General features: G+C 61.7%; 425 protein-coding genes, 7 tRNA genes and 3 riboswitches. Of the genes, 212 read left to right on the top strand and 220 right to left on the bottom strand.

From position 1 onward, the window contains the following. The 3 genes from RA24_RS14830 to RA24_RS14820 form a co-directional block, all read right to left on the bottom strand. Positions 1–152 (bottom strand): helix-turn-helix domain-containing protein (locus RA24_RS14830; protein ID WP_039192454.1); only part of this gene is annotated, 152 nt, incomplete at its 3' end. Between the two features lie 17 nt (positions 153–169). Further along, positions 170–853: an integrase arm-type DNA-binding domain-containing protein gene (locus tag RA24_RS14825; RefSeq protein WP_152612850.1), complete on the bottom strand. Its 684-nt coding sequence runs from the start codon at positions 851–853 to the stop codon at positions 170–172. Positions 854–1,147: 294 nt separating this feature from the next. Then, positions 1,148–2,476 carry a FliI/YscN family ATPase gene (locus tag RA24_RS14820; protein ID WP_039172148.1) on the bottom strand — a complete coding sequence of 443 codons (1,329 nt, stop codon included), beginning with the start codon at positions 2,474–2,476 and terminating at the stop codon, positions 1,148–1,150. 88 nt (positions 2,477–2,564) lie between these two features. On the opposite strand from RA24_RS14820, the gene RA24_RS14815 reads away from it, so the two are divergent. Genes RA24_RS14815 through RA24_RS14775 form a run of 9 tightly spaced genes read left to right on the top strand, consistent with a single transcriptional unit; the run spans position 2,565 to position 7,140 of the window. Continuing rightward, positions 2,565–2,954 (top strand): FlgB family protein, encoded by a 390-nt coding sequence (locus tag RA24_RS14815; RefSeq protein WP_019295214.1) that lies wholly within the window; start codon positions 2,565–2,567, stop codon positions 2,952–2,954. Between the two features lie 12 nt (positions 2,955–2,966). After that, positions 2,967–3,359 carry a flagellar basal body rod protein FlgC gene (flgC, locus tag RA24_RS14810; RefSeq protein WP_019295215.1) on the top strand — a complete coding sequence of 131 codons (393 nt, stop codon included), beginning with the start codon at positions 2,967–2,969 and terminating at the stop codon, positions 3,357–3,359. Positions 3,360–3,381: 22 nt separating this feature from the next. After that, positions 3,382–3,684 (top strand): flagellar hook-basal body complex protein FliE, encoded by a 303-nt coding sequence (gene fliE, locus RA24_RS14805; protein WP_039192448.1) that lies wholly within the window; start codon positions 3,382–3,384, stop codon positions 3,682–3,684. Between the two features lie 3 nt (positions 3,685–3,687). Continuing rightward, positions 3,688–3,960, top strand: a complete 273-nt coding sequence (locus RA24_RS14800; RefSeq protein ID WP_019295217.1) for a flagellar biosynthetic protein FliQ — start codon at positions 3,688–3,690, stop codon at positions 3,958–3,960. Next, a complete protein-coding gene (locus tag RA24_RS14795) occupies positions 3,960–4,676 on the top strand; it encodes a flagellar hook-basal body complex protein (protein ID WP_019295218.1) in 717 nt (238 codons plus the stop codon). Before RA24_RS14800 ends, RA24_RS14795 begins: the two co-directional genes overlap by 1 nt. 10 nt (positions 4,677–4,686) lie before the next feature. Then, positions 4,687–5,472, top strand: coding sequence for a flagellar basal-body rod protein FlgG (gene flgG / locus RA24_RS14790; RefSeq protein ID WP_019295219.1), 786 nt, complete (start codon positions 4,687–4,689; stop codon positions 5,470–5,472). After that, on the top strand, positions 5,472–5,894 hold the full coding sequence (gene flgA, locus RA24_RS14785) for a flagellar basal body P-ring formation chaperone FlgA (RefSeq protein WP_019295220.1): 423 nt from the start codon (positions 5,472–5,474) through the stop codon (positions 5,892–5,894). Before flgG ends, flgA begins: the two co-directional genes overlap by 1 nt. Further along, positions 5,894–6,634 (top strand): flagellar basal body L-ring protein FlgH, encoded by a 741-nt coding sequence (gene flgH / locus RA24_RS14780; protein ID WP_019295221.1) that lies wholly within the window; start codon positions 5,894–5,896, stop codon positions 6,632–6,634. The genes flgA and flgH overlap by 1 nt, the downstream gene beginning before the upstream one ends. Before the next feature lie 8 nt (positions 6,635–6,642). Beyond that, on the top strand, positions 6,643–7,140 hold the full coding sequence (locus RA24_RS14775; RefSeq protein WP_039192445.1) for a flagellar basal body-associated FliL family protein: 498 nt from the start codon (positions 6,643–6,645) through the stop codon (positions 7,138–7,140). 75 nt (positions 7,141–7,215) lie between these two features. Here the strand turns inward: RA24_RS14775 and RA24_RS14770 are convergent, their stop codons facing one another. The 9 genes from RA24_RS14770 to RA24_RS14730 form a co-directional block, all read right to left on the bottom strand. Further along, a complete protein-coding gene (locus RA24_RS14770; protein ID WP_039192442.1) occupies positions 7,216–7,614 on the bottom strand; it encodes a hypothetical protein in 399 nt (132 codons plus the stop codon). Further along, positions 7,611–8,702, bottom strand: a complete 1,092-nt coding sequence (gene flhB / locus RA24_RS14765) for a flagellar type III secretion system protein FlhB (protein WP_019295224.1) — start codon at positions 8,700–8,702, stop codon at positions 7,611–7,613. Before flhB ends, RA24_RS14770 begins: the two co-directional genes overlap by 4 nt. Further along, positions 8,699–9,478 carry a flagellar biosynthetic protein FliR gene (locus RA24_RS14760; RefSeq protein ID WP_039172139.1) on the bottom strand — a complete coding sequence of 260 codons (780 nt, stop codon included), beginning with the start codon at positions 9,476–9,478 and terminating at the stop codon, positions 8,699–8,701. Before RA24_RS14760 ends, flhB begins: the two co-directional genes overlap by 4 nt. Then, positions 9,475–11,508, bottom strand: a complete 2,034-nt coding sequence (gene flhA, locus RA24_RS14755) for a flagellar biosynthesis protein FlhA (protein ID WP_446720193.1) — start codon at positions 11,506–11,508, stop codon at positions 9,475–9,477. The genes RA24_RS14760 and flhA overlap by 4 nt, the downstream gene beginning before the upstream one ends. Positions 11,509–12,001: 493 nt before the next feature. Further along, positions 12,002–14,485 carry a hypothetical protein gene (locus tag RA24_RS14750; RefSeq protein ID WP_193747136.1) on the bottom strand — a complete coding sequence of 828 codons (2,484 nt, stop codon included), beginning with the start codon at positions 14,483–14,485 and terminating at the stop codon, positions 12,002–12,004. Further along, positions 14,482–15,351, bottom strand: a complete 870-nt coding sequence (gene motA, locus RA24_RS14745; RefSeq protein WP_019295228.1) for a flagellar motor stator protein MotA — start codon at positions 15,349–15,351, stop codon at positions 14,482–14,484. Before motA ends, RA24_RS14750 begins: the two co-directional genes overlap by 4 nt. A gap of 78 nt (positions 15,352–15,429) precedes the next feature. Then, positions 15,430–16,044, bottom strand: coding sequence for a MotE family protein (locus RA24_RS14740; RefSeq protein ID WP_019295229.1), 615 nt, complete (start codon positions 16,042–16,044; stop codon positions 15,430–15,432). Continuing rightward, a complete protein-coding gene (locus tag RA24_RS14735) occupies positions 16,044–16,490 on the bottom strand; it encodes a hypothetical protein (RefSeq protein WP_019295230.1) in 447 nt (148 codons plus the stop codon). The genes RA24_RS14740 and RA24_RS14735 overlap by 1 nt, the downstream gene beginning before the upstream one ends. A 9-nt stretch (positions 16,491–16,499) precedes the next feature. Further along, positions 16,500–17,024 carry a flagellar basal body-associated FliL family protein gene (locus RA24_RS14730; RefSeq protein ID WP_039147642.1) on the bottom strand — a complete coding sequence of 175 codons (525 nt, stop codon included), beginning with the start codon at positions 17,022–17,024 and terminating at the stop codon, positions 16,500–16,502. A gap of 119 nt (positions 17,025–17,143) precedes the next feature. Here RA24_RS14730 and fliF point away from each other — a divergent pair, with 119 nt between their 5' ends. Genes fliF through fliP form a run of 4 tightly spaced genes read left to right on the top strand, consistent with a single transcriptional unit; the run spans position 17,144 to position 20,448 of the window. After that, positions 17,144–18,820: a flagellar basal-body MS-ring/collar protein FliF gene (gene fliF / locus RA24_RS14725; protein ID WP_039147640.1), complete on the top strand. Its 1,677-nt coding sequence runs from the start codon at positions 17,144–17,146 to the stop codon at positions 18,818–18,820. Further along, complete coding sequence (locus RA24_RS14720) at positions 18,820–19,419, top strand: hypothetical protein (protein ID WP_019295233.1); 600 nt, start codon at positions 18,820–18,822, stop codon at positions 19,417–19,419. Before fliF ends, RA24_RS14720 begins: the two co-directional genes overlap by 1 nt. Further along, positions 19,412–19,708: a FliM/FliN family flagellar motor switch protein gene (locus tag RA24_RS14715; protein WP_019295234.1), complete on the top strand. Its 297-nt coding sequence runs from the start codon at positions 19,412–19,414 to the stop codon at positions 19,706–19,708. The genes RA24_RS14720 and RA24_RS14715 overlap by 8 nt, the downstream gene beginning before the upstream one ends. After that, the gene (gene fliP / locus RA24_RS14710; RefSeq protein WP_019295235.1) at positions 19,705–20,448 is read left to right on the top strand and encodes a flagellar type III secretion system pore protein FliP; all 744 of its coding nucleotides are present in this window, start codon (positions 19,705–19,707) and stop codon (positions 20,446–20,448) included. The genes RA24_RS14715 and fliP overlap by 4 nt, the downstream gene beginning before the upstream one ends. A 402-nt stretch (positions 20,449–20,850) precedes the next feature. Here the strand turns inward: fliP and RA24_RS14705 are convergent, their stop codons facing one another. From RA24_RS14705 to RA24_RS14685, 5 genes are all read right to left on the bottom strand, one after another. Next, on the bottom strand, positions 20,851–21,957 hold the full coding sequence (locus RA24_RS14705; RefSeq protein WP_039192439.1) for a flagellar basal body P-ring protein FlgI: 1,107 nt from the start codon (positions 21,955–21,957) through the stop codon (positions 20,851–20,853). Further along, the gene (locus RA24_RS14700; RefSeq protein ID WP_019295237.1) at positions 21,954–22,961 is read right to left on the bottom strand and encodes a flagellin; all 1,008 of its coding nucleotides are present in this window, start codon (positions 22,959–22,961) and stop codon (positions 21,954–21,956) included. Before RA24_RS14700 ends, RA24_RS14705 begins: the two co-directional genes overlap by 4 nt. A gap of 3 nt (positions 22,962–22,964) precedes the next feature. Continuing rightward, positions 22,965–24,413, bottom strand: coding sequence for a flagellar hook-associated protein FlgK (flgK, locus tag RA24_RS14695; protein ID WP_039147637.1), 1,449 nt, complete (start codon positions 24,411–24,413; stop codon positions 22,965–22,967). Between the two features lie 48 nt (positions 24,414–24,461). Beyond that, the gene (locus tag RA24_RS14690) at positions 24,462–25,769 is read right to left on the bottom strand and encodes a flagellar hook protein FlgE (protein WP_019295239.1); all 1,308 of its coding nucleotides are present in this window, start codon (positions 25,767–25,769) and stop codon (positions 24,462–24,464) included. A gap of 124 nt (positions 25,770–25,893) precedes the next feature. Beyond that, on the bottom strand, positions 25,894–26,730 hold the full coding sequence (locus tag RA24_RS14685) for a flagellar motor protein MotB (RefSeq protein WP_039147635.1): 837 nt from the start codon (positions 26,728–26,730) through the stop codon (positions 25,894–25,896). Here RA24_RS14685 and RA24_RS22325 point away from each other — a divergent pair. The 3 genes from RA24_RS22325 (at position 26,729) to RA24_RS14675 (ending at position 29,021) form a co-directional block, all read left to right on the top strand. After that, the gene (locus RA24_RS22325) at positions 26,729–26,941 is read left to right on the top strand and encodes a hypothetical protein (protein WP_152612849.1); all 213 of its coding nucleotides are present in this window, start codon (positions 26,729–26,731) and stop codon (positions 26,939–26,941) included. The genes RA24_RS14685 and RA24_RS22325 overlap by 2 nt on opposite strands. Positions 26,942–27,026: 85 nt before the next feature. Continuing rightward, entirely contained in the window at positions 27,027–28,151 is a 1,125-nt protein-coding gene (gene nirK, locus RA24_RS14680; RefSeq protein ID WP_039192436.1) for a copper-containing nitrite reductase, read from the top strand. 75 nt (positions 28,152–28,226) lie between these two features. Further along, positions 28,227–29,021, top strand: coding sequence for an SUMF1/EgtB/PvdO family nonheme iron enzyme (locus tag RA24_RS14675; RefSeq protein WP_039192433.1), 795 nt, complete (start codon positions 28,227–28,229; stop codon positions 29,019–29,021). 323 nt (positions 29,022–29,344) lie between these two features. Here RA24_RS14675 and hemN read toward each other — a convergent pair whose 3' ends face one another. Further along, positions 29,345–30,700 (bottom strand): oxygen-independent coproporphyrinogen III oxidase, encoded by a 1,356-nt coding sequence (hemN, locus tag RA24_RS14670; RefSeq protein WP_039192430.1) that lies wholly within the window; start codon positions 30,698–30,700, stop codon positions 29,345–29,347. 217 nt (positions 30,701–30,917) lie between these two features. Here hemN and RA24_RS14665 point away from each other — a divergent pair. Continuing rightward, a tRNA-Leu gene (locus RA24_RS14665) sits at positions 30,918–31,004 on the top strand. A gap of 95 nt (positions 31,005–31,099) precedes the next feature. Here the strand turns inward: RA24_RS14665 and RA24_RS14660 are convergent. Then, entirely contained in the window at positions 31,100–32,587 is a 1,488-nt protein-coding gene (locus tag RA24_RS14660) for a flavin-containing monooxygenase (protein WP_039192428.1), read from the bottom strand. 11 nt (positions 32,588–32,598) lie between these two features. Beyond that, on the bottom strand, positions 32,599–33,042 hold the full coding sequence (locus RA24_RS14655) for a cupin domain-containing protein (protein WP_039147630.1): 444 nt from the start codon (positions 33,040–33,042) through the stop codon (positions 32,599–32,601). 126 nt (positions 33,043–33,168) lie between these two features. On the opposite strand from RA24_RS14655, the gene RA24_RS14650 reads away from it, so the two are divergent. Together RA24_RS14650 and RA24_RS14645 are read left to right on the top strand one after the other, a co-directional pair. Then, complete coding sequence (locus RA24_RS14650) at positions 33,169–34,176, top strand: AraC-like ligand-binding domain-containing protein (RefSeq protein ID WP_039172128.1); 1,008 nt, start codon at positions 33,169–33,171, stop codon at positions 34,174–34,176. 71 nt (positions 34,177–34,247) lie between these two features. Further along, positions 34,248–34,323 (top strand) — tRNA-Thr (locus RA24_RS14645). 165 nt (positions 34,324–34,488) lie between these two features. On the opposite strand, the gene RA24_RS14640 is transcribed toward RA24_RS14645, so the two are convergent. After that, a tRNA-Arg gene (locus tag RA24_RS14640) sits at positions 34,489–34,565 on the bottom strand. A 145-nt stretch (positions 34,566–34,710) separates the two neighbouring features. Between RA24_RS14640 and RA24_RS14635 the strand changes: the two genes are divergently transcribed. Together RA24_RS14635 and RA24_RS14630 are read left to right on the top strand one after the other, a co-directional pair. Further along, positions 34,711–35,736 (top strand): LacI family DNA-binding transcriptional regulator, encoded by a 1,026-nt coding sequence (locus RA24_RS14635; RefSeq protein WP_019295247.1) that lies wholly within the window; start codon positions 34,711–34,713, stop codon positions 35,734–35,736. Continuing rightward, the gene (locus tag RA24_RS14630; RefSeq protein WP_019295248.1) at positions 35,736–36,938 is read left to right on the top strand and encodes a winged helix-turn-helix domain-containing protein; all 1,203 of its coding nucleotides are present in this window, start codon (positions 35,736–35,738) and stop codon (positions 36,936–36,938) included. Before RA24_RS14635 ends, RA24_RS14630 begins: the two co-directional genes overlap by 1 nt. Before the next feature lie 6 nt (positions 36,939–36,944). Here the strand turns inward: RA24_RS14630 and RA24_RS14625 are convergent, their stop codons facing one another. From RA24_RS14625 to RA24_RS14590, 9 genes are all read right to left on the bottom strand, one after another. Continuing rightward, a complete protein-coding gene (locus tag RA24_RS14625) occupies positions 36,945–37,373 on the bottom strand; it encodes an acyl-CoA thioesterase (RefSeq protein WP_039192425.1) in 429 nt (142 codons plus the stop codon). A gap of 83 nt (positions 37,374–37,456) precedes the next feature. After that, positions 37,457–37,633, bottom strand: a complete 177-nt coding sequence (locus RA24_RS22540) for a hypothetical protein (RefSeq protein WP_019295250.1) — start codon at positions 37,631–37,633, stop codon at positions 37,457–37,459. Positions 37,634–37,785: 152 nt separating this feature from the next. Further along, positions 37,786–39,291: a TRAP transporter large permease gene (locus RA24_RS14620; RefSeq protein ID WP_019295251.1), complete on the bottom strand. Its 1,506-nt coding sequence runs from the start codon at positions 39,289–39,291 to the stop codon at positions 37,786–37,788. Further along, positions 39,288–39,869 carry a TRAP transporter small permease gene (locus RA24_RS14615; RefSeq protein WP_039147620.1) on the bottom strand — a complete coding sequence of 194 codons (582 nt, stop codon included), beginning with the start codon at positions 39,867–39,869 and terminating at the stop codon, positions 39,288–39,290. Before RA24_RS14615 ends, RA24_RS14620 begins: the two co-directional genes overlap by 4 nt. A gap of 81 nt (positions 39,870–39,950) precedes the next feature. Then, positions 39,951–40,994, bottom strand: a complete 1,044-nt coding sequence (locus RA24_RS14610; protein WP_039192422.1) for a TRAP transporter substrate-binding protein — start codon at positions 40,992–40,994, stop codon at positions 39,951–39,953. A 324-nt stretch (positions 40,995–41,318) separates the two neighbouring features. Beyond that, positions 41,319–42,017, bottom strand: coding sequence for a fumarylacetoacetate hydrolase family protein (locus RA24_RS14605; protein ID WP_039192419.1), 699 nt, complete (start codon positions 42,015–42,017; stop codon positions 41,319–41,321). A 221-nt stretch (positions 42,018–42,238) separates the two neighbouring features. Then, entirely contained in the window at positions 42,239–43,279 is a 1,041-nt protein-coding gene (locus tag RA24_RS14600) for an NAD-dependent epimerase/dehydratase family protein (protein WP_039192416.1), read from the bottom strand. 263 nt (positions 43,280–43,542) lie between these two features. Then, a complete protein-coding gene (locus RA24_RS14595) occupies positions 43,543–44,247 on the bottom strand; it encodes a CpXC domain-containing protein (protein WP_019295256.1) in 705 nt (234 codons plus the stop codon). Between the two features lie 22 nt (positions 44,248–44,269). Next, positions 44,270–49,765, bottom strand: a complete 5,496-nt coding sequence (locus tag RA24_RS14590) for a hypothetical protein (RefSeq protein WP_039192412.1) — start codon at positions 49,763–49,765, stop codon at positions 44,270–44,272. A 347-nt stretch (positions 49,766–50,112) separates the two neighbouring features. Here RA24_RS14590 and RA24_RS14585 point away from each other — a divergent pair, with 347 nt between their 5' ends. Next, complete coding sequence (locus RA24_RS14585; RefSeq protein ID WP_039147615.1) at positions 50,113–50,463, top strand: META domain-containing protein; 351 nt, start codon at positions 50,113–50,115, stop codon at positions 50,461–50,463. A 116-nt stretch (positions 50,464–50,579) separates the two neighbouring features. Here the strand turns inward: RA24_RS14585 and RA24_RS14580 are convergent, their stop codons facing one another. The 3 genes from RA24_RS14580 to secA form a co-directional block, all read right to left on the bottom strand. Continuing rightward, complete coding sequence (locus RA24_RS14580; protein ID WP_039192410.1) at positions 50,580–52,133, bottom strand: phosphate ABC transporter substrate-binding/OmpA family protein; 1,554 nt, start codon at positions 52,131–52,133, stop codon at positions 50,580–50,582. A gap of 24 nt (positions 52,134–52,157) precedes the next feature. Next, the gene (locus RA24_RS14575) at positions 52,158–53,072 is read right to left on the bottom strand and encodes a hypothetical protein (RefSeq protein ID WP_039192407.1); all 915 of its coding nucleotides are present in this window, start codon (positions 53,070–53,072) and stop codon (positions 52,158–52,160) included. Between the two features lie 316 nt (positions 53,073–53,388). Then, complete coding sequence (gene secA / locus RA24_RS14570; protein WP_039172104.1) at positions 53,389–56,088, bottom strand: preprotein translocase subunit SecA; 2,700 nt, start codon at positions 56,086–56,088, stop codon at positions 53,389–53,391. A gap of 177 nt (positions 56,089–56,265) precedes the next feature. Here secA and RA24_RS14565 point away from each other — a divergent pair, with 177 nt between their 5' ends. From RA24_RS14565 to mutT, 3 genes are read left to right on the top strand one after another with little or no spacing between them, the layout of a single operon-like run. After that, a complete protein-coding gene (locus RA24_RS14565) occupies positions 56,266–57,117 on the top strand; it encodes a foldase protein PrsA (RefSeq protein WP_019295262.1) in 852 nt (283 codons plus the stop codon). A 2-nt stretch (positions 57,118–57,119) separates the two neighbouring features. After that, entirely contained in the window at positions 57,120–58,346 is a 1,227-nt protein-coding gene (gene argJ / locus RA24_RS14560) for a bifunctional glutamate N-acetyltransferase/amino-acid acetyltransferase ArgJ (protein WP_039192405.1), read from the top strand. Continuing rightward, positions 58,343–58,741, top strand: a complete 399-nt coding sequence (gene mutT / locus RA24_RS14555; protein WP_019295264.1) for an 8-oxo-dGTP diphosphatase MutT — start codon at positions 58,343–58,345, stop codon at positions 58,739–58,741. Before argJ ends, mutT begins: the two co-directional genes overlap by 4 nt. Positions 58,742–59,217: 476 nt before the next feature. Here the strand turns inward: mutT and infB are convergent, their stop codons facing one another. The 6 genes from infB to pip all read right to left on the bottom strand — a co-directional run bounded on the left by infB (position 59,218) and on the right by pip (position 66,561). Then, a complete protein-coding gene (infB, locus tag RA24_RS14550) occupies positions 59,218–61,695 on the bottom strand; it encodes a translation initiation factor IF-2 (protein WP_019295265.1) in 2,478 nt (825 codons plus the stop codon). A gap of 8 nt (positions 61,696–61,703) precedes the next feature. Further along, entirely contained in the window at positions 61,704–62,324 is a 621-nt protein-coding gene (locus RA24_RS14545) for an RNA-binding protein (protein WP_019295266.1), read from the bottom strand. Between the two features lie 26 nt (positions 62,325–62,350). Beyond that, complete coding sequence (gene nusA / locus RA24_RS14540; protein WP_039147605.1) at positions 62,351–63,967, bottom strand: transcription termination factor NusA; 1,617 nt, start codon at positions 63,965–63,967, stop codon at positions 62,351–62,353. Beyond that, positions 63,967–64,557 carry a ribosome maturation factor RimP gene (gene rimP, locus RA24_RS14535; RefSeq protein ID WP_039172090.1) on the bottom strand — a complete coding sequence of 197 codons (591 nt, stop codon included), beginning with the start codon at positions 64,555–64,557 and terminating at the stop codon, positions 63,967–63,969. Before rimP ends, nusA begins: the two co-directional genes overlap by 1 nt. Positions 64,558–64,738: 181 nt before the next feature. Beyond that, positions 64,739–65,584 carry an ABC transporter substrate-binding protein gene (locus tag RA24_RS14530; protein WP_039192403.1) on the bottom strand — a complete coding sequence of 282 codons (846 nt, stop codon included), beginning with the start codon at positions 65,582–65,584 and terminating at the stop codon, positions 64,739–64,741. Further along, positions 65,581–66,561, bottom strand: coding sequence for a prolyl aminopeptidase (gene pip, locus RA24_RS14525; RefSeq protein ID WP_019295270.1), 981 nt, complete (start codon positions 66,559–66,561; stop codon positions 65,581–65,583). Before pip ends, RA24_RS14530 begins: the two co-directional genes overlap by 4 nt. A gap of 50 nt (positions 66,562–66,611) precedes the next feature. Between pip and ubiG the strand changes: the two genes are divergently transcribed. Beyond that, positions 66,612–67,358 (top strand): bifunctional 2-polyprenyl-6-hydroxyphenol methylase/3-demethylubiquinol 3-O-methyltransferase UbiG, encoded by a 747-nt coding sequence (ubiG, locus tag RA24_RS14520; protein ID WP_039192401.1) that lies wholly within the window; start codon positions 66,612–66,614, stop codon positions 67,356–67,358. Between the two features lie 313 nt (positions 67,359–67,671). Here the strand turns inward: ubiG and RA24_RS14515 are convergent, their stop codons facing one another. The 4 genes from RA24_RS14515 to RA24_RS14500 form a co-directional block, all read right to left on the bottom strand. Beyond that, a complete protein-coding gene (locus tag RA24_RS14515; RefSeq protein ID WP_019295272.1) occupies positions 67,672–68,112 on the bottom strand; it encodes a MarR family winged helix-turn-helix transcriptional regulator in 441 nt (146 codons plus the stop codon). Beyond that, complete coding sequence (locus RA24_RS14510) at positions 68,112–68,942, bottom strand: carbon-nitrogen hydrolase family protein (protein ID WP_019295273.1); 831 nt, start codon at positions 68,940–68,942, stop codon at positions 68,112–68,114. The genes RA24_RS14515 and RA24_RS14510 overlap by 1 nt, the downstream gene beginning before the upstream one ends. Before the next feature lie 15 nt (positions 68,943–68,957). Continuing rightward, positions 68,958–69,215, bottom strand: coding sequence for a glutaredoxin 3 (grxC, locus tag RA24_RS14505; protein WP_019295274.1), 258 nt, complete (start codon positions 69,213–69,215; stop codon positions 68,958–68,960). Positions 69,216–69,297: 82 nt separating this feature from the next. Then, entirely contained in the window at positions 69,298–70,026 is a 729-nt protein-coding gene (locus tag RA24_RS14500) for a ComF family protein (RefSeq protein ID WP_039192398.1), read from the bottom strand. A gap of 13 nt (positions 70,027–70,039) precedes the next feature. Here RA24_RS14500 and RA24_RS14495 point away from each other — a divergent pair, with 13 nt between their 5' ends. From RA24_RS14495 to RA24_RS14485, 3 genes are all read left to right on the top strand, one after another. Then, positions 70,040–70,855 (top strand): methyltransferase domain-containing protein, encoded by an 816-nt coding sequence (locus RA24_RS14495; RefSeq protein WP_039192396.1) that lies wholly within the window; start codon positions 70,040–70,042, stop codon positions 70,853–70,855. A gap of 109 nt (positions 70,856–70,964) precedes the next feature. Next, positions 70,965–72,026, top strand: coding sequence for a ferrochelatase (hemH, locus tag RA24_RS14490; RefSeq protein WP_039192393.1), 1,062 nt, complete (start codon positions 70,965–70,967; stop codon positions 72,024–72,026). A gap of 70 nt (positions 72,027–72,096) precedes the next feature. Beyond that, complete coding sequence (locus tag RA24_RS14485; RefSeq protein WP_039192389.1) at positions 72,097–75,105, top strand: aminotransferase class III-fold pyridoxal phosphate-dependent enzyme; 3,009 nt, start codon at positions 72,097–72,099, stop codon at positions 75,103–75,105. 81 nt (positions 75,106–75,186) lie between these two features. On the opposite strand, the gene RA24_RS14480 is transcribed toward RA24_RS14485, so the two are convergent. Continuing rightward, a complete protein-coding gene (locus RA24_RS14480; RefSeq protein ID WP_019295279.1) occupies positions 75,187–75,369 on the bottom strand; it encodes a hypothetical protein in 183 nt (60 codons plus the stop codon). Positions 75,370–75,507: 138 nt separating this feature from the next. Beyond that, positions 75,508–76,125: a L,D-transpeptidase gene (locus RA24_RS14475; protein ID WP_039192503.1), complete on the bottom strand. Its 618-nt coding sequence runs from the start codon at positions 76,123–76,125 to the stop codon at positions 75,508–75,510. 170 nt (positions 76,126–76,295) lie between these two features. Between RA24_RS14475 and RA24_RS14470 the strand changes: the two genes are divergently transcribed. After that, complete coding sequence (locus RA24_RS14470) at positions 76,296–76,778, top strand: CAP domain-containing protein (protein WP_029204728.1); 483 nt, start codon at positions 76,296–76,298, stop codon at positions 76,776–76,778. Positions 76,779–76,882: 104 nt separating this feature from the next. On the opposite strand, the gene RA24_RS14465 is transcribed toward RA24_RS14470, so the two are convergent. The 8 genes from RA24_RS14465 to hslO form a co-directional block, all read right to left on the bottom strand. Beyond that, the gene (locus RA24_RS14465; protein WP_019295282.1) at positions 76,883–77,410 is read right to left on the bottom strand and encodes a L,D-transpeptidase family protein; all 528 of its coding nucleotides are present in this window, start codon (positions 77,408–77,410) and stop codon (positions 76,883–76,885) included. A gap of 66 nt (positions 77,411–77,476) precedes the next feature. Continuing rightward, complete coding sequence (locus tag RA24_RS14460) at positions 77,477–78,286, bottom strand: ion transporter (protein ID WP_019295283.1); 810 nt, start codon at positions 78,284–78,286, stop codon at positions 77,477–77,479. 1 nt (position 78,287) lies between these two features. Further along, a complete protein-coding gene (locus tag RA24_RS14455) occupies positions 78,288–79,535 on the bottom strand; it encodes a class I SAM-dependent RNA methyltransferase (RefSeq protein ID WP_039192387.1) in 1,248 nt (415 codons plus the stop codon). Positions 79,536–79,589: 54 nt separating this feature from the next. Next, the gene (locus RA24_RS14450) at positions 79,590–81,437 is read right to left on the bottom strand and encodes an ABC transporter ATP-binding protein (RefSeq protein WP_039147591.1); all 1,848 of its coding nucleotides are present in this window, start codon (positions 81,435–81,437) and stop codon (positions 79,590–79,592) included. Next, entirely contained in the window at positions 81,434–83,272 is a 1,839-nt protein-coding gene (locus RA24_RS14445) for an ABC transporter ATP-binding protein (RefSeq protein ID WP_039192385.1), read from the bottom strand. Before RA24_RS14445 ends, RA24_RS14450 begins: the two co-directional genes overlap by 4 nt. A gap of 214 nt (positions 83,273–83,486) precedes the next feature. Continuing rightward, complete coding sequence (locus RA24_RS14440; protein WP_039147587.1) at positions 83,487–84,638, bottom strand: CCA tRNA nucleotidyltransferase; 1,152 nt, start codon at positions 84,636–84,638, stop codon at positions 83,487–83,489. Continuing rightward, on the bottom strand, positions 84,629–85,246 hold the full coding sequence (locus RA24_RS14435) for a CoA pyrophosphatase (protein WP_019295288.1): 618 nt from the start codon (positions 85,244–85,246) through the stop codon (positions 84,629–84,631). The genes RA24_RS14440 and RA24_RS14435 overlap by 10 nt, the downstream gene beginning before the upstream one ends. Beyond that, positions 85,239–86,225 (bottom strand): Hsp33 family molecular chaperone HslO, encoded by a 987-nt coding sequence (gene hslO, locus RA24_RS14430; protein WP_039192382.1) that lies wholly within the window; start codon positions 86,223–86,225, stop codon positions 85,239–85,241. Before hslO ends, RA24_RS14435 begins: the two co-directional genes overlap by 8 nt. A 77-nt stretch (positions 86,226–86,302) precedes the next feature. On the opposite strand from hslO, the gene RA24_RS14425 reads away from it, so the two are divergent. Beyond that, positions 86,303–86,746, top strand: a complete 444-nt coding sequence (locus tag RA24_RS14425; protein WP_039147583.1) for an NUDIX hydrolase — start codon at positions 86,303–86,305, stop codon at positions 86,744–86,746. Between the two features lie 75 nt (positions 86,747–86,821). Here the strand turns inward: RA24_RS14425 and RA24_RS14420 are convergent, their stop codons facing one another. Next, a complete protein-coding gene (locus RA24_RS14420) occupies positions 86,822–88,075 on the bottom strand; it encodes a PP2C family protein-serine/threonine phosphatase (RefSeq protein ID WP_152610507.1) in 1,254 nt (417 codons plus the stop codon). A gap of 186 nt (positions 88,076–88,261) precedes the next feature. Here RA24_RS14420 and RA24_RS14415 point away from each other — a divergent pair, with 186 nt between their 5' ends. Beyond that, entirely contained in the window at positions 88,262–88,585 is a 324-nt protein-coding gene (locus tag RA24_RS14415; RefSeq protein WP_019295292.1) for an Hpt domain-containing protein, read from the top strand. Between the two features lie 11 nt (positions 88,586–88,596). Here the strand turns inward: RA24_RS14415 and ilvA are convergent, their stop codons facing one another. Together ilvA and RA24_RS14405 are read right to left on the bottom strand one after the other, a co-directional pair. Further along, complete coding sequence (ilvA, locus tag RA24_RS14410; protein ID WP_039192379.1) at positions 88,597–89,823, bottom strand: threonine ammonia-lyase IlvA; 1,227 nt, start codon at positions 89,821–89,823, stop codon at positions 88,597–88,599. A gap of 72 nt (positions 89,824–89,895) precedes the next feature. After that, on the bottom strand, positions 89,896–90,624 hold the full coding sequence (locus RA24_RS14405) for a hypothetical protein (protein WP_039192376.1): 729 nt from the start codon (positions 90,622–90,624) through the stop codon (positions 89,896–89,898). 173 nt (positions 90,625–90,797) lie between these two features. Here RA24_RS14405 and RA24_RS14400 point away from each other — a divergent pair, with 173 nt between their 5' ends. The 3 genes from RA24_RS14400 to RA24_RS14390 all read left to right on the top strand — a co-directional run bounded on the left by RA24_RS14400 (position 90,798) and on the right by RA24_RS14390 (position 92,849). Then, positions 90,798–92,024, top strand: a complete 1,227-nt coding sequence (locus tag RA24_RS14400) for an argininosuccinate synthase (RefSeq protein ID WP_039192374.1) — start codon at positions 90,798–90,800, stop codon at positions 92,022–92,024. Then, on the top strand, positions 92,021–92,485 hold the full coding sequence (locus RA24_RS14395) for a DUF1810 domain-containing protein (RefSeq protein ID WP_039192371.1): 465 nt from the start codon (positions 92,021–92,023) through the stop codon (positions 92,483–92,485). Before RA24_RS14400 ends, RA24_RS14395 begins: the two co-directional genes overlap by 4 nt. Before the next feature lie 79 nt (positions 92,486–92,564). After that, the gene (locus RA24_RS14390) at positions 92,565–92,849 is read left to right on the top strand and encodes an SCP2 sterol-binding domain-containing protein (RefSeq protein WP_019295297.1); all 285 of its coding nucleotides are present in this window, start codon (positions 92,565–92,567) and stop codon (positions 92,847–92,849) included. Positions 92,850–92,917: 68 nt separating this feature from the next. Here the strand turns inward: RA24_RS14390 and RA24_RS14385 are convergent, their stop codons facing one another. Beyond that, positions 92,918–93,631 (bottom strand): sulfotransferase-like domain-containing protein, encoded by a 714-nt coding sequence (locus RA24_RS14385; RefSeq protein ID WP_039172056.1) that lies wholly within the window; start codon positions 93,629–93,631, stop codon positions 92,918–92,920. Next, a complete protein-coding gene (locus RA24_RS14380) occupies positions 93,631–94,539 on the bottom strand; it encodes a D-amino acid aminotransferase (RefSeq protein WP_039192368.1) in 909 nt (302 codons plus the stop codon). Before RA24_RS14380 ends, RA24_RS14385 begins: the two co-directional genes overlap by 1 nt. Before the next feature lie 149 nt (positions 94,540–94,688). Between RA24_RS14380 and msrA (RA24_RS14375) the strand changes: the two genes are divergently transcribed. Next, entirely contained in the window at positions 94,689–95,354 is a 666-nt protein-coding gene (gene msrA / locus RA24_RS14375; protein WP_019295300.1) for a peptide-methionine (S)-S-oxide reductase MsrA, read from the top strand. Between the two features lie 17 nt (positions 95,355–95,371). On the opposite strand, the gene RA24_RS14370 is transcribed toward msrA (RA24_RS14375), so the two are convergent. Beyond that, positions 95,372–96,244, bottom strand: a complete 873-nt coding sequence (locus tag RA24_RS14370; protein ID WP_039192365.1) for a ribokinase — start codon at positions 96,242–96,244, stop codon at positions 95,372–95,374. 6 nt (positions 96,245–96,250) lie between these two features. Then, a complete protein-coding gene (locus tag RA24_RS14365) occupies positions 96,251–98,506 on the bottom strand; it encodes an NADP-dependent malic enzyme (RefSeq protein ID WP_039147571.1) in 2,256 nt (751 codons plus the stop codon). Positions 98,507–98,803: 297 nt separating this feature from the next. On the opposite strand from RA24_RS14365, the gene RA24_RS14360 reads away from it, so the two are divergent. Both RA24_RS14360 and mutS read left to right on the top strand, forming a co-directional pair. Then, on the top strand, positions 98,804–99,637 hold the full coding sequence (locus RA24_RS14360) for a flagellin (protein WP_019295303.1): 834 nt from the start codon (positions 98,804–98,806) through the stop codon (positions 99,635–99,637). A 101-nt stretch (positions 99,638–99,738) separates the two neighbouring features. Further along, the gene (gene mutS / locus RA24_RS14355) at positions 99,739–102,369 is read left to right on the top strand and encodes a DNA mismatch repair protein MutS (RefSeq protein ID WP_039192362.1); all 2,631 of its coding nucleotides are present in this window, start codon (positions 99,739–99,741) and stop codon (positions 102,367–102,369) included. Between the two features lie 85 nt (positions 102,370–102,454). On the opposite strand, the gene RA24_RS14350 is transcribed toward mutS, so the two are convergent. Together RA24_RS14350 and hrcA are read right to left on the bottom strand one after the other, a co-directional pair. Then, positions 102,455–103,018, bottom strand: a complete 564-nt coding sequence (locus RA24_RS14350; protein ID WP_019295305.1) for a nucleotide exchange factor GrpE — start codon at positions 103,016–103,018, stop codon at positions 102,455–102,457. Between the two features lie 9 nt (positions 103,019–103,027). Then, positions 103,028–104,092: a heat-inducible transcriptional repressor HrcA gene (gene hrcA / locus RA24_RS14345; protein WP_039192359.1), complete on the bottom strand. Its 1,065-nt coding sequence runs from the start codon at positions 104,090–104,092 to the stop codon at positions 103,028–103,030. Positions 104,093–104,235: 143 nt separating this feature from the next. On the opposite strand from hrcA, the gene rph reads away from it, so the two are divergent. Genes rph through RA24_RS14325 form a run of 4 tightly spaced genes read left to right on the top strand, consistent with a single transcriptional unit; the run spans position 104,236 to position 107,065 of the window. Then, entirely contained in the window at positions 104,236–104,949 is a 714-nt protein-coding gene (gene rph / locus RA24_RS14340) for a ribonuclease PH (RefSeq protein WP_019295307.1), read from the top strand. Beyond that, positions 104,946–105,560, top strand: coding sequence for an RdgB/HAM1 family non-canonical purine NTP pyrophosphatase (gene rdgB, locus RA24_RS14335; RefSeq protein ID WP_019295308.1), 615 nt, complete (start codon positions 104,946–104,948; stop codon positions 105,558–105,560). Before rph ends, rdgB begins: the two co-directional genes overlap by 4 nt. Continuing rightward, positions 105,553–106,707 carry a radical SAM family heme chaperone HemW gene (hemW, locus tag RA24_RS14330; protein WP_039192357.1) on the top strand — a complete coding sequence of 385 codons (1,155 nt, stop codon included), beginning with the start codon at positions 105,553–105,555 and terminating at the stop codon, positions 106,705–106,707. The genes rdgB and hemW overlap by 8 nt, the downstream gene beginning before the upstream one ends. Before the next feature lie 4 nt (positions 106,708–106,711). After that, on the top strand, positions 106,712–107,065 hold the full coding sequence (locus tag RA24_RS14325; protein ID WP_039192355.1) for a YbaN family protein: 354 nt from the start codon (positions 106,712–106,714) through the stop codon (positions 107,063–107,065). Here the strand turns inward: RA24_RS14325 and RA24_RS14320 are convergent. The 7 genes from RA24_RS14320 to RA24_RS14290 all read right to left on the bottom strand — a co-directional run bounded on the left by RA24_RS14320 (position 107,055) and on the right by RA24_RS14290 (position 114,496). Beyond that, positions 107,055–107,948, bottom strand: coding sequence for a ParB/RepB/Spo0J family partition protein (locus tag RA24_RS14320; RefSeq protein WP_039192352.1), 894 nt, complete (start codon positions 107,946–107,948; stop codon positions 107,055–107,057). The two genes, RA24_RS14325 and RA24_RS14320, sit on opposite strands and share 11 nt — an antisense overlap. 26 nt (positions 107,949–107,974) lie before the next feature. Next, positions 107,975–108,784 (bottom strand): ParA family protein, encoded by an 810-nt coding sequence (locus RA24_RS14315; RefSeq protein ID WP_039192350.1) that lies wholly within the window; start codon positions 108,782–108,784, stop codon positions 107,975–107,977. Beyond that, entirely contained in the window at positions 108,777–109,394 is a 618-nt protein-coding gene (gene rsmG, locus RA24_RS14310) for a 16S rRNA (guanine(527)-N(7))-methyltransferase RsmG (protein WP_019295313.1), read from the bottom strand. The genes RA24_RS14315 and rsmG overlap by 8 nt, the downstream gene beginning before the upstream one ends. Next, positions 109,391–111,265, bottom strand: a complete 1,875-nt coding sequence (mnmG, locus tag RA24_RS14305; protein ID WP_039192501.1) for a tRNA uridine-5-carboxymethylaminomethyl(34) synthesis enzyme MnmG — start codon at positions 111,263–111,265, stop codon at positions 109,391–109,393. Before mnmG ends, rsmG begins: the two co-directional genes overlap by 4 nt. 13 nt (positions 111,266–111,278) lie before the next feature. Then, entirely contained in the window at positions 111,279–112,565 is a 1,287-nt protein-coding gene (gene mnmE, locus RA24_RS14300; RefSeq protein ID WP_039192347.1) for a tRNA uridine-5-carboxymethylaminomethyl(34) synthesis GTPase MnmE, read from the bottom strand. A 30-nt stretch (positions 112,566–112,595) separates the two neighbouring features. Beyond that, positions 112,596–113,867, bottom strand: coding sequence for a transcription termination factor Rho (gene rho, locus RA24_RS14295; RefSeq protein WP_019295316.1), 1,272 nt, complete (start codon positions 113,865–113,867; stop codon positions 112,596–112,598). Positions 113,868–114,040: 173 nt separating this feature from the next. Further along, on the bottom strand, positions 114,041–114,496 hold the full coding sequence (locus RA24_RS14290; RefSeq protein ID WP_039172040.1) for a CopD family protein: 456 nt from the start codon (positions 114,494–114,496) through the stop codon (positions 114,041–114,043). Between the two features lie 410 nt (positions 114,497–114,906). Here RA24_RS14290 and RA24_RS14285 point away from each other — a divergent pair, with 410 nt between their 5' ends. The 4 genes from RA24_RS14285 to dnaQ are packed head-to-tail and all read left to right on the top strand — an operon-like array spanning position 114,907 to position 117,647. Further along, the gene (locus RA24_RS14285; protein ID WP_039147557.1) at positions 114,907–115,506 is read left to right on the top strand and encodes a Maf family protein; all 600 of its coding nucleotides are present in this window, start codon (positions 114,907–114,909) and stop codon (positions 115,504–115,506) included. Next, positions 115,503–116,336, top strand: a complete 834-nt coding sequence (locus RA24_RS14280; RefSeq protein ID WP_019295319.1) for a shikimate dehydrogenase — start codon at positions 115,503–115,505, stop codon at positions 116,334–116,336. Before RA24_RS14285 ends, RA24_RS14280 begins: the two co-directional genes overlap by 4 nt. Further along, positions 116,333–116,926 carry a dephospho-CoA kinase gene (gene coaE / locus RA24_RS14275; protein WP_039192344.1) on the top strand — a complete coding sequence of 198 codons (594 nt, stop codon included), beginning with the start codon at positions 116,333–116,335 and terminating at the stop codon, positions 116,924–116,926. Before RA24_RS14280 ends, coaE begins: the two co-directional genes overlap by 4 nt. Then, positions 116,919–117,647: a DNA polymerase III subunit epsilon gene (gene dnaQ / locus RA24_RS14270; RefSeq protein ID WP_039192341.1), complete on the top strand. Its 729-nt coding sequence runs from the start codon at positions 116,919–116,921 to the stop codon at positions 117,645–117,647. Before coaE ends, dnaQ begins: the two co-directional genes overlap by 8 nt. Before the next feature lie 71 nt (positions 117,648–117,718). Here the strand turns inward: dnaQ and secB are convergent, their stop codons facing one another. Next, positions 117,719–118,207 (bottom strand): protein-export chaperone SecB, encoded by a 489-nt coding sequence (gene secB, locus RA24_RS14265; RefSeq protein WP_039192338.1) that lies wholly within the window; start codon positions 118,205–118,207, stop codon positions 117,719–117,721. A 55-nt stretch (positions 118,208–118,262) separates the two neighbouring features. Continuing rightward, positions 118,263–118,763 carry an FxsA family protein gene (locus RA24_RS14260; RefSeq protein WP_039192335.1) on the bottom strand — a complete coding sequence of 167 codons (501 nt, stop codon included), beginning with the start codon at positions 118,761–118,763 and terminating at the stop codon, positions 118,263–118,265. Between the two features lie 115 nt (positions 118,764–118,878). Between RA24_RS14260 and RA24_RS14255 the strand changes: the two genes are divergently transcribed. From RA24_RS14255 to RA24_RS14245, 3 genes are read left to right on the top strand one after another with little or no spacing between them, the layout of a single operon-like run. Next, positions 118,879–119,535, top strand: coding sequence for a Tim44/TimA family putative adaptor protein (locus tag RA24_RS14255; RefSeq protein ID WP_019295324.1), 657 nt, complete (start codon positions 118,879–118,881; stop codon positions 119,533–119,535). Continuing rightward, positions 119,532–120,584 (top strand): murein transglycosylase A, encoded by a 1,053-nt coding sequence (mltA, locus tag RA24_RS14250; RefSeq protein ID WP_039172030.1) that lies wholly within the window; start codon positions 119,532–119,534, stop codon positions 120,582–120,584. Before RA24_RS14255 ends, mltA begins: the two co-directional genes overlap by 4 nt. Then, the gene (locus RA24_RS14245) at positions 120,585–121,172 is read left to right on the top strand and encodes a Smr/MutS family protein (protein ID WP_039192332.1); all 588 of its coding nucleotides are present in this window, start codon (positions 120,585–120,587) and stop codon (positions 121,170–121,172) included. It begins immediately after the preceding gene. Positions 121,173–121,178: 6 nt separating this feature from the next. On the opposite strand, the gene RA24_RS14240 is transcribed toward RA24_RS14245, so the two are convergent. From RA24_RS14240 to hslV, 4 genes are all read right to left on the bottom strand, one after another. Then, on the bottom strand, positions 121,179–122,294 hold the full coding sequence (locus RA24_RS14240) for an alpha/beta hydrolase (RefSeq protein WP_039192329.1): 1,116 nt from the start codon (positions 122,292–122,294) through the stop codon (positions 121,179–121,181). Positions 122,295–122,375: 81 nt separating this feature from the next. After that, entirely contained in the window at positions 122,376–123,686 is a 1,311-nt protein-coding gene (gene hslU, locus RA24_RS14235) for an ATP-dependent protease ATPase subunit HslU (RefSeq protein WP_019295328.1), read from the bottom strand. Positions 123,687–123,699: 13 nt separating this feature from the next. Next, positions 123,700–124,770, bottom strand: a complete 1,071-nt coding sequence (locus RA24_RS14230; RefSeq protein WP_039192327.1) for a hypothetical protein — start codon at positions 124,768–124,770, stop codon at positions 123,700–123,702. A gap of 1 nt (position 124,771) precedes the next feature. Beyond that, the gene (hslV, locus tag RA24_RS14225) at positions 124,772–125,335 is read right to left on the bottom strand and encodes an ATP-dependent protease subunit HslV (protein ID WP_039192325.1); all 564 of its coding nucleotides are present in this window, start codon (positions 125,333–125,335) and stop codon (positions 124,772–124,774) included. 221 nt (positions 125,336–125,556) lie between these two features. On the opposite strand from hslV, the gene RA24_RS14220 reads away from it, so the two are divergent. Then, entirely contained in the window at positions 125,557–125,748 is a 192-nt protein-coding gene (locus tag RA24_RS14220; protein WP_019295331.1) for a DUF1127 domain-containing protein, read from the top strand. Positions 125,749–125,801: 53 nt separating this feature from the next. On the opposite strand, the gene RA24_RS14215 is transcribed toward RA24_RS14220, so the two are convergent. The 10 genes from RA24_RS14215 to regB form a co-directional block, all read right to left on the bottom strand. Continuing rightward, positions 125,802–126,173 (bottom strand): Lin0512 family protein, encoded by a 372-nt coding sequence (locus RA24_RS14215; protein WP_039192322.1) that lies wholly within the window; start codon positions 126,171–126,173, stop codon positions 125,802–125,804. Then, positions 126,170–126,517 (bottom strand): Lin0512 family protein, encoded by a 348-nt coding sequence (locus RA24_RS14210; RefSeq protein ID WP_039192319.1) that lies wholly within the window; start codon positions 126,515–126,517, stop codon positions 126,170–126,172. Before RA24_RS14210 ends, RA24_RS14215 begins: the two co-directional genes overlap by 4 nt. Before the next feature lie 150 nt (positions 126,518–126,667). Next, positions 126,668–126,988 carry a thioredoxin gene (gene trxA / locus RA24_RS14205; RefSeq protein ID WP_019295334.1) on the bottom strand — a complete coding sequence of 107 codons (321 nt, stop codon included), beginning with the start codon at positions 126,986–126,988 and terminating at the stop codon, positions 126,668–126,670. A 62-nt stretch (positions 126,989–127,050) separates the two neighbouring features. After that, positions 127,051–130,404, bottom strand: coding sequence for a double-strand break repair helicase AddA (gene addA / locus RA24_RS14200; RefSeq protein WP_039192317.1), 3,354 nt, complete (start codon positions 130,402–130,404; stop codon positions 127,051–127,053). Continuing rightward, complete coding sequence (gene addB / locus RA24_RS14195; protein WP_193747135.1) at positions 130,401–133,334, bottom strand: double-strand break repair protein AddB; 2,934 nt, start codon at positions 133,332–133,334, stop codon at positions 130,401–130,403. Before addB ends, addA begins: the two co-directional genes overlap by 4 nt. Further along, on the bottom strand, positions 133,324–134,016 hold the full coding sequence (locus RA24_RS14190; protein WP_241480945.1) for a nucleotidyltransferase family protein: 693 nt from the start codon (positions 134,014–134,016) through the stop codon (positions 133,324–133,326). The genes addB and RA24_RS14190 overlap by 11 nt, the downstream gene beginning before the upstream one ends. Continuing rightward, positions 134,016–135,014, bottom strand: coding sequence for an aminoglycoside phosphotransferase family protein (locus RA24_RS14185; protein WP_039192314.1), 999 nt, complete (start codon positions 135,012–135,014; stop codon positions 134,016–134,018). The genes RA24_RS14190 and RA24_RS14185 overlap by 1 nt, the downstream gene beginning before the upstream one ends. Beyond that, positions 135,011–135,487: a tRNA (adenosine(37)-N6)-threonylcarbamoyltransferase complex ATPase subunit type 1 TsaE gene (gene tsaE, locus RA24_RS14180; protein WP_039192311.1), complete on the bottom strand. Its 477-nt coding sequence runs from the start codon at positions 135,485–135,487 to the stop codon at positions 135,011–135,013. Before tsaE ends, RA24_RS14185 begins: the two co-directional genes overlap by 4 nt. Before the next feature lie 49 nt (positions 135,488–135,536). Beyond that, on the bottom strand, positions 135,537–137,084 hold the full coding sequence (locus RA24_RS14175) for a PAS-domain containing protein (protein ID WP_019295340.1): 1,548 nt from the start codon (positions 137,082–137,084) through the stop codon (positions 135,537–135,539). A gap of 89 nt (positions 137,085–137,173) precedes the next feature. After that, entirely contained in the window at positions 137,174–138,568 is a 1,395-nt protein-coding gene (gene regB, locus RA24_RS14170) for a sensor histidine kinase RegB (protein ID WP_019295341.1), read from the bottom strand. Positions 138,569–138,685: 117 nt separating this feature from the next. On the opposite strand from regB, the gene RA24_RS14165 reads away from it, so the two are divergent. Then, on the top strand, positions 138,686–139,306 hold the full coding sequence (locus RA24_RS14165) for an SCO family protein (RefSeq protein WP_039192308.1): 621 nt from the start codon (positions 138,686–138,688) through the stop codon (positions 139,304–139,306). Between the two features lie 79 nt (positions 139,307–139,385). Next, complete coding sequence (locus RA24_RS14160; RefSeq protein ID WP_019295343.1) at positions 139,386–139,940, top strand: ActR/PrrA/RegA family redox response regulator transcription factor; 555 nt, start codon at positions 139,386–139,388, stop codon at positions 139,938–139,940. Between the two features lie 337 nt (positions 139,941–140,277). On the opposite strand, the gene RA24_RS14155 is transcribed toward RA24_RS14160, so the two are convergent. After that, the gene (locus RA24_RS14155; RefSeq protein WP_039192306.1) at positions 140,278–140,874 is read right to left on the bottom strand and encodes an HD domain-containing protein; all 597 of its coding nucleotides are present in this window, start codon (positions 140,872–140,874) and stop codon (positions 140,278–140,280) included. 229 nt (positions 140,875–141,103) lie between these two features. On the opposite strand from RA24_RS14155, the gene RA24_RS14150 reads away from it, so the two are divergent. Together RA24_RS14150 and ahcY are read left to right on the top strand one after the other, a co-directional pair. Beyond that, positions 141,104–141,418, top strand: coding sequence for a hypothetical protein (locus RA24_RS14150; protein WP_019295345.1), 315 nt, complete (start codon positions 141,104–141,106; stop codon positions 141,416–141,418). A gap of 151 nt (positions 141,419–141,569) precedes the next feature. After that, the gene (gene ahcY, locus RA24_RS14145; RefSeq protein ID WP_019295346.1) at positions 141,570–142,958 is read left to right on the top strand and encodes an adenosylhomocysteinase; all 1,389 of its coding nucleotides are present in this window, start codon (positions 141,570–141,572) and stop codon (positions 142,956–142,958) included. Positions 142,959–143,024: 66 nt separating this feature from the next. On the opposite strand, the gene RA24_RS14140 is transcribed toward ahcY, so the two are convergent. The 6 genes from RA24_RS14140 to tsaD form a co-directional block, all read right to left on the bottom strand. Continuing rightward, positions 143,025–143,297, bottom strand: coding sequence for a DUF4242 domain-containing protein (locus RA24_RS14140; protein ID WP_019295347.1), 273 nt, complete (start codon positions 143,295–143,297; stop codon positions 143,025–143,027). Between the two features lie 384 nt (positions 143,298–143,681). Further along, entirely contained in the window at positions 143,682–144,077 is a 396-nt protein-coding gene (locus tag RA24_RS14135; RefSeq protein ID WP_039147812.1) for a DUF1761 domain-containing protein, read from the bottom strand. Positions 144,078–144,123: 46 nt separating this feature from the next. Then, positions 144,124–144,546, bottom strand: coding sequence for an EVE domain-containing protein (locus RA24_RS14130; protein WP_039147534.1), 423 nt, complete (start codon positions 144,544–144,546; stop codon positions 144,124–144,126). Beyond that, on the bottom strand, positions 144,546–144,818 hold the full coding sequence (locus RA24_RS14125; RefSeq protein ID WP_019295350.1) for a YciI family protein: 273 nt from the start codon (positions 144,816–144,818) through the stop codon (positions 144,546–144,548). Before RA24_RS14125 ends, RA24_RS14130 begins: the two co-directional genes overlap by 1 nt. A gap of 1 nt (position 144,819) precedes the next feature. Then, positions 144,820–145,782: an NAD(P)H-dependent glycerol-3-phosphate dehydrogenase gene (locus RA24_RS14120; RefSeq protein WP_019295351.1), complete on the bottom strand. Its 963-nt coding sequence runs from the start codon at positions 145,780–145,782 to the stop codon at positions 144,820–144,822. Further along, the gene (tsaD, locus tag RA24_RS14115) at positions 145,779–146,876 is read right to left on the bottom strand and encodes a tRNA (adenosine(37)-N6)-threonylcarbamoyltransferase complex transferase subunit TsaD (protein WP_039192303.1); all 1,098 of its coding nucleotides are present in this window, start codon (positions 146,874–146,876) and stop codon (positions 145,779–145,781) included. Before tsaD ends, RA24_RS14120 begins: the two co-directional genes overlap by 4 nt. A gap of 89 nt (positions 146,877–146,965) precedes the next feature. Between tsaD and RA24_RS14110 the strand changes: the two genes are divergently transcribed. The 3 genes from RA24_RS14110 to RA24_RS14100 are packed head-to-tail and all read left to right on the top strand — an operon-like array spanning position 146,966 to position 150,470. Next, positions 146,966–147,676, top strand: a complete 711-nt coding sequence (locus tag RA24_RS14110; protein ID WP_241480944.1) for a uroporphyrinogen-III synthase — start codon at positions 146,966–146,968, stop codon at positions 147,674–147,676. Between the two features lie 51 nt (positions 147,677–147,727). Further along, the gene (locus RA24_RS14105) at positions 147,728–148,984 is read left to right on the top strand and encodes a COG4223 family protein (protein ID WP_039192299.1); all 1,257 of its coding nucleotides are present in this window, start codon (positions 147,728–147,730) and stop codon (positions 148,982–148,984) included. Positions 148,985–148,994: 10 nt separating this feature from the next. After that, the gene (locus RA24_RS14100; protein WP_039171987.1) at positions 148,995–150,470 is read left to right on the top strand and encodes a heme biosynthesis protein HemY; all 1,476 of its coding nucleotides are present in this window, start codon (positions 148,995–148,997) and stop codon (positions 150,468–150,470) included. A gap of 233 nt (positions 150,471–150,703) precedes the next feature. Here the strand turns inward: RA24_RS14100 and RA24_RS22025 are convergent, their stop codons facing one another. After that, positions 150,704–153,304, bottom strand: a complete 2,601-nt coding sequence (locus RA24_RS22025; protein ID WP_039192296.1) for a DEAD/DEAH box helicase — start codon at positions 153,302–153,304, stop codon at positions 150,704–150,706. A gap of 436 nt (positions 153,305–153,740) precedes the next feature. Here RA24_RS22025 and RA24_RS14090 point away from each other — a divergent pair, with 436 nt between their 5' ends. Together RA24_RS14090 and RA24_RS22965 are read left to right on the top strand one after the other, a co-directional pair. Then, positions 153,741–154,049 carry a hypothetical protein gene (locus tag RA24_RS14090; RefSeq protein ID WP_039192293.1) on the top strand — a complete coding sequence of 103 codons (309 nt, stop codon included), beginning with the start codon at positions 153,741–153,743 and terminating at the stop codon, positions 154,047–154,049. Next, the gene (locus RA24_RS22965; protein ID WP_446720214.1) at positions 154,042–155,619 is read left to right on the top strand and encodes a recombinase family protein; all 1,578 of its coding nucleotides are present in this window, start codon (positions 154,042–154,044) and stop codon (positions 155,617–155,619) included. The genes RA24_RS14090 and RA24_RS22965 overlap by 8 nt, the downstream gene beginning before the upstream one ends. On the opposite strand, the gene RA24_RS14085 is transcribed toward RA24_RS22965, so the two are convergent. After that, positions 155,573–155,659, bottom strand: a tRNA-Leu gene (locus RA24_RS14085). The two genes, RA24_RS22965 and RA24_RS14085, sit on opposite strands and share 47 nt — an antisense overlap. Before the next feature lie 98 nt (positions 155,660–155,757). After that, a complete protein-coding gene (locus RA24_RS14080) occupies positions 155,758–156,168 on the bottom strand; it encodes a globin domain-containing protein (RefSeq protein ID WP_039192290.1) in 411 nt (136 codons plus the stop codon). Between the two features lie 248 nt (positions 156,169–156,416). Here RA24_RS14080 and RA24_RS14075 point away from each other — a divergent pair, with 248 nt between their 5' ends. Beyond that, entirely contained in the window at positions 156,417–157,406 is a 990-nt protein-coding gene (locus RA24_RS14075; RefSeq protein ID WP_039192493.1) for a complex I NDUFA9 subunit family protein, read from the top strand. 61 nt (positions 157,407–157,467) lie between these two features. Here the strand turns inward: RA24_RS14075 and RA24_RS14070 are convergent, their stop codons facing one another. Next, complete coding sequence (locus RA24_RS14070) at positions 157,468–158,274, bottom strand: undecaprenyl-diphosphate phosphatase (RefSeq protein WP_039192287.1); 807 nt, start codon at positions 158,272–158,274, stop codon at positions 157,468–157,470. Between the two features lie 242 nt (positions 158,275–158,516). Between RA24_RS14070 and RA24_RS14065 the strand changes: the two genes are divergently transcribed. From RA24_RS14065 to RA24_RS14035, 7 genes are all read left to right on the top strand, one after another. Further along, positions 158,517–159,956, top strand: coding sequence for an NAD(P)-dependent oxidoreductase (locus tag RA24_RS14065; RefSeq protein ID WP_019297520.1), 1,440 nt, complete (start codon positions 158,517–158,519; stop codon positions 159,954–159,956). Positions 159,957–160,066: 110 nt separating this feature from the next. Then, positions 160,067–160,501 carry a GFA family protein gene (locus tag RA24_RS14060; protein WP_036762486.1) on the top strand — a complete coding sequence of 145 codons (435 nt, stop codon included), beginning with the start codon at positions 160,067–160,069 and terminating at the stop codon, positions 160,499–160,501. Continuing rightward, positions 160,498–165,030: a glutamate synthase large subunit gene (gltB, locus tag RA24_RS14055; RefSeq protein WP_039192285.1), complete on the top strand. Its 4,533-nt coding sequence runs from the start codon at positions 160,498–160,500 to the stop codon at positions 165,028–165,030. Before RA24_RS14060 ends, gltB begins: the two co-directional genes overlap by 4 nt. Before the next feature lie 99 nt (positions 165,031–165,129). Then, positions 165,130–165,867 (top strand): monofunctional biosynthetic peptidoglycan transglycosylase, encoded by a 738-nt coding sequence (gene mtgA, locus RA24_RS14050; protein WP_019297523.1) that lies wholly within the window; start codon positions 165,130–165,132, stop codon positions 165,865–165,867. A gap of 66 nt (positions 165,868–165,933) precedes the next feature. Further along, the gene (gene fzlA, locus RA24_RS14045) at positions 165,934–166,599 is read left to right on the top strand and encodes an FtsZ-binding protein FzlA (protein ID WP_019297524.1); all 666 of its coding nucleotides are present in this window, start codon (positions 165,934–165,936) and stop codon (positions 166,597–166,599) included. A 69-nt stretch (positions 166,600–166,668) separates the two neighbouring features. Next, positions 166,669–167,712, top strand: a complete 1,044-nt coding sequence (gene queG / locus RA24_RS14040; RefSeq protein WP_039192283.1) for a tRNA epoxyqueuosine(34) reductase QueG — start codon at positions 166,669–166,671, stop codon at positions 167,710–167,712. Positions 167,713–167,784: 72 nt separating this feature from the next. Beyond that, on the top strand, positions 167,785–169,791 hold the full coding sequence (locus RA24_RS14035; RefSeq protein WP_039192282.1) for a hydantoinase/oxoprolinase N-terminal domain-containing protein: 2,007 nt from the start codon (positions 167,785–167,787) through the stop codon (positions 169,789–169,791). Between the two features lie 147 nt (positions 169,792–169,938). On the opposite strand, the gene msrA (RA24_RS14030) is transcribed toward RA24_RS14035, so the two are convergent. From msrA (RA24_RS14030) to ade, 8 genes are all read right to left on the bottom strand, one after another. After that, a complete protein-coding gene (gene msrA, locus RA24_RS14030) occupies positions 169,939–170,454 on the bottom strand; it encodes a peptide-methionine (S)-S-oxide reductase MsrA (RefSeq protein WP_039147517.1) in 516 nt (171 codons plus the stop codon). Next, on the bottom strand, positions 170,451–170,900 hold the full coding sequence (gene msrB / locus RA24_RS14025) for a peptide-methionine (R)-S-oxide reductase MsrB (protein ID WP_019297528.1): 450 nt from the start codon (positions 170,898–170,900) through the stop codon (positions 170,451–170,453). The genes msrA (RA24_RS14030) and msrB overlap by 4 nt, the downstream gene beginning before the upstream one ends. Positions 170,901–171,001: 101 nt before the next feature. Further along, positions 171,002–171,565 (bottom strand): DUF4202 domain-containing protein, encoded by a 564-nt coding sequence (locus RA24_RS14020; RefSeq protein WP_039192279.1) that lies wholly within the window; start codon positions 171,563–171,565, stop codon positions 171,002–171,004. A gap of 112 nt (positions 171,566–171,677) precedes the next feature. Then, on the bottom strand, positions 171,678–172,583 hold the full coding sequence (locus tag RA24_RS14015; protein WP_019297530.1) for a DMT family transporter: 906 nt from the start codon (positions 172,581–172,583) through the stop codon (positions 171,678–171,680). 75 nt (positions 172,584–172,658) lie between these two features. Next, positions 172,659–173,282 (bottom strand): LysE family translocator, encoded by a 624-nt coding sequence (locus RA24_RS14010; protein WP_039192276.1) that lies wholly within the window; start codon positions 173,280–173,282, stop codon positions 172,659–172,661. 165 nt (positions 173,283–173,447) lie between these two features. Further along, positions 173,448–173,735 carry an HU family DNA-binding protein gene (locus RA24_RS14005; RefSeq protein ID WP_019297532.1) on the bottom strand — a complete coding sequence of 96 codons (288 nt, stop codon included), beginning with the start codon at positions 173,733–173,735 and terminating at the stop codon, positions 173,448–173,450. Positions 173,736–173,874: 139 nt separating this feature from the next. After that, the gene (locus RA24_RS14000; RefSeq protein WP_039192273.1) at positions 173,875–175,341 is read right to left on the bottom strand and encodes an AMP nucleosidase; all 1,467 of its coding nucleotides are present in this window, start codon (positions 175,339–175,341) and stop codon (positions 173,875–173,877) included. After that, a complete protein-coding gene (gene ade, locus RA24_RS13995) occupies positions 175,338–177,140 on the bottom strand; it encodes an adenine deaminase (protein WP_039192271.1) in 1,803 nt (600 codons plus the stop codon). The genes RA24_RS14000 and ade overlap by 4 nt, the downstream gene beginning before the upstream one ends. A 165-nt stretch (positions 177,141–177,305) precedes the next feature. On the opposite strand from ade, the gene RA24_RS13990 reads away from it, so the two are divergent. Then, entirely contained in the window at positions 177,306–177,728 is a 423-nt protein-coding gene (locus RA24_RS13990) for a glyoxalase (protein WP_039192269.1), read from the top strand. Positions 177,729–177,811: 83 nt separating this feature from the next. Then, positions 177,812–179,002, top strand: coding sequence for a hypothetical protein (locus RA24_RS13985; RefSeq protein WP_193747134.1), 1,191 nt, complete (start codon positions 177,812–177,814; stop codon positions 179,000–179,002). Here RA24_RS13985 and RA24_RS13980 read toward each other — a convergent pair. Beyond that, positions 178,999–179,940 carry a GlxA family transcriptional regulator gene (locus RA24_RS13980; RefSeq protein ID WP_039171953.1) on the bottom strand — a complete coding sequence of 314 codons (942 nt, stop codon included), beginning with the start codon at positions 179,938–179,940 and terminating at the stop codon, positions 178,999–179,001. The genes RA24_RS13985 and RA24_RS13980 overlap by 4 nt on opposite strands. Positions 179,941–180,020: 80 nt before the next feature. On the opposite strand from RA24_RS13980, the gene RA24_RS13975 reads away from it, so the two are divergent. From RA24_RS13975 to RA24_RS13960, 4 genes are read left to right on the top strand one after another with little or no spacing between them, the layout of a single operon-like run. Further along, entirely contained in the window at positions 180,021–181,184 is a 1,164-nt protein-coding gene (locus tag RA24_RS13975) for an acyl-CoA dehydrogenase family protein (protein WP_039192266.1), read from the top strand. A 3-nt stretch (positions 181,185–181,187) separates the two neighbouring features. After that, entirely contained in the window at positions 181,188–181,490 is a 303-nt protein-coding gene (locus RA24_RS13970; RefSeq protein WP_039147503.1) for a SelT/SelW/SelH family protein, read from the top strand. 6 nt (positions 181,491–181,496) lie between these two features. Next, positions 181,497–183,524, top strand: a complete 2,028-nt coding sequence (locus RA24_RS13965; protein WP_039192263.1) for an acetate--CoA ligase family protein — start codon at positions 181,497–181,499, stop codon at positions 183,522–183,524. A gap of 50 nt (positions 183,525–183,574) precedes the next feature. Further along, entirely contained in the window at positions 183,575–184,360 is a 786-nt protein-coding gene (locus RA24_RS13960; protein WP_039147499.1) for a carnitinyl-CoA dehydratase, read from the top strand. 226 nt (positions 184,361–184,586) lie between these two features. Here RA24_RS13960 and RA24_RS13955 read toward each other — a convergent pair whose 3' ends face one another. Further along, on the bottom strand, positions 184,587–185,222 hold the full coding sequence (locus RA24_RS13955) for a class I SAM-dependent DNA methyltransferase (RefSeq protein WP_029204952.1): 636 nt from the start codon (positions 185,220–185,222) through the stop codon (positions 184,587–184,589). Positions 185,223–185,295: 73 nt separating this feature from the next. On the opposite strand from RA24_RS13955, the gene RA24_RS13950 reads away from it, so the two are divergent. Both RA24_RS13950 and RA24_RS13945 read left to right on the top strand, forming a co-directional pair. Then, complete coding sequence (locus RA24_RS13950) at positions 185,296–186,165, top strand: SDR family oxidoreductase (RefSeq protein WP_039192260.1); 870 nt, start codon at positions 185,296–185,298, stop codon at positions 186,163–186,165. Between the two features lie 3 nt (positions 186,166–186,168). Further along, positions 186,169–186,552 carry a hypothetical protein gene (locus RA24_RS13945; protein WP_039192257.1) on the top strand — a complete coding sequence of 128 codons (384 nt, stop codon included), beginning with the start codon at positions 186,169–186,171 and terminating at the stop codon, positions 186,550–186,552. Positions 186,553–186,564: 12 nt separating this feature from the next. Here RA24_RS13945 and dxs read toward each other — a convergent pair whose 3' ends face one another. The 6 genes from dxs to RA24_RS13915 all read right to left on the bottom strand — a co-directional run bounded on the left by dxs (position 186,565) and on the right by RA24_RS13915 (position 191,998). Continuing rightward, a complete protein-coding gene (gene dxs, locus RA24_RS13940) occupies positions 186,565–188,493 on the bottom strand; it encodes a 1-deoxy-D-xylulose-5-phosphate synthase (protein WP_039192254.1) in 1,929 nt (642 codons plus the stop codon). A 42-nt stretch (positions 188,494–188,535) separates the two neighbouring features. Then, positions 188,536–189,420, bottom strand: a complete 885-nt coding sequence (locus RA24_RS13935; RefSeq protein ID WP_039192251.1) for a polyprenyl synthetase family protein — start codon at positions 189,418–189,420, stop codon at positions 188,536–188,538. 3 nt (positions 189,421–189,423) lie between these two features. Then, positions 189,424–189,666 (bottom strand): exodeoxyribonuclease VII small subunit, encoded by a 243-nt coding sequence (locus RA24_RS13930; RefSeq protein WP_019297546.1) that lies wholly within the window; start codon positions 189,664–189,666, stop codon positions 189,424–189,426. Next, positions 189,663–190,589, bottom strand: a complete 927-nt coding sequence (locus RA24_RS13925) for a histone deacetylase family protein (protein ID WP_039192247.1) — start codon at positions 190,587–190,589, stop codon at positions 189,663–189,665. Before RA24_RS13925 ends, RA24_RS13930 begins: the two co-directional genes overlap by 4 nt. Before the next feature lie 197 nt (positions 190,590–190,786). Then, entirely contained in the window at positions 190,787–191,488 is a 702-nt protein-coding gene (locus RA24_RS13920; protein WP_039192245.1) for a response regulator, read from the bottom strand. 6 nt (positions 191,489–191,494) lie between these two features. Then, the gene (locus RA24_RS13915; protein WP_029204953.1) at positions 191,495–191,998 is read right to left on the bottom strand and encodes a MarR family winged helix-turn-helix transcriptional regulator; all 504 of its coding nucleotides are present in this window, start codon (positions 191,996–191,998) and stop codon (positions 191,495–191,497) included. Between the two features lie 162 nt (positions 191,999–192,160). On the opposite strand from RA24_RS13915, the gene RA24_RS13910 reads away from it, so the two are divergent. Continuing rightward, positions 192,161–193,027 (top strand): branched-chain amino acid aminotransferase, encoded by an 867-nt coding sequence (locus RA24_RS13910; RefSeq protein ID WP_039192242.1) that lies wholly within the window; start codon positions 192,161–192,163, stop codon positions 193,025–193,027. Positions 193,028–193,095: 68 nt separating this feature from the next. On the opposite strand, the gene RA24_RS13905 is transcribed toward RA24_RS13910, so the two are convergent. Both RA24_RS13905 and RA24_RS13900 read right to left on the bottom strand, forming a co-directional pair. Further along, positions 193,096–193,425 carry a cupredoxin domain-containing protein gene (locus RA24_RS13905; RefSeq protein ID WP_039192239.1) on the bottom strand — a complete coding sequence of 110 codons (330 nt, stop codon included), beginning with the start codon at positions 193,423–193,425 and terminating at the stop codon, positions 193,096–193,098. Continuing rightward, positions 193,416–193,940 carry a DUF4142 domain-containing protein gene (locus tag RA24_RS13900; RefSeq protein WP_039192237.1) on the bottom strand — a complete coding sequence of 175 codons (525 nt, stop codon included), beginning with the start codon at positions 193,938–193,940 and terminating at the stop codon, positions 193,416–193,418. The genes RA24_RS13905 and RA24_RS13900 overlap by 10 nt, the downstream gene beginning before the upstream one ends. 134 nt (positions 193,941–194,074) lie before the next feature. Here RA24_RS13900 and RA24_RS13895 point away from each other — a divergent pair, with 134 nt between their 5' ends. Continuing rightward, positions 194,075–195,055, top strand: coding sequence for an AraC family transcriptional regulator (locus RA24_RS13895; RefSeq protein ID WP_039147489.1), 981 nt, complete (start codon positions 194,075–194,077; stop codon positions 195,053–195,055). A 114-nt stretch (positions 195,056–195,169) separates the two neighbouring features. Continuing rightward, positions 195,170–195,541 (top strand): SPW repeat domain-containing protein, encoded by a 372-nt coding sequence (locus tag RA24_RS13890; RefSeq protein ID WP_039192236.1) that lies wholly within the window; start codon positions 195,170–195,172, stop codon positions 195,539–195,541. 3 nt (positions 195,542–195,544) lie between these two features. On the opposite strand, the gene RA24_RS13885 is transcribed toward RA24_RS13890, so the two are convergent. Continuing rightward, positions 195,545–196,381: a LysR substrate-binding domain-containing protein gene (locus RA24_RS13885; RefSeq protein WP_039192234.1), complete on the bottom strand. Its 837-nt coding sequence runs from the start codon at positions 196,379–196,381 to the stop codon at positions 195,545–195,547. A gap of 96 nt (positions 196,382–196,477) precedes the next feature. Here RA24_RS13885 and RA24_RS13880 point away from each other — a divergent pair, with 96 nt between their 5' ends. Next, on the top strand, positions 196,478–197,182 hold the full coding sequence (locus tag RA24_RS13880) for an SDR family oxidoreductase (RefSeq protein ID WP_039192232.1): 705 nt from the start codon (positions 196,478–196,480) through the stop codon (positions 197,180–197,182). A 57-nt stretch (positions 197,183–197,239) separates the two neighbouring features. Here RA24_RS13880 and RA24_RS13875 read toward each other — a convergent pair whose 3' ends face one another. Continuing rightward, positions 197,240–198,175 carry a DMT family transporter gene (locus tag RA24_RS13875; RefSeq protein ID WP_039192229.1) on the bottom strand — a complete coding sequence of 312 codons (936 nt, stop codon included), beginning with the start codon at positions 198,173–198,175 and terminating at the stop codon, positions 197,240–197,242. A 94-nt stretch (positions 198,176–198,269) separates the two neighbouring features. On the opposite strand from RA24_RS13875, the gene RA24_RS13870 reads away from it, so the two are divergent. Then, complete coding sequence (locus RA24_RS13870; protein ID WP_039192489.1) at positions 198,270–199,772, top strand: malonate--CoA ligase; 1,503 nt, start codon at positions 198,270–198,272, stop codon at positions 199,770–199,772. Between the two features lie 63 nt (positions 199,773–199,835). Here the strand turns inward: RA24_RS13870 and RA24_RS13865 are convergent, their stop codons facing one another. Continuing rightward, entirely contained in the window at positions 199,836–200,474 is a 639-nt protein-coding gene (locus tag RA24_RS13865; protein ID WP_039192227.1) for a cation transporter, read from the bottom strand. A gap of 73 nt (positions 200,475–200,547) precedes the next feature. On the opposite strand from RA24_RS13865, the gene RA24_RS13860 reads away from it, so the two are divergent. Then, the gene (locus RA24_RS13860; RefSeq protein ID WP_039147483.1) at positions 200,548–200,964 is read left to right on the top strand and encodes a MerR family transcriptional regulator; all 417 of its coding nucleotides are present in this window, start codon (positions 200,548–200,550) and stop codon (positions 200,962–200,964) included. A 78-nt stretch (positions 200,965–201,042) separates the two neighbouring features. On the opposite strand, the gene aroC is transcribed toward RA24_RS13860, so the two are convergent. Further along, positions 201,043–202,143: a chorismate synthase gene (gene aroC, locus RA24_RS13855; protein ID WP_039192224.1), complete on the bottom strand. Its 1,101-nt coding sequence runs from the start codon at positions 202,141–202,143 to the stop codon at positions 201,043–201,045. A 232-nt stretch (positions 202,144–202,375) separates the two neighbouring features. Next, a riboswitch (TPP riboswitch) is annotated at positions 202,376–202,467 on the top strand. A 32-nt stretch (positions 202,468–202,499) separates the two neighbouring features. Between aroC and thiB the strand changes: the two genes are divergently transcribed. Genes thiB through RA24_RS13840 form a run of 3 tightly spaced genes read left to right on the top strand, consistent with a single transcriptional unit; the run spans position 202,500 to position 205,694 of the window. Then, entirely contained in the window at positions 202,500–203,477 is a 978-nt protein-coding gene (gene thiB / locus RA24_RS13850; RefSeq protein WP_039192221.1) for a thiamine ABC transporter substrate binding subunit, read from the top strand. Next, complete coding sequence (locus tag RA24_RS13845) at positions 203,453–205,009, top strand: thiamine/thiamine pyrophosphate ABC transporter permease ThiP (RefSeq protein ID WP_052269601.1); 1,557 nt, start codon at positions 203,453–203,455, stop codon at positions 205,007–205,009. Before thiB ends, RA24_RS13845 begins: the two co-directional genes overlap by 25 nt. Further along, positions 204,996–205,694: a thiamine ABC transporter ATP-binding protein gene (locus RA24_RS13840; RefSeq protein WP_039192218.1), complete on the top strand. Its 699-nt coding sequence runs from the start codon at positions 204,996–204,998 to the stop codon at positions 205,692–205,694. The genes RA24_RS13845 and RA24_RS13840 overlap by 14 nt, the downstream gene beginning before the upstream one ends. A 164-nt stretch (positions 205,695–205,858) precedes the next feature. Here the strand turns inward: RA24_RS13840 and RA24_RS13835 are convergent, their stop codons facing one another. After that, complete coding sequence (locus RA24_RS13835) at positions 205,859–206,296, bottom strand: 6,7-dimethyl-8-ribityllumazine synthase (RefSeq protein ID WP_019297562.1); 438 nt, start codon at positions 206,294–206,296, stop codon at positions 205,859–205,861. A gap of 135 nt (positions 206,297–206,431) precedes the next feature. Next, positions 206,432–206,581, bottom strand: a riboswitch (FMN riboswitch). 158 nt (positions 206,582–206,739) lie between these two features. Between RA24_RS13835 and RA24_RS13830 the strand changes: the two genes are divergently transcribed. Next, positions 206,740–207,363, top strand: coding sequence for an FMN-binding negative transcriptional regulator (locus RA24_RS13830; protein WP_039192215.1), 624 nt, complete (start codon positions 206,740–206,742; stop codon positions 207,361–207,363). On the opposite strand, the gene RA24_RS13825 is transcribed toward RA24_RS13830, so the two are convergent. Further along, entirely contained in the window at positions 207,342–207,638 is a 297-nt protein-coding gene (locus RA24_RS13825) for an antibiotic biosynthesis monooxygenase family protein (protein WP_019297564.1), read from the bottom strand. The genes RA24_RS13830 and RA24_RS13825 overlap by 22 nt on opposite strands. A 112-nt stretch (positions 207,639–207,750) precedes the next feature. Here RA24_RS13825 and RA24_RS13820 point away from each other — a divergent pair, with 112 nt between their 5' ends. The 4 genes from RA24_RS13820 to RA24_RS13805 all read left to right on the top strand — a co-directional run bounded on the left by RA24_RS13820 (position 207,751) and on the right by RA24_RS13805 (position 211,281). Beyond that, positions 207,751–208,353, top strand: coding sequence for a glutathione S-transferase (locus RA24_RS13820; RefSeq protein ID WP_039192212.1), 603 nt, complete (start codon positions 207,751–207,753; stop codon positions 208,351–208,353). 212 nt (positions 208,354–208,565) lie between these two features. Next, positions 208,566–209,126 (top strand): ubiquinol-cytochrome c reductase iron-sulfur subunit, encoded by a 561-nt coding sequence (gene petA, locus RA24_RS13815; RefSeq protein ID WP_019297566.1) that lies wholly within the window; start codon positions 208,566–208,568, stop codon positions 209,124–209,126. Between the two features lie 12 nt (positions 209,127–209,138). Beyond that, positions 209,139–210,473 carry a cytochrome b gene (petB, locus tag RA24_RS13810; RefSeq protein WP_019297567.1) on the top strand — a complete coding sequence of 445 codons (1,335 nt, stop codon included), beginning with the start codon at positions 209,139–209,141 and terminating at the stop codon, positions 210,471–210,473. A 19-nt stretch (positions 210,474–210,492) separates the two neighbouring features. Then, positions 210,493–211,281: a cytochrome c1 gene (locus RA24_RS13805; RefSeq protein ID WP_019297568.1), complete on the top strand. Its 789-nt coding sequence runs from the start codon at positions 210,493–210,495 to the stop codon at positions 211,279–211,281. Positions 211,282–211,432: 151 nt separating this feature from the next. Here the strand turns inward: RA24_RS13805 and RA24_RS13800 are convergent, their stop codons facing one another. The 3 genes from RA24_RS13800 to dapF form a co-directional block, all read right to left on the bottom strand. Further along, positions 211,433–211,870 (bottom strand): glyoxalase superfamily protein, encoded by a 438-nt coding sequence (locus RA24_RS13800; protein WP_039147477.1) that lies wholly within the window; start codon positions 211,868–211,870, stop codon positions 211,433–211,435. A 192-nt stretch (positions 211,871–212,062) separates the two neighbouring features. Continuing rightward, complete coding sequence (gene mtaB / locus RA24_RS13795) at positions 212,063–213,325, bottom strand: tRNA (N(6)-L-threonylcarbamoyladenosine(37)-C(2))-methylthiotransferase MtaB (RefSeq protein ID WP_039192209.1); 1,263 nt, start codon at positions 213,323–213,325, stop codon at positions 212,063–212,065. Continuing rightward, the gene (gene dapF, locus RA24_RS13790; RefSeq protein WP_039192206.1) at positions 213,322–214,164 is read right to left on the bottom strand and encodes a diaminopimelate epimerase; all 843 of its coding nucleotides are present in this window, start codon (positions 214,162–214,164) and stop codon (positions 213,322–213,324) included. Before dapF ends, mtaB begins: the two co-directional genes overlap by 4 nt. A 187-nt stretch (positions 214,165–214,351) precedes the next feature. Between dapF and RA24_RS13785 the strand changes: the two genes are divergently transcribed. Next, positions 214,352–214,427 (top strand) — tRNA-Lys (locus RA24_RS13785). Between the two features lie 38 nt (positions 214,428–214,465). On the opposite strand, the gene radC is transcribed toward RA24_RS13785, so the two are convergent. From radC to dnaK, 4 genes are all read right to left on the bottom strand, one after another. Beyond that, on the bottom strand, positions 214,466–215,230 hold the full coding sequence (gene radC / locus RA24_RS13780) for a RadC family protein (protein ID WP_039192203.1): 765 nt from the start codon (positions 215,228–215,230) through the stop codon (positions 214,466–214,468). A 153-nt stretch (positions 215,231–215,383) separates the two neighbouring features. Further along, positions 215,384–215,704 carry a hypothetical protein gene (locus RA24_RS21800; protein WP_052269600.1) on the bottom strand — a complete coding sequence of 107 codons (321 nt, stop codon included), beginning with the start codon at positions 215,702–215,704 and terminating at the stop codon, positions 215,384–215,386. A 127-nt stretch (positions 215,705–215,831) separates the two neighbouring features. Then, positions 215,832–216,992 carry a molecular chaperone DnaJ gene (gene dnaJ / locus RA24_RS13770; protein WP_039171884.1) on the bottom strand — a complete coding sequence of 387 codons (1,161 nt, stop codon included), beginning with the start codon at positions 216,990–216,992 and terminating at the stop codon, positions 215,832–215,834. A gap of 77 nt (positions 216,993–217,069) precedes the next feature. Then, positions 217,070–219,016: a molecular chaperone DnaK gene (gene dnaK, locus RA24_RS13765; protein ID WP_272946450.1), complete on the bottom strand. Its 1,947-nt coding sequence runs from the start codon at positions 219,014–219,016 to the stop codon at positions 217,070–217,072. Between the two features lie 189 nt (positions 219,017–219,205). Between dnaK and RA24_RS13760 the strand changes: the two genes are divergently transcribed. After that, positions 219,206–219,808: an alpha-ketoglutarate-dependent dioxygenase AlkB family protein gene (locus RA24_RS13760; RefSeq protein ID WP_039147472.1), complete on the top strand. Its 603-nt coding sequence runs from the start codon at positions 219,206–219,208 to the stop codon at positions 219,806–219,808. 72 nt (positions 219,809–219,880) lie between these two features. Here RA24_RS13760 and RA24_RS13755 read toward each other — a convergent pair whose 3' ends face one another. Together RA24_RS13755 and RA24_RS13750 are read right to left on the bottom strand one after the other, a co-directional pair. Beyond that, positions 219,881–220,486: an SH3 domain-containing protein gene (locus RA24_RS13755; protein ID WP_019297576.1), complete on the bottom strand. Its 606-nt coding sequence runs from the start codon at positions 220,484–220,486 to the stop codon at positions 219,881–219,883. Positions 220,487–220,521: 35 nt separating this feature from the next. Then, complete coding sequence (locus RA24_RS13750) at positions 220,522–221,343, bottom strand: ABC transporter permease (protein WP_019297577.1); 822 nt, start codon at positions 221,341–221,343, stop codon at positions 220,522–220,524. A gap of 111 nt (positions 221,344–221,454) precedes the next feature. Here RA24_RS13750 and cysQ point away from each other — a divergent pair, with 111 nt between their 5' ends. The 8 genes from cysQ to RA24_RS13710 all read left to right on the top strand — a co-directional run bounded on the left by cysQ (position 221,455) and on the right by RA24_RS13710 (position 230,513). After that, positions 221,455–222,252 (top strand): 3'(2'),5'-bisphosphate nucleotidase CysQ, encoded by a 798-nt coding sequence (gene cysQ / locus RA24_RS13745; protein WP_039171875.1) that lies wholly within the window; start codon positions 221,455–221,457, stop codon positions 222,250–222,252. Further along, positions 222,252–223,052: a 3-deoxy-manno-octulosonate cytidylyltransferase gene (locus RA24_RS13740; RefSeq protein ID WP_019297579.1), complete on the top strand. Its 801-nt coding sequence runs from the start codon at positions 222,252–222,254 to the stop codon at positions 223,050–223,052. The genes cysQ and RA24_RS13740 overlap by 1 nt, the downstream gene beginning before the upstream one ends. A 178-nt stretch (positions 223,053–223,230) precedes the next feature. After that, positions 223,231–224,124: a UTP--glucose-1-phosphate uridylyltransferase GalU gene (galU, locus tag RA24_RS13735; protein WP_019297580.1), complete on the top strand. Its 894-nt coding sequence runs from the start codon at positions 223,231–223,233 to the stop codon at positions 224,122–224,124. A gap of 46 nt (positions 224,125–224,170) precedes the next feature. Then, on the top strand, positions 224,171–225,154 hold the full coding sequence (gene galE, locus RA24_RS13730) for a UDP-glucose 4-epimerase GalE (RefSeq protein WP_039192201.1): 984 nt from the start codon (positions 224,171–224,173) through the stop codon (positions 225,152–225,154). A gap of 2 nt (positions 225,155–225,156) precedes the next feature. Next, positions 225,157–226,197 (top strand): glycosyltransferase family 2 protein, encoded by a 1,041-nt coding sequence (locus RA24_RS13725; protein WP_039192198.1) that lies wholly within the window; start codon positions 225,157–225,159, stop codon positions 226,195–226,197. A gap of 192 nt (positions 226,198–226,389) precedes the next feature. Beyond that, entirely contained in the window at positions 226,390–227,376 is a 987-nt protein-coding gene (locus tag RA24_RS13720) for a glycosyltransferase family 2 protein (protein ID WP_039192195.1), read from the top strand. Continuing rightward, complete coding sequence (locus tag RA24_RS13715) at positions 227,373–229,073, top strand: DUF5927 domain-containing protein (RefSeq protein ID WP_039192193.1); 1,701 nt, start codon at positions 227,373–227,375, stop codon at positions 229,071–229,073. The genes RA24_RS13720 and RA24_RS13715 overlap by 4 nt, the downstream gene beginning before the upstream one ends. A gap of 6 nt (positions 229,074–229,079) precedes the next feature. After that, positions 229,080–230,513, top strand: a complete 1,434-nt coding sequence (locus RA24_RS13710; RefSeq protein WP_039192189.1) for a sulfotransferase family 2 domain-containing protein — start codon at positions 229,080–229,082, stop codon at positions 230,511–230,513. 196 nt (positions 230,514–230,709) lie between these two features. Here RA24_RS13710 and RA24_RS13705 read toward each other — a convergent pair whose 3' ends face one another. From RA24_RS13705 to RA24_RS13670, 8 genes are all read right to left on the bottom strand, one after another. Next, positions 230,710–231,174 carry a PTS sugar transporter subunit IIA gene (locus RA24_RS13705; protein WP_019297586.1) on the bottom strand — a complete coding sequence of 155 codons (465 nt, stop codon included), beginning with the start codon at positions 231,172–231,174 and terminating at the stop codon, positions 230,710–230,712. Positions 231,175–231,226: 52 nt separating this feature from the next. Continuing rightward, positions 231,227–231,784 (bottom strand): ribosome hibernation-promoting factor, HPF/YfiA family, encoded by a 558-nt coding sequence (hpf, locus tag RA24_RS13700; protein ID WP_019297587.1) that lies wholly within the window; start codon positions 231,782–231,784, stop codon positions 231,227–231,229. A gap of 268 nt (positions 231,785–232,052) precedes the next feature. Then, entirely contained in the window at positions 232,053–232,811 is a 759-nt protein-coding gene (lptB, locus tag RA24_RS13695; protein WP_019297588.1) for an LPS export ABC transporter ATP-binding protein, read from the bottom strand. Continuing rightward, entirely contained in the window at positions 232,811–233,263 is a 453-nt protein-coding gene (gene lptA, locus RA24_RS13690) for a lipopolysaccharide transport periplasmic protein LptA (protein WP_237754658.1), read from the bottom strand. Before lptA ends, lptB begins: the two co-directional genes overlap by 1 nt. A gap of 63 nt (positions 233,264–233,326) precedes the next feature. After that, the gene (gene lptC / locus RA24_RS13685; protein ID WP_019297590.1) at positions 233,327–233,926 is read right to left on the bottom strand and encodes an LPS export ABC transporter periplasmic protein LptC; all 600 of its coding nucleotides are present in this window, start codon (positions 233,924–233,926) and stop codon (positions 233,327–233,329) included. 22 nt (positions 233,927–233,948) lie between these two features. Beyond that, positions 233,949–234,917, bottom strand: coding sequence for a KpsF/GutQ family sugar-phosphate isomerase (locus tag RA24_RS13680; protein ID WP_039192186.1), 969 nt, complete (start codon positions 234,915–234,917; stop codon positions 233,949–233,951). Further along, on the bottom strand, positions 234,914–235,528 hold the full coding sequence (locus RA24_RS13675; protein WP_039147465.1) for a ribonuclease D: 615 nt from the start codon (positions 235,526–235,528) through the stop codon (positions 234,914–234,916). The genes RA24_RS13680 and RA24_RS13675 overlap by 4 nt, the downstream gene beginning before the upstream one ends. A 158-nt stretch (positions 235,529–235,686) precedes the next feature. Further along, positions 235,687–235,773 (bottom strand) — tRNA-Leu (locus RA24_RS13670). Between the two features lie 253 nt (positions 235,774–236,026). Here RA24_RS13670 and RA24_RS13665 point away from each other — a divergent pair. Both RA24_RS13665 and RA24_RS13660 read left to right on the top strand, forming a co-directional pair. Then, on the top strand, positions 236,027–238,216 hold the full coding sequence (locus RA24_RS13665) for a dehydrogenase E1 component subunit alpha/beta (RefSeq protein ID WP_039192184.1): 2,190 nt from the start codon (positions 236,027–236,029) through the stop codon (positions 238,214–238,216). Beyond that, the gene (locus RA24_RS13660) at positions 238,213–239,247 is read left to right on the top strand and encodes an acyl carrier protein (protein ID WP_039192181.1); all 1,035 of its coding nucleotides are present in this window, start codon (positions 238,213–238,215) and stop codon (positions 239,245–239,247) included. Before RA24_RS13665 ends, RA24_RS13660 begins: the two co-directional genes overlap by 4 nt. 56 nt (positions 239,248–239,303) lie before the next feature. On the opposite strand, the gene RA24_RS13655 is transcribed toward RA24_RS13660, so the two are convergent. From RA24_RS13655 to RA24_RS13645, 3 genes are all read right to left on the bottom strand, one after another. Continuing rightward, on the bottom strand, positions 239,304–240,878 hold the full coding sequence (locus tag RA24_RS13655) for a DUF427 domain-containing protein (protein ID WP_052269599.1): 1,575 nt from the start codon (positions 240,876–240,878) through the stop codon (positions 239,304–239,306). 140 nt (positions 240,879–241,018) lie between these two features. Then, a complete protein-coding gene (locus RA24_RS13650) occupies positions 241,019–241,720 on the bottom strand; it encodes a winged helix-turn-helix domain-containing protein (protein ID WP_039192178.1) in 702 nt (233 codons plus the stop codon). Further along, the gene (locus RA24_RS13645) at positions 241,692–241,985 is read right to left on the bottom strand and encodes a hypothetical protein (protein ID WP_039171849.1); all 294 of its coding nucleotides are present in this window, start codon (positions 241,983–241,985) and stop codon (positions 241,692–241,694) included. The genes RA24_RS13650 and RA24_RS13645 overlap by 29 nt, the downstream gene beginning before the upstream one ends. 157 nt (positions 241,986–242,142) lie before the next feature. Between RA24_RS13645 and RA24_RS13640 the strand changes: the two genes are divergently transcribed. The 4 genes from RA24_RS13640 (at position 242,143) to RA24_RS13625 (ending at position 246,168) form a co-directional block, all read left to right on the top strand. Then, positions 242,143–242,658 carry a hypothetical protein gene (locus RA24_RS13640; RefSeq protein WP_019297598.1) on the top strand — a complete coding sequence of 172 codons (516 nt, stop codon included), beginning with the start codon at positions 242,143–242,145 and terminating at the stop codon, positions 242,656–242,658. Between the two features lie 98 nt (positions 242,659–242,756). Next, on the top strand, positions 242,757–243,374 hold the full coding sequence (locus RA24_RS13635; protein ID WP_019297599.1) for a ribonuclease HII: 618 nt from the start codon (positions 242,757–242,759) through the stop codon (positions 243,372–243,374). Positions 243,375–243,481: 107 nt separating this feature from the next. After that, the gene (locus tag RA24_RS13630) at positions 243,482–244,585 is read left to right on the top strand and encodes a site-specific DNA-methyltransferase (protein WP_039192175.1); all 1,104 of its coding nucleotides are present in this window, start codon (positions 243,482–243,484) and stop codon (positions 244,583–244,585) included. A 194-nt stretch (positions 244,586–244,779) separates the two neighbouring features. Then, the gene (locus tag RA24_RS13625; RefSeq protein WP_039147459.1) at positions 244,780–246,168 is read left to right on the top strand and encodes an adenylate/guanylate cyclase domain-containing protein; all 1,389 of its coding nucleotides are present in this window, start codon (positions 244,780–244,782) and stop codon (positions 246,166–246,168) included. A 3-nt stretch (positions 246,169–246,171) separates the two neighbouring features. On the opposite strand, the gene RA24_RS13620 is transcribed toward RA24_RS13625, so the two are convergent. Both RA24_RS13620 and RA24_RS13615 read right to left on the bottom strand, forming a co-directional pair. Further along, positions 246,172–247,305 (bottom strand): alkane 1-monooxygenase, encoded by a 1,134-nt coding sequence (locus RA24_RS13620; RefSeq protein ID WP_039192172.1) that lies wholly within the window; start codon positions 247,303–247,305, stop codon positions 246,172–246,174. Positions 247,306–247,389: 84 nt separating this feature from the next. Further along, positions 247,390–248,454, bottom strand: coding sequence for an A/G-specific adenine glycosylase (locus RA24_RS13615; protein WP_039192170.1), 1,065 nt, complete (start codon positions 248,452–248,454; stop codon positions 247,390–247,392). A gap of 84 nt (positions 248,455–248,538) precedes the next feature. Between RA24_RS13615 and RA24_RS13610 the strand changes: the two genes are divergently transcribed. After that, positions 248,539–249,066 carry a DUF721 domain-containing protein gene (locus RA24_RS13610; protein WP_019297604.1) on the top strand — a complete coding sequence of 176 codons (528 nt, stop codon included), beginning with the start codon at positions 248,539–248,541 and terminating at the stop codon, positions 249,064–249,066. Further along, the gene (locus tag RA24_RS13605) at positions 249,063–249,734 is read left to right on the top strand and encodes a DsbA family protein (RefSeq protein ID WP_039171841.1); all 672 of its coding nucleotides are present in this window, start codon (positions 249,063–249,065) and stop codon (positions 249,732–249,734) included. Before RA24_RS13610 ends, RA24_RS13605 begins: the two co-directional genes overlap by 4 nt. 78 nt (positions 249,735–249,812) lie before the next feature. On the opposite strand, the gene lpxK is transcribed toward RA24_RS13605, so the two are convergent. From lpxK to RA24_RS13580, 5 genes are all read right to left on the bottom strand, one after another. Then, entirely contained in the window at positions 249,813–250,814 is a 1,002-nt protein-coding gene (gene lpxK / locus RA24_RS13600) for a tetraacyldisaccharide 4'-kinase (RefSeq protein WP_039171838.1), read from the bottom strand. Then, a complete protein-coding gene (locus RA24_RS13595; protein WP_039192167.1) occupies positions 250,801–251,994 on the bottom strand; it encodes a 3-deoxy-D-manno-octulosonic acid transferase in 1,194 nt (397 codons plus the stop codon). Before RA24_RS13595 ends, lpxK begins: the two co-directional genes overlap by 14 nt. A 113-nt stretch (positions 251,995–252,107) precedes the next feature. Further along, positions 252,108–252,911 (bottom strand): inositol monophosphatase family protein, encoded by an 804-nt coding sequence (locus RA24_RS13590; RefSeq protein ID WP_039192164.1) that lies wholly within the window; start codon positions 252,909–252,911, stop codon positions 252,108–252,110. Next, complete coding sequence (locus tag RA24_RS13585) at positions 252,898–254,244, bottom strand: TldD/PmbA family protein (RefSeq protein ID WP_039147451.1); 1,347 nt, start codon at positions 254,242–254,244, stop codon at positions 252,898–252,900. The genes RA24_RS13590 and RA24_RS13585 overlap by 14 nt, the downstream gene beginning before the upstream one ends. A 122-nt stretch (positions 254,245–254,366) precedes the next feature. Further along, entirely contained in the window at positions 254,367–255,890 is a 1,524-nt protein-coding gene (locus RA24_RS13580; RefSeq protein WP_039147449.1) for a DUF2125 domain-containing protein, read from the bottom strand. A 135-nt stretch (positions 255,891–256,025) separates the two neighbouring features. On the opposite strand from RA24_RS13580, the gene RA24_RS13575 reads away from it, so the two are divergent. From RA24_RS13575 to RA24_RS13565, 3 genes are read left to right on the top strand one after another with little or no spacing between them, the layout of a single operon-like run. Continuing rightward, positions 256,026–256,775, top strand: coding sequence for an SDR family oxidoreductase (locus RA24_RS13575; RefSeq protein WP_039147803.1), 750 nt, complete (start codon positions 256,026–256,028; stop codon positions 256,773–256,775). Next, positions 256,772–257,383: an enoyl-CoA hydratase/isomerase family protein gene (locus RA24_RS13570; protein ID WP_039171830.1), complete on the top strand. Its 612-nt coding sequence runs from the start codon at positions 256,772–256,774 to the stop codon at positions 257,381–257,383. The genes RA24_RS13575 and RA24_RS13570 overlap by 4 nt, the downstream gene beginning before the upstream one ends. Further along, positions 257,380–258,066 (top strand): VOC family protein, encoded by a 687-nt coding sequence (locus RA24_RS13565; RefSeq protein WP_039147802.1) that lies wholly within the window; start codon positions 257,380–257,382, stop codon positions 258,064–258,066. The genes RA24_RS13570 and RA24_RS13565 overlap by 4 nt, the downstream gene beginning before the upstream one ends. Here RA24_RS13565 and RA24_RS13560 read toward each other — a convergent pair. Further along, positions 258,063–258,356 (bottom strand): HNH endonuclease, encoded by a 294-nt coding sequence (locus tag RA24_RS13560; protein WP_019297614.1) that lies wholly within the window; start codon positions 258,354–258,356, stop codon positions 258,063–258,065. The two genes, RA24_RS13565 and RA24_RS13560, sit on opposite strands and share 4 nt — an antisense overlap. A gap of 68 nt (positions 258,357–258,424) precedes the next feature. Between RA24_RS13560 and RA24_RS13555 the strand changes: the two genes are divergently transcribed. Further along, positions 258,425–259,624 (top strand): TIGR03862 family flavoprotein, encoded by a 1,200-nt coding sequence (locus tag RA24_RS13555; protein ID WP_039192161.1) that lies wholly within the window; start codon positions 258,425–258,427, stop codon positions 259,622–259,624. Here RA24_RS13555 and RA24_RS13550 read toward each other — a convergent pair. The 5 genes from RA24_RS13550 to RA24_RS13530 form a co-directional block, all read right to left on the bottom strand. Continuing rightward, a complete protein-coding gene (locus tag RA24_RS13550; RefSeq protein WP_039147799.1) occupies positions 259,597–260,187 on the bottom strand; it encodes a glutathione S-transferase family protein in 591 nt (196 codons plus the stop codon). The two genes, RA24_RS13555 and RA24_RS13550, sit on opposite strands and share 28 nt — an antisense overlap. Positions 260,188–260,263: 76 nt before the next feature. Next, the gene (holA, locus tag RA24_RS13545) at positions 260,264–261,292 is read right to left on the bottom strand and encodes a DNA polymerase III subunit delta (RefSeq protein ID WP_039147446.1); all 1,029 of its coding nucleotides are present in this window, start codon (positions 261,290–261,292) and stop codon (positions 260,264–260,266) included. Continuing rightward, positions 261,289–261,804: an LPS assembly lipoprotein LptE gene (gene lptE, locus RA24_RS13540; protein WP_039147444.1), complete on the bottom strand. Its 516-nt coding sequence runs from the start codon at positions 261,802–261,804 to the stop codon at positions 261,289–261,291. Before lptE ends, holA begins: the two co-directional genes overlap by 4 nt. Beyond that, the gene (gene leuS / locus RA24_RS13535) at positions 261,791–264,355 is read right to left on the bottom strand and encodes a leucine--tRNA ligase (RefSeq protein WP_039192157.1); all 2,565 of its coding nucleotides are present in this window, start codon (positions 264,353–264,355) and stop codon (positions 261,791–261,793) included. Before leuS ends, lptE begins: the two co-directional genes overlap by 14 nt. An 88-nt stretch (positions 264,356–264,443) precedes the next feature. Next, the gene (locus tag RA24_RS13530) at positions 264,444–264,926 is read right to left on the bottom strand and encodes a DUF3576 domain-containing protein (RefSeq protein ID WP_039147440.1); all 483 of its coding nucleotides are present in this window, start codon (positions 264,924–264,926) and stop codon (positions 264,444–264,446) included. 310 nt (positions 264,927–265,236) lie between these two features. On the opposite strand from RA24_RS13530, the gene RA24_RS13525 reads away from it, so the two are divergent. Continuing rightward, positions 265,237–266,244, top strand: a complete 1,008-nt coding sequence (locus tag RA24_RS13525; protein ID WP_039147439.1) for a porin — start codon at positions 265,237–265,239, stop codon at positions 266,242–266,244. A 123-nt stretch (positions 266,245–266,367) separates the two neighbouring features. Further along, the gene (locus RA24_RS13520; protein ID WP_039192154.1) at positions 266,368–267,018 is read left to right on the top strand and encodes a YggS family pyridoxal phosphate-dependent enzyme; all 651 of its coding nucleotides are present in this window, start codon (positions 266,368–266,370) and stop codon (positions 267,016–267,018) included. Positions 267,019–267,072: 54 nt separating this feature from the next. Here the strand turns inward: RA24_RS13520 and RA24_RS22015 are convergent, their stop codons facing one another. After that, positions 267,073–267,582: a L,D-transpeptidase family protein gene (locus RA24_RS22015; protein WP_082020368.1), complete on the bottom strand. Its 510-nt coding sequence runs from the start codon at positions 267,580–267,582 to the stop codon at positions 267,073–267,075. Beyond that, positions 267,582–268,670 carry a GTP cyclohydrolase II gene (gene ribA / locus RA24_RS13515; RefSeq protein ID WP_019297624.1) on the bottom strand — a complete coding sequence of 363 codons (1,089 nt, stop codon included), beginning with the start codon at positions 268,668–268,670 and terminating at the stop codon, positions 267,582–267,584. Before ribA ends, RA24_RS22015 begins: the two co-directional genes overlap by 1 nt. A gap of 173 nt (positions 268,671–268,843) precedes the next feature. Between ribA and RA24_RS13510 the strand changes: the two genes are divergently transcribed. Further along, positions 268,844–269,530, top strand: a complete 687-nt coding sequence (locus tag RA24_RS13510) for a response regulator transcription factor (RefSeq protein ID WP_019297625.1) — start codon at positions 268,844–268,846, stop codon at positions 269,528–269,530. A gap of 234 nt (positions 269,531–269,764) precedes the next feature. Next, positions 269,765–270,553 carry an exodeoxyribonuclease III gene (locus RA24_RS13505; RefSeq protein WP_039192151.1) on the top strand — a complete coding sequence of 263 codons (789 nt, stop codon included), beginning with the start codon at positions 269,765–269,767 and terminating at the stop codon, positions 270,551–270,553. Between the two features lie 66 nt (positions 270,554–270,619). Here the strand turns inward: RA24_RS13505 and RA24_RS13500 are convergent, their stop codons facing one another. Then, positions 270,620–271,141, bottom strand: coding sequence for a DUF6653 family protein (locus RA24_RS13500; RefSeq protein ID WP_039171811.1), 522 nt, complete (start codon positions 271,139–271,141; stop codon positions 270,620–270,622). 74 nt (positions 271,142–271,215) lie between these two features. Between RA24_RS13500 and RA24_RS13495 the strand changes: the two genes are divergently transcribed. Genes RA24_RS13495 through RA24_RS13485 form a run of 3 tightly spaced genes read left to right on the top strand, consistent with a single transcriptional unit; the run spans position 271,216 to position 272,999 of the window. Then, positions 271,216–272,142 (top strand): tetratricopeptide repeat protein, encoded by a 927-nt coding sequence (locus RA24_RS13495; protein WP_019297628.1) that lies wholly within the window; start codon positions 271,216–271,218, stop codon positions 272,140–272,142. Between the two features lie 27 nt (positions 272,143–272,169). Continuing rightward, positions 272,170–272,814: an LON peptidase substrate-binding domain-containing protein gene (locus tag RA24_RS13490; protein ID WP_019297629.1), complete on the top strand. Its 645-nt coding sequence runs from the start codon at positions 272,170–272,172 to the stop codon at positions 272,812–272,814. After that, a complete protein-coding gene (locus RA24_RS13485; RefSeq protein ID WP_029204960.1) occupies positions 272,811–272,999 on the top strand; it encodes a Trm112 family protein in 189 nt (62 codons plus the stop codon). The genes RA24_RS13490 and RA24_RS13485 overlap by 4 nt, the downstream gene beginning before the upstream one ends. Positions 273,000–273,023: 24 nt before the next feature. On the opposite strand, the gene RA24_RS13480 is transcribed toward RA24_RS13485, so the two are convergent. Further along, on the bottom strand, positions 273,024–274,250 hold the full coding sequence (locus RA24_RS13480; RefSeq protein ID WP_039192148.1) for an FAD-dependent monooxygenase: 1,227 nt from the start codon (positions 274,248–274,250) through the stop codon (positions 273,024–273,026). A 110-nt stretch (positions 274,251–274,360) separates the two neighbouring features. On the opposite strand from RA24_RS13480, the gene RA24_RS13475 reads away from it, so the two are divergent. The 4 genes from RA24_RS13475 (at position 274,361) to RA24_RS13460 (ending at position 280,768) form a co-directional block, all read left to right on the top strand. Then, entirely contained in the window at positions 274,361–275,692 is a 1,332-nt protein-coding gene (locus RA24_RS13475; RefSeq protein WP_039192481.1) for an amidase, read from the top strand. A gap of 109 nt (positions 275,693–275,801) precedes the next feature. Beyond that, a complete protein-coding gene (locus RA24_RS13470) occupies positions 275,802–276,980 on the top strand; it encodes an aminotransferase class I/II-fold pyridoxal phosphate-dependent enzyme (protein WP_039192145.1) in 1,179 nt (392 codons plus the stop codon). 115 nt (positions 276,981–277,095) lie between these two features. Further along, positions 277,096–280,104 carry a DNA translocase FtsK gene (locus tag RA24_RS13465; RefSeq protein WP_039171803.1) on the top strand — a complete coding sequence of 1,003 codons (3,009 nt, stop codon included), beginning with the start codon at positions 277,096–277,098 and terminating at the stop codon, positions 280,102–280,104. Between the two features lie 79 nt (positions 280,105–280,183). Continuing rightward, entirely contained in the window at positions 280,184–280,768 is a 585-nt protein-coding gene (locus RA24_RS13460; protein WP_019297635.1) for a LolA family protein, read from the top strand. Between the two features lie 17 nt (positions 280,769–280,785). On the opposite strand, the gene RA24_RS13455 is transcribed toward RA24_RS13460, so the two are convergent. After that, positions 280,786–282,174, bottom strand: a complete 1,389-nt coding sequence (locus RA24_RS13455) for an alpha/beta fold hydrolase (protein WP_039192143.1) — start codon at positions 282,172–282,174, stop codon at positions 280,786–280,788. A gap of 62 nt (positions 282,175–282,236) precedes the next feature. Continuing rightward, positions 282,237–282,824: a transglycosylase SLT domain-containing protein gene (locus tag RA24_RS13450; protein WP_019297637.1), complete on the bottom strand. Its 588-nt coding sequence runs from the start codon at positions 282,822–282,824 to the stop codon at positions 282,237–282,239. A 332-nt stretch (positions 282,825–283,156) separates the two neighbouring features. Between RA24_RS13450 and hspQ the strand changes: the two genes are divergently transcribed. After that, entirely contained in the window at positions 283,157–283,483 is a 327-nt protein-coding gene (gene hspQ, locus RA24_RS13445; RefSeq protein WP_039147423.1) for a heat shock protein HspQ, read from the top strand. Between the two features lie 33 nt (positions 283,484–283,516). On the opposite strand, the gene RA24_RS13440 is transcribed toward hspQ, so the two are convergent. From RA24_RS13440 to RA24_RS13430, 3 genes are all read right to left on the bottom strand, one after another. Continuing rightward, positions 283,517–285,091 carry a gamma-glutamyltransferase family protein gene (locus RA24_RS13440; RefSeq protein WP_039192140.1) on the bottom strand — a complete coding sequence of 525 codons (1,575 nt, stop codon included), beginning with the start codon at positions 285,089–285,091 and terminating at the stop codon, positions 283,517–283,519. Between the two features lie 308 nt (positions 285,092–285,399). Next, positions 285,400–285,849 carry an ATP-binding protein gene (locus tag RA24_RS13435; RefSeq protein ID WP_019297640.1) on the bottom strand — a complete coding sequence of 150 codons (450 nt, stop codon included), beginning with the start codon at positions 285,847–285,849 and terminating at the stop codon, positions 285,400–285,402. Positions 285,850–285,884: 35 nt separating this feature from the next. Next, positions 285,885–286,229: an STAS domain-containing protein gene (locus RA24_RS13430; RefSeq protein WP_019297641.1), complete on the bottom strand. Its 345-nt coding sequence runs from the start codon at positions 286,227–286,229 to the stop codon at positions 285,885–285,887. 95 nt (positions 286,230–286,324) lie between these two features. Between RA24_RS13430 and RA24_RS13425 the strand changes: the two genes are divergently transcribed. The 12 genes from RA24_RS13425 (at position 286,325) to RA24_RS13370 (ending at position 300,391) form a co-directional block, all read left to right on the top strand. Beyond that, a complete protein-coding gene (locus tag RA24_RS13425) occupies positions 286,325–287,497 on the top strand; it encodes a thiolase family protein (RefSeq protein ID WP_039147418.1) in 1,173 nt (390 codons plus the stop codon). Between the two features lie 93 nt (positions 287,498–287,590). Continuing rightward, complete coding sequence (locus tag RA24_RS13420; RefSeq protein WP_039192137.1) at positions 287,591–288,046, top strand: GAF domain-containing protein; 456 nt, start codon at positions 287,591–287,593, stop codon at positions 288,044–288,046. Between the two features lie 199 nt (positions 288,047–288,245). Then, on the top strand, positions 288,246–288,815 hold the full coding sequence (locus tag RA24_RS13415; protein ID WP_019297644.1) for a helix-turn-helix domain-containing protein: 570 nt from the start codon (positions 288,246–288,248) through the stop codon (positions 288,813–288,815). A 10-nt stretch (positions 288,816–288,825) separates the two neighbouring features. Next, positions 288,826–289,197, top strand: coding sequence for a GFA family protein (locus tag RA24_RS13410; protein WP_039171791.1), 372 nt, complete (start codon positions 288,826–288,828; stop codon positions 289,195–289,197). 15 nt (positions 289,198–289,212) lie between these two features. Beyond that, a complete protein-coding gene (locus tag RA24_RS13405) occupies positions 289,213–291,660 on the top strand; it encodes a GcvT family protein (protein WP_039147416.1) in 2,448 nt (815 codons plus the stop codon). A gap of 45 nt (positions 291,661–291,705) precedes the next feature. Continuing rightward, entirely contained in the window at positions 291,706–292,776 is a 1,071-nt protein-coding gene (locus RA24_RS13400) for an alcohol dehydrogenase family protein (RefSeq protein ID WP_039192134.1), read from the top strand. After that, the gene (locus tag RA24_RS13395) at positions 292,773–293,669 is read left to right on the top strand and encodes a homocysteine S-methyltransferase family protein (RefSeq protein WP_039147412.1); all 897 of its coding nucleotides are present in this window, start codon (positions 292,773–292,775) and stop codon (positions 293,667–293,669) included. The genes RA24_RS13400 and RA24_RS13395 overlap by 4 nt, the downstream gene beginning before the upstream one ends. A gap of 18 nt (positions 293,670–293,687) precedes the next feature. Next, positions 293,688–294,701 (top strand): GlxA family transcriptional regulator, encoded by a 1,014-nt coding sequence (locus RA24_RS13390; RefSeq protein ID WP_152612847.1) that lies wholly within the window; start codon positions 293,688–293,690, stop codon positions 294,699–294,701. An 83-nt stretch (positions 294,702–294,784) separates the two neighbouring features. Beyond that, on the top strand, positions 294,785–297,235 hold the full coding sequence (locus RA24_RS13385; protein WP_039192129.1) for a GcvT family protein: 2,451 nt from the start codon (positions 294,785–294,787) through the stop codon (positions 297,233–297,235). A gap of 259 nt (positions 297,236–297,494) precedes the next feature. Beyond that, the gene (gene dnaN, locus RA24_RS13380) at positions 297,495–298,613 is read left to right on the top strand and encodes a DNA polymerase III subunit beta (protein WP_019297651.1); all 1,119 of its coding nucleotides are present in this window, start codon (positions 297,495–297,497) and stop codon (positions 298,611–298,613) included. A 63-nt stretch (positions 298,614–298,676) separates the two neighbouring features. After that, positions 298,677–299,774 (top strand): DNA replication/repair protein RecF, encoded by a 1,098-nt coding sequence (gene recF / locus RA24_RS13375; protein ID WP_039192126.1) that lies wholly within the window; start codon positions 298,677–298,679, stop codon positions 299,772–299,774. Further along, positions 299,771–300,391 (top strand): LysE family translocator, encoded by a 621-nt coding sequence (locus RA24_RS13370; protein ID WP_019297653.1) that lies wholly within the window; start codon positions 299,771–299,773, stop codon positions 300,389–300,391. Before recF ends, RA24_RS13370 begins: the two co-directional genes overlap by 4 nt. On the opposite strand, the gene RA24_RS13365 is transcribed toward RA24_RS13370, so the two are convergent. Next, complete coding sequence (locus tag RA24_RS13365; RefSeq protein WP_039192124.1) at positions 300,388–300,981, bottom strand: TetR/AcrR family transcriptional regulator; 594 nt, start codon at positions 300,979–300,981, stop codon at positions 300,388–300,390. The two genes, RA24_RS13370 and RA24_RS13365, sit on opposite strands and share 4 nt — an antisense overlap. Before the next feature lie 105 nt (positions 300,982–301,086). Between RA24_RS13365 and RA24_RS13360 the strand changes: the two genes are divergently transcribed. From RA24_RS13360 to RA24_RS13350, 3 genes are all read left to right on the top strand, one after another. Beyond that, on the top strand, positions 301,087–301,677 hold the full coding sequence (locus tag RA24_RS13360; RefSeq protein WP_039147795.1) for an NAD(P)H-dependent oxidoreductase: 591 nt from the start codon (positions 301,087–301,089) through the stop codon (positions 301,675–301,677). Positions 301,678–301,770: 93 nt separating this feature from the next. Further along, entirely contained in the window at positions 301,771–304,188 is a 2,418-nt protein-coding gene (gyrB, locus tag RA24_RS13355) for a DNA topoisomerase (ATP-hydrolyzing) subunit B (protein WP_019297656.1), read from the top strand. Positions 304,189–304,829: 641 nt separating this feature from the next. Then, positions 304,830–307,544, top strand: coding sequence for an ammonium transporter (locus tag RA24_RS13350; protein ID WP_039192122.1), 2,715 nt, complete (start codon positions 304,830–304,832; stop codon positions 307,542–307,544). 260 nt (positions 307,545–307,804) lie between these two features. On the opposite strand, the gene RA24_RS13345 is transcribed toward RA24_RS13350, so the two are convergent. After that, entirely contained in the window at positions 307,805–308,674 is an 870-nt protein-coding gene (locus RA24_RS13345) for a hypothetical protein (protein ID WP_029204963.1), read from the bottom strand. Positions 308,675–308,800: 126 nt separating this feature from the next. On the opposite strand from RA24_RS13345, the gene miaB reads away from it, so the two are divergent. The 21 genes from miaB to RA24_RS13240 all read left to right on the top strand — a co-directional run bounded on the left by miaB (position 308,801) and on the right by RA24_RS13240 (position 329,965). Continuing rightward, complete coding sequence (gene miaB / locus RA24_RS13340; protein WP_039192121.1) at positions 308,801–310,123, top strand: tRNA (N6-isopentenyl adenosine(37)-C2)-methylthiotransferase MiaB; 1,323 nt, start codon at positions 308,801–308,803, stop codon at positions 310,121–310,123. Between the two features lie 284 nt (positions 310,124–310,407). After that, positions 310,408–310,983 carry an OmpA family protein gene (locus tag RA24_RS13335; protein WP_029204964.1) on the top strand — a complete coding sequence of 192 codons (576 nt, stop codon included), beginning with the start codon at positions 310,408–310,410 and terminating at the stop codon, positions 310,981–310,983. A 12-nt stretch (positions 310,984–310,995) separates the two neighbouring features. Continuing rightward, positions 310,996–311,301 (top strand): hypothetical protein, encoded by a 306-nt coding sequence (locus tag RA24_RS13330; RefSeq protein WP_029204965.1) that lies wholly within the window; start codon positions 310,996–310,998, stop codon positions 311,299–311,301. Positions 311,302–311,442: 141 nt separating this feature from the next. Beyond that, a complete protein-coding gene (locus tag RA24_RS13325; RefSeq protein ID WP_029204966.1) occupies positions 311,443–312,453 on the top strand; it encodes a PhoH family protein in 1,011 nt (336 codons plus the stop codon). A gap of 78 nt (positions 312,454–312,531) precedes the next feature. After that, the gene (gene ybeY, locus RA24_RS13320) at positions 312,532–313,044 is read left to right on the top strand and encodes an rRNA maturation RNase YbeY (protein ID WP_039192478.1); all 513 of its coding nucleotides are present in this window, start codon (positions 312,532–312,534) and stop codon (positions 313,042–313,044) included. A gap of 22 nt (positions 313,045–313,066) precedes the next feature. Beyond that, the gene (locus tag RA24_RS13315) at positions 313,067–313,966 is read left to right on the top strand and encodes a hemolysin family protein (protein ID WP_019297664.1); all 900 of its coding nucleotides are present in this window, start codon (positions 313,067–313,069) and stop codon (positions 313,964–313,966) included. After that, complete coding sequence (lnt, locus tag RA24_RS13310) at positions 313,963–315,462, top strand: apolipoprotein N-acyltransferase (protein ID WP_039192119.1); 1,500 nt, start codon at positions 313,963–313,965, stop codon at positions 315,460–315,462. The genes RA24_RS13315 and lnt overlap by 4 nt, the downstream gene beginning before the upstream one ends. A 61-nt stretch (positions 315,463–315,523) precedes the next feature. Beyond that, positions 315,524–315,572, top strand: a riboswitch (SAM-SAH riboswitch). Positions 315,573–315,578: 6 nt separating this feature from the next. After that, complete coding sequence (metK, locus tag RA24_RS13305; protein ID WP_019297666.1) at positions 315,579–316,760, top strand: methionine adenosyltransferase; 1,182 nt, start codon at positions 315,579–315,581, stop codon at positions 316,758–316,760. Positions 316,761–316,929: 169 nt separating this feature from the next. Beyond that, entirely contained in the window at positions 316,930–317,586 is a 657-nt protein-coding gene (locus RA24_RS13300) for a COG3904 family protein (protein ID WP_039147392.1), read from the top strand. 79 nt (positions 317,587–317,665) lie between these two features. Next, complete coding sequence (gene trmB, locus RA24_RS13295; protein ID WP_039147389.1) at positions 317,666–318,442, top strand: tRNA (guanine(46)-N(7))-methyltransferase TrmB; 777 nt, start codon at positions 317,666–317,668, stop codon at positions 318,440–318,442. A gap of 86 nt (positions 318,443–318,528) precedes the next feature. After that, positions 318,529–319,875: a 3-phosphoshikimate 1-carboxyvinyltransferase gene (gene aroA / locus RA24_RS13290; protein ID WP_039192116.1), complete on the top strand. Its 1,347-nt coding sequence runs from the start codon at positions 318,529–318,531 to the stop codon at positions 319,873–319,875. Next, positions 319,872–320,495 (top strand): (d)CMP kinase, encoded by a 624-nt coding sequence (locus RA24_RS13285; protein ID WP_019297670.1) that lies wholly within the window; start codon positions 319,872–319,874, stop codon positions 320,493–320,495. Before aroA ends, RA24_RS13285 begins: the two co-directional genes overlap by 4 nt. A 97-nt stretch (positions 320,496–320,592) precedes the next feature. Further along, on the top strand, positions 320,593–321,126 hold the full coding sequence (locus tag RA24_RS13280) for a hypothetical protein (protein WP_039147383.1): 534 nt from the start codon (positions 320,593–320,595) through the stop codon (positions 321,124–321,126). 167 nt (positions 321,127–321,293) lie between these two features. After that, positions 321,294–322,439: an amidohydrolase gene (locus tag RA24_RS13275; protein ID WP_039192113.1), complete on the top strand. Its 1,146-nt coding sequence runs from the start codon at positions 321,294–321,296 to the stop codon at positions 322,437–322,439. 133 nt (positions 322,440–322,572) lie between these two features. Continuing rightward, a complete protein-coding gene (locus RA24_RS13270; protein WP_039192476.1) occupies positions 322,573–323,739 on the top strand; it encodes a M24 family metallopeptidase in 1,167 nt (388 codons plus the stop codon). Between the two features lie 13 nt (positions 323,740–323,752). Beyond that, positions 323,753–324,508, top strand: coding sequence for a maleate cis-trans isomerase family protein (locus tag RA24_RS13265; protein ID WP_039192110.1), 756 nt, complete (start codon positions 323,753–323,755; stop codon positions 324,506–324,508). A 143-nt stretch (positions 324,509–324,651) separates the two neighbouring features. Further along, complete coding sequence (locus RA24_RS13260; RefSeq protein WP_019297675.1) at positions 324,652–326,202, top strand: alkaline phosphatase family protein; 1,551 nt, start codon at positions 324,652–324,654, stop codon at positions 326,200–326,202. Positions 326,203–326,311: 109 nt separating this feature from the next. Further along, positions 326,312–327,214 (top strand): metal ABC transporter substrate-binding protein, encoded by a 903-nt coding sequence (locus tag RA24_RS13255; RefSeq protein WP_039147376.1) that lies wholly within the window; start codon positions 326,312–326,314, stop codon positions 327,212–327,214. A gap of 95 nt (positions 327,215–327,309) precedes the next feature. After that, positions 327,310–328,227: a manganese/iron ABC transporter ATP-binding protein gene (locus RA24_RS13250; protein ID WP_052254210.1), complete on the top strand. Its 918-nt coding sequence runs from the start codon at positions 327,310–327,312 to the stop codon at positions 328,225–328,227. Further along, positions 328,227–329,105 carry a metal ABC transporter permease gene (locus RA24_RS13245; RefSeq protein ID WP_019297678.1) on the top strand — a complete coding sequence of 293 codons (879 nt, stop codon included), beginning with the start codon at positions 328,227–328,229 and terminating at the stop codon, positions 329,103–329,105. The genes RA24_RS13250 and RA24_RS13245 overlap by 1 nt, the downstream gene beginning before the upstream one ends. Further along, positions 329,105–329,965, top strand: coding sequence for a metal ABC transporter permease (locus RA24_RS13240; protein ID WP_029204970.1), 861 nt, complete (start codon positions 329,105–329,107; stop codon positions 329,963–329,965). The genes RA24_RS13245 and RA24_RS13240 overlap by 1 nt, the downstream gene beginning before the upstream one ends. Position 329,966: 1 nt before the next feature. On the opposite strand, the gene RA24_RS13235 is transcribed toward RA24_RS13240, so the two are convergent. Then, a complete protein-coding gene (locus RA24_RS13235; RefSeq protein ID WP_039192107.1) occupies positions 329,967–330,881 on the bottom strand; it encodes a LysR substrate-binding domain-containing protein in 915 nt (304 codons plus the stop codon). Positions 330,882–330,974: 93 nt separating this feature from the next. On the opposite strand from RA24_RS13235, the gene RA24_RS13230 reads away from it, so the two are divergent. The 3 genes from RA24_RS13230 (at position 330,975) to RA24_RS13220 (ending at position 336,129) form a co-directional block, all read left to right on the top strand. Beyond that, entirely contained in the window at positions 330,975–332,495 is a 1,521-nt protein-coding gene (locus RA24_RS13230) for a trimethylamine methyltransferase family protein (protein WP_039192104.1), read from the top strand. A 152-nt stretch (positions 332,496–332,647) separates the two neighbouring features. After that, positions 332,648–335,122: a GcvT family protein gene (locus RA24_RS13225; RefSeq protein ID WP_152612846.1), complete on the top strand. Its 2,475-nt coding sequence runs from the start codon at positions 332,648–332,650 to the stop codon at positions 335,120–335,122. A gap of 23 nt (positions 335,123–335,145) precedes the next feature. Next, positions 335,146–336,129 (top strand): GlxA family transcriptional regulator, encoded by a 984-nt coding sequence (locus RA24_RS13220; RefSeq protein WP_039192102.1) that lies wholly within the window; start codon positions 335,146–335,148, stop codon positions 336,127–336,129. A 50-nt stretch (positions 336,130–336,179) separates the two neighbouring features. Here RA24_RS13220 and RA24_RS13215 read toward each other — a convergent pair whose 3' ends face one another. Together RA24_RS13215 and RA24_RS13205 are read right to left on the bottom strand one after the other, a co-directional pair. Beyond that, positions 336,180–337,595, bottom strand: a complete 1,416-nt coding sequence (locus tag RA24_RS13215) for an RtcB family protein (RefSeq protein WP_039192099.1) — start codon at positions 337,593–337,595, stop codon at positions 336,180–336,182. A gap of 532 nt (positions 337,596–338,127) precedes the next feature. After that, positions 338,128–339,684, bottom strand: a complete 1,557-nt coding sequence (locus tag RA24_RS13205; RefSeq protein ID WP_039192096.1) for an RNA-binding protein — start codon at positions 339,682–339,684, stop codon at positions 338,128–338,130. Between the two features lie 175 nt (positions 339,685–339,859). Between RA24_RS13205 and rtcR the strand changes: the two genes are divergently transcribed. Continuing rightward, the gene (gene rtcR, locus RA24_RS13200) at positions 339,860–341,440 is read left to right on the top strand and encodes an RNA repair transcriptional activator RtcR (RefSeq protein WP_019297686.1); all 1,581 of its coding nucleotides are present in this window, start codon (positions 339,860–339,862) and stop codon (positions 341,438–341,440) included. Between the two features lie 194 nt (positions 341,441–341,634). Here rtcR and RA24_RS13195 read toward each other — a convergent pair. The 3 genes from RA24_RS13195 to paaZ form a co-directional block, all read right to left on the bottom strand. Further along, positions 341,635–341,711 (bottom strand) — tRNA-Met (locus tag RA24_RS13195). A gap of 192 nt (positions 341,712–341,903) precedes the next feature. Next, complete coding sequence (locus RA24_RS13190) at positions 341,904–342,704, bottom strand: PaaX family transcriptional regulator C-terminal domain-containing protein (RefSeq protein ID WP_036762498.1); 801 nt, start codon at positions 342,702–342,704, stop codon at positions 341,904–341,906. A gap of 84 nt (positions 342,705–342,788) precedes the next feature. Beyond that, positions 342,789–344,819 (bottom strand): phenylacetic acid degradation bifunctional protein PaaZ, encoded by a 2,031-nt coding sequence (gene paaZ / locus RA24_RS13185; protein ID WP_039192093.1) that lies wholly within the window; start codon positions 344,817–344,819, stop codon positions 342,789–342,791. A gap of 127 nt (positions 344,820–344,946) precedes the next feature. On the opposite strand from paaZ, the gene paaG reads away from it, so the two are divergent. From paaG to RA24_RS13160, 5 genes are all read left to right on the top strand, one after another. Further along, a complete protein-coding gene (paaG, locus tag RA24_RS13180; RefSeq protein ID WP_039192091.1) occupies positions 344,947–345,732 on the top strand; it encodes a 2-(1,2-epoxy-1,2-dihydrophenyl)acetyl-CoA isomerase PaaG in 786 nt (261 codons plus the stop codon). Between the two features lie 2 nt (positions 345,733–345,734). After that, a complete protein-coding gene (gene paaI, locus RA24_RS13175) occupies positions 345,735–346,160 on the top strand; it encodes a hydroxyphenylacetyl-CoA thioesterase PaaI (protein WP_039192089.1) in 426 nt (141 codons plus the stop codon). Positions 346,161–346,175: 15 nt separating this feature from the next. Next, on the top strand, positions 346,176–347,486 hold the full coding sequence (gene paaK, locus RA24_RS13170) for a phenylacetate--CoA ligase PaaK (RefSeq protein ID WP_039147350.1): 1,311 nt from the start codon (positions 346,176–346,178) through the stop codon (positions 347,484–347,486). Between the two features lie 16 nt (positions 347,487–347,502). Then, complete coding sequence (locus RA24_RS13165) at positions 347,503–348,099, top strand: TetR/AcrR family transcriptional regulator (RefSeq protein WP_039171715.1); 597 nt, start codon at positions 347,503–347,505, stop codon at positions 348,097–348,099. Between the two features lie 62 nt (positions 348,100–348,161). Next, a complete protein-coding gene (locus tag RA24_RS13160) occupies positions 348,162–348,371 on the top strand; it encodes a hypothetical protein (RefSeq protein WP_039171713.1) in 210 nt (69 codons plus the stop codon). Positions 348,372–348,441: 70 nt separating this feature from the next. Here the strand turns inward: RA24_RS13160 and RA24_RS13155 are convergent, their stop codons facing one another. Continuing rightward, a complete protein-coding gene (locus RA24_RS13155; RefSeq protein ID WP_039192086.1) occupies positions 348,442–350,511 on the bottom strand; it encodes an OmpA family protein in 2,070 nt (689 codons plus the stop codon). Between the two features lie 151 nt (positions 350,512–350,662). Continuing rightward, on the bottom strand, positions 350,663–351,691 hold the full coding sequence (gene trpS / locus RA24_RS13150) for a tryptophan--tRNA ligase (protein ID WP_039192083.1): 1,029 nt from the start codon (positions 351,689–351,691) through the stop codon (positions 350,663–350,665). Positions 351,692–351,790: 99 nt separating this feature from the next. Here trpS and RA24_RS13145 point away from each other — a divergent pair, with 99 nt between their 5' ends. Then, complete coding sequence (locus RA24_RS13145; protein ID WP_039180827.1) at positions 351,791–352,477, top strand: rhomboid family intramembrane serine protease; 687 nt, start codon at positions 351,791–351,793, stop codon at positions 352,475–352,477. 117 nt (positions 352,478–352,594) lie between these two features. Here RA24_RS13145 and RA24_RS13140 read toward each other — a convergent pair whose 3' ends face one another. From RA24_RS13140 to RA24_RS13120, 5 genes are all read right to left on the bottom strand, one after another. After that, positions 352,595–352,792, bottom strand: a complete 198-nt coding sequence (locus RA24_RS13140; RefSeq protein ID WP_039192080.1) for a YgaP family membrane protein — start codon at positions 352,790–352,792, stop codon at positions 352,595–352,597. Positions 352,793–352,880: 88 nt separating this feature from the next. After that, positions 352,881–353,468: a Crp/Fnr family transcriptional regulator gene (locus tag RA24_RS13135; RefSeq protein ID WP_039147338.1), complete on the bottom strand. Its 588-nt coding sequence runs from the start codon at positions 353,466–353,468 to the stop codon at positions 352,881–352,883. Beyond that, entirely contained in the window at positions 353,465–355,015 is a 1,551-nt protein-coding gene (gene murJ, locus RA24_RS13130; protein ID WP_039192077.1) for a murein biosynthesis integral membrane protein MurJ, read from the bottom strand. Before murJ ends, RA24_RS13135 begins: the two co-directional genes overlap by 4 nt. Beyond that, complete coding sequence (locus RA24_RS13125) at positions 355,012–357,852, bottom strand: [protein-PII] uridylyltransferase (RefSeq protein ID WP_446720213.1); 2,841 nt, start codon at positions 357,850–357,852, stop codon at positions 355,012–355,014. The genes murJ and RA24_RS13125 overlap by 4 nt, the downstream gene beginning before the upstream one ends. Beyond that, positions 357,812–358,978 carry a penicillin-binding protein activator gene (locus RA24_RS13120; protein WP_039192074.1) on the bottom strand — a complete coding sequence of 389 codons (1,167 nt, stop codon included), beginning with the start codon at positions 358,976–358,978 and terminating at the stop codon, positions 357,812–357,814. Before RA24_RS13120 ends, RA24_RS13125 begins: the two co-directional genes overlap by 41 nt. Positions 358,979–359,065: 87 nt before the next feature. Between RA24_RS13120 and rsmI the strand changes: the two genes are divergently transcribed. From rsmI to gshB, 3 genes are all read left to right on the top strand, one after another. Continuing rightward, entirely contained in the window at positions 359,066–359,923 is an 858-nt protein-coding gene (gene rsmI / locus RA24_RS13115; RefSeq protein ID WP_039192072.1) for a 16S rRNA (cytidine(1402)-2'-O)-methyltransferase, read from the top strand. A 3-nt stretch (positions 359,924–359,926) separates the two neighbouring features. Continuing rightward, positions 359,927–360,301 (top strand): YraN family protein, encoded by a 375-nt coding sequence (locus tag RA24_RS13110; RefSeq protein ID WP_039192070.1) that lies wholly within the window; start codon positions 359,927–359,929, stop codon positions 360,299–360,301. 71 nt (positions 360,302–360,372) lie between these two features. Then, positions 360,373–361,305, top strand: coding sequence for a glutathione synthase (gshB, locus tag RA24_RS13105; protein ID WP_039147334.1), 933 nt, complete (start codon positions 360,373–360,375; stop codon positions 361,303–361,305). Positions 361,306–361,324: 19 nt separating this feature from the next. On the opposite strand, the gene RA24_RS13100 is transcribed toward gshB, so the two are convergent. The 4 genes from RA24_RS13100 to cobU form a co-directional block, all read right to left on the bottom strand. Continuing rightward, positions 361,325–362,827, bottom strand: a complete 1,503-nt coding sequence (locus tag RA24_RS13100; RefSeq protein ID WP_039147331.1) for a YifB family Mg chelatase-like AAA ATPase — start codon at positions 362,825–362,827, stop codon at positions 361,325–361,327. A gap of 115 nt (positions 362,828–362,942) precedes the next feature. Then, on the bottom strand, positions 362,943–363,626 hold the full coding sequence (locus tag RA24_RS13095; RefSeq protein WP_039192068.1) for a glutathione S-transferase: 684 nt from the start codon (positions 363,624–363,626) through the stop codon (positions 362,943–362,945). Positions 363,627–363,684: 58 nt separating this feature from the next. Then, positions 363,685–364,266: a histidine phosphatase family protein gene (locus RA24_RS13090; RefSeq protein ID WP_039171688.1), complete on the bottom strand. Its 582-nt coding sequence runs from the start codon at positions 364,264–364,266 to the stop codon at positions 363,685–363,687. After that, positions 364,263–364,781, bottom strand: coding sequence for a bifunctional adenosylcobinamide kinase/adenosylcobinamide-phosphate guanylyltransferase (cobU, locus tag RA24_RS13085; RefSeq protein ID WP_039171685.1), 519 nt, complete (start codon positions 364,779–364,781; stop codon positions 364,263–364,265). The genes RA24_RS13090 and cobU overlap by 4 nt, the downstream gene beginning before the upstream one ends. 273 nt (positions 364,782–365,054) lie before the next feature. Here cobU and RA24_RS13080 point away from each other — a divergent pair, with 273 nt between their 5' ends. The 7 genes from RA24_RS13080 (at position 365,055) to RA24_RS13050 (ending at position 372,024) form a co-directional block, all read left to right on the top strand. Then, a complete protein-coding gene (locus RA24_RS13080; RefSeq protein ID WP_029204974.1) occupies positions 365,055–365,933 on the top strand; it encodes an RNA polymerase factor sigma-32 in 879 nt (292 codons plus the stop codon). A gap of 23 nt (positions 365,934–365,956) precedes the next feature. Further along, positions 365,957–366,766, top strand: coding sequence for a ChaN family lipoprotein (locus RA24_RS13075; protein ID WP_082020367.1), 810 nt, complete (start codon positions 365,957–365,959; stop codon positions 366,764–366,766). Between the two features lie 60 nt (positions 366,767–366,826). Next, positions 366,827–368,023 carry a bifunctional phosphopantothenoylcysteine decarboxylase/phosphopantothenate--cysteine ligase CoaBC gene (coaBC, locus tag RA24_RS13070; RefSeq protein WP_019297711.1) on the top strand — a complete coding sequence of 399 codons (1,197 nt, stop codon included), beginning with the start codon at positions 366,827–366,829 and terminating at the stop codon, positions 368,021–368,023. Between the two features lie 39 nt (positions 368,024–368,062). Beyond that, complete coding sequence (gene dut / locus RA24_RS13065) at positions 368,063–368,518, top strand: dUTP diphosphatase (protein ID WP_019297712.1); 456 nt, start codon at positions 368,063–368,065, stop codon at positions 368,516–368,518. Further along, positions 368,518–369,567 (top strand): HesA/MoeB/ThiF family protein, encoded by a 1,050-nt coding sequence (locus RA24_RS13060; RefSeq protein ID WP_039147312.1) that lies wholly within the window; start codon positions 368,518–368,520, stop codon positions 369,565–369,567. The genes dut and RA24_RS13060 overlap by 1 nt, the downstream gene beginning before the upstream one ends. 9 nt (positions 369,568–369,576) lie before the next feature. After that, positions 369,577–369,927: a hypothetical protein gene (locus RA24_RS13055; protein ID WP_019297714.1), complete on the top strand. Its 351-nt coding sequence runs from the start codon at positions 369,577–369,579 to the stop codon at positions 369,925–369,927. A gap of 81 nt (positions 369,928–370,008) precedes the next feature. Continuing rightward, a complete protein-coding gene (locus tag RA24_RS13050) occupies positions 370,009–372,024 on the top strand; it encodes a M3 family metallopeptidase (protein WP_039192062.1) in 2,016 nt (671 codons plus the stop codon). An 83-nt stretch (positions 372,025–372,107) separates the two neighbouring features. On the opposite strand, the gene RA24_RS13045 is transcribed toward RA24_RS13050, so the two are convergent. The 7 genes from RA24_RS13045 to RA24_RS13015 form a co-directional block, all read right to left on the bottom strand. Further along, a complete protein-coding gene (locus RA24_RS13045; protein ID WP_039192059.1) occupies positions 372,108–373,040 on the bottom strand; it encodes a 2-hydroxyacid dehydrogenase in 933 nt (310 codons plus the stop codon). Between the two features lie 17 nt (positions 373,041–373,057). After that, on the bottom strand, positions 373,058–374,209 hold the full coding sequence (gene rodA, locus RA24_RS13040; protein WP_039147302.1) for a rod shape-determining protein RodA: 1,152 nt from the start codon (positions 374,207–374,209) through the stop codon (positions 373,058–373,060). After that, positions 374,206–376,152 (bottom strand): penicillin-binding protein 2, encoded by a 1,947-nt coding sequence (gene mrdA / locus RA24_RS13035; RefSeq protein WP_039171675.1) that lies wholly within the window; start codon positions 376,150–376,152, stop codon positions 374,206–374,208. The genes rodA and mrdA overlap by 4 nt, the downstream gene beginning before the upstream one ends. Next, entirely contained in the window at positions 376,152–376,688 is a 537-nt protein-coding gene (locus tag RA24_RS13030) for a hypothetical protein (protein ID WP_039192056.1), read from the bottom strand. Before RA24_RS13030 ends, mrdA begins: the two co-directional genes overlap by 1 nt. Next, on the bottom strand, positions 376,681–377,622 hold the full coding sequence (mreC, locus tag RA24_RS13025; RefSeq protein ID WP_039171672.1) for a rod shape-determining protein MreC: 942 nt from the start codon (positions 377,620–377,622) through the stop codon (positions 376,681–376,683). The genes RA24_RS13030 and mreC overlap by 8 nt, the downstream gene beginning before the upstream one ends. A 64-nt stretch (positions 377,623–377,686) precedes the next feature. Beyond that, positions 377,687–378,733 (bottom strand): rod shape-determining protein, encoded by a 1,047-nt coding sequence (locus RA24_RS13020; protein WP_019297721.1) that lies wholly within the window; start codon positions 378,731–378,733, stop codon positions 377,687–377,689. A gap of 231 nt (positions 378,734–378,964) precedes the next feature. Beyond that, positions 378,965–379,741, bottom strand: coding sequence for a hypothetical protein (locus RA24_RS13015; protein WP_039147296.1), 777 nt, complete (start codon positions 379,739–379,741; stop codon positions 378,965–378,967). Positions 379,742–379,873: 132 nt separating this feature from the next. On the opposite strand from RA24_RS13015, the gene RA24_RS13010 reads away from it, so the two are divergent. Then, positions 379,874–380,668, top strand: coding sequence for a 23S rRNA (adenine(2030)-N(6))-methyltransferase RlmJ (locus RA24_RS13010; RefSeq protein WP_039192054.1), 795 nt, complete (start codon positions 379,874–379,876; stop codon positions 380,666–380,668). Here the strand turns inward: RA24_RS13010 and RA24_RS13005 are convergent. Beyond that, positions 380,605–381,177, bottom strand: coding sequence for a TetR/AcrR family transcriptional regulator (locus RA24_RS13005; protein ID WP_193747133.1), 573 nt, complete (start codon positions 381,175–381,177; stop codon positions 380,605–380,607). The two genes, RA24_RS13010 and RA24_RS13005, sit on opposite strands and share 64 nt — an antisense overlap. Positions 381,178–381,328: 151 nt before the next feature. On the opposite strand from RA24_RS13005, the gene RA24_RS13000 reads away from it, so the two are divergent. The 3 genes from RA24_RS13000 (at position 381,329) to RA24_RS12990 (ending at position 384,172) form a co-directional block, all read left to right on the top strand. After that, on the top strand, positions 381,329–381,652 hold the full coding sequence (locus RA24_RS13000) for a darcynin family protein (RefSeq protein ID WP_039147288.1): 324 nt from the start codon (positions 381,329–381,331) through the stop codon (positions 381,650–381,652). After that, positions 381,642–382,364: an SDR family NAD(P)-dependent oxidoreductase gene (locus RA24_RS12995; RefSeq protein WP_039192052.1), complete on the top strand. Its 723-nt coding sequence runs from the start codon at positions 381,642–381,644 to the stop codon at positions 382,362–382,364. Before RA24_RS13000 ends, RA24_RS12995 begins: the two co-directional genes overlap by 11 nt. A 65-nt stretch (positions 382,365–382,429) precedes the next feature. Beyond that, the gene (locus tag RA24_RS12990; protein WP_039192049.1) at positions 382,430–384,172 is read left to right on the top strand and encodes an adenylate/guanylate cyclase domain-containing protein; all 1,743 of its coding nucleotides are present in this window, start codon (positions 382,430–382,432) and stop codon (positions 384,170–384,172) included. 57 nt (positions 384,173–384,229) lie between these two features. Here the strand turns inward: RA24_RS12990 and RA24_RS12985 are convergent, their stop codons facing one another. Further along, positions 384,230–385,816 carry a 2-isopropylmalate synthase gene (locus tag RA24_RS12985; protein ID WP_039192046.1) on the bottom strand — a complete coding sequence of 529 codons (1,587 nt, stop codon included), beginning with the start codon at positions 385,814–385,816 and terminating at the stop codon, positions 384,230–384,232. A 502-nt stretch (positions 385,817–386,318) separates the two neighbouring features. On the opposite strand from RA24_RS12985, the gene RA24_RS12980 reads away from it, so the two are divergent. Further along, positions 386,319–386,753 carry a universal stress protein gene (locus RA24_RS12980; RefSeq protein ID WP_019297729.1) on the top strand — a complete coding sequence of 145 codons (435 nt, stop codon included), beginning with the start codon at positions 386,319–386,321 and terminating at the stop codon, positions 386,751–386,753. 21 nt (positions 386,754–386,774) lie between these two features. Continuing rightward, entirely contained in the window at positions 386,775–388,319 is a 1,545-nt protein-coding gene (locus tag RA24_RS12975; RefSeq protein ID WP_019297730.1) for an alanine/glycine:cation symporter family protein, read from the top strand. A 74-nt stretch (positions 388,320–388,393) separates the two neighbouring features. Here the strand turns inward: RA24_RS12975 and pdxR (RA24_RS12970) are convergent, their stop codons facing one another. After that, positions 388,394–389,770 carry a MocR-like pyridoxine biosynthesis transcription factor PdxR gene (pdxR, locus tag RA24_RS12970; RefSeq protein WP_039147276.1) on the bottom strand — a complete coding sequence of 459 codons (1,377 nt, stop codon included), beginning with the start codon at positions 389,768–389,770 and terminating at the stop codon, positions 388,394–388,396. A gap of 95 nt (positions 389,771–389,865) precedes the next feature. Between pdxR (RA24_RS12970) and RA24_RS12965 the strand changes: the two genes are divergently transcribed. Beyond that, positions 389,866–390,531 carry a pyridoxamine 5'-phosphate oxidase family protein gene (locus RA24_RS12965; RefSeq protein WP_039147273.1) on the top strand — a complete coding sequence of 222 codons (666 nt, stop codon included), beginning with the start codon at positions 389,866–389,868 and terminating at the stop codon, positions 390,529–390,531. A gap of 56 nt (positions 390,532–390,587) precedes the next feature. On the opposite strand, the gene RA24_RS12960 is transcribed toward RA24_RS12965, so the two are convergent. Then, positions 390,588–392,024 (bottom strand): MORN repeat-containing protein, encoded by a 1,437-nt coding sequence (locus RA24_RS12960; protein ID WP_039192044.1) that lies wholly within the window; start codon positions 392,022–392,024, stop codon positions 390,588–390,590. 182 nt (positions 392,025–392,206) lie between these two features. Here RA24_RS12960 and RA24_RS12955 point away from each other — a divergent pair, with 182 nt between their 5' ends. From RA24_RS12955 to gltX, 4 genes are all read left to right on the top strand, one after another. Continuing rightward, entirely contained in the window at positions 392,207–393,865 is a 1,659-nt protein-coding gene (locus tag RA24_RS12955; protein WP_039192041.1) for an NAD+ synthase, read from the top strand. A 179-nt stretch (positions 393,866–394,044) separates the two neighbouring features. Further along, the gene (locus tag RA24_RS12950) at positions 394,045–395,376 is read left to right on the top strand and encodes an NAD(P)/FAD-dependent oxidoreductase (protein ID WP_039192470.1); all 1,332 of its coding nucleotides are present in this window, start codon (positions 394,045–394,047) and stop codon (positions 395,374–395,376) included. Between the two features lie 75 nt (positions 395,377–395,451). Further along, positions 395,452–395,880 (top strand): DUF1801 domain-containing protein, encoded by a 429-nt coding sequence (locus RA24_RS12945; protein ID WP_039192038.1) that lies wholly within the window; start codon positions 395,452–395,454, stop codon positions 395,878–395,880. Between the two features lie 121 nt (positions 395,881–396,001). Beyond that, a complete protein-coding gene (gltX, locus tag RA24_RS12940) occupies positions 396,002–397,327 on the top strand; it encodes a glutamate--tRNA ligase (protein ID WP_039192035.1) in 1,326 nt (441 codons plus the stop codon). Positions 397,328–397,408: 81 nt separating this feature from the next. Here gltX and RA24_RS12935 read toward each other — a convergent pair whose 3' ends face one another. Continuing rightward, a complete protein-coding gene (locus tag RA24_RS12935) occupies positions 397,409–398,602 on the bottom strand; it encodes a DUF2254 domain-containing protein (protein WP_039192032.1) in 1,194 nt (397 codons plus the stop codon). Beyond that, on the bottom strand, positions 398,599–399,171 hold the full coding sequence (locus RA24_RS12930; RefSeq protein ID WP_039192029.1) for a gamma-glutamylcyclotransferase family protein: 573 nt from the start codon (positions 399,169–399,171) through the stop codon (positions 398,599–398,601). Before RA24_RS12930 ends, RA24_RS12935 begins: the two co-directional genes overlap by 4 nt. A gap of 100 nt (positions 399,172–399,271) precedes the next feature. Here RA24_RS12930 and RA24_RS12925 point away from each other — a divergent pair, with 100 nt between their 5' ends. Continuing rightward, positions 399,272–399,721 carry an RrF2 family transcriptional regulator gene (locus RA24_RS12925; protein WP_019297740.1) on the top strand — a complete coding sequence of 150 codons (450 nt, stop codon included), beginning with the start codon at positions 399,272–399,274 and terminating at the stop codon, positions 399,719–399,721. A gap of 24 nt (positions 399,722–399,745) precedes the next feature. Here RA24_RS12925 and RA24_RS12920 read toward each other — a convergent pair whose 3' ends face one another. Together RA24_RS12920 and RA24_RS12915 are read right to left on the bottom strand one after the other, a co-directional pair. Then, positions 399,746–402,271 carry an ABC transporter permease gene (locus tag RA24_RS12920; RefSeq protein ID WP_039192027.1) on the bottom strand — a complete coding sequence of 842 codons (2,526 nt, stop codon included), beginning with the start codon at positions 402,269–402,271 and terminating at the stop codon, positions 399,746–399,748. After that, positions 402,268–402,972, bottom strand: a complete 705-nt coding sequence (locus RA24_RS12915) for an ABC transporter ATP-binding protein (protein ID WP_039192024.1) — start codon at positions 402,970–402,972, stop codon at positions 402,268–402,270. The genes RA24_RS12920 and RA24_RS12915 overlap by 4 nt, the downstream gene beginning before the upstream one ends. 48 nt (positions 402,973–403,020) lie before the next feature. Here RA24_RS12915 and RA24_RS12910 point away from each other — a divergent pair, with 48 nt between their 5' ends. Next, positions 403,021–403,662: an arylesterase gene (locus RA24_RS12910; RefSeq protein WP_039192021.1), complete on the top strand. Its 642-nt coding sequence runs from the start codon at positions 403,021–403,023 to the stop codon at positions 403,660–403,662. Between the two features lie 52 nt (positions 403,663–403,714). On the opposite strand, the gene RA24_RS12905 is transcribed toward RA24_RS12910, so the two are convergent. Both RA24_RS12905 and RA24_RS12900 read right to left on the bottom strand, forming a co-directional pair. Next, positions 403,715–403,924 carry a cold-shock protein gene (locus RA24_RS12905; RefSeq protein ID WP_008557431.1) on the bottom strand — a complete coding sequence of 70 codons (210 nt, stop codon included), beginning with the start codon at positions 403,922–403,924 and terminating at the stop codon, positions 403,715–403,717. A 230-nt stretch (positions 403,925–404,154) separates the two neighbouring features. Beyond that, the gene (locus tag RA24_RS12900; protein ID WP_039171632.1) at positions 404,155–404,727 is read right to left on the bottom strand and encodes a L,D-transpeptidase; all 573 of its coding nucleotides are present in this window, start codon (positions 404,725–404,727) and stop codon (positions 404,155–404,157) included. 164 nt (positions 404,728–404,891) lie between these two features. Here RA24_RS12900 and RA24_RS12895 point away from each other — a divergent pair, with 164 nt between their 5' ends. After that, entirely contained in the window at positions 404,892–405,317 is a 426-nt protein-coding gene (locus tag RA24_RS12895) for a thioredoxin domain-containing protein (protein WP_019296710.1), read from the top strand. Between the two features lie 48 nt (positions 405,318–405,365). Here RA24_RS12895 and RA24_RS12890 read toward each other — a convergent pair whose 3' ends face one another. From RA24_RS12890 to RA24_RS12865, 6 genes are all read right to left on the bottom strand, one after another. Next, complete coding sequence (locus RA24_RS12890; protein WP_039192019.1) at positions 405,366–405,608, bottom strand: hypothetical protein; 243 nt, start codon at positions 405,606–405,608, stop codon at positions 405,366–405,368. 157 nt (positions 405,609–405,765) lie between these two features. After that, the gene (locus tag RA24_RS12885) at positions 405,766–405,984 is read right to left on the bottom strand and encodes a hypothetical protein (RefSeq protein ID WP_039192017.1); all 219 of its coding nucleotides are present in this window, start codon (positions 405,982–405,984) and stop codon (positions 405,766–405,768) included. A 136-nt stretch (positions 405,985–406,120) separates the two neighbouring features. Beyond that, entirely contained in the window at positions 406,121–406,495 is a 375-nt protein-coding gene (locus RA24_RS12880) for an eCIS core domain-containing protein (protein ID WP_039192014.1), read from the bottom strand. Positions 406,496–406,772: 277 nt separating this feature from the next. Next, complete coding sequence (locus RA24_RS12875) at positions 406,773–407,384, bottom strand: DMP19 family protein (RefSeq protein ID WP_039147252.1); 612 nt, start codon at positions 407,382–407,384, stop codon at positions 406,773–406,775. Beyond that, positions 407,381–409,036, bottom strand: coding sequence for an energy-dependent translational throttle protein EttA (ettA, locus tag RA24_RS12870; RefSeq protein WP_019296706.1), 1,656 nt, complete (start codon positions 409,034–409,036; stop codon positions 407,381–407,383). Before ettA ends, RA24_RS12875 begins: the two co-directional genes overlap by 4 nt. Before the next feature lie 218 nt (positions 409,037–409,254). Continuing rightward, positions 409,255–409,788, bottom strand: coding sequence for a DUF2059 domain-containing protein (locus RA24_RS12865; protein ID WP_162183421.1), 534 nt, complete (start codon positions 409,786–409,788; stop codon positions 409,255–409,257). 227 nt (positions 409,789–410,015) lie between these two features. Between RA24_RS12865 and RA24_RS12860 the strand changes: the two genes are divergently transcribed. From RA24_RS12860 to RA24_RS12850, 3 genes are all read left to right on the top strand, one after another. Continuing rightward, complete coding sequence (locus RA24_RS12860) at positions 410,016–410,354, top strand: hypothetical protein (RefSeq protein ID WP_039192010.1); 339 nt, start codon at positions 410,016–410,018, stop codon at positions 410,352–410,354. A 55-nt stretch (positions 410,355–410,409) separates the two neighbouring features. Continuing rightward, positions 410,410–410,940 (top strand): YcnI family copper-binding membrane protein, encoded by a 531-nt coding sequence (locus RA24_RS12855; protein WP_039192008.1) that lies wholly within the window; start codon positions 410,410–410,412, stop codon positions 410,938–410,940. Between the two features lie 188 nt (positions 410,941–411,128). Further along, entirely contained in the window at positions 411,129–411,761 is a 633-nt protein-coding gene (locus RA24_RS12850) for a nicotinate-nucleotide adenylyltransferase (RefSeq protein WP_019296702.1), read from the top strand. Here the strand turns inward: RA24_RS12850 and RA24_RS12845 are convergent. Then, a complete protein-coding gene (locus RA24_RS12845) occupies positions 411,741–412,547 on the bottom strand; it encodes a DMT family transporter (RefSeq protein ID WP_241477385.1) in 807 nt (268 codons plus the stop codon). The two genes, RA24_RS12850 and RA24_RS12845, sit on opposite strands and share 21 nt — an antisense overlap. Positions 412,548–412,679: 132 nt before the next feature. On the opposite strand from RA24_RS12845, the gene dacB reads away from it, so the two are divergent. Then, positions 412,680–414,167: a D-alanyl-D-alanine carboxypeptidase/D-alanyl-D-alanine endopeptidase gene (dacB, locus tag RA24_RS12840; RefSeq protein WP_082020369.1), complete on the top strand. Its 1,488-nt coding sequence runs from the start codon at positions 412,680–412,682 to the stop codon at positions 414,165–414,167. 109 nt (positions 414,168–414,276) lie between these two features. Continuing rightward, complete coding sequence (locus tag RA24_RS12835) at positions 414,277–414,996, top strand: GNAT family N-acetyltransferase (protein ID WP_039192002.1); 720 nt, start codon at positions 414,277–414,279, stop codon at positions 414,994–414,996. Here RA24_RS12835 and RA24_RS12830 read toward each other — a convergent pair. Then, entirely contained in the window at positions 414,993–415,367 is a 375-nt protein-coding gene (locus RA24_RS12830) for a winged helix-turn-helix transcriptional regulator (RefSeq protein WP_039191999.1), read from the bottom strand. The two genes, RA24_RS12835 and RA24_RS12830, sit on opposite strands and share 4 nt — an antisense overlap. Before the next feature lie 117 nt (positions 415,368–415,484). Between RA24_RS12830 and RA24_RS12825 the strand changes: the two genes are divergently transcribed. After that, on the top strand, positions 415,485–416,396 hold the full coding sequence (locus tag RA24_RS12825; protein ID WP_039191996.1) for a PLP-dependent cysteine synthase family protein: 912 nt from the start codon (positions 415,485–415,487) through the stop codon (positions 416,394–416,396). Positions 416,397–416,450: 54 nt separating this feature from the next. Here RA24_RS12825 and RA24_RS12820 read toward each other — a convergent pair whose 3' ends face one another. Continuing rightward, positions 416,451–416,858: a DUF2513 domain-containing protein gene (locus RA24_RS12820; protein ID WP_082020155.1), complete on the bottom strand. Its 408-nt coding sequence runs from the start codon at positions 416,856–416,858 to the stop codon at positions 416,451–416,453. A 122-nt stretch (positions 416,859–416,980) separates the two neighbouring features. Beyond that, the gene (locus RA24_RS12815) at positions 416,981–417,403 is read right to left on the bottom strand and encodes a tellurite resistance TerB family protein (RefSeq protein WP_029204852.1); all 423 of its coding nucleotides are present in this window, start codon (positions 417,401–417,403) and stop codon (positions 416,981–416,983) included. 252 nt (positions 417,404–417,655) lie between these two features. Here RA24_RS12815 and RA24_RS12810 point away from each other — a divergent pair, with 252 nt between their 5' ends. From RA24_RS12810 to RA24_RS12800, 3 genes are all read left to right on the top strand, one after another. Then, positions 417,656–419,299, top strand: coding sequence for a lysine--tRNA ligase (locus RA24_RS12810; RefSeq protein WP_039191992.1), 1,644 nt, complete (start codon positions 417,656–417,658; stop codon positions 419,297–419,299). A 177-nt stretch (positions 419,300–419,476) separates the two neighbouring features. Further along, positions 419,477–419,878, top strand: coding sequence for a DUF4864 domain-containing protein (locus RA24_RS12805; RefSeq protein ID WP_039191989.1), 402 nt, complete (start codon positions 419,477–419,479; stop codon positions 419,876–419,878). Between the two features lie 97 nt (positions 419,879–419,975). Beyond that, entirely contained in the window at positions 419,976–422,261 is a 2,286-nt protein-coding gene (locus tag RA24_RS12800; RefSeq protein ID WP_039191987.1) for a hypothetical protein, read from the top strand. A 2-nt stretch (positions 422,262–422,263) separates the two neighbouring features. On the opposite strand, the gene RA24_RS12795 is transcribed toward RA24_RS12800, so the two are convergent. Continuing rightward, a complete protein-coding gene (locus RA24_RS12795) occupies positions 422,264–422,749 on the bottom strand; it encodes a HugZ family pyridoxamine 5'-phosphate oxidase (protein ID WP_039191984.1) in 486 nt (161 codons plus the stop codon). A 27-nt stretch (positions 422,750–422,776) separates the two neighbouring features. Then, positions 422,777–423,436: a hypothetical protein gene (locus tag RA24_RS12790; RefSeq protein WP_052269598.1), complete on the bottom strand. Its 660-nt coding sequence runs from the start codon at positions 423,434–423,436 to the stop codon at positions 422,777–422,779. A gap of 153 nt (positions 423,437–423,589) precedes the next feature. Here RA24_RS12790 and RA24_RS12785 point away from each other — a divergent pair, with 153 nt between their 5' ends. Further along, entirely contained in the window at positions 423,590–423,913 is a 324-nt protein-coding gene (locus RA24_RS12785; RefSeq protein ID WP_019296689.1) for an antibiotic biosynthesis monooxygenase family protein, read from the top strand. Positions 423,914–423,949: 36 nt separating this feature from the next. On the opposite strand, the gene RA24_RS12780 is transcribed toward RA24_RS12785, so the two are convergent. Next, positions 423,950–424,492, bottom strand: coding sequence for a hypothetical protein (locus RA24_RS12780; RefSeq protein WP_039191981.1), 543 nt, complete (start codon positions 424,490–424,492; stop codon positions 423,950–423,952). 170 nt (positions 424,493–424,662) lie between these two features. Here RA24_RS12780 and RA24_RS12775 point away from each other — a divergent pair, with 170 nt between their 5' ends. After that, positions 424,663–425,070, top strand: a complete 408-nt coding sequence (locus RA24_RS12775) for a universal stress protein (protein ID WP_019296687.1) — start codon at positions 424,663–424,665, stop codon at positions 425,068–425,070. Between the two features lie 12 nt (positions 425,071–425,082). Here the strand turns inward: RA24_RS12775 and RA24_RS12770 are convergent, their stop codons facing one another. After that, positions 425,083–425,688, bottom strand: a complete 606-nt coding sequence (locus RA24_RS12770; RefSeq protein WP_039191978.1) for a hypothetical protein — start codon at positions 425,686–425,688, stop codon at positions 425,083–425,085. 152 nt (positions 425,689–425,840) lie between these two features. Between RA24_RS12770 and RA24_RS12765 the strand changes: the two genes are divergently transcribed. Then, positions 425,841–426,125 (top strand): TFIIB-type zinc ribbon-containing protein, encoded by a 285-nt coding sequence (locus RA24_RS12765; RefSeq protein WP_019296685.1) that lies wholly within the window; start codon positions 425,841–425,843, stop codon positions 426,123–426,125. Between the two features lie 70 nt (positions 426,126–426,195). Here the strand turns inward: RA24_RS12765 and RA24_RS12760 are convergent, their stop codons facing one another. Then, positions 426,196–426,663 carry an aminoacyl-tRNA deacylase gene (locus RA24_RS12760; RefSeq protein ID WP_019296684.1) on the bottom strand — a complete coding sequence of 156 codons (468 nt, stop codon included), beginning with the start codon at positions 426,661–426,663 and terminating at the stop codon, positions 426,196–426,198. Positions 426,664–426,962: 299 nt separating this feature from the next. On the opposite strand from RA24_RS12760, the gene RA24_RS12755 reads away from it, so the two are divergent. Beyond that, positions 426,963–427,265 carry a hypothetical protein gene (locus RA24_RS12755; RefSeq protein WP_039191976.1) on the top strand — a complete coding sequence of 101 codons (303 nt, stop codon included), beginning with the start codon at positions 426,963–426,965 and terminating at the stop codon, positions 427,263–427,265. Between the two features lie 306 nt (positions 427,266–427,571). Continuing rightward, a complete protein-coding gene (locus RA24_RS12750) occupies positions 427,572–428,390 on the top strand; it encodes a hypothetical protein (RefSeq protein ID WP_039191973.1) in 819 nt (272 codons plus the stop codon). 61 nt (positions 428,391–428,451) lie between these two features. Here the strand turns inward: RA24_RS12750 and uvrB are convergent, their stop codons facing one another. Beyond that, positions 428,452–430,650 (bottom strand): excinuclease ABC subunit UvrB, encoded by a 2,199-nt coding sequence (gene uvrB, locus RA24_RS12745; RefSeq protein WP_039191970.1) that lies wholly within the window; start codon positions 430,648–430,650, stop codon positions 428,452–428,454. A gap of 84 nt (positions 430,651–430,734) precedes the next feature. After that, complete coding sequence (locus RA24_RS12740) at positions 430,735–431,190, bottom strand: MarR family winged helix-turn-helix transcriptional regulator (RefSeq protein ID WP_039147218.1); 456 nt, start codon at positions 431,188–431,190, stop codon at positions 430,735–430,737. Between the two features lie 86 nt (positions 431,191–431,276). On the opposite strand from RA24_RS12740, the gene RA24_RS12735 reads away from it, so the two are divergent. Together RA24_RS12735 and RA24_RS12730 are read left to right on the top strand one after the other, a co-directional pair. Next, on the top strand, positions 431,277–431,963 hold the full coding sequence (locus RA24_RS12735; RefSeq protein ID WP_039191967.1) for a glutathione S-transferase family protein: 687 nt from the start codon (positions 431,277–431,279) through the stop codon (positions 431,961–431,963). Positions 431,964–432,046: 83 nt separating this feature from the next. Continuing rightward, positions 432,047–432,358 carry an ETC complex I subunit gene (locus RA24_RS12730; protein WP_019296678.1) on the top strand — a complete coding sequence of 104 codons (312 nt, stop codon included), beginning with the start codon at positions 432,047–432,049 and terminating at the stop codon, positions 432,356–432,358. Positions 432,359–432,567: 209 nt separating this feature from the next. On the opposite strand, the gene pdxR (RA24_RS12725) is transcribed toward RA24_RS12730, so the two are convergent. Continuing rightward, positions 432,568–434,049: a MocR-like pyridoxine biosynthesis transcription factor PdxR gene (gene pdxR / locus RA24_RS12725; RefSeq protein WP_052269597.1), complete on the bottom strand. Its 1,482-nt coding sequence runs from the start codon at positions 434,047–434,049 to the stop codon at positions 432,568–432,570. Positions 434,050–434,210: 161 nt separating this feature from the next. On the opposite strand from pdxR (RA24_RS12725), the gene RA24_RS12720 reads away from it, so the two are divergent. The 3 genes from RA24_RS12720 to RA24_RS21795 all read left to right on the top strand — a co-directional run bounded on the left by RA24_RS12720 (position 434,211) and on the right by RA24_RS21795 (position 439,238). Then, complete coding sequence (locus RA24_RS12720) at positions 434,211–435,794, top strand: ABC transporter substrate-binding protein (protein ID WP_039191965.1); 1,584 nt, start codon at positions 434,211–434,213, stop codon at positions 435,792–435,794. Positions 435,795–436,288: 494 nt separating this feature from the next. Next, on the top strand, positions 436,289–438,424 hold the full coding sequence (locus RA24_RS22915) for a calcium-binding protein (RefSeq protein WP_052269596.1): 2,136 nt from the start codon (positions 436,289–436,291) through the stop codon (positions 438,422–438,424). Between the two features lie 148 nt (positions 438,425–438,572). Then, positions 438,573–439,238, top strand: a complete 666-nt coding sequence (locus RA24_RS21795) for a hypothetical protein (RefSeq protein ID WP_052269595.1) — start codon at positions 438,573–438,575, stop codon at positions 439,236–439,238. 22 nt (positions 439,239–439,260) lie between these two features. Here RA24_RS21795 and maiA read toward each other — a convergent pair whose 3' ends face one another. The 4 genes from maiA to RA24_RS12690 all read right to left on the bottom strand — a co-directional run. Beyond that, entirely contained in the window at positions 439,261–439,893 is a 633-nt protein-coding gene (maiA, locus tag RA24_RS12705; RefSeq protein WP_039147211.1) for a maleylacetoacetate isomerase, read from the bottom strand. A gap of 58 nt (positions 439,894–439,951) precedes the next feature. After that, complete coding sequence (locus RA24_RS12700; RefSeq protein WP_039191962.1) at positions 439,952–440,494, bottom strand: VOC family protein; 543 nt, start codon at positions 440,492–440,494, stop codon at positions 439,952–439,954. Next, positions 440,491–440,706, bottom strand: coding sequence for a DUF2783 domain-containing protein (locus RA24_RS12695; RefSeq protein ID WP_036762139.1), 216 nt, complete (start codon positions 440,704–440,706; stop codon positions 440,491–440,493). Before RA24_RS12695 ends, RA24_RS12700 begins: the two co-directional genes overlap by 4 nt. Positions 440,707–440,711: 5 nt before the next feature. Further along, positions 440,712–441,017: aromatic-ring hydroxylase C-terminal domain-containing protein (locus tag RA24_RS12690; protein ID WP_039191960.1), on the bottom strand; the 306-nt coding region annotated here is incomplete at its 5' end.

Genomic DNA, 441,017 nt, shown 5'->3' with positions numbered 1-441,017 from the left:
CCACCGTACTTCTTCTTCCAACGGTAATAGGTCTGTTCAGTCACGCCAATCTGCCGGATCGCATCCAGACGCGGCATTCCTTGCGCGGTCAGTATTTCAACCTGCCGCAACTTCGTGACAATCTCTTCTGGCTTTGGTCGCTTGTTGGCCATGCGTTTCCTCCGTTTTACTAAACATAGCGGAGGACCACTTCAGTGGGGGAAGACCATCCCAGACGCGCCCATTGTGCTTCGGAGAGATAGGTGGCCTTGAAGCTTGTCTTGCGGCGCCTCAGCCCCTTGCAGGGATTGCTGCCGGGCGGCTGCAGGCCAAGCAGTTCCGCGTGCCGCATCATGCCGGACAAAACGGAGAGTGCGCGGTTGCCGCTGGCGGCACTGCCGGGCAGACCGTCTTTCCAGGAAACCAAATCTGCCCGTGTCACTTGATTGAGCCGCTTGCTGCCCAGATAAGGGATGATGAGGTGCTCGACGTCTTGTGCGTGGGCGCGTTGGGTGGCCGACTTCCAGCTCGGGGCGAGATCCTTGAGATAGCGGCGGCTGAAGGCGGCCACCGTCGGGGCGGCGTCCGGAGCTGCCCCTTTTGTTACGCCGTCGAGCAGCCTGCGGGCCAGCTCGCGGGCCTGGGGCAGGGGGATCGCATCGGATCGCCCTAGTGTCTGCTTCCGGGTTCTGCCATCGGCACGCCACTGCACGATCCAGGAGTTAGTGGTGCCGCGCTGCCGGAGGCCCAGCTTGGGAACCTCAGTGTCCCATTGAACGGTCTCTGACCGTTGGGAAGCGGGACGGGCATTGGCGGTGTTCAGAGCGGATTTACGCATGGCTGTCTTCCTTCTCTGCTTCAGGAAAAATTCCACGCAGTTTCCCGGGAAGCGGCCAGGAAAAGCGGGGAAGCAGCATAGTTCAGGAAGGAAAACCGCTGACGCGGCCCGTTCCGCAGGCGGGAAAGCCAGCCGGTTGAATGGCTTACCGGGTGCCTAGGAACGCCGGTTTCGGCCCGGGGGCCTCAGATTTGTACCACACCTCAAGCGGCTTAATGAGTTTTGCTGAAGCAACCCTGTTAGGCAGCCGAACACGGGCAGAACAGCGCGGCTAAGGCATCAGCTTGCTACCTTTGCGGATTCCACCTCATCGTATCTTCGTAATTGGTTTCAACGCCCAGCCTTGGCCCGGCGCAACATCAGGAGCAGGCGATTGAAACTGCTGGTAATGCCCTCCGGGTCCTCACGTCCGAAGAACGCATCCAGTTCTGGCCACAATTTTACTGCCTGATCCAGCACTGCGTCATTGCCTTCGGCGTACAGCCCAGCCCTGATCATCACCTCTGACTGCTCATAAGCGCCCAGGTATTTTCGCACATCTTTGATCGCCTCGTTTTCATCAGCAGAGGCAGCCGCAGGCAGACTGCGTGACACCGAACGTGAAACGTCGATCGCGGGAAACCGGCCGCGTTCGGCGATTTCGCGGTTCAGGACAATGTGCCCATCCAGAACACCGCGTAGAATATCCGCAATCGGTTCATCCATATCGGATCCGGCGACAAGAACACTGAAAACGGCTGTAATATCGCCCTGCCCTTCGCCCCCAGGCCCGGCCCGTTCGCAGAGCCCGGTAATCAGCGGTGTCACTGAAGGCGGGTATCCGCGCAGCGCAGGTGCCTCGCCGGAGGCCGCGGAGATTTCCCGGTGCGCCTCAGCAAAACGGGTGACGGAATCAGCCAGGAAAAGCACGTTTTTGCCTTGATCTCGGAAGTGTTCCGCCACCGTCATGGCCGCCCAAGCGCACCGGCGGCGCACCAGTGCGGACTGGTCGGACGTCGCAGCCACCACAACGGCCCGGCGCATGCCCTCAGGCCCCAGCACCTGTTCGACAAAGTGATTCACCTCTCGCCCGCGCTCGCCAATCAGTGCCATTACCACCACATCGGCTTCCATGCTTTGCGCCAGTTTTGCCAGAAGCGAAGACTTCCCGACCCCGGAGCCGGCAAAAAGACCAACCCTCTGCCCGCGCACAATCGGGAGAATCGTGTTCAGGACTGCCTGCCCGGTGGCCAGCCGCTCACCCATGGACCGGCGGCCTGCAGCCTTGGGGGGCGGTGCCATCAGATCGCGCGGTGTGCTGCCCGGCAGCATTGGGCGGCCATCCAGCGGCTCGCCAAACGGATCAATAACGCGGCCGATCCAATGGTCGCTGGGGGAAAACTCCGGTGACGGGTGCAGCAAAACCGGATCCCCGATCGCAGCACCATCCGGAGACCGGTCAGGCAACATACTGATATTGCTACCATTAATCTTCAGGACTTCGCCATGCAACGCGTCCTGCGGCCCACGGCGCAGCACCAGCCGATCACCGATTCGCGCCGCCTCGGCCAGCCCGCTGATTTCGATTTCCCCGCCCGAGATCCCTGTCACCCGGCCGACCTGGGTTACCAGCCGTTTTCCGGCAATTTGACGGGTCAGTGCTTGCAGCTCTGCTTTCATCGCAGCGGCCTCCCTTGGTGTCCTGAAAACAATTTCTAAAGGAATCGGGGTTAAGCCTTGATTGAAATCGATCAAGGGAGAAGCCCTGGTGTTCACAGAATTGAACGTATTCAAAATCGCCTATTCCATGGCGACCCATGCCGGCAAACGCCAGGCTCTGGTTTCCCAGAATATCGCCAATGCCGATACACCGGGTTACCACGCCAAGGATATCAAACCCTTCAAAGAAGTCTTCGCTGCCGGTGCCCGCCCGGCCAGCATGATCGCGTCCCGCGGCAGCCATCTGAATGGCACCGCTGGCAGCGGCATGGACTGGGCTGTCACCTCAACTGATGCCGGCAGCGATCCCAATGACAATTCCGTTTCTGTCGAAACCGAACTCCTGAAAGGGGTGGAGGTCGCCCGCCAGCACAAGCGCGCCATGGCGATCTACAAATCCTCCATGAACATCCTGCGCGCCAGCCTGGGCAAGAACTGAGGAGGATAAGCGATGAGTGAGTTTTCCAGAGCCCTTTCCGTCACTGCCAGCGGCCTCAAGGCCCAGGCTTCGCGGCTGCGGCACGTGTCCGAGAACATTTCCAACGCCGACACCCCGGGCTACCGCCGCAAAACCGTACCATTTGAAGCCGTGCGCGAGCTGCAAACGGACGTGGAGCATGTGCGCACCGGCAAGGTCACCCTGGACCGGCGGGACCTGGAGGAGGTCTATGACCCCTCCCATCCGCTGGCGGATGAAAGCGGGCATTATGAGGGCTCGAATGTCGATCTGATGATCGAGATCGCCGATGCCCGCGAAGCACAGCGCAGCTACGAGGCCAACCTGAAAATGTTCGAGCAGACCCGCTCGATGTCGGCCTCCTTGATGGACCTTTTGAGACGATAACTGAAATTTTTGGAGATCCAGAATGGATATTCGCAGTCTTTCCGCCGCCAGCGGCTATGCCGCCGCCCGGCCCGCCACCAAAGTCGACCCCAATCATGACGCCGCTGGCGCGGGGGCAGGCGCACGTCTGAAAGAAAGCTTCGAGAGCTTCGCAGCAACCCTTCAGAGCAGCGAGCAGGTTTCCGTGCAAGCAATGACCTCTCAGTCTGACCCGCATGCACTGGTACAGGCACTCGCCCAAACCGAGCTGGCGGTCGAGACCGCCGTCACCGTGCGCAACAAGGTTGTAGAGGCCTACCAGGAAATCCTGAGGATGCCGGTCTGAGCCATGATGAGCGAGAGCCTCTTCTATGACACCCTGCGCCAGGCCATGTGGGCGGCTGTCACCATGTCGACTCCGATTCTGGTTGTCGCCCTGGTTGTCGGCCTGTCCATCGGCCTGTTCCAGGCGCTGACCTCGGTGCAGGAGATGACCCTGACATTCGTGCCCAAGCTGACAGCAATCATAGTCGTGTTCTGGATGACCATGGGCTTCATGACACAAACACTGGTGGCCTTTTTTAATGGCCACGTCATTCCGATGATTGCGGGAGGCTCGTAATGGAAACTGCAGGCTACGCTACACTTTCCCGCCAGTCGGGGCTGATGCGCGAAATGCGTGTCATTGCAAACAACATCGCCAACTCAGCGACAACAGGTTACCGGCAGGAAGGGCTGATCTTCTCAGAATTCGTGCAGTCCTCTCAGGGGCAGCAATCACTGTCGATGTCGCGTGCGAACATTTTCAACACTTCCATGGAGCAGGGTCAGCTCACAGAAACCGGCGGAAACTTTGATTTCGCAGTTGAGGGTGACGGCTTCTTCATGGTCGAAACACCCCAGGGTGAGCGGTTGACCCGCTCCGGTGCATTCTCTCCCAATGCCGCAGGCGATCTTGTGACCATGGATGGTTTCCGGGTCCTGGATGCTGGCCGCGCGCCAGTCTTTGTCCCGCCGGACGCAGGCAAGATTGAAGTGGGTGCTGATGGCTCCATCAGCGCAAACGGACGGTTGCTGGGGCAGCTGGGGCTTTTCAAGCCTGTGGAGAGCCACACGCTGGTGCGTGAGGACGGGGTAATGTTCCGCGTCGATGGGGAAATTGAAGAAACATTGGACGCAAAAGTCCTGCAAGGCTTCCTCGAAGGCTCCAACGTGAACGCGATATCCGAGGTGACCCGGATGATCGAAGTGCAGCGCGCCTATGAAATGGGCCAGAGCTTCCTCCAATCGGAAGACGAGCGCATCCGCAACGCCATCAAGAACTTGATCAAGACCTAGGAGAATCCAGATGCGTGCCCTGAAGATCGCCGCGACCGGCATGAGCGCCCAGCAGCTGCGGGTGGAGACCATCTCCAACAACCTCGCCAACATGAACACCACCGCCTACAACGCACGGCGCGCCGAATTTGCCGACCTGCATTATCAGCAGATTTCGCGGGCTGGTACCGTGAATGCTTCCGACGGCACGGTGCTGCCAACCGGCGTCCAGGTGGGGCTCGGTGTGCGTGCGGCTGCCGTCTCGGTGCATCTGGCACAGGGCGCGCTGCAACAGACCAACAACGACCTGGATGTCGCCATCGACGGCAAAGGATACCTGGAGGTGACCCTGCCGTCCGGCCAAAGCGCCTATACACGCGATGGCGCGCTGAAACGCACGGCAGAAGGGCTGATTGTGACTTCGGACGGGTTTGCGGTTTCGCCTGAAATCACCATCCCCGACGACGCCACCAGCATCTCGATTAATGCCGAGGGCGAAGTCTACGGGTATTTCAACGAAACCACCGAAGGCCAGCTTTTGGGCCAGCTGTCCCTGGCCAGTTTCACCAATCCCAAAGGGCTTGAGGCAATCGGCAGCAACCTGTTCACCGAGACAGAGGCTTCCGGAAATGCGGCGGTTTCCACGGCAGGCGAGGACGGACTGGGCACTTTCCGCCAGGGTTACCTGGAAGCCAGCTCGGTTGATGCGGTGCGTGAAGTCACCGAGCTGATCGAAGCCCAGCGCGGCTACGAAATGAATGCCAAGGTCATCTCGGCTGTCGACCAGATGATGGGTGCAACCACACAGGTGCGCTGATGAAACTTGCCCTTGCCTGCCTGACTGCCGCTGCGCTTTGTACCCCGCCTGCTTGGGCGGAGTACTTGGTTCCGCTGCGCACAATCCGGGCAAAAGCTATCGTGAACGCAGAGGATCTGGCTCTGAAAAAGGGCGAAATTCTTGGCGCGCTATCAGATCCTTCAGACGTGATCGGCATGGAAGCACGCGTGGCGCTTTATGCAGGCAGGCCTATGCGGCCGGGCGATATCGGCCCGCCTGCCATTGTCGAACGTAATGACCTTGTGACTTTGATATTCCGCCAGGGCGGTCTGACCATCGCAGCCGAGGGCCGTGCCTTAGGCCGCGGCGCTGCAGGCGAAGCGCTCCGGGTCATGAACCTTTCTTCCCGCACAACCGTCACCGGGCGGATCACCAACGACGGCTCCGTAGAGGTAAACTGATGTCTAAGAAATTCTCCCCCGTAAAACCGCTTCTCTTTGGACTGGCCCTTCTTGGGGCCTGCGGCCGGATGGATCATCTGGGCAAGGCGCCGTCCTTCACCCCGGCCAATGAATCGCCTGAGCATGTTGCTATGCTTTACCAAGGCCTGCCGACGCAAACCCAGACACGGCGCACCGTCGATGGCTCCTCGCTTTGGAGCGGCTCTCAGCAGTCGCTGCTCGGCGACCGCCGTGCCATCAAGCGCGGCGACATCCTGACGGTGGTGATCGAAATCGACGAAGAGGCGGAAATTTCCAACGACACCCAGAGGTCGCGCTCGGGTTCCGAGACCCTGAACATGCCGCAGCTTCTGGGTCTGCCGCAACGGCTTGACCGGAAACTGCCGGAAGGCGCCTCCTCGGCTGACGCAGTAGAACTTGGCAGCTCCAGCGCCTCCGGCGGCAAGGGATCTGTCAAGCGCAGTGAGAAGCTGGAGTTGCGGGTCGCAGCAACAGTTGTCGACGTGCTGCCCAACGGGGTGCTGGCAATCAGCGGCACCCAGGAACTGCGCGTGAATTTCGAACTGCGCGAGCTTCTGGTTACGGGTTATGTCCGGCCTCAGGATATCAGCCGCCAAAACGAAATTACGTATGACAAGATCGCTTCTGCCCGTGTGTCCTATGGCGGCCGCGGTCAAATCACCGATGTGCAGCAGCCACGCTACGGCCAGCAGCTGCTTGATGTTGTCCTGCCGTTCTGAGGATTGCCATGCTTTCGAAACTCCTGCCAGTCATTCTGCTGATCCTGGGAACCGGGGGCGGCATCGGCGCCGGCATCATGCTGGCGCCAGCACCTGAGGAAAACCACGCCGCGTCCGGAACGGACCCAAGCCATGTCCCCGCAGCGGTTGCCGAGGATCCCTCTGAAGAAAGCGAAGAGGACCTGCGCGAATACATCAAGATCAACAACCAGTTCGTGGTGCCGGTTGTTGATCGCGACCAGCTGACTTCACTGGTGGTCATTTCCCTAAGCCTGGAAACTGCAAAGGGAACCAGCGAGAAGGTGCGTGCCTATGAGCCCAAGCTGCGCGATGTCTTCCTGCAAGTATTGTTCGATCATGCGAATATGGGCGGCTTCCGTGGCGCCTTCACCCGTTCGGACGTGCTGGAGCCGCTGCGCACCGCCCTGCGCGAAGCCGCACAGAAGTATGTCGGTAAGGGAATTTATGATGTGCTGATCATGGAGATATCCCGTCAGGACGTCTGACCAGGCAGGAACGTGTTAAGCACGAAGGCCGGTCCATAGGGACCGGCCTTTTCCGTCTGCCCGAAACTGCACGCTTCAACCTTCCAGAAGTTTGTCCATAAGCGCCTTGTTCTGCGCGGTCTTTTGGCGTTTACGCTCTGCGGCGGCCATAGTTTCAACAGCATGCTTCCGCCCGAATGCCTTGCGCAACTGATCCATCATCCGCAGTTTTTGCGCGGTAGCCTTAGCAAGATCCATGTTCAGCTGGCGCCGTGTGCGTGTATGCCAACCCTGCCAAAGAAGATCCGCACCCATAGCTTTCATAGCGTGGTCGCCATCTGCTTGTTCCCGGGTGGCCTGCACTTGTTCATTGAGCTTGGCCAGCTGGCCGCGCAGTTCTGCTTCACGCGCAAGTGCCGGCTGGATTTTGGCATGCTCCTGCATGTACTGCGCAGCAGTCACTGCCGCCATTTGGTCGAGCATCTTTTGCTTCATGTGATTTTTCCTTTGGCGCGCTTACGCATTTCCTCGGCAAAACGGATTGCCGCAGCCACTGGCGCATAGTGTTCTTCCAGGATTTCGTCGCCAATTTCGATTGTGGCATGCAACGCACGGGCGGTTGGCGGGTCGCTGTGGATCGGGACGGCATTTTCATTGGCCACGCGCCGGATTGCTGCGGCAACTTCATCAACCCCTTTGGCTATACAAACCGGCGCGGCACCCTTCTCTCTGCTCCATTTCAGGGCAACTGCGTAATGGGTTGGGTTGACGATCACCACATCCGCATTCGGCACCTCGGCCATCATCTGGCCCAACGCGATCTCCTGGCCACGCTGACGCCGCTTGCCTTTCATATGGGGATCCCCTTCGGCATCCTTCATTTCGTCCTGGATTTCCTTGCGCGACATCATGTTTTTACGGCGGTGTTCAGCATGCTGGAAGACAGCATCCACAACTCCGATCGCCAAAGAAATCACCAGTGCAAGGAACAGAAACTCCAACGCCAGTTGCGACAGCATCAGCACGACCGATTGCGGCCCGGTGCCAGACGACGAAATCATGTCAGGCAGCCGATGGCTTAAATAGACACCCAAGCATATCGAATAGAGCATCAGCTTCAGAAAGCTTTTCAGGAATTCGAACAGGCCCGACCTGCCGAATTTGTTCTTGGCATTGGAAATAATTGAGACACGCGACAGTTTCGGCTCCAGCTTACTGGGGGCAAAAACCAAGGCGCGCTGACCGACGATCGACAGAAGAACAAGAGCAAATGGCACTAGGAACCACGGCAGAATTGGCCGCAGCACGCTGCTGGCAAAGCCCCCCACTGGTGCCGCCGCGGACCCGCCATCAAAGAACAGCGGCGCCAGTCTGTCGGGCTGGTCCAGAAAAGCCATCAGAGCGGTACCGGTCCCTTCAACACTACTGCTTCCGGCCGCATAAAATGCTACGATTAGCCCAAGGTAAGCCGCGGCCACAGACAGGTCGGTGGATTTGGCAACTTCGCCCTTCTCCCGGGCCTTCCGGAGCTTCTGCTCCGTCGGCTCGAATGACTTGTCAGAATCGTCGTCCTGGCCGCTCATGGCATTCCTGCTCCTGGATTTGCCAGAAAAGTCATCAAGGCCCGGGACCAGACATCCAGAATCATCGGACTGCCGACCATCAGGATGAACAATCCAAAGAAGGTGATGACCGGTGCGCCGACCATGGCGACCATCAGCTGCGGCATTGCCCGGTTAATCACCCCAAGCGCCAAGTTGTAGATGACCGCGGTGATGACGAACGGAGCTGCCAGCGTGAAGGCCATCGAAAAGCTCTCCGACACCCGAAACACGCCCCATTCCGTCAGTCCAGCTGCGGCAGGAAACTGGCCGGCGGGAAACATCCGGTAGGATCCGATCAGCAACTCTGCCACCCGGACATGCAGTCCCAGCATCACTGCCAGGGTCACGCCGGAGATCATTAGAACAGCCCCAAGCGCCGGCATCGGTTCAGCTCCGATTCCTCCCAAAACCTGCGACAAGGAGGTACTTTGCGCCGCCATAGTCCCAGCGGTTTGCAGGGCCAGAACAAAAATCCGAGCGCCGATGCCAAGAGCCAGGCCGATGATCGCTTCGGTTACCGCAAACCGGGTATATCCCATGACCCCATCCGGTTCGGGAAAGGGCGGCAATGCCGGGGCAACCACAAATGTAAAGGCAACCGCGATCGCCAGTTTCACGCGGGTGGGAACATAAAGTTCCCCCATCGCAGGCAATACCGAAACCATAGCAGAAACCCGCAGGAAGACTATGGCAGCATGCCAGAATCCTGCCCCCAGCAGCAGTACCAGCTCTGGTGGCAGAAAGTTCATGTTCATGCCTGGACCATCCCAACCAAAGCCGGCCGCGCCTCGAGACCGATTTCCTCGAACGACAGAACTGGGTTGGTGATTCCACGCGATTTCAGAATCGTCTTCAGGTACCTGCGGCGGCGTGTAGAAGTCACAACCGCAGCAAAAATCCCCTGATCGGTGATTGAGCCCAGCTTGTCGCTCAGCCCATCGGCAAGCAGGTTGAACAAGTCAGGCGGCAAGGCGATATCCAGCCCCGCACCCTGCGCGTCCACTTGGTAAGTCGAAAACTTGTCTTCCCACTCCGGCGCCAGCTGGATCAATGGAATGGTGCCGTCCTCGCGCTTCATTTCTGCAACCAGCTGGAACCCCAGACGCTGGCGCACATGCTCGCAGATCAGTTCCGGCTGTGTGGTGTGCATCCGCGCCTCGGCAATCGATTCAAGGATCAACGGCATATTGCGGATCGAAACCCGCTCCTCAAGCAGCAGCCGCAGCACCGCATGCAGTGTATCCATCGGCACCTTTTCCGGCACCAGAGCATCCAGAAGTTTGCGGTTCGCCTCTGCCCGGAAGCCATCGGACAACTGCGTCATCTCGTCGAGCAGGCGGCGCAGTGACTTGAGCGTCAACAGGCGGGAGAAGTTCTGCTTGATAATCTCCAGCAGATGAGTGGCCAGGATTTCCGGCGGGGTGACAACTGTGGCGCCGGCCAGCGCCGCCTGTTCCTGCGACTTAGAAGAGATCCAACGGGCCGGCGCGCCGTAAACCGGCTCAGTCACGTCAGTTCCGGGCGGCAGTGCTTCGTGGTTGTCTGGCATCAGTGCCAGAACCATGTCTGGATGCAGCGTGCCGCGCACCTGTTCAACACCCTGAACTTTGATCACATATGTGCCCCTTTCCAGTTCATGCTGATCCGTAAGCCGGATTTCTGGAAGGATAAGGCCAAAAGTTGTGGCGATATGGGACCGCATATTGGCGATCCGTGCGTCCAGCCCAGTGCCTGCATCCAAAACCATGCTCACAAGATCAGGCGAGAACTCCAGGTGAAGGTCGTCCAGGTCCAGAATATCACCAAGCGGCCGCGATGCCGCAGGATCAGAGGCTTCTTCGATCTTCTCCTCGATCTCAGCCTCGGCATCATTCATCTTTTTCTTGGCCATTCGGAACGCGATGAAACCCAATACGCCACCGCCTGTCACGAAAGGCAGAAACGGCAAACCGGGAACCAGTGCAAACAGAACCATCAAAACCGCAACAGTGGTCAGCGCGGCTGGGTGGCGGCCGAACTGATCGAAAAGTGCGATGTCGGTGGCGCCGGTTGTGCCGCCGCGAGCCAACAGAAGGGCAGCGGCGATGGAGATGATCACTGACGGGATCTGCGACACCAAACCGTCGCCCACGGTCAGAATGGCGTAAGTCTCAAACGCGCTGCCGACCGGCATGCCATGGACCAGAACGCCCATGATCAACCCCATCACAAGGTTCAGAAGAGTGATCAGCAGACCGGCAACTGCATCACCCTTGACGAACTTCGAGGCACCGTCCAGCGAGCCGAAGAACGTGGTTTCCTGCTGATCGCGCTCTCGGCGCTCCTTGGCAGTCTGGTGGTCGATTGCCCCCGCCGACATGTCAGCATCAATCGCCAATTGCTTACCCGGCATCCCGTCCAGAGCAAAGCGGGCGCCCACTTCGGCCATCCGCGCCGCACCCTTGGTGATCACCATGAAGTTAACGATCAGCAATACGCCAAACACCACAAGACCGAGGAAAACACTTCCGCCCATGACAAACTGTGCGAAGCCTTCGATAACGTTGCCTGCCGCATCAGTCCCCGAGTGCCCCTGGCCAATGATCAGCTTGGTTGAAGACACATTCAACGACAATCGAAGCATCAGAGAAGCCAGCAGGATCGTCGGAAACGAAGAAAAATCCAAAGGCCGCTCGATGAACAGTGTGATGGTGAAAATCAAAATTGCCAGTGCAAAGGATGCCGCCAGACCCACGTCCAGCACCCAGGCCGGCATAGGGAGGATCATCATCACAATGATCGCCATCAGCGCCAGCGCCAGGAGGACCGTTGGGCTGAAAAGTTGTTCTGTAGTCAATTTAGGCAATGGTCACGCCCCGCAATTTTGTCCTACTGGATCGGGTGAAGGCGTGGTTTCGCGTTCTGGCCGGCCGGACGGACGGCGTATCGTCAAAACCTCCCAGAAACGCTCTCAGCACAAGCACAGGAAAAATGCTGTTGGCTGACTGCGGCAATAGGCGAGCGGCAAATACAGCCCAGGCAGCCAACCAGGAGTTCTGCAGAATTGCTGTGTAGAGAGTTTGCACATGCGTGCACGCTAAGCCGGTGGCTGCGCCTGCTGCGCGCGGAATCGGCCCATGCGGGCAACTAATATTTTTGTTGTCTGGCATTCTGCCCGTTCCAAGTCAGGATTCACCCGCTTGTGACGTTACCGGCCACCAGTTGACAAAGTGTTAGCAGAATTGTCAGCGGCCGCCCCTGGGTGAGACGGCCGCCGAAATCCATCAAATCTGCTCAGATCACTGATTGTCAGTTGGTTTCTCCAGACCTGTACCGACTTGGTCCAGCAGGTCCGCAATGCCCCCGCGCGTGCCTTCGCTGCTTTCTACCAGTGCCCTAGCGTGAGCCAGCGGCGTCAAACCGACAGGATCCTGTGCAGTCTCTCCGATCTGTGTTGTGACAGATGCAACGGCCCCAAACGGCACAGCAGATTCTTCTTCGATGGTTTCAATGGCGCTCAGGTTTTCTGAATGCCAGAAACCGCGGGCAGCCGCGTCGGCTTCCTCTTCGGCCAGCAGGTACTCACCGGCTCGGCCGTATTCACCGTTCCGCCACAAGGCTTGAGCCCGCATATGATTGGCGGCCGACCCTTCCAAACCCATCAGTTCAACAAGCGCCCGATGCGGTTTTTCCAGCACCAACGCGGCCTCCGCCATCAGCAGGCGGCGGGTTTCATTTTCCGGCTCCAGAGCAAGCTTCGTAAGAAGCTCCTGTGCCTGTTGCGCAAAGCCAAGATCAAGAAGCCGGCGTGACACCTGAGCAGCCACTGGCGCAGCCTCAGCTGGTGTTGCCTGCTTAGCAAAAACCAGAGAGTACTGCAGGAATGTCACATCATCTGCACGTTCAGCCAGCAACAGCATCAACGGCTCTAGCGCCGCTGCACGCGCATTTGGCCCATCCCTCTCGGACACCCCTTGCAGTTCCTGGAAAGCTTCGTGGAACTGCCCCATCAATGCCAGGGAGGATACCAGAGAGCGGCGCAGTTCCGCACCAAGCTCCGTTTCGCGATGTTCGAGCTCATAAGAAGCGATCAGGTCCGGTACATCGGGTGAAAGAGCTTTGCGCTCCTTCACGCTCAGCGCCACCAAGTCAATGAGAGCTTCCGGGGCGTTGCCTGTCCTCTCGGCCACTTCGCTGGTCAGTTCCTCAGCCATCTTCTCGCTGTCGCCTTCCAGCTCTGCAATCGCCGCTTCAGCCAGATTGATCTCCGGAACCTCTTCAACACCTGTCCGGTCAACCGCCCGCAGCACTGCTTCAGCGATGTGGTGGTTCCCAGCTTCGGCAAACATCTTGCTGAGCCGCGGCCCCAGATGCACACGAAGATGGATCGGCAGTTTGGAGAACGCTTGCTGAATGGCGTCGGTATTGGCGCTTTTCTTGACCGCGCCGTCAGCCAAGGCCCCCCACAAGGCACTGTCGCCTTCACAACCCTGCTGGCCGGAAAACACATGATTGACTGGCAACGCGATGCCATCCATCAGCTTCGCCATGGTGTTCAGTACAGACACTTCAGGACTTTCCTGCTGTTCAGGGGGCAGGATGGTCATGATCAGACGGGCCTCGGCCCCGAAGCTGAAAAACAGATAGAGCCTGGCGAGTGCATGAACGCTTGCCGGGTTTACATCATCAAATTCCTGGACCAGAGCACTGCGCAGCGGCGAGAGTTGGTCCGTAAAGGTGCTTTCATTACCCCAAGTCTGGATAGCAACATCCTGATTCTTGAGGCAGTGTGACGCCTCGTTACTGGCATCAGACAGAGCTGCGATCAGCCCGGTTTCTCGGTCAATTGCCGAAGTTACGGAAATGTGGTCAAGCGGATTGAGCGGCCGGTCAGCACCGCTGAGCGGGTCTAGCCCGGAAGACGTGACCGCAACCGAAAGCTCATCTACCGCTACTGTCAGCAGACCTTGATTGGCCGCCCGGCCAATCTGTTGCAACAAGCGTTGTTCGGATTTGCCCACAACAGCGGCGCGTTCCGACTCCTCCATGTCCAGCAGCAAGGCGGTTTCGGGGAGACCGGCAGGAACCGTTTCAGCCTCAACTACGGCATCTGATTCTGCATCTGCTTCTTCTACGGGTGCTTGACCGCCGTACAAAGGCAGTTCCACATCCATTTGCCCGGCACCGGGCGCCAGTGCAGTGGTAGAGGCCGACCCCGAAACTTCCGGAGCAGATCCATTTTGCGGCGGAGCCAATTGTACTCCGTCCTGTTTCCTGGCTACCGCCGCCGCCAGTTCCAGCGCCAGACGTGCATCCGCAGCAGCCGATTGGGTAAACCCGAACCGGTAGCCGGACTGCGGTGCCGGAGTGGTGAGCGGCAAAACACCTGCGGCAGAACGGAACTGCGGCGTTCGCGCCGGTTTGCCGCCGTCGCGGATATCTACCACCAGATAACCGTCTTTTTGAACGTATGACGTAACAGAGCAATCGCAACCCAACTGCAACCGCAGTGGTTTGCCTGGACCATTTTGCGCTAAAGATTGCAATCTTGTGCGGGGAATTAGATTGAACACTCGAGAGGTGTCAAAAACAGCCTCTGGAGCATCAATATTCACCGTGGCCGTCATGCCGCTTTGCGTCAGCGACCAGTCCGCGCCGTTCGGCAGCCGCATCACCAGGCGCGTGAACCCCTTGTGCTCGCCTGAGCGGGTTACGATTGTTTGCGCTTGGGCAGTGCCTGCCGTCAGAAGAACGGCTGCAATGGCAAATGCTCGCCAGATCATGCTGCGTCCTGTTTCACCGATTTGAGAGCTTCTTCAAGTTCCGAGAAGCCGGGCCGGAAATGCGAGGGCGTATTCTGACGGCCGACCTCAATGCAGATCGCCGCTGCGTGGTTGTGAAGATTGGCAACCAGAACCTCTCGGATCAGCTGATAAAAGTGTGAGTCTTCCTCGACCACGGCCTTCACTTTACCTGCGAAAGGGGCAACAAGGCCGTAAGACAGGAAAACCCCAAGGAACGTGCCAACCAGAGCACCGCCGATCAGCTTACCCAGCACCTCGGGCGGCTGGTCAATTGACCCCATGGTCTTGATCACACCCAAAACCGCCGCAACAATTCCAAGCGCCGGCAGGCCGTCAGCCATAGTTTGCAAGGCGTGGCTTGAGTGCAGCGCATGATGCAGATTTGCTTCCATCCGCTTTTCCAGCACCTCTTCGACCTGATGCGGATCGTCGTAATTCATCGAGGCCGAACGCATTGTGTCGCAGATCAGGTTCACGGCCTCCTTGTCGGCCAGGATCTTGGGGTACTTGTTGAAGACTGAGGAATTCTCCGGGTCCTCGATATGCTGTTCCACTTCAACCGGATTTGCCCGGGCGATGCGGATCAGAGCAAACAGCAGGCACAGCAGGTCGCGGTAGTCATCCGGCTTCCATTTGGGGCCTTTGAACACCTTGCCGATGTCCTTGAGAGTGTGTTTGACGCCCCCCATGTCATTGGCAATCAGGAACGCCCCGACCGCGGCACCGCCAATCATCATCATCTCAAACGGCAGCGACTTCAGAATGATCGCCATCTTGCCGCCGGCCAGAAGGTATCCGCCGAACACCATGGCAAAGATCACCACAATGCCTACAATCCCGATCATAGGTCCACTCCGAATTTCGTTGGTTTTTATTAGTTTAGGTGAGTCTTCCTAAGGAAAGACTAAGCCGTCGCGCCCAAGTTACTCCTTGGGCACGGAACCGTTGCGGCCGGCCAGCACCACGCTGATAGTATAGGCGGCTTCAGGGCTGAGACCGGCCATGATTCCAGCTGCGGCCTCAGGTTGCATCCGGGCCAGGAAACCAGCCGCAAAGGCCGGGTCCATTTCCTCAAACAACGCGGATGCTTCTTTAGGCTTCATTTGCTCGTAGACCGTGGTCAACCGGGTTACATCCGCCTCTGTCGCACCATCCGCAAGCGCCAAGGTGGCGCGCAGGTTTTCTTCTGCCTGCTCCAGAGCGGCCAGTTTCTTCTCGATTGCCTGATCGGCTATTTCCAGCGCTTTCATCCGGTCCTGGATTTCCGCCTCCCGGGCGGCCAAGACCTCTTCCCTCTGCTGAAACGCAGCCAGCATGGTCTGCAGTTCTGCAGAGGTAGGCATTGCATCACGATGCGGCTCACCTTTGTGCGCGGCCTCTTTCTGGCCACTTTCGTTCAGGCTCGCCACCTCTCGAGCGATAGCCGGTCCTGCTTCAAGCCCCAACCGCACAACAGCAGAGCCCATCAGCAGCAGTGCCAGCATCATCAGCGTTCCGCTGCGCCTGAAGCGTTTGGTCTTCTTTACCGCCTTCGCCATCACGCCACCCGGTTCTGGCTGCGGTTGTGACGCACAAACATCAAGCCGGAAGATTTGGGTTCTTCCTGCGTCTCGGCAGCGGGCTGCGGGTCAGCTTCATAGGCAGTTGCCATCGCCTCGTCCTCCGCTGCAGTTGCGGCCGCAGCCGGTGCAGCGCCTGTGTCTGGAATGTCATGCATGGAAGCCATCATAAGCTCCAACCGCTGGGCCACCGATTCGGCTCGGCCCGTCAGCTGCTGCAGCGCCTTGCTGGATCCGTCCGACACCTGCTGGGCCGATTGCAGCGATTTGTTCAGGTCATCAACCTGCGCAGACAGAACGGCAACCGCACCGCCCACACCTTTTTCCAGGTCATTGAACCGCTTCAGCCGGCGCGACAGCACCAGACAGTAGAATCCGGCGCCCAGCGCTCCGGCTGCAAGCAGGATATCAGCAATAATGTCCATCCTGTCCTCCTAGTTCAGTACGAAATCCATAATCAGCAGATCACGCACCCGGCCCTGGCCGGTGGCAATATTGATCCGCCGCAGCATCTGTGCCCTCAGTTTCGGCAGCGCCATCGGATCAGAAAGATCCTCAAGCTCCAGTGCTCTCAGGTAGCTGTTCAGGACATCGACAACCCGCGGGAGGACTCTTTCGACCTCAGCCTGGTGCACCAGGCCGACCTCAAGTTGCGCACGGAACCTCAAATGCCTCAAACCGCTGGCTTTGCGCAGGGTAATCACAATCGGGTCCATTTCGATAAAGGCGAGATTCGCGATATCCTCCGCCGTCTCACCAGTGTCCACGCCTTCTGGCGCCACTTCGGCCGCGTGCACCGTTTCTGGTGCCGCTTTCTGACCAAAGGGAAGAAGGCCAGACTGAACGGCAAAGAATCCGCCGCCCGCGCCCGCCAAAGCCAGCACCGCCCCAATGATGAGGGGCAATTTGCCTTTCTTGGCCGGGGCATCTGCTTCGATATCTACTGCAGCATCTGTCATGGCTATCCCTAAAACGTCGTGCAGCCTCTTCATAACCTGCGAGGAACTAACCGAATGTTAAGGCCGATCCGTCAAAACGGTTGCATGCCGGAGAGAACGCCGGTGCGACGGAGGTTAATGTGCAGCAGATCAAGAATGTCTGGGCAGAAATGGACATGCGGAAGCGTCTGATTGCCGTGGGGGCCACGGTAATCATGATTCTTAGCGTCATCGCCATGTCCCATGTGGCAAGCAAGCCAACAATGACACTGCTCTATGCCGGGCTGGAAAGCGGCTCGGCCGGAGATGTGGTGCGGTCGCTCGAGCAGCGCGGCACTCAATTTGAGGTGCGCGGCGGCTCTATCTACGTACCGTCCACGCAACGCGACGAACTTCGCATGACACTGGCCAGTGAAGGACTGCCGGCCAACGGCGGCAAAGGTTACGAACTGCTTGATTCGCTTAGCGGGTTCGGCACAACCTCTCAGATGTTCGATGCAGCATATTGGCGCGCGAAAGAAGGCGAATTGGCCCGTACCATTGTTGCCAGCCCGCATGTCAGCCAGGCTCGGGTGCATATTGCCAATACCGGATCGAACCCCTTTCAGCGCACTGTTGAACCCACGGCTTCTGTATCAATTGTGCCCATGGGGTCACCGATCACACCAGCTCAGGCCAATGCAATTCGTTTCCTGGTTTCGTCTGCCGTTACCGGCCTGGCCGTGGACAATGTGGCCGTGATCGACGCCAATGGCGCTCTGATCGGTTCGACGGACGCGACGGCAGCGGCGGGCGCCGGAACGGATGACCGCTCACAGACGATTCGCGAGCGGGTTTTGAGGCTGGTTGAAGCCCGCGTTGGCCAGGGCAATGCCGTTGTCGAGGTGAGCGTGGAAACCGTCACCGATACCGAATCGATCCGTGAAAAGCTGGTGGACCCCAAAAGCCGTGTCGCGGTCAGCACCGATGTCGAAGAACGCGCAGATTCCTCTACCAACCAGTCCGGGGAAGTCACGGTTGCTTCAAATATTCCCGATGGCGACGCCGCGTCGGGCCAGGGATCCAAAGCCAACACCAGCGCGACCCGGGAGCGAATCAACTACGAGATCTCGGAAACTGAAAAAGAAATTCTGCGCGGCCCCGGCGCGATTAAGCGCCTGACCGTTGCCGTTCTGATCAATGGCACCGCCGCCACTAACGACGCAGGGGAAACAGTATTCCAGCCGCGCCCGGAAGAAGAACTCGCAGCAATGCGGGAGCTGATTTCAGCAGCCGTCGGTTTCGATGAAAACCGGGGCGACGTAATCACCCTCAAGTCGATGGAACTGCCTGCCGTGGAACCGCAGGGTGTTGTGGCGACCTCTTCTTTCCTGGACACGCTCAACTTTGACGCCATGTCTCTGGTTCAAATCGCAGCGCTGGCCATCGTCAGCCTGATCCTAGGCCTTTTTGTTGTTCGGCCGATCCTGTCGAACCAGGGAGCATCGGCAGCAGCACTTCCTGCCCCTGGTGCGGGTCCCGATGCCCTGCCTGGCCTTCCCGGAATGGGCGGAGATGGCTTCATGACCGCGCCAGATTTGGGTGCCGGCTTGGCCTTGGATGGCGAAATTGAGAATAACGAAACCGGCCAGTTTGAGCCTCTCGGCGGACTGCCGGCAATGGGTACTGGTGACATGATGGGGGCCGTCGGCCTGCCGGCTCTGGGCGGCAGCACGGATGATCCCGTCGATCGCCTGCGCAGCCTAATCGGTGAACGGCAGGAAGAAACGGTTCAGATTCTGCGCGGATGGCTGGAAGAAAATAAGGAGCAGGCCTGATGACAATTGCACACTTGCTTGAAGATTTCGGAATGAAAACATTGGTGGAGCCAGCTGCACCTGCAATTTCCGAGGAACTCATCGAGGAACAGCGACTCGCGTCTTTCGAGAATGGCTACAGCGCTGGCTGGGATGACGCGGTGACGGCCAAGGATCAGGAGAACACGAGAATTTCTGCCGAACTGGCCAGCTCGCTGGAAGACCTCAATTTCACTTATCAAGAAGCGCAAAACCAGCTGCTCGATTCGCTGGATCCGATGTTTAAGGTGCTAACCAGCGCGGTACTGCCTGACACGATGGCGGCCTCTTTCGGGCACCACATTGTCGACCAGCTTGCAGGCATGGCCAAGGGCCAGACAGACCAGCCGATGCAGATCGTGGTGGCTCCTGGCGAGAGCGCTGCGGTGCGCAGCCTACTACCGGAAAATTTCTCGGTGCCGGTGACTGTAAAGGAGGACGGCGTGCTGTCTGCAGGCCAAGCCTATCTGAGAGTCGGAAGCGCTGAGTGCGAAATCAACTGCGATGCCCTTCTCGAATCGATCCAGGACTCGATTGAGGCCTTTACCTATCACGCAAATGAGGACAGCCACTATGGATGATGCTGCCGATCTCAACATGAAATCCGCTGACGCAAGCAACCCTTTCGTTTCAGTTCCGGTCGAAGTGGTCGTCTCGGTCGGCAAGGCCCGGCCGCTGATCCGCGACCTGGTCAGCCTCGGCGAAAATGCCATCCTGACCTTGGACAAACGCGTCGAAGACCCGGTGGATCTATATGTCGGTGACCGGTTGGTTGCCCGCGGCCAGTTGGAAGAGCTGGAAGGTGACCAAGCAGGCCAGTTGGCCGTGCGCCTGACGGAAATTGCCGATCTGCAAAGCGGTTTGGGATGACACATACGACATTTGTGCGGGCGGCTCTGGTCTCAGTGCTTCTGCTGGCCTTGCCGCACACCGCCCTGGCTCAAGAATTGAGCCTCTCGCTGGCAGACGGGCAGTCAATCTCCGCCCGCTCAATCCAGCTGATCCTTCTGATTACGGTGCTCAGTCTGGCCCCTGGCCTTCTGATCATGATCACTTGCTTCCCGTTCCTGGTGACAGTTCTGTCGATCCTTCGCCAAGGCATCGGCCTGCAGCAGGCGCCCCCCAACATGCTGATTATCAGCTTGGCTCTTTTTCTGACCTATTTCGTGATGGAGCCGGTCTTCACTGAAGCCTGGACCACCGGAATCAACCCGCTTCTGGAAGAGCGGCTGGAACCAGGTGAGGCCATTACCCGCAGTCTGGAGCCGTTCCGGGCATTCATGGCCAACCGGCTGGATCCGGATACTTTCTATGCAATTGCGGATCTCAGGCCGGAAACCCAGGGCCTTGACCCGGTACCGGAAGCGCCACTTTCGGCGCTGGTGCCGAGTTTCCTGCTGTCTGAGATCGCCCGCGCTTTTCAGATCGGTTTTCTGGTTTTTCTGCCTTTCCTCGTCATCGATCTCGTCGTTGCCGCGATCCTGATGTCGATGGGCATGATGATGGTTCCTCCTGCCATCGTCTCCCTGCCCTTCAAACTGGCGTTCTTCGTTGTCGCAGATGGCTGGAGCCTGATCGCCACAGCACTGGTGCGCAGCTATTACCCCTAATACTTAATAAAATACGACTGGAAATGCCGGGCACCTGCAGTGCCCGGCGATTTTTACGGCCGGAGCAGCAGCACCTGCGGCTTTCTATTACGCCCGTAAACACTCTGCTTGCCAGGGACACTGCTTCCAAGCCAGTAGCCTTCGGGCAAGTTTACCACAGCAGTTCCAGCATGTTGCAGACGTGCGAACCCGGATTCGTCACTCAGTCTCCAACGTCCTTTGGGATAAACCCTGCATTGCACTCTGTCTGCAACATGCCCGAAGTTCCGGTGAGCAATGCAGTTCAGCGAGCCCTTTCCGGCCGGTCTCCTCACCACCTACGGCTGCGTGCGACAGCAGCTGACAATAAAAACCCGGCCTTCTTTCGAAGGCCGGGCCAGTTTTCAGTTTTAACACCCTGGGTCAGCGGACCACGAATTCCGCATGCAGGGCTCCGGCCGCCTTCAGGCTCTTGAGAATATCGATCATGTCCCGTGGCGAAACGCCCAAGGCGTTCAATCCTGCAACAACTTCAGACAGTGAAGTAGTCTCCGGAACTTCCGCCAATTGAATGCCTTCCTCTTCCTCAATTGCCGCGCCAGTGCGCGGCACGACTACAGTCTCGCCGTCAGAGAACGGATTTGGCTGCACAACCAGCGGAGTTTCCTCGATCCGCAAGGTCAGATTCCCCTGGGCTACGGCCACACGAGAGATCCGCACATCACTGCCCATCACGATCGTGCCGGAACGCTGATCCACAACGACGCGCGCTTTGCGCTGCGGCTCGACAAGGATGTTTTCGATCCGCCCCACTGCGTGGGCAGTTGAGCGGGTATTAGTGCGGCGGATATCTACCTCAACCGTGCCGGAATCACGCATAAGTGCAACGTTACCGCCAAATTCGGCATTGATTGCCCGCTCGATCCGCCCGGCGGTCGTAAAATCCGGTTCGCGCAGTGCCAGCCTCATTGAGCTGAGCGAAGCCAAATCGAAATCAATCTCCCGCTCAACCCGGGCGCCTGAAGGAATTACACCGGCTGTCGGCACCCCTTGGGTCACACTAGCCGCATCACCTTCGGCAACTGCCCCGCCCGCCAGGATCGTGCCCTGGGAAACCGCGTAAATTTGCCCGTCAGCCGCATTCAGCGGGGTCATGATCAGGGTTCCGCCAAGCAAGCTCTTGGAATCGCCGATAGCGGATACCGTGACATCAATGGTGCTTCCGACACGGGCAAAGGGCGGCAAAGTTGCAGTCACAAACACCGCGGCAACATTTTTTGGCCGGAATTGCTCGCCAGTCACGTTGACGCCGAGGCGCTCCAGAATGTTGGACATGATTTCTTCGGTAAAGGGCGAATTGCGCAAACCGTCACCGGTACCGTCCAAACCGACAACCAAGCCATAGCCGACCAAATCGTTACCACGGACACCGTCAAATTCCACCAAGTCCTTGAGGCGTATGGTGTTTGCCTGTGCCACTGCCGGCAGCAGGAACAGGCAAGCAAAAAGGAGACGCAGAATTCCGATCATGAGATATACTTCAGCAGGGAAAGTTGGGAACTGCGCGAGGTTACTGTGTAGAGCCCCTCAAGCTGTGTTTGCGCTTCCTGCAGCCGGGTATATGTCTCATACGGGTCAGCAGAAACCAGGTTGTTCTTGACGATGCTCAGGCTGGTCTTCGAAGCCTCGTTCCGGGTGTTGATCGCATCCAGCCGCCCTTCGATAAAGCCGACATCGGCCTGTACCTTGATCAGCCGGTCTTCGCTTTCAGTCAGCTCGCTGCTGGCCTCGATGACCAGATCGATTTTCACGTCCTCGCTCAGGCCGAGGCTGGGTTCGTCAGCCAGTGCCGTGATGACATAACTTTGCAGCGCGTGCTTAAGGCTGGGATCTGTGGCCTGGATACCCAGCGAGACCTGCTCTCCTTCACCCACCGTTACCGGCTGCAAAGGAGTTGCCGAACCATTGTACATCACCGCGTCAAAACCAGCCGGGTCGTCAAACCAATCCTTGACTGCCTGAATGATGTCATTGGCTGTTGTCAGCCCCGACACTTCCGTCAGAACTGCGCCCATCAGGGTTCCGGAATTGTTGAGCGGTTTGGTATCCGTTGCCGTACCAGCAAAAATGGTACGGCCACCCACAGAAGTGTTCATCAGATTGATGGCGCTGGATATCCTTTGCTTGGCCTGGCTGCCGAACTGTTCGGCGTTATACTCATCCATAGCTGGCGACAGCGTCAGGATATCATTGCGCATGGCCTGAACTTGGCTTTGCACCTTTTCAAGGCTGCCCTGGATAGTGGTGGCAAACAGCTGCACTTCGCTGTTGGTAACCATGTAGCTGTCAAGCCGGTTCAGATTGCTTTCCAGGTCCGCCAGGTAAGTGAAGTCTCCCCCCAGCCGTTCGGTCAAGTTGGAAGTTTTACCTGTGGCAAATTCCTCGGAAAGCGTTGTGACGTTTTCCTTCAGATCAGCGTTGCGGCTGCGGAGAAAGAGGTGCTGCGCCATATCGCCGTAAGAATTAATAATCATGCGTCAGATCCTCAGAAGTGTTTCCATAAGCTCATCGACAACGGAGATCACCCGTGCGTTGGCAGCGTAGTACTTTTCCACCAGCAGCAGATTCTGAAGTTCGGCGTCAGTATCAACCCCGAGTGCGAGTTCCGCCTGGCTCAACTCGTTGAAGCTGGTGGCCGCAAAAGCGGAGCCTCGGGCGGCAGTTTCGTTGTCCTGCGCAAAACGCGATAACAGATTTGCGCTCAATGTACTTGCCGTCAGATCCGACGTTCCGAGACCAACCGATGACACCGTACGGGTGGTGTTGAGCGCATCGGAATAGGCCTGCAGCAGGCTAGAGTCGCCGGGGTCGCCAGGCGCCGCCGCATAAAGCCCATCACGAAAACGCCATGTCTCCGCGCTGCCGGTCAGGGACACCAGATCATTCAATTCGATCCGGTTGGAAATACCGACGGTATTGGAAGCATCAAAGACGCCGCCGTCGTCAGTAAAGATGCCGGCATCGGTCACGCCGATTGTGCCATCCAAAGCCGGGTCCTGAAACCGTTCGATCAGGTCTCGGGCCATCGCATCCAGATCTTCCTGGGCCTCCACGGCGGTCACATCGCGGATCTCGAACTGCGCGGTCAGCGTGCCGCCACGCAGCGGCCCCTCCGGGCTGGTATCGATCAGCCTGCCATTGACCTCAAGACCGGACAGCATACCGTTGCCAAGCGTCATATGCGGCATGATATCCCGCGAAGGATTAAAGCTCAGCTCGGACGCTTTGCCATCCAAGAGCATCACCCCACCGGTAGAGTAGAGCGTCACTTGCCCGTTATCGCGCCGGACAACATTAACTGGAATGATCTTGTTCACTTGGTCGATCAGCTGGTCCCGCTGGTCGTGCATTGAGACAGCATCCATGCCACCAGCTTCCACGACCATGATGCGGGCATTCAGCTTTTCAATTTCCTTTAACGCCTGGTTCACCGTGTCAACCTGGCTGTTGATCGCACTATCAGCGTTTATCCTCAGGCCGCGCAGCCCTTCAGCCGTGCGGGAAATCGAATCCGCCAATGTCTCCGCCTTTACCGAAAGATCGTTCAGCCGAGGCTGTGAATCCGGACGCGATACGACTTCAATCAAGGAAGACTCAAACTCAGATAGCTGGGATGCAAGAGACATCTCGTCATCCACGGTACCAACCAGATCGGACATCCGTTCAAAAAAATCAGCCTGAACCTTGGCCGCGCCAAAGTCCGCTTCGGCAACCCTGCGGTTTGAAATCACTACCGGGTCGTTTAGACGCTGGACGTCACCAATCCGGACTCCGGGAACACCGGAACCGGGACTATTAAGATCCAGAACGCGGCGCGTGTACCCCGGTGTCAAGGCATTGGCGAGGTTCTCTGAAACGATCTGCGAAGAGCGGCTGGCCGCAGACAGGCCGCTCATCGCACTGTTTAGGGCGGAGTAAATTGACATTTTTCAGCCTGCTTTCATGAAGCCAGTGTCAGAGGGCCATCAAGCGCGTTAGCGCTTGATGTTGGTGGTTTCCTGCAGCATCTCGTCAACGGTTTGAATAACCTTGGCGTTGGACGAATAGGCCCGCTGGGTCTGGATCATGTCGGTCAGCTCGGTCGCTACGTCGACAGCAGATTCCTCTTGGGCATAGCCCAGGATTTCACCGGTCGGGCCATCGCCAGCATCCCACAGGTAGAACGCCCCGGAGTCATCGGTCGGCTTGTAGGTCTGGGAGTCCAGAGACTGCATGCCGTTCAGGTTCGACACATCCGCCAGCGGAACCTGGTAAATAACTCGGGTGTCACCGGAATCATACTTGGCAATGACTTCCCCGGATTCGTTGATTTCAACGGACACAAAGGAGCCAACTGCAGTGCCGTCCTTCACGGTCGTGCCTGGAACAAACTCGTCGCCCAGCTGGCTCATCCCGTTTTGTTCGCCAATGACGCCGATGTTGATCTCAACCGGGCCGCTGGCAGTGGTGATGGTGACTGAGCCGGCCGTAGCGTCATAGGCGCCGCCGGTCGTGGTGGCCACGCTTTGCAGCGTGCCGGCAGAGGCTGCGCTGTCATCAAAGGTCAGTGTGTATTCGCCGATCACTGTTGCACCGGTTGCCGAATCGACGATCTGCATCGTCCATTCATTGGTGCCGGTCGTTGCAGGCGCCACTGCGACCGTTGGCGTGTAAGTAATCGCCAGTTCCTCCGACCGGCCCATATTGTCAAAGTACTGGACAACATGCTCCACCGGGTCCCCGCTTGCACCCGGATCAGTTTCGGAGGCAGGCAGGTTTGCGGTCAGGCTGATCTCAGTTGTTGGCTCCGCCGACAGGCGGTTCAGGTCGATGTGGACAGGCTCCAGAGAGTTACTGGTGTCGCGCGCAACATCAGGGATAGTGCCGTCCGCCAGCGCCGGGAACCCCATCAGAACCAGGCCGGATTCCGTCGATAGATACCCGTTCGAGTCGGTACGGAAGGACCCCGTCGAGGTTAGCAGCATAGAAGGGCTGCCGCCGGCTTCCACCTCGGTGATCGAGGCAACCGGTAGCATGCCGCGGCCGCGAACTGCCAAGTCGGTGGCATTATTGGTCGAGACCAGCGGGCCGCGCTCATCAATCAGGCGGACATTAGTGGTGCGAACACCGCCCGCCGAGTAGGTGCCGCCGGACCCGGACAAGACCATGGAGTGGAAGTCAGTTTCAACCCGCTTGTAGCCGCGGGTCGAGGAGTTGGCGATGTTGTCGGAAATGGAAGCCAACCGGCTGGCGTTGGCGCTCAATCCTGAAACGCCCGCGTTCAGCGACGAAGAAATGGTCATAGCACGCCTTTCTGCTGCATCTAATCATTCTGGATGCAACAGCTAGCGCAGGAGCCATTAACGGGCGGCTAACAGATAAAAAATGACTCATCTGCCAGCCGCCGGTTCCCCTGTTTTCAGCGGTTTATTCGCGTAAAAGGATGATTTCTATCCGGTCGTTACGTGCCGCCATCGGGTTTCTGACGGCCAGCTTACGGTCGGCATGGCCAGTCACCCGGTCAATACGTGCCGCCGCCAGCCCACCCGATTCGAGAAGCTGACGGGTCTCATCAGCCCGGTCATGGGACAATTCCCAGACCGGGTTCTTTGCCAGAACCACCGGATGCGAACGGATGTGGCCGCCAACAGCGATATTGTTGGTCACACCTTCGGACACACGCGCAATCATTCTGACCAGATCTCGGAACAATGCAGTGGGAACAGCCTGGCCTTCTTCAAACAGCGGTGCATTTTCTGCGGCGAACAGCTCAATGATCAGCCCTTCGTCAGTGACGCGGGTGACGATGTGGCGGGCCATAGCAGTTGACACCATGCTTTCACCGCCGCGGCCGGAAAGCTGTTCCTCGAGGGCGCGGAATTTGTCGTCTTCCTGCTCACGCTTATCGTCGGATTCGACTCCGGTGTTCCCTTGCGCTTTCTGGGCGTCCATAGGATTTCTGTCCGTCGCCCCAGTGCCGGACTGCGGCCTGATATCCTCGGTGAACATGCTGTCCCCCTGGAATGCACCATTACCGCCGCCTGAAATTCGGCTCAGCGGAATCGACGGCGAGAAATAATCCGCCAGCCCTTTGCGTTGTTTCTCTGTCGTCGCGTTCAGCAGCCACATCAGCATAAAGAAGGCCATCATCGCGGTCACGAAGTCGGCATAGGCCACCTTCCATGCGCCGCCGTGATGGCCATCGCCACCACTGACTTTTTTCCTCTTGATGATAATGGGCGCCACATTGCTCTGTGCGCTCATGTCCACCACCACTATTTTCACCCATCCCCGGAATAGCAGGCGGCGCGTTAAACTGACCTTAACAGTTAAATTTGCCGGCAGTTCCCCTGCGGAGTGCGTACTCCTTCACCTGGATTTCAGACGCTTGCCAGCAATGTCTGGAAATCCCCGCAGCAGTTTTAAAACCTGCATCTTAAAAGCTCTTTATCTCGACATCGAGAAACCTGATTGAAGGTTGATCAAGAGCAATATCCGCCCCCGGCCACAGGCCTAAAGTCCGGGCAACACAGCATATGAGACACCGAAAGGAGAATATCATGCTGACCCGCAGAGCCGCACTGATGGGGGCAGCCGGCGTAGCAGCGCTGCCTGTACTTGCCAAAGCCGCCAAAGCCGAAAGCACAACAGTTCACGAGGCCGCCGCGCCTGTGGACCTGTCCAGCCTGCAGCGTATCAAGCGCGAGCTGGTCGCACCGCCCTTCGTGCATGAGCACGAGCAAGTGGCCCCCGGCGAACCCCGGATCGTCGAATTCGAAATGAAGATCGTCGAGAGGGAAATCGAGGTCGACCAGGGTGCCTACCTGCAGGGCATGACCTTTGACGGCTCCATCCCCGGCCCGATGATGGTGGTGCATGAGGGCGACTATGTCGAACTGACGCTGATCAACCCGCCGGAAAACATGCTGCAGCACAATATCGACTTCCATGCTGCAACAGGCGCTCTGGGCGGCGGCGCACTGACCCTGGTGAACCCGGGGGAAAAGACTGTGCTGCGCTTCAAGGCCACCCGCCCCGGCACCTTTGTCTACCACTGCGCTCCGGGCGGCCCCATGATCCCTTGGCACGTCGCCTCGGGCATGGCCGGCACCATCATGGTACTGCCGCGCGAAGGGCTGTCGGACCACAATGGCGATCCGGTGAAATACGACCGCGTCTACTACATCGGTGAGAACGAGTTCTACATCCCGAAGGACGAAAACGGCGACTACATCCGCTATGAGGACGTCGGCGATAGCTATCCGGATACGCTGGAAGTCATGAACGGGCTGATTCCCAGCCACGTGGTGTTCAACGGCGCGGTCGGCGCGCTGACCGGTGAAAACGCCATGAAAGCGAAACAGGGCGAGAAAGTGCTGTTTGTGCACAGCCAGGCCAACCGCGACAGCCGTCCGCACCTGATCGGCGGACACGGCGACCTCGTCTGGGAAGCCGGCAAATTCAACAACGTGCCGGACCGCGATCTGGAAACTTGGTTCATCCGCGGCGGCTCTGCCGGGGCAGCGCTCTACGAGTTCCTGCAACCGGGTGTCTACGCCTATGTGAACCACAACCTGATCGAGGCGGTAAACCTTGGCGCAACCGCACATGTGGTGGTCGAAGGCGAATGGAACAACGACCTTATGGAACAGGTGGTCGCCCCGACCGAATACTCCGGCTCCTAAATTTAGGCTGGACGTGAAACTAGACCGGGCGGCTGCGCAATGCGGCCGCCCGTTTTTGCTTGAAGGGACGCTGACATGAAATTTGAGCTGATTGCCGCCGGACTGGCCGCCACCATTGGCGTTCCGGGCCTTTGGTTTTCGACGATCAAGGATCCAGCCCCGCTGACCGAAACTGTTTTCATTGCGGCAGACACAATCGCCTACCGTCCAATCGGGAACTTTCACAGAAACGGCAAAAGTGTGGTACCGCCGGAACAGCAGCGCCACGTGGCGGCTTTTGAGATCATGAAAGACCAGGTCTCCGGCAGTGAATACGCCGCTTGCGTGACAGCGGGCGCCTGCAAGAAGGCAGACAGTGTTCCTGCGGACGGCGGACAGGCGCAGACACACGTCAGCTGGCACGACGCAACCGCCTATGCCCAGTGGTATTCAAAGCAGACCGGCCAGCGCTGGCGCCTGCCGGACGAGGCCGAATGGCAACTCGCCTCAGCCGAAATTTTTGGTGATGAAGCTGTTGAAACGGATAACAGGGACCCGGCCCAACGCTGGCTGCGCCAATATGCGCGCGGCGTGACCCTGCGCGGACTGCCAGGGCCTGCGCAGGGTCCCAAAAGCGAACCCGGTGCCAATAGCAACGGCCTCGCTGGTCTTGGCGGCAACATCTGGGAATGGACCGACGGCTGCATGCAAAATGGCGAAGTGAACAAGGATGGCAGCCTAGTGCTTGGCGATCCCTATTGCAGCGCCCGCATCACCGGCGGCCGCCACCGGGCGGTGGTTATCGACTTCATCCGGGACGCCAGCGTCGGCGGCTGCGCGGTTGGTCTGCCACCAGATTATCTGGGGTTCCGGCTGGTGAAAGACGGCTGACATCAACGCTGCCGGAGATCTCCCCCGCCAGCAGGTGCAACGGCTGCGCCCGCCCCCTTGGCAGCCTTGGGTCCGGCAGCTGCGCTGCGCCTTCTAACGAATATCTCATAGAACCGGGTCTGCCGTGACCAGCCGTTCTTACCGTGATGCAGCCCCACTCCCTAGTGCAATTGGCACCTTCGCCGGGCTGCAAGCCATACTCTCAGCCCAGCGCTAAAAAGCTCCATGCCTGTCCGAGCTGTGCGCCAGCGCAGCGCTAAGCCCAACTTCGAAGAGCCTCCGGCAAGAGGCCCAGGAACAGGCGGGAGCGGCTCGCCTTCAGATTAGGAGGCCCTGCTGTAACGCACGCCTTCGGGCACATGGGCATCGAAGCTGCTGGCAATAATCCGGGTCAGCGGGCGGCCCTCGGGAACGATCTCCAGCGCCTCCTCATCCAGGTTCACCAGATCACCAAACCGGGCTGCAACCTGAGCCAGATCCGCATCGAGACTTCCCGCCAGATCTCCGAACCGCTGCCGCAGCTCTACCCGGTCCAGCCGGAACTCGCACATCAGCATCTCGATGGCACGGCCCCGAAGCATGTCCTCCTGGCTCATCACGTGGCCGCGCGCGCCGGTCAGAAGCCCGGCCTCGACCCGCTGCACATAAGCAGGCGTCGCCGCTGCATTCTGGATGAAGCCGCCGGCAAAACGGGAGATCGAGGACGCACCGAACCCGATCAGCGTCGGGCAGGTATCGTCTGTATAGCCCTGGAAGTTCCGGCGCAGGTGGCCGGTGCGGGCCGCAACCTCCAGCCCGTCACCAGGTTTGGCGAAATGATCGATGCCGATTGCCGCAAACCCGGCCTCAGCAAATTTCTCCGCTGCCAACCCGGCCAGATGATAGCGCGCCAGATCGTCGGGCAGCGTCTCCTCCTTGATCAGCTTCTGCCGTTTGGCCACCCAAGGCACGTGCGCATAGCCGAACAGCGCCAGCCGGTCAGGGCTGAGGCTCAGCACCTTCTCCACCGTATCCGCCATCCGCGCCTGCGTCTGATGCGGCAGCCCATAGACCAGATCAGCGTTCAGCGAATTGATCCCTGCCGCGCGCAGATCTTCGACACAGGCCTTGGTCACCTCGAACGGCTGCACCCGGCCGATTGCCTGCTGCACCAGCGGGTCGAAGTCCTGGATGCCGATACTGGCGCGGTTCATGCCTTCCGCGGCCAGCGCTTCAATTTTGTCGCGGTCCACCATGGTGGGGTCAATCTCAACAGAGAATTCCCAATCCTCAGTATGCGGAAAAACCGCCTTCACCGCCTGCGCCAGCCGGTGGATCAGGTGCGGCGGCAAAATGGTCGGTGTCCCGCCCCCCCAATGCATCCGCCCCATTCGAAGCCCCTTAGGCAAAAACGGGGCTACCAGTTTTAGCTCCTGTTCCAGCGTACCGATGTAGCTCTCGACCGGGCTCAGCGTCTGGGTGCCTTGAGTGCGGCAGGCGCAGAACCAGCACAACCGCTCGCAGAACGGGATATGCAAATAGACCGAGACCGGCACATCTGGATTCAATGCCTGCAGTTCGAGGGCCTGCTCCGCAGCACCAACGGCTGCAGAAAACACCGGCGCGGTCGGGTATGATGTGTAGCGGGGCACCCGGCTGTCGAACAGCCCAAGGGCTTGGAGGCGGTCAATCTGTTTCATGACTTTCCTATGCCTCTTTTGCAAATCCGCCACTTTGCGCAGGATCAAACCGGCACACGGAAATACGGATCGGAGAAATTCCGGCTGAGTTCTCCAATGCACTGGATTTAAATGGGAAAACGGAACTCTTCGCGTTTTCCGGAAAAATTTCCCAAGAGGCAGAATTTCCGTTTGACGCTGCCTGCGACTCCGCTTATACGCCCTCCTCACGACACCTGCCCAGGTGGCGGAATTGGTAGACGCGCTAGCTTCAGGTGCTAGTGTCCGTATGGACGTGGAGGTTCGAGTCCTCTCCTGGGCACCATCCCCCCTCACTCGAATAGCAGCGCATCGCAGCAGTAACTGCGTGACCGCTAAAGCATGTGCGCCCGCCGTTTCCGGCAGGCACAGGGGCGGGCCTCAGGCCGCCTGATATTGCGGCGCCGTCGCCAGAAAGCGGCCATAGGCGCTGGCGTCAGGCGGCGCAAATTGCTCGGCCAGCGGATTCGACCGTTTCCATTGCGTCGCGCCCATATCCATCAGCAGCTCGTCGAAATGCTTGAAATGGAACGGGGCCGAGCACAGCCCTCCATAGATCTGCGCCGCCGGGCGCTCCTTACGGCGCCATTCGAGCATCATCTGGATGTTTTCCTCCATGTCTGCCCGCGACGGCTGCCGCGCCAGCTTGCCGTCGGCATAACGCACCAGCCAGTTCGCCACCATCTCTGCAGACAGAATCGTGCAGAAGCTGGAGTTGAACCCGACAAAACCCATTTCCGGCAGATCCGGGTTCACCGCCAGCCGGTAGGTCCGGTACTGGCCGTCCGCCTCGATCAGCTTATCTAGGTGCTGCTGCGCCAGATAGGGAATACCTAGCTTCCAGCCGACGGCAGAAATCACCAAGTCCGCGCCGATACGCACGCCATTTTCCAGCACGATTTCATCGCGTTCATACCGCGAGAAGGTAGTGCGGTGCGGGAGGATCGAGCCGTCCTTGAAACCCTCGAACAGGCCGGGCGTCACGATCGGCACCGAACACGAGACATCCTTTTCAATCGGAATATCCGGCACCATATCCCATTTTTTCAAGCCCAGCTGCAGCTTCAATAGCGTCTCTAACCCACGGAAGTTCGCCCATATCAGCGGCTTGGCAAGCCCGTAAAATGCCTTATGCAGCCAGCTGCGCCCCCAGCCGTTGAACTGCACTTCTTGCGCCCGCATATAGAGCAGCTTCTTGAAGTTAATGCCGCCGACGAAATACGGCACCCGCCAGACATTCTGCCGGTAGACCAGATGCACCTGCCTGGCGCCGTTCTGCGCCGCATTCACCGCCACGTCGGTCGCGGATTTGGAGCCGCCCAGCACCACCACCCGCTTGCCGCGCGCGTGTTCGGGATCCAGGTACTCCGAGGAGTGCATCACCTCCCCGCCCTGCGCGGTGAAGGCCTCCTGCCCAGGATGGGTCAGGATGTTCTTCTCGGAAAACTGCCCGGTGCAGATCACCGCGAAATCGACGTCCTGCACCCGGGTCTCGCCGCCTGTCTCGATCACCAGCCGCCAGCCCGGCTGCCCGTCCGGGCGCCGGTCCATCTCCATCACGTTGGTGTTCAGCTGGAACAGGCGGTGCAGATCGTGCTTGTCCGAATAGGAATGCAGATAGGCATGCACCTGCGGCCCCTTGGGCCATTCCGGATACTCCTCCGGCATCGGATGGTCAGTATAGCAATACAGGTCCTTGGGCGATTGCGTTTGCACCCCTGGGTAGGATCGCGAAGGCTCCCACACCCCGCCCAAGTCGTGACTGCGCTCAAACCCCAGAACCTGATGCCCCTTTTCCGCAAAGGCCTTGGCCGCGGCCAGCCCGCTTACCCCGCCGCCGATCACGGCGATCGTTTTTTGCTTCACCATGTCCGCCTCCCTTATTCCGCCGGCGGCGGCAGGAAGTCGACCTCATGCAGAGCCGACAATCGCACCAGTTCTTCCGGGTCGGTCACGCCGTCCAGGGCGCAGAAGAGGTCATATAGCTTGCGTGAAGGCGCTACGCCGAAAACACAGGACGCAGTAATGCCGGAGCGGTTGAAGATCCCATGCGCAACGCCCATCGGCATCCGCACGGTGTCACCCGGCCCCGCCTGGTAAACATCGCCGCCAAATTCCACGTCCAGCGTGCCCTCCAGCATGGTTATCCATTCATCCTGTGTTGGATGCACATGCGGCGGCACGAAGGTGCTGTCTGGAATTACTGCGTGCCAGATAAAGGCGTTCTCACTGTGCAGCTTGGGCGTATAGGTGTGACCAACCACATTCCAGGACGTGCCGCCCAATCCGTCGGCGGCCTTGGTGATTCCCTGATCCAGAGCCATTTGTTCCTCCCTTATCAGCTCGTCCCCAAAGCCTATGGGCAGTGCTGGAAAAGGATTATCCAAAATGCGCAAATAAGCGCAGCCCGGCGTGATTGCCTGAGTTGCAAACCGTGCTAGGCTGCGGAAATGACAGCACCGCAGTCTTCAGGAGCACGCGAGCCGCTGCGCGCATGGCGGCAGTTCCACAGCCGCGACATCGACGAAGTGCGCACGCTGGTGGCGCAAAAGTTCTGCGACCACAGTCTGCAGCCAGCAGGCCCTTCCCGAGGAACCGGTGCCCGCCACAACTATGTGCGCGGTCAGGCCCTGTCACTCAATTACCTCAGCTACGGATCCACGGTGCAGATCGACCCGGGCGAGTTGCAGGATTTTTACCTGGTGCAGATGCCGCTCAGCGGCCGGGCTCTGGTGGCCAATGGCTCCACACCGGTGGCATCTGACCGCCACACCGCCACCGTGCTCAACCCGACCCGGGATTCCCGGATGATGTGGCACGCCGATTGCCGGATGCTGCTGCTGCAAATCAGGCGGAGCGACCTGCATTCACTTGCCGAACAGGCTGCCGGCTTGTCCCTGCGCGAGGCTGTTGTCTTTGACACCGCGCTCCCCGTGTCCGGCGGCGCCTTGCAGGGCTGGGCACGCCAGTTCGCAGCCTGTGTCAACGCCACGGAAAACCAGGCCGGCTTTGGCAGCTGGAGCGCAATACAGCAGCAAGTGATCGAAGAGCAGCTGATCCTTGGCCTGTTAACCCATCAGCAAAGCAATATTCGCCACCTGCTGGCATCCCGCTCATCCGGGAGCAGCAGCCAGATCCGGCGCGCCCGCGATTACATCCACGCCAATATCGGCGAGCCGCTTTCCGTCCCGGCCATAGCTGCTGCCGCAGACTGCAGCATCCGGTCACTGCAGGCCGGGTTCCGCAAGCATTTTGGCCTTACACCGATGGAATACGTGCGCGACTTGCGGCTCGACCTGGCACGCTACCTGATGCTGTCGCGGAGCCCGCAAACACCGGTCTGCAGCATTGCCTATGACTGCGGGTTCTCCCACCTTGGCCGGTTTTCCCAGCTTTACCGCGCCCGCTTTCGTGAGCTGCCCAGCGCCACGACGGGCCTTCCAGTTTTTTCGGTGTGATCCACACTTGCGCGGCAAATGCGCAAAGTTTAAATGAGCATCACTTGCCACGCTTCGAGCGCAAGGCCGGTGCCGCTGTAGCTCAGCTGGTAGAGCACGTCATTCGTAATGATGGGGTCGGGGGTTCGAGTCCCTTCAGCGGCACCACCGTATACCACAAATATGCCTAGTAAGAATCTATCCGGATGCGGCCGGATAGCATCCCCTTAACTAGCATCCATGCCCTCCTGCCTCGCACGAGCCGCCCGTGCAAACATGATCCGATAAAGTACGGAAAAACGGAACGCGCAGCCTGTTTCCTCGCCAGAACTCTGGCGACCCCGGCAGGATTCGAACCTGCAACCTGCCCCTTAGGAGGGGGCTGCTCTATCCAGTTGAGCCACGGGGCCGCGTCTTTCCGCGATAGCAAATCCCACCTGCGATCACAATGGGATGGGGACAGGCCAAAGCCGATTTGCCGCGCGCAGTTTCCATTGTGCAGCAAGTCATGTCTGCGCTAACGTTAGGGGCAGACAAAACAAGAGGCTCAGGAACGTGACCACGGACAGCAAGCGCCCGCTCACACTTCGCGATGTATCCGAAGCAACCGGTGTTTCCGAAATGACTGTGAGCCGGGTTCTGCGCAACCGCGGCGACGTCTCGGAGAAGACCCGCACCAAGGTGCTGACTGCCGCCAAGGAACTGGGCTATGTTCCCAACAAGATTGCCGGCGCGCTGGCCTCGAACCGGGTGAACCTGGTGGCAGTGATCATTCCCTCGCTTTCGAACATGGTGTTCCCCGAGGTGCTGACCGGCATCAACAAGGTGCTGGAAAACACTGAGCTTCAGCCCGTCGTCGGCGTGACTGACTATCAGCCTGAGAAGGAGGAAAAAGTCCTCTACGAGATGCTCTCCTGGCGCCCTTCGGGAGTAATCATCGCAGGCCTGGAACATACGGACGCCGCCCGCGCCATGCTGAGCAGCGCCGGGATACCGGTGGTGGAGATCATGGATACTGATGGCAAGCCGGTGGACGCTATGGTCGGTATCTCCCACCGCCGCGCTGGCCGCGAAATGGCCAAGGCTATCCTCAAGGCCGGGTACCGACACATCGGCTTCATGGGCACCAAGATGCCGCTGGACCACCGCGCGCGCAAACGCTTCGAGGGTTTCACCGAGGTGCTGGCCAAAGAAGGTGTGGAGATCGAGGACCGGGAGTTTTATTCCGGCGGCTCGGCGCTTGCCAAGGGGCGTGAGATGACCCAGGTCATGCTGGATCGTTCCCCTGAGCTGGATTTTCTCTATTACTCCAATGATATGATCGGCGCAGGCGGCTTGCTGTACCTTCAGGAGCAGGGCATCAGCGTTCCCGGCCAGATTGGTTTGGCCGGCTTCAATGGTGTAGAACTGTTGCAGGGTTTGCCCCGGCAGCTCGCTACTATGGACGCGTGCCGGCTGGAAATCGGACGCAAAGCTGCAGAGATTATCGCGGCCCAGTTGGAAGATCCGGACACTGAGATCGAAAAACATGTCACGCTGACCCCGACCATTTCCTATGGCGATACTCTGAAACGGCGCTGATGGCGCTTCAGCGGCTTGGCAATCAAAAGGCGCGGCGGTTGTTCCTGAACCGCCACGCCCTGCTGGAGAAGCCCGCAGGCCCTGCCAAGGGTAGCGATCTTCTAGCGCTGATCCAACGACTTGGATTTGTGCAGCTTGACAGCATCAACACCGTGGCGCGAGCCCATGATGTGATCCTGTTCTCGCGTCGGCCAGGCTACAGGGCGCAAAACCTCAAACAGCTTTACGAGCGCGACCGGGAGCTGTTTGAACACTGGACCCATGATGCCGCCGTTATTCCGATGGCATTTTATCCGCACTGGCACCTGCGTTTTGAGCGCGACAAGGACCTGCTGCGCAAACGCTGGCGCAATTGGCGCCGGGACGGGTTCGAGGCGCGGTTCGAAGCCGTACTAAAACATGTCCGCGATCACGGGCCGGTCAGCTCCTCCGATGTCGGCAAGGATGAGAAGAAAGGCTCTGGCGGCTGGTGGGACTGGCACCCGTCCAAGACCGCACTGGAATACCTATGGCGCTCCGGCGCGCTGACTGTGATCGGGCGCGAAGGATTTCAGAAACGCTATGATCTGACGGACCGGGTGATAGAGGAACATCTGCGCTCCAGTTCCTCCTACGATGAAGCTGCATCTCTCAATTGGCTGTGTTCCGCCGCGCTGGACAGGTTGGGCTTTGCCACGTCTGGAGAAATCGCCGCTTTCTGGGACACGGCCTCACCAACAGAAGCCAAGGCCTGGTGCGCCGGGCAGATGCGGCTCGGTGATCTGGAAGAAATCGAATTCGAACAGGCGGATGGCAAGCTGCGCAAGGTGTTCGCCCGTCCAGGGACAGTTGACACTGCAGCGGAACTAGGACCTGCGCCAGGACGGATACGCGTGCTCAGCCCCTTCGACCCTGCCCTGCGTGACCGCAAGCGGGCGGAAAGGCTATTCGGGTTCCACTACCGGATCGAGGTCTTCACCCCCGCTCCCAAACGGCAATACGGATACTACGTCTTTCCGCTGATGGAAGGCACGCGGCTGGTAGGCCGCATTGACATGAAGGCGGACCGCGACGCGGATCTCCTGCGCGTTACTGCAGTCTGGCCGGAGCAGGATATTAAGTGGTCAGCAGCCCGCACCAAACGGCTGGAGGCTGAGCTGGTCAGGGTGGCGAGGTTTGCAGGCGTTGGCGGCGTGTTTTTTGCTGACGGCTGGCTGCGATGATTCGCTTCACTCCGGCCTCAGCTGCGCCTCGATCACCTGACGGTAATCGTCCGGCGCGGGCCTTGCAGTAAAGGTTTCCGGAGCAATGAAGACGCAGACAAACTTACCCTCGAAACACAGGGTACCGGCCTGCCGTGCGTTCACCCTGAAGGTGACCGACTTGCTGCCCAGCGCCGAGGGCCAAACCTCGCACAGCAACCGGTGCCGCGGGGTGACCGGCGAGCGGAAGTCAATGCTCATGTGCACAAAGGGAGTGCCGGTGCCGCGGTCCAGCTCCATCTGATACCAGCCATCGCCGTCCAGGTGATGCTCCCACCAGGCGTCGATTGCCTCCAGCGCAAAGGCCGGCAGCCGCCCGGTATAGGCAATCCGTGCCGGGTCGCAATCGCCCCAGCCCACGCGGATTTCATGGGTGAATGTGTCCTGCTCTGCCATTTTCACTGCCTCGCATACCTCTGCAGGAGCACCCTACCGGCGCCTGTCCGAGGTATCAAACCGCAATGGCAGGCAAGTCCGCCTTACGAACTGCCGCGCTTCCGGGACAGAATCAGATCCGGCAGCACTAGCGCGTCTATCAGCGCGTCACACAGCCCGACACAATTGGTGCAGCCGACACAAGGTCCCTGCAGCGCGGAAACTTCCGTTGCCAGCGCCTGAACCTTCGGCGCGGCGGCTTTGCTTCTGCTGATTTGCATGGCGGGTCTCCCCATCTGGTGCATCATATTCCCGCAAGCGGAACCCGGAAACGTGATTCAGGTCAATCCAAACCTGCGTCACATAATATTTCCATTTCCTGCACAAGCTTTGGCACGCCCCTCCCCGGACAACCGGAAAGGGGCCGTTATGTTTACTGCATAAGCATCAGCGGCAGCAGAGTAATCACCGGGAACGCCACCAGGATGATCACCCGGATGATGTCGGAAGCGACGAAGAACATCACCGCCTTGTAGGTGTCGATCATCCGGGTCTTGCGGTCCATCGCGTTGATGATGAACAGGTTCATACCAACTGGCGGAGTGATCAGGCCCACTTCAACAACGATCAGCACCAGCACGCCAAACCAGATGGCGACATACTCCGCCTCGATCCGGTTTACCCGGCCTTCTGTGACGCGGATGCCCAGTTCCTTCATCTGCTCGCGGGTCAGTTCGGCACCAGTGGCGATGGCATCCTGTATAGAGGCCAGCATCTCAGCCCCCATCCCTTCAGGAACTCCCGCCCTCAGGACCTCCATGGCTGCATCCGCCTGCATCGCGGGCAGCGACAGCAGGCCAAAGTCCATCGCGGAAATCACCGGGAAGAAGATCGGGATAGTCAGCAGGATCATCGACAGCGAATCCATCAGGCAGCCAAACACCAAGTAGAAGGCGAGGATCAGCGTCAGCACCATCCAGGGGCTAAGGCCCTGACTTACCACGAAGTCGGCCAGTTCCTGAGGCACTTTGGTCAGCGCCAGAAAGCCGTTGTAGAAACCTGCGCCCAGCACAATGAAGAAGATCATCGCGGTGGAGCGCGCGGTCACTAGGAAACTATCTGCCAGGGTTTCGCGGTTCAGACCGCCATTGAGCCAAGCAATCAGGCCGGTGCCAAACGCCCCTACCGCTGCACCTTCCGTCGGGGTGAACCAGCCCAGGTAGATACCGCCAACCACAAGGCCAAACACCAGAAGCACCGGCCATACATGGAACAGCGCGGCAAAGCGCTCGCCCCAGGGAACTGGTGGGCGGGTGCCTGCGCTTTCCGGGAAAAGGCGGACATAGATGGAAATCGCAATCACATAGCCAAGCGCTGCCAGCAGGCCGGGGATGAAGGCCGACAAGAACAGCTTGGCAATGTTTTGCTCAGTCAGAATTGCATAGATCACCAGCACCACGGATGGCGGGATTAGAATGCCCAGCGTACCGCCTGCAGCCAGTGTCGCCGTCGAAAACCCGCCGGCATAGCCGTATTGCTTCAGTTCCGGCAGTGCGACCCGGCCCATAGTGGCAGCTGTCGCAAGTGAGGACCCGCAAATTGCACCAAAACCTGCGCAAGCACCAATTGCCGCCATGGCGACACCGCCCTTGCGGTGGCCCAGGAACCCTTCGGCTGCCTTGAATAACGCGGTGGACATGCCGCCCAGCGTTGCGAAATGCCCCATCAGCAGGAACATCGGCACGATGGTCAGCGAGTAGGAGGAAAAGGTAGTATAGGTCTCGCTTTTCAAGCGGCCAAAGGCAACCTGAGTCCCGTCTGTCACCCAGATAAGTCCGCCGAGGCCAACAAGAAACATCGAAAGCCCGATAGGCACCCGCAAAAAAATCAGAAGCATCAGAACCGGGAAGGAGGCGATGCCAATTTCAAGAGCCGTCACTGTTCACCCTCCACGCCGTCCCAGATCAGGATCCGGCCGGTAAAGAATTCAATGGTGCGGATTGCACCCATAAAGATGCCAACTATGGCGGCAACGACAGCTGCCAGCAGGCTGATGGCGTAGGCCCACCAGACCGGGAACTCGAGCAGGAAGGAGGTCTCGCCATTGGAAAACTTGCCTGCAAGGCCTTCAGCCAACCGCCAGGCGATCAGCACCAGAACAGCAGCAAAAACAACTTCGGTGACCATCCGAAGGAACCGTTTGACACCGCGCGGAAACGCATTGGCCACCACATCGACCGAGGCATGACCAGCAGTGATCTGGCACAACGGCAGGAAGGCGAAGATTGCAAAGGCCACCCCTGCCTCGACCAGCTCAAAGTCGCCGTTCACTGGCCCGACCCAGCCTGTCATCCATTTCGAAAACCCGGGCGCAATCCGCTCCATCAAATCGCCATGGAAGAAACCGTTGAGCAGGCGCCCAGCGATTGAAACACATGTCAGAATGATCAGAAGAGTGAGGACTGCACCGCCCAGGTAGGCCATTGATTTGGCCAGCCGCATCATGAGCTTGTGCATGGTTCAGTTGCCTTGTTCCGGTATGCAAAGGGCCGCAGTGCCAATGCCGCGCGGCCCTTCACTTTTATCAATTCAAACGCCTTACTGGTACTGCGGCGTGTATTTCTCGATCAGCCCGCTGGCTTCTTCGATCAGCGCGGCACCGTCGATGCCTTTTTCCTTCATGTCAGCGATCCACTGGTCGTAAATCGGCTGCGCACGCTCTCGCCAGATAGCGGTCTGCTCTTCGTCCAGGGTGATCACGTTGTTACCCAAGTCCAGCGCCATTTCGCGCGACGGGCCATCGGAATCCGCCTGTGTGCCGCCGGCAAAGACCGAGAACTCCAGGCCGGAGTTGTCGTCGATGGCCTTCTTCAGATCATCCGGCAGGCTTTTATACTTATCTTTGTTCATCGCCAAAACAAAGGTCAGGGTGTAAAGGGCTTTGCCAGTGAACTCGGTGTGGTTCTCCACCAGTTCCGGAACCTTCAGCGCCGCGGTCACTTCCCACGGAATGGTGGTGCCGTCGATCACGCCTTTGGACAGGCCTTCCGGAATCGCCGGAACCGGCATACCCACCGGAGTTGCGCCCAGTTCGGTCAGCAGTGCGTTGACCGAGCGGCCGCCGCCGCGGATTTTCATGCCTTCCAGATCTTCGGGCGTTTCCACCGGATCAGAGGTGTGGATCATGCCGGGGCCATGCACCCAGGTGCCCAGGATGTGCACATCCTTGAACTCAGTGTCCTTCATGTGCTTGTCGAACATTTCCCAATAGGCGTGCGACACGGCGCGCGCATTGGTCATCATGAACGGCAGCTCGAACACCTCGGTTGAGGGATAGCGGCCAGGCGTGTAGCCCACCACGGTCCAGACGATGTCGGCCACACCGTCGATGGCCTGGTCCATCAGCTCCGGCGGCTTGCCCCCCAGTTGCATAGAGGGAAAGCGATCGATCTTGATCCGCCCGCCCGAGGCTTCCTCGACGTTGTCCGCCCAGACATCCAGGATCAGCTTCGGCACGTTTGCCTGCGCCGGCAGGAACTGGTGCAGTTTCAAGGTCACTTCCTGGGCAAATGCCGGCATCGCGCCAAACACCGCCAGGGCCGCTGCGCCCGCTACCCCCAAAAGCTTTCTGCGAGTGGTCATGTGTGTCCTCCCTTTGACCAAATAATTTACCGGACTTTTACCGCCGCAAGATTGCTGCGGCGTCCGGCGATTTTCTTTCCGTTTCTGCCGTCAGAACCCTCATTCGGGTTCGTTTAACGAACCGACTGCTTCCCTGCTATTAGGTGCGTTTGTAACCATCAACAGCAGATTATGCATTTTTTACTCATGAAATCCGTCCGCTCGCCCCATTGTCAGCGGGATTCACCACTCAATACGTTACGAAACGGCCATAAATCACATCCAAATTGATACATATGGAAGCCGCCGTATGGCAACAACTATCGCGGCACGGGACATCCTGCGTCATTCCGCAGCAGCCAATGTCAGCTCAACCGGCGCAAGCCCGTCCACCCCTCCACGAATCCGATCGCCAGTCTGAACCGCTCCGACACCGGCAGGTGTGCCAGTCAGGATTATGTCGCCCGGCCGCAGATGATAGAACCCCGATAGGTGACCAATGATGTCAGTCACAGACCAGATCATCTCCGCCAGCGTAGCGTCCTGCCTGATCTCCCCATTCACCTCCAGCCAGATCTGCTGGCCGGCCGGACCCTCCCAATCACCCGCCCTGCTCATCGGGGCCAACACGGTGCCATTCTCCAGATCTTTCCCCAGATCCCATGGCCGCTGTTTCTTTCGCTCCCGAATTTGCAGGTCACGCCGGGTCATATCCAATGCACAGCCATAGCCAAATACGGAAGCCGCTGCTTCTGCCGGCCCGGCCCGGAAAACCGATGCCCCGATTGCCACCGCAAGCTCCATTTCATAGTGAAAGTCATCTGTACCCGGAGGATAAGGCACAACTTCATCCGTCAGAACAGCATTGGCAGCCGCCTTGGTGAAATAGAACGGCGCTTCCCGGTCCACTTCGTTACCCATCTCGGCGGCATGTGCTGCATAGTTGCGTCCAACACAAAAGATCCGCCCCACCTGGTAGCCAGCCTCCTCTCCCATCACTGGAACGACCAGTGTCTCTGGAAGTGGAAACAGAACTTTATTCATCGGAAATTCCTCTTGCTTAGCGGCCTGTAGCCAGCCCCTCAAAACAGAACTACAAAACCATCGGCTATAAACCTTTGATTGTCTTCAACATGACCAAGGTCACTCGCGTCAACGGCTTCCTTCCAAATCACACAGCCAGCATAGTCGTCAGGCATTGCTCCGATAACGGCACCAACTGCCTTATTGGACTTGCCCTTTCCCGTGGTGCCGCACAGACCGCTTTAGCTGCCGTCTTTTGCAGGGAATGGAGCGTCATAATACTCCCGGTACCAGTTGACGAAATGCTCTACGCCCTTAGCCACGGCAGTTTGAGGTTTGTATCCCGTGAGCCTGTGAAGCAGCGAAGCATCCGCCCAAGTCGCCGGAACATCACCGGCTTGGATCGGCATCAGGTTCTGTTCTGCCTTACGCCCGGTAGCCGCCTCGATCGCCTCGATAAAGGCGGTCAGCCGCACGGATTCAGAATTGCCGATGTTGACCACACGATGCGGTGCTACAGGCGACAGGCTGTCGCCCTCCGGCACAACACCGTCCGGCCGGCGTTGCGGAACGGCATCCAGCAGCAGCCGGATCGCTTCGACCAAATCGGTGACATAGGTGAAATCCCGCTTCATGTCGCCGTAATTGTAAACATCAATCGGCTTCCCTTCGAGGATCGCCTTGGTGAATTTGAACAGCGCCATGTCCGGCCGTCCCCAGGGACCATAGACTGTAAAAAACCGGAACATGGTGACCGGAAGTTCAAACAGATGCGCATAGGAATGCGCCATGTTCTCCGTCGCCTTCTTGGTTGCGGCATAGAAGGACATCTGGTGATCGGCCTTTTGGGTCTCCTTGTAGGGCATCTCGGTGTTGGCGCCAAAAGCCGAGGAAGTGGAGGCCAGCAGCATGTGCCGCGGTGGATAGGCGCGAGCGGCCTCCAGGATCTCAAAGGTGCCGGTTATGTTGCTATCTAGATAAGAACGCGGGTTTTCGATCGAATAACGTACCCCAGCCTGGGCCGCGAGATGCACCACAAAGTCAGGCCTGTGCGCCGAGAAAAGTTCCATCATGACACCGCGCTCTTCGATGCTGCGGTTGATGACGCTGAAAGCCGGATGCCGTTCCAGCATCTCCTGGCGGTCCCGCTTGAGCTGGACACTGTAGTAGTCAGACAGGTTGTCAATGCCAACGACGCGAAACCCGTCTGCTAACAGCCGCTGGCACAGATGGTAGCCGATAAAGCCGGAAGACCCGGTAACAAGAACAGTTTGCTGGCTCATTGGTCTGCTTCCGGGGTTACCTGGACTGCCGGGTTCCGGTACCCGGTCAAGGCTTGATTTCTGCGCAGACGCCGGACCGTCCAGCCGGCATTATTGCAGACCGCACCAGTGCATGCCATCCCTGAAGGTTTCCCCCATGAGCAAAGCTGCAGGCCTTGCCAGAAGACCTGTTCTGAAGGAACGTCTGGCTGCCCTTAGCTGAAACCTATTTACTGCAAAACTGACCTGAACTCGTGACGCTTGCCTGGTCAGACAGAACTAGATCACTCTGCCTGGCGCCCTTCGCCCATGTACAGCTTCTGCATGTCCACGAAATAACCGTTGTCCAGCCGCCCGCGGACGGCGGCCCAGCCCTCCGGGTTGCCCTGGATGGCACGGTAGAGCTCTGCCGGGACGGTCATGTATTCAAGGTATTGCTCTGACGCCGTTTCCAGCCAGGCGAACACATAGCTGTCTTCCTCTTCATCCGCTTCGGTCAGACGCAGTTCGATGCCTTCTGCCAGCGGAACCGTTTCCACGCTGCGTAGGATGTGCAGCTTCATCATTTCGACGATCACGTCATCCAGTCCCAGCTGCTTAATCAGCAGCTTCTCCCGCACTGCAGGCCAGCCGAAAGTGAGGCGCGCCGCCAGGCCGCTGCCGACGTCGCGGGCCGCCGCCGGGGCGCTGGCACCATAGCTGGCGCCGAACAGCTCCCTGGCCTCGTCCTCCAGTTCCAGATGGTCGCGCAGGCGGCTGGCAGGCATCGCGGCAATCCACTGGCCGCGGCCTGCATCCAGATAGTTGAACTGAGGCTGCAGCCGGAAGCTTTCGCCGCAGGCATCGCAGGCGCAGTCCTGAAACCGGTCTTGCAGGATATCGTCGCGCAGGTCAGGCCGCCGGTCGGCGTTTACGCTGCCCACGGCCATCATGGTCACCGGCGCCTCACACTGCGGGCAGACCAGATTGACGGGGTGAAATAGGGACATCGGTCAGAAGCCTTTCAACAGGTCAGAGTTTTTCCAGCCAGCCAACGGCAGGGTGGTTCGGCTTCAGCTTGCCGGAATGAAAGGCGGCATACAGCTCCGAGAACCACTCCCCCGGCGCCCGGAATTGGTAGCCGGTGATCCCCTTGGCGCGCTCGCTGAGCAGATAGGAGTTCCAGCTGTTGGGGTAGCTTTCCTGATAGACCACCCCGCCGATTGCCAGCTTCTTGGCGGTGGCCATGCTGGACCAGGGCTTGGCCGGTTCCGAGGCCATATCGACAAAGGCCTCCATCTTAATCCGGCGGCTTTCCCAGTCCTCATCCGAGCAGGTTTCATCCTCCGGCCTGGGCGGCACATGGGCGCTTTTGTTATGGGCCATGTATTCAGTGACATAGGCCGTATCATAGCTGAATTTCTTGGCAATCTTGTCTGCGATGCCAGAAATATCCATGCCGTGTTCGGTCCAGCCGCCAAAGTCCTTCTTCTTGCCGTTGTTCTTCATGAAGCTCTGCTTGTCGTCGACCGCATGGCCGACCTCATGCAGGGTGTTCCAGTTGAAGAAGGTGACCGGTTCCTCGTTGGCGGGTTTGCATTTCTCCAGCTCTGCGCGCTCTTCCGGGGTGGCGGCATCGTCCAGGCTGCCGACCGCATCGTCGCTACCAAAGGCGTAATTGGGCGAGGCCCCGGCATCGCCTTCGTGCATCACGATCCGCTTCTTGTCGCTTTGGTACTTGGAACCGCCCTTGGCGGCCTCGTTCACCGCAAAGCTTTGCAGCGAGTCGTTGTTCAGCGTGTGATCCAGCGGCAGGTCCTGCATCGCCTTGTAGAAGGCGACGATGTTCGGCCCTTTCAGGTTGTTGTCGGCAATTTCCGAGGCCGGGGCCAGGTTCTCGTTGCTGAAGTTCTTGATATCGCATCCAAAACGCGCCTTGAACGCGACCTTGACCACGGCACGCTGAGCTTCCGGCTCCAGGTTGTCGATCATTGCGTCCAGTTCAGCCGTGCCATTGGGGCGCGACAGGATTTCCTTGATGTCGTCTTCCTTGGGCGGAGTGTTGGCGCGCATTTCCGCCATCACAAAGGCGCTGGTGCCAATGGCGCGGGCCTCCTCCAGAAGCTTGACGCCCTCGCCCGGCTTCTTGCCGGCCACAGCTGCCGCAGCATCACCCAGCTTCTTGCGCATAGTGTCGATACTGGGCTTGATAGCGTAGCGGTGCTCGTGTTTTTCCAGCACTGCCAGGCGCGGCTCGACCTCCGGTTTGGCGCGCAGCTCCTTGTATTGCTTGTGCTGCCCCGCCATTTCCAGCGCGATCTTGGTCTGGGCAATGGCCGCCTCGATATCGCTGCTGACCTTGGCATAGTTCTGGCCGCCCTTGGCCGCGGTTTCGGCTCCATCCAGCAGTTTTTCAACCGCGTCCGTCTCATCCTTCACATAGGCCGCCTCAGCGTGGCCGGTAACCGGCGGCAGGGCGGCGCGGGCGCGGACGATTTCCTGCGCGATGAAGGCATATTGCGAGATTACCTCATTGGCAGTGTTGCAGGCCTCCAGCGCTGCCTTGAGATGGCCCTTGGCGATCTTGGCGTCCAGCCCGTCCTTCTGGCAGTTCTCAATCTCGGTATTGGCGGTGTCCAGATGGGTCTTGGCGACGCCGGCGTTCTCGCGGCTGCCCACTGCCTTGATCGACAGTTTCGCCGCCTGCACCTGCGGCCACCAGGGGGCGCTGTCCTCGTCGCCGCCGATGGCGGAGTTCACCGCTTCCAGGATGCCGTGGGTATTGGCGGAGCTGATTGCCTCCTCGGCGGATTTCGTGACTTCCTCGGCCATAGTCTTGGCGGTGGCGTAATCGCTGGGGGCCAGCTTGACCAAGTTGTCGTATTTCGCTGTCAGCCGGGTCAACTGGGCCTGGATCGCGTCTGCGTGCTTGTGGCCCCTGGCTTCGGCCAGCTTGGCCTCGGCAGCGGCGCGGGCAGGTTCATAATCGGAAGACCCCTTGATGGATTGCAGCAGCGCCTTGGCGTCTTCGGTGATTTGCTTCAAGAGCTTGATCGCCTGGGTATAGTCGTTGCTGTCCAGATCGGTCCGAGCGAGGTCCAGTTTGGCGGCCGTGAGCCGGTCCGCCATCGCCTTGATCCGGTCTTTGGTAGCATCGTTGTTTTCCGGTGCCAGCGCATCCACCGCCGCTTGGGCATCTGTCACGCTCTGATTATAGGGGGCCGCTGCCGCGATCAGCAGCTTGCAGGCCTCAATCTTCTGATACGCCTTTTCGAACATCCGCAGCGCGGCAGAATAGGTATGCGCAGCCTTCATCGCCTCATACTTGGCGAAATCCGCATCGGCACGGGCGATCTGATGCACTCCGGCCTCCTTGCCGGGGCCGATCAGGGTAGCGCGGGGCGTCTTGAAGAAGGGGGTTTCCCAGCCCAGCACGGTTTTCAGGTTTTTCAGATCCTCGTCCGTTGCTTTCGCCCAGCCCGCCGCCGCCTTGGCCTTCTCCGCGGCACCCTTGAAATCGCGGGCGGTCTGCTTGGTGGTGCTTTCGTCGAGCAGGTCCTGAACTTCGGTCTTGCGGTGGGTCAGCTGGGCTTCGACATCGCCGCCTTCGGTGGTGATCTTGGCGATGATAGCAGCGGCCTTGGTGCGGTCCGCCTTGATGGTTTTGAACAGCTCGCCATCGGCGCGGGCTTGCTCTACAATCTTGCGCGCGGCGGCGATCTTTGCCTCACCACCCTTATAGTCATAGCCTTCCGGCTTGATCAGATCGTCCGCTTCGCCGCTCAGTTTGTTAGCGTCGTCGATATGCGGCTGCACGCAATTGGCATCGTTCAGCGGTACCAGCGCCGCAATCTGCGCCGCCAACGAGGCCTTCAATTCGCCGTAGGCGCGGTGCTGGTGGATCAGCACCATTGCCATCTTGAGATTGGAGATGGCGCTGTCCAGGTGCGCCCGGGCATCATCGAACTTCTTGGCCGTCTTGGCTTTTTCGGCCTCCGCCGCGGGCAATTGAGCCTTGGCGATCAGCGCGGTGAAGTCATTGCCGGTATCGGCTGCTACCACCTTATCGCGGACATCAGTGAATACCTTGAATGCCGGATCCCACTTCTTTTTCAGATCGTCGAGCGCGGCGGTGTCTGTCATCCCGTCCAGCTCCACAGTGGCCTCTGCCGCGGCCTTGGCGCTGTCGGCGCGTTTCTCGGCATCTGCCACACAGTTGCTGGCGGTGGTGAAGTCCAGCTTCAGCGCCGCTGCTGCCGCCTCGGCCATCAGGGCCTTGGCATCTTCCAGCATGGTTGCAGCCTGCGGCACGTTCTTGAGCGGGTCGATCTTGCCCTGAACTGCCACGCGTTTTTCCTTGTAGGCCTTACAGGCGTCCGCTTGGGCGGTCGCAGCGGGCCAATCGCCCTGGGTGGCGTCCAGCAGGGTCAGGGCGGTGGAGTACTTGTGCAGCACCGCTTCGGCCTTTGCCGAGGCGAGGTCCGCCTCCATCTTGAGGATGATCACCTGAATGCCCGAAGCACCATCGTGGTCTTTGAACTCTTTCAGCTTGGCCTCAAAGGCCGTCAGCTTCGGAGCATACTGCTGAACAACCGGGATTTCCTTTTTGAGGAAGGGCAGGAGACCCCAGAACTTGCTGAGTAGCTTGATCGACTCGGTGTAATCCTTGCTCGTGGCAACATCTGAATCGGTGTAATGACCCTTGGCCTCGTCCAACTTATCCTTGAGCAGGTTCTTGATCGCCGCTGTGAGGCCCGCCCAGTGGTCGATCCACTGTTTGACCTTGGGGCGCCAGTCCTCATACAGCTTGCGCTGTTTGCGCACCTTGGCGGTTCGTTCATAGACCTTGGCGACTTCGTCCAGCTTCTGGATGCCATCCTTGAATTTCTTGGCGGCCTTGTCCTGCTGCGCGGCATCATAAAGCCGCTCCATCTCGCGCGCGGCGTCATCCACTGCCGGATCGCCGACTGTTACGCCGCGGGCCGCGTCGGCCAGCGCCTTGCGGTCGGGATCGAGCGCCATGAAATGGGCGAACTCATCGGCCAGGATTTCGGCCTTGGCAATCTCCGCTTCGGCCGCAGTCAAGTCGGCGGTGGCCGTTTTCAGATCATGCGCTTTGGCCTTGTCCGCCGCGGCGGTGCGCAGTCCGGTAATGCGGGTGATTTCAGGTGCGATTTCGGGCGCCGTGGCCTTGGGGTGGCTGGTCAGAGGCACCATGCGCAGATCGAAGATTTCCAGAGCCTTTTGGAACGCGGTCTTGGCCTGAGTGTCGGCGGCAACCGCCTTTTCCAGAGCGTCCAGCGCCTTTTCGCCGGCATCCAGCTTGGCGCCGCTGGCATCCTCGGGCTTGGCCTTGGCCTGCGCGGCCAGCGCCGCAACCTTGTCGAGCGCGGCTTTCCACTTGTCAGGGGTCTGGCTGACCGCTTCCGGCACCATGGTGTTGTAGGTCTTGACCGGCCCGTCCTTTAGTGCTTTGAGCGCGGCCTCGATCCGGGCGATCTGTTCGTCGACGGTGGCGTCCCCGGTCTCGCTGCCGGTGTCGCCGGAGGGTGGTGCGGCCTGTTCCGGCGCCTTGGCCGGGGCTTCGGGTTTGGTTGCGGTCGCGGTATCACCGCCTGCTGCTGCCTCGGTGCTGGCAGGAGCCGCCTCCCCGCCGCCTGCATCGGTGGCGGTCTGGCGGGCCTTGGAAATCGCCTGCGCCAGCGGGCCGACTGCCTTGAGCGCGCCCTCATAATCCGGCGGGCTGGCGGCCACGCGGGCCTTGATTTGGGTCCAGACGGTTTCAATCTTCTCCGACTGCGCAGTCTTCAGTGCCAGCACCTCATCGATCAGCGGCTCCAGCTTGGCTGCCGCCTGCTGCCACTTGCCTTCCAGCAGGCTCTGCCGCTTGGCGCGGGCGGCGGCATCCTGAGCGGCGGTCTTCATCTCGGCGGAGAGCTTGGCGATATGCTCCAGCGCGGCGGTAAAGCCGCTGCCCTCGGCCTTGGCCTGGATCGCCTTCCACAGCGTCTCTGCCTTGGAGAGGTCGATGCCGGCGATGTCACGGAGCTTCGCCATGTTGGTCTCGACCTTGGCAGCGGTGGTTTTCCACTTGGCCTCTGCCGGATCCGGTTCGGCGGAGGGGGCGGCCGGCGCCTCAGCCGACGCTTCGGTGGCGGTGTCGCCGCTGGCGGCCGGGGCGGCCTGGGGGACGTCCTCTGCCGTTTCATCCTCATCATCGGCCTCCGACTCGACGACATTGCCGGAGGGGTCGAGAATAAGGATCTTGTACTTGAGCCCGACCACCATGAACATCTTCTTGGCCTTGCGGGCCATGCCAGGCACGATCTTGCCCTCGACCGACATCGACAGTTCCTTGCCGTCCAGCTTCAGGGTGCCGAAGCTGAACTGCGGGGTTTCGCCATCGGATTTCGCTTGCTTGCCCAGCACCTTGGCAGCCTTGGTCTTGTGAGTGAGGAACACCGAATTCTCGATCTTCTTGCCAAAGCACAACCCGAAGGACAACGCGCGTTTGCGGGCGAGTGTCATCTGCTGTTTGATTTCTTTTGCGGCGGATGCGTCAAGTGGCATGGGGACACTCCCAGGACTAAAAACTATTTTAAAACAGTAGGTTATTTCTGCCACCATCAAGCGTTGCATAGAAGCCGGATTCCAGCAAGATTTTTTCTTGTCAATTCTGGCTGGCTGCGCAGACTAAAGGTCCATGTGCATTAAAGAGAGGCATAAATGATTATCCGACCGACTGGTTGTGGCACGTGAGGGGTTCGCGCTTAGCCGGCGCCGTGTTTCTTACGGCGTTTTCAGGGGTTTGCGTCGGGTTGGCCGTTTTCTCATTTGCCTCTGATGGCGGGAGCGGACAAAGCGGAGGAATACCCATGGTCACAACCACGGCAGCAGATCTCGACGGTGCCTGGATCGTCCAGAAGGTTAAGGACGTCGATCTGGACCCATCTGAAAATCTGCGATTTGATTTCGAAGATGGCACACTCTACGGCTCCAGCCCTTGCCGGAGCTTCACCACAACTTTCGGCCCTGACCTCGAGAACTTTATGTTCTCACCGTTCCAAATCGGTGGAGGGCTGTGCGATGAAGCAATCATGATTACCGAACGGGAGTTCATGCAACAGATCAGCCTAACCAACCGTGTGGAGGTCACCGGGGATGGAAAACTTGTAATGTATAACTTCGACCAGCCGCTGCTGTGGGCCACTCGGTTAGCTAGCTAGTTGAGTGAATCGGTTTAAACTGCTGCAGACAGTTCTTCGCGGCTACCGCTATCTTCTCGGAACAACAACAGCCTAGCCAGCGGCAAACTGTTGACCAATTTCTTAAATACTCTTTTCTAGCGCACCCAGACCTCTACCCTGCGATTGATCTGGCGGCCCCAATCGCTGTCATCACAGGCCATTGGCAAAACTTCACCAAATCCTTCAGCTCGGATTTTGACACGGCCAGTGTCTGCTGTTTCCGCGGCCTTGATCACCGCATCACGTACCGCTCCAGCCCGCTTCAACGCAATTTGCCGGTTGCCTGCCGCGGGCCCAACACCATCTGAAAATCCTGCAAAGATAACTTCCTTTGAGTCAAACTCCCCTGCTTCCAGCGCCCTGGCCAGTTGCTCAATGTTGGAGCGGGACTGAGCGTCCGGGCGCGAGGAGCCAGGTTCGAAACGGAAAGAGACGGTCAGCCGCCGCATTCCACCCAACTCAGTCACCAAACGCTGCAATTCCGCCAGGCCGCCGTTTTCTTCCGCTGCTTGAATGGCATTAGCAAGCCGGTTGCCTTGACGGCTGACCGGGATCAGTTCTGGAGCCTGATCCACAAATCCGGCACGGCGGATCACTGCCTGCGCTGCCGGTCCGCGCACATAGGCGAGAAAGTCCCGCGCCACTTTGGGAAGACGCCGGGCCGGCAGGTACAGGAACATCGGAACTGTCAGCGGGTAGTCCTCAGTTTTCACTGCCCGACGGCCGGCTTGCAGGAAAAATCCGCAGGGCCCAGTCAGCGTCAGAACCCGGGCTGCGCCTTTCTCAGCATAGCTAGCGATACCTATGGCAAAGGGGTCAATCATCACCCTACGGACCAGCAAGCTGCTGCGGTCATGTCTCTGGATGGCAGAAGTAAACGCAGTCCCGGATGGGTTCATCAGCTTGTCTTCGACCGCCTGAGACAAACCGGAAGCGGACACCGGCATATGGATCGAAACGGGAGCATCGGGGCCGCCAAGCTCCCGCCAATTGGTGATTTGTCCTGACAAGATGCCAGCCAGCTGCGGCAGAGTGATTTCGCGCACCGGATTGCTCGGCGCCACCACTGGCACAAAGGCATCCAGCGCCAGCACACGGCTGCGTCCCACCCCTGTTAGATCCCCTAAACCTGCCGCCCGTGCAGCCTTGCGTTCAAGGGGACGTATTTCCCGAAGCGCCATAGCAATATCCGCCTCATCCGCGATGAGAGCCGCAAATCCTGCGTCAGTATTGCTGGCAGTAAAAGTGAACCGCGCCGCAGGCTTCTGCCCGCGCAAAAGCACATGGCTGAAGTTCCCTGCAGGAAGAGCTTCCCTGCGCGTCTGATACCCATTGCGCAGTGCAAATCCCTCGATCAGCGCAGGCAGCAGAACTTCCGACATCGCAGAGGAACCGGCGAAAGTGATCTCCGCAACAAATCCAGACAGGCTTGGACACCCCGGCCCGTCACAGGAAACACCTGACCCATCAACAGTCAGTTCGCCGAATTGGGTCTGCACCCGGTAGAACTCACCATCAAAACCCAGCAGAGTGCCTGTGATTTCAACGGCGCCGTCCGGGGAAGACAATGTGACGTCCTGGGCCGCGAGTGCGCGCGCAAGAGCTGCCAGAAAAAGTGCGGCGCAAACGGCCGCACGGAAGAAGGTCATGTTGATACCTGAAATTACCGCAAATCAGTTGGCGGCAATCTTCAGGTCTTCCATCAGATTATTCAACACCAGAAAACTGCCTTGTGCATCGCAATCCGGCATTGCCATAACCAGATCACGGCTGCTGAGTCTGCCGCTATGCAACTGCAGCGCCTGAGCATAGATATCCCGCCCGCAATTTCTGGCGGTAATTTCGGCCTCGGCGGTCAAGGAAACTCTCCCGTCCTGTCCGGGCAAACTGGACGGCAGGCTGTACATCTCGGCAATGCGCGGTGCTAACTGGCTTTCATCGCCGAGCCGCATAACCCGGCCAATCCCGGCTTGGTCGCCGGCACCGTGCCAGACATGACCCGCACTGCCGTAAGCAGCTCCAAACTCCCGCGCGTGCAGTTCAATCCCACTGTGGCCACTCCATTGTACGACCACACGTTCCACAGCCCCAATATCGGGAACTTCGACGACAGCAACCGCACCTGCGCCACCGGAAATTTCAGCGATAAAGACTGCAGTCTGAGTTAAGGCCGGCACAAGCCCTTCATAGCGCCCGGCTTCGTCCAGAGAGACAGTAAAACTCATACCACTGTGGTGCACTGTAAGGCGTTCGTTTGCGCGGCATGCAGCATCAACCGAGAAAGCAACCATCGCCAGCGGAGCTGCCTTGGCTGCGGCTGTCATACGGCAAGAGCTCTCAGGCTCCGGCTCTGAACTCTGGTGGTCCGCAGATTCCCGGGCAGATGCTGGATTAGCAGAGGTCAAAGCAATTTTTTCGATTTGCAGTTCCGCCCCGCTAGGTTCCGATGGCAATTCAGCACCGGCAGCGGCAGCTTTAAGGGCAGAACCAGCTTCACGGTCTGTTCCGAATGCCTGCATATAGACCCCGATCCCCAAGGCGCATGCCAGCGTCAGCGCACTTGTCAGCATCACCTGTTTCGTCAGCATGGGCACCTCCTGAACCAGCTTGGTGGAGGAAGCCTGCCCGGAAAAGACGGCCAGTTTGTGGCCGCATACAGGAGAGAATCCGGCAATTCTCCCATCTTCGTTGCTCGCTAGGAAACAATACAGACGCACTTAGCTGCGCTGCGGGCGTTCCGGCTCGGCCTTATCTCTCCTTTTAAAGACAGCTATGGCGCTGCACGCAAATGCAGCGCCACTTCAAGCCAAGGCCGTAAGTTGAGAAAACCTGTAGGGGCACTCCCCCCCTTTTGCTTCTAAGCGTGCCTCCGATAATTGATACTAGGCGACTTAAGTGTATCAGTTAGGCTAGGCTGCCGTGGCAGTGCTTGAACTTCTTGCCGGATCCGCAAGGGCACTTGTCGTTGCGCGAAGGATTTCCCCAAGTCGAAGGATCATCTTCAACAAAACCGGGAGCCGCAGCCTCCGTCGGGGCCTCTGCCCCCGAAGCCTGTGCCGCCATCTGCTGCATGGCTGCCTGGCGCGCAGCCATCTCCATCAGCATCTGCTGCTGCTCTTCCTCAGTCATCGGACGCACCCGGCTGAGCTGCTGGGAGACTTCCTCCCGCAAACTGTCAAGCATGCTCTCAAACAGCTGGAAGCTTTCGTTCTTGTACTCGTTCAAGGGATCGCGCTGCGCATAGCCGCGGAAACCTACGACCGAACGCAGATGCTCCAGCGTCAGCAAGTGCTCGCGCCATTTCTTGTCGATGGTCTGCAGCAGCACCTGCTTCTCGATGTTCCGCATGTTCTCCGGACCAAAGGCCTCAGCCTTCTCCGCCATCATCTTGTCTGACGCATCTACCAGCCGCTCGCGGATTTGCTCGTCGTCGACACCTTCCTCCGCGGCCCAATCGGCTACCGGAGCATCAATGGACAGCATTTCGCGGACCTGTTCCTGCAAACCCTGTGTATCCCACTGGTCAGCATAGGTCTTGGGCGGCATGTGAACATCCAGCAGATCGTCGATCACCTCATGGCGCATGTCATTGGTGATTTCAGACAAGTCTTCTGCCGCCATGATCTCGCGGCGCTGCTTGAAAATCACCTTACGCTGATCGTTCATCACGTCGTCGAATTTCAAAACATTTTTGCGCATGTCGAAATTGCGGCCCTCGACTTTGGCCTGAGCGCGTTCCAGCGACTTGTTCACCCAGGGGTGGATGATCGCTTCACCCTCTTTCATGCCCAGAGACGACAGCAGCTTGTCCAGACGCTCGGAACCGAAGATGCGCATCAGGTCGTCTTCGAGACTGAGATAGAAGCGCGTGCGACCCGGGTCGCCCTGACGGCCGGAGCGGCCGCGCAGCTGATTGTCGATGCGGCGGCTTTCGTGCCGCTCAGACGCCATTACGAACAGACCGCCAGCATCCAGCACCTTTTGCTTCTCTTCCGCGTGTTTGGCTTCTTCAGCCGCACGCAGTTCTGCTGGATCGGCTTCTGGGTTTGCCGCCAGCGCCTCCAGTACCTTCATCTCCACGTTGCCGCCGAGCTGAATGTCGGTGCCACGGCCAGCCATGTTGGTGGCGATAGTCACCGCGCCAAAGCGGCCGGCATCGGCGACAATTTGCGCTTCCTGCTCGTGGTGACGGGCATTCAGAACGTTATGCGGAATACCTTCGTGCTGCAGCATCTGGCTCAGCAGTTCAGATTTCTCGATCGAGGTGGTGCCCAAAAGGACCGGCTGGCCCTTTTCATGCGCCTTCGTGGCTTCCTTGATCATCGCTTCGTATTTTTCACGGGCGGTGCGGTAGACTTGATCGTCCTCGTCTGCCCGGGCAATCGGTCGGTTGGTCGGCACTTCTACCACACCAAGACCATAAATTTCGGCAAATTCCTCAGCCTCGGTCATCGCCGTGCCGGTCATACCGGACAGCTTTTCATAGAGACGGAAGTAGTTCTGGAAGGTGACGGAGGCCAAGGTGGTGTTCTCCGGCTGGATCTGAACGTCTTCCTTGGCTTCGATGGCCTGATGCAGGCCTTCGGACAATCGGCGGCCCGGCATCATCCGGCCGGTGAATTCGTCGATCAGAACCACCTGGCCGTCGCGGACGATATAGTCCTTGTCCCTTTGGAACAGCTTGTGTGCACGCAGCGCCTGATTCACGTGGTGCACCACTGTGGTGCTTTCGGGGTCGTATAGCGACGCCTCAGACTCCAGCAGCCCATGCTCACGCAGGACCTGTTCCAGATATTCGTTGCCATCCTCCGTGAAGGTCACGCCGCGTGTCTTCTCGTCGATCTCATAGTGGTCTTCCGCCAGCAGCGGAATCACTTTGTCGATGGTAGAGTACAGCTCCGAACGGTCCTCTGCCGGACCGGAGATGATCAGCGGGGTGCGGGCCTCGTCGATCAGAATTGAATCCACCTCGTCGACGATCGCAAAGTTGTGCTGCTTTTGGAACACCTGATCCAGCGAAGGTTTCATGTTATCGCGCAGGTAGTCGAAACCCAGCTCGTTGTTCGTCGCATAGGTGACGTCGCTTTGATAGGCGGCCATCTTCTCAGCATCGGGCTGGCCCGACCAGATCACGCCGGTGGTCATACCCAACTGAGCAAACACCTTGCCCATCCATTCGCTGTCGCGCTTGGCCAGGTATTCGTTCACGGTAACCACGTGCACGCCCTTGCCGGTCAGCGCGTTCAGGTAAGCCGGGAAGGTCGCCACTAGTGTCTTACCCTCGCCCGTCTTCATCTCGGAAATGTTACCCTGATGGAGAAAGACTCCGCCCATCAGCTGGGTGTCAAAGGCACGCAGGCCCAGGGCCCGCTTTGCGGCCTCACGCACATTGGCAAAGGCTTCGGGCAGCAGCGCGTCCAGGCTTTCACCGTCCAGCGCCCGTTTGCGAAGTTCTTCGGTCTTGGCAATCAGCCCATCATCGCTGAGCTTCGCGAACTCATCTTCCAGCCCGTTGATCTGCGCAATCAGCGGCCGTGTCGCCTTGACTTTACGGTCATTCGGCGTGCCGAAAACCTTTTTGGCGAGTGTTCCGAAACCCAGCATATCTTCTCCAGCGATCCTATGTCCGGCCTTTGCATCGGGCAGGCTTGCCCGCCGTGTCCGCAACCCATAAACAATGGTGCAAAGACGGTCCTGCCAATGGCCTCAAGGCGATGTAAGCGGCAGGGTATAGAGTGTCAACGGCACGGCCCCTTGCGGCCGGGGAATAGGAAGGTTTCAATGCGTAAAGGTCTCACATTTCTGCGCGGTATGGCGGTTGCCGCCAGTGCTGCGCTGCCGCTAGCCGTATCAGCAGCGCCGCACGCCAATACAGTGGTTGCCTCCGTCAACGGTGAAGAAATCACCATCGGCCACATGGTCATGGCGCGCGAAAATTTGCCGGAGCAGTACAAACAACTGCCCGACGAGGTGCTCTACAACGCTATTCTGGACCAACTTGTCCAGCAGACCGCGCTTAAACAGCAACTGCGTGGCGAAGTGCCCCACTACGTCGAGCTTGCAGTTGAAAACGAGGAACGCGCGATGCTGGCAGCGGATGTGATCGAAACGGTCATGGACAGAGCCAGCGGCGAGGACCAGCTGCGGGCAGCCTATGACGAGAAATACTCCACCGGTGAAGGCGGTGACGAGTTTCATGCGGCCCATATCCTGGTCGAAAGTGAAGAGGACGCACTGGACGTAAAGGCTGAGCTGGACGCAGGCGCTGATTTTGCCACCCTGGCCAAGGAACGCTCCACCGGACCTTCCGGCCCCAATGGAGGCGATCTAGGTTGGTTCACCACCGGCCGCATGGTGCCGGAGTTCGAACAGGCTGTCCTGAAACTGCGTTCGGGCGAGGTCTCCGGTCCGGTCCAGACACAGTTCGGCTGGCATATTATCCTGCTCAACCAGCGCCGCAAAACGGAAGCGCCCGAGTTCGAAGAAGTGCGTGCCGAACTGGCCGGTGAACTGCGCCAGAAAGCGGTTGAGGACCGGGTGAACGAACTGACAGCTGCCGCAGAAATCGAACGGCCTGAGATCGAGGATTTGGACCCGGCCATTCTCAAAGACCTTAGCCTGGTTAGGAATTGATCATGGCCAAATCCATGCCCGTTTCGCCGCTGGCGCCTGCCGGCTTTCCCGACCTTCCCGTGATCAAGGGTGTGCGATTTGCGTCCGCAGCTGCCGGAGTCAAATACCAAGGCCGTACAGACGTGATGCTAGCAGTCATGGAGCCAGGGACATCCGTCGCTGGTGTCTTTACACGGTCCAAGACCCGTTCTGCGCCAGTGTTGGATTGCCAGGCCAAGCTGGGTGGCGCAACAAACGCAGGCGCGGCAATTTTGGTGAACTCGGGCAACTCCAACGCCTTCACAGGCCATTACGGCCAAACTTCGGTTGCGGAGATAACTTCGGCTGTGGCTGCTCGAACAGGCATTCCGGCAGAAAGGGTCTTTACCGCCTCCACCGGTGTGATTGGCGAACCACTGCCCCATGACAGGATCGTTGCCAAGATCAGCGAATTGCACAACTCCGTTGATGAAACTGCACTGGAGGGTGCCGCCAAAGCCATTATGACCACTGACACCTTTGCCAAAGGCTCCTGCGCCACCGTTGGTATAGACGGTAAAACGGTCAAAATAGCCGGTATTGCCAAGGGCTCCGGCATGATTGCTCCGGACATGGCGACAATGCTGGTCTACATCTTCACTGACGCAAAGGTTGAACAGGCAGCGCTGCAAGCTCAGCTGGCCGCGATTTGCGACCGGAGCTTCAATTGCATCACAGTGGACAGCGACACCTCCACTTCAGACAGCCTGATGCTCTGCGCTACTGGCGCTTCTGGCGTGGACGCAACCGGCAATGCCGAGTTTGCGGCTGGACTGGAACGGGTCATGCTAGACCTGTCGCACCAGGTCGTACGAGACGGTGAAGGCGCCACAAAGTTCGTGGAAATTCAGGTCACAGGCGCGGCTTCGAATGAGGATGCCAAAGTACATGGCATGGCAATTGCCAACTCGCCCTTGGTAAAAACCGCTTTAGCCGGAGAGGATCCCAACTGGGGCCGAGTAGTGATGGCAATCGGTAAATCCGGCGCTGCCGCAGACCGCGATCTTCTGTCGATTCGCTTTGGCGATGTTCTAGTTGCTGAAAAGGGCTGGGTCTCGCCGGGCTACAATGAGGAGCTAGGCGCGGCGGAGATGAAGAAGCAGGAAATCACCATAAAGGTCGATCTTGGCCTCGGCAGCGGCTCAGCAACCGTTTGGACTTGCGATCTCACCCATCAGTACATCTCAATCAACGCGGATTACCGGTCATGAAAACAGTTCTGGTTTCCGCGGTTGCGCTCATCGATGCGGATGGACGCGTGCTTCTTGCGCAGCGGCCGGAAGGCAAGTCCATGGCTGGCCTGTGGGAGTTTCCTGGCGGCAAGATCGAGCCGGGTGAAACACCGGAGGCCGCACTGATCCGCGAGTTGCACGAGGAGCTGGGCATTGATACCTGGGCCTCCTGCCTGGCTCCGCTTACCTTTGCCAGCCATTCCTATGCGGATTTCCACTTGCTGATGCCGCTGTTTGCTTGCCGAAAATGGGAGGGCATTCCACAGGCAAAGGAAGGTCAAACGTTAAAGTGGGTCCGCCCGCAGGACCTTCGCGATTTTGCGATGCCGCCAGCTGATATTCCGCTTATCCCAATCCTGCGCGACTGGCTCTAAAACGACAGACACTACGGCACAGCGGTAACACCAGAACCGTCACACGCCAGGCTTTCGATGGCAAATCCCACATTTTTGCCGGGTGTTTAACTGCGCCTCGGCAATACGTGTGAACTTTTTGTTAACCATTCTGGTCAAACCTGAAAAAGCAAACCAACTCAGTAGGCTGTACTACAGCGGATTATGAGGCGATCATGCTAAGAACTATCGCGGTTGGAAGTTTTTCACTGGTTCAGGGCATATTCATACGGGCATTCCCAGATGGGAAAATAGCGGTGCAGGTCGGTAGCAAAACATACAAGGGCCACCCGGTAACCCCCTCTGCCTGAGCCGCCACTCACACATGCCAGGCAACGCCGCAAAGGGCAGCTGCAAGGCTGCCCTTTTATTCCTGCGAACACCTTAGTGACCCGAGTAAGAAAATAAGGGCCCCGGTTACTAACCAGAGCCCTCATTCATTCCGTTTTCCGCAGCTATCAATCCAACGTACGCGTGACTTCTTCGCGTTCGAAGATCTCGATCACATCGTTTGGACGGATATCGTCGTAGTTTTCGAACGCCATACCGCATTCCTGGCCGGACTGAACCTCGGACACTTCGTCCTTGAAGCGCTTCAGGGTCTTCAGCGTGCCTTCGTGGATCACCACGTTGTCGCGCAGCAGACGCACGCCAGCCGAACGGCGGGCGACACCTTCGGTAACCAGACAGCCGGCAACCTTGCCAACACCGGTAACCTTGAAGACTTCCTTGATCTGAGCGTAACCGATAAAGTTCTCGCGGATTTCGGCAGACAGCAGGCCGGAAGCCGCCGCTTTCACATCGTCCACCAGGTCATAGATCACCGAGTAATAGCGGATCTCCACACCCTTCTGGTTTGCAGTGTTGCGGGCCGAAGCATTGGCACGGACGTTGAAGCCCATAATCGGCGCACCAGAGGCTTCGGCCAGGCCCACATCGGTTTCAGTGATCGCACCAACACCAGAATGCAACACGCGCACACGTACCTCGTCGTTGCCGATCTTCTCCATCGCTTGCACGATGGCTTCGGCGGAACCTTGCACGTCGGCCTTGACCAGGATTGGCAGTTCGGAGACGTTTTCGTCTTCCTTTGCCTTGGCCATCAGCTGCTCCAGCGTGGTCGCAGCACCAGCTGCGGCGCGCTTGTCCTTGGCGGCCTGCTCGCGGTAGGCGGCGATCTCGCGCGCCTGCGCTTCGGTCTCCGTCACGTTCAGAACGTCACCCGCTTCCGGGGTGCCGTTGAGGCCAAGGACCTCGACCGGGACCGAAGGACCGGCTTCCTGCACGCGCTCACCCTTGTCGTTGATCAGCGCACGGACCTTGCCGTACTGCTCACCCACAACAAAGATGTCGCCCTGGCGCAGGGTGCCGTTCTGAACCAGAACGGTGGCAACCGGGCCACGGCCCACGTCCAGCTGCGCCTCGATCACGGCGCCTTGGGCAGCGCGGTCGGGGTTGGCTTTCAGTTCCAGGATTTCCGCTTGCAGCGCAATGGCTTCCAGCAGTTCATCCAAGCCCTGTCCGGTAACGGCGGAAACTTCGACGTCCTGCACTTCACCTGACATCTGCTCCACGATCACCTCGTGCTGCAGCAGGTCGGTGCGGACCCTCGTCGGATCGGCTGCCGGCTTGTCGATCTTGTTGATCGCCACGATCATCGGAACCTGCGCAGCCTTGGCGTGGTTGATGGCTTCGACGGTCTGCGGCATCACCGCGTCATCCGCAGCCACAACCAGAACCACGATATCCGTCACCTGCGCGCCGCGGGAGCGCATCGAAGTAAAGGCCGCGTGGCCAGGGGTGTCCAGGAAGCTCAGCACCGTGCCGCTTTCGGTGGTCACCTGATAGGCGCCAATGTGCTGGGTAATACCGCCCGCCTCGCCTGCCACAACACGCGCATCTCGGATAGCGTCCAGCAGCGATGTCTTGCCATGGTCGACGTGACCCATGATGGTGATGACCGGAGGACGCGGCTTCAGGTCGTCTTCCTTGTCCTCGACTTCCTTGATCACGTCCTCGACGTCAGCATCGGAAACACGGGTTACCTTGTGGCCGAATTCCTCGATGATCAGCTCCGCGGTATCGGCGTCGATCGACTGGTTCTGGGTGACCATCATGCCCATCTGCATGAGCGATTTCACCACATCGGCAACGCGTTCTGCCATACGGTTGGCCAGCTCGGACACCACAATGGTTTCCGGCAGCTGCACGTCACGCACAACCTTTTCACGCTCGACCGAGCCTCCCATGGCCTTCTGCCGCGCACGTTCCTGCTTACGCTTCATGGCTGCCATCGAGCGCTGGCGGTTACCTTCACCGCCAGTTGCCTGGCCCAGAGTCAGTTTGCCGGAGCGGCGGTTGTCGTCACGGCCCTTGCCGCGGGACGGGCGTTGCTCGCGCTCGCGTTCGGATTTGCGCGGTGTTGCAGCAGGGGCAGGCTTGTTCGGCGCAGCACGCTCAGCTTTCGCGGCTTCCGGTGCCGGCGCGGCTGCAGCACGCTTCGCGGCTTCTTCGGCTGCAATACGCTGACGCTCTTCTTCTTCGGCTTTAGCACGCGCGCGTTCTTCCGCTTCGCGCTGCTCGCGTTCCTTGGCTTCAGCCTCGGCCCGGCGGCGCTCACGCTCTTCAGCGCGGGCCTTTTCTTCGGCTTCGCGCTGCGCGGCTTCCTCAGCTTCGCGGGCTTTTGCAGCCTGCAGTGCCTTCAGGCGGCGCTCCATTTCCGCGTCGCTGATGCCGGCTGGCCGGCGCGATCCGGATGTGGAAGGTGCAGCGCCGCTGCCCCCCTTGGCCGCACCCGGCTTGGGAACCACAACGCGTTTGCGCTTGGTTTCCACTACGACATTCTTGGTCCGTCCATGGCTGAAACTCTGTTTCACGTTCCCCGGACGGGAACCCCCACGCAGACCCAGTGTCTTTTTGCCGTCACTATCGCTCATAAAGCTACTTATCCTTCCGTGCGGCCGTTGCCGCCCACCATTTCGCGCAAACCTTGCAGTCGTTGCGCCTCATCTACAACACGTTTGCTGAGTCCGCCAGAGGCGAGGGCGGCATGTATCGCAGTTTGGCGCCCAAATGCCATTCCCAGCTCGTCCGCCGTGAGGCAGCCGATGAATTTGCCCTTGTAGGGCGTGCTCAGCTTCGACTTCCCGCGCCCGGATCCGTCAGAAGCCTGGATCAGCACCCGGGCCTCTTCCTTGGCCAGCCAATCCTTGACCCGCTCAAACCCGGACACTGCGTCGCCCGATTTGCGCGCCAGGCTGATCAGTTCGATCAGGCGGCGGACTACCTGCCGCTCGACTTCCTGTACCAGCTCATCCGGCACCTGCACCTGCGCCTTGAAACCGCGGGCAAACAGCTTTTTTTTGACTGCTGCAGCCAGAGCCTCCCGGCTGGAGGCGACATAGACACCGCGGCCGGGCAGCTTGCCCATCACATCTGGCACAACCTGCCCGTCAGGCCCCATCACAAATCGGATGAGGCCCTGTTTAGGCTGGGACTCGCCGGTCGCGATGCATTTGCGTTCGCTTTCGCCGGTCCGGTCTTTTGTTGTGCCGCCGCGTGTCATGCAGGTCTCCTGTGCAAGGCCCGAAATCAGGCCTCGCCTTCCTCTTCACCAGCTTCTTCGCCTTCAGCTGCTTCCGCTTCCAGCTCTTCAGGATCAACCCAGCCCAGCATGATGCGCGCGGTCATCACCAGATCCTGTGCTTCCTCAAGCGACATGCCGAAGGGCTCCAGGATGCCGTCGTCCTTGACTCGCTCACCGCCGTCATTGGTCCAGCCGCCGGCCAGTTCCCAATCGGCACAGGTGGCGAAGTCTTCCAGCGATTTCACGTCGTCCTTCGCCAGCGCCTCGACCATCTGCGGGGTCAGGCCTTCAAACTGGATAAGGCTGTCTTCGGCACCCAGAGCGCGCGCCGCGTCCAGCGCCGCCTTGGCCTGGGCTTCCAGGAAGTCGCGGGCACGGGCCTGCAGCTCTTCGGCGGTGCCTTCATCGACACCGTCGATCACCAGCAGTTCGTCCAGTTCGACATAGGCGACTTCTTCCAGATTGGTGAAGCCTTCGGACACCAGAAGCTGGGCAAAGAATTCGTCAAGGTCCAGGGTTTCCATGAACAACTTGGTACGCGCTTCGAATTCCTTCTGTCGGCGGGCCGATTCCTCTTCCTCGGTCATGATGTCGATGTCGAGGTTGGTCAGCTGCGACGCCAGGCGCACGTTCTGGCCGCGGCGGCCGATGGCCAGGCTCAGCTGCTCTTCCGGCACCACAACTTCGATCTTGCCAGCTTCTTCGTCCAGAACAACCTTGGACACTTCGGCCGGCTGCAGCGCGTTCACCAGGAAGGTCGGCTGATCCTCATTCCACGGAATGATGTCGATCTTTTCGCCCTGAAGCTCGTTCACAACGGCCTGCACGCGGGAACCGCGCATACCGACACAGGCACCAACCGGGTCGATCGAGCCGTCATAGGAAATAACCGCAATCTTGGCGCGCGACCCAGGGTCACGAGCAACGGCCTTGATCTCGATAATGCCATCATAGATTTCGGGCACTTCCATCTTGAACAGCTCGGCCATGAATTCCGGCGCGGTGCGCGACAGGAAAATCTGCGGGCCGCGCGGCTCGCGGCGCACGTCCTTGATGTAGCAGCGTACGCGGTCGTTCGGGCGGTAGCTTTCACGGCCGATCTTCTCATTGCGGCGCAGGATCGCTTCGCCAGCGCCGACATCTACGATAACGTTACCGTATTCCTCGCGCTTGACTAGGCCGTTGATGATAGTGCCGGCGCGGTCTTTAAACTCTTCATACTGGCGGTCACGCTCAGCTTCGCGAACTTTCTGCAGGATCACCTGCTTGGCCGACTGGGCGGCAATCCGGCCCATTTCCACCGGCGGCACTTCCTCGACGTAGGTCTGGCCGACCTCGGGCTCCGCCATGTATTGACGCGCCTGCTCGACGGTCATTTCAGCCTGGTAGTTTTCCAGCTCCTCATCCGCCACAACGGTGCGCACTCGGGTAAAGGTGGCGCGGCCGGTCTTGCGGTCAATCGACACGCGGATGTCCATCTCGGCGCCATAGCGGCTCTTGGCCGCGCGGGCGAGGCTCTCTTCCATCGCCTCGATCACCAGACCCGGGTCGATCATCTTTTCGCGCGCCACGGCCTCGGCGGTTTGCAACAGCTCCAGCTGGTTTGCAGAGGTGATAGCCATTACTTGTTCTCCTCGTCAGACTCTTCGGTCTCGATTTCGTCGAATGCGTCTTCGTTCAGCGTGCCGGCCTCTTTGCGCTGCCGCAGCATTTCTTTGATCAGATCATCAGTCAGAACCAGCTTGGCGTCGCTCAGCCAGTCAAATTTCAGACCAATGGTCACGGTCTCGCCCTGATCGTCGATATTGATCAGAACCTCATCTTCTTCAGTGCCTGCCAGCTCACCCTTGAAACGGCGGCGGCCACCGACCAGCTCTTCGGTCTCCAGCTTGGCCTCGTAGCCTTCGAACATGTCAAAGTCCTTCAGCCGGGTCAGCGGCCGGTCAATACCCGGGCTCGAAACTTCCAGTGCATAGGCGTCAATGATCGGATCTTCGACGTCCAACGTCGCACTGACCGCGTTCGAGATCGCGGCACAATCGTCCACTTCAATGCCGCCATCAGGCTTATCGGCCATGATCTGCAGCGTCGTCGCCTTACCAGACATCAGCCGGATTCGCACCAGCTCGTAACCCAGATCCTCGATCACCGGGGTAACGATCTCGGCCAGGCGCCTGTCGATGGCAGCTTTGGCAATCAGGTCGTTGGTCATCAGACCTCCACTTGGAGCGTGCAGACAAAGGCCTGCAAACACAAAAAAACGGGCGCGCGGCCCGTCGAAATTCCCGGTGGAGCCTTGAGCCAGAGGTTCAACGCGCCGCTGTTGTCAAAGGCATATAGGCGGGATTGGGGAAAACTGCAAGGCTTGTGTTGTGCAGAGCCTCCCGGTGGCCTTACAGCCGCCACCACCGTTCTGCAATGCGGCCATCGTCCAGTGGTGCGCGCTGGCCCACCTTTCGTGGAATACCGACATCGTGTCGTGCCGCCAAAGCCATGTCTTTGGAGGACGGATGATACAAAAACTCACCGCGCTTCAGCAGGCCGCGCGGTTCCGGCAGGGCCGCCACATCGACATAACCGTCGCGCAGCGCCTCAGCACGGACCAAAGCATCCGGAATCACGATGATTTCCACCGTGTCTGCCCAGCCCGCTGTGCTGGCTTTATAATGCCCTGCCACTTTGGACGCGCGGAAGTGGCGGTCTTCTTGAGCACGTTCAACGCGGTAGCAGCCGGTTCCAACCGCTTCATCAAGCGCGGCAGGCATTTCTCCGCCCGGAGCTATATAGTGATCAGCACTGGCCAGCAAATATGGCAGATGCGGATTGGGCTGTGCCAGTTCCAGCAGCAATTGATGACCGCCTAACGCGGTAACAGCCCGTAGGTCTGCACCGGTTACGCCCAGCGCATCAAGCGAGGCCGCGGCATCTTCCGCTGTCAACTGTGTACCATCGTGGAAAGTGACATCTTCTCGCAGATCAAGGGTCCAGGCGCGTGCATCCGGCGCGGATTGCCAGCTGGTTGCAAGCTCGCCGCGCAGGAGCCCGTCAGGCGCGATTTCAGTCAGCGTTTCATAGACCGCGCCGCGGGCGGCCTGCTCCAGCATGCCGCCCTCACGCGGAACCGCCAGGCGCAGCACGCCGCCAGCCTTGGGTGACGCATGAACCGAACCGCCAGCCGCCGCCAGCAAGGCAGCAGCAGCACCAGAGGTGAACAGCGCGCGGCGGTCGATGCGCGTCATGGCACAAGCTCTCCTGCAATCCGGTCCATCGCCCGGACCAGTTCTGCGCTGATTCCCGGCTCGGACAGAGCATGGCCGGCATTGCGCACCATCTTCAACTCCGCATTTGGCCACAGCTCGTTCAGGCGCCAGGCGGAGGACGGCGGGCAGATCATGTCATAACGTCCCTGTACGATCACACCGGGAATATGTGAAATCCGCCCCATGCTGGCGAGAATTTGGCCGTCGTAGTCAAGGAAACCGCCGTTGCTGAAATAGTGGTTTTCCAGCCGGGCAAACGCGCGCGCATAATCGCCGGGGCTTTCACCGCACTGACCGTTTGAATGGACGGAGGCCAAGGCGTTCTCCCAAGCGGACCAGGCCCGGCCATAGCGCACTTCTTCCTCCAGATTGCCCGAGAATAAGCGCTTTTTGTATGCCGCAATCATGTCGCCGCGCTCCGCATCCGGGATCAGCGAGACAAACTTAGCCCAGGTCTCTGGCCAGAATTTTCCCGCTCCGCCGCCATAGAACCAGTCCAGCTCCGCCTTGGTCATCAGAAAGACACCGCGCAGGATGACTTGCTGCACCCGGTCCGGATGGGTCTGGGCATATATCAGCGCAAGGGTTGCCCCCCAACTGCCGCCGAACAGGATCCAAGCGTCAATTCCCAGCTGGGTTCGAATCAACTCCATATCGGCAACTAGATGCCATGTGGTGTTGTTCTCGCAGGAAGCATAGGGGCGCGAGCGGCCGCATCCGCGCTGGTCGAACAGGATGATTCGAAAGACATGCGGATCAAAATAGCGCCGCATCGCCGGGCTGCTGCCCCCGCCGGGCCCGCCATGACAAACGATCACCGGAATTCCATTCGGATTGCCGCTTTGTTCCGCATAGATGCGGTGGCCCTGGCCTGCGTCGATCATACGCTGGTCAAAAGGCTCAACCGGCGGGTAAAGATAATGCACAGCGCGCTTTTGATCCGGGTATCTATCCATTACTGACCTTAGTGAAACGTCAGACTACAAAAGAGCACACGGAGACAGGAATGCAAGCGCCTCAATCCACGGTCGACCCTGCGGAAATCGCCAAATTCGAGGCGATGGCGGCAGAGTGGTGGGATCCGAACGGCAAGTTCAAGCCACTGCATATGCTGAACCCGTGCAGACTCGACTATATAACCAGCCAGATCGCCGGCGAGTTTGGCCGCGACCTGACGTCACAGCGCCCTTTCGAAGGGCTGCGGCTATTGGACATTGGCTGCGGTGGCGGGCTGCTGAGCGAACCCATGGCAAGGCTGGGAGCAACAGTGGTTGGCGCAGATGCCGCTGAAGGCAACCTGCCAGTCGCCCGCATTCATGCAGAGCAATCCGGACTGGAAATCGATTACCTCCACACCACCGCCGAAGCGCTAGCCGAAGCCGGCGAGCAATTCGACGTGGTACTGAATATGGAAGTTGTCGAGCATGTTGCCGATCCGCTCAGCTACCTGACCGCCACGCAGAGGCTTCTGAAACCTGGCGGTTTGGAAATCTGCTCGACCATCAACCGAAACCCCAAGAGTTTCGCCATGGCAATTGTCGGAGCCGAAGTAATCATGCGCTGGCTGCCGCGCGGCACCCATGAATGGTCCAAATTCATCACTCCCGACGAACTGTTCGAATTGTTGCACAAGGCCGGGCTGAAGCCGGTAGACCGCAAGGGGTTCGTATTCAACCCAATAACCTGGAATTGGTCAATTTCTGAGCGGGACTTGTCGGTGAACTATGTAACCGCCAGCGTAAAGCCTGATTGAAGAATCAGCCTGAATTTCCGTTGATACTGCCATCTATCCGAAAGGATAGGTGGTAATCCCTATGCGCACTTTTGCGCTTATCCACTGCTTGTTATCGTCAGATTGCGGAATTGGAATATTTCGCTTCGCTACAGGGGTGCAAGCTCCTGAATCGAGTGAATGCTTGCCACTGCAATGATGGTGGGTCCGCCCAAAGGTTACCGGAACCGCCACTCACGGACTGATGGAGACTGATGGGGAGGAAAGGCGCCTGCTAGCGGGCGTCTTTCTTTTTACTTTAAGGTCAAAATGTTTAGGAGGACGGCTATTTCGCTCAGCCGCTCTCTTCCAGTTTACCGCGAAGCTCACGCAGAATTGGCAGCGTGGCGCGGACCCGGTCGCTGCCCAGCTCCCCCACCACTTCCGAAATCACAGGAATGATACCCGCCAGGGCTGCATCCCGGGCTTGTTTTCCTGCTGGGCTGATAGCAACCATCTTTCGCCGCGCGTCATCCCAGTCGGGGCGGACGTGGATATAGCCTGCCACTTCCAGCTTGTTCAAGGTGTTGGTCATTGCGCCGCGTGTCACGTGAAACGCTTTGGCCAGCTGTGCAGGCGACCGTTCCAGCCCGGCTCGGGCCAGATGGTTCAACACAGAGAAATGCGACAGCTCCATCCCCTTGGGCAGCACTTTGCTGAGGCGTGACCGGGCCAGCTGGTCAGCCATCAAAATTTCGCTGAACAGCGATACTGCCAGGGAATGGGTTTCGTCCATCAGGGTCCGTCGAACTCCCGGTCATGAGTTAAAGAAGGCACACGCTTGCGCGCTTCTGCCACTTTTTCCATGTCGAGATCAACGTAAGTCACGCCTGGTTCCTGACCTGCATCCGCCAGAATTTCACCCCATGGAGCAACTGCCAGTGAATGGCCAAAGGTCTTGCGGCTCGGCCCCCTGGAGGCCGGGTGCTTGCCGGTTTGTGCGGGCGCCAACACAAAACAGCCGGTTTCTATGGCACGGGCGCGCAACAGAGAATGCCAATGCGCAGCTCCAGTCACATAGGAAAAGGCGGCGGGAGCAGTGACAATCTGTGCTCCTCCCTTGGCCAAAGCGCGATGCAGATGCGGGAAGCGCACATCATAACAGATGGTCATGCCAATTTTGGCAAAAGGCGTTTCCGCCACCACTGCCTTGGTTCCAGGACGGTATCCATCTGACTCGCGATACGTTTCTTCTGGGGTGACCTCCACATCGAACATGTGAATCTTATCGTAACGCCCCTTGATTTCGCCCTCCGGCGAAATCAGGAACTGGCGGTTGGCAAAACGGCCGTCATCGTCATGTGTCTTGATTCCCAGCGATCCGAGCAGCAACCACACGCCATGCCTAGCCGCTTCTTCCTGCAAGGCCGCCAGAGTTGGATCATCCTCCTCGTGGCACAGCACACCATTCTGATGCGTCCGGCTGCCTGACAGGCAGTTAGTAACTTCTGGCGTCAGTACAAAGCCCGCCCCGCCGCGCACAGCTTCCGCCATCAATGCCTTCACCGTTTCCAGATTTTCAGCCGGAATATCAGTAGATGTCATCTGAAGCAGAGCAGCGCGCATATTGTTTCTCCGGTTTTAAGCCGCCAGCAACGGGTCAAGTTTACCCGCTTGCTCAAGAGCATAAAGGTCGTCACAACCGCCGACGTGCGTGTCGCCGATAAAGATCTGCGGCACGGTGCGGCCGCCATTGGCACGCTGGATCATCTCTGCCTTGCGTCCCGGCTGCGCCAGCACATTGATTTCCGAAAAGGTAACACCTTTCTGGTTCAGCAGCCGCTTGGCCGCATGGCAGAAGCCGCAGAGCGGAGAGGTGTAGATTTCAACCGGTTTCATTCAGGACCCCATGTTCAGGTTTCGAAGGTTGTGGAGGAATTGGGCATTCATTGCAACAATTGCCAGTGGCCAACCCATGGCCTCACGCTTGCGTGACCCGGGCCAGCACCGCCACCCGCACCTCTGCCGCCCCCGCCTGCAAACAGGCCTCGCTGCACGCGCTGAGAGTGGCTCCAGAGGTCATCACATCGTCTACAATCAGCACAATCCGTCCTTTGACCCTTTCTTTCCGGTTTTGCGGTACACCCACGGCTGATCCCAAGAGCCGGTAACGCTGGTCCCGGGTTTTCCCCTCCAGTGCAGGTGTACGCCGGATGCGCCGCAACAAATCAGGACAGTGGTGCAAGTTCTTTCTGCGCGCCAATGCATCAGCCAGCAGGGCGGATTGGTTGTACTTTCGCTTCAGCAGCCGGGTCCAATGCAGTGGCACCGGGCAAATCAATGGATCCCCCTCCAGCAAAGGTTCTGCCGCCCGTTGCAGCCAGTTAGCAGCCGGAACGGCAATTTCCGTGCGGTCACCATGTTTTAGGGCTAACACCAGTTTGCGTCCCTGCCCCTCATAGAGCAAAGCAGACCGCCCTTGGCTCCAGGGCCGCGGATGGCGCAGGCAACTGTCGCACTCCAGGCGGAACCCATCCACTTCGCCTGGCAGCGGAGCGCCGCAGCCTTCACAAACCGTTCCACTGATGAAGTACATATCTGCCCAGCAATTTGCACACAGCCCGAAGTCACTGCCAACCAACCCGCCGCAACCCAGGCACTGGGACGGATAAATCAGCGAAACAGCAGTTTGAATCCAAGCCGGCAGCATCTAAATAGCCCCCATGACACAAGCACCCATGCAGCTTTTCGACCGCCGCGCCCTGAACGCCCGCCGATCACGACGGCGGCCGGACGCCCTGTTCCTGCACCAGATGGCGCGGGACGAAGCTGAGGATCGCCTGGGCTTGGTTAACAGAACCTTTACAGCACCGGCAGTGGTTTGCCCTTTCCCCGAAGTCTGGGAAGGTTTTCATCCACAAGCAAAGGTCGTTGCAGACGAGGATGTCCTCGACCTGAAGGAAGGCACGCATGATGTGGTGATCCACGCCATGTGCCTTCATTGGTCCAATGATCCTGTCGGGCAACTGATCCAATGCCGCCGCGCTTTGAAGGAAGACGGGCTGCTTCTGGTCATCCTGCTGGGCGGGCAGACCCTGCACGAACTGCGTGTTGCTATGGCCGAAGCCGAGACCGTTGTTCTGGGCGGTCTTTCGCCACGCATTGCGCCGATGGGCGAGCTCCGCGATCTGGGCGGCCTGCTGCAACGTGCGGGATTCGCCCTGCCAGTTGCTGATCTGGTGCCGCTGACAGCCGAATACCGCGACCTGACCCACCTGGTCCACGACCTGCGCGGCATGGGAGAGACCAACACGCTCGCCCAACGCTTGAAACGTACTCCTCCGCGCGGCCTCTTCCACCTCGCCGATCACATCTACCGGGAGCATTTCGCCAACGCCGAAGGCCGCCTGCACGCGACGTTCGAACTTGTCTGCCTGACTGGCTGGTCGCCATCTGACAACCAGCAGAAACCCCTGCGCCCTGGTTCAGCCCAGATGCGTCTGGCCGACGCGCTCAAGGTGCCTGAATCAAAGCTCTAGCGTTGATTGGACAAAGCTATTGCTGCGCCAATGTGATCCAATTGGCCTTCCGCGCGTAAACACAGTAGTTATCCGCCAACAAAAAATCTCAGCCGCACAGGACCTGCCCATGCTGGACGCCGCCCGGACCGCCAAATGCCCTGCCCACGCCCCAGCCGATCACCCCAGGATCCCGGCAGAAAAAGTCGGCATCCTGCTGGCCAACCTCGGCACTCCGGATGATTACTCCTACTGGCCAATGCGCCGGTATCTGAGTGAGTTCCTCTCTGACAAGCGGGTCATCGACTATCCGTCCTGGAAATGGCAGCCGCTTTTGCAGCTAATCATCCTGACCAAACGTCCGTTTTCGTCGGGAGCGGCCTACAAATCGATCTGGAATCACGACAAGGGCGAAAGCCCTCTGATGACCATCACCAAGGACCAGACCGCCAAGATGGCGGAGGTGATGAAGGCGCGTTACGGCGATCAGGTTATGGTCGATTTCTGCATGCGCTACGGCAATCCCTCCACCAAGTCCAAGGTGCGGCAGATGGTTGAGGCAGGCTGTCAGAAGATTCTGTTTGTCCCGCTCTATCCGCAATATGCTGGCGCGACCTCCGGCACCGCAAACGATCAGTTTTTCCGTGCTCTGATGGAGGAACCTTGGCAGCCTGCCGCGCGCACGATCGCTCCCTATTTCGATCAGCCCGCCTATATCGATGCTTTGGCGCGCTCGGTGGAAGAAGCATATGCCAAAGCCGGGAAACGCCCGGATATTCTGGTGGTTTCCTATCACGGGATGCCAAAGCGGTATCTGATGCAGGGGGACCCGTATCACTGCCAGTGCCAGAAAACGACTCGGTTGCTGAAGGAGCGGCTTGGGTGGGACGACACCCAAATCACCAGCACTTTCCAGTCCGTTTTCGGACCCGAGGAATGGCTGAAACCCTACACAGTGGACCACGTCGCTACGCTTGCCAAGGAAGGCAAGAAGAGCATCGCGGTGATTGCGCCGGCCTTCTCAGCTGATTGCATTGAGACGCTGGAAGAGATCAACGAAGAGATCCGCGAGAGCTTTGAACACGCAGGCGGAGAAGACTTCCTCTATATCCCCTGCCTCAATGACGATGACGATCACGTTGCGGCACTGGCAGATGTGATTGAGGAAAACCTGAAAGGCTGGCTGGACTAACCGGCCGCCTCAGTCCAAAAAGTATCCAATATTCAATTTCCGGCCCAACCGGAAAACTGGGAGATATTGGATGACGCTTGCGCATTGGGCCAAAGCCCTCCGGGAGCACTGGGGCATTGAGGCGGAACTGACCCGTCTGGACGGGGAATACGACCTGAACTTCCTGGCCACGGGGCAGGATGGCCAAGGCTATATCCTCAAGGCCATGCGCCCCGGCTGCAAAGAATGGCTGGTTGATATGCAAGTGAAGGCGCTTGAGCATATCCAGGAATGCCAGCCAGACCTGCCCTGCCCGCGGGTCATTGCCTCTCTTTCCCGGCGATCCCTGCTAACCCTTCCGGATGAAGATGGGCAGAACCGGCTGGTCTGGCTGCTGAACAAGTTGCCGGGGCGCTGCTATGCCAAGGCGGAGCCCAAAAGCAATATGCTGATCCATGAAATCGGCCAGACGCTGGGCGGCACTGCAAAAGCTTTGACGGACTTCCACCATGAAGGCTTGGAACGCGACTTCAAGTGGGACCTGATGCGCGCCGGCTGGATTACAGCTCAGCTCTCCTGCATCAAAGACCCCGCGCGCCATGCAATTCTTGAAGAAATATCCGCAGAATTTTTAAAGTTAGAGCCTGCTTTGGCAGAGTTATCCAAGCAAGCCATCCACAATGACGCCAATGACTACAACATCATGGTAGCAGGCGAATTGAACGAACCGCGGCGGGTATCCGGCCTGATCGACCTTGGCGACATGTGCGCGGCGCCGCGCATCTGCGATCTGGCAATTGCCGCGGCCTACATCGTATTGGATCACCCGGCACCGGAGGCCGCTCTTGCGTCACTGGTCGCGGGTTACCACGAGGCCTATCCGCTGACCACCGCCGAGGTCGACATGGTCTGGAAGCTGCTTCGGATGCGGCTGGCGGTAAGCGTGGTGAACTCCACTCTCATGGCCGCGGAAAACCCGGATGATCCTTATGTGACAGTTTCACAAGCGCCAGCCTGGCGGTTTCTGGAGAGCAATACGCTACATGGCGGGTTGCTGAATGCCCGGCTGCGCGCTGCCTGCGGCCTGCCGGTGGTTGAGGGTGCGGACCGTGTGGTGGCCTGGCTCAAGCAGGAAAACGGAAGTTTCGCCCCGCTGATGGGGGAAGACTTGGCAGATGCGCCGATGGGGACGCTGTCAGTTGAAGAGTCTACCTGGCCGCAAAACCCTTTCCACTTGCCCTTCGAAGAGGCCGCCAAGGTCGGCGAAGAGTTTGAGGATAATGGACGCATCTGGCTAGGCTACTACCACGAGCCGCGGCTTATTTATACGGACCCAGCCTTCCGCAAAGGTCCGTGGAAAGCCAGCAACCGCCGGACGGTGCATCTGGCGGTGGACGCTTTTGCTCCGGCAGGCAAGGCGATGTTCGCGCCGTTACGCGGCACAGTGTTTGTTGCTGAGTACCGCAAGGGGCATCTGGATTATGGTGGGGTGATCATCCTGAGGCATGAAACGCCCGACGGCGATTCGTTCTATACCCTTTATGGCCATCTGGACCCCGAATTCTTGACTCGTTTGAAACCTGGCGATGTCGTCGAGAAAGGTGAAGAATTTTGCCGCCTTGGCGACCCCAGCCAAAACGGCGGCTGGGCGCCGCATGTCCATTTCCAGCTGGCCTTGACCACTGAAGGAATCGAAGCCGACTGGCCCGGTGTCGGTGATCCGGACGAGATGTACCTGTGGCGCGCGCTTTGCCCGAACCCGGCTGCGCTGCTTAATCTGCCGGAAGAAAAGGTTCTTTTTCAGCCTACCTGCAAGGAAGAAGTTCTATCAGAACGCCGCTCACATTTCGGCGGCAACCTGAGCCTGACATACAAAGACCCCGTCATGCTAGTGCGCGGCTGGAAGCACCATCTGTTTGACGAATGGGGACGACCGTATCTGGATGCTTACAACAACGTGCCGCATGTAGGCCACGCCCATCCCCGCATCCAGGCAGTTGCCGCCGACCAGTTGAAGCGGATGAACTCAAACACACGCTATCTGCACCCCGCCCAGACGGCCTTTGCCAAAAAAGTTCTGTCCAAGCTGCCGGATCAATTCGAGGTCTGTTTCTTCGTAAACTCCGGGACAGAGGCGAACGAGCTAGCCCTGCGCTTGGCCCGCGCGCATACCGGCGCCAAGGGTATGGTGACGCCGGATCACGGCTATCATGGCAACACCACCGGTGCGATCAGCATTTCAGCCTACAAATTCAACAAACCCGGGGGAACCGGTCAGGCAGACTGGGTAGAACTTGTTGAAGTTGCCGATGACTACCGCGGCTCCTTCCGCCGGGATGACCTGGACCGGGCAAAAAAATACGCCGGTCTCATAGATCCAGCGATCGCACGCCTCCAGGAGAGAGGGCACGGCGTTGCCGGCTTCATCGCAGAGACCTTTCCGTCAGTCGGTGGCCAAATCATTCCTCCCAAGGGGTATTTGGGTGCGGTTTATCAGAAGATTCGCGCTGCAGGCGGTGTCTGCATTGCCGATGAGGTGCAAACCGGATTGGGCAGACTCGGCGACTTCTACTTCGGGTTTGAACATCAAGGTGCCCTGCCTGATATCGTTGTGTTGGGCAAACCAATCGGCAACGGCCATCCCTTGGGCGTGCTTGTCACCACAAAAGAAGTTGCCGAAAGCTTCGACAACGGGATCGAGTTTTTCTCTACTTTTGGCGGTTCCACACTCTCTTGCCGGATTGGCAAAGAAGTTCTGGATATCGTTGATGACGAGGGACTTCAGGAAAACGCCCGTATCCAAGGCAAGCGGCTGTTTGAAGGCCTGAAGGAACTGGAACAGAAATATGCCTGCGTAGGTGACGTCCGTGGTATGGGGTTGTTTCTTGGGCTGGAACTTATCAATCTGGATGGCTCACAAGCCACAGAGATCTGCTCCTACGTTAAAAACCGGATGCGGGATCACCGCATCCTTATCGGCAGTGAAGGCCCCAAGGACAATACTCTGAAGATCCGGCCGCCAATGACTATTGATTCTGACGATACAGACATGATCGTCAAAATCTTGGATAACATTTTGCAGGAGGTGGAAGCGGTCTGACAGTCCCTCCGGCAATTCCTACGGGCAACGAAAAAAGGCGGCGGGTTGCCCCACCGCCTTTTCTGTAACTGTGTATCGAAATTAGCTCGATGCAACAGCTGCGCCGACCAGAACCAGAAGCAGCAGCGGCAGCAGGATGCCGCTGGAAGAACCCTGAGCTTCTTCCACGATGACCGGCGGTTCAACAACCGGCTCGGACAGGTTGCCAGCGGTGGCAGTGGAAGCAGCAGCGGTCAGCGCAGCAGCGATAACGAGTTTTTTCATGTTAACCTCCAGAATTTGCGCGGATCAAACATCTGAACCGCGCACCCAAGACTTACCTCGTATTTTTTTCTAACCAGCAAAAACGCGGGATTGCAATTGCTTGTTATAGTTAACAGCTTAGCGCCCCGCTGCGTGTCGTCAAATTAGCAACACCTGAGTGCCGACTTTCGCCAAGCCGAACAGTTCGGCGATATGCTCATTGTAAAGGCCAATGCATCCGTTCGACGATTTGCGTCCGATTTTGCGCGTATCGTGGGTTCCGTGGATCCGGTAGTACTTCCAGCCCAGGTACAAAGCATGAGTGCCCAGCGGGTTATCCGGCCCCGGTGGAATATAGGCCGGCCATTCCGGGTTGCGCTTGCGCATATTGGGTGTTGGTGCCCAGCTAGGCCCCTCCACCTTGCGCACAACCTGAGTGCGGCCGCGGCGGGTCAGATCGTCTGACAGCGGCACGGAAGACGGGAACAGCTTGTAGGTGCCTTCATCTGGTGACCAATAGTGCAGCGCACGGCTGTCTATATCGACAAGTATCGCCCCATTGCGCAGGTTATCAAAATAGGGCCGCCAGGATTTAGCACGGAAAGCTGAGATATTGCGCTGAACCGGCGGCTCTGGCTCTGGCGGCGGGCGCAGGGGATCAAATGCCTGCTCCGCGGTATCGTCAGCCTCCTGTGCAAGCGCGGAGGAGGATATCAAAGCAGCACTGCCAGCAAGAAACTGCCTTCGGCTGAATATTTCAAAAGGTTTTCGGGGCATCACTTCTACCAACTTGCGCATTGAGGATCCAAGATTGAAGCATTTTATGGCCGGAAAGCCGCAGTCGCAAATCAATCCGGAAGCTTAGCCTGCATAATTCTGCCGGCCCGTTTGCACAGCTGCCACAGGAAGGATACATGCATCAGCAACTGATGGAGCGAGAGAGCATTATGAATCGCGTTTTTCTGCTGATGGCAGCTGCAATTCTCACGGTGGCAGCCGCCTGTACCCCGTCATCGGAATCCGGCGGATCCTACCGCATCAGGAATGCGGACAAAGTGCAACTGCGGATGCTCGACTCGGTGAATGCACTGCGCCAGGCTTCAGGCGCTCAAAACGTGCAACTGAACGCTGAACTGACTGCCGCCGCAGCCACCCATTCCCGTGACATGTCGGTGCAGAACCGTCCTTGGCATTTCGGTTCAGACGGATCGTCGCCGCTGGACCGGGTTGCCCGTGCTGGCTACACGGGCACACTGCTGGGTGAAAACATATCCGAAACCTACGAGAATGAGCAGCAGACCCTGACTGCCTGGCTGGAAAGACCGGCCACTCGTGCAGTGATACTGGATCCCAAGGCCGTGAACATGGGCTTTTCTTGGTTCCAGGAGCCGAACGGCAAGATCTGGTGGACATTGGTTATGGCGAACTAAGCCACTACGCCGTGCTTTAGCGCAGCGTTTCGCTTGAAAACTGCACGAAAGGGAAAGGTCCGGCGCAACCGCAGCGGACCTTCACTTCTCATCATTGGCTCCGATCAGGGCCGCAGTGCGATAGTGGTGCCATCCTGTACCATCGCGTAAATCTCTTCGATTTCTTCATTGGTTACAGCGATGCAGCCAGCAGTCCAGTCGTCAACCCTGGCCGCTCGCTTGCGTTCCTTCGGGTTGTTCGGCTGCCCATGGATGAATATCTCTCCGCCAGGCCGCTTGCCATTGGCCTGCGCATGAGCGCGGTCTTGGTTGTTGGGATATGAGATGCCAACCGACAGATGGTACCGGCTGTTCGGGTTGCGCCGGTTGATCAAATAAGTGCCTTCCGGCGTCTTACCATCACCCTCAAACTGCTTCGGCCCAAGCGGTGCAAAACCCAAATCGACCTTATATTCCCGCAGGATTTCGTCGTTGTTCATCAAGTACAGCTTGCGCGCACCTTTATTGATCACGATCGATGTGACTTGTGGACCGTTATAAGTCTTGAATCTGCTTACTGCACCGCCTGTAGTGCTGCAGCCAGCCAGCGCAAGGCTTGCGGCGGCACCAATGCCAAATGCCCTTCTGTTCATTGTCCCAGCCTGTATTTTTCTTTTGCCTCTATTCAGGCTTTAGCGCGAAATTGCTGTTAAGGAAATTCACAATTTCCTGTCCTGGACCGTCTGACTGGACAGCTTTTGCTCGATCGCTTCCAGCCGGCTCAGCACCTCGTCCCGGTAAGCATCTGTGCGCTCACCTTCTTCTTCGCCGTGGGCATCCTGCATAGAGTTCACGATCAGGCCAACCAACAGGTTCACCACGGCAAAGGTCGTCACCATGATGAAAGGCACAAAGAATGCCCAGGCATGCGGATGCACTTCCATAACCGGACGCACAATGCCCATGGACCAGCTTTCAAGTGTCATGATCTGGAACAGCGAGTAGGCGCTGAGGCCAAGGTTCCCGAACCATTCCGGGAAGTCCTGGCCGAACAGCTTGGTCGCAATAACTGAGCCGATATAGAAGATGATCGCCATCAGCAAAAAGACCGAGCCCATCCCCGGCAGGGCGGTGATGAACCCTTCGACCACTCGGCGCAGCCGCGGCGCGACGGAGATCACCCTCAGCACACGCAGGATACGTAAAGCCCGCAGTACCGACAGGCCTTGTGTACCTGGCGCCAACGCAATGCCGACAATTGCGAAGTCAAACACATTCCATCCGCTCAGGAAGAACCGCAGCCGGCGCACCAAAAGCTTTGCCAGAATTTCAACGACAAAGATTGTCAGGCAAACTTTGTCGATCAGATGAATCAGCCCGCCGGCCTTTTCCATAACCGACGGAGCGGTTTCCAACCCAAGAGTAACGGCATTGACCAAAATGACAGCGGTTATGAAGCGGCCAAAGCGGCTGCTGTCCAGAATGGCTTCCATGCGTCGGGTCGGTGTCATCACTTGAATATCCGTCATTTCAGTCTTTCAGGGTAAACCTTGCGGCCAGCTCGGTATGGGCTGACCAGCGAAACTGGTCAACAACTTGAACCCAGTTCAAATCGTAGCCTGCTGAAACCAGTGTCTTGGCATCACGGGCAAAACTGACCGGATTGCAGGATACATAAGCAATCAACGGCGTGCGCGCCTTAGCCAGTTGCGCTACCTGCGCTTCAGCACCGGCTCGAGGCGGATCAATCACCGCGGCGTCAAATGCGGCACCAAAGGGGTTAAGGTCCTCTGGCAGCAAGGGATTACGAAACAGGTCGCGAGCTTCGGTACTGATTTTTTTCAGCCCCTTTCCCGCACGCCAGCCAGCATCCAAGGCCTTTACCATATCCCGCTCGCCCTCAACCGCATGAACTTCTGCCGTTTGCGCAATCGGGAGAGAGAAGGTCCCGCAGCCGGCAAACAGGTCCACAACCCGCTTGGCGTCTTTGATGATTTCCAGAACCGCTGCCAGCAAAGCAGCTTCCCCTTCACGCGTTGCCTGCAGGAATGCGCCCGGCGGCGGGCAGACCAGTGCCGGGCCAAAGGGCTGCACGGGCGGCTGCTCCATCGCCACCGGCTCGTCATCCCAGGTCAGTCGCGCAATCCGGTGCTTTTCAGCCAGCTGCGCCAGTCCGATCCGCAGTGGGCCATCCAGCGGCTTGCCATTGCGAACCAGCATGTCGAGTCCCGCATCAGACGTAGTAACTGTCACAGCCAGCGGCGTCTTGCGGCTGGCTCCTGCAAGTGCCAATGCTTCTGCTACAGGAATGGCGGCCAGCAATTCAGGCTCCAGCAGCTGGCAATCCGGAATTTCCGTGATCACGTCTGATGCCTGGCCATAAAAACCGGCCATCGCCCCTTTTTTGGTCCGCCGTACCGACAAGGTGGCTCGACGGCGGGATCTGGGCGGTGATGTGTGTATAGGCCGGAAATCCGTCTCCAGACCTTGTGCTGACAGTGCATTGCGCACCACATCCGTTTTCCACTCTGCCACAAACGCATCGCTGGCGTGCTGCAGCTGGCATCCGCCGCAGGCCTTGTAATGTCGGCAGGGCGGTTGCACACGGTGTTCGGAAGGCGTTTCGATGCGGATATGTGTCAAACGGCTGCCATTGGCAATACCGCTGACTACCTCGCCCGGCAGTGTCCGAGGGGCAAACAATGGACCATCGGCCACACCATCACCCTGATGGCCCAGCCGGCTGATCGTTGCTTTGGTTCTGGCTGTGTCAGTCATGCGCGCTCATTACCCCGGCAATCCAGCCAGCAAAAGCAAAATGCGCTGGGAAGTTTATTCAGCTGCCGCTGTCCGCTCATCATCGGTGCAGATAAACCCGCCGGACTGGTGCGCCCAGAACGAGGCATAAAGACCACCCTTGGCCAGCAACTCTTGATGGCTGCCGCTTTCGGCGATCCGACCCTTGTCCATCACGACAATCCGGTCCATTTCGCTCAGCGTTGACAACCGGTGCGCAATGGCCAGAACCGTCTTGCCCTCCATGACCCGGTGCAGCGCAGCCTGTATTGAAACTTCAACCTCGGAATCCAGGGCCGAGGTCGCCTCATCCAGAACCAGGATCGGTGCGTCCTTGAGGATGGCGCGGGCCAGGGCAATCCGCTGCCGCTGCCCGCCAGAGAGTTTCACCCCGCGTTCGCCAAGATATGCATCATAGCCCGTACGGCCCTGACCATCTTCCAGTTCCGTGATGAACTCATGCGCTTCAGCCTTCTTGGCCGCGGCAATCAGATCTTCCTCAGACGCATCCGGCCGCCCATACAGGATATTTTCACGCGCAGACCGGTTGAACATTGCAGTCTCCTGCGTGACCATGCCGATCTGACTGCGCAAGGAATTTTGGGTAACCTCCGAGATCTCTTGCCCGTCGACAAAAATACGCCCGTTTTCTTCCTCATAGAGCCTGAGAAGAAGCGAAACGAGTGTCGACTTCCCAGCACCGGAAGCCCCGACAATGCCTAGTTTCTCCCCCGGATGAATGTGCAGGCTGATCCCCTGCACCCCGCCCACATCGCGGCCATAGGCGAATTCCACCTGATCAAAAACAATCCCGCCCTCTCGCACTTCCAGCGGTTTGGCTCCGGGCGCATCTTCCACCCTGTCGCGGACGGACAAAGTCTTCATGCCGTTTTCGATCTCTCCAATGTTGGAGTAGATCGCCATCAGCGTGAAGCTCACCCAGCCAGTCATCTGTGCAATCCGTATCGAAACCGCACCCGCAGCCACAATGTCGCCCTCGGTCGCGTTCCCCGACTGCCACAGGTGCAAGGTTGCTCCGATCAGCAGCACCGGCAGAATGCCTGCAAGGCACATCAGAAAGAACCGGAAGCTGGCAGAGAGATAGCCGAAGTGCAGCGATTTTTCACGAAACTCGACCATTGCATCCTGTGCAGTCCGTTCCTCATGGTCAGCATGGGCAAACAGCTTCACCGTCTTGATGTTGGTGATCGAATCGACGACCTGGCCGGTTACCATCGCCCGCGCCCCGGCCCGCTTTCCTGACCTCTTGCGGATTCTTGGCAGGAACCAGCGGATCAATGCGAAGTATCCCACCAGCCAAATCAGAAACACCCCAGTGATGCGCCAATCAATAGACCCTAACAAGGCCAAAGAGCCCGCAAGAGAGGCCAGCGCAAAGGCCACAACATTGATCACCTCAGTGGTCACGGAGGTCACGGCATTTGCCGTTTGCATCTGTTTCTGCGCTATCCGGCCTGCAAAATCATCGTCAAAGAACCGCACCGACTGGCCCAATGTCCATCGATTCAGCCGCGACAGAACCAGCGGGTTCACGTTCGGCTGCACCACAATGGCGTTGGAGGCTGCGGACAGGCCGAACAGCACCGGACGCACAAGCAGGAAAAAGCCCAGCGCCAATGCGATCACTGCCACATTACCAGCCGAAAAGAACTGTTCCGGCCCGCTGGCGATGGCGGTGTCGATGACCATGCCCAGGATAAAGGCGGTGCCCGCCTCCATCCCGCCTGCCAGTGCTGAAAAGGCCGCAGCCAGCAGCAGCATCGGCCAAGCGCCGGCCAGGCACCAGCGCAAGAAAGCTCCCAGCCGCTGCGGTGGCGGACCGTCTGCCGGGCGGAAGGCGTCGATCAGGTTGCCTATGGTCATTCTGCTGCCTCGATGTTCAGGAAGCCGCCGGACTGGCGCGCCCAAAGCTGTGCATAAAGCCCCTGCGCCTGCAATAGCGCCTCATGAGACCCTTCTTCAACTATACGGCCCTGATCCATCACCAGGATACGGTCCATCTGCGCGATGGTGGACAGCCGGTGTGCGATGGCGATCACCGTTTTGCCCTGCATCATGCCATACAGTGTCTCCTGAATTGCCGCTTCGACCTCTGAATCCAGTGCTGAGGTCGCCTCATCCAGAACCAGGATCGGCGCGTCCTTCAGGATCACCCGGGCCAGTGTCACCCGCTGACGCTGCCCACCGGACAGTTTGACGCCACGCTCGCCCACGTGGGCGTCATACCCCTTGCGCCCCTGCGGGTCCTCCAGATCCAGAATGAACTCATGCGCCTGCGCCTGTTTGGCAGCAGCTATCATCTGCTCCTCAGTGGCCTCCGGACGTCCGTACAGCAGGTTGTCCCGAACCGAGCGGTGCATCAGAGAGCTGTCCTGCTGCACCATGCCGATATGGCTGCGCAAGCTGTCCTGTGTCACACAGCGGATGTCCTGACCGTCGATCAGAATCTGTCCACTTTCGGCGTCGTAGAACCGCAAGATCAGTTTGACCAGGGTTGATTTCCCGGCGCCGGAACGCCCGATCAGGCCTACCTTCTCCCCCGGCTGAATGACCAGGCTGATCCTGTCCAGCCCGCCAGCCTCACGCCCGTAGTGGTGCGAGAGGTTGCGCAACTCTATCTCCCCCTTTACCAGCTGCAGCGGCTCCGCATTGGCCGCATCCACCAGGTCGATCGGCTGCGCAATGGTCTCCATTCCCTCAGCCACAACACCCAGCTGCCGGAAAAAGGACGTCAGCGCCCACATGATCCAGCCGGTCATCGCATTCAGGCGCAGTGTCAGCGCCGTCGCTGCAGCAACCAGCCCAACCGAAGCAGAGCCTTGCATCCACAGCATCACGGCCCAGCCCACCACTCCGACAATCAGCAGCCCGTTCAGCGTAACCAGCGTGGCGTCCATGATGGTGAATATCCGCATCTCCGTCTGGAACGTCTTGCGGGTGTTCTCAATCGCATCGCGGGCATAGGTCAGTTCGCGGTTGTGATGGGCAAACATCTTGACCGAGTGGATGTTGGAATAGCTGTCGACCACCCGCCCTGTCACGGTCGAGCGTGCGTCGGAAGACGCTTGACTGGCCGGCCCGACCCGCTTGACCGTCCACAGTACCAAAACTGCGTAGAGGGCGAACCAAAGCGCCAGCGGCAGCATCAGCCGTATATCCGCGACCCACAGCAGAACTGCCGCGCCTACGAGATAGGCCAGCGAAAACGTGATTGCGTCAAATACCTGAAAGATCACCTCCCCCGCGGCAGGCGGGGTCTGCATGATCCGGTTGGCAATCCTCCCGGCAAAATCGTTCTCGAACCAGCCGACCGACTGGCGCAAAACATGCTTGTGCGCCCGCCAGCGGATCAGAGTGCCAAAATTCGGCAGAATCGCGTTGTTCAGCAGCGCGACATCCAGCAGCTGGATCAGCGGCCGCAGCAGCAGTATGAACAAGGCAACCAGGATAAGTTCAGTGCCATGCTCTTCCCACACTTCGGCCGGCGTGCCCGACATCAGGTCGACAATCCGGCCCATGTAGTAGATCAGCCCGACCTCAATCCCTGCGACCACAACCGACATCAGCGCAGTCAGGACAAAGATGGTTTTGAATGGCTTGGAATAGTCGCGCAAGAAAGGCCACAGCCGTGTCGGTGGCGTGTTGACTTCCGGGTAGGCGCAATAGGGGTCAATGAGATTTTCAAAATAGCGAAACATGCGGGTGCTCCAGGTGTTCGAGCAAATCGGAAAACAGATGCAGACTGCGGGCCGCCCAAGGCTCCCACGTCAAACGGGGCAAGGTCTCAGGCGTTAAAGAAACCAGATCCCGTAATACATCAGCATTCCTCCGTCATGTGGTGGCTGCCTCATGCGTACGCAAGATTTGCGGTTTTGTCACCCCCCAAGGTTGTGACGCTGCTGACATCCCTTGTCAGCGGAAGGAATTCAGCAGTTCCTCTCGGCTGAGGGAGAACCCCGACGCAATCCAATCCGCTTGCAGTTTTTTCAACGCTTTTCCCAGTGCCGGCCCCTTCAGTTCCGGCAGCAGATCCCGGGCCTTAACTGGAAACTCCGCGTCCACGCCTTGCGCGATATCAGTCTCTAAATTGGATGAAAGCGGCTGTTCCAGCAGCGCAGCACGCAACAGCAATGCGTCCAGCGCCATTTCTGCACCCAGCCTGAATCCCAGTTCCCCTGCCCCGGCAGTTCCAGCCGCTGCCGCACGGATTGCCACCAGATGCGAGGCCTGAGCCTTGCTCAGCCGAAGGGTCTCCTGCAAGCCATCGCCGCCCAGCGCGGCAAGGCGCCGGATGCCCGAGGCCGCCCTTCCGGCTTCCAGGTGAATCAGCGGCGCCAGCGCACGGTCATCGGCGCCAGGCAGAACCTGCGCCAGCACGCCTGCCTGCCGCATCGCCGCAACCGAAGGAGCAGGATCGGGAGCCGCCAGCAGCTTCAGCAGTTCCGCCCCAACCCGCTCCTTAGACAGCGAACCCAGTCCGTCCAAGTTGGCTGCAATCGCCGCTAGCGCGTCCGGATCGAAGCCCAAGGCATGATCGCCATACCAGGCGTGAAAGCGGAAGTAGCGCAGGCTGCGCAAGTAATCCTCCCGGATACGGTTTTCCGCGGTGCCGATAAAACGCACCCGGCGCCCAGCGATATCCGTCAGCCCGCCTAGAGGGTCGACGACTTCACCATCCGGGCGCGCATAAATCGCGTTCATTGTGAAATCGCGGCGGCGGGCATCCTCGGCAATATCGGTGGAAAATGCCACCACTGCCCGGCGGCCATCGGTCGCCACATCCTTGCGGAAAGTGGTGATTTCATGCGGGATGCCGTTCTTTACCAATGTCACTGTGCCATGGTCGATCCCGGTCGGCACTGCCTTGATCCCGGCACGAGCAGCCAGCTCCATCACCTGCTCCGGCTGCGAATCGGTGGCAATGTCCAGATCAGAAACCGGTTCACCCAGCAAGGCATTGCGCACGCAGCCGCCAACAAACAATACCTCCGCACCGTCTGCCGAAACAGCTTCGCAAACCGCCTGCGTAGCCGGGTCCTCCAGCCATGGCTGATCTAGCCGCATTCTCCCTCCATCCGTGCCGCGAGCCCGCGCAACATACGGGCGGTAGCGCCCCAAATGTAATAGGGACCATAGGGCACGGTATAGTACCGGCGGCGCGTGCCGCGCCAACGGCGGGATTCGATGATGTAGTTTTGCGGTTCCAAAACATGCGCCAGAGGAACTGAAAACACCTCTGCCACCTCGCCCGCCTCGGGACATTCGTCAAAACGGTCACGGATCAGCGCTACAACTGGTGTCACGGAGAAGCCAGTTACGGTTTCATGCTCCGGCAGGCAGCCGATGATCCGGGGCACGTCCTGCGGTAAGCCTATCTCTTCCCACGCCTCGCGCAACGCCGCCGCACAGGCGTCCTTGTCGCCCGGATCCACTTTGCCGCCAGGAAAGGCGATCTGCCCCGGATGATGCTTCAGCGCCGAGGACCGTTTGGTCAGGATCAGCCGCGGAGCGCCCGAAGCAATGGAAACCGGAACCAGCACACCAGCCGGGCGCAGCTTGCGCCCCTCCGGCAGCACAGTGCCAGGGTTCAGGTCAAAATCGGAGGAGCCGCCGCCCTCACGGTTCAGGGCGACGGCAATCCTGTCCGTCAGATCCTGGGCAGGGTCACTCACTGGGCGGGTTTTCCGCGTCGAAACCCACACTCAACGGGTCCAGATCGTAGTGCGCTCCGCAGAATTGGCAGTCTGCAGTCACACGGCCATCATCCGTGGTCATCTTCTCGATGTCCTTGGCAGAGTAGATCGACAGGCTTTGACGTACCCGGTCCTCGGAACAGGTGCAGCCAAATCGCATAGGCTGGGTGTCATAGACCCGCGGTTGTTCCTCGTGAAACAATCGGATCAGCAGATCGGTAGGGGTGACAGACGGGCCGATCAGTTCGAGCTCTTCCACCGTGCTCAGCAGTGTGGTGGCCCGGTTCCAGTTCTCTTCCTCGTCCCCGGAAACTAGGTCGCTGGCCTGCAGGACTTCGCCGGAACCTTCGCCTTGCGCCGCAAATGGAGAAGCCTTGGGCATGCTCTGCAGCATCACACCTCCCGCACGCCAATGCTCGGCAACGCCCGGTTCCGCCGACTTTCCAAAGCTCAGTTTGAACATGGTCGGCAATTGTTCGGACTGCGCGAAATAGGCCTCTGCACAGGCGCTCAGCGATTCGCCGGACAGCGGTGTGATCCCTTGGTAGGGCTGGGTGCCATTGCCCTGGTCAATCAGAATGGCAAAATAGCCTTCGCCCACTTGGTCAAAGGGGTTGCTGTCGGTAAGGCGGTCGCGGTCAAAGCTCGCATAAGCACGGATCTGGCCGATCTCACCTTCCTTTCGAGGCGCATAGTAATCGGTTGCAATCATCCGCACCGCACCCTTGGACTGCACCTGCAGCGACAGCTTCCAGCGCAGAGAGATTGTTTGCCCGATCAGTGCTGTCAGCAACGCCATCTCGGCAACCAGCGCCTCGACAACCGGCGGGTAGTCATGCTGTTTCAGAATACCATCCAGCACGCCATCCAGCCGCGCCACACGGCCGCGCATGTCGGATGCATCAAGCTGGAAAGGCAGGACGGTGTCGTCCCACGCGATTTTAGAACCAAGTGTCATGGGGTTTCCTTACGCGCCGGGGATTGGCATACCGGGGCTATATAGGAGAAACGACACAAGAGTGAAGAGGCCGGCCTGTGATCAGACGTTTTGGCGACACACCTCAGAAGGGCCGGAATTACCGGATACGTCCCGGGGTCTATGCTCTGCTGCCACGAGACGGAAAGCTGCTGGTTACTTGCCAGTATGATCCGCACCCCGATCTGCAGCTTCCGGGTGGCGGTATTGATCCCGGCGAATCACCAATCCCTGCCCTGCACCGCGAGGTGTACGAGGAAACCGGCTGGAAGATCTCCCCCCCGCGCAAGTTGGGTGCTTTCCGGCGGTTTGCCTATATGCCGGAATACGATCTGTGGGCAGAAAAGCTGTGCCACATCTATGTGGCCCGCCCCCTTCGCAGGCTCGGTCCGCCGGCAGAACAAGGGCATGAAGCGCTTTGGATGGCTCCTGCAGAGGCGGCCGTCTGCCTGGGCAACGCCGGCGACCGCCATTTTGCCTCCCAACTGGCGGCCCGCATGTAGTCAGATCAGCCTATTCTGCAAAACGCAAACAATCCCGGCAAAGGCCAGGACACATCGGACAGAATAAAAGCTTGTTTAGGGGCCTTGGTATTCGAACAGGGTGGCGGAAACGTCATCCTCCAGCCCATGCTCCTTGCTCATCATCTGGGTCAAGTGCCAGTAAAGATCGTCAAGGAACTCCTTGCCGTTCTGCTGCGGTCCGCATTTCTGAACCAAGTCGAGCAAGCCTTCAGGCTCCAGCATTGCCCCGTTCTCCAGCCGTGCTTCGGTAAACCCGTCAGAAAACAGCAGCAGGCGATCGCCCCGCTCCATTGTGAACTCTTCCTGGCTGTAGCCGATGTCCGGGACCAAGCCTACTGGGACACCGCCTTTGCCGATGAACTCCAGCTCGCCGTTCTTTCGCAATAACAGCGGATGCGGGTGGCCTGCCTGCACCATCTTGACGACACCACTGCGCAGATCCGCAATGCAATAGGCCATGGTGAAATACTCTTCGATCCCCGTATCAGCAATCAACCGGGCATTCAGCAGGCTGGCAACTTCCTCTGGCTGGCGCAATGCATAGAAGCGATTGAACCGTTTCTCCATCCCTACGTTCTGGTCGAAGTAGTTTGACGACAGGTAACCACCCAACCGCGCCGTCATCATTGCAGAGGTGATGCCATGGCCGGACACGTCAATAGAATAGAAGCCGATTCGGTTCACACCGGGGGAAAACATCCCAACCAGGTCCCCGCCAATATGTCCGCATGGCTTTAACAGCAGGCTGACTGTGGAAGAGCCGAAATCCTTGGACAATTCCGGCACCAGTGATTCCTGGATTTTACGAGCCTGGATCAAGTCCTTGTCGATTGCGTCGTACACCCGCTGCAGCTCACCCAGGGTCTCTGACACGATACGGTTCTTCTCATACAGTTCCCGTTGCATCCGCAAAATGCGCTCACCCGCTGAAATCCTAGCCCGCAGCTCATCAGAGCTGACAGGTTTAGTCAGGAAGTCATCAGCGCCAGCATCAAGGCCCTCGGCCACCTCGTTTTTTTCGCTCTTTGAGGTCAGCAGGATAAAATAAGCGTAGTCCTCAGTGGCGCGCGCGCGGAACGCGCGGCAGAACTCCAGCCCGTTCATGCCGGGCATCATCCAATCGCTGAGAATCAGGTCGGGGGGGTCCGCTTGGCAAATTTCCATTGCTGCCTCGCCGCTGTCAGCCTCGACAACTTCAAATCCCCACTTCTTGAGAGAGGCCACAAGAATGCGTCTTTGCAGGCGGCTGTCGTCCACAACCAGCACACGGCGTATTGATCCGGCCACTGTCTGGTCCTCGTCGTCCATCGAACTTTCTGGCAGCACCGAAGGCACCTCACAAATGGCAAAATCAGAAGATCTTGTGATACTATCGGTCCAGAGATTTAACAGGCGGTGAAGCCTAAAATTTGAGCTTCCTCCTTTATTTCACCATATTTTTACTGCAATCAACTTAAGAAGTGCACTCAGCGAAAGATCGTAAGGACGTATCACATGATTGACTGGCCACGCGTGACCGAGCTGCGTGAAGAAGTCGGCGCCGAGGACTTCGGTGAAGTTGTTGAAATCTTTCTGGAAGAAGTCGAAGAAGTAATCGGCAAGCTGGAAGGCGGCGACCGCGGCCAGCTTGAGCAGGACCTGCACTTCCTGAAAGGCAGCGCACTCAACCTTGGATTTGATGAGTTTTCTTCCATGTGCCTGGACGGCGAGCGGCGCTCTGCGCAAGGCGGAGCGGACGGAGTCGATGTCCCGGCCATCATTGCGAACTTCCAAGCTTCCAAGTCCGTGTTTCTGACCGGCCTTTCGGAGAAGTTCTGACTCCGGCGCCGTCAGATCACGAACTGCGCGAGTGTCTCATCCTGGGTGATATCCGTGAAAGTCATCCCGGCAGCATCCAGGCGCGCAAACAACTGCTCAAAATTCTCCGGCCGTTTTGTTTCGATCCCGATCAGAACAGAACCGAAATTGCGGGCTGACTTCTTCATATATTCAAAGCGGGCAATGTCGTCTTCCGGGCCCAGAATCCCGAGGAATTCCTTCAACGCGCCGGGCCGCTGCGGCAGCCGCAGAATGAAGTATTTCTTCACTCCAGAATAGCGCTGCGCACGTTCCTTGACCTCGGGCAGCCGCTCAAAATCAAAATTTCCGCCGGATGTAACGCAAACAACGGTTTTGCCCCGAATCCATGAGCGCACATCTTGCAGAGCCTCAACTGACAGCGCGCCGGCAGGCTCCAGCACGATTCCTTCTACATTCAGCATCTCGATGATAGTGGCGCAGATCCTGTCTTCGGAAATTGCCAGCACATCAGGCAAAGGCACGTCCTTCAAAATATCATAAGGCAGTTCGCCGATCCGTCCTACCGCGGCGCCATCGACAAAGGTATCGACCGTGTCCAGCGGCACCGGCTTTCCCGCCGCCAAGGCAGCGCGCAGGCAAGCGCCACCGTCAGGTTCAACAAACAGGCTGTGGACCTCTTCGCCAAACCACGAAGAAACGCCCGCCGACATGCCACCGCCTCCGACTGGCAGCAATACATGATCCGGTGCCTTACCCAGTTGCTCTTCGATCTCCACCGCAATGGAGGCCTGACCTTCGATCACATCGGCGTCGTCAAACGGCGACAGGAAATGCCCTCCCTCCTGGGCGCACCATTCCTGTGCGGCAGCCAGGCACACATCGAAGTAGTCGCCGACCAGATGGATTTCGATATTGTCGCCACCGAACATCCGGGTCTTCTGAATCTTTTGCTGCGGCGTGGTGACGGGCATGAAGATCACCCCGCGCTTACCCATGTGGCGGCACATGAAGGCCACCCCCTGCGCATGGTTACCAGCAGAGGCACAGACAAACAGCTCCTGGTCCGGCTGCTTGCGCATCGCGTTCATCGCACCGCGGATCTTGTAGGATCGGACCGGGCTCAGATCCTCGCGCTTGAGGTAGATGTCGGCGCCAAACCGTTCGGAAAGATGCACATTGCGCTGCAGCGGCGTTGCGGGAAACACATCGCGCATCGCCTGTTCAGCGGCGCGGGCCTGGATCTTGAAATCGCTCATGTATTCTTCAGTGGCGTATGCCCGCCACTAAGGCAAGAGGCGCGTGCGAAGCATACATAAGAATACCGGGGTTTAGATGGGGCGGCCTTCTACGTAATGACCGTAAAGTGTTGTTAGAATGCTGATATTCACCAGTGCAAGAGCGGCAGATACGACAAGTGCGGATACTAAATTCAGAATCGGTAATTCTGACAGGGAGTCCACAACAAACTGACCAGCAAATTGAGCGGCGACAAGAATGGCTGCCAGCCCCAAAAGATCCCCAAAGGCATTTTTGGTCGAGCGCCAAGCGTCGCCAACCTCAAATTTGGCGCCCAGCGCCGCTGCCGGCAAAAGCACTGAAAGCCTAAGAACCAAGTACGTGAGTAAGATTGCCAGAGGTAAGTCAATCAGCTCCATCACGGCTGGCACAGCGAAACTTAGGACAGACGTTGTTAGCATAACAATCAAGAGCAGCGGAATCATCATACAGATGAGTACGAGGACGATCTGTATCGACCTACCGAAGTAGGCCATTATCCTGTCTCCCTGTACTCGCGGTACCCAGCTTTCTGGTATCTCTTCAAGCAAAACAAATCGGTGCCAGGCAACCACACTCCAAATTCCAATAAAAAGGGTTACAAACACAACTAAAAGCGGGAGCCCGTTTTGGGTGGCACTCTCCGGTAAGACCGATACCGTGCCCGACTGCAGGAAATCCGGTAACCCGGACAGTTCGAGAAACGCCGAAAAGATCACCACAATCAGAAGTACTGGTACAAGAAACACCTTAAGCAAGTCCCCAAAGTTACGTACAAGCATTCCTACGGAATGACTGAACAACGCCCAAGGTTTCATAAAAATCCGCTCCGGTTTGAAAATCGCGTCAGGCGCGGACCTTAGTTGCAGCAGGCCTAGTGTGAAACCCCGGAAAACCTTGCCCTTGCGGCCAAAACCCGCTACGCCGCAGGCGTTCTGACCTGAGAGGGAATTCCATGTCCGCGCCCAAGAAAGTTGTGCTCGCCTATTCCGGCGGCCTCGACACCTCGATCATCCTGAAATGGCTGCAGACCGAATACGGCTGCGAAGTTGTCACCTTCACCGCCGACCTCGGCCAGGGTGAGGAACTGGAGCCCGCCCGCAAGAAAGCGGAAATGCTGGGCATCAAGCCGGAAAACATCTTCATCGAAGATGTGCGCGAGGAATTCGTCCGCGACTTCGTCTTCCCGATGTTCCGCGCCAATGCGGTTTACGAGGGTCTATACCTGCTGGGCACCTCCATTGCGCGCCCGCTGATCTCCAAGCGCCTGGTTGAGATCGCCGAAGCCACTGGTGCAGATGCCGTTGCCCACGGCGCCACCGGCAAAGGCAACGACCAGGTCCGTTTCGAACTGGCGGCCTATGCGCTGAACCCGGACATCAAGGTGATCGCACCCTGGCGTGAATGGGACCTGTCCTCGCGCACCAAGCTGCTGGAGTTTGCCGAGGCGCACCAGATCCCGATCGCCAAGGACAAGCGTGGTGAGGCTCCCTTCTCCGTCGACGCCAACCTGCTGCACACCTCATCTGAGGGTAAAGTGCTGGAGGATCCGGCGGAAATGGCGCCCGATTACGTCTACCAGCGCACCGTTCACCCCGAAGAGGCGCCGGACACCCCGGAATTCATCGAGATCACCTTTAAAAAGGGTGACCCGGTTGCCATCAATGGCGAAGCAATGAGCCCGGCAACCATCCTGACCGCGCTAAATGAGTACGGCCGCAAGCACGGCATCGGCCGCCTTGACCTGGTCGAAGGACGGTTCGTCGGCATGAAGTCCCGCGGCATCTACGAAACCCCGGGCGGCACCATCATGCTGGAAGCCCACCGCGGTATCGAATCCATCACCATGGACCGCGGCGCGATGCACCTTAAGGACCAGCTGATGCCGCAGTACGCAGAGCTGATCTACAATGGCTTCTGGTACAGCCCCGAGCGCGAAATGCTGCAAGCAGCCATCGACGCCAGCCAGAAACATGTCTCCGGCACCGTGCGCGTGAAGCTCTACAAAGGTTCGGTGAACACCGTCGGCCGCTGGTCCGAAAACTCGCTCTACTCCGAGGCGCATGTGACCTTTGAGGAAGACGCCGGCGCCTATGACCAGAAAGACGCCGCAGGCTTCATCCAGCTGAACGCGCTGCGTCTCAAACTGCTGGCCGCCCGCGAGCGCCGGATCAAAAAGTGAGCGAATATGACGACATAGACGGCGAATTCGAGGACGATTTCGCGGAAGAGCTGGATATGTTCGTCGAAGCTCAGGACACCGTATGGGCGGATGTCCTGAGTGAACTCTCTGCAGGACAGAAGACGAGCCACTGGATGTGGTTCGTCTTTCCCCAGCTTGCCGAACTTGGCCGCTCCCACTTGGCCCAGCTCTATGGGATCGAAGATCAGGCTGAAGCCACGGCCTATTTGAACCATGAGATACTGCGCGCGCGCCTGGTCGAGGTCAGCCAACTGATGCTGTCTCATCTGGACAAGGATGCCGAGCAGATCCTCGGTGGAATTGATGCCAAGAAACTGCGCTCCTCAATGACGCTGTTTGCCGCGGTCCCCGGCGCACCGGTGGAATTCCAGCAGGTTCTGGATGCTTTCTACGGCGGCCAGCCCTGCCCGCTGACCAAGGCCGCACTTGCCGCGGCGTAATCCTTCCGCCTCTCCCGCGGTCAATCTTGCCCGGATTTATCCCTCTGCCTAACCCTCTCGCTAAGCGAGGGAGAAGAAGATGGCATTGGACGATATTGCGGCAGGAATCCGGGACGGTCTGGCCGGGAAGAGTTTCGACGGGTCGCTGAAGTTCGATTGCGGACCGGACGGTGTGATTGTCCTGTCGGAGGGAAGCGCCGGCACAGACGACCGTGAAACAGATTGCACGCTGCGGCTGTCGGCTGAAAACCTGAAAAAGCTGCTGAACGGAAACCTCAATCCGATGACCGCTGTCATGATGGGCAAGATCAAGGTTTCCGGAGATATTGGCGTTGCCATGAAACTGAGCAAGCTGATCAGCTGATCAGCTTTGCTGGCCGCAAGTTTCCCGGGCTGCGCGCCGCAGGGGCGCCGGGCACCCCTCTCGGCAAGTCAGATCTTTGCAGCCTTCATTTGTTCATAGTAGGGTATCGCCGCCTGCAGGACCGGCTGCAATACCTCCGGCACCTCCGGCAAAGGGCCTTCAGGGCCGGCGAATCCGGTGGAAGTCCAGACAGCGCCGTACCAATGCGCCGCCCAGACACCGTCATCCCTGTGGCCGCCTTTGGGCCAGCTCAGCATCTTTGGTGAATAGGGCATCCCGATCATCTCACACAGTTGTTCCAGCTTGGCGGCCGGATCCTCGCGGATGTCATGGCTGTCCACCACAACCGGCACCTGCCCCCAGCTTCGCACCAAATCAAACAGCTCCGCCTGCTGGCGAAAGCCGATGTCTTCCAGAACCGGGTTTTCCCTCTTGGCGGCATATGAGGCGATCACCCGTGCCGGGTGGCGGATCAGGAAGACGTTGGTGACCTCCCGCATCCATTCCCTCGGAACCCCAGGAATCATGTGCTGCGTCATGTGCTTCTGGTAGTAAAACGGCTTGGCCGCCGGCACCGCTCCCAGCAATGCCTGCGCCACGGTTTCAGGGTCCTGCGGCTGGCTTTCCAGAATTTCCGCACGCATAGGGTGATCGAGTCCGGTCATCGCCAGATAGGCTGCATAAAACGGCTCATCCACCACGGCGCAGTCGCCGCGGTTGCCAAAGGCATACATCATCGCCGTCGACAGGTTCCTTGGCCCGGACCACATGGCAATCCGCATCAGGCGCACTCCTTCTCGATCAGCGCCTTGTAAAGGCCGCGAATACGTTCAGTCATCGGTCCCATCTGGCCGCTGCCGATTTGCCTGCCATCTATGCTGCCGGCCGGGGTTTGGGCACCAAAAGTCCCTGTGAGAAAGGCCTCGTCTGCGCCATAAGTATCCACCAAAGAGTAGTTCCGCTCGTAGACCGGAATGCTGTTTGCACGGCAGAGATCAATCACCTTTTGCCGGGTGATGCCGTTCATGCAGTAGTCACCAGTGGAAGTCCAAACCTCCCCCTTGCGCACGATGAAGAAGTTGCAGGCGTTGGTGGTGTTCACAAAGCCATTCACATCCAGCATCAGCGCCTCATCCGCGCCGGCCTTCTCTGCCGCGATACAGGCGAGGATGCAGTTCAGCTTGGAGTGGGAGTTAAGCTTGGGATCCTGGGTCATCGGCAGCCCGCGGAGATGCGGCACCGTCGCCAGTTTGATCGGGCGCGGAAGATTGGGGCGGGAGTGCTCCATGATAATGGTCATCGTCGGCCCCTGGCGCGACAGTGAAGGATGCTGGAACGGCCGGGTTTTCACGCCGCGCGTCACCATCAGCCGGGCGTGAGCATTGGTCGTCATTCCATTGGCTTTTTGAGTCTCCAACACAGCATTTTTGACACCATTTCGGTCCAGGCCAATGTCCAGATCAATGGCCTTGGCCGCCTCAAACAGCCGGTCCAAATGCTCATCCATGAAGGCCCAGGTGCCGTTATACAGGCGCAACCCTTCCCACACGCCGTCACCCAGCATGAAACCGCTGTCATATACACTGACCTTGGCGTCGGCCTTGGGCACAATTTCACCGTTCAGATAAATCAGGATCTCTTCGTTGCGCTGATCTTCTTCGGCCTGGTGGGTGCTCATCTTTTCGGTCATGGGGTCCTCCTTGGCCGGCACGTTATTGATACTGGATCCGGAATCCAAACGATAACGTGCTGTCACCAGTCCGTGAAATCCTGACTTGCCGGGTTGAGACAACCCACTGCAGCCGGCAGTCTGGCCCCAAGCTATTCAAGGAGTCGGGAATGCGAGTTCTGGAGAAGATTAAACCCCTGGTTCTGAGCGGTCTGATTGCTGCCGGGTTCGCCGCGCATGGTATTCCGGTTCAAGCGCAGTCCACAGAAACTCTGACCGTTGCCGGCGGATGCTTCTGGTGCGTGGAAAGCGATTTCGAAAGCGTGCCGGGTGTGGTTGAAGCCATATCCGGCTATACTGGTGGCACTACGGTAAGCCCCACCTATAAAGATGTCACCAAAGGCGGCACCGGCCATTATGAGGCGGTGCAAATCGTCTTCGATCCCGCTAAAGTCTCTCGCGGGCACCTAATAAACTTGTTCTTCCGCTCAGTAGACCCCACCGACCCTGGAGGCCAGTTCTGCGACCGTGGCGACAGCTACCGCACCGCAGTATTTGTTTCTAACGGCGAAGAAAGGTCCCTAGCCGAACAAACAAAGGCACAGGCTCAGCAGGCGTTAGGGCAGAAGATTGTGACCCCAATACTCTCATCCAAGACCTTTTTTCAGGCTGAAGATTACCACCAGGACTACTACAAGGGCGACAGTCTGGTATTCACCCGGTTTGGTCCCAAGCGTCAGGCGGAGGCTTACAAACGCTACCGCCAGGCCTGCGGCCGCGACGCAAGAGTAATCCAGCTGTGGGGTGATACTGCGCCCTTTGCCAAAGGGCATTGAGCCGGAGCCGTCCGGTTTCAGAACCGGGCGGCTTGTAGTTCCGCCAAGGTAGGGATGACATCAGCCGTACCGTGCCGTGTGACCATAAGAGCCCCCGCGCGGCTGGCTTGCGCCATTGCCTCTGCCACTGTCAGCCCCAGATCCAGACCAGACAGAACGTAGCCGGTAAAGGTATCGCCGGCGCCGGTTGTATCAACCGGCGTGACCGGCAAGGCTGGCACGTCACTGACAGCGCCCGTCTCCCCGTTAATATGCCGCGCACCCTTGGCACCTAAAGTGATGATCACGTCCTTGATGCCAAGCTCACCGGGTTCCTTTCCCGTAGCTTGCTGAAGCTGCTGCGCTTCGACCTCATTCAAGATCAGGAAATCCAAGTATGGAAGGACCGACTGCACAGCGTCTGCATCAAACGGGGCAGCAGCGTAGCAGACGCGCAACCCTTTGAGGCGGCCCAGCTGCGCCGCCTCTGCCTGCATGCTGGTTTCGTTCTGCATGACAAGAATGTCACCAGACTTCGCCATGGACAGAGCCTTCTCTACCTGCTTTAGACTCAGCGCCCGGTTGGCACCGGGGAACAGGATGATCTGGTTTTCTCCCTCAGGTTCCACCGCAATGATGGCATGCCCGGTTGGAGTGTCCGTCTGGACAATGTGGCCGATGCCGACCCCATACTCCTTAAGACGCTCCACCGCCCATTCACCGTCAGGCCCCACAGCACCGATATGGTACACGTCACTGCCGGCGCGAGTGGCAGCAACAGACATGTTGGCACCTTTACCGCCAAGGAAACGGTCAAGGCCGCGGGCGGCAAGGGTTTCCCCCGCCGCCGGCAGATGCGGCATGCTATAAACCATGTCCGCATTGATAGAGCCGAGATTCCAGATCGCCATGTCAGATCACCCGATATTGCAGGCCGCCAGCACCGCCATGTTCAGAATGTCATTGGTCGTGGAGGTGGTCGAGCAGATCTGGATCGGCTTGTCGATACCGGACAGAATCGGACCGATCACGGTGGCACCGCCCATCTCCTGCATCAGCTTGACCGAGATCGAAGCCGAGTGTCGGGCCGGAACGATCAGGATATTGGCAGGACCGGTCAGGCGCTGGAACGGGTAATACCGCTGCGCGCGCTCATTCAATGCCACGTCCACGGTCATCTCGCCTTCATACTCGAAATCCACCCCGCGCTGGTCCAGAACAGTCGGCGCGACATGCATCTTTTCAGCACGCTCCGAAACCGGATAGCCGAAGGTGGAAAAGCTGACAAAGGCCACCCGCGGTTCAAGCCCCATGTGACGGGCAACCACGGCGGCGCGCTCTGCGATGTTGGCTAGGTGGTTTTCATCCGGCCATTCGTGCACCAGCGTGTCGCCGATCAGCACGATCCGGCCCTTGTGCAGCAGCGCGGTCACACCAGCCACACCGTGGTCGGCATCGGCATCAAACACATGGTTGATCCGGTCCAGAACATGCGCCGACTTGCGAGTTGCGCCGGTAACCAGGCCATCACCATGCCCGTGCGCCAGCATCAAGCTGGAGAACACATGCCGGTCGCGGCCAACCAGGCGGTGGATGTCCTTTCGGTCAAACCCTTTGCGTTGCAGGCGGTTATACAGGAAATCCTTGTATGCCTCGAAATGCGGCGTGTTGGCAGCGTTGATAATCTCCAGTTCACGCACCGCATCGCCAAGTCCGGCTTTTTCCAGCTTGACGCGCACGTCTTCCTGGCGGCCCACAACCAGCGATTTACCGAAACCGGAGCGCTGGTACATAACCGCGGCCCGCAGCGCCCGGGGATCGTCACCCTCAGCAAAGATCATTCGCGACTGGGCGGAGCGCGCACGGGCGTTCAGGCCGCGCAGGATCGACGCCGTCGGATCCATGCGAGATTTCAGGCCAACCTCATAGGCATCCATGTCCACGATGGGGCGCCGCGCCGCGCCGGTATCCATACCTGCCTTGGCCACAGCCGGCGGAATCCGGTGGATCAGCCGCGGATCAAACGGAGTCGGAATGATGTAATCGCGGCCAAAGGTCAGCGACTTGCCATAGGCCAGCGCCACCTCGTCCGGCACATCCTCACGCGCCAGCGCCGCAAGCGCATGGGCGCAGGCAATCTTCATCTCATCATTGATGGCGCGGGCATGAATATCCAGTGCGCCGCGGAACAGATACGGGAAGCCAAGAACGTTGTTGACCTGGTTCGGGTAATCCGAGCGGCCAGTGGCAACGATGGCATCCACCCGCACTTCATGCGCCTCTTCCGGTGTAATCTCCGGATCCGGGTTTGCCATGGCGAAAATCACCGGGTTGTCGGCCATGGAGGCCACCATCTCCTGGGTCACCGCGCCTTTGACCGAAACGCCAAGGAACACATCGGCTCCGCGCATCGCTTCCTCCAGGCTGCGCAGATCAGTGCTGATCGCATGCGCCGATTTCCACTGGTTCATACCCTCGGTGCGGCCTTGGTAGATTACACCCTTGGTGTCGCAGACGATGCAATTTTCATGCCGCGCGCCCATCGCTTTCAGCAGTTCGATACAGGCAATGCCCGCCGCGCCGGCGCCATTGAGGACGATCTTCACATCCTCGATCTTTTTCCCCGACAGATGCAAAGCGTTAATCAGACCCGCTGCGCAGATCACCGCGGTGCCATGCTGGTCGTCGTGGAACACCGGAATGTCCATCTCTTCCTTGAGCTTCTGCTCAATGATGAAACATTCGGGTGCCTTGATATCTTCCAGGTTGATGCCGCCAAACGTCGGCCCCATCAGCTTAACCGCTTCGATGAACTTGTCCGGGTCCTCAGTGTCCAGCTCGATGTCGATTGAGTTGACGTCAGCGAACCGTTTGAACAGGACGGATTTGCCTTCCATCACCGGCTTGGAGCCCAGTGCGCCGAGGTTGCCCAGACCCAAAACAGCCGTGCCGTTGGAGATCACCGCAACCAGGTTACCTTTGTTGGTATAATCATAGGCTGTCTCTGGATTTTCGGCGATCGCTTCACAAGGCACCGCTACGCCCGGAGAGTAAGCCAGCGACAGATCCCGCTGTGTGGTCATCGGGACGGTGGCATTGATCTCCCACTTACCCGGAGACGGCTCCAGGTGGAACGCCAGGGCTTCTTCATCGGTGATCTTGTTCTTGGGCATTTAATTACGTGTCCTCTCCTCGTCGCGGACCGTCTTAGCCCAGCCCACGGCGCCTCTCAATCCGCGGTTTCAAGAATCTGTATCGCCAGATTTTAGAAAAAAGCGGCTAAAAGACGATAGATTCCGTCAGGTTTTCGCCTCAAAGCAGACCGCGGAATGCTGTAATTTCTTAATAGGTATTAACGCGCACCTGCCTCCCAGGTGGCGCTATGGCCAGGAATTCAGAGGCCTGCAAGCAAGGGCCAGAACGGCGTTTGTCCGCCCGCAAAGGGCATAGGATCAAAGGAAAAGTGAGGAATGATAAGCTTCCACAACAATTCCGGTGCGATGGTGGCCTTGCAGACATTGGGCGGAGTCAATTCTCAGCTCAATCAAACGCAAGACAGCATTTCCACCGGTCAGACCATTAACTCAGCACAAGATAACGCGGCCCTCTGGGCAATTTCCGAGCTGATGAACTCGGATATTTCCGGCTTACGCTCGGTGTCGGACTCATTGTCGCTGGGCGAAGCTACCGTGGCGGTTGCCTCAGCCGGGGCAGAGCAGATCACCGAAACCCTGACTGAAATGCGGTCACTTGCAATCATGGCCAGCAGCGGAATGGGCGACTTCAGCAAATATGAAGCGGCCATGGCAAAGAAGACCGAGCAGATCAATTCGATCATCTCGTCTTCCGGCTTCAACGGGGTGAACCTGCTGAAAACCGATGTCGACGGGGCCGGCGGCGCTGGACTGACAGTACCGTCAGCGATTTCCAGCGACGGCACCCTCAGCACCCTCAGCGTGGACGGTGTGGACTTTGAAGGCAGCCCGCTGTTCGATCTCGGTGGCCGAACCGCAATCACAGACAGCGCAAGTGCTCTAACTGCATTGGGCGAAATCGAAGGCTTTCTTGCCTACGCAATCGAAGGCTCGGCGGCTTTGGGGTCGAGTGCCAATCAGCTGGCTGGCCAGGGCGACTATGTCAGCAAGCAATCTGATGCGCTCACCCGCGGTGTCAGCTCCATGATCGACACTAACATGGAGGAAGCTGCAACCAAAATGCTGGCGTTGCAAGCACAGCAACAGCTGAGCACCCTCTCGCTCTCCATCGTCAACACGATGCCTGACACTCTGCGCAATCTCTACTGACAGCAGGCTGCCGCCGGCGCGCTGGCGGCAGCCATATCCGGGTTTTCCTCGCTCCGCCCCCATTGTAGATGTCTTGCAAAGACGACCCCGGGGGACCTCCAATGACCGTAACGCCCATGATGGCGCAATATCTCGAGATCAAGGAAGCGCATGCGGATGCGCTGCTTTTCTACCGGATGGGCGACTTCTACGAAATGTTCTTTGAGGACGCCGTCAACGCAGCCGAAGCGTTAGACATCGCACTGACCAAACGCGGCAAGCACAACGGTGAAGACATCCCGATGTGCGGTGTGCCGGTGCATGCAGCCGAAGGGTATCTACTGACTCTGATCCGCAAGGGATTCCGCGTTGCGGTAGGTGAACAGCTGGAAAGCCCAGCCGAAGCCAAAAAACGCGGCTCCAAATCTGTTGTGAAGCGAGATGTGGTTCGACTGGTGACCCCAGGTACCCTGACCGAGGATTCCCTGCTGGAAGCCCGCCGTCACAACTTCCTGGTTTCCTACTCCGAACTGCGCGATGAGGCTGCGCTGGCCTGGGCCGATATCTCCACCGGCGCATTTCACGTGATGCCGGTTGCACGGGTGCGCCTGTCTCCAGAGCTGGCCCGCCTCGCGCCCTCAGAGCTGATTGTTGCAGATGGCCCAGCCTACGAGGCCGCCCGCCCGCTGGCCGATGAATACAAGATCCCGCTGACCCCGCTGGGCAAATCAAGCTTTGACAGCACCGCTGCGGAAAAGCGCATCTGCACCCTGTTCAGCGTCAGCGCTCTGGACGGCTTTGGCACCTTCACCCGCGCTGAAGTTTCCGCAATGGGCGCACTGATCGACTATCTGGAGATCACCCAGAAGGGCAAACTGCCGCTGCTGCAGCCCCCCCAGCAAGAGGCACAGGACCGGGTGGTTCAAATCGACGCCGCCACTCGCCGCAATCTGGAACTGACCCGGTCCTTATCCGGCGGCCGGGCCGGTTCTCTTCTGTCTGTCGTAGACCGGACCGTCACCCCCGGCGGCGCCCGCTTGCTGGAACAGCGGCTGTCCAGCCCATCGCGCAATCTGGACACCATTCATCAGCGGCTGACCGCCCTCGACTTTGCTGTTGAAACTACGCGCAAAGCCGAAGACCTGCGCGCTGCACTGCGCAAGACACCGGACCTTGACCGTGCGCTCTCGCGTCTCGCGCTGGAACGCGGCGGCCCTCGCGATCTGGCCGCCATCCGAAACGGTTTGTCACAGGCAGAAGTAATCGCGGACCTCTGCACTGGTTTGGATCTGCCGGACCTGATATCCGGCGCCATATCCAATCTGCAAGGGTTCGATGATCTGGTATCGCTGCTTGACGCTGCCCTTGTAGCAGAACCACCGCTGCAGGCCCGCGATGGCGGCTTCATTGCGGCCGGCTATGACCCTGAGCTGGACGAGGCCCGCACTCTGCGCGACGAGGGCCGATCGGTAATCGCGTCAATGCAAAAGCAATACGCAGAGCACACCGGCGTCGCCTCGCTGAAGATCAAGCACAACAACGTGCTGGGCTACTTCATTGAAACCACCGCGACCCACGCGGACAAGATGATGTCGCCACCCCTCAACGAGACCTACATTCACCGCCAGACCACAGCAAACCAGGTCCGGTTCACCACGGTGGAGCTGAGTGAGATCGAAACCCGTATTCTCAACGCGGGCAACTTGGCGCTAGAGATCGAAAAAAGGCTCTATGCAAGGCTTTCTGGCGCCATTCTGGACAATGCCCCGCGCCTCAACACTGCTGCGCGGGGACTGGCAGAACTGGACTTGCTGACGGCACTGGCCGATCTGGCACGCGGCGAAAACTGGATCCGCCCCAAGGTCGACAACAGCCGTGCGTTTGACGTGGAAGGCGGCCGTCACCCGGTTGTGGAACAGGCCCTGCGCCAGCAAGGCGGAGAAGCTTTCGTCGCCAACGACTGCGATCTGACTGCGCAGGACGGTGCTGCCGTCTGGCTTCTGACCGGTCCCAATATGGCCGGTAAATCGACCTTCCTGCGTCAGAACGCATTGATAGCCCTGCTCGCCCAAATGGGCAGCTTTGTCCCGGCCGAGGCCGCACATATCGGCCTTGTCAGCCAGCTGTTCAGCCGCGTCGGTGCCTCTGATGATCTGGCCCGCGGCCGCTCCACATTCATGGTGGAAATGGTCGAGACCGCCGCGATTCTGAACCAGGCAGATGACCGCGCTCTGGTCATTCTCGATGAAATCGGCCGCGGCACTGCCACCTATGACGGCCTGTCGATTGCCTGGGCGACACTGGAGCATCTGCACGAGGTGAACCGCTCCCGTGCACTCTTTGCCACCCACTACCACGAGCTGACCCAGCTTGCCGCCAAACTGGAAGGTGTTGAGAACGCCACCGTAGCAGTCAAGGAATGGGAGGGCGAAGTGATCTTCCTGCATGAGGTGCGCAAGGGCGCCGCTGACCGCTCTTATGGCGTTCAAGTGGCCCAGCTCGCCGGCCTGCCTGCATCTGTTGTCGCCCGAGCCCGCGACGTCCTCGACATGCTGGAGCAAGGCAGCCGCGAAGGCGGGTCCAAGATCCAGATCGACGACCTGCCGTTGTTCGCAGCCGCCCCGCCACCACAGCCCAAGGCACCGGCAGGGCCCTCGCCGACCGAAGAGCTCCTCGCCAGCATTCACCCGGACGAGCTTTCTCCCAGGGAAGCACTTGAAGTGCTCTACAAGCTCAAGGAAGCTGCGAACTAAAGCAAAGAGCGGGTCCAAACGGACCCGCCCTTTCATCTTTCAAAAATACTCCCGCCGGAGGCGCAGGCCCTCCAGGGTTTGCTCATCAACTGGCCGGGGTCGAGGACACACCCACCTGCGCCGCGCGCAGCAGACGGTCGTGCAGCATGAATCCTTCCGCTGAGACCTGAATAATGTCACCCGCCTTGGTGCCCGGTACAGGCGCTTCGAACATTGCCTCATGTACTTGCGGATCGAACTTGTCGCCAACCTCGGGCGACACAATCCGGATTCCGTGCTTCTCAAACACGCCAAGCAGCGAACGCATTGTCAGTTCCACGCCCTCAATCAGGGCGGCGGACACCTCGCGCTGCTCGTCGGTGGCCGCTTCAATCGCGCGCTTCATGTTGTCATAGACCGGCAGCATGTCGCGGGCCAGCTTCGACCCGCCATAGTTTTCTGCCTCACGGCGCGCTTTATCACCGCGTTTGCGGGCGTTCTCAGCATCCGCCAGCGCCCGCATGAAGCGGTCTTTCAGCTCATCCCGTTCTGCCCGGAGCGCATCAAGTTCCAGCGAGGCATCATCAAATTCCTCGGTTTGCGCAGCCAGCTCTTCAGCTTCGGCGGCGGCGATGTCATCCAGAAAGTCTTCGTCCTTGAGCTCTGCCATGTTTCACCTCTAACTCCGGTCGGACAACAGTTTGCCGACCAGCTGTGCCGTGTAGTCCACGATCGGCACAATCCGTCCGTAATTCAGGCGCGTTGGGCCAATCACCCCAACCGCACCGATGATCTTTCGATCCGCGTTCATATAGGGAGACACCACCAAAGAGGAACCCGAAAGTGAGAAAAGTTTGTTCTCCGACCCGATAAAAATGCGCACACCCTCGCCTTCTTCGGTCAGTTCCAGAAATTCGGCAATGTCCCGCTTGCGTTCCAGATCATCGAACAGCGTGCGGATCCGCTCCAACTCCTCAGCTGCTCCAGTCTCGGCCAAAAGATTCGCGCGGCCTCGCACTATCAGTCGTGCCTGTTCGCTGCCTTCCTCTTCCCAGACAGCCAGCCCGCTTTTGATCATCGCATGTGCAAGACTGTCGATTTCCTGACGCCGGGCGGAAATCTCTCTCTGGATCTGCCGTTGCACCTCGCTCAGCGTCTTGCCTTCGATCAGTGCATTCAGGAAATTTGCGGCTTCACGCATCGAACTGGGCGTCTGCCCTGGCGGCGGTGTGAATAGCCGGTTCTCCACATGACCGTCAGAAAATACCAGAACCACCAGTGCGCGGTCATGCGCCAAAGAAACAAACTCAATGTGCCGGATCTCCGCTTCATGCTTGGGTGTCAGCACAAGGGAAGCGCCTTGCGTGACACCAGACAGTGCAGCGCCAACCCGGTCGAGCATCCCGCCAACGTCACCTGCATTCCGGCCTAGAGTCGCATCAATCTTCTCACGGTCTTTTACGTTGAGATCGCCAACTTCCAAAAGACCATCAACAAACATCCTGAGGCCCATCTGCGTGGGTACCCTGCCGGCGCTGACGTGCGGGCTGTCCAGCAGGCCAAGGTATTCAAGATCTTGCATAACGTTACGCACGGTGGCTGCGCTGACCTTTTCACTCAGCGAACGGGTCAGCGTGCGGCTGCCAACCGGATCGCCGCTCTCTAGATAGCTTTCCACCACTGCGCGGAACACGTCCCGGGAGCGGTCATTCAAGTCCTTCAGAATGTTGTTCGGATCGCTCATCAGCCTGCCAGCATTTCTTCCGGTCTAAACATAGGAACCCGGCTCCAAAATGTCATTAAAGAGCACTTCGGGAAAAGGTCAATCGGGCTTGCATAGCCCCGCGTCCGGGGGATATCCCCAAGCCAACAGCAAAAGGAAGTGCCATGCGACCCTCAGGACGAGAACTGAATGAAATGCGCCCTGTCTCGATCGAGACCGGCTTCACCAAACACGCCGAGGGCTCCTGCCTGATCAAGGCCGGCGACACCCATGTCCTGTGCACCGCCACCATCGAAGACCGTGTGCCGCCCTTCATAAAGGGTACCGGCCTGGGCTGGGTTACCGCCGAATACGGCATGCTGCCCCGTGCCACAAACACCCGGATGCGCCGCGAAGCAGCCTCTGGCAAGCAGGGCGGGCGCACAGTGGAAATCCAGCGCCTGATCGGCCGCGCGCTTCGGGCCGGCGTCGACCGCGTTGCCCTGGGCGAGCGCCAGATCACCATCGACTGCGACGTCCTGCAGGCCGACGGCGGCACCCGCTGCGCCTCGATCACAGGCGGCTGGGTTGCCCTGCGTCTGGCCGTCAACAAATTGATGAAAGCTGGTGATGTGCATATTGATCCGCTGGTGGATCCTGTGTCGGCCGTTTCCTGTGGCATCTATGCCGGCCAGCCGGTGCTGGATCTGGATTACCCCGAAGATTCTGAGGCCGGCGTGGACGGCAACTTCATCATGACCGGATCCGGTAAGCTGATCGAAGTACAGATGTCTGCCGAGGGCTCCGTCTTTTCCCGCGACCAGATGAACCAGCTGATGGACCTGGCCGCTAAAGGCACCTCCGAGCTGGCAGAAATGCAGAAGGCCGCCTGCAAATGACCCGCAAACTGGAAGGCGGCAAGCTGCTTGTCGCCACCCATAACAAGGGCAAGCTGAACGAGATCTCCGAAATCCTCGCCCCCTTCGGCGTGCAGGTTGTTGGCGCCGGCGAGATGAATTTGCCGGAACCCGAGGAAACCGAGGACACATTTGTCGGCAATGCCCGCATCAAGGCCCACGCTGCCGCCACAGCAACCGGCCTGCCGGCCCTGTCCGATGATTCCGGCATCACCATCGACGCACTCAACGGAGCGCCCGGCGTCTACACTGCCGACTGGGCCGAAACACCGAACGGCCGCGACTTCAAGCTGGCAATGACCCGCGCCAATGATGAGCTAACCGCTGCCGGAGCCAGCGCGCCGCGCACTGCCCAGTTCCGCTGCACCCTGGTGATTGCGTGGCCCGACGGACATGACGAAGTGTTCGAGGGCGTGATGCCAGGTCAGCTGGTCTGGCCGATCCGCGGCGAACACGGCTTTGGCTACGACCCGATGTTCCAGCCTGACGGCTTTGACATCACCTGCGCCGAAATGGACCCGGCGGAGAAGAACAAGATCAGCCACCGCGGCAAGGCGGTGGCCCAGTTCGTCCAGGGCTGTTTCGGTGGATGACTGGCGCAATGGGGGCTTTGGCCTTTACGTGCATTGGCCTTTTTGCCAGGCCAAATGCCCCTATTGCGATTTCAACAGCCATGTTTCGGCAAGCATAGACCAAAAGCTATGGGTTAGAGCCTATCTGAGCGAACTTGACAGACTCTCAGAGCAGCTTTCCGGTCGTGTTCTGAACTCGATTTTCTTTGGCGGCGGCACCCCTTCCCTCATGCAGCCGGACACCGTGGCCGCTATTATTGAACGCGCACGTGAAATTTGGCCTTTCGCCAATGACATAGAGATATCTCTTGAAGCAAACCCTGGATCTGTTGAAGCCGGCCGTTTTGCGGGCTACCGCGACGCAGGCGTAAACAGGGTCTCCATGGGGATACAGGCCCTGAACGACGAAGACCTGCGCCGGCTCGGCCGGATCCACAGCGTCCAGGAAGCCCAGGCAGCTTTCGATATAGCCCGTAGATGTTTCGACCGCGTAAGCTTTGACCTCATCTACGCGCGTCAGGGTCAGACATTGAAAGCTTGGCAATCAGAACTGCGCGAAGCGCTCTCCATGGCCATCGACCACCTGTCGCTCTATCAGCTTACCATCGAAGAAGGCACTGCCTTTGGCGACCGGTATGCCCGCGGCAAGTTGCGCGGGTTGCCGGAAGACGACACGGCAGCAGATATGTACCAGGCTACCCAGGAGGTCTGCGCCGGCTTCGGTATGGCTGGCTATGAAATCTCGAACCACGCCAAGCCCGGAGCAGAATCACGCCACAACCTGATCTACTGGCGCTATGGCGACTATGCCGGCATCGGCCCCGGGGCCCACGGACGTCTGACCTTGAACGGCCTGCGTCATGCAACTGAAACCCATCTGGCGCCCGGGGCCTGGTTGAATGCAGTGAGTAGTGGCAACGGGGAATCCCTGCGAGAGAAACTAAACCGGGAAGATGCTGCGGCTGAATACCTCATGATGGGGATGCGCCTGTCTGAAGGTCTGGATATGGGGCGATACAGCCAGCTTTCGGGGTGCAAATTGCCAGAAGACCGGCTGCATGATCTTGCACAAATGGGTATGGTTACTATCTCTGGCCAGAGGCTTCGCGCGACTTACCAAGGCCGCGCGGTATTGAATGCGGTACTCCGCGAACTGTTGATGGATTGAAGCAATGCGTTTCCTCTACGCCGGCCTGGGACTATTCTGTGTCGCTTTGGCCGTCATTGGCATTGTTCTCCCCCTGCTTCCCACCGTTCCATTCTTACTTCTTGCAGCGTTCTTCTTCGCAAATTCCTCTGAACGCCTGCACAACTGGATCGTCGATCACAACGTCTTTGGTCCCATGATCATGGACTGGCGCGATCATGGCGCCATCCGGCCGGGTGCAAAAAAGGCGGCAACCCTGTCGATTGCCGCCGTCTTTGGCCTGTCTCTGCTGTTGGGCGCCCCCGGTCACGTGCTGGGGATTCAAACAGTGGTTCTGTCCGCCGTGCTTGTCTTCATCTGGACCAGGCCTAACGGCTGAGCAGATTGCACAGTTCGTCCAACTGATCCAAACTCTCATAGCTGATCGTCACCGCGCCCGCCTCACCGCCAGGCTTGTGATCGATCGAGACCTTCATTTTCAGAACCGCTGACAAGTCGCCTTCCAGTGCCCGGGTATCGGCGTCCTTTTCTGGAGCTTTACGAGGTTTCTTGGCACCGGCCGCCTGAATGCCAGCCGCGTCTTTTTTCACCAATGCTTCAGTAGCACGAACGGACAAACCACCCTTCACGATCTTTGCCGCTAATTCTGAGGCATGATCCGAAGTGATCAGAGCGCGGGCATGGCCCGCGGAAAGTTTGCGTTCCTGAACCAGGATTTGGACATCTTCCGGGAGGTGCAGAAGGCGCACAAGATTGGCGATGTGGCTACGGCTTTTCCCCAGCGCCTCTGCCATCTTTTCCTGCGTATGCCCGAATTTTTCCATCAGTTGCTTGTAGCTCTGCGCCTCTTCCATTGCGTTCAGATCCGAGCGCTGGATGTTTTCGATGATGGCAACTTCCATCATTTCCAGGTCGGAATAATCGCGGATCAGAACCGGAACTTCGTGCAACTGGGCTGCCTGCGACGCGCGCCAGCGGCGCTCACCAGCAACAATCTCATACTTCCCGCCAGGACGGGGCCGAACGATCAGTGGCTGAAGAACCCCCTTCTCCTTGATGGAAGCCGTCAGGTCATCCAGGTCTTCCTGCAGGAATTGGCGCCTCGGCTGGTTCGGGTTGGCAATGACATTTTCGATTGGCACCAGTATTTCCGCATTTCGTGGTGCTTCAGCCTGCGTGCTGACTGGCGCAGGGTTCACATCTGCCATCAACGCCGACAACCCCCGGCCAAGTCCGCGTGGTTTTGTCTTTTTGTCTGCCATGGTTGCCTCCGGTCCGTATTCTGCATTTACGCCGCTATCTTGTGATGTTTACTCAGGATTTCTTCTGCCAGTGCGCGATAAGCCTGTGCACCCTGGGAGTTGCTGTCATAGTTCAATACGGGCTGTGCGTAAGACGGTGCCTCACTCACACGCACGTTGCGCGGAATCTTCGTTTGAAATACAAGATCACCCAAATTATCCCGTGCGTCCTGCTCAACCTGTTGCGACAGGTTATTGCGCCGATCGAACATGGTCAGAACGATTCCCTCAATCCGCAGAGTCGGATTAGCCGACTGCCGGACTTCCCGGATCGTCAGCATCAACTGTGTCACGCCTTCCAGCGCAAAGAACTCGCTTTGCAATGGCACTAGGACTGAATGCGCAGCAACCATCGCATTAACTGTCAGCAAATTCAGGGACGGCGGACAATCAATCAGAACATAATCCCAATCATATTCATCCATAGCCGTTTGCCTAAGAGCATCGTGCAATAGGAAGCTGCGCTTCTCATTGGTGAATAGTTCGATATCGGCAGAACTGAGATCAACAGTCGCTGGAATAATGCAAAGATCATCAATCTCCGTTTGCCGGATAACATCCGACAAAGATGCGTCCTCAACAAGGAGATCATAAGTCGTCAGGTCCCGATCCGACGGTTCAATACCCAATCCTGTGGAGGCATTGCCTTGCGGATCCAGGTCGACAACCAGTACCCGCAGCCCGCATTCCACCAACGCTGCTGCAAGATTTATGGCTGTTGTTGTCTTCCCTACCCCGCCTTTCTGATTTGCGACCGCGATGATCCGAGGCCCCTCCGGGCGGGAAAAATCAGACACGTTCTACTCCCCTGATTTTCAGGATTACTGCTTCTGGCTCAGTCAAACTTTTAGTCGTTTCCAACTCGAATCGCCATTGCTGCCGAGCGTTATCCACTTCTTTTTTCCAGTTCTCACCTTTGGGGAACACACAAACGCCATCGGCCGCGAGATGACGCTCTGCGAAACCCAAGAGATCACTCAATCCGGCAAGTGCCCTGGCAGACAATACATCTGCGCTCTGCGGTTCAACCTGTTCAATCCGGCTGCTCAGGACTGTAATCGATGCGCCGCACTCTCTGGCCGCTGTTCTAAGGAAGGCAGACTTGCGTTGATCACTCTCGATCAACGTTATCTTGGTTTCCGGAGTTTCATCCGCGGCGAGCAACGCAACCACAACTCCAGGAAATCCTCCGCCGCTGCCGATGTCGACCCAATGCTTCGGCGCGTCGACACTGCGGAAAACTTGAACAGAATCCGCTATATGACGCGTCCAGAGTTCGTCAAGACTGGAACGGGAGACCAAGTTGATCTTCGGATTCCACTTGCGAATAACTCTTTCAAAGATCTCGAGGCGTTCAAATGTTTCACGTGAAACACTGAGGTCATCTAGGAGCTTCTTGCTGCTCATGCAGTCTTCTCCTGCCCCGATTTTCCCTTGCGAAGACGGGCAAGGATCAGCGCAAGGGCAGCGGGAGTCATTCCGTCTATCCGGGCGGCTTGAGCCAGGGTTTCCGGACGCACTCGCGCTAGCTTCTGTTGAAGCTCTTTGGAAAGCCCGTCGACATCTTCAAAAACAAAGCCCTTCGGGATGACATGACCTTCATCACGCTTCATTGCGGAGATCTCCCGCTCCTGACGCGCAATATAATTTGCGTAGAGGGCGTCCCGCTCCATCTGCCGGCGAATCTCCGGATCCACTCCATCCAAGTCAGGCATCAGTTGGATCACTTCATCAAAAGTGACATCAGGAAAAGCCAGAACATCCAAACCAGTCCGCCTGTTGCCATCCTGATTGATCCGGATACCTGCACTTGCCACCTGTCTGGGTGTAAAAGTCTCGGACTCAAGTCTCTTTCGTGCTGAGACTAGTTCTTCATTTTTCTTCTCGAAGGCCCGCCGACGTGCTTCTCCGGCACACCCCAGATCAATCGCCTTTGGTGTCAGCCTCTGATCTGCATTGTCAGCCCGAAGGGACAATCTGAACTCCGCCCTTGAGGTGAACATCCGGTAAGGCTCAGTAACGCCGTTGGTCGTAAGATCATCGATCATCACACCGATGTAGCTGTTCGACCGGCTGAAGGTGATAGGCGCTCTTTCCCTGGCTCGGTGCGCCGCGTTGAGCCCCGCGACCAGTCCCTGCGCAGCGGCTTCCTCATAGCCAGTCGTTCCGTTGATTTGTCCTGCAAGATAAAGGCCAGGAACATCCTTTAGCGATAGATCTAACTGGAGCGCTCTTGGATCGACATAGTCATACTCAATCGCATACCCCGGCTGCAGGATGTCTGCGCGCTCAAGACCTGAAATCGACCGGACATATTCCTCCTGCACCTCCACAGGCAGGCTGGTGGAGATGCCATTGGGATACACGGTGTGATCCGTCACCCCTTCTGGCTCCAGAAAGATCTGATGGCTTTCCTTGTCCGAGAACCTCACGACTTTGTCTTCAATCGAGGGGCAATACCTCGGTCCAACCCCTTCGATATGTCCGCCATACATCGCGGATCGTTCCAAGTTCTGGCGGATTATGTCGTGGGTTTTGGCGTTGGTATGCGTAATACCGCAAGACACCTGCTGCGCATTCAGGGTTTTAGACAGGAAGGAAAAAAAGACAGGATCATCATCTCCCGGCTGGGCGTCCAAACTCTCCCAGTTAATGGTCCGACCATCCAATCGTGGCGGCGTGCCAGTTTTTAGTCGACCGATCGGCAGTTCAAAACTATCCAGGCGCTCAGCCAATTTGACAGACGGTTTATCTCCCATCCGGCCGCCTGGCTTCGACACATCTCCAATGTGAATAACGCCGCGAAGAAACGTGCCTGAGGTCAGCACAACCGACTTAGCTGGGATTTCGCTGCCGTCAGCCAGCACAACGCCGGCAACAGTTTCTCCAGACATCAGAAAGTCTGTTACTTCGCCTTCCACGATGTCCAGGTTCTGTTGAGTTTCCGTCAGCCGAAGCATTTCTCGGCGATAGATAGCTCTATCCGATTGGGCCCGCGGCCCTTGTACCGCAGGTCCCTTTCTGCGGTTCAGCAACCGGAATTGAATTCCTGCCAAATCAGCAACACGGCCCATGACGCCATCCATTGCATCAATTTCCCGGACCAAGTGCCCTTTGCCCAGGCCACCAATTGCCGGGTTGCATGACATTACTCCGATGCCGTCACGGTTCAAGGTCACCAGTGCAGTTGCGGCGCCCATTCTCGCCGAGGCATGGGCAGCTTCGGTACCGGCGTGGCCGCCGCCAACTACAATCACGTCATACGATGAATGTTTCACGTGAAACACTCCTTCACTTTCCGAGACAGAAACTAGAGAAAATCTCATCAAGAAGATTTTCAACCCCGATCCGGCCAACAAGCATCTCCAAGGATCGGATTGCCGAACGCATTTCTTCGGCAGCTATATCATAAAACTCCGGTCCGCGCCGCAGAATGTCTTGGGCTTCAGTCAAGCTGAGCAGAGCTGACAGCATCGCATCCCGGTGACGGGCACGCGTTGCAATTCCCGCCTGTGCTGAACGGCTCTTGAGGACAGAGGACACATGATCAACGAGCTGATCGATACCCTGCCCCGACCGGCCTGAGATTGCATTTCCTTGTTCTGCGCGCAAATCAGCCTTTGGCCGCAAGCGAATGTCGCCGGCGCGCATCTCAACGTCCAAGACTTCACTGTCTTCCGCAAGAAACACACGCAGATCGGCTTCCTCAGCCCTCTTTCGGGCCAGGGCAATGCCGATGCCCTCGACATGGTCATCCGTGTCGCGAAGGCCGGCAGTATCCAAAAGCGTGACCGGCAGGCCGGCTAGATCCATCCGCACTTCGATTATATCGCGCGTCGTGCCGGCATACTCTGACGTGATCGCGGCTTCCCGGCCGGCCAGCGCGTTCAGCAGCGTGGACTTTCCCACATTCGGAGCACCGACAATAGCGACTTCAAACCCGCTGCGAATCCGCTCTGCTATTCTAACGCCGGCGGTCTCCTTTTCGAGGCCGGCTTGAACATGTGCCAGCAGCTCAGAGACTTCCGGGGTCACGTCAACCGGCACCTCTTCATCAGCAAAATCGATTGTGACTTCGATCAAGGATGCGGCACGGATCAGGCTTGTACGCCAGGATTCGGCCAATCGCCCCAGCCCGCCGGCAAGAACGACCTGTGCTTGTCTGCGTTGCGCTTCGGTTTCAGCATCTATCAGATCGGCGAGCCCTTCGACCTGCGCCAGGTCCAAGTTGCCGTTTTCCAAAGCGCGGCGGGTGAACTCCCCCGGTTCAGCCATGCGAAGCCCGTTGATTCGTCCCAGGGAATCCAACACAGCAGAGACCACCGCCGTACTTCCATGTGTTTGAAATTCAACGGTATTTTCACCCGTAAAGCTTTTTGGAGCTGAGAAGCTTAGAACCAGAGCTTCGTCCAGGCGTTCACCTGATTCGTCTTGCAAGATTCGCAGACTGGTGCCCCGCGCCGGCAGTTCACCGCCGCAAATCTGCGCGCCAGCGTCAAGCGCCAATGGGCCGGAAATGCGGATTACCGCGACCCCGGCCTTCCCTTGTGCGGAGGCCAGCGCAAAGATCGTGTCCATGGGATGGCCCTTCTTTCTTGCCGGCCCGGATCAGGTGTTCATAGAGTCGAAGAATTCGGAGTTCGACTTTGTCTGCTTCAGCTTCGACAGCAGGAACTCGATAGCATCGGTAGTGCCCATCGGGTTCAGGATCCGGCGCAGCACAAAGGTCTTGGCCAGATCGCCCTTGTCGACCAGCAGATCCTCTTTCCGGGTGCCGGATTTGAGAATGTCGATTGCCGGGAACACGCGTTTGTCGGCAATCTTGCGGTCCAGCACGATCTCCGAGTTACCGGTGCCTTTGAATTCTTCAAAGATCACCTCGTCCATGCGCGAGCCGGTGTCGATCAGCGCGGTGGCGATGATGGTCAGCGAACCGCCTTCCTCGATATTCCGCGCGGCACCAAAGAAGCGCTTGGGCCGCTGCAGCGCGTTTGCGTCAACGCCACCGGTCAGAACTTTACCTGAAGACGGAACCACCGTGTTAAACGCCCTACCAAGTCTTGTGATCGAGTCGAGAAGAATCACAACATCTCGTTTATGCTCCACCAGGCGCTTGGCCTTTTCGATGACCATTTCGGACACTGCAACATGGCGGGTTGCCGGCTCGTCAAAGGTGGAGGACACAACCTCACCCTTCACCGAGCGCTGCATGTCGGTCACCTCTTCCGGACGTTCGTCAATCAGCAGAACGATCAGGTAGCACTCCGGATGGTTCTTTTCGATCGAGTGCGCGATGTTCTGCAGGATCACCGTCTTACCGGTGCGCGGCGGCGCCACGATAAGCGAGCGCTGACCCTTGCCGATGGGGGCCACCAGGTCGATCACCCGGGCAGAGCGGTCCTTGATGGTGGGATCCTCGATCTCCATCTTCAGGCGCTCATCCGGATAGAGCGGTGTCAGGTTGTCAAAAGCGATCTTGTGACGGGCCTTTTCAGGCTCCTCGAAGTTGATCTTGGTGACATTGGTCAGTGCAAAATAGCGCTCCGACTCCAGCGGCGCCTTGATCTGGCCTTCGACCGTGTCGCCAGTGCGCAAAGAATACTGGCGGATCATGTCGGGAGAGACATAGATGTCGTCCGGACCCGGTAGATAGTTTGCCTCAGGAGAGCGCAGAAAGCCAAAGCCGTCCTGCAGCACTTCCAGCACACCGTCGCCGCCGATGTCCCAGCCCTCATCCGCGCGTTCCCGCAGGATCTGGAACATCATCTCGCCCTTGCGCATGGTCGAGGCGTTTTCGATCTCCAGCTCCTCAGCCATCGCCAGCAGGGCTTTAGGGCTCTTGGCTTTGAGATCGGACAGATTCAGGGATTGCACGGTCATATAGATACGGCCTCTACTCCCCGCTTACCCGGGGGTCGGTCACACGACAGGTTAGGAAAACACGGTTGCCCGGACGGGCCCGCTGAGAGCCATACATAGGGACTCGTTTCAGATGAGTCAAACGCCGGCTGAAAACGTTTCGCAGCCACAGCCCCCACCCCAGCGCCGCTGCGTCAGAATTTGAAGATGACCGAGATCACAATCACCGCCATCAGCACCGTCGGCACCTCGTTCATCATCCTGAACTGCCGCCCCGTCAGCGTATTGCGCCCGTCTTTGAAATCCCGGTGGCGGAACAGCAGCCAGTGGTGGAACCATGTCATGGCGATGACGGATAGACCCTTGGTCCAAGGCCAGAGGTAGCTCCAGTCGACAATGCCGGGTGTCAGTACGATGAACAGACCTGCAGCCCATGAAACATACATTGCAGGGCGCATGATGATCCTGAGAAGCTTCTCTTCCATAGTCAGGAAAATCGGTACTGCTTCCTGAACCTTCTCTGCCTGCTCCACGTGATACACGAACAGACGGGGGAGGTAGAAGAGACCGGCCATCCAGCTGAGTACTGCCATGATGTGAAGTGACTTGGCATATGGGTAGAGCGCGAACATCAGATCGCTCAAGTCCATGGGCAGTTCTCCCCGTTCAGATCTGACCACCCTAATAAATAAAGAAATATTAGAAGGATGATGTTTTTGTAGTGTGCGTGGATTCCAGTGGATAAGTGAATCTTCCTTCGCTTATCCCCAGCAGGGATAAGATTCCAGCGTGCATGGGACAGGAGTCGTGGAAATTTGGTTAACGCTCTTAAAATAAGGGTTGTTAAGGATCAGTTTACCTATCTGAACTTGGGGATAACCACGGGATGATCCGGGGAGAGCCGGCATATCCACGATTTCAAAGTTATCCTGACTCACAAAGGACGACTCAGCCGGCAGAATCCCGAGATTTGCGTCAACCCCTGGAGTCTTTACTTAACCGCGGAAAACCATACAAAACGTCCTGAAACGATCTGCGTCTTTCCCACGGGGTTTTCCACATGACTGCCCACATTGTGCTGGCTTCCGGTTCCGAAATCCGGGCGCATCTGCTGCGTCAGGCGGGTATTGATTTCGAATGCGATGTACCGCGCTTGGATGAGGATGCGATTAAGTCAGCCCTATTGGCCGAAGAGGCTCCGCCGCGGGACATCGCGGATGCGCTGGCAGAGGCAAAGGCGCGCAAAATCAGCGGGAAGCATTCTGGAAAGCTGGTTCTAGGCTGTGATCAGGTGCTTGAATTCGAGGGGAGCCTTCTTTCCAAGCCAGTCAGTCCTGAGGACGCACTGCACCAGCTCAAGGAGATGCGCGGCAAACGTCATTTGCTATTGTCAGCTGCCGTGATCTACCGGGATGGTGAACCGATCTGGCGGCATGTGGGCCAGGTCCGGCTGGTAATGCGTAAATGTTCGGACAGTTACCTTGAGGACTATGTCGCCCGCAATTGGGATAGCATTCGCCATGCGGTCGGGGCTTACAAACTGGAAGAAGAAGGTGTGCGGCTGTTTGCCAGCATCGACGGCAGCTACTTTAATGTCTTGGGATTGCCGCTGATGGAGCTTATCAGTTACCTGGGTTTGCAAGGGGTGATCAAGCAATGACAGAAGCAAAAATCCCGCTCGCCGGCGTGATCGGCTGCCCGGTGGCGCATTCCAAATCCCCGCAGCTGCATGGCCATTGGCTGAAGACTCACGGCATCGCCGGTTACTATGTTCCCATGCATGTAGAGCCGGAAGATCTTGCCGAAACCATCCGGACGATGCCGAAGATGGGGTTTGTCGGGGCGAATGTCACCATTCCGCACAAGGAAGCGGTGATGGAGATTGCTGACAAAGTGACGGACCGGGCGCGGCTGATCGGTGCGGCTAATACGCTGATCTTCCGCAAGGATGGAACGATCATGGCCGATAATACGGACGGTTACGGTTTTATCACCAACCTGCATCAGGGCGCGCCGGATTGGGATCCGCAGTCCGGGCCGGCTGTAGTTTTGGGGGCTGGCGGGGCATGCCGGGCAGTGGTCGCTTCCTTGATGGAGGCTGGTGTGCCGGAAATCCTGCTGACCAACCGCACGCGTGAGCGGGCGGACCAGCTGCAGAAGGACTTTGGCAACCGTGTCAAAGTGGTGGAATGGGTTCAGGCCGGCAATATCGTGGAAGAAGGCGCGCTGATCGTGAACACAACCTCGCTCGGCATGGTGGGCAAGCCGCGTCTGCGGGTTCCGCTGGACGGGCTGCGGTCAAATGCTGTTGTGACCGATCTCATCTATGCGCCGCTGAAAACCGACTTGCTGCAAACTGCCGAGGATGCGGGCTGCACTGTGGTTGACGGTCTGGGTATGCTGCTGCATCAGGCGGTTCCGGGATTTGAACGCTGGTTTGGACACCGGCCTGAGGTTGACGCTGCCACGCGCGCGGCGGCACTCAGATGAGTTTCAGCCTTGGCCTCACCGGCTCTATCGGTATGGGAAAAAGCACCACTGCCAAACTGTTTGCGGCCCAGGGCTGCGCTGTTTGGGATGCCGATGCGGCCGTTCACCGGCTTTACGGCCGAGGCGGTGCCGCGGTGGCGCCGATGGGTGCTGCCTTCCCGGAGGCAATCGAGGATGGCGCAGTCAGCCGTATTGCCCTGAAACAGATCATCGGCCAATCCCCGGACGCTCTGAAACGGATTGAAAGTATCGTGCATCCGCTGGTGGCTCAGGACCGGGCCGCTTTCCGGGCGCAGGAAATCAGTGACATCCTGGTTTTCGACATCCCCCTGTTGTTCGAAACCGGCGGCGATGCAGAAATGGACGCAGTGGCCTGTGTGACCGTGGATGCGGGCACACAGCAAAAGCGGGTTCTGGCCCGCGGCACGATGACGGTTGAGCAATTCCGGCATATCCTGCAAAAACAGATGCCGATTGAGGAAAAGATTGCCCGGGCTGACTATGTGATCGAGACAGACACGCTCGACCACGCAGAGGCACAGGTGGCAGAGGTCCTCGCAGATATCAGGAGCAAGCCGGGCCATGCGTGAAATCGTTCTCGATACCGAAACCACCGGATTTGATCCGTTTTCCGGGGACCGGATCGTCGAGATCGGGGCAGTGGAGCTGTTCAACCACATGCCCACCGGGGAAACGTTTCACGTTTACATAAATCCGGAACGTTCGATGCCGGCAGAGGCGTTCTCGGTTCATGGCATCGGCCCGGACCTGCTGGAGCCGCCCCAGAAACCGGAACCCGGTGCGGTTACTCTGCGCGACAAACCGGTTTTTGCCAAAGTTGGCCAGAAGTTCCTGGATTTTGTGAAAGACTCCAAGATGGTCATTCACAACGCCAGTTTTGATATGAAATTCCTGAACGCGGAACTTGACTGGATGGGGCTGCCAAAGCTGCCGATGGACCAGGCAATCGATACTCTGGCAATGGCGCGCCAGCGGTTTCCCGGTTCGCCGGCGACGCTGGATGCGCTCTGCCGCCGGTTCAATATCGACAACTCCAACCGGACCCTGCACGGCGCGCTGCTCGACTCCGAAATCCTGGCAGATGTGTATCTTGAGCTTATTGGTGGGCGGCAGCCGGATTTCGGCCTGTCCACTCAAGCCGCTTCGTCAGGCTCTGCACAGGTTGAGGATGACTGGCGCCCTGCCCCGCGGCAATCTCAGCTACCGCCGCGGATCACGGCCGATGAACTGGCGGCACATGAAGCCTTTGTCGGCAAAATGGGAGAAGATGCCTTGTGGAAGGCCACCTGACTCCAAATTGGCTGGAAACGAAAAAACGCCGCTGAGACCAGCGGCGTTTTCTGCTTCAGAGACCGAAGACTTTACTGTGTGGGTTCGGCTGCAGCCGCTTCTTGCTGGCGGCGCGCCAGTTCGTTGCGGTAGATCCCGACAAAGTCGATGTTGTCCAGGTTCAGCGGCGGGAAGCCGCCGTCGCGGGTCACATCGGACACGATGCGGCGCAGGAACGGGAAGGTCATGCGCGGGCATTCGATCAGCAGGAACGGGTGCAGCTGGTCTTCCGGCACGCCGACGATGTTAAAGACGCCGACATATTCCAGCTCAAGCACGAACAGGACGTTGCCGCCTTCCTTGTTCTTGGACTCGACGGTCAGCTTGGTGATCACCTCGTACTGGCTCTCAGTCGAACGCTTTTTCGCATCCAGGTTAACCTGCACGCTGACGTCGGGCTGAACCTCGCCGCCAGTGCCTTTTTGCGCCATCACGTTCTCGAACGACATGTCGCGGATGAACTGTGCCAGAACGTTCATCTGGACTTGCGGCTGCTGCTGGGCTTCGCCGTTTTCGGCCATCGGGATACTCCTGAAATATGCTTTGGACCGTGCTTAACAGCTTGGCCCGGACACCTCAACGGGGCCCGTCAACCCAGCCGGACGGGCTGCTTGGGCGCTGCCCGGGAGTCACATCTTCGTAGTCTCCGTCGATGATGTCATCCGGTTTTCCAGCGCTTCCCGGATAGTGGCGGCCCTGCATGCTGCCTGGTCCCATCTGGAATTGCGCCACGGTGATGCGGGCACGCAGATAGCGATAGACCGCCAGCCGGACCGGCGGCATCAAAAGCGCAAAGCCAACAGCATCAGTGAAGAAACCGGGGGTCAGCAGCAAAGCGCCTGCAAACAGGATCATCGCACCATGCGCCAATGGTTCTGCCGGATCGGACAATTGCTGAAAAGACGACCGCAGCTGTCCCATCGCCATGCGTCCCTGTGTTTTCACCAGCCAGGTGCCCAGTACTGCGGTTAGAACCACGATGGCCAGGGTCGGCCACAGGCCGATGGCGCCGCCGACCTGAATAAACAAAGCAATTTCAATGATGGGAACCATCAGAAAGGCCAGGAAGAGATACATGGGGGTTTCCTTGCGATCATACGTCCGGGCGGTAGACTTGCCCCCGCCCGTCACCTACATAAGGTCTGACCGCTTTGGTTTCAAACAAAGCACGAACGCCTAGCATGAGGTATCCATGGAGTCGCCTGTGATTCAGCTTTTGGTTCTGGCCGGTATTGCCGTGTTTCTGATCCTGCGCTTGAAAAGCGTTCTGGGAACACGCGAAGGCTTTGAAAAGCCGCCGCTGCCGAAGTCCGAAACCAAGAGCCGCCGCCCGGATCTGGAAGTGATCGAAGGCGGCCCGGACCGCGACATCACCGATTATGTTGCTGAAGGCAGCCCGCAGGCTCAGGCCCTGGCTGCGATGAAACGGGCTGAACCCTCGTTCCAAGTGCAGGATTTCGTTCAGGGCGCCCGCGGTGCGTACGAGATGATCCTGATGGGATTTGAGCACGGCAACCTGGATGACATTCAGCCCTTCCTGGCCGAAGACGTGTTCGACAGCTTCGTGGAAGCCGTCGCGCACCGCGAGGACCAGGGGCTGAAGATCGAAGCCGAATTCATTGGAGTGCGTGAAACGACGCTGGCCGATGCGCAATTTGATGCGCAGTCTGGCCGGGCTGAGATTACCATGCGCTTCGTGGGTGAGCTTACCTCCGTCGTGCGCGACCGCGGCGGCGATATTGTCGAGGGCGACCCCAAGGCGGTGAAACGCCAGAAAGACACTTGGGTCTTTGCTCGCAACATGGGCAGCGATGATCCCAACTGGCAGCTTGTTGCGACGGACGCATGATTGCGGCGCTTCGGGGGGCACTTGGGGCAGCTGCAATTGCAGGTGCCGCGATGACCGCCTCCGGGGCGCACTCCGAAACTGTGTCCAGCATTCTGGACTTTGCTCAGCTTGACGGCTGGGCACATGATGACCACGCAGCCGCGCTGGAGGTTTTTCTGGGAACCTGCCGGGACCTCAAGGATCCGGATTGGACCGCATTGTGCAAGGCGGCTCGCTCCCAGTCACCTGATGGCGCCCGTGCGTTTTTTGAGCTGTTTTTCCGTCCGGTTCTGATCGAGGACGGCAACCCTGCCCTGTTTACCGGATATTTTGAGCCGGAACTGACAGGGTCACGCTACCCCACGGGCCGGTTCCGCTATCCGGTCTACAAGATGCCCCCAGAGGCGCGTGCAACAGATCAGTGGCTGCCGCGCCGGGATATCCTGAGCAGTGACGTGATGCAGGGCCGCGGGCTGGAAATCGCCTGGGTCGATGATCCGGTAGAGCTGTTCTTTCTTCAGATTCAGGGATCAGGGCGCATCCGCCTGCCGGATGGCTCGACCATCCGCGTCGGATACGGAGGCGCCAACGGCCATCCGTACAAGTCGATCGGCAAGGAACTGGTGCGCCGCGGCGTCTACAATGCCCATCAGGTCAGCGCGCAGGTGATCAAGTCCTGGGTGCGGCGAAATCCGGCGGACGGCAAGGAGCTGCTGTTCCACAACCCGTCTTATGTGTTTTTCCGTGAGGTGCGTAAGGTCGCGGCTTCCAAGGGGCCGCTTGGCGCCATGAACCGCTCCGTCACCCCAATGCGGACTATTGCCGCCGATCCAGCCTATACACCTCTTGGTGCGCCGGTCTGGGTGGAAAAGGACGGGCATCTGCCGCTGCGGCGGCTGATGGTGGCGCAAGATACCGGTTCTGCTATCAAAGGTGCCCAGCGGGCTGACATTTTTGTCGGCACAGGGGATGCGGCGGGCGAAACCGCCGGCACGATGAAAGACCCGGGCCGGATGGTGGTTCTGCTGCCGATCCAGCGGGCCTATGCGATGCTGCCGGAAGACATCTAAATGACACGGCGCAAACTGACAGGAGATGAGATCGACCTTTGGCACAAGGTCGTGAAGCACACAGAGCGGTTGCACCCGGGTACCCACTCCACGCCGCCAGCTGCGCCGATGCCGAAACCCAAACCGGTCAAGCAACCGGAACCGCGCCTGGCACCGTTTAAGGTTGGCAGCCATGCCAAACCCAAGCCGGTCAAACACGACTTGAAGCCGTCGATTGCCCGTAGCCTGGCCAGTGATCCGCTGCAGATGGACGAAAAGGCCTTCCGCCGGATGAAACGCGGCAAGATCAGGCCGGAAGGCAAGCTGGACCTGCATGGCATGCGGATCGACACCGCGCACCCTGCCCTGACGCGCTTTATCCTTTCGGCTCAGGCATCGGGCAAGCGGCTGGTGCTGGTGGTAACCGGCAAGGGAAAGGACCGGGACGAGCCGGGCCCGATGCCGGTGCCGCGCGGGGTGCTGCGCCACAAGGTGCCGCAATGGCTTGCCCTGCCGCCGTTGTCGCAGGCGGTTCTGCAGGTCACGCCGGCTCACATCAGCCATGGCGGAGAAGGTGCATATTACGTCTATCTCCGGCGGGGCCGCTGACGGCTGTCACCGGTTATTGGATGGGGGGCCTTCCAGCGCGATTTCTATGGCACTGTCCCGGATAACGATCTGGCCCGGTAAAATCCTGCGCAGACGGTCCTGATCACGTTCGAATGTCTGCGCCGTTTGCCGGGCGCCTTTCAGCAGCGCCAGCAGCGCCGGTGAGCTGGCAGCAACAAAATGCTGCGAGTCCGCTTCGTCGGCAAAGGCCGTCGTATCAATGACTTCTACCGGAAGGTCGCTGATTTCCTCAATATTGTTGAGATTGCCCAGCCTTGCCCGCCCGTTCAATCCGCGCAGCCGTTGCGACAGGGTCAGGATATTATCCTTTTGCGAAACGAAGATGGCAAACGGCTGCGGGACTTCGGCAAAGCGCTGCATCTGCGATTTGAACACATCAACGTCCAGGTCCGGAGACATCAGAACCACGCCGCCCAGGTTGCGGGCGGTCCATCCCGGTGACTTGATTTCGATCTGGCGCAGCGCCTCCATGGTCAGCAGCCCGCCCATGGAATGCGCCACCACCACAACCCGGCCGGTGCCTGGCGAACGCAGCTTGCGCAGCAGCATCTCCAGCCCGTCGCGGGCAAACAGGACACTATCTGCATCATATGCGTAGCCAAGCGCCTTGCCCTTGCTGGGCCAGGAATAAATGACAGTTGCCCCGGGGACGTTGATGTCATGGGTCAGTTGCGCCGCGCGGAACGCGGTTTCGGCCTGGGTGGAATTGAAGCCGTGCACAAATACAGTGACGTCCCGCTCCTGCGGCGGAAACTTGGCCAGTTCCTGGTTCAGGCGTGAAGAAAAGGCAGCTTCGCTCTCGAATTTCCGGCGTCCGGCCATGGTGAACTCAGTGGCTGGATCTGGATCCTGGTATCCGAATTCCAAGGATCCAGGCTGCCGGTTGGGCGGAATTGACACAGTAAGCTCAAGCAGGCTGAATCCTTCCGTCCGGTCAGAACCAAAGGTCCCATCCGGCAGGGGATCGCGGTTGGTCGCTGCAAAAATGGTCTTGGCAGTACCCAGCTGCAAAGCTCCAGGAACTGTGGGCGAGTAGGACCTGTCCGTGCAGCCTACGAGGACGATCACGAAGAATACGCAAACTGCGCGCAGAACCTGCATGATATTTGCCCCCAAACTCAAACAGCGGCAGGCTATCCGACCTGCCGCCATTGTCCAGTGGCTCAGCGCGGCTTGGGCAGTTTACAGCACGTAACGGCTGACATCCGCAGAGCGGCCAAGCTCTCCCAGGTTCTTTTTCACAAAAGCCGCGTCTACCGTGACCGCCTCGCCCGAGCGGTCAGGCGCTGTGAAGGAGAGTTCTTCGAACACGCGTTCCATTACGGTGTAAAGCCGCCGCGCGCCGATGTTTTCGACAGTCTGGTTCACCTCAGCCGCGATTTTGGCCAGCGCGGCAATCCCGTCTTCCGTGAAGGTCACTTCAACTTCCTCGGTGCCCATCAGCGCGGTGTACTGCCGTGTCAGCGCATTGTCGGTCTCCGTGAGGATGCGGACAAAGTCCTTTTCGGTCAGCGCCCGCAGGTTGACGCGGATCGGCAGGCGGCCCTGCAGTTCCGGCAGCAGATCCGACGGCTTGGCGATATGGAACGCGCCGGAGGCGATGAACAGGATATGGTCGGTCTTCACAGGCCCGTGTTTGGTGCTGACGGTGGTGCCTTCGATAAGCGGCAGCAGGTCGCGCTGCACGCCTTCCCGGCTGACGTCGCCGCCGCGGGTTTCCTGACGGGCGCAGACCTTGTCGATCTCATCCAGAAAGACGATACCGTTCTGCTCCACCGACTCCAGCGCGGTGCGGGTGACGGTTTCGTCATCCAGCAGCTTGTCAGCTTCCTCGCTGATCAGCACCTCATAGCTTTCGGCAACGGTCATCTTCTTGCGCGTGGTGCGCCCGCCCATCGCCTTGCCGAACAGGTCGCCCAGGTTCAGCATTCCCATGTTGCCGCCACCGGGCTGGCCGGGGATTTCGAACATGCCCATCGGATTGGAGGTGTCGGCCACATCCAGTTCGATCACCGTGTCGTCCAGCTCCCCCGCCTTCAGTTTTTTGCGGAACATCTCGCGGGTGGCCTCACGGGCATCGCTGCCGGCGATGGCTTCCACAACCCGGTCCTCTGCGGCCTTATGGGCGTTGGCCTTCACGTCTTCGCGCATGTACTCGCGGGTCTGGGCAATGGCGCTGTCCACCAGATCGCGGATGATCTGTTCCACATCCCGGCCGACATAGCCGACCTCGGTGAACTTGGTGGCCTCAACCTTGATGAAAGGCGCGCGCGCGAGCTTCGCCAGACGGCGGGAAATCTCGGTTTTGCCGACGCCGGTGGGGCCGATCATCAGGATGTTCTTGGGGTACACTTCATCGCGCAGGTCGTCGGCCAGCTGCTTGCGCCGCCAGCGGCTGCGCAGCGCCACGGCGACGGCGCGCTTGGCTTCCTTCTGGCCGATGATGAAGCGGTCCAGTTCCGAGACGATTTCGCGGGGGGTCAGATCAGTCATGGGTCTTTCCGTTTCAGTGTGAGGGCGGCAGCCGGTCAAGTGGCAGCACACCGGACAAGGGGGTAAGCAGGACCGCTCGGATGCGGCTCCAGAAGGCGCCGAGGGCAACCAGAAACACACCAAGCGCCAGTATGGTGATGGCGGTGCCTTCGCCGCTGAACACGGTGCCGGCCAGGGTGACGCTGTAGCCGATGGCGGCAATCAGGAAGGACCGGCGGTCGATGATGATTGCTATGAGGGCAAACAGCACAAGGACGGCAAACAAAAGCAAATTTGAACTGGAGGTGCCACTGTCCAGAAGGCTGAGAGCAATGGTGTTGACCAGGGCCGGTGCGGCAACGACATGCAGCCAGAACCCCTGCGCCGACCGCCGCGTCACCCGGTGCGGGTCGCTGAGATCGAAAACCATCGCAACCGCAAAAACGCAACACCCGGCGGCCAGAGTGATCCAGGCAAAGGGGCCACTAGCTGACAGCAGGAACAGATCGCTTATTCCTGCCGGTGTGCCGGCCCGTATGGCACCCGACAGAAGTGCAACCGCAAAGACCCCCAAAGCAATCAATGCCATGGCAAAGGGGACCCGGAAGCGCATCCAGAACACCGCGATTGTAGCGGTTGCGGCTGCAACAGGCAGCGGCAGGCTGGAGAAGTCGTTCTGCGCAATCATGAAAGGTTGCGAGAAATATGCTGTAAACCCGGTGCCTGCATTGCCGGCCCACAGCAGCGACAGGGCGATGGCAGGTGCAACCATGCGGCGGCGGCGGATGAAGTATTCGGACAGCAGCCAAAGAACCGCGGCCCCTGCGATGGCGGAATAGACAGCCTTCTGCTGATAGCCGCCCAGCGAGCCTGCCAGATCGACGGCTGTAAAAGCCATCCAGCCGGAGGCCAGGATCAACAGGCCGATGACGATGAATATCTCGTTGAACCCTTTAAACAGTTCAAAGGGTTCATCGCCCGGAGCCAGGTTTTCCCTGGCGCCCCGGCGGCTGTCGGCCAATGCCAGCAGCGAGGCCGCCTGAGCTTCGCTTAGCAGGCCTGAGCCAACGGCGGCGCGCAGATCATCCTGGTTGACCCTGCCCACCTCAGGCTTCCCGTCCAATGGATTCGACGGTCAGGTTTCCATTGGTGTAGACGCAGATATCGGCGGCGATGGCCATGGCGTCGCGGGCAACGGATTCCGCGGATTTATCGCTGTCCATCATGCCGCGGGCTGCGGCCAGGGCAAAATTGCCGCCGGATCCGATGGCCGCCACATCATGTTCGGGCTCCAGCACATCGCCGGCGCCGGTGATTACAAACATATCGGTGCCGTCGGTGACGATCAGCATCGCTTCCAGCTTCTGCAGGTATTTGTCGGTGCGCCAGTCCTTGGCCAGTTCCACACTGGCGCGGGCCAGCTGGCCCGGGGTTGCTTCCAGCTTGGCTTCAAGACGCTCCAGCAGGGTGAATGCATCGGCGGTCGAGCCGGCAAAGCCTGCCACCACATCAAAACCGCCGGGCGACAGGCGCCGCACTTTGCGGGCGGTGCCCTTGATCACCGTCTGACCCAGCGACACCTGGCCGTCGCCGGCGATGACCACCTGACCGTCCTTCTTGACGCCGATGATGGTGGTGCCGTGCCAGCCGGGGAATTGATCGTCTGCCATAAATGCCTCCGTTTAGTTGCCCCCTATATGGAACCATCCCCCCGCCGGCACAAGAGAGCGGGCCGGATCACAGGCTTTGCACGGACTGCAAGGGGTTTCGCCGCTATGCAGAAAGCGCAAGGCGGGGCTGTCGAACCGGCAATTGCGGGACTCAGCTACGCATCCTACATGGGGCTCACAACCGGCACAGGGTCGGCTGTTTCTTAGAAGGATATGCGCAAATGACGACCGCAAACATTCATGCGCCGCTCGGAGCAGTCACCGTTCTCCGCGTGGTCGACGCTATGACCAATGTGAAAACCTCCATCGTGGAGTGGTATGAAGCCCGCGAGACCCGCAAGGCTCTGGCCCGGCTGACCGACGCACAGCTGGACGACATTGGCATGAGCCGCGCCGACATCGCCAAGATCTGAGACTAAAATGGTCGAAGACATTGAATGAGCCGCCCAGAAACGGGCGGCTTTGTTCATTTCGGGGCTGTGATTTTGTATTTTTCGGCCTGATCCGGCAGCCAGGCCTCGATTGCAGCGGTGGCCACCACATGGCGGCTGCCGGCTTCCGCATCCTCCACATCCAGCCCGCCTTTGACGGCCCGCACACTGGCCCTGCCCCGCGGCAGATCCTGCGCTACCAGATCGCAATCCACCGCCTCCGGCCGCTGCACCCCGATGGTCACGTCAACACGCATTTCGCTGTGATCGATGCCAAGCTTGGAAAACAGGGTGATCGACGAATGATGCAGTGCGTCCTGCACCGCGCGCCGCGCCGCCTTGGTGTAATCCTGGCCGTAAAGGTCGTTGCCGGTGCCCATTTCCAGGATGATGCGTTTCTCGCTCATTCCACCGTCTCCATGTCAAAGGAAACCACCACAGCCGCATTGGCTATCACCGTGCATCCGCCCTGCGGTTTTTCAATGTCGAGCCCGCCTTCCAAAACCTGGATGCTGGGCTGGCCGTAGGGAAAAATCTCCAGCAGTGCGTCCCTGTCTACCGCTTCTGGTTTCTGCACACCGATCTCCGCGTCGATGATCATGTCTTCCTTACGGAAATCAAACAGTTCCGCCATGTTGACGGAGTTGTGCCACAGCGCGTCCTTGATCGCCCGGCGAGCGGCTTCAGTATAGTCCTCGCGCCTCAGCGACGTGCCCATGCCGAATTCCACCAGTACCCGTGTCTTGGCCATTTTGCCTCCTTCACCTGTCTCAAGGCGAACCGTCGCAGGGTATCAGCGCAAAGGACAGTACCAGTTTGCCGCCAGCCGGTACGCCAGCGCTCAAAACAAAAAGGGCCGTCCCCGTGGGGACAGCCCTAGGAAATCCGGTTTGGATCCGGCTTAGATCGATTCTTCGATCCAGCTCTGCAGCGCGGCCTTGGGGGCGGCGCCGGCACGGTTGGAGATCACCTGGCCGTCCTTGAAGATGAACAGCGCCGGAATGCCGCGCACGCCCATGGCAGCGGCGGAGTTCGGGTTGCTGTCAACGTCGACCTTGGCGATTTTCACCTTGCCGCCGAATTCCGCGGCAAGCTCTTCGAGAGCCGGGCCAATCTGTTTGCAGGGACCGCACCACTCGGCCCAGAAATCCACCACAACGGGGATATCGGAGTTCTTGACTTCGGCGTCAAAGGTGGCGTCGGTGACGGCTACGGTGGACATATGCATGTCTCCATGAGTGTGTGGCAACTGGAGTTGGAACCTATGTACGGCTTAACAGATCGTCAAGGTTCCAGACGCCGCATCAGCGCCGCTGTCACAAGTTCGTGCGGCAGCGGCATCAGCGTGGCCGTTCGGGTCCAAAGAAGCGCGGTTTCGATAGTGCGGCCCGGGTAAATCTGTGCCAGCGCATGGGCATAGGCACCCATCTGGCGCAGCAAACCTTCGGGGCATTGTTCCGGCACTTCCGGTACGGTGGCATTGGATTTGAAGTCCACCGCCAGAACCCTGTCAGGTGTGACGATCAGGCGGTCAATGATGCCATGCAGACGGCCCTCGTTCAGGTCGGCGGTGATGGGCACTTCTGCCAGGGTTTCAGGGGCGAAAATATGGGACAAGCCGGCGTTTTGCAGAACACCGGACGCCTCGGCGAGCAGCTCTGCAGTATCCTCGGCTTCCTGCAGAAGGTTGCCGGCAAGCTGCGGCCAGTGGTCTTCAGGCCGGCCCGGCAGGTGCTCCAGCAGCAGGTGCAGCCGGCTGCCGCGAGCCTTGGCGGCTTCCTCATCCAGGCCCAGGTCACCTGGCAAGGCCTTCGCCCCGCCCAGGTCCGAAGGACTGAGTGCCGGCGCCGGGGCCTCATAGGCTCTGGCTGGCCGGTTGAAAACCTCGGGCAGGCTGTGTTGCACAACTTCCTCGACCGGCGTTGCAACCAAAGGCAGCCCGTCCCAATCCCCGTGCTGCAGGCGTAATCCTGCCCCGCCGGGACAGTCGAATTCCTTTGCGCCACCCTCGCGCAAGGCGCCCTCTGTCATGCGGTACCAGCTGTCGCCCTGTTCGCCCGCGTCGCCCGCGGCAGCGACAATCAGCCACTTTTCCGCCCGGGTCAGAGCCACATAGAGCAGCCGCAGGCGTTCATTCTGCAGCTTTTCCTGGGCAGCTTCACGGGCCGCCAGCATAGCAGCAGGCATCTGGTCCTTGGGCAGCTTCCAGACAGGTGTGCCTTCGGCCAGCATGATCTCCGCGTCCCGCGGGGCCTGGCGTTTGGCGGTGTCCGGCAGGATCACGATCGGCGCCTCCAGACCTTTGGATCCATGCACCGACATCACCCGGATCATATTGCCGGCCGCGCCCATCTGGCGTTTGATCTCCAGATCATCGGTCTGCATCCAGACCAGAAACCCGGTGAGGCTGGGCACATCGGTGCGCTCATAGGCCAGCGCCTGCGACAGCAGCGCGTTGATACCGTCTTCCGCTTCCGGCCCCAGCCGGCCCAGCAGTTTCTGGCGGCCGCCGTGGCGGGTCAGGATACGCTCAATCAGATCAAAGGGCCGCAGGAAATCCGCATTGGCGCGCAGGTCATCCAGCACCTCCATGGTCTCCGGGAACTCCTGTGCCCGCTCCCGCAGCGCGGGCCACAGGTACATCGCCTCCCGCCGGTGTGCGAGATCAAACAACGCCTGCTCGGTCCATCCGAACAGCGGCGATTTCAGTGCCTCTGCCAATGACAAGGAGTCCTCGGGCAGCGCCAGGAACCGCAGCAGCGCGGCAATGTCCTTCACCGCCAGCTCCGCACCGACCTTTAGCCGGTCAGCGCCGGCGATAGGCAGTTCAGCCTTCTTGCAAGCGCGGATGATTTCCGAGAACAGATCGGAGCGGCGCTGCACCAGGATCAGGAAATCGCCGGCCTGCACCGGACGGCGCTGGAAGGTGCCGCGTTCGGGCCCATCCTCCGGAATGGTGACGCCGGTTTCAATCATCTGCTTGATCGACCCGGCAATCCGTTCTGCCAGGATCACCGTGTGATGGCGGCTGCTGGGACGGTCGACGGGGCTGGTCCAATCGGGATCCTCGTCATCCTCCACCTTTTCTACCACCGGCCACAGGTCCACCCGGCCTGGCAGGTCCGACTTGAAGGCCCTATGCAGCGCGTCCTTGCGGAAACCGGCGCGCGGGCTGTCCTTGAACACCAGATCGACCAGCTTCAGGATTGCCGCAGAGGAACGGAAGGAGAAATCGAGCGAGGCATCCTGCAGCCCTGCCCCTGTTTCCGCCAGCCGGTTGCCGAACTCCTGCTGCATCCGGTCAAACGCATCCGGGTCAGCGCCCTGGAAGGAATAGATCGACTGCTTCTTGTCACCGACCACAAAGATGGTGCGCTCCACATCCGAGCGCGCGCCTTCGCCGGCGGTGAATTCCTGCGCGAGTTTTTCGATCACGTCCCATTGCACTGGGCTGGTGTCCTGTGCCTCGTCCACCAGAATGTGGTCAATACCGCCGTCCAGCCGGTACAGCACCCAGGCAGCCACGCCGGGATCGTTCAGCAGTTGCCGGGCTTTCAGGATAAGGTCGTCAAAGTCGAGCCAGCCGCGCAGTTGCTTGCGCCGTTCATATTCCGGCAGGAAGGCGGCTGCGAAGCGGTGCAGGTCGTGGCTCTTGCGCGCGGCAGTCAGCGCCAGACGTTTGGCGCGCGCATCCTCAACCCGCAGCATCAGCGGTTCCAGCTGGTCCATCAGCGACAGGTGGGATTCGCGCAGTTTCTTGGTTGGGAACTTGTCTATTTTGGCGGTGAAAGGCTCCTTGGCGCCGGCGCCGGTCAGGAACACGCTTTCGAGCGCGCCAAGATCGGCGATTGCCGGCTTGGTGATCCCGGCCAGTTTCTCCGCCGCCTTCTGGTCGGTTGAACCGCCCTGCCCCAGCATCTCCCGGGTACGCTGCAGCAGCTCTTCCTCGCCGCCCAGAAACACCAGTGATTCAAGCGCTGTTTCATCGAAACCTTTGGGCAGGCCAAACAGGTCCAGCAGCCCGTCCCAGTCCAGCGTCTCTCCGAAGTCGGCCCGGCGATTGCAAATTGAGGAAGTGAGTGTTTCGAAGTCGCTGTCGCTCACATGCCGCGCCAGGGCATCGACCAGCGGCGCTTCTTGGCCTTGGGCAAAATCCTCCATGATTTCTGCACGCAACAGCTGGCCTGCACGGTCGTCCATTTCGGAAAACTGCGGGCTGACGCCGGCCTCCAGCGGGAAGCGGCGCAGCAGAGACGAACAGAAGGAGTGGATAGTCTGGATCTTCAGCCCGCCCGGCGTCTCAATCGCGCGGGCAAACAGGGTGCGCGCCTTGGCCAGATCCTCAGCCGCAGTGTTGACCTCTCCCAATTCGGTCAGCGCTGCGATCAGCGCCGGATCTTCCAGCATCGCCCATTCGCCCAACCGCTTGAACAGCCGGTTCTGCATCTCGCTGGCGGCGGCCTTGGTATAGGTGAGGCACAGGATGTGCTGCGGCTGCACACCCTTCAGCAGCAGCCGGGCCACCCGGTCGGTCAGCACCTTGGTCTTGCCGGAGCCGGCATTTGCCGCCAGCCAGGTGGAGGCATCGGGCCGGGCGGCGCGGAACTGCGCCTCGGAGGCGGCGTCGCGGATGGTCATGCCAGATCCTCCGGTTGCGGTTCGGCGCTGCGGTCCCATTCGCCGTAGCGCGCCAGGTGATCGTAGTCGCCGGCGAGGTCGTCCCGGTGCACCATGCGGCGGCTCGAATAGCCCTGTTCAGGCTCGAAATAGGCCCCGATAAGGGTACGCAGCTCATCCCAGACCTTGGCGGGCGGCTCGTCCTCGAGCGGTGCGCGCACTTCTTTCATGCTGGAGCCAAGGCCAATGAACAGGGCGCGGGCAACCTCTGCCGGGCCAAGATCGTCAAAGGCGCCTTCCTCAGCCATGGCGGCTTCGATCAGCAGCTGCTTTTCAAACTTCTTCTGCTGGGACTCGCTGGGCGGCGCGCCGGTCTTGTAGTCATACAGATGCAGGAAACCGCGCTCATCCATGTCGATCCGGTCCGCACGGCAGGCGATGGTGAAATCCAGCGGATCCAGCCGGGCGCTGCCTTTGGCTTCAAAGGCAACCGGCTTGGCACGGGCCTGGCGCTCCTGCTCGGCCTGGACGAAGTCTCCGGCAATCTTGCGGATGCGGCTGTGCCACAGGATACGGGCAACGGGCCAAGGCACATGGGCATCCAGCAGCTCCCGGGTCTTTTCGATCAGCTGGCTGGCAGTCAGCAGGCTTCGATCCGCCTGGGCTTCCTTGATGAAATGCTCAAACACCTCATGCACCACAATCCCGCGCAGCAGGGCGTCGGGTTCCTGCACCAGCGGGTTCAGCGGCTTCAGCCGCAGCACATGTTTGGCGTAAATCGCATAAGGGTCGCGGATCAGCCGCGGAATTTCCGTAATGGTCAGGCGCCGCGGGCGGGCCGCAACCGGCGGACGCGGCGAGGGACGCGGCATCTGCGGAATGGGCGTAGGCTCCTCCAGCGCGTCTGCCCAGCCCAGCCATTGCCGGCCTTTGGCTCGCATCGCGTCCAGCGCATCCCGGCCGCCCTGGTCCGGCAGGCCGGACAGCAGGTTGGACAGGCGGTTCAGCCAGCGTGACGGTACGGTGTCGGCTTCCTCTGACCGTTCGGCGCGGGTCAGCCAGACCTCAGTTGCGGCAATTGCCTGCTGGAAGTCATGCGCCGACAGGCCGATGCGGCGTTCGGGCAGCAACAGACCTGCCTGATTGCGCAACTGGCGGTTCAGCCAGGGATCGGGACTGGCGGCCTCAGGCCAGCTGCCTTCGTTCAGGCCGCCCAGAATGACCAGATCGGCGCCCTGCACACGCGCCTCCAGCGTGCCCCAGATCATGATAGAGCCATATGGCGCATCGCGGTCGCGCACTTCACCCTGGCTCAGCAGCGCGCCCAGCAGGTCGGCAAAATCGCGGGCGGTCATCTCGCCGCCATAGGGGGCCTCACTCTCCAGATTTTCGATACAGGCGAGGGCGGCTTGGCCCGCCTTCTTGTCCCACAGCGTGCCGGCGCCGTCCGTTTGGCTGCCGGCAGCGATACGCTCGGCCAGATCGCGCAGCCGTTCGACCCAATCGGCAAGGGGCAGGGTGCCGGCGATCTCCTGATCCGCGAAACAGGCGCTCAACCAGCCGGTCCAGCCCTGTGTCAGCTGACGGCCCTTTTCAAAGCCGGCAAAGGCCGCGGCATCGGGGAAGGGCGGTCCGTTGCGGCGCAGCGACAGTTCCAATTCGCGGGTCTGGCGCAGGTGATTGCCGCGGTCCGCACCGTCATGGGTCAGCGGGTGCTTCAGCAGCGTCAGCAGGCTGTCACAGGCCAGCGGCTTGCAGAACAGCCCTGCCACATGGCGCAGAAACCGGCCCGGCGGCGACAGCTGCAGCGGCAGGCCGGCGGAATCATCCGGCAGGATGTTCCAGCGGTCCAGCGCGGCGGAAACCTGGCGTGTCAGCATCCGGTCAGGCGTGATCAGCGCAGCGGTCTGGCCGTCCTCTGCCGCCTGACGCAAGCGCAGCGCAATCGCTAGCGCCTCGGCCCGCGGGCTGGGAGCCTCAACCAGAGTGATATTTTCCGTGGCCTTGTCCAATCCGGTCAGCTTGGGGCCTTCGCTCATCCAGGCGTCGGTCACCGGGGCCGGGCGCAAGGCCAGCGAGACCAGCCGGTTCCGTTCGGGAGAGACCGGCCGCGTATCGGTCCAAGGCTGCACGTCGCCCGGGGCCAGTTCCAGGTCCTTCATCAGCTTGTGAAACCTGTACTGCGGGTGATCTTCCGAGATCATCGGGTCATCCAGCCCGCCCCAGACATGATCCGGCTGGTCGAAATCGAAACCGGGCAGCACCACGGCGCCCTGCGGCAGGCGGGCAATGGCCTGCATCAGCATCAAGGTGGTGCCGCGCGACCCGGTGGAGCCGGCCAGAATGACCGGGTGGGCAGGCGGGTTTTCCTGCCATTCCTCAATCAGGTTCAGCACCACCTGCCGCTGCCGTGCCTGTGCGTCCATCGCGCCCTCATGCAGGCCGGTGAACTCGTCCGCGATGCCGATGAAGGCCTGCGCCCGTGCCCAGTGGCCGGACATGTCCGAAACGTCCAGTTCCCGGATGGCATCCGTGCTGACACCTTCGCCCTGCATCTCGTCAATCAGTGCGGCAAGGCTGTCGGACAGATCATAGAGAGACGCGCGGGAGGCAAGATCGGGCTGCGCGTCCAGTAGCTTGGCGATCAGCTGCGACAGCTCCAGCCGGCGCCGCAGCGGGGGCAGGGCGGGCGGCAACCCGTCCAATGCAGCCCGCTGCGCCAAATCACTCAGCATCAGCATGCGCGGCAGCAGCATCGCGGGGCCGTCGTCAAACAGGCTGCGGATACGCCGCGCCATGCGGGAGGTGTTGACGATCAGCTCTGCCCTGGCCAGTGCTTCCGGCGGCAGCTTCCGGGCGCGCTCACGCAGTCCCTCGACCAGCGCCTGCGGGAAATCCACGCCGCAGGGCACGGCAAAGACGCGCGGTTTGGCGGACGGTTCAAACATCATCTGCGGCTATCAGGTCCTCGGCCAGTTTGATCCCTTCGGGATGGCCCACATCGCACCAGCGGCCAGGATATTCCAGTGCAAACAGCCGCCCGGCTGCAGCCATCCGGTTCCACAGGACATTAAGCGAGAACACCTGCTCCTCAACGTCCTGCAGCCCTTGTGTTTTCAGGATCTGCACCCCGCCATAGACCAGATTTCCGCCGCGGCTGATACGGCCCTCGGCATCGGCTGAAAAGTCGCCCTGGCCACTGCGGCCGATGGCATTCGCAAGCGGCACACAGACCAAAAGCGCATCCATCCGGTCCGGGTCCCAGGCCTTTTGCGCCAATTGCAGCGGGTTCGGGCCTTTCCAGATGGCATCCGTGTTCATGGTGAAAACCGGGCCGCCGCCCAGCATGGGCAGGGCATGGCGCAACCCGCCGCCGGTATCGAGAATCTCGGGCATCTCATGGCTGATCAGCACGTTTTCAGGCTCTAAAAAGGCCTTCAGCGGTTCTGGCTTGTAATGCACATTGGCTGCAATCCGGACCGGCTGCACCGCTTGGGCCAGTTCCAATGCATGGGCAATCAACGGCCGGCCGGAAACTTCGATCATCGGTTTTGGCTTGTCGCGGGTCAGCTCCCGCATCCGGGTGCCAAAGCCTGCGGCAAACAGCATGACGGCTTCGGGTGAACGCTGCATCACGGCCTCAGCCCGTCCAGGTTCTCCGGGGTCGGGGCTGGCAGGCTGTCACGCAGAAGCCGTGCCACCGGAGCCAATGCAGAGTGGTCCAGCCCGCGAAAAAAATGATCCCAAACCCGCGGGATCAGGTCCACGTAGTGCGGTTTTCCGTAGTCGAGGCTGAGCCGGGCAAAGACACCCAGAATGCGCAGGTTCCGCTGCACGCCCAGCACAGTGTAGGCAGTGCGGAAGCCGGATTCGTCCGCGCCGGCAGCCGTGATGTAGCGGCTGATCATCTGCATCTCGATACCGGCGGGCACGTCGCGTCGGGCGTCCTGCAGGAGCGACACAAGATCATAGGCCGGGTGGCCCGCGCGTGCGTCCTGAAAATCCAGCAGGCCGACACGGGCGACACCATCCCGGTCCGGCAGCCACAGCAGGTTTTCGGCGTGGTAGTCGCGCTGCACCAGGACCGGATCGCCCTTGACTGTTTCGCGCAGGATGTCCTCGAACTGGTTTTCGAACCGGGCCTGCAGATCCGCGTCGCCTTCACCAAGAATGCCGGCGCGGTATTTCGAAAAGGCCAGCCCGGCCATTTCCGCCATCAGCCGCGGCCCGTAGGACTCCAATTCCGGCATCGGCGCCTGATGAAGGGCAACCAGCGCGTCGGTCGCAGCTTCATAAAGCTCTCTTTCCAGCACCGGCTCGCGTTCGATGATGCGGGCATAAAGATCGTCGCCCAGATCCTCCAATAGCAGAAACCCGTTTTCGGAATCCTGCGCCAGAATTTCAGGAGCACTCAGGCCCTGGGCACGCAGGTAGTCTGCTATGCGGATAAAGGGCCGGATGTCCTCGCCTTTTTCCGGCGGCGCATCCATCAGCACAACAGTCTGGCCTTCAGCGCTAGTCAGCCGCTCATAACGCCGGTTGGAGGCATCGCCGGCAAGCGGGCCGCGCTGCCAGTTGGCATAGGGTGTTTGCGAAAGAAAACTCTCGCACAGGGTATTACGGTCGCTCATGCGCAAATGCGCTCCATAAGGGGCTGCCACTTTGCATCACTCCAGCGGAGCGTCAGGTGGCGGCGGTCTTCGTGTTCGGCATCCAGGGCCAGCGTCAGATGCAAGGCGTGCGGCGGAGTCAGTTCCTGCAGCCGGTCAGGCCACTCAACCAGGCAGATCGCACTGTCAAAGGCTTCGGTCAGGCCCAGTTCCTCCAGTTCGTCCAAAGAGGACAAACGGTAAAGGTCGGTGTGCCACAACTCGCCGGCGGGCACGTCATAAGTCTGCACCAATGTAAAAGTGGGCGAGGGCACATCCTCGGGAACGTCCATCAGCGACTGTATCAGATGGCGGGCAAAATGGGTCTTTCCGGCGCCGATAACACCCTCCAGCAACAGGCAATCGCCGGGGCGCAGTGCTCCGGCGATCTGGGCGGCCAGCTGGGCCGTTTCATCAGGTGAATTCAGCGTGCAGGACGCAGTTTCAAATGTCATGGCGCTAGAATGGCGCCGCCGCGGTGCTGCTGCAAGCGGGTTTCCCCGCTCAGCCCTTGCTTGAGGCGGGGAACCGTTCCTGGCCAGCCGGCAGAGCAGCGGTTTCCGGCTGGCGGAAGCTAACCATGGTGGCACCGTTCTGGATAGCGGACACTTTGCAGACCAACCCGGTGCCGTCGCGCAGCTGAACATGGGACCACCAGGCCTCGCGCCCTTCGCAGCCTGCCACGAAGTCACGGATCTCGCCCCAGACAGGGGTTGGTGAACAGGTGTCCTGCCAGATGCGGCTGGCATCCATGATAGACACTTTGGCAAAGCTGGAGTTCGGGTCCATCTGCCAAAGGGTGTCATACGCGCTGTTTGAAAAGCTCATGCTGCCGTCATTGGCGAACACCGCGATGGCTTCGTCCATCTGATCCAGGATTGATTGCCCCATTTCCAGCTCAGAGCGGAACTGGCGGGTAAGGGTGACTTCGGCGGTGATATCCTCGAACAGGAAGGCGATGGCGCCATCCGGATGCGGTCGGCCCGAGACCTTGTAGACAGACCCTGAAGGCAGCGACCAGGTTTCCTGGTAACGCCCCTCGGCGGCAGCCTCCAGCAGGTCCGCCATCTGGTGGCGCCAGCTGGAGTAGCTCTTGGGTTCCGGCATCATCCGCTGATCGCGCAGCCGGTCAAAGAAGGTCAGCAGGTTGGGCCGCGAGCTCAGGAAGTTTGCCGGCAGCGCGGTCAGGTCGATCAGCACCGGATTGAACAGAACCAGCTGGCGGTTGCGGTCAAAGATCGCCAGGCCAATGGACAGCTGGGCAAAGGTCTTGGCCAGCGTCTGCACAAAATTGCGCTGGGCAACCTCGGCGTCGACCACCGCGTTCACATCGACCGCGTGGCACAGCCAGCCGGCCTCGGTTTCGGTGGTTGAGACGTTGTACCACAGCTTCTTGGTGCTTTCCGGCAGCGGGATGGAAATCCGTTCCGGTTTGCCGCTGGTCATCGGATCATGGAGATCCACGAACAGAGGATCAGAAAAATCTGCGCTGCGGCCGCGAATCTTCTGGCCGAGATTGTCATAGGCCAGGTTGGACCAGGTAACATTGCCTTCTTCCGACTGAAGCCAGACCGGATAGGGCGCCTGATGCACCGCGGCCCGCAGGGTGGTCAGCTCTTGATCCAGGGATTTATTGTGTTCTTCCAAGGTGCTGCGGCGCAGCTGAACGCGGGTCACACCATCAATCCATTCGCAATGTGCTTCGCGGCTTTCAGCGGCGGCGGTGCCGGACAGCACCAGCGGCCCCACATCCTTGAGAAAACCAGGCGACTGCGGCAGGCCAGGATAGCTGCGGGCCAGCTGGTCGCGCAGCATGCTCCAATCAAAGTTCTCCGCTTGGTCGCCGATAAATTTGCGGGCCCCGGAAGACCAGCCGATCAAGCTGCTGTCATCGAACAGGAACACGGCATCAGTCCGGCCATCGGCGGCCAGCAGATCGTGCTCCATGCCATTGCGGCGGGGGGAGGGGGACAGCCACCAAACTGCGGCGGCAGCCGTGGCAGCGCATAGCGCGGCCAGTACAAACCATTCGATCGACGCGAAATCCTGCATGTCTTCCTGCCTAGTTCAGCTCTCGTTTACCCGCATGGTTCCCTAAAAATGGTTAAATGAAGTTTAATTGGTTTCCCAAAAGTGAATAGTTAAATTTCTAAAGGTAAATTTTTGCCGGTGACAGGGCCTCCTGCTTCCATGGCGTCGATTTTCTCGCGTGGCCAGGCAACCTCGACAATGGCGCCCGTCTGTTCAATGCCGGGGGAAATGGTCTGGTGGGGGTCAGAGCCGTTGGCGAATCTCAGCTGTGCGCCGGTGCGCTGCAGCAGCGTCTTGGCAATGAACAGGCCCAGCCCCATGCCCTCGTACTCCGGGCGCTGCTTCAGTTCGCTTTCGCCCCGGCGGCGGCGCACGAAAGGGTCGCCTATGCGGCCCAGCAGATGCGGAGGGAAACCCGAACCGTCGTCGCTGATCTTCAGGACGATGCGGTCGTTGTCCCATGCCGCATCAATCCAGACGGTGGACTGCGAGAAATCGACGGCATTCTGAACCAGATTGCGCAGCCCGTGAATGATCTCCGGTTTGCGCAGCACCGTCGGCTGCTGAAAATCGCCGCCTTCCAGCGGCTCCTCATGGTAGAGAACTGCTTTGCCGCGGTGCATATGCGGCTCTGCCGCTTCTGTCACCAGTGTCGAGAAAGGGGCCTGGCGCAGGTGCAGGTCGTCTTTGCCGGCCCGGCCCATACCGCGCAGGATGTCCCGGCAGCGGTCGGCCTGTTCGCGGATCAGCGCGGCGTCCTCGCGCAGGTCCGGGCGGTCGTCCAGCTCCTCGATCAGCTCGGCACTGGTCAGCTTGATGGTGGCCAGCGGTGTGCCCAGCTCATGCGCTGCCGCTGCCACCACGCCGCCCAGATCGGTCAGCTTCTGTTCGCGCGACAAGGCCAGCTGGGTGGCGCTCAGCGCGTCCGACATCAGCCGCATCTCGTTGCTGACCCGGAAGGAATAGGCACCGATGAAGAGGATGGCGATGACGATGGCGATCCAGTTTCCGAAGATGAACACATCCGGGATCCGCAGGATAAATCCCTGCTCGGTCCGCAGCGGCAGGTGAAACTCGGCCATCAGCGTGACCAGGATAATGGCCGTTGCGCCGATGATCAGGGTCGAGCGCAGGCCCATCACCGCGGCGGAAATCGTAACCGGCCCCAGCACCAGCAGGGCAAAGGGATTGTTCAGCCCGCCGGTCAGGTAAACAAGGAAAGCCAGCTGCAGCAGGTCGAACAGCACCATCAGGAAGTTCTCGAACTCGCTGAGCCGCTTGTTTTCCGGGAAGGCAAAGATGGCAATCAAATTGCCGGCGGCGGAGATGCCGATCGCCAGGTAGCACAACCCAAGCTCCAGCTGCAGGTTGAACCGGTGCTGCGCCACAGCAATGGCGGTGATCTGCCCGGCAATGGCCACCCAGCGCAGCAGGATCAGTGTCCGCAGCCGGACCCAATGACTGTGATCGTGGCTGCTTGCCAGCATAAAAAGTCGGTCGTTCATCCGGTTCCGGTGCTCCCGCAGATGTGACGCCGTGCGCCAGTTGCATCGGCTGTATTTCTTGATAGGTCTGGCGCCGCAAACGATCAACAACCCTTCCCTGACGAAAAGTGTGATCCCATGACCCGCGTCTATGCTCTCCTCGCTGTTGCTTTTGTCGCTGCCCTGGTGGGCGGTGCCTGGTTTCTGACCCGCGGAGGCAGCGGGGGTGACAAATTCGCGCAGTGCCGCAGCAGCCAGATCGCAGGCGGCACCGAAACCATTGGCGGGCCGTTCGAACTGATCAATGCCAAGGGCGAAACCGTCACCGACAAGGATGTGATCACGGAGCCGTCCATCGTCTATTTCGGCTACACCTTCTGTCCTGACGTCTGCCCGATGGACGCAGCACGCAACGCTGATGCTATCGACGTTCTGGCTGAGCGCGGCGTCAGCGTGACGCCGGTGTTCATCTCCATCGACCCGGACCGCGATACCCCTGAAGCCGTTGGCGATTTCGCCGCCAACCTGCATGAAAAGATGATCGGCCTGACCGGTTCGCTGGAACAGGTGAAGGCGGCCAGCATGGCCTACAAGACCTATTTCAAGAAGAACGACGGGGATGAGGACTACTATCTCGTCGACCATTCCACCTTCTCCTACCTGGTGCTGCCCGAGGAAGGGTTTGTTGAGTTCTTCCGCCGCGATGAAACGGCAGAGCAGATGGCCGACAAGACCGCCTGCTTTGTCGGGAAAATCTGAAGCAGGATAGCTGTTTGACCTTTTCCCCTGCCCGGACATATTCTTGCGCCAATAGATAAAACCGCGCGGAGGACCGGGCATGGCCGAAACTGATCTGCAGGAAATCGGACCTGACAAGACACTGCTGCTCGTCGATGATGACGAGCCGTTTCTGCGGCGCCTGGCCAAGGCCATGGAAAAACGCGGGTTCGAGGTAGAGACTGCGGGATCCGTCGCCGCAGGCAGCGCCATCGCAACCGCTCGCCCGCCGGCCTATGCGGTGGTTGATCTGCGGCTGGAGGACGGCAACGGCCTGGATGTGGTCGAGGTGCTGCGCGAGAAACGCCCCGACAGCCGGGTTGTCGTGCTGACCGGCTACGGCGCCATCGCCACCGCCGTGGCTGCCGTCAAGATCGGCGCGACTGACTACCTGTCCAAGCCGGCCGATGCCACCGACATCATGAATGCGCTGCTGTCCACCGGTGATGAGCTGCCGCCGCCGCCGGAAAACCCGATGAGCGCCGACCGGGTGCGCTGGGAGCATATCCAGCGGATCTATGAGCTCTGCGACCGCAATGTCTCGGAAACCGCCCGCCGGCTGAACATGCACCGCCGCACCCTGCAGCGGATCCTGGCCAAGCGCAGCCCGCGCTGAGCCTTCCACTTCAGACACGGGGCTCTGCCCGTCAACGCAGGGTGTTGCGCACCCTGCGTACGCTGGTCTCACGGGATCTTAAGCGGCCTGCGGCATAGTTCCAATTGATCGCGGTCACCGCCGGGCCTGACACCCCCGGCACTTTGGAACTGGGCCCATTGGCACGGGCACGCACAACCGACGTTTCGCGTGCGGGAGTAACCCTCCCGTCCCGCCTCCGCCCCTTGGCGGCGCCGCCATCCTTAACTTGCTTCCGCTCTTACGCAGGACAGCCAGCAGGATACCGATTGGAACTACCGGCAGGGCAGCGGCCCTGGCTGGGTAAAACCCGTTTCATTCACATCTGCTGCAACAGCGCCTGATGCCGGGCAATGAACTCCTGCCGCACCTCAACCGGCGGGCGCAGGCGGATGTGCAGTCCGTCGGCAATCTCGGCATTCGGACGGCCAAAGAACTTGCTGGCTTCGGCCTCTGAAAAACCCGCGATCTGCACCGCTTCCATCCAGGCGCTGACCTTGTCCGCCCGCTTGATCTGCGCCTTGACCGTCTTGGGCAGCGCCGCCGGCAGCCCGAACCGCAGGTGAATCGCCGCCGTCAGCCGCTGATCCAGATCGCCGTATCCCGGACCCACCGCGGCCTTCACAGGCGAAATCATGTCACCGATCACATATTCCGGCGCATCGTGCAGCAGTGCCGCCAGCCGCCATTTAACCGGCGCCTTGGGCTGCATCCGGGTGAAGATGTCCTCAACCAGCAATGAATGCTCTGCGACTGAGTAGGCAAAATCCCCCATCGTCTGGCCGTTCCACCGCGCCACAAAGGCCAGCCCGTGGGCAATATCCTCGATCTCGATATCCACGGGCGTCGGATCCAGCAGGTCCAGACGGCGGCCGGACAGCATTCTCTGCCAGGCGCGGGCGGGTTTGGCGGGCATGGGGATTCCTGTCGCTTTATTTACCCTCTGACTACCTTCTGCGCGTTGCCCGGGCAATGCTTGCCATCGTTTGAGTGTTTGCGCGAACACGGATGAAAACGGGCAGTTTATGCCCTGTGAGTTTGAAAAAGGTGCGTCCCGAACCAATATTATAAGTACACAAGGGGCACCGCCCCCTCCCCGCGGCAAACCCCTTTGCGACGTGACACGCAACAGAAAGGAGTTTGTCATGTTCAAGCGTTTACTTGGTCTTTCCCTGTTGTTCGGCATGGCAGCGACAGCGCCGCCAGCCCTGGCCGCCAGCTGCGGCGACCGCGAGGTCATGACGCAGAAGCTGGAAAGCGGATATTCCGAACGGCTGACGGCCGGCGGATTGCAGAAAAGCCGCCCCGAAGCGACAGTGATTGAAGTTTGGTCGTCGGATGAAACCGGCACCTTTACGGTTCTCGTTACACATGCAAACGGGATCAGCTGCGTTGTCGCAACCGGATCCTCCTTCTTCCACATCGCGGAAAAAGCGCCGGACCCGGGCACGCCAAGCTGAATTTGGCTGCCTGACGGGCTTCCCCTACAGCCTGACACTTGATGAAAAGCCTGAGCCATCCGGCTCCGGTTGCGGGTATCTTCGTTGAATATCAACAAATGCAGTGCTAGGCCCTGCACCAAGTGTACTCGTAACCGGAATGGAGCAGACTATGGCCGGGGATTATATCGTCAAGGACATCGCGCTGGCAGGCTTTGGCCGCAAAGAGCTGGACATCGCCGAAACTGAAATGCCGGGCCTGATGGCGCTGCGCGAAGAATACGGCGCAAGCAAGCCGCTGAAGGGCGCCCGCATCGTCGGTTCGCTGCACATGACCATCCAGACTGCGGTTCTGATTGAAACGCTGGTGGCGCTGGGCGCGGACGTGCGCTGGGCTTCCTGCAACATCTTCTCGACCCAGGATCATGCAGCGGCAGCCATCGCCGATGCCGGCATTCCGGTCTTTGCGATCAAGGGCCAGACCCTGGAAGAGCATTGGGACTACCTCGACAAGTCCTTCATGTTCCCCGAAGGCGCGAACCTGATCCTGGACGACGGCGGCGACGCCACCCTTTATGTGCTTCTGGGCGCCCGCGCCGAGGCGGGCGAAGAGATCATCCCGGTGCCGCAGTCCGAAGAAGAAGCGGTCATCAAGGCGCAGATCCTGAAGCGCATGGAAGCCTCCCCCGGCTGGTTCACCAAGACCCGCGATGCCATCCTGGGTGTTTCCGAGGAAACCACCACCGGCGTCCACCGCCTGTATGAGCTGCAGAAAAACGGCCAGCTGCCGTTCCCGGCGATCAACGTGAACGACTCGGTCACCAAATCGAAGTTCGACAACAAATACGGCTGCAAGGAATCGCTGGTTGACGGTATCCGCCGCGCCACCGACACCATGATGGCCGGCAAGGTTGCCGTGGTCTGCGGTTATGGTGATGTGGGCAAAGGCTCCGCTGCCTCCCTGCGCGGCGCCGGCGCCCGTGTAAAAGTCACCGAAGCCGACCCGATCTGCGCCCTGCAGGCTGCGATGGACGGTTTCGAAGTGACCCTGCTGGAAGATGAAGTCGCCACCGCCGACATCTTCATCACCACCACCGGCAACAAGGACGTGATCCGCATCGAGCACATGCGCGAGATGAAGGACATGGCGATTGTCGGCAACATCGGCCACTTCGACAACGAGATCCAGGTCGCGGCGCTGAAGAACCACAAGTGGACCAACATCAAGGACCAGGTGGACATGATCGAAATGCCCTCGGGCAACCGCATGATCCTGCTGTCCGAAGGCCGCCTGCTGAACCTCGGCAACGCCACCGGCCACCCGTCGTTTGTGATGTCGGCGTCCTTCACCAACCAGGTGCTGGCGCAGATTGAGCTGTGGACCCGCGGCGACCACTACGAAAACGACGTCTACATCCTGCCCAAGCACCTGGACGAGAAAGTCGCCCGCCTGCACCTGGGCCGGATCGGCGTCAAGCTGACCCAGCTGAGCTCCGAACAGGCCGCCTATATCGGCGTCAAGCCCGAAGGCCCGTTCAAGCCGGAGCACTACCGCTACTAAGCGGACAATGCAGAACACGAAACAGCGCCGCCGGGGAAATCCGGCGGCGCTTTTCTTTACCTGACCCTAATTGCCGGTGGTGGGGTCGATAACAGTTTCGATTCTGGTGATTTTGCTGGCGGGAAAGCCGCTCAGCTTTGAATGTTCGTGTATCGCGTCTTCGGAGTCGGCCAGGTAAATGCAGAAGGTCTTGTCGCCGGCAACATAGGAGTGCTGCCATTGGACCCGGGGGGCCAGTTTGGCCAGCGCGTCATTGGAGGTGCGCGCTGCGCCGCCAAGTTCTTCACCGCTCATGCTGCCGACCTTCGGGATGTCCCGTTCGATGAGAAACCTTTGCATAGGATAACCTCCTCCGTGTCACTGATACGCAGGCCTCGATATAGGTCCCTGGTCCGGAAAGGCATCCGCTCTGGCTGCGAAAGGCGGCGGGAACCCAATTGAGAGATTCGAATTTCTGGTCCCGGAGGATGGGATCGGCTCAGCGGGTAATACCTGAAGGTGAAAACCTCTGCCGGCATTCACGTCAGTTCTGATTTAGCTCGCATTGTCCGGGTTATTGCTTTGCGGAATCGGCGCAAGGCGGCCTATACCTAAGAAACCGGCCAGGACGGCCAGGAACCAGATTTTCATACGCGTGTGGTGGATAGTGGAGCACGCGGGGTGGAAGGGAAGGTCCTGATTGTCCTCAGGTCCTTCCCTTTTTCATTTCAGATGTGTGGCAGCTTAGAACAGCGTCAGCACCAGACCAGCCGCCGCGCAGGCCAGCGTCGCATAGCCGCCATCAATCAGCGTCAGTTTGACCGGCCGCATTCCATACATGTTGTTCAGTGCGATCCAGGGGCTGATGAAGAACAGGCCGATGCCGGCACCGCCGATCAGGCCGGCGCCCAGGGTTTCGATGCCTGACAGGCTGAACACATGGCGCATCATGCCGGCAACGATCAACTGCAGGACAAAGGCCATGGCAAAGATCATCGGGCTTTGCCCGCCCTTCGGCTTGCCGTCTTCATCACATTCGACGCCGGAAGCCTCAATCCAGGGCTTGGCCAATGCGCCGTAGTAGACGGCGCCCAGCACAAATGCCGCTGCCGCCGCAACAATCACACTCAGGAATTCCATGATGCTCTCCTCAATGGTTTCAGCCACTTGAGAGCAAAGTGGCAGATCAGGCGGGGTCTGTCTCCCCCAGCGCGCAGATGGCTTGCCATTCCGCCTCGCTCACCGGCTGCACCGACAGGCGGGAGTTTTTGACCAGCACCATGTCCTCCAACCGCGGGTCAGCTTTGATCTGATCCAGGCTGACCGGCTTGGCAAAGGCCCGCACCGCCTTGATGTCGACGCATTCCCAGCGGTCGTCTTCAGTGGTGCTGTCCGGGTGCGCTTCGGCGCAGACCTCGACGATGCCGACCACGGATTTCTCTTTCTGCGAATGATAGAAAAAGCCGCGGTCGCCGATATTCATCTCGCGCATGAAGTTGCGCGCCTGGTAGTTGCGCACGCCGTCCCATTCCTCGCCCGCATCACCCTTGGCAACTTGGTCATCCCAGCTCCAGGTGGAGGGTTCGGATTTGAACAGCCAATAGCGCATCAGCCGATGACCTTTTTCCAGGTGATCAATTCGACAGCTTCAAACAGGCCGGCCTTGTTGTAGGGGTCATTTGCCGCCCAGGCTTCACCCGCTGCCATGTCTTCGACGTCCAGAATAACCAGGGAACCGGCCATATTGCCATCCTGATCCAGCAGCGGACCTGCCTGCGCCACGGCGCCGGTGTCGTTGATATAGGCCAGATGGGCGTCGCGGTTGTCGAGCCGGGTCTGCAGATGGCCGGGTTTGTCGCGGGCGATCAATGCGATGAGCATTTTATTCCTCTTTTAATGGTCTTTTAAGCAAATGTGCCGCAGCCTCGCTGATCGTCAAGCGCTGATCTACCAAATTGGTTACCGTGAGCGTGACCGGCATATCCAGCCCCATCCGCTGGGCCTGTGCCGCAACCGCCCGCGCGGTGGCTGCGCCTTCTACTGTGATGCTGGGGTCAAACTCCTCTCCGCGGCCGATGGACAGGCCCAGCCGGTAGTTCCTGGACAGCTCAGAGGTACAGGTCAGCGCCAGGTCGCCAAAACCGGACAATCCCGCCAAGGTTTCCGGCTTGGAGCCGCCGGCCAGCGCCATGCGCTGCATTTCGGCATAACCGCGGGTCATCAGCGCAGCGCGGGCGCTGTCGCCCAGCCCGGCGCCGATGACCGCACCGCAGGCAATCGCCATCACGTTCTTCAGGGCACCGCCGATTTCCGCGCCAATGGTGTCTGTGGTCCGGTACAGGCGCAGGTTGGCCGTGGTCAGCTGCTCCTGCAGTTTTTTGCACACCTCCGCATCGCCGCAGGCCAAAGTCAGTGCAGTTGGCAGGCCCCTTGCAATGTCCGCCGCAAAGCTCGGCCCGGTCAGCAGCGCGGCCTGCGCATCCGGCAAAACCTCGCGGATAACGGCCACCGGGCCAAGCCCGCTGTCCAGCTCAATCCCCTTGCAGCAGGCAACAAGCGTCTTTCCTGCCAGATGCGCGCCGTACTCCTCCAGCACACCGCGCAGCGTCTGCATTGGCACCGCCAGCAGCAAGACTTCGGACTGGCAGGCCTCGGCAATATCTGCGGTGACAGAGAGGTTTTCCGGCAGTTCCACACCGGGCAGGCGGGTGCCGTTGCGGCGGCTGTCCTGCATCGCCTGCGCCTTCATCGGGTTGCGCGCCCACAGGGTCACCGGCCCGTTGCCGGCCAGCGAAATTGCCAGGGCGGTGCCAAAGGCGCCCGATCCCAGTACCGAAATGCTCATGCTTTGGCTCCTTTGCGGCCGGATCCGATCAATGCCGGGCTGCTTTGATCCAGCGGCCAGCGGGGGCGGGCGGTCAGGTCCAGACCATCACGCGCACCGGACTTGAACCGCTCAAGGCCCGCATAGGCAATCATCGCGGCATTGTCCGTGCACAGCCGCAGCGGCGGGGCAGTAAAGGCAGCGCCTGCCTCTGCACACACGGTCTCCAACGCGGCCCGAATGGCTGTGTTTGCTGCCACCCCGCCAGCCACGGCGACGGTTGGCTGCGCTGGCTGCTCTTCCAGATACAGACGGATTGCGCGGCGGGTTTTCTCCGCCAATGTATCAACCACCGCAGCCTGAAACCCGGCACAGAGGTCGGCGCGGTCCTGGCGGGTTAGTCCGCCTTTCTCGGCCACGATCTGATCCCGCATCCGCATCAGCGCGGTTTTCAGGCCGGAAAAGGACAGGTTGCAATCCGGCCGGTCGAGCAAGGGCCGGGGAAAGCGGAACCGCTTGGGATCACCCGTTTCCGCCTCGGCCTGCACCGACGGCCCGCCGGGCTGCGGCAGCCCCAGAAGGCGGGCGGTTTTGTCAAAGGCCTCGCCCGGTGCGTCGTCAATAGTGCCGCCCAGCCGGGTGAAATCCTCCGGCCCGCGGACCAGCAGGTACTGGCAGTGGCCGCCGGAAACCAGCAGCATCAGGTAGGGATAGATGATCCCGTCCGTCAACCGCGGCGTCAGCGCATGGCCCGCCAGATGGTTCACGCCAATCAGCGGCAGACCGGTTGCGGCAGCGATGCCCTTGGCGCACATCACGCCGGACATCACGCCGCCGATCAGCCCCGGTCCGGCCGTCACCGCCACCGCATCCATGTCCTTCAGGCTCAGCCCCGCCTCTGCCAGCGCATCGCGGACGCAGATGTCCAGCTTTTCCGCGTGGGCGCGGGCGGCGATTTCCGGCACCACGCCGCCAAAGGCGCTGTGCAGTTCGGTCTGGCCGAACACAACCGAAGACAAAACCTCGGGATTCCCGCCGTCTGCCTGCCGCACCACGGCGGCGGCGGTGTCGTCGCAGCTGCTCTCCAGCCCCAGGATTGTCAGGGTCTTTGTCATGGCCTTACCGTTGCATCAATCTGCTGCCGGGGCTACCACCGAAGCGGGGTGCAAACAATCCCGGGAGCCTTGCAATGGTGCCTTTGCTGATGACACGCCCGCTGGCCGCGGCAAAGCGGTTTGCTGACGGCCTGCCAGCCGGAGCGCTTGCGGGCCTGCACGTGGTCTACACTCCACTGATGGAAATCCAGGTGGTTCAGGCACCGGTAAACTTGCAGAGTGTGAAGGGCGTGGTTTTCACCTCTGCCAATGCAGTTGAGGCCGCTTCACGTGAAACGGCAGTTCGGCTGCCTGCCTATTGTGTCGGGGAGCGCACGGCGCAGACCGCCGCAGAACTGGGCTGGCAGGCGGAGTTTCTGGGCCAATGCGCCGAAGAGCTGACGGCTGCCCTGCTGCAAAAGCGCCCCGAGGCACCGCTTTTGCATCTGCGCGGTGCCCATGCGCGGGGGGAAATTGCCCAGCTTCTGACGGATGGCGGCCTCCCCTGCGGGGAGCAAATCGTGTATGATCAGGTGCTTCTGCCGCTGACGGAGGAGGCGCAGGCTGCGCTTGCTGCGCAAAATGATGTGATCGTGCCGCTATTTTCACCCAGGACTGCGCGCCATTTTGCCAATCTGTGCGGGGACGCGCCGCATTTGCATCTGATTGCGCTTAGCCAGGCCGTTGCTGAACCGTTGAAAGGCTTGAATTGCAAGGTGTTGCGCGTAAGTAAGGCACCGGATGCACCGGCCATGGCTGCGGCTGTCCTTGATGCCGCAGTGCAGCTGTCCCGGCTTGAGGGCAAGGGGCGCGCGGAGTAGGGTCCAGCGTGTTCGCAAGAATGTATTTTAGGAATCGAGGGGGAGGCCGGCGTGGCTGACAAGAAAAATCCGGAAGACGTGATTGAGCCCGGCCCCGGTGAAAACAAACCGGCCGAGGACGCTGCAGAAACCTCTGAACAGGATGCGGCGCAGGAAACCGGTGCTGAGTCTGTTGACGCCCCTGATGATGTAGAGTCTGCGGTTTCCGAGACCGAGACCGAGACCGGGATTTCGTCTTTCGGCCAGGATACAGCTGCGGAGCGGGAAGAAGCTTCGGTTGAGCCGCTTGCCGCGGCTGAGGCGCCCCGCGAAATCGAACGGGTGGTGGAAAAACGCGGCGGCTTCGGCTCTGCGGTTCTGGGCGGCGCCGTGGCCGCGGTAATCGGCTTTGTGGCCGGCCAGGGCGGCTGGCTCGACAGCGTGCTGCCTGCCTCTATGCGCGGCGGTGTTGATCTGACCGCGCTTGAGGCCGGCCAGGCAGAGCTGGAAACAGCCCTTGCCGCTTTGAAACAGCAGGTGGAAGCCAATCAGGCGCCCGACCTTGCGCCGCTTGCGTCCCGCATTGATGCCCTGACCGCTGAAATTGAGCCGCTGAAGAGCGCGCCGGCACCGGATGCGGCTTTGCGGGCGGATCTGGACGCATTGGCCGCCCGCGTGTCCGCATTGGAAACCCGGCCGCCGGAGGGCGCCTCGCCCGAGGCCGTCGCTGCGTTTGAAACCGAGCTGGGCAAGCTGCAGGATAGCCTTGCCGCGCAGCGCGCTGAAGTCGAACAGATGCTGGCCGAAGCCCAGGCAAAGGATGCCGCCAGTGCCGAGGCCGCACGGATTGCCAGCGCCCAGACCCAGCTTGCACAACTGCGCTCAGCCTTGGACAGCGGCAACAGCTATGCCGCTAACGTGCAGGAGCTTTCGAACCTTGGCGTGGACGTGCCCGCGGCCCTGTCCGGCCCGGCTGACAGCGGTGTTGCCACCATTTCCGCCCTGCGCGACAGCTTTGCCCCGGCGGCGCGCGACGCGCTGGCCGCAGCCCGCGAAGAAACCAAGGGCAGCGGCGGCCTGCTGGACTATGTGAACCGGCATCTTGGCGCGCGCTCGGTCACCCCGCAGGAGGGCGACGGCCCGGACGCGGTGCTGTCCCGTGCCGAGGCCGCGGTGGCAGCCGGCAAGCTGCCGGACGCGTTGAATGAATTGTCCGTATTGCCCGAAACGGCCCGTGCCGCCCTGTCCAGCTGGGAAGCCGCGGCAAATGCGCGGGTGGCTGCTGTGACGGCAGCTGCTGAACTGGCTCAAAGCCTGCAAGCCAAATAAGGAAGCCGCCATGCTCTGGTCGTTGTTGAAGATCCTCGTATTTGTCGCAATTGTCGCGCTTCTGGCCTTTGGGGGCCGCCTGCTGATGGAAACTGCCGGCGGAATGCAAATCACCGTCGCCGGCACCGAATACACGCTGAGCGCACTGCAATCGGTCATCGCGCTGGGCGTGCTGGTTGTTGGCGTCTGGCTGTTCCTCAAGCTGCTGTCGCTGCTGGTCGCCACCCTGCATTTCCTGAATGGCGATGAAACTGCCCTGTCGCGCTATTGGGACAAGGGCCGCGAGCGCAAAGGCTATCAGGCGCTGTCCGACGGGCTGATGGCGCTGGCCTCCGGCGAGGGGCGGCTGGCGCTGGCCAAGGCGGCGCGGGCCGAGAAATACCTGCAGAAGCCGGAACTGACAGATCTGCTGGTGGCGCAGGCGGCAGAGATGAGCGGCGACACCCACAAGGCCGCCGAGGCGTATAAACGCCTGCTGTCCAACCAGCCGACCCGGTTTGTCGGGGTGCGCGGCATCATGAAACAGAAGCTCTCGGAAGGCGACACTGACACTGCCCGCCAGCTGGCTGAAAAGGCACTGGCACTGCGGCCCAAGCATGAGGAAGTACAAGATACGCTGCTGCGTTTGCAGGCCCAAGCGGAAGACTGGGCCGGCGCACGCAAGACGCTGTCGACCAAGCTCAAGACCGGCACCCTGCCGCGCGATGTGTACAAACGCCGCGATGCCGTGCTGGCGCTGTCGGCCTCCAAGGGTATTCTGGATGAGGGCGCGACGGTCGAGCAGCAGGAGCAGGCGATCGAAGCCAACCGCCTGTCGCCGGATCTGGTCCCGGCTGCCGCCATGGCCGCCCGCGCCTATATCGCCAAGGGCAAGAAACGCCCGGCTGTGCGGCTCTTGAAGAAAGCCTGGGAAAACCAGCCGCATCCGGATCTGGCTCATGCCTTTGCCGAAATCGAGCCGGAGGAAACCCCTGCTGAGCGCGTCAAACGGTTTGACCAGCTGGCGCGTATCAAGCCGCTGAATGATGAGGCCCGGCTGGTGATGGCGGAGCTGAACATCGTGGCAGAGGATTTCCCCGAAGCCCGCCGCTGGCTGAATGACCTGGCCAAACGGGCGCCGGATGCCCGCGCGCTGACGCTGATGGCTGCGATTGAGCGCGGCGAAGGCGCCAGCGACAAGGTGGTGCAGGGATGGCTGGCCAAGGCGCTGACCGCACCGCGCGGGCCGCAATGGGTCTGCGACAGCTGCAACCACATCCACGCGGAATGGGCACCGGTCTGCGAGCATTGCTCCAGCTTTGACACCTTGTCCTGGAAGCGCCCGGAGACGCCGGAGGTTGCCAGCGTTGCGGCCGCCCACATGCTGCCGCTGATCACCGGCGCGCTGGAGGATAAGAGCGCGGAACCGGTGGAGGATGCTGAGATCGTGGATGCCGCGGAAGAATCCGGCGGCGATGTGCAGGACACGGTCAAAGAAGTGAACTGAGACCGGCTGCAGATCAGCAGAAGGCTGTTTGAGAACGGCAGGCGAGCCCTGCCGTTTTTCTTTTCGGGTAGCTGAAACGGCACGCTGCCCGCAGGCACAACTGTCCTGCGCTGGCAGTGTTCAATTGTATTTCGGGGAATGGTGCACCTGAAAGGAGAAAGCTCGAACCGCCTGTTTGCTGAACTTGAGAGGTGGGAACTGCACTTGAGGCAGCAAACAGACGGTTCGGTTGGTCACTCAACCAAACTTTGGCCCTCTACCACTTTCAGTCTTTCAGACATGTCTCGCGCCTCAACATAGGGCAGAAGGGTTTCCATTGAGAGGTTGTTCTTCCTCAAGCTCTCAATGCACTCCGCTTGCCAAACCAGATCGTCCTCAGACTTAAAGCTGGCCTTCAGTCCCCTCAGGACATCTACGGCTTGCTGACACCATGTGCCGTAGTCGCTCAGACTCCAGATCAGAGAGTTCTTTATTTGAGGCAACGCGCCTTTGTGAATCTTAGTAGCTGGGGTCACAATAATGGTTTGGAAGTTCACCTCGGCAAGCTCCGAACGGTTTTCCTTCAACCAGTTTATGTGGCCTAAAGCTTGCTTGGCCTTGGTCGGCGAAAGAGCACTTGAAGACTTTGCCTCCGCGTAGTCCTCGAACACCACTCCTGTACTGATCGTAGCCCACCATGGATCTGGTGCTGCACTTTCATTGGAGTTTTCCGAGATAAAACCAAGTAGCTCCCCAAGTTTCACTTGCGCGCCTTCGAACTTGGTCAGATCGCTCAGGCCTTCCAACACCAACTCGATTTCACGGTTGAACCGAGAATTATTTGCTACACCCATGCTGGCAAACTTATTCGCGATGCGCTTTGCCTGAAACTGCTCATTTTTGCTATTCTCTGGGGCCTCTTTTTCCCCGGAAAGCGCGCCTCTTAGGCTACGCATCCAAGAGATATCGGACGCTTTAGAAGCCGCTGAGAACTGGTCGATAGCCATCTGTTGATATCGTGGTGTTTCGCGCCCCTCCAAGAGTGCAGCAACACCAGCCTTATAACTCCAAAAAGCGCGCAAGCCTTTAAGTTGGGAGTGTTGGAGCTTTCCAAGGATATCTAGCGCATGTTCATATGCGGACACATAATCTGAACGCCACATGCATTCGGAAAAACGGACCTCGTCTTTCACACAATCCTGAAGTTCAGGCAGGTAGCTAGGCAGCTCTTGGCTTAATGTGCTTGCTTCATTCAGAATTTCGTTGCTAGCCGCTTGCCAGTCAGAATCTAGCGAGAGGAAGGACTTGAAGTTCTCAACGAGTTCGTCCGGTTCCACATCACTGGACTGGTAGTCGCCAAAATCAATTTCGGCCTGAAGCTCAGGGTGCAGCTCTTTTCGCAAATCCACGTCCAAGAAGTAATCACGCAGTGAAACACCGCATATAACTACCGCAGACGTATCGACAAATGATCGCGTGCATCTCCCAATTGCTTGTAGCATTCGAGTCTTTTTTCTATCACGAAAAAGAACATCTGAACTCAGTTCGTTGGAGATGAACCGCTCTTGAAGGTTAATCATAGAAGGCAAGTCATCTATCAATAGAAGGCGAGACTCATCCTTGGGGAAATCAATACCGTCGAAACGGCCCGCGAGTACCGCCACTGCCGAACTATGCGATACAAAGCCAGCTTTACTTGCTTCGATGTCTCGACTTGAGAATATTTTATAGCCTGTCGATCCTTTGATGAACCCCTTCCATTCTTCCGCTCTGCGATCTGATGCTGTCAAGCATACCGCGCGCGGCGTCATCTTAACCAAACTTGATATAAGTTTGCCTGCTTCATCTCCCTCCAAAGAACGAGTTGGAAAGATAAAGAAGCGTCGACCCACGCCGTGTCCTTCAAGACCTTCAGGCGCAGGCATCCGGTTTATGCGGCGTCGCCCCGTGAGGCGTTCAAGGTCACCCCCTGCGCCGAGTGTTGCAGACAGGTAAATACGTGTTTTAGGGTCTGAGAATGCTTTATTTGACCAAGACGGTGGGATATAGGGTCGGATAAGGATTTCTCCTGGTGCCATAAATATATTACAGCATTCAAGATGGCCGCGCAGCAATGACCACGAATAGTGTAGATTTGCGCTCTTCGAGTGTCGGTCAAGTAGGTCAGTTATTTCAACTTCTGACGAAAGGAGCTTGTCTACAGTGAGCAGCTGACACCACCCCCGCGACACCTCTGGCTTTACATCATTCCGCAACATTGCAATGTCGAAGCGCGACATGTGTGGAGACAAAACAGAGCACATAAGATTGAACAAATCACGCGTCTCTTTCGATTCTTTTGAAATTTCGAGAGACCAATTTTTTGCAACATAGTTTTCTACGGTATGTGCATCATCAAGTATAAGCACATGTGCATCATCAAAAAACGGATTTGAGTTAAATACTGAACTGTAGGTGGTAACCGCGACGGCATTCCCACTTCTGTATTGTGCCACATCTCCAGCATCGTATGTTTTATTCGAATCTACGAACCCTTTTACGTCAAGACCGTAAACCTCATTTGCCTGACGAACCGTCTGGTGAACGAGCTGTTTAGTTGGGCACAGGTATACTACTCGTTCTGAATTTTTTAGCCTCCGCCACTCGGCGATCATCAGCCCTACTAGTGTTTTGCCGCTACCCGTGGGCAGTTGTATCGCAAGGTCGGCTGAGCCGTGATGCCTTGCAGCATACTCGAGCAGAACTTCGCGCTGATGAGGGTTTTCTGTTTCGATCTTCCTGTGCGGGAGTGATCTGAAAAACTGAACAGGGTCTGCGAGCACTGCTGAATGAGTTTTGCGAGGTTTAAATGCCATGGAACGCTCCGATGCTCAAATTTATGCCTTAACGTATGATCAAGTTGCAGACGACGATGTCTCTCCAAATAGGTTATCCCTGTCTGGCCTTGCCTTTGATCGCCTCAGAATCTTGCTGCCTCCGCGCGGAAAACGTTGAGTTTCACGCACTGATTCGTGTCACTTTCTGTGACATCCGTGAGCTTACTTCGGTTCGAGCCAAGGGCAACCTTCTCCCACCGATGTGATAAAACCCAAAACGCTCTCAACGTGCATCAGTAAGCTAAGGTCCTGAGGGGGAGAGATGTGAGAAAATATTTCACGTTGATCTCCCTGCTAAGCAGCGGCGAATGTCACTTACTCTTACCTTCCAAAATGCCGATATCCATAGGTAACTAGTTGTTATCCCGTACCTTTGTGGGGTTATCGACAACCGAAAAGCATGGAGAGTTCGAACATGGAGCACGAATTGAACCGCAGCAAAGTCATTGACTTTGTTGAAGCAAGAAACCGTCACCAACTGAACCGGAAGCGGCTGGAAGTCGACGTTGAACGTTATCAAGACTATCTCGACGGCAGTGGCATTTCTGATGAGCAGAAAGCGGACTTTTTGAAAGCGCTTTGGACCGTGATCGTAGCCTTTGTCGACATTGGCTACGGTGTTCATCCCGTGCAGACGGGCGAAGCGGAGGTCATTAGCCTCCACACTCATCAGCCTCGCTGCAGAAACGAATCCCCTGACTTCGGAGGGGCCGCAAATGTTTGACAAGCATCAGAAGCAGAAGCGGAACAAGTGCGTCATCTATTGTCGCGTCTCATCGATCAAACAAACGATGGATGGCGCGGGTCTGTCCAGTCAGGAACGGAGCTGTCGGGACTACGCTCAGCAATGCGGTATGCAGGTCGAGGATGTGTTCACAGACGTGATCTCAGGTGCCAGTTCAAATCGTCCCGGCATGAACCTGCTGCTGGATTTCCTGAACCGTGTTGATGCTCGTGACTACATGGTCATCGTCGATGACGTTTCTCGATTTGCACGTGACGTAGGTGCGCATACAGAGTTGCGCAACAAGATCATGACCGCTGGTGCTGCTATTGACAGCCCTAAGACCAAGTTCGGGGTGGATGCTGAAAGCCGCTTCTTGGAAATGCTCTGGGCATTGTTGGCCTCACGGGACCGCGAGAAGAATGCGGAGCTGTCAAAGACCCGGACGATTGCACGTCTCAAGAATGGTTATTGGACCTTCTCTGCTCCGGTTGGATATCAATACACGAAGGCTCCGGGCGGCGGTAAGCTCCTTGTCCCCAAGGAGCCAGAAGCCTCCATCATTCGTGAAGCATTGGAAGGGTTTGCATCCGGCCGGTTTCAGAGCCAAGCGGAAGTTAAGCGCTTCTTAGATGACACGCCCGAGTTTCCTCGCCCGCGCGGCGCAAAAGAGGTCAAGTTTGATCGGGTGACAGGATTGCTGACCCGCGTGGTCTATGCCGGGTATCTGGAGAAACCCGAATGGGGTATTCCTCTGACGAAGGCTCAGCATGAGCCATTGATCCCGTACGAAACCTATCTGATCAATCAGGACCGCTTGAACGGAAGGAAGGTTGCGCCAGCTCGCAAGGACATCGACCGTGAATTCGTTCTGCGCGGCTTCCTGACGTGCTCTGAATGCGGATACAGCCTGACTTCATGTTGGTCAAAGAGTGGGACAGGCAAGCGGTATCCCTACTACCTCTGCCATCACAAGGGCTGTAGCCAGCGAGGCAAGTCGATTGCGCGAGACAAGTTGGAGGCCGAGTTCGAACACGTGCTAAAGGGCCTCGCCCCCACTGCCAAGACGTTCGAACTTGCCGGTCGGATGTTTCGAGACGCATGGGATCGCCGTTGTTCGAACTCCAAAGAGGAAGCTTCGCGACACAAGACCCACTTACGGCAAATCGAAACCGAAGTCAGTTCGTTGATCGACCGGGCGGCTCGAACTCAACACGACGAGACCGCCCGCGCCTATGAAACGAGGATTGCGGAATTGCGCTCCGAAACCGCCGTACTGCAGGAAAAGATGGCCAATCAAGAGCTTCCAGAAGGGAACTTCGACAAAATGTTCGAACTTTCCATGGAGTTTTTGGCAAACCCTTGGAACATTTGGGAAAAGAGCTCCTACGAGCTCAAGAGAACGGTGTTGCGGTTAGCCTTTGCAGCACCTTTGAATGTATGTCGCGAAACTGGACTTCGAACTGCAGAAACCACCTTACCGTTCAAGGCGTTACGGTTTCTGTCCACTTCCAAAAGTCAAATGGTGCCCAGGAGAGGACTCGAACCTCCACGTCCATACGGACACTAGCACCTGAAGCTAGCGCGTCTACCAATTCCGCCACCTGGGCAGGTGTCGTGGAACCGGCGTATAAGCGGAGTCGCAGGCAGCGTCAAACGGAAAACAAGCCGAACAGCAAGGCGGGAAAAAAATTCAGCCGGCCGGTTCTTAGACCCGCGTCATAAAGTTCATTTTTACGGCCACATCGGTCAGGAAACCGGTCCATGCCTTCTGCGTTTCGCGGTTCCAGTCCGGGCCAAGCGTGTCCGACAGGGCGCCGGTGAAACTGTTGATGAAGCCATCGAAATGGTCATCCGACACCTCCAGCTTGCGATGCTTTTCGCCCTGCAGCTTCAGGATCGCATCCAGCCGTTCGGAATCGTCCAATGCTTCTGCAATATGGGTCAGTGATGCCAGAAGCTTTTCTTCCTGCTGGGCCAGATCTTCTGGAAACAGACCGCGTATGTCCGGGCAGGCGGCAAAGAATTTGGCATAGAAAGCCGGAACAAATGCGTCGAGATCCATCTTCTCGTTTTCGATGCTTTTGCGGATCAGGTCCTTGTTGTCTTCGTCCGTCATTCTGATTGGCCTCCTGAACAACTGCCTGCACCAGTAACAACCGCAGAAACATGTGATTTTGCTGCAGCATTTTCCTTCTAGCTGGCAGGACTGAAGGCCGGGTTAACCAATTCGCTGCAATTGCAGCGAAGGACCGGTGTTTCCCGCGTTTTCAGCCGTCACAGTGACCGTATTCCCACGTTTTGCGCCTTGTTCGGCGTCTCTTGCGGCGCTACAGCATAGGGGCAGCTAAGTTCAGGAGCCAAATGATGTCCAAACTGGTCACGATCTATGGCGGATCCGGTTTCGTGGGCCGCTACATCGCGCGGCGCATGGCCAAGGAAGGCTGGCGGGTGCGGGTCGCCGTGCGCCGTCCCAATGAAGCCATGCATGTGAAGCCCTACGGTGTTCCGGGCCAGGTGGAGCCGGTGTTCTGCAACGTCCGCGACGATATGTCGGTCGCGTCGGTGATGCAGGGGGCGGATGCAGTTGTGAACTGTGTCGGCGTGCTGAACGAGCTGGGCAAGAACACCTTTGGCGCCATCCACGCAGAGGGCGCGGGCCGCATCGCCCGCATCGCGTCTGAGCTGGGCGTTGCCAATCTGGTGCATATCTCGGCGATTGGCGCCGATGCGGATGCCGCCAGCGAATATTCCCGCACCAAGGCCGCTGGTGAAGCTGCGGTGCAGCAGCATTTCCCGGGTGCCGTGATCCTGCGCCCCTCGGTGATCTTCGGGGCCGAGGACGGCTTCTTCAACCGCTTTGCCGGCATGACCCGCCTGTCGCCCTTTCTTCCGATTGCGGCTGGCGGCACCAAATTCCAGCCGGTGTTTGCAGATGACGTGGCCAAAGCTGCAGTCAAGGGCGCGCTGGGCGAAGCAGAAGGCGGCGTCTATGAGCTGGGCGGGCCGGAAGTGAAAACCTTCCGTGCGCTGATGGAGCAGATGCTGGAGGTGATCCACCGCCGCCGTGTCATCATCTCGCTGCCGGGCTTTGCTGCCAAGCTGGTGGCTTTTGGCTTTGACGTGCTGCAGTTCGTCAGCTTCCAGCTGATCGAGAACAAAATGCTGACCCGCGACCAGCTGAAAAGCCTGAAGTCGGACAATGTGGTGTCTGACGGCGCCAAGGGTTTTGCGGATCTGGGCATTGACCCGGTGACGGTTGGCTCCGTGCTGCCGGACTACCTGTGGAAGTTCCGCCCCTCCGGCCAGTATGACGAGATGACAGGCTCTGCCCGCAACCTGCGCAACGGCGCCTGATCTGCAAGGTATTTCAAGGTCTGAGAGCGCGGGGATTTCCCCCGCGCTTTTTCTTTGCGCCTCAGCTGGTGTAGGCGACGGTCAGCAGCACAACACCCAGGATCACCCGGTAGATCACATAAGGTGTGAAGCTGACGGAGCGCAGCAGCCGCATCATCAGGCTGAGCGCGGCCAGCGCCGATAGCATTGCCAAGAGGGCGGCGATCCCGGCATCGCGCAGCAGCGCGGTGTTGGCCTCCAGCGCCACCTCGGTTCCCAGCAGAACGCCGGAGGCGATAATGGTCGGAATCGACATCAGCATGGCAATGCGGGCGCCGTCCTCGCGGGTATATCCCAGCTGCCGCGCACCGGTGATGGTGATGCCGGAGCGCGAGGTGCCGGGGATCAGCGCCAGCATTTGCCACATTCCCATGATCAGCGCGTCGCGCAGGCCCCAATCACCTGCCTGTTTCACCTCGGCGCCCTTCTGGTCGGCCCAGTAGAGTACCAATCCAAAACCAAGCATGGTCCAGCCGATCACGGTAATGGACCGCAGCGCATCGCTGAGGCCGGTGAAATGCAGCAGGGCGCCGAACAGGACGGTGGGAATGGTGGCCACGATCAGCCCCATGGCCAGCCGCGCGCCGGGTGTGTCCATTCGGCCGGTCAGGGCGCGGGGCAGGCCGATCAGCCCCTCGCGCACATCACCCCAGAAATAGATCATCACAGCCGCCAGTGTGCCGACATGCACGGCGACGTCGATCACTTGGCCCTGGTCCTCCAGCCCGGTGAGGCCGGGCAGCAGAATCAGGTGGCCGGAGGAGGAAACAGGCAGGAATTCGGTGATGCCCTGGATCAAAGCAACAAGGATCAGCTGGAAAAGCGGCATGCTGAAATCATTCCTCAAGGGCCGCGGACGGGCCGTAAACTGTCGCGACTCTGTATAAATCCCGGCTCTGGATTGGAAAGTCATTATTAAGGTCCGATGTGGACCTAAAAATTCTGTACATTTCCACGAAACACGATATCAGGAGTAAAGCGCTGACAAAATAGGTCAGTAAAGTTGACATAAAAGCGTATTCGTACCTGCAAGGGTGCCAGCGCAGCCAGACAAACGATGGAGTCCAGCCCGTGGCCAAGCAACCGATGCTGAAATTTGTGCAGATCGAACGCGACATGCCTCAAAAGCGTGACGCGAGTGTACGCAAGGAAGACTTCAATGAGATTTACGCGGAGTACGCTGCTGCCAAGGCTGAGGAGCAGGCCAGCCGCTGCAGCCAGTGCGGTGTGCCCTATTGCCAGAGCCACTGCCCGCTGCACAACAACATCCCCGACTGGCTGCGCCTGACCGCGACCGGCCGCCTGGAAGAGGCTTATGCCACCAGCCAGGCCACCAATACCTTCCCGGAGATCTGCGGCCGTATCTGCCCGCAGGACCGCCTGTGCGAAGGCAACTGCGTGATCGAACAGTCGGGCCACGGCACCGTGACCATCGGCTCTGTCGAGAAATACATCACCGACACCGCCTGGGAAAACGGCTGGGTGAAGCCCGCCGCACCGCTGGCCGAGCGCAGCGAAAGCGTTGGCATCATCGGTGCCGGCCCTGGCGGCCTGGCGGCAGCGGATATGCTGCGCAAGGCCGGTGTGCAGGTCACGGTCTATGACCGCTATGACCGCGCCGGCGGGCTGCTGATGTACGGCATCCCCAGCTTCAAGCTGGAAAAGGATGTGGTTGAGCGCCGCAACAAGCTGCTGGCAGACGGCGGTGTGACCTTTGTGCTGAACTGCAATGTGGGCGAGGACATCTCGTTTGAGGAAATCCGTGGCAAGCATGACGCGGTGATCATCGCCACCGGCGTTTATAAGTCGCGCGATCTGGCAATGCCGGGCAGCGGTTCCGAAGGCATCGTCAAGGCGATCGACTTCCTGTGTGCCTCCAACAAGAAGAGCTTTGGCGATGAAGTTGCTGAGTTCGACAACGGCAGCCTGAATGCCGAAGGCAAGAAGGTTGTGGTGATCGGCGGCGGCGATACCGCGATGGACTGCGTGCGCACCTCGATCCGTCAGGGCGCGACCAGCGTTAAATGCCTCTACCGCCGCGACCGCGCCAACATGCCGGGCTCCCAGCGGGAGACCCAGAACGCCGAGGAAGAAGGCGTGATCTTCGAGTGGCTGTCGGCGCCCAAGGGTTTCACCGACGAGGGCGGCAAGGTGTCTGGCGTGATGGTGCAAAAGATGCGCCTGGGCCAGCCGGATGCTTCGGGCCGTCAGGCGCCAGAAGTGATCGAAGGCGCGGACTACGTCGAGGAGGCCGATCTGGTCATCAAAGCCCTGGGCTTTGAACCGGAGGAGCTGCCCACCCTGTGGAACCAGCCGGAACTGCCGGTGACTCGCTGGGGCACCGTCAAGGCGGCGTTCAAGACCGGCGCCACCGAACTGGACGGCGTCTATGCGGTGGGCGACATCGTACGCGGCGCGTCGCTGGTGGTTTGGGCGATCAAGGACGGCCGCGACTGCGCCGAAGCGATCCTCGAGAACTTCAACAGCAAGGCCGTGGTGGCGGCGGAATAAGCCGGCCCCCCCCCGTACACCGTCTGTGCACCCCCTGTGCACCGGCGGAGCAGCGAGCGAACCGCAGCAAGGTCAGTAATGCTGACCCAGCCAGCAGAAGGAACATGGAAATGAGCGAGTTGAAGGGACAATGCATGTGCGGCGCGGTGACCGTCACCGCCACCCCGGCGCGCGCGTCCGTTTCCGCCTGCCACTGCGAAATGTGCCAGCGCTGGGCCAGTGGCCCGTTCCTGAGCTTTCAGGCGGCCAGCGGCTATGCGGCGCTGGGGCCGGTGCAAACCTATGAGTCCTCCGGCTGGGCCGAGCGGGCGTTCTGCGGCAAATGCGGATCGGCGCTGTGGTACCGGATGACCGCGGGAGAACATAAGGGCCAGACGCAAATGTCGGCTGGCCTGTTTGAAAACGCAGGCGGCAACGAGTTGCGCCTGGAACTTTACATCGACAAGAAGCCAGCGGGCTACGCCTTCGACAGCAGCAGCCGGAAACTGACCGGCGCCGACGTGATCGAGATGTTTGCCCCCTCCGTAGAAGGAACCAGCCAATGACCAAATATGATGCCGATTGGGTGCGCGCCGAGGAAGCCAAGCGCAAGTGGATGGCTGAAAACGGCCTGTATTCCGAGGAAGAAGAGCATTCCTCCTGCGGCGTGGGCCTGGTGGTCTCGGTCGACGGCAAGAAAAGCCGCAAGGTGGTTGAGGCCGGCATCGACGCGCTGAAGGCGATCTGGCACCGCGGCGCGGTGGATGCCGACGGCAAGACCGGCGACGGCGCGGGCATCCATGTGCAGATCCCGGTTCCGTTCTTCTATGACCAGATCCGCCGCACCGGCCACGAGCCGCGTCAGGATGAGCTGATGGCGGTGGGCCAGGTGTTCCTGCCGCGCACCGATTTCGGCGCCCAGGAGCGCTGCCGGACCATCGTCGAGACCGAAGTTCTGCGCATGGGCTATTCCATCTACGGCTGGCGCCATGTGCCGGTCGATGTGACCTGTCTGGGTGAAAAGGCCAATGCGACCCGTCCCGAAATCGAGCAGATCCTGATCTCCAACGCCAAGGGTGTGGATGAGGAAACGTTTGAGCGCGAGCTGTATGTGATCCGCCGCCGGATCGAGAAGGCGGCCAATGCGGCTGCGATCTCGGGCCTCTATATCGCGTCGCTGTCCTGCCGCTCGATCATCTACAAGGGGATGATGCTGGCGGAGCAGGTGGCCGTGTTCTACCCGGACCTGATGGATGAGCGGTTCGAGAGCGCCTTTGCGATCTATCACCAGCGCTATTCCACCAACACCTTCCCGCAGTGGTGGCTGGCGCAGCCGTTCCGGATGCTGGCGCACAACGGCGAGATCAACACGCTGAAGGGCAACCTGAACTGGATGAAGAGCCATGAGATCCGCATGGCGTCGGCGACCTTCGGTGACTATGCCGAGGACATCAAGCCGATCGTGCCGGGCGGTGCCTCCGACTCTGCCGCGCTGGACGGCGTGTTCGAGGTTCTGGTGCGCGCGGGCCGCTCCGCGCCGATGGCAAAGACCATGCTGGTGCCGGAAAGCTGGTCCAAGCAGGCGGTGGAACTGCCGCAGGCCTGGCGCGACATGTATTCCTACTGCAACTCCGTGATGGAGCCCTGGGACGGCCCGGCGGCGCTGGCGATGACCGACGGCCGCTGGGTCTGCGCGGGTCTGGACCGCAACGGCCTGCGCCCGATGCGCTATGTGGTGACCGGCGACGGGCTGGTGATTGCGGGCTCTGAGGCGGGCATGGTGCCGGTTGACGAGGCATCGGTGGTCGAGAAGGGCGCCCTGGGCCCGGGCCAGATGCTGGCCGTGGATATGGACAAGGGCAAGCTGTTCCGCGACACCGAGATCAAGGACAAGCTGGCGCGCGCGCTGCCGTTCGGCGATTGGGTCAAGCGGATCAACGATCTGGACGCAACCCTGGCCCAAGTGACCGAGCAGCCGCTGTTCAGCGGCGAGGAGCTGCGCCGCCGCCAGGTGGCCGCGGGCTACACGATTGAGGAGCTGGAGCAGATCCTGGCGCCGATGGCCGAGGACGGCAAGGAATCGCTGGCTTCGATGGGCGACGACACCCCGTCTGCGGTTCTGTCCAAGATGTACCGGCCGCTGAGCCACTTCTTCCGCCAGAACTTCTCCCAGGTGACCAACCCGCCGATCGACAGCTTGCGTGAATTCCGGGTGATGAGCCTCAAGACGCGCTTCGGCAACCTGAAGAACGTGCTGGACGAGGACAGCTCCCAGACTGAGATCATCGTGCTGGAGAGCCCGTTTGTCGGCAATGCCCAGTGGGACAAGCTGGTGGAGCAGTTCAACGCGCCGCTGGCAGAGATCGACTGTTCCTTTGCGCCGGGCCGCGGCTCGCTGAACGCCGCACTGGCGCGGATCCGGGCCGAGGCCGAGGAAGCCGTGCGTTCCGGCGCCGGCCATATCGTGCTGACCGACCAGCATTCCGGTGCGGACAAGGTGGCGATGCCGATGATCCTGGCAACCTCTGCCGTGCATTCGCATCTGACCCGCAAGGGCCTGCGCACCTTCTGCTCGCTGAACGTCCGGTCTGCCGAATGCATCGACCCGCATTACTTTGCGGTGCTGATCGGCTGCGGCGCCACCGTGGTGAATGCCTATCTGGCTGAGGATTCGCTGGCGGACCGCATTGAGCGCGGGCTGCTGGACGGGTCGCTGACCGACAATGTTGCCCGCTACCGCGAAGCCATCGACCAGGGCCTCTTGAAGATCATGGCCAAGATGGGGATCTCGGTCGTGTCGTCCTACCGCGGCGGTCTGAACTTTGAGGCAGTGGGTCTGTCCCGCGCCATGTGTGCGGAATATTTCCCGGGCATGACCTCGCGCATTTCCGGCATCGGTGTCACTGGCATCCAGACCAAGGCGGAGGAAATCCACGCAAAGGCCTGGAAGGCGCCGGAAGGCATCCTGCCCATTGGGGGCTTCTACAAGGCGCGCAAGTCGGGTGAGACACATGCGTGGGAAGCGACCTCCATGCATATGATGCAGATGGCTTGCAACCGCGCGTCTTATGAGCTGTGGAAGCAGTATTCGGCGAAGATGCAGAGCAATCCGCCGATCCACCTGCGCGACCTCTTGCAGATCAAGCCGCTGGGCAAGGCGGTGCCGATTGAGGAAGTGGAATCGATCACCTCGATCCGCAAACGCTTCGTGACCCCCGGCATGTCCCTGGGTGCGCTGAGCCCGGAGGCGCACAAGACGCTGAACGTGGCGATGAACCGGATCGGCGCCAAGTCGGACTCGGGTGAGGGCGGTGAAGATCCGGCACATTTCGTGCCGGAGCCGAACGGCGACAACCCCTCTGCCAAGATTAAGCAGGTGGCGTCGGGCCGCTTTGGCGTCACTGCCGAATACCTGAACCAGTGCGAAGAGCTGGAGATCAAGGTGGCCCAGGGCGCCAAGCCCGGCGAGGGCGGCCAGCTGCCGGGGATGAAGGTTACCGACCTGATTGCCCGCCTGCGCCACTCCACCAAGGGTGTCACGCTGATCTCGCCGCCGCCGCACCACGACATCTATTCGATCGAGGATCTGGCGCAGCTGATCTATGACCTGAAGCAGATCAACCCGCGCTGCAAGGTGACGGTCAAGCTGGTGGCATCTTCGGGCGTTGGCACCATCGCGGCCGGCGTGGCCAAGGCGAAGGCCGATATCATCCTGATCTCGGGCCACAACGGCGGCACCGGGGCGTCGCCTGCGACCTCGATCAAATACGCGGGCCTGCCGTGGGAGATGGGCCTGACCGAGGCGCATCAGGTGCTGGCGATGAACAACCTGCGCGACCGGGTTACGCTGCGCACCGACGGCGGCCTGCGCACCGGGCGTGACATCGTGATGGCGGCAATGCTGGGCGCCGAGGAATACGGCATCGGCACCGCGGCGCTGATCGCCATGGGCTGCATCATGGTGCGCCAGTGCCAGTCCAACACCTGCCCGGTGGGGGTTTGCACTCAGGACGAGAGCTTGCGGGCCAAATTCACCGGCAGTGCGGACAAGGTGGTGAACCTGATCACCTTCTACGCCCAGGAAGTGCGCGAAATCCTCGCCTCCATCGGCGCCCGCAGCCTGGATGAGGTCATCGGCCGCGCCGACCTGCTGGCGCAGGTGTCGCGCGGTTCTGCGCATCTGGACGACCTGGACCTGAACCCGCTGCTGATCACCGTCGATGGCTCCGCCAATATCGTCTACAACCGCGACAAGGACCGCAACGCGGTGCCGGACACGCTGGATGCGGAGATCGTGCGCGACGCGGCCCGCTTCCTGCAGGACGGCGAGAAGATGCAGCTGTCTTATGCGGTGCAGAACACCCACCGCACCGTGGGCACCCGCACCTCCAGCCACATCGTGCGCAACTTCGGCATGCGGAATTCGTTCCAGCCGGACCACCTGACAGTGAAGCTGCAGGGTTCTGCCGGCCAGGCGCTGGGCGCCTTTGCGGCGCCGGGGCTGAAGCTGGAAGTGTCGGGCGATGCCAACGACTATGTCGGCAAGGGCCTGTCGGGCGGCATCATCGTGGTGCGCCCGCCGCAGGTGAGCCCGCTGGTGGCGAGCGAAAACACCATCATCGGCAACACCGTGCTGTACGGTGCCACCGATGGCTACCTGTTTGCGGCGGGCCGCGCGGGCGAGCGTTTCGCTGTCCGCAACTCCGGCGCCAAGGTGGTGATCGAGGGCTGCGGGTCCAATGGCTGCGAATACATGACCGGCGGTGTTGCGGTGATCCTGGGCTCGATCGGCGCCAACTTCGGCGCGGGCATGACCGGCGGCATGGCCTATCTCTATGATCCGGAAGGCAAGGCTGCGAGCCTGATGAACATGGAATCGCTGGTCACCTGCCCGGTCACCGTGGCGCATTGGGAGGCGGAGCTGAAAGGCTTGATTGCCCGTCACCTGGACGAAACAGGAAGCCGCAAGGCTGCAGAAATCCTGCAGCATTGGGAGAGCGAGAAGGCAAACTTCCTGCAGGTCTGCCCGAAGGAGATGCTCGACAAGCTGCCGCATCCTGTGATGCAGGAGCAGGCCGCGGTTCCGGCGGAATAAGCCAAGTTAGAGACGAAAATCAGAACCCCGCAGGCAAATGCTTGCGGGGTTTTCTTTTTGGCGGTTGGTTCCCGGGGGCATGCTGGCCTATAGAGAGTCATGGCGAAGGCAGTGGCAAAGAAAAAGAAATCCAAGAGCAGCAAGAAGGCGGCAAGGCTGAAGGTCCAGCCGCTGCGCTGGCTGCGGCGCTGGGTTTTGCGCGCGGTGCTGGCGGTTTCAGCAGTGTTCCTGCTGCTGATCCTGCTTTATTCCGTGGTGAACCCGCCGATCACCCACACCATCTGGGCTGAACAGCGCCGCTTGGGCGAGGTGGACCGGATGTGGGTGCCGCTGGAGGAAATTTCGCCGGTGCTGGCGCGTTCTGTCGTGGCGGCGGAGGATGCGCAGTTCTGCCGCCATTGGGGCTTTGATGCCCGTGCCATTCAGGCCGCGATCGAGGCCGGCGGCAGCCGCGGTGGCTCGACCATCTCGCAGCAGGTTGTGAAGAACGTGTTCCTGTGGCAAGGCCGCAGCTGGCCGCGCAAGGTGCTGGAGACGCTGCTGACGCCGGTGGTTGAGATCTTCTGGAGCAAGCGGCGCATTCTTGAGGTTTACCTGAACGTGGCCGAAATGGATGAGGGCGTGTTCGGCGCCGAAGCGGCAGCGCGCAAGTATTTCGGGGTTGGCCCGGATCAGCTGAGCGCGCGGCAGGCGGCGCTGATTGCCGCGGTGCTGCCCAATCCCAAAGAGCGGTCGGCCCGCAAGCCCTCAAACTTTGTGCAGCGCCGGGCGCGGCAGATCCAGGACGGGGCGGCCACCATTCGCGCAGACGGGCGCGCGGATTGTTTCGAGGATTGAATCTTTCTGCTGCCCAAGGCATTGCTGAAACAACCGTTGTAAGTTTTCTGGAGACCCCCTGTAGCCATGGCGCGCCTGTACCACGTTCCCCTGTCCCCCTATTGCCGCAAGGTGCGGCTGTCGCTGGCAGAGAAGAAGATCGAGGTTGAACTGGTCGAGGAGCGCTACTGGGAGCAGGACCCGGACTTTCTGCGCCGCAACCCGGCCGCCAAGGTGCCAGTGATCCGGCTGGACGGCCAGATGATGGCCGAAAGCGCGGCGATCTGCGAATACCTGGAGGAAACCCGGCCCGAGCCGCCGCTGATGCCCAAAGATGCCGAGGGCCGCTATGAGGTGCGCCGCCTGGTGAGCTGGTTTGACGACAAGTTCCACCATGAGGTCACGTCAAAGCTGCTGTATGAGCGGGTGAACAAGAAGATCACCGGCGAGGGTTATCCCGACAGCCGCAACGTCAAGGCCGGCGCCAAGGCGATCAAATACCACCTGGATTACATGGCCTGGCTGCTGGACCACCGGCGCTGGCTGGCCGGGGATATGATGACGCTGGCGGATTTTGCCGCGGCGGCGCATTTGTCGTCGTTGGACTACATCTCGGATGTGGACTGGAACCGCTCGGCGGTGGTCAAGGACTGGTACGCCAAGATCAAGTCGCGGCCTGCGTTCCGGTCGATCCTGGCGGATCAGGTGCCGGGGTTCCGGCCGCCGCCGCATTACACCGATCTGGATTTCTGATATCAACCGGTTGAGGGGCGCTGCCCCCGCGGCCCTGATGGGCCGCTCCCCCGGAGTATTTGGGCAAAGATGAAAGACGGGTCGGGCCTTAAAGAAAAACTGGTCGCTCAGGCGCTGGCCGAGGGGTTTGTGTCCTGCCGCATCTGCCGCCCTTGGGATGTGCCGCAGGTGCCGGGGCGGCTGCAGGCGTTTCTGGACGCGGGCTATCACGGGCAGATGGGGTGGATGGCGGAGCGCAGCCATTGGCGCGGCGACCCGGCGCAGCTGTGGCCAGAGGCGCGGTCGGTGATCATGCTGGCCGAAAGCTATACGCCTGAGGAGGATCCGATGGCGGTGGTGGGGCAGGCGGACCGCGGCGCGGTCTCGGTTTATGCCCGGGGCAAAGACTATCACGATCTGGTCAAGAAACGGCTGAAGCGGCTGGCGCGCTGGCTGATTGCGGAGGCCGGGGCTGATTGCGAGGTGAAGGTTTTTGTCGATACCGCGCCGGTGCCGGAAAAGGCGCTGGGCATGGCGGCGGGGCTGGGCTGGCAGGGCAAGCACAGCAATCTGGTGAGCCGCGATTGGGGGAATTGGGCCTTTTTAGGGTCTGTTTTCACCACACTGGAGCTGCCGGCGGATCGTGCTGAACCGGACCGCTGCGGGTCTTGCCGGGCCTGTCTGGACAGCTGCCCGACCGATGCTTTTCCGGCGCCCTATCAAGTCGATGCGCGGCGCTGCATTTCCTACCTGACTATTGAGCACAAGGGGCCGGTGGACGAAGAACTGCGCGGCAAGCTGGGCAACCGGATCTACGGCTGCGATGACTGTCTGGCGGCTTGCCCCTGGAACAAATTTGCGGTGGCGGCCAGCGACATGCGCTATGCCGCGCGCGACGAGCTGAAGGCGCCGAGGCTGGCGGAGCTTGCGGTGCTGGATGACGCTGCGTTCCGGGAGAAGTTCTCCGGCTCGCCGATCAAGCGCATCGGGCGCGACCGGTTTGTGCGCAATGTGCTGTATGCCATTGGCAATTCCGGCCTGGCGGAGCTGCGCGCGGTGGCGCAGCGGCTGGCGGAGGATCCGGACCCGGCGGTGGCGGATGCGGCGCGATGGGCGGTTCAACGGCTTTCGTGACGCAAACAGGATGGACGGGCCGCAAATAGGCGTTACACCCGGTCCGGCGAACAGAGTTTGAGAGGGCTGGGCATGGCGTTGCTGCTGGGAGTGGACACGGGCGGAACCTATACCGATGCGGTGCTGATCCGCGACGAGAAGGAGGTGATCGCCTCTGCCAAGTCGCTGACGACGCGCCAGGATTTGGCAATTGGTGTCGGCGGCGCAATCCGGGCGGTGCTGGAGCAGTCCGGGGTACAGCCGCAGGAGGTCTCGCTGGCGGCGCTGTCCACCACCCTGGCCACCAATGCGCTGGTCGAGGGTCAGGGCGGCCGGGTGGCGCTGATCTATATCGGCTTTAAGGAGGATGATCTGGACCGGCACGGGCTGCGGGACGCGCTGAAGGGCGATCCGGCCTTGGTGATCGGCGGCGGTCATACCCATGCCGGCGGCGAGGCTGCGCCCCTGGACACAGAGGCGCTGGAGCTGTTCCTGCGCACCGAGGGCCAGGGGGTGACGGGTTTTGCCGTGGCCAGTGTCTTTGCCACCCGCAATCCGGCGCATGAGGTGGAAGCAGCGCGGATCATTCATGAGATGACCGGCGCGCCGGCCACCTGCTCGCACCAGCTGTCGGCCAAGCTGAACGGGCCCAAGCGGGCGGTGACAGCGGTGCTGAATGCGCGCCTCATCGGCATGATTGACCGGCTGATCGGGCGGGCGCAGGACACGCTGCGCGATCTGGGGATCGAGGCGCCGATGATGGTGGTGCGCGGCGACGGCGCGCTGATGAGCGGCGAGCAGGCGCGGGAGCGGCCGATTGAGACCATCCTGTCCGGCCCGGCGGCGTCGATTGTCGGTGCGCGCTGGATGACCGGGGCGGATCATGCGCTGGTGAGCGACATCGGCGGCACCACCACGGATGTGGCGCTGATCAAGGACGGCAAGCCCGCGATTGACCCCGCAGGCGCGCGGGTCGGGGCGTTCCGCACCATGGTGGAGGCGGTGGCGATGCGCACCACGGGCCTGGGCGGTGACAGCCAGGTGCATCTGAACACCAGCGGGCTGTCCGGCGGGCTGACCCTGGGGCCGCGCCGGGTAGTGCCGGTCTCGCTGATTGCCACCGACGCGCCGGAGGTGGTGCATGCGGCGCTGGACGAGCAGCTGCGCAATTCCACCGTGGGCGAGTTTGACGGGCGCTTTGTGCGGGCGGTGCCGGGGGTGCCGGTGGCGGGCCTGAGCGAGCGGGAGGCCGGGCTGCTGGCGCGGATCGGGATGCAGGTGCATCCCTTGGGCCAGATCCTGCGTACCCGGATGGAGCATGGCTCCTTGGGCCGGCTGGTGGACCGCGGGCTGGTGCAGGTTTCCGGCGTGACACCCTCGGATGCCAGCCATGTGCTGGGCCGGGTGGAGGCCTGGGACCGCGAGGCGGCAGAGAAGGCGCTGACACTGTTTGCCCGCCGCCGGGTGGGCAGCGGCGACATGGTCGCGAAAGACGCGGAGACGCTGGCGCAGATGATCATTGATCAGCTGACCGAACAGACCGCTTTGACCTTGCTGGAGTCTGCTTTTGCGGAAGAAGCCGAGGATTTTGGCCTGCCAGAGGATCAATTGGCGCGGCATGTGCTGATGCAGCGCGGGCTGGCAAAGCACCGCGGGCTGCTGGCGCTGGATGCGGCGCTGAATGTGGATGTGGTGGGGCTGGGGGCCTCTGCCCCCAGCTATTACCCGGCGGTGGGGGAGCGGCTGCATTGCAACATGATCCTGCCGGAACACGCGGGCGTGGCCAATGCCATCGGTGCAGTGGTTGGGCGGGTGACCATGCGGCGCAGCGGCACCGTGACCTCGCCCTCCGAGGGCAAATACCGGGTGCATCTGGAGAGTGGGCCGGTGGACTACCAGGCCTCAGACGAGGCGCTGGCTGCGCTGGAGGCAGCGCTGGCGGGTGAGGCTCGCGGTGCAGCAGAGGAAGCGGGCGCCGAGGACATTCATATGCATGTGGAGCGGGATATCCGCACCGCGCAGGTGGAGTCGCGGGAAGTGTTTGTTGAAGGCACGCTGACGGTGGAAGCCAGCGGGCGGCCGCGGGTGGCGCACGATTGAACCTGTTTCCAGGTAGCGGGTTTTCGTGGAAAACCCGCGGCCTCCGGTGGGGGTATTTCTGACCAGAAAGAAGCGCGGGGATTGGATTGCTCTGGAAGCGTAAAGCCCCGCCGGAGGGCGGGGCTGAAGGAAGGGCCTTGTTAGAGCCTATTCTGCGGCGGCGTTCCGTTTCGGCAGCACCCAATCGGGGCGGGCGAAATGGCAGGTGTAGCCATTGGGCAGGCGCTGCAGATAGTCCTGATGCTCAGGCTCAGCCTCCCAGAAGTCGCCAACCGGCGCCAGTTCGGTGACCACTTTGCCGGGCCAGAGGCCGGAGGCGTTCACATCTGCGATGGTGTCTTCGGCCACGGCCTTTTGCCTCTCGTCCGTATAGTAGATCGCGGAACGGTAGCTCATCCCCAGGTCGTTGCCCTGGCGGTTCAGCGTGGTCGGGTCGTGAATCTGGAAGAAGAACTCCAGCTGTTCCCGGAAGGATGTGACGGTGGGATCAAAGATGATCTCAATTCCCTCGGCATGGGTGCCGTGGTTCTTGTAGGTGGCATTCGGGACATCGCCGCCGGTATAGCCGACGCGGGTGCTGATAACGCCGGGGCGTTTGCGGATCAGTTCCTGCATGCCCCAGAAACAGCCGCCTGCCAGGACGGCGCGTTCGGTGGTGCTCATTTTACGACCTCCACTTGGTTGATGTAGGCGCCATAGCCCTCGGCCTCCATGTCGTCCAGATGGACAAACCGCAGGGAGGCGGAGTTGATGCAGTAGCGCAGGCCGCCCCGGTCCATCGGCCCGTCGGGGAAGACGTGGCCCAGGTGGCTGTCGCCATGGGTGGAGCGGACCTCGGTTCGGATCATGCCGAGGGTCCGGTCTTCCAGTTCCTGGATATGCGCGGATTCGATCGGCTTGGTGAAACTGGGCCAGCCGCAGCCGGATTCGTATTTGTCGGAGGAGGCAAACAGCGGCTCGCCAGAGACGATGTCGACATAGATGCCTGGCTCCTTGTTATAGAGCAGCTTGCCGGTGCCCGGGCGTTCGGTGCCCGCGTTCTGGGTCACATAGAACTCTTCTTCCGACAGTGCTGCAACGGCGTCCGGGTTTTTGAAGTATTTGGTCATGGTGTCCTCCCGCCTGTTCGCGTTGCAGCAGAACATGGGGTCTGTAGCCGCAAATGCAAAGCCCTGTTACAGGCGGCTCGCAAAGCCGTGTGCGGGGCGGCTCAGGCGGCGAAGGCGCCGGCCAGCTCTGCGGGCAGGGTGAACTCACCCAGCACACGGGCGCGGGCGTCAGCCGACATCTTGCGGGCGGTCTTTTCGACGATGCGCTGCACCTTGTCTGCCGGGTGTTTGGCAGCGAAGGGGGCAAAATACCATTTCAGGAAGACAAAGCAGATGATGTCCTCCAGCGCCTGCACCTGATCATCGCGCTTGATGCCTTCCTTGCGCAGCATCTTTGCGGCGGCATCCACGTCTTCTGCGCCATAGCCCGCATCCTGCATCAGGGCTGTGACCACTCCGGCGTGGTGCTCTGCTTCGGCCTTGCGCCAGGCGAGGTAGCCGGCGCGGCCTTCGGGGAAGGCGCTGCGCTCCAGCTTCCAGCGCTCCACATGCTGGCCGCGGGCGGCAATTTGCAGCGGCTCGGCTGCGTCCGGGAACAGGCGTTGCTGCTCCGCGCTCATCCGCTGTCCATAGAGCAGCGCGGCGGGCTGGCCGTCTTCCAGGGTCGGATCCTTGGCATTGGCGGCGTCGATTGCGTCCAGCACCTGGGATAGTTGCGTGCTCATGCCGCGTCCTCCTGCTTATGTCTTTGGGGATCAGGTTACGGCGGAAACGCAAGGACTTGCAACGGGGCCGCGCCGCGGCAGCGGCGCCGGGCCCAAGGGGCAGGGGCGGGCGTCAGCCCGGCTTTGCCGCGCGGGAGGGCCCTGTTTGCGGCTGTGCAGGCTGGCGGGAGAGCTGGACCGCCAGGATGCCGCCGGTGACGATGGCAACGCCCAGCACGTCGAGCGGCCCCAGTTTCTCGCCCAGCAGCACGCTGGCGACGGCGACGCCGAATACCGGGTTCAGGAAGTGGAAGGTGGCGGCGCGCACCGCACCGATGCGGTTCAGGAGCAGCACCCAGATGAAGGTGGCCATCAGTCCCGGCACGATGGTGGTGTAGGTAAAGGCCGCCGCCAGCCGCCAGGTGGGGTTGACGAATATTTCCTCGCTCAGCGGTGCGGCCACGAACAGGATGGCGGAGCCGATCAGCATCTGCAGCCCCACCACCATCATGAAATTGCCGCCCGAGGTGGCGCCGCGCAGGGCGAGGGTTGCGGTGGTGAGTGCCAGCACGCCAATCACGCAGAGAAAAACACCCGTCAGGTCCACGCCGGCGCTGAGGCGGGTGCCCATGATCAGGGCGACGCCCAAGATGCCCGCGAGCAGTCCGGCGTAGCCGAGGGGCCGCAGCCGCTCTCCGAACAGCATCCAGCCGGCCAGCGCCACCAAGAGCGGCATGGTGGAGGCGATGATGGCGGCCAGGGAGGCCTCGATCCATTGCATGGCGACAAAGTTGAGGCCGAGGTAGAGCGCGTTCTGGCAGACGCCGAAGATTACCGTCGCGCGCCACTGGCCCGGAGTCAGCCGCCAGGTCTGGCCCATGGCGCGGGCAATGGCGACGCCGATCAGGCCGGAGATCAGGAACCGCACAGCGAGGGAAAACAGCGGCGAGGCATCCTGCACGATGATCCGCGCCGAGGTGAAGGCCGAGGACCACATAAGGGCAAAGGCAAGCCCCATGGCTATTGCGCGTGCGTCCATTGTCCCAACCCTTTCTGCTGCGGCGGACTGTCGGGGAAGCGGGCGGCGGGATCAAGCCCCGTTCTTCAAGCCCTGTCAGCTGAGCCGGGCTGCAAAGATCTGCCAGCTGGCGGCGCCAAAGGCGGCGGCGAACAGCGCCTCGAACACGCGGCGCAGGCGGATGTAGATGCGGCTGGCGGCGGCGCTGGAAAACAGGATCGCGTAGCCGTGGAAGATCAGCGTGCTTTGCACTGCGATGGCGGCAATTACCACCAGCAGCGCCGAGGGCTCGGTGCCGGGCGGAATGCCAATGGCGTAGAGCGAGCCGAAGAACAGGATCGCCTTCGGATTAGTCAGATGCAGCGCTAGCCCCTTGGCGTAAGCTGCGCGCAGCGAGGGCGCTGCCGAGGGGCGCAGTTCCGGGGCGCCGGAACGCAGGGCAGAACGCGCCGAGCGGATCGCCAGATACATCAGGTAGGCGGCGCCGAAGTAGCGGACCACTTCGAACATCCAGGCATTGGCCAGCATCACCGCACCCAGGCCAAATGCGGCAGAGACCGACCAGATCAGTGAGCCGCTGCTGACGCCGGCGGCCAGTGCCAGCCCGGCGGCGCGGCCGCGCTGCATGGCAGTGCCGGCGATGGTCAGGGTGGCAGGTCCGGGGCTGGCGCCGGCCAGCAAAGCGGCACCCAGGATCAGCAGCAGATTGACGTTCTCCATGGTGCGGCCCCCTCTTGTGCGTTGACCTCAGCCTGCGCCTCTGGACCCGGCATTGCAATCAGCAACGCTGCGGCGGCGGGCGAACTGTTGGCCGTATGTGCGGGGGCAAAAGAAAAGGGCCGCCCGCAGCGGGCAGCCCTCAAACCGTCCGGATCAGGTCCGGTATCAGCCGTTCACGCTGTCTTTCAGCGCTTTGGCGATGGTCATTTTCACCACCTTGTCGGCTTCCTTGGTGAACTTCTCACCGGTGGCCGGGTTGCGCACTTCGCGCTCGGGACGCTCGCGGCAGTAGATCTTGCCGACGCCCGGCAGGGTCACGGCACCGCCGCCCGACACTTCGCGGGTGATCAGCGAGCAGACCGCTTCCAGTGCGGAACCTGCGACTTTCTTGTCGCTGCCCATTTCCTCTGCCAGAGCGGCAACAAGCTGGGTTTTGGTCATCGGTTTGGACATTCTTCGTCTCCTTAAACTGCCCGAACTGTGGGGCCTCATCGCGTGACATTATCGTTATGTTGTATGATAACACAACTTCTTGTGTGCTCCGCACAGTCCAAAATGGGCATTTTTTCTAGGAAAACTGCAAAAAACCGCCTTAGAGGAAGGCTGTTTCGTCGAACGAGCGCAATTTCCGGCTGTGCAGGCGCTCCAGAGGCATGCCGCGCAGGCGTTCCATAGCTCTTATGCCGATTTGCAGATGGCGCGCAACCTGGGTCCGGTAAAAGTCCGACGCCATGCCCGGGAGCTTCAGCTCACCGTGCAGCGGCTTGTCCGAAACACAGAGCAGCGTGCCGTAGGGCACCCGGAAGCGGTAGCCGTTGGCGGCGATGGTGGCGCTTTCCATGTCCAGCGCCACCGCGCGGGACTGGCTGAGGCGCTGCACCGGGCCGGACTGGTCGCGCAGCTCCCAGTTGCGGTTGTCGATGGTGGCGACGGTGCCGGTGCGCATGATCCGCTTGAGGTCGAAGCCTTCGTATTCGGTGACCTCGGCGACCGCCTCCTCCAGTGCGACCTGGATTTCCGCCAGCGCGGGGATCGGGGTCCAGATTGGAAGGTCGTCGTCCAGCACATGATCCTCGCGCAGGTAACCATGCGCCAGCACGAAGTCCCCCAGCGCTTGGGTGTTCCTGAGGCCGGCGCAATGGCCGACCATCAGCCAGGCGTGCGGGCGCAGCACCGCGATGTGGTCGGTGGCGGTTTTGGCGTTTGACGGCCCGACGCCGATGTTGACCAGGGTGACGCCGTTCCCGTCCTCGCGCTTCAGATGGTAGGTGGGCATTTGCGGCAGCTTGCCGGCCTCGGGGATCACCGCGTCAGGACCGGCTATTTCGTGATCGCCGGTGCTGACAAAACTGGTATAGCCGCTGTCCGGATCCGCCAGCTGGGCGCGGGCATAGGCTTCGAACTCCGCCACGTAGAACTGGTAGTTGGTGAACAGGACGTGGTTCTGGAAATGCTCCGGGCTGGTGGCGGTGTAATGGCTGAGCCGGGCCAGCGAGTAGTCGATCCGCTGGGCAGTAAACAGTGACAGCGGGCCGGTGCCGTTGGGGGGCTGATAGGTGCCGTTGACGATGTCGTCATTGGTGGTCGACAGATCCGGCACGTCAAACACATCGCGCAGGGTGAAACCCGCCGCACCCTCTTGCGGCACCGTCAGGTCCGGGCGCGAGGCCACTGCGAAATGCACCGGGATCGGGGTGTCCGAGACGCTGATGGTGACCGGCTGGCCGTGGTTGCGGATCAGCAGGGTGATTTGCTGGATCAGGTAATTGCGGAACAGGTCCGGCCGGGTCACCGTGGTGGCATAGGTGCCGGGTGCGGAGACGTGGCCAAAGCTGAGGCGGCTGTCCACCTGTGCGAAGGTCAGGGTGGAGAACCGGATCTCCGGGTAATAGGCGCGGATGCGCTGGTTGTCCGGCGCGCCATCCGCCATTGCGCGGATGAACTCATCACACAGGAATCCGGTGGCCTGATTATAAAGCAGCTCCAGCCGGTCCACGGCCTCGGTTGCGTCGTTGAAGCTTTCGTCCGGCGGATGGCCGGGGTGTTTTGTTGTTATCATTGGGCAGGCTCGATTACCGGGATTTTCTGGAATGTGCGCACGTCGACCAGGCCCAGGTCGGAGATCCTCAGTTCCGGGATCACCACCAGCGCCAGAAGCGAGTGCTGCATGTAGGCGTTGTTGAGGGTGCAGCCGCAGGCCTGCATCGCCTCCACCATCACCTGTGCCTTGGCGGCGACCTCGGTGGCGGGGCTGTCGGACATCAGGCCAGCGATCGGCAGTTCGATCAGCGCCAGTTCCTGCCCGTCCCTGTAAATGGTGATGCCGCCGCCCACCTGCGCCAGCCGGTTGGCTGCCAGCGCCATCTGCGCGCGGTCGGTGCCGACAACAATCATGTGGTGGCTGTCATGCGCCACGGTGGAGGCCATCGCCATTTTACCGCTGTAGCCGAAGCCGGAGACAAACGCGTTGGTGACGCCGCCGGTGGCGCGGTGGCGTTCGACCAGCGCGATCTGGCAGACGTCGCCGCTGCCCTCGACCAGTCCGTCGACCACCGGCAGCTCTGCCTGCAGCGCCTTGGTCGGGGCCTGGTTTTCAACCACGCCGATCACATTGGCGGTGACCGCATTGGCGCCCTCCGGCGCGGCCAGTTCGAAGTCTTTGGCGGTCAGCTCATGGCCCAGGTGTACGGTGCCGCGGGCGCTGGCGTGCCAGTCGTAGTGCGGGCAGTCGACCTTGATAGAGCCTGATTCCGCCACGATCTGCCCGCGGGCGATGACCACCTCGATCGGCAGTTCGCTCAAGTCCGAGGTCAGGATCACATCGGCGCGGCGGCCCGGGGTGATGGAGCCGATCTCCCGCTCCAGCCCGAAGTGGGTGGCGGTGTTGATGGTCGCCATCTGCAGCGCAATCACCGGGTCGCAGCCGCAGGCAATGGCGTGGCGCACCACCCGGTTCATGTGGCCGTCGTTGACCAGCGTGCCGGAGTGGCAGTCATCGGTGCAGAGAATGAAGTTGCGCGGATCCAGCCCCTTCTCGGTGACGGCGGTGATCTGGCTTTCGACGTCATACCAGGCAGAGCCGAGCCGCATCATCGACCGCATACCCTGGCGCACTCGCGCGATGGCGTCAGCCTCGCAGGTGCCCTCGTGGTCATCGGCTGGGCCGCCGGCCACATAGGCCGCGAAGTCCGGGCCAAGGTCGGGGGAGGCGTAATGGCCGCCCACGGTTTTTCCTGCGCGCTGGGTTGCGGCGATTTCGGCCAGCATCTTGGGGTCGGCGTTGGCGACGCCGGGGAAGTTCATCATCTCCCCCAGCCCGATGATGCCGGGCCAGTTCATCGCCTCAGCCACGTCCTCGGCAGAGATTTCATAGCCGGTAGTCTCCAGCCCCGGCGCCGAGGGCGCGCAGCTGGGCATCTGGGTGAAGATGTTGACCGGCTGCATCAGCGCCTCGTCATGCATATAGCGCACCCCGTCCAGGCCCAGCACATTGGCAATCTCATGCGGGTCGGTGAACATCGAGGTGGTACCATGCGGGATAACCGCGCGGGCAAATTCCGCAGGCGTCAGCATGCCGCTCTCGATATGCATATGGGCATCGCACAGGCCGGGGATCATGTAACGCCCGTTGGCCTCGATGATCTGGGTGTCTGGCCCGGTGCAATAGGAGGCATCCGGCCCGACATAGGCGATACGCCCGGCCTTGATCGCAATATCATGGCCCGGCAGCTGTTCGCGGGTGTGGACATTGACCCAGATGCCCTGGCGGATCACCGTGTCAGCGGGCGCGCGGCCTGCGGCTACTTCGATCAATTGCGGGGCGGAGTCGGGCCAGCTCGGAAAAATGTTTTCTGACATAATCCAATTGTTCCGATTGCGGGCGGGAAGGCAAGCGGATTGCTGGCTTTGCCATCAAAGCTTCATGCGGATGGTGGAAAGGCGCCGAAGGCTGGCGCATTTGGCGTTGCCGCAGCGCGGGTTTCAACGGCAGGGTGTAAGTGTTTCTTATGCGGAGGAATTGGCATGGACTACCAGACTGTGGACGCAGACAGCTTTGGCCGTTCCCTGCGCGGGATCGGGATTAACCTGCTGGTGCGGGATGTTCCGGCAGAGATTGCCTTTTTAGAGACTGTTTTTGCGATGAAAGGCTATCAGGTGAGCAAGGATTTTGCCATTGTCACCTATGGCGGTCAGGTGTTTCAGCTGCACAGCGACGGCACCTATGCGGAAAATCCGCTGCTGGGGCTGCTGCCGGAAAACCCGCCGCGCGGGGCCGGGATTGAGATCCGGCTTTATGACACTGACCCGGATGCGGCTGCGGCGCGGGCGGAAGCCGCTGGCTTCACCATCCTGCAGGCACCCGCGGACAAGCCGCATGGCCTGCGCGAGGCCTATATCTTGTGTGAAAACGGCTATGCCTGGGTGCCAAGCAGGCCCAAGGGGTAAGGGCTGGGAATTCCTCCCCTTTTACCCGGGCGACGACCGGTCCATGCTGGGCGGAACCTTTTGGATGCCGCGAGGGACCGCTGATGCACGCCATTGCCGATACAACTGCCCTGGTCGAGGAGGGGGTGCTGACCGCGGATCAGGCCCGCACCATCGAGGCGCGCTCGCGCGAGGTTATGGTATCGCTGGCGGTCAACGCGATCCTGTGTTTCGGAATCATCGCCGCCACCGCCGGCTTCATCTTCTGGCTGGCGGATCCGCTTGCGGTAGCTGTGACGGGCATCCTGATGCTGGGCGGCGGGCTGGCGGTTCTGGCGCGCGGAAGCGAGACGCTGCGGATGTTCGGCAATTCCGCCACTTTGATTGGCGCGGGGATGCTGATGGGCGGCGCCGGAATTGAGCTGGTGGACAAATACGAGGACATCGCCGGCTGGGTGATGCTGCCTGCCGGCGCGCTGGTGGCGATGATCTGCACCTGGCGCTGGCGGCACGGGGCCTGGTCCGCGGGCTTTGTGCTGGGGGCGATCCTGCTGATGGGGCTGGCGATGCATCTGGCGGGGATCGAACTGCTGCTGCAACAATACGGCATCGGCTCACCGTTGCGGAACCTGGCGCTGCTTTATTATGCGGCGGCGCTGGCGCTGGCCGGCTGGCAAGTGGACGTGCGTTTTGTCACCGCGCTGGCAATTGCGCCCTTTGCCCAGATGCTGGAGACCGGCACCAGCTATTTCCATGCGGCCTATGTGTTCTATTCGCCGGAATCGACGCTGACGATCCTGCAGATGGTGCTGCTGATCGTGCTCTGTGTCTGGGGTGCGGCCCGGCTGGCGGAGCGCGATGCCCGGCACTTGCGCATCCTGGCGATATTGGGGTTTGTGGTCGCGAACCTTTGTGCGCTGGTCGGCTCCTTGTGGGGGGACGTGGTGGGCGAAACCGTTTGGGGGCCAGGCCGCTACAGCGACGGTTACGAGGATTGGGAAGCCTACTCTGCCGCCCGCGATGCCTTCCGCGACAGCGCACTGTTCATTTCCGAAAACGTCTATTCCGTGCTCTGGGCAGCGGTGCTGGCGGCGGTGATCTTCTGGGCGGCGCAGCGGCACCAGCGCGGATTGTTCAACGCGGCGCTGACCTTTGCCGCGATCCATGCCTACACGCAGATGTTTGAATCCTTCGCCGATGAGCCGCTGGCCTATGTGATTGGTGGTCTGGCGGCGATCCCGCTGGCCTGGGGATTGTGGCGGCTGAATCAGTGGATGGCGGCAAAGCAGGTCTAACCGGTACTGCGCAAGCTGCGCGGAGTGGTTCCGAACTCCGCCTTGAAGGCTCGGGTCAGCGCGCTCGGGTCGTCGTAGCCGCAGCGCAGGGCAATCTCTGAAACGCTCAGAACAGTTTCTAACACGAGCTTTCTGGCCTGTATCAGACGCAGCCGCCGGTAGACCGCCTGCGGCGTTGCCCCCAGTTCACCCTTCATCCGCGCCTCCAGATCCTTCTGGCTGCGGCCCGCCTTTCGGGCCACGGCAGCGATGGGCAAGGGCGTTTCCAGATTAGCCTGCATCACCGCAACCGCACGGGCAACCGACTTGCCGCGCACCAGGATCGGGTCCTGGGTCTCCGTCGCCTCAGGCGCCATGAACAGCGTGGCAACTTCCAGCCGCAATGCAGCGCCATGCTGGTCGCCGATCAGCTCCATCATGGTGTCAAAGGCCGCCAGCGCGCCGGTGCAGGTGATGCGGTCGCCGTCCCGGACCTGCCGCGCTCTTTCGGCCTCAACCTCCGGGAAAGCCTCGGTGAAGTGGCCCAGCTCTTCCCAGTGGATGGTGGCCCGGCGCCCGTCCAGCAGCCCGGCCTGCGCCAACAGCCAGGCACCGGTGTCAAAGCCCGCCAGTCCCTTGTAGCGGCGGGCAGCGGATTTCAGCGCCCGGGCGGTCGCCGCATTGGCGTGGCGCAGGAAGTCATAAGACGGCATCGCAATCAGCAGATCGCCGCTGCAATCACCCAGTTTTCCATGCGCCCGAACCTCCATGCCTGAGGACGAAACCGCCGGCGCGCCGTCCAGCGTCAGGAACCGCCAGGCATAGACTTGCCGCCCGGCAAACGTATTGGCGGCACGCAGCGGCTCCACCGTGTTGGCCAGGCAATGGGCCGAAAAGGCATCAAACAGCAGCACATCCAATTGCTGCGCCGCAGCGGCATCTTTTGTCCAACTTCGCATGATTATTTCTAACCTTGCATGATGAACACGTGCAAGCGGCGTAATCTGATCCGCAACAGATTTGCCGAAGGAAGACCGCCATGCAGTTCGGGATGACCGAAGAACAGTCGATGATCGTTGAGACCACCCGCGCCTTTGTGGAAAAGGAGCTCTATCCGCATGAGGCGGAGATCGAGCGCACCGGCCACCTGGACATGGATGTGATCCGCGACGTGCAGAAGAAGGCAATGGAAGCGGGGCTGTATGCCGCCAACATGCCCGAGGAAGTGGGCGGTGCCGGTCTCGATACCCTGACCTGGCTGATGTATGAAAAGGAACTGGGCCGCGCCAACTATGCGCTGCACTGGACCGGGGTCGCGCGGCCGTCGAACATCCTGCTGGCAGGCACAGAGGAGCAGAAAGAGAAATACCTGTTCCCCTGCATGAAGGGCGAGAAATGGGACTGCCTGGCGATGACTGAGCCGGATGCGGGATCCGACCTGCGCGGTATGAAGGCCACTGCCCGTCAGGACGGTGACGACTGGATCCTGAACGGCACCAAGCATTTCATCAGCCACGCCGATATTGCTGATTTTGCCATCTGCTTCATGGCAACCGGGGTTGAGGACACACCGCGCGGGCCGAAGAAGAAGATCACTGCCTTCTTTGTCGACAAAGGCACCCCGGGCTTTGAAGTGCGCGACGGCTACGGTAACGTCAGCCACCGCGGCTACACCAATGCGGTGCTGGAATTCGACGACTGCCGCCTGCCGTCCTCGGCCATTCTGGGCGAGGTCGACAAGGGGTTCGAGGTGGCCAACACCTGGCTGGGGGCCACCCGCCTGCAAGTGGCCGCCACCTGCCTGGGCCGCGCCGAACGTGCGCTGCAGCACTCGATCGAATACGCCGCCGAGCGCAAGCAGTTCGGCCAGCAGATCGGCAAGTTCCAGGGCATTTCCTTCAAACTGGCCGACATGGCGCTGGAGCTGAAGGCGGCGAACCTCTTGACCTGGGAAGCCGGCTGGAAATTCGACCAGGGCACCGTCACCGAGAGCGACATGTCGATGGCCAAGCTGAAGGCAACCGAGATGCTGGCGATGGTTGCCGATGAGGCGATCCAGATTCACGGCGGCATGGGCCTGATGGACGAGCTGCCGCTGGAACGCATCTGGCGCGACGCACGGGTGGAGCGTATCTGGGAAGGCACCAGTGAAATCCAGCGGCACATCATCAGCCGCGAGATGCTGCGCGCCGTCGGAGGCTGATCCATGACCCAGACCGGGAAACCCGTTGTTACCATTACCTACTGCATCGGCTGCAACTGGCTGCTGCGGGCGGGCTGGATGGCGCAGGAGCTGCTGCAGACCTTCCAGGACCAATTGGGCGGGGTGACTCTGGTTCCCGGAGATTTGGGCGGGATCTTTGAGATCCATGTTGATAAGGAGCTGGTCTGGGAACGCAAACGGGACGGCGGCTTTCCTGATGTGAAAGAGCTGAAAACCCGCGTGCGCGACCGGATCAATCCTGAACAAGACCTCGGCCATCTGGACCGCGGCAAGACCGGTGAATAAGATCAAATGCAGTCTCTAAACAGGCTTTTCCGCCCGAAAACCATTGCTGTGATTGGCGGCGGCGCATGGTGCCGCCTGGTGATCGAGCAATGCCAGAAGATGGGGTTCGAGGGCACCATTTGGCCCGTCCACCCCAAGGCTGAAGAGGTCGCGGGCCTGCCTGTCTTCAAGGATGCGGACAGCCTGCCGGAGGCACCTGACGCAGCCTTCATCGGCGTGAACCGTTTTGCCACGATCGAGGTGGTGCGGGCGCTGTCGGCGCGCGGGGCTGGCGGGGCAGTGTGTTTTGCCTCCGGGTTCCTGGAGGCTGCGGCCGAGGACGCGGAAGGCGCGGACCTGCAGGCGCAGCTGCTGGAAGCAGCAGGCGGCATGCCGTTCCTTGGCCCCAACTGCTATGGCTTCATCAACTACCTGGACGGCGCACTGCTGTGGCCGGACCAGCATGGCGGGCAGCGGGCAGAAAAGGGTGTGGCACTGGTCACCCAAAGCTCCAACATCGCCATCAACCTGACCATGCAGAAGCGCGGGCTGCCGCTGGCCTATGTGGTCACTGCGGGCAATCAGGCGCAGTCGGGCATTGCCGCGATTGGCGAGGCGTTGCTGGAGGATGACCGGGTGACCGCGCTGGGCCTTCATATCGAGGGTTTTGGCGATCTGCGCGCCTTTGAGGCCCTGGCCGCGCGGGCGCGCGAGCTGGGCAAGCCGGTCATCGCGCTGAAAGTTGGCAAATCAGCTGAGGCCCAGGCCGCAACTGTTTCTCATACCGCCTCGCTTGCGGGCGGTGACGCGGGTGCGGGGGCTTTGCTCTCACGCCTTGGCATTCCGCGTCTGGATGACCTGCCTTCCTTCCTGGAGACGCTGAAATTGCTGCATGTGGCGGGGCGTCTGCCTTCGAACCGCATCGCAACCATCAGCTGCTCCGGTGGGGAGGCAAGCCTGGCTGCGGACACCGGCCATGCGCGGAAGGTGGAGTTCCCGCCTTTGAACGACCGCCAGAAAACGAACCTGCGCGCGGCACTCGGCCCGATGGTGGCGCTGGCAAATCCGCTCGACTATCACACCTATATCTGGCGCGACACCGAGGCGATGACCAAGGCGTTCTCAGCCATGATGGATCCGCAGCTGGCAATGACCATGCTGGTTGTGGATTTCCCGCGCGATGACCGCTGCGATGCCTCGGACTGGGAATGCACCATTCAGGCGGCCATCGGCTCGCGTGAGCAGACTGGCGCCAACGTCGGTCTGGTGGCAACCCTGCCGGAACTGCTGCCGGAGGAAGTGGCGGCCCGGCTGATGGACGCGGGTGTGGTGCCCTTCTGCGGTCTCAGCGAAGCGATTGCCGCCTGCGAGGCGGCCAGCCTGCCGCTGCCGGAAGCGCCTGCGCCGTTGTTGCTGCCAACCCCGGTTGTGGAGCCCGATCTGGTGCCGGAGGCCGAAGCCAAATGGCAGCTTTCCAGCTATGGGCTGCGCACTCCGCGCTCCAAACGGGCGGCTTCGGCCACCAATGCCCGCGCGGTGGCGGTCGACGTCGGCTTCCCAGTAGTGCTGAAGGGCGAAGGTGTCGCGCATAAAACCGAGGCGGGGGCAGTGGCGCTGAACCTGAACTCAGGCCAGGAGGTGAGCGACGCCGCCTTCAACATGCCTGCGGAGCGTTTCCTGGTGGAGGAGATGGTTACCGGCGCGGTGGCGGAGCTGCTGATCGGCGTGGTGAAAGACCCGGCGCACGGGTTTGTCATGACACTGGCGGCGGGCGGCACCCTGACCGAGCTGATGGAGGACAGCGCGTCTTTCCTGCTGCCGGCCTCGGATGCGGAGATTGAGGCGGCGCTGAAATCCTTGCGGGTTTCCAAGCTTCTGGATGGCTACCGCGGCGCCCCGGCAGCCGACCGCGAGGCAATCCTGCGCGCCATCCGTGCAGTTGAGGCCTATGTGATGGAGAACGCGCTGGGGCTGGAGGAGATCGAGATCAACCCGCTTCTGTGCACGCCAAAGGATGCGGTTGCGGCAGACGCGCTGATGCGCCGGAAATACTAGCGCTGCGGCCTGGAAGGAAAACGGCATGCCAAATGCCAGGAGGAGACAACATGAGTGAAAGCCCCGTAAAAACCCGCCGCGACGGCGCCATTCTGGAAGTCACGCTGGACCGGCCCAAGGCCAATGCCATTGACCTGGCCACCAGCAAGGTGATGGGCGAGGTATTCCGAGACTTCCGCGACGACCCGGAGCTGCGGGTGGCGATCCTGACCGGCGGCGGGGGGAAGTTCTTTTGCCCCGGCTGGGACCTGAAGGCGGCGGCTGACGGTGATGCCGTTGATGGCGACTATGGCGTCGGCGGTTTCGGCGGGCTGCAGGAGCTGCGTGATATGAACAAGCCGGTGATCGCCGCCGTGAACGGCATCGCCTGCGGCGGCGGGCTGGAGCTAGCGCTGTCGGCGGACATGATCATTGCAGCCGATCACGCCACATTTGCGTTGCCGGAAATCCGCTCCGGCACCGTGGCAGACGCGGCCAGCGTCAAACTGCCCAAGCGCATCCCCTACCATATCGCCATGGAGCTGCTGCTGACCGGGCGCTGGTTCGATGCCGAAGAAGCCAACCGCTGGGGGCTGGTGAATGAGATCGTGGCCGCAGATCAGCTGATGGACCGTGCCTGGGAACTGGCAAGGCTGCTCGCCTCCGGCCCGCCGCTGGTCTACGCGGCGATCAAGGAGATTGTGCGCGACGCCGAAGACAGCAAGTTCCAGGATGCGATGAACCGGATCACCCAGCGCCAGCTCAAGACGGTGGATGTGCTTTACGGCTCCGAAGACAACCTGGAAGGCGCCCGTGCCTTTGCCGAAAAACGCGATCCGGTCTGGAAGGGGCGGTAACGCAATTCTCCCGCCTGCTGCGGGACATCTGAAGATGCCCCTCCGCAGTTGGGCCTGGCGCCGCGCTTCGCGCGGCGTTTTCTTTGCGCTGAGAAGCTCTTGAGGAGCAGGTCTGCTCCTCAAGCAGCCGGATCGAGTGTATGACCCGCCATCGCCGCCTCAAGGGCAAGCCGCGCGTGCCGCGCGGAGGCTGCGCCTCCCTTGACCCGGTGCTGACGGGGTGGCGTTAAACCTTCTGGAACAGTGCAATAATCGCGGTGTCGTCCTTGTGCGCGCCGGAGGCGCGCGGGCCGTAGATGCGCAGCTCCGGCAGAGTCAGGCTTTTGATCCATTGCCCCTGCAGCAGCCTGTCAAAGGCTGCGGCAAATCCCGCCTTTTCATAGAACTTTGCATTCACCGATAGGGCGAACCAGGCATCCGGCGCGGCCACCCGCAGCAGCGCAGGCAGCACTTCGGGGCCCAGGTGGCCGTGGGTGAAGGTGCCGGAGGAGACCACCCCGCGGTATGAGCCGCGCGGCACCGGGATGCCCTCCATCAGGTCGGCCTCGATCACGTCGCGGTAGGCGTCTTTGCGCAGCGCCTCGGCCAGCATGGCGGCGCTGATGTCGGTGGCGTCCACAGGCTCAACCCCAAGCGCCCGCAGCGCCTGGCCGCAGAGACCGGTGCCTGCGCCCGCGTCCAGAACCGGGCCTGTTCCCCCGGCGGCGGCAAAGGCCTTGGCCGTCAGTCCGGGCAGCAGGTAGTCCTGCCCGGCAGCAAAATCCTGATCGTAGGAGGTGGCCCATTCCGCGTAGAGCTGCCGTGAATCTTCAGGCGTGCTCAGCGCATAGGCATCGGCCAATCCGGGTGTCTGCTTTTTCATCGGGCCATCAAAGCCGTGCGGGGGATTCGAATCAACCCTTGCGCACCGGGCACGGCCAACGCATCTAGGAGGCATGAGAAAAACGCTGCTTTGTCTTGGATTTGGCTATACCGCCCGGGCGCTCGCCCCGCGCCTGATGGCGGCGGGATGGCGTGTCATCGGCACCTCGCGTGAGGTGGCGGCGGCTGATGGTGTTGAGATGATCACCTGGCCCGGGCAGGACGTGCCGCTGGACGGCGTGACGCATGTGCTGAACTCGATCGGCCCCAATGCGGATGGGGATCCGGTGCTGGCAGCCATGGGGGACCGGATTGCCGCCGCGCCTGATCTGGAGTGGGTCGGCTACCTGTCGACCACAGCCGTCTACGGCCACCACGATGGCGCCTGGGTGGATGAAGAGACGCCGGTGAAGCCCTCCAGCCAGCGCGGCGACTGGCGCGCCCTGGCGGAGATGCAATGGCAGGCGATCCCCGGCCTGCCGCTGCACATCTTCCGGCTGGCCGGCATCTACGGACCCGGCCGCGGCCCCTTTGCCAAGCTGATGGCGGGCAAGGCGCGGCGGATCATCAAGCCGGGGCAGGTTTTTTCCCGTATCCATGTGGACGACATCGCCCAGGTTCTGGCGGCCTCCATCGCGCAGCCGCGTCCGGGCGCCATCTATAACGTCTGCGACGACGACCCGGCGCCGCCGCAGGATGTGCTGGGCCACGCCGCCGAACTTCTGGGCCTGCCGATGCCGGCCGAGGTGCCCTTTGACGAGGCGGGCATGACGCCGATGGCGCGCAGTTTTTATGGGGAGAACAAGCGGGTCCGCAACCGCCGGATCAAGGATGAGCTTGGGGTGGAGCTGCTGTATCCCACCTACCGCGAAGGGTTGCGGGCGGTGCTGGAGGCCGAAGATATGGAGAGCTTTGTGCCGCCAGCCGAGCCGCCGGGGGTGTAGCGGGTGGGCATTCTGCATCTGGTCTTTGTGCTGTTAAATTTCCGGACATTGGGTCGGCTTTATGCGCGGATCAACCAGCAATTTCCCGGTGTCATTGATCAGCTGTGGGAGCAGCAATCATTTGCACGCAAAATCGATGTTGTTTTTGGTTTTTCGGTGTTTGCCAAGCGGGCCATGCTGATGAATTTCGCTGTGATGAATCCGGACAAGCTGCCTATTTATCTTTTGGGGGACGATCAGATTGCATTGCATGTGCGCAATTTGAACAACGGTATGTCAGCACGTACCTACCGGTTCTTCTGCGCAGTGACTGGTTTCAGATGGCGCGACGCAGTGCCGGTACAGTGTGAGATAGCACTAGTCTGCGTGCTACTGGAATGGGTCTAAATCGGAAGCGGGTTACGCCCGCTTCTCGCCTATCGTCGCCACGCCCAGAACATCCAGCACCTTCGCTTCGATCTGCGGCGCGTTCATTGCGGCGGTTTCGTACATATCCGCTGGGCTGGCCTGGTCGATGAAGGTGTCAGGCAGCACCATCGAGCGGTATTTGAGGCCGCTGTCAAAGACGCCTTCCTCTGCCAGGAGCTGCGCCACGTGGGAGCCGAAGCCGCCCACCGCGCCTTCCTCGATGGTGATCAGCGCCTCGTGGCCGGCGGCCAGTTGCAGGATCAGATCGCGGTCCAGCGGTTTGGCAAAGCGGGCGTCGGCAATGGTCGGTGTGATGCCCTTGGCAGAGAGTGCTTCGGCAGCTTTGCGGACCTCACCCAGGCGGGTGCCGAAGGACAGCAGCGCCACGCGCTTGCCCTCCTGGATCATCCGGCCCTTGCCGATTTCCAGCACTTCCGGGATCTCCGGCATTTCGACGCCTTCGCCCTCGCCGCGCGGGTAGCGGAATGCGATGGGACCGTCGTCATACGCAGCGGCGGTGGCGACCATGTGAACCAGCTCCGCCTCATCCGCGGCGGCCATCACCACCATGCCGGGCAGGTTGGACATGAAGCCGATGTCGAAGCTGCCGGCGTGGGTGGCGCCGTCGGCGCCGACCAGGCCGGCGCGGTCGATGGCAAAGCGCACCGGCAGGCGCTGGATCGCCACGTCATGCACCACCTGGTCATAGCCGCGTTGCAGGAAGGTGGAGTACATCGCACAGAAGGGCTTCATGCCGCCCGCCGCCAGTGCCGCGGCAAAGGTGACGCCGTGCTGCTCGGCAATGCCCACGTCGAAGGTGTGCGAGGGGTAGCGTTCCGCCATCAGATTGAGGCCGGTGCCATCCGGCATCGCCGCGGTGACGGCGCAGATCTTGTCGTCCTTGGCGGCGTGCTTCACCAGTTCGTTGCCGAAGACAGAGGTATAGGAAGGCGCGTTGGAGGGGGCTTTCTTCTGCTCGCCGGTCACCATGTCGAACTTGGCAGTGGCGTGGCCCTTGTCGCGGGCGCGTTCGGCGGGGCCGTAGCCCTTACCCTTTTTGGTGAGGACGTGGATCAGGATCGGGCCGGTGGCGCGGGCCTTGACGGTGCGCAGGACCGGCAGCAGCTGGTCCATGTCGTGGCCGTCGATCGGGCCGAGGTAAGAGAAGCCAAGTGCCTCGAACATAGTGCCGCCGACGGCCATGCCTTTCAGCATGTCCTTGGCGCGTTTGGCGCCCTCGCGGAAGGGTTCGGGCAACAGTGAGACCGCGCCCTTGGCGGCGGCTTTCAATTCCTGGAACGGCTCGCCTGCATAAAGGCGGGACAGGTAGGAGGACAGCGCGCCGACCGGCGGGGCGATCGACATTTCATTGTCGTTCAGGATCACGAACAGGCGCTTGCCCAGGTGGCCTGCGTTGTTCATTGCCTCAAACGCCATGCCGGCCGACATCGAGCCGTCGCCGATCACTGCAATCGCATCACCGTTGCCCTCGGGGATCACGCCGCCGAGGTCGCGCGCCACGGCAAAGCCAAGCGCTGCGCTGATCGAGGTGGAGCTGTGGGCGGCACCGAAGGGGTCAAAGGGCGACTCGGAGCGTTTGGTGAAGCCGCTGAGCCCGTCCTTCATCCGCAGGGTGCGGATGCGGTCGCGGCGCCCAGTCAGGATCTTGTGCGGGTAGCACTGGTGGGAGACGTCCCAGATCACCTTGTCGCGCGGGGTGTCGAAGACCGCGTGCAGGGCGGTGGTCAGCTCCACCACGCCAAGGCCGGCGCCCAAATGGCCGCCGGTGACGGAAACCGCGGAAATGGTTTCCTGCCGCAGTTCGTGGGCCACCTGCACCAGCTGCGCATCCGTCAGCCCCTTCAGATCCGCGGGGCGCGTGATCTGGTCCAGAAGCGGGGTCTTGGGCCGGTCGGGCATGGTGTCTCCTTGGGCTGCGCCTTTTAGCGGCGTGGCGCGGGGTTAGCTGTCGCGCGCAATAACGAAACGCGCGGCTTCCTTCAAGGTTGCGGCGTCTTCACCATAGGGTGACAGCGCGGCACAGGCATCCTCGCAAAGCGACTGTGCGCGGGCTTTTGCCTCTGCCAGTCCCAGCAATGAGACAAAGGTCGCCTTGCCGGCATCGGCATCCTTGCGCACGGCCTTGCCGACCTTGGCCGCATCACCTTCCACATCCAAGATGTCGTCGGCGATCTGGAAAGCAAGGCCGAGGGCGCGTGCGTATTGCCGCAGCGGGGCCAGGTTGCCGCCTGCCAGCACCGCGCCGGCGGTGGCGGACCATTCGATCAGGCAGCCGGTCTTGCGGCCCTGCAGCTTGGTGATTTGTTCGAGTGTAAGCGGTGCGGCCGCAGATTCTGCCGCAATATCCAGCATCTGGCCGGAGACCATGCCGTCCTTGCCGGAGGATTGCGCCAGACTGCGGATCAGCTCCAGTGCATGGGGGCCAACCTTGGGGTCTGCCAGCAGCTCAAATGCAAAGGTTTGAAGGCTATCGCCTGCCAGAACCGCCATCGCCTCGTCCCATTTCTTATGGACCGTAGGCTGGCCGCGGCGCAGGTCGTCGTCATCCATGCAGGGCAGGTCGTCATGCACCAAGGAGTAGGCATGGATGCATTCGATGGCCAGCGCGGCGTCAAGTGCGGCCTCTGCCGCGACCCCATGCAGCCGGGCGCTTTCCAGCACCAGGAAGCCGCGCAGCATCTTACCACCGGTGATGGCATAACACATCGCGGCGTGCAGTTCGTCACTGCCTGCGAGCCGCAGTTCCATATGCGCGGTGATCTGAGCTTGCGCGTTTTTCAGCGCCTCCGCGAAGGGGCGTGTTTGGGTGTCTGCGGCGGCACTCATGGCTCAGCCGGCGTCCAATGGCTGGGTGCCCTTGGGGGTGCCGTTGGCATCCAGGGTGATGGCGGCGACCTTTTCTTCGGCGCGCTTCAGCTCGTCCTCGCAGCGTTTCTTCAGCGCCGCGCCGCGTTCATAGAGCGCGATCGAGGCATCCAGCGCCACGTCGCCGCGCTCCAGCTGGTCCACCACGCCTTCCAGCTCGCGCATCGCCTGTTCAAAGCTCATCTGGTCTACGGGGGTCTCAGTCATGCCGGTGCCTTCATCAATTCTTCCACATGCGCGCGGGTTGCCGCGGACAGCGCGTTCAGATCATATCCGCCTTCCAAAGTCGAGACGATACGGCCCTGGCACAGCTCACTGGCAAGTTTGCCCAGTTTCGCGGTGATCCAGGCGAAATCGGCGGTGGCCCAGTTGAGGCTGGCGAGCGGGTCGTCCTGATGGGCGTCAAAGCCCGCGGAGATGATGATCAGCTCCGGCTTGAAGGCGCGCAGGCGCGGGAAGGCCTGGCCCTCATAGGCCGCCTGCATCTCTGTCCGGCCTGATCCCGGCGGCAGCGGCATGTTGAGGATCTGGCCGTGGGCGCCGTCCTCATCCGGGCGGCCGGAGCCGGGCCACAGCGGCATTTGCTGGCTGGTGATCACCAGCGCGCGCGGCTCGTCCCACAACAGGTCCTGAGTGCCGTTGCCGTGGTGGACGTCGAAGTCCACCACCGCAACGCGGCTGAGGCCATGGTGATCGAGCGCGTGCTTGGCCGCCAGCGCGGCGTTGCCGAACAGGCAAAACCCCATTGCAGTGTCTGTTTCGGCGTGATGGCCCGGCGGGCGTACCGCGGCAAAGGCGTTCTGCACCTCGCCGCCCAGCACCATGTCGACACCGCGTACCACGGCCCCCGCAGCGCGGAAGGCGGCGTCGAGGGAACCGGGGGAAAGGAAGGTGTCTCCGTCGATCTGTGCCCAGCCCTCTGCCGGGGAGGCCTTGCGCAGGTCCGAGAGGTAGCCGGCGGGGTGGATGCGCAGGATGTCATCCTCGGCGGCCATCGGTGCTGTCACCCGCTTCAGCTCCAGCGGCTCCAGCGCGTGCAGGATGTGTTCCAGCCGGGCGACACGTTCGGGGTGGCCCTCGGGAGTGACGTGATTGAGGCAATCCGCGTGGGTGATCAGGGCGGTGGTCATAAGCGCGTTCCTCCGGCTGCGGGACTTGGCGCGACACTAGGTGGGGGCGGTGTCTGGCTGCAAGGGAAAACCGGGGGGTGACATGCGTGCACCGGGCGTGCACCCCCTGTGCACCGCCTTGGCAGCATTTGGGCGAAAAGGGAGGGGCGCTGGGCCTCACCCACCGGCGTATTTTGGGCCAGAAGAAGCGGGCGGGGTTAATCCGGTGCCAGCATGTAACCCGCGCCGCGGACGGTTTGCAGGTATTGCGGCTGTTTCGGGTTCGGCTCGATCTTGCGGCGCAGGCGGGTGATCTGCACGTCCACCGCGCGTTCCTGCGCCTGGCCGCGGTCGCGGCCCAAATCCTCGACCAGCTTGGTGCGGGAGACCGGCTCACCCGGCTGGGCGGAGAAGATCTTCATCAGCTGGCTTTCGGTGCCGGTCAGGCGGATCAGCTCATCGCCCTGCCACATCTCGCCGCGCTCGATGTCATAGCGGATGGCGCCCAGGTGCAGCACCTTGGGCGCGGCTTCCTGCGCCACCGTGTCCGGCATCCGCCGCAGGATCGCGTTGACGCGCAGCAACAGTTCCTTGGGCTCGAAAGGTTTGGGCAGATAGTCATCCGCCCCGGCCTCGAACCCGGCGATCCGGTCCTCGGTCTCGCCCTTGGCGGTCAGCAGCAGGATCGGGGTCGCCATGGTTTCGCGCAGGGAGCGGGTCAGCGACACGCCGTCCTCGCCCGGCATCATCACGTCCATCACGATCAGGTCGAAATCCAGTCCCGCCAGCACCCGGCGGGCATGGGCGGCGTCGCGGGCAGCGGTCACCAGAAAGCCGGAGCGCATCAGGAATTTCTTCAAGAGGCCGCGGATGCGTTCGTCGTCATCGACGATCAGCAGATGAGCGTCATGGGTGGTCATGCCTGATCAGTCCCGCAGCTTGGCATAGGCGCGGCGCATGTCTGCGTCCATCATCGCCTCAAGCACCGTCTTGAAACCCTGCACCGCCTCGGGGCCTGCGTCCTTATAGGCGGCGCGCATCCGGGCGCGCTGGGCGTCGGAAAGCGTTGCCTCCAGAGCCGCGCCCTGGTCGGTCAGGTAGAGGTGGCGTTCGCGTTTATCGAGCTCCCCCACTTTGGAGATCACCAGCCCGTCGCCGATCAGCGTGCGCAGAACCCGGTTCAGAGACTGTTTGGTCACGCCCAGGATGCTGAGAAGGTTGTTCACCGTGGTGCCCGGCGAGCGGTTGATGAAGTGGATCGCCCGGTGATGCGCCCGGCCATAGGACATCTCGGCCAGGATCCGGTCCGGATCGGCGGTAAAGCCGCGGTAGGCAAAAAACATTGCCTCGATCCCCTGACGCAGCTGCTCATCTGTCAGAAACAGCAGGCTTTCGCCGCTGTATCCCTGCCCTGTCCGGCCCTCAGGCATGTGGTGCCCCCTCGTCTGTATTACCGGTCAGTTTATGTCAGTGTTGTTGACATTCCAAGGGTGAAGATGTATCGAATCGCAGCTTTGGCGCAAGATTGTGTCCGGTTCGGCCTTAACTTGCGCAATAAATGAAGATCACCGCAGAAATCAGGAGGGTGCGGCATGGCTGGTTACGACGACCGCGACGGTGTGATCTGGATGGATGGGGAGCTGGTCGACTGGCGGGATGCCAAGGTGCATATCCTGACCCATGCGATGCATTATGCCTCCTCCGTGTTCGAGGGCGAGCGCGCCTATAACGGCAAGATCTTCAAAAGCCGCGAGCATTCCGAGCGCCTGATCGCGAGCGCAGAAGCGCTGGACATGCCGATGCCCTATACCGTTGATCAGATTGAGGCGGCCAAGGAAGAGGCGCTGAAAGCCTCCGGCCTGCAGGACGCCTACGTCCGCGCGCTGGTCTGGCGCGGTTCGGGTGAAGACATGGGCGTGGCGTCAGCCAAGAACCCGGTGCGGATGGCGGTCGCGGTCTGGGGCTGGGGCGCCTATTACGGCGACGCCAAGATGAAGGGCGCCAAGCTCGACATCGCGGAATGGAAGCGCCCGAGCCCGGAAACCATCCCGGTTCACGCCAAGGCGGCGGGCCTCTACATGATCTGCACCATTTCCAAGCACAAGGCGGAGGCCAAGGGCTGCTCTGACGCGCTGTTCATGGACTGGCGCGGCTATGTGGCCGAAGCCACCGGCGCCAATGTGTTCTTTGTGAAGGACGGCGAAGTGCACACGCCGCTGGCCGATTGCTTCCTCAACGGCATCACCCGCCAGACCGTGATCCAGATGCTGAAGGACAAGGGCATCACCGTGCATGAGCGCCGCATCAAGCCCGAAGAGATGGAAGGCTTTGAGCAGTGCTGGCTGACCGGCACCGCCGCAGAGGTTACGCCGGTGGGGCAGATCGGCGACTATACCTTTGAAGTTGGTGATCTGACCCGCGAGATTGCCGAGGATTATGAGGCGCTGGTCCGCGCCTGAGGCAGATCACGACCTGCACAGAAGATACGGGCGTCCCGATGCGGGGCGCCCGTTTTCGTTGCAGCCTGTCACGCTGTGACGATCACTTGCGCTTTCATCTTTGGATGGAAGGCGCAGAAATAGGCATACGTCCCCGGTGTATCAAAGGTGAGCGTGGCAGACCCGTTCCTTTCCAGTTCGCCTGTGTCCCACAGATGATTATCTTCAGTCGCCGTATGCGGGGCAATGTCCTCATTCACCCACTCGACACGCTCTCCAGCCTTAATAGAGACTGTTTTCGGGTCAAAGGCGAACTTCCGGATCCGGACCCGGACTGGTGGTGCGGCCGCTGCGGGCAAGGCTGCTGCGGCCGCCGTCAGTCCGCCCGCTGCGATCAGCCGCCGCCGTGTCAGCTGCATTGCAGATTGCTGACCATCTGTTCCGCATGGCCTTCGTGCACCTTGAATGTCGCCAGCGCATCCGTCAGCAGCTCTTTGAGCGGCGCAACCGTGACTGCCGGGAGAAAGCTTTCCTCGACGGTCTTGTTGACAACCTGATGGTAGCCCAGCTCATTTTGGGCATAGGCGCAGTCGAAGGCGTTGCCGGAGAGGCCCATCAGCTCTGCCCGCTTGTCTGCGGCCCCCTTTACCAGGGCACGGCTGAGGTCGTTGTCCTGAGGCGTGACGTTCAATTCGGTGATCAGATCAACTGCAGCTGAGTTGACCGCGGAGTGGTCGCGGATCATGGTTTCAGCAAAGCTGCGCACGTCGGCATTCTCAGATACCGCCAGTGCGATATGGGCATAGCGTATGTCCAGCTGGCCTGCAGTATAGGCGGTATGGGCGATTTCGAGGTCATTCATCGGCTCTGCGGCATGGGCCGGCAGGACCACGGCGCCAGCGAGAACAGCGGCGGAAAGCAAACGGAATGTCATCTTGCGACTCCTTGTTTTGTCAGTGCCACCTTGATCCGTGAAAACGTTGTGGCGTTGAATGCGTGATAGGCCGAAAGATATTGCAGATCGTCCAGCACTCTGGACGCGTGGCACCGAAGGGGTATCCTTTTGCCATGCTGGATCTGTTAAGCGACATTCTCACGCGGCTTTCCCTGAAGGGGACGCTCTATTTCCGCACCTCGTTCACGCCGCCGTGGGGGGTGCATGTGCCGTCCTTCCAGAATGTGGCGCGGTTCCATTTTGCCCATCGCGGTGAATGCCTGGTGCATCTGCCGCAGACCGGTGACACGATCCGGCTGGCGCAGGGGGATCTGGTGGTGATCCCGCATGGGGCGGAACATATGCTGTTTTGCTCCACCACTGGCAAAGAGGCAGTCCTGACGCTGGAGCGGGTGCTGGAGCTGTCCGGGTATCAGGGCGAAGGCGTGCTGGTTTACGGCGGCGATGAGGACGACCGGGATACGCAGCTGATTTGCGGGCATATTTCTTATGGCGCGCAAGGGCATACCGGTGCCGGGCATATGCTTTTGGACCGTTTGCCGCCCTATATGCATATTCAGGACTATGGCGAAGCCCGCGGTGCTTGGCTGGAGGCAACGTTGCGGGTCATTGCCGCGGAAGCCGGGCAGGCGCGCATGGGCGGTGACCTGATTGCGCTGAAAATGTCCGAGGCGATCTTTGCGCAGGCGATCCGGGTGCATCTGGAAAGCCTGACGTCGGATGACAGCGCCTTGGCCGGTTTTGCGGACCCCCGGCTCCACCGCGCCTTGACGGCGTTTCACAAGAATCCGGCAGCAAACTGGTCGGTGGAGGACCTGGCCCGGACGGCGGGAATGTCGCGGACCGGGTTTGCCCAAACCTTTACTGCCAAGATGGAGGTGACGCCGATGCAGTATCTTACGTCCTGGCGGATGCAAATTGCCTGCCAGGGGCTGGCGGAGCAGGGATTGAATGTCGCCGACGCGGCGGAACTGGCGGGCTACGCCTCCGAAGCTGCGTTTTCCAGGGTGTTCCGCAAGCAGGTTGGCCTCTCTCCGGCGGCGTACCGGCAGAAGCATGCCAATGTCGATTTTTCCGAAACGTCGCACATGTGAACGATCTGCAAGGTTTCTTGTCTTAGCTAGAGTTATTCGTTCCTGATTTTGAGTCCACTCTGGGTTCATGGCCGCAAACCTTGCGGTCCTGAAAAACAGAAAAGGACCTGACACATGCCCCTCCGTTTTGTGACGCGCACCATCCACGCCTATCTCGACTACCCGGTGGCCATTGCCCTGATGGGGCTGCCGTTCCTGCTGGGCCTCGGTGAAAGCAATCCGCTGGCGCTGTGGCTGTCGGTGGCAACCGGCATCGCCGCCTTTGCGCTGACGGTGCTGACGGACCATCACCTCGGCCTGATCCGGGTGCTGCCTTACAAGCTGCATTTGACGGTTGACCTGATTGTTGGCCTCACCTTTCTGGCGGCGCCTTTTGTCTTTGGCTTTGCCGGGCTGGATGCGGCCTTCTACTGGCTGAATGGCGCGGCGGTTGTTGCTGTGATCTCGCTCAGCGCGCCGGAAGAGGTTGAGGCCGCCTCTGCCTGAATGTTATTGGCGCAGCAGCCAGTCCACCACCGTCTTGGCCCGGCCCTGAGTGCTGGGCCAAAGCACGTAAAAGCCCTGATCCCCCAGCCGCGGCGCCTGCCACAGCTCTGCCAGCGGCTGGCTGCCCAGGAAAATGCGGGGCACAAGGGCGATGCCCTGGCCGTTCATTGCCGCGTCCATCGCCAGAGCCGTCTGGTTGAATTGCAGCACCCGGCCCGTGGCCGTGAGCCCGTGCTGCCGCAGCAGAAGGTCCCAGTGGTGGTGCCCGTCCTGGATCAGCGTGTGCTGCGCCAGATCCTCCAGTTCGGGAGAATCCTCTTTTGTTAGAGCCGAATCCTGGCGTGCCACTGCCACCAGGTCCACCAGCGACAGCAGCGCAGAGTTCAGGCTGCTTTCCTGTGGCTTGCCGCCCTGGCGGATGGCGATGTCGATGCCGTCGCGCTTGAAATCCGTCAGGCTTTCCTCGGCCACAACCCGCAGGTCGATGCCGGGGTGGCGGGCCTCGAACTCCGGCAGCCGGGGCACCAGCCATTTCGAGGCAAAGGAAGGCGGCACCGACAGCGTCACCCGCTGCACCGCGGGTGCCAACTGGTCTGTGGCTTCGCGGATCAGCATCAGCGCCTGCCGGACTGGCGCATGATAGCTGCGGCCTGTGTCCGTGAGGGTCAGCCCGCGGGCGTGGCGGTGGAACAGTTTGTGGCCCAGATCGGCCTCCAGCCGCCGCACCTGCTGCGCCACTGCGCCCTGGGTCAGGTGCAGCTCCTCCGCCGCGCGGCCGAAGTTCAGGTGGCGGGCGGCGGCATCGAACATCCGCAGGGCGTTGAGGTTGGGCAGGCGCATCAGGTTTCAGCCAGTAGTTTTCCTACAGTCTGGCGCGATGAGACATGATTGGTCAAGCGCGGCCTGAACCGCCATCCTGAGGGCAAGCAAAGGAGTATGGACATGACCAAGGTTGCTCTCTTCACCGCCGCGGGCAGCGGCATGGGCGCGGATGCCGCCCGCCACCTTCACGAACAAGGGTATGAGGTTGCGATCCTGTCGTCCTCCGGCAAGGGCGAGGCGCTGGCGCAGGAGCTGGGCGGGGTGGGCCATACCGGCTCTAACCTGGTGCAAAGCGATCTGCAGGCGCTGGTGGACAAGGCGATGGACCGCTGGGGGCGGATCGACGTGCTGGTCAACTCGGCCGGCCACGGGCCCAAGGGCGATATCCTGGAGATCAGCGACGACGACTGGCATCTGGGGATGGAATACTACCTGATGAATGTGATCCGCCCGGCGCGGCTGGTGGCGCCCATCATGGCGGTGCAGGGCAAGGGGTCGATCATCAACATCTCCACCTTTGCGGTGTTTGAGCCGGACCCGCTGTTCCCGACCTCCGGTGTGTTCCGGGCCGGGCTGGCGAGCTTTGCCAAGCTGTTTGCCGACAAGTTCGCGGCCCAGGGCGTGCGGATGAACAATGTGCTGCCGGGCTTTATCGACAGCCTGCCGGAGACTGAGGACCGCAAGGCGCGGATCCCGATGGGGCGTTATGGCACTGCGCGCGAAATCTCTGCGCTGGTAGCCTATCTGGCCTCGGATGATGCGGGTTATACCACCGGGCAGAACATTCGCGTGGACGGCGGTTTGACCCGCGCGATCTAAGCGGGCTGGTTCTGGGAGCAGGCTTAAGTAATGCAAAGACGCCCTTTTTAGAGCCTGTTATCCGCCCTTGGGGTCGATCAGCGGCTTGGCCTTGCCGCGCCGCAGGCCCAGCCGGTGCTCGCGCCAGATCACCAGCACGTTGCCGGCAATGACCAGCGCAGCACCGGCCAGCATCACCAGCGTCGGCCATTCGTCGAACCACACATAGCCGATCACGATGGCAAAGATCATCGAGGCGTAATCATAGGGCGCCAGCATCGAGGCGGGCGCAAAGCGGTAGGAGGAGGTGACCAGGATCTGTGCCACACCGCCGACCAGCCCGGCGCTGACCAACAGCGCGGCGGTTTGCGCGTCAGGCATCACCCAGCCGAAGGGCGCCGTCAGCAGCGCCAGGGCCGAGGCGGTCAGCGAGAAATAGAACACGATGGCCGCGGTATGCTCCGACTGGACCATGCGGCGGATGTGGATCTGCACAAAGCCGCGGGCCACGGTGGCCCCGACCACCAGCAAGACCCCCAGCATGGCGCCATCGCCCAGATCGCCGCCCAGGCGCGGCCAGATCATGATCAGAACGCCTAACAGGCCGATGGCCACGGCACTGATCCGCACCAGCCGGATGGTCTCTCCCAAAAACAGCGCTGCAAGGATCAGCGTGAAGATCGGCGTGGCATAGCCGATGGCCGTGACTTCCGGCAGCGGCAGCAGCGCCAGCCCCATGAAGGTCATCCCCATCGCCGAGGTGCCGACCAGCCCGCGCCACACGTGAAACATCGGCTTCCTGGTGATCAGCCCGTGCCGCAGCTCGCCGCGCGCCGCCAGCCAGGCCACGATCACCGGAATGGCAAAGAAGGAGCGGAAGAACACGGCCTCGCCCGCGGGGACGGTTTCCGAGGTGGCCTTGATGATCCCGGACAATGCGGTGAACAGCGCAATGGCGGTCACTTTCAAGAGGACCGCCAGCACAGGCCGATGCGATGTTAAGGATTTTGCCATGGCGCGACCCTGCGCCCAAGCGCCGCAAAGATCAATGGCTTGATTTTGGCTGGCCAAGCCGCGCAAATGGCGCCGCCAGATGAAGGAGCCGCAGATGTATGACGCCAACCACCTGATCCGCCAGCTGCGTGAGTCCTCCCTGGGGCGCGAGGAGGATGTTTTTGCCCGGCTCCCGGAGGGCGGCACGGTCACCTTCGGCGCGCTGTTTGCCGGCGCGGAGCGGATGGCGGCGGCTTTGGTCTCGCAAGGCGTGCAGCCCGGCGACCGGGTGGCGGTGCAGGTTCAGAAGACCTTTCAGGCGATTGAGCTGTACCTGGGCACGGTAATGGCGGGCGGCATCTTTCTGCCGCTCAACACCGCTTATACCGGGCCGGAAGTCGCCTATTTCGTTGGCGACGCAACGCCCCGGGTGGTGGTTTGCGATCCTGCACGGCTGGAGGAGATCAGCGCGGTCTCCGGAGAGGCGGAGGTGCTGACACTGGATGCGGCGGGGCAGGGCAGCTTGCGGGATCTGGCGGACGGGCAGGGCGGCTTTGATCCTGTGGCCCGAAAGGCGGATGATCTTGCGGCGATCCTTTATACCTCCGGCACCACCGGGCGCTCCAAGGGTGCGATGCTGAGCCATGACAATTTGGCCTCCAACTCGCTGACGCTGCGGGATTGCTGGCGGTTCACCAAGGACGACGTGCTGATCCATGCGCTGCCGATCTTCCACACACACGGGCTGTTTGTGGCAACCAATGTGGCGCTGTTTGCCGGCGCCCAGGTGGTGTTCCTGCCGGGGTTCGATGGGGATGCCATTTTGGAGGCGATGCCCAAGGCCACGGCGCTGATGGGGGTGCCGACCTTTTACACCCGCCTGCTGTCGGATGACCGGCTGACGCCGGAGCGCGCTGCAAACATGCGTCTGTTCATCTCCGGCTCCGCACCCCTGCTGGTCGATACCCACGAGCAGTGGGAGGCCTGCACCGGCCACCGCATCCTGGAACGCTACGGGATGACCGAAACCAATATGAGCACCTCCAACCCCTATGACGGAGAGCGCCGGGCCGGCACCGTCGGTTTCCCGCTGCCGGGGGTGGAGGCGCGGGTGATGCGGGACGGGGCTGAGGTGCCGGCCGGAGAGATCGGCGTGCTGGAGGTGCGCGGGGCCAATGTGTTCCAGGGCTATTGGCAGATGCCGGAGAAAACGGCGGAGGAGCTGCAGCCGGATGGCTGGTTCATCACCGGCGACATGGCAAAGATCGACGCTGACGGTTATGTCACCATTGTCGGGCGCGAGAAGGATCTGATCATCACCGGCGGATTCAATGTCTATCCCAAGGAGGTGGAGAGCCTGATTGATGACCTGCCCGGCGTGCTGGAAAGCGCCGTCATTGGCGTGCCGCATCCCGACTTTGGCGAGGCAGTGGTGGCGGTGGTTGTGCCGGAAGGCAAGGGCACCAGCGCTGAGGCGATCAAGGCGGCTCTGTCCGGGCATTTGGCCAAGTTCAAGCAACCCAAGGAGATCATCCTGCTGGAGGCCTTGCCGCGCAACACCATGGGCAAGGTGCAGAAGAAAGCCCTGCGCGAGGCATACGCAGGGCTGTTTGGTTAAGCTCTGTTCCGTCCGGCCGAAAGGCCGGGCTGCGCCTGCTTGGGCAGGCGTGGCCCTAAGCACTTAGTGTTGGTGCGCTTCTGCGTGTGCCTCTTCCTCGCGCCACTCCCGCACCGCCTGCACCAGGATCTGGAAGGCGGAGCTCAGGAACAGCCCGCCCATGATGCCGGCCACGATGAGGTCCGGCCAGCCGGTGGCGGTGCCCCAGACGCCAAGCGCCGCAATCATCACCGCCACATTGCCGATCGCGTCATTGCGCGAGCAGAGCCAGACCGAGCGCACATTGGCGTCCCCGTCCTTGTAGCGGGCCAGCAGCATGACCGAGATCAGGTTGGCCGCCAGCGCCATAAAGCCGATAACCCCCATGATCTGCGCCTGCGGCACGCCAACGTAGAACACCTGATAGACGGTGGAGCCGAACACCCAGGCACCCATCAGCAACAGGCTGATGCCCTTGCCCAGGGCGGCCAGTGCCCGGGTGCGTAAGGACGCGCCGATCACCGCCAATGAGATGCCATAGGTCAGCGCGTCACCCAGAAAATCCAGCGCGTCCGCCTTCAGCGCCTGGCTGCCGGACATCTGCCCCGCGCCCATTTCCACCGCGAACATGCCGGCGTTGATGGCGATCACCAGCCAAAGCCTGCGTTTGTAGTCGTCCGATACCCCGTCGAACCTTGCGTTGTGATTGCAGCAGCCTGCCATTGCTCTTGTCCTCATTCCTGATTCGATATCAATGTAGGGCCTCTAGTCACTAGAGCATCAAGAGGTCATTGCGATGTTTTCCATCGGCCAGCTGTCCAAGGCCACCGGCGTGAAGGTGCCAACCATCCGCTATTACGAGGAAATCGGCCTGCTGCCGCAACCGGGCCGCAATGCCGGCAACCAGCGCCGCTACGGGCAGGACGGCATGGACGCGCTGGGTTTTATCAGACATGCCCGCGACCTTGGGTTTTCGCTGGAGGACATCAAGGTGATGATGTCGATCGAGGGACAATTGGGAGAGGATTGCTCAGAGGTGCACCGCATCGCCGAGGCGCAGCTGAATGCGGTGCGGGCGCGGATAACCAGGCTGGAGCGGCTGGCGGGGGAGTTGGAGCGCATCACCCATCTGTGCGGCCACGGGCAGGGCGGAGATTGCAAGGTGCTGTCGGCGCTGGGCGATCACGGGCAATGCGGCAGCGACCACGGCTGAGGAACGAAAAAAGGCGAAGCCTGCATCTGCACGCTTCACCCTTGAGAATGCGAATTGGCGCTTATTAGAGCCTTACCTTCAGCCAATCCGGCCCTGGTTTTCGCCGATCTGGCCGCGATGCAGCAACAGGTGATCGAGGATCACGCAGGCCATCATTGCCTCGGCCACCGGCACCGCGCGGATGCCGACGCAGGGGTCGTGGCGGCCCTTGGTGATCACTTCGGTGGCGGAACCGTCCTTGCGGATCGACTGGCGCGGGGTGAGGATTGAAGACGTTGGCTTGACCGCAAAGCGCACCACCACATCCTGCCCGGTGGAGATGCCGCCGAGGATGCCGCCGGCGTGGTTGGAGGAATACTCAGGGCCGTTTTCGCCCATGAAAATCTCGTCGGCGTTTTCCGAACCTTTGAGGCGCGCGGCGTTCATGCCTTCGCCGATCTCGACGCCCTTCACGGCGTTGATCGACATCATCGCGGCGGCCAGATCGGTGTCCAGCTTGCCATAAACCGGCGCGCCGATGCCTGCGGGGACACCCCGGGCAACAACCTCAACCACGGCGCCAACGGAATCATGCGCCTTGCGCAGGGCCTGCAGGTAGTCTTCCCATTCCTGCACTGCGCCAGCGTCGGGGATCCAGAAATCATTCTGTTCAATCGCGTCCCAGTCAAAGCGGCTGCGGTCGATCTCCAGCTCGCCCATTTGGGTCATGTAGCCCTTGATCTCCAGCCCCGGCACCAGCGCCTTGATTGCTTCACGTGCAACACCGCCGGCTGCCACCCGCGCCGCGGTCTCGCGCGCCGAGGAGCGGCCGCCGCCGCGGTAGTCGCGGTTGCCGTATTTCTGGAAATAGGTGATGTCGGCGTGGCCCGGGCGGAAGGTCTGGGAAATCTCGCCGTAGTCCTTGGAGCGCTGGTCGGTGTTTTCGATCATCAGCTGGATCGGGGTGCCGGTGGACATGCCGTCGAACACGCCGGAGAGGATCTTCACCGCGTCCGGTTCGTTGCGCTGGGTGGTATTCTTGTTCTGGCCGGGACGGCGCTTGTCCAGCCACTGCTGCAGCATTTCCGGCGCCAGCGGCACGTTCGGCGGGCAGCCGTCGACGGTGGCGCCAAGCGCGGGCCCGTGGCTTTCGCCCCAGGTGGTGACGCGGAAGAGGTGTCCAAAGCTGTTCATCGACATGAGGCGCGGTCTCCTTTGCGGGACGTGCTTAGCGGGCAGGGGCCTGTGCCTCAAGCGGATTCCTCTGCGGCAAAGGGCATAGGGGGCGCTGTCCCCGCCGCCTGGGGCGGCTCCCCCGGGATATTTTCAGCTGGAAGAACACAGGATCGGCGCGGGCGGCGGTCCAGTTTGCCTGAAGCGTAGGTCCTGGCGGGGCTTTGGCTTGTCTTTGCTGCGGCTGGGGCCTAATGTCCGCGCCACCTCGGGGTGCGCGCAAGCGCTGAGATGACACCCGTTGAACCTGAACCGGATCACACCGGCGGAGGGAAGGTACTGGACAGCCTCCACCCTTGCCCAAAGCCGCAAAGGAGGATGGCATGAAACATCTTGCATTTGCAGCGGGACTGCTTGGCGCCTCGGCAGCCTTTGCCGAAACGCCCGAACTCACCGTTTATACCTATGACAGCTTTGTTTCCGACTGGGGCCCAGGCCCGGCAGTGGAAAAGGCGTTTGAGGAGGTTTGCGGCTGCGACCTGAAACTGGTTGGCGCAGGCGATGGCGCGGCGCTGCTGGCGCGGGTCAAGCTGGAGGGCGCACGCTCGGACGCGGACGTGGTGCTGGGGCTGGATACCAACCTGACCGCGGCGGCCAAGGAAACCGGGTTGTTTGCAGAGCATTCCGTGAGCGCCGAGTTTGCGCTGCCGGTGGAATGGAACGACGCGACCTTTGTGCCGTATGACTGGGGCTACTTTGCCTTTGTCCACAACGCCGATGCCGCGGCGCCCGCGGATTTCAAGGCGCTGGCCGCCAGCGACACCAAGATCGTGATCCAGGACCCGCGCTCCTCGACACCGGGTCTGGGCCTGCTCTTGTGGGTGAAGGCCGCCTATGGCGACGAGGCGCCGGAGATTTGGAAGGGCCTGTCTGACAACGTCGTGACCGTGACCAAGGGCTGGTCCGAGGCCTATGGCATGTTCCTGGAGGGTGAGGCCGACATGGTGCTGTCCTATACCACTTCGCCCGCTTATCACCTGATTGCCGAGGAAGACGGCTCCAAGGCGGCGGCGGCCTTTGATGAGGGGCATTACATGCAGGTGGAGGTGGCCGGCAAACTGGCGAACAGCGACCAGCCGGAGCTGGCCGACCAGTTCCTGGCCTTTATGGTGTCGGATGCGTTCCAGTCGATCATTCCGACCACCAACTGGATGTATCCGGCGGTGACCCCGGCGGCAGGCCTGCCGGAAGGATTCGGCACCCTGATCGCGCCTGAAAAATCGTTGCTGCTGAGCGAAACGGAAGCGGCAGAAGTGCGCGATGCGGCGCTGGGCGAATGGCTGGACGCGCTCAGCCAGTAAGCGCCTTTCCCGGAAGCGCCGCTGCCCTGCTGGTGGCGGCGCTGATTCTGGGGACGCTGGGGGCTGTTGCCCTGCGGGCCGAGGCCGGCACCGGGTTCGGCGTTAGCGACTGGGCGGCGCTGCGGTTCACGCTGACCCAGGCGAGTCTGTCGGCGCTCTTGAGCGTCGGCCTTGCCATTCCCGTCGCCCGCGGGCTGGCGCGGCGGCGGTTCCCGGGGCGGACGCTGCTGATTGCACTGCTGGGCGCGCCCTTCATTCTTCCTGTAATTGTTGCGATCCTTGGTCTGTTGGCTGTCTTTGGCCGGGCCGGCTGGCTGAGCCAAGGGTTGATTTTCCTTGGGTTAGAGCCTGTTCAAATCTACGGGCTGCACGGGGTGGTGCTGGCGCATGTCTTTTTCAACCTGCCTTTGGCAACCCGGCTGATCCTGCAGGGCTGGCAGGAAATTCCTGCCGAGCGTTTCCGTCTGGCGGCGCAGCTGGATGCCGGGCCGCTGGCGATGTGGCGGCTGCTGGAAGGGCCGATGCTGCGGCGGGTGGCGCCGGGCGCGCTGGCGGTGGTGTTTGCCATTTGCCTGTCCAGCTTTGCGGTGGCGCTGACCTTGGGCGGCGGCCCGAGGGCGACGACCCTTGAGCTCGCCATCTATCAGGCGTTCCGCTTTGATTTCGACCTGGGCCGCGCGGCGCTTCTGTCGGGGCTGCAGCTGCTGCTGACCGGTGCCGCCGCGCTGGTGGCGTTGCGGGTGTCGGCGGGCGAAGGATTTGGGGCCGGGCTTGACCGGGCTGTGCAGCGCTGGGACGGGCAGGGGGCACTGGCGCGTGGATTGGACGGGTTCTGGATTGTCCTGTCGGCGGCGTTTCTGCTGCTGCCGCTGGCGGCGATTGTGCTGGCGGGGCTGCCGGGGCTGACAGCACTGAAGGGCTCTGTATGGCAGGCGGCGGGGAACTCCATTCTGGTTGCTGCGCTCAGCACCGTGATCCTGTTGATGCTTGCCCTGCCGATGGCCGCTGCGGCTGCCGCCGGGCGCAGCGGCATCGCCGAACTTTCGGGTATCCTCGGCCTTGCGGCCTCGCCGCTGGTAATCGGCACCGGGCTGTTCATCCTGATCTACCCCATTGCGGACCCCTTTGCGCTGGCGCTGCCGGTGACAGCTCTGGTCAATGCGGTGATGGCGCTGCCCTTTGCCATGCGCATCCTGGTGCCGCGGGCGCGGGAGGTTCTGGGGCGTTATGGCCGGTTGTCGCTGTCGCTGGACATGCAGGGATGGGCGTTCGTGCGCAGGGTCTACCTGCCGCGGATGCGGGCACAGACAGGGTTTGCGGCCGGGCTGGCAGCGGCGCTGTCGATGGGGGATCTTGGCGTGGTGGCGCTGTTCGCCGATCCGGATTTCGCAACACTGCCCTTGCAGATCTACCGGCTGATGGGGGCCTACCGGATGGAGGCGGCTGCTGCTGCGGCGCTGCTCTTGCTGATGCTGTCGATGGGGGCATTCTGGATTTTGGACCGCGGGGGGCGCTGGCATGCTGAGGCTTGAGAGCTGCCGGATCATGAACGGCGATTACGCGGTGGAGGCGGATCTGGAGATCGCGCCCGGCGCCTGCGTCGCGGTGATTGGCCCGTCCGGGGCCGGCAAGTCAACGCTGGTGGAGGCCGTGGCCGGTTTCCTGCCGGTGACCCGCGGGCGTATTTTGTGGAGGGGCGCCGACCTGACCCGCCAGGCGCCGGGCAAGCGGCCGGTGGCAATGCTGTTTCAGGACGGCAACCTGTTCCCGCATCTGACCGTGGCGCAGAATGTGGCGCTGGGGCTGCATGCAAACCTGCGGCTGAGCGCGGCGGAGTGGAGCCGGGTTGATGCCGCGCTGGAGCGGGTTGGCCTGGGCGGCATGGGCACACGCAAGCCTGCGGCCCTGTCCGGCGGGCAGCAAAGCCGGGTGGCGCTGGCGCGGGTGCTGGTGCAGGGGCGGGACATTCTGCTGTTGGATGAGCCCTTTGCCGCGCTGGGCCCGGCGCTGAAAGCAGAGATGCTGGACCTGGTGGCGGAACTGGCCCGCGAAAGCGGCGCCACGGTGCTGATGGTCAGCCATGATCCGAATGACGCCCGCCGGATCGCGGATCAGGTGGTGCTGGTGGCGGAGGGCAGGGCGCATGAGCCGCAGGCAACGGCGGAGCTGCTGAACAACCCGCCGCCGGCCTTGAAGGCTTATTTGGGATCTGCCTGACGCGCCGCCGGGAGCCGGTTTCGGAGGCGTGTAAGTGAAAAGGGGTTTCGCTGCGAAACCTTGTTTATAAACAAATGGTTAAACAGATTTTTTGGCCTTTTGCCGGATGCCCGCCGCCGGTGCGGCGGGCTGGTGCAGGGGATAATGCACTGTAAGTGCTGTGTTTATGCGGCCAACGCCGCCTCCCGCGTCTTGGTGATCATCAGCGCTGCACTGGCGGCTTCGTTGCCTTTTTGCACGAAGTGCGCGCGGTAGATGGCCATGTGATGCTCCGTTTCCTGGAAATGATGCGGTGTCAGCGAGACCGACAGAACCGGCACCCCGGTGTCCATGCCGGCGCGCATCAGACCGTCAACCACGGCCTGCGCCACGAAATCATGCCGGTAGATGCCGCCGTCGACGACCAGCGCAGCGCAGGCCACGGCGGCGTATTTTCCAGTTTTTGCCAGCTCCTGCGCCAAGAGGGGCATTTCAAAGGCGCCGGGAACGTCGAACACGTCGACCTGCTCCGCCGGGATCAGCTGCAGGAAGCCCTCCAGCGCCTGGTCGACAATATCGGCATGCCATTGCGCCTTGATGAAGGCATAGCGGGTGTGTGTCATTTCGTAATCTCCTATACAGTTTGGTGGCCCGCTGGCGGCCGCGAAAACCGGTGTCCACTTTTCGCTGCCAGCACGGCATGACACGTCACCCAAGGCGATCACGAACAGACGGGCGCACGTATCCGTGGCTCGTCTGCACGTTCTCTTCCATCCGGACTATGACCGTCGGCTCTGGAGTCGCACCAGATCTGCTGACACTTCCAAAAGCTTGGAAGCCGCTCGCGGGCTTACGGGACGTGCCCGCTTACCGCCGGTGGGGAATTCCGCCCCGCCCTGAGAACACGCGGACATTGCCAAGCGGCGCAGCCGATTTCAAGATCGGAACGCTGGGGGCCCGTCCGGGAAGTGAAATTGGTATTGTTCCTTGGCCGGGAAGTGGAGCTTTTCAAATTGCAGGACCCCATTCCATGGTACGGGGGACGGGCAGGCACAGGAGAATTTTCATGCACCCCAATCCGGTTTTCCACGATGCGGATACCGCTCAGAACCTGGCGTTTGCCCGTGCGCGGGCCTTTGGCGTGCTGGCGGTCTCCACGGAGGAGGCGCCGCTGATCAGCCATGTGCCGTTCCTGATTTCCGAAGACGGTGAATGGGCGGATCTGCATCTGGTGCGCTCCAATCCGATTGTGCGGATGCTGAAGGAAGCGCGCCCGGCCAGGATCGCCGTCAGCGGGCCGGATGGCTATGTCTCGCCGGACTGGTACGGGGTGCCAGATCAGGTGCCGACCTGGAACTATGTCGCGGTGCATCTGACTGGCGAGCTGGAGTTGCGTTCGGATGAGGAATTGCGCGATCTGCTGGACCGGCAGTCGGCGTTCTATGAGGCGCGGCTGGCGCCGAAGCCGCCCTGGACGACGGCCAAGATGGATGCAGCGGCGCTGGCGCGGATGATGCGGATGATCGTGCCCGCCCGGATGCGGATCACGGGCTCTGATGGCACCTGGAAGCTGAGCCAGAACAAACCGGACGCCGCGCGCGCGGGAGCCGCAGAGGCCATAGCCGGCGGCATGGGCGCGGAGCTGGAGGAGCTGGCGGTGCTGATGCGTCAGGCTTCTACCAGATCATAGTGTTTGATGGTGCGCGACTCGACCAGTTCGGCCTCGGCCGGGTCGATGTGCGGACTGGTGTAATCCTCGCCCACAAATGCCTTGAGCGAGGCCAGATCCCTCCAGACCATCACAAAGCTGAACTCCCGCGGGGTCTCAGAGCGCGGCGCGCCGGGCAGGACCGAGACGATGCCCTCGGTGCCCTTCATCAGCGGGATTGCGGTTTCATGAAAGAACTTGCTGAACTCGGCTTCTTTGCCGGGCCGTATGGTAACCTGGAATATCCGCATGATCATTGTGGGGCTCCTGTCACTTGTTACACAGGCCCAGTCTAGCACAGTGCTGCATTTGCCCCTTCCCCTCAGGCCCGCTTGCAGTAGGCTGCGGCCAAACACCGGAGGATTTTCCATGAAGCTCACTTTTTCCCAGGCATCCCCCTTTGCCCGCAAGGTTGTGGTTTTGCTGCATGAAACCGGGCAGCTGGAGGATGTTGATATTGTGGACGTCACCACCACACCCCTGAAGCCCAGCCCGGATGTGAAGGCCAGCAACCCGCTGGCCAAGATCCCGGCGCTGGAGCGCAATGACGGGCCGGCCTTGTATGACAGCCGGGTGATCTGCGCCTACCTGGATGAGCGCGCAGGCGGCAAATTGTATGGCCGCGGCTGGGACAGCAAGGTGCTGGAGGCCACGGCCGACGGAATCATGGATGCGGCGGTGCTGATGTCTTATGAAAAACGGCTGCGTCCCGAAGAAAAACAATGGGACGGCTGGCTGGAGGCGCAGCAAAGCAAGGTGCTGGGCGGCTGCGCGGCGCTGAATGCCCGCTGGATGAGCCACCTGCAGGGGCCGCTGGATATCGGCCAGATCGCGGTGGCCTGCGCCCTGGCTTATGTGGATTTCCGCCACCCGGAAACCAACTGGCGCCAGGGTAATGAGGGGCTGGCGGACTGGTTCGCTGATTTCGAATCGCGCCCGGCGATGCAGGCGACAAAACCACCCGCGGCCTGAGCTCTGGGCCTTGAAACAGACAGGTGCCGCGCCGATATGGGTGCGGCACTGTCACACAGGCGTGACAGAATTGCCGTCTGCGGCTTTCTGCGCGCCTATGACCGCTGGACGAAGCGGCTTCTCCCCGCTAGACACGCGCCTGAGTCACTGCGAGCAATCGCGGTGCATGCGCATGTTTGCCCTAAACGGGCGCTGGAATTGGAGAAAACCTCGTGTCCCACGCAGAAGACCACGAAGGAACCCGGAGAGATTTCCTCTACTACGCCACTGCCGGCGCCGGGGCAGTGACCGCGGGTGCCGCCGTATGGCCCCTGGTCAACCAGATGAACCCCTCCGCCGACGTGAAAGCGCTGTCCTCGATCCTGGTCGATGTCAGCGGCGTGGAAGTTGGCACGCAGATCTCGGTCATGTTCCTTGGTAAGCCGGTGTTCATCCGCCGCCGCACCCAGGAAGAGATCGAGGCAGCCCGTGCCGTGGAGCTGTCCGAACTGATCGACCCGCGGTCGGAAAACGCCAACAAGCCGGGCACCGACGCGGCTGACGCGAACCGGACCATGGACGACGCCGGCGAATGGCTGGTGATGATGGGTGTTTGCACCCACCTCGGCTGTGTGCCGCTGGGCGACGGTGCCGGCGAATTCAACGGCTGGTTCTGCCCGTGCCACGGCTCGCACTACGACACCGCAGGCCGCATCCGCAAAGGCCCGGCGCCGGAGAACCTGCACGTGCCGGTGGCTGAGTTCACCGATGCCAACACCATCAAGCTGGGATAAGGAAACGCGCTCATGTCCGGTATTCCGCACGACCATTACGAGCCGAAGACAGGCGCAGAAAAGTGGCTGCACAGCCGCCTGCCCATCGTCGGCCTGATCTATGACACCATCATGATCCCCACCCCCAAGAACCTGAACTGGTGGTGGATCTGGGGCATCGTCCTGGCCTTCTGCCTGGCGCTGCAAATCGTCACCGGCATCGTCCTGGTGATGCACTACACCCCGCATGTTGATCTGGCGTTCGCCTCTGTCGAGCATATCATGCGCGACGTGAACGGCGGCCATATGCTGCGTTACCTGCATATGAACGGCGCGTCGCTGTTCTTTGTTGCTGTCTACATCCACATCTTCCGCGGCCTGTACTACGGCTCCTACAAGGCGCCCCGCGAAGTCACCTGGATTGTCGGCATGCTGATCTACCTGATGATGATGGGCACCGCCTTCATGGGCTACGTTCTGCCCTGGGGCCAGATGTCCTTCTGGGGGGCCACCGTTATCACCGGCCTGTTTGGCGCGATCCCGTTCATCGGCGAAGCGATCCAGACCTGGCTGCTGGGCGGGCCCGCAGTGGACAACGCAACCCTGAACCGCTTCTTCTCGCTGCACTACCTGCTGCCCTTCGTGATTGCAGCGCTGGTGATCGTGCACATCTGGGCCTTCCACACCACCGGCAACAACAACCCGACCGGTGTTGATGTCCGCAAGGGGTCCAAGGAAGAAGCCAAGAAAGACACCCTGCCGTTCTGGCCGTACTTCGTGATCAAGGACTTCCTGGGCCTGGCCGTTGTGCTGGTTGTGTTCTGGGCCATCGTCGGCTTCATGCCGAACTACCTGGGCCACCCGGACAACTACATCGAAGCCAACCCGCTGGTGACCCCGGCGCACATCGTTCCGGAATGGTACTTCCTGCCGTTCTACGCGATCCTGCGTGCCTTCACCTCCGAGGTCTGGGTGGTGCAGTTCGCGTCCTTCGTGACCGGCGGCATTGTGGATGCGAAGTTCTTTGGCGTGATCGCCATGTTCGGCGCGATCCTGGCCATGGCGCTGGCGCCCTGGCTGGACACCTCCAACGTGCGTTCGGGCCGTTACCGCCCGATGTTCAAATGGTGGTTCGCGCTGCTGGTCGTCGACTTCTTTGCCCTGATGTGGCTGGGTGCGATGCCGGCGGAAGAGCCTTATGCATCGTTCTCGCTGATCGCATCGGCCTACTGGTTCGGCTACTTCTTCGTGATCCTGCCGCTGCTGGGCGTGATCGAGAAGCCGCTGGCTCAGCCTGCAACCATCGAAGAGGATTTCGACGCCCACTACGGCAAGAAGTCTTCTGCTGACGCCACTCCTGCCGAGTAAGAAGAAGGAACACCTGACAATGTTCAAGAAACTGGCAACCGGTGCCGCCTTCGCTCTGGCCATGATCCCTGCTGCGTCTTACGCAGCAGGCGGCGGCGAGCAGCACATCACCGACTACGCCTTCTCGTTTGAAGGCCCGTTCGGCACTTACGACCGCAACCAGCTGCAGCGCGGCCTGCAGATCTACACCGAAGTCTGCGCGGCCTGCCACGGGCTGAAGCTGGTGCCGCTGCGCACCCTGGCAGACGAGGGCGGCCCGCAGCTGCCGGAGGATCAGGTGCGTGCCTACGCAGCTGACAACTTCAGCGTCTACGATCCGGAACTGGATGAGGACCGCCCGGCCAAGCCGGTCGATCACTTCCCGGAGAACAACAACGCCGGCGCCCCGGACCTCAGCATGATGGCCAAGGCGCGTGCGGGCTTCCACGGCCCCTATGGCCTGGGCATCAACCAGCTGTTCAAGGGCATGGGCGGTGCCGAGTACATCGCCTCGCTGCTGGCCGGCTACACCGGTGAGTCCAAGGAAGAAGCAGGCACCACCTTCTATGAGAACACTGCCTTCCCGGGCGGCTGGATCTCCATGGCGCCGCCGCTGTCCGATGAGCAGGTGGAATTTGCCGACGGCCACGCCAACGACGTGGAAGCCATGTCGCAGGACGTCGCGGCCTTCCTGATGTGGACCGCAGAGCCCAAGATGATGGCGCGCAAGCAGGCCGGTTTTGTCGGCGTGCTGTTCCTGACCCTGCTGTCGGTGATGCTGTATCTGACCAACAAGCGCCTTTGGGCGCCGCACAAGGGCAAGCACTGATCCCTGGCAGCTGACTAAAGCTTTGAAACATCAAACCCCCGCAAGTGATGCTTGCGGGGGTTTTTCGTTGCTGACGGGGGGGGGCGCTGCCCCTCTGCGCGCGGACGCGCATTCACCCCGGGGTATTTCGGACCAGAAAGAAGCCGGAAGCCTAGGCCAGCGGGCTGACCGTCAGATGCGGAAGGCCGTTGGAAGTCTTCTGCGGCGAGCGGTCGTCGGCATTGATCACCGCGGACACCCGCTGACGCCAGGAGGAGAAGCTGTCGAACTGGACCACGTCCACAGGCGCGTCGAATTGCAGGGTGATCCGCCGGTGGCCATTGCCGCCGCAGGCAGCCAGACCGTGGACATAGCCGGTGAAGGGCTGGCCCAGATAGCGCCCCTCGACCCGCATCCCCACCTGCAGCTCCGGCGCGTTGGAGGCACGGGCGTGGAGCGTGTTCCAGTCGCGGAAACCGTAGTACTGGGCGATCCGCTCCAGGGCGGTGCTGTGGGGGATGGGCTGTCCCTGGGCCTTGGAATGCTTGCGCAAGAGCCGGGCCTCGGCCTTGAGCTGCGCAACAGAAGGAAGGGCAGAGTTGGTCTGCATGGATGTACCTTTCGCGAAAGGGTGCATGTGCCGTTGCAGACAGGGCTCGCATTGCTGTCCGGGCGTGCACCCAGGCGTCAGGATAAACCTTGTCCGGATTTCACCATGGCCAGCGGCCGCGAGCGGCAGGTATCCGGGACCTGTGTTGTGAGATTTAGCGGGTAGGAGCGGGGAAAGCAATTCCCCTCTGGGTCAGGCCACCAGCTGGCTGCCTGCCGTACCGGTAATGGCGGCGGTGACGATCCGGCCTTCTTCCTGGGGGGCTGCGAACGCCACTTCCGTGAACTGTTCGGTGCGGCCCATATGCGGGTTTTCCATCAGAATGCGGTGGGTCTTGCCGACCTGCTCTGCCAGATGGCGTTCCACCTGCGCATCGCCGGCCGCGCGCAGGCGGGCCGCACGCTCCTTGATCACGTTGCCGTTCACCTGGTTCGGGATCTTCGCCGCCGGGGTGCCCTCGCGCTTGGAATAGGGGAAGACGTGCAGCCAGGTCAGATCGCAGTCGGTGACCAGTTTCAGCGAGTTCTCGAAATGGGCGTCGGACTCGGTCGGGAAGCCTGCGATGATGTCGGCGCCGAATGTCATCTCCGGACGCAGGCGGCGGGCCTCCTCGCAAAACGCGATGGCGTCGTCGCGCAGGTGGCGGCGGGCCATGCGTTTCAGGATCAGGTTGTCGCCATGCTGCAGCGACAGGTGCAGATGCGGCATCAGGCGCGGTTCGGTAGCAATCGCCTGCATCAGGTTTTCGTCCGCCTCGATCGAATCGATCGAGGAGATGCGCAGCCGCGGCAGGTCCGGCACCAGCCTGAGGATCCGCATCACCAGGTCGCCCAGGCGGGGCTGTGCGGGCAGATCAGCGCCCCAGGAGGTCAGGTCCACGCCGGTCAGAACCACCTCGTTGTAGCCCCTGTCCACCAGCCGCTTGATCTGGTCGATCACCACGCCCGCGGGGACCGAGCGGGAGTTGCCGCGGCCGTAGGGGATGATGCAGAAGGTGCAACGGTGGTCGCAGCCGTTCTGGACCTGCACATAGGCGCGGCTGCGGGTGCCGAAACCGTCGATCAGGTGGCCTGCGGTCTCTGTCACCGACATGATGTCGTCGACCTGGACCTTCTCCGTGGTGCCGATGAAATCCGGGCCCTTGGCGATCTGCTGCCAGGTCTCGGGCTGCATCTTCTCGGTATTGCCGATGACGCGGGTGACCTCTTCCATTGCGGCAAAGGTTTCCGGCTCTGTCTGGGCCGCGCAGCCGGTCACGATGATCGGCGCCTCCGGATTTTCGCGGCGCAGCTTGCGGATCTCCTGGCGCGCCTTGCGCACGGCCTCGGCTGTTACCGCGCAGGTGTTGACCACCACGGCGTTCTCCAGGCCTGCCTGCTGGCTCAGCTCCTTCATCGCCTCGGTCTCATAGGCATTCAGGCGGCAGCCGAGGGTGGTGAACTTGGGCACGCTCATGCCAGCGACTCCAGGAATTCGCGGGTGAAGGTGCCGTCGAACACATGCATGGTCGGGCCGGTCATCCAAACGCCGTCCTCAGCCCAGTCGATCCACAGGGTGCCGCCATCCAGATCGATCTGCACCTTGCGGCCCGTCAGGCCGCGCCGGGCGGCTGCAACGGCGGTTGCGCAGGAGGAGGAGCCGGAGGCCAGTGTCACGCCTACACCGCGCTCCCAGACGCGCATGCGGATGCGGTCGGGGCCGGTGACCTGGGCGACCTGTACATTGGTGCGCTGCGGGTAGAGCGGGTGGTGCTCGTAGCGGGGACCGAATTCCGCCAGCGGAATGACCTCGGCGTCCTCGACAAAGAAGGTGCAGTGGGGGTTGCCCATGCCGGTGGCTGTGGGGCCGCCCTCGATCGGCAGTTCCAGCGTGTCCGCTTCCTCGGCCAGGGGAATGTCCTGCCAGTCCAGCTGCGGCGCCCCCATGTTGACGGAGGTGAGCCCGTTGCCGGCGTCGCGGGCATAAAGGTCGCCGCGGTCCGTGGTCAGGTGCAGCTCCGGCTTGCCGGTCTCCAGGATCAGGTGGCGGGCGATGCAGCGGGTGGCGTTACCGCAGGCCGCAGAGGTGGAGCCGTCGGCATTGAAGAAGGTCAGATGCGCGTCGCCCGGCCCGTTCGAGATCACCGTCAGCTGGTCAAAGCCGACGCCGAACTGGCGGTGCGCGATTCCCTTGGCCATCGCCGGGGTGATGGCAATGTCCTGCGCGCGCGCGTCGACAACGACGAAGTCGTTGCCCAGCCCGTGCATCTTCATGAAGGGGATTTTTATGTCTGCCGAGGTGCTCATGGCGGGCATATAGACCCGGCGCGGAGATGAATCCAGCCTTCGGTGAGAAAAGTTGAAAAAAGGGGTTGACCCCCCGCCGCACTGGCCCTAGATACGCCGCCTATCGGGACAGCGTGACACACACCGCCACGCCGGACCAAAGCGAAATAAGTGCTTGAACCTTCTGGGAAAAACACTTAGACCGCGACGAAGAAGTGGGCCGTTAGCTCAGTTGGTAGAGCAACTGACTTTTAATCAGTGGGTCGCAGGTTCGAATCCTGCACGGCTCACCACTTCCTCCCAAAACCGCTGATGATGACTGAGAAATGCGCTACAGGTATCCCTGAGCGCGGAAGCTGAGTTCGGCGGATTTTCCGATGATCAGATGGTCGTGCAGGGCGATTCCCAAGGCGCTGAGGGCGGCCTGAATCTGATCCGTCATGCCGATGTCACTGTCCGAGGGCGTGGGGTCTCCGGAGGGGTGATTATGCACTAGAATCAAGGCGCTGGCGTTGAGTTCCAGGGCGCGTTTGGCGACCTCGCGCGGGTAGACCGGGACGTGGTCGACGGTGCCGCGGGCCTGTTCCTCGTCGGCGATCAGGACGTTCTTGCGGTCCAGGAACAGGATGCGGAACTGTTCGGTTTCGCGATGCGCCATGGTGGTGTGGCAATAGTCCAGGAGGGCGTCCCAACTGGAGATTATCTGCCGTTGCATCACCCGGGCGCGGGCCATGCGGTGGGCGGCGGCCTCCAGCACCTTGAGGTCGGTGATCACAGCGTCGCCGATGCCCTTCACTTGTGCCAGCCGTTCCGGTGAGGCCGTCACCACGCGATTGAAATCGCCAAAAGTATCAAGCAGTTGCCGCGCCAAGGGTTTCACGTCGCGGCGCGGGATGGAGCGGAACAGGACCAGTTCCAGCAGCTCGTAATCGGGCATCGCAGCGGCGCCGCCAGCCATGAAACGCTCGCGCAGGCGGGCGCGGTGGTCCTTGATGTAGGAGGGGAGGCGGCCGGGGGAGAGCGGGGCCGCAGGGGCCTCCTCGCTGCCGGGAAACAGCGGCAGGGAGACGTCCTCGAATGCGGGGTCCTGTGCCATGGCGCCATGGTGCCGCCATCATGGTTGAGGAAGTGTTAATGGATGCCCTGCGAGAGCGGCGGAGGGGCGGCTGTAAGGGGGTGACAGGCGTGCACCCCTTGTGCACCCCCTGTGCACCGCCGCAGCGCGGCGTGGGGGATAGTGAGCGGGCGTCTATGATCCCGTTTCGATGGATTTGTAGAACCCAGACCAATCCTGAGGTTCTGGGAACTTAGTTTCAAACTGAATTCTGTCGTTGGTTTCCAGCTGCGAAAACCACGCGCGAAAATTTCTCATGTAGTCTTCTCCGCCGCCCATGCGCCAGCACATCGAAGTATGGCCGTAACCAGGGATCTCGCACCAGCGCGGTATGATTGTTCCTTCATTGACGCGCTTGTCCCACGCGGCATTCGCCTTGGCGATGCCATCCTCCAAAAATGCCATGGCGTCATCAGGGATTTTGCCGTCGATGATCTTCCATTCTTTGTTGGCCACTACTGAACCTCTTTATAAAGAAAGCGCCCCGGCTGGGACGCTTTCAGAAAGTCGGAGAGGTGGCAATGCCCGGGGCTCCGCCCGTTCGGCCCTGAAACCGTCCCCCGGACGGTTTCCTAGACGGGCCTCACCCCTTCATCCCATCCCAGAAGCTTTTCACCGAAGAGAAGAAGCTGCGGGATTCGGGGTTGGTGTTTTCCTCGGATATGTCCTCGAACTCGCGCAGAAGCTCCTTCTGGCGGGCGGTGAGGTTCATCGGGGTTTCCACCGCCAGTTCGATGAACATGTCGCCGGTGGCACCACCGCGCAGCGCCGGCATGCCCTTGCCGCGCAGGCGCATCTGACGGCCGGACTGGCTGCCCTCGGGGATTTGCACGCGGCCGCGGCCTCCGTCGATGGTCGGCACCTCGATGGAGCCGCCAAGCGATGCCTTGGCCATGCTGACCGGCACCCGGCAATAGAGGTTGTTGCCGTCACGCTCAAACAGCTTGTGCGGGCCGACCTCGACAAAGATGTAGAGATCGCCCGGAGGGCCGCCGCGCAGGCCGGCTTCGCCTTCGCCTGCCAGTCGGATGCGGGTACCGGTTTCCACGCCTGCCGGGATGTTCACCGACAGCGAGCGGTCTTTTTCCACCCGGCCGTGGCCGTGGCAGGATTTGCACGGGTTCTTGATGATCTGGCCCAGGCCCGAGCAGGTCGGACAGGTGCGTTCAACGGTGAAGAAGCCCTGCTGCGCGCGGACCTTGCCCATGCCGGAACAGGTCGGGCAGGTAGTGGGCTCGACGCCGCCCTCAGCCCCGGTGCCCTCGCAGGAGGTGCAGGAAACGGAGGCCGGGACCTTGATGGTCTTATGCAGGCCGCTGAAAGCTTCCTCCAGCGAGACGCGCAGGTTGTAGCGCAGGTCGGCGCCGCGCGATGCGCGCTGGCGTCCGCCAGCACCGCCGCGCTGGCCGCCCATGAAATCGCCGAACAGGTCGTCGAACACGTCGGAGAAGGCGGAGGAGAAATCGCCGCCGCCAAAGCCCTGGCCGCCGCCGCCGCGCTGGCCGCCGCCCATGCCGTTTTCAAAGGCAGCATGGCCAAAGCGGTCATAGGCCGCCTTTTTCTCGGCGTCCTTGAGGACGTCATAAGCCTCGTTGGCTTCCTTGAACTGCGCCTCGGCGTCCGGATTGTCGGAGTTCCGGTCGGGGTGCAGTTCCTTGGCCTTCTTGCGAAAGCCTTTTTTGATTTCGTCTGCGGTGGCGCCTTTGGCCACGCCCAGAACGTCGTAATAGTCACGTTTTGACATCGGTTACCCCATCTGCCTCAACGAAAATGGGCCGGTCCGGGGTCGGACCGGCCCGCCTTGGCCTGAGTGCTCAGGCGTTAGCGCTTGTCGTTGTCCAGGTCTTCGAACTCGGCATCGACGATGTCGTCGTCAGCCGGGCCTGCGGCTTCGTCAGCTGCTGCCGGCTCGTCGTCGCCGCCTTCTTCGGCCTGCGCCTTGTAGATCGCCTCGCCCAGTTTCATCGCAGCTTCGGTGACGTTCTGGATGCCGGACTTGATCTTGTCGGCGGTTGCCTTGTCGTTCTCCAGCTCGTCCTTCAGCGCGGCCACGGCCAGCTCGATCACCTCGACGGTGGACGGGTCGACCTTGTCGCCATGCTCTTCCACCGATTTCTCGGTCGAGTGGATCAGCGATTCGGCCTGGTTCTTGGCTTCGATCAGCTCGCGGCGTTCCTTGTCCGCCTCGGCGTTGTCCTCGGCGTCCTTGACCATCTTTTCGATGTCGTCGTCGGACAGACCGCCGGAGGCCTGGATGGTGATCTGCTGTTCCTTGCCGGTCGCCTTGTCCTTGGCGCCGACCGACACGATGCCGTTGGCGTCGATGTCGAAGGTCACTTCGATCTGCGGCATGCCGCGCGGTGCCGGCGGGATTTCCTCGAGGTTGAACTGGCCGAGCATCTTGTTGTCGGCTGCCATTTCACGCTCACCCTGGAACACGCGGATGGTCACGGCGTTCTGGTTGTCTTCCGCGGTCGAGAACACCTGCGACTTCTTGGTCGGGATGGTGGTGTTGCGGTCGATCAGGCGGGTGAAGACACCGCCCAGGGTTTCGATGCCGAGCGACAGCGGGGTCACGTCGAGCAGCACCACGTCCTTGACGTCGCCCTGCAGAACGCCGGCCTGGATGGCAGCGCCCATGGCAACCACTTCATCCGGGTTCACGCCCTTGTGCGGCTCCTTGCCGAAGAACTTGGAGACCTCTTCGATGACTTTCGGCATCCGGGTCATACCGCCGACCAGAACCACCTCGTCAATGTCGGAAGCCGACAGGCCTGCGTCCTTCAGGGCCGCCTTGCACGGATCCATCGAGCGTTTGATCAGGTCGGAAACCAGGCTTTCCAGCTTGGCGCGGGTCAGCTTCATTACCATGTGCAGCGGCTGGCCCGAGGACGGGTCCATCGAGATGAACGGCTGGTTGATCTCGGTCTGCGAGGTGGAGGACAGTTCGATCTTGGCTTTCTCTGCGGCCTCTTTCAGGCGCTGCAGGGCCATCTTGTCCTTGGACAGATCGACGCCGTTTTCCTTTTTGAACTCATCCGCCAGGTAGTTGACGATGCGCATGTCGAAGTCTTCGCCGCCCAGGAAGGTGTCGCCGTTGGTCGACTTCACTTCGAACAGGCCGTCGTCGATTTCCAGGATGGTGACGTCGAAGGTGCCGCCGCCGAGGTCATAGACGGCGATGGTCTGGGTGTTTTCCTTGTCCAGGCCATAGGCCAGCGCAGCTGCGGTCGGCTCGTTGATGATGCGCAGCACTTCGAGGCCCGCGATCTTGCCGGCGTCTTTGGTGGCCTGACGCTGGGCGTCGTTGAAATAGGCAGGCACGGTGATCACCGCCTGGGTGACTTCCTCGCCCAGGTAGGATTCCGCGGTTTCCTTCATCTTGCCCAGGGTGAAGGCGGAGATTTGCGACGGGGAGTATTTCTCACCCTTGGCTTCGACCCATGCGTCGCCGTTGCCGCCGTTGACGATGGAGAACGGCACCATCTTCTTGTCTTTGGCGACGGCCGGGTCGTCGAACCGGCGGCCGATCAGGCGCTTGACGCCGAACACGGTGTTGTCGGGGTTGGTGACGGCCTGGCGTTTGGCCGGCTGGCCGACCAGGCGCTCGTCGTCGGTGAAGGCAACGATCGAAGGGGTGGTGCGCGCGCCCTCGGCGTTTTCGATCACGCGGGGCTGGGAGCCATCCATGATGGCCACGCAGGAGTTGGTGGTACCCAGGTCGATGCCGATAACTTTGCTCATTTGCGATCCCTTTTTACTACTCAAGGCGATTACCCGAGGCCTGAACCCGTTGCGGCATCCTGGCCCCGATTGTTTTGCGGTTTGGTCTGCACCTTGCCGCGTCCCGGCGTATATAGGGACGTGAAAACGGCCCTGCAAGCGCCAGTGCACGCCCGGAGGCGTGAATCAATGCGCTTTTTTGCAAGGGCTATGGTTAAGGATGGATGAACGGCAATGACCCTGCTGCGGGTGCGCGGATTTGATGTTCACAAGGGGTATCTCGATGGCGTCCGGCAGGCGGCGCTGATCGAGGCCTTGCGGGGGGTGCTGAAGGCGGCGCCGCTGTTTTCGCCCAAGGTGCCGGGCGGCGGGCAGATGTCGGTGCGGATGACCTCGGCCGGACGGTTCGGCTGGTATTCGGATGCCAAGGGCTACCGCTATGCGGAGCAGCACCCGGCGGGGCGGGACTGGCCGGCGATCCCGGCGGAGGTGCTGGAAATCTGGGCGGAGCTGACCGGGCTGGAGCGGCAGCCGGAATGCTGCCTGCTGAATTACTACGGTGAGGGTGCGAAGATGGGGCTGCACCAGGATAAGGATGAGGCGGATTTCTCCTTTCCCGTGGTTTCCATTTCGCTGGGCGATGACGGGCTGTTCCGGATCGGCAGCCAGACGCGGGGCGGCAGGACGGAATCGCTCTGGCTGAGTTCCGGCGACGTGGTGGTGATGGGGGGCGAGGCGCGGCTGACCTATCACGGGGTGGACCGGATCCGGTTCAAGTCGTCGCGGCTCTTGCCCAAGGGCGGGCGGATCAACCTGACGCTCAGGGTGGTGACGTGACGCTGGCGGGGCGCAAAAGTTTTGCCGAAAACTTTTGCCAAGACTTTTGCTGAAAAGTCTTGGGGCCGGCGGCTAGGGCACCAGCGAGCAGCAGCCGGTCAGGACGTCGAGCTGGCCCGTGCCGCGCAGGTGCAGCAGGTCGATCGAAATGCCATAGCTGCGGTCCGACATGCCGTCGGTGCAGTGTTGTGACGTCAGGGTGCCGGACAGGCTGGCGGTTCCTGGTACGGACGTTTCGTTGCTGGGGTGGTGGACAGCGTGGAAGCCGGATTTGCCGCTGTGGCCTGCTGCCCGCTGCCTTGCCAGCAGTGTGAAGCCAGTGACCGGGCCCTCTGGCGTGGTCATGCGGGCGGTGTCATCCAGGGTCAGGGACCAGAAGGGCTCGGTGCCGAAGCAGTCCAGCGCCTGTCCGTGCATCATGCGCCAGTCGTTTTGGGGTTGCAGGCTCAGATACCGCAGGGCGGCCCAGCCGGATTGCTCGCCGCTGTTCACCTGGCCCCATTTACCGCTTTCATCCGCTAGAATCACTTCCACACCGGTTTGATCCGGTGCCAGGGTTCCGATGACTTCAGCACTGGCGGAGGGGGTGCTGCGGATGTTGAGCACGTCATCAGCTGCAACACCGGTGACACTGTGGAGCGCGGGATACTCCTGCGCTGCGGCGGGCAGAGCCAGCAAGGCCAGCCAAAGAAGGGCAGCAGCGTGCCGCCCCCTCACCGGCGCGCGTTCCAGCTGAGGGAGACATGGCGGCGGGTGTAAAACTCGCCCATCAGGCCGATCACGATCAGAACCAGCGCCACCCAGGCGGCATACTGCCAGGAGCTGAAATGCGGGTTGTAGTTGATGAAGACATAGCCGCGCGACTGGTCGATGCAGTGGAACAGCGGGTTCCAGTCGAACATTGCCAGCATGAAGCTGGGCAGCGTGTTGGCCAGGAACATCTTGCCCGAGGCAATCATGTTGGCGCGCTGGTAGATCATCATCAGGATGCTGACAAAGCTTGGCGCCCAAGGCTTCAGAACCAGAAACACCAGCCCCACGCCGAACCCGGTGATCCAGGCCAGCAGCACCATGCCGAAGGCGGGAATGGGTTCCTCGATATGCACAGGCGTGTAGGCGACGTGATAGGCAAACAGGATGATGATCAGCGACAGAACCTGAATATAGAGCGCGCCGATGGCGGCGGACAGCAGCGCCACCATCGTGTTCATCGGCGCGTGCTGCATCATAGGGCTGCTGGGGCCCTCAGCGCCGGCAACGGCACTGACAGTCTTGGTGTGCACCATGAACAGATACACGCCGGACATCACATAGAGCAGAAAATCGCCGCGGATGGCGGAGCCGCGCAGGCCCAGCACCGCAAACATGACATAGAAGGCCAGCACGAACAGAATCGTCTGCAGCAGGTTCAGGCCAAGTGCGATGAAGGCGTTGTTGTGCTTGGAGCGGACGCTGCGCACGGCGGAGTGGAATACCACTTCGCTCAGGGAAAGAAACCCGGACATCCACGATTGCTGCGTGCGCTGCTGAAACATGAACCTGCGTTCTCTGCTCTTATCTGATGCGGCTGCTTGCCGTTCTGCTGTCTGCGCATCATAAGGGGCAACAGGCAAATTTTCAATTAAACCCGTGTTGGGGAGACCTGCGTGACTTATGAAGACCTGGTGCCCGTGATCCGCAAACTGGCCATCGAGGCCGGTGCAAAGATCATGGAGATTTACAACTCCGACGATTTTGACGTGAAGGTGAAATCCGACGATAGCCCGGTGACCGAAGCGGATGAAGCGGCGGATGCGCTGATCTCGGCCGGGCTGCGGGCGGCATTTCCGGGCGTGATGCTGGTCACCGAGGAGCAGGCGGCCTCGCACAAGGAGCGCGGCGACACCTTCCTGATTGTCGATCCACTGGACGGCACCAAGGAGTTTATCCACCGCCGCGGCGATTTCACCGTGAACATCGCGCTGGTGGAAAACGGCGTGCCGACCCGCGGCGTGGTCTATGCGCCGGCGCGGCAGCGGATGTTCTTTACTCTGGCTGACGGCAGCGCGGTGGAGGAGACCGGCAGCTTTGATCCGGAAACCATCGGCGCAACCCGGGTGATCCGGGTCGCAGACAGCGATAACTCCGCGCTGATGGTGGTGGCGTCGAAATCGCACCGCGATCAGGCCACCGATGACTACATCGGCAAGTACAACGTGAAGGACAGCAAGAGCGCCGGCTCCTCGCTGAAGTTCTGCCTGGTTGCCACTGGCGAAGCGGATATTTATCCGCGTGTCGGCCGCACCATGGAATGGGACACCGCCGCGGGCCATGCGGTGCTTGCAGGCGCTGGCGGCAAAGTGGTGCGTTTTGACGATCATTCCCCGCTGAAATACGGTAAAGAGGGCTATGCCAACCCGTTCTTCATCGCCTATGCACCAGCTGTGGAACTGAAGGAAGCCTGATGTCCGTCCTGATTGTCATCCCCGCCCGCTATGCCTCGACCCGCTATCCCGGCAAGCCGCTGGTGCCGCTGACCGGTGCCACTGGCGAAAAGCGCTCGCTGGTGGAGCGTTCCTGGCGGGCGGCCTGTTCGGTGCAGGGTGTGGACCGGGTGGTTGTGGCCACGGATGACGATCGCATCAAACAGGCGGCGGAAGCGTTCGGGGCCGAGGTGGTGATGACCTCGCCGGAGTGCGCCAACGGCACCGAGCGCTGTGCCGAGGCGCATGCGGCGCTGGGCGGCGGCTATGAGGTGGTGGTGAACCTGCAGGGCGATGCGCCGCTGACTCCGCATTGGTTTGTCGAGGACCTGGTGGCCGGGCTTAAGGCTGCTCCCGGCATGGGGCTGGCAACGCCGGTGCTGCGTTGCAACGGCGAAACGCTGAACAGCCTGCTGGCGGACCGGAAAGACGGCCGGGTCGGTGGCACCACGGCAGTATTTGCCGCGGACCACAGTGCGCTCTATTTCTCCAAGGAGGTGGTGCCCTATTGCGGGCATGTCTACGGGGATGGCGAAAACACGCCGGTCTTTCACCATGTCGGGGTCTATGCCTACCGGCCGGATGCCTTGGCAGCGTATCCTGATTGGGATACAGGGCCGCTGGAACAGCTCGAAGGGCTGGAGCAGCTGCGATTCCTGGAGAACGGACGCAAGGTGCTCTGTGTTGAAGTTGAGGCGCGCGGCCGTGAATTCTGGGAGCTGAACAACCCGGAGGATGTGCCGCGGCTGGAAGCCATGATGAAGAAAATGCGGCACGAGTGAGTGAATTATGTTAAAGAGAAGCCGAATGAAAAGGGCGCTGCTGCAAGACGGCAGCTGGGGGCAACGGGCAGTTGCTTTACATTTTGTTGGAGACAGCCGGGCATAATGCGCGCCAGCTTATCAGCGCCGTTTGGCGGCTGCGGCGGCCAGCCCGGAATTTGAGTGCAGAGAGAACCACATGCGTAAAAAAGTAACCAAAGCGATTTTTCCCGTTGCGGGTCTGGGAACCCGTTTCCTGCCGGCAACCAAATCCGTGCCCAAGGAAATCATGACATTGGTCGACCGGCCGCTGGTGCAATACGCCATCGACGAGGCACGGGCTGCCGGGATCAAGGAATTCATCTTTGTCACGTCGCGCGGCAAGGGTGCGCTGGAAGACTATTTTGACCACTCGCCGGTTCTGGAACAGGAGCTGCGCAAGAAGGGCAAGGATGAGCTTCTGGAGATCCTGAAGAGCACCGACATGGAATCCGGTGCCATTGCCTATCTGCGCCAGCACAAGGCGCTGGGCCTGGGCCACGCGGTGTGGTGCGCCCGCCGCCTGATCGCCAACGAGCCCTTTGCGGTGATCCTGCCGGACGACGTGATTGCGGCAGAGAAACCCTGCCTGCAGCAAATGGTCGAGGCCTATGAAGAAACCGGCGGCAACATGGTTGCTGCGATGGAGGTTCCGCCGGAGAAGACCTCTTCCTATGGTGTGCTCGACGTGAAAGAGGACATGGGCCGGGTGGTCGCCGCCAACGGCATGGTCGAAAAGCCCAAGATGGAAGACGCGCCGTCGAATCTGGCGGTGATCGGCCGCTATATCCTGTCGCCGTCGGTTCTGAAGAACCTCAACAAGATGAAGTCCGGCGCCGGCGGCGAGATTCAGCTGACCGATGCGATTGCCGAGGATATCGCCCAGGACGTGCCGGTTTACGGCTACCGCTTCAACGGGCAGCGGTTCGATTGCGGCTCCAAGGCGGGCTTCCTGCAGGCGACCGTCGCCTTTGCGCTGGCGCGCGATGAGCTGCGGGATGACCTGATGAGCTACATCACCGAGATCGCGCAGGTCGGCAAGGCCGCGCAGTAACCAAACTGGCCGCCCGCCCTGGGCGGCCCAGCATGGGGCAGAGACAGTGACCAATATCCTCGTGACCGGCGGTGCCGGATACATCGGCTCGCACGCCTGCAAGGCGCTGAAGGCGGCGGGCTATACGCCGGTGACCTATGACAACCTGGTGACCGGCTGGCAGGATGCGGTGAAATTCGGACCCTTCGAGAAAGGCGATCTGAACGACCGCGCGCGGCTGGATGATGTGTTTGCCAAGTACCAGCCGGCCGCGGTGATGCATTTCGCGGCGCTGAGCCAGGTCGGCGAGGCGATGAGCGAGCCGGGCCGCTACTGGGCCAACAACACCGGCGGGTCGCTCAATCTGGTCGAGGCTGCAGTGGCAGCGGGATGCCTGGATTTCGTGTTCTCCTCGACCTGCGCCACTTATGGCGAGCATGACAATGTGGTGCTGGACGAAAACACTCCGCAGCTGCCGCTGAACGCCTATGGCGCTTCCAAGCGGGCAGTTGAAGATATCCTCAAGGATTTCGGCGCTGCACACGGGCTGCGGTCGGTGATCTTCCGCTATTTCAACGTGGCGGGCGCTGATCCTGAGGCTGAGGTGGGCGAGTTCCACCGCCCCGAGACCCATCTGGTGCCGCTGGTGCTGGATGCGATTGCGGGCAAGCGCGATGCGCTGACCATCTTCGGCACTGACTATGACACCCCGGACGGTACCTGCATCCGCGATTATGTGCATGTCTGCGACCTGGTGGATGCGCATGTGCTGGGCCTGAAGTGGCTGGAAGGCGGCAAGGGCAGCCAAGTGTTCAACCTGGGCACCGGCAGCGGTTTTTCGGTGCGCGAGGTGATGGACAAGGCGGAAGCCGTGACCGGGCAGAAAGTGCCCTGCAACACCGGCGCGCGCCGGGCGGGCGACTGCACCAAGCTGGTGTCGGGATCGACCCGCGCGGTCACCGATCTGGGCTGGGAGCCGCGCCGCTCTACCTTGGAAACGATGATTGCTGATGCCTGGAAATGGCATAAGACGGGCCATTACGAGGGCTAAGCATGACTGGCCCCGCCGCTCCTGATCTGCCGCCGCTGGGCCTCACCGGGGCTTACCGGATGCGGTGGAAGCGGCGGCGGATGCTGTGGCGGGCGCTGCGTGCCCGCCGGCAGATGCAGAAAACGGCGGACCGCACCCGGCAGATCCCCAATGCCGGCGTTCTGGTTTTTACGGTTCTGCGCAATGAGATTACCCGGCTGCCCTATTTCCTGGAGCACTACCGGCGGCTGGGCGCCGCGCATTTCCTTGTGGTGGACAATGGCAGCGATGACGGCAGTGCGGAGTTGCTGGCGGAGCAGCCGGATGTCTCCCTGTGGCGCGCTGAGGGCAGTTACCGGGACACGCGCTTTGGCCTGGATTGGCTGGGCTGGCTGCTGATCCGCCATGGCCACGGGCGCTGGTGCCTGACCGTGGATGCCGATGAGCTGCTGGTCTACCCCGGCATGGACGCGCACGGGCTGGACGATTTGACCCGGCTGCTGGAGCAGCAAGGGCGCGCGGGGTTCGGGGCGCTGATGCTGGACCTTTACCCCAAGGGGCCGCTGGGCGACCGGACCTATGCGCCGGGGCAAGATCCCGGCGAGGTGCTGCAATGGTTCGACGAAGGCCCCTACCGGGCAGTGCGGCAGCAGCCGAAGGGCAACCTGTGGGTCCAGGGAGGGGCACGGGAAAGAGTGTTCTTCCAGGATCAGCCGGAACGCTCGCCGACGCTGAACAAGCTGCCGCTGGTGCGCTGGAACCGGCGCTATGCCTATATCAATTCAACCCATTCCATGCTGCCGCGGCAGCTGAACATGCTGTATGACGGACCCGGCGGCGAGGCTCCGTCCGGCGTGCTGCTGCATACGAAGTTCCTGCCGGAGATTGTTTCCAAATCGGCAACGGAAAAGCAGCGCCAGCAGCATTTCCATACCCCGCAGGAATTTGATGTGTATTACGACCGGATCACGGAGGCGCCGGATATGTGGCACGCCGGGTCGGTCCGGTACCGCGGACCGGACCAGCTGGCGGCGCTGGGGCTGATGACACCGCTGGCCTGGTGACGCCTGGGCGGCATCGCCTGAACTGTTGCAACTGCGCCGTGCGCCCGCGTAACTGTTTCTAAATCCGTTGTTAATAGACTGCGTGCGTGACATATTGCGCGGAAACTTGCCGCTGGCAGAAGGCTGGACCGGGCAGGTGCGCTCCTTGGATAGCGGTTTGGAGTAGACGTGGGGCTTTGGGATTCTTACCGGATGCGGTTGCGGCGCAAACGGCGGCTGGTCCGCGCGGTGCGCAAGTCCGGTGAGCTGTCGCCTGTGCAGGACAACACGAGGGCGATCCGTCCGGGGGATATTCTGCTGGTCTGCACCATGCGCAACGAGCAGATCCGCCTGCCCTACTTCCTGCAGTATTACCGCGGCCTGGGCGTCAATCATTTCCTGTTCGTGGACAATGGCTCCACCGATGGCACCACAGATTATCTTCAGGGAATGGAAGATGTCTCGCTGTGGCAGACCACCGCCAGTTACAGGCGGGCGGGCTTCGGCATTGACTGGATGAACTACCTCAAGCGCAAGTACGCGCATGATCACTGGGTACTGGTGGTCGACCCGGATGAGTTCTTTATCTACCCGTTCTGCGACACGCGGCCGATCCGGGCGCTGACCGACTGGCTGGACAATTCGGCGATCCGCAGCTTCTCGGCGATGCTGCTGGATGTATACCCCAAGGGCCGGATCGGCGAGGTGCCGTATCAGGCCGGACAGAACCCGTTGGAGATTGCCCACTGGTTCGACAGCGGCAATTACACCATCAGCCGCAACAAGGAATACGGCAACCTGTGGATCCAGGGCGGGCCGCGGGCGCGGGTGTTCTTCGCCGATCAGCCCAAGAAGGCACCGGCGCTGAACAAAATCCCGCTGGTCAAATGGCACCGGCGCTATGCCTATGCCAGTTCCACCCACGCGCTGCTGCCGCGCGGGCTGAACCAGGTTTATGAAAGTGATGGCGGCGAAAAAGCCAGCGGCGCGCTGCTGCACACCAAGTTTTTGGATACCTTCACCGCCAAGGCTGAAGAGGAGCTGGTGCGCGGCCAGCATTATGGCGGGTCGGCGGAATACAAGGCCTATGCCGCCAAGATGGCGGAGCAGCCGGAGCTGTGGTGCAAGTGGAGCGAGAAATACATCAACTGGCGCCAGCTTGAGATCCTGGGGCTGATGTCCAAGGGGAACTGGGCATGAGCACGGTTGGGATTGTCATGCTGGTGCACACGGCGCTGGACCGGGCGGCGCAGGTGGTGCGCCACTGGACCGCAGCGGGCTGCCCGGTGGTGCTGCATGTGGACCGCAATGTCAGGCGTGACGTGTTTGACCGGTTCCGGCAGTCGCTGGATGGCAGCCCGCTGGTGCGGTTCTCTGCCCGCCACCGGTGTGAATGGGGCACCTGGGGCATCGTCGCGGCTTCGCAGTCGGCCTCCGAGGTGATGCTGGCGGAGTTTCCGGATGTGCGGCATGTCTATCTGGCCTCCGGCTCCTGCCTGCCGCTGAGGCCGGTGCAGGAGCTGGCGGATTATCTGGCGGTGCGCCCGGAGACCGATTTCATTGAAAGCGCCACCACCGCGGATGTGCCCTGGATCGTTGGCGGCTTGAGCCATGAGCGGTTCACGCTGCGGTTCCCGTTTTCCTGGAAGAAACACCGCTATCTTTTCGACCGCTACGTGAACTTGCAGCGCAAGCTGCGGTTCAAGCGGCGGATCCCGGCGGGGCTGGTGCCGCATATGGGCAGCCAATGGTGGTGCCTGACCCGGCGGACCCTGGCGGCAATTCTGCAGGATCCGGAACGTCCGGCCTATGATGCCTATTTCCGCAAGGTGTGGATCCCGGATGAAAGCTACTTTCAGACCCTGGCGCGGCAGTATTCCAGCAATATCGAGAGCCGCTCGCTGACGCTGAGCAAGTTCGATTTCCAGGGCAAGCCGCATATTTTCTATGACGACCACTTGCAGCTGTTGCGCCGCTCCGACTGCTTTGTGGCGCGCAAGATCTGGCCCCATGCGGAACGGCTCTATCAGGCGTTTCTGACTGATCCGGCCGGGGCGATGAAAGGCGCGGAGCCCAATCCGGGCAAGATCGACCGGATCTTTGCCAAGGCGGTGGAGCGGCGCACCCGCGGGCGGCCGGGCCTCTATATGCAGAGCCGTTTTCCCGGCCACGGATCGGAGAACGGGATCACTTCCAGCCCCTATTCGGTGTTCCAGGGATTTGCCGAGCTGTTCGAGGATTTCGAGATCTGGCTGGCCCGGACAACCGGCGCCCGGGTGCACGGGCATATCTTTGCGCCCGAGGGGGCGGCGTTTTCTGAAGGCCAGACCCTGATCAACGGCTGCCTGAACGGCAACGCGAAGCTGCGCGACTACAATCCTGAGAGCTTTCTGACCAGCCTGATCTGGAACACCCGCGGCGAGCGCCAGTGTTTCCAGTTCGGCCCGCGCGACAATCAGGCTGTGAACTGGCTGGTGGCGCGGGACACCAATGCGCAGGTATCGGTCATCAGCGGCGCCTGGGCGGTTCCGCTGTTCAAGTCCAGCCGCAGCTTTGCGGAGCTGCGCCAGGAAGCGGCCCGGCTGCAGCAGCGCGAAGCCGAGCAGCTGCAGATCCTGCGCTCGCAATGGACCAAGGCGCGGGTGCGGATCTGGACGATGGCAGAGTTTGTCGAGGCGCCGATGGAGCCCTTGCAGACCATCATTGACGAGATCGGCCCGCTGGCCGCGCGGCATCTGGGTGAGGCGCCGAGGATGACAGATCTTGAAGGCTTCGGGCAGTTCCTGCAGAATCTGAAAAACCAGGGCATGCATCCCTATCTGATGGGGGATTTCCCGGTTGGGCAAAGCCCTGCCAGCCCACCCAAGCCGCAGCGTAAACCCTATCTGGTGCGATAATTCCTGATGCCTTCTTCCTTTGATTACTTTGTTGTCTTTGCAGAAATGCGGACCGGCTCCAATTTCCTGGAGACCAACCTGAATGCCTTTGACGGGCTGGTCTGTCATGGCGAGGCTTTCAATCCGCATTTTATCGGCTATCCCAACAGCACGGACATCCTGGGCGTGACCCGGTCCATGCGGGAAGCAGACCCGGCGCGGCTGATCCGGAAGATCAAGGAAGACCCGGGCGCGCTGGGGGGCTTCCGCTACTTCCACGATCATGACCCGCGGGTGCTGGGCCTGATGCTGGAGGATCCGCGCTGTGCCAAGATCATCCTGACCCGCAATCCGCTGGACAGTTATGTGTCGTGGAAAATCGCCAAGGAGACCGGCCAGTGGAAGCTGACAGATGTGAAGCGGCGCAAGGACGCCAAGGCGCGGTTTGATGCGGCGGAGTTTGCAGCTCATGTGGGCGCGCTGCAGGATTTCCAGGTCACACTGCTGAACAGGCTGCAGGCGCTGGGCCAGACAGCGTTTTATGTGGCCTATGAGGACCTGCAGAGCGTTGAGGTGATGAACGGGCTGGCCCGGTGGCTGGGGGTGCCGCACCAGTTGGAAGCTCTGGATGGCAGCCTCAAGCGGCAGAACCCGGCGCCGGTGCTGGCCAAGGTTGCCAATCCTGAGGAGATGCAGGAGGCGCTGGCCGGCATGGACCGGTTCAATCTGACCCGGACCCCGAACTTCGAGCCGCGCCGCGGCCCGGCAGTGCCAGGATATGCGGCAGGGGTGGTGACACCGCTCTTGTACCTGCCGCTGAAAGGCGGGCCGGAGGCGGAGGTGGTACGCTGGATGGCCGGGCTGGACCACGTGGCACCAGAGGGGCTGATCCAGGGCATGAACCAGAAACAGCTGCGCCAGTGGAAGCGCGGCAACAAGGGATTTCGCAGCTTTACGGTGCTGCGCCACCCGGCGGCGCGGGCCCATGCGGTGTTCTGCCGCCGGATCCTGAACGCAGGCGAGGGCAGCTACCGGCAGATCCGCAATACGCTGCGGCGGCAGTTTGGCTTGCCGTTGCCGGAGCAAGGGCCGGACGCGGGCTATTCCCGGTCGCAGCACCAGGAAGCATTTACCGGATTTCTGGAGTTTGTGAGGTCCAGCCTGGCCGGGCAGACCTCAGTCCGGCTGGATGCGGAATGGGCAACCCAGAGCCAGGCTTTGGCCGGATTTGCCGAACTGGGTCCGCCGGATTTGCTGATCCGCGAAGAGGAAATGGGCGAGGATCTGGTGGCGCTGGCCCGCAAACTGGGCCGGATGGAGCCGGGTGCAGTGCTTGAAGCAGAGCCGGAAACGCCGTTTGCACTGGCGGATATTTATGATGCGGAACTGGAGGCGCTGATCGCCTCGGTTTACCAGCGTGACTACTTGGCCTTTGGGTTCGGGCCCTGGCGGCAGGGCTGACCCTTCCGTTCCCGCTGCAAACTCAGTACTCCCGCGCCCGCCGGATGTTCAGCAGGCTGACCAGCCGGAACGGCCTTGGGCCGGGCGCCGCACGGGGTGCGGCGCGGGATTGGTGCTCTGCCTGCCGGTTTTCAAGAACACATGCCCTGCGGCCGCTGTTGCGCGCCGGAGCCGTAGCATCGTCGATGCCCCTGCCTCAGGCCGCCTGGACGGACTGGCCTTCTGTCAGGATGGTGTAGAGCGTGGCCGGGTCGTGATTGGCCCGCAGCTTGGTGCAGAAGCTTTGCTCCCGCAGGGTGCGCGACACCAGCGCCAGTGCCTTCAGGTGTTCGACACCGGCGTCTTCGGGCGCAAACAGGGCAAATGCGATGTCCACCGGCTGGCGGTCAACCGCGCCGAAATCCAGTGGTTTCTCCAGGATCAGGAATGTGCCGCACACCTCGCTGATGGTGTCGAGCCGGGCATGCGGAAGAGCCACGCCGTGGCCGACACCGGTGGGACCGAGGCTTTCACGGTCCAGCAGCGCTTCGAGTGTGGGCTGGGCATCCAGCCCGTAGGCGGATTGAGCGACCTCTGCGATTTCCTGAAACAAGCGCTTCTTGCTTGAGACCGCTCCGATTACCCGGACGGCCTCTGGCTTGAGGATGCTGGAAATCTGCATGTGTCTGCTCCGTTCCGGCGCCCCTGCGGGGGCGCCGATGCCTTAAGTGTGTTTACGGATCGATCCAGCCGATGTTGCCGTCTTCACGGCGGTAGACCACGTTCAATCCGTCTTTGCCCTCATTGCGGAAGACCAGCACCGGTGCGCCTGCCAGCTCCATCTGCATCACTGCTTCCCCGACAGACAGGGAGGGGATGCGGGTCTCCATTTCGGCGACGATGATCGGCTGCAGCGAGTCCGGTTCGGAATCCGCTTCCTCAGAGGCGAGGATATACGAGTTGGCGCCCAGATGTTCAACCGGCTCGCTGCGGTCCTTGTGGTGATCCTTGAGACGGCGCTTGTAGCGGCGCAGCTGCTTTTCCATCTTCTCGCAGCAGGCGTCGAAGGCCGCATAGATTTCGGTTTCGTGGGCTTTCGCCTGAGCACTCAGCCCGGTCGACAGATGGACGGTGGCTTCACACACATATTCATGCGCCGAACGGGAAAAGACCACAGTCGCGTCGGTGGGCCGTTCGGCGTATTTTTGAACGGCCGAACCGAGCTCGTTCTGCACATGAACCTGCAGAGCGTCGCCGATGTCGATCTGTTTGCCGCTGATTTTGTAACGCATGTGATCTCCTTCACAATTTATTGCGGCCGGGCCTGCCGCCAAGGCAATCCTTGGCGGTGTCACGTCAGGTCCGGAACCGGGGGGCAGGCCAGCGGTCCGGTTGCATCGGTCCGGGCCTTGTCGCCAAGGCTGGTGTTCGGACTGCATCGGACTGCGCGTATGCCATGGGTCAATTCCACGGCAAGACAGCGGGAGAGTCAATGGATAACGCGAAAAAAGAAGCCTGGGTTTGCGGCGGTTATTTGCTGCCGCGGAGGCGTGAAAAGGATCAGGAAATACGGAAGTTGTCGCCCAGGTAAACGCGGCGGACGTTCTCGTTTTCAACCACTTCTTCGGGGCTGCCGGACATCAGCACCTGGCCGTCATGCAGGATGTAGGCGCGGTCCACAATCTCCAGCGTCTCGCGCACGTTGTGGTCCGTGATCAGCACCCCGATGCCGCGTTTCTTGAGGTCTGCGACCAGGTGGCGGATGTCCCCGACCGAGATCGGGTCGACGCCGGCAAAGGGTTCGTCGAGCAGCAAGTACTTGGGGTCGGCGGCCAGGCAGCGGGCGATTTCCACCCGGCGTCTTTCACCGCCCGACAGTGCCAGCGCGGGGGCGCGGCGAAGGTGTTCGATCGAGAAGTCTGACAGCAGTTCTTCAAGCCGTTCGCGGCGCTTGTGCTCGTGCTTTTGCGAGATGTCGAGAACGGCAGAGATGTTGTCCTCCACCGAAAGGCCGCGGAAGATCGACATTTCCTGCGGCAGGTAGCCGATGCCCAGGCGCGCGCGGCGGTACATCGGCAGGCCGGTCACGTTCTGGCCGTCGATGCTGACGGTGCCGGCCTCCGGAAACACCAGCCCGGCAATGGTGTAGAAACTGGTGGTCTTGCCGGAGCCGTTGGGACCAAGCAGCGCCACCACCTCGCCGCGGTTCAGGGACATGGAGACATCCCGGATCACCACCTTCTTGCGGTAGGATTTGCGCAGCCGTTCGATGCGCAGCCCGGAGGAGCCCTCGGTCACTTTCAGGTCCGGTTTCGCCATCAGTTGCTGCCGCCGTTTGGATTGAGGATGGTTTTCACCCGGCCGGCCATGCGGGCCGTGCCCGAGGTGAGGTTCACCTCTAGCCGGTTGGAGGCCAGGGTGCCGTTTTCCTGATTGAGCAGCACATTTCCGGTCATCACGATGGTGCCGCGGTCGATGGTGTATTCGGCGCGCTGCGCCTCGGCTGCGTCCGGGCCGCTGACCAGGATCACATTGCCGGTGGCCTCCAGCCGTTCGATCCCGGCCTTGCCGCCGCTTTCGCCTGCCGTTTTGTAGATCACCAGAACCTTGTCGGCAGAGAGCCGCATGATACCCTGCACGATCAGGACGTTGCCGGTGAATTCGGCGGAGCCGTCTGCCTGGTTCACTGCCAGATTGTCGGCCGTGACCTCAACCGGCTGGCTGGGGTCGGCCTTGACGGCGCCAAAGGCGACGGAGGCCGTTTGTGCCATTAAGAGGCCGGGAAGCACCGCAAGGGGCAGGCAGAAAATCAATGCGCGCAAATAGGACACAGGTTATCTTTCCGGTTGCTGGGGATCATATAGCAGCTTCACCCCGTTTTTGAACACCATATGGACCGGGCCGCCCTCTGTTTTTGCACGGATCTGCATGTTACCTGCGGTCAATTCGCCGATAACACCGGTTGCGCGGACCGGACCGGGGCTGCTGGCTTCCAGTCCGCTGAGGGCTGTATTGAGCTCTTCCGTCTCGACGATCAGGCCGTCCGCAGAGGTGATGGTCACATGGCCGGTAAACCGCGCCATATCCTGGCCGGGGTGGATGGCACCGGAGTCGGAGGCAAGGGTGATCTTGCCGCCTTCCGCCAGTCTGAACTCCGCCGATAGGTCGCTTGCAACCGCGGGTGCGCCTTCGCCGCCCGGGCGGGCCAGTGCCGCTGTGACCATAATCTCATCACCCTTCGCGGTGGTGCCTGAGAAAAAGGGCGAGGTGACCTGCTGGCCTTTCATCCGGTCCTCGATATCCCTTTGCGCAAAGGGGATTACCGCATCGGTGTTTACGCCGCGGGAAATCAGGAACAGGGTCGACAGCAGGACCAGGGCGGCCAGCGGCAGCAGCACCTTGAGGTAGGCGACGGCTCTGGAATGGCTGTCCATAGTTTCCTTTCAGGCCCCCTTGTCAGCCCAATCCTGCACGCAGGCAGTCGTGGATGTGGAGAAGCCCCTCGGCCTTTTGCCCGTTGTCAGGATCGACCACAAACAGGCAGGTGATCTTGCGCTGGTTCATCACTGCGACGGCCTCTTGCGCCATTGCGCCGGGGGCAATGGTGGCCGGTCCAGTGGTCATGACCTCGGCCGCCGTCTTGTCCAGCAGCCCGTCCATGTGGCGGCGCAGGTCGCCGTCGGTGATAATGCCGGCGAGGGAGCCATCGGCGGCAGCAACGCCTGCCACGCCGAAGCCTTTCTGGCTGATTTCGATCAGCGCGTCGGCCATCGGGGTTGTCTCGGAAACCAGCGGCAGCGCGTCTTCTGCATGCATCAGGTCGCGCACCTTGCTGAGCTGGGCGCCGAGTTTGCCGCCCGGATGGAAATCGCGGAAATTCTCAGGGCGGAAATCGCGGTGTTTCATCAGCGCAATCGCCAGTGCGTCGCCCATTGCCAGCGTCAGCGTGGTGGAGATTGAGGGCACCATGCCAAAGCCGCAGGCCTCGCCCATCGAGGGGATCTGCAGGTGGACATCCGCCTGTTTCATCAGGGTGCTGTCCATTTTGCTGGAGAGCCCGATCAGCGGGATGGCAAAGCGGCGGGTGAAGGCCAGCAGGTTTGCCAGCTCCGGTGCCTCGCCCGAGTTGGAGATGGCCAGCACCACGTCGCCTTCCGACAGCATGCCCAAATCGCCATGGCTGGCCTCGGCCGGGTGTACGAAATAAGCGGGGGTGCCGGTGGAGGCCAGGGTCGCGGCGATCTTGTGGCCGATGTGGCCGGACTTGCCGATGCCGCTGACGATGATGCGGCCCTTGGCCTGAAGGATCAGCCGCACGGCTTCGGCAAAACGCTCATCCAGGCCTTCGGCCAGGGCGTTCAGTGCCTTGGCTTCATCGGTGATCACCTGACGGGCGGTGGCGAGGAATTTTTCTGTATCGGTCATGAGTGGGCAAAAATGTCAGTTTCGGGCCATCCGGCCAGGTCCAGTTTGGCGCGCATGGGAAGGAAGTCGAAACAGGCCTGGGCCATTTCAGTGCGGCCTTCGCGGGCCAGGCGTTTATTCAGAGCATCGCGCAGCTTGTGCAGGTGCAACACGTCAGAGGCGGCGTAGTCGAGCTGCGCCTCAGTCAGCTCTTCGGCGCCCCAGTCGCTCATCTGCTGCTGTTTGGAGATGTCTATGCCAATCAGTTCCTGGGTCAGGTTCTTGAGCCCATGGCGGTCGGTGTATGTGCGTACCAGGCGGCTGGCGATCTTGGTGCAATAGACCGGCGCTGCCAGGGCGCCGAAGGCGTGGTACATCGCTGCGATGTCGAAGCGGCCGAAATGGAAAAGCTTCAGCACATTGGGATCTTCCAGCATCCGGCAAAGATTGGGGGCATCGGTCTGGCCGATTTCCACCTGCACGATATGGGCATTGCCGTCGCCACCGGACATCTGGATCACGCATAGACGGTCGCGGTGGGGGTTCAGACCCATGGTCTCGCAGTCAATGGCGACAACGGGACCGAGATCCAGCCCGTCGGGCAGGTCGCTCTTGTATAGGTAATTGGCCACTGGAATTCCCTTTTGATTTTCACCGCACCGGAGCTGTTGCAGAGGAAATAGGCGCTTTGGCCTGCAAACTCAACTGCGCGAAGACAGGCTGGTTTACGCGGGCCGATTATCCACGCAATGAGACCCGAAGGAGGCTGCGGATTGTCATTCTTGGGGAATGGTGCCCAGGAGAGGACTCGAACCTCCACGTCCATACGGACACTAGCACCTGAAGCTAGCGCGTCTACCAATTCCGCCACCTGGGCAGGTGTCGTGGAGAGGGCGTATAAGATGGTTTGCCGGGGCCGTCAAACGGAAAAGACGGGCAAAGCCAACAGTGGCGCGCGTATTGGTCTGCGGCCTTGGGCGTGCGCGCGGCACTTCCGGCCATTTTGTGACGATCCGGACTGATTGGCGGATTTGGCATTCCGTTTTGGAATGATGCCAGTACGCAAACTCATTGGCTTCACGTCCCGGATTCGCGGATAAGGACATGGTCAATCAGCGTAAGGAGGCCGCATGGACCGCGCCCAGATCGTGCATCAGAACTTCCTGGACCGGGTCAAGGCCGGGGACTTCCCCGCAGGTGCTGCACCAAGCGGGACGCTGGCGGCGGCTGAGGCTGTTTCCACCTTTCGCGCGCAGGTGCTGAGCCGGGCGCTGGACCTGACCAGCCGGGACATGCAGAAAGCGGGGCAGGGGTTCTATACCATCGGCTCCTCCGGGCATGAGGGGATGGCAGCGGTGGCCCGCGCCGTGCGCCCCACTGATATGGCGTTTCTTCATTACCGGGATGCGGCGTTTCAGATTGCCCGCGCCGATCAGGTGCCGGGGCAGCGGATTGCCTGGGATATGTTGCTGTCCTTTGCCTGTTCTAGCGAAGACCCGACCTCGGGTGGGCGGCACAAGGTGCTGGGGTCCAAGGCGCTGATGATCCCGCCGCAGACCTCGACCATTGCCTCGCATCTGCCGAAGGCAGTGGGCGCAGCCTATTCCATCGGTGCCGCCAAACGGCACCAGCCGGAGCATCAGCTGCTGCCGGAGGATGCCATTGTCCTGTGTTCATTCGGCGATGCGTCGGCGAACCATTCGACAGCGCAGGGGGCGATCAACACGGCCGGCTGGACCTCGGTGCAATCGACACCGCTGCCCTTGCTGTTTGTCTGCGAGGACAACGGTATCGGCATTTCGACCAAGACGCCGAAAGGGTGGATCGAGGCCTCGATGGCAGGGCGGCCCGGCATCAAGTACTTCAAGGCGGACGGGCTGGATATCTACAACGCCTACGCGGTGGCGCAGGAGGCGGCGGAGTATGTGCGCACGCGCAAGAAACCCGCGTTTCTGCATCTGCGCACCGTGCGCCTGTACGGTCATGCCGGGGCGGATGTGCCAACCACCTATATGGCCAAGGCCGAGGTGGAGGCGGATGAGGCCAATGATCCGCTGCTGCATTCGGTGCGGCTGCTGGAGGAGGCGGGGGCGCTGCGTCCCGAGGACGCGCTGAAGATCTATCTGGACACCTGCGCGCGGGTGGAGCGGATCCGGGCTGAGGCGGTGACCCTGCCGCATTTGCGGACGGCTGACGATGTCGTGGCCAGCCTGATCCCGCCCAAGCGGGAGTGTGCGCCCACCAATGGCCCCAGTGCCGAGGCACGCGCCGCGGCCTTTGGCAGCGACATGCGGTCGATGGAGGAGCCACAGCCAATGTCGCGCCTGATCAACTGGGCTCTGACCGACCTGATGCTGGAGCACGGCGAAATCGTCATGATGGGCGAGGATGTGGGCCGCAAGGGCGGGGTCTATGGCGTCAGCCAGAAGCTGCAGCAGCGGTTCGGGCCGGACCGGGTGATCGACACATTGCTGGATGAGCAGTCGATCCTCGGACTGGCGATTGGTATGGGGCACAACGGGTTCCTTCCCATACCCGAAATCCAGTTCCTCGCCTATCTGCACAACGCCGAGGACCAGCTGCGCGGCGAGGCGGCAACGCTGCCGTTCTTCTCCAACGGACAGTTTGCCAATCCGATGGTGCTGCGGATTGCTGGGCTGGGGTACCAGAAGGGGTTTGGCGGCCATTTCCACAACGACAATTCGCTGGCGGTGCTGCGCGATATTCCTGGCTTGGTGATTGCCTGCCCTTCGGACGGGGCGGAGGCTGCGATGATGATGCGCGAAGCGGTGCGGCTGGCGCGCGAGGAGCAGCGGGTGGTGGTCTTTGTCGAGCCCATCGCGCTGTATCCGATGCGGGACCTGCATGAGGTGAAAGATGGCGGCTGGATGCGCAGCTATCCTACGCCGGACCGCCGCATAGGCTTGGGCGAGGTTGGCGTGCATGGGGACGGCACCGATCTGGCCATCGTGACCTATGGCAACGGGCGCTACCTGTCGGCCCAGGCGCAGGCGGAGCTGGCGGCGCAGGGCGTGGATGCGCGGATCGTCGATTTGCGCTGGCTGGCGCCCCTGCCGGAGGCGGCGCTGCTTGATGCGGTCGAGGGCTGCAAGAACGTGCTGATCGTCGATGAATGCCGTGTCACCGGCAGCCAGTCCGAGGCGCTGATGGCACTGTTTGCGGAGCAGAGCGATATCCCCACCGCTCGGATTGCTGCGAGCGACTGCTTCATCGCAACCGGCCCTGCCTATGGCGCGACGCTGCCATCGAAGGACAGCATTGTTGCGGCCGCATTGCAGCTGGCAGGAGGCAAGAAATGACCCGCACTGCTGTTCTGATCTGCCCGGGCCGGGGAACCTACAACAAGGCGGAGCTGGGGTATCTGCACCGCCATCATGCGGACAAGGCGGCGCTGTTTGCGGGTTTTGACGCGCAGCGCCGGGACGCCGGGCAGGAAGAGGTCACCGCGCTGGACAGGGCCACGCGGTTTTCCGTGTCGAAATATTCGCGCGGGGATATTGCCTCGCCGCTGATCTACGCCTCGGCATTGGCGGATGCGCAGTCTCTAGCGGAGGACATCGAGGTGGTTGCTGTCACCGGCAATTCGATGGGCTGGTATATTGCGCTGGCGGCGGGCGGGGCGCTGAGCGCTGATGACGGGTTCAAGGTTGTGAACACCATGGGCACGCTGATGCAGGAGCAGCTGATCGGCGGCCAGCTGGTCTATCCCTTTGCTGGGCCGGACTGGCAGAACGACCCCGCGCGCAAGGCAGAGCTGCTGGCACTGGCGGCAGAGATCAATGCGCGCGAGGGGCATGACTTGGCGCTGTCGATTGATCTGGGCGGGATGCTGGTGCTGGCCGGAAACGAGGCCGGTCTGGCGGCGTTTGAGCGCGCGGTACCGGTGGTCGAGGAGCGGTTCCCGATGCGGCTGGCCAACCATGCGGCGTTTCACACCAGCTTGCAGGCGCCGGTGGCGTCGGAAGGACGGAAGAGTCTGGGGCAAGGGATGTTCAGCCAGCCAGAAGTGCCGCTGATCGACGGGCGCGGGCAGATCTGGTGGCCTGGTGCCACGGATACGCAGGCCTTGCGGGACTACACGTTGGGGCATCAGGTGGTGGAGCCCTATGATTTCACGCTTGCTGTGCGGAATGCCGCCCAAGAATTTGCGCCGGATCTGTTCATCGTGACCGGTCCGGGCACCACGCTGGGCGGAACGGTGGCGCAATCGCTGGTGCAGGCGGGCTGGCAGGGGATGACTTCCAAGGCGGATTTCAAGGCGCGCCAGGAGGAGGCGCCCCTGCTGGTTTCGATGGGGGATGCGGCGCAGCGGTCCCTGGCCGCGGGCTGATCGCGCGGCAAGCGGCGGCTGCGCCGCCCTTTACCCGGTGCTTAGCAATGGCTGGGCTACTCGGCGGCTGCTTGGGATTTCCGGGCAGGCTGAATTGCAAAGCAGGTGACCGGCTGGGAGACATTGTGCAGGCTGACAGCGCCCAGCGAGACGCCCTGCGAGGTGTCGCCCAAGATGTCGCGGCTGACGACAATCGCGTGATCCGCGGTTTTGCCGTAGTCGCCCAGCCGGGCGGCGATATTGGCGGCCTGGCCGATCACCGTGAAGTCCAGCCGCTCGCGCGAGCCGATGTTGCCGTAGGTCACACGGCCATAGGCAATGCCGATGGCGGCCTCGCAGCGGTGGCCGTCTTCTTCCTGGGCGATTTCCTCCAGCCGGGCAACGATGGCGCGGGCGCTGCCCAAGGCCTGGGTGCGCGCCTGTTCCGGATCGCTGCCGGCCGGGAAGACGGCGAGTACAGCGTCACCGATGAATTTCAGCACCTCGCCGCCGTGATCATGCACGATGGTTGAGGCGGTTTCGAAGAACTGGTTCAGAAGCGCGATATAGTCTTTCCGCCCCAGCAGCTCTTCCAGCCGGGTGGAGCCGCGGAGGTCGCAGAACATGATGGCGGCGTCGATCTCATCACCGTCACCGCGGCGGATCTCGCCGCCGAGCACCCGGGCGCCGGTGCGCTTGCCCACGTATGTCTCCAGCAGCGCTTGGGCGTTTTCGCGCTGCATGAAAATCTCGTAGTAGCGGGCGATCACCCCGGAGCATTCGAAAATCAGGCCCAGGTTGGCGGTGGAGAAACCATTCGGGTGATCGCTGGTCAGCGTCAGCACATTGATGCGCCCGTCGGAGAACCGCAGCGGCATCGCGACATAGTCGGTGGCGCCTTCCTTGCGCAGATCCTCAAGAATGGGAAAGGCATCGTCGGTGCAGCAGGCGTCCAGCCGGTGCCGCACCCCGCCCAGACCATTGGAGACATGGCGCAGCGGACTGTTCTGATACGCGGGATGGTCGTGGATTTCATAAGACGGGGCGTAGGTGGTAACCTCGCCGGTTTTCTTCTGCCAGATGTAGTTCTTGCCCGCGATCAGCGGGTGCAGCGACCAGGCCATGACCGACAGGCGGGACAGGTAGATACCCTGCTCGACAAACTTCTCTGCCAAGGCGGCGGTCAGCTCTTCCGGGGTTGCCACCATCGAGGCATCGCGCAGCAGCCAGTCGATCACCGGGCCGGAGATATTGCCGTAATCCGGCATCTCAACAGTGTTTCTGCCAAAGTCGAACTCAACTTCGGCGCCGGGCATGAAGCCGATGTGGCCGGAAATGGCGGCGGCCTCCGGCATTGCGTCTTCGTAGGCCCAGACGCCGTTTTGCACCGTGCTGCCGGGCAGCAGGATGTCGCGGTAGCTGGCGGTGCCCTTGAAGGGGCAGAAAGTTTGCAGGGGAGTATGGGCTGACAGCGGCGCGGTCACGTCTGCCGCGGGGAAGTAGACGGCTGGCGGGAGCCGGGTTTCGTACATCACCTTGGCATGGGAGCTTTGCGCCACAACGGTGCCGTTGCGCCGGGCGGTGACCAGGCCTTGCAGCGGTTCGACAACAATGCCGTAGCCCCGGTTGCGGGTCTGCACCTGTGTGTCCATCCCAGAGATCCTTGTCCTATGTGCCGTTCAGGCAGCGGAAACAGGACCGGCCGGCGCAGGCCGGTTCTGAACTATCTGGGGACTGTGCCGGAAAAATCCAGAGCCGGACACAGGATATTGAGCAGAACGGAGCGGAAGGGTCAGACCATGCGGATCACGTCCTTGCTGATGGCCAGCACATAGCCGCGCTTGGCAATGTTCTTCACCAGCAGTTCGCTGACCATCTGGTTCCCAAGGGTATCACGCAGGCGCTTGATCCGGGTGGCGCCGGCGGCCTCCTCGCAATCGGCGGAGGTGCGGCCGGAAATCACAGCCTCAATCTCGGCGCCGGACAGCACATCGTCGTCCAGCCGGGCCTCGGCCAGGACCGAGAGGGTTTCCATCGCGGCGGGTGTCAGCTTGAACCCCATGTTGTTTAGATAGACGGTGTTTTCATCGCGGCTGATCAGCAGCTCGTTCACCTGGATGCCGGAGCGTTCGATCTGGGCCATGCGGCGGTTCAGCATCACCAGCATGCCCAGAACTGCCAGCGCCGCCACCATCATCGCCGCGGCGAAGACCAGCAGCACAAAGATCACCATCCGGTAGCTGGTCAGCGTGTCGGCAAAGGCGGTGCCGGACTGTGCCAGGATTTCCAGCAGCTTGATCTCGGCCTGGGTGGTCAGGTCGTTTTCGATAAACAGCTGTTCGACCCGGGCGTTGAAGGCATTTGCATCGGGCAGCGTCAGCAGCAGCACCGTGCCGGCCGCGGCCAGAATTGCCACGATGGCAGCGATGCCAAAGCCGATGACCTTGCTGCCGGCCGCACGGGCCTCAGAAACGGAGATAGTAGGGTCCGGCATTGGCCTTCCTTTGCTGCAGGCCTTCGGGGCCGAAGACGGAGAGGACATTCAGGAGCGTCCATCCAGCGGGCGCGATGCGGGCCTGGATTTCACCGCGGGCGGCCTGTTTCTGGCAGGCGCCGGAGAGCTGGATCACACCATAGTGCAGCCGCAGCGGGTTGTCCTGCTTGGCCTTGTAGTCGGCATAGCAGTCTGCGGCCATCACGGGCGAGGAAAGCGCCAGAAGGGCGGCCGCAAGGGCGGGGATCAGAAGGTGCTGTTTCATGGGGCCATCCTGCGTTCGCGGTGCGTGAAATTCAATAACCGCAGGGGGTTGGGGCAGCTGATATCTGATAACAACCCGCCGATATTGCCTGTCTGAAAGGGGCCGGGACAGGCTGGCGGCATCAAGTGTTCTGCATATTCAAAAGAAAGGTCCCGACATGACCCAGATTCACCGCCCCCAGCCGCACCGCAAATTCATTGCAATGATTGTCGCCGCCGCCATTGCCATTACCGGTTTCTCTGCGGCGCCTGCCCGCGCTGACGACGATGTCGCGAAAATCCTTGGTGGCCTGGCGCTGCTCGGGATCCTGGGCGCAGCCATCAAGCATTCCCGGGATCGGGATGACCATGCGGTGACCCGCACGTACAATCCGCCGCAGAACCATTCGCACGGCGGCCGTGAGTACCGCGGGCACAACCGTCACGGCGGCCACGTCAAACCGCTGCCGCAATCTGTGCGCCGTTATGATCTGCCCGCGCATTGCGTCCGCTACTTCCCGCGCTACAGCCAGAACTATCCGCTGGCCGCAAAGCGCTGCCTGGACCGCAACTATGGCTACACGCACAAACTGCCGCGGGCCTGTAAGGTGACGTTCTGGAACGGCCAGCGCAACCGCACCGGCTTTAAACCCGGCTGCCTGAAAAGACATGGCTACCGGATGGTGAACCGGTGACCCGCACAACGGTTTCGAGCAGCAGCAAACTTGGGGGGCTTCGGCCTCCTCTTTTTGTGCGGGTTGCATCCGGCGCCGGGATTAGCTTTGTCAGAACCATGACACAGCCAGATTACAGTCTCGAAATCGCAGCCCATGAAAAAGGGTTCCTTAGAATTGCCGGTGTGGATGAGGTGGGCCGCGGTCCGCTGGCCGGCCCGGTGACCGCTGCCGCGGTGGTTCTGGATATCAGCGCAATTCCTGAGGGTCTTAATGACTCCAAGAAACTGAGCCTGAAGAAGCGGGAGGCACTGGAGGGGGATATCCTGTCTTCGGCCCAAACGGCGATTGCTCATGCGACGGTTGAAGAGATTGATTCCCTGAACATTTTACGCGCATCGCATCTGGCAATGGAGCGCGCCGTAGCAGCGCTGGATCCGGCACCGGATTACCTGCTGATCGATGGCAACCTGATCCCCAAGGGACTGGCCTTGCCGGCTGAGGCCGTGGTGAAGGGCGATGCCAAATCGGTGTCGATCGCCGCAGCCTCGATCCTGGCGAAACTGGCTCGCGACCGGATCATGGTGGATTTGGCGCAACAGTTTCCGGGATATGGCTGGGAGAAAAACGCAGGCTACCCCTCGAAACAGCATCGGGATGCGCTAGTTCAGCTGGGGATAACCCCACATCATCGGCGCTCATTCAAACCGGTACACAATATCTTGTATCAAGAGTGAACCGTAAGGCGTTGTTGTAATAAACAAATTGACCTCGAATCCGCGATGACTCATCCTGTGGACAACCTAATGAGCGCAAAAATGCGCCGCGGTTATGAGGCAGAGCAATGAATAAAACCATGACAAAGGGCGCGGCAGCGCTCCCTTTAAACACGATTATTGGCGGTGACTGCGTCGAAGCGATGAACAGTCTGCCGGCCAATTCGGTCGATCTGATCTTTGCGGATCCGCCGTATAACCTGCAGCTGAAAGGCCAGCTGCACCGCCCTGACAACTCCAAAGTCGACGCTGTAGACGATCACTGGGACCAGTTTTCCAGCTTTGCAGTCTATGACCAGTTTACCCGCGAGTGGCTGAAGGCGGCGCGCCGGGTGCTGAAGCCGAACGGCTCGATCTGGGTGATCGGCTCCTACCACAACATCTTCCGCGTCGGCGCCGTGCTGCAGGACGAAGGCTACTGGGTGCTGAACGACGTTATCTGGCGCAAGTCGAACCCGATGCCGAACTTCCGCGGCAAACGCTTCACCAACGCGCATGAGACGATGATCTGGGCGTCCAAGTCCGAGGGTGCCAAGTACACGTTCAACTACGAAGCGCTGAAGGCGCTGAACGAGGGCATCCAGATGCGCAGCGACTGGGTGCTGCCGATCTGCACCGGCCATGAGCGGCTGAAGGACGAAAACGGCGACAAGGCGCATCCGACGCAGAAGCCGGAGTCGCTGCTGCACCGGATCCTGGTGGGCGCGACCAACCCGGGCGACGTGGTGCTGGATCCGTTCTTTGGCACCGGCACCACTGGCGCGGTCGCCAAGATGCTGGGCCGCGAATTCATCGGCATCGAGCGTGAAGAAGCCTACCGCAAGGTGGCAGAGAAACGGATCAAGGCAGTGCGCAAGTTCGACCGCGAGGCGCTGGAGGTTTCCGCCAGCAAGCGCGCGGCGCCGCGGGTGCCCTTCGGTCAGCTGGTTGAGCGCGGCATGCTGCGCCCGGGAGAGGAACTTTTTTCGATGAACCGCCGCCACAAGGCGAAGGTGCGGGCAGACGGCACCCTGATCGGCGACAACATCAAGGGGTCTATCCATCAGGTGGGGGCGCATCTGGAAAATGCCCCTTCGTGCAACGGCTGGACCTACTGGTGCTTCAAACGCGATGGCAAGACGGTGCCGATCGACGTGCTGCGCCAGCAGATCCGGGCGGAAATGCAGAACTGACGCCCCCGGAGCTATTCAGAACACAACAGTCTATTGCAGGTGCCTGTGCAAATTGCGCAGGCGCACACCTTGCCCCGCCTGGATCAGGCGGGGTTTTTTGCATGTTTGCGGCCTGATGGGCTATTCCCTGTTTGAGGCGAGGTGACTATCTGAAGCAGGAATGCTGCTGCAGCCAGCGGGAAGAGGGAGAACCAATGACCGATACGGCGTTTGCAACTGGAACCGGAGCTGCCAGAGCAGCAGAAGCAAGCAGCAAGGAGCTCTCTGCTGCGGAAGGCAGGTTTGCGGAAGCTGCTTTGGACGCGCACAAGCGGCGCGGGCTGCAGCTGGCTGTGCGGGCGCGTTGGATTGCGTTGCCGATAGTCGCGGTATTCATCGTCTTTCTGAATCCCGTTTGGAGTGTCCTTTACTACCACGGGCTTCTTGCGCTTCTGTGCCTGAACGGCTGGTTGATCAGCCGCGCCGGAAAGGTCGGCAAATCGAGGCTGGAGCTGTTCCTGATCTTTTTAGACCTGGCAATCATGACATTCGGGTTTATCGTGCCGAATCCCTTCGATTTCCGCGAAATTCCGGCGGCGATGCACTACAGGTTCGACAACTTTCAGTATTTCTTTATCATTCTTGCAGCGGGCACCATGGCCTATTCCTGGCGCACGGTGATTGCGATCGGAACCTGGACCGCGATGATGTGGCTGAGTACGCTGGGGCTGGTCTGGTGGTTCTCCAGCCCGGTTCCCGGCCTGACAGAGGCTGTTGGCGACGCCCTTAGTTTTGAGCCGGAACTGGCACTGTTCTTTGACCCTAACAGCTTTGTGGTCAAATTGCGGGTGCAGGAAGCGCTTGTTTTTGTGCTGGTGGCAGTGACGCTGGGTTTCTCGGTGCGCCGGTTCAACGGGCTTTTGCGCAGCAATGCCAGCCTGGAACGGGAGCGGGCGAACCTGTCGCGTTACTTTTCACCCAACGTGGTGGAACAGCTGTCCCAGAACGATGAGCCGCTGAAGCAGGTGCGCAGCGAGAACGTGGCGGTTCTGTTTATCGATATTATCGGCTTTACCCGGCTGTCAGCAGGCATGGATCCGCACGCGGTGATTGATCTTTTGCGTGAATTCCATGGCCGGATGGAGCGGGAGGTGTTCCGCCATCACGGCACGCTGGACAAGTATCTGGGAGACGGGCTGATGGCGACCTTTGGCACGCCGGTGGCTGGCAAGCAGGACGCCACGAATGCGCTGGCCTGCGCCCACGCGATGCGGGCTTCGCTTGCGAGATGGAACCGGGACCGTGCAAAACAGGGCAAGCCCGAGATCCGGGCCGGGATCGGTATTCATTATGGCGAGGCGTTGCTGGGTGATATCGGTGCCAACCGGCTGGAATATGCGGTCTTGGGCATGACTGTGAATATCGCCGCGCGGCTTGAGAACCTGACCCGCAAGCTGCAGGCCGGCATTGTTGTCAGTGAAACGATGGCCGCGCAAGTCAAGGCTGAGCTGGCAGGGCTGGACCTGCTGGACGGTGCAGCCCGCCATCCGGATCAGGAAGTGCGCGGGCTGGATCAGCCGATGACAGTTCTGGCCTGGGCTTGACCCTTAGCGCGGCATCGGGTTCTGCGCCTTGTTATAGGCGTGCCAGTCGGTGATTTCGGGATAATACGTCTGCCGCCAGCGGCGCACCCGCGGGTTCATCACCCGCCGCCACAGGGGCGGGATCATCGCGGCAATGGTCATCACCGGGTAGCCGTAGGGGAGCTGGGGCGCGTCAGCCTCGGTGTAGTTCTGCAACAGCGGAAATCGCCGGTTCGGCTTGTAATGGTGGTCCGAATGGCGCTGCAGGTTGATCAGCAGCCAGTTCGATGCCTTGTGCGCCGCGTTCCAGGAGTGGCGCGGCTGGACCGGCTCGTATTTGCCCTCGCCCAGGTGTTTGCGGGTCAGACCGTAGTGCTCGACGTAGTTGACCACTTCCAGCTGCCAGATCGCGGTGCCTGCCTGAACCAGGAAGAGGAGGACACCGGTCAGACCGCCGAGCATCAGTGCCAGCAGCAGCATTGCGGTCTGCAGCGCCCAGTAGCGGAAGAACGGGTTGGAGCGGTCGGTCCAGGGGCGGTTTTTCTTGGCGAGTTTCTCTTTTTCGGCTCGGAAGGCAGAATGCCAGCATTGCCGCAGCACCCGCGGATAGAAACGGTGGAAACCCTCGTTGTAGCGTGCCGTGACCGGATCGCGGGGGGTGCCGACGTAGCGGTGGTGCACCAGCAGATGTTCGGAGCGGAAATGCGAGTACAGCACCATCGCCAGAAGAATGTCCCCCAGCCAGCGTTCCATCCGGCTGGACTGGTGCATCAGCTCGTGGCTGTAGTTGATGCCCACCGCACCGGTGACGACGCCAACGCCGAAGAAGGCTGCGAATTTCTCGAAGCCGTTCAGGTGCTCTGCGCCGCTCACGTACCAGATCAGCCCGAACAGCGTGATGAACTGCAGTGGCACCCAGGCCGCTGTCAGCGCCTTGTACCACTTGAGGTCTCTGTCCGGTGTTTCCGGGTCGGCGTTTTCCAGATTGAGCCCGAAAACCCCATCCAGCACCGCAAACAGGTGCCAGGTCACGAGTGGCGGCAGCAGCAGCGCCCAGCCGCCCTGCAACGCCGCGATCCAGACCAGCGGCAGCAGCAGAAATGACATCCAGAACGGCAGGGCGCTTTGCCAGCGGGAAAGAGTTTCGGGGGCAATCATGCCAGGTCTCCCAAATCAGTCAGCGCGCGTTTGGGGAAACCCTATGCCCAGACATTTAAAAACCCAATAGGGGCGCGGGGTAACCTAGCGGCCTTTGTATAGATCGAAGGCTTTGCGCATCACCGTGGGCAGGCTGGAAGGGCGGAAATGGTGGCGTGAAATCAATTCCTGTTCCGCACTTTGATTGAACCCGCCAGGCAGTTCTGCGGTCATGATGCGCAGGATCAGGTGAAAATGGGTGAAGGTGTGCCGCACTTCTCCAGCCAGTTCCTGCCAATCCGCTTCAAAGGGCGGGTTCGGGGTGGGGGTATCGCTCCAGTCAGAGCCGGGCCAGCCCAGCATGCCGCCCAGCAGCCCCTTGTCCGGGCGCCGTTCCAGCAGCCAGGTTCCATCGGCGGATTCTGCCAAATACACAATGCCATGCCGGGTGGGTTTGGGTTTCTTTGGTGTCTTCTTGGGCAGTTCAGCCGCTGTTCCGGCAACGCGGGCCGCGCACGGGCCGCGCCAGGGGCAAATGCCGCAGGCCGGGTTGCGGGGGGTGCAGATGGTGGCGCCCAAGTCCATCACCGCCTGCGCGTAATCGCCAGGCCGCTGCACCGGAGTGAGCTCTGCTGCGCGGTCTTTCAGCACCGGTTTGGCACCTGGGAGCGGGTCGTGGATGTCGTGAACACGGGCCATCACCCGCTCAACATTGCCATCCAGCACGGTCTCAGCCCGGTCAAAGGCAATAGAGGCGATGGCGGCAGCGGTGTAGGGGCCGATGCCGGGCAGTTTGAGCAGGCCCTCGTAGCTGTCCGGGAAGCTGCCGCCGTGATCCTGTGCCACAGCGCGGGCGCATTTCAGCAGGTTGCGGGCGCGGGCGTAATAGCCGAGGCCGGCCCATTCGCTCATCACGTCTGCGTCTTCCGCGGCGGCCAGGTCCAGCACCGATGGCCAGCGGCTGGTGAATCGCAGGAAGTACTCCCGGACGGCGGCAACCGTGGTTTGCTGCAGCATCACCTCGCTAAGCCAGATCCTGTAAGGGTCCGGGCGGATGCCTGCAGCGCGGCTTGCCGGACCTACCCGCCAGGGCATCTCGCGGGCATGCACGTCATACCACGCGAGCAGTTCTTCGCTCATCGTGGCGGAATCGCTCTTTAAGTCACGCATTCGTTATTCCTTGGGCGGCGGTTTGGCTGGCGCCTGCATAACCGCTCTTTACAATAGGGCGGGCAGTCGAGCAAAACCTAGATCATGGCATTCAGGCGCAGCACCACACGCGGGTTCTCCCGGACCTCCAAGCTCCTTAGCGAGCAGATCCGCAAAGCGGGGGAAAGCCGCGGATTCGCGGTGTCCCGGCTGCTCACCCATTGGGAGGAGATCGCCGGGCCGGATATCGCTGCGATGGCACGTCCAGTGAACATCGGCTACGGGCGGGGCTCTTTTGGCGCGACGCTGACGGTTCTGACCACCGGGGCCAATGCGCCAATGCTGGAAATGCAAAAGGAACGCCTGCGCGAGCGGGTGAATGCGGTCTATGGCTTTAACGCCATTTCCAAGGTGCGGATCACGCAAACGGCACCGACGGGATTTTCCGACGGCCGCGTGGAATTCAAATATGCCCCCAAAGTGCAAGCGCCGCTGCAGCCGGATCCGCAGGATGCGGCAGAGGCCAGCAAGGCTGCCGAAGGGGTGGAAAACGATGATTTGCGCGCCGCCCTGGAACGCCTGGGGCGCAATGTGCTGACAAAACAGAAAACGCAAGGAAAGGGGTTCAAATGACCCGTTTGATGTCTGGTGTCTTGGCCGCGGTTGCGGTGGTTGCGGGCGGTTATGCCCTGTCGGGTTTGGGCAGCCAGAGCAATCTGCCTGCAAACCCGCTGGTCGGCGCGGCGGTCGCACAGGAAGCAGAAGTAGACACCTCGACCATCACCGAAATGACCCTGGGGGCGGAGGATGCGCCGGTCACGCTGATCGAATATGCCTCCTACACCTGCCCGCACTGCGCGAATTTCCACAACAACACATTCAAGCAGTTGAAAGCGGATTACATCGATACCGGCAAGGTGAAGTTCATTTACCGCGAGGTCTATTTCGACCGCTACGGGCTTTGGGCATCGATGATTGCGCGTTGCAGCGGGCCGGAGAAATTCTTTGGCATTTCCGACCTGATCTACAAAGGCCAGTCGGAATGGGCGCGGGCCGGCGGTGCGCCGGAGATCATTGATGAACTGCGCAAGATCGGCCGCCTGGCGGGCATCGAAAACGACCAGCTGGAGGCCTGTTTGCAGGACGGCGAGAAGGCGCAAACTCTGGTGACCTGGTATCAGGAAAATGCGACTGAGCATGGGATTGAATCCACGCCGTCCTTCATCCTGAACGGCGAGAAGGTTTCGAACCAGTCCTACGACGAGTTCAAGAAACTGCTGGATGCCGAACTGGAAAGCTGAGCGGCAGTAAGCTGATAAGCAAAAGCCCGGGCCATGTGCCTGGGCTTTTTGTTTGAGCAATTGCTGTCTTTTCGGCGGTCAAGGCGCAGGAGCAGCTGCTTTCAGCATGTCTTTCAGGCTTTCGTCACGGGCGATCTGCAGGCGGACAGGCAGAGTGATCACCCTGGATCGGAAACTGTCCGGCAGACGGACGGCGTCTTTTTCCGTTGTGACCAACTGGGCGTTCAGAAGCTTTGATTCATTGTCCAGCCGGTTCAGCAGCGCCGGGGTCAGCGGCTGATGATCGTCCAATGCCTCAGACCGGGCTATTTCGGCACCAAGGCTGCGCAGGGTGCTGAAGAACTTCTGCGGATGGCCAATGCCGGCAAAGGCCAGCACGCGGGTGCCGTTCCAGGGCATCCCGGTCTGCAACGGTTCCAGCGCGCCGGTGAAATGCGGCAGCCCCTGCAGATGGCTGCCCCAAACGTCCGTGAATGCTTTTTGGGCGGGCTCCGGCCCCAGCGACAGCACCGCGCCGGCGCGTTTCAGCCCTATGGCAACCGGTTCGCGCAGCGGGCCGGCCGGCAGGCAGCGGCCGTTGCCGAAACCGTGCTGGGCGTCGACCACAACAAGTGACAGGTCCTTGGCGACCGCAGGGTTCTGAAAGCCATCGTCCAGTACAATGACCGTCGCCCCGGCGCTGGCTGCAGCGCGGGCGCCCGCGGCGCGGTCCTTGGCGACCCAGACCTCGCCAAAGGCTGCCAGAAGCAGCGGCTCATCTCCCGTTTGCGCTGCCTTGTGCTTGCCGGGCATCACATGCACCGGCCCCTCCAGCGTTCCGCCATAACCGCGGGTGACCACATGCGGATCATGGCCAAGGCTGCGCAGGGCTTCCAGCAGCCAGATCACGGTTGGCGTTTTGCCAGTGCCGCCGGCATTCAGATTGCCCACGCAGATAACCGGCACACCGGGTGCAACCGGATTACCCTTGGACAGACGGGAGGCCGTTGCACGGGCATAGGCCCAGCCTAATGGTGCCAGCAGGGCGGACCGCAAGTCAAACTCCCCCGGCAGCTTGTGCCAGAAATCAGGTGCCCGCATTAGTGTCCTCGCGCTGGTCAAGAAGGGTCTGGATCTTTTCCAGTAGTGTGTCAGTGGTTGCGGCGCTTTCGGTGACGCTTTGCCAGCCGGCCAGGGCCATTTCGGCGGCTCTGTCTGGAGCTGATAAGGCAACAACGGTGTCTGACATCTCGTTGTGGGTCTGCACCTGAACCGCGGCACCGGCCTTGGTCAGCCTGTCATAAAGTTCACGGTGCGCGTGGATGCCGGGGCCATGCAGCAGCGCAGAGCCCAGAGCCGCGGCATCCAGGGGGGATTGACCCTGGGCAGCCGGATCGAGACTGTTTGCGAGCAGGGCGACCGGTGACAACCGGTACCAGAGGCCGATGTCCTCGCCACTGGTGAGCAGAACCTGGTTGAAGTCTTCAGGCTCTCCGCCGTTTTCCCAGTCGGCAAAGGACAATCCGCTTTTCTGCAGCAGGCCGCGGGCCGCCTCCAGATCCGCAATATCGTCCAGCGCAACGACCAGCAGCAAGCGGTGCAGCAGACGCAGGGCATTGCGGTGAGCGTCCAGAACGCGGGACAGTTCATTCAGTTTGACGTGGGCCGCAAGCCAGACCGGGCGGCTGCCCAGGGTCTGCTGCATGGCGGCCAGTTCGTCGTCGTTGCACCCGGGCGGAATGGCCGATACACGCAGCTTGCCAGCCACTTCCAGCCGTTCCGCCGGAAAGCCCAGCCTGATGAGCCGGTCCCGCACAGTTTTGGATGGCGTCAGGATACATGTCAGCCCTTCCAGCATCCTGCGGCGCTGATCCGGCAGCCAGCGGCTGGTGCGGTGAGGCATTTCAGCGTCAAGAAGATCGGCCAGAAGTACACCGGTTCCCTGGTCACGCAGATGCCGCAGCAGGGTCCGGCGGGCTGGCGGGCCTGTCCAGATACAGGCATCGGGCCGCCAGTGCGCCACGAATTCGCGGGCTTCTGCCAATGTGTCCTCCGCCAGCGGGCCAACTGGAATGTCGCAGCCGACAGTGCCGGTCAGTCTCAGATCAGGCTCCCAGCTGGCCAGCACAGAGAGGTCCGGGCGCAGGGTTTTGAGACGGCGGCCTATGTCGCAGAGCGCGAGGTAGCGCTCTGGTGTTGTCGCGTGCACCCAGAGCACTTCACCCTTTGGACGGGATTGCAGCACCGCAGAGCGGCTGGAATTTGTGCTTCGCCGTTGCATCTGTTTCGATTTGATTTTTCCGGCCAAAGGTAGCTGCAACATGCGGGTTTGTCTGTGAAAAGTTTACGTCCAGCCATTGCAGGACAGCTGAGACCGCTTAAGCCGGGGCAGGCTTAATGTCCAGCGATGCCGGGGCCTGCCGGGTCCAGGGCTGCGATAAGCGCCGTGTGCAGAGACGTATTTCCGGCAACCACGCCGTTCAGGCGGGGATGCGGGTTGTTGAAGCGCAGGGGCTTGCCTGACCTGTCTGAGATGGTGCCGCCTGCCTCGCGCACCAGCAAATCGCCGGCGGCAATGTCCCATTCCCAGCTGGGGCGCAGCGTCAGCATGGCCCCGAACCGGCCGTCGGCCACCTTGGCCAGCCGGTAGGCCAGCGAGGGCCGGTAACTGCGGATGAATGCAGGCGGAGTGCCGCCCTGCCAGTGGTGCGGTTGCAGATTTGGCTTGGCGGCCAGAACCTCAGTATCTGCAAGTTCTGCCGCAGCCGAGATCCCGATCAGGCTGCCGTTGCAGGCTGCACCCTTTCCCTTGGCGGCAGTATACATAAGCTCACGTTGCGGCAGAAAAATCACCGCAGCCGTGACCTCGCCTGCTTCGGCAACCGCGATGGAATGCGCCCAGGTGCGGGAACCTTCGGCAAAGCTGCGGGTGCCGTCGATCGGGTCTATGATGAAAACCTTCTCGCGAGTCAGGCGGGCTGGGCTATCTTCGGTCTCCTCCGACAACCAGCCGTAGCCGGGCCGCGCTTGCTGCAACATGTCCTCGAGCATGGTGTTAACGGCCAGGTCGGCTTCGGTCACCGGACCCGCACCGCCAGGTTTGTCCCAGCGCTTGGCGTCGGGACCAGTGTAGCGGCACGCAATGTCTCCGGCCTGTTCCGCCGCTTTTACAAGCAGGGATAGGTCAGTTGCCGGCAAGGGTCATTCCTTCGACCAGAAGCGACGGCACCACGGTGGACAAATGCGTGCGCGCGTCGTTGGCCGGGATAATCCGGCGCAGCATATCGTGCAGGCTGCCCGCGATAGTGCATTCGTTGACCGGATAGGCAATCTCGCCGTTTTCCACCCAGAAACCGGATGCGCCGCGGGAATAGTCGCCGGTGTTCGGGTTGATGGTGGAGCCGATCATCGAAGTGACCAGCAGGCCGGTACCCATCTGTGCGATCAGGTCTTCACGGCTGGCATCACCCTGGGTCAGCGCGATGTTCCAGGTCGAGGGGGAGGGCACCCCGCCGATGCCGCGGGCGGCGTTGCCGGTGCTGTCCAGCCCCAGCTTGCGGGCGGAGGCGAGGTCCAGCGTCCAGCCGGTCAGCACACCGTTGTCCACCACGGTGCGTTTGCGGGTCGCCAGCCCCTCGCCGTCGAACGGCCGGGAACCGGAAATGCGCGGGCGGTGCGGGTCCTCGATGACAGAGAGCGTTTCTGGCAGAACCTGCTGATCCAAGCAATCTTTCAGCCAGGAGGAGCCACGGGCAATTGCGGCGCCATTGGCGGCCGACATCAGGTGGCCGATCAGAGAGGAGGAAATGCGTTCGTCGAACAGGACCGGGAAACTGCCGGTCTTGGGCTTGCGGGCGCCCAGCCGGGCGACCGCGCGCTCACCTGCAGTGCGGCCAATCTCTTCAGCGCTGCGCAGATCAGACTGGAAGGTACGGGAATCGCCGTCGTGGTCCCGCTCCATTCCTGTGCCGGTGCCCGCGATTCCGGTGCAGGACAGGGACCGGCCAGTGCGCTGATAACCTCCTGAGAAACCATTGGTGGCTGCCAGATGCACCACATGGCGGCCATATCCTGCGGCCGCGGACTGCACCTGAGTGATGCCGTCCACCGCCTGACAGGCGGCTTCGGCGGCAAGCGCGTCCTCTTGCAGGGCTGCCGGCTCAGGCTCGCCGCTCGGGTCTTCCAGCTCCAGCGCAGCCAAATTCCAATCCTTCGCAAGCTGAGACGGGTCAGCGAGGCCTGCATAAGGGTCTTCCGGTGCTTCCTTGGCCATTGCAACGGCGCGTTCGGCCATCGCTGCAATGGTTTCGGGCCGCATGTCGGAGGAGGAGACCAGCGCCTGGCGCTTGCCTATAAACACCCGCAGGCCCAGATCGGTGCCTTCGGAGCGTTCCGCGTGTTCCAGCTTGCCCTCGCGGACTTCGATGCTGAGAGAACTGCCCTCAGCGGCCATGGCGTCGGCGGCATCTGCGCCGGCCTTGCGGGCGGCGTCGATCAGGGCGTGGCAAAGCGCTTCGGGGGACTGGGTCATGGGCACCTTCTGTTCTGCTCTCTAAAAGAGCTATCCAGTGCAGCGCCATGCCGCAAGTGCGGGGTGCAAAAAAGGGGCCGCGCCAGGCGGCCCCTTTCGAGATCCGGTTCGGGATTTGACGGTTATTTGATGCGCTGGCCGTTGGCGAGCACCTGGCCGTCTTCGGTGACTTCGATCTTGGAGGTCAGGGTGTCCTCACCTTCGCCAGGGACTGCCAGCATGCCCATCATCATCCGCGCTCCCATAGCGTCGCTGTCGGACATCAGGCCCATGCCAATCAGCTTGTCAATCAGGGTGTTGGCGCCGACCAGTTTGAGGTTGGCCTCACCTGCCGGTGCCGGCATGCCGTCAAAGCTGGTCAGGTCTTCGTTGTTGAAGGTGAAATCACCGGTGCCGGTCAGCTCGGCGCCAGCCGCCGAGACCTGCAGTTGCTTCACGGTCAGCGCGTTCAGCTCACCCGGCTGTTCCTCACCTTTTTCCACGGCTTCCATGGCTTCCGGATCGAACAGGTCAAACAGCACCTTGCCCTTGCCGGCCAGGTCCAGAATGACGGTTGCCGGGTCATGCGGCAGCTGGCCGGTCGGGTCGACCATGCCCCACAGCATTTCCGGAACTGCAAAGTCGCGCAGGGTCACACCCAGGGCAAAGTCTTGCTCTTCTTCGGACTTGGCCAGCGGCATCATCAGTTTGAAGCCGGTCTCCGCCATGCTGAGCGCCAGCGGGAACGGGATTTCGGAACCGGAAATGTTCACGTTGGTTGCAACCTGCGACACATCGTAGGTCAGGTGCTGCTTGTCCATCGAAACGGTGAAAGCACCACCTTGGGAATTGCTTTCCATGGCGAAGCTTTCGCTGCCGTCCACGCCAGAGAGGGAACCATTGCCGCCGGTGAAGGTGAAGGTGCCGTCGAAGGCAAAGCCGGCTTCCAGCAGCGCGGCCATGTCGGGGCTTTCCAGCCCGTCTGGAACGGTGCCGGTACCGGTGAAGCTCAGGCCTTGCAGGGCGCCTTTGAACGCACCTGTGCCGTCGCCCTCGGGATCGTTGAAGCCCATGTCATAGCTGAGGCTGGAGGCGGTCATGGTCTGGTCGTAGCTGCGCCCCTCTGCAACCTTCATGGTGCTTTTGGTGGTCACGTCGTTCATTACGACCTGAACTTTCGCCACTTCTGCAGGCACAGGCTCGCCGTCCGCAGACAGTTCATCCAGCGTCATGGTCACCGTGGAGGAGCTGTAGTCATAGCTCATGTTTTCTGCATCACCTGCGACTTTCATCGGCGAGCCGTCGTGCGCATAGATCAGTTTGCCTGCAAAGGTTTCGCCGTCGCCGGAAAATTCAAAGCCCATCGGGAACTCGGCAGGCAGCATGACATTGACGGTGCCATCGCCGTTCTCAACGAACTGGATTTCCGGGAAGCTGATGGTGCCGGAGCCGTCTTCTTCGGGGATCGGCATGGCCATCGACACATCGGAAACGGTCAGGGTGCTGCCCGAAACGGCCTCAGTCCCGGATACGGTGTATCCGGTGCTGGTCAGATACGCCTTCCAGTCGGCCCAGACGTCCTGGGCGCTCAGATCGGCGAGGGCGCCTTGAGCGGAAACAACCAAAATTGCCGCTGCGGCACCGCCGCGCGCAAAAATTACGGACATTAGAGAACCTTTCTCTGAGAGATAATTGAACGCATCGTCGGCCCGGCGGGCGGTGCCGTCAAGGGGGCCTTGGGCTGGACCGTTCCCCCTAACCGCTTTACCACTTGGGTTATCAGTCACTTGGAGGTTGCGGGCATGGAATTCAACGGAAAAACAGTTGCAATTACAGGCGCCAGCCGCGGCATCGGGGCGGATGCGGCCCGTGTTTTTGCCGCTGCTGGCGCCAATCTGGCATTGCTGGCAAGGAGTGCGGGCGCACTGCAGGACCTTGCGGATGAGATCGGCAAAAATGTGCTGACATTTGCATGCGACGTTTCTGATTACGCTTCCGTGGAGGCCGCATTGGGCAAGGCAAATCAGGAATTCGGCAGCCTGGACGTTCTGATCAACAACGCGGGTGTAATTGAACCGATTGCAAGGCTGGAGGACGCTTCGCCTGAAGATTGGGGTAAGCTGATCGACATTAATCTGAAAGGTGTGTTCAACGGGATGCGGGCCGCGCTGCCGCTGATGAAGCCGGCGGGCGGCGGGACCATAATTACCGTCAGCTCGGGCGCCGCGCACCGGCCTTTGGAGGGGTGGAGTGCCTATTGTTCGTCGAAGGCAGGCGCGGCGATGCTGACCTCTGCGCTCGACCTGGAAGAACGCGGCAATGGCATCCGAGCCATGGGCCTGTCGCCGGGTACAGTCGCGACCCAAATGCAGCGCGAGATCAAGGCCAGCGGCATCAACCCGGTGAGCGAGCTGGACTGGGAGGATCATATTCCGGCTGAATGGCCGGCCCGGACCCTAATGTGGATGTGCAGACCGGATGCGGATGACTGCATAGGTCAGGAAGTCTCTCTGCGAGAAGACAGCATCCGCCAACGGGTGGGCCTGGTATGATCGGGCTGGAGATCGCGGAAAACGGTCTGTGGACTGTCACCATCAACCGGCCGGACAAGGCGAATTCGCTGACAGAAGCGATGCTGACGGAACTGGCGGAAATCGCCGAACGCGCGCAGGAGGCCCGCGGGCTGATCCTGACCGGAACCGGCAAGGTGTTCAGCGCCGGGGCCGACCTGGACGAAGCGCGGGCGGGCCTGGCGACCTCGCCGGTATGGGAGCGGCTGTCGGCGGCAATGGCTGCTGTTCCCTGCCTCAAGGTGGCTGCACTGAACGGTACCTTGGCGGGCGGCGCCAATGGCATGGTGCTGGCTTGCGATATCCGCATTGCGGTGCCGTCGGCCAAATTCTTCTACCCTGTGATGAAGCTTGGCTATTTGCCACAGCCTTCGGACGCGGGCCGGATGGCAGCACTGATCGGGCCTGCCCGGACCAAGGTGATCCTGGCGGCCGGGCAGAAGATCATCGCGCAGGAGGCATACGACTACGGCCTCGTAGACCGGATTGTGGAGCCTGAGGCCTTGCTGGATACGGCGGAGGACATGCTAGCACACTCGCTGGAGGCCAAACCGGAAATTGCGGCCGGGATCCTTAGGATGTGCCGGTGAAGCGGCTGTCCGGACTTCAGCTGCAGGTCGAAGACCCTGAGCGGTTGGCTGCATTTTATGCGGATGTGTTTGGCATGGAAGCGCGGGTTGAAGGTGAGACCTGGCGGGCCGGGTATGCGGGTGAGGATGCGGATCTGGTATTGCTGCCTGGCGGCACACGGGCTCCGCATACGCGCGATGAACGGTACTGGAAGATCGGTATTTGCCTGCCCGATCTGGACATTGCGTGTGAACACCTGCGGCAAAAGGGCATTGAGGTGTCAGCGCCGCATCAGTTCCGCGACATTGGCTATATGGCGCATCTGCACGATCCCGAAGGATTCTCCGTAGAACTCCTGCAGCATGATTTCCAAGGCAACCGGCCAGACGGTGCTGGTGATCCGGCGCTTCCGCTGGGCGGCGGTGCGCATGTCGGGCAGATCACTTTGCGGACCGGAGACATCGCGGCTGAGCTTGCCTTGCGTGCCGACATGAAACTCTTGTCAGTTCAGGATGTAGCGGAGTTCGGATTTGACTTGCATTTCCTTGCCTTTACCGAAGAAACGCCGCCAAACCCGGATCTGCAGTCCGTGGCGAACCGGGAATGGCTGTGGCGGCGCTCCTATACAACGCTGGAGTTCCAGCACATTCCCGGGGCGCAGTTTCGCGACAGCCCGGCCTTCATGGGGGTTGAAGTCAGTTAGCGCTTGCGCCGTTTGCCGGGCACGCGGGAGCGGAATTCGGGCGGGCGTTTCCGGATCCAGGCGATGAATTTCGCCAGCCGGGGGTGAGCCTGCAGCGCTTCCGGAGTGTTGAAGTCGCGGGCCAGCTCCGCCTCGGTCAGCGTGGCGTGAATCTCGCGGTGGCAGATGTCATGCAGCAGAACGGTTGGTCCGCCCTTGCCTCCTTTCAGTTTTGGGATCAGATGGTGCAGGCTTTGCGGCGCGCCCTTTGGGATTGGGCGGCCGCACAGCGGGCAGTTCGGATCAGACATGCACAGGCCTCAGCTGGTTTCGTGCGGGCACTAGACACGTCGGCGGCAAGGGCTGGCAAGGGGATGGCATGACAGAGGCGTGGGACGCTGTGGTGATCGGAGCCGGGCCAGCCGGGCTGATGGCTGCCGAAGAACTGGGCAGCGCCGGGCACCGGGTGCTGGTGGCTGAGGCCAAGCCGTCAGCTGCCCGAAAGTTCCTGATGGCGGGCAAATCCGGTCTGAATTTGACCAAGGACGAGCCTTTCGAGCAGCTGATTGCATCTTATGGAGAGGCCGCGGACTGGCTGGCGCCGATGATCCGGGCCTTTGATGCGCAGGCAGTGCAGGCCTGGGCGCAGGAGCTGGGGAGCGCGCTGTTCACCGGCTCCACCGGCCGGGTGTTCCCGAAGGTGATGAAAGCATCGCCGCTTTTGCGGGCCTGGCTGGGGCGCTTGGACTGGTATGGCGTGCAGATCCGCACCCGCTGGCGCTGGGCCGGCTGGGACGGTGCGGCCTTAGTCTTTGAAACGCCGGGCGGTTCGGTGCGGATTGAGACGGGTGCCACGATTCTGGCGCTCGGCGGCGCAAGCTGGGCGCGGCTGGGGTCGGACGGGGCGTGGCGGCCGCTGTTGCAGGAACGAGCGGTAGAAGTTTCGCCATTCAAGCCTGCCAATGCCGGGCTGCTGGTGGAATGGTCCAGGCATATGGCACCGCAATTCGGCCAGCCGCTCAAAGGGATTGCGCTGCGGGCGGGTGGCCAGGTTTCGCGCGGTGAAGCGGTAATTTCGCAGCGCGGGCTGGAGGGCGGCGGCATCTATTCCGTCTGTGCCGCAGTGCGGGAGGGAGCGGTGCTGCATATGGATCTGCTTCCGGATCTGGAAGAGGCGGAAGTTGCCCGCCGCCTGTCGCGCCCGCGCGGTAAGGCGAGTTTCTCCAACCACCTGCGCAAAGCCTTGAAGCTGTCACCGGCATCCGTGGCGCTTCTGCAGGAATTCGGGCGCCCGCTGCCGCAGGAGGCGCAGACCTTGGCAAGGCTGATCAAGGCGCTGCCGGTGAAACACGCAGGTTTGCGCCCGATGGACGAGGCGATTTCGACCGCGGGCGGCGTTAGCCGCGATGCTGTGGATGGCAACCTGATGCTGAAACAAATCCCCGGAACTTTCTGCGCCGGGGAGATGCTTGATTGGGAAGCCCCGACGGGCGGTTATTTGCTGACCGCCTGCCTGGCGACTGGGCGCTGGGCGGGGCGGGGGGCTGCGGATTATTTGGCCAGTGCCGCAACCCGCTGAAACGCAGGGCGTTCCCGCATCCGTTTGCCGTAGTCCTGCAGCTTTTCACCCTCGACCGGAAACTTGGCGCTGCGCGCCCAGTTCAGGCAATGGGTGCAGATGATATCGGCGATGGTGAACTCTTCCCCCATCAGGAAGGGGCCGGCCATTTTGTCTTCGAGACGGGCCAGGTTGTGGGCGAATTCCCACTTCAGGCTGCCTTTCACTTCCGGCACCCGCTGCTCCTCAGGCAGGATGAAGCTGTGCCGGGCCGCGGCCCAAAGAACGGCGTCGATCTCGTCCAGCAGGAGATGGGTCATTGCGTCCTGTCTTGCGCGCGCAATCGTTCCCGCAGGAGCCGTCAGCGCGCCGTGTTTGTCAGACAAGTAGGTAAGAATGGCTGTGGAATCGGTGATAACTTCACCTTCAGCCTGAAGCACTGGCACCTTGCCCGAGACATTCAGCGCCTGCACTTCAGGGCTGCGGGGCCCATGCAGGTTCAGCTGATAGGGCTGCCCAAGCTCCTCGAGCGCCCACAGCACCCGGAAAGTGCGGGTGAGAGGGGTGCCAATGACCGTATACATCATTCTTCTCCTGTTGGTTCCCGTCCAAGATGGGCAGCAACAGCGGGAGGATCAAGCAGGACGGAGCGTTGGCAGCTCAGCGGGCGCGGCTGAGCATGGCAAGCCGGATCAGGGCGCGTTCCATCAATGCCAGCGCTGGGGCAGTCTGCCCGGCAGAGCGCAGCGCCAGATCGGTGTCGGTAATGATCGTCAGCGCTGTTTCCAACCGGTTTGCGCCCCAGTTTTGCGCCTGCCGCAGCATCCGGTCGCGGCGTTTGCCATAAAGCGGCGGGCGCAGCTGGCCGATGCCCTGGGCCGGGCCGCCGGGTGCCGAGGCAATGGTGTAAAGCGTGCGGAAATGCCGGGTGGCACCAATGCAGAGGGTTACGGCGTTGGTGCCCTGCGCCTGCAGACGGCGGATCAGCGGTCCGATTTCGGGGCTGCGGCCCTCAGCCACCACATTGAGCACGTCATCCAGCGCAGCTTCGGTTGATTGCGGGGCCACGGCGCCGATGTCGTCCAGTGACAGCGGGCTGCTGTCGCCGTGCTTGTAAAGCGCCAGCTTCTCGATCATGCGGGAAAAGTCGCCGGGGCCGATGTCATTGGCGATGTCGGTCAGCGCCGACATGCTGTCGCCGGGCACGTCGCGGATGCCAGCCTCGCCCAGAATGCGTTCGATCTCGGCACGCGAAGGCGGGTCGTCGTAAATGCCAACCGCATAGGCGTTGCTGTGGCCCTCAAACGCCTTGCGCAGCTTGGAGGACGCTTTCAGCTGGCCTGCCGTAACCACGATCTGGGCGTCGCCGAGCTGCCATTCTTCAAGCGCTGCAGTGATTGCGGGGGTGGCTGTGTCATTTGCGCCCTCGACAAACACCGCACGGACACCGGGAAAGAACCCGACCGCCTTGACCGCGTCCAGCAATTGCGCCGGATCTTTGCGCAGGTCGCTGCCGGGCAGGCGGGTCAGGCGCATTTCTTCCTCGGCGCCAGGGCCAAGCAACGCCGCCAGCACCTGCTGCCGCTTCAAGGACACGCGCATTGCGTCGGCGCCATAGATCAGGATGCCGGTCTTGCCCGGATCCGGCTTGGCGAAATAGCCGTCCGCTTCGCGTGGTGAGAGCTTCATTCAGCCGCAGCGGAGAGATCCGCGGTTGCCAGGATCTGTGCGGTGATCTGATCGGCCAGTACGGCCATAAGCCGTTCATGCGCATCCCGTTCCCCGGCCAGTGTTTCCACGGTGGAACCGGTAGCAGAGTAACCGGTGAAGTTCCGAACTGTGCCGCTGGAGGTGACCTTGCCATCCGAAAGACGGGTCAGAGAATACGCTGCGGTGCCGATCACCGAATACCGGGTGATTTCATTGTCCGCTGTGATCGCTTGCCCCTCTTCCCGGGTGCTGAGTGTCAGGTCCAGCTTGTACGCGGCGCCACTGCCGCGGCCAAGCCGTTGTTCCAGGTTCTGCACGAGAAAATAGGCATCAGAGCCGCTTGCGCCTTTGATTTCTTCCGGTGCCTGCACTTCGATATTGTCATGCAGTTCTGCCCCGGTTCCGCCGGGGGCGTAAACCGGAGTGAAGCCGCAGGCCGCTGCCACCAGGGGCAGGGCCAGCAGTAGGGTTCTGCAGTTAAGCAACGACATTCACAATCCGGCCTGGCACCACGATTACCTTTTTCGGCGCGGCGCCATTCAGCGCCTTCTGCACAGCTTCGTGTGCCAGTGCGAGTTTTTCAACCTCGGCTTTGTCCAGATCCTTGGCGACTTCGATTTCGCCGCGGCGTTTGCCGTTGATCTGGATCGGCAGGGTGACTGTGTTCTCGACCAGCATCGATTCGTCGGCAACAGGCCAAGGCGCGGTGGCGCAAAGGCCCTCGCCGCCCTGATGGTTCCAAATGTCCTCCGCCAGGTGCGGGGTCATTGGCGACATCAGCTGCGCAAGCGTCATGATCGCTTGTTTTTGAATCTTGGCGCTGGCTTTGGATTTGGCGAGCGTGTTGGTGAAGGCATAGAGCTTGGCAATTGCAGCGTTGAAACCGAAGGAATCAACACCCAGGGTCACGTCCCGGATGCACTTGTGCATCTCGCGCAGCAATTCTTGGTCGCCTTCACCAGCCGCTTCCGGGTCCATCTCCCCAATACGGTCGCACAGGTTCCAGACCCGGTTCAGGTGCTTGTAGGCCGCCTCAGCGCCTGCTGCGGTCCATTCCACGTCACGCTCGGGCGGGGAATCAGACAGTACAAACCAGCGCGCGGTGTCAGCACCGAAGGACGAGATGATGTGCAGCGGGTCCACCACGTTGTTCTTGGACTTGGACATCTTGGCGGAGGGTATGATTTCTACCTCTGTGCCGTCCTTTAGGAAGCCCTTGCCGTCGCGCAGCTCCACTTCCTCGGGGTAGTGGTAGACCGGGCGGTGGTTTGAACCGGTGGTCTTGTAAATTGCGTGGGTCACCATGCCCTGCGTAAACAGCGCATCAAACGGCTCGATGGATTTCTCCGGCAGGTGGCCGCAGATCTGCATCGCGCGGGCAAAGAAGCGCGAGTAGAGAAGGTGCAGAATCGCGTGCTCGATGCCGCCGATGTACTGGTCGACGTTCATCCAGTATTCGGCCTCGGCCATGTCGGTCGGGGTTTCTGCGCGCGGAGCGGTGAAGCGGGCGAAATACCAGGACGAATCGACGAAAGTGTCCATTGTGTCTGTTTCGCGTTGCGCAGGCTTGCCGCAGGACGGGCATTCACAGTTACGCCAGCTCGGGTGGCGGTCCAGCGGGTTGCCGGGCACTGAGAAATCAATGGCCTTGCCGTCTTCGTCATAAGGCAGGGCGATCGGCAGGTTTTCTTTCTTCTCCGGCACCACGCCGCAGTCTTCGCAATGAACTACCGGAATCGGGCAGCCCCAATAGCGCTGGCGGCTCAGGCCCCAGTCACGCAGGCGGTATTTGGTGACGCCCTGGCCCCAGCCGGCCTTTTCGGCGAAATCGACAGTGGCGTTGATCGCCTCTTCGCCGGTGGCCTCGGTCAGACCCGCAAAGTGATCAACCCACCGCACCTTTTCGGTTTTCGCCGGTACAAAGGCCTCATTTTCGACAGGTGTGCCGTTGTCCAGCGCAAAGAAGGTGTCCACCACCGGCAGATCATACTTGCGGCAGAAATCCAGGTCGCGCTGGTCATGCGCCGGGCAGGCAAAGATCGCACCGGTGCCGTAATCCATCAGGATGAAGTTGGCGATCCAGACGGGCAGTTCCCACTCCGGGTTCAGCGGATGCTTCACACGGATGCCGGTGTCATAGCCCAGTTTCTCGGCTGTCTCGATAGCTTCCTCAGTGGTGCCGCCCTTGCGGCACTCGGCGACAAACGCGGCAACCTCGTCCGAGTCGGCCTCCAGCGTCTTGGCAATCGGGTGATCAGGAGAAATGCCAACAAAAGACGCACCATTCAGCGTGTCGGGGCGGGTGGTGTAAACCTCAATCGGTTCTGCGCCATCGGTGCGTTCAAACGAGAACTGCAACCCGCGCGACTTGCCGATCCAGTTCTCCTGCATCAGACGGACCTTGGCGGGCCAGTTCTCCAAGCTGTCCAGCGCTGACAGCAGTTCTTCGGAGAAATCGGAAATCTTGAAGAACCATTGGGTGAGCTCGCGCCGCTCCACCAGAGCGCCGGACCGCCAACCGCGGCCGTTCTCGACCTGCTCGTTGGCAAGCACGGTCATGTCGATGGGGTCCCAGTTCACCACCGCATTCTTGCGGTAGACAAGGCCCTTTTCCAGGAAGTCGAGGAACAGCGCCTGCTGCTGGCCGTAATACTCCGGATCGCAAGTTGCGAACATGCGGGACCAGTCCAGGGAAAGGCCCAGCGGTTTCATCTGCTCGACCATCGTGTCGATGTTCGAATAGGTCCAGTCCTTGGGGTGCCCGCCAGAGGCCATCGCGGCGTTTTCTGCCGGCATGCCGAAGGCGTCAAACCCCATCGGGTGCAGCACGTTATGGCCGGTGGATAGCTTGTAACGCGCGATCACGTCGCCCATCGTGTAGTTGCGCACATGGCCCATGTGCAGCTTGCCCGACGGGTAGGGGAACATCTCCAGCACATAATACTTGGGCTTGCCGCCGGTACGCTTCGCCTGGAATATTCCGGCCTCGTCCCAGGCCTTCTGCCATCGTGCTTCGATTTCAGGAGCTATGTAACGCGGCATCAGAGCTGTCCTTTGCATGAAAACGCCGGGCTTCGGGCCCGGCGCTTCTGATAATGGGGTTTGGCTGGCGTTTCCAGAGGGCGCGGGGTCAGAGTTTCTTGTCTGCAATCCGCAGCTGGCGCGCGCGGGACAGAATAGCGTCCTCGACAGCGCGAGTGGTGCTGGCGCTGACCGGACCGCCCTTGGACTGCAGCGCGACATTCAGGGAACGCGCGTCCAAAGCCGGGTCCTTGATATGGATCGTCGCCCGATAGGAGCGGCCGCCGCCAGGCGGGGTGCCATAGCCAGTCACGATGACACCAGTGAATGGATCAACCGACTGCACCGGAAGGAAGCTCAGCACATCCAGGCTGGCCGTCCAAAGGTAGCGGTTCACCTGCACAGTCTGGTCCGGCTTGGCATTCAGAAAGTCAAAGACGGAGGACTTGGTGGCAGCACCCTGCACCTCTTCCTTGTGGCTCGTTGTCCGGGCCGTGCTTGCTGGTGCTTTTCCGCCCCGGCCGCCGCAAGCCGCGAGGCTGAGACAGATCGCGCTGATCACTGTTACCCGCAGGGTCTTTCCGTATTTCATAACCGCTCCCGGAGCCAATTTCTGCGCGAACACCTAACGCAAGCCGCGCCGGCTGAGCAAGGGCTTTGGCTTCTATGACTCTGCTCCTGTGAGGCATTTTCAGGTTAACCAGCTTGCTTGCGTGCGGATCAGGGCCGTTTCCGGCGCTCGAACGGGGCGGACTGTGGCAAAGCTGCACCATCCCGGACCGCATCGTTTCACCTGACTTTCCCAAGCCTTGCCAAAACGGGGGTGAAAGAGCGAAACCCCTTGGCATACCCACGCCGGATTCCCCGGTTTGGGCATAGGATTAGAAAACCGAGGGAAAAACATGAAAAAGGTTCTCTTCGCGACTACCGCGCTGATCGCCACCGCAGGCATGGCCGCGGCAGAAGTCAAAGTGTCCGGCTATGGCCGCTTTGGTCTGGACTGGAACGAAGCAAACGACGTTGTTGCCGGCCGTTCCGACACCAACATCACCAGCCGTTTCCGTCTGCAGTTCGACGCGTCGACCGAAACCGACGGCGGCGTGACCGTTGGCGGCCGTATCCGTGCCCAGGCTGAAAGCCGTGACGGCACTCCGGGCACCGCAGCATGGTCCGCACCGCAGTTCCACGTCGCATACGGCGGCCTGCGTGTGAACGTTGGCAACATCTGGGGCGCGATCGACTCCGCACCGGGTCTGTACCTGAACACCACCTCCGTTGGCACCGGCATCGACGGCATGGGCTTCAACTCCCTGGCCATCGGTAACAACTTCAACTGGGATACCTTCACCTCCGCAGGTGCCGGCCGTAACGGCATTGAAGCCATCTACTCCGCTGGCGGCTTCACCGGCCATGTGTCCTACTCGCAGTCCAACGGCGGCACCGTTGCCGGTTCCGCACAGGGCCTGGAGCGCACCGCAATCATGCTGAGCTACTCCTTCGGTGACTACTTCGTGACCGGTGCGTACCAGTCCGAAGACAATGGCGCCATTGTGACCAAAGCTTCCGGTGCCACCGAGAGCTCCGGTGACGGCATGGGCTTCTTTGCTGTCGGCGGTGACTTCGGCCAGTTCGGCGCAACTCTGTCCTACGGCACCACCGAAACAGCTGACTCTGTGACTCTGGCGGGTGAAGCTGAAATCGGCGCAGCCTCGACCATCGTTGCTTGGGTGAACTCCACTGACATCGAAACCGACGTTGTTGCCGGCATGGACCGCACCGACGGCACCGCCTTCGGCATCAACTACGAGTATGACCTCGGCGGCGGCGTGACCTTCGTTGCTGGCTACGTTCAGACCGCAGCTGCGACCAACGAAAACTCCCTGCAGGCAGGTCTGCACTTCAGCTTCTAAGCTGAAGCACGCCTAGCGTGACTTTCGGGGCGGGTTCCTTCGGGATCCGCCCTTTTCTTTTGCCCCTTAACATTTCCAGCCAAACAGTGTTTTTTGCGGCCAAACAGTGATGAGGCCGGACCCATGCCGCTTGCAGAGATCAAATCCAGAATTGCCAAGGCCGAGAGCAAGGCTGGCCGTGAACCGGGCAGCGTGCAGCTGATTGCGGTGTCAAAGGTGCAGCCGAACGAGCGGGTGCAGGCGGTGCTGGAGGAAGGCCATCGTTGCTTTGGTGAAAACAAGGTGCAGGAAGCGGCCGGAAAATGGCCGGGGTTCGCCGAGCAGTTCGACGGAATTGATCTGCACCTAATTGGCCCCTTGCAAACCAACAAGGCGCGCCAGGCGATGGAGCTGTTCAACAGCATTCATTCGCTGGACCGTCCCAAGCTGGCCAATACAATCGCCCGGCTGGCGCAGGAGCTGGGGAAATGCCCGGACCTTTTTGTGCAGGTGAATACCGGCGAAGAAGAGCAGAAGGCTGGCGTGATGCCGGCCGATGCAGATTCATTTATCTCCGAGTGCCGCACGCTGGACTTGCCGGTTAAAGGCTTGATGTGCATCCCGCCGGTGGATGAAGAGCCGAGTCTGCATTTCGCGCTGCTGGCCAAGATCGCCGAGCGCAACGGCTTGCAAGGTCTCTCGATGGGTATGAGTGGAGATTTCGAGTCAGCAATTGCCCTTGGTGCAACGCACGTTCGGGTCGGATCGGCAATTTTCGGTGACCGCACCTACTGAGGTGCAAAAGTTCTCAAAACACTTTTGCCAAGACATTGAAAGGCCTGGGTTGCTTCAAGTCCCGGCCAGTTCTGGAACTATGACCCGTGTGCCAATTTGAACCCGGGCGGCGAGCCAATGGAGGTCCTGTCTGGAAAAGGCGACACACCCTTCGGTGGGGTAACCGGGGCGGCGCCATTGATGGATGAAGATGGCCGACCCTCTGCCTGGAATGGCATCCGGCCAGTTCCAGTCGGTGATCAGAACCAGATCGTACAGCGGATCTGCCCTGCGCAGTTTTTCATGGCTGAAACCGTAGGGAGCCCGCACTTGCAGATTGTAGCTGCAATGGCGGGGATCATCCGACCATAAATCCCTGGGACCGATGGGTTTTGCCCATTGCGCCGGCCGGGACAAGCGATCCGGACGGTAAAGCATTCCAGCGATTCTGTGCGTGCCGACCGGCGTTGCGCCGTCGCCTTCACGCTTGTTGCCTGACAGCCCGCCCTTACCGATTGCGCAGGGCAATACACGGCCCATAAACCGGACGCCGGCCCGGGTCAGGACAAGATCCGCAGGAGTCATTACAGCATGTGTCCTGACTTGCGGGCTTTAGTGGCAAGGTAATGCTGGTTATGGGCATTTTCACCAACTTTCAGCGGTACCCGTTCGGCCACCTGAATGCCCGTTTTCTCCATCATGGCGATCTTGTTCGGGTTATTGGTTAGCAGCTTCACCTGTGAAAAGCCCATCTTCTTCAGGATGGCCGCGCCCAGCCGGAAATCCCGCTCGTCATCCTCAAAGCCCAGCCGGTGGTTGGCTTCCACTGTGTCAAAGCCCTGATCCTGCAGCGAATAGGCCCGCATCTTATTGGCCAAGCCGATGCCGCGGCCCTCCTGGTTGAGGTACAAAAGTACGCCTGCGCCTTCGGTGCCCATCTGTGCCAGTGCGCCGTGCAGCTGCGGACCGCAGTCGCATTTGAGGGACCCCAGAACGTCGCCGGTGAAACAGGCGGAATGGAGCCGGGCGAGCACCGGTTTGCTGCGGTCGGGGCGGCCAATTTCCACCGCATAGTGCTCCTCAGCGCCATCTTCAGGGCGGAAGATATGGAGCCTGCCAGCTTCGGCGGCCGTCATCGGCAAGCGGGCTGCTGCTACCGGATGCAGCGGAGAGCTTTCGCTCAGCAGCGGTTCAGCTGCCAGTCGTGAAACGGCGGTCAGGCCGTGGGATGCAGCAAAGGCCGACGGATCACTGATGGGCACCAGCGCGGCAGCAGGCAAAAGGCGGGCGGATTTCGCTAGGGCAATCGCCAGCCGGTGCAGGTCCGCGCTGCCGCCGCGCTGGCTGGACAGCGGGCCTTTCATTGGCGTGTTCAGATCATCTGCCGGGTCTGCCAGGGCCAGGATCCAGTTCAGCCCTTCGGTCTCCGGGACGCATACACGGGCGGTGTCCTCGTCGTAAACCCGCGCCTTCAGCGTTTCCGCCCGGCGGGCCGTTAGCGCCAAAGACAACGGGCCCAGGGACCGCATGTCAGACAGGCGTGTCTCAGTCAAAGCTTCCACTGCAATTGCCAGCGCAGCCTCGCGGCCGTCCGTCAATACTACCGGAAGACCCATGCGCAGATCGACCCGGGCGCGGGCCAGCAGTTCGATCATGGTGGGCATCAGGCTCATGCGGGGGTCCTGGTGTTATTTTGTAACAGAAGCTCGCTGTCTTTACGCCTAAATGCAACGGATGTGAAACATTTTCCATGCCATGGACACGTCGGCGTGAGAGTTTTGCAGCAAATCTTGCCGCGGGCGCAAGGGATGCGCATGTGTGGTCAGGAGAACAGGAGGGCGAGCCGATGGCGCAACTGAAGAAAATTCTGCTGGTTGATGACGACGAGGACCTGCGCGAGGCCTTGAGCGAGCAACTGGTGATGACCGAAGACTTCGATGTGTTCGAGGCCGAGAATGGTCAAAGCGCGATGGAGCGTGCGAAGGAAGCCCTGTACGACCTGATTATCCTGGATGTCGGCCTGCCCGATACTGACGGGCGCGAGTTGTGCCGCCTGATGCGCAAGCAAGGCGTAAAAGCGCCGATCCTGATGCTGACCGGCCACGACACTGATGCGGACACGATCCTGGGTCTGGATGCTGGCGCAAACGACTATGTCTCCAAGCCCTTCAAGTTTCCTGTGCTTTTGGCCAGAATCCGGGCACAGCTGCGGCAGCACGAGCAGTCAGAGGATGCTGTCTTTGCGCTTGGCCCATATACGTTCAAGCCCTCGATGAAGCTCTTGATCACAGAGGATGAGCGCAAGATCCGGCTGACGGAGAAGGAAACCAATATTCTCAAGTTTCTGTACCGCTCCAGCGACGGGGTGGTGCCGCGCGATGTGCTGCTGCATGAAGTCTGGGGGTATAACGCAGGCGTGACGACCCATACGCTGGAAACACACATCTACCGCCTGCGGCAGAAAATTGAGCCTGATCCCTCGAATGCGCGCCTGCTGGTGACAGAATCGGGTGGGTACCGCCTGGTTGCCTGATGCAGATGGCGTTGAGACAGATCAAAGAGGGACCTGAGGTTCATCTTTAGAACTATACTGTACCCGCGCATATCCGGGTTATGATATGCACCTCCCTGTTGGACTTGGCCGGGCCGCGTGCCCGGCCTTTTTTGTTCCGGCTGTGTGGCGCCGTTTGAGGAAAACACTTCTGGCACTTCCGGGCCCACGCAGGCAGTATCGCCACCGAACCCGGATCACATGACGAGGCGCGCGATGCCATTTACCCTTGCCACCTGGAACATCAACTCCGTCCGCCTGCGCGAGCCGATCGTGCAGAAGCTGCTGCAGGAGGAAGGGCCCGATGTGCTGTGCCTGCAGGAATGCAAGAGTCCGGTGGAGAAGATCCCGGTGGAGGGCTTTGCGGCTCTGGGCTACACGCACATGATTGCCCGCGGCCAGAAGGGCTACAATGGCGTTGCGATCCTGTCGCGGCTGCCGATTGAGGATATAGGCGACAAGGATTTTGCCGGCCTCGGCCATGCCCGCCACGTCGCGGGCCGGCTGGAGAACGGGGCGGTTATCCACAATTTTTATGTGCCCGCAGGCGGCGATGTGCCGGACAGGGAGCAGAACGAAAAATTCGGCCAGAAACTGGATTACCTCACGGACATGCGCGACTGGTTCCACGCGGAGAAGCCTGAGAAGTCCATCCTGGTTGGCGATCTCAATATCGCCCCGCGCGAGGATGATGTCTGGGACCACAAGAAGCTTTTGAAAGTTGTGAGCCACACCCCGATTGAGGTCGAGCATTTTGCTGAAGTTATGGAGGCGGGCGGCTGGTCGGATGTAACGCGGGCAGATATCCCCGATGGACGTCTTTACAGCTGGTGGAGCTACCGGGCCAAGGATTGGGATGCCGCCGACAAAGGGCGCAGGCTCGACCACGTCTGGGCGACACCTGATATCAGCAACGCAGCCCACTCCAGCCGAATTTTGCGAACTGCCCGCGGTTGGGAAAAGCCCAGCGACCATGCTCCGGTTTTTGCAACCTTCGATCTGTGACAGTTGGGCATGGTACTGCGCTGACGTTCTGTGCCGCTCCTTCAGCGGGGGCGTAAGCAGTCTGGGTCAGCGCAGCCATCGTGCGTAGTCGGGATGTTTATCCTGCATGTCCTGATACAGCCAGGCCATCCGGTCCACGAACCACAGCTTGCCGCCAAGCATCAAAACCAGCCCGGCCAGAGCGGTTCCCGGGTTCAAAGCCCACAGGCCGTGAACCCAAGGAATCACGCCGGCGCCTGAAGCCAAGGCGAGACCCTTTGCCCACTTTTCGTGATGGGGCGGAATAGGGACGTGTTTCCGGTTTAGAAATACCCGTTCGCCGAATGTGCCGCGAGAGGCCCAATTGTCCGTGCCGGCAGGCCGGGCAAAGGCGCGCGGGTTCCACCAAATCCACGCCAGCACCAGCAGAACCGGCAGCAGAGCACCCCAGCCCAGCCAGACTCTGGACCAGACGGCAAGTGTCATCAGTGGCAGTACCGACATCCGGCTGTAGACGCTCCACGGGTTTGCGTGCCGCGCCCAAGCGGCGTCATCCATCTTCATCAGCCGCTCTGATGCAGCGAAGATATCAAACTTGCGGCTGACCATCGGCAAACTCCTCTCTTGGTTTCCGGCGCGCAGGATTCCATATAGGGGGCAAGTTCCTAGCGGAGAACAAACTGATGAGCGAAATTCTTGGCAATGCCGCACCGGCGGATGACCTGATCAAAGACGTGACCGAAGCCACCTTTATGCAGGATGTCGTAGACGCTTCCATGAAGGCCCCCGTAATCGTGGACTTCTGGGCGCCGTGGTGCGGCCCGTGTAAGACCCTCGGCCCGATGCTGGAGGCTGCAGTTACCAAAGCTAAGGGTGCGGCCACTATGGCCAAGATCAACGTGGATGAGAACCAGCGCTTGGCCCAGGCGCTGGCTCAGCAGGGCTTGCCACTGCAGTCGATCCCGACAGTTGTGGCCTTCGTGCAGGGCCGCCCCATCGACATGTTCCAGGGCGCGCTGCCGGCGTCCGAAATTGATGCCTTTGTGAAGAAGGTGATCGAAGCCGCAGGCGGCACTGCCGATGGCGGTCTGGGAGAGGCGCTGGAAGCGGCGGAGCAGATGCTGGCCGAAGGCGCGGTGGCGGATGCGGCCCAGACCTTCGCAGCTATTCTGGGTGAGGATGACAAGAATGCTGCCGCCTATGGCGGTCTGGCCCGCGCCCACATCGCGCTGGGTGATCTGGATCAGGCAGAGGCGGTGCTGAACGGCGCACCCGCGGAAATTTCCACTGCAGCAGAAATTGAAGCAGCCCATGCCCAGATCGAACTGGCACGGCAGGCAGAAAATGCCGGACCAGTGGCCGAACTGCGCGCCGCAGTGGATGCCAGCCCGGACGATCTGCAAGCCCGTTTCGAACTGGCACAGGCACTGCATGCGGCAGGCGATGCTGAGGCTGCCGTGACAGAGCTTCTGGAACTGTTCCGCCGCGACCGCGAGTGGAATGACGGTGCCGCAAAGACGCAGCTGTTCACCATTTTTGACGCGTTGAAACCGAATGACCCAGTGGTGCTGAACGGACGCCGCAAGCTCAGCTCAATGATATTTGCCTAACACCGGGGTAGCACTACACTCTGTCCCATGATCCAGCCTGCCGATCTGCCGGACACGATTGCCGTGTTTCCCTTGCCCGGGGCGCTATTGCTGCCCCGGTCGCGCCTGCCGCTGCACATCTTTGAGCCTCGGTATCTGCAAATGTTTGAAGACACGCTGAAAACGCGGCAGAGGCTGATCGGCATGGTCCAGCCCTGCCCCCCGCCTCACGGCAACGGAGAAGACCTCCATAACATTGGTTGCGCCGGGCGTGTTACCCAGTTCTCTGAAACTGAGGACGGGCGGTATCTTGTCACGCTGTCGGGAGTTTCCCGGTTCCGGATCACCCGGGAGGCCAATGGGTTTACGCCTTACCGGCGCTGTGACGTCAGCTGGGCGGGGTTTGACAGGGATCTGGGCCGCTGCGAGGCGGATGAAACCTTGGACCGGCCCTCCTTTCTGGATCTTTTGGAGCGCTTCTTTTCAGCCCGCAGCCTGTCCACGGACTGGGAAGCGCTGAAGGATGCGGATGACGAATTGCTGATCAACTCGCTGGCGATGCTGCTGGAATTCGACCCTGAGGACAAACAGGCCTTGCTTGAGGCGCCTTGCCTTGCCACAAGGCGGGAAACACTTGTCACTTTGATCGAGTTTGCCCTGCGCGGCGGCTCTCAGGAGGAAACCCTGCAATGACCGAGACACAGGCGCCTGCCTTTGACCGGCGGATGCTGGAAGCACTTGTCTGCCCGCTGACCCAGGCCGTGCTGGAGTATGATGCTCAGGCGCAGGAACTGGTTTCGCGTGCAGCCAATCTGGCCTTCCCGATCCGCAACGGCATCCCGGTGATGCTGGTGGATGAGGCGCGCGAGCTGGACTGATCCGGCCAGCGGCCCCAATTCCCCTTAAATCGCCTGCCCTTTCAGAAGCTTCGGCAGATCACCGGTCAAGCCCGCTGCCTCGCGCACAAAACCGCGGCGCAGGCCGGGGACCGCGCCCGCAAGCCCCATGCCAATGTCCCGGCCCAGCCGCAGCAGCGGGTTGTCATTGGAAAACAGACGGTTGAACACGTCAGTCGCCGCTGCAAGCGAGGCGGTGTCGAACCGGCGCCATTGCTGGTAGCGCTCCATCACCAGGGAGGAGCCGATGTCCTCGCCGCGCCGGGTGGCTTCGGTGATCACCTCAGCCAGCGCACCAACATCGCGCAGGCCCGCGTTCAGCCCCTGACCCGCAATCGGGTGCATCCCGTGCGCGGCGTCGCCGATCAGCGCTATCCGGTCGCCGATGAAACTGTTGGCGATGGTCAGGTTCAACGGGTAGGTGAAGCGTTTTCCGGCCAGGGAAATCTCCCCCAGGAAATCTCCGAACCGGGGCCGCAGCGCCTGGATGTAATCCGCGTCATCCAGGCCGTGGATCGTCTTGGCGGTCTCGGTCCGTTCGCTCCACACAATAGACGACCGGTTGCCTGGCAGCGGCAGAATCGCCAGCGGCCCGGGCGGCATGAAGAACTGGTGGGCAATGCCGTGGTGCGGTTTTTCGTGGTCGATGGCGCAGACCAGCGCGGTCTGGCCATAGTCCCAACCTGTGCGCTTGATCCCCGCCCGTTGCGCGGTGCCGCTGCGGCGCCCGTCGGAGCCGACGAGCACTTGGCCGCGCAGCTCTCCGCCGTCATCCAGAGTGACTGTCACGCCGGTCTGATCCGGCGCCTGTCCGACAACTGTGCGGCCCGATACCAAAGTAATCCCGGGCGCATCCTCCATGGCCTGCAGGAAGGCGCGGCGCAGGAAGCGGTCTTCAACCATGTATCCCATCGGGCCTTCTTCCAGTTCGGCGTGATCGAAGTGGATGAAGAACGGCGATGGCCCGTGGCCCGCGTGGCCGTCCGTTACCTTGATCTCCAGCATGGGCTGCGCGTTGTCCCCGACATGCTGCCAGACACCGGTCTGCTGCAGCAGCCGCTGCGAGGCCAGCGCCAGCGCATAGCCGCGGCCGTCGAAACACTTGTCGGCCAATTTGTCTGGAGTCAGCGAGTCGACCACGGTAACGCTGTGGCCGGTCTGAGCCAGGGCTAGGGCCAGGGCCGGACCATTCAGCCCGCCGCCTACGATCAGGATATCGGACGTATTTTTCATGCCCCGCAATATGCGCCTGCTGGCGGGATTGTCCATGCAGGAAGCGCGGGATTGTGCCTGCGTCCCGCTGCCGCTACCGTCACCGGCAACTGCCAAGGGGAGAGATGCTGATGCAAGACTGGCTGACAATGACTGCCGCCGATCTGGGACGCGGGATTGAAGCCGGTGAGATTGGTCCGGTGGCACTAACGCGTTGTTATTTGGACTCCATCGACGCGCATCCCCTGAAAGACCGGATCTACACGCAGGTGACCCATGACCGCGCGCTGGCGGAGGCGGAAGCGGCTGAGCAGCGTGCCCGTTTGGGTTTGCGCCGCTCGCTCTTGGATGGGGTGCCGATCAGCTGGAAGGACCTGTTCGACAGCGCCGACACCGCAACCGAATCCGGTTCGGACCTGCTCAAGGGGCGAGTGCCGGATCAGGATGCTGCTGTGCTGTCCAATGCGACGCTCATGGGCATGGTATGTCTCGGCAAAACCCACATGAGCGAACTCGCGTTTTCTGGCCTTGGCTTCAACCCGGTCAAGGAAACACCACCCTGTGTGAATGACCAGGAGGCTGCTCCGGGAGGGTCGTCCTCCGGCGCGGCTGCGTCTGTGGCTTACGGGCTGGCGGCGGGCGGAATCGGCTCTGACACGGGCGGTTCTGTCCGGATTCCCTCGGCCTGGAACGATCTTGTGGGGCTCAAGACAACCTCAGGCCGGATCACGCTGGAGGGCGTCGTGCCCCTGTGCCTGAAGTTCGACACCATCGGTCCGCTGGCCCGGTCAGTCGAAGATGCCGGGTTGCTGCTGGGCGTTCTGGAAGGGACTGCGGGTCCTGACCTGCGCAATCCTGGCTCCCTTAAGGGCCGCCGTTTCGCCGATCTCCAGAATGTGGCGCAGGACGATCTCGATCCAACAGTTGCCGCCGCCCACTGCGAAACGCTGCAGAGGCTGAGGAACGCCGGGGCAGAGATCGTGCCGCTGGAGGTGCCTGCGCTGGACGAGGCGATGGGCCTCAGCCCGATTCTCTACACGACTGAGGCCTATGGCCTGTGGAAGGATGTGATCGAAGCGTCTCCGCAGCTGATGTACGCGGAGATCCTCGAACGCTTCCGCTCTGGCGCTCAGTTCAGCGGCCCGGACTATGTTGCGGCCTGGGCCAAGCTGGATCAGTGCCGGATGGCCTGGGATCAAGCTGTGGCTGGATTTGACGCTGTGCTCAGCCCGGTCTCGCCGATCCTGCCGCCCAACCTGGACCGGCTGCAGAACGACCACGACTATTATGTCCGTTCCAACCTGATGGCGCTGCGCAACACCAGGATCGGCAACCTGATGGGGCTGTGCGGCCTGTCGCTGCCCACCGGCATCCCCAGCTGCGGGCTGCAGGTGCTGGGGCAGCCGGACTGCGAGGAAGCCCTGCTGCGCACCGGCGCCGCGATCGAGGCTGCCTTGGCCTGAAAGCCACATTCGGCCCATCGGCCGCATCACCGGGTGGACGCGTCCGCCCGCCCCCTGTAACCTGAGGCGCAAACGGGGCGCCAATGATCCCGTGACCGAGGCATAAGATATGGATTTTCCTGAGCGGTTTTCGAACCTGCCAGCCTATGCGTTTCCGCGCCTGCGGGCGTTATTGGACCATCACACCCCTGGCGGGGATGTGGTGCATATGACCATTGGCGAGCCGAAACATGCGTTCCCGGCCTGGGTCACCGATGTCATCGCAGAAAATGCCGCCGGGTTTAACCAATACCCCAACAACGATGGCACGCCGGAGCTGTGCGGTGCGATTTCGGACTGGATCCACCGTCGCTACGGTGTGACTGCGGATCCTGAAGCCCAGATCATGGCGCTGAACGGCACCCGCGAGGGGCTCTACAATGCCGCCATGGCGCTGTGCCCGGAGCAGAAGAACGGGCAAAAGCCCGTGGTGCTGGTCCCGAACCCCTTCTACCAGGTCTACATGGTGGCGACGATTTCTGTCGGGGCAGAGCCTGTGTTTGTCCCCGCGACAGCAGCGACCGGCCATCTGCCGGACTATGAAAACCTGCCGGAGGATGTTCTGAACCGTACGGCGGTTGCGTACATCTGTTCGCCCGCGAACCCGCAGGGCGCCGTGGCCTCGCGCGCGTACTGGACCCGGCTGATCCAGCTGGCTGAGAAGTACGATTTCCGCATCTTCGCGGACGAATGCTACTCCGAGATTTACCGCGATGAGGCGCCCGTGGGCGCGCTGACCGTTGCGCAGGAAATGAGCGCCGATCCTGAACGGGTGGTGCTGTTCAACTCGCTTTCGAAACGTTCGAACCTGCCTGGGCTGCGCTCCGGGCTGATTGCCGGCGGGCCGGAGGCCATCAAGCGGATCAAACAGCTGCGTGCCTATTCCGGTGCGCCGTTGCCGGGCCCCTTGCAGGCCGCCGCTGCCAGGGTCTGGGCGGATGAGGCGCATGTGGCGGAGAACCGTGCGCTCTATCAGGAAAAATACAAAATTGCGGATGAGGTCTTTGACGGACTCAACGGCTACATGGCGCCCGAGGCGGGCTTCTTCCTTTGGCTTCCGGTGGAAAACGGCGAGCAGGCCGCGCTGAAGCTGTGGAAGGAAACCGGGGTGCGGGTGCTGCCCGGCGCCTATCTGGCGCAAGGTGCACCGGGCCAGAACCCGGGCGAGACTTACATCCGGGTGGCGCTGGTCGCCCCTGCTGAGGACACCCGTAAAGCGTTGAGCACGCTGCGCGGCTGTCTTTACTGAATTCTGCTGAGCGGCCCTTGGCTGGGGGCCGTGCAGCCAAAACCAAGAACGGACAGGCCCGTGACCCCGCGGTGAACAGCGGGGCAGGGGCAAATGAAACGGAACTGAGGTAGGCATGGCATTTCAAACCCGCAGCCGCGATCCGCTGCTCGACAGCAATATGCAGGCGGCCATTGAAAAGCGCGGCAAGGAACTGATCGGGATTGCCCTGATCCTGGTGGGGCTGATGGTTGCGGCCATGCTGGGCTCTTACACGCCCGAGGACCCGAACTGGACGGTGTCCACCGACGCGCCGGTACAGAACTGGCTGGGCCGCCCGGGCGCTTCTGTCTCCTTTATCCTGATCACCCTTTTCGGCAAGGCCAGCTGGGCGATGCCGCTGTTCTTGTCGGCCTGGGGCCTGCGCTTTGTGCTGCACCGGGGTGAGGACCGCGTAGTCTGGCCGCTTTTGCTGTCGGTGCCATGGCTGCTTGTGGTGGCCCTGCACATGGAGACCCTGAATGCCAGCACCAGCTGGCAGCAGAACTATGACTTCGGCCTTGGCGGCATGGTTGGCTACACCTTCCTGGGTGCGCTGCTGGCGCTGTTGCCAGTGGGCCTGCACTTCATGGTCAAAATCATGTCCTTGCTGAGCGCCGCGGGCATGCTGGCGCTTGGGTGTGTGGTGCTGGGTTTCACCTGGCCTGAGGTGAAGAAAGGCCTGAACAAGGTGATGGTTGGCCTCATCCTAGGCTATGGCGCGGTTGCGGCCTTGCTTGGCCGGGGGGCGTCCAGCGGGCTGCAGGCTGCAATGACCTACCGCAAGGAACGGGCCGAATGCGTGCATGACGACGGCGCGAACACCTACGCGGGCACCGGCGACGATCCCGAAATGTTCGAGGATTACCCGCAAGATACCTATGCAGTTGAAAGCATCGAGGAGACGCCCGAAGCTCCCGCCAAAGGCGGGCTGCTGTCGCGGGTGCCGGGGCTCATTCGCAGGGCTGCACCTGCTGCGCCGGCATCTGAAGACGTTTATGCTGCAGACCAGCAGTACTCCGGCGCGGAAGAAAGTGATGGCGGGGCAGACGGCGAAGACCGGATCTCACAGAAGATCGCCAACGCGGTAAGGATACGCCGTGCGGCGGACACACCGCCGGAACTGGATCCGAACCTGCCGCTGACAAAGGGCCGCGGCCAACGGCCGGCACCGCTGATTTTCAATCCCGCGGCCGCACAGGGCGGCCTGCCTGCGGAGCCGCCGCTGACCGCTGCGCAAATGCCGGTGCCGGAAGAGTCGCCGCTGTCCTGGCAGACTGCAGAAGAAGATTATGTCTCGCAGGCACCGGAAGCACGTGTTCAGCAGGAAGATGCCAGCAGCGGCTTTGACAGCGCGCCTCAGATGCTGACTCCGGACCATGTGCCTGCGGAGACCCTTCCTGATGCAACCGCTCCGCTCCAGGACGCACCCCAAGCGCCCAAGACGCCGGGGCCGCGGCTGACCGTTGATCTGCCGGTGGCTGAACCGCGCAAGGCGGTGGTCGAGAAACCGGCGCGCAAGCCGGTGCAGCCCTCAACGCGGGCCAAGGCGGAAGCCCAGCCCAACCTCGCGTTTGATGACAGCAGCAGCGATTTTGAGCTGCCGCCCCTGAACCTGCTGACCAATCCGGTCAGCATCGAACGCCACCATCTGAGTGACGAGGCACTGGAAGAAAACGCCCGGATGCTGGAGACAGTGCTGGACGACTATGGCGTGAAGGGCGAAATCGTCTCGGTTCGCCCCGGCCCTGTTGTCACCATGTATGAGCTGGAGCCCGCGCCGGGCCTCAAGGCTTCCCGCGTGATCGGCCTGGCGGATGACATCGCGCGATCCATGTCCGCGCTGTCGGCTCGGGTTTCGACCGTCCCTGGCCGCACGGTGATCGGCATCGAACTGCCGAATGAGAAACGCGAGAAGGTGGTTTTGCGCGAAATCCTGTCCTCCCGCGACTTCGGCGACGGCAACCATGCGTTGCCGCTGGCGCTGGGTAAGGACATCGGCGGCGACGCCATGGTCGCGAACCTCGCTAAAATGCCCCACCTGCTGATCGCGGGTACGACCGGCTCCGGTAAGTCGGTGGCGATCAACACCATGATCCTGTCGCTGCTTTACAAGCTGACACCAGATGAATGCCGCCTGATCATGATCGACCCCAAGATGCTGGAACTTTCCGTCTATGACGGCATTCCGCATCTGCTCTCGCCCGTTGTGACCGATCCGAAGAAGGCCGTCGTGGCCCTCAAGTGGGTGGTGGGCGAGATGGAGGATCGCTACCGCAAGATGTCCAAGATGGGCGTGCGAAATATCGCGGGCTACAATGGCCGCGTGAAAGAGGCGCTGGCCAAAGGCGAGATGTTCAGCCGTACGGTGCAGACCGGTTTTGACGACGATACGGGCGAACCGGTGTTTGAGACCGAAGAGTTCGAACCCAAGGCACTGCCTTATATCGTTGTAATCGTCGATGAGATGGCCGACCTGATGATGGTTGCTGGCAAGGAGATCGAGGCCTGCATTCAGCGTTTGGCGCAGATGGCGCGGGCCTCTGGCATCCACTTGATTATGGCAACCCAGCGCCCCTCGGTCGACGTGATCACCGGCACTATCAAGGCAAACTTCCCGACCCGGATTTCCTTCCAGGTCACTTCAAAAGTCGACAGCCGCACCATCCTGGGCGAGATGGGTGCTGAACAGCTATTGGGCATGGGCGACATGCTCTATATGGCGGGCGGCGCCAAAATCACCCGCTGCCACGGCCCGTTCTGCTCGGATGAAGAGGTCGAGGAAGTGGTGAACCACCTCAAGCAATTCGGTCCGCCGGATTACGTCGGAAGCGTTCTGGATGGCCCGGATGAGGACAAGGCCGACAATATCGATGCGGTTCTGGGCCTGAACACCGGTGGCAATACCGATACCGAGGATGCCCTCTATGACACGGCTGTTGCCATCGTCACCAAGGATCGCAAGTGTTCCACCTCCTATATCCAGCGGAAGCTGGCAATCGGCTACAACAAGGCCGCGCGGCTTGTTGAGCAGATGGAGGACGAGGGCGTCGTTTCCGCAGCCAACCACGTGGGTAAACGGGAAATTCTGGTTCCCGAACAGTGAGCTGACGAAAAACTGCCGATGCCGGATCCTTGCAGGTCCGGCATCTTCACTTCTGTAGCAGCGTACCTATGTTGAGCCCATGAAACGGATTGCACTTGCGCTTGCGCTGACCCTCATTGCCCCGGCTTCCTGGGCGGCAGAGAAACTGAGCCTTAACGAGATCTCCCGCTATCTGAACGGGATTTCCACGGCGTCGTCGCCTTTCACGCAAATCAATGACGATGGCAGCCTGTCTACAGGCAAACTGTATATGCACCGGCCGGGGCGGATGCGGTTTGAATATGATGGCAACGGAGGCGGCACTGTGGTGGCCGGCGGCGGTGCGGTGGTGATCCACGATCCCAAGTCGAACCAGCCGCCTGAAACCTACCCGCTGAAGCGGACGCCGCTGTCGATCATTCTGGACCGCAGGGTGGACTTGGGCCGGGCCAACATGGTGGTGGGGCACAGCTTTGACGGCACCTCGACCATCGTGCGGGCGCAGGACCCGGAGCATCCGGACTATGGCAGTATTGAGATGATGTTCACCGGCAGCCCCGTGGAATTGCGCAAATGGGTTATCCACGACGGCGCAGGTGGTAAAACAACCGTCATTCTCGGGGCGATGGAAACTGGCGTAAAGCTGTCCTCCAGCTTGTTCACGACTACTGGCCGGTCCCGCTGAACAGCGACTTATCTCTGTTAAGCGTGGCGGTGAATGAAGGGCATAGCCTCGTCAAAGAATTCCTGAAATCCCGGGTGCCCGCCGACCATGCCGTGATTGTTGCCGGGCAGTTCTACAAAGCTGGCACCGGGGATCAGCCTTGCCGCCAGCCGGCCTTCCGAAACCGGCACCGCCCGGTCGCCGCCGCAATGCAAAACAAGGGTAGGGACCCGGACCTTTTCTGCGTGGGGGGCAGCGTCGATTTCCGCGTTCATCTCCACTATGCGAAGCGCATTTTTTGTGTTGGTTGAAAGCCGCTGCAACTCATCGAAGGACTCACCTTCCGCCGCAGTGGCATCAGGAATGTAAGTGGTCGTGAAGAAATGCCGGTAGATGGAATCGGGTGATCCCCAGCCGTCGCGGATCATGTTGTAGCCGATCTGATAGAACCGGTCCGCCTCCGGGTCCTTGCGCCGCATCCGTCCGCGCACATAGCCGCCCAGCAGGATCAGGCATTTGACCCGCTCCGGGTACTGCGCCGCGAACCGCATGGAAAAGGCTGCGCCCTGGCTGATTCCAAACAAGGCAAACCGGTCCAGGCCCGCGGCATTGGCAACGGTGAACATGTCGTCGATCATCCGGTCTTCGGAAATCTCGTCCACCTCCCAATCCGACAGCCCGTTGCCGCGCTGATCAAAGCGGGTCAGGCTGCAGTTGCCTGCAAATTCAGCCAGAAACTGACCCCACACAGGGCTTTGCCACTCGTATTCAATATGGTTGATCCAGTTCGGTGCCTTCAGCACAGGCGGCCCGTTACCGATCGTGGTATAGGCCAAATGGGTTCCATCGGGAGAGGAGCAATACTTGACCCTTTGCTGCAGCGCCGCTTCCGGCGGTTCACGTTCGGGACGGGCTTCGGGAACCCACTGCCAAAGCCGGACTGGACGGGAGATGTTCCTGACCCGTTGTGAACCCATGTCGCGGAAACGTTCCCCAAGCTGCCCAGTCACAGTTTCATGCACGATACCAGAGATGCTAATGCCGCCGGGTTCCGCAAGACCTTCCAACCGGGCAGCCACATTGATGCCGTCGCCGAAGATATCCGCACCGTCGAAGACCACATCGCCGATGTTGATCCCGATCCGGTAGCGGATCCTGATTTTCTCAGGCATATCCGCCTCACGGATCGCCATCTCCTTCTGGATCGCCAGGGCGCAACGGACGGCATCATGCGCAGAGGCAAACTCAACAAGCATGCCGTCACCGGTGGTTTTCACTATATGGCCGCGGTGTGCCGCGATCTGGGGATCGATCAGCTCCTTGCGATGGCCTTTCTGCCGCGTCAAAACGCCCTCATCGTCCTCTTCCATGAGGCGGGAGTATCCGGCCATATCGGCGACCAGAATGGCAGCGAGCCTGCGTTCCATACTCTGTGTCCTCCCCCCTGAATGTTAGGGGAGAGGCGTTCAATATCCAGTTTTGGCCCGGGTCACCGGAACTTGCGGCAGGTTGCCAGCTGTGCTTGATAGGTTTGTGCGCGTGCCTCGACCTGGCCTGCAACGCGCATCAGCCAAGCTTTGGATCGGTAGCTTCCTCGGGAGTAGCCGTAGTGGCCCTCATGATAGGCCAGATACTGGTTGCGCGCATCATAAAGAGGGATGCCGTTCTTCTCCAGGCTCTTGCGCATATACCAGCCCATGAAGTCGGTGGCATCGCTGATCCGGTCGCGCTTGGCACGGCGGCGGCCAGTGTCGTGGCGGTAATCGTCCCAAGTGCCGTCCAACGCCTGGCTGTAGCCATAGGCGCTTGATTGCCGGCCTATCGGGATCACGCCCAGAAGGTACTGATGCGGCGTGCGGGCATCACCACGAAACCGGCTTTCGTGATAAATCGTGGCCATCTGCACATGCACTGGAACGCCCCAGCGGCGCTGGGTTGCGCGAAATGCCTTCAGGTATTCAGGCCGCTGCTGGATGATGCTGCAAGCATTGTCCAGATTGCGCGGCGGCGCTTTGTGCCCGCCTCCGCAAGACGCAACCGCCATGAGGAGAACGAGGGCGCTGATAAGTCTGCTCATTGCCTCTGCCCATTTTGTTTTGGGTATGTTTTGCGGCGAGTTTAGCCGATTGCAGCAGGCGAGGAAATCACATTTCCTGAAACGATTTCAGCTGCCGTGGTAAAAAAAATCGGTGATTTCGGGGTGAAACTGCCTGTTCCGCCGTCTGCTACGCGGGGGCAAGTTCCAGCTGTGAGGTTGATCCGCCAAGTCAGTTGCCTGCACGTTTCACGACGGCGTCTCCGGGTACTGTCAAAATGGAGTCCACAGTCTGTTTCCCCGAAAATTTGCCTCAACAGTTGGACATTTCCCCGAAGCGCGCGCTATTTAGAAAAGACGGGGGCATAAAGACCATGATGAGAACACGCGCAAAATACAATCTTGGGCAGGTCGTCCGCCACCGGAAGCATCCCTTTCGCGGCGTCGTCTTTGATGTTGACCCGGAATTTTCGAATACCGAGGAATGGTATGAGGCGATCCCGGAAGACAGCCGTCCCGTTAAGGACCAGCCTTTCTACCATTTGCTGGCGGAGAACGACCAAAGCTATTATGTGGCCTACGTTTCCGAACAGAACTTGGTTGCGGACTATTCAGGAGAGCCTGTTGGTCACCCTGATGTGCCTGAAATGTTCGGAAACTTCGATGGCGGCGCCTATGCGCTGCACTATCAACTGAACTGAATTTTTCAGAGGGGCCTGTCTGACGCCGGGTTTTCAGTATCCCAGTGCGCAGCCGTCCTTGCGCGGGTCGCTGGCGCCTTCCAGTACGCCGGAAGCATGGATGCGGATTGCCTGTGCACCTCCCAGCGGAGTGTCTGGAACCTCGACTTTGTGGCCCAAATCCGTCAGCTGCTGGCGGACCGCATCTGAGTAGCCTCGCTCCACCTTCAGCAAGCCAGCATCGGCAAAGCAGCGCGGGGCATCAATGGCGGATTGCAGGTCCATGCCGAAATCCAGAAGGTTCGACACCAGACGGGCGTGACCTGCAGGCTGATATCCACCGCCCATCACGCCAAAAGGCATAGTCACTTCTTCATCTTGCGTCAGCATTGCCGGAATGATGGTATGCATTGGTCGCTTGCCGGGCCCCAGCTCGTTGGGGTGGCCTTTTTCGAGAGTGAAACCCGCGCCGCGGTTCTGCAAGAGAATGCCAAATTTTTCTGACGCGATTCCAGAGCCAAAGCCGTGGAAGATGGAATAGATCAGCGAAACCGCCATCCGGTCTTTGTCCACCACCGTGATGTAAACTGTGTCCTTGTGAACCGCTTCCGTCAGTGGCGCGGCGGCAGGTATGGCCTGCTTGGGGTCGATCAGAGCGGCAAGACGTGAGGCAGTTTCCGGCGCCAGCATGTGCTCCAGCCGGGAGGTGTGGTCAGGATCTGCTAAAAACCGGTTGCGCGCGTCATATGCCAGCTTGGCGGCCTCAGCCTCGATGTGCGCGCGTTCCGCACCTAAAGGGTCCATTCCTGCAAGGTCAAATTGCTTAAGAATATTCAGCAGAAGGATCGCCGTAGCGCCCTGGCCGTTGGGAGGATGCTCGGCTAACCCCATATCCTTGTAGGAGCCTTCAACCGGTTGGGTAAAGAAACTGCAGGCACTGGCAAAGTCCTGCAGCGAGTGCGTACCTCCAACAGCCGATAGTGCTGACACCATGTCGTCAGCTACTTCACCTAAGTAAAACGCGTCACGCCCGTGCTTTGCAATCCTGCGAAGCACCTCGGCTTGGCCGGGTGCACGGAACAGATCACCCGAGTTTAGCGGTTTTCCGTCTTTCAGAAAGTGGTCACGCGCCGCACCGGTTAAGGTTCCGGCACTGTTCTGCCAGTCAAATGCTGTGCGTGCCGCTACGGGCACGCCTTCTTCTGCGTACCGGATGGCAGGTTGCAGCAGGACATCAAGCCCAAGGCAGCCTTCGGACTCCGCCAGGCGGCAGAATGCATCAATGGCGCAAGGGATGGTAACGGCATCCGCGCTGCCCAGCGGAACTGCGCCAAGACCTTGTGCTCTTAAAGCGGCTGCATTGGCTCCTGCTGGGGCGAAGCCGGATCCGTTAAGTGCCTGAATTCCTTGCTCCGGGTGCGAAAACAGCACAAAGCAGTCGCCACCGATCCCGGTCATTTGCGGCTCGCAGATCCCCAGCAGAACCGCCCCGGCCACTGCAGCGTCCATGGCGTTGCCGCCGCGCTTTAGCATGTCCAGCGCCACACCGGCAGCCAGCGGGTGAGAGGTGGCGCACATGCCGGCGGAAGCAAAAACTGCCGAGCGTCCGGGTAAATGAAAATCTCGCATGGCCTTGCTTCCCGTATTGACGCCGAGAGCCTAGGCAACACGCGCCGGAAAACAAGCCAATTCCTCAGCGAGGGTGTAGGAACTGGAGATACGGTGGTGAGGGAAGATAGGGAGCGCTGAAAGAGATGTCCCCGGTGCCGTGCTCTGGTGGGGGCAAGAACACACGGCACCAGGGGAAGCTCGTTTCAGCTACAAGTAACGTTTCGCATACCTGTTGGGCCGTGGCGGGCCGGAAATGCGGCGCTATTGTGGCGAAACGTTAAAGTTGCGTTTAAGTGGTGTTGGAGGCCGTCAACGCAAGATCAGGTTCAAGCCTCGGCAGAGGGACTGGTAACCTGAATCTCGAAGCAGAGCGTCAGATTATTGCTTCCTTCGGACCGCTCATACTGGACTTGGCTGGCCAATTCCCGGATCAGGAACCAGCCAAATCCGCCCTCGGGCAGGCTCTTGACCGGAACATTGACATCGGCGGGCTTGCCTTCAGGCAGTTGCCCGTTCGGGAAAGGAGAACCAGCGTCCTGGATGCTGATCCAAAGCCGATCGTGGGTAAGTTCCGCTTTGATACGAACATCCCCAGGTGTTGCGTCTGCATAGGCATGCTCTACCACGTTGTTCACGGCTTCAGTTAAGGCAATTTGCACCTCGTCAGCGCGGGCCGAGGGGATACCCAAGGTCCGCAGTCGGGCCACGACCGATGAGATGCTGGAGCGGGCATCTGTATTCGTGGCTGTGAACGAGCAAGCAAAGGTTTTTACCATCAATTTCTCGCTTTGCGCCGCCAGCGCAGTCGTCTTCAGGAATTTGCGCTGGCCGGGGCGGTTGCTTCACTCAGCGAACTATACAGATCAAAGATCGTGTCCATGCGCGTCAGCCTGAAGACTTTCTCCACCATGGGGGTCAGCCCGGCCAGATCCAGCTTGCGGCCACCGCCCAGCTGCTTCATGGCCGCAACAATCGCGCCAAGTCCGCTGGAGTCGATGAATTGCACCTCGGACAGGTCCAGAATGACGCGCTCGGCCCCGGCTTCGGTTTCGGTGCGCATGTCTTCCTTGAACTGGATGGCCATGGCGGCATCAATGCGCTCTGCATTGACTTTGACGATCTGTGCACCGTCCGTCATGGTGGTGGTCAGGCTCATTTTAGTCCCCCGGGATGTAACGTCATTAGGCTGTACTCTAGACCGCAAAGCTTACTTTTCTGTAGGTATAATTTTGACGATTGGAGGAAAATTGCATGAAAGATGTTGTTATCGCCGGAGCAGCCCGGACGCCTATGGGCGGGTTCCAGGGCATGTATGACGGGGTGACGGCTGCAGAGCTGGGCGGCGCGGCAATCCGGGCTGCTTTGGAAGGGGCCGGCACTGCCACCGTGGACGAGGTGCTGATGGGCTGCGTGCTGCCGGCAGGGCAGGGTCAGGCACCGGCGCGCCAGGCAGGCTTCTCTGCTGGCTTGGGCGAAGAAGTGCCAGCCACCACGCTCAACAAGATGTGCGGTTCGGGTATGAAGGCGGCGATGATCGCATTTGACCAGATTGCGCTGGGCCAGGCGGACACGATGATTGCAGGAGGCATGGAGAGCATGACAAATGCGCCCTACGTGCTGCCCAAGATGCGCGGCGGCGCCCGCATCGGCCACGGCCAGGTGATCGACCATATGTTCCTGGACGGTCTGGAAGACGCATATGACAAGGGCCGCCTGATGGGCACCTTTGCCGAAGATTGCGCCGAAAAATACCAGTTTACGCGTGAGGCGCAGGACGAATATGCGCTGAAATCGCTGTCCAATGCGCTGGAAGCGCAGGAAAGCGGTGCGTTTGACGGTGAAATCGCAGCCGTGACCGTGAAAACCCGCAAGGGCGATGTCATCACGGATGCGGATGAGCAGCCAAAATCCGCACGCCCGGAAAAGATCCCGACGCTGAAACCGGCGTTCCGCAAGGACGGTACAGTGACCGCAGCCAATGCGTCCTCCATTTCTGATGGAGCTGCGGCCTTGGTACTGGCCTCCGCTGAAGCTGCCGAAGCGCAAGGCCTGAAAGTCCGCGCCCGCATTCTAGGTCACGCCAGCCACGCCCAAGCGCCGGGCTGGTTCACCACCGCTCCGGTGCCGGCTGCTCAGAAACTGCTCAAGTCAATCGGCTGGACCGTCGAAGACGTTGATCTGTGGGAGGTGAATGAGGCCTTTGCCGTGGTGCCGATGGCCTTCATGCATGAAATGGGCCTCCCACGCGATAAGGTGAACGTGCACGGCGGCGCCTGCGCGCTGGGCCACCCGATCGGCGCCTCCGGCGCGCGGATCATGGTCACCCTGCTGAACGCTCTTGAAAAACGCGGCCTCAAGCGCGGCGTGGCAGCGATTTGCATCGGCGGTGGCGAAGGTACCGCAATTGCGATTGAGCGGGTCTGATCTTCACTTTTGCGAAATACTCGCGGGGGTGAATTGACCGTGAGGTCAAGAGGGGGCAGACAGCCCCCTCAATACGTTTCAGGAGAGCTGCACATGCAGGTTGAATACGCAACCCTGGCCAAGACCATCGCGGCGCTGACCGAAGGCGAAACGGATGAAGTGGCGCTGATGGCCACCGTGGCCTGCGAGGTGCACCACGCGGACGGCCGCTTCAACTGGACCGGCTTTTACCGCGTCGTGGCACCGGAGCTGCTGAAGATCGGGCCTTATCAGGGCGGCCATGGCTGCCTGCAGATCCCATTCTCCCGCGGCGTTTGCGGCGCAGCGGCGCGCACTGGTGTGGTGCAACTGGTACCGGATGTCGATGCCTTTCCCGGCCACATCGCCTGCGCGTCCTCTACACGCTCGGAGCTGGTGCTGCCGGTTTGGAACGGTGCTGGAGAACTGATCGGGGTGTTTGACATCGACAGCGACCAGTCCGATGCCTTCACCCAGGAAGACGCTGGCCAGCTGGAGGCAATCCTGCGGCAGGTGTTCAGCAGCGGCTGATTCGCATATCCGGGGCTTTGCCCCCGGCCTCGCGGCCTTACTCCAAGGGGCTATAGACCAGAAAAAGCCACCCAGCGCCTGAAGGCGCTGGGTTTTTTCATGGCATTCTTCCGTCTCGTGAAAAAAAGCTTGGAAATTTCACGAACTCGGTCCATCGTGAAAAACGAGAGGATTTTTTCACGGAGCGGGGAGAGAGCCGGTGAACGATCAGACGGTGGCAACGGCGACACTGGGGGCGGATATCCGGGCCTTGCGCAAGGCGCGCGGTCTGACCCTGTCGGATATTGCCGCGATGCTGAACCGCTCGGTCGGCTGGCTGAGCCAAGTTGAACGGGACATGTCCGAGCCCTCGATCTCCGACCTGCGGCAGATTGCCGAAGCGCTGGGCGTACCGATGTCGATGCTGTTTGCCCACTCCGGCGCCCCGGCAGATGAACATGGCTATATCGTGCGTGCAGGCTCCCGCCGCCCGATGGGCTCCGGTGAGGAAGGGCTGATCGAGGAATTGCTCTCCCCCGACCTGACCGACGATTTCGAGATGGTGCACTCCACCTTCCAGCCCAACTCGCGGATGCAGACCCCGGCGAACCGGCCGACACAGGAGGTCGGCTACATGATCTCGGGCAAGCTGGATCTGCTGATCGGAGGCCGCAGCTTTACTGTTGGCCCTGGCGACAGTTTCCGGATCAAGCATGAGCCGTATCAGTGGTCAAACCCTTATGAAGAGCCCGCGGTGGCTGTCTGGGTTATCGCGCCGCCGGTCTATTAGGAGGAAGGTTATGATCAAGGGATCCTGCCTCTGCGGCGACATCCGTTTTGAAACTGCGGCCAAACCGCAAAATGCCTCAATGTGCCATTGCAGCCAGTGCCGCAAGCAATCCGGCGGCATCTGGGCCTCTGCGCAGGTGCGCGACGCAGACCTCACGATCACCGGACCGGTGAGCTGGTTCGAGGCAACGCCGCAGGCCAAGCGCGGGATCTGCCCGCGCTGCGGCTCCTTCCTGTTCTGGAAGGGGACGGGGGAAGACACCACCAGTTTCGCTTTGGGCGCTGTCGACGGGAACACCGGTCTCAGCGTCGAAAAGCACATCTTTACCGCCTCCAAGGGCGACTACTACCGGATTGCGGACGGCGTGCCGCAAGAAGACTGAGACTAGGGAGCGAACATGTCTGATTTTCCAACCAAGGCCCGTGTGGTCATCATCGGCGGCGGCGTCGTCGGCTGCTCGTCGCTTTATCATCTGGCCAAGAAAGGCTGGACCGATTGTGTGCTGCTGGAGAAGAACGAGCTGACTGCCGGCTCGACCTGGCACGCGGCTGGCAACGTGCCGACCTTCTCGACCTCCTGGGCGATCATGAACATGCAGCGCTACTCGACTGAGCTGTATTCAGGCTTGGCCGAAGAGGTCGACTACCCGATGAACTACCATGTTTCGGGCTCGATCCGTCTGGCACACACCAAAGAGCGGATGCAGGAATTCGAACGCGCCATGTCCATGGGCCGTTACCAGGGTATCCCGATGGAGATGTGGACCCCGGAAGAAACCAAGGAACACTATCCGTTCCTGGAGACGCATGACCTGGCAGGTGTTCTCTATGACCCGACCGATGGCGACATCGACCCGGCACAGCTTACCCAGGCCCTGGCCAAAGGTGCGCGCGATATGGGCGCGAAGATCCTGCGCTTCACCCCGGCGACCGGTGTGACCCAGCACGAAGACGGAACATGGACCGTGCACACTGAAAAAGGCGACATCGACTGCGACTATGTGGTGAACGCCGCCGGATACTACGCGCAGCGCGTGGGCGAGATGTTCAAGCCCTACGGCGGCCGGACCGTGCCTGCCATGGTGATGGAGCACCAGTACCTGCTGACCGAACAGATCCCCGAGGTCGAAGCCTGGTCCAAGGAACACGGCGGCAAGCTGCCCCTGATCCGTGATGTGGATGTGTCTTACTACCTGCGTCAGGAAAAGCACGGCTACAACCTCGGCCCCTATGAGCCGAACTGCAAAGGCCACTGGCTGACCGAAGACGATCCGATGCCTGAGGACTTCTCGTTCCAGCTGTGGCAGGAAGACCTAGACCGTATCGAGGATATCGTCACCGACGCGATGGAGCGGGTGCCGCTGATGGCGACTTCCGGTGTCTCCAGCGTGATCAACGGCCCGATCCCCTATGCGCCCGATGGTCTGCCGATGATCGGCCCGATGCCCGGTGTGAAAAACGCCTTCGAAGCGCATAGCTTCACCTTCGGCATTGCCCAGGGCGGCGGCGCCGGAAAGGTGCTGGCAGAATGGATCATCGATGGCCACACTGAGTGGGACATGTGGGCCGTCGATCCGCGCCGCTATACCGACTACACCGATCAGGACTACTGCAACCAGAAAGGCATGGAAGTTTATGGCAACGAATATGCCATGCACTTCCCGCACCACGAGTGGCCGGCCGCGCGCGACAAGAAGGTCAGCCAGGTCCATGCCAAGATCAAAGAACTGGGCGGCGTGATGGGCGCCTACAACGGCTGGGAACGCGCCAACTGGTTCGCGCAGCCGGGTGACGATACCTCGGAAGAGGCCACCCACACCTGGGGCCGCTCCGGCCCGTGGCAGCAGCGCATCAAGGAAGAATGCGAAGCGGTCCGTGACGGCGCCGGTGTGCTTGACCTGCCGGGCTTCTCCCGCTTCAACCTGAGCGGTGAAGGCGCTGCGGAATTCCTGCGCGGCCTGGTGACTGGCGGTCTGCCCAAGGTGGGCCGGATGAACCTGGTCTACTTCTCGGACGACCGCGGCCGTATCCTGACCGAGATGTCCTGTGTCCGTCATGGCGAAGACCACTTTACCATGATCACCGCAGGCTCGGCCCAGTGGCACGATTTCGAAATCCTGAAGAAGGCGCTGCCTGACGGCCTGACCTTGACCGACCACACCACCGAATTCGCAACTATGATCGTCACCGGCCCGAAATCGCGTGAGCTGTTTGCAGGTATCTCCGACGCCGACCTGTCGCTTGGCTGGCTGACCCATCAGGAAGCCACCGTCGCGGGCAAACCCGCCTTCCTGGCGCGGGTGTCCTTTGCCGGCGAACTGGGCTGGGAGGTGCACTGCGCCAATGAGCATCAGCCGGCAATCTATGATGCCTTGCTCGCAGGCGGCGCCAAGCCGTTCGGCATGTATGCGCTGAATTCCCTGCGCATCGAGAAGGGCTACCGCACCTGGAAGGGTGATCTGTCGACCGACTACTCGCTGCTCGAAGGCGGGTTGGAGCGGTTTGTCAAACTGGACAAGCCGCAGGATTTCCCGGGTAAGGCTGCAATCCAGAACGAAAAGCAGCAGGGCGTGAAAAAGTCCTTTGTGACCCTGATTGTCGAAGCTGGCGAGGCAGACGCGCCTTACATGTCCTGCATCTGGAAAGATGGCGAGATCGTGGGTGAAACCACTTCCGGCGACTGGGGCTACCGTGTGAATGCCTCCATCGCGCTGGGCATGGTGCGTCCTGAGCTGGCCGTTCCGGGTACCGAACTGGAGGTAGAGATCTACGGCGAGAAGTGCCGCGCGGTGGTTCAGAAGGACGAACCGTTGTGGGATCCGGCCAACGAGCGCCTGCGCGCCTGATGTGCTAGGGTCGGCCCGTCACGCTTAATTCAGGAGGCTTCAGCGATGGCCCAGATGATGAAAGGCGTTTGTTTGACCCGGCATGGCGGGCCGAATGCGCTCGAATGGCGTGAAGATATTCCTGTTCCGGTCCCAGGGCCGGGGCAGGTGCTGGTCAAGGTTCTGGCAGCCGGCGTCAACAACACCGACATCAACACCCGGATCGGCTGGTATTCGTCAGATGTGACGGGGGCCACTAATGCGGTCGGCGATGACGCAGAGGTCGAGGCCGGCGGCTGGGGTGGCGCCCTGAGTTTTCCCCGCATCCAAGGCGGCGACCTGTGCGGCGTGGTGGTTCAGACCGGCCCAGATGTTGGTGACTTCCACGTGGGGCAGCGGGTCACCAGCCAGATCAATATTCCCCGGCCGCAGCCGGACAATCCGGTGGCCTTTGTCGCCCTAGGGTCAGAGCTTGACGGTGCTTTCGCGCAATACTGCCTGATGGAGGCGGCAGAGCTGTTCGATGTCAGCGCCTCTCCCTTGTCCGATACCGAGATCGCGGCGATGCCCTGTGCCTATGGAACCGCCTGGAACCTGCTGCACCGTGCTGGTGTCTCCGGTGGCCAGCGGGTGCTGGTGACCGGCGCTTCCGGCGGGGTCGGGCTGGCTGCGGTCCAGCTGGCGGCCCATCTTGGCGCGCAAGTGACTGGTCAGACATCGCCCGCCAAAGCGGAGGCGGTGACCGCGATGGGGGCTTGCAGCATCATTGGCCGCGTGGAAACACCTGAACCAGGCAGTTTCGACGCCGTCATAGACGTGGTCGGCGGCCCGGCCTGGCCCGCGCTGATACAGGCGCTGCGGCCCGGCGGGCATTACGCGGTCTCCGGCGCCATTGCCGGCCCGATCGTCACAGCGGACCTGCGCGAGATTTACCTGCGCGACATCACTGTCCACGGCTGCACCTTCTCCCCCCGTACGGTCTTTGCTGAACTGGTGGAGCTGATCAATTCCGGCGCAATCCGTCCCTTGGTCTCGGCAACCTATCCCCTGCAGGACATCGCTCGGGCGCAAGCCGATTTCATGAGCAAGGCGTTTCCGGGCAAACTGGTCCTGATTCCCCCGCAGGAGGCCCCATGACAGATATCATTCTTCTTGACGGCTCAATCGGGCAGGAAGTTGTCAAGCGGTCCGGCGACCGGGCGACGCCGTTGTGGTCAACCTCCGTGATGATCGGAAAGCCGGATGTGGTCGGCGGCATTCACGCGGACTACTTTGCTGCCGGGGCCACAATGGCCACCATGAATACCTATGCGGTGCTGCGCGACCGCTTGGTCCGCGCAGGCATCGAGGAGCATTTCGAAGAGCTGCTGTCCACGGCGGCCGCTCAGGCAACCGCTGCACGGGACGCCCACGGCTCAGGCCGTGTCGCCGCTGCGCTGGGGCCGCTGATTGCCTCTTACCGCCCGGATATCTGCCCGCCGCACCAGGAGGCCGCACCGGTCTACGCAGAGATTGTTCAGCTGCTGGACCCGCAGGCGGATCTGTACCTGATCGAAACCGTGTCATCTATCGAACACGCTAGGGGGGCGCTGCTTGGCTGCGCCGGGACGGCGAAACCAGTGTGGCTGGCGGCTTCTGTTTCTGATGAAGACGGAACGCTGCTGCGTTCCGGCGAGCCGCTGGCGGATCTCGCGGCGGTGGTCGAGGATTTCCAGCCGGAGGCGGTCTTGCTCAACTGTTCGCGCCCCGAGGTCGTCGGCGCAGGCCTGGAAATTGTCAAAACCTTCGGCAAGCCCTGCGGCGCATATGCCAACGGGTTCACCCGGATTTCCGAGGGGTTTCTGAAAGATGCCCCCACCGTGGACGCGCTGGAGCAGCGTCAGGATCTGGGGCCCAAGGCCTACGCGGAATTTGCCATGGGCTGGGTTGCCCAAGGCGCCACGATCGTCGGCGGCTGCTGTGAAGTCGGCCCGGACCATATTGCCGAACTGGCCCGCTGTTTGCGCGCGGCCGGGCATCGGATCGTCTGACCAGGGGAGGGGATCAGCATGGCAGCTCCGGAAAAACTCAAAGCGGCAGAACCGGCCCGGGTCTGGCACATCGACATCATCGTCACCGAAGGCTTCGTACTGATCGAGATGTCGGCGATCCTGGAGGTTCTGCGGATCGCCAACCGCGTGCTGGCCCAGCCGCCGTTCAAATGGACCGTCCGCTCACTGCAGGGCGGCCGGGTGGGCTGCCGGGCGGGCCTAAGCGTGGATACTGAACCCTTCGCGGCCAAGCCGGACGCGGATTTTGCCTTCTTCCTTGGCAACTCCGACCCTGATCATCCGGGCCTCAGCCTGGGACGGGTGATTTCCAGCTACACCTGCCGCGATATCAAGGTCTACCTGCTGGCGGAGGCCGCGGCGCGCTATATCCGTGACCAGGGTGGCGCCGCCGGGCGGCTGACGACCCACTGGGAAAACTCTGCCCTGCTGCGTGAACGCATGGGGCTGAACGATTCCAGCCACGCGCTGGCCAGCGAGGACGGGCTGGTGGTGACCTGCGCTGGCATGGGGTCCACCGTCGATATCATCCTGGCGCTGGTCGGCAGGCTGACCTCTGCTGCGGCGCAGATGACCGTGGGCAACATCATGCTGCACGAACAGGTGCGCGACTTCTCCTCGCTGCAGCCTTTTGCCGGCGCCAAGCCAACCATCACCGGAGACAGTGATCTGGACCATTGTATCCGCATCATGCAGGACAACATCGAGGAACCGGTGCCGATCAGCGACATCGTCGGGGAGCTAGGCATCTCCACCCGCTCGCTGGAGCGCAAGTTCAAGACTTTCCTGGGGACCACTCCCAATGGGTTTTACCGGGAAATGCGGCTTTCCAAGGCCAACAACTTGTTGCTCAATACCACCATGAGCGTCCGCGAGATCGGTCTTGCCTGTGGATTTCCCAATGGGTTCTCCAGTCTTTACAAGAGCTTCTTCGGCATTACTCCCTTTGCTCTGCGCAAGCGCCGCCGACTGGGCGAGGATGGTTCACAAAAAATCCTAAAGGCCGGAGAATAGCTCCGGGAGTCTGACGTTTTTGATGCATTTTGCGCCGCCTGTTCGTGATAATCAGGCGCAAACCCTCATTCAGGAGCGATGACATGAGCGATCTTCCCAACAAGGCCCGCGTGGTGATTATCGGCGGCGGCGTGATCGGCTGTTCGGTGGCCTATCACCTGACCAAGCTCGGCTGGAAGGATGTGGTGCTGCTGGAGCGCAAGCAGCTGACTTCCGGCACCACCTGGCACGCCGCGGGCCTGATCGGACAGCTGCGCGCCTCCTCCAACATGACCAAGCTCGCCCGCTATTCGGCGGAGCTGTACCTGGGGCTTGAGGAAGAAACCGGCGTCGCCACCGGCATGCGCCAGGTCGGCTCGGTGTCCGCGGCGCTGACCAACGAACGGCTTGAAGAACTCTATCGCAACGCCGCAATGGCCCGCGCCTTTGGCGTGCCGGTGGAGGAACTGTCGCCCAAGGAAGTCAAGGAGCGCTACGAGCACATCAATCTGGACGGCGTGACCGGCGGTGTCTGGCTGCCGACCGACGGGCAGGCGGACCCGGCCAACATCGCGCTGGCCTTGGCCAAGGGCGCCCGCCAGCGCGGCGCGCTGGTCAAGGAACGGATCAAGGTCACCGGCATCTCCAAAAACGGCCGCCGCGTCACCGGTGTTGACTGGGCCAGCGATGATGGCCAGTTCCAAGGCCACATCGAAGCCGACATGGTGGTGAACTGTGCCGGCATGTGGGGCCACGAGGTCGGCCGCATGGCAGGCGTCAACGTGCCGCTGCACGCCTGCGAGCATTTCTACATCGTGACCGAAGGCATCGCAGGCCTGTCCCAGATGCCGGTGCTGCGGGTGCCGGATGAATGCGCCTACTACAAGGAAGACGCAGGCAAGATTCTTTTGGGTGCCTTTGAACCCAACGCCAAACCCTGGGCGATGAACGGCATCCCCGACAGCTTCGAGTTCGACCAGCTGCCCGAGGACTTCGACCACTTCGAGCCGATCCTGGAGGCCGCCTGCAACCGGATGCCGATGCTGGCGGAGGCCGGTATCCACACGTTCTTCAACGGCCCGGAATCCTTTACCCCGGACGACGCCTACCACCTCGGCCTGGCGCCGGAGATGGACAACTTCTGGGTTGCCGCAGGCTTCAACTCGATCGGCATCCAGTCCGCAGGCGGCGCCGGCATGGCGCTGGCGCAGTGGATGGAAGACGGCCAGAAGCCGTTTGACCTCGGCGATGTGGACATCTCCCGCATGCACCCGTTCCAGGGTAACAAGCACTATCTGTTCGAGCGTTCAAAAGAGACCCTGGGCCTGCTGTATGCAGACCATTTTCCCTACCGCCAGAAAGCCACTGCCCGCGGCGTGCGCCGCACCCCGTTCCATTATCACCTTAAGGAACAGGGCGCCGTATTCGGCGAAATCGGCGGCTGGGAGCGCGCCAACTGGTTTGCCAACGACGGCCAAGAGCGCGAGTATCAGTACAGCTGGAAGCGCCAGAACTGGTTTGAAAACTCCGCCGCTGAACATCACGCTGTCCGTGAAAACGTCGGCATGTACGACATGTCCTCCTTCGGCAAGATCCGCGTTGAAGGCCCGGATGCCGAAAAGTTCCTGAACTACATCTGCGGTGCCAATGTCTCGGTTCCGGCGGGCAAGATCGTCTACACCCAGTTCCTGAACAGCCGCGGCGGGATTGAGGCGGATGTGACCGTCACCCGCCTGAGCGAGACTGTCTATCTGGTGGTGACTCCCGCGGTGACCCGCCTCGCCGACCAGACCTGGATGATGCGCAACAAGGGCGGTTTCAACGTCGTGCTCACCGATGTGACCGCAGGCGAGGGCGTGCTGGCCGTGATGGGTCCGAACTCCCGTGAACTTCTGCAGAAAGTGTCGCCCAATGATTTCTCCAACGAGGTGAACCCCTTCGGCACCGCGCAAGAGATCGAACTTGGCATGGGGCTCGCCCGTGTGCACCGGGTGACTTATGTGGGTGAGCTTGGCTGGGAAATCTATATCCCGGCAGAGATGTCCGGCCATGCCTTCGAAACCCTCTGGGAGGCGGGCCAGGACATGGGGCTGAAGCTGTGCGGCATGCACATGATGGACAGCTGCCGGATCGAGAAGGGCTTCCGCCACTTCGGCCACGACATCACCTGCGAGGACAATGTGATCGACGCAGGGCTCGGCTTTGCGGTTGCCACCGGCAAGGACGACTTCATCGGCAAGGCCGCGGTGCTGGAGCGCAAGGAGAGCGGCCCCAAGAACCGCATGGTTCAGTTCAAGCTGACCGATCCCGAGCCGCTGCTGTTCCACAACGAACCGATCATCCGCGACGGCAAGTATGTGGGCTATCTCAGCTCCGGCAACTACGGCCACACCTTGGGTGCCGCCATCGGCATGGGCTATGTGCCTTGCGAGGGCGAAAGCGCGGCGGATGTGCTGGGTTCGACCTATGAGATTGACGTCTGCGGCGTGAAGGTGCAGGCGGAAGCCTCGCTCAAGCCGATGTACGATCCGAAATCGGAGCGGGTGAAGGCCTAAGCACCTCTCCAGTGCATTCACCTGCCCGTATCGCGTCCCGGCCTTGTGCCGGGGCGTTTTTCGTTGCTGTCCCCGCGGGGACAGTGGCGGGTTCTGCTGCAACGTTTCCCCCGGTTTCACGGCCTAGCCGTTCAGCCCCTCTTGACCCCGCCTGAAATCCCTTGGAGAAATCCATAAAAAGCCTTGTGCGGCAGGGGTAAACAGGTAGGTTGCTTGTCCCGGCATTTGACACGGGCGCCTGACGAAGAGGATTTGGGACATGAAGATCAGCATCGAACGCGGCACGCTTCTCAAGGCCGTGGCCCAGGCGCAGTCTGTGGTCGAGCGCCGCAACACCATTCCGATCCTGGCGAATGTGCTGATCGAAGCCGAAGGCGACAGCGTCCAGTTCCGCGCCACCGACTTGGATATCGAGGTGGTCGACAAGGCCCCCGCGCAGGTGGAACGCGCCGGCGCGACCACCGTCGCTGCCACCACCCTGCACGAGATTGTCCGCAAGCTGCCTGATGGTGCGCTGGTCACCCTGACCGCCGATGCCGCAACCGGCCGTCTGGCGGTCGAGGCCGGGCGCTCCAATTTCTCTCTGGCGACACTGCCGCGCGAGGATTTCCCGGTGATGGCCTCGTCGGAATACCATTCGAACTTTGCCGCCAAGGCCGCGGTGCTGCGCCGCCTGTTCGACAAGTCGAAATTCGCGATCTCCACCGAGGAGACCCGGTATTACCTGAACGGTGTCTACCTGCATGTTTCGTCGGGGGATGGCGGCAAGGTTCTGCGCGCCGTGGCCACCGACGGCCACCGCTTGGCCCGCATCGACGCGGAACTGCCGCTGGGCGCCGAGGACATGCCCGGCGTGATCGTGCCGCGCAAAACCGTGGGCGAGCTGCGCAAGCTGCTGGATGATGACGACATGGATATCGCGGTCTCGGTTTCTGAAACCAAGGTGCGCTTTGCCACCCCGAACATCACCCTGACCTCCAAGGTGATCGACGGGACCTTTCCCGACTACACCCGCGTGATCCCGGCCGGAAACACCCGCCGCCTGGAAGTGGACGCGGCCGAGTTCGCACAGGCCGTTGACCGGGTTGCCACTGTTTCTTCTGAACGCTCCCGCGCGGTGAAGCTGCAGTTGGAAGAGGATCGGCTGATCCTGTCGGTGAACGCGCCCGACAGCGGTGCGGCGGAGGAAGAGCTGGCCGTCGCCTACAACGACGAGCGCCTGGAAATCGGCTTTAACGCAAAGTACCTGCTGGAAATCGCCAACCAGGTGGACCGCGAAAACGCCGTGTTCATGTTCAACTCCTCCGGCGATCCGACCCTGATGCGCGAAGGCAACGACGAAAGCGCCGTTTACGTCGTGATGCCGATGCGGGTTTGATCGCCTGACGGCGATGCCTGCAGCGCGAGTAATTTTGCAAAGAAGAAAAAGGGCGCGCGCTTCATGCTGGCTCTGACCGCATTGACCCTTTCCCATTTCCGCTCGCATTTGCGGGCGGATTTGCGTTTGGACGGGCGTCCGGTGGCCATTCACGGCAACAACGGCGCGGGCAAGACCAACATCCTGGAAGCAGTGTCTCTGTTTTCCCCGGGCCGCGGCCTGCGCCGGGCCAGTGCCGCCGATATGGCGCGCCAGCCAGAGGCTTTGGGTTGGAAGCTGAGAGGCGAGCTGCAGGCGCCGTCGCAGGCTTACGAGGTGGAAACCTGGTCCGAGGGAGGCAATGCCCGGCAGGTGAAGATCGACAACAAGTCCGCCAGCCAACTGGCGCTGGGGCAAGTGGCGCGCGTGGTGTGGCTGATTCCGGCAATGGACCGGCTGTGGATTGAGGCTGCAGAGGGGCGGCGGCGGTTTCTGGACCGGATCGCGCTGAGTTTCGAGCCGGGTCATGCTGAGGCCTCGCTGGCGTATGAGAAGGCAATGCGCGAGCGCAACCGGCTGCTGAAGGAACAGATCCGCGATGCAGCCTGGTACCGGGTGCTGGAGGATCGCATGGCTGCCGCCGGGCACCGGATTCATGCGGCCCGGGTGCAGGCGGTGGAGCTGCTGCAGCAGGCACAGGCCGAGGCGGAGACCGCCTTTCCGGCTGCGGAGCTGGAACTGTTGCAGTCGGAGGGCAGCATGCCGTTCTCGGAGGCTGATTTCAAAGAGGCGCTGGAGGAAAGCCGGTTCCGCGATCTGGCCGCAGGCCGTACCTTGGTAGGGCCGCACCGCACCGATCTGATTGGCACTTACCGCGCCAAGGGCATCCCGGCCAAGGACTGCTCCACCGGAGAGCAGAAGGCGTTGCTGGTGTCGCTGATTCTGGCCAATGCGCGGGCGCTGGCCGAGCGCGAGGGCGCGCCGCCGATTCTGTTGCTGGATGAGGTTGCGGCGCATCTGGATGCGGGCCGCCGCGCTGCGCTGTATGATGAGATCTGCGCGCTTGGCACCCAGGCCTGGATGACAGGCACCGGCCCAGAGCTGTTTACGGAGCTGGGCGGCCGGGCGCAGGTGCTGGAAGTGTCGGAAAACGAGGGCGTATCGGAGGTTTCCCAGAAATGACCGTTACGCCCTGGGACCTGGCGCTTTATGCCGGGGCCTTGCTGATCCTGTTCCTGACCCCCGGCCCGGTGTGGCTGGCCCTGATGGCGCGCTCGGTTTCCGGCGGGTTCCCAGCGGCCTGGCCGCTGGCGGTTGGCGTCGCCTGCGGCGACATCTTCTGGCCGCTGATTGCAGTTGCGGGCATGTCCTGGGTGGTTTCGGAGATCGAGGGCATCATGACCGTGCTGCGCTGGGTGGCCTGCGCGATGTTCCTGGGCATGGGGTATCTGCTGATCCGCCATGCCGGCGACGCGGTGGAGGAAAACCGCGCCCTGACCCGTCCCGGCATTTGGGCCGGTTTCATGGCCGGTATCGCGGTGATCCTCGGCAACCCCAAGGCGATCTTGTTCTACATGGGCGTGCTGCCCGGGTTCTTTGACCTGTCGGGCATCTCCGGGAGCGACATCGCTGCAATTGTGACCCTGTCCTTCCTGGTTCCGCTTTTGGGCAACCTGGCGCTGGCGGGGATGGTGCACCGCGTGCGCCGGGCGGTAACCTCCACCCGGATCCGGCGGCGGATCAATCTGGTGTCCGGCGGGCTGCTGATCTGTGTCGGGCTGGTGATTCCCTTCACCTAAGTGGCGGGCTGCAGCCAGGCTTGCAGGTATGGCGCCAGTGCTCTGGCAGGCGGCGTTTCATCATCGTGTTCCATGCAAAACCACACGCCCAGGACGTGGTTCAGGAAGGCCTGAATGCCTTCTGCCAGCAGTTCCGGCTGCTGATCCTGGCGAATTTGGCCTGCCGTCTGCAGAACCTGCAGCCAGCGCGTCAGCAGCGTGACCTGCCGGATGAAACCGGCGGTGACCACCTCATCCGGTTCCGCCGCTGTGGTGCCGGAGTAGCGCAGCAACAGATCGAAGATCACACGGTCCTGGCCGACGTAGTCCAGGTGCGGCGCCAGTCGGGCGGTCAGTTCATCCGCATCCTGGGGGAGGGGCCCTGCCTCCATCTCGTCCAGCAGGCGCATGACCTCATCCCCGATCAGCACGGCCAGCAGCCCGTCCTTGTCCTTGAAATGCGAAAACAGGGTGCCCTTTGCCACACCGGCGCGGGCGACCACATCCTCGACCCGCAATCCGCTGTAGCCCTGCTCCTGCACGATGGCCTCTGCCACCTCCAGCAGTTTCGCCCGGGTTTCCAGCCGCCGTTTCTGCGGTGCACGTGTCATTTTCAGCCTCACGAGTATTTTTGACCACGGTCATTTTTGTAATTGACCGTGGTCATTTTTGATTCAATAAAGTGACCATGGTCAACTTATCCAATGGAGAGTGAAATGTCTGCCCGGAAAATCCTGATTCTGAACGGCCACCCGGCTGCCAATACCTTTACCGGGGCGCTGTGCGGCAGCTATGCGTCTGCCGCTGGCGGCGCCGGTCATGACGTGCGCATGCACAATCTGTCGCAGCTGGAGTTCGATGCGGATTTCGGGCAGGCCGGGTTCTCCGGTGCAAAGAAGCTGGAGCCCCAAATTGAGGCGGTGCTTTCGGATTTCGAATGGGCGGGCCATGTGGTCATTGCCTTTCCCCTGTGGTGGGGCGGCATGCCGGGTAAATTGAAGGGGCTGTTCGACCGGATCCTGCTGCCCGGCCGCACCTTTGATCCCCGCATTGTCACCGATGGCCTGCCCAAGCCGCTGTTGACGGGAAAGTCAGGACGGGTCCTGATTGCGTCAGACACGCCGCCCGATTTGATGGCGCAATACTACGACAATGCCGCGCATGTTCAGGTGGAACGCCAGATCCTGAATTTTGTCGGAATTGACCCGGTTGAGACCTGCCATTTCGGCGCTTTGCAGGGGTCAAGCAGCGAGGAGCGCAAAGCCTGGCTACGCACAGCGGCGGAACTCGGGGCGCTGGGTGCGTAATCGCCTGACGGGCCCATGAAAAAAGGGGGCTTGCTCGTGACATTCCTCCCCGGGTTTCGTATAAAATCCCGAAGCTAAAACAGGAAGATGTGAATGTCCGGAAACGAGCAGGCCCCCGCAGAATATGGCGCGGATTCCATCAAGGTTCTCAAAGGGTTGGAGGCGGTTCGCAAGCGCCCTGGCATGTATATCGGGGACACGGATGACGGCTCGGGCCTGCACCATATGGTGTACGAGGTCGTGGACAACGGCATCGACGAGGCGCTGGCAGGCCACGCTGACCATGTAACCGTGAAAATTCATGCGGATTCCAGCGTCTCCGTCAGCGACAACGGCCGCGGCATTCCGGTGGATATTCATGCCGAGGAAGGCGTTTCGGCAGCCGAGGTCATCATGACCCAGCTACACGCTGGTGGTAAATTTGACAGCAACTCCTATAAGGTCTCGGGCGGCCTGCACGGCGTGGGCGTGTCGGTGGTGAACGCGCTGTCTGACTGGTTGGAGCTGCGCATCTGGCGCAACGGCAAGGAGCACGTGGCGCGGTTTGAACGCGGCGATACCGTTAAGCATCTGGAAGTGGTCGGCGATTGTGGTGACCAGACCGGCACCGAAGTCCGGTTCATGGCGTCGACCGATACATTCTCGAACCTGGAATACTCTTTTGAGACGCTGGAAAAGCGCCTGCGCGAGCTGGCCTTTCTGAACTCCGGTGTGCGAATCATTCTGGAGGATGAGCGCCCGGCAGAGAAGCTCTCGGCGGAGCTGTTCTACGAGGGCGGCGTCAAGGAATTCGTCAAATACCTTGACCGGCACAAGACCCCGGTGATGGACGCTCCGGTCTACATCGTGGGGGAGAAGGACGACATCGGCGTCGAGATTGCCATGTGGTGGAATGACAGCTACCACGAGACGGTGCTTCCCTTCACCAATAATATTCCGCAGCGCGACGGAGGCACTCATGTCGCGGGCTTCCGCGGTGCGCTGACCCGGACCATCAACAACTACGCGCAGACGTCGGGCATCGCCAAGAAAGAGAAGGTCTCTTTCACCGGCGACGATGCTCGCGAAGGGCTGACCTGTGTTCTGTCGGTCAAGGTGCCGGACCCGAAATTCTCCAGCCAGACCAAAGACAAGCTGGTGTCCTCCGAGGTGCGCCCGGTGGTCGAAAGCCTGATGGGTGAAAAGCTGGCCGAATGGTTCGAGGAAAACCCGAACGAGGCCAAGCAGATCGTCGGCAAGATTGTCGAGGCCGCTCTGGCCCGCGAAGCTGCCCGCAAAGCGCGCGAGCTGACCCGCCGCAAGACCGCGATGGACGTGAACTACCTAGCCGGTAAGCTCAAGGACTGCTCCGAGAAAGACCCTTCCAAGACTGAAGTCTTCCTGGTCGAGGGTGACTCGGCCGGCGGCTCCGCCCAAACCGGGCGGGACCGGATGACCCAAGCCATCCTGCCCCTGCGCGGCAAGATCCTGAACGTGGAGCGTGCGCGGTTTGACCGGATGCTGTCCTCTCAGGAAATCGGCAATCTGGTGATGGCGCTTGGTACTGGCATCGGCCGTGATGAATTCAACATCGAGAAGCTGCGCTACCACAAGATCGTCATCATGACCGACGCCGACGTCGACGGCGCCCACATCCGTACCCTGCTGCTCACCTTCTTCTACCGCCAGATGCCGGAACTGATCGAGGGCGGTTACCTCTACATTGCCCAGCCGCCGCTTTATAAGGTCGCGCGCGGCAAGTCAGAGGTCTACCTCAAGGATCAGGCGGCGCTGGACGATTACCTGATCAACCAGGGCGTTGACGGCGCGGTTCTCAAGCTGGGTGACGGGTCTGAAATGGCCGGTGCCGACCTCACTCGCGTAGTGGACGAGGCGCGGCAGCTCAAACGCGTGCTGGATGCTTTCCCGACCCATTACCCGCGCCACATCCTGGAGCAGGCTGCCGTGGCCGGCGCCTTTGTACCCGGTGCCGTGGATTCCGACCTGCAGGGCGTGGCCGACAAAGTTGCCCAACGGCTGGACCTGATCGCATTGGAATATGAACGCGGCTGGCAGGGCCGGATCACCCAGGACCACGGCATCCGCCTGGCCCGCATCCTGCGCGGAGTCGAGGAAGTACGTACCCTGGATGGTCCGATGCTGCGCTCGGGTGAAGCCCGCAAGACCGGCAGTTTCACCAAAAGCCTGCAGGAAGTTTACGGCACCACCGCCCAACTGGTCCGCCGCGACCGCAGCCAGATGATCCATGGCCCGCTGGGCCTCTTGCAGGCGATTCTGGAAGAGGGCGAAAAGGGCCTTACTCTGCAGCGCTACAAGGGGTTGGGCGAAATGAACCCCGATCAGCTTTGGGAAACTACACTTGATCCGGATGCCCGCACGCTGCTGCAGGTCCGTATTGATGATATGGTCGAAGCGGACGATTTGTTTACCAAGCTAATGGGCGATGTGGTGGAACCGCGCCGAGAGTTTATTCAGAAGAACGCCCTTAGCGTGGAAAATCTGGATTTCTGAGGCCGTGTAGGATCGCCCAAAAGCGTGTTTTTGACCCATACTATTGCGCAAATTGTCCATAGTTTTGGGTCTCGCATACGGTAAAGGGAAGGCAGTTTCTGGATGCACTGGGGTCTTCTTTTTTGAAATGATTTCGGGGTTTCAAGTGCTGCTACCCTTTTCGCGATTGCCATCTTGGCGGGTAAATTCACGATTCGCGTGGTGAACTTTTGGCCGCCGGTGCCCTGTCGGCAAGCTCTTGGCGTAGTGCGGACAAAATAGGCTTGTAGGGAGCCCTGCGCGGTCGGCATAGGTGTCTCCTCTGCGTATTTCTATTTGTTTCCATAAGTTCCTTGTGATTGCCGGCTGGTAGCCCGCCTTTCGCATGTACAGCAGCGCTTTGCCGGTGCAAAGGCGGGCGTTAGTTGCGTGGCTGCCCACGGCCGTCCGGGAGTTGGGTGGAGCTGCCATTTGCCGCAACTTAAGCGGCGCCAGGTGCCGGATTTGTGCGGGAAGCGCCTGGGTGGAATTCCGGCAAGTAAAAATGAACACAGAAGTCCAGGGCCGGCCTGAGCTGTGCTAAATCATGGAAACCAATTTTTGACGTCTGATATTTAATATACGCCTTTAGCGAGTGTTATTTTTAATCTTGGGGTTGTTTAATGTCTGAGGCCGACGCTGTCTGGATACTGTTTTCCGCGCTTCTTGTGCTTGTGCTGCAATCTGGGTTTCTATGCTTGGAATCTGGCACGGTACGGGCAAAGAATGCGGCAAATGTCGCACTCAAGAACTTGTCAGATGTCTGCGTGGTCAGCACTGCATTCTGGCTGACCGGATTCGGTCTGATGTTTGGCCCCAGCTTGGGCGGCCTGTTCGGGACCGGCGGCTTCTGGCCACAGCTCGACAACTCCGCAGGCCATTCAGCCGCAATTTTCCTGTTTCAGATGGCTTTTGCTTCCACAGCTGCAACGATTGTGTCCGGTGCCGTGGCCGAGCGGGAGAGGTTTCTGGGCTACTTAGTGATGTCCGTGATGCTCGGGGCCTTTATTTATCCTGTTGCCGGGCATTGGGTCTGGAATGAGGCCGGATGGTTGCGGCAGGCTGGCTTCATCGACTTTGCCGGCGCGACAGTGGTGCATAGTGTCGGAGGCTGGACAGCGCTGGTGGCAGTCGTTCTCTTGGGGCCGCGGCTGGGCCGCTATGGGCCGAAGAAGCGGTTTTTCGAAGAGAACTCCATCTCCCTCGTGACCCTTGGCGGGTTGTTGCTGTGGGTCGGATGGGGCGCGTTCAACGGCGGCTCAGCTTTGGCTTTCAGCACAAATGTGGGTCCGGTGATCGCCCGCACTATGCTGTCGGCAGCGGGAGCGGGAATTGCCAGCATAATCATAGGACTAGGGCTGTTCCGTTGCGTCCGGGCTGAAATCCTGGTCAACGGTTTTCTCGGCGGGCTGGTGGCAGGAACCGCGGGTATCCATCTTGTGACAGGGCCGATGGCCTTCCTGATAGGGGTCGTCGGTTCGGTGACAGTGATCGTCGCACGGGACATTCTGGATGCACTGAAAATTGATGATGTGGTGGGCGCGGTACCGGTACATCTGGCAGCCGGGCTGGTCGGCACGCTCGCGGTGGCATTCACGGTCCCGCTGGAGCTGCTCCCTGCCGGGAGCAGGCTGGGCCAGCTCGGAATTCAGGCCTTGGGGGCTGCTGCTGTAGCAGCCTGGGTCATCTCGTGCACGGTTCCGCTTGCTACAATTCTCAAAGCTGCTGGACTGCTGCGAGCGCGTCCCAGAGACGAGGTGCGGGGGTTGAACTTGGCTGAAAACAACCAGCGAAATGCGCTGCTGGAAATGCTGGAGGAGATGAAGCGGCATCAGAGGTCCGGGTCTTTCAGCAGCCGAGTGCGTGTCGAACGGTCCACTGATCTGGGAGTGCTGGCGTTCCGTTACAACCGTGTGCTGGACCGGGTCGAAGATGAAATCAGCCTGCGTGTGGACTCGATCCGCAAAGAACGGATGAGCCGGGTGCTGGCGGAAGAGGCCTTTGAGGCGATGCGGGAGGCGCAGGAGGAAAGCGCCTGGTCGGCCCGGCATGACAAGCTCACTGGGCTGGGAAACCGCAAGCACCTGGAGGAAATTGCGTCCGCTCCGGCGGCGGATCAGCAGGCGGGCACACTGGTTGTCGCGCTGGACCTGGACCGGTTCAAAGAGATCAATGACACTTACGGGCATGAGGCCGGTGATCTGGTTCTGGAACACGCGGCGCAGCGGATTTCCGGTAAGATCCACGCCGGGCGCGACTTTGCTTTCCGTATCGGAGGGGATGAATTTGCAGTGCTGATGGAGTTTGCCGGCAGCGAGGCGGAGGCATTTGAATTCTGCTCGGATCTTCTGTTCGAGCTGCTTCAGCCGGTAAGATACAAGGATGCCGATCTCCAGGTCGGGGCGTCCATTGGTTTTGCTCTTAGCGAACCGCATGAAACCCTGCTGTCCGCGCTGCGGCGGGCTGATTTGGCGCTGTATGCCTCGAAGGCCGACGGGCGATCCTGCGTGAACGCATACTCCGCCTCTATCGGGTCTGCACATGATGAGAAGATGGACCTCATCCGGGACTTTAAACAGGCGTTCGTCAATAACGAGATTGAAGTTACTTTTCAGCCGCAGATCGACGGGAAAACAGGGGTGCTAGCAGGGTGCGAGGCCCTGGCGCGCTGGAACCACCCCCGCCGCGGCATTGTCGGCCCTGACGTCTTTGTGCCGATCGCCAGGGAGGTGAACATGCTGGCGGACTTGGACCGGCGGGTGCTGGATATCGCCTTGGCCGCCTACTGGGAGTTTGAGCAACAGGGGGTTGCAATGCCCAGTATCTCAGTGAATGTCTCTGCAGAGCGGCTTGGCCACCCCGGTCTGATCGAGGAGCTGCGGCAGCGCACGGACATCCCGGCAAGCGGCCTCGCCTTCGAGCTTCTCGAGACGGTTTTTCTTGATCATGTTAATGACGATTATGGCAAGCAGATTGACGCTCTTAAGGCGATGGGTATCGGCATTGAGATTGATGATTTCGGAACAGGACATGCCAGCATCGCAGGGGTGCTGGCGCTTAAGCCCGACAGGTTGAAAATCGACCGCATGTTCACGACAGGCATTGATTGCAAGCCGGCCCGCCGCGACTTGATGCGCGGACTGATCGAGATGGCCGCCAGCGCCGGAGCAGCAGCGGTTGTGGAGGGGGTGGAAACCGCCGGCGAGGCAGAGGTTCTTTCTGAAATCGGCGCTGACATCCTGCAAGGTTATGCCTTTGGACGCCCAATGGACCGCAAGCGCTTCCTGGCATGGGCCCGTGATTGGCAAGCGGAGCGAAAGCCGCTGCAAGCAGGTTAGCCTGGTGGCAGGCGCGCGGCGTGCCTGCTCATCAATTGTTGCATTCTGCCTTCGCTCAGCTGCCGTCTGAGGAAGCATCCTCACAGCTGCAAGTTGCTATGCAGAGCGTCACTTGGCGTGCTCCTGCGGATCCAAACCACCTGCCAAATTCATCAGCAATAGCCGAAGTTTGGCCGCTGGACCGTGCGGTACCAGGCGAAACTCTCTGTGATTGGCTTCTTCATAATGCAGGGTACGAAACCTCCGGCTTTCCGGCCCATTCAGAACCACTGACCTGGTTCCATCAGTCCTAGGTCAAGTAATTGGCGCGAGTGCCATTCAAATGGTGCCGAGTTATGCCAGCGGAAAGATTCGATATCAAAAGTGGAGCCAGGGTTGCGCTTGAGAGCCTTTGCAGTGCGGAAGGAGCAGACCGCGGCGGTCAGATTATGGTGCCAGGGGCAAGCGTATGTATTGTATTCCTGATTGTCGAAGGTGTGATCCGGCTGCAGATGCAGGCCAGGCTTAGCGCGGAACAGTGAAATCCGGTCGATCTTGCGGCTGGCGGCTGGAATGTGCTCTTCAAAGCGCCATCGCACACCGCCAAAGAAATCCAGTTGCCGTTCACGCGGATGACCCGTTTCCGGATCCTTGCGTGACTGTGCGTAATAGCCTGACTTGTCGAGATAGGCCTTCTCCAGCGATACCGCTGTGGGGCTCTCAGTCAGATCGCCGGCATAAAGGTCTATGACATAGGTGAGCATCGCATCGCGGCGTTCCTCGGTGTGGAATGTCAGCATCTCGCCGATGCCTCGGGATTCGCAGAATGGATAGAAGAGGTATTCCGCATTGTAGCAGTAGTACAGCCAGCAGCCCGGCTGCGCGCTGGCAATGACAGCATTGACGGCGCTGGTCACCGCCCCCTCAGGTCCGCAATCAAAGGGGACCCGGTGGACTCTTGCACGCACATCCTGCGGCAGGTCAAAGGCATCCGGCATCAGTGCTACGACCGCCTTGAAGCCGCTTTGCAAATGGTGCCGCAGGGTGGTGGCGATTTCCACCTCATCTTCGATGAAAACCAGTGCAACCGGCCCCTTGGCCAGCAGCGGCTTGCCCTCTTTCAGGAAATCCTGCAGCGAAGAATACATCATGCCGGTCTGCCCTGCCTTTCTGGCCTTTGCTGCTAAAATCGGGTAAATCCCGCTGCATTGCAAGCAACGGCATTTGCCTGTATTGCAAGCCGCTGTTTACCCACCCTGGCTGGAAGGCTGACCCGCATGAGCGCCCCGAAGAAGCTGTTTATCAAGACCTATGGCTGTCAGATGAATGTCTACGACAGCGAACGTATGGCCGAGGCGCTGGGCGGTGAGGGGTACGTGGAGACTAAATCGGCAAATGACGCCGACATGATCCTTCTCAACACCTGCCACATCCGGGAAAAAGCAGCGGAGAAAGTCTATTCCGAACTTGGCCGCTTCAAGGGGCTTAAGGCTGAAAAACCGGACCTGAAGATCGGTGTTGCCGGTTGCGTTGCCCAGGCCGAAGGCGAAGAGATCATGCGCCGTCAGCCGCTGGTCGATCTGGTGGTTGGCCCCCAAAGCTATCACCGGCTGCCGGAAATGGAAGCCAAGACGCGTGAAGGGGAAAAGGTGCTGGACACCGATTTCCCCGAGGAAGACAAATTCGAAAAGCTCAAGAACCGGCCCAAGGCCAAACGCGGCCCAACCGCGTTTTTGACGGTGCAGGAGGGCTGCGACAAATTCTGTGCCTTCTGTGTTGTTCCCTACACCCGTGGAGCCGAGGTCTCGCGCCCTGCGGACCGCATCCTGCGTGAGGCACAAGACCTGGTGGAGCGTGGCGTGCGTGAGATCACCCTGCTGGGACAGAACGTGAATGCATACCACGGCGCCGGTCCCAACGGCGACCTGACTCTGGCACAGTTGATCTGGGAGCTGGACAAAATCGACGGTCTGGAACGGATCCGTTTCACCACCTCGCACCCCAACGACATGCAGGACGACCTGATTGAGGCGCACGGCACTTGCGCCAAGCTGATGCCGTATCTGCATCTGCCGGTGCAGGCAGGGTCCGATAAGATCCTCAAACGGATGAACCGCTCACATACCGCCGAAAGCTACATCCGGCTGATCGAGCGCATTCGAGCCGCGCGTCCGGATATCCTGATCTCCGGAGACTTTATTGTTGGCTTCCCGGAAGAGACCGAGGAAGACTTCCAGGCCACCATGGATCTGGTTGAGGAGGTGAAATACGGCACCGCCTATTCCTTCAAATACTCGACCCGTCCCGGCACGCCGGCTGCAGAGCGCGCGCAAGTCGACCCGGCGGCAGCAGATGACCGGCTGCAGCGCTTGCAGGCCCTGCTCACCAGGCAGCAGCGCGAGGTTCAGGACAGCATGGTCGGCAGAGAGGTTGGTGTGCTGTTTGAGAAGGCAGGCCGCCTGCCGGGTCAAATGGTTGGCAAATCCGACTATCTGCACGCGGTGCATGTTGCGAAATGCAATCGCCAGACTGGTGATCTTGCTCGGGTCCGGATCGTGTCTTCCGGCGCCAATTCTCTTGCTGGTGAACTGATCGGCTAATCAGCAGGATTTCGGCCGAATCCCTTGGCGGCTTTTTCGTGGACCGTCCTCTCGTGACAGGCCGCCTTATTCAGGCGATTCTTCATTGCTTTGCTCTTGTAAACAATTTTTTAAAAAATTCATTGAGTGTTCGTGGTGGGTGCCTAATTTGCGCGGAATATTAATAAAATTAGCATGTATACGCGGTCCCTATCAGGTATTTTGGCTCTTATGGCCTGAACGGTGGCCGCTTGTGCGCGGCAACACCCTGGGGGGGAACTTTAGGTAAAGGAATTGTGGTTGTGATGATACTCAAACTGAACAATGCGATGGCGCTGGCTGCCGCTGCCACGGCTGCGCTCAGCATCGCTGCCGCGCCTGCCAGCGCGCAAACCGGGCAGCGCACGATCAAGGGCGAACGCTATGTGCCCACGATCTGGGTTGATCCGGACGGCTGCGAACACTGGGTGATGGATGACGGGGCCGAGGGGTTCATGACGCCGCATGTGACTCCGGACGGCAAGCCTGTCTGCCGCCGCGGGAAAATCTGCGGTGTGATGCCGACCGATCAATTCTTTGCCACTGACAAGCATTTTATCAATGCCGCCGGCCGGCAGCGGCTGGGCGAATTCTTCCAGCAGGCCAGGTCGAATGGTGCACGGTCCTTTGTGATCGCGGGCCACACCGACAGCCGCGCTTCCGATGAATACAATATTCGCCTCTCAGAGCGCCGTGCCAATGCTGTGGCCCAGGTTGCCCGATCGGTTGGCGCCCGGATAAATGATGTCCGCGCCTATGGTGAACGGGACCCGCGGGTGCCCAACACCAGCGCGGCCAACATGGCGCAAAACCGCCGCGTCGAAATTTACTGCCTGCGCTGAGGGAGAGGGATGATGAAAACAGTGAAAGCAGCCGTTCTCCTTGCCGCAGTCGCAGGTGTTTCTGCCTGTACTCCGGCGGTTAACAAGACTACCGACGGTCATGTCGCTGATGGCAAGTCTCAACATTTGTCCAATCTCGAAGCTGGTATTTGGGTCGATCCCCAAGGCTGCGAGCATTGGATCATCGATGATGGCCTGGAAGGTTATGCAGACCTGCGGCGCACGCCTGACGGCAAGCCGGTCTGCAACAGTGACCTCCCGCGCAATGTGGCAACTGGCCCATTCAAGAAGGGATCGACCTTCGGCGACCCGATCTGAGAATTGCATACAGCGTGAATTGCAGCCGCCCGTCCGGGGCGGCTGTTTTGTTTCAATGAAGTGATTTTATGCAGCGCCTGCTTGCGCAAATGCTGCGGCGGAGGCAGACTGAAAGGGCAACGCCAGATTGAGGAGATCAGCTTGGCCATCAGTGCCCTGAATGACCCGCAGACCCAGACCGCAACCCACGAAGTGCTGCTGGAATTTCCTGACAACCGATTGCTGATCGACCTGTGCGGCGAATATGACCGCAACCTGGCTGACATCGAACAAAAACTGGGCGTGCAGATTGTCCGCCGCGGCAATCAGCTGTCAGTGATGGGTGAGGATTCGGCGCGGGAGCAGGCGGCGGGTGTGCTCACCGCGCTTTACGACCGGCTTGAAACCGGCCGCAGCGTCGAAAGCGGCGACATCGACCGGGAACTGCGCATGGGGCCGGACACCGACGATGCTGAACCCGACGGACAGCTGCAAATGTTCCGCGGCGGCCGGGTGGAGATCAAGACCCGGAAGAAACTGGTGGAGCCGCGCACCGAGGCGCAGAAGGCCTATGTGCAGTCCCTGTTCGAGCACGAACTGGCCTTCGGTATCGGCCCGGCGGGTACCGGCAAGACCTACCTGGCGGTTGCTGTGGGCGTTTCGATGTTCATCACCGGCCATGTCGACCGCATCATCCTGTCCCGCCCTGCGGTGGAGGCCGGCGAAAAACTTGGCTACCTGCCGGGCGACATGAAGGACAAGGTCGACCCCTACATGCAGCCGCTCTATGACGCGCTGAACGACTTTCTGCCGGGCAAACAACTGGCCAAGCTGATTGAGGACAAGCGGATTGAAATCGCACCGCTGGCCTTCATGCGCGGCCGCACTCTGTCCAATGCCTTTGTGGTGCTGGATGAGGCGCAGAATGCCACCACCATGCAGATGAAGATGTTCCTGACCCGGCTGGGTGAGGGTTCGCGCATGGTGATAACTGGCGACCGCTCGCAGGTCGACCTGCCGCGCGGGGTGCAGTCCGGCCTGGCGGACGCCGAACGGCTGCTGAAAACAATCCCCAAGATCAGCTTCAACTATTTCACGGCCCGCGACGTGGTGCGTCACCCGCTTGTGGCTGCCATCATTGAGGCTTATGACGCGGACACGCCACCCGCCTGACGAAAAAACCGCCGGGCTTCATCTTTGCAAAAATACTCCGGGGGTGCGGGGGCTGCCCCCCGCATGTGCAGCCGTACCATGACGCTCGATATCACTATCGAAGACAGCCGCTGGCAGGATGCCGGGCTTGAGGCGCTGGCCGAACAGGCCATTGCTGCTGTGCTGGCTCATTTTGCACTGGACCCGGAGGATTGCGAAATTTCGCTGCTGGCCTGTGATGATCCGCGCATTGCTGAACTTAACGCCGAATTTCGCAGTAAACCGCAGCCTACAAATGTCCTCAGCTGGCCGGCGGAAGAGCTGGCGGCCGAGGAGGACGGCGGCACGCCGCTGGCGCCAGAGGCTGATTTTACAGGGGAAATCCCGCTGGGTGACATCGCGATTTCCTATGACACTTGCGCCCGGGAAGCCCTGGAAGCGGGAAAAGCACTGACCGATCACACCCGCCATCTCATCATTCACGGACTGTTGCACCTTTTGGGGTATGATCACATACGTGACCGCGATGCCGCATTGATGGAAGGGATTGAGGTCCTGCTACTTGGCAAACTGGGTATCGCGAACCCATATATGAGTGAGGATGCCCCGTGAGCGGGGTTTTTGGATAGGACCGATGGGCGACATAGAAGGCAGTTCTAACGCGGCGCAAGGCGCGCTGCAGGACATCAATGGCACGGCGGCGGAAGCGCCGGCCTCTGAAAATACCGGATTGTGGACGCGGCTGCGCAACGTATTCAGCCCCGATCCGCAGGACGGACAGGACACCGGCGGCGAACAGCCTGCAACGGGTGCTGGGCCGCACGGCATGATCAACCTGCGCCGGATGCGGGTTGAGGACGTTGCTATCCCCTCTGCCGAAATCGCTGCCGTGCCTGTGACAGTCGCCAAGGATGATCTGGTCGGCATTTTCCGGCAAAGCGGCTTTACCCGCATTCCCGTTTACGAGGGCACGCTGGACACGCCGCTGGGCTTTGTTCACCTCAAGGATTTCTCGCTGACGCATGGTTTCAACGGCGGCACTTCTGAATTCGACCTTTCGAAGATGCTGCGCCCGCTGCTGTTCGTGCCACCCTCGATGCCGATCGGCGTGCTGCTGACCAAGATGCAGGCCGAACGCCGCCACATGGCGCTGGTAATCGACGAATACGGCGGCGTGGACGGGCTTGTCACCATCGAGGACCTGATCGAACAGGTTGTGGGCGAGATCGAGGATGAGCACGACGCCGACGAACATCAGACCTGGTTCGAGGAAAAGCCTGGCTGCTACATCGCACTGGCCCGCACCTCGCTGCCGGAGTTCGAGGCCGAGACCGGCCATTCGCTGACCAGCCACGATGACGTGGACGAGGAAGAGATCGATACGCTTGGCGGACTGGTCTTCATGCTGTCAGGCCGTGTGCCTGCGCGCGGTGAGGTGATTGAACACCCCGAGGGCGCTGAGTTCGAAGTCATGGATGCTGATCCGCGCCGGATCAAGCGGCTGCGGGTGCGGCTGCCGGACGCCGCTGCATGATGTCACTCGGGCTGCGGCAGGCTGCACGCCGGCTCCGGCTGGCCCCGGCGGGGCTGGCCCTTGGCAGCGGTGCGCTGCTGTCGCTGGCGCTGGCACCCTGGCACATGCTGATCGGGCTGCCGGTTGCGCTGGCTGCGGCTGGCTGGCTGGTGCTGCAGGCAGCCTCTGCCCGTGCTGCGGCTCTGGCGGGATGGCTGTTCGGCCTGGGCTACTTTGCCTTTGGGCTGTCCTGGATCCTTGAGCCGTTTCAGATCGACCCTGACCGTCACGCCTGGATGGCGCCCTTTGCGCTGGTTTTTCTTGCTGCTGGCTTGGCCCTGTTCTGGGGCGCGGCGTTCGGTCTCGCAGCCCGTCTCAGCCATGGCGCCGCGCGACTTGTGATGCTGGTGGCCTTGTGGTCGCTTGCGGAATTTGGGCGCGCTTATCTGCTCACTGGATTTCCCTGGGCAGCCTTCGGCCAGTTCTGGATAGATACACCTGCTGCAAGTCTTCTGCCGTGGATCGGGCCGCAGGGGCTGGCGCTGCTGACGCTCGTTGCATTCCTGCCGCTTGCCCTGCTGCGGAAAAGTCCTGCTGCCGGCATTCTGTCGCCGGTTCTGGCTGCAGCTATAGTCCTGGCCGTGCCTGCGCCGGACCTGGCTGGGCCGTCTGAAAAGACAGTAAGGATCGTCCAGCCCAATGCGCCTCAGGATCAGAAATGGCACCCGGACCACAGGTGGGAGTTTGTTCGCCGCGCGCTGGCGTTCTCTTCAGAGGACCCGCGGCCTGACCTGATCGTCTGGCCGGAAACCGCGGTGCCGCAACTGCTGAACTATGCCGAAGATACTCTGCAGGTCATCACAGAAGGCGCCGGCGGTGTGCCGGTTCTGCTGGGCATCCAGCGGGAGGATGGCGGCGCCTACTACAACTCAGCGGTGCTGCTGGATGCAGATGGTCTGCCAGCCGCAACCTACGACAAGGCACATCTGGTGCCATTCGGGGAATATGTGCCGTTTGGCGACTTCATGGCCCAGTTCGGAATCCACGGCTTCGCTTCCCAGGCCGGGGCCGGATATGCCGCCGGTCCGGGGGCAAGGCTGATGGAATTGCCCATCGGCAGCGCGCTGCCGCTGATCTGCTATGAGGCTGTTTTCCCGCAGGATGTGAACGCCGCTGCGGCCCGTCCGGACATACTGGTGCAGATCACCAATGACGCCTGGTTCGGCACCCGTTCCGGCCCTTATCAGCACCTGGTGCAGGCGCGAATGCGGGCACTGGAACAGGGGCTGCCGATGATCCGGGCTGCCAATACGGGCGTTTCAGCAATGATTGCACCTGACGGGCAGCTTCTGGATCAGTTGCCGCTGGGCCAGGCTGGCTACATTGACGCAGCCCTGCCTATGCCGCTGCCACCGACCCTCTACAGCCGCACCGGTGATTGGCCTGTATTCCTGCTGTGTATGTTCATTGCGGGCGGAGTATTCTTTTTCTCCCGCGCTCTTGCGCCGCGGTCATAGCTGCTTAACTCTACCGGAATATAGATTGACCTGCGCGGATGAGCCGCGTAATGCGGCTTGATACCTGTCACAACGGCTTCCTGGCGTGGCAAGGCTAAACCAATGGAGCACTTTTCATGACCCGTACGAACTACACTTTCACTTCGGAATCGGTTTCCGAAGGCCACCCGGACAAGGTCTGTGACCGCATTTCCGATGCTGTTCTGGACGCATTCCTGGCGGAGGAGCCCGAAGCGCGTGTCGCGGCTGAGACCTTTGCCACCACCAACCGTGTGGTTATCGGGGGCGAGGTGGGCCTGTCCGATCAGGACAAGCTGCACGATTACATGGGCCGGATTGACGAAATCGCCCGCGCCTGCATCAAGGACATCGGCTACGAGCAGGACAAGTTCCACCACGAGACAGTGGAAGTGACTAACCTGCTGCACGAACAATCCGCCCATATCGCGCAGGGCGTGGACGCTTCCGGGGACAAGGACGAAGGTGCTGGCGACCAGGGCATCATGTTCGGCTTTGCCACCAATGAAACCGACGCGCTGATGCCGGCGCCGATCCAGTTCAGCCACGCGATTCTGCGCCGCCTGGCGGAAGTGCGCAAGAACGGCACCGAACCGGCCCTGGGTCCGGATGCCAAATCGCAGCTGTCGGTGGTCTATGAAGGCGGCAAGCCGGTGGGCATCAGCTCTCTGGTGCTGTCGACTCAGCATCTCGATGAATCGCTGACCTCGAATGACATCCGCGCCATTGTCGAACCTTACATCCGCGAAACCCTGCCCGAGGGCTGGCTGACCAGTGCCACCCAGTGGCATGTGAACCCGACCGGCAAATTCGTGATCGGCGGCCCGGATGGCGACGCAGGTCTGACCGGCCGCAAGATCATCGTCGACACTTATGGCGGCGCAGCCCCGCATGGCGGCGGTGCGTTTTCTGGCAAAGATCCAACTAAGGTGGACCGCTCTGCGGCTTATGCGGCGCGCTACCTGGCCAAGAACGTGGTAGCCGCGGGCATGGCAGAGAAATGCACCATCCAGCTGTCATATGCGATTGGTGTGTCCAAGCCCCTGTCGATTTATGCTGAAACCCACGGCACCGGAGAGGTCGACCCGGCGGCGATCGAACGGGCGATCGACCAGGTCATGGATCTGACACCGCGCGGCATCCGCTCGCACCTGGGGCTGAACAAACCGATCTATCAGCGCACGGCGGCCTATGGTCACTTTGGCCGCGAGCCGGAAGCAGACGGGGGGTTCAGCTGGGAACGAACCGATCTGGCCGAGGCGCTGAAGAGAGCCGTCTGAAGCTGGAAATTGCCTAAAAAGGAGCGGGTCCCGGTGCCCGCTCCTTTCTTTTGCGGGCACGCTCGCCCGAATCCTTAGGCTTCGTCTTCACCACTTGTGTTCGGGGTGGAGTGAAACGGCAGCCTGCGCCATAGTTCCGCGCAGGGACCATTCAGCTGCCGGAGCCACGATGCTGCGCTTAATTCCTCTAACGATCTGCCTGTTTCTGGCGTCCGCCGTTGCCGCCAAGGAGGTGCTGCCGCAGAAATTCAGCCTGCAAGGCAAGACGCTGGTCTACGACACCGAAACAGAGGTGACAGGCGAGCTGGCGGAAATCACCGAAGAGGACGTATCGCACCTGCGGAATATTCTGAAGAAAAGCCCTGAGATTACTGAACTGCAGCTCAACAGCGTCGGCGGCAGCGTCTATGCCGGAGAGGAAATCGCCGGGCTGGTGCTGGAATACGGGCTGGACACACTGGTTGACGGTACCTGCATCAGCGCCTGTGTCGACGTGTTTCTCGCGGGCGAGCGTCGGCGGATGACAATCGGCTCCAGCATTGGCTTCCACCAGCGCAACTGGCCCTCCGAGGCCGTGCACAAATACTACCGAAGCGAACGCAAGCGCCGCCGCTGGGCAACACCGTTTGAGTTCGGCTCCTGGATCTACGAGGACACCCAGAGCGAAGTTTACGAGCACCTCAGCTATATGGTGGCACGCGGGGTCGATCCGGGTTTTGCCATCGAAACGCTGCGCACGGATCCGGACGGGGAATGGTACCCCAGCCGCCTGCGGCTGATCGCGGCAGGGGTGCTGCGCGAATTGAAGCCGGGTGAGCAGCCCTAGATGGCTTGACCCGCGGGCCTGCTTGCGGCACAGGGGCGGCCAGCCTTTCAAAAGACGCCTCGAACAGGAGCCCAGACGCATGTCCGGCGACCAGAAGCCCCGCGACGACCAGTCCAAGGAAACCCGGCCCGCAGTTGAAAACGCTGCCGATAAACACGCCAGCGGCGCGCCCTGGCGCAACTTCTATGGCCGGTTCAAAGGCAAGACGCTGAAGGACAGCCAAAAGCGCTACCTTGACGAGGACCTGGCCAGCCTTAGCCCCGGAGCGGTTGGCTGGGACGAAAACCCGGACCGCAAACCACTGGACCTTGAGGCGCTGTTCGGCGGCAAGGACGTCTGGCTGGAGGTCGGCTTTGGCGGCGGTGAGCATCTGGTGCATCAGGCGGCCGGCAACCCGGATGCGGGCATCATCGGCGCGGAGCCCTTCATCAATGGTGTGGCGATGCTGTTGGGCAAGATCCGCAACGCGGGCGCGGATAACATCGCCGTGCATCCGGGCGACGCCCGCGATCTGATGGATGTTCTGCCGAAGGCATCGGTCTCCCGCGCCTTCCTGCTCTATCCTGACCCCTGGCCCAAGGCGCGCCACCACCGCCGCCGCTTTGTGACGCAGGAGCATCTGGAGCCGCTGGCCCGCTGCCTGAAGCCGGGCGCGATCTTCCGGGTGGCAACCGATATCCCGGACTATGTGCGCCAGACCCTGGAGGAAGTGCCAAAGGCAGGTTTCGAATGGCTGGCCGAAGGCCCAACCGACTGGCGCAAGCCGTGGGATGACTGGATCTCCACGCGGTACGAGCAGAAGGCCCTGCGAGAGGGGCGGACCCCGCATTACCTGACCTTCCGCCGCCTGGGCTGAGGCCAATTACGCTGGACCGGCCAGACCCAATCCGTTACCGATAGCGCAAACGCAAAGACGAACGACCGACAGACGAAGGAAGCCCCATGTCCGGACACGGCACGCCCATCCCGATGACCTCCCACCGTGCTGACCCGCTCAAGGGCGTGGCAGAGGTGCCCGGCGACAAGTCGATCTCGCACCGCTCGCTGATCCTTGGCGCGCTGTCGGTGGGCGAAACCAAGATCTCTGGCCTGCTGGAAGGCGAGGATGTGCTGGACACCGCCAAGGCGATGCAGGCTTTTGGCGCAGAGGTGGTGAACCACGGCGGCGGCAACTGGTCGGTGTTCGGTGTCGGCGTCGGCGGTTTTGCGGAACCGGAAAACGTGATCGACTGCGGCAACTCCGGCACCGGGGTGCGGCTGATCATGGGGGTGATGGCAACCTCCCCGATCACCGCGACTTTCACCGGCGACGCGTCCTTGAACAAGCGCCCGATGGCGCGCGTGACCGACCCTCTGGCGCTGTTCGGAACCCAATCCGTTGGCCGCTCCGGCGGCCGTCTGCCGATGACCATCGTTGGCGCCGCGGACCCGGTGCCGGTGCGTTACGAGGTCCCGGTACCATCGGCGCAGGTGAAATCGGCGGTGCTCTTTGCCGGCCTCAACGCGCCCGGCAAGACCGTGGTGATCGAGAAGGAAGCCACCCGCGACCACACCGAACGGATGCTGGCTGGTTTCGGCGCAGAGATCACCACCGAAGAAACAGATGAGGGCCGCGTCATCACCCTGACCGGCCGCCCGGAGCTGAAACCGCAGGTCATTGCTGTGCCGCGTGACCCGTCCTCCGCCGCTTTCCCTGTCTGTGCGGCGCTGATCACCCCCGGCTCTGATGTGCTGGTGCCAAACATCGGTCTCAACCCGACCCGCGCGGGCCTCTATTACACCCTGCAGGACATGGGCGCGGACCTGACGTTCGAGAACATGCGCGAGGAGGGCGGCGAGCCGGTGGCCGATCTGCGCGCAAAATACTCGCCTAACATGAAAGGCATCGAAGTGCCGCCGGAGCGCGCCGCCTCGATGATCGACGAATACCCGGTGCTGTCGGTGGTTGCCTCCTTCGCGGAAGGCAAGACCATGATGGCGGGTGTCAAGGAACTGCGGGTCAAAGAAAGCGACCGCATCGACGCGATGGCAAAGGGCCTGCGCGCCAATGGTATCACTGTCGACGAAGGCGATGACTGGTGGGAGGTTACCGGCCTTGGGCCGGACGGCGTGCCGGGCGGCGGCACCTGCGAAAGCTTCCTCGACCACCGGATCGCCATGTCCTTCATGGTAATGGGCATGGGTGCGCAAAACGCTGTTTCCGTCGACGACGGCAGCCCGATCGCAACGTCCTTCCCGATCTTTGAAAGCCTGATGGGCGGATTGGGTGCCAAGCTGGAGCGCACATGAGCGAAAGTTTCACCATAGCCGTCGACGGCCCTGCTGCTGCGGGCAAGGGCACGCTGTCCAAGGCCCTGGCCGCGCATTACGGGTTTGGTCATCTGGACACCGGTCTTCTGTACCGGGCCGTCGGAGCCAAGATGCTGGATGGTGCGGCCCCGGTGGAAGCCGCGCAGAACTTGACACCTGAGGATCTGGCGCGTGACGACCTGCGCGGGCCGGAGGTTGCGCAGGCGGCGTCCAAGGTCGCGGTGATTGCCGAGGTGCGCGCCGCTCTGGTCGACTTCCAGCGCGCCTTTGCCCGCCGCGCGGGCGGCGCAGTGCTGGACGGGCGCGACATCGGCACCGTGATCTGCCCCTATGCGCAAGTGAAGTTCTTTGTCACCGCCAGCGCCGAAGTGCGGGCCCGGCGCCGTTTCCTGGAACTGGCCGCGGCAGGTAAGGTGACGACACTGGAGGAAGTGCTGGGCGACGTGAAGGCCCGGGACGACCGCGACATGAACCGCGCCGAAGCACCGCTGCGCCCGGCAGCGGATGCCATTCTGATCGACACCAGCGACCTGAGCATCGAGGAAGCCCTGGCCAAGGCGATGACGGTGATTGACGCCCTCCGCGAAACTGCCGGCTGACCAGCCATCATCCGCTGTTACTCACTGATCTGTGCATGGTGCCTTGCGCCAGCGCACAGTAGCCTGTGGCAAGGCGCATCAATCAGGAGGTGACGGCATGATCTGGCTGCGGGCAATTTTGATGGCATCTGTGCTGGCCGCACCCGCGTTTGCGCAGGAAGCGAAGGACGCGCCGGAACCGCCAATGACCTATGAGCGGCTGGGGCGGATACTATTTGCGCTGGATGACCAGGCGCAGCCCGTCGGGCGCGGGTTTCAGCTGAGTATTTCCGGCGTGCCGATGCTGGTGGTCACCGATCCGGCGGCGGACCGGATGCGCGCGATGGTGCCCTTGCGCCCCTCCGAAGGGCTGACAGCGGAAGAACTGATGCGGATGATGCAGGCCAACTTCGACACAGCGCTGGATGCGCGTTATGCAGTGGCCAAGGGACAGCTGTGGGCGGTATTCATTCACCCCCTGTCTCCGCTCAAGAAAGACCAGCTGATTTCCTCGCTGGGACAGACGGTCAACATCGCCCGCACCTATGGAACGCTTTACACCGGCGGGGCGTTGCAGTTTGGCGGCGGCGACAGCCCGGGTATTCAGCGGCAGCTGATCGAGGAATTGCTGGAGAAGGGTGAGGAGATCTGATGCGTTGAAGGGATTCCTCCGGTTGGCGGTTTCCCTGATGTCCCGGATACGTTTTTCGCCGCGAAATGGCGGAACGGGAATGAATTTCGTCACCTGAGAGCTGTATTAATATGCATCAAGTCGTGTGCAGACGCATATTTTCGCCGCACACAGCTTGGAGAGTGCAGATGGCAAGCTTTCAGGACCGACTGACCGCAATGCGCCGGGACTTCCACCGGCACCCGGAGCTTGGCTTTCAGGAGGACCGCACCAAGGCAAAGGTGGCGGAGCAATTGCGCAGCCTCGGTTTGGAAGTGCATGTGGGTGCAGGCGTTGTTGGTCTGTTGCGCGCAGGTACCGGCAACCGCGCCATCGGGCTGCGCGCCGATATGGATGCGCTGCCGATCACTGAAACCTCCGCACACGACTATGTCTCGGAAACGCCAGGCAAGATGCACGCCTGCGGCCATGACGGCCATATGACGATGCTGTTGGGTGCTGCTGAACGGCTGACGCAAGAGCAGGGATTTGACGGCACCGTTGTCTTCATTTTCCAGCCCAACGAGGAACACGGGCTGGGCGCGCAGGCAATGATTGCCGAAGGTGTGCTGGAGCAGTTTCCGATCGAAGAGGTCTATGCCATCCACAATCTGCCGGGCGCGCCGGTGGGGCAGATCTCAACCCGTCCCGGCCAGATCTGTAACAGCGAAAGCTTGTTTGAAATCTCGATCAAAGGTCAGGGCGGTCATGCCTCGATGCCGCAGGCGGGGGTGGATGCTATCACGGTCGGCGCCGAAATGGTGCTGGCGCTCCAAACCATCGTGGCGCGCAAGCTGGCACCTGGCTCCGGCGCGGTGGTGTCAGTGACCGAATTCCTGACCGACGGCCAGCGCAACGTGCTGCCGGGCCATGCGGTGCTCAAGGGCGACGTGCGCGCCCGGGTACCCGAAGACCGCGAGGCGGTGGAGCGCTTCATGCGCCAGATCGCCGCCGGTGTCGCCGCCACTCACGGGGTGGAAGCAGAGGTGAGCTTCAACACCGAATTTGTCGAGACCATCAACGCGGCAGAACCTGCTGAGGCCGCCTGCCGCGCAGGTGAAGCCGCAGGCTGCGAGGTGATCCGCAACCGCCCGCCGATGAGCTTCTCCGAGGATTTTGCCCATTTCACAGCCGCCGTGCCGGGCTGCTTCCTGCTTTTGGGCAACGGAGAAGAGGGGCCGCACGGCCAGCCGCTGCATTCGGCGGATTATGATTTCAACGATGCTTTGCTGCCCATTGGCGCGGAATACTGGGTGCAGCTGGTGCGTGACCGGCTGCCTGCTGGCAACGGCTGACCTCGTTTGACCAGTCTGCTGCCGCAGATGAAAATAACCTTGGGGCGGCCCAAAGGCGCCCCAGCACAGCCGCCTGGTTCCGGAACAGTCTCCGGCCCGGAGGCCATTGCCGCGACCATGAAAGGAAATGACCATGTCCAAGGCTCCCGCTCGCGGTTTTCCGGAGTCTGAATTTGCCGCCCGCACGGAAAAGGCCCAGGCGCTGATGGCAGCGCGGGGGCTGGACGGGCTGCTGCTGCTGACCGAGCCGGAGGTGCGCTATTTCAGCGGCTTCCACACGCTGTTCTGGCAAAGCCCGACCCGGCCCTGGTTCCTGTTTGTACCGCCTGCAGGCAAACCCATTGCCATCATTCCGGAGATCGGCGCCGACCTGATGCGCCGCACCTGGATCAAGGACATCCGCACCTGGAGCGCACCTGCACCGCAGGATGACGGCATCAGCCTGCTGACCGAACTGCTGTCGCCCATTGCCGGACGCGGCGGTTCTATCGGCCTGATGAAAGGGCACGAGACTTCGCTCAGAATGCCGCTCGGCGATTACGAACGCCTGATGGCGGGGTTACCGGGGCTGAAGGTGGCCGATGCCACCCCGCTGGTGCGTGGCCTGCGGATGGTGAAATCCGCCGCCGAGATTGAAAAGCTGCGCCACATCTGCGGCATTGGCTCGCGCACCTTTGCGCAGGTGCCGCAGATTGCCCATGAGGGCCTGCCGTTTGAGGATTTGTTCCGCGCCTTCCGGCGCGAGGCGCTGGCGCAGGGGGCAGACGACGTGCCCTATCTGGTTGGCGGAGCAGATCAGGGCGGTTACAGCGACGTGATCTCGCCGCCGACCAGCCGTCCTCTGCAGGCGGGCGACATCGTGATGCTGGACACCGGTTCGACCTGGGACGGGTACTTCTGCGACTTCGACCGTAACTTTGCCATTGGCCGTGCCGACGACCTGTCGCGCCGCGCCCATGATGTGCTGTGGCGCGCGACAGAGGCCGGCATTGCCGCCGCCAAACCCGGTGCCACCTGCCGTGACCTGTTCCAGGCGATGCAGTCGGTGATTGCGGAAATGGACGATCAGGGGGGGGACGTTGGGCGGCTTGGCCACGGGCTGGGCATGCAGCTGACCGAATGGCCCTCGCACGCGGCCTTTGACGAGACGGTGCTTGAGGAAAACATGGTGCTGACGCTGGAGCCCTCGCTGGGCTATGGCGCAGGCCGCATCATGGTGCACGAAGAAAACATCGTGGTGCGGGCCAGTGGCGCAGAGCTGCTGACAGAGCGCGCCGCCCCGGAACTGCCGGTGATCTGAGGAAGCTAAAGTTATGAAGCTCGCTTATGAAACGGACCAAGGCATCGGCACCCGCGCTACTCTGGGTGTAATTGTGCTCGAAACCGACGAGACGCTGGAACCGGAATTCTCCCGGATGATGGCACAGCCAGGCGTCGCGCTCTATCACAGCCGCATCCCGATGGTGCCTGAGGTGCGCCCTGAAACACTGGCGCAGATGCAGGCGGACCTGCCGGCCTCGGCCCGGCTGTTTCCCTCTGCTCCAGGCTTCGATGTCATCGGCTATGGCTGCACTTCGGCTTCGACCGTGATCGGCTCCGCCAAGGTGGCCGAGGCGGTGCAGACTGTTCTGCCAAACGCCAAGGTGACCGACCCGCTAGCCGCCATCATTGCGGCGGGCAAGGCGCTGGGCGCTGCCAGGTTTGGATTTGTGACACCCTACCTGCCAGAGGTTTCGGCGCAGATGCGCGCCAAGCTGGAAGCGGCGGGGTTTGAGATTGCAGGCTTCGGCTCGTTTGAGCAGATGGATGACCGGGTGGTGGCCCGGATCTCTGAAACGGCCATTGCAGAGGCGGCAAAGCAAGTCGCCAATCAGGGAGACTGCGATGCCATCGTGATCTCTTGCACCAACCTGCGCTGCCTGCGGATCATTCCCGAAATCGAGGCGCAGACAGGGGTGCCAGTGATCTCCAGCAACCAGGCGCTGGGATGGCACATGCTGCGGCTTGCGGGCGTAACAGATCCGCAACCGCAGTTCGGTAAGCTGTTTACTCTGCCGCTTGCGGACTGACCACTAAAATTGTCCGGGAATTGCCTGCTGGCAACCTGCGGCAGGCTGCCCCACGGGAGCGGCACAGTCTGTGCTTGTAATCCGCGCGCAGACTGCCACAGATTGTCTCCGGAAACCTGACTTGTTCCAGCGAGGAAGCCCGGATGCCTGCCGCACGCCCCGAAAACCGGAATGTCCTGTTCATCATCATTGACCAGCTGCGCGCGGACTGCCTGTCGGGCGCGCTGGCGGAGCATGTAGACCTGCCGAACATCCGCGCCTTTATGCAGGAGGCGGTATCCTTCAACCGGCATTTTTCGGTAACCAACCCTTGCGGGCCGTCGCGCGCATCGATCCTGACCGGGCAGTACGCCATGAACCACCGCTCGGTCCGCAATGGCACGCCCCTGCGCCACGACACGCCGAACATCGCCACCGAGATGCGCAAGGCTGGCTACCTGCCGATGCTGTTCGGCTATACCGACACCTCGCAGGACCCCCGCGCCTTTGACGCCAACGATCCGGCGCTTCGGACCTACGAATTCCCGATGAACGGCTTCCATGAAGTGACCGAGATGCGGCTGGAGATGTCCTACCCGTGGCAGTCGCATCTGATGAGCCGCGGCTATGAGTTCGAGGACTACTGGGATGTCTACAAACCGGTCTCACCCGAGGGCGGCGCGCCCAGGCTGAATGATCCGGCGCTTTATGCGGCAGAGGACAGCGATACTGCATTCCTCACAAACTCATTCCTGAATACGATGCCGGCCCACGGCAAGGACAGCTGGTTTGCGCATCTGACCTATATCCGCCCGCACCCGCCATTGGTGGCGCCGGCGCCCTATAACAGCATGTACGACCCGGCCAGCCTGCCCTTGCCGCAGCGGCTGGCAGAGCCGGAAGAGGAAAGCGCGCAGCACCCCTTCTTTGGCCCGTTGCTCCGGAAAAGCACTGCCGCCAGTTTTGTCGAGGGCTTTCCGGACCTGGAGCCGACGGATGAGAACATCCAAACCCTTCGCGCGGTTTATCTGGGCCTGGCAACAGAAGTGGATCACCATGTCGGGCGGGTGATCCGGTTCCTGAAGGACAGCGGGCAGTACGGCAACACCATGGTGGTGCTGACTGCTGATCATGGCGAGATGCTGGGCGACCGGCACTCCTGGGGCAAGATGACCGTCTATGACGCCGCCTATCACACGCCACTGATCATCCGGATGCCGGGTAACGAGGAGCACGCAGGAGCCAGCCTCAATCACATTACCGAGTCAGTCGACGTGACGCCAACCATCCTGGAATGGGTAGGGCAGGAGGTGCCGAACTCCATGGACGGACGGTCGCTGCTGCCGCTGTTGCGCGGGGAGGCGCCACAGGATTGGCGGCAGTATTCCTTCTCGGAGCTGGATTTCTCGGACCCGCTTGAGCCGACCCTGTGGCAGCAGGAGCTCGGCACCACCGCCAGCGACTCCTGCCTGGGAATCCTGCGGGATGAGCGGTTCACGCTGGTCGAGTTCGCCGCCGACCTGCCGCCGATGCTGTTTGACAGCCAAGGGCGCGGGGAGCTGGAGAATGTGGCCGGGCAGGCGGCGTATGCAGGTGACCTTAACCGGCTGACCCGGCTCATGCTGCGGCACCGGATGAAAAATATGGATCATACGCTGTCGCTGACAGCCATCACGGGTGACGGCCCCCGCAGCAGGCTCCGGTATCCACAGTAAGCCGTCAGGCAAGAGTGTCTCGCTTTTGCAAATCATTCTCAATTTCATTGACAGTTGAGAATGATTTGCAATAACAGTACGTCAATTGTGCCTTCAAAGGGAGAATCGGATGTTTCCGAAGTTGCTGAAGACCGTATCCGCTGCCGCCGTTGCAGCCGTTGCTGCCAGCGCGGCAATGGCAGACGACAAGATGAAGGTGGTCACCACCTTCACCGTTCTGGCCGACATGGCCGCCAATGTGGCGGGTGACGCGGCTGAAGTCGTCTCGGTCACCAAACCCGGGGCTGAGATCCACGGCTACGAGCCGACCCCGCGCGACATTGTCCGGGCGTCCGACGCTGACCTGATCCTGTGGAACGGCATGAACCTGGAGCTGTGGTTCGAGCAGTTCCTGTCGAACCTCGATGATGTGCCCTCCGTCACCCTGACCGACGGCATCGACCCGATCCCGATCGCGGCCGGCTCCTATGAGGGAAAGCCCAACCCGCACGCCTGGATGGGCCTGGATAACGCGCTGATTTACATCGACAACATCGTCGAGGCCTTTGCCGAACACGATCCGGAAAACGCCGCCGTCTATGTCAAGAACGCTGGCGAATACAAAGACAAGCTGCGCGCCACCATCGAGCCGCTGCGCCGTTCCATCGCGGAGATTCCCGAGGACAAGCGCTGGCTGGTGACCTGCGAGGGTGCCTTCAGCTACCTGGCACGCGATTTCGGAATGAAGGAGCTGTACCTGTGGCCGATGAACGCCGATCAGGTCGGCACCCCGCAGCAGGTGCGCGGCGTGATTGATGGCGTGCGCGCAAATGACATCCCAGTGGTGTTCTGCGAAAGCACCGTGAACACTGCTCCGGCTGAACAGGTCGCCCGCGAAACCGGCGTGGCTTATGGCGGCGAACTCTATGTCGACTCGCTCAGCGAGGCGGACGGCCCGGTGCCGACCTATCTGGATCTGCTCAAGGTCACATCGGAAACCGTTGCTCGCGGTTTGACAGAGGTTACCAACTAAGACCGCATTTCAAACCCGGACGCCCCGCAGCTGATGTTGCGGGGCGTTTCATTTCACAAAACACAATTTCTGTGTGTAACTCAGCAGGACAGCCCATGCTTGATGCCAGCGAGACCCGCACCATGAACACCAGCGCCGCGCTTCTGGATGGCGGCATAGCCGCCAGCAACGTCACGGTCACCTACCGCAACGGCCATACCGCGCTGTGGGATGCCAGCTTTGCCATTCCCCGCGGCACGGTGACGGCGCTGGTCGGGGTGAACGGGGCCGGAAAATCGACCCTGTTCAAGGCGATCATGGGGTTTGTTCCGGCCGCACAAGGCGAAATCCGCATCCTTGGCATGACGGTCAAGGACGCGCTGCGCAAGAATCTGGTCGCCTATGTCCCGCAGTCGGAGGAGGTCGACTGGGCCTTCCCGGTTCTGGTCGAGGATGTGGTAATGATGGGCCGCTACGGCCACATGGGCTTTCTGCGCCGTCCCAAGGCGGCCGATCACGAAGCTGTCGATCAGGCACTGCGCCGGGTCAACATGCAAGACTTCCGCCACCGCCAGATCGGCGAGCTGTCTGGCGGCCAGCGCAAGCGGGTGTTTCTGGCCCGCGCCCTGGCCCAAGACGGGCAGGTGATCCTGCTGGACGAGCCCTTTACCGGCGTGGACGTGAAGACAGAGGAACAGATCATCGCCCTGTTGCGTGAATTGCGGGACGAAGGCCGGGTGATGCTGGTTTCCACCCACAACCTCGGCAGCGTGCCGGAGTTCTGCGACCGAACCGTGCTGGTGAAAGGGACTGTGCTTGGGTATGGCCCGACCGAGACCACCTTCACCCGCGAAAATCTGGAACACGCCTTCGGCGGCGTGCTGCGCCATTTCACCCTGGGCGGCGAAGCGCTGCATGACGATGGCGACACCCGCCAGGTGACCATCCTGACCGACGACGAACGCCCCTTTGTCCAATACGGTGAAAAAACCCAGACCAGCGAAGGCAGCGGCGAGGGCGGAGGGCAGCAGTGATGGAATACCTGCTGGAGCCGTTCACTTATGGCTATATGACCAATGCAATGTGGGTTTCCGCGCTGGTGGGCGGCGTCTGCGCTTTCCTGTCCGCCTATCTGATGCTCAAGGGCTGGTCGCTGATCGGCGATGCGCTCTCGCACTCGGTGGTCCCCGGCGTGGCCGGCGCCTACATCCTCGGCCTGCCCTTTGCGCTGGGCGCTTTCATCGCGGGCGGTCTGGCTGCCGGTGCAATGCTGTTTCTGTCGGAACGCTCCGGGCTCAAGGTGGATGTGATCATCGGCCTGATCTTCACCTCTTTCTTTGGCCTCGGCCTGTTCATCGTGTCGATCAGTCCGATGTCGGTTTCGGTGCAGACCATCACCATGGGCAATATCCTGGCCATCACGCCGGAGGATACACTGCAGCTGGCGATCATCGGCTTTGTCTCGCTGGCGGTGCTGCTGGCCAAGTGGAAGGATCTGATGGTCACCTTCTTTGACGAAAACCATGCCCGCACCATCGGCCTGCGCCCCGGCCTGCTCAAGGCGGTGTTCTTCGTGCTGCTATCGGCCTCCGTGGTGGCGGCAATGCAGACCGTTGGCGCGTTCCTGGTGATCGCCATGGTGGTGACGCCGGGCGCGACCGCCTACCTGCTGTGCGACCGCTTCCCGCGGCTGATCCTGGTCTCGGTGCTTATCGGTGCCCTCACCAGCTTCTTCGGCGCCTATGCCAGCTACTTTTTGGACGGGGCCACCGGCGGCATCATCGTGACGCTGCAAACCGTGATCTTCCTTGTGGTCTTTGTCTTCGCCCCGAAACACGGGCTGCTGGCGGCCAAGCGCAAGGCGCGCGAGGCGCTGAAACGCGGCCCGGCGGCACAAGGGGGGGCTGCATGATGGACCTCGATACGCTGCTGATGCCGTTCCAGTTCGCGTTCATGCAGAACGCCTTTCTGATCTCGCTGATCGTCTCGGTCCCCACCGCGCTCCTGTCCTGTTTTCTGGTTATGAAGGGCTGGGCGCTGATGGGGGATGCCGTCAGCCATGCAGTGCTGCCCGGCATCGTGCTGGCCTATATCGTTGGTTTGCCGCTGATTATCGGAGCCTTTGCGGCCGGTATGCTCTGCGCTGTCGCCACGGGGTTTCTGTCCGGCAACAGCCGGGTCAAGCAGGACACCGTGATGGGGGTGGTGTTTTCCGGCATGTTCGGGCTGGGCATCGTGCTCTATGTCTCGGTTGAAACCAATGCGCACCTCGACCACATCCTGTTCGGCAATATGCTGGGGGTGGAACCGGATGAGCTTTGGACAGCTGGCATCATCTCTCTGGTGGTTGGTGCCGCGCTGGTCCTGAAATGGAAAGACCTGCTGTTGCACAGTTTCGATCCGGCACAGGCGCAGGCCTCCGGTCTGCCGGTCACGGTGCTGCACTACGGGCTGCTGGCAGCCCTGTCGCTGACCATCGTGGCGACGCTGTCGGCTGCTGGTCTGATCCTGGCCATCGGCCTGCTGATTGCACCCGGTGCCATTGCCTTCCTGGTGGTGCGCAAGTTCAGCACCATGCTGTGGGTTTCAGTTCTGGTCTGCATGATCTCGATGCTGGCGGGCACCTATGCCAGCTTCTTCCTCGACAGCGCGCCTGCGCCGACCATCGTGCTGATCCTGAGCGCGCTGTTTGTGCTGGCCTTTGTGCGCCGCCTTTACCTGACCCGCAAGACCTCGAAGCAGCGGGCCAGGGAAGCCACGGGAGCCGCGTGAGTCACGCGGTTCCGGGTTTTGCCATATCCAGGAGCCACTGCCGCACCAGTTCTGCGTTAGGAACCAAGTCCTGCGTCTTGGACCACACCAGATAGAACCCTGACCCGGTGGTCCAGGACCAGTCCTTGCGCGCGGCCAGAAGCCCTTGTTTGATCAGCGGTTCGGTCACATGCTGCCAGCCGAAGGCAAAGCCCTCACCCGCAATCGCTGCCTGCAGCACCAGCGCATAGTCGTTGAGGCGCAGGCCTGCGGCGGGCAGCCGGTCTGTGACCCCGAAATGGGCAAACCACTGCTGCCACCGGGGGCGCTCCCGGATCGGTTCCTCCAGATGGATCAGCCGCTCGTGCAGCAGGTTTGGCACGGTTGCCAGATTGACGGCTGAGGCCATCACCCGCGGACTGGCCACCGGAAAGATCACCTCAGGTGCGATCAGGGCTGAATGGCAGTCCGGCCAATTGCCGTCACCGCGGCGCACCGCCAGCGAGATGCCTTCGGTATTGATATCGGGTTCCCGGTCGGAGCTTTGCAAACGCAGGTCGATATCCGGGTGCGCCTCATGCAGCTGGGCCAGTCTTGGCATCACCCAGTAGTATGCAAAGGCGGAGGAGCAATTGAGCGTCACATGGTCATTGCGCCCGAACTGCCGCACCGCCTTGGCGGAGGACAGGATGTCCTCCAGCGCTTTGGAGACATCGGTGTAAAGCCGCATGCCCGCCCCGGTCAGCTCCACCTTCCGGTGCCCGCGGCGGAATAAAATAACGCCCAACGACGCTTCCAGCTGCTTGACCGCCGCACTGACGGCAGGCTGCTGCACGTTCAATTCCTCCGACGCCCGCGTGAAAGAGCCATGCCTGGCGGCGGCCTCGAAGACGATCAGGTGGCGGGGGCTGGTGAGGAGTTTCCAGAGTTCTTGCATAACTGTGTGTTATCCAAATCATCAGAATTTTCAACCGTCACAACATCTGCGCCGGGTCTTATTGTTCCGCAACGCCTGAAGATGGAGAGCCCCATGGCCCGACGCGCCCGCGCATCCCGTGACAGAAACACTGCCCCCGCCGGCGCTCCGGCTTCGCCCTGGATCCAGCGTTCGCTGCCGTTCTTTGACGCGCTGGACGAGGAGAAGCTGGTCAAGCTGGAAGCCCAGGTCGACTGGATTTTCGAGGAGATCGGCATCGCCTTCCGCGACGACCCGGAGGCGCTGCGGATCTGGAAAGAGGCCGGGGCAAAGATCGACGGTGATACAATCCGGGCTGATGCGCAGTGGATCCGTTCCCTGTGTGCCAAGGCGCCGCGGGAGTTCACGCAGCTGGCCCGCAACCCGGCGCGCTCTGTCACCATCGGTGGCAACAACCAGGTGTTTGCCCCGATCTATGGTGCGCCGTTTGTGCGGGATCTGGAAGGCGGGCGGCGTTATGGCGACATGGCCGCGTTCGAGAAGCTGGTGAAGCTTACCTATATGCATCCGAACCTGCATCACGGCGGGTTTGTGATCTGCGAGCCCTGTGATGTGCCGGTCTCCAAGCGCCATTTCGACATGCTGTTTGCTCATATGACGCTGAGCGACAAACCGCATCTGGGCGCCATCACCGAGATGTCCCGGGCGCAGGACAGTGTCGACATGGCCGAGATCGTCTTTGGCAAGGACGTCATGGACAACAACTGCGTGATCATGGGCAATGTGAACACCAATTCGCCGCTTCTGGTGGACAAGGTGGTGACAGAGGCAATCAGAGTCTATTGCGGGCGGAATCAGGGAATTGTGGTTGTTCCCTTTATCCTCTCGGGTGCCATGGGGCCGGTCTCTACCGCCGCCTCGGTTGCGCAGGCGATGGCTGAGGCGATGATGTGCTGCGCCTTTGCCCAGATCGTCCGTCCCGGTGCGCCGTTTGTGCTGGGCAACTTCCTGTCGTCGATGTCGCTGAAGTCCGGTGCACCGACATTCGGGATGCCGGAGCCGGTGATTTCCAACTACGCCATCGGCCAGCTGGCCCGCCGGGCCGGGTTGCCCTTGCGCTGCGGAGGATCGCTGACCGCGTCCAAGATCGAGGATGCGCAGGCGGCCTATGAAAGTGCCGACTCGATGCATTCCACCATGCTGGCAGGCGCCAATTTTGTGCTGCATTCGGCGGGCTGGCTGGAAGGCGGTCTGTGCACCGGGTTCGAGAAGCTGATTATGGATGCGGACCGGCTGGGCTCCTACCAGAAGGTGCTGAGCCAGGGGCTGGATACCAGCGATGAGGCGATGGCGCGCGATGCCTACGCCGAAGTGGCGCCGGGCGGGCATTTCCTGGGGTCAGGCCACACCATGCGCAACTATCAGACCGCGTTTTATGAGCCGAAACTGAGCGACAGCGAGAATGTCGAGAGCTGGGAAGAGGGTGGTTCCAAGGACATGCGCCAGCGCGCCTATGAACGCTGGAACCAGATGCTGGATGAATATCAGGCGCCGCCGATGGATGAGGCGGTCAAGGAGGAACTGGCCGCCTATGTTGCCCGCCGCAAGGAGGAGATCCCGGATGCGTGGTACTGAGTTAACACTTTCTTCACGCATAAGTTCAGCTGATGCAGGATGTGCCGGAATGCCCCGGCACCCCCTGTGCACCCCCCGTACACCACTTGTGCACCCCCTGGGTGCCACTTGCCGCAATTCCCGCGCTTTGCCCCAGATCTGAGGACAAACCCATGTCAGACAATTTTGCCCAATCGACGCTCAACATCCACAAGGAGGAGAGCACCGGCGACAAGAAGCTGCCGAGCCACGCCAAGGCGGTGATCATCGGCGGCGGTGTTGTTGGCTGCTCGATCCTGTTCCACCTGGCCAAGTTCGGCTGGAAGGACGTGGTGCTGCTGGAACGGGATGAGCTGACCTCCGGCTCCTCCTGGCACGCGGCGGGGCAGATCCATACCATCAGCTCTGACCCGAACATCTCGCGGCTGCAGAGCTATACCATCGACCTCTATAAGGAGATCGAGGAGACCTCCGGCCATTCAGTGGGCCTGCACATCACTGGCGGGTTCTATCTGGCGTCGAACAAGACCTGGTATGACTACCTGAAGCGGGAACGCTCCAAGGCACGTTACATGGGGCTGAACCAGGAATTCATCAGCCCCAAGGAAGTGGCGGAACGCCACCCGCTGATTGATCCGAAGCATTACCACGCGGCGCTGTGGGATGATCAGGACGGCGATCTGGACCCGTCGGGCGCGACCTATGCCTTTGCCAAATCCGCCCGCGTGCATGGCGCGCAGTATTTCACCCATACGCCGGTAACCGGTACCACCCAGCGCCCCGACGGCAGCTGGGACGTGGTGACCCCGCGCGGGGTCATCAACGCCGAGCATATCGTGAACTGCGGCGGCCTTTGGGCGCGGGAGGTCGGCCATATGCAGGGCGTCAACCTGCCGGTGCAGCCGATGGAGCACCACTACCTGATCACCGACAAGATCGACGCGGTGGCCAACCACCCGACCCGCCTGCCGGCCGGGATCGACTATGAGGCGAACATCTATTTCCGCCAGGAACGGCAGGGGATGCTCTTGGGCACCTATGAGCCGAAGGGCACGCCCTGGAAGGTGGATGGCACGCCCTGGGATTTCGGGCATGAGCTGCTGCAGCCCGATCTGGACCGCATTGCCGACCGTCTGGAGATGTCGTTTGAGCGTATCCCGGCCATCGGCGAGGCGGGCATCAAGGATATGATCAACGGGCCCTTCACCTTCGGCCCCGACGGCAACCCGATGATCGGCCCGGTTCCGGGCATGAAGAACTACTGGTGCGCCGTCGGCGTCATGGCGGGCTTCTGCCAGGGCGGCGGTGTGGGCCTGACCATGGCGGAGTGGATGATCGAAGGCGAGCCGTCCATCGACGTCTGGGCGATGGATGTGGCGCGGTTCGGCGAGTTTGCGACCCCCGACTGGGGCACTGTGAAGTCGACCGAGAACTATGAGCGCCGGTTTGTAATGACTTTCCCGAACGAGACCCTGCCGAAGGGGCGGATGCAGAAAACGACTGCGCTTTATGACCGGCTGGTCGCCAAGGGCGCGCGGATGGGCCAGGGCTTTGGCCTGGAGAACGCGCTGTGGTTTGCCGACGGGCCGGAGGACGCCCATGAAGAGCCGACGTTTGAGCGCAACCGCAGCCACGATTATGTGGCGCGCGAGGTCAAGGCGGTGCGCGAGGCTGTGGGCGGCATCGAGGTTGCCAACTTTGCCAAGCATGAGTTCAAGGGCGCGGGCGCGCGCGCCTATCTGGACCGGGTGCTGGCCGGTTATGTGCCGAAACCGGGGCGCCTGACGCTCACCCCGATGCTGACGCCGAAGGGCAAGCTTTATGGCGATCTGACCGTGGCCTGCCTGGGGGAGGATCACTTCATGCTGTTTGGCTCCGGCGCGATGCAGGAGGCGCACCGCCGCTGGTTCGAGAAGGACCTGCCCGCGGATGTGTCGTACCAGAACGTCTCCGACGACTGGCACGGGATTGCCCTGTCGGGGCCGAAGTCGCGGGAACTGCTGCAGCGGATCACCCGCGAGGATGTATCGGGCGAGGCGTTCAAGTTCCGCGACCTGCGCCAGACCTTCGTGGGCGGCGTGCCGGTGATCCTGAACCGGATCAGCTTCTCGGGTGAGCTGGGATACGAGATCTACTGCAAGCCGCAGTATCTGCTGCGCCTGGCGGAGGCGATCGAGGAGGCGGGCGCCGATCTGGGCTACCGCTGGTACGGGGCACGGGCGCTGATGTCGATGCGGCTGGAAAAGGGCTGGGGTGTCTGGACGCTGGACTTCCGCCCGGATTTCGATGCGGCGGAGAGCGGCATGGATGTCTTCATCAACTGGAAGAAGGATTTCGTCGGCAAGGAGGCCGCGCTGAAGGCCAAGGAGGCCGGCGCAAGCCGCAAACTGGTCACCATGACCATCGACGTGGACGGGATCGATGTGTCGAACGACGAGGCGATCCTGAAGGATGGCGAGGCGGTGGGCTACATCTCCTCCGGCGGCTATGCGCATCACGCAAAGACGTCGATGGCGATGGGCTATGTTTCGGCGGAGCACGCCGCGGCCGGCACCGGGCTGCAGGTGGAGATCCTGGGCGAGATGTATGACGCCGAGGTTCTGGGCGCGCCGATCTATGACGCCAACGGCGCCAATATGCGCGCCTGATCCGGGACGGGGGAGCGGAAGCCATGACCAAACCCATGCGGACGCTCCCCGAAGCGGCTGAGGCCGTGCCGGCCTGCCGCTGCATCTTCCTGCTGCTGCCGACCTTTTCGCCGCTGGATCTGGCCAGCGCGGTGGCGGCGCTGGAGGCTGCGAATACACATGGCGGGACTGCGCGCTATGACTGGCGCGTGGTCAGCGAGGACGGGCAGGCGGTCACCGCCCCGAACGGGCTGGGTGTGGCCGTCGATGGCGGCCTGCCGGAATTGGCGCGCGGCAGTATGGTGTTTGTCTGCGGCGGCCAGGGGGTGGAGCCGGGGATCTCGCTGAAGGTGCTGGGCTGGCTCAGGAAGGCGCAGCGGATGGGGCTGCCCATGGCGGCGCTTGGCGGAGGCATCATGGCGCTGGCACGGGCCGGTCTGCTGGCTGGGCGTCAGGCCTCAGCCCATTGGGCGCAGCGCGCGACGCTGGCTGAGATGCACCCGGACGTGGAAGTGAAAAACTCGCTTTTCACCATCGACGGCAAACTGATCACCTGCGCCGGCGGCACAGCCACGGTCGACATGATGCTGAACCTGATTTCGGATCATCACGGGGCTGATGCGGCGACCGCGGCGGCGGATCTGATGGTTTGTTCCTCGGCCCGCAAGGGCAGTCAAGACCAGACGGTTTCCGAATTCGGGCGCGCGGGCGTACGGCACGAAAAACTGGCCGCGGCGCTGGGTCTGATGCGCAGCAATCTGGAGGAGCCGCTGACCCCCGGCGGCATTGCTGATCTGGTTGGCCTGTCAGTGCGCCAGCTGGAGCGGCTGTTCTCGAAATATCTGCAGACCACGCCCAAGGTCTATTACACCAAGCTGCGGCTGGACTACGCGCGCAGCCTGCTGCTGCAGACCAATATGAGAATCATCGATGTGGCGCTGGCCTCGGGCTTTAACAGCCAGACCCATTTCGCCAAGGTCTACCGTCGTTACTTCGGTAAATCACCGCATCAGGAGCGGCCGTTCTGAGGCGTCCGCCCTAGGCCAGCGGCCAGGGCGGTGCCTGTCGGGATTAGGGACTATCGCCGGCCTTTCTTCCGGTTCTTCCAGAACGGCGGCACATCGCCGGCCATGATGCAGCCGTAAGGGTCGATGTAGTCCTCAATTTCGGCCAGATCGTAGGATTTGATCTGATCGACAACGCTCTGCGCCTTCTTGTAGCTCGACGGCAGCTCCGAGGCATCAACCCCGCCCGCATGAAAGCGGATGTCCAGCCCTTCGGTCTCGGCCTGCAGCATCTGTTCCGGCGTCACGGACCCCATCCGGCGCTTGTGCTCGGAGCGGGAAAAATTCCGCCCCGCGCCATGCGGGCTGAAGCCCAGGCCGCGGGCCGCATCCTTGCCGCGGGCCACCAGCACCGGTTCCGACATGTTCAGCGGAATCAGCGTGAGGCCGGTGGCATCAGCGGCGTAATCCCCCCAGGCAGGGGTCGCACCCTTGCCGTGGTAGTAGAGGTCACCGCGCTTGAAGACAAAGTTGTGTTCGTTCCAGTAGCGGTCGCCGACGTCGCCTGTCCGGGCGGCCTCCACCGTCGCCTGATGAATGGCGTTATGGTTGGCCTTGGTCCATTTGCGGATCAGTTGCAGCGCTTCCCAGTAGTCGCGGCCCTCCTGCGTGTCCGCAGGGATCCAGGCGTTCTGCTTGGCGGTTTCCGGTGACAGCTCTTTGCGGAAGCGCTCCGCCACAGCCATGCCGTTCTTGTAGAGCACGGCCCCCGGCCCGCGCGAGCCGTGATGGGTCACAATCGCGGTGCGGCCGGTCTTGCGCGAGCGGCCCACAAACAGGAAGTGGTTGCCGTCGCCCTGGGTTCCCATGTGCTCCTGCGCCATGCGCAGCGACTTGGGGTTGTCCAGAAACGGGTTTGCCCGGAACGCATCCAGCAGCTTGAGCGAGGTGGTGAACCGCTTGCCCTGCGGCCGCCCGCCGGGTCCGAAATGGGTAACCGACTGGGCGGCGTCCAGCACCGCCTTGGGGTCTGCGTTGCCCAGATCGGTGATCATAACGGAACAGCAGATGTCCGCCGAATGCATCCCAGGATGGATGGCGTTCCGCGCAGCGGCAATGCCGCCGACCGGGATTGTCCCCATCGGGCCGGCCGGGCAGGCGTCCGGCATGATGGCGCCGGCGTCTATCGTCGGGGTGCGCATCAGCTCTGTCATGGTCGCACGGACTTGGGTCACGTTGGTTTCCTCGTCCGGGTGCGCCGCGGTGATGTTTTCCTCAAACGGCACCTCGCCACGGGCGCGCAGGCTCAGGGTGGTCGGCTGCGGCGGGATCTCGCCTTCCAGTTCCTGGCGGATGCGGAGCAGGCCAAAGCCCTCGGCCCGCAGTGCGTTGGCCTTCTCCAGCAGGGCCGGGAACTGCTTGCCGGGGCGGTGGCCCCAGTCTTTCAGATGCGCCCCGGTAACGGGGTCGAAGGTTGCGTCATTGGTCATACCGTTATCTCACTCTGACAAAGGCCCCGGCGACAAGGGGGAAGAAACAACCCGGAGGCCCGCCCCGCATCTGAATGGGCAGATGCGTTTTCCGTCTGGGCGCCGGCAAGGAGGGGAGTTGAACCCGCTCGGCCGTTCCGGAGGTGAAGTGCCTTGTAGTTCCTTCGGCATTCGCCGGGGCTTTCCTTTCAATTCGGGTCAGGAGGACAAAGGGGTGCGGGACATTCTAACCCCGAAGGGCGAGCCTGAATCGAACAGGCAGCACCAGATGTAGTCCCACAGGCATTCCTCCTGCATTTTATTTGGTCCCTGGCGACAAGGTGGCCGTGTTTGCGTGCAAAGCACGGCCGGGGCGAAACATTCCTGCTCTACCAGACTGAGCTACGCGCCATCACTTGATTGGCTGGCGCGGCGGGATTCGAACCCGCGACAAGGGAGTTATCAGCTCTGTAGTTCCGCCGGCATTCGCCAGGGGTATCCTTTCATTCCAGTTTCAAGCCCGGTCAGGCAGGCGGTCCGCCTGACCGGTTTGTTACAATGCGATCCTTGCGATCTCGCCAACCCAATGGTCCGGGCCGGTCCGGCCTGCGGCGAAGTCGGCGATCTGGCCGAATACCGCATCCGAGAAGCCGCCGATGTTCAGCACATCCCTGCGTGTCTGCGCCTGGGTGGTGCCGTAGGGTGCGATGTCGATGCAGGCCAGTTTGGCCTTGGGATTGCGAAGCTTGATCAGCTCCCATTCCTGCATCATCGCTGTGCCCTGACGTCCGCCGCGGGCATCTGCCCACGACTGGTTGTCGGAGACAAAGACCACCAGATCCGGCGCCCGGCCGCGGCTGTTCAGCCATTTCAGCGGCGCCGAACAGTTGGTCCCGCCGCCTGCCAGTGCGGCGAGCCGCTCGGCATTGGTCAGCACCGTATCGCGCGCCTGAAGCCGCACATCGCGCACTTCCAGATCGAACGGCAGCACCTGGCAGCCGCGGTTCACCCGGGCAAAGGCCGCGGCGACCAGGGCGGCCACGTCCACGTGGCGCACCACCGAAGCCGCCCCCGGGCGGTGGCCCGTTACCGGCCAGGTCATCGAGCCGGACACATCCGGGCACACCACAACCTGGCCCGCCACCTGGGGCACATTGGAGACCGCAATCTCCATCGCGTCATGCAGCGCATCCACGATCTGAGGCGGCATATCCGGCACAACGTTCTGCGCCGCCGCCATCAGCTGGTACGGGAGCACCCGTGCCCTGGCGATTGCCTTGGGTGCGCGCAGCAGGGCCGCAACGCGGTCCGCGTTCTTGCGCACCTCGAACACACCGTGGCGGTGGAAGGTGTTCAGGTTCTGCCGGACCATCTGCCACGAGCCCTGGCGGGCGATCTGCGCCCAGTGCTGCGGTGTCAGCGGCAGCTGGGTCAGCATCTGGAACGGCACATCCGGCACCGGCCCTTGGCCGGTTTCCTTGAACACCATCCAGTCCTGCACCACCTGCGGCAGCCGTGCCGCATTGCACGGCCGCCCGACGATCCAGGCGAACAGCGCCTCCCGCTCCGGGGTTGCCGGTTTCGGGTGCACCATCCGGATCACATCCGCCAGCGACGGGTTGTTGCCGATATTGGCCTGCAGCAGCGCCCGCTCGGACGCTGTGTTCAGCCAGTCCTGCACCATCGCCTTGGGCGCGGAGCCCAGCGACTTGCGCCCCGTCTGGCCGGAGCGGACCACCTGCACGAAGCTGCGCAGCATCTTGCCGTTGTCCACCACCCGGCCGAAAACCGCGCGGAACAGCACCGGGTTGCGGCGCGCCAGCACCGCCAGCAGCACCGCCGGCATGTCCTTCATGTGCCCTTGGGTGCGGGCATAGACAGCGGTCCGGGCCAGGAACTCTGCCGGGACGGCCTCAGCCGCGGCGAGGGCAAACTCCAGCTCCGCCTGGGCGTCCTGGTAGAACAGGCCGCCGAAGGTGCCGGTCATGGCCGCCTGCGCCAGCGCCTGTTCGTCAGTGTGGGCGTAGGCCGGTGCGCCTGCGGCGTTTTTAGCGTCCACTTTCGGCTGCAGCCGGCCCTTCAGCGATGCAAACACGGATTTGTTTGCCATTTTCCTCGTCCTTCTCTGTTTGTGGAATTGTTTTGCCATGCGTGGGGGTGGCGATCGAGAAAATTGGAAAATCCACGTAGTGTGCTGATAATGAATGGATAATTGGATTGTTGCGGAAATAAGTCTCCGGTCATACTATCTGTAGATATAAGGATTTATCTGAATGGATAAGTGAATGCGGAATGTCGTCATCGGCTTTCTTGGAACGCAGCTCGACATGGGCAAGAAACGGCGCTGGCGCCCGACGCTGAGCCTGGTTGAACACGGCAGCTTCCGCGTGGACCGGCTGGAACTGCTGTTTGACATCAAGTTCAACCGCCTTGCCCATCAAGTGAAGCGCGAGGTCGAGGACGCGTCGCCGGGCACGGAGGTGCTGCTGCAGGAGCTGAACCTGAACGACCCCTGGGATTTTCAGGAGGTCTACGGCAAGCTGTTTGATTTCGCCCGGGGATACGGGTTTGACGAGGACCGCGAAAAATATCATGTGCATCTGACCACCGGCACCCATGTGGCGCAGATCTGCTGGTTCCTGCTGACGGAAAGCCGCCATGTGCCGGCAAGGCTTGTTCAGACCGGCCCGCCAGGTCCGGAGGACACCGCGGCAAAGTTCGACATCATCGATCTGGATCTCAGCCGCTACAACGCCCTGCAGCAGCGGTTCGACCAGCTGTCACGGGAATACAGCGATCAGCTGAAGGGCGGGATCGAGACCCGGAACCCGGCCTATAACGCCCTGATTGACCAAGTTGAACTGGTGGCGGGCAGTTCTGATGAGCCGATTCTGCTGCTGGGTGAAACCGGCACCGGCAAGAGCGAACTGGCAGAGCGCATCTATAACCTGAAGCTGGACCGGCGCCGGGTGAAAGGACGGCTGGTGCATGTCAATTGCGCGACCCTGAACGGACCTGACGCGGTTGCAACGCTGTTTGGCCAGCGCCGCAGCTACCTGGGCCAGGCCGGGTCTGAGCGCAGCGGGCTGCTGCGCGAGGCAGATGGCGGGCTGCTGTTCCTGGATGAGGTGGATGAATTGAACCTCAGCATGCAGGCCATCCTGCTGCATGCCCTGGAAACCGGGCGCTATTACCCGCTGGGGTCAGACCACGAGGTCTCAAGCCGCTTTCAGGTGATCGCGGGTGCCAGCCGTGACCTGCGCAGCCTTTCTGCCGCCGGGAAGTTCCGGTCTGATCTGCTGGCGCGGCTGAGCATGTGGCGCTTCAGCCTGCCGCCGCTGCGCGCGCGCCGGGAGGACATCGAGGCCAATCTGGCTTTTGAACTTGTGCGGTCAGAACGGGCACTGGGAACGCAGGTCGGTTTCAACGCCGATGCACGGGAAAAATTCCTTCGCTTCGCCCAGGATCCGGCGACGCTTTGGCCGGCAAATTTCCGCGATTTCAGCGGGTCGGTCCGGCGCCTGTGTACCCTGGCGCCCCGCGGCAGGATCACCCGCGCGATGGTCGAGGGCGAAATGCTCAGGCTGCAAACGGACTGGCAGGCTTCCAGTTCCGATACCGATGTGCGGCTGGTGGAGCAGGTTTTGGGCGCAGCTGCAGCGGACATTGATCCGTTTGACATGGTTCAACTGGCCAAAGTTGTGCGTGTTTGCCGGGCATCGACAAGCCTGAGCGCGGCTGGGCGCACCCTGTTTTCAGCATCGCGGCGCAAGCGAAAGACCCAGAATGACGCCGACCGGCTGCGGAAATACCTGCACAAATTTGGCCTGGACTGGGAGTCCTTAAGTGCGCCCGGGACGGGTTGAATTTCGGAGTGCAAGCCAAACGGCGAAACAGCGGCAGCCCGGCGCCGTGGAAGACGCTCTGCGCCGTGATCCGGTAATCGCCTGGACTGGACCGCATTCACGAACGGGGTTTTCGGGGCCGGTTGCAAGCAGGTTGAAATCAAAGGCCGCTTGGGTGCCGATGTTTCCAGCTGATCCGAATATATGGGGAAGGATGGTAGCGGAGGAGGGACTTGAACCCCCGACACGCGGATTATGATTCCGCTGCTCTAACCAACTGAGCTACTCCGCCGCTCTGTGTGGAGGCGATTTACGGAATGCCGCCAGCCGGGTCAAGCAGAAAAGCGGAAGAATCCCGGATTCTTCCGAGATTTTTATGACCTCTTGCATTAGCATAGAAAATTCAACTGCTTACAAGTTCACTTGCCTGGTTGCGGCCGGTCACTGACGCTGTCGCGGCGCGGGCGGGTCAGTGGCGGCTTGGTTATTCGGACAGGCCGTCGAGGGCCGTCAGATCCGGCCGCGGCAGCTGGTCCAGCAGGGAAAACACCAGTCCGCGGCAGGATTCACCGGTCCAGTCCGCAGGGTGGAAGCCCGGCGGCAGGTCCGGGTGGCGCAGCACCACGCGGCGCCAGCGGTGCACAATCAGAGTTCTCAGGGTGCCGGTCTGCGCAGGTGTCAGGCCCGTGGGCGGCGAAGAGATTTTTTGCAGGTCCTGCTGCAGGGCTGCGCAGGCATCGCACAGGTGATCCGGAAACAGGCGTGTCTTGAGCCAGTCCGGCACCGCGATGGAGCTGACGCCGGCTGCAAGCAGGTCATCCAGGCTTCGCGGCATCGGGCCGCGGCCCAGGGCGGTTGTGCGGTTCACGGCCACATAGCTGGGCAGCAGCAGCACCTCATCCAAGGTGGCCTGGCCGGCACCGTCCTCGGCGATCAGCAGGTGCCATTCACCCGGGGCTGCGGCGTTGCGTTCATAGATCCGCGGGGTGACGGCTGCGGATTGGTTGCGGCCGTATTCCGTCAGGTAATGCACCGAGGCGCGGCCTGCGCGCTCGCTTTCGATCCAGCCGTCCTTGCGCAGCCGGTGCAAGGCTACCCGGATCGCCTCGGGCTTGATCCCCATCGGGGTGATGATGCGGGTGAGCGCACCGCCGCTGATCTGGGCGCCCTTGTCCTGCGCCAGATCGCCGAACAGCGACACGATGACCGACCAGACCCGCTGGTTCTGCGGGTCGTTCAGCTGTTGGACGGCGGCGTCAAACCAGGGGTTATGCTGTTCGTTCATGGGGATAAACATAGTTCGCCCGGACTGGTTAGACCAGTCCGGGCGTGCGGCAGCGTTACCGCTGCCTACCACTTTTGCACAAGCTCAGAAGGCGTTCATGGTCAGCAGTTCATACTCTGCCGCGATCTCGCCGTCCTGGTTGGTGAGGGTGACGTGCCAGCGCACCTCGCCGTATTCCTCGTTGCGGGGCGTCTTCTTTTTGACCGTGAGGCGGACCTTGATGCTTTCGCCCGCCGAAATCGGTTTCATGAAGCGCAGGTTGTCGAGGCCGGTGTTGGCCAGAACCGGGCCCTCGTCCGGCTGCACGAACATGCCCGCGGCAAAGGACAGGAGCAGGTAGCCATGGGCGACACGGCCCGGGAAGAACGGGTTCCGTTTGGCCGCTTCGTCGTCCATGTGGGCATAGAAGGTGTCGCCGGTGAAATGGGCGAAGGTCTCGATATCCTCCAGCGTGACGGTGCGCGGGGCGGTGTGCAGGGTCTCGCCGATGGACAGCTCGCCGAACTTGCGGGTGAAGGGGTGTGCCGGGCCTTCGATCTCGGTGCCGCCGGGGACCCATTTCTCGCCAATCGCGGACAGGATGTCGGGCGAGCCCTGGATGGCGGTGCGCTGCATGTAGTGTTTGACGCCGCGCACGCCGCCCATCTCCTCGCCGCCGCCGGCGCGGCCCGGGCCGCCATGCACCATGTGGGGCAAGGGGGAGCCGTGGCCGGTCGATTCCTTCATCGAGTCGCGGTTGTTGAAGTAGAGGCGGCCGTGGTAGGCGCCGGCACCGATGGCGACTTCGCGGGCGGTGGCGGGGTCATGGGTGATGACCGAGGCCACCAGCGAGCCCTGGCCGCGGTTGGCCAGATCAATGGCGTGGCCCAGGTCGCGGTAGCCCATGATGGTGGAGACGGGGCCGAAGGCCTCGGTATCGTGCACGCGCTGTGCGTTGTCCGGATCGGCGCAGTGGAACAGCATCGGCGGCACAAAGGCGCCTTTTTCGGCGTCGGCGCCATCGACGGAGAAGTTTTCCGGGTCGCCAAAGACGCGCTCTGCTTCCTGACCGATGATCGCGGCCTTCTCCAGCACGTCGCGTTTCTGGCTGCCCGAGACCAGCGCGCCCATGCGGGTGGTTTCCAGGCGCGGGTCGCCGATCTGGGTTTTAGACAGGCGGGCGGACAGTGCCTCGATCACTGCGTCCACCTGTGCCTGCGGTGCGATGATGCGGCGGATGGCGGTGCATTTCTGGCCCGCCTTGGTGGTCATCTCGCGGCTGACTTCCTTGACGAAGAGGTCAAACTCCGGCGTGCCGGGCTGCGCTTCGGGGCCGAGGATAGACGCGTTGAGGCTGTCCTGTTCGGCAACGAAACGGACCGAGTTTTCCAGGATCACCGGGTTGGCGCGCAGTTTCAGCGCGGTGCTGGCGGAGCCGGTGAAGCTGACCACGTCCTGCATGTTCAGATGATCCAGCATGTCGCCGAGGCCGCCGGAGACCAGCTGCAGCGCGCCCTCGGGCAGGATGCCGCTGTCGAGCATCAGTTTCACTGCCAGTTCGGTCACATAGCAGCTGTTGGTGGCCGGTTTCACGATGGCCGGTACGCCTGCCAGCAGGGTGGGGGCGAGTTTTTCCAGCATGCCCCAGACCGGGAAGTTGAAGGCGTTGATGTGCACCGCAACGCCGCGAAGTGGGGTGCAGATGTGCTGGCCCAGGAAGGTGCCGTTGCGGGAGAGCTGTTCCACATCGCCGTCAAGGTAGACATGGGCATCCGGCATTTCGCGGCGGCCCTTGGAGGCAAAGACAAACATGGTGCCGATGCCGCCGTCGATGTCGATCATGTGGTCGGACTGGGTGGCGCCGGTGTTGAACGACAGATCATAAAGCGCCTGCTTGTGCTGGTTCAGGTGGCCTGCCAGGGCCTTCAGCATCCGGGCGCGGTCGTGGAAGGTCAGCTTGCGCAGGTTGACGCCGCCAACGGTGCGGGCGTAGTCGAGCATTCCTTGCACGTCGAGTGCGTCATTGCCCGCTGACGCAATCACCTCGCCGGTGATGGCGCTGGCAATGTTGCGGGCGCCTGCGCCCGGTGCGACCCATTGACCCGCTGCAAAGCTGGAAATCTCTAGAAGGCTCATGATGCTGTCCTTTTCATCAGGCCGGCGCGGGGCCGGCTGGCTGGAATCCGATGCTGAGATATATTGACCGTCCGGTCGGTTTATGCAAGAAGTTTGTCAAATGCACCGCTGACAGGGTGAGGGAGCGATGAGCGATACGATTCTGGTTGAGGACCACGGCACCTGGGTGGAGATCACCCTGAACCGCCCGGACCGGCTGAACAGTTTCAACGAGGAGATGCACAACGCCTTGCGCGCCGCGCTGGAGGCCGCCCGCGACGGCGGCGCCCGCGCGGTGCTGCTGACCGGCGCCGGGCGCGGCTTTTGCGCCGGCCAGGATCTGGGCGACCGCGACCCGCGCAAGATGGACGGGCCGCCGGACCTGAGCCAGACGGTGCGCAAATTCTACGCGCCGCTGGTGCGGCTGATCCGCGAATTGAACTTCCCGGTGATCTGCGCGGTGAACGGTGTGGCCGCAGGGGCGGGTGCCAATCTGGCGCTGGCCTGCGACATGGTGCTGGCGTCGGAAAGCGCCAAGTTCATCCAGTCGTTTTCCAAGGTTGGCCTGATCCCGGACACCGGCGGCAGCTGGCATCTGCCGCGGCTTCTGGGTGAGGCCCGCGCCAAGGGGCTGGCGCTGACCGCAGAGCCGCTGCCTGCGAAGAAGGCCGAGGACTGGGGCCTGATCTGGAAGGCGCTGCCGGATGACGCGCTGATGGCAGAGGCGCGTGCGATGGCTGAGAGATTCGCCAACGGCCCGACGCTGGGTCTGGGGCTGACCAAACAGTGCATCCAAGCCGCGGCGGTCAACACGCTGTCCGACCAGCTGGAGATCGAGGCGGACGCGATGAAGACCTGCGGCGAAAGCGCGGACTACGCCGAGGGCGTGGCCAGCTTTCTGGAAAAGCGCGCCCCCGCGTTCAAGGGCAAGTGACCATGACCCCGAAAGAACGCGCCCAGAAATCCGCCGCCGCTATGTGGGCGGACGACCACGCGTCCAAATGGGCGGGGATGGAGATCACCCATGTGGACGAGGGTGAGGCCACGCTGGAGCTGACCATCGCCCAGCACCATTGCAACGGGCATGGCATCTGCCATGGCGGTGTGACCTTCATGCTGGCCGACAGCGCCTTTGCCTTTGCCTGCAACAGCCGCAATCAGGCCACCGTGGCGCAGCACAACGTGATCAGCTTCACCGCGCCCGGGCGGCTGGGCGACCGGCTGATCGCCAAGGCCCGCGAGATTTCCCTGACTGGGCGCAGCGGTATTTACGACGTGACAGTGACCAACCAGGACGGCCAGCAGATTGCCGAGTTCCGGGGATTCTCCCGGGCGGTCAAAGGCCAGTTGTTTGAAGAATAAGGTGTGGAGGACGCCATGGAAGACCTGAGCCCCAAGAAGGGTGAACTGGACCCGATCGAGATTGCCTCGATCGACGAAATCCGGAGCTTGCAGCTGGAGCGGCTGAAGTGGTCGCTGCGCCACGCCTATGACAACGTGCCGATGTACAAGCAGCGGTTCGACGAGGCAGGTGTGCATCCGGACGACCTGCAGGAACTGAAGGACCTGGCCAAGTTCCCCTTCACCTACAAGAACGACTTGCGGGACAATTACCCCTTTGGGCTGTTTGCGGTGCCGCGCAGTGAAATCATCCGTCTGCACGCGTCCTCCGGCACCACCGGCAAGCCGACGGTGGTGGGTTACACTGCCAATGATATTTCGAACTGGGCGGATCTGGTGGCGCGGTCCCTGCGGGCATCTGGCCTGCGCAAGGGCGACATGGTGCATAACGCCTATGGCTATGGTCTGTTCACCGGCGGCCTCGGCGCGCACTACGGGATCGAACGGCTGGGGGCGACTGTCGTTCCGATGTCGGGCGGTCAGACCGAGAAGCAGGTTGGCCTGATCACCGACTTCAAACCCGACGGTATCATGGTGACGCCCTCCTACATGCTCAACATCCTGGAGCAGTACCACAAGGTCGGCATGGACCCGCGCGAGTGCTCGCTGAAGGTTGGCGTTTTCGGGGCTGAACCCTGGACCGACGCAATGCGCAAGGAAGTTGAAGACGCCTTTGATATGCATGCGGTCGATATTTATGGCCTGTCCGAGATTATGGGGCCGGGTGTCGCCAACGAATGCGTTGAGACCAAGGACGGCCCGGTGATCTGGGAGGACCACTTCCTGCCGGAGATCATCGACCCGCAGACCGGCGAAGTGCTGCCGGACGGGGAGCTGGGCGAGCTGGTGTTCACCACGCTGACCAAGGAAGGCCTGCCGATGGTCCGCTACCGCACCCGCGATCTGACCCGGCTGCTGCCGGGCACCGCGCGCTCGATGCGGCGGATGGAGAAGATCACCGGCCGCAGCGACGACATGATCATCCTGCGCGGTGTCAACGTCTTCCCCAGCCAGGTGGAGGAGCAGCTGCTGGCGACCGGGGGCCTCGCGCCTTACTATCAGATCGAGCTCTACAAATCCGGCCGCATGGACGCGATGCGGGTGTTTGTGGAGGCCAATCCGGACGCAACCGACGAGTTGAGCAAGACCGCGGCAGCGCGGATGCTGACCAAGCGGATCAAGGATATGGTTGGCGTTTCGACCGAGATCATTGTAGGCGACCCGGGGTCCGTCGAGCGCAGCCAGGGCAAGGCCAAGCGCGTCGTCGACAACCGCAGCAAGACCTGACCCGGGAGAGTGAGCCTTGGCCCGCACGATCGCAAAAGACCACGATGAGAAACGCGCGCAGATCCTGAAGTCGGCAGCCAAGGTGTTTGCCGAGTCCGGCTACGACCGGGCCTCAATGACCCAGCTGGCGCGCGAGTGCGGGATCTCCAAGGCGAACATCTACCACTATTACGACAGCAAGGATGCCGTGCTCTACGGCCTCCTTGATACCTACCTTTGCGAGCTGCGCGACCGGGTCTGCGGGGTGGATCTGGCGGGGCTTGGTGCCGAGGACCGGCTGCGCCGTATCGTGTCGGAAATCATGCTGGCCTATCAGGGCGCCGACCATGAGCATCAGGTGCAACTGGGTGCGATGGGGGCGCTGCCGGAGGAGCAGCAGAAGCATCTGCGCGGCTACCAGCGCGAGATGGTTCAGTTCATGAGCGATGCGCTGAAGGATGTGGCACCAGAGATTTTCAACGGTGACGCGGCCAAGCTGCGCGGCGCCACGATGTCGGTCTTTGGCATGCTGAACTGGTATTACATGTGGAATTCCGGCGCCGGATCAAAGGCGCGCGAGGATTATGCGGGGCTGGTCGCAGACCTGACGCTGAGCGGGGTCAAGGGGCTCTGACAGCGGCGCGGTTTGGTGTTCGGGTGTTTCTGCGCTAGCCTGTCTGGATACCGGAGGGTGCCATGCAGAAACCTGAGAACTTCGAGAATTTCTATTACAAGAAGGTTGGACTGGGCGAAGCCTGCGGCTGCGCCGAGCGGGCCATCGATATGTATGAGTTCGACCGTACGGCAGGGAAGCCGAAGGCGGCCAGCGGCAGGCGCCGGTTCAGCTGGAAGGGGTTTGCGCTGAAATACGGGCTGCTGTCGCGGAAGAAGACACCGGCAGAGTAACAGTGAAACACCCGGCAGTTCGTGCCCGCCGGGTGTTGTTTCTTTTCAGATATGGCTGGTTTCAGGCCTGTCAGCCCGGGTTGCCCAGCAGCTGGGTGATGCGGCGCACCGCGACGCGGCGGTTGGCGCGTTCGGCTGCCAGGGTGCTGACCGCCAGGTCGCTCTCGCCGTAGCCCTGCACCACCATGTTTTCCGGTGCCACGCCGAAATACTCCGTCAGCGCCAGCGCCACGGTTTCGGCGCGCCGGTCCGACAGGGCCAGGTTATAGGTCGCGGCGCCCACGGCGTCGGTATGGCCCTCGATCAGGAACACCTCGCCCGGGTTGCGGTCGATCAGCTCGCGCAGCGCGTTGCCCAGCGTTGCCAGTTCTTCAGCCTCTTGCGGGCGGATCACCGAGGAGCCGGTGTCGAAGTTCACCGAATCCACGTTGATCACCGGCGTCAGGCGGCGCACCGCGTCGATGTTGCGGATCTGCGCCAGCGAGAAGCGGCGATCCACCGTCTTGGCTTCCTGTGCGGCCAGCGCCGCGGCCAGGTCCTCTGCCGATACCGCGCCGGTGCTGGAGAAGGCGCGGCGGTTGTCCTGCACCTGCGGCAGCTCGTTGACCACCACGCGCTCGGCCTTTTGGGTGTCGTCGAACAGCACCACGCTGCGCCCGTCCGGCAGCAGTTTGGTGCGGCGCAGCACCCGGCCTTCGGCGGAGCGGATGGTTTCCACTTCAACCCCGTTCTCGCGCACCACCACGGTGCGGGTGGAGCCGTCCTGGAAGCGGTAGGTGGTCACGTTGGAGCCCGGCTGGCGCAGCAGCGCGTCATCGTCTTTCAGGACGCGGTACTGGCCGTCCTGTTCGACGATGGCGCGGTCGCCGGAGTTGGACACGACCTTGCCGCCGTTGTTGAGCAAGGTGCCGATCGCCAGCGCGCCTAGGCCAAGCAGGGCGTTGCGCTCGCGGGTCGACAGGCCGCTGTCCTCCTCAGTGGCGGCATTGGTCTGCGGGGCAGGTGCTTGGGCTTCCGCCTGGGCGTTTTCATTGACGCCGGTTTCGAATTCCTCGTCAGAGCTGCGCGCGGTCTCCTCGGTGACCACTTCTTCGGTCACTTCTGCCTCACCTTCGGCAGCAGCGCCGTCTGCGGCTGCCGCGGCGGCGGCAGCAGGTTCGCTGGTTTCCTCGGCCAGGGCATCAGCCTGGGCCTGACTGTCCTGTTCAACCAGTTCAGGATTGTCAGTTTCTTCAGTCGTTTCGCCTTGTGACTGGGCAAGGTCCGCAGCGATTTCCTCGGCGCTGGCGCCTGCGGATGCCTCGCCGCTGCTATCAGCCTGGGGGGCAGTTTGAACCTCAGCCTCTGCCTGTGCTTCGGCTTCAGCCTGAGCCTCTGCTTGGGCTTGTTCCTCAGCTGCGGCCTGTGCCGCCGCTTCTGCTTGAGCCTGTTCTGTTGCAGCTTGTTCTGCAGCGGCCGCCTGGTCTTCTGCCGCAGCCTGCGCAGCTGCTTCCGCCTGAGCTTCAGCCGCGGCTTGTGCTTCTGCTGCAGCTTGAGCTTCGGCCTCGGCTTGCGCCTGTTGCTCAGCTGCAGCCTGCGCTTCAGCTTCTTCTTGTGCCAAAGCCTCTGCCAGTGCCTGCGCTTCGGCTTCAGCCTGAGCTTCGGCCTCTACTTGCGCTTCAGCCTCTGCTGGCTGTTCCTGCGCGTCCTGCTGCCCGGCGGTTTCCGCTGCAGCTTCAGCCTGGGGCTGATCTTCGCTGCCGGTTTCGCTCTGGGCTTCCGCTACAGCTTCTGCCTGCGCCCCGGCTCCCTGTTCCGCCGTCGCTGTGACCTCTGTCTCCGCAGCACCGATGCCTGCCAGAACACTGGCGGATTGGAGGTCTGCGGGCAGGGCGGGGTCAAATGCGCCTTCGCCATAGGCCTGACAGAAACTTGCGACCTTGCCGTTCTTTTGTTCGATTTCTTCACCGGCTTCCAGCTTCTTCTGCCGCCGTTCGGCCCGCTTGCGGCAGCGGTCCACCAGATCGCCGATTTCTGCAGCGGACATCTGGCGGAGGTCAATCTGCTTGCCGCCCTGGTTCTGCGACAGGGCGGGCAGCGGGGCCGCCAGCGAGATCATCACTGCCAGCGCCGTGGATGATTTGAAAATTCCCGGTTTCATTACGGTTCCTTTCTTGTTCCGGCACATGGCCGCACAAGGATAACGGATAAACACCGGGTTAGTTGCGCATCGCGGGGCAAAAAGAAAAGCCGCCCCGGGCTGGGGCGGCTTGGGTCAGGCTGTTTTCCGCTGGCGGATGCCGTGGTGGGCGTCAGACCGCCGGCGGCGGCACCATGCCGATGATGTCATAGGTCTGGCGCAGGATCGGTGCGGTGATCGCGCGGGCGCGTTCGGCGCCGCGGGCCAGGATCTTGTCGATCTCGTCCTGCTGCTGCATCAGCCGTGCCATCTCGGTGGAGATCGGCGCCAGCTTGGAAACCGCAAGATCCGCCAGCATCGGTTTGAATTCCGAGAATTGGCGGCCGCCCACATCAGCCAGAACCTGCTCCACGGTCTGCTCGTTCAGGGCCGCATAGATGTTAACGAGGTTGCGGGCCTCGGGGCGCTCTTCCAGGCCTTCAGTTTCGGAGGGCAATGCCTCGGGGTCGGTTTTGGCCTTGCGGATCTTCTTGGCGATGGCGTCGGCGTCATCAGTCAGGTTGATGCGGCTGGCGTCCGAAGGATCGGATTTCGACATCTTCTTGGAGCCGTCACGCAGGGACATGACGCGGGTGGCCGCGCCTTCGATCACCGGCTCTGTCTCCGGGAAGAAGTTGACGCCGTAGTCGTGGTTGAACTTGATCGCGATGTCGCGGGTCAGCTCCAGGTGCTGCTTCTGGTCCTCGCCCACCGGCACATGGGTGGCGTGGTAGACCAGGATGTCGGCGGCCATCAGCGCCGGGTAGGCAAACAGGCCCAGCGAGGCGTTCTGCTGGTTTTTGCCGGCCTTGTCCTTCCACTGGGTCATCCGCTGCATCCAGCCCATGCGGGCGACGCAGTTGAATACCCAGGCCAGCTGTGCGTGCTCGGGCACCTGGGACTGGTTGATCAGGATCGAATCCTCGGGGTCGATGCCCGCGGCGATGAAACCGGCGCAGAGCTCGCGGGTGGATTTCTTGAGATCCGCAGGATCCTGCCAGACGGTGATCGCATGCAGGTCAACCATGCAGTAGATGGTCTCAACGTCCTTGGCCTGCCAGTCGACGAAGCGCTTCAATGCACCGAGGTAATTCCCCAAGTGCAGGTTGCCCGAAGGCTGGATCCCCGAAAACACGCGCGGGGTGAAGCTGGTTTCGCTCATCGCGGAAACTCCCGTCTGGAATTATGCACCATCGTCGCTTACCCATGGGGCCAGGATAGGTCAACAGGCGCGGGGAATTCCGTGCGGCAAGGAGCCAGAATGAGCAGTGAGCCCCATAACGCCCCCGTCAACCCGCTGCCCGCTGCCGTGGTGGCGCTGGTGCTGATCATCATCGGCATCGAGGCGGTGTTCTCGCTAGGCGCGCGCGGCATCCTGGGCGGGCCTGAGGCAATCGGCTGGCGGCTGGAGGCGATTCAATCCTATGCGTTTTCCGGCGATATTTTTTGGTGGATGCAAGAAAGCGGGCGTTGGGTGCCGGAGCATCTGATGCGGTTCCTGTCCTATATCTTCGTCCACGGCGCCTTTACCCACGCGCTGTTCGTCTGCGTCTTTGTGCTGGCGATGGGCAAGATGGTGGGCGAAGTGATGGGTGACCTGGCGATGGTCATCATCTTCCTGCTGTCCGGCGCCGGCGGCGCGCTCGGCTATGCGCTTCTGGTCAGCTCACCTGCGCCGCTGGTGGGCGGGTTTCCCGCGGTTTACGGGCTGATCGGGGCGTTCACGTTCCTGCTGTGGCGCTCGCTGGCCTTGATTGGGGCACAGCAGAGCCGGGCGTTCACGCTGATCGCCTTTCTGATGGGGGCGCAGCTGCTGTTCGGGCTGCTGTTTGGCGGCCAGAAGGACTGGGTGGCGGATCTGGCAGGTTTTGCCACCGGTTTCGGCCTGTCGTTCTTCCTGGCGCCGGGTGGCTGGGCGCGGATCAGGAACCGCATCCGCCACGATTGAAGCCGGGTTGCTCCCGCCCGCTGGTGACGCCCCTGCCGGGGCATCGCCAGCCCTTGGGCCGGGCCGCGCTGACGCGCGGCGGACAAGCCGCACCTGATCCGGGGTTTGCCGGGAAGGTCAGCCCTGCTTTTTCAGCGGGCAAGTGCTGAGGCCGATCATCTGATAGAGCGGGCAGTAACCCATCAGGCCGGTCAGCAGCGGTATCAGGCCAATAAGGCCCCACAGGGTTTGCGGGCCGGTGAACACCAGCGACAGCAGGATCAGGCCGAGAATGATGCGCAGGGCGCGGTCGAGGGTGCCTTCGTTACGGGGCATTGCGTGGTCCTTTCGAACTCAGGTTGGAAATTCTGAGTCTATTTTAGACCGCGGCGGCACCGGCTGTCGGTGACAGTGTCACCAATGCTCAAGTTTCATCCTGAGCCACCCGCTCCAGCCCGGTGCGGTCCAGGATCCGCAGGTGGCCACGCTGTGTTTCCACCAGGCCGAGGCGGGCAAACTCGCGCAGCCGGCGGGTGACGAAGGCACGGCCGGAGGCGGTTTCGGCCGCCAGCGCGTCATGGGTAATGCGGATATCGTCGCCGGTCTGCGCCAGACGCAGCAGCGCGCGTGCAAGCCGTGCGTCAAATCCGGTGAGCGCGACGTCCTCGACCAGTTGCTCGTAATCGGCAAAGCGGCGGGCAACGGCTGTCAGCACTTCGCTGCGGAACGCCCCGTCCTCTGACATCGCCTGGCGAAAGGCCGCATGCGGGAGGATCTCGCCCTCCAGCGCGGTCTCTGCCACGCCTTCGGCGGCGTAGCTGCGGCCGTCGGTGAGGCAGGCAAAGGTCTGCAGGCAGACGTCGCCCGGGCTGACGCGGTACAGCACGACTTCGCGGCCGTTGGCGGCGGTCAGGGTGACCTTAATGCGGCCGGCGGTGAGCCGGACAAAGCCGGGGCAGTCCTGCCCGGGGCGGAACAGCACGGTGCCGGCGGCGCAGGAGAGGCGGCTCATGCCTGTTTGCGGCGGCTGAGGGCGCTGCGGAACTCCGACAGGCGGAAGGCGCCGATGGCCTGACCCGTGGCGAAGTAGACCGCGCCGCCCAGGACAACCAGGCCCAGCAGCGACAGGTAGCGCCAGTAGTCCAGCGTGAACAGCCAGCCGGCGGAGGCTGCCACGGCATAGAGCACCGCGCCCATCGCTGCCGAGGCCGCAAGAATACGCCAGGCGCGGTGGCGGAAGCGGGCGTCGAAACGGGCTTCGTCTCCCATGCCGCGGGCGCCGAGCGCCAGCAATGCCACCATCACCCAGCCGGCGGCAGAGGCGGCAATGGCAGGCGCGATCCAGCCCAGCACCGGTTTCAGGCCAAAGGCCAGAGCGGCGTTCACGGCCATCGCCACCAGCGCGTAGCGGAACGGGGTTCTGGTGTCCTCGCGTGCGAAATAGAGCGGCTGCAGCACCTTTTGCAGCATGAAGGCCGGCAGGCCAGCGCCATAGATGGCGACGGCCACGGCAATCGCCGCGACGTCTTCGGGGCCGGTCGCACCCCGCTCATACAGAACGGAGACCAGCGGAACTGGCACGGTCATGAAGGCAACAGCCGAAGGAACTGCCAGCAACAGTGAAAACTCGCCGGCGCGGGACAGGGCGTCCTGGGACCCGGCGCTGTCACCGGCGCGCAGGCGGCGGGACAGGGCTGGCAGCAGAACGATGCCGACGGCGATGCCCACGACCCCCAACGGCAGCTGATACAGGCGGTCGGCAATGAACAGCCAGCTGGCGGCCTTTTCAATGTCCGAGGCCACATACTGCCCGACAACCAGGTTGATCTGAGTGACTCCCATGGCCAGCGCGGCCGGAACCGCCACACGCACCAGGGCACGCATATCAGCATTCCAGCGCGGCAGGCCGGGGCGCAGAGGGATGCCGGCCTTTTCAGCCGCGGCCCAGACGAGTGCCAGCTGGGCCACGCCGGCAACCGGGATTGTCCAGACCAGCCAGACAATCACATCGCCGCCCAGGACCGCCCCGGCTGCCATCGCAGAGCAGGCAAAGATATTGAGCAGCACCGGTGCAGCGGCGGCAGCCGCAAACCGTCCGGTGGCGTTCAGCACGCCAGAAAACAGTGCCGCCAAAGACATAAACAGGATGTAGGGAAAGACGATGTAGCCGTATCCCACGGCCATATCGAACCGTGCATCGCCCACGAAGCCGCCTGCCGTCAGCCAGACCAGTCCCGGCATGAACACCATGCCAAGGCCGACCAGTGCCAGCACCGCTGCCGCCAGGAGGTTGAAGGCTTGCTGGGCAAAGGCGGTTGCGTTCTCATCCGCCTCGTAGCGTTTCGAAAATGCCGGCACAAAGGCTGCGTTGAAAGCACCCTCGGCGAAGAAGCGGCGGAACAGGTTGGGCAGGCGGAAGGCGACGATGAAGGCGTCCAGCACCGACCCCGGACCGATGAAGGCGGCAATCAGGATTTCGCGGGCAAAGCCCAGCACACGGCTTGCCAGCGTCCAGAACCCAACGGTCAGGAAGCCCGACAGCAATTTGATCGGTTTCATGTATCCGCCCGTTTTGCACCCTCGGCAATCGCCGCGCGCAGTTTCTTTTCCAGCGTCCGCTGCTTGGAGTCCGCGTAGTATTTCAAGCCGAACATGTCCTTGACATAGAAGGCATCCACCACCTGCTCGCCATAGGTCGCAATCACCGCATTGGCAATATAGACATTGGCGGAGGCCAGGGTGCGGGCGAGGTCATAGAGCAGGCCGGGCCGGTCACGGGTATCGACCTCGATGATGGTGTAGATTTCCGAGCCTTCGTTATCGAAAGTGATATGGGTCGGCACCTTGAAGGCGCGTTCGCGCTTCTTGATCTTGTCGCGGGATTTCAGGGCATCGCGGGTGATCACCTCGCCCTTCAGGGTCTTTTCGATCATCTGCTTGAGCCGGTGCAGGCGGATCGGATCGAAGGGGTGGCCTTCGCTGTCCTGAATCCAAAAGGCATCGGTCACATAGCCGTCCTTGGTGGTGTAGGAGCGCGCATCAACCACATTGGCCCCGACCAGCGCCAGGGCGCCGGCGATGCGGGCAAAAATGCCAGGGTGGTCCTCCATCACGAAACAGGCGCGGGTGGCGTCGCGATCCTCATCCGGGTAGAGCCGGATCATCACCTCGCCCGGGTCGCCCTTGGCGGTGTAATCGCGCAGCATCTCGGCAAAATCCACATGGGCGGTCACATGAAGCCCGTGCCAGTAGGGCGGGTAGTGGCGGGCGGTTTCGGTCTTGAGATCGGCCTTGGACCAGTCCGGCAGCGCCTCACGCAAGGCCTTCTTGGCGGAGACGCCGCGGTGTTCGCGGTTCAGGGCCTCCATGCCGCCCTCCAGCGCCGCGCGGGTCTGGCCGTAGAGCGCGCGCAGCAGCGCCGCCTTCCAGTTGTTCCAAGTGTCCGGACCGACGCCGCGGATATCGCAGACGGTCAGCAACAGCAGCAGGTCGAGCCGTTTCACTGTCTGCACTGCCTTGGCGAAATCGCGCACCGTGCGCGGGTCGGCGATGTCGCGCTTCTGCGCCATGTCGGACATCAGGAGGTGATAGCGCACCAGCCATTCCACGGTTTCGCATTCCGAAGGCTTCAATCCTAGCCGCGGTGCGACCTTGCGGGCGATCTGCGCGCCCAGGATCGAATGGTCCTGCTCACGCCCCTTGCCGATGTCGTGCAGCAGCATCGCCACCATCAGCACCTTGCGGTTGAGACCCTTGCGCAGGATTTCCGACGACAGCGGCAGCTCGTCTTCCAATTCGCCGCGTTCAATGGCGGCAAAGTTGGCGATCACCTGAATGGTGTGCTCATCCACCGTGTAGGAGTGATACATGTTGAATTGCATCATCGCCACGATGGGTTCGAATTCCGGCAGGAATGCTGACAGCACCCCCAGTTCGTTCATCCGCCTGAGCGCGCGTTCGGAATTGCCGTGTTTCAGCAGCAGGTCCAGGAAGAGCTTCCGCGCTTCCTTGTCGTTGCGCATGCCGTCGTCGATCAGGTGCAGGTTGGCGGTCACCAGCCGCATCGCGTCCGGGTGGATCAGCATGCCGGTGCGCAGGGCTTCCTCGAACAGCCGCAAGAGGTTGAGCCGGTCTTCGAGGAAGGCCTTGGGGTCGATCACGTCCAGCCGGTTGTTCACCACCTTGTAGCCGGGCTTGATACGCGGGCGGCGGCGGAAAATCCGCTCCAGGAGCGGTGCGTTCTTTTGCTGGCTGGCCTCCAGCTTGGTCAGGAAGATGCGGGTCAGGTCGCCGACGCGGGTGGCGTGGCGGAAATACTCTTGCATGAAAACTTCGACGCCGCGGCGGCCCGCCTTGTCCTCGTAACCCATGCGGCTGGCCACCTCGACCTGCAGGTCAAAGGTCAGCTGTTCGGTGGCGCGCCCCGTTGCCAGATGCAGGTGTGACCGCACCGCCCACAGGAAGGTTGCCGCCTTGGCGAACAATTCCATCTCCTCCGGGCGGAACAGGCCCAGCGGCACTAGATCTTCGGCATCCTTAACCTGGTAGAGGTATTTGGCAATCCAGAACAGCGACTGCAGGTCGCGCAGGCCGCCCTTGCCCTCTTTCACGTTGGGCTCAACCATGTAGCGCTGGCCCTGCTTCAGATGGCGGGCGTCGCGTTCGGCCAGCTTTGCCTCGACAAACTCCGGTGCATCCTGGGAGAACAGCTCCTTTTTCAGGCGCTTGTCCAGCTCTTTAGCCAGCGGCGCATGGCCGGCCAGAAACCGGTGTTCCAGCATCGCAGTGCGAATGGTGTAATCCTCGCCGCCCAGGCGGATGCAGTCCTTGATGGTGCGGCTGGCGTGGCCAACTTTGAGCCGCAGATCCCACAGGATGTAGAGCATGGATTCAATCACGCTCTCCGCCCAGGCGGTGATCTTGTAGGGGGTCAGAAACAGCAGATCGACATCAGAGGCCGGCGCCATTTCCCCCCGGCCGTAGCCGCCAACCGCCATCACGGCGATCCGTTCGCCCCGGGTCGGGGTCGCCAGCGGATGCAGCAGCTCGCTGGCCACATAGAGCGCTGTGGTCACCAGCCCGTCGGTCAGGAAAGTGTAGGAACGGGTGAGTTCGCGCGCGGCAAAGGGTTTGTCCGCGAAGGCTTCGGCAATGACCGCGCGGCCAGCCTTGTTTGCGGCCTTCAGGATTTTCACTGTTTCCCCGCGCAGGGCCGCGGGTGCAGTGTCCTCTGCCAGCGCCTTGATCTGCGCCCGGATGCCTATGGCATCAAAGATGTCCGCGGGTCCGCAGATCAGCGGACCCAGCGGTTCCGGCAGGCCTGTGCCTGCGGGATGCGACTGAGCGGCGGGGGCTTTAGAAGCCCGCGCCTGCGAAGCTGCTTGGGGCTGGGTCAATGATTACGACCTTCTGTTCTTGAATGGTGGCCACTGCCAGCCCGCGTTCGTTGGTGCCGTCGGCCCGCAGCCGGAAGATGCCACCTGCGCCCTGGAAGCCCGCGCCCTGGGTCAGGGCACCCGCGGTCAGCGCGTCGGATTTGCCGGCCGCAACCAGGGCGCCGATGGCGGCGATGCCGTCATAGGCCAGGCTGCCGATCGAATGCGGCGAGGCGCCGTAAGTGGCCTGGTAGCGGGCGCTGAACTGCTGAACCTTTCCCTGGTCCGGCAGCGCGAACCAGCCGCCCTGAACACCGGGCAGGGCCAGGGTTTGCGGCGGAATATCCCAGCGGGTCAGACCGATGTACTGTTTTTCTGCCGGGTCAACCCCGGCCTCAGGCAGCAATTGCGCCAGCAGCGGCAGCGCGCCTGCGGTGGTGGAGGTCAGGAAGACGGCATCTGCGCCGGCCGATTGGGACCGGATAGTGGGAATGGCATTGATCACTCCCTGCTGCGAAAGCTCATAGCCGACGCTGCCGGCGATGCTCACGCCGCTGTTGCCTGCGGCGCGCTGGATCGCGCTGCGCCCGGCGGTGCCTGCGGCATCATTGCCGCCAACGACCAGAATGTTGCGCTTGCCGTTGCGGGCGGCGAAGCTGGTCAGCCGCTGGGCCGTGTTGTCAAAGGTCGGCCCCAGGATGAAGACGTTGCCGCCTGCAATTGCCGTGTTGTTGGAGAAGGCGAGCACGTTCACGCCACGCTGACGGGCTGCAATGCCTGCGGCATTGGCGGCTTCGGCATAAACCGGGCCAAGGATCACGCGGGCCCCGTCCTTCAGCGCCTGCTGCGCCGCGCCGGAGGCCACCTCGGGGCTGCCCGCGGTATCATAAACCCGCAGGTCGATTTGCACCCCATCCAGGTCCGCAATCGCCATGCGGGCGGCGTTTTCAAGGCTTTTTGCCAGCACGCTGTCGCCTTGCTGGGCAGAACCGCGCGGCACCAGCAGCGCCACCGGAACGGGTTTAGAGGTGTTGATGGTCGGGCCGGTGCCGACGGCAATCGGGTCACAGGCGGAAAGGGCAATGGCGGAAAGGGCGGCGGCGGCAGTCAGAGCCGCCTTGCGGGCGCGTTTGAAAACAGCAAACATAATGGACTTGAAACTCCGTTCTCCCGGCGCAATGCGCCGCGTGGGTTTAAGGGCGGATCATAAACGACCAAAAAGGCGGGTCCAGCGTTGAATCACCAGAATGTCATATTGTCCCCCGGGCTTTACTTTGTTGCCACGCCGATTGGCACCGCCCGCGACATTACCCTGCGGGCGCTGGATGTGCTGGCTTCGGCCGATGTGCTTGCGGCTGAGGATACACGCTCGCTGCGCAAGCTGATGGAGATTCACGGGGTGCCTTTGGGCGGGCGGCGGATCATTGCTTACCATGACCACAGCGGCACCGGTGCGCGGGCAAAATTGCTGGAGGCGATTGGCGAAGGGAAGTCGGTCGCCTATGCGTCTGAGGCCGGGATGCCGCTGATTGCCGATCCCGGGTTTGACCTCAGCCGCGCGGCGGCGGAGGCAGGCCATACGGTCACCTGCGCCCCCGGCGCCTCGGCGGCAGCGACGGCGCTGACGCTTGCAGGGCTTCCGACGGATGCGTTCTTCTTTGCAGGCTTCCTGCCCAATTCCTCCGGCGCCCGGCGCAAGCGGCTGGAGGAGTTGCGGGAAATCCCCGGCACGCTGATTTTCTATGAATCCCCGAAACGGGTGGCGGCTTCGGTTGCCGATATGGCGGCGGTGCTGGGCGACCGACCTGCCGCGTTGTGCCGCGAGCTGACCAAGAAATTTGAGGAGGTGCGACGTGCACCGCTGACGGAATTGGCTGCCGGGCTGGAGGAGACGCCGGTCAAGGGCGAAATCGTGCTGCTGGTTGACCGCGCGCAGGAGGTTGAGGTCAGCGAGGGCGACCTTGAAAGCGACCTGCAGGCCGCATTGCAGGGCAATTCGGTCAAGGATGCCGCAGGAATCGTCGCCGAGATGCACGGGCTGCCCCGGCGAAAGGTTTACCAGATGGCGTTGAAGATGGCGAAGGACAGCTGAGCCGTGAGCCGTGCCCGCCAGCACCGCGGCGCCCGCGCGCATCTGGCCGGTGAAGCGGCGGAGGAGATCGTCGCGCGCCACTATGAAAACCGCGGCTACTCCGTGGCCGAGCGCCGCTGGCGCGGGGCTGGAGGCGAGATCGACCTGATCCTGCGCGGTCCGGACGGGCTGGTGTTTGTCGAGGTGAAACACAGCGCAACCAGCGCCGGTGCGGCGCTGCGGATCACACCGCGGCAGGCGGAACGCATCTATGCCAGCGCCGGGCAGTATCTGGAAAACGAACCGCTAGGCCAGCTGACGCCGGTCCGTTTCGACGCGGCGCTGGTGGATGGCACGGGCGCGGTGGAGATTATCGAAAACGCCATCGGCTTTGACTGATCCGCAGCTGCCCCATTGAACCCTGGCGTTCTGTGGGCCATGTATTCGGGCAGCTTACGAGGGATACTGCCATGAAAATCGCCTTCCAGATGGACCCGGTCATGGGCGTGAACATCAACGCCGACAGCAGCTTCCGCCTGGCCGAGGAAGCCCAGGCGCGCGGCCATGAGCTGTTTTATTACGGCCCCGACCAGCTGGCCTACCAGGAAGGCCGCATCACCGCCCGCGGCCACGACATGACCGTGCAGCGGGTGGAGGGCGCCCCGGCGGTTCTGGGGCCCGAACGCGAAGTTGATTTAGCGGAATTCGACGTGGTCTGGCTGCGCCAGGACCCGCCGTTTGACATGCACTACATCACCTCGACCCACCTGCTGGACATGCTGAAAGGCAAAGCGCTGGTGGTGAACGATCCGTTCTGGGTGCGCAACTATCCGGAAAAGCTGCTGGTGCTGAACTTCCCGGAGCTGACTCCGCCCACAACCATCGCCCGCGACCTGCAGACCATCAAGGCGTTCAAGGAAAAGCATGGCGATGTGATCCTGAAGCCGCTCTATGGCAACGGCGGCGCGGGTGTGTTCCGGCTGGATGCAAACGACCGCAACCTCACCTCCCTGCATGAGCTGTTCACCGGCTTCAGCCGCGAGCCTCTGATCGTGCAGAAATTCCTGCCGGATGTCAGCAATGGCGACAAGCGGGTGATCCTGGTTGATGGCGAGCCGGTGGGGGCCATCAATCGGGTGCCGGCAGCGGGAGAGACCCGGTCGAACATGCATGTGGGCGGCCGGCCTGAGAAGATCGGCCTGAGCGAGCGAGACCTTGAGATCTGCGCCGCCATCGGCCCGCTGCTGCGCGAAAAGGGCCAGATTTTTGTCGGTATTGACGTTATTGGCGACTACCTGACCGAGATCAACGTGACCTCACCCACCGGGATTCAGGAGCTGGAGCGGTTCGACGGCGTGAATATCGCTGAGAAGGTCTGGCGGGCGATCGAAGCGAAGGTCTGACGTCTGCTCCGGCTCCGGGTCATCCCGGCAGCCGGAAGCTCAGCGCCTCAGCAAAATGAGGGCGCTGCACCGCTTCTTCGCAGGCCAGATCCGCAATCGTACGCGCGACCCGCAGCACCCTGTGGTAGCCGCGCGCACTGAGGCCGAAACGTTCGGCTGCCCGGACCAGCAGATCGCGGCTTTCGGCGTCAGGGGCGGCAATTTCTTCCAGCACCGCGCCCTCGGCGTCGGCGTTCTGGCGCAGGCCGGGGTGGTCCTGAAACCGGGCGGTCTGCGCTTCCCGCGCAATTGCCACGCGCTGCGCAACCTCGGCAGAACCTTCGGCGCTGGGCGGCAGCTCCAGGTCGGCCACATCCACCGGCGGCACGTCCAGATGCAGGTCGAAACGGTCCAGCAGCGGCCCTGAAATCCGGCCCAGGTAGTTCGCCCCGCAAATGGGGGCTTGGGAGCAGGCGCGGTTGGCATCGGCCAGATAGCCGCATTTGCAGGGGTTGGCGGCGGCCACCAGCATGAAGCGGCTGGGGTATTTCACATGGGCATTGGCGCGCGCCACCATCACTTCGCCGGTTTCCAGCGGCTGGCGCAGGGTTTCCAGCACCGGGCGGCCGAACTCCGGCAGCTCGTCCAGGAACAGCACGCCGTTGTGGGCCAGGCTGATCTCGCCCGGTTGCGCCCGCCGCCCGCCGCCGGCGATTGCGGCCATGGAGGCGGTGTGGTGCGGTTCGCGGAAAGGGCGGGCGCGGCTGATGCCGCCCTCGTCGATCAGCCCGCATAGGGAGTGGATCATCGAGGTTTCCAGCGCCTCGGCTGGGGACAGCGGCGGCAGGATCGAGGGCAGCCGTGCCGCCAGCATCGACTTACCCGATCCTGGCGGGCCGACCATCAGAGTGTGATGGCGCCCGGCGGCGGCGATTTCCAGCGCGCGTTTGGCGGTCTCCTGGCCTTTCACATCGCGCAGGTCCTTGCCGCCCAGCCCGAGGACGGCCTCGCCCGGCACGGCAGGCTCGATGCGCCGCTGGCCGGTGAAGTGCTGCACCACCTCCGTCAGCGTGGCGGCCCCGATCACCTGCGCGGCATCGACCCAGGCGGCTTCCGGCCCGGAATGTTTCGGGCAGAGCAGCATCCGGCCTTCCTCTGCCGCGGTCACAGCTGCGGGCAGGGCGCCAACCACGGGCATCAACTGGCCGTCCAAAGACAGCTCGCCAAGGGCAATGGTTTCCTCAGCCTTTTCCGCCGGGACGATGCCGATAGCGGCCAGCAAGGCGAGCGCAATCGGCAGGTCGAAATGGCTGCCTTCTTTGGGCAGATCCGCGGGCGACAGATTTATGGTGATCCGGCGCGAGGGCAGGGCGATGGACATCGCCGCAAAGGCTGCCCTCACCCTTTCGCGCGCTTCCTGGACCGCCTTGTCCGGCAGGCCAACTACCGAGAAAGCAGGCAATCCGGGGGCGACGGCGCATTGCACCTCGACCTGGCGGGCCTCGACGCCCTGAAAAGCCACCGTGTAGGACCGTGCTGTCATCTCTCCCCGCCTCCTGAAAGGTCAGGGAGAGATGCTTGGCAATCGTGGTTTCCGATTGGTTAACGTGTTCGCCGGGCAGCCGCGAATTCACGAAGAATTCGCGCAGGCCGCGGGCTCAGTCCAGCGACCAGGGCCGCTTTGGCAGGTCCATCGCATAGGGTTCCGGGTCATAGCTGACCTCATGCGCCTGTTCCTGCCAGCGCAGGACTGCCGGGTCTGACAGCAGCAGTTTGCAATAGGTGCGGGTTTCCGCGGAAACCGGCAGGCCATATCCCACGATCCGGGCTGCAACCGGGGTGTAGAAAACATCTGCCAGAGAATAGTCTCCGAACAGATAACCGCTGCTGTGGCCGGAAACCTTGCGGGCATGGGCAAACAGCGCCTCGATCCGGTCCAGGTCGGCTTTTACGCTGCGCGACACCTCGAAGCCTTCATAGATATGGGCCAGCTGCATCGGGCATTCGCCGCGCAAGGCCGAGAAGCCGCCAACCATTTCCGCTGCCAGCCAGCGCGCTGTGGCCCGCTGTGCAGGATCGGACGGCCAAAGCCCAGCGTCGGGGTGGGATTCGGCCAGGGTTTCGGCAATGGCCAGGCTTTCGCCAACCACCATGCCCTCCGGCGTACGCAGCGCGGGCACCAGCCGCGCCGGTGCCAGATGCGCCATTTCCTGCGCCATGGTTCCGGAATAAAGCCCCACCATATGCACTGTATGGGGCAGGGAGAATTTCTCGAGCATGAGCCAGCCGCGCAATGACCAGCTGGAATACATGCGGTCGCCAATATAGATTTCATAAGCCATGGCAGGAGGCTAGCGCGGGCCCGCACATTTCAAAATGGAATGTTTGTGATGGTGTCCGTCACGGCAGGTGATTGATACTTCCGGCCTTCCAGCCATCCGGCCCGAGGGAGACTTCGCTGACCGACAGGTTGTCGATCCGGTGGGCAAAGGCCTCCTCCGCCGTCAGCATTTCCGCCCGCTGGATTTGGGTCAGGATCTGGCCGAAATGGCCGACCACGATCAGGTCGCGGCCGCGGTGTGCGCCGATCAGTGCGTCAATCGCCGCGTTCACCCGGTTGCAGACCTGGTGCCAGCTTTCACCGCCGGGCGGGGTCACATCACCCGGGGTTTCCCAATAAGCGCGGATGCGCTCCGGGTCTTCGGCGTCCACTTCGGCCCAGGTGCGCAGTTCCCAGGCGCCGAAATGGATTTCGCGCAGGGCCTCGGCGTGGGGCAGGCGTTCCCGGCTGCCCTGGATGGCGGAGGCTGTCTCAACCGCTCGGGAAAGATCGGAGGACACCACCAGGGCATCCGCAGGCAGATACGCTGACAGGCGCTTCAGCGCTGCCGAATCGGACAAGTCGGCGGGCAGGTCGGACCAGCCGACCATGCACTTCGCGTGAGTCGGACCATGCCGCACCAGAAACAGGCGGGTGATCACAGCGCCCCTTTCAGCACCAGGGGCAGCCCGGCCGTGACCTGAACAACGGTATCCGCCCGTGCCGCCAGAGCAATATTGAGCCTTCCCTGGGCTTCGCGGAAGCGGCGCGCCAGCTTGTTTTCCGGCACAATGCCCAGGCCGGTTTCATTGGAGACAATTACCAGATCGGCCTGGCAGCGGCTGATGGCGGCCAGCAATTCGTCGGTTGCCGCGTTCAGGTCATGCTCTGCCAGCAAATGGTTTGTCAGCCACATGGTCGCGCAATCCATCAGGCAAACCTGGCGGCTGTTGAGGGGATCCAGGACCTGCGCGGCTGTTTCCGGTTCTTCAATAGTCGCCCAGCCGGAACCTCTTTGTTCGAGGTGCCGGGACACTTTTTCGCGCATTTCAGTGTCAAAAATTTGTGCAGTTGCCCAGTAAACTTTGTCTTTTCCGGTGTTTGCGCACAGCTGTTCGGCAAATGCCGATTTGCCTGAGGCAGCGCCCCCCAGAATAAAAGTTACATTTAACGGCATTTTTTGCTAACCTATGAGTCCGAAGCCGTTCCTGTGGGTAACTGCAGGGCCCGGTGAAGACAAGAGACCGCAGCGTCCCGGGGTTCCACTTATTTAGGCCGGGAAAGTCTGCGCAGGGGCCAAAATACAATTTAACTTTTCCGTTTTGGCCTTTGGATGAGCCGAGAGTCGCATCCAGTGCGCTGTTGCTGCCGGCCTAAAACCGGGCCCCCGATTGTTCCATGCACGCCCCCAGGCGGCAGTTTGTTAATTAGTTTCCGGGGGGAAATCACAATGGCACTTGATCAAACACTTGAAAACCCATTGCCGAGACAGGCAATGAAGGCGGAACTGCTGGATGCAGAGACCGAGCGGCGCCTGGCATATGCCTGGCGGGATGACCGCGACGTGCAATCGCTGCACCGGCTTATCAACGCCTATATGCGCCTGGCAATTTCCATGGCGGCCAAGTTCAAGCGGTACGGGGCGCCGATGAACGACCTGATTCAGGAAGCAGGCCTGGGTCTGATGAAAGCAGCGGACAAATTCGACCCGGACCGCGGAGTGCGGTTCTCGACCTATGCGGTCTGGTGGATCAAGGCGTCGATCCAGGATTATGTGATGCGTAACTGGTCGATGGTGCGCACCGGCTCCACCTCGTCGCAGAAATCGCTGTTCTTCAACATGCGCCGGGTGCAGGCGCAGTTCGAACGCGAGGCACGTGTGTCGGGCGTGCGGCTGGACCGGCATCAGCTGCACCAGAAAATCGCAACAGAAATCGGGGTGCCGCTGCGCGATGTCGAGATGATGGAAGGCCGCCTGTCCGGCGCCGACTTCTCGCTCAACGCGATCCAGTCGGCGGAGGATGAGGGGCGCGAATGGATTGATGCGCTGGAGGATGAAACCTCGCAGGCCGAGGAACTGGTGCAGGAGCGGCATGACCGCCGTCAGCTGCGCAAATGGCTGGTCTCTGCGCTGCAGGCACTGAATGAGCGTGAGCGGTTCATCATCACAGAGCGTAAGCTGCGCGAGCAGCCCCGCACGCTGGAAAGCCTGGGCACAGAGCTTGGCCTGTCCAAGGAGCGGGTGCGCCAGCTGGAGGCCGGCGCGTTCCAGAAAATGCGCAAATGCCTTGAAGGCCAATCGCGCGAGGTGCACAAACTGCTTTCATGAGAAAGCGTTTCCCTGGCCTGAGAATGATTGCAAGCGCCGCCGTTCTGGCGGCGCTTGGCGTGATGGGTGCCCGCGCAGAAGAGCTTGCCGGCGCAGTTGAAGTGCTAAGGGGGGCGGATGTTGCGATCCTGGGCGAGGTGCACGACAATCCTGTGCACCACCAGCGGCAAGCTGAGCTGCTGGCTGTTCTGAAGCCTAAGGCCGTGGTCTGGGAGATGATCACCGCGGAACAGGCTGAAAGGCTGGAAACCGGAGGTCTCGGTGATGCAGAGCAAACGGCCAAAGCGCTGAACTGGGCGGCAAGTGGCTGGCCGGAGTTCGGCCTGTATGCCCCGGTCTTTGCGGCAGCCAAGGGTGCACGCCAGTATGGCGCACTGGTGCCGCGGGAAAACGCCCCTGCAGTCATGAGTGACGGGATAGCGGACTATTTCGGTGCTGACGCTTCCGCGCGTTTCGGATTGGACCAGCCGCTGCCGGAAGCGGAACAGGCAGCGCGGGAGACGGATCAGCAGATCAATCACTGCAACGCCATGCCAGAAGAAATGCTGCCGGTGCTGGTGGGCTTCCAGCGCTTGCGCGATGCTGCGCTGGCGGCGGCTGCAGACAAGGCTCTGGCAGAGACTGGAGGCCCGGTTGCTGTCATCACCGGCAACGGCCATGCCCGCATGGACCAGGGACTGGCGGTCTATCTGGTAAAGGCCCGCCCGGAGGCTGTTATCCGCAGCCTGGGCCAGTCTGAGGACGGGCAAATCGGCGGGCAATTTGACGTGATACTGGATGCCCCTGCAGTCGAACGCCCCGATCCCTGCCTTGCGTTCCGCGAGGACGGCTGACAGCTTCACACTTTTGCCGCGCCGCAGTAAGGTCGCGGGAAACCGGGCGAGGATGCGCAAATGCTGGCTGGCAAACATATTCTATTGATCATCGGCGGCGGCATTGCGGCCTATAAGTCGCTGGAGCTGATCCGGCGCCTGCAGGATCACGGCGCCCGGGTGACGCCGGTGCTGACCAAGGCGGGCGCGGAGTTCGTGACGCCGCTTTCGGTTTCGGCCTTGGCCGGGACTGCGGTGCATCAGGAGCTGTTCGACCTGACGGCAGAAGCTGAGATGGGCCATATCCAACTGTCGCGCAGCGCCGATTTGCTAGTTGTGGCGCCGGCCACCGCCGATCTGATGGCGAAGATGGCGCAAGGTTTTGCCAATGACCTTGCCTCGACTCTGCTTCTGGCGACCGACACGCCGGTGCTGCTGGCGCCTGCGATGAACGTCCGCATGTGGGAGCATCCGGCCACGCAGCGCAACCTTGAAACCCTGAAAGAGGATGGCGTGTCCTTTGTTGGCCCCAATGAGGGCAGTATGGCCTGCGGTGAATTCGGCCCCGGCCGGATGGCGGAGCCGGAGGAAATCCTGGCCGCTATTGCCGCCAAGCTTGCGGATGGACCGCTGAAGGGGAAGCGCATCCTGGTGACCTCCGGACCGACGCATGAGCCGATCGACCCGGTGCGCTATATCGCCAACCGCTCCTCCGGGGCGCAGGGGGCAGCGGTGGCCCGTGCTCTGCGCGACTTGGGGGCGGAGGTCGTGTTTGTCACGGGCCCCGCAGAGGTGCGCCCGCCCGAGGGCGTGCAAGTGGTGCCGGTGGAAAGCGCCCGTGAGATGGAAGCCGCCGTGCAGCAGGCACTGCCCGCCGACGCTGGTGTCTTTGCCGCCGCGGTGGCGGACTGGCGGGTGGCCAGCGCCTCTGACCGGAAGCTGAAGAAATCCAATGATGGTTTGCCGGTGCTGGAGTTCGCTGAAAACCCCGACATTCTAAAAACCGTCTCGCAGATGAAGCAAGGCCGCCCCGGGCTGGTGGTCGGCTTTGCGGCGGAAACCAACGACGTTATCGAGAACGCAACCGCCAAACGCAAGCGCAAGGGCTGCGACTGGATCGTGGCCAATGACGTCTCCCCCGCAACCGGCATCATGGGCGGCAGTGAAAACGCGGTGATCCTGATTTCAGATGACGGGGCTGAAGAATGGCCGCGCATGGGCAAGGATGAAGTGGCCCGCAAGCTGGCAGAACGGATCGCGGCGGCGCTGGCCGGGTGATTTTGAGTATTTTTGGAAAGATGAAGCAGGGGCGCTGTGATGGTGACTATCCGTGTGATCCACGATGAGGGGGCAGACCGGGATGTGCCGCTGCCGTCGTATGAAACTGCCGGTGCTGCCGGTGCCGACGTGCGCGCCAACCTGCCGGACCGCGGCTGTCTGGTGCTGCAGCCGGGCGAGCGGGCGCTGGTGCCGACCGGCCTGCGGATCGAGATCCCGGCAGGCTATGAGGTGCAGGTCCGTCCCCGCTCCGGGCTGGCGCTGAAGCATGGCATCACCCTGCCCAATACGCCCGGCACCATCGACAGCGATTACCGCGGGCCCTTGGGGGTGATCCTGATGAATGCCGGTCAGAAGCCCTTTGAGGTTCACCACGGCGAACGTATTGCGCAGATGGTGGTGGCGCCGGTTCTGCAAGCGCGGTTCGAGGTTGCGGACGCGCTTACAGGAACTGAGCGGGGCGACGGCGGCTTCGGCTCCACCGGGCGCGGCTGATGCTGCGCATTCTCATTCTTGCTGTGCTGATCTGGTGGGGCGGCCGCTTCCTTGGCCTGCCGCGCAATCTGCGTATCACGCTGCTGGCGGTGCTGTTCACCGCCGTGCTGGCAGTGCAGCTGACCCTGCCGGACGGGCATCCCCTGCGCGAAGGCACTGGCGGCTCTGCGGCATCCTGGCTGTTGCTCGGCGGCTTTGCCCTTGTGGCGGGGTTCTATGCGCGTATCGTGGCGGCCTTGAAAAACCGCGCCCAGCCTCAGGAAGCAAAGATGAACCAGCCCGCCAGCACCTTCACCGAAAGCGAGCTTGACCGATATGCCCGCCACATCGTTCTGCGGGAACTGGGCGGGCCGGGGCAGAAGAAGCTGAAGAAGGCCAAGGTGCTGGTGATCGGTGCCGGCGGGCTTGGCGCGCCTGCGCTGCAATACCTGGCCGCTGCCGGCGTGGGCACAATCGGGGTGATTGACGACGACGTGGTCGACAACGCCAACCTGCAGCGCCAGGTAATCCACCAGGACGCGGACATCGGCAAACCCAAGGTGTTCTCGGCCCAGGCCGCGATGCAGGCGCAGAACCCCTACGTGGAGGTGCGCCCGTACAACCGCCGTCTGACAGAGGAGGTCGCAGCAGAGCTATTTGCCGAATATGATCTGATCCTCGACGGCACTGACAATTTCGAAACCCGCTATCTGGCCAACCGCACCGCGGTGGCGCTGGGCAAGCCGCTGATCTCCGGCGCGCTTTCGCAGTGGGAGGGCCAGCTGAGTGTGTTTCACCCGGCCGAAGACGGCCCGTGTTACCAGTGCATCTTTCCTGAGGCCCCCGCAGCCGGTCTTGCGCCCAGCTGCTCCGAGGCCGGGGTGATCGGTCCGCTGCCCGGCGTGGTCGGATCGATGATGGCGGTGGAGGCGGTCAAGCAGATCACCGGCGCCGGGGCGGTGCTGCGCGGCGAGATGCTGATTTATGACGGGCTGTATGGCGAAACCCGCAAGATCCGCCTGTCCCGGCGGGCGGGCTGCCCGGCCTGCAGCGGCAAAGCGGAAAGCTGAACGCCGCCAGTGAACGAAGCCTACTACATCGCGCTCCTTTGCGGTGCCCTGTTCGGCGGCCAGCCGGAACGGGTGCATGATTTTACTTATCCCGGCGGCGGCGCCTCGATCCGCACCGATTGCGAGAACGAGAACCGCGTCATCGAGTTCGGGCTGGATAAACGCAGCAGTCTCGACAGTATCCAGCAGGCGCTGTTTGCGGCAGAGATTACCGGCAAGGAGCCGGTGGTGGTGCTGATCGACACCGATGGCAAAATGGGACGCTTTGAGTGGCGCATCGCGCGGGCAGCCAATGTGGCGGATGTGCCCATCCGCATCATTCCAGCAGAACTGACGGAGGGCGAGGGCGCAGGCGGCTGAGACAGCGGACCTGCGCCGGGAAAGGCCAATTGCAGCCTCCTGTCTTTGCCGATAGCGTCACCTGCAAAGGAGACCTTTCATATGTCCAATCCGCTTCTGTCCCGCTGGGACACGCCGTTTGAAATCGCCCCGTTCAACAGCATTTCCGATGATGATTTCGCCCCTGCGCTGGAACAGGCGCTGGCGGCGCATAAGGCACAGATCGACGCCATCGCAAGCAATTCCGAGCCGCCCGGCTTTGCCAATGTGATCGAGGCGCTGGAGACACCCTGCCGCGAGCTGGAGCAGGTGCTGGGCGTGTTCTTCACCGTGGCCGGCGCCGACAGCAACCCCAAGCGGGAAGAACTGCAGCGGGCGTTCTCTCCGAAACTTGCCGCGCATTTCTCGGCCATCACCGCCAACAAGGCGCTTTATGCGCGCATTAAGGCAGTGTGGGACCAGCGCGAGCAGCTGGACCTGACCGATGAACAGCAGCGGGTTCTGATGCTGACCCATCGCGGCTTTGTCCGCGGCGGCGCGGCGCTGGAAGGTGACGCCGATACGCGGATGCAGGAGATCAAGGGGCGGCTGGCCACCCTGGGCACTCAGTTCACCCAGAACCTGCTGGCGGATGAGCGCGAGTGGTTCATGGAGCTCAGCGAGGAGGACTTGGAGGGCCTGCCGGATTTCGTGGTCAAGGCGGCCCGTGCGGCTGGCGAGGAAAAGGGCAAGCAAAGCCCGGTGGTCACCCTGTCGCGGTCGCTTATCACACCGTTCCTGCAATTTTCGCCGCGCCGCGACCTGCGCGAAAAAGCCTTCAACGCCTGGTCCGCCCGCGGCGCCAATGGCGGCGAGACCGACAACCGCGCCATCGCAGCGGAAATCCTGCAGCTGCGGGAAGAACGCGCGCAGCTGCTGGGTTACGAAAACTTCGCAGCCTATAAGCTGGAAACCGAAATGGCCAAGACGCCGGAGGCAGTGCGCGGGCTCTTGATGGAGGTCTGGGAGGCGGCCAAGTCGCGCGCCGATCAGGACGCGCAGATACTGACTGAAATGATGCAGGCGGACGGTGTCAACGGCGATCTGGAACCATGGGATTGGCGCTACTACGCGGAGAAACGCCGCAAGGCCGAGCATGACCTGGATGAGGCTGCGCTGAAGCCTTACCTGCAGCTGGACCGGCTGATCGAGGCGTCTTTTGCCTGCGCCAATAGACTGTTCGGACTGAAGTTCGCGCCGCTGGATGTGCCGCTTTACCATCCGGATTGCCGCGCCTGGGAGGTGACCCGGAACGGGAGCCATGTGGCGGTGTTCATCGGCGACTATTTCGCGCGCGGTTCCAAACGCTCGGGAGCCTGGTGCTCCGCCATGCGCCAGCAGGCCAAGTTCCCTGATGTTCAGGCACCTGTGGTGATCAACGTTTGCAATTTCGCCAAGGGCGACCCGGCACTCTTGTCCTGGGACGACGCCCGCACCCTGTTCCATGAGTTCGGCCACGCGCTGCACCAGATGCTGTCTAATGTGACTTACGAGAGCATCTCCGGGACTTCGGTGGCACGTGACTTTGTCGAACTGCCCAGCCAGCTTTATGAACACTGGCTGGAAGTGCCGGAGGTTCTGCAGGAGTTTGCCACCCACGCGGAAACCGGCGAACCGATGCCGCAGCAGATGCTGGAGAAAGTGCTGGGGGCGGCCAATTTCGACATGGGCTTTCAGACGGTAGAGTACGTCGCCTCCGCGCTGGTCGACCTTGCCTTCCACGACGGGGCGGCACCCTCCGACCCGATGGTCAAGCAGGCCGAGGTGCTGGAGGAAATCGGCATGCCGCGGGCGATCATCATGCGCCACGCTACGCCGCATTTTGCCCATGTGTTTTCCGGCGACGGCTATTCCTCGGGCTACTACAGCTACATGTGGTCGGAAGTGATGGACGCCGACGCCTTTGCCGCTTTTGAGGAGGCAGGCGGGGCCTTTGATGCAGAACGTGCCAAGGCGCTGGAGGCGCATATCCTTTCCGCCGGCGGGTCTGTTGATCCGGCTGAGCTATACACCGCGTTCCGCGGGCGGCTGCCGGGCGTCGAGGCGCTGCTGAAAGGCCGCGGTCTGGCCGCAGAGTAAGCGACGCGCCCTGACGGGCGCTGCTTCCGGCGGGAGTATTTCAGGAAGGATGAAAGAGCGGGTGCTGGCCCGCTCTTTTGCGTTCAGTAGCCGAGGCTGCGGTCGACCAGATGCAGCAGCGGTTCCCCCGCCTCGGCGCGGCGGATGTTTTCGGCGATCACCTCCGCCGCGGTGCTTTCGCGGGTTTCCGAGGCGATATGCGGGGTCACCGTCACATTGAGATGCGCCCAATAGGGGTGTTCCGGCGGCAGCGGCTCGACGCGGAAAACGTCCAGCGTGGCATGGCCGACCTGGCCGCTGTCCAGTGCCGCCAGCAGTGCATCGTCATCAATCAGCGGGCCGCGGCCCGGGTTGAGGATGTTGGCCCCCTTGGGCAGCAGCGCGAGGGTGTCCGCATTCAGGGTATTTTCTGTGGCGGGGGTGTCCGGCAGCAACAGAATGACAATTTCCGCCTGCGCCAGTGCCGCCTTCAGCCCCTCTGCGCCGGAGTGGCAGGTGATGCCCGCGATGTCCTTTTGGCTCCGGCTCCAGCCGGAAACCTGAAACCCGAGTGCGGCCAAGGCTTTGGCCGAGGCAGTTCCCAGCGCACCTAGGCCCAGCACAGTCACGCTGCGGTCCTTCGCCAGCGGCGGGGCCTTGGGCTCCCAGTGCCCGTTCTGACCAAGGATATGCGCGTCCATGCCCAGGTGGTAGCGCAGGGTGTGGCCAACAACCCATTCGGTCATGCCCTGCTCCAGCCCGCTGTCCACCATCCGGGTGAGCGGCAGTTCGGCGGGCACAACAGGCACAATTTTCTCGACACCTGCCCACAGGCTCAGCACCGCCTTCAGGCGGGCGAAGGGGGTGAAATCGCTGACCGGACCGGTAGGGGCGTAGACAATGTAATCCACCTCCTCCGGCGCAAATTCCTTGCGCAGATCGGCATCCACGCCAAGCCGGGCAAGCTCTGCCTTCAAAAGCGGCTCATAGGCGGGCCAGGCGTCGGGGTGGCCTGCAAACAGGACATTGGCGGTCATGGAAACTCCCTGAGTATCTAACGTGAGGCCTGGCGCGGGCGGTGGATATGGGCGCTTTGCACGATGCCGAAGGCACCCAGCAGAACCAGCATCGCCGAGCCGCCGTAAGAGACCATCGGCAGCGGCACCCCGACCACCGGTGCCAGCCCCATCACCATCGACATGTTCACCGCAAAGAACAGGAAGAAGGTGATGGCGATTCCCATGATCACCAGCGAAGAGAACCGGTCCTTGGCGGCGATGGCGGAGGCGATGCAGAATACGATGATCAGCATGTAAATGGACAGAAGGGTTACGCCGCCGATGAAGCCGAATTCCTCCGCCAGGGTGGTGAAGATGAAGTCGGTGTGCTTTTCCGGCAGGAAGTTCAGCCGCGACTGGGTGCCTTGCATGAAGCCACGCCCGGACCAGCCGCCGGACCCCAGTGCAATCTTGGACTGGGTGATGTGATAACCCGCGCCCAATGGGTCCTGCGAGGGATCGAGGAAGGTGTCGATGCGGCGGAACTGGTAGTCCTTCAGCAGCTGCCACTCAGTGCCGCGGCTTTGGAAAACCGCGCTGACCAGCCCCACGCCAGCCGCAATCACCGCCACGAAATAGGCCCAATGCACGCCCGCCAGGAACATCACGCCGCCGCCCGCGGCCATCAGCAGGATCGAGGTGCCAAGGTCCGGCTGCTTCAGAACCAGTGCCGTCGGCACCAGGATCAGTATCACCGGCAGAAGCACCCACAAGGGGCGCGAAGTCTTCTCGGCAGGCAGCCAGTCGTAATAGGCGGCCAGCAGCATCACCAGGGCGATCTTGGTCACCTCCGAGGGCTGCAGCCGCATGAAGCCGATGTCGATCCAGCGCTGCGCGCCCATGCCGACGGTGCCGAACAGCTCCACCGCGACCAGCAATGCCAGCGACCCCAGGTAGGCCAACACTGAGATATTGCGCCAGAACCAGATCGGGATCATCGCCACCACAAACATCACGCCCAGGCCAAGGGCAAAGCGCTTGACCTGCGGTTCCACCCACGGGCTGAACGATCCGCCTGCCACCGAATAGAGCATCAGGAAGCCGACGCTGGACACGGTGATCAGGAGCAGCGTCAGCCCCCAGTTCAAATGCAAAACCTTGCGCAGGCCGGTGGGGGTCGATTTGGCGTGATATTCAAGATAGCTCATGCCCGGCTGCTCCTGCTGCCCAGCGGGCGCTTGACGCGTTCGCGTTCCAGCCGTTCCTGCTGCGCCTTGATGCGGCTTCGGTCGGCTTTGGGGTAGGCCTCCAGCGGCGGCGTGCCGTTGTAAAGCGCCTGTAGCATCACGTCGCGCGCCACCGGTGCCGCCGCCTTGGAGCCGCCGCCGCCATGCTCGACAACCACGGCAACCGCATATTTCGGCTTGTCATAAGGTGCAAAGCAGACAAACAGCGCGTGGTCACGCCGTTCCCACGGCAGGTCCTCATTGCGGATCACACCGGCGGCACGTTCGGCGGCGGTGATGTTGCGGACTTGGCTGGTGCCGGTCTTGCCGGCCATCTCCATCTCCTTGGGGGCAATGCGCGAGCGGTAGGCGGTGCCGCGGCGGTCGTTGCTGACCGAATACATGCCGCGGCGCACCATACGCAGGCTGTTTTCGCTGACCGGCAGCGGCTCGCCCGCGCCGCTGGGCTGCTCTACACCGTCCAGAGACTTCAGCAGCCGCGGCGTTACGCTGCGGCCGGTGGCAATCCGCGCTGACATGACAGCCAGTTGCAGGGGCGAGGCCAGCATGTAGCCCTGCCCGATCGAAGCGTTTGCCGTATCCCCGATCAGCCAGTCCTTGCCGTAGGAGCTGGATTTCCACTCCTTGGTCGGTGTGATGCCTTGGGCGACCGCCGACATCGGCAGATCGTGCTTGATACCCAGACCGAACAGATTGGCCATTTCGGAGATCTTGTCGATGCCGGTTTTGATCGCCACGTCATAGTAATAGACATCGCAGGACCGCTTGAGCGAGGTGTTCAGATCCACATGCCCGTGGCCGGCCCGTTTCCAGCAGTGGAAGCGGCGGCCGGCAACTTTCAGGTGGCCGGGGCACCAGACGGTTTCCTCCGGCCCGACAACGCCGTTCTCCAATGCGGCCAGCGCGGTGATCATCTTAAAGGTGGAGCCGGGCGGGTAGGTGCCCTGCACCGTCTTGTTGGACAGGGGGCGGTAGTTGTCCTCGGTCAGCATCCGATAGTCGGCGACCGAAATACCGCGCACGAACAGGTTGGGGTCGAAGCTGGGCGAGGAGCAGATCGCACGGATATCGCCATCCTCGCAGTCGATCACCACAGCAGCGGCGCTTTCCCGGCCCAAACGCGCCTGTACGTAATTCTGCAGCTCCGCGTCGATGGTCAGCTGCATGTCGGCGCCGGAAATCCCCTCGCGCCGGTCCAGCTCGCGCATCACCCGGCCGGTGGCATTGACCTCCACCCGCTTGGCGCCGGCCTTGCCGCGCAGCACATCCTCGCGCTTGGCCTCAAAGCCGACCTTGCCGATCTGAAAGCGCGGAATCATCAATACGGGCTCCGGGTCGTCCATCTTGCTCAGGTCATAGTCGGAGACCGGCCCGACATAACCGATGACATGTGCAAAATCCCCAAGTTGGGGGTAAACCCGCGTCAGGCCCACCTCTGGCGTGACGCCGGGCAGGGCCGGGGCGTTGACCGCCACCTTGGAGATATCCTCCCAGCCGATACGGTCGGCCAGGGTAATCGGCAGGAATGGCGGCGAGCGGCGCATCTCGGTGCGGGCGCGCTCCAGATCTTCCGGGTCCAAAGGCACCAGGCTGGAGAGTTTGGCGATCACCGCCTCCACATCGCCCGCATCCTCCGGCACCACGGTGATCCTGTAGGAGGGCGAGTTCTGCGCGATGATCAATCCATTGCGGTCAAAGATCTGGCCGCGGGCCGGCGGCAGCAGGCGGATGTTGATCCGGTTTTCTTCGGCCAGCAGGCGGAATTCATCGGCCTGATCCACCTGCAGATAGCGCATCCGGGCCGCCAGCCCGCCGGCAAAGGCCAGCTGCAGCCCGCCGAGGAACAGCGCCCGCCGGGTCAATTTGCCATGTGCGGCATCCAGATCCTTGGGGTTGCGTTTCATCAGCGGTTCACCAGGGTTTCGGCTTCAGAGGGGGACAGCTTGCGCACCCCCAGAATAGACTGGCTGGCCCAAACTGCCAGCGGATAGGCGGCGATGGTCATCACAACCTGGATCACCGTCAGGCTCAGCTGCGCCTGTTCCACTCCGAACAGAGTCAGGATCAGCCGGTTCAACGTGGCTATCCCGGTCAGCACCAGGGCGACGGCAATCCATTCGCTGGCAAAGGTGCTCTCACGGTGGGGGGCAGCGCGGCCCTTGAGAAAGCCGCAGCCCAGCACCGTCAGCAGTGCCAGCAGCCCGGGCGGGCGGTGGAACAGCAGATCCGCCAGCAGCATCACCAGCCCGATGGAAAGCGCAGGCACATAATCCGGACGGCGCAGGCTCCAGGCCATGGCCAGTGCCAGCAGCAGATCCGGGGGTGACCAGAACCGCGGTTCGGTTTCCAGCGGCAGCAGGTGGAAAAACATGATCAAGAGCGCCAGCGCCGGAAATGCCGCGCGCATGGTCCAGATCCGGGCGGGCGAGGTATTAGCCATTGCCCGCCTCAGCCGTGCTTTCGGCGCTGTCCTCCCCCAGGGTTTCCGGCCGCGGCTGCGGCTGCGGGTCGCCGGGGGCGGCGCCGACCAGCCCGCCTGGATCCTGGATCACTTGCGTCCCGTGGTGGCGCAGCACACGCAGGAACTCCAGCCGGCCATAGTCAGCGGACAGGCGCACGCGCATCCGGCCGGAGCGGTCTTTGGCGACCTGGCCGATCAGCAGGCCCGCCGGAAAGACAGAGCCGTCGCCGGAGGAAATCACCCGGTCGCCGGGACGCACTTGGTCGGCGTTTTCCAAAAAGCTCAGCACCGGCGCGGCGCTGTTGTCGCCGGTGACCAGCGCGGTCTGGCCAGAGGGCTGGATTGTGGCCGGCACGGCGCTGGCGGCATCGGTCAGCAGGATCACCCGCGCGGTGTTACGCCCGGTGCCGGAGATCCGGCCCACCAGCCCGATCCCGTCCATCGCGGCCCAGCCGTCATGCACCCCGTCGCGGCTGCCCACATTCAGCAGCACCGACTGCCGGAACGGGGAGCCGCTGTCGGCCATCACCACTCCGGTGATGTATGTGAGCTGCGGATCTAGCCGCACGTTGTTGAGGTCCAGAAGCCGCGCGTTTTCCTGTTCCAGCTGCAATGCCGCCTCTTTCCAGGCCCGCATCTGCCGCAGCTCGCTGCGCAGCTCGCGGTTCTGTTCGGCCAGCCGCTGGTAGCTTTGGAAATCGCGGATCAGATTGATGGTTGCGGTGACCGGCACCATCGCCCAGTCCATGCTGGGCACGACGGTGTCGACCACCTGCGCGCGGAAGCGTTCCACCCGCGGGCTGTCAATCCGCCAGACGATGAAGATGACTGCCAGACACAAGCACAGAACCGCTGTCAGCAGACGCCGCAGCGGGGTTGCGTAATCGTCGCGCTGTGACTTGTCCTTGGCCACGTCTCTCCTTCCAGCCACCCGGAAACCGGCCTGTCAGCTGGTGCCATTCCGGCAGGCTGCGGCGTTAGCTGTCGTAGTCGATGGCGTGCGCCAGCTGCTTTTCGAATTCCAGCGCCTTGCCGGTGCCGAGCGCCACACAGTTCAGGCTCTCGTCCGCGATGGAGACGGCCAGGCCGGTCTGCTCGCGCAGGGCAAGGTCCAGATCGCCCAGCAGAGCACCGCCGCCAGTCAGCATGACGCCGCGGTCAACGATGTCGGCGGCCAGATCCGGCGGGGTGGTTTCCAGTGCGGTCATCACCGCTTCGCAGATTTGCTGTACCGGCTCGGCCAGCGCCTCAGCGACCTGGGCCTGGGAAATCTCGATCTCCTTCGGCACGCCGTTCAGCAGGTCGCGGCCGCGGATCTGCATCGACTGGCCACGGCCGTCGTCGGGCATCCGGGCGGTGCCGATGGAGGTCTTGATGCGCTCGGCGGTGGATTCGCCTACCAGAAGGTTCTGCTGACGGCGCAGGTAACTGATGATCGCCTCGTCCATGCGGTCGCCGCCGACGCGGACAGAGCGGGCGTAAACGATGTCACCCAGCGACAGAACCGCCACCTCGGTGGTGCCGCCGCCGATGTCGACAACCATGTTGCCGGTCGGGTCGGTGATCGGCATGCCGGCCCCGATGGCAGCGGCAATCGGCTCGGCAATCAGGCCGGCCCGGCGTGCGCCAGCGGACAGAACTGACTGGCGGATCGCGCGTTTTTCAACCGGGGTGGCGCCATGCGGCACGCAAACGATGATCTTGGGCTTGGAGAAGGTCGAGCGCTTATGCACCTTGCGGATGAAGTGCTTGATCATCTCCTCGGCGGTGTCGAAGTCGGCAATCACGCCTTCGCGCATCGGCCGGATCGCCTCAATCGAGCCGGGGGTGCGGCCCAGCATCAGCTTGGCGTCTTCGCCCACGGCCAGCACCTTCTTGACGCCGTCCTTGACGTGGTAGGCAACCACGGAAGGTTCGGACAGGATCACCCCGCGGCCCTTGACATAGACCAGAGTGTTGGCTGTGCCGAGGTCGATGGCCATGTCCGAGGAGAACAGACCGCCCAAGTTTCCGAAAAGCGCCATATAGAAGGGATCCTGTGAGTGCTGCCAATATTCCTTGGGCGACTCCCCGCAGGAGCCGCCTTCCCAAACCTTATAAGCGGCACGGCAGGGCCGCGAAAGGGCGTATTATGGTGAAACAGCGCCTTTCCGCCCAGTATCCAGCGGCGTCAGCCTGCCGCGTTCACGCGCTGTTCCGGCAGGGCCGGGGAGACGCGCCCGGAGGGGCAGCCTCAGTGACCTGAGTTTCAACGCTCAGGCCGGGAAAATCCGCTGCATCTCCGCCTTGAAATGCGCCCAGGTCAGGCTGGCGCTGTTGCCGGCATAACCCTCGTAATAGGATTTCCCGCTGGAGACCGGCAGCCCGGCCCAGATCTTGGCCAGGTTCAGCATGAAGGTCTTGCGCGGCATTTCCGCGGCCAGGAAAGCGCTATAGCCGGCTTCCTCGATCAGCTGATGTGCCAGCTGGTCCTGAAGCTCAGGTGTAAAGCGGGCCTGCGGTTTCACCCCCTGATGTTTGACCAGCCGCCGCAGCGTTGCGGGGATGAACTGATAGCGCCCGATCGCATGGGGCTGTCCCGGGGTGGCATCGATCCAGGCGTTGATCTCGGCAATTGTCATGCTTGTCGGTTTTTCCGGCGGCTTGCGGGTGGCCCCGTACTGCACTGCATCATACTGCGCCTTGCCGGCTTCGGCGCTGGCAATCAGGTCCAGCAGCCGCTTGACGCTGGGTGGCGCTTTGAGGATGGGGGCGAACAGCCCGCCGCCGCTGCGGCCGCGGAACAGGCTGGCCGCACCGGGGTTGAGCGATACCGCCCCGCGGCCCTGATCGGCGCCCGGCAGGGTGTCGGGCAGCAGGCTTGCAATGGCCTGCGGGGCCGGAGCTGCGGAAGGGGCCGGTCCGGGCATCGGGGCAGAGGCCTTTTGCAGGAAGAAATTATTGCCAACCAGCGAATAGCCTTGCGCGCTGACGGCGGCCGCGCTGCACAGCAGCAGGGCCAGAAATGTCACGATCAGGGCAAGGGCGCTCATTCTGAGGGGCATGGGAACCTGCATTCTGCGGTATCTCGTCGGGATGCAGTCTGCCGCAGCGGGGTTGAGATTCCGTTTACCGGGCGTACGCCGCCCCTTCCGCCCTTTGAAAATAGCGGCTAGAGGGGGCCTATGCTCTCATATCAGCACATCTATCACGCCGGAAACCTGGCCGACGTTCAGAAGCACGCGCTGCTTGCCTGGATGCTGGCCTATCTCACCCGCAAGGACAAACCGGTCAGCTATATCGAGACTCACGCGGGCCGGGGGCTCTATCAGCTGGACGCGCCCGAGGCCGTGAAGACAGGCGAAGCGGAGCAGGGCATCACCAAGGTGCTGACAGAGCAGGGCCTGGCGGCTGACCACCCGCTGCACCGCGCCCTGTCGGAGACCCGTTCAGCGCATGGCGCGGCCGCCTATCCCGGATCGCCGCTGATTGCGGCCTCGCTGCTGCGTGCCGGCGATTCGCTGCAATTCGCCGAGCTGCACCCGCAGGAAAACACCGCCCTGCGCGCGGCACTGAGACCCTGGAAGGCCAAGGTGCACCAGCAGGATGGGTTTGAACTCGCCATGTCCTTGGCGCCGCCAACACCGCGCCGCGGGTTGTTGCTGATCGACCCGAGCTACGAGATCAAATCCGACTATGCCCGCATCCCCGGCATCATCGGCCAGCTGCATAAAAAGTGGAATGTGGGCGTCATCGCCCTGTGGTATCCGATCCTGCTGGACGGCAGCCACAAGCAGATGCTGAAGGCACTGGAAAGCCAAGGGCTACCAGATGCGCTGCGCCACGAGGTGTCCTTTCCGCCGGTGCGCGAAGGACACCGGATGGTCGGCAGCGGCATGTTCGTGGTCAACGCGCCTTATGGTGCGGCAGAGGAAGCCGCGCGGATTTCGGCGCTGTTTGACGCGGTTTCGCGCAAGTAACCCCGGATCGCGCATTCCACCCGCTGGACCAGCGCAGCACCGCCAGCCTCACCGGCAAAAGCGGCAGAGTTGATCATGCCCTTGGCAATGGCGACCACGTCGCGTGCCTCCTGCGGTCCGGCGGCGGGGGAAAACCGGCGGATGGTGTCCAGTACGATCTGAGCCATCTCCTGCGCCAATGCTGCGGTTTCCGGTGCCAGCTGCAAGTGCTGTTCAGCATATTCCGCCTCCATCGCCAGTCGCGGCCGCTCGAACTGATGCCGCATCCCGGCGGTCAGCAATTCCTGCAATGCTGCCTCTGGCGGCGCCTCCCGGCAACGCGCTGCGGCGTCCTGCATCCAGCCCAGCAGCTCTGCCCGCTTGCTGCGCAGCACCGCGGCCAGCACCGCCTCCTTGTTGGGAAAATACTGATACAGCGACCCGATGCTGACGCCGGCCCGCTCGGCTATCGCATTGGTGGTCAATCCCTCCCGCCCCGCGGTTTCCAGAATGCGAGCCGCTGCCTCCACAATTGCCTCCTGCGTGGCACGGGAACGGGCCTGGCGGGCTTGTTTTCTTGGGCTGTGCATTGCGGGTGACTTCCTGCCGGGAATGCGAGTTGAGAATGTGAGCAATTCTTCACATTCTTGGCGGCAAAGGCAACATCCCGGAGGTTCCCCGATGAAAATGACCATTTTCCTGCTGCTGCACGCTTCCCCCAGTTGGCTGCGCCTGGATCGGCAGGAGCGGGGGCGCCTGGCGGCAACCGGGCTGGAGCCCTTCACCCGAAACGGGCTGTCGCTGCGCCATTTTGATGCCGAGGCGTTTCATGCGGACTGCAGCGATGTTGCGATGATCGAGGCGGAAACGCCCGAGGCCTACTATTTTGCCATCGAGCAGCTGCGGGACACCGCCCTGATCGCCGAGGGCTACTTCACGGTAACCGGGATCATTCCAGCCTATGAAAATGGCTTCCGCAGCTTTGAGGCCACCCATGCGGTTTGATGGCAAGCGCATCCTGGTCACCGGTGCCTCCCGCGGGATCGGGCGGGCGCTAGCATTGCAGCTGGCTGCAGAGGGGGCAGAGGTTCTGGCCCTGGCACGAAGCAGCGAAGCGCTGGATGATCTGCCAGAGGGTATTGAGCGGCTGGCCTGCGACCTGACGGACGGCAGCGCGCGCACTGCGCTGATTGCCGGGCTGCAGCGGCAGCGTCTGGACGGGGTGATCAACAACGCGGGTATTCAGATCGCCGCTGATTTTGCCAAAGGCTCTGCGGACGCGCAGGACATCGAGCAGGAGCTGGCGGTGAACCTGACAGCGCCCATGCATCTTGCCGCCGGGCTGCTTCCGGTTCTGGCGCGCACGCCAGGCAGCTTCCTGGTCAATGTGACCTCCGGCCTTGCCTTGGCCCCGAAACCGCAGGCGCCGGTCTACTGCGCCTCCAAGGCCGGCTTGCGCAGCTTCACCCGCGCCCTGCGCTATCAGGCTGAGGATGCCGGCCTGCGGGTCCAAATCACCGACTGCGTGATGGCGCTGACGGCGACGCAGATGACCGACGGACGCGGCCGCGGCAAGATCAGCCCCAACACCGCCGCCGCCGCTTTGCTGGACGGGGCCGCGGCGGGCAAAATCGAAATCTGGGTGGGTCAGATGAAGCTGTTGCGGCTGATCCACCGCCTCTCACCGGCGCTGGCAGCCCGCATCCTGCGCGGCTGAGGGTTTGCAAACAGCTTTGAAATCCAGCGCTTTCCCGCTACGCTTTCCGGCAGGGAGGGCGCTACATGGAACGCAGGCTGGCCGCCGTGCTGGCGGCGGATATGGTTGGCTACAGCCGTCTGATGGACGTGGACGAACAGGGCACGCTGGCCCGCCTTCGCACCCACCGGATCGAACTCATTGACCCTGCGATCTCCAAAAACCGCGGCTCCATCATCAAGACCACCGGCGACGGGATGCTGGTCGAGTTTCCCAGCGTCTGCGACGCAGTGGCCTGCGCCGCTGAGGTGCAGGACAGGATGCGCCGCCGCAACGCCGATGTGGCGCCCGACAAACGTATCCAGTTCCGGATTGGTGTGAACCTTGGCGATATCATCTTTGACGAGGGCGATATCTACGGCGGCGGCGTCAACGTGGCGGCCCGGCTGGAGCAATTTGCCGGCACCGGCGACGTCTGCATCTCGGCCGCGGTTTTCGATCAGGTCCGTCGCATGGATGACTTGCAGTTTGAGGACCTGGGACCGCAACAGCTCAAGAATATCGCAGAGCCGGTGCAGGTCTACAGGCTGCTCTTGGAAGGAGACGCCGCCGACGCGCCGGAACAGGACAGCAGCGCGGCTGAACCGGTTGCCGTGGTCAAACCCTCCATCGCGGTGCTGCCCTTTGCCAATATGAGCGGCGATCCGGAGCAGGAGTTCTTTGCCGACGGCCTGACGGAGGACATCCTGACCGAGCTCAGCCGCCGCCACGAGCTGTTCGTGATCTCCCGCAACTCGACATTTGTCTACAAGGGGCAGGCAGTGAACATCCGCGAAGTGGCAGAGAAGCTTGGCGCCCGCTACATCGTCGAAGGCAGCGTGCGTAAAGGCGGCAACCGTGTCCGGATCACGGTACAGCTGATCGACAGCTGCAATGATTCCCACATCTGGGCAGAGAAATACGACCGGACCCTGGATGATATCTTTGAGATTCAGGACGAGGTGACATCGGCGATTGTCGCCACCCTGCCGGGCCGGATCGAAGCGGCGCAGCAGGATGAGGTCTCGCGCAAGAAACCCGCCAGCCTGGCGGCTTATGAATGCGTGCTGGCGGCCAAGGTGCTGCATCACCGCAGCACGGCTGAAGACAATGCAGAGGCGATGAAGCTGATCGACCGCGCGGTGGAGCTGGACCCGGAGTTTGCCCATGCCCACGCCTGGCGCGGTTGCATCCGCGGCCAGGCCTGGGGGTATGGCTGGTGCGATGATGTTGAGGGGATGCTGCAACTGGCGCTGGAGTCGATCCAGAAAGCCGCCTCGATGGATGACAATGATGCGGATGTGCACCGGCTGATGGCGGCGGTGTCCATCCTGCAAGAGAACCTCGATCAGGCGCAGTACCATCAGGAACGCGCTTTGTCCCTGAACCCTAATTATGATCTGGTTGTGGTGCAGATGGGCGAGCTCTTGACCTGGCAGGGACGGCCGGAGGAGGGCGCGGAATGGATCGAAAAGGCGATGCGCCTCAACCCGCATTTCCCGGTCCGTTTCTGGAGCCACCTCGGCAAGGCGCATTTCACTGCCCGCCTGTACCAAGAGGCGCTGACAGATTTCAAACGCCTGCCATCAATGGATGCGGTGCAGACCGCGCTGGTGGCGGCATGCCACAGCTGGCTGGGCGACGAGGCACAGGCACAGGACTGCGTGGCGCAAATCCGGGTGATGCAGCCGGACGCCACGGCAGAGGCTTTGCTGGCCGGGCTGCACTACGGCCGCAGCGAAGACAAAGAGCATTTCGCTGAAGGGCTGCGCAAGGCCGGGCTGGAGTAAGTTGTAACGAAAAAGGGCGCCGCAACGGGCGCCCTTTCTCTTTCAATTGAGCCTGGCTCAGGCGAGATCCTTGTAGGAAATCTCCTTGGTGTCGGCACCTTCGCCGACCCGGCCGCGGCGCACGATCAGGCGGTTCAGCGCGTTCACATAGGCCTTGGCCGAGGCCACAACCGTATCGGTGTTGGCGCTTTCGCCGGTGGCGATGTTGCCGTCTTCTTCCAGCCGCACGGACACGGTTGCCTGGGCGTCGGTGCCTTCAGTGACTGCATGCACCTGATAAAGCTGCAGGCGGGCGGTGTTCGGATAGATCTTGCGGATCGCCTTGAAGGTTGCATCCACCGGGCCGTCGCCCTCGGCGGTCTCTGTTACGTCCTTGCCGTCGATCTCCATCTCGACGGTGGATTCCGCCGGGCCGCCGGTGCCGCAGACCACCTTCATCGACACAATCTTGAGGTGGTCGTTCTCCGCGTCGGTGCCGATGCGCATCAGTGCGATGAGATCGTCGTCGAACACTTCCTTCTTGCGGTCGGCCAGCTCCTTGAAGCGGACAAAGACATCCTTCAGCTGGTTGTCGCCCACGTCATAGCCAAGATGCTCCAGCTTGTCGCGCAGCGCGGCGCGGCCGGAGTGTTTGCCCAAGGGCAGGGAGGTTCCGGAAAGGCCGATGTCCTCGGGCCGCATGATCTCGAAGTTCTCGCGGTTCTTCAGCATCCCGTCCTGGTGGATGCCGCTTTCATGGGCAAAGGCGTTCTTGCCGACAATCGCCTTGTTCGGCTGCACCACAAAGCCGGACACGGTCGAAACCCGGCGCGAGACATGCATGATCTTGGTGGTGTCAATGCCGGTCGACCAGGGCATGATGTCATTGCGCGTCTTCAGTGCCATCACAACTTCTTCCAGCGCGGTGTTGCCTGCGCGTTCGCCAAGGCCGTTGATGGTGCATTCGATCTGGCGCGCACCGCCTGCCACCGCTGCCAGCGCGTTGGCGGTCGCCATGCCGAGGTCGTTGTGGCAATGGGTGGCAAAGACCACCTCGTCGGCGCCCGGCACGGTTTCAATCAGGCGCTTAATCAGGTCGGCGCTTTCTGCAGGTGCGGTATAGCCGACGGTGTCGGGGATGTTGATGGTGGTCGCACCCGCCTTGATGGCGATCTCGATCACCCGGCACAGGTAGTCCCACTCGGTCCGGGTCGCATCCATCGGCGACCACTGCACGTTGTCGACCAGATTGCGGGCGTGCGTCACGGTCTCGTGGATCTTGTCCGCCATCTCATCCATCGTCAGGTTCGGGATGGCGCGGTGCAGCGGCGAGGTGCCGATGAAGGTGTGGATGCGCGGCTGCGCGGCCTTGCGCACCGCTTCGGCGCAGCGGTCGATATCCTTGAAATTGGCGCGCGCCAACCCGCAGATCATCGCGTTCTTCGAACGCTCGGCGATCTCGGACACAGCGGCAAAGTCGCCTTCGGAGGCAATCGGGAAACCTGCCTCGATGATGTCCACGCCCATTTCGTCCAGAAGCTCGGCAATCTCCAGCTTCTCGTCATGGGTCATGGTGGCGCCGGGGCTCTGCTCGCCGTCGCGCAGGGTGGTATCGAAAATCAATACACGGGATTTGTCACCGGAAATCGGGGATGCGTTTGTCATGATGGTATCTCTTGTCTCTGTCCTAAGCCCTTAGGGGCATCATAAGCCTTCTATGGCGCGCGTGCGGCAATCCTCTGAGCGGGCGCGCCGGAAGGGCACGCTCAGAGGCGGGCTAGGATCAGTAGGGCGCGCAGAGCGGCACCGCGGGCGGCGGTGGCTGCAATAGTGATATCTGCGCAAATGGTCATGGCAGGGATTTATACAGAGGCGGCGGCGAATGGAAAGGGGGATTCTGTCCGCCGTGATTGCCTGAGTTGCCGTTGCGGCACGGCACCGTTTTGACACCGCCGTATGCCGCTGTATGCGGTAAGTGCAAGACAATATTGAAAAAGGGATATAATATAAGTAAGGACCTGCCGCAGTTTCAATGCGGCAGTTTGTCCGCACTGCGCCTTTTTTTGAGGCGGGAACGGCAATGGGTCTTGCGTCGGCAGGTTTTCCGGCGTTGACACCCCGGATCCGGCGCTCCCGTAGAGGAATGCGCCATCGATAGGAGGAAAAAGTGTCGAATAAAATTGTCCTTGGATATGACGACAGCGAGGCCGCCAAATCGGCGCTTGCTTTTGCCGTCAGCCTTGCCAAAGCGCAAGGGGCAGAGCTGGTGATCGCGCATGTGCTGGAATGGTCGCCCTATTCTTTCCTCACCCCGGAGGAGATCGAGCAGCGCCACAAGCGCCGCGAGGAAGAACTGAAGCGCGCAGAAGACGCCCTGCTGGCACCGGTGCGCAAGAGCCTTGAAGACGACGGTGTCACCGTCTCGACTGAGCTGAAATACGGCCATATCGCGGAAACCCTGATCGACGTGATCAAGAAGAGTGGCGCCAACCACCTGATCATTGGCCGCACTGGCCATTCGGCACTGTCGTCGCGGCTGTTCGGCTCTGTCGCGGGCAGCCTTGCCCAGGCGGCTCCGGTTCCGGTCACCATCGTTCCCTAAAGATAAACTCAGAGGACAGTCATGAGGAAATCAATCAAGGCGGCAGCCCTGTCTGCGCCGCTGCTGCTGGCGGCAACCGCCCCGGCGATGGCACAATCCGTCGATGAGCGCGTCAATGAGCTGTTTGCCAGCTCCACCGGCTGGTTCGTCAACCTGATCTTCAGCCCGTTCCCCGGCACCAGCTTCCCCTGGATCGTGGCCTGGCTGGTGGTCGCGGCCACCGTGTTCACACTGTACTTCGGCCTGATCCAGTTCCGTGCCTTCCCGCACTCGATTTCGCTGGTCAAAGGCGACTACTCCGACCCCAACGACGCGGGTGAGGTCAGCCACTTCCAGGCGCTGGCAACCGCGCTGTCGGGTACCGTCGGCCTCGGCAATATCGCCGGCGTTGCGGTGGCAGTCGGCATCGGCGGCCCCGGTGCAACCTTCTGGATGATCCTGGCCGGCCTGATGGGCATGGCGTCGAAGTTCACCGAATGCACCCTGGGCGTGAAATACCGCAATGAGTTCGAAGACGGCCACGTCTCCGGCGGCCCGATGTACTACATGACCAAGGGCTTTGCCGAACGCGGCCTGCCGATGGGCAAGTTCCTGGCAGTGCTGTTCTCGGTGTTCTGCATCCTCGGCGCCTTTGGTGGCGGCAACATGTTCCAGGCCAACCAGGCGCATGCGCAGATCTCCGGCGTCGTGGGCGACTACCCGGGCTGGATCACCGGCGTCGTGTTCGCTGCGGTGGTGTTTGCCGTGATCGTCGGCGGCCTCAAGTCCATTGCCCGCGTCACCGAAAAGGTCGTGCCGTTCATGGGTGTAATGTATGTTGCAGCCGCGCTGGTCATTCTGGCGATGAACGCGGACAAGATCGGCTGGGCATTCGGTCAGATCTTCGAAGGCGCCTTCACCGGTGCAGGGGTTGCCGGCGGCATGGTTGGCGCGCTGATCCAGGGCTTCAAGCGCGCGGCCTTCTCGAACGAAGCCGGCGTTGGCTCCGCGGCAATCGCGCACTCCGCGGTGAAAACCAAGGAGCCGATCACCGAAGGCTTCGTGTCGCTCTTGGAACCCTTCATCGACACCGTTGTGATCTGCACCATGACTGCGCTGGTGATCATCATCACCGGTCAGCTGATCCAGGATCCGAACACCGGCCTCTACCTGCTGGATGAAGGTGCAAGCACCATCCAGACCGTGGACGGCAACAAGGGCGTGGCGCTGACCTCGGCAGCCTTCTCGTCGGCCTTCGGCTGGTTCCAGTACGTGCTGGCGCTGGCAGTGATCCTGTTTGCCTTCTCCACCATGATCAGCTGGTCCTACTATGGCCTCAAGGCCTGGACCTTCCTGTTCGGCGAAGGTCAGACCACCGAACTGGTGTTCAAGGTGATCTTCTGCATCTTCGTGGTGATCGGCGCAGCCGCAAACCTCGGCCCGGTGATCGACTTCTCCGACGCGGCAATCTTTGCCATGGCGGTTGTCAACATCATCGCGCTCTACTTCCTGATGCCGATCGTCAAGAAAGAGCTGAACAGCTACATGGCGCGCCTGAAGTCGGGTGAGATCAAGAAGTACAGCTGATCGGCTCCGGCCTGATCAACGCTGAATGAGGCAAGCCTCCCCGGCCATCCGGGGAGGCTTTTTTATACTCGATGTTAGCGCCTGCCTTCCACGATCCGGCGCAAGCCGGCGATCTGGCCGGGCAGGTCATCAGCTGGCGACTGGCAGAACCCGATCAGCAAACCCTGAGCTGCGCATTCCGGATCATGCGGCGACAGCGGCCGGACGCCATATCCTGCCTCAGCCGTGCGGCGGCAAATCTCCGTGTCGTTTTGCGACTCCTTCAGATGAAAAGCGATCTGCATCCCGGCATTGTGGCGGTGAAAGTATCCCAGTGACTCCGGCCATTCTGCCAGCGCCTCCGCCGCCGCTGCATAGCGCTCTGCATAAAGCCTGCGGGCGCGGCGGATGTGGCGGTCGTACTGGCCTGACGCCATGAACTCCGCCAGCGGCCGCTGTGCGGTGATGGCAGCGCCTGCGCTCGGGTGGATGAACTGCGCCCTGAACTGCGGCACCAGCGCCGACGGCAGGATCGCATAGCCCAGCCGCAGCGCATGGGAAAATGTCTTGGAGAAGGTGCCCACATAAATGCAGCGCCCCTCCCCATCGAGCGCGGCCATCGCAGGCACCGGCTGGCCGCCATAGCGGAATTCGCTGTCAAAATCATCCTCGATGATCCAGCCATCGCGCGCCTTGGCCGCCTGCAGGAAGGCCTGCCGCTGCGGCACCGGCAGGGTGCCGCCCAGCGGGAACTGATGCGAGGGGGTCAGCAGCGTGACCTTGGCCATCTGCTGCGGCACCTCGGCCCCGCGCGCACCTGTGCGCAGCCAGTGCACCCGCCAGCCGCGGGCCTGCGCAAACCGCTGGGTCGGTGTGAAGCCAGGAGCCTCCAGCGCGATGTCCTCGCCCTCCACCAGAAACTCCATTGTCAGTTCCAGCGCCTCGCGCGCACCGCTGGTGACCAGCACCTGTTCCGCGCTGCATTCGATGCCCCGCCAGCGCGCCGCATAGGCGGCGATTTCCCGGCGCAGCTCCGGGTCGCCAAAGGCATCCTCCTGGTGGCTCAGGCTCATCGGGGCCATCCTTGCCACACGTGAAACACAGCGCGCCCAGGGGCGGGCAGGAAACACGTCAGGATCTGGCGCACCGGGCAGAAGCAGGCCGGGTACAGGCGGCGGAACTGCTGCGGCCGGCTGCGCCGCAGCCTCAGGCGGCCGGATCGGCGCCACGTCGCAGACAAATATCCCGGAGCCCTGGCGTGTTTCGGCAAAGCCCTCGGCCACTAGCTGGTCATAGGCCGTCACCACTGTGGAGCGCGCCACCCCCAGATCCTGCGCCAGTGCCCGTGAGGACGGCAGCCGGGTGCCAAGACCCAGGCTGCCCTCGCTGATCCGGCGGCGCAGCGCGGCGACAATCTGCTGGTACAGCGGTCCGGCTTTGCTGTCAGAAATCATGCCGGAGAGGTCAATCATGCTGGACTGTTCTTTTTGTCAGAAAGTGGAGGTTAAGTTCAATCCAGTTTGCGCGTAGCTGTCACGGGACACAACAAGAAATATGAGGTCAGCCGATGCGCCAGCCCGAACAAGAAGCCGCCCTGAAAACAGACCGCAGCCGCCTGCGCCGCGCCCATGAACGCGGGCTCTATGACCGCGACAGCCTGTATCAGGTGCTCGACGCCATGCCGCTGGCCCACATAGGATATCAGATCGGCGGCTCAACTTCGGTGCTGCCGACCCTGCAATGGCGTGAGGGCGATCACGTCTACTGGCACGGCTCCGCCGCCAGCCGGGCGATCCGGGCAATGGCGGGTTCGGAGGTCTGCCTGACCGTCACCTGCATGGACGGCTACGTGCTGGCGCGTTCCGCCTTTCACCACTCTGTCAACTTCCGCTCTGCGATGCTGTTCGGGGTGGCAGAGCAAGTCACGGACGAGGACGCCAAGGCCGCCAGCCTCAAGACGATGGTGGATCACATCTTCCCCGGCCGCTGGGAGACCCTGCGCCCGATGACCACGCAGGAACTGAAGGCAACAGCGCTGCTGCGGATGCCGATCGAGGAAGGCGCGGCCAAGATCCGCTCCGGCCCGCCCAAGGACGATGAAGAGGATTACGCACTGCCAATCTGGGCCGGCGTGGTGCCGATGGCGATGGAACTGAAGCCGCCGCTGCCGGACCCGGCCAACCTGGAGGGCGTCGCAATGCCCGACCACCTGAGCCGCATCCGCATCGGCTAAAACAAAAAGGCGCGCCATCCCAGCGCGCCATTTTACAGTCTGAAGTCCCTTTCGGCTTACTCGGTCTGCCCTGCTTCGGTCTGGCCCGTGTCCACGGACCCCTGGCTGACCAGTGCACCGTTTTCCCAGGTGCCGTCCGCCTGCTGGCCGCTGGCGTATTTCATCGTGCCCGGCCCCTGCCGCTTGCCATTGACGAAACTGCCTTCGTACACATCGCCATTGGCATAGGTCGCCACGCCCTGGCCGTAGATCTTGCCTTCCTGCCATTCGCCCTCATAGGTGAAGCCGTCGGGCATCACGATCTTGCCCTGCCCGTGGCGCTGGCTGCTGGCAAATGCGCCGGTATAGACCGAGCCGTCCGCATAGGTCACCGTTGCCTCGCCATGGCGCTGCCCGTCCTGCCAGCCGCCCTCGTAGCGGTAGCCGTCGGCATAGGTCATCACCCCCTGGCCGTGGTTCTTGGCGTTCTTGAAGCCGCCGGTATAGGTGATGCCGCTGGGGTAGGTGGCGGTGCCTTCGCCCTCAATCACCCCGGCCACCCAGTCGCCCTCGTAGGTGGAGCCGTCAGGATAGGTAATCTTGCCCTTGCCCTCCGCCAGATCATCGCGGAAATCGCCTTCGTAGACCGAGCCGTCTGGGTAGACCGCTTTGCCCTTGCCCTCGATCTGGCCTTTCACCCATGCGCCTTCATAGGTGTAGCCGTCCTTTTCGGTAAAGGAGCCAGTGCCATGACGCAGGTCATCGTGGAAATCGCCAGCATAGACGTCACCATTGGCATAGGTCTGCTTGCCAGTGCCATGGCGGCGGCCCTTCTGCAGTTCACCCTCGTAGATATCGCCATTGGCCTGCATCAGCTTGCCGGTGCCATGCATCTGGCTGGCCTGCCACTCGCCCTCATAAATCAGCCCGTCGGAGGTCTCCAGCTTGCCCTGGCCCTGCAACTGTCCGTCGGTCACCGCCCCCTCGTAAACGGTGCCTTCAGCATAGGTGATCTTCGCCAGGCCCTGCTGGCGGCCCTCCACCCAGTCACCGTCATAGGTATAGCCGTCAGGCGACGTCATCACGCCCTTGCCGTGCCGCTTGCCATCGGCAAAGCTGCCCTGATAGCGCACGCCGCTGGCATAGACAGAGGTGCCGTCACCATGGATCTGCCCGTCCTGCCAGCCACCTTCATAGGTGCTGCCGTCGGCGCGGGTCAGCTTGCCCAGCCCGTGCGGCTTGCCTTGCGCGAATTCGCCTTCATAGACCGAACCGTCCGGGAAACGCGCCACGCCCTGGCCGCGCACTTCGCCGTCGACCCATTCGCCGGTGTACTCATAGCCATTGGGCAGCTTGTAGGTGCCGGTGCCATGCTGCAGCCCGCCCTTGAAAGTGCCTTCATAGACACCGCCGATCTCGTCCTGGGTGGTGATAACCTCGCCTTCCTGCGCCAGCGCAGGCGCGGCCAGTGCCAGGAGGGTGGAAAGCGCGAATGCGGTGCCGAAACGGGTCATTGAAAACCTCTGCCTGCCCAGGAATTACGGTGCTGCTGCCATATTGGGTTGCTCGCCCGGAAACTAAGCTACCGCAACACGGGCCGCAATGTCTTTTCCCTGGCCTGCCCCCCTTGCCCTTTTCCTTGGCCGTCAATCTGATAAATGGCTGGGAGAGGTATTTCACAAAGGGCCCAAGCAGCATGGCAGACCGTTTCCGCGTGACACTGGCGCAGCTGAACCCCACCGTCGGTGACCTGGCAGGCAACGCCGCCAAGGCCCGTGCCGCCTGGGAGGAGGGCCGCAAGGCCGGCGCCGATCTTGTGGCGCTGCCGGAAATGTTCATCACCGGCTACAACACACAGGACCTGGTGATGAAGCCGGCCTTCCACACCGCCGCCATCGCCGAGGTAGAGAAACTGGCGATTGACTGCGCAGACGGCCCCGCGCTGGCTATCGGCAGCCCCTGGATCGAGGGTGCTAAACTCTATAATGCCTACCTTGTCCTGAAAGACGGCAAGATCGCCTCGCGCAGCCTCAAGCACCACCTGCCCAATGAAACCGTGTTTGACGAGGTGCGGATTTTTGATGCCGGCCCGCTGGGCGGTCCCTATGCCGTTGGCAATACCCGCATCGGCTCCCCCATTTGCGAGGACGGCTGGCACGAGGATGTCGCGGAAACCCTGGCTGAGACCGGCGCAGAGTTCCTGCTGATCCCCAACGGCTCGCCCTATTTCCGCGACAAGATGGAAGTGCGCTTCAACCACATGGTGGCGCGCTCTGTCGAAACCCATCTGCCGGTGATCTATCTGAACATGGTTGGCGGCCAGGACGATCAGGTCTTTGACGGCGGCTCTTTCGTGCTGAACCCGGGCGGTGCGCTGGCGCTGCAGATGCCGGTGTTTGATGAGGCCTATGCCCATCTCGACCTGGAACGCACCGAGGACGGCTGGCGCGCGGTCGAGGGCGAAAAGGCGCATCTGCCCGACGCATGGGAGCAGGACTACCGGGTGATGGTGGAGTCCTTGCGCGACTACATGGGCAAAACCGGCTTTAATAAGGCTCTGCTGGGCCTGTCCGGCGGCGTCGACTCGGCCATCGTCGCGGCTATCGCCGTGGATGCGCTTGGCGCCGAAAATGTCCGCTGTGTGATGCTGCCGTCGGAATACACCAGCCGGGACTCCCTCGACGATGCAGAGGCCGTCGCCAAGGCACTGGGCGTCCGCTACGACTACGTGCCGATCTCCGAAGGCCGGGCCGCCATCACCAACACCCTGGCGCCTCTGTTCGAGGGCATGGAGCCCGGCCTGACAGAGGAGAACATCCAGTCCCGTCTGCGCGGCCTGCTGCTGATGGCGATGTCCAACAAGTTTGGCGAAATGCTGCTGACCACCGGCAACAAGTCGGAGGTCGCAGTCGGCTATGCCACCATCTACGGCGACATGAACGGCGGCTACAACCCGATCAAGGATCTGTACAAGACCCGCGTGTTCGAAACCTGCCGCTGGCGCAACGCCAACCACCGTCCCTGGATGAGGGGCCCGGCTGGCGAGGTGATCCGCCCCAATGTGATCGACAAGCCGCCCAGTGCCGAGCTGCGCGAAGACCAGAAGGACAGCGACAGCCTGCCGGACTACCCGGTGCTGGATGCAATCCTTGATATTCTGGTGGATCAGGATGGCTCAATTGCAGATTGTGTTGAAGCGGGCTATGACCGGGATACAGCCAAGCGGGTGGAGCATCTGATTTATATCAGCGAATACAAGCGCTTCCAATCGGCTCCCGGTGCCCGCCTGACCCGGCGCGCGTTCTGGCTGGACCGCCGCTATCCGATCGTGAACCGCTGGCGCGACCCCTCTTGAAGGCCGCGCTAACCCGTTGACTCCGCAGGTTAATCCGCGTCTCTTTAGTCGCGGTTTAGGGTTTTTCGTTGCCGGTAACGTTCTGATATGCGGCGGAAAAATCACAATGGCCGAATGCGGCGCAACCTGTGTCGCATGCACGCTGGACCGGCGGCAATGCTGCGGGCATAGATGCCCGCATGCCCGGACCGAAGCTGCCCCATTTCCAATCCGATCTGGCCTTGCCCAAGGCCGTTGACGCCGTGGTGATCGGCGGCGGCATCATTGGTGCCAGCACCGCGCTGGAGCTGGCCGAACGCGGCCACTCGGTGCTGCTCTGCGAAAAGGGCCAGATCGCAGGGGAGCAAAGCTCGCGCAACTGGGGGTGGGTGCGCATCGCTTGCCGCGACCCGCGGGAAATCCCTCTGATGGCAGAATCCCTGCGCCTGTGGGACGGATTGGCAGAACGCACCGGGCATGAGACCGGCTTCACCCGATCCGGTATCCTCTACACGGCTGAGACCGCCAAGCGCGAGGCGCAGCTGGAGCGCTGGCTGCGCAACCTCGACAGCTGGGGCCAGGGCGCGCGCATGGTCCGCGGCGAACAGCTGGCCCAGCTGATGCCAGGACACCAGACCAAGGCGCAGTCAGCGCTGCACACGCCCATGGACGGCCGCGCCGAGCCGCAGCTGGCAACCCACGCAATCGCCTCCGCCGCCCGTGCTGCCGGGGCGAAAGTGATGACCGATTGCGCCGTGCGCAGTGTTGAAACTTCTGCGGGCCGCATCAGCGGGGTGATGACCGAACGCGGCCGGGTGGCCTGTTCCGCCGTTGTCACCGCAGGCGGCGCCTGGTCACGGCTGTTTCTGGGCAACGCGGGTGTGGACCTGCCGCAGCTCAAGGTGCTGAACTCGGTTCTGCGCACCTCGCCGGTGCCGGGAGGTCCGGAAACAGCGGTGCGCAGCGGCAATCTCGGCCTGCGCAAGCGGGCGGACGGAGGCTACACGGTCTCTGATGCGATGGAAAATGTGGTGGACATCGTTCCTGACAGTTTCCGCCTTGGCTGGAAATACCTGCCCAGCCTGCGCCAGGAATGGCGGGCCCTGCAATTCCGTGTCTCCGGCCGCTGGGCCGAGGAAGCTGCCCAAGCGCACCGATGGGATCCGCAAGACATTACCCCTTTTGAACAGTGCCGCGTTCTAGATCCGGCACCCTCTCAGAAAGCACTCCGCAGCGGCTGGGCCGCAGCGCAAAAGGCATTCCCGGTGCTGCAGGGCGCCGATGTGGTGCAAAGCTGGGCCGGGCTGATGGATGTGACACCGGATGCAATCCCGGTCCTCTCGCAGGTCGACAGCTTGCCGGGGCTGTTCATTGCCACCGGCTTTTCCGGCCACGGTTTTGGTATCGGCCCCGCTGCCGGACGGCTGGCCGCTGATCTGGTGACCGGCAGCACCCCGGTGGTGGACCCGCACGCCTTCCGCCTGTCGCGCTTCACCGACGGCGGCGGCTACGGCCCTCAAACTGGCTACTGATCCCTCCGCCAGCCAAACGTCCGGCACTTCCAGACTGCTCCCGTTGTGCTATCATCTCAGCAGGAGGGCTGGCGGATGAGCCGGAACAAGACAGCCCTGACGGGCGCAAGCGTCATAGAGTTTCTGCAAGCGGTGGAGCCGGAGCGAAAATCGGTCGAGGCGCAGGAACTGGACCGTCTGTTCCGCAAGGCGACAGGCTATCAGCCGCAGATGTGGGGACCGTCTATCGTCGGTTACGGCAGATACCACTACCGCTACGCAACGGGCCGCGAAGGCGAGTTCCTGGCCACCGGATTTGCCCCGCGCCGGGCGCGCCATTCGATCTACATCATGCCGGGCTACCAGGACTACAGTGCCATCCTGGCCCGATTGGGCAAGCACCGCCTCGGCAAAAGCTGCCTCTATGTGAACAAGCTCGCCGACATTGATCTGGACGTGCTGGGCGAGCTGATCCGCGCGGGCCTCAAAGACCTCAATGCAATCTGGCCTGTTCAGCCTGAATAACCTCGCTTCATCTTTCCAAAAATACTCGCACCGCAGGCCCGCGCCAAAGGCGCGTTAACCCTCGCGAAACTGGACAAACCGCGGCCCATGTGACAAGGGGCAGGGCAACAGGAGACTCGTGATGACCACCACCCGTTTTGCCCCGTCGCCGACCGGCTATATCCACGTCGGCAACCTGCGCACCGCGCTGATGAACTATCTGATCGCCCGCAAGGCCGGCGGCACTTTCATTCTGCGCATCGACGACACCGACCCGGAGCGGTCCAAGGAAGAATACGTCGATGCAATCAAGCAGGACCTGGAATGGCTGGGCCTGACCTGGGACAAGGTCGAACGCCAGTCCGAGCGCCTTGACCGCTATGTGGCGGCCGCCGACAAGCTGCGGGAGATCGGCCGCTTCTACGAGGCGTTTGAGACCCCGACTGAACTGGACCTGAAGCGCAAGAAGCAGCTGAACATGGGCAAGCCGCCGGTCTATGACCGCGCCGCGCTGAACCTGTCCGACGACGAGAAAGCTGCCCTGCGGGCTGAGCGCGGCGACGGCGTCTGGCGCTTCAAGCTGGACCATCAGCGCATTGAGTGGACCGACGGCATCCTGGGCGACATCTCCATCGACGCGGCCTCGGTCTCCGACCCGGTGCTGATCCGCGGCGACGGCCAGTTCCTCTACACCTTGGCCTCCGTGGTGGATGACACCGAGATGGGCGTGACCCATGTGGTGCGCGGCTCCGACCACGTCACCAACACCGCCACCCAGATCCAGATCATCGAGGCGCTGGGCGGTTCTGTCCCCTCCTTCGCCCACCACTCGCTGCTGACCGGCCCGCAGGGCGAGGCGCTGTCCAAGCGTCTGGGCACCCTGGCGCTGCGCGACCTGCGCGAGGCCGGCGTGCAGCCGATGGCGCTCCTCAGCCTGATGGCGCGCCTGGGTTCCTCCGACCCGGTTGAACTGCGCTCGGAACTGGCAGAGCTGATCGACGGCTTCGACATCAACCGCTTTGGTGCCGCGCCGACCAAGTTCGATGTCGAGGATCTCTATCCGCTGACCGCCCGCCACCTGCAGTCGCTGCCGCTGGAAGCCGTGCAAAGCCACGTGGACGCGCTGGGCGTCCCGGCGGAGAAACAGGCCGCCTTCTGGGATATGGCCAAGGAAAACATCACCACGCTCCAGGATCTTGCGGGCTGGTGGGAGCTGTGCCGCGACGGTGCCGAGCCGCTGGTGGCGGATGAAGACAAAGAGTTCATCGCTGAGGCGATGGCGCTGCTGCCCGAAGGCCCCTACGACAGCGAAAGCTGGGGCAAGTGGACCGCCGCGGTGAAGGAAGCGACTGGCCGCAAGGGCAAGGGCCTGTTCATGCCGCTGCGCAAAGCCGTCACCGGCATGGAGCGCGGTCCCGACATGTCCGCCCTGCTGGCGCTGATGGAAACCGTGCGCGCCCGCGGCTGACACCTGAGACATACTGGTGTAACAAGGGCGGTGCCTGATGGCGCCGCCTTTTTCTGTCCAGAAGGGCTGGGTGCGGGCGGTTCAGCCCCAGCGGCCGTCCGTTACCTCCCGGCACATCTCCCTGGCCGCCTTGGCCATGTCCGGGTTCGGATGGCCGCCTAGCGCATCCAGCGACTTCTCCATCCAGCGCATCACCGAAGGCGAGTCGCTGCCGCAGCGGGCAATCGGCGGAAAGGCGCAGTGCAGCAGATGCTTGGCTGTGACCGGCGGGATGCTCACATTCGGATAGGTCGCTTCGCGTGTCCCGCTGGTCTCATCCGCCGGCATATTCTCCCACAGCAGCCGCTCCAGCCGCCCCATCACCTCCACCGCGGTGCCGGGGTCGTTGACACCGGGCGACAGCGCCCGCTGCGCGGTCTCCGCCAGCAGCGTGAGGCCAAAGGACGGGTCCTGGTCGAAACTGCGCACATCACCGATGTCGATCGCCGCAGAGGCCGCCTTGCAGAAATCATTGTCCCCCGCCGTGGCCCAGGCCACCGGCTGGCCGCGCAGGATGTATTCCCCTGGCGCCCGCGCCAAGGTGATCTGGGTGCCGGCCTCCTCTGCCAGCTCATTCAGCCGCGACAGTCCCGCATAGCGGACAAAGCCGCTTTTAGCAGCGGGGATATCAACGGCGTCCTCGGGCTTGGCCTCTTCCCGCGCGCACAGGCCGCCGAGGCAGGGCTTGTCCATCCGCGCCTTCAGGCTGGCGCGGGTGCGGCTCTCGATCAGCCGCAGAGTGTGGTCCATGCTGCCCAGGCTCGACAAATGGTCGATCCAGCGCAGGATGGCGCCGACGATCAGCACCACCACGATGACGGTCAGGCCAAACACCACCAGCGCGCCTTCCGGGGTGAAATAGCCGGCCCGGAACAGGATCACCGCGCTCAGCGAATAGATGAAGCCGCTGACAAAGGTCGCCAGCACCCGGTGGGTGACAGTGTCCTCCAGCAGCAGCCGGTAGACCCGCGGCGTCGCCATTGACGCGGCTGTGCGATACGCGCTGACCATGACGTTCAGCGAGAACGTGGTGACCGCCAGCATGCCAGACGCCAGGATCGTCAGAACCGGCAGCACTGCCTCGCGCCCGAAATCTCCGCTCAGGTTGTCCGGCAGCCAGGGTTTCGCCAGCGGCGCCAGCAGCAGCGCCAGCACGGAGATTATGGAAATAAGAACAACCCTGAACCAGAGCTGCCGCGCAATCCGGCCCAGGTGCAATAATAGCTTTTCGATCATGCCTTCCAGACTATGCGGCGGGCGCCGGTGCTGTCGATCAGATCGTCAAAGATTTTGCGCTCCGCTGCGGCGATGCTCTGATGGCGCGGATACCGCGGTGCTGCACGGTCATCCAGAATTGGCGCATCCCAGCCGTCGGTGGTGTCCACGAAGCCCTTCAGGCCGTCATCACCAAATACCCGCAGGTAGCCCTGCAGCACCACATCCAGATAGCTCAGCAGGATCGGGTGCTGCTCGCTGACGCCGTTCTGCTTGTCGGCAGCGACCGCATAGACAGAGATATCCGGCGCGCCCGCCAGCCCGTGCTGCACGCGGTCCGAGGCCGGCAGCCGCTCATAGGCAAACTCCCGTTCGTCCAGCGCCGCCCAGTCGGCACCCGGCACCTCGGCAATCAACCCGTCGATTTCACTGTTCTCGCAGGGCACCGCCGACAGAAACGCCACCTCGCGCAGGGAGGTGTGAACCCAGGCCCGCCGCCAGCCCTTCAGGCGGGCAGGCTGGGCACCGCCGTAGCTGTGTGTCGCCGTATTCACCAGGCTGCCGTAGCCAAAGAAGTAAGGAGCCGTCATCTGTGCACCCTTCCGCCGCATTTCCGCTTATTGATGTATGTCAAACCGCTTTTTGGCGGCTTGTGCAATAAGCTATGCAATCTAGCTTCGGGAGCACCCCATGCGCATTACCAAAAGGACCAACATTGCCGTGCGGCTGCTGATGTACTGCGCCGCGCATGAAGACCGCCTGGTGACCAAGGCCGAGATTGCAGAGTGCTGTAATATCTCGGAAAACCACCTGGCGCAGGTGATCAACCAGCTGAGCCAGCTGGGCTATCTTGCCACCCAGCGCGGCCGCAACGGCGGTATGAACCTGGGTAAGAACGCCGCAGAGATCCGAATCGGCGATGTGTTCCGCGATGTGGAAGGCAACCTGCCGATGGTGGAATGCTTTGCAGATGCGGACAACACCTGCCCGCTGGCCTCGGCCTGCCGCCTCAAGGTGGCGCTGGCGGATGCAGCCCAGGCTTTCTACACCTCGCTGGACGATATCTCGCTGGAATCTCTGGTTTGCGACAACCACGACCTGATGCGGATCCTGCAGCCGGTGTCCTGCGGCGCCCGCTAAGGCAGGCCGCCGCAGTTCTGCTTCTTACTCGCGGGCGCGCAGGATGCGGGCCGGCTTGGCCGCAAGCGGCCGCAGCGCAAAGGCAAGCCCGGCCAGCAGCGTTGTCAGAACCCCGCCGGAAATCACCATCAGCGCATTGGGCCAGATCACCGCATAGCTGGTCTCGAACACATAGGCGTTGATGGCCCAGGCTCCGGCAATACCCGCCGCCAAGGCAACCAGCCCCGCCGCCGCGCCCAGCAGGGCAGAGCGCAGCGCAAAGCTTGCCAGGATCTGCTTGCGCGGCGCGCCCAGGGTTTTCAGCAGCGCTGCCTCATAGCGCCGCGCAGGCTCCCCCGCAGCCGCGGTGCCCAGCAGCACCAGGAACCCGGTCAGCAGCGTCGCCGCCGCGCCATAGGCGGTGGCCGCCGCCAGCTGCCGCAGGATGTCTGACACCCGGTCGATGGCATCGCGCATCCGGATTGCGGTGATATTCGGCATCTCCCGCGCCAGATCGCGCAGGATCGCAGCCTCGGCCTGCTCCTCTGCATAGACGGTGGCGATGAAACTGTGCGGCGCACCGGCCAGAGCAGCCTCGTTCAGGACCATCACAAACCCCATCCCCGCGGTAGAGAAATCCACGTTGCGGAAACTGGTGATTGTGCCGGTGATGTCGCGGCCCAGGATGTTCAGCGTCAGCGTGTCCCCCAGCTTGAGGCCCAGTTCCTCCGCCTCCTCGGCGGCAAAGCTGATCTGCGGCTCACCGGAGTAATCCTCCGGCCACCACGCGCCGGCAGTAACCTCAGTCGCCTCCGGCTGGGCGGCGGCATAGGTGATGCCGCGGTCGCCGCGCACCACCCAGTGATCGCCCGCAACCTCCGTCGCGGGCTGCCCGTTGATCCGGGTCAGCACCCCGCGCAGCATCGGCGCGTTTTCCACCCGGGTGACGGAGGGATCGTTCTCCACCCGCTCCAGGAACGCGGGCATCTGGCTGCGCTGGATATCGACAAAGAAATAGCTCGGCGCCACGTCCGGCAGGTTGCCCGCAATGGCGCGGCGCATGTTGCCGTCGATCTGGCCGATGGCAGCCAGCACCGTCAGGCCCAGACCCAGCGCCAGAACCGCAGGCACGGCACCATCTCGCGCGCTGCCAATGGACGAGAGCGCCCACCGCAGGGCAGGGCGCCCGCGCGACGCCCCGGTGCCGCGGCGGGCCATAAACCCGATCCCTAGCGCTGCAACCAGCAGCACCATCAGCGCCCCCATCAGCCCGCCTGCGGTCCACAGCGTCAGCTGCGCCGAGCCGCTGAACCACGCCGCCAGCCCCACCAGCGCCGCCAGCGCCACCCCGGTTGCCAGCAGGTAGCGCGGCGCAGGCAGCCGTGTGCGGCTGGCAAAGGCATCCCGGAACAGCGAGGCCGCACGGATGCGTTCCGCCCGCGCCAGTGGCCATAGGGCAAAGATAAAGGCGGTCAGCACTCCGTAAATCGCAGCCTCCGCCAGCGCGGACGGGTAGAGCGAAAACACCGCCGGGAACGGCAGCTGCGCCGCGATCAGCGGCCCCAGCAGGACCGGGCCAAGCCCGCCCAGTACCAGGCCGATGCCCACGCCCACCAATGTCAGCGCGCCGATCTGCAGGAAGTAGGTCAGAAAAATTGTCTGCCGCTCCGCCCCCAGCGTGCGCAGGGTTGCGATGGTTGCGGTCTTGGTCGCCAGGTAGGCGCGCACGGCAGCGGACACGCCAACCCCGCCCACTGCCAGGCCGGACAGGCCGACCAGCACCAGGAATCCGCCCAGCCGCTCGACAAAGGCGGTGATCCCCGGCGCGCCGTTCCGTGCATCGCGCCAGCGCATGCCGGTGCTTTCAAACAGTCCCTCGGCTTCGGCCTGCAGGGCGTTCAGGTTGCTGCCCGCGGGCAGCTCCATCCGGTACTTGGTGTCAAAAATGGTGCCGGGTTCCAGCAGGCCGGAGTCACCCAGGTCTGCTGTCCGCACCATCGTGCGCGGCCCAAGTTCAAAGCCTGAGGCCGCGGCATCCGGCTCCAGCGCGATCATCGCCATCAGCCGGAAATCCTGTGTTCCAAGCCGGAAAGTATCCCCCGGCTGCAGCCCCAAACGGTCGGCCAGCACCCGGTCCATTACCCCGCCGGGCAACCCGTCCGCGCCCGCCAGCGCCTCTTCCAGCGGCATCTCAGGCGCCAGCTGCATCTCGCCTTTCAGGGGATACAACCCATCCACCGCCTTCACCTGGGTCAGCCCGCGCTCCTCTCCCACTGTCGCCATGGAACGGAACTCGGCAATTTCGGAATGGCGCCGCGCGGTCCGGTCCAGCCAGGCGCGCTCTTCTTCAGTGGCAAACCGGTAGGTGAAATTCAGTTCGGCATCGCCGCCCAGGATGGTTGCGCCCTCGCGCTCCAGCCCGGTTTCAATGGAGGCACGGATGGAGCCGATGGCGGCAATCACCCCGACCCCCAGCGCCAGGCAAGCCAGGAAGATGCGAAACCCTTTCAGGCCGCCGCGCAGCTCCCGCAGGGCAAAACGCCAGGCGAGGCGGAACGCCGCAGCATTCATTCTGCAGCCTCGCGCGCCGCGGCGTCATCCACCCGTCCGTCGCGCAGCCGCACCACCCGGTCGCAACGTGATGCCAGCTCCGGCGCGTGGGTGACCATCACCAGTGTCGCGCCATAGCGGTCGCGCAAACCGAACAAGAGGTCCATCACCGCGGCGCCATTGGCCTCATCCAGATTTCCGGTCGGTTCATCCGCCAGCAGGATCGCAGGCCGCGGTGCCAAGGCGCGCGCCAGCGCCACCCGCTGCTGCTCGCCGCCCGACATCTGCGCCGGGAAGTGGCCTGCCCGATGGCCAAGGCCCACGGCTTCCAATTCGGCCTGCGCGCGGGGGAAGGCATCCTTGACGCCTGCCAGCTCCAAAGGCGTCGCCACGTTTTCCAGCGCCGTCATGGTCGGGATCAGGTGAAAGCTCTGGAACACAACGCCCATGTTGTTGCGCCGGAACCGGGCCAGCGCGTCCTCGTCCATCGCGGTCAGGTCCTGGCCCAGGGCATTTACAGTTCCGCCGGTCGCCTGCTCCAGCCCGCCCATCAGCATCAGCAGCGAAGACTTGCCCGAACCCGACGGCCCCACCAGCCCCAGCGTCTCCCCCTGCCGCACGTCCAGCGAGATGCCGTGCAAAATCTCTACCGGGCCGGTATTGCTATTCAGGGTCAAACTCGCATCTAAAAGATGCAGAACGGGGCTGTTTTGATCGGTCATCGGGTCTGCCTGTTGGATGCACCTAACCGATATGGAGTATTTGCCGCGATGCGCAAGACATTGGCACTGCTGAGTTTGCTGCTTTTTACCGGTGCTGCCTGGGCAGAGCCGCTGCGGATCACCGCGCTCGGCGACAGCCTGGTGCAGGGCTACGGGCTGCCGCAGGGCCAGGGGCTGGTGCCGCAATTGGAGCGCTGGCTGAACGGCAACGGCGCCGAGGTCACGCTGCAAAACGCAGGCGTTTCCGGCGACACCACCGCCGGCGGGGCAGAGCGTGCGGAGTGGACCCTGTCAGACAACCCCGACGGGCTGATCGTGCTTCTGGGCGGCAACGACATGCTGCGCGGGCTGGACCCGCAGGAGGCGCGCGGCAACCTGACGCGCATCCTGCAAACTGCGCAGGACAAGGGGATCGCGGTCCTGCTGATCGGCATGAAGGCGCCGCGCAACTACGGCCCGGAGTACAAGCAGGATTTCGATGCGATCTATCCGGAGCTCGCGGCAGAGTACGGCGCGGTACTGCACCCGGATGCCTTTGCCGGCATCGCCGCTGAAGCGGGCAATGATCCCGCCGCTGCACAAGGCTTCATGCAGGACGACGGCATACACCCCAACGCCCGCGGCGTTGCGTTGAATGCGGCCGCTATCGGCCCGGCTGCCCTGCAGCTGGTAGCTGCCATAGGCCATTGAAAACAGCCCCGGCCATCAGGGCTGTTTGAAACTCTCGGTGCAGATCAGAGGATCAGGAGACCAGCGCGATATCCACTGCGGATTCGCGGCCGTCGCGGCCTGCGCGCAGCTCATAGGTCACTTTCTGATTGTCTGCGAGCCCGGTCAGGCCGGAACGCTCAACTGCGGAAATATGGACAAAAATGTCCTTGCCGCCATCTTCGGGTGCAATAAAGCCGTAGCCTTTGGTGGTGTTGAACCATTTGACGGTGCCAGTGGCCATCGTCGTCTTCTCCTAAGTCGTCTCAGTTCTCTGCCCGCTTATGCGGCAGTCCGGCAAGGTTTGCAGATGATCATGACCGTGCCGGGTAAGGAACAGTGATGGCATTCGCGTAACATTGCTGTGACAGAATTGGGTACGAATCCCCCTCAGCGCAAGAAAAATGCGCGGTGACGCGGGGTTCCGGGGCCGATTCCGGCGGCAGAGCGCCTAATGAACCGTCAGTTGTGCGCCTATAGCACAGTCACCACCGTGCCCAGCGGCACCCGCGCGTACAGATCCACCACATGCTCGTTCATCATCCGGATGCAGCCGTTTGACACCGAATGGCCAATGGTCTGCGGCTGGTTGGTCCCATGAATGCGGAAATAGGTGTCGATGCCGTTCTGGAACAGATACAGCGCCCGCGCCCCCAGCGGATTGTCCGGCCCGCCCGGCTGGATGTACTCATTGTCGATGAACTTGGCATAGGCCCGCGGGTCGCGCTCGATCATCTCGTCGGTGGGGCGCCAGGTCGGCCACTCCTTCTTGCGCTCGATCACCGCCTTGCCGGTGAACTCCAGCCCCGCCTTGCCGACGCCGACGCCATACCGCATCGCCTTGCGCTTGTCGGTCACGAAATAGAGGTAGTAGGAGCGCGGCAGCACCAGGATCTGGCCGGGGGCAAAATCCTTGCGGATGCGCACCTCCTGCGGTGTGGGATCAAAGGGCGCGGGCTCCTTCTTGCGGGCCAGCGCGGGCAGCGGCAGCAGTGCCGCCGTTGCGGCTGCGGTGCCCGTGGTCAGAATTTTCCGGCGTGAAAACATGGCCAAACCTCCGAACGTCAACTGTATCTCCCTTCATCTTCCGGCGGCGGCGGCAGGCGGTCAACGGGTTTTGGCGGATGTTATGCAAACTGTTGCACCGGATGCAGGCTGTTGCACGCGCGGGTGCCGCGGCTATACCGGGGCAAACAGCCAAAGGAGCCGTCATGGGCGCCAAGACCCTCACCTGCCTCGCCTGCGCCCAGTTGAACCGGGTGCCGGAGGAGAAACTCGGCAGCGGCCCGAAATGCGGCAGCTGCGGCGCGGCGCTGATGCCGTCCAAGCCCTTGGACGTGGATCCGGCCACGCTGCAAAAGGCGGTGCAGAACGACGACGTGCTGCTGGTGGCGGATTTCTGGGCGCCCTGGTGCGGCCCCTGCCGGATGATGGCGCCGGAATATGCCAAGGCCGCCAAGGCCCTGGCTGGCCGCGCCCGGCTGGTCAAGCTCAACACTCAGGACCACCAGTCCACCGGCGCCCGCTACCGCATCCGCGGCATCCCGGCGCTGATTGCCTTTGAGCGCGGCAAGGAAAAGAAACGCCAGGCCGGCGCGCTGCGGTCAGGCCAGATCATCAGCTGGCTGCGCGGCTGATACCGCGGGCCTTGCGGGGGCAGGTTTGCTGCAGCGGAAAGATCAGGTTCAGAACGGGTCCAGCCCCGGGCTGCAGCCAGCCTTGGGGCCGCTGCCCCTCCTGGCGCCGGCGCTGTGCTCCCCGCTGCCGCTGCGCCACAGCTGGAACGCAAGCATTCCCAGCATCAGGACCACAGCCGCAACGGGATACAGAAGCAGCACCAGCCAAAGCGGCCAGCCACCGATCATGCTGGCAGCAACGGCCAGCACCAGGCCGCCCACTGCGCCGAATAACGCGCTGATCCAGGCCATGCAGCCCTTCCCCCCAATAATCCCCATCCAACAGCAAACTAGGGCGCAGCCTGCCATCAGGCAACTGCGCACATGACACTTGCACGCGATTCCTGCGGAACCGGCTATGTCAAAGGTGGTGTTATCCGAACCTCAGTCCGGCGCCCTGCCGCCTGCCTCAGGCGGCGGCCAGATGGCCGGATGGGGGCAGCCTGCCGCCAGGCCCGCCCGCTTGGCTGCGCCAGTACATCAGGGCGGTTGCCAGTAGCGCAGTTGCAGAGCCCGCTGCCGGATAGATCACAATGCAGACCCACAGCGGCAGCCCGGCAGCGGCATAACCCGCAACCGCGGCACACAGGCCCGCAACCATACCCAGAATGACACCTGCCCAGGCCATGACGTCTCCAACCAAACCGCGCAGCGCGGACCCGAGCGCCCCGCTGCTTCTCTCCCTATCATCCGGCCAACTGTGTTGTAAAAAGGTTAAGATTGCGGCGGCAGCAGCATTCCTGCGCAAATAACCGGCCCGCGCGTCATTTCGAGGTCAGCGCCACCCCGTCCTTGGCCTTGGGCATCCGGCCCTTGCCCTGCTCCAGCACATGCGCCAGCTCATGCACCAGCAGTTGCGGGTTCTTGGCGTCGCCCGGCTTCATGAAGTAAATGTCGTTGCCATAGGTGAAGGCCTTGGCCTTCAGCTCCTTGCAGACATCCTTGGCGTTGCCGCCCACGTGCACCTGCACCTTGGCAAGCTTCGCCTTGGAGAAATGCGCCTCCAGAGCTTTGCGCACATCGCCGGGCAGTTTCTTGCCAGAGGTGCCTTCCGGTTCCGTCTTCAGCTTCTTGCGCTTGGCCTTCTTGCCACCCAGCGCCTCGACCTGCGCCTTCACGTCTTCCGGTTTCAGGGGCATGGGAGATCCTTCTCAACGCTTCAACCAATACAGGGCGCGCCGGGCGCCTGAGGTGAGGGTAGCGCAGAGCGGGGAAAAGGCGAAACGGTGGGCCGACGGATGTATTGCTTTCTTGGGACGTGTCGCACAGCGGCACGGCCCGCGCCTGACCTTCCCCCCGGGAAGGCGCATCCGCGCCCTCCCAAGGTCAGACGCGGGCCTTGTGTTGCCCAATTCTGCTCGTAACCAGGCTGGGCGCTTGTTAAAAGGTTTGGTGAAGAGTTCGAGCAGCAGCTTTTCAAACGGCTTTGCAGAATTCTTCTGGGTGGCTTTCAATGTACTCCACCATTTCGAGTACAAGACTTGGCACAACGGCTTCTGCCTCCAGACGTTGCCCTGCTGGGGAACGCTCCATTGCTTCTTTCATTTGGGCGTTGGCGCGTCTCAAGGCTGAACGGAAAGCGCTATTCCGAGCGTCACCTGGAACCTCATCCAAGTGCCTTAGAATAGGGGTCAAATCATTAGCGACGCGTTCCACATCGTCGGCTAGTTTTGTTTGGCTGAGCTTTCTTAGGCAAGATGCAACGTCAGCTGACATGAAGCCCGCATTTCCCATGAATTGCAGGAAACCTCCGTTAAGGATTTGGGCGCGGAAGTACTCCAAGCAGAAGAAAGTCATCTGACCTTCGGTCAACAGACCCTCAGAAACCAGTTGCCTCAGCGTATCCACTTTGAGCGCTTCCAGCGCAGCCCAGATCTCTTCTGAGGCAAACTCACCGAGCAGTCGGATGTAGTAATCTTCGATCTTCAGGTCGGGATCGGTTTCGGGAGACAGAAAATCTGTCTCCCGGATTGTTGGCTTTGGCAGGATCAATTGACTTCCTGCCATAAGCCGCTTCAGCCAGTTCACCGCACAAACTTCTTGTGCTTCAACCGCTTGGGCTCCAGTGCGTCGGGACCCAGGCGGCGCTTCTTGTCCTCCTCGTAGTCCTCGAAGTTGCCCTCGAACCACTCCACATGGGCGTCGCCCTCGAACGCCAGGATATGCGTGCAGATCCGGTCGAGGAAGAAACGGTCGTGCGAGATCACCACGGCGCAGCCGGCGAAATCGACCAGCGCGTCTTCCAGCGCCCGCAGGGTTTCCACGTCCAGGTCGTTGGTCGGTTCGTCGAGCAGCAGCACGTTGCCGCCCTCTTTCAGAAGCCGCGCCATGTGCACGCGGTTGCGCTCACCGCCCGACAGCAGCGACAGTTTTTTCTGCTGGTCGCCGCCCTTGAAGTTGAAGGAGGAGCAATAGGCGCGGGAGTTTACCTGCGCGTCGCCCAGCTCGATGATCTCGGCACCGCCGGAGATCGCCTCCCACACGGTGTCGTTGTCGTTCAGGTCATCGCGCGACTGGTCGACATAGCTGAGTTTCACGGTGTCGCCGTATTCCACCGAGCCCACATCGGGCTGCTCCTGGCCGGTCAGCATCTTGAACAGGGTCGACTTACCGGCGCCGTTGGGGCCGATCACGCCGACGATGCCACCCGGCGGCAGCGAGAAGTCGAGGCCTTCGATCAGCTGCTTGTCGCCGTAGTGCTTGGCGAGGCCATTGACCTCGATCACCTTGGAGCCGAGGCGCGGGCCGTTCGGAATGACGATCTGGGCACGGCCGACTTTCTCGCGCTCGGACTGCGACGCCATCTCGTTATAGGCAGCAATACGGGCCTTGGATTTCGCCTGGCGGGCTTTCTGGCCCTGGCGCATCCATTCCAGCTCGCGCTCCAGCGTCTTCTGCTTGGCCTTGTCCTCGCGGGCTTCCTGCTCCAGGCGCTTGGCCTTCTGCTCCAGCCAGGCGGAATAGTTGCCCTCGTAGGGAATGCCGCGGCCGCGGTCGAGTTCCAGGATCCAGCCGGTGATGTCATCCAGGAAGTAACGGTCGTGGGTGACGCAGAGGATGGTGCCCTTGTAGTCAATGAGGTGCTGCTGCAGCCAGGCGATGGTCTCGGCGTCCAGGTGGTTGGTCGGTTCGTCGAGGAGCAGCATGTCAGGCGCTTCCAAGAGCAGCTTGCACAGCGCCACGCGGCGGCGTTCACCGCCCGACAGGTCGGCGATCTTGGCGTCATCCGGCGGGCAGCGGAGCGCCTCCATGGATACGTCGACCTGGCTGTCCAGGTCCCACAGGTTCTGAGCGTCGATCTCATCCTGCAGCTTGGCCATCTCCTCGGCGGTCTCGTCCGAGTAGTTCATCGCCAGCTCGTTGTAGCGGTCCAGGATGTCCTTCTTGGCCTGCACGCCCAGCATGACGTTTTCGCGCACGCTCAGGCTCTCATCCAGCTGCGGCTCCTGCGGCAGGTAGCCGACCTTGGCGCCTTCCGCGGCCCAGGCCTCGCCGGTGAAATCCTTGTCGAGGCCGGCCATGATCTTCATCAGCGTGGACTTACCGGCGCCGTTGACGCCGACCACACCGATCTTCACGCCGGGCAGGAAGGAGAGGTGGATGTTTTCAAAGCATTTCTTGCCACCCGGGTAGGTCTTGGAGACACCCTGCATGTGGTAGACGTACTGGTAGGAGGCCATGTGCTCGCTCCGTTAAGGGGGAAATTCGCTGGCGGGAGTGATAGCGGATGGGCGGCGGCGGGGCAATGCGGGAAGCAGGCCTGCGCGAGGGGGTGCCAAGCGTGCACCCCCTGTGCACCCCCTGTGCACCGGGGCGTGCCGTTTGGGCCCGCGCCGGGCTGGTGGCGCGGGCCGGCAATGGCTCGCTGGCTACGCAAAGCTGCCCAGCGTCAGGTCTTCTAGTTAAAAGCGTTCAGAAGCTTGTCGGTGACGGAGGGGCTGTCGATGATGATGCCTTCTTCTTCCATCCGGCGCGTAACACGCGGCATCAGCTTGGAGACAGAGGATCTGCCGACCTCCCGGCCCATGTCGGCTCCGCGGGTCATCAGCGCGGGCGTTTTTTGGATGAGAGCCTGTCCTGGCGCTGTTTGGTAAAAGGCTGCGATGCCTTGAATTTCGCTCTTAGTGAAAAGGTCCAGATAGATATCCTTGGTGCGCTTCTGCATTTCTTCTGTGAAGCTCGCAACAAACTCTTCCATGATAATGTCCATGAAGGAATCCAGATCGCTGACCCGGATTCCTTTTTCTTGAAGGTCGTTGTTCATGGCACTCAGAATGAGTTGCCTTTGGGATTGCAAGGCAGCTTCGAACAGTTCAGCCGTCACCGTTTCAGTGACAATAAACTCCAGATCTTCGTTCACACCTGCCATGGCGGAACCGGTAAAGAGAGTGCTGAAAACAATGGACGCGGCAATGTTTCGAAGTTTGAGCAATGGAGGTCTCCAATAAAAAAGCGAGGCGGTATATTCCGTGTTACAGCAACACCTGAAGGCGAGGTCAACAAGCGAGCAGGCACTTTTTTGATGGGGTGAGATGCCATCGTTTGTTGCGGGCTGGTGGTGCTGAATATCTCTCCAGCACATTGATCAAGCGCAACAAATGTCCCGCGCCCGTGCCCTAGACAGGGGCCAGGAACAAGGCACCCGAAGGGCAGGTCCCCATGACGCAGTGGCACAGATACAGGACGGGGCTGGCGCTGGCGGCGGCGCTCTGTTTTGCGCTGCTGGCGGGGGTGCATGCGGCGCGGCCGGTTGCGGCGGATCCGGGGGTTGCGGCCTTTGGTTTTGCCGCCTCGGATATCTGCAGCTTTGGCGGCGGCGAAGACCGCCAAGGCTGCCCGAATTGCACCCTGGCGGCGGGGGCGGTGCTGCCCCAGGCCAAGGCACCTGTGCATTCCTGCCTATACCGCCGCACGGCAACTGCCGCGCGCGGCGGCTGGATCGCGGCACTGGGCGTTGTGTCCATCTACCAGGCCCGGGCGCCGCCTGCCTTCACATGACAGCCACCGCCGGGACCCCCGGCACATCTGACATGTGAACAAACGGAACTGACTGATGACACTCATGAACATCGCTTCGGCGGCGCTGCTGGCGGCTGCCTTTGGAACCGCGGCCCAGGCCCATGCCACCCTGGAACAGCAGGAGGCCGCAACCGGCAGCTTTTACAAGGGCGTGATGCGGATTGGCCACGGCTGCAGCGGCGAGGCCACCCTGAAGTTGCGGATAACCATCCCAGAGGGTGTGATTTCGGTGAAGCCGATGCCCAAGGCGGGCTGGACGCTGGAGACTGTGACCGGCGATTACGCAAACAGTTACGACTACTACGGCAAGACGCTCACCTCCGGCGTCAAGGAAATCATCTGGACCGGCGAGCTGCAGGATGACTTCTACGATGAGTTCACCTTCCGCGCCAAGCTGGACGGCTCGCTGGAGCCGGAGGCGATGCTGTTCTTCCCCACCGTGCAGGAATGCGCCAGCGGAGAAAACAGCTGGAGCGAAATCCCGGCGGCAGGCCAGGACCCGCATGACCTGGCGCATCCGGCACCGGGTCTGCATCTGACCGCGCCCGCCGCGCATACCCACTGACGCGGCCCCGCCGGAACACCGGTTTGCGGAACACCGGCAGGGGCTGGCGGCTCTGGCCCCTTGGCGTTTCGCGGTGCAGCTGCCCCGTCTCATGGCGGCTGCACCATCTGCAGGGCGGACAGGTGCTGCCGTACTTCCGCTGTTCTGCACTGCCGCCCGCAGGCGGCAATTGATCTCTCCCAAAAACTATGCGCATCAAGGCCTTCATGGTTTGCAAGCTGCCGCATATCCGCCCAGGCCAGAGCGTCGGGCTGCTCGGAGGGTCCTTTGATCCGCCGCACCGCGGCCATGCGGCGATTTCCCATGCGGCACTGAAACGCTTCGGGCTCGACCACCTGTTCTGGCTGGTGTCGCCCGGCAACCCGCTGAAGACCCGCCAGCCTGCGCCCCTGCAGCGCCGGATCGCCGCGGCAGAGGCGCTGGTGCAGCATCCCCGCATCCATATCAGCGGCATCGAGGCGGACCTTGGCACCCGCTACACCGCCCAAACCCTGCGCCACCTGCGCCGCCGCCATCCCGGCGTGCGCTTTGTCTGGCTGATGGGGGCCGACAACCTGACCCATTTCCACCGCTGGAAAGACTGGCAGCAGATCCTCGACACGGTGCCGGTGGGGGTGCTGGCGCGGCCCGGCGACCGGATCTCAGCCCGGTTTTCACCCGCCGCGCGGATCTACCGCCACGCGATGCTGAAAGGCAGCGAAAGCCGCCTGCTGGCGCAGGCCGACAGCCCGGCCTGGTGTTTCGTGAACCTGCCGATGGTGGAGGCCAGCTCGACCGAAATCCGCGCCCGCGGCGGCTGGTCAGCGACGGAGGGCGGCTGAGGCCAGCCCGGCCGACAGCACCACCGTCAGCCCTGCCCAGGTCCAGGCGTCCGGCAGCTGGCTGAACACCGCCCAGCCAAGGCCAACCGCGGCGGCCAGCTGGAAATAGACCATCGGCGCCAGCTTCACCGCCTGCACCCGGCCATAGGCAAACAGCAGCAGGAGGTTGCCCAGCATCGAGAACGCCGCACTCCCCACCGTCAGCGCGGCGGTGGACGGGGTGAACTCCGGCAGGCTGGCGAGGCCCAGCGGCAGCATCAGCAGGGCCGACAGCAACAGCTGCGTCAGGCTCAGCTCCAGCGGTGTGCCGACATGCGCCAGCCAGCGCGAGCTGGTCAGGAAGCCGCCGTAGAAACAGCCCGCCAGCACCGCCCAGAGCAAGTTGGCGGAGCCGCCGAACCCCGGCCGCACCACCATCAGCACGCCCAGGAACCCCAGCGCCATCAGCAGGCTGCGCAGGCCGGTTGCCTGCTCGCGCAACAGCAGCACTGACAGCACATAGCTGACCACCGGCCCGATGAAGAAGGCGGCAAAGACATTGGCCAGCGGCTCTGTCTGCAGCGCCAGCTGGATGGAGAAGATACCGCCGGTCAGCAGCCCGGCCCGCAGCCACAGCCGCCAGTCGCCCAGCAGGGAGAACGCCCGGCGCGGCACAAAGGGCAGGATCAGCGCGGTGCCGATGGCAAAGCGGGACCAGGCGACAAAGGCGGGCGTCGCCAGCCCGGCGCCGGTCAGCAGTTTCCCGCACAGGTCGCCTGCGGGGATCATTGACATGGCCGCGAACATGAGGAGTACTGCCTGAAACATGGCTGCCAGCGGTAGCAGGACTTGCCCGTGTGAAAAAGCCCGGACCTTGCGGCGCAAAGCTGCGGATCGGGGATTGAAGTAGAGCCGCTCCTGACCCTAAAAATGAACAAGATGACTTCACGCCGGACATTCCTCCTTTCCGGGCTTGCCGCTTTGGCGGGCTCCTCCGCGCTGGCCAATGCGCCGGCGGTTTCCTTGCGGCCTGTTGCCCGCAAGGTGAGCTCTCTGGCCGCGGGTGCCGATGGCCTCAAGGCGCTGATCGAACGCGCGGGCCTGCGCGGCGAGGCTGTTTGTGCAGTGGCGGATGTGAAGACCGGCAAGCTGCTGGAATCCTCTGGCGGCTCTCAGGCCCTGCCGCCCGCCAGCGTCGCCAAGGCGCTGACCGCGCTTTATGCGCTGGATGTGCTGGGCGCGGACCACCGGTTTGAGACCCGCATCCTCGCCACCGGCGGCGTGTCCGGTGGCGTGGTCAAGGGCGACCTGATCCTGGCCGGCGGCGGCGACCCGCTCTTGAACACCGACCATCTGGCGCTGCTGGCAAAATCGCTGAAGACCGCCGGTGTGCGCGAGGTGCGCGGCAAGTTCCTGGTCTGGGACGGCGCGCTGCCGTCGGTCAAAACCATCGACCCGGACCAGCCCGATCATGTTGGCTATTCCCCTGCGGTCAGCGGTATCTCGCTGAACTTCAACCGGGTGCATTTCGAATGGAAACGCGCCGCCAGCGGCGGCTGGGCAATCACCATGGACGCCCGCACCGAGAAATACCGCCCCGAAGTCGCTACCGCCCGGATGGCGATCCAGTCCCGCGCGGTGCCGGTCTATACCTATGCGGAGAAGGGCGGGGTGGATCACTGGACCGTCGCCTCCAAGGCGCTGGGCAAGGGCGGGTCCCGCTGGCTGCCGGTGCGCAATCCGGCGGCTTATGCGGGGGACGTGTTCCGCACTATGGCACGCGCCAATGGCATCAAGCTGTCCAAGCCCAAGGAGACCCGCGCGCTGCCGTCTGCCACCCTGCTGGCCCAGCACCACAGCCCGCCGCTGGATGTGCTGCTGAAGGCGATGCTGAAATACTCCAACAACCTGATGGCTGAGATGATCGGCATGTCCGCCACCGCCGCCCGCGCGGGCCGCCCGGCCTCGCTCAAGGCGTCGGCGGCGGAGATGAGCCGCTGGGCCGCCGCCAAATACGGCATGTCCGGCAGCCGGCTGGTGGATCACTCCGGCCTTGGCGGGGACTCGCGGATGACACCGGCGGATCTGACCGGCGCGCTGGTGGCCGCCTACAAGGCGGGCCAGCTGAAGCCGCTTTTGAAACCGTTCCAGATGCGCGACGCCAAGGGCCGCACCATCAAGGGCCACCCGATCAAGGTTGCCGCCAAGACCGGCACCCTGAACTTTGTCTCCGGTCTTGGCGGCTTCATGACTGCGGCGGACGGCACCGTGCTGGCCTTTGCCATCTTTACCGCGGATCAGAACACCCGCAACCGCCTGACGCGGGCGCAGCGCGAACGCCCCCAGGGCGGGCGCAGCTGGAACCGCCGCGCCAAGCAGCTGCAGCAGCAGCTGATCGAACGCTGGGGCGCGGTTTACGGCAGTTAGGGCCTGACTGGTCTGGGAAAGTTTTCACTTTCTGGACGTTTGCGCTGGGCCAGTTTGCGGGCAAACCGGCGGGTGGCATCTGCCTGCCCGGAGTGCAAAGGACCAGACCATGACCGAGCGTATCAATGACCACGGACAGCCCATCGGTGCCCCTCTGCCGGACTGGCAGGGCGCGCGCCTGCCCGGCCACGACGGTATGGCAGGCCGCTATTGCCGGGTGGAGCCGCTGGACGCCGCGCGCCACACAGCGGATCTGTTTGCCGCCTTCAGCCAGGACCCCAGCGGCGCGATCTGGACCTATATCCCCTGGGGGCCGTTTGGCACCGAAACCGAACTGCGCGCCTGGATCCAGGGTGCCAGCGGCGTCGACGCGCAGCCCTATTTCGCCATCGTCAACACCGCCAGCGGCCGGGCCGAAGGTGTTGCCAGCTACATGCGGATCAAGCCGGAGCACGGCGTTATCGAAGTTGGCGGCATCACCTATGCACCCGCCTTGCAGCGCACCCCCGCCGCGACGGAGGCGATGTTCCTGATGATGGCGCGGGTGTTCAATGACCTGGGCTACCGCCGCTATGAATGGAAATGCGACGCCCTGAACGCTGCCTCCTGCCGGGCAGCGGAGCGGCTGGGCTTTACTTACGAGGGGCTGTTCCGCCAGGCCGTCGTCTACAAGGGCCGCAACCGCGACACCGCCTGGTATGCGGTGCTGGACAGCGAATGGCCGCGGCTGGAGGCGGCCTATGCTGAATGGCTCGACCCTGGCAATTTCGACGCTGACGGGCAGCAAAAACAGAGCCTAAAAAGGCTGATTGAGGCCCACAGGGGTTAATCCGCTTCCGCCACTGTCCGCCCGGTTTGCGGGTCATACAATCCGCCGCCCAGATGCGCGTGGCCCCAGCCCATGATCTGCAGCAGCAGCACCTCCAAGCTACGGCCCTCCTCCGTCAGCGCATAGCGGTAGCGCACCGGCCGGTCCTGATAGGCCTCCCGCGCCACCAGCCCCAGCGCCATCAGCCGCTTCAGCCGCTCTGACAGCAGGTTGGCGGCGATATGCTCCTCGCTTGCCTGCAGCTCCTGAAACGTATGCTTGCCGTGCCACATCAGGTCGCGCACCACCAAGAGCGTCCACTTGTCCCCCAGCACATCCAGCGTGCGGGCAATCGAACAGCGCGAGCGGTACTTGGTCTGCGGCTTGGTCACGGCACGTCTCCTAAGGGTATTAGCCCTCTCACACTAAGAGACTTTAAAAATGAAAGCCACTGGCGCATAGTCACTTTAATTTTGAAAGTGAGTCGCGCAGCAAGGGAGACGCGCCGCATGAACGCCATCGGAAACACGCCGCTTGTTCAATTGAAGCATCTGACCACCCCGGACATGGCCGAGGTCTGGGTGAAATGGGAGGGCGCCAACCCAACCGGGAGCATGAAGGACCGGATGGCGCTGTCGATGATCGAAGGGGCGGAGCGGCGCGGCGATCTGAAACCCGGCGGCAGGGTGGTGGAATACACCGGCGGCAGCACCGGCAGCTCGCTGGCGATGGTCTGCGCCACACGCGGCTACCAAGCGCATTTCGTCTCTTCCAATGCGTTCTCGGAGGAAAAGCTGCAGACCATGCGCGCCTATGGCGCCGAGGTGGAGATCATCCACGCCGAGGGCGGCATCCTGACCGCCAGCGTGATCGACCGCACCATCGCGCGGGCCAGGGAACTGGCGGCGGAGCCGGATGTGTTCTGGACCGATCAGGTCAACAACATGGACAACAAGCGCGGCTATCACGGTATGGCGCGGGAGATCCTGTCGCAGCTGGACGGGGCGGTGGATGAGTTTGTCATGGCCACCGGCGGCGGCGGCTGCATCTCCGGCAATGCCGAGGTGCTGAAGGAGGTGAACCCGGCAACCCGCATCATCGCCATCGAGCCGTACTACGTGCGCAACCTGTCGGGCGGCGACACCAGCGGCACCCATCAGCTGGAGGGGATCGGGCTGTCCTTCCTGCCGAAAATCCTGCGCCGCGACCTGATCGACGACGTGGTGCCGGTCCGGGACGAGGACGCCTTTGCCGCTGCCCGCATGCTGGCGCAGCAGGAAGGCTTGCTGGGCGGTATTACCTCCGGCGCCAATATCTGGGCGGCGCTGCAGCGGGCGCGCGAACTGGGGCGGGGCAAACGGGTGGTCACCGTGGTGATCGACACCGGCCTGCGCTATCTGAACTCTGCTCTGTACCGGTGAAAAAAAGTACGGCCGGCGCGGGGTGAGCGCCGGCCGGGTCCCCGGAAGCACTGCTCAGGTGCCGGAAGTTTCCAGCACGCCGGCCTCACGGCGCATCATGTCCCTGGCCAGATCGCTGAGGATCTCCATGCTGAAGCCACCCATCTGCCGGTGGAGAGCCTGGACCGCGGTCCAGATGTCCTCGCGGCGGATATTGTCCAGCAGTTCATGGCCGCTCCAGGTCAGGCCGCGCACATGCCAGTTGCCGTTCGACAGCCGGCTGAACTGCGCCAGCCCGGCGCTTTCCAAGAGGCTCAGGTGATAGGACAGCTTGCGGGCCTCGGCGTCGGGCAGGCACTCCTCCGCGGGCAGCATCATTGCTTCGGCAGAAGAGCGCGGCAGGGCGCAGAACGCCTCTCTGCCGCCCTCAATCTCAAGCAGAAGCCTGCGGATTTCACCTATGTCTCTTTGCCACCTGACCATGAACCGATTCCCAACACGCGTCGAACTAGCGCGAAATGGGAGTTGGTCAAATTTTCTGCAAGTCTGCGTTGTGCAACCCCGCCATGCGCGGGCAGCAAGGGAAGCTGCGTCAACTTCTGGCGTCAGACCATGTGCCGCGCCCGTGCGCCGCGCTCGATTGCGGCGGCGTGCAGCCGGTCGATGTTCAGCTCGTAGCGGACCTCTGCCAGGAACTCCAATTCGGTCTCGCCCAGCACCCCGTCGGCTGCCGCCACATCGCAGGACAGCGCGTAAGCCGTTTCAAACAGCCGCTCCGGCAGGTCGCCGCGGATCAGGCCGAACAGCGCCTCCAGCCCGTCCTCCTGCTCAAACAGGTCGAACACGGTGCGGGAAATGCGGGCCACCCGGTCGATGTCATAGTCGGCAAACACCGGCAGCATGTTCACTGCCGACTGGATCTTGACCAGTTCGGCGGTGCGGATGTTCTCGTCCGAGGCAGATACCGCCACCATCAGCGCCACCAGGCAGTCCTGCGGGGACATCGGGTGCGGGGTTTGCTCTGTCATGGACGAATTCCTTGTCTGGAAATATTGCGATGCAATCAGGATAGGTATGCCCGCAGCCGGGTTCAACGGCAGACCGCGCGCTGCGGCAATTTTTGCGCGGCTGCGGCCCGCAAATCCCCGTGCCGGCAGGGCTGCCATTATTGACTCATGCTGCACAGGCACAATAGAGGGAAGGGCCGGATGCATGGGGCATCCGGGATGATCACGCGGCACCCCGATAGCTGACAGAACTGCCGCCGATGGAGAACACAAATGTCTGATGTGCGCGAAGAAGCTCTGAAGAGCAAAGCCTGGCCGTTTGAAGAAGCCCGCCGGGTTCTCAAACGTTATGCCAAGGGCGCGCCGGAAAAGGGCTATGTGCTGTTCGAAACCGGCTATGGCCCGTCAGGCCTGCCGCATATCGGCACCTTCGGCGAGGTCGCCCGCACCACCATGATCAAGAAGGCGTTTGAGACCATCTCGGATATCCCGGCCAAGCTGATCTGCTTTTCCGATGACCTCGATGGCATGCGCAAGGTGCCGGGCAACGTCCCCAACCAGGAGGCGCTGGCAGAGCACCTGCAAAAGCCGCTCACCTCGGTGCCGGACCCGTTCGGCACGCATGAGAGCTTTGGCCACCACAACAACGCCATGCTGCGCCGGTTCCTCGACACCTTCGGGTTCGAGTATGAGTTCTATTCGGCCACCGAATTCTATGGCTCCGGCCAGTTTGACGAGATCCTGAAGCGCGCCGTCGAGAAGTACGACGACATCATGGCGATCATGCTGAAGTCCCTGCGCGAGGAGCGCCGCCAGACCTATTCGATCTTCCTGCCGATCCACCCGGACACCGGCCGCGTTCTGTACGTGCCGATGAAGAAGGTGGACGCGGAAAACTATACCATCACCTTCGACGATGAGGACGGCAAGGAATGGACCCTGCCGGTGACCGGCGGCAACGTGAAGCTGCAGTGGAAGCCGGACTTTGGCGCCCGCTGGGCCGCGCTGGAAGTCGATTTCGAGATGTACGGCAAGGACCATTCCACCAACACGCCGATCTACGACGGCATCTGCCGGGTGCTGGGCCAGCGCGCGCCGGAGCATTTCACCTATGAGCTGTTCCTCGATGCCAACGGCCAGAAGATCTCCAAATCCTCCGGCAACGGCATCTCGATCGACGAATGGCTGACCTATGCCTCGACCGAGAGCCTGGCGTATTTCATGTACCAGAAGCCCAAGACCGCCAAGCGGATGCACTTCGACGTGATCCCCAAGGCGGTGGACGAATACCATCAGCAGCTGCGCGCCTACCACACACAGGACCTGAAGGCGCAGCTGAACAACCCGGTGTGGCACATCCACGGCGGCGACGTTCCGCAGTCGGACATGGTGGTGCCGTTCTCGATGCTGCTGAACCTGGCCTCCGCCTCCAGCGCCGAGGACAAGGCAACCATGTGGGGCTTCATCAACAAATACGCCCCCAACGCCACCCCCGACACCCATCCGGGCATGGATCAGGCGGCGGGCTTTGCGGTCGCCTATTTCAATGACTTTGTGAAACCCGCAAAGGAATTCCGCCTGCCCACCGATCAGGAGCGCGCAGCACTCAGCGATCTGGCGGATGCGCTGAAATCACCGGACGCAGCACTGGCTGCGATTGCCAAGAAGAACGAGATCGCAGGCAACGACGACCCGCTGCCCGAGGCCAACTTCGCGGATGAGGAATTCCTGCAATCGGTGGTCTTTGCCATCGGCAAGATCCACGGGTTTGAACCGCTGCGTGCCTGGTTCTCGGCGATCTACGAGGTGCTGCTGGGTGCGTCCCAGGGCCCGCGTTTCGGCGGTTTCATCGCGCTTTACGGCGTCGAGGACACCATCGCCCTGATCGAAAAGGCGCTGGCGGGCGAACTGGCCTGAACCTGCATTCAGGGACAATGAGACAGGGCGCGGTTTTCCGCGCCCTTTTCGTTTCAGCGATGCGGCGCACAGCGCGCCTGCGGCCTTCCCCTGCGCAAGAAAATTACCAAATCGCAAAAAATGTTTTGACGCTGCGTCACTCTGGTCTAACTTAAGGGAACGGACCGGGAGGGACAGATGCGCAGTGTTCTGTTTGCGGGGGTAAGTGTTTTTCTTCTGTCCTTTCCGGCAATAGCTCAGAAAGAGCCGGTCACATCGGTGATCGGCTCTCAGTTTGCGGCCTTCCTGAACAATGATGCAGAGACCGCGTTCACCTACGCCTCCCCGAATATCCGGCGGATTTTCGGCACGCCAGAGCGGTTTGGCGAGATGGTGCAGCAGGGCTATCCGATGGTCTGGCGCCCGGCTGAGGTGCGTTATCTGGATCTGCGCGAGGTGGCCGGCAGCCTGTGGCAGCGGGTGATGATCACCGATCAAAGCGGCGCCGTGCACCTCTTGGATTACCAAATGGTTAATCTGGAAAGCGGCTGGAAAATCAATGCGGTACACCTGCTGAAAGGGCAGGCTGACAGCGTCTGAACCCAGGGCAGCGTACGCACCGCTGGGCGGAATTTAACGCCCTTTCTGTACTTCCTTTTCCCCGAACGCGACATGCGCAGCAGGAAAGGAAGCTTCCATGAACAAGGCAATCACCGAAGGTCTGCAGCTGATGCCCCCCGCCTTTGCGGACGGGCTGGATGTCTGGTCCAGCGGCGACGGCACCCCCGGCTCTGACACCTATGACGGCGCCGCCAATGCGGTTTTTGTGGCGGCGGACGGCGATTTCGGCGGCTGCCTGGAAATGCAGAAGACCGAAAACACCCAGAAGCTGCGCTTCATGGGCCAGACACCTCTGGAGCCGGGCTGCTATCTGCAGATCAAAGTGAGAATCAAAGCCGTCAGCGGCGCGCTGCCCTCGGTCCGCGTGGCCGGCTGGGCGGCGCAAAGCAATGGCAGCCACATCAGCGGCGTTTCAGAAACCGCTCCGCAGGTCGCGCTCAGCACCTATGGCGAGGTGGTGGAGGTGACCGGCATCGTCGGCAGCGGCAGCCGCGGCGGCGTGGATATGCCGTGGGGCCGCAATGCGGCTTACGGCCACTTCGGCCTCGACCTCACCGGCGCCAACGGCGGCGTGGTGCGGATTGATGATATCGAGATCACCGACATCACCAGCGCCTTCCTGCGCGATATGCTGAACGTGGTGGACGTGACCGATTACGGCGCCATCGGCAACGGCAGCTTTGACTGCGCGGCTGCGTTTGAGGCCGCAGATGCTGCCGCAGACGGCCGCCGCATCCTGGTGCCTGCGGGCGAATACTACCTTGGCAGCACGGTGTCGCTGAACCACCAAGCGGTGTTCGAAGGAACGGTTGAGATGCCGGACAGCGCCATGCTGCTGCTGACAAAGAACTACAACTTCCCCGCCTATGCCGCCGCCTTCGGCAACGAGGAGCTGGGCTTCAAGAAGGCATTTCAGGCTCTGATCAACAACTCTGACCATGAATCGCTCGACCTGATGGGCCGCAAGATCACCGTCACCGGCCCCATCGACATGGCGGCGGCGGTGCCGAACAAATCCTCCTATGCAACCCGCCGCGTCATCCGCAACGGCCAGCTGGAGGCCGCCAGCAGTTCCGCCTGGGACACGGATGTTGTGACCTCGCAGGCGACCTACAGCGCGTCGGACTCCAAGAAGCTGACCAATGTGTCCAATATCGCCAACATCGCCGTCGGATCGCTGGTTGAGGGCGCGGGCGTGGGCCGCGAGATCTATGTGAAATCCAAGAACACCGGGGCCGGCGAGCTGACCCTCAGCGGGGCGCTTTATGATGCTGAGGGGACCCAGAATTTCACCTTCCGAGATTTCAAGTACCTGGTGGATTTCAGCGGTTTCAGCTCGCTCAGCAAGTTCGGGCTGCAGGATATCGAGTTCCAGTGCAACGGCCGCTGCAGCGCCCTGCGGCTGTCGCCCGCGGGATCCGTCACCTCGATCGACAGCTGCTTCATCTCCCGCCCCAAGGACCGCGGCATCACCTCCATCGGCACCGGCTGCCAGGGCATCCTGGTCGACAACTGCCAGTTCCTGTCGGACGAGGACCCGTTGGATGTGTCGCAGCGGGTCAGCATCGGGCTCAACGTCAACAACAACGACGCCAAGCTGCGCAGCAACCGTGCCACCCGCTTCCGCCACTTCGCGATCCTGGGCGGCAGCAACAACACAGTGACCGGCAACCATTTCTTTCAGGGCGATAGCGTGCCGAACGGGGTGCGCACCGCGGGGCTGGTGCTGACCTCCAACAACTGCACCTCCACCGTGTCCGACAACTATGTCGACAATTGCTTCATCGAATGGACCAACGAACGCGACTCCACCCCGGACTACACCGGCGGCTTCTCCTTCAGCGCGCTGTCTATCAACGCCAATGTGTTCCTGTCCGGCGATGTCGCGCCCTGGTTCAGCTACATCGTGGTGAAACCTTACGGCAGCGGCAACTTCCTCAACGGCGTCTCGATCACCGGCAACAAGTTCCGTTCCACCAATGGCAGCATCGACCGGGCGGAACGGGTCGACACCAGCTTTGCCGATCTCGACTTCAGCCGGTCCAAGAACGTGGTGGTCACCGGCAACATGTACCACAATGTCACCGCTCATTCCGCCAATCCGCTGCGGGTGCTGCATGACCAGTCCTCGGCGTCGTCGTCCTGGACCGTGGATTCAGACGGGGAGCTGCCGTTCCGTGGCTATGCACGCTTTGTCGACAGCGTGGTGGCGCAGGGGGCGCTGCGCACCAGCGGCAACAGTATCCGTTACCTCGCGCCCTATGCCGACGTGCTGCAGGGATCGAACAACGACGAAATCCGCCTGCGCTGGCAGGAGGCGGTCAAGGGCGAGGTGCAGGTGCTGATGCGGATGGACAGCTGATGTCAGCTGCCGGGCAGCAGATCAGCGGCGGCAAGGCGGAAGGCCTTGCCGAAGCCGCCGTTCAGATGCGCCGCCGTGATCCGGAAGCGGACAAAGCTGAAATCGGCAAACTGCAGGTACAGTTTGGCCTTGGGCTGATGGTGCAGATAGGCTTCCGCCAGCGCCTCATGCGCCGGATCGCTGCGCGGCACAAACGCCGCCTCTGCCAGCAGGCTGAGGCGCGGGTGGGTCAGCGCATCCCCCTTGCTGCCCGGCTCCCCCACCAGCAGCGAGCAGGCCGGGTGCTGCCGCAGTGCTCCGGTGTGCTGCGCCAGGTCCGAGACCAGGCTGACCGGGCATCCGTCCGGGTCCAGCCCGAAGGCCACCCGCGTCACCAGCGGCTGGCCACCCTCCAGCAGCACGCCAAGCGCAGCAAAGCGGGCGGTTTCCATCAGGCCGCGCGCCAGTGCGCGGGCTTCATCATCGGTGGGGCGGATCACATCGGCCATATCGCGCTTTCTGTCCTGGGAAAGGGTTCAGAATTTCTGCCACAGCCCCAGCTTCAGGCCAAGACTGCCGCCGCCCGCGCTGCGGTGCTCCAACCCCAGGATCAGCTCGCGCCCGGCAGGCAGCGGATAGCGCAGCGATGGCGTCAGCGTATAGGAAAACTGGGCGCCTTCCGGCTTGTAGGTCTCAATCTGCAGCATCGGTGCAGGTTTGCCAGGGCGGTTCAGCCCCAGGGTGGCATCAAGTTTCCAGGCTGCCGCCAGACCGCTGTTGCGCAGTTCATAGGCGGCATCTATGGCCAGCCAGCCGCTTGCTGTGGCGGTGCCGAAGCCACGCCCGTAGGACAGGGTCGTTCTCTGCATCAAGGCCCATTGGCCGCGGTAATGATTGCCGCCGAAGCCGGCCTCAACCGCAAGCCTGTACCTTTCCCCCGCGCGCAGCGGCATCCGTGCGAAGATCATCGCGTGCCCGGAGATATCCGCATTCTGGTTCAGATCCACCCCCAGCGTCAGCTTCGGCGTGATCCCGTAAGTGCCGTAATAACCCAGCTCATGCAGTGCGCCGCTGTCGGTCTGCCGGTAGGTGGCGCTGGCCGCGGCAAAGCCCTTGCCCGGTGCCTCCAGCCAAGCGCCGCCAGCCGCCGGCGGGGCCAGCAGCACGGCAAGACAGGCGGCATAGGCAGTTCTCATCCCTGGGCCTCATCACGAGTTCCTCAAGGGTTTGGCGTTATGGTTAAGGTTGTGTTAACCACAATGGTCGCTGCCCTGGGGTGTTCCGTAAAAAATGTCGTGCGCTTTCCGCGTGATCGGGCGTAGGCTGGACCCAAGTCAACGGAGGAGCCAATGCCGAAAATAGCAAAAACCGCGGACATCCAGACCGTTATCACCACATTCGAGATGACGCCGGGGACATGCCAGGACCTGCTGGAGGCGCTTGAGGACGCCTATGCCGACTTCATCTCCAAGCAGCCGGGCTTCATCGCAGCGGGCCTGCATGTGAACGATGCGCAGACCCGGATCGCCAACTACTCGCAATGGCGCCGCCGCGAGGATTTCATGGCGATGCTGCGCAGCCCGGAGATGCGCGAGCGCAACCGCAAGATCAACGAGCTGTGCCGCAGCTTCGAGCCGGTGATGTATGACGTCGCCGAAGTGTTCGGGGCCTGAGGCCCCGGCCCGGGTCAGGCGGCGGGCTGCCTGACCCTAGATAAACCGGCGCAGGGTCATCCGCCCGGAGCGGATGATGACCTTGGCCGAATCCACCACCGCGGCGATGCGCTCGTAGTGCACCTTGATCGGCCCCTGGGAGCGCAGCAGGATGGTCACCGCATCAGCCCGGGCGCGCCGGAAGGCTTCGGCGGCCGGGCTCAAACCCTCCGGCTTGATCGCCTTGAACGTCTGGCCGCCGCTGCGCAAAGGCGCCGCCGATCTGTCCCGGTACTGCTTCAGCGCCGCGTTCAGGGTGCTCTCCACCATCTTCAGCGCCTTGCGTCCGTCCTTGTAGTCCGGGTAGCGGCTCAGCTCCGCTGCGGCGCGGCGGTAGAACTGCCGGTAGCAGTCGATCTGATAGGCGGAGGGCAGCTGGCGGCAGGTGCCGTTGCCGCTGGTCAGCACCTTGACCGCCTTGGCGGTGACGCTGTCCGACATCGCGATGGTGTAGCTGCCCTGCGGTACTGACGGGCTGGCGCCTGCGGGCAGGGCCAGGGCCACGGCCAGACAACCGGCGGAGAGGGATTTCAAGATCATCAGGGTCCCTTTCAAAGACTATCTCAGCGCACCGCCGGGCGGGCCCATGACTGGAACCTTATGCGGTCTGGGGCGTTGCGGACAAGCCTGCGCTCTGCACGCCGCGGATGATCATGGTCAACGCGCCGGGCGGGAAAAGGGTGTAGACTGGCAAAGAAGGGAGAACAGACATGTATCACAATATTCTGGTGCCGATCTCATTTGACCCGGAGCGCGACGTGACCGGGCCGCTCAAGGTGGCGCGGCTGCTGTCGGCGCCGGGGGCCAAGGTGACGCTGCTGCACGTGATCGAACAGGTGCCGGCCTATGCGATTTCCTACATCCCGGCGGATTTCATGGAGGACACCCGCACCGCGCTGCAGGCGGAACTGGACGGGCTGGCCAAGACCCTGCCCGATGCCGAAGGCGTGCTGGTGGAGGGCCACTCCGGCCGCACCATCCTGGACTATGCAGAGCAGAACCAGCCTGACCTGATCATCCTCGCCTCGCACCGTCCGGCGATGCAGGACCTGATCTGGGGATCGACCTCAGGCCACGTGGTGCGCCACGCGGCCTGTGCCGTGCATGTGGTGCGCTGAAGCGCGCTTGCCTTAAGCCGGAACCGCCACTTTCAGCAGGTTCCAGGCCAGCCGGATCATGCCGCCGGGCAGCAGGGCAGAGCGCAAAAGAACCTTGTTCGAGTTCACTGCCTGGGCAATGCGGGTATAATGCTCTTTCTTGCTGGCGGGTGAACGCAGCAGGATGGTTTCGGCCTGTTTCATCGCCCGCTCGGTCTGGCGTTTGATCTGCGGCACTGCCGCCGGTTTGACCGCGCGGTAAAGGTTCAGACCCTTGCGTTTGGGCTTCTGGGCCGGATCCAGGTTCTGCTTGACGGCTGTGGTCAGGGTTTCCTCGACCAGCACCAGCGCCTTGTAGGCCTCGGCATAGGCCTGGTTGCCGTTCAGCTTCTGGGCTGCCAGCTTGTAGGTGTGGCGGTAGCAATCGAATTTGTAGACCTGGGGCAGGGTGCCGCAGCGCTCAAAGCCGCTGGTCAGGGTTTTTACAACTGCCTGGGTGGCCTTGGAGCTGAGGCCGCTGCGCTGGCCGCCGCCGCTGTCCATCCCGTCCCGGCTGCCGCCGCCGCCGCCGTCCGCCAAGGCCGGCACGCAGGAGAGGATCAGGGCCAGAAGCCCGGCGAGGATGGTTTTGCTGCTCATGTAAGCCTCCGTGGTTTGGGGCAGCTTACCATGCGTCAGCTGTCTGGAAACGGGCGGAAAGCCGCAAATTGCGGGTTTTTACGCCCCTGTTGTCTTGCGCCGCGGCTGAGCGGTTCCCACGTGAAAGGCTGGAGTTGTGCAAGGAGACGCGAATGCAGTGCCCGATTGACGGAACCGAACTTGTCATGTCCGACCGCGCCGGGGTCGAGATCGACTATTGCCCGCGCTGCCGCGGGGTGTGGCTGGACCGGGGCGAATTGGACAAGATCATCGAACGCTCTGCCCAGCCCGTTCAGCCAGTGCCGCAGCCGCAGCGCTATGACGACCGCAGCCGGGAGTACGGCCGGGAAGATGGCCGGAAGTATGACAAGAAGTACGAAAAGAAGTCCTTCAAGAAGAAATCGAAGAACTTCCTGGAAGATCTGTTCGACTTCTGACCGCCGCCAGCCGGGCCGCCCCGTTGCTTGGGGCGGCGGGCCGGGGTGTCAGTGCCCGGTTCGTGCCCAATCAGTGCACTGTGCAGAAGGAGCCGTGTTTGGCGTCCTTCATCAGGGTGTCGAAATCGGCGCCCTTCATCTCCACCAGCGTCTTGTGATCGCCGGCCTCGAACCAGACCTTGTCCAGCCCGGTGAGGCTGTCGTCGATCACCGTGGGCACCATATAAGCGGCACCGACGCAAGGCGCCGCGCCCGGGTCGCAATCGTCAAAGACCTGATCCAGTTCAATCTCCGGCGCCAGGCCCAGGCGGCGGTCGACCATCGACTGCAGCTTGTGCAGATCGACCTTCTGGTCAGAGGGGATCACCGCCAGAAAGGGGCCTTCCTCCATGTGAATGAGCACCGATTTGGCCAGATGGCCGCCCGGCACATGGGCGGCTTCGGCGCATTCGGACGCGGTGGCGGTATAGGGGTGGCGGACGGTGGCAAAGGGCAAGCCCTGTGCCTCCAGATGATGTTTCAGGCGTGAGGCAATCATCGAAGGGTCCTCCTGTCTGGGGCGGGACCCCGGCCGCTGGTGGCGCAGGTCATGGGCGCCGCGGGAGCCTGCTGGCTCACTGATCGGGCGGCGGCATCAGATCCGGGCGCGGCAAGCGGCAAGCCGGGGCGCGCAGGTTTCTGGTGCCTGACAGTTTGCGCCCGATGGGGTGAGTCGGGCAAGGGGGGCGGCATGGCTGGGGCGGAACCGGCGGAAATCTCTTGGGAACCCTTTGCGCCCCCGGGCCGTTATCCCTGCGACGCACCGTTGTGGTGCCAGGTAATCGAGAGGGAAAACCCATGAAGACCGGATCTGCCGTTGCCATCGGAGTGGCCGCCGTTATCGCCGTTGCCGCCGCGTTCTACATGATCGACGTCGACCAGACCGAAGAGGCCCGCCTGCCGGATGTGGATGTGAGTGTCGAGGGCGGCAACCTGCCGGAATTCGATGCCGAGGTCGGATCGGTCGAGCTGACCGGGGAAACCGCCACCGTGAAGGTGCCGGATGTCGACGTGGAGATGAAGGACGCCGAGATCACTGTGCCCGGCATCGAAGTGACCCCGCCGGAAGATGCCGGCACCGAGACCGCCGCCGACAACTGATTTGGAATGTGTGGTGAAGAGTGGTCCCCCTCCGGAGTTTCCGGAGGGATTTTTTGGTTTGGGGCTGGGGAGCAGTGGCTGGGTGCGGGATGTAAATGAAAGGGGGTTTCGCAGCGAAACCTTGTTTATTTATAAATGGTTAATTGGTTTGCGGTGTCTTTGCGGAGACCTTGCACGGCGCCGCCGTGCATCGCACCCGACCCGTCCTCTAGGGTATCTGCATGAAATCGAATGGTGACTTCGTTTTTTGCTTGAAAACTCACGCTAAGGGAGCGACTAGTCCGGCATCTCATTCTAGAGGTTGTTATGTCAGGTAGAAAAATCAAAGAGTTTGAAGAATATTTGGTCGACGGTGGAACTAGCCACATCGATCTCGCAGACTACCTTCACTCGCCTGCTTCTGCATTCTTAAAATACACGATTGAAGCCAAGAGCGCTGTAGATTTGTGTACACGCCACTTCCCTAAAAAGGCAGATGGAAGTTACTCGAAGGCTTCATTAGACAGCTTGGAGCATATCGTATCAGCGATGCTTCCGGCTTTAATGGGGCATTTTGAAACCTATCAAAGGTATCTCTTTGCTGGCTTGTTTGACTACTCAATCTTTATTGGTGGCTTTGACGTTTCTGCGTTTTTGAAGCGCCTAAGCAAAGAAACCAATATCGAAATTGACCTGTCACGTCTCGCAGCGCACCGAGGAATTGGAGCTAAGTCCATTGGTGTTCTGTTGGCAGACAGCATGACTGGCTGGCACGACCCAGCACGTGTGAACAGCTATTTTGATGCCTTTGGGATAAAGAGGCAGTTTTTCTCTAATAAGGATTGTAAAAGGTTGGCCGTGCTTTGGCAGCTGCGCCACTCAATTTCTCACACTGGGGGCACACTTACGCTGGCGGATGCTCAGAAGGTTGAGGCATTGAAAGCCAAAGGGAATGCTAACATTGTCTTTGAGAAGAACTTTGTATTCGAAGTCGCAAGGAAGCTGCACCCACTCGTCCAAGAGGCAACGCATAGGTTGAGAGACGGGGTGTTACCTCGTTTGATCCCTGAAACACCTGAAGAAGAGAAAATGCGTATTGAAGAGTTTTTCAAAGTGCATTCGAGTGTTGCTGTTTGGCTTGCCTAGGTGCTTCCTGTTCTTTCAGAACTATACACGTGCCTTCCGCTATCTAGGTTGAATCAAAACCTCACGAAAACTTCTTCTGCGATTTCCCCCTATAGGCCCGCGTCCCGGCCTTGCCGGCCGTTGACCGCCCCCGCGACTTGACCGCCGCCTCAGAGGCCGCCTCCACCGACGACTGCCGGGCCAGCGGGTCGTCGGAGATGGCGAGGTCGACCGCCTCCAGCCGTTTGACCTCGTCGCGCAGGCGGGCGGCTTCTTCGAACTCCAGGTTCTCGGCGGCCTTGCGCATCTGGTCGCGCAGGCCGTTCAGATGCGCCTCCAGGTTGGCGCCGTGCATCGGTTTATCAATCTGGGCGGTGACGCGGTTCATGTCCACATCGCCCTCGTAGAGGCCGGCCAGAACATCCTCGACGTTTTTCTTGACGGTTTCCGGCGTGATGCCGTGTTCGAGGTTGTAGGCGATCTGCTTTTCGCGGCGGCGGTTGGTCTCGCCCAGGGCGCGCTCCATCGAGCCGGTGATCTTGTCGGCGTACATGATGACGCGGCCGTCGGCGTTGCGGGCGGCGCGGCCGATGGTCTGGATCAGCGAGGTTTCGGAGCGCAGGAAGCCCTCCTTATCCGCATCCAGAATGGCGACCAGGCCGCATTCGGGGATGTCGAGCCCCTCGCGCAGGAGGTTGATGCCAATCAGCACGTCGAAGGCGCCGAGGCGCAGGTCGCGCAGGATCTCGATCCGCTCCAGCGTGTCGATGTCGGAGTGCATGTAGCGGACCTTGATGCCCTGTTCGTGCAGGTATTCGGTCAGGTCCTCGGCCATGCGTTTGGTCAGCGTGGTGACCAGGGTGCGGAAGCCGTTTGCGGTGACTTTGCGCACCTCGTCCAGCAGATCGTCGACCTGCATGTCCACGGGGCGGATTTCGACCTCCGGGTCCAGGAGGCCGGTGGGACGGATCACCTGTTCGGCAAAGACGCCGCCGGATTGCTCAATCTCCCAGGCCGCCGGGGTGGCGGAGACAAACACCGACTGCGGGCGCATGGCGTCCCATTCCTCGAACTTCAGCGGGCGGTTGTCCATGCACGACGGCAGGCGGAAGCCGTGTTCCGCAAGGGTGAACTTGCGCCGGTGGTCGCCCTTGTACATGCCGCCGATCTGCGGGACGGAGACGTGGCTTTCGTCGGCAAAGACGATGGCGTTGTCGGGGATGAATTCGAACAGGGTCGGGGGCGGCTCGCCCGGGGCGCGGCCCGTAAGGTAGCGGGAGTAGTTCTCGATGCCGTTGCAGTGGCCGGTGGCCTCCAGCATTTCGAGGTCGAAGTTGCAGCGCTGTTCCAGCCGCTGCGCTTCCAAGAGTTTGCCGTCGCCCTCCAGCTGGGCCAGCCGCATCTTCAGCTCCTGCTTGATGGAGATGATGGCCTGGTTGAGGGTCGGCTTCGGCGTCACATAGTGGGAGTTCGCATAGACGCGGATCTGGTCGAAGGTGCCGGTCTTTTCGCCGGTCAGCGGGTCGAATTCTGTGATCTGCTCCAGCTCCTCGCCGAAGAAGGAGAGCTTCCAGGCGCGGTCCTCCAGGTGGGCGGGGAAGATTTCCAGAGTGTCGCCTCGGACCCGGAAGGAGCCGCGCTGGAAGGCCTGGTCGTTGCGCTTGTACTGCTGGGCGACCAGATCGGCCATGATCTGGCGCTGGTCGTACATTTCGCCTGCTTTCAGGTCCTGGGTCATGGCGGAGTAGGTTTCGACCGAGCCGATGCCGTAGATACAGGAGACAGAGGCGATGATGATCACGTCGTCGCGTTCCAAGAGGGCACGGGTGGCGGAGTGGCGCATCCGGTCGATCTGCTCGTTGATCTGGCTTTCCTTCTCGATATAGGTGTCGGAGCGCGGCACATAGGCCTCCGGCTGGTAGTAGTCGTAGAAGGAGACGAAGTATTCGACCGAGTTCTCCGGGAAGAAGCCCTTGAATTCGCCGTACAATTGCGCCGCCAGCGTCTTGTTGGGGGCAAGGATGATGGCCGGGCGCTGGGTTTCCTCGATCACCTTGGCCATGGTGAAGGTCTTGCCGGTGCCGGTGGCGCCCAACAGCACCTGGTTGCGCTCGCCGTCCAGCACGCCCTCGGACAGTTCCTTGATCGCGGTGGGCTGGTCGCCTGCGGGGTCGAAAGTGGTGTTCATGACAAACCGCTTGCCGCCCTCCAGCTTGGGCCGCTGCTGCGGCGCGCGCTGTGTCATCATCGGCATGGTTTTGTCGGAATGGGCGTAGGGCATCAGGCGACTCCTTAGAACGGCGCCGATTTTGGTCTGTTTTTGTTCCTGTGCAAGGGGGCGGGGGCCGCAATCCGGGATATGGTGTCAGATTTTGTCAGCAGACGCGGGGCGCAGCAGCTTTCCGAGCAGCTCTGACAGCCGCCGCGCCTCGCCCGGGCTGAAATGCGGGGTAACGGCCTGCTGCATGGTGTCCGAGTAAACCGCCCACATCTGCGCGCGGGTTTCGGCGCCTTCGGCGGTGAGCAGCAGCACCTGGCCGCGGCCATCGCCGCTGCAGTCCTGCCGGGTGAGATATCCAGCCTTGGCCAGCCGCTCCGCCAGCCGTGAGACGCCGTATTGCGGCAGCAGCAGCTTTTCCTGCAGCTCATAGGGGCGCAGGCCCGCATCGCCTGCGCATTCCAGCTCCCACAGCAGATCGTACCAGTCGAGGCCGGGCAGGCCCGCCTGTTTCAGCGCGGCCTCCACCGCGGTGAGGATGGTCTTGTGCGCGCGCGCCAGCGGCAGCCAGACGGCAAAGGGATCGGGGGCAGATGCGGTCATGGCGGGAATTTAGATGCAAGTGCATTGACATTCAAGGGTACCTGCCCATCTGGTATACATGCAAATGCATCTAACTGGAGAAGCCCATGAGCGACCTGCATCTGATCAGCCACCACCTGTGCCCCTATGTGCAGCGGGCGGTGATTGTGCTGAGCGAGAAATCCATTCCGCACCGGCGCACCTATATCGACCTGGCAGGCAAACCGGACTGGTTCCGGGCGCTGTCGCCGACCGGCCGGGTGCCGCTGCTGGAGACCGGCGGGAGGGTGCTGTTTGAAAGCCAGGTGATTGCGGAATATCTGGATGAGACGACACCCGGCTCCTTGCATCCCGCCGACGCACTGGAGCGGGCGCGGCACCGGGCTTGGATTGAATACGGCTCGGACACGCTGGCGGCCATCGGGAAGCTCTATAATGCACCGGATGAGGCGGCGTTTGCTGAGGCGGCGGAGACCCTGCGCGAACGGCTGGAGCGGATCGCGCCGGGGGTGGCGGGGCCGTATTTTGCCGGGGACAGTTTCCACATGGTGGACGGGGTCTGGGGCACCATTTTCCGTTACTTTGATACCTTCGATGTGATTGGGGACTTTGGGCTGATGCCGGCACAGGGCCGGATGGCGGACTGGCGTGCGGCGATTGCGGCCCGGCCGTCGGTGAGCGAGGCGCCGCCGGAGGGCTACCCGGCGCGGCTGATGGCGTTTCTGGCTGCGCGGCAATCATATCTGGGAGCATTGGCGCGGCCGGCCTGTGGCGGCGCTGCAAAGCCCGGATAACCCTGTTCAAAATGCCACCTTGCCGCAGGCCCGCATCCGGCGCATAAAAGCGCTGGATTTGAGACTCAAGCGGGAGACAGCCCATGCAAGCGCGGATTTACCGGCCGGCACGCAACGCCATGACATCCGGCATGGCCAAGACGCGGAAATGGGTGCTGGAGTTTGCGCCTGCCTCGGCCCGGGAAGTGGACCCGCTGATGGGCTGGACGTCCTCCGCTGATACCCAGGCGCAGGTGAAACTGCGGTTCGACAGTAAGGAAGCCGCGGTGGAATACGCCGAGGATCATGGCATCGACGCAGTGGTTGTGGAGCCAAAGGAGCGCAAGGCCAATATCCGCCCGGGCGGCTACGGCGACAATTTCGCCACCAACCGCCGCAGCCCCTGGACCCACTGAGGCTGTATGTAAATCTTCCACGAGTTCCCACCGTTTCGGCACGAGTTCTCACCAAGATCTACATATAGGGCGCCCAGCGGGCGCCTTTGCTGTATCTGGGCTGGCGCAGTATGGCAGAGACCTGGGGCATGCCTGGCCTCGACGGGTGATCTGCTTTCCGTGAGGATCAGGATAGCGCCGCCTTCCATTCATGCGGAAGGATCGCGTCATCAATCCCCCGGATCAAACAGGGAGCAAAGTTTCTCAACGGCTGCAGGAATGCCATCTTCGTGGGTGCAGCCGAACCCAAGCAGCAGCCCGTTCAAGTCCTGCCGCTGCATACAGTAATAGGACAGCGCGTAGGCAGACAGCCCGGCTGCGTCCAGCCTGTCCAGAACATCCATGTCCCGGGTGCCCGGCGGCAGATCGGCAATCACCCGCAGGCCGCTGGTGTTCTGGCGCAGCGACACATGCGGGCTGGCGATGCGGTCAAAACTGCTGATCATCGCCCTGCGGCGGCGGACATAGGCGCTGTGCATGCGGCGCATGTGGGTGCTCAGGTGGCCCTGGCTGATGAACTCTGCCAGCACCGCCTGCAGCCAGGTATTGGGGCCGCGGTCGGTGATCGCGCTCAGCGCCATCAGCGGCCGGGCCAGCGCCGGGGGCGCGATGATGAATCCCAGCCGCAGCGACGGGAACAGCGCGTTGTTGAAGCTGGAGACATAGATCGTGCGGCCCTGATGGTCGTCGCAATAGATCGCCGGATCGGGCCGGCCGCCGAACATGAACTCATTGTCCAGATCGTCCTCGATCAGCCAGGCATCCTTGCGGCGGGCCCAGTCCATCCACTCCAGCCGCTGCGCAATCGGCATCACCGCACCCAGCGGGTACTGGCAGGAGGGGGTCAGATAGGCCAGCCGCGCGCCATCGGTCTGCGGGCCGTCCTGCGGAACTGCGGCGCCGGTTTCCGTTACCCGGACCGGCACGACGGTTCCGCCTTGGGCCTGAAAGCTCAGCCGCACCACCGGGCTGGAGGGATCCTCCATCAGCACCCTGCCGCCGGGGTCGAGCAGCAGCGCGGCAATCAGGTTCAGCGACTGCTGCGAGCCGTTGGTGACAATCACCTGAGCGGGGCTGCATTTCAGGCCGCGCCGGTTCAGCACATGGTCGCAGATCGCCTCGCGCAGCGGCCCATAGCCGCCTGGCTGGCCATAGGCCATCATGCTGCTGTCCAGCCGGTTGCGGATGCGGTTTTCGATGCGGCCCCAGACCTTGTGCGGAAACAGGTCGATGGCCGGAATATTAGCGAGGAACGGGCGCACCCGGACCGGATCGAAATAGGAGGGATCCAGCCCCTCCGCAGCCGCCCTGCCGCGCTGCGACAGCCGCGGCGGTTGCGGCGCTTCCGCAGCAATACCGCTGCCGGGATGCAGGCCGGGAAATTCCGGGTTCACGAAGGTGCCGGAGCCGGTGCAGCTTTGCAGGTAGCCTTCACTGGCCAGTTGTTCGAAAGCAGCAACCAGGGTGCTGCGGGCAATGCCGTGATGCTCTTTCAGCCAGCGGGTCGACGGCAGTTTCTGTCCGGGTTTGATGCCGCCGTCCCGGATCATCCGCCGCAACTGCTGGACCAGTTGCAGATAAAGCGGCGTGGCCGATGTGCGGTCCAGCTGCAAAAACGGCAGCGGGGCAAAATGCTTGGTCTGCTCCGGCACCGGCGGCCTCCTAAATTGGTTTGCATCATTTAACCAAAATGGACGTAGCGGGCAAAACCATTTTCTGCCACCACATCCTGGCCTGCCCCAGACGGGGCGTTTGAACAGCAACAGGCTGTATTGCCCTGTCCGGGGCGTGGTGCAGCCAGCAGGGAAACAATATGTCCGACATCATCAGCCACTACGTGGAACGGGCGGTCAAAGGCTTCATGACCCGCCGCGAATTCATCGGCCGCCTCGGCGCGCTGGGGGTTGCCGCCGCCAGCGCCAACAGCCTGCTGGCCTCTGCCGCTCGGGCCGAAGGCCCGAAGAAAGGCGGGCTGATCCGGTCCGGCCTGCAGGGCGGCGCCAGCACCGACAGCCTGGACCCGGCCCTGGCGGCCAGTTCGGTCGCCAACAACGTGCTGACCGCCTATGGCGATCTTTTGGTCGAAGTCAGCCCGCAGGGCGAAATCGTGCCGCGCCTGGCGGAAACGGTTGAGGCCAGCGCCGACGCCAAGACCTGGACCTTCAAGATCCGCCAAGGGGTGGAGTTCCACAACGGCAAGACACTGACACCGGAGGACGTGCTGAAGACCATGCAGCGCCACTCCAACGAGGACAGCCAGTCCGGCGCCCTGGGCATCATGCGCGGCATCGAGTCGATGAAGGCGGATGGCGATTACTTCAGCGTCACCCTGGAAACGCCGAATGCGGACCTGCCCTATCTGATGGCGGATTATCACCTGGTGGTGCAGCCGGGTGGCGGTATGGATGCGCCCGCTGCGGGCATTGGCACAGGCCCCTACACGGTTGAGGTCAACGAGCCTGGCGCCCGCCATGCCTTCAAGAAATTCGCGAACTACTGGGACGCGGACCGCGGCCACGCCGATGAGATCGAGATCCTGGTGCTGAACGACGACACCGCCCGCACCGCCGCACTGCAAAGCGGTCAGGTGCATTTCATCAACCGGGTGTCGCCAAAAATCGCCAATCTTCTGGGCCGCGCGCCGGGTCTGCGGATCGAGAGCATTTCGGGCCGCGGCCACTACTGCTTTCTCATGCATTGCGACACCGCGCCCTTTGCCAGCAACGACCTGCGGATGGCGCTGAAACTTGCGGTGGACCGGCAGGAGATGGTCGACAAGGTGCTGCGCGGCTATGGCAGCGTGGGCAACGACATGCCGATCAACGCCGCCTATCCGCTGTTCTCCGGCGATATCGAACAGCGCAGCTATGACCCGGATCAGGCCCGCCACTACTATCAGAAGTCCGGCCATGACGGCCCGGTTGTCCTGAAAGTGTCCGACAACGCCTTCCCTGGCGCGGTGGATGCCGCGGCGCTGTTTCAGCAAAGCGCGGCCAAGGCCGGCATCCCGCTGCAGATCGAGCGCGTGCCCAGCGACGGCTACTGGTCCGAGGTCTGGAACAAGGAACCCTTCTGCGCCTCCTACTGGGGCGGGCGCCCGGTGCAGGACCAGATGTTCTCCACCGCCTACAAATCCGATGCCGACTGGAACGACACCCGGTTCAAAAGGGAAGATTTCGACGCGCTGCTGCTGCAGGCCAAGGGAGAGCTCGACACCGCCAAGCGCACCGCGCTCTACCGCGAGATGGGCCTTATGGTGCGCGACGAGGGCGGCGCCATCATCCCGATGTTCAACGATTTCATCGATGGCGTCAGCGAGCAGATCGGCGGCTGGGAGAACGATCCGGGCGGCGGCATGATGTACGATGGCGCGCTGGTGAAAACCTGGCTGCTGTGAGCTGATTTCCCAAAGACTGCGGCGGGCGCTCTCTCCGGGCGCCCGCCGTTTTTATTGAATACAGAGCCATTGAACTGGCGGCCTGCAGTATCCGGAATGCGCAGGACGCTGCTGCTGCAAAGTTGCGAGCCGCCGTATCTGCCGGGAGCTGTGCCGTTCATTGGGCTTCGGGCGCGGAGCGTTCTGCCGGTCTTGCTGATCCCTGGACGTGCCACCAGGCTGCCTTTTGCAGCGCATCCGGTGTTTGCGGCAGGCCATGCGGGAAACAGGACGCGCGGCGGAGCCTCTGGCCCCGCGTGCCATTTTTGTATCTAATGCTTGCAGGAAGGCTTCAGCTGGCGAGGCGGTCTGGAGAGCGCTGGAGAACTGAGATAAATTTTCCCGGAGCGGTTGGAGACCTGCCGTCAGATTCCTTTTAAAGGCAAAGCCCCGGTGAGCCGGGAATTTGACCCGGGCACAAGCGAAACATCTGCATTTTTCTTGATGAGGCCGCGATGGCGACGATTACATTTTACGAACCCTTTGCTATCGGCACCGAAATCGAAGCCGAATTCTTTGTCACGGGCGAGACCATCCTGTTTACCGGGGAGGACGGCTTTCGTGCAGAGTACAGGTCGGCGCAGGGTGCAGAATTCCAGATGATTGTTGGCTCGGACAACAGTTTCACGGTTACCGGCACAATCGAATCCTACCACCAGTATCAGACCGGCAGCACCACGGAACTGGTGTATGAGGTGACAGGCCTGGAGCTGGAAGCCAGCAGCGTTGTTTCAGACCCTGACATTACCACGGACGAGTTCCTTGCGCTGTTTTACGGCGGGAACGACACATTCAACGGATCCGACGGGAACGATACTCTCAACGGTCTGACCGGTGCGGATCTGCTTTGGGGCAACAGCGGCCATGACCTGCTGAATGGCAATAGCGGTGAGGATACATTGCATGGCGGCGCGGGCAATGATGAGCTGTACGGCGGCAGCGGTGCAGACACGCTGAACGGCGGTTCAGGTGCGGACACTCTGGCAGGCGGAACCGGCGCTGACTCCCTGACCGGGGGAACCGGCAGCGATCAGCTGTTTGGCGGTGACGCGTCCGACACGCTGGCAGGCGGTGACGGTGCGGATGCCTTGTGGGGCGGTGAGGACGCCGATGTGGCTGGCGGCGGCACTGGCGATGACACCCTGAAGGGCGGCCTGTCGGATGACACTCTTTCCGGCAACGACGGTGCTGATGCGGTCTTTGGCGAATCCGGGGCGGACCTCCTGTACGGAGGGTTTGGCACCGACACCCTGGCTGGCGGCAGCGGCAGCGACACCCTCTTCGGGGGGCGGGACAGCGATGATCTGTTTGGCGGCGGCAGCGCCGATACGCTCAGCGGTGACGACGGCGACGACAGCCTCAGCGGCGGCGGCGGGAATGATGTGCTCAGAGGCGGCGAAGGTGAGGACACGCTGAGCGGCGGTACGGGCAACGACGCGCTTGATGGCGGTGATGACGACGACGTGCTGGAGGGCGGCGACGGTGCTGACACGCTGGAGGGCGGAGAAGATGAAGACACTCTGAGCGGTGGCGCAGGAAACGACGCGCTTGATGGCGGTGACGATGCCGACGTGCTGGAGGGCAATGACGGTGCTGACACGCTGGAAGGCGGCGAAGGCGCAGACACGCTGAGCGGCGGCGCGGGTAACGACGCGCTTGACGGCGGTGAGGATGCCGATGTGCTGGGGGGCGGTGACGGGGCGGACACGCTGGAAGGCGGTGACGGCAGTGACATCTTGGATGGCGACGCAGAAGCCGACGAACTGGCCGGTGGCGGCGGGAACGACCTGCTGAGAGGCGGCGAGGGTGATGACACGCTGCGGGGCAACTTGGGGGATGACACGCTGAAAGGCGGGTTTGGCGAGGACGTGCTGCGGGGCGGTTTCGGCAATGACGTGCTGCGCGGCGACGACGGCGATGACATGCTGTACGGCAAGGCTGGAAACGATACCCTGTATGGCAGCGGCGACGATGACCAGCTGTTCGGGGATGACGGGGACGATGATCTGTTCGGCGGAACCGGAGCAGACAGCCTGAGCGGCGGCGCAGGCCAGGACATCCTGACCGGCGAGTCCGGCCAGGACACGCTGGAGGGCGGCGATGACAGCGATCTGCTGGATGGCGGCGACGGGGCCGATCAGCTTGATGGCGGCGCGGGCGATGACGTGCTGGCTGGGGGAGACGGCGCCGATACACTGACCGGCGGAGTGGGAACCGATATCCTCAGCGGCGGTGCGGATGCGGATGTGTTTGTCTTCAGCAGTTTCGATGACGCCAGTGCCGGGGACGACTTCCTGGACGTGATCACAGACTTCGACGATACGCAGGATCAGATCGACTTCAGCTCTCTCACCTCAGGGGATGCCTATATCGGCATATCCCTCGACGATGGCGATTTTGAACTGACACCAGCCAATGGCGCCATGTTCTTTGACATCACTCTGTTCATTGATGAGCACCCGGACGGCCTTTACATCGGCGCAATTGACAGCAGTGAAACAGAGCTGGATTTCGAGATCCTTCTGCTCGACGCTACAGGGCTGACCTCGGATCACATTATCGGAATTACCGGCGGTCCCTTGGGGATGTAGTGCGAAAAGGTTCGGGCTGGGTTCTCTGTCAGAGGGCGGCACACCGGCAAGAAACCCTGCATCTGCAGGGCAAAGTTAAGAGGGTTCAATGAACAGCAGTAAAAACAAGGCGGTTTGTACATTGCCACTGGCGGCCGCAATATTGCTTATGCCGGCATTGGCGGAAGCCGCCGCAGTGACTGGCCGGACAGCATTGCAGGAAAAGGCTGCAGTGTACGTGCACAAGGCGCAGGTGCGTGGCTCCCCGTCGCCTTCCCAGTTTGGCGGCGATGCGGAATCAGGCGGCGATGCAGCGGAAGCGGATGGCGTCAGAAGCTCAAGCACCAGTACCAGCACCGCGGCCCCGGTTGGCCCGGCGTCGGTAACCAACTCTGTCACCACTGCTGTTGTTGCCCAGATCAGCACCGCGTCGGCAGCCTGCGAGGCTGTTGGCACCACCTACCGGACGGACTGTTTGGCCAAGGAACTGAAGGCGCTGGTCAAAAACCTGCCTGCTCAGGGTGAGTACGCGGCCGCACGTGAGGCGCTCGTCACGGCCTCCGACGAACTGGCCAAACTGTCCCGGCAGAACCGTGACTACAGCCAGCCCCGGCTGCAGATCACTGTGCCATCAGACAGCGAGCCCAAGCGCCGCCCGGTTGCGGCGGTGAAGCAGGAAACTGTGGCTGAAACCAACGCCAAGGCGCTGGCAATTCTGGAAGACACCACAACGGTTCTGCTGCGCTCGGCGGAGGGCAACAACGACGTGGCGCTGCATTACCAGCGGATCGCCCAGGCGCTGAATTCCAGCAAGGTGCTGCTGCGTTCCTTGTGACGCAGCGGGACGCCCGGACCGGTCAGTTTGGCGGGGCCGGGCTGGCTGCAGCAAAGGCAGGGTGGGCGGCGCAGGCCGCCTCCACTGCGCAGATCCGCGGCAGGTCCGAGAAATCAGCTTCCCAGCGGCGGGCGTTGTAAAGCTGCGGCATCAGGCAGATGTCGGCCAGCCCCGGGGTGTCGCCGGTGCAGTAAGGCGCCTGGCTGAAACCCTCCAGCAGGGTTTCAAACGCCTGCAGACCGGGGCGGATGAAGTGCTGCATCCAGGCCTTGGGCATGTCGTCCGCGCCGCTGCTGAGGGCTGTGGCGTGTTTCGCAACCTGCAGGTTGCAGACCGGATGCACATCCACCGCGACGGAATGCGCGAGTGCCCGTGCCCTGGCGCGCTGGCCGGGGTCTGCGGGCAGCAGGCCGAGGTTCCGGGTTTCATCCAGATAATCGAGGATCGCCAGCGACTGGGTCAGGCGCAGCCCGTCGATCTCCAGCACCGGCACGAACCCTTGCGGATTGCGGGCCAGGTGTTCCGGGCGCTTGTGTTCGCCCTTAACCAGATCAACCGGGACCGAAGTGTAGCTGATCCCGGCCAGGTTCAGCGCGATGCGCAGCCGGTAGCTGGCTGATGAGCGCCAGTAGTCATAAAGGATGGTGCTGCCCATCGGCGGTCTCCCGTGCTGAGAAGGCAGCCCGCCGGGCTGCCTTGGCTGCTTGAGCCTATCAGGTCTTGTTCAATTCCTTGGCGTGCAGCCATTCGGCATGTTTGGGGGCCTTCTTGGTCTTGGACCATTCCTCCAGCATTTCCCATTTCACCGAGTCGAGCTTTTGCAGCAGCGCCTCTTCCTCCGGGTCGGGGCAGGCCAGCTCCACCCGGTGGCCGTTCGGATCGAAGAAATAGATCGAGTGGAAGATCGAGTGGTCGGTGACGCCCAGCACCTCGACGCCGTTGGCCTCCAGATGCTCTTTGAACTGGATCAGGGTGTCGCGGTCCTTCACCTTGAAGGCGATGTGCTGCACCCAGACCGGTGTGTTGCGGTCGCGGTCCATCTCCGGCTTGGTCGGCAGCTCAAAGAAGGCCAGGACGTTGCCGTTGCCTGCATCCATGAAGATATGCATGTAGGGATCGGGTTCATGGGTGGAGGGAACATGGTCCTCGGCAATGGCCAGGACAAAGTCCATGTTCAGCATCTTGTTGTACCACTCCACCGTCTGCTTGGCGTCCTTGCAGCGGTAGGCGACGTGGTGGATCTGTTCGATTTTCAAGCGGAGTCCTCCCCGGTTTTCAGCGCGGCAGCGGCCAGCGCCTGTTTCAGGATCGCGCGTTTCCCGATGTGATTTGCCAGCACCAGCACCAAACGCGCGTTCAGCGCATCGCTCTCGTCTTTGCTTAGATCCTCATGCGCGGCCAGCAGGTCGGCATAGAAGTCGTCGGCGCGCTCGAGGTTGGCGGTCAGGATCAGTTGGTCTTCGGTCATCTTGATCACTCCTTGCCGATGGCCCGGCGGATCGCGTGCCGGAACTGGTTTTCGTCGAAGCCGGGGCGGCGGGCGGCCACATGCTGGTCCGGGCGGATCAGGTAGACGCCGCTTTCGGCGCTGCCGAGGTAACGGTCCTTCAGCGCCAGCGTCTTGTCATCCTTGATAGAAAGCGCCAGCCGGGTGACCTTGATGCCGGATTCCTCGATCTCATCGGGGGCGTCGGCGTCGATGGTCAGCAGGGTGAACCTGTCTCCCAGCTTGTCCAGCAGGAACCCGTCGGCCAGCGGCACGTCGGGGCAGGGGGAGCC

It is taken from the genome of Leisingera sp. ANG-M6, assembly GCF_000813905.1.
Lineage (GTDB): Bacteria > Pseudomonadota > Alphaproteobacteria > Rhodobacterales > Rhodobacteraceae > Leisingera.
Note: the sequence above shows the minus strand (reverse complement) of the source record. Positions and strands in the feature narration are given on the sequence as shown.

Excerpts from the sequence above, each read along its gene's own strand:
- RA24_RS14820 (WP_039172148.1), bottom strand. The coding sequence starts at position 2,476 with ATGAAAGCAGAGCTGCAAGCACTGACCCGTCAAATTGCCGGAAAACGG.
- flgC (WP_019295215.1), top strand. The coding sequence starts at position 2,967 with ATGAGTGAGTTTTCCAGAGCCCTTTCCGTCACTGCCAGCGGCCTCAAG.
- fliE (WP_039192448.1), top strand. The coding sequence starts at position 3,382 with ATGGATATTCGCAGTCTTTCCGCCGCCAGCGGCTATGCCGCCGCCCGG.
- RA24_RS14800 (WP_019295217.1), top strand. The coding sequence starts at position 3,688 with ATGATGAGCGAGAGCCTCTTCTATGACACCCTGCGCCAGGCCATGTGG.
- RA24_RS14795 (WP_019295218.1), top strand. The coding sequence starts at position 3,960 with ATGGAAACTGCAGGCTACGCTACACTTTCCCGCCAGTCGGGGCTGATG.
- flgG (WP_019295219.1), top strand. The coding sequence starts at position 4,687 with ATGCGTGCCCTGAAGATCGCCGCGACCGGCATGAGCGCCCAGCAGCTG.
- flgA (WP_019295220.1), top strand. The coding sequence starts at position 5,472 with ATGAAACTTGCCCTTGCCTGCCTGACTGCCGCTGCGCTTTGTACCCCG.
- flgH (WP_019295221.1), top strand. The coding sequence starts at position 5,894 with ATGTCTAAGAAATTCTCCCCCGTAAAACCGCTTCTCTTTGGACTGGCC.
- RA24_RS14775 (WP_039192445.1), top strand. The coding sequence starts at position 6,643 with ATGCTTTCGAAACTCCTGCCAGTCATTCTGCTGATCCTGGGAACCGGG.
- RA24_RS14770 (WP_039192442.1), bottom strand. The coding sequence starts at position 7,614 with ATGAAGCAAAAGATGCTCGACCAAATGGCGGCAGTGACTGCTGCGCAG.
- flhB (WP_019295224.1), bottom strand. The coding sequence starts at position 8,702 with ATGAGCGGCCAGGACGACGATTCTGACAAGTCATTCGAGCCGACGGAG.
- RA24_RS14760 (WP_039172139.1), bottom strand. The coding sequence starts at position 9,478 with ATGAACATGAACTTTCTGCCACCAGAGCTGGTACTGCTGCTGGGGGCA.
- flhA (WP_446720193.1), bottom strand. The coding sequence starts at position 11,508 with ATGGCGATCATTGTGATGATGATCCTCCCTATGCCGGCCTGGGTGCTG.
- RA24_RS14750 (WP_193747136.1), bottom strand. The coding sequence starts at position 14,485 with ATGATCTGGCGAGCATTTGCCATTGCAGCCGTTCTTCTGACGGCAGGC.
- motA (WP_019295228.1), bottom strand. The coding sequence starts at position 15,351 with ATGATCGGGATTGTAGGCATTGTGGTGATCTTTGCCATGGTGTTCGGC.
- RA24_RS14740 (WP_019295229.1), bottom strand. The coding sequence starts at position 16,044 with ATGGCGAAGGCGGTAAAGAAGACCAAACGCTTCAGGCGCAGCGGAACG.
- RA24_RS14735 (WP_019295230.1), bottom strand. The coding sequence starts at position 16,490 with ATGGACATTATTGCTGATATCCTGCTTGCAGCCGGAGCGCTGGGCGCC.
- RA24_RS14730 (WP_039147642.1), bottom strand. The coding sequence starts at position 17,024 with ATGACAGATGCTGCAGTAGATATCGAAGCAGATGCCCCGGCCAAGAAA.
- RA24_RS14720 (WP_019295233.1), top strand. The coding sequence starts at position 18,820 with ATGACAATTGCACACTTGCTTGAAGATTTCGGAATGAAAACATTGGTG.
- RA24_RS14715 (WP_019295234.1), top strand. The coding sequence starts at position 19,412 with ATGGATGATGCTGCCGATCTCAACATGAAATCCGCTGACGCAAGCAAC.
- fliP (WP_019295235.1), top strand. The coding sequence starts at position 19,705 with ATGACACATACGACATTTGTGCGGGCGGCTCTGGTCTCAGTGCTTCTG.
- RA24_RS14705 (WP_039192439.1), bottom strand. The coding sequence starts at position 21,957 with ATGATCGGAATTCTGCGTCTCCTTTTTGCTTGCCTGTTCCTGCTGCCG.
- RA24_RS14700 (WP_019295237.1), bottom strand. The coding sequence starts at position 22,961 with ATGATTATTAATTCTTACGGCGATATGGCGCAGCACCTCTTTCTCCGC.
- flgK (WP_039147637.1), bottom strand. The coding sequence starts at position 24,413 with ATGTCAATTTACTCCGCCCTAAACAGTGCGATGAGCGGCCTGTCTGCG.
- RA24_RS14690 (WP_019295239.1), bottom strand. The coding sequence starts at position 25,769 with ATGACCATTTCTTCGTCGCTGAACGCGGGCGTTTCAGGATTGAGCGCC.
- RA24_RS22325 (WP_152612849.1), top strand. The coding sequence starts at position 26,729 with ATGTCCACCACCACTATTTTCACCCATCCCCGGAATAGCAGGCGGCGC.
- RA24_RS14685 (WP_039147635.1), bottom strand. The coding sequence starts at position 26,730 with ATGAGCGCACAGAGCAATGTGGCGCCCATTATCATCAAGAGGAAAAAA.
- nirK (WP_039192436.1), top strand. The coding sequence starts at position 27,027 with ATGCTGACCCGCAGAGCCGCACTGATGGGGGCAGCCGGCGTAGCAGCG.
- RA24_RS14675 (WP_039192433.1), top strand. The coding sequence starts at position 28,227 with ATGAAATTTGAGCTGATTGCCGCCGGACTGGCCGCCACCATTGGCGTT.
- hemN (WP_039192430.1), bottom strand. The coding sequence starts at position 30,700 with ATGAAACAGATTGACCGCCTCCAAGCCCTTGGGCTGTTCGACAGCCGG.
- RA24_RS14660 (WP_039192428.1), bottom strand. The coding sequence starts at position 32,587 with ATGGTGAAGCAAAAAACGATCGCCGTGATCGGCGGCGGGGTAAGCGGG.
- RA24_RS14655 (WP_039147630.1), bottom strand. The coding sequence starts at position 33,042 with ATGGCTCTGGATCAGGGAATCACCAAGGCCGCCGACGGATTGGGCGGC.
- RA24_RS14650 (WP_039172128.1), top strand. The coding sequence starts at position 33,169 with ATGACAGCACCGCAGTCTTCAGGAGCACGCGAGCCGCTGCGCGCATGG.
- RA24_RS14630 (WP_019295248.1), top strand. The coding sequence starts at position 35,736 with ATGGCGCTTCAGCGGCTTGGCAATCAAAAGGCGCGGCGGTTGTTCCTG.
- RA24_RS14625 (WP_039192425.1), bottom strand. The coding sequence starts at position 37,373 with ATGGCAGAGCAGGACACATTCACCCATGAAATCCGCGTGGGCTGGGGC.
- RA24_RS22540 (WP_019295250.1), bottom strand. The coding sequence starts at position 37,633 with ATGCAAATCAGCAGAAGCAAAGCCGCCGCGCCGAAGGTTCAGGCGCTG.
- RA24_RS14615 (WP_039147620.1), bottom strand. The coding sequence starts at position 39,869 with ATGCACAAGCTCATGATGCGGCTGGCCAAATCAATGGCCTACCTGGGC.
- RA24_RS14610 (WP_039192422.1), bottom strand. The coding sequence starts at position 40,994 with ATGACCACTCGCAGAAAGCTTTTGGGGGTAGCGGGCGCAGCGGCCCTG.
- RA24_RS14605 (WP_039192419.1), bottom strand. The coding sequence starts at position 42,017 with ATGAATAAAGTTCTGTTTCCACTTCCAGAGACACTGGTCGTTCCAGTG.
- RA24_RS14600 (WP_039192416.1), bottom strand. The coding sequence starts at position 43,279 with ATGAGCCAGCAAACTGTTCTTGTTACCGGGTCTTCCGGCTTTATCGGC.
- RA24_RS14595 (WP_019295256.1), bottom strand. The coding sequence starts at position 44,247 with ATGTCCCTATTTCACCCCGTCAATCTGGTCTGCCCGCAGTGTGAGGCG.
- RA24_RS14590 (WP_039192412.1), bottom strand. The coding sequence starts at position 49,765 with ATGACACTCGCCCGCAAACGCGCGTTGTCCTTCGGGTTGTGCTTTGGC.
- RA24_RS14585 (WP_039147615.1), top strand. The coding sequence starts at position 50,113 with ATGGTCACAACCACGGCAGCAGATCTCGACGGTGCCTGGATCGTCCAG.
- RA24_RS14580 (WP_039192410.1), bottom strand. The coding sequence starts at position 52,133 with ATGACCTTCTTCCGTGCGGCCGTTTGCGCCGCACTTTTTCTGGCAGCT.
- RA24_RS14575 (WP_039192407.1), bottom strand. The coding sequence starts at position 53,072 with ATGCTGACGAAACAGGTGATGCTGACAAGTGCGCTGACGCTGGCATGC.
- secA (WP_039172104.1), bottom strand. The coding sequence starts at position 56,088 with ATGCTGGGTTTCGGAACACTCGCCAAAAAGGTTTTCGGCACGCCGAAT.
- RA24_RS14565 (WP_019295262.1), top strand. The coding sequence starts at position 56,266 with ATGCGTAAAGGTCTCACATTTCTGCGCGGTATGGCGGTTGCCGCCAGT.
- argJ (WP_039192405.1), top strand. The coding sequence starts at position 57,120 with ATGGCCAAATCCATGCCCGTTTCGCCGCTGGCGCCTGCCGGCTTTCCC.
- mutT (WP_019295264.1), top strand. The coding sequence starts at position 58,343 with ATGAAAACAGTTCTGGTTTCCGCGGTTGCGCTCATCGATGCGGATGGA.
- infB (WP_019295265.1), bottom strand. The coding sequence starts at position 61,695 with ATGAGCGATAGTGACGGCAAAAAGACACTGGGTCTGCGTGGGGGTTCC.
- RA24_RS14545 (WP_019295266.1), bottom strand. The coding sequence starts at position 62,324 with ATGACACGCGGCGGCACAACAAAAGACCGGACCGGCGAAAGCGAACGC.
- nusA (WP_039147605.1), bottom strand. The coding sequence starts at position 63,967 with ATGGCTATCACCTCTGCAAACCAGCTGGAGCTGTTGCAAACCGCCGAG.
- rimP (WP_039172090.1), bottom strand. The coding sequence starts at position 64,557 with ATGACCAACGACCTGATTGCCAAAGCTGCCATCGACAGGCGCCTGGCC.
- RA24_RS14530 (WP_039192403.1), bottom strand. The coding sequence starts at position 65,584 with ATGACGCGCATCGACCGCCGCGCGCTGTTCACCTCTGGTGCTGCTGCT.
- pip (WP_019295270.1), bottom strand. The coding sequence starts at position 66,561 with ATGGATAGATACCCGGATCAAAAGCGCGCTGTGCATTATCTTTACCCG.
- ubiG (WP_039192401.1), top strand. The coding sequence starts at position 66,612 with ATGCAAGCGCCTCAATCCACGGTCGACCCTGCGGAAATCGCCAAATTC.
- RA24_RS14515 (WP_019295272.1), bottom strand. The coding sequence starts at position 68,112 with ATGGACGAAACCCATTCCCTGGCAGTATCGCTGTTCAGCGAAATTTTG.
- RA24_RS14510 (WP_019295273.1), bottom strand. The coding sequence starts at position 68,942 with ATGCGCGCTGCTCTGCTTCAGATGACATCTACTGATATTCCGGCTGAA.
- grxC (WP_019295274.1), bottom strand. The coding sequence starts at position 69,215 with ATGAAACCGGTTGAAATCTACACCTCTCCGCTCTGCGGCTTCTGCCAT.
- RA24_RS14500 (WP_039192398.1), bottom strand. The coding sequence starts at position 70,026 with ATGCTGCCGGCTTGGATTCAAACTGCTGTTTCGCTGATTTATCCGTCC.
- RA24_RS14495 (WP_039192396.1), top strand. The coding sequence starts at position 70,040 with ATGACACAAGCACCCATGCAGCTTTTCGACCGCCGCGCCCTGAACGCC.
- hemH (WP_039192393.1), top strand. The coding sequence starts at position 70,965 with ATGCTGGACGCCGCCCGGACCGCCAAATGCCCTGCCCACGCCCCAGCC.
- RA24_RS14485 (WP_039192389.1), top strand. The coding sequence starts at position 72,097 with ATGACGCTTGCGCATTGGGCCAAAGCCCTCCGGGAGCACTGGGGCATT.
- RA24_RS14480 (WP_019295279.1), bottom strand. The coding sequence starts at position 75,369 with ATGAAAAAACTCGTTATCGCTGCTGCGCTGACCGCTGCTGCTTCCACT.
- RA24_RS14475 (WP_039192503.1), bottom strand. The coding sequence starts at position 76,125 with ATGCCCCGAAAACCTTTTGAAATATTCAGCCGAAGGCAGTTTCTTGCT.
- RA24_RS14470 (WP_029204728.1), top strand. The coding sequence starts at position 76,296 with ATGAATCGCGTTTTTCTGCTGATGGCAGCTGCAATTCTCACGGTGGCA.
- RA24_RS14465 (WP_019295282.1), bottom strand. The coding sequence starts at position 77,410 with ATGAACAGAAGGGCATTTGGCATTGGTGCCGCCGCAAGCCTTGCGCTG.
- RA24_RS14460 (WP_019295283.1), bottom strand. The coding sequence starts at position 78,286 with ATGACGGATATTCAAGTGATGACACCGACCCGACGCATGGAAGCCATT.
- RA24_RS14455 (WP_039192387.1), bottom strand. The coding sequence starts at position 79,535 with ATGACTGACACAGCCAGAACCAAAGCAACGATCAGCCGGCTGGGCCAT.
- RA24_RS14450 (WP_039147591.1), bottom strand. The coding sequence starts at position 81,437 with ATGACCATAGGCAACCTGATCGACGCCTTCCGCCCGGCAGACGGTCCG.
- RA24_RS14445 (WP_039192385.1), bottom strand. The coding sequence starts at position 83,272 with ATGTTTCGCTATTTTGAAAATCTCATTGACCCCTATTGCGCCTACCCG.
- RA24_RS14440 (WP_039147587.1), bottom strand. The coding sequence starts at position 84,638 with ATGCGGCTAGATCAGCCATGGCTGGAGGACCCGGCTACGCAGGCGGTT.
- hslO (WP_039192382.1), bottom strand. The coding sequence starts at position 86,225 with ATGACACTTGGTTCTAAAATCGCGTGGGACGACACCGTCCTGCCTTTC.
- RA24_RS14420 (WP_152610507.1), bottom strand. The coding sequence starts at position 88,075 with ATGGACGACGAGGACCAGACAGTGGCCGGATCAATACGCCGTGTGCTG.
- RA24_RS14415 (WP_019295292.1), top strand. The coding sequence starts at position 88,262 with ATGATTGACTGGCCACGCGTGACCGAGCTGCGTGAAGAAGTCGGCGCC.
- ilvA (WP_039192379.1), bottom strand. The coding sequence starts at position 89,823 with ATGAGCGATTTCAAGATCCAGGCCCGCGCCGCTGAACAGGCGATGCGC.
- RA24_RS14405 (WP_039192376.1), bottom strand. The coding sequence starts at position 90,624 with ATGCTTGTACGTAACTTTGGGGACTTGCTTAAGGTGTTTCTTGTACCA.
- RA24_RS14400 (WP_039192374.1), top strand. The coding sequence starts at position 90,798 with ATGTCCGCGCCCAAGAAAGTTGTGCTCGCCTATTCCGGCGGCCTCGAC.
- RA24_RS14390 (WP_019295297.1), top strand. The coding sequence starts at position 92,565 with ATGGCATTGGACGATATTGCGGCAGGAATCCGGGACGGTCTGGCCGGG.
- RA24_RS14385 (WP_039172056.1), bottom strand. The coding sequence starts at position 93,631 with ATGCGGATTGCCATGTGGTCCGGGCCAAGGAACCTGTCGACGGCGATG.
- RA24_RS14380 (WP_039192368.1), bottom strand. The coding sequence starts at position 94,539 with ATGACCGAAAAGATGAGCACCCACCAGGCCGAAGAAGATCAGCGCAAC.
- msrA (WP_019295300.1), top strand. The coding sequence starts at position 94,689 with ATGCGAGTTCTGGAGAAGATTAAACCCCTGGTTCTGAGCGGTCTGATT.
- RA24_RS14370 (WP_039192365.1), bottom strand. The coding sequence starts at position 96,244 with ATGGCGATCTGGAATCTCGGCTCTATCAATGCGGACATGGTTTATAGC.
- RA24_RS14365 (WP_039147571.1), bottom strand. The coding sequence starts at position 98,506 with ATGCCCAAGAACAAGATCACCGATGAAGAAGCCCTGGCGTTCCACCTG.
- RA24_RS14360 (WP_019295303.1), top strand. The coding sequence starts at position 98,804 with ATGATAAGCTTCCACAACAATTCCGGTGCGATGGTGGCCTTGCAGACA.
- mutS (WP_039192362.1), top strand. The coding sequence starts at position 99,739 with ATGACCGTAACGCCCATGATGGCGCAATATCTCGAGATCAAGGAAGCG.
- RA24_RS14350 (WP_019295305.1), bottom strand. The coding sequence starts at position 103,018 with ATGGCAGAGCTCAAGGACGAAGACTTTCTGGATGACATCGCCGCCGCC.
- hrcA (WP_039192359.1), bottom strand. The coding sequence starts at position 104,092 with ATGAGCGATCCGAACAACATTCTGAAGGACTTGAATGACCGCTCCCGG.
- rph (WP_019295307.1), top strand. The coding sequence starts at position 104,236 with ATGCGACCCTCAGGACGAGAACTGAATGAAATGCGCCCTGTCTCGATC.
- rdgB (WP_019295308.1), top strand. The coding sequence starts at position 104,946 with ATGACCCGCAAACTGGAAGGCGGCAAGCTGCTTGTCGCCACCCATAAC.
- RA24_RS14325 (WP_039192355.1), top strand. The coding sequence starts at position 106,712 with ATGCGTTTCCTCTACGCCGGCCTGGGACTATTCTGTGTCGCTTTGGCC.
- RA24_RS14320 (WP_039192352.1), bottom strand. The coding sequence starts at position 107,948 with ATGGCAGACAAAAAGACAAAACCACGCGGACTTGGCCGGGGGTTGTCG.
- rsmG (WP_019295313.1), bottom strand. The coding sequence starts at position 109,394 with ATGAGCAGCAAGAAGCTCCTAGATGACCTCAGTGTTTCACGTGAAACA.
- mnmE (WP_039192347.1), bottom strand. The coding sequence starts at position 112,565 with ATGGACACGATCTTTGCGCTGGCCTCCGCACAAGGGAAGGCCGGGGTC.
- rho (WP_019295316.1), bottom strand. The coding sequence starts at position 113,867 with ATGACCGTGCAATCCCTGAATCTGTCCGATCTCAAAGCCAAGAGCCCT.
- RA24_RS14290 (WP_039172040.1), bottom strand. The coding sequence starts at position 114,496 with ATGGACTTGAGCGATCTGATGTTCGCGCTCTACCCATATGCCAAGTCA.
- RA24_RS14285 (WP_039147557.1), top strand. The coding sequence starts at position 114,907 with ATGACTGCCCACATTGTGCTGGCTTCCGGTTCCGAAATCCGGGCGCAT.
- RA24_RS14280 (WP_019295319.1), top strand. The coding sequence starts at position 115,503 with ATGACAGAAGCAAAAATCCCGCTCGCCGGCGTGATCGGCTGCCCGGTG.
- coaE (WP_039192344.1), top strand. The coding sequence starts at position 116,333 with ATGAGTTTCAGCCTTGGCCTCACCGGCTCTATCGGTATGGGAAAAAGC.
- dnaQ (WP_039192341.1), top strand. The coding sequence starts at position 116,919 with ATGCGTGAAATCGTTCTCGATACCGAAACCACCGGATTTGATCCGTTT.
- secB (WP_039192338.1), bottom strand. The coding sequence starts at position 118,207 with ATGGCCGAAAACGGCGAAGCCCAGCAGCAGCCGCAAGTCCAGATGAAC.
- RA24_RS14260 (WP_039192335.1), bottom strand. The coding sequence starts at position 118,763 with ATGTATCTCTTCCTGGCCTTTCTGATGGTTCCCATCATTGAAATTGCT.
- RA24_RS14255 (WP_019295324.1), top strand. The coding sequence starts at position 118,879 with ATGGAGTCGCCTGTGATTCAGCTTTTGGTTCTGGCCGGTATTGCCGTG.
- mltA (WP_039172030.1), top strand. The coding sequence starts at position 119,532 with ATGATTGCGGCGCTTCGGGGGGCACTTGGGGCAGCTGCAATTGCAGGT.
- RA24_RS14245 (WP_039192332.1), top strand. The coding sequence starts at position 120,585 with ATGACACGGCGCAAACTGACAGGAGATGAGATCGACCTTTGGCACAAG.
- RA24_RS14240 (WP_039192329.1), bottom strand. The coding sequence starts at position 122,294 with ATGCAGGTTCTGCGCGCAGTTTGCGTATTCTTCGTGATCGTCCTCGTA.
- hslU (WP_019295328.1), bottom strand. The coding sequence starts at position 123,686 with ATGACTGATCTGACCCCCCGCGAAATCGTCTCGGAACTGGACCGCTTC.
- hslV (WP_039192325.1), bottom strand. The coding sequence starts at position 125,335 with ATGGCAGACGATCAATTCCCCGGCTGGCACGGCACCACCATCATCGGC.
- RA24_RS14220 (WP_019295331.1), top strand. The coding sequence starts at position 125,557 with ATGACGACCGCAAACATTCATGCGCCGCTCGGAGCAGTCACCGTTCTC.
- RA24_RS14215 (WP_039192322.1), bottom strand. The coding sequence starts at position 126,173 with ATGAGCGAGAAACGCATCATCCTGGAAATGGGCACCGGCAACGACCTT.
- RA24_RS14210 (WP_039192319.1), bottom strand. The coding sequence starts at position 126,517 with ATGGCCAAGACACGGGTACTGGTGGAATTCGGCATGGGCACGTCGCTG.
- trxA (WP_019295334.1), bottom strand. The coding sequence starts at position 126,988 with ATGTCCACCGTAGCCGTCACCGACGCCACCTTTGACGCCGAAGTCAAG.
- addA (WP_039192317.1), bottom strand. The coding sequence starts at position 130,404 with ATGACCATCCGCGACGCCGCCTCCGAGGCGCAGTTCCGCGCCGCCCGG.
- addB (WP_193747135.1), bottom strand. The coding sequence starts at position 133,334 with ATGATGTTTGAACCGTCCGCCAAACCGCGCGTCTTTGCCGTGCCCTGC.
- RA24_RS14190 (WP_241480945.1), bottom strand. The coding sequence starts at position 134,016 with ATGCAGCGTTCACCCGAAGCCGTCATGCTGTTTGCCGCAGGCTTTGGC.
- RA24_RS14185 (WP_039192314.1), bottom strand. The coding sequence starts at position 135,014 with ATGAGCGACCGTAATACCCTGTGCGAGAGTTTTCTTTCGCAAACACCC.
- tsaE (WP_039192311.1), bottom strand. The coding sequence starts at position 135,487 with ATGACATTTGAAACTGCGTCCTGCACGCTGAATTCACCTGATGAAACG.
- RA24_RS14175 (WP_019295340.1), bottom strand. The coding sequence starts at position 137,084 with ATGCAGGATTTCGCGTCGATCGAATGGTTTGTACTGGCCGCGCTATGC.
- regB (WP_019295341.1), bottom strand. The coding sequence starts at position 138,568 with ATGAACGACCGACTTTTTATGCTGGCAAGCAGCCACGATCACAGTCAT.
- RA24_RS14165 (WP_039192308.1), top strand. The coding sequence starts at position 138,686 with ATGACCCGCGTCTATGCTCTCCTCGCTGTTGCTTTTGTCGCTGCCCTG.
- RA24_RS14160 (WP_019295343.1), top strand. The coding sequence starts at position 139,386 with ATGGCCGAAACTGATCTGCAGGAAATCGGACCTGACAAGACACTGCTG.
- RA24_RS14155 (WP_039192306.1), bottom strand. The coding sequence starts at position 140,874 with ATGCCCGCCAAACCCGCCCGCGCCTGGCAGAGAATGCTGTCCGGCCGC.
- RA24_RS14150 (WP_019295345.1), top strand. The coding sequence starts at position 141,104 with ATGTTCAAGCGTTTACTTGGTCTTTCCCTGTTGTTCGGCATGGCAGCG.
- ahcY (WP_019295346.1), top strand. The coding sequence starts at position 141,570 with ATGGCCGGGGATTATATCGTCAAGGACATCGCGCTGGCAGGCTTTGGC.
- RA24_RS14140 (WP_019295347.1), bottom strand. The coding sequence starts at position 143,297 with ATGCAAAGGTTTCTCATCGAACGGGACATCCCGAAGGTCGGCAGCATG.
- RA24_RS14135 (WP_039147812.1), bottom strand. The coding sequence starts at position 144,077 with ATGGAATTCCTGAGTGTGATTGTTGCGGCGGCAGCGGCATTTGTGCTG.
- RA24_RS14130 (WP_039147534.1), bottom strand. The coding sequence starts at position 144,546 with ATGCGCTATTGGCTGTTCAAATCCGAACCCTCCACCTGGAGCTGGGAT.
- RA24_RS14125 (WP_019295350.1), bottom strand. The coding sequence starts at position 144,818 with ATGCTCATCGCATTGATCGCCCGCGACAAACCCGGCCATCTGCAGACC.
- RA24_RS14120 (WP_019295351.1), bottom strand. The coding sequence starts at position 145,782 with ATGAGCATTTCGGTACTGGGATCGGGCGCCTTTGGCACCGCCCTGGCA.
- tsaD (WP_039192303.1), bottom strand. The coding sequence starts at position 146,876 with ATGACAAAGACCCTGACAATCCTGGGGCTGGAGAGCAGCTGCGACGAC.
- RA24_RS14110 (WP_241480944.1), top strand. The coding sequence starts at position 146,966 with ATGACACGCCCGCTGGCCGCGGCAAAGCGGTTTGCTGACGGCCTGCCA.
- RA24_RS14100 (WP_039171987.1), top strand. The coding sequence starts at position 148,995 with ATGCTCTGGTCGTTGTTGAAGATCCTCGTATTTGTCGCAATTGTCGCG.
- RA24_RS22025 (WP_039192296.1), bottom strand. The coding sequence starts at position 153,304 with ATGGCATTTAAACCTCGCAAAACTCATTCAGCAGTGCTCGCAGACCCT.
- RA24_RS14090 (WP_039192293.1), top strand. The coding sequence starts at position 153,741 with ATGGAGCACGAATTGAACCGCAGCAAAGTCATTGACTTTGTTGAAGCA.
- RA24_RS22965 (WP_446720214.1), top strand. The coding sequence starts at position 154,042 with ATGTTTGACAAGCATCAGAAGCAGAAGCGGAACAAGTGCGTCATCTAT.
- RA24_RS14080 (WP_039192290.1), bottom strand. The coding sequence starts at position 156,168 with ATGACGGACGAAGACAACAAGGACCTGATCCGCAAAAGCATCGAAAAC.
- RA24_RS14075 (WP_039192493.1), top strand. The coding sequence starts at position 156,417 with ATGTCCAAACTGGTCACGATCTATGGCGGATCCGGTTTCGTGGGCCGC.
- RA24_RS14070 (WP_039192287.1), bottom strand. The coding sequence starts at position 158,274 with ATGCCGCTTTTCCAGCTGATCCTTGTTGCTTTGATCCAGGGCATCACC.
- RA24_RS14060 (WP_036762486.1), top strand. The coding sequence starts at position 160,067 with ATGAGCGAGTTGAAGGGACAATGCATGTGCGGCGCGGTGACCGTCACC.
- gltB (WP_039192285.1), top strand. The coding sequence starts at position 160,498 with ATGACCAAATATGATGCCGATTGGGTGCGCGCCGAGGAAGCCAAGCGC.
- mtgA (WP_019297523.1), top strand. The coding sequence starts at position 165,130 with ATGGCGAAGGCAGTGGCAAAGAAAAAGAAATCCAAGAGCAGCAAGAAG.
- fzlA (WP_019297524.1), top strand. The coding sequence starts at position 165,934 with ATGGCGCGCCTGTACCACGTTCCCCTGTCCCCCTATTGCCGCAAGGTG.
- queG (WP_039192283.1), top strand. The coding sequence starts at position 166,669 with ATGAAAGACGGGTCGGGCCTTAAAGAAAAACTGGTCGCTCAGGCGCTG.
- RA24_RS14035 (WP_039192282.1), top strand. The coding sequence starts at position 167,785 with ATGGCGTTGCTGCTGGGAGTGGACACGGGCGGAACCTATACCGATGCG.
- msrA (WP_039147517.1), bottom strand. The coding sequence starts at position 170,454 with ATGAGCACCACCGAACGCGCCGTCCTGGCAGGCGGCTGTTTCTGGGGC.
- msrB (WP_019297528.1), bottom strand. The coding sequence starts at position 170,900 with ATGACCAAATACTTCAAAAACCCGGACGCCGTTGCAGCACTGTCGGAA.
- RA24_RS14020 (WP_039192279.1), bottom strand. The coding sequence starts at position 171,565 with ATGAGCACGCAACTATCCCAGGTGCTGGACGCAATCGACGCCGCCAAT.
- RA24_RS14015 (WP_019297530.1), bottom strand. The coding sequence starts at position 172,583 with ATGGACGCACGCGCAATAGCCATGGGGCTTGCCTTTGCCCTTATGTGG.
- RA24_RS14010 (WP_039192276.1), bottom strand. The coding sequence starts at position 173,282 with ATGGAGAACGTCAATCTGCTGCTGATCCTGGGTGCCGCTTTGCTGGCC.
- RA24_RS14005 (WP_019297532.1), bottom strand. The coding sequence starts at position 173,735 with ATGTCCAAACCGATGACCAAAACCCAGCTTGTTGCCGCTCTGGCAGAG.
- RA24_RS14000 (WP_039192273.1), bottom strand. The coding sequence starts at position 175,341 with ATGATAACAACAAAACACCCCGGCCATCCGCCGGACGAAAGCTTCAAC.
- ade (WP_039192271.1), bottom strand. The coding sequence starts at position 177,140 with ATGTCAGAAAACATTTTTCCGAGCTGGCCCGACTCCGCCCCGCAATTG.
- RA24_RS13990 (WP_039192269.1), top strand. The coding sequence starts at position 177,306 with ATGGACTACCAGACTGTGGACGCAGACAGCTTTGGCCGTTCCCTGCGC.
- RA24_RS13985 (WP_193747134.1), top strand. The coding sequence starts at position 177,812 with ATGCACGCCATTGCCGATACAACTGCCCTGGTCGAGGAGGGGGTGCTG.
- RA24_RS13980 (WP_039171953.1), bottom strand. The coding sequence starts at position 179,940 with ATGCGAAGTTGGACAAAAGATGCCGCTGCGGCGCAGCAATTGGATGTG.
- RA24_RS13975 (WP_039192266.1), top strand. The coding sequence starts at position 180,021 with ATGCAGTTCGGGATGACCGAAGAACAGTCGATGATCGTTGAGACCACC.
- RA24_RS13970 (WP_039147503.1), top strand. The coding sequence starts at position 181,188 with ATGACCCAGACCGGGAAACCCGTTGTTACCATTACCTACTGCATCGGC.
- RA24_RS13965 (WP_039192263.1), top strand. The coding sequence starts at position 181,497 with ATGCAGTCTCTAAACAGGCTTTTCCGCCCGAAAACCATTGCTGTGATT.
- RA24_RS13960 (WP_039147499.1), top strand. The coding sequence starts at position 183,575 with ATGAGTGAAAGCCCCGTAAAAACCCGCCGCGACGGCGCCATTCTGGAA.
- RA24_RS13955 (WP_029204952.1), bottom strand. The coding sequence starts at position 185,222 with ATGAAAAAGCAGACACCCGGATTGGCCGATGCCTATGCGCTGAGCACG.
- RA24_RS13950 (WP_039192260.1), top strand. The coding sequence starts at position 185,296 with ATGAGAAAAACGCTGCTTTGTCTTGGATTTGGCTATACCGCCCGGGCG.
- dxs (WP_039192254.1), bottom strand. The coding sequence starts at position 188,493 with ATGCCCGACCGGCCCAAGACCCCGCTTCTGGACCAGATCACGCGCCCC.
- RA24_RS13935 (WP_039192251.1), bottom strand. The coding sequence starts at position 189,420 with ATGAGTGCCGCCGCAGACACCCAAACACGCCCCTTCGCGGAGGCGCTG.
- RA24_RS13930 (WP_019297546.1), bottom strand. The coding sequence starts at position 189,666 with ATGACTGAGACCCCCGTAGACCAGATGAGCTTTGAACAGGCGATGCGC.
- RA24_RS13925 (WP_039192247.1), bottom strand. The coding sequence starts at position 190,589 with ATGACCACCGCCCTGATCACCCACGCGGATTGCCTCAATCACGTCACT.
- RA24_RS13920 (WP_039192245.1), bottom strand. The coding sequence starts at position 191,488 with ATGACCACCCATGACGCTCATCTGCTGATCGTCGATGACGACGAACGC.
- RA24_RS13915 (WP_029204953.1), bottom strand. The coding sequence starts at position 191,998 with ATGCCTGAGGGCCGGACAGGGCAGGGATACAGCGGCGAAAGCCTGCTG.
- RA24_RS13910 (WP_039192242.1), top strand. The coding sequence starts at position 192,161 with ATGGCTGGTTACGACGACCGCGACGGTGTGATCTGGATGGATGGGGAG.
- RA24_RS13905 (WP_039192239.1), bottom strand. The coding sequence starts at position 193,425 with ATGCAGCTGACACGGCGGCGGCTGATCGCAGCGGGCGGACTGACGGCG.
- RA24_RS13900 (WP_039192237.1), bottom strand. The coding sequence starts at position 193,940 with ATGACATTCCGTTTGCTTTCCGCCGCTGTTCTCGCTGGCGCCGTGGTC.
- RA24_RS13895 (WP_039147489.1), top strand. The coding sequence starts at position 194,075 with ATGCTGGATCTGTTAAGCGACATTCTCACGCGGCTTTCCCTGAAGGGG.
- RA24_RS13890 (WP_039192236.1), top strand. The coding sequence starts at position 195,170 with ATGCCCCTCCGTTTTGTGACGCGCACCATCCACGCCTATCTCGACTAC.
- RA24_RS13885 (WP_039192234.1), bottom strand. The coding sequence starts at position 196,381 with ATGCGCCTGCCCAACCTCAACGCCCTGCGGATGTTCGATGCCGCCGCC.
- RA24_RS13880 (WP_039192232.1), top strand. The coding sequence starts at position 196,478 with ATGGACATGACCAAGGTTGCTCTCTTCACCGCCGCGGGCAGCGGCATG.
- RA24_RS13875 (WP_039192229.1), bottom strand. The coding sequence starts at position 198,175 with ATGGCAAAATCCTTAACATCGCATCGGCCTGTGCTGGCGGTCCTCTTG.
- RA24_RS13870 (WP_039192489.1), top strand. The coding sequence starts at position 198,270 with ATGTATGACGCCAACCACCTGATCCGCCAGCTGCGTGAGTCCTCCCTG.
- RA24_RS13865 (WP_039192227.1), bottom strand. The coding sequence starts at position 200,474 with ATGGCAGGCTGCTGCAATCACAACGCAAGGTTCGACGGGGTATCGGAC.
- RA24_RS13860 (WP_039147483.1), top strand. The coding sequence starts at position 200,548 with ATGTTTTCCATCGGCCAGCTGTCCAAGGCCACCGGCGTGAAGGTGCCA.
- aroC (WP_039192224.1), bottom strand. The coding sequence starts at position 202,143 with ATGTCGATGAACAGCTTTGGACACCTCTTCCGCGTCACCACCTGGGGC.
- thiB (WP_039192221.1), top strand. The coding sequence starts at position 202,500 with ATGAAACATCTTGCATTTGCAGCGGGACTGCTTGGCGCCTCGGCAGCC.
- RA24_RS13845 (WP_052269601.1), top strand. The coding sequence starts at position 203,453 with ATGGCTGGACGCGCTCAGCCAGTAAGCGCCTTTCCCGGAAGCGCCGCT.
- RA24_RS13840 (WP_039192218.1), top strand. The coding sequence starts at position 204,996 with ATGCTGAGGCTTGAGAGCTGCCGGATCATGAACGGCGATTACGCGGTG.
- RA24_RS13835 (WP_019297562.1), bottom strand. The coding sequence starts at position 206,296 with ATGACACACACCCGCTATGCCTTCATCAAGGCGCAATGGCATGCCGAT.
- RA24_RS13830 (WP_039192215.1), top strand. The coding sequence starts at position 206,740 with ATGCACCCCAATCCGGTTTTCCACGATGCGGATACCGCTCAGAACCTG.
- RA24_RS13825 (WP_019297564.1), bottom strand. The coding sequence starts at position 207,638 with ATGATCATGCGGATATTCCAGGTTACCATACGGCCCGGCAAAGAAGCC.
- RA24_RS13820 (WP_039192212.1), top strand. The coding sequence starts at position 207,751 with ATGAAGCTCACTTTTTCCCAGGCATCCCCCTTTGCCCGCAAGGTTGTG.
- petB (WP_019297567.1), top strand. The coding sequence starts at position 209,139 with ATGTCCGGTATTCCGCACGACCATTACGAGCCGAAGACAGGCGCAGAA.
- RA24_RS13805 (WP_019297568.1), top strand. The coding sequence starts at position 210,493 with ATGTTCAAGAAACTGGCAACCGGTGCCGCCTTCGCTCTGGCCATGATC.
- RA24_RS13800 (WP_039147477.1), bottom strand. The coding sequence starts at position 211,870 with ATGCAGACCAACTCTGCCCTTCCTTCTGTTGCGCAGCTCAAGGCCGAG.
- mtaB (WP_039192209.1), bottom strand. The coding sequence starts at position 213,325 with ATGAGCGTGCCCAAGTTCACCACCCTCGGCTGCCGCCTGAATGCCTAT.
- dapF (WP_039192206.1), bottom strand. The coding sequence starts at position 214,164 with ATGCCCGCCATGAGCACCTCGGCAGACATAAAAATCCCCTTCATGAAG.
- radC (WP_039192203.1), bottom strand. The coding sequence starts at position 215,230 with ATGGCACAGGACCCCGCATTCGAGGACGTCTCCCTGCCGCTGTTTCCC.
- dnaJ (WP_039171884.1), bottom strand. The coding sequence starts at position 216,992 with ATGTCAAAACGTGACTATTACGACGTTCTGGGCGTGGCCAAAGGCGCC.
- RA24_RS13760 (WP_039147472.1), top strand. The coding sequence starts at position 219,206 with ATGACCCTGCTGCGGGTGCGCGGATTTGATGTTCACAAGGGGTATCTC.
- RA24_RS13750 (WP_019297577.1), bottom strand. The coding sequence starts at position 221,343 with ATGTTTCAGCAGCGCACGCAGCAATCGTGGATGTCCGGGTTTCTTTCC.
- RA24_RS13740 (WP_019297579.1), top strand. The coding sequence starts at position 222,252 with ATGTCCGTCCTGATTGTCATCCCCGCCCGCTATGCCTCGACCCGCTAT.
- galU (WP_019297580.1), top strand. The coding sequence starts at position 223,231 with ATGCGTAAAAAAGTAACCAAAGCGATTTTTCCCGTTGCGGGTCTGGGA.
- RA24_RS13725 (WP_039192198.1), top strand. The coding sequence starts at position 225,157 with ATGACTGGCCCCGCCGCTCCTGATCTGCCGCCGCTGGGCCTCACCGGG.
- RA24_RS13720 (WP_039192195.1), top strand. The coding sequence starts at position 226,390 with ATGCGGTTGCGGCGCAAACGGCGGCTGGTCCGCGCGGTGCGCAAGTCC.
- RA24_RS13715 (WP_039192193.1), top strand. The coding sequence starts at position 227,373 with ATGAGCACGGTTGGGATTGTCATGCTGGTGCACACGGCGCTGGACCGG.
- RA24_RS13710 (WP_039192189.1), top strand. The coding sequence starts at position 229,080 with ATGCCTTCTTCCTTTGATTACTTTGTTGTCTTTGCAGAAATGCGGACC.
- RA24_RS13705 (WP_019297586.1), bottom strand. The coding sequence starts at position 231,174 with ATGCAGATTTCCAGCATCCTCAAGCCAGAGGCCGTCCGGGTAATCGGA.
- hpf (WP_019297587.1), bottom strand. The coding sequence starts at position 231,784 with ATGCGTTACAAAATCAGCGGCAAACAGATCGACATCGGCGACGCTCTG.
- lptB (WP_019297588.1), bottom strand. The coding sequence starts at position 232,811 with ATGGCGAAACCGGACCTGAAAGTGACCGAGGGCTCCTCCGGGCTGCGC.
- lptA (WP_237754658.1), bottom strand. The coding sequence starts at position 233,263 with ATGGCACAAACGGCCTCCGTCGCCTTTGGCGCCGTCAAGGCCGACCCC.
- lptC (WP_019297590.1), bottom strand. The coding sequence starts at position 233,926 with ATGGACAGCCATTCCAGAGCCGTCGCCTACCTCAAGGTGCTGCTGCCG.
- RA24_RS13680 (WP_039192186.1), bottom strand. The coding sequence starts at position 234,917 with ATGACCGATACAGAAAAATTCCTCGCCACCGCCCGTCAGGTGATCACC.
- RA24_RS13665 (WP_039192184.1), top strand. The coding sequence starts at position 236,027 with ATGGACCGCGCCCAGATCGTGCATCAGAACTTCCTGGACCGGGTCAAG.
- RA24_RS13660 (WP_039192181.1), top strand. The coding sequence starts at position 238,213 with ATGACCCGCACTGCTGTTCTGATCTGCCCGGGCCGGGGAACCTACAAC.
- RA24_RS13655 (WP_052269599.1), bottom strand. The coding sequence starts at position 240,878 with ATGGACACACAGGTGCAGACCCGCAACCGGGGCTACGGCATTGTTGTC.
- RA24_RS13650 (WP_039192178.1), bottom strand. The coding sequence starts at position 241,720 with ATGCCGGACCCTACTATCTCCGTTTCTGAGGCCCGTGCGGCCGGCAGC.
- RA24_RS13645 (WP_039171849.1), bottom strand. The coding sequence starts at position 241,985 with ATGAAACAGCACCTTCTGATCCCCGCCCTTGCGGCCGCCCTTCTGGCG.
- RA24_RS13640 (WP_019297598.1), top strand. The coding sequence starts at position 242,143 with ATGACCCAGATTCACCGCCCCCAGCCGCACCGCAAATTCATTGCAATG.
- RA24_RS13635 (WP_019297599.1), top strand. The coding sequence starts at position 242,757 with ATGACACAGCCAGATTACAGTCTCGAAATCGCAGCCCATGAAAAAGGG.
- RA24_RS13630 (WP_039192175.1), top strand. The coding sequence starts at position 243,482 with ATGAATAAAACCATGACAAAGGGCGCGGCAGCGCTCCCTTTAAACACG.
- RA24_RS13625 (WP_039147459.1), top strand. The coding sequence starts at position 244,780 with ATGACCGATACGGCGTTTGCAACTGGAACCGGAGCTGCCAGAGCAGCA.
- RA24_RS13620 (WP_039192172.1), bottom strand. The coding sequence starts at position 247,305 with ATGATTGCCCCCGAAACTCTTTCCCGCTGGCAAAGCGCCCTGCCGTTC.
- RA24_RS13615 (WP_039192170.1), bottom strand. The coding sequence starts at position 248,454 with ATGCGTGACTTAAAGAGCGATTCCGCCACGATGAGCGAAGAACTGCTC.
- RA24_RS13610 (WP_019297604.1), top strand. The coding sequence starts at position 248,539 with ATGGCATTCAGGCGCAGCACCACACGCGGGTTCTCCCGGACCTCCAAG.
- RA24_RS13605 (WP_039171841.1), top strand. The coding sequence starts at position 249,063 with ATGACCCGTTTGATGTCTGGTGTCTTGGCCGCGGTTGCGGTGGTTGCG.
- lpxK (WP_039171838.1), bottom strand. The coding sequence starts at position 250,814 with ATGCGGGCACCTGATTTCTGGCACAAGCTGCCGGGGGAGTTTGACTTG.
- RA24_RS13595 (WP_039192167.1), bottom strand. The coding sequence starts at position 251,994 with ATGCAACGGCGAAGCACAAATTCCAGCCGCTCTGCGGTGCTGCAATCC.
- RA24_RS13585 (WP_039147451.1), bottom strand. The coding sequence starts at position 254,244 with ATGACCCAGTCCCCCGAAGCGCTTTGCCACGCCCTGATCGACGCCGCC.
- RA24_RS13580 (WP_039147449.1), bottom strand. The coding sequence starts at position 255,890 with ATGTCCGTAATTTTTGCGCGCGGCGGTGCCGCAGCGGCAATTTTGGTT.
- RA24_RS13575 (WP_039147803.1), top strand. The coding sequence starts at position 256,026 with ATGGAATTCAACGGAAAAACAGTTGCAATTACAGGCGCCAGCCGCGGC.
- RA24_RS13570 (WP_039171830.1), top strand. The coding sequence starts at position 256,772 with ATGATCGGGCTGGAGATCGCGGAAAACGGTCTGTGGACTGTCACCATC.
- RA24_RS13560 (WP_019297614.1), bottom strand. The coding sequence starts at position 258,356 with ATGTCTGATCCGAACTGCCCGCTGTGCGGCCGCCCAATCCCAAAGGGC.
- RA24_RS13555 (WP_039192161.1), top strand. The coding sequence starts at position 258,425 with ATGACAGAGGCGTGGGACGCTGTGGTGATCGGAGCCGGGCCAGCCGGG.
- RA24_RS13550 (WP_039147799.1), bottom strand. The coding sequence starts at position 260,187 with ATGTATACGGTCATTGGCACCCCTCTCACCCGCACTTTCCGGGTGCTG.
- holA (WP_039147446.1), bottom strand. The coding sequence starts at position 261,292 with ATGAAGCTCTCACCACGCGAAGCGGACGGCTATTTCGCCAAGCCGGAT.
- lptE (WP_039147444.1), bottom strand. The coding sequence starts at position 261,804 with ATGTCGTTGCTTAACTGCAGAACCCTACTGCTGGCCCTGCCCCTGGTG.
- leuS (WP_039192157.1), bottom strand. The coding sequence starts at position 264,355 with ATGCCGCGTTACATAGCTCCTGAAATCGAAGCACGATGGCAGAAGGCC.
- RA24_RS13530 (WP_039147440.1), bottom strand. The coding sequence starts at position 264,926 with ATGAAATACGGAAAGACCCTGCGGGTAACAGTGATCAGCGCGATCTGT.
- RA24_RS13525 (WP_039147439.1), top strand. The coding sequence starts at position 265,237 with ATGAAAAAGGTTCTCTTCGCGACTACCGCGCTGATCGCCACCGCAGGC.
- RA24_RS13520 (WP_039192154.1), top strand. The coding sequence starts at position 266,368 with ATGCCGCTTGCAGAGATCAAATCCAGAATTGCCAAGGCCGAGAGCAAG.
- RA24_RS22015 (WP_082020368.1), bottom strand. The coding sequence starts at position 267,582 with ATGACTCCTGCGGATCTTGTCCTGACCCGGGCCGGCGTCCGGTTTATG.
- ribA (WP_019297624.1), bottom strand. The coding sequence starts at position 268,670 with ATGAGCCTGATGCCCACCATGATCGAACTGCTGGCCCGCGCCCGGGTC.
- RA24_RS13510 (WP_019297625.1), top strand. The coding sequence starts at position 268,844 with ATGGCGCAACTGAAGAAAATTCTGCTGGTTGATGACGACGAGGACCTG.
- RA24_RS13505 (WP_039192151.1), top strand. The coding sequence starts at position 269,765 with ATGCCATTTACCCTTGCCACCTGGAACATCAACTCCGTCCGCCTGCGC.
- RA24_RS13500 (WP_039171811.1), bottom strand. The coding sequence starts at position 271,141 with ATGGTCAGCCGCAAGTTTGATATCTTCGCTGCATCAGAGCGGCTGATG.
- RA24_RS13495 (WP_019297628.1), top strand. The coding sequence starts at position 271,216 with ATGAGCGAAATTCTTGGCAATGCCGCACCGGCGGATGACCTGATCAAA.
- RA24_RS13490 (WP_019297629.1), top strand. The coding sequence starts at position 272,170 with ATGATCCAGCCTGCCGATCTGCCGGACACGATTGCCGTGTTTCCCTTG.
- RA24_RS13485 (WP_029204960.1), top strand. The coding sequence starts at position 272,811 with ATGACCGAGACACAGGCGCCTGCCTTTGACCGGCGGATGCTGGAAGCA.
- RA24_RS13480 (WP_039192148.1), bottom strand. The coding sequence starts at position 274,250 with ATGAAAAATACGTCCGATATCCTGATCGTAGGCGGCGGGCTGAATGGT.
- RA24_RS13475 (WP_039192481.1), top strand. The coding sequence starts at position 274,361 with ATGCAAGACTGGCTGACAATGACTGCCGCCGATCTGGGACGCGGGATT.
- RA24_RS13470 (WP_039192145.1), top strand. The coding sequence starts at position 275,802 with ATGGATTTTCCTGAGCGGTTTTCGAACCTGCCAGCCTATGCGTTTCCG.
- RA24_RS13465 (WP_039171803.1), top strand. The coding sequence starts at position 277,096 with ATGGCATTTCAAACCCGCAGCCGCGATCCGCTGCTCGACAGCAATATG.
- RA24_RS13460 (WP_019297635.1), top strand. The coding sequence starts at position 280,184 with ATGAAACGGATTGCACTTGCGCTTGCGCTGACCCTCATTGCCCCGGCT.
- RA24_RS13455 (WP_039192143.1), bottom strand. The coding sequence starts at position 282,174 with ATGGAACGCAGGCTCGCTGCCATTCTGGTCGCCGATATGGCCGGATAC.
- RA24_RS13450 (WP_019297637.1), bottom strand. The coding sequence starts at position 282,824 with ATGAGCAGACTTATCAGCGCCCTCGTTCTCCTCATGGCGGTTGCGTCT.
- hspQ (WP_039147423.1), top strand. The coding sequence starts at position 283,157 with ATGATGAGAACACGCGCAAAATACAATCTTGGGCAGGTCGTCCGCCAC.
- RA24_RS13440 (WP_039192140.1), bottom strand. The coding sequence starts at position 285,091 with ATGCGAGATTTTCATTTACCCGGACGCTCGGCAGTTTTTGCTTCCGCC.
- RA24_RS13435 (WP_019297640.1), bottom strand. The coding sequence starts at position 285,849 with ATGGTAAAAACCTTTGCTTGCTCGTTCACAGCCACGAATACAGATGCC.
- RA24_RS13430 (WP_019297641.1), bottom strand. The coding sequence starts at position 286,229 with ATGAGCCTGACCACCACCATGACGGACGGTGCACAGATCGTCAAAGTC.
- RA24_RS13425 (WP_039147418.1), top strand. The coding sequence starts at position 286,325 with ATGAAAGATGTTGTTATCGCCGGAGCAGCCCGGACGCCTATGGGCGGG.
- RA24_RS13420 (WP_039192137.1), top strand. The coding sequence starts at position 287,591 with ATGCAGGTTGAATACGCAACCCTGGCCAAGACCATCGCGGCGCTGACC.
- RA24_RS13410 (WP_039171791.1), top strand. The coding sequence starts at position 288,826 with ATGATCAAGGGATCCTGCCTCTGCGGCGACATCCGTTTTGAAACTGCG.
- RA24_RS13405 (WP_039147416.1), top strand. The coding sequence starts at position 289,213 with ATGTCTGATTTTCCAACCAAGGCCCGTGTGGTCATCATCGGCGGCGGC.
- RA24_RS13400 (WP_039192134.1), top strand. The coding sequence starts at position 291,706 with ATGGCCCAGATGATGAAAGGCGTTTGTTTGACCCGGCATGGCGGGCCG.
- RA24_RS13395 (WP_039147412.1), top strand. The coding sequence starts at position 292,773 with ATGACAGATATCATTCTTCTTGACGGCTCAATCGGGCAGGAAGTTGTC.
- RA24_RS13390 (WP_152612847.1), top strand. The coding sequence starts at position 293,688 with ATGGCAGCTCCGGAAAAACTCAAAGCGGCAGAACCGGCCCGGGTCTGG.
- RA24_RS13385 (WP_039192129.1), top strand. The coding sequence starts at position 294,785 with ATGAGCGATCTTCCCAACAAGGCCCGCGTGGTGATTATCGGCGGCGGC.
- dnaN (WP_019297651.1), top strand. The coding sequence starts at position 297,495 with ATGAAGATCAGCATCGAACGCGGCACGCTTCTCAAGGCCGTGGCCCAG.
- recF (WP_039192126.1), top strand. The coding sequence starts at position 298,677 with ATGCTGGCTCTGACCGCATTGACCCTTTCCCATTTCCGCTCGCATTTG.
- RA24_RS13370 (WP_019297653.1), top strand. The coding sequence starts at position 299,771 with ATGACCGTTACGCCCTGGGACCTGGCGCTTTATGCCGGGGCCTTGCTG.
- RA24_RS13365 (WP_039192124.1), bottom strand. The coding sequence starts at position 300,981 with ATGACACGTGCACCGCAGAAACGGCGGCTGGAAACCCGGGCGAAACTG.
- RA24_RS13360 (WP_039147795.1), top strand. The coding sequence starts at position 301,087 with ATGTCTGCCCGGAAAATCCTGATTCTGAACGGCCACCCGGCTGCCAAT.
- gyrB (WP_019297656.1), top strand. The coding sequence starts at position 301,771 with ATGTCCGGAAACGAGCAGGCCCCCGCAGAATATGGCGCGGATTCCATC.
- RA24_RS13350 (WP_039192122.1), top strand. The coding sequence starts at position 304,830 with ATGTCTGAGGCCGACGCTGTCTGGATACTGTTTTCCGCGCTTCTTGTG.
- RA24_RS13345 (WP_029204963.1), bottom strand. The coding sequence starts at position 308,674 with ATGATGTATTCTTCGCTGCAGGATTTCCTGAAAGAGGGCAAGCCGCTG.
- miaB (WP_039192121.1), top strand. The coding sequence starts at position 308,801 with ATGAGCGCCCCGAAGAAGCTGTTTATCAAGACCTATGGCTGTCAGATG.
- RA24_RS13335 (WP_029204964.1), top strand. The coding sequence starts at position 310,408 with ATGATACTCAAACTGAACAATGCGATGGCGCTGGCTGCCGCTGCCACG.
- RA24_RS13330 (WP_029204965.1), top strand. The coding sequence starts at position 310,996 with ATGAAAACAGTGAAAGCAGCCGTTCTCCTTGCCGCAGTCGCAGGTGTT.
- ybeY (WP_039192478.1), top strand. The coding sequence starts at position 312,532 with ATGACGCTCGATATCACTATCGAAGACAGCCGCTGGCAGGATGCCGGG.
- RA24_RS13315 (WP_019297664.1), top strand. The coding sequence starts at position 313,067 with ATGGGCGACATAGAAGGCAGTTCTAACGCGGCGCAAGGCGCGCTGCAG.
- lnt (WP_039192119.1), top strand. The coding sequence starts at position 313,963 with ATGATGTCACTCGGGCTGCGGCAGGCTGCACGCCGGCTCCGGCTGGCC.
- metK (WP_019297666.1), top strand. The coding sequence starts at position 315,579 with ATGACCCGTACGAACTACACTTTCACTTCGGAATCGGTTTCCGAAGGC.
- RA24_RS13300 (WP_039147392.1), top strand. The coding sequence starts at position 316,930 with ATGCTGCGCTTAATTCCTCTAACGATCTGCCTGTTTCTGGCGTCCGCC.
- trmB (WP_039147389.1), top strand. The coding sequence starts at position 317,666 with ATGTCCGGCGACCAGAAGCCCCGCGACGACCAGTCCAAGGAAACCCGG.
- aroA (WP_039192116.1), top strand. The coding sequence starts at position 318,529 with ATGTCCGGACACGGCACGCCCATCCCGATGACCTCCCACCGTGCTGAC.
- RA24_RS13285 (WP_019297670.1), top strand. The coding sequence starts at position 319,872 with ATGAGCGAAAGTTTCACCATAGCCGTCGACGGCCCTGCTGCTGCGGGC.
- RA24_RS13280 (WP_039147383.1), top strand. The coding sequence starts at position 320,593 with ATGATCTGGCTGCGGGCAATTTTGATGGCATCTGTGCTGGCCGCACCC.
- RA24_RS13275 (WP_039192113.1), top strand. The coding sequence starts at position 321,294 with ATGGCAAGCTTTCAGGACCGACTGACCGCAATGCGCCGGGACTTCCAC.
- RA24_RS13270 (WP_039192476.1), top strand. The coding sequence starts at position 322,573 with ATGTCCAAGGCTCCCGCTCGCGGTTTTCCGGAGTCTGAATTTGCCGCC.
- RA24_RS13265 (WP_039192110.1), top strand. The coding sequence starts at position 323,753 with ATGAAGCTCGCTTATGAAACGGACCAAGGCATCGGCACCCGCGCTACT.
- RA24_RS13260 (WP_019297675.1), top strand. The coding sequence starts at position 324,652 with ATGCCTGCCGCACGCCCCGAAAACCGGAATGTCCTGTTCATCATCATT.
- RA24_RS13255 (WP_039147376.1), top strand. The coding sequence starts at position 326,312 with ATGTTTCCGAAGTTGCTGAAGACCGTATCCGCTGCCGCCGTTGCAGCC.
- RA24_RS13250 (WP_052254210.1), top strand. The coding sequence starts at position 327,310 with ATGCTTGATGCCAGCGAGACCCGCACCATGAACACCAGCGCCGCGCTT.
- RA24_RS13245 (WP_019297678.1), top strand. The coding sequence starts at position 328,227 with ATGGAATACCTGCTGGAGCCGTTCACTTATGGCTATATGACCAATGCA.
- RA24_RS13240 (WP_029204970.1), top strand. The coding sequence starts at position 329,105 with ATGGACCTCGATACGCTGCTGATGCCGTTCCAGTTCGCGTTCATGCAG.
- RA24_RS13235 (WP_039192107.1), bottom strand. The coding sequence starts at position 330,881 with ATGCAAGAACTCTGGAAACTCCTCACCAGCCCCCGCCACCTGATCGTC.
- RA24_RS13230 (WP_039192104.1), top strand. The coding sequence starts at position 330,975 with ATGGCCCGACGCGCCCGCGCATCCCGTGACAGAAACACTGCCCCCGCC.
- RA24_RS13225 (WP_152612846.1), top strand. The coding sequence starts at position 332,648 with ATGTCAGACAATTTTGCCCAATCGACGCTCAACATCCACAAGGAGGAG.
- RA24_RS13220 (WP_039192102.1), top strand. The coding sequence starts at position 335,146 with ATGACCAAACCCATGCGGACGCTCCCCGAAGCGGCTGAGGCCGTGCCG.
- RA24_RS13215 (WP_039192099.1), bottom strand. The coding sequence starts at position 337,595 with ATGACCAATGACGCAACCTTCGACCCCGTTACCGGGGCGCATCTGAAA.
- RA24_RS13205 (WP_039192096.1), bottom strand. The coding sequence starts at position 339,684 with ATGGCAAACAAATCCGTGTTTGCATCGCTGAAGGGCCGGCTGCAGCCG.
- rtcR (WP_019297686.1), top strand. The coding sequence starts at position 339,860 with ATGCGGAATGTCGTCATCGGCTTTCTTGGAACGCAGCTCGACATGGGC.
- RA24_RS13190 (WP_036762498.1), bottom strand. The coding sequence starts at position 342,704 with ATGAACGAACAGCATAACCCCTGGTTTGACGCCGCCGTCCAACAGCTG.
- paaZ (WP_039192093.1), bottom strand. The coding sequence starts at position 344,819 with ATGAGCCTTCTAGAGATTTCCAGCTTTGCAGCGGGTCAATGGGTCGCA.
- paaG (WP_039192091.1), top strand. The coding sequence starts at position 344,947 with ATGAGCGATACGATTCTGGTTGAGGACCACGGCACCTGGGTGGAGATC.
- paaI (WP_039192089.1), top strand. The coding sequence starts at position 345,735 with ATGACCCCGAAAGAACGCGCCCAGAAATCCGCCGCCGCTATGTGGGCG.
- paaK (WP_039147350.1), top strand. The coding sequence starts at position 346,176 with ATGGAAGACCTGAGCCCCAAGAAGGGTGAACTGGACCCGATCGAGATT.
- RA24_RS13160 (WP_039171713.1), top strand. The coding sequence starts at position 348,162 with ATGCAGAAACCTGAGAACTTCGAGAATTTCTATTACAAGAAGGTTGGA.
- RA24_RS13155 (WP_039192086.1), bottom strand. The coding sequence starts at position 350,511 with ATGAAACCGGGAATTTTCAAATCATCCACGGCGCTGGCAGTGATGATC.
- trpS (WP_039192083.1), bottom strand. The coding sequence starts at position 351,691 with ATGAGCGAAACCAGCTTCACCCCGCGCGTGTTTTCGGGGATCCAGCCT.
- RA24_RS13145 (WP_039180827.1), top strand. The coding sequence starts at position 351,791 with ATGAGCAGTGAGCCCCATAACGCCCCCGTCAACCCGCTGCCCGCTGCC.
- RA24_RS13140 (WP_039192080.1), bottom strand. The coding sequence starts at position 352,792 with ATGCCCCGTAACGAAGGCACCCTCGACCGCGCCCTGCGCATCATTCTC.
- RA24_RS13135 (WP_039147338.1), bottom strand. The coding sequence starts at position 353,468 with ATGAGCCGCCTCTCCTGCGCCGCCGGCACCGTGCTGTTCCGCCCCGGG.
- murJ (WP_039192077.1), bottom strand. The coding sequence starts at position 355,015 with ATGAAACCGATCAAATTGCTGTCGGGCTTCCTGACCGTTGGGTTCTGG.
- RA24_RS13120 (WP_039192074.1), bottom strand. The coding sequence starts at position 358,978 with ATGTTTGCTGTTTTCAAACGCGCCCGCAAGGCGGCTCTGACTGCCGCC.
- gshB (WP_039147334.1), top strand. The coding sequence starts at position 360,373 with ATGAAAATCGCCTTCCAGATGGACCCGGTCATGGGCGTGAACATCAAC.
- RA24_RS13100 (WP_039147331.1), bottom strand. The coding sequence starts at position 362,827 with ATGACAGCACGGTCCTACACGGTGGCTTTTCAGGGCGTCGAGGCCCGC.
- RA24_RS13095 (WP_039192068.1), bottom strand. The coding sequence starts at position 363,626 with ATGGCTTATGAAATCTATATTGGCGACCGCATGTATTCCAGCTGGTCA.
- cobU (WP_039171685.1), bottom strand. The coding sequence starts at position 364,781 with ATGCCGTTAAATGTAACTTTTATTCTGGGGGGCGCTGCCTCAGGCAAA.
- RA24_RS13080 (WP_029204974.1), top strand. The coding sequence starts at position 365,055 with ATGGCACTTGATCAAACACTTGAAAACCCATTGCCGAGACAGGCAATG.
- RA24_RS13075 (WP_082020367.1), top strand. The coding sequence starts at position 365,957 with ATGATTGCAAGCGCCGCCGTTCTGGCGGCGCTTGGCGTGATGGGTGCC.
- coaBC (WP_019297711.1), top strand. The coding sequence starts at position 366,827 with ATGCTGGCTGGCAAACATATTCTATTGATCATCGGCGGCGGCATTGCG.
- dut (WP_019297712.1), top strand. The coding sequence starts at position 368,063 with ATGGTGACTATCCGTGTGATCCACGATGAGGGGGCAGACCGGGATGTG.
- RA24_RS13060 (WP_039147312.1), top strand. The coding sequence starts at position 368,518 with ATGCTGCGCATTCTCATTCTTGCTGTGCTGATCTGGTGGGGCGGCCGC.
- RA24_RS13050 (WP_039192062.1), top strand. The coding sequence starts at position 370,009 with ATGTCCAATCCGCTTCTGTCCCGCTGGGACACGCCGTTTGAAATCGCC.
- RA24_RS13045 (WP_039192059.1), bottom strand. The coding sequence starts at position 373,040 with ATGACCGCCAATGTCCTGTTTGCAGGCCACCCCGACGCCTGGCCCGCC.
- rodA (WP_039147302.1), bottom strand. The coding sequence starts at position 374,209 with ATGAGCTATCTTGAATATCACGCCAAATCGACCCCCACCGGCCTGCGC.
- mrdA (WP_039171675.1), bottom strand. The coding sequence starts at position 376,152 with ATGAAACGCAACCCCAAGGATCTGGATGCCGCACATGGCAAATTGACC.
- RA24_RS13030 (WP_039192056.1), bottom strand. The coding sequence starts at position 376,688 with ATGGCTAATACCTCGCCCGCCCGGATCTGGACCATGCGCGCGGCATTT.
- RA24_RS13020 (WP_019297721.1), bottom strand. The coding sequence starts at position 378,733 with ATGGCGCTTTTCGGAAACTTGGGCGGTCTGTTCTCCTCGGACATGGCC.
- RA24_RS13015 (WP_039147296.1), bottom strand. The coding sequence starts at position 379,741 with ATGAGCGCCCTTGCCCTGATCGTGACATTTCTGGCCCTGCTGCTGTGC.
- RA24_RS13010 (WP_039192054.1), top strand. The coding sequence starts at position 379,874 with ATGCTCTCATATCAGCACATCTATCACGCCGGAAACCTGGCCGACGTT.
- RA24_RS13000 (WP_039147288.1), top strand. The coding sequence starts at position 381,329 with ATGAAAATGACCATTTTCCTGCTGCTGCACGCTTCCCCCAGTTGGCTG.
- RA24_RS12995 (WP_039192052.1), top strand. The coding sequence starts at position 381,642 with ATGCGGTTTGATGGCAAGCGCATCCTGGTCACCGGTGCCTCCCGCGGG.
- RA24_RS12990 (WP_039192049.1), top strand. The coding sequence starts at position 382,430 with ATGGAACGCAGGCTGGCCGCCGTGCTGGCGGCGGATATGGTTGGCTAC.
- RA24_RS12985 (WP_039192046.1), bottom strand. The coding sequence starts at position 385,816 with ATGACAAACGCATCCCCGATTTCCGGTGACAAATCCCGTGTATTGATT.
- RA24_RS12975 (WP_019297730.1), top strand. The coding sequence starts at position 386,775 with ATGAGGAAATCAATCAAGGCGGCAGCCCTGTCTGCGCCGCTGCTGCTG.
- pdxR (WP_039147276.1), bottom strand. The coding sequence starts at position 389,770 with ATGATTGACCTCTCCGGCATGATTTCTGACAGCAAAGCCGGACCGCTG.
- RA24_RS12965 (WP_039147273.1), top strand. The coding sequence starts at position 389,866 with ATGCGCCAGCCCGAACAAGAAGCCGCCCTGAAAACAGACCGCAGCCGC.
- RA24_RS12960 (WP_039192044.1), bottom strand. The coding sequence starts at position 392,024 with ATGACCCGTTTCGGCACCGCATTCGCGCTTTCCACCCTCCTGGCACTG.
- RA24_RS12955 (WP_039192041.1), top strand. The coding sequence starts at position 392,207 with ATGGCAGACCGTTTCCGCGTGACACTGGCGCAGCTGAACCCCACCGTC.
- RA24_RS12950 (WP_039192470.1), top strand. The coding sequence starts at position 394,045 with ATGCCCGGACCGAAGCTGCCCCATTTCCAATCCGATCTGGCCTTGCCC.
- RA24_RS12945 (WP_039192038.1), top strand. The coding sequence starts at position 395,452 with ATGAGCCGGAACAAGACAGCCCTGACGGGCGCAAGCGTCATAGAGTTT.
- gltX (WP_039192035.1), top strand. The coding sequence starts at position 396,002 with ATGACCACCACCCGTTTTGCCCCGTCGCCGACCGGCTATATCCACGTC.
- RA24_RS12935 (WP_039192032.1), bottom strand. The coding sequence starts at position 398,602 with ATGATCGAAAAGCTATTATTGCACCTGGGCCGGATTGCGCGGCAGCTC.
- RA24_RS12930 (WP_039192029.1), bottom strand. The coding sequence starts at position 399,171 with ATGACGGCTCCTTACTTCTTTGGCTACGGCAGCCTGGTGAATACGGCG.
- RA24_RS12925 (WP_019297740.1), top strand. The coding sequence starts at position 399,272 with ATGCGCATTACCAAAAGGACCAACATTGCCGTGCGGCTGCTGATGTAC.
- RA24_RS12920 (WP_039192027.1), bottom strand. The coding sequence starts at position 402,271 with ATGAATGCTGCGGCGTTCCGCCTCGCCTGGCGTTTTGCCCTGCGGGAG.
- RA24_RS12915 (WP_039192024.1), bottom strand. The coding sequence starts at position 402,972 with ATGACCGATCAAAACAGCCCCGTTCTGCATCTTTTAGATGCGAGTTTG.
- RA24_RS12910 (WP_039192021.1), top strand. The coding sequence starts at position 403,021 with ATGCGCAAGACATTGGCACTGCTGAGTTTGCTGCTTTTTACCGGTGCT.
- RA24_RS12905 (WP_008557431.1), bottom strand. The coding sequence starts at position 403,924 with ATGGCCACTGGCACCGTCAAATGGTTCAACACCACCAAAGGCTACGGC.
- RA24_RS12900 (WP_039171632.1), bottom strand. The coding sequence starts at position 404,727 with ATGTTTTCACGCCGGAAAATTCTGACCACGGGCACCGCAGCCGCAACG.
- RA24_RS12895 (WP_019296710.1), top strand. The coding sequence starts at position 404,892 with ATGGGCGCCAAGACCCTCACCTGCCTCGCCTGCGCCCAGTTGAACCGG.
- RA24_RS12890 (WP_039192019.1), bottom strand. The coding sequence starts at position 405,608 with ATGGCCTGGATCAGCGCGTTATTCGGCGCAGTGGGCGGCCTGGTGCTG.
- RA24_RS12885 (WP_039192017.1), bottom strand. The coding sequence starts at position 405,984 with ATGGCCTGGGCAGGTGTCATTCTGGGTATGGTTGCGGGCCTGTGTGCC.
- RA24_RS12880 (WP_039192014.1), bottom strand. The coding sequence starts at position 406,495 with ATGCCCCTGAAACCGGAAGACGTGAAGGCGCAGGTCGAGGCGCTGGGT.
- ettA (WP_019296706.1), bottom strand. The coding sequence starts at position 409,036 with ATGGCCTCCTACCAGTACGTCTACCACATGCAGGGTGTCTCCAAGACC.
- RA24_RS12860 (WP_039192010.1), top strand. The coding sequence starts at position 410,016 with ATGACGCAGTGGCACAGATACAGGACGGGGCTGGCGCTGGCGGCGGCG.
- RA24_RS12855 (WP_039192008.1), top strand. The coding sequence starts at position 410,410 with ATGACACTCATGAACATCGCTTCGGCGGCGCTGCTGGCGGCTGCCTTT.
- RA24_RS12850 (WP_019296702.1), top strand. The coding sequence starts at position 411,129 with ATGCGCATCAAGGCCTTCATGGTTTGCAAGCTGCCGCATATCCGCCCA.
- RA24_RS12845 (WP_241477385.1), bottom strand. The coding sequence starts at position 412,547 with ATGTTCGCGGCCATGTCAATGATCCCCGCAGGCGACCTGTGCGGGAAA.
- dacB (WP_082020369.1), top strand. The coding sequence starts at position 412,680 with ATGACTTCACGCCGGACATTCCTCCTTTCCGGGCTTGCCGCTTTGGCG.
- RA24_RS12835 (WP_039192002.1), top strand. The coding sequence starts at position 414,277 with ATGACCGAGCGTATCAATGACCACGGACAGCCCATCGGTGCCCCTCTG.
- RA24_RS12825 (WP_039191996.1), top strand. The coding sequence starts at position 415,485 with ATGAACGCCATCGGAAACACGCCGCTTGTTCAATTGAAGCATCTGACC.
- RA24_RS12820 (WP_082020155.1), bottom strand. The coding sequence starts at position 416,858 with ATGGTCAGGTGGCAAAGAGACATAGGTGAAATCCGCAGGCTTCTGCTT.
- RA24_RS12815 (WP_029204852.1), bottom strand. The coding sequence starts at position 417,403 with ATGACAGAGCAAACCCCGCACCCGATGTCCCCGCAGGACTGCCTGGTG.
- RA24_RS12810 (WP_039191992.1), top strand. The coding sequence starts at position 417,656 with ATGTCTGATGTGCGCGAAGAAGCTCTGAAGAGCAAAGCCTGGCCGTTT.
- RA24_RS12805 (WP_039191989.1), top strand. The coding sequence starts at position 419,477 with ATGCGCAGTGTTCTGTTTGCGGGGGTAAGTGTTTTTCTTCTGTCCTTT.
- RA24_RS12800 (WP_039191987.1), top strand. The coding sequence starts at position 419,976 with ATGAACAAGGCAATCACCGAAGGTCTGCAGCTGATGCCCCCCGCCTTT.
- RA24_RS12795 (WP_039191984.1), bottom strand. The coding sequence starts at position 422,749 with ATGGCCGATGTGATCCGCCCCACCGATGATGAAGCCCGCGCACTGGCG.
- RA24_RS12790 (WP_052269598.1), bottom strand. The coding sequence starts at position 423,436 with ATGAGAACTGCCTATGCCGCCTGTCTTGCCGTGCTGCTGGCCCCGCCG.
- RA24_RS12785 (WP_019296689.1), top strand. The coding sequence starts at position 423,590 with ATGCCGAAAATAGCAAAAACCGCGGACATCCAGACCGTTATCACCACA.
- RA24_RS12780 (WP_039191981.1), bottom strand. The coding sequence starts at position 424,492 with ATGATCTTGAAATCCCTCTCCGCCGGTTGTCTGGCCGTGGCCCTGGCC.
- RA24_RS12775 (WP_019296687.1), top strand. The coding sequence starts at position 424,663 with ATGTATCACAATATTCTGGTGCCGATCTCATTTGACCCGGAGCGCGAC.
- RA24_RS12770 (WP_039191978.1), bottom strand. The coding sequence starts at position 425,688 with ATGAGCAGCAAAACCATCCTCGCCGGGCTTCTGGCCCTGATCCTCTCC.
- RA24_RS12765 (WP_019296685.1), top strand. The coding sequence starts at position 425,841 with ATGCAGTGCCCGATTGACGGAACCGAACTTGTCATGTCCGACCGCGCC.
- RA24_RS12760 (WP_019296684.1), bottom strand. The coding sequence starts at position 426,663 with ATGATTGCCTCACGCCTGAAACATCATCTGGAGGCACAGGGCTTGCCC.
- RA24_RS12755 (WP_039191976.1), top strand. The coding sequence starts at position 426,963 with ATGAAGACCGGATCTGCCGTTGCCATCGGAGTGGCCGCCGTTATCGCC.
- RA24_RS12750 (WP_039191973.1), top strand. The coding sequence starts at position 427,572 with ATGTCAGGTAGAAAAATCAAAGAGTTTGAAGAATATTTGGTCGACGGT.
- uvrB (WP_039191970.1), bottom strand. The coding sequence starts at position 430,650 with ATGCCCTACGCCCATTCCGACAAAACCATGCCGATGATGACACAGCGC.
- RA24_RS12740 (WP_039147218.1), bottom strand. The coding sequence starts at position 431,190 with ATGACCGCATCTGCCCCCGATCCCTTTGCCGTCTGGCTGCCGCTGGCG.
- RA24_RS12735 (WP_039191967.1), top strand. The coding sequence starts at position 431,277 with ATGAGCGACCTGCATCTGATCAGCCACCACCTGTGCCCCTATGTGCAG.
- RA24_RS12730 (WP_019296678.1), top strand. The coding sequence starts at position 432,047 with ATGCAAGCGCGGATTTACCGGCCGGCACGCAACGCCATGACATCCGGC.
- RA24_RS12720 (WP_039191965.1), top strand. The coding sequence starts at position 434,211 with ATGTCCGACATCATCAGCCACTACGTGGAACGGGCGGTCAAAGGCTTC.
- RA24_RS22915 (WP_052269596.1), top strand. The coding sequence starts at position 436,289 with ATGGCGACGATTACATTTTACGAACCCTTTGCTATCGGCACCGAAATC.
- RA24_RS21795 (WP_052269595.1), top strand. The coding sequence starts at position 438,573 with ATGCCGGCATTGGCGGAAGCCGCCGCAGTGACTGGCCGGACAGCATTG.
- maiA (WP_039147211.1), bottom strand. The coding sequence starts at position 439,893 with ATGGGCAGCACCATCCTTTATGACTACTGGCGCTCATCAGCCAGCTAC.
- RA24_RS12695 (WP_036762139.1), bottom strand. The coding sequence starts at position 440,706 with ATGACCGAAGACCAACTGATCCTGACCGCCAACCTCGAGCGCGCCGAC.